Origin of the sequence: Saccharopolyspora sp. ID03-671 (assembly GCF_045278815.1) — a bacterium.
GTDB classification, from domain to species: Bacteria; Actinomycetota; Actinomycetes; order Mycobacteriales; family Pseudonocardiaceae; genus Saccharopolyspora; species Saccharopolyspora ipomoeae.
The window spans coordinates 5043861-5505233 of record NZ_CP134054.1 but is presented as its reverse complement, the minus strand read 5'-3'; the positions used below and the strand labels follow the sequence as shown (position 1 = coordinate 5505233).

The window sequence follows — 461373 nt, the reverse complement described above, 5'->3', positions numbered from 1 at the left end:
GAGGTGGCGCACCGACACGTCCACATCGGACTGGCCGAGAGCGGCCAGCAGCTGCGGTTCGTGGACGTGACAGGCGTCGATCAGGACCAGGTCGTGGTGGCGGGCGAGCGGCGCGAGCGCCCGGAACTGCGGGGCGAACAGCACCGGGTGCAGCACCCGGGCAGGCGGCTCGGTGTCCGTGCCCGCGACCAGCTGCCGCAGCGTCCGCTCACCCCGGGACGTGCCGAAACGCAGGTGGTCGTACATGAACGCGAACATCGTCGGGTCGGTGAACGCCATCGCCCGCAACCCCACGGCGTGCGCTTCGACGAACCTCCGGAACGTGTCCGGGTGCGAGCGGGCCAGCTCCTCGACGTGCCGCTGGATCTGCTCGCCGACGGCCGCGGCCGCCTCCCGGACCAGCTTCGTGTCCTGCAGCGACTCCCGCGATGCGGTCAGCGGCAGCGTGCCGGCGTCGACGATCAGACGCGCGAAGTACGCCCAGTCGGGTGCCAGCTGGGTGTTGTCGTCGGCCACGAGCATCCCTCGGGCGTGGACCACGTCGCCGCCGCGACGAGCCGAGGCGGTCTCCTCCGGTGTCACGAAGGCGACGCCCCGCACGCCCAGCAGCGGCACGTCGATGCGCACCGTGGTGAGGGGATCGAAACCGAAGGTCTCGACGCACAGCCGGGCCCTGGTCTCGGCGTCGAGGTCTTGCGGCGCGGTCGCCGTGCTCACCCGCACCGGGACACCCGCGGCGTCGACGACGTCGACGGGCGTGTCGAGGTAGCGGGCGAACTCCCTCGCCACCCGGACCAGCCGACGCGGGGTCGCCCACGCCCGCTCCTCCGGCCGCGGCCGGACGATGATCCGCGATCCGGGTTCGCGCAGGGCTTCCGGCGCCTCGGTGATCTCGTAGGTCCCGTCGCTGGAACCCACCCACCGCACCGTGGGAGCGTGGTCGGTCTTCGCGCTGCGCGAGATCACCTCGACCGCGTCACCGATGAGGAAGCACGACAGCAGCCCGATCCCGAACCGGCCGAGGAAGTCCTGCTGCGCCCGCTCCAGGTCGGCGCGCTTGGACGACGCGCCGATCGTCGCCAGCAGCGCCCGCATCTCGCCCGCGTCGAGCCCGATCCCGTTGTCCGCGACGACGATCGCTCCGTCCTCGACGGACACCTGGATCAGCCCGGGAGCATCCGCCGCACCCCGCGCCACGACGGCGTCGCGCGCGTTCTGCAGCAGCTCCCGCAGGAACACGCGCGGACTCGAATACAGGTGCTGGGACAGGATTTCCACGACACCGCGCAGATCGACCTGGAACAGCTCGGTCCTACCGCCCGCACCCGGGCTCGCCTCGTTCACGCGGCCCAGCCTAGAGGCCGCGCCCCGCCGAGAAGCCGGTTTCGCCGCAGAAGGCGAGCGGCCACCCGGCGGACAGGGCATTCGGACTCGCGTCTCCGCGACCGCGCTCGACGGCTTGCTTGAAGCGATGAATCAGTGGTTCACTTCTTGGATGCCTTATCGACGGACCCCCGCGGTGCAGGCGCGGCTGGACGCGCAGCGGGAACTGGTGCTGGAGGCCGCGATCGCCCTGCTGGCCGAGCGTGGATACGCGGCGTGCTCGATGGCGGCGGTGGCGGCGAAGGCCGGGATCGCCACCGGCAGCGTTTACCAGCACTTCCCCAGCAAGGCCGAGCTGGCCGCGGAGCTGTTCCGCACCGTGGTGTCCCGCGAAGTCGCGGCGGTGTCCGAGGCGTCGCAGCGGCCCGGGGACTTGCGGGAGCGGATCGTGGCGGTCGTCGAGACCTTCGCCGGTCGCGCGCTGAAGGCGCCCCGGCTGGCCTATGCGCTGTTGGCCGAACCGGTCGACCCCGCGGTGGATGCCGAGCGGCTGGTGTTCCGCGAGGCGTTCCGCGACGTCTTCGCCGAACGGATCGCCGAGGGGATCGAGTCCGGCGCGCTACCGGCGCAGGATCCGCGCTTGACCGCCTCGGCGTTGGTCGGCGCGGGCGCGGAGGCGCTGGTCGGCCCGTTGGCCGAGGGCGCGGCGGGACCGGACACGATTCCCGGTCTGGTCACCTTCACCCTGCGAGCCCTGGGAGTTGCGCATGTCAGCGACGCATGAGGGTTCCAATCAGGTTCCACGCTGGTGGACTACGACGTCTCCGACAACCCGACGCTGCCGGAAGTTCTCCGGCGCGAAGACGCGGAGCGGGCCGAGGACGAGATCCGCGAACTCGGCGCGCTCGCTGCTGCACCAGCACGGCCATCCCGCTGTCGCCGACGCCTTCTGCGCCTCCCGCCTGGATCGCGATCGGGGCGTGGCCTTCGGGACGTTGCCCTCCGGTGTGGACGCGGGAACGGTGTGAACGAGTTCCCGCCCGAACCGCCTCCCCCGTGACACCGCACATCTCAGCCGCTCACATGTCAAGAGGTCCACGATGAGCACGACCACGAACTCGCACAGCGGACGGGATCGCGTCGCCGAGCGCTTGCAGCGCTCCTCCGCGAAGCAGTCCTACGACCCCGACGTCGACATCGACTGGGACGCCCCGCTGGTGGACGGGGCCTACGGCAAACCGCCGCACCGCTGCTCGCTGTACGGAACGCCCCTGTGGGAAGGGCTTTCGGAGCAGCAGCGAGCCGAACTGAGCATGCAGGAACTCAGCGCCAGCACGGCTTCGGGAATCTGGTTCGAGCTGATGCTCATGCAAGGCCTGACCCGGTACGCCTACAGCGCCGACCCGACCTCGCACCGCGCGCATTACGCGCTGACCGAGATCGCCGACGAATGCCGTCATTCCACGATGTTCGGCAAGGCCATCGACAAGATCGACGGGAACGTGCGGCGGCCCAGCAGGTTCGGCCACCGGGCAGGCAAGGTGTTCGGTGCGGTGGCCGGGCCGACCCTGCTGTTCGCCGGGGCGATCTACGTCGAGGAACTGGCCGACGCCATGCAGCGGGAGATCATGCGCGCCAAGAGCCTGCAACCGCTGGGCCGGATGGTCTCGCGCATCCACGTGCTCGAAGAGGCGCGGCACATCAGCTTCGCCAAGGACGAACTCGAACGCGCCTGGTGCTCGCACGGCCCCCTCGCGCGGGAAGCGATCCGCTGGTCCATCGCGGGCATGATGGTGGTGGCAACCGCGGAGTTCCTGCATCCCAAGGCCTACACCTCCGTCGGGCTCGACCCGCGCGAGGCCAAGCGCGTCGCCGAGGCCAACCCGCACTGGCGCCGGACCAAGGCCGACTGGGCGCGCAAAGCGGTCGAGCTCTTCGAGGGCATGGGCATCATCGGCGGCCCCAGCAGGCGGCTCCTGCGCCGCGCGGGACTGGTCGACTGACCGGCGGCCGGTTTCGTCGAGACCGAGGGGGACCCGACCCATGACGTCCGACGTCGTGCTGGTTCGGGCAGCGGACGTCACGGCACCCACTGAGCACCACCGAGAGGAGCGGACATGACCGACGCGCACGAGGACGACGACTACCGCGGTCCCGCCGTCGTCGTCACCCAGGACCGGGAGATCCGGGTGAACGTGGTGCTGCGCGGGCACTTCCAGCCCATCGACGGCCGCTACCACTGGTACGGGCGCCTCGCCGCGTCCGAGGAGATCACCGAACTGGCCGCGCACGGCCGCGTCGAGGTCGTGCTGCGCACCGCTGGTACCGAGGCACCCGGCCCCCTCTCCGACCGCGACCCCTGGGGACGCTTGCGCATCAGCGGACTCGGGCGCCCACCGTTCGCGCTGCCCACCTCCCTCGACGACCCGGCCGAACCAACGACCACACCCGCCCCGACGCAGAACCGATCATGAGAACGGTCCCGATCGGCCCCTCCCACACGCGTTCGAGGGACACGGCGGTCAGCCAGAACGCGCCGCACCTCAGTTCGAAGCCTTGGCGGCCTGGTGCAGCTGTACGCAGCATTCGCCGGTGCGGGGGGCCAGGGTGGCTTCGACGGCGGGCGCGCGCAGCCCGGCGAGGAAGCCGTCGAGGAAGGCGTGGTTGATCCCGCAGACCAGGTCCGGGGATTGGGCGGCCAGTGGGTGGAAGGGGCAGTTGAGCAGCCGCACACACCCTGGTGACCGGCGGGAGGGTTCGAATCCGTACTGGGCCAGGACCGTCTCGGCGTGGGTCAGTGCGCGTTCGACGCTGAGCTTGCCGAGGCGACTCCGCGCGCGCTCGGCGGCGCCGAGTTGGTGGCCGCGTTCGCGCGCGGTGCGCAGCGCGGCGTGCCGGGCGGTTTCGCCCTTTCCCTCGCCCTCGGTAAGTACCGCCTGCAGCAGGATGTCGGCGAGCAGGTCGTGCTGGCGGGGCGGGATGCTGACCCGGATGTCGACGTCGGCCGGTACGTAGACCTTCGGGGTCCTGCCGACCTTGCGGATCCCGCCGACCGGTTCGAACCGGGCCGTCAGCAGCTCGGCGTCGACGAGCTTGTCGAGGTGGAAGGCGGCGAGCTTGCGGGAGATCCCGACTGCGGCGGCCGCCTCGTCGCGGGTCACCGGCCGCCGGGCATGGCGGATGAACTCGTACATCCCGCGCCGGAGCTCGTCGTCCAGGACGGCCACGGCCGCGATCGGGAGCCCCGGGTTCTCGCCGCGTGTGTTCACCACGCCACCGTAGCGCGGTTTCACCAATACGGGTGCGCCGAAACGGCTCGATCTCACTCGCGTCGCTGCGCACTTGCCTCTCCGCCCCAATAAAACTAACGTTTCTTGGTGAAAAGGGGAGGGCGCTGTGGACGGTCCGCAGGAACAGGCGAAGCACCCGGTGAGCGCGGCGCTGGCCGGCCCGTACGGGCATCCGTTTCATCCGATCCTGGTCACCGTGCCGATCGGGGCGTGGGTCGCCGGTCTCGTGTTCGACCTGGCTTCGTGGCTGGTAGCCGATCCCGGCTTCCTGGCGCAGGGCTCGGTCTGGCTGATCGGACTCGGTGTGCTCGGCGCCGTGGCCGCGGCCCTGGTCGGCCTGTTGGACCTGTTCGCCATCCCCACCGGCACGCCGGCATTTCGTCTCGGGCTGATGCACATGACGCTGAACCTCGCGGTCATCGCCGCCTACGCGGTCAACTTCGCGTGGCGCCAGGCGGACTACGGCCAACCGGGGCCGGTCTCAGCCGGAATGCTCGCGGTCTCGGCAGCCAGCCTGATCGTGCTGGCGGTGTCGGGGTACCTCGGCGGCAAGCTGGCCTACCGCTACGGCGTCCGAGTGGCCGACGAAACCACCCAGGCCACCGGCTACACCACCAGGGACGATCCAGCCGACCGCTGACCACACGCCGCCTCGAACTCGGCTCGCACCGCCACCACCACGACAGGAGACCTCCCTCATGGCACTCGCAGCTTTGATCACCTGGTTGATCACCGCCGTCGGCGGCTTCGTCATGCTCGGCACCTGGATCGCCAAAGGCGGCCCGAAGAAGAACAGTCATCTTCCGCCTGCGGTGATCTTCGGGCACTTCGCGCTGGCCGCGATCGGACTGGTCGTGTGGATCATCTACGTGTTCACCGACAACCACGCGATCGCCTGGACGGGCTTCGGCCTGCTGCTGCCGGTGGCGCTGCTGGGCTTCGCGATGCTGTTCCGCTGGCTCCCCGTCTACCGCGCCCGGTCGGCCGCCGGTGGCCCCGGAACCACCGGACAGCAAGACCTGGCCGAGAAGCACTTCCCGGTCAGCGTGGTCGCCGGGCACGGGATCTTCGCCGTCGCCACGGTCGTGCTCGCCCTGCTGGCCGCCCTCGGACTCTGATGACTCCGCACCCGACCACGCCCGCCGCGCCACCCGCACCGACACACGAGGACCTGCCCATGACTTCCGGCCCCGCCCTGCGCGTCGTACACGAGCCCGACACCGGCATCGACCTCGACGCCGCCGAACGCGCCGCAGGGCAGCTGTTACGGGCGCTGGGGATCTCCACCGACTCCGAGAGCCTGTCCGGCACCCCCGGCCGGATGGCCCGCGCCTACGCCGAACTGTTCACCCCGCGCCCGTTCGACCTGACCACCTTCCCCAACGAGGAGGGCTACGACGAACTCGTGCTCGCCCGCGCCATCCCGGTGCGCTCGGTCTGCGAGCACCACCTGCTGCCCTTCGTCGGCACCGCCCACGTCGGCTACCTGCCCGGCGAGCGCATCCTCGGACTGTCCAAACTCGCCCGCATCGTCGAGCACTTCGCCTGCCGCCCCCAAGTCCAGGAACGCCTGACCAAACAAGTCGCCGACTGGCTCGGTGAACACCTGCAACCCAAAGGCGTCGGAGTGGTCATCGATGCCGAACACACCTGCATGACCTTGCGCGGAGTCCAAGCCACCGGCGCACGCACCGTGACCTCCACACTGCTCGGCACCCTGCGCACCGATGCCCGTTCCAGGCAGGAATTCTTCTCCCTGACCGGTGTCAACGGCGCCTAACAGCACCTCTTCGGTGCGGTCGACGGGGTACCGGGGCACGGTCATCAGGCATACACCGAATACCGAGCCCAAGTCGACCTCGGGCTCGAATCGGTCATACCGCGGTCAACACCGTGCCCGAACAACAAAACGCCCTGTCGGCAACAACGCCGACAGGGCTTTCACCTGCAGAAGAAATGGTGCGCGATACTGGGATTGAACCAGTGACCTCTACCGTGTCAAGGTAGACAGCCGCAGCCGCCCGACCTGCGAAAATCGAGAATCCGCAGGTGGAAACAACGCTGTTGCGACCGCTCATATCCGGTTGAGTGCAGTTCGACGCACATCTATCCTCCCAAAATCCTCCCAGATTTCTGCTCCCACGACAATGGAGATCGCTTCAGGGCGCACAACTCGCGCGCAGCCCGTCCGGCAAGCTCGGCCCCCAGTTCCTACTCCTCAGTGATCAACGAGCCCATCGACTCAAGGTTCTCCGAATCGCCACCGCGTCCCGCTTGAACTCCTCGCGAAACTTCGACTTCCGTGCCACCAAGGACACTTCCTCCACAGGACCCACAGGACCCACAGGACCCACAGGACCCACAGGACCCACAGGACCCACAGGACCCAGAATCAGGGTGTCCACACCCAAGGGGGAGGCCCACCGGCCGGGCGGCATCCCCCCTTCTGTGAGGTCATCTCGGCAAGTCGTCTCCATCATGGGTAGCGGCCTTAAAGGCCGTTTTCAGCGGAGACCACCCGTTGTCGGTGGTGTAGGGACCTCCGTCGCTACCGTCGTGCCAGTAGCGCAGGCAGAAGCCTCCGGATCCGGTGAGCTCTCGGATCGTTTGGTGGTCCACTTCCTCCGGTGACCAGCAGTCCTGGCTCCCGTTGTTGTTGCGGTCTTCGTCGTAGCCGTACTTCTGGTTGGCGAAGTAGCCCTGATCGATCGCCGAGCGGTAGGACACCGTGGGATCCTCCTCCGAGCCGACCAAGCTCCAGTCGATGCCAGATGCCCACGCGTCGTCAAGGCCGCGGTCACCAGCACCGGGCTCGGACTCGTGCAGCTTGTCGATGAACCCCGAGCCGCCGGCGTCGCTGGGCACCATTTGGTTCCACTGCCTGCACGGATCACCGTCCGAGGCCCAACTGTCTTCCGGGCACCCACCTCGCACGCCCTGGTGCGGCGTGCCGAGTGTCACGATGTCCTGTACGAACACGCTCTCCGGAAACCCCTCCCAGTCCTCGTAAGTGCCGAGCACCGCGACACGCGTGATCAGCCCTCCCATCGAATGCGCCACGATGTCGACGGGATTCTCCGGGCTGTAGTTGTCGTGGATGTAGTTGGCGAGATCCATGGCTATGTCCCGGATCGAAGTGCTGTTGTCCGCGTTCTTGTTCCCGAGCACGAAGTCGCACTGGTTCTGCCCGCCCACTTGGCCGGTATCGCCCTTGTAGTAGCCGATCGTCACCATCGATTCGCGGGACCGGCCGCCCTCGGACTGGTAGTACGTCAGGGCGTCGGCCCAGGTGCTGTTGTTGCAGTCTTTGCCGTCCTTAGCGCTGCCGTAACCATGTACGAGCAGCATCCTCGGCTGCTCGGCCGTGATGCCCGGGTTGGTTGCGGAGTCCGCGCCAGAAGCCTGCACAGCCGACGAAGTGCCGTTGGTGGATAGTGCCAGTACGGCCGCTGCCGCGATTGCCAGCCTCTTGCGGTGCCGGTTTCTCATCGTCACGCTCCCTTTCACCGGTTCAAAACGCGAAAGAGTCCGCGACGGCCCGCTCGCGCCATTCCCCCGATGACCATGCACGCGGCGGCTTTCCTCTTGCTTTCAAATACCCGCCGGGCCCGTCTCGGGGCGCGCCGTACCCGGGTAGCCGCTGGCCGCGATGACTACCTTCAGATCGTGGGTGCAGCCGATGATTTCGCGAGAGAATCGCGAGTTCTCGACGCCTCACAAGCGAACGCCGCGCCGGGTTCGGGTAACCCGACCACACGCCGCGCCCAGAACACCCCGGGTGTGACGTGCGATTCCGATGGGTTCTCTACCTCGGGTGGGGCTGCCCAGGGGTTGGATGACACCTTGACCCAGGCTTCACTTTGTCAACCGAAGTCTGGGCAGTCCTGGGGTCAACACCCCAGAACTGGGAACGCAACACCGAACATCCCCTGAACGAGACCCCCAGCGCCGTCAACTGATCAACCTGCGGCCTCGGCGACGGGAATCTGAGCTGCGTGGTTCTGCACCGCACGCTGGAAGCCGATGGAGTGAGAGTCCTCAAACACGGACTCCGAGGAGAAGCTATGGGCTACTGCAAGCAGCGCGTCAACCGGCAAGGCCACGCTCGCTACACCGCCTACTACTGGGACCTGCGCGGCCGCGCCCGCTCCGCGGGCACCTTCAGCCGCAAACGCGAGGCCAGGGCCCGCCTCCCCCGACCTTGGGCGCGCACCCGTTCGGGGCCATGCCCGCCAGAACCCGTCACGGGCCGCGTCGTAGAGCACCGTGTGCCGATACTCCAGTTCACCGCAGGCGTCTTGCGACGAGGACGATCCCGCCACCCTCCACCTGCGCCAAGGCACCCGCGGCGTCGATTGCCAAAAAGAGAGTAGTGAGTTTCCCCTGGTAACCAGGGGTTTCACATCCCACCGCAGGTCAGCGGCCCTTGTTCCTCCTCGTTCCGATGAGACGCGACGCGTTACCGCGCGTTCCCGTCGCCAGGAAATCGCCATTCGATCTTGGCCAACGTGGAGGATGGTCACCTTGCCGCACCTTGTACGCGGCTTGCCCTTAGCTCTCGCTCCCGACGGTACGAGCCGCGTAGTATCCCTTCCCAGCTCGAGCGCATGGCGCGGTCCGTCAGGCGGAGCGCTCCAGTGCCGCAGACTCCTTCAGCGCAAGGCCGAGGTATTTCGCCGACGCCCCAACGCCTGCCTTGGCGACCTCCTGCGGGGTGCCAGAGGCGACGATGGTGCCGCCGTCCTCCCCCGCGCCTGGCCCGAGGTCGATGACGTGGTCGGCCGCGGCGACGGCGCGCATGTCCAGCTCTACCATCACGACGGTGTTGCCCGCCGCTACGAGGGTCTGCAGATGCGTGACCAGGCGGTCAGCGTCGGCGCAATGCAGGCCCGAGGTCGGCTCGTCGAGCACGTAGAGGGTGTCCCCGCGCTGGGCGCGCTGCAGCTCACTGGCGAGCTTGACGCGCTGCGCCTCGCCGCCGGAGAGCTCGGTGGCGGGCTGTCCGAGCCGCAGGTAGCCCAGCCCGACGTCGATCAGGGCCGTAAGGGACCGCATGATCTCCTCCTCGCCGGCAAAGAAGGCTTGGGCCTCCTCGACACTCATCGCGAGGATCTCGGCGATGTTCTTGTCGCGCCAGGTGATGTGCAGTGTGCTGTCCTTGTAGCGGGTGCCATGGCAGTCCGGGCACTCGGTGTAGACCGACGGCAAGAAGAGCAACTCGACCATCACCGACCCCTCACCCTCGCAGGTCGGGCAGCGGCCGCCAGTGACGTTGAAGGAGAACCGGCCGGGCTTGTAGCCGCGGGCACGCGCCTCGGGAGTCTGCGCGAAGCGGCTGCGCACACGGTCGAACAGGCCTGTGTAGGTGGCCACGTTCGAGCGCGGCGTGCGGCCAATGGGCTTCTGGTCAATGCTGACGACGCGGCGCACGCCGGTCAGGTCTCCCGTCAGGGTGCCCTCGAGCCGGTTGGGGGAATCCGCCAGTAGCAGCTCGTCGTCCTCGGGAGCCTCGTCGACGGGCACGGTGCGCCCCAAGCACTGGCTGAGCAGCGCGGGCAGCGCCTGGCTGACCAGGCTGGACTTGCCCGATCCGGACACACCCGTCACGGCGGAGAGCACGCCCATGGGGATCGACACGGACACGTCCTGCAGGTTGTTGCGGGTGACACCCTTCATCTCGAGCCAACCGACAGGGTCACGAGGGACGTGCGGAGGCAGTCCGCTCCCGCCGAAGAGGTAGCCCCGCGTCACGGATTCTTCGACCTGGGCGAGGCCTTGGGTCGGCCCGCTGTAGACGATGCGGCCGCCGCGCTCGCCCGCATCCGGCCCGATGTCGACCAGCCAGTCGGCGTGGCGCATCACTTCCACCGAGTGCTCGACCACGAAAAGGCTGTTTCCACGGCCCTTGAGTCCGTCGAGGATCCCGAGCAATGCGGTCACGTCCTGCGGGTGCAGGCCCGCCGAAGGCTCGTCGAGCACGTAGACGACACCGAACAGCTCCGAGGTCAGCTGCGTGGCCAGCCGCAGGCGTTGAAGCTCGCCACCGGAGAGAGTGGGTGTGGTCCGATGCAGGGACAGGTAGCCCAGGCCGAGGTCGATGATCGGGCGCAGGCGGTCGATAAGCTCAGCGCCCACCCGCGCCGCCGCGGCCCGCTTCTCCGCCGACTGGTTCGGAGTGCGGCGCACATCGGGGGCGGCCGAGTGCGCGGAACCGCCGGCCGCCACTCTCTGCTCGACGGCCTCGCGCCGCGAGGCCGCGTCCAGGACTTCGCCGGAAGTGCCCGTCCCCGTATTGCCGGAGGCGGTATCCGCGACTACCCCGTCCAGCAGTGAGAGCAGCTCCCGCATCGGCAACTGCGAGAACTCGGCGATGTCGAGCCCCTCGAAGGTCACGGTCAGGGCTTCGGGCTTCAGCCGTTTGCCGTGGCATGACGGGCAGCGCGCCACGTCGAGGAACTGGGCCACGCGGCGTTTCATCGAGGCGCTCTTGGTGTTATGGACGGGGACGACGGGGTCTCCTCGGTGTAGAGGATCCAGTCGCGGTCTTTCTTGCGCAGTTTCCGCCAGGGGACGTCGACGTCGTATCCGAGCGCGACGAGGACGTCGCGCAGCTGGCGGGGCGAGAGGCGGCACGCCATGCGACCGTAGTGGCACGCATTGCAATAGAGACGCAGATGCCTGCGTGCCTACCTTGAGAGACAGCCGAGGTCGCAACGCCACCAGCAGCCGGGATGGCGCTCGGGCGACTGGGCTTTCCCATCCGCTCCAGAGGAGATCGTCATGGCAGACAACAACCGCGCCGTCGTGTTCGAGAACGCGAGGGACATGCGCGTCGAGTCCCTCGCCTTCCCGAAGCTCGAGATGCCGAACGGCAAGAGCGCCCCGCACGGGGTCATCCTCAGGATCGTCGCCACCAACATCTGCGGCAGCGATCTGCACATCTACCGCGGGTCCTTCCCAGTGCCGCAGGGCATGGTGATGGGGCACGAAATGACCGGCGAGGTCATCGAAGTCGGAACGGACGTGGAGCGCGTGACGGTCGGCGACCTCGTTTCGGTTCCGTTCAACGTCGCCTGCGGACGATGCCGCAACTGCAAAGCCCGCCACACCGAGATTTGCGAGAATGAGAACGTCAACCCGGCGGTAGCCTGTGGTGCCTACGGGTTCAACCTGGGCGACTGGACCGGGGGCCAGGCCGAATACCTGTTTGTCCCCTACGCCGACTTCCAGCTGCTGCGCTTCCCCGATCGGGACCAGGCCATGGAGAAGATCCGTGACCTCGCGCTGCTTTCGGACATCCTGCCCACCGCGTTCCACGGGCTCATGGAGGCCGGGGCCAAGCCGGGATCGACCGTGTACATCGCCGGCGCGGGCCCGGTCGGTCGCTGCGGGGCAGCGGCGGCCCGCCTGCTGGGGGCCTCCTGCATCATTGTCGGCGACTACTACCAGGACCGTCTGGACCTGATGAAGAACAACGGCTGCGAGACCATCGACCTCAGCCAGGACGTGCCGCTGACCGACCAGATCGAGGCCATCCTCGGCGAGCCCATGGTCGACTGCGCAGTCGACTACGTCGGCCTGGAAGCCCACGGGATCGGCCGGGAAGCCGAGGACATGAACCCGGCCTACGCCCTCAACCAGGTGATCGATGCCACGCGCCCGGGCGGAGCCACTGGAGTCATCGGCGTCTACGGCCCTGACCCGCTGGCGAAGTCGAAGGCCGAGCAGGAGGGCACCTTCCCGATCGACTTCGGCAAGGCGTGGATCAAGTCGCCGAGGATCTCCGCCGGACAGGCCCCGATCATGCACTACAACCGCGAGCTGATGATGGCCATCTTGTGGGACCGCATGCCCTACCTCAGCGACATGCTCAACACCAAGCTCATCAGCCTCGACGAGACCCCCGACGCCTACGCGACCTTCGACACGGGCGTCTCGGACAAATTCATCATCGACCCCCACAGCCTCGTTCCCGCCTGATCCCAGGCCCTTCACACCGATACTCCGGCCCGCGACCGCCGCCTGAGCGGCGTCGCGGGCCGGACCTCTGCGCCCCCCGGGTCCCCTCACAGACGTGCTGGCGGCCGAGCTGGATTGGGCCCCACGTCGTACGCTGGCGATGGACGCGGTGGGCGGGCGCGAGCCACGGCGCAGACCAGCAAGCAGGGGCGTAATCATGGGACAGGAGACCACCTCGCTGCCGCGCCTGCCGTCCTTCTCGACGGGGCGTGCCCCACGGGGCGACGAGATCGACTACTGGCGTCAGGCCCGGCGAGAGGCGTACGTCTCGGTCAGGACCGACCCCGTCGACACCGGATTCGGCGGCGAGATCGGTCTGGGGCAATACACCGACTTCCGCCTATCCACCAAACGGGCTCGAGCCGAGGAGGTCAAGCGCTCGAGGAGCGACATCGCGCAGAGCCACGATGACCAGGAATACCTGTACTTCCTGTTCCAGCTCCGCGGGAACCTGCTCGTCGAGCAGGCCGGACGCGCGGCGCTCGCAACCCCCGGCTCTCTGGTGATCTACGACAGCGCAACCCCCTTCACGCTGCGCACCAAGGAGTACTACGAGCAGGCCGTCCTCGAGCTCCCCGCAGACGAAGCATTCGCGCGTGCCGGAGTCAGCCGCAGCGACTACCTGCTCGCGAAGACATTCGACTGCGACGGGGCGATGGGCTCAGTGGCGGCATTCTTCGTGAACCTCGCGCGGACCCAGGCCAGCGACCCCCACGGCGCGCACCGCCTCGAGCCCCAGGCACCCGCGCTGGGGGCATCGCTCATCGGCCTCCTCTCGCCTCCGCGCCCCCACGCCGACGCACCCGATGCGGCACGGCGCAGCCAGGTGCTGGCCTACATGCGCGCGCACCTGGCCGACCCCGATCTGGACTCCCAGGGCATCGCCGTCGGCCTACACCTCTCCCGGCGCACCCTGTTCCGCCTCTTCGAGGGGACTGGGGAGTCCGTCATGGGCCAGCTGCGCTCGCTGCGACTCGAGCGAGCGCGGGTGATGCTCCGCGCGCAGCCGGACAAGCCGATCTCCTCGATCGCGCTCGAGCTGGGCTTCTCCGGCCCCGTGCAGTTCTACCGGGCCTTCCGCACGACGGCCGGGATGACCCCAGGCGAGTACCGGGAGATCGCCGCTTTGGAAGGGACGCCGGCCCAGGCCGCCTCGGAACCTGGCTCATGACCGAGGGTGCGCACGATCCCGGCGACGCTTCGGAGCATGTCGGCACGGCCATTGACCAGGACCGGCTGGACGCTCGGCTGGCGCGCATCGCCCGGATCCCCTTCCGCGCGAAGTTCCACCTGCGCCCTCCCGAGCTCGCCTATGCCGCGTCGCGCGGACCGGAGACCATCGCTCGGCACGCGAAGGAGCTCATCGACGCGCGGCTCGCCCCGGCGCACCCGCAGAAGGACGGCAGACAGACCCCCTGGGGCGGACACCCCGTCTTCCGCGCCCAGCACGCCACCGCGACCTGCTGCAGGAAGTGCTTGCAGATCAACCACGAGATCATCCGGGGGCACGAGCTCAGCGAGCGTGAGCGGGAATACGTCGTCCACGTCATCTGCAGGTGGATCGAGCTCGAGAGTCAGGCGGGCTCGACTCGTGCCCCGCCACCGCCTCCGACCCTGTTCTGAGAGCCTTCGGTGAGGGGACCACCTGCGGTGCGCAGGTCGTCCCCTCTCGTCCGGCGCTCAGGCCGGGATCTCCTGGGTGCGGGTGCCACGGCGGCTGGACTCCAGCATCGCCGTCAGGGTGCGCGCGTCGTAGCTGCCCAGCAGGCGGCAGCCCTCCACGAAGAAGGTCGGAGTGGCGTGCGCGCCGCTGTCCGCCGCGCTCGCGGCGTCTCGCTCGACTCGCTTGGCGACCTCCGCGCTGTCGAGGTCCTCGGTGAATGTCTCGACGTCGAGGCCGAGCTCGACGGCGTAGTCGACGAGGTTGTCGCGCTCCAGGGCGTGCTGGCGGGTGAACACGAAGTCGAGCCACGGCCAGAACATGCCTTGATTCGCCGCCGCCTCGGCCGCCCTGGCGGCGATCGGCCCGTGCGGGTGGTGCGGAAGATGGCGCACCACGTAGCGCAGGTCGTCGCCGAAGCGCTCGTGCAGATCCTCCCAAGAGCCGGTGGCGTGCGCGCAGAACGGGCACTCGAAGTCCACGAACTCCACGAGCGTGAGCTGGGCGTCCTCCGGGCCGCGGATGTGGTCGACCTCCGGATCCACCGGCGGCTCCAGCGTCATCGGCAGATCCGCGGTCTCCTCGCCCCACCTGCGGGCGGCGACCTTGAAGATCGCCCACCCCAGCACGCAAGCGAGCACCATAGCAACGAACACGCCGAGAGTCGCCTGACGGCCGAGGTCGGAGGTGGTGCCGAAGGCGAGCCCGATGATCAGCAGTGACACGGTGAAACCAATGCCCGACAGCGCCGCGCCCCCGAACACGCTGCCCATCCCGACGCCTTCCGGCAGGCGCCCCGCACCCAGTCGGACGGCCAAAAGCGTCGCGAGCCCGATCCCCAAGAGCTTGCCGAGCACGAGCCCCGCGACGACGCCCCACGTGACCGGCGAGCCGAGCGAGTCGACGAGCAGCCCGCCCCGCAGGTCCACCCCTGCGTTGGCCAGGGCGAAGATCGGCACAACCAGCAGCGCGGTGGGCAGCCGGAGGTACTCGTGCAGGCGCTCATTGACCGAGACGCCCCGAGACAGCCCCCGGCCGACGGCACGGGCCGAAGACGCGCTCGGCAGGCGTCGTCGCGGTCGGCGAGCCAGGTCTTGAACGCCGCCTTCGACCGGCCCTCGACCATGTCCAGCAGCCTTGCTGGGCCGGCGCCATCGCGGACCGGGGTGAGGTCGATGATCACGGTGACGTACTTGTCGCCACGCCTGGTGTGGCGCCAGACGTGCTCATCGACGCCAATGACCTTCACGCCCTCGAACCGCGTGAGGTCGTTGATCAGCAGCCGATTGCCTTCGGCCAGGACCGCGTTGTTGGCGGTGTCCCACGCGACCCCGAGTCCCTCGGCGACACGGGCGACGGTGAGGTGTGCGACCACGATCCCTTCCAGCGCCCACCGCAACCCGGTGCGCGAGAGCTTCGCGCGTGGCTCCGCCGCGGCGCTGGTGTCTTGGCGCCACACGTGTCCGCAGTCGGCACAGCGGTAGCGGCGCACTACAACTTCCAGCACGGTCGGTCGCCAGCCCAGCGGCTCGTGGGCCAACCGCCGGATCACGGTGTCACGAGCAGCGCCTTCGCTGCCGCACCGTCGGCAAGACTGATCTGGTTCCACCACGCGGCACGCGAGGACCGCACGATCCGGTTCAAGTCGTTGCCCGGTCACGCTCAGACCGAGGCCGTCGAGTCGAGCGAAGGCGGTCAGGTCAGGGCGGCCGAAGCCGGCCGGCGGGGTAGCGTCGGACACGTCGAGGTCTTTCGGATGGATGGCGTAGGAACCTCCATCGTCGGGAGACCTCGACGTCTATCTGCGGACCGACGCGCCCGGCCGACCTACACCCTCATCTGGGAAGAGCCCGCAAAGCCGACGTGATTAGGTCGTCGGTTCGATTCCGACAGGCGGCTCCGGCGAACAGCCCCTGACCTGCGCAAACGCAGGGCAGGGGCGGTTCGGTTCTGGTGGTCGCGCAATGCGCTGGCCTCACGGCTCTGCCCGACACCGACGTCGCTCTCCTCTGCGACGGACCCCTCGCCGGCTGAGCGCTCGCGGCCGGCATCCTGTCCGTGTGCCGATATGCCTCGCTCCGCTCGGCAACGCAGCGTGGCGTTGTGTCGCGACCTGGACGTGCGAGGTGTCAACGGTGCGTCGGCGCAGCGATCGTTGTGTGCGCAGCGAGATGCTCCATGCCGCACGCGCGGCGCGCACGAACGCAACGCCCCGGAACGCCAACGACCCGTCATCGCTGCGACGCGCAACGCGTCTCCCGTCACGGCAACGGATCGCAACCACGACCCGCCCACGGCGCCTCGCGGGACGGAGGGCAAGTTGACACAGTTGCGCTGCCATGGAACCGCGCTGGCTCTCTCGATGACCACCGGTGAAACAGTGCCGCTCCAGGCTTGCGCCTGGTGTTGCCTGGCCTCCTCGTGATCGGCCCGTCGGGGATCGTCAACGTGGTGCGGGTGTCGAGGCGGTCGGGTCCGACGGCTCGGCGGGGCGCGATCGTCTCGTGCGTTGGCGGACTACGGGAGCTTGGACGCGAGGACGTCGGCCGCCAGGATCTCGGGTGCTGCGCCGAGGAGGTGCTGGTTGGCCATCAGGGCTGCGACGATGGCGCCGTTGGCGTGGGCGTCGCGAGCGGCCTCGTCGGGGAATGCATCGAAGATCCAGAAGGTGTCGGCGTGGGTCCTAGCCGCGAACCAGACAATCGTTCCTACTTCTTCGTTGGCGAGTGCGACAGCGCCGGCGAGCAGATCGGCGAGCGCGTCGTGCTGTCCATCAGCCGCGACGATCTTGGCGACGAAGGCATACGGAAGTGATGCGGGTGTGGACATGAGGGGTTCTCCTTGAAGTCGGGGTTCTTCGTGGGGCGAATTCAGCGTATGACGAGCGAGGGCCGGTGGGGAGTGGCGTATACGGCAGTATTGCTATTGTTCGCGCCATGCGTATCGGACTGATCGCGATCGACGGCTGCTTCGGTTCGGCGGTCGCGTCGGTCATCGACATCGTGCGGGTGGCCGACGGAGCCCGCGGCGATGTCGACCCGCGGATCGACCCGATCGAACTCGCCATCCTCGGACCGAAACGGCGAGTGACCACGACGGCATCGATGACCCTTTCGGTGGACCACCCGCTGTCGGAGTCCGGAGAGTTCGACGTGGTCGTCGTCCCTGCGCTTGGAACCCTCACGGCCGCCGCGACCCACGACGCCCTCCAGAGCCGAGATGCTCGTTCGGTCATCGCCTCACTCGGGCGCCTCGACGACGCGACCACCCGGATCGCCGCGGCGTGCACCGGCGTGTTCGCCGTCGCCGAGACCGGACGGATGCATCATCGGCGGGCGACGACCAGCTGGTTCCTGGGGCCGGAGTTCCTGAAGCGCTATCCGACCGTCGCCCTCGATCTCGACACCATGGTCGTGGTCGACGGGAACCTCGTCACCGCCGGCGCCGCCTTCGCCCACATCGACCTCGCGCTCTCACTCGTGCGATCGATCAGCCCCGACCTGGCCCAACATGTCGCCAAGCTCCTCATCATCGACGAGCGCCCGTCGCAGGCGGCCTTCGTCGCCTACGAACATCTCCGGCACGAGGACTCGATCGTCGTCGAGTTCGAACGCTTCGTGCGCGTCCGCCTGGACGAACCGTTCAACGTCGTCTTCGTCGCGCAGTCGCTCGGCACCAGCCGGCGCACCCTCGAACGACGAGTCCGTGCGGCGCTCAACCTCACTCCGCTCGGCTTCGTCCAACGGCTTCGCATCGAACGAGCTCGGCACCTCTCAGCAACCACGGACCTCACCTCCGCCGAGATCGCGCGACGGGTCGGCTACGCGAACGCCGAGACTCTGCGCTCCCTCCTGCGCAGGGAGCGACGCCGTTCCTGACCTATCGCCATGCCTGTAGCCGGTGTCCTAGCGCTCGGTTGGAACCACCTCTCAGCACGTCGCGTCGACGCTCCTGCGTCGCCCCTGGACGACCCACTCGACACGCCCGCAGCACAGGCCATGTGACGTGCCCCGGCTTCCCGGACGGTCGGGGTTGGGTGGCTGTGATGTCGCTGCGTTCTCGTCGAGGGGGTCAGCAGACCCGATCAGGGTCGATTGGGATGAGCCGCGAAGGCGGTCAGGTCAGGGCGGCCGAACCCGGCCGGCGGGGTAGCGTCGGACACGTCGAGGTCTTTCGGATGGATGGCGTAGGAACCTCCATCGTCGGGAGACCTCGACGTCTATCTGCGGACCGACGCGCCCGGCCGACCTACACCCTCATCTGGGAAGAGCCAGTTTGCATCCGCCGAGGTCACCGCGCCCCAGCGCACGGCGTCCACGAACGCCGCCAGCATGTCGGGATCATCGAACGCGCCGGAATCGATCCGCTCAGGAAGACCCTGATCCGGCGCGATAGCATGACCGACTTCCAGCTCCCAGACAACCGTGAGTTCCTGGCCGAGCCGGTCTTCACCCAACGACTGCAACGTGACCACATGAGCCAGGCCTGGCGCGCCCTCGTCAGCCGGGCTGCGCGGCAGGCCCTGTTGCGCTACAGCCGCGACCGCCCAAATCGAACCGCGGACGTTTACCACCTGACCGGCTTCCGGCACCGGTGGCATCGAGGTAGCGGCCGCAGGTTGATCATGGTCCGCCGTGGTCGTCAAGTCCGCCTCCTCGTCACTCACTGCGAGTCATCTTGCCGCCAACTTGCGTTTTTCGCAAGATCCGAGTTATCGTCTTCTCGTGTCCAGTGTTCCTGAGCGTGTCCTAAGCTTGGTCGAGGCATCCGGCCTGACGCGCCGCGAGTTCGGGCAGAGTATCGGGCTCGATGAGTCGAAGATGTCGAAATCGCTCAACGGCGCGCGTCGCTTCTCCTCCGTCGATCTCGCGCGCGTCGCAGAGCTGTGCTCTGTCACAGTCGACTGGCTCGTTACCGGCGAAGAAACCCCACTCGCGATGGCCGCCCGCACGACCGGGGGCCACGCGGGCGCCGCCCTGGACGCGGCCAAGCTCTACACCACGCTGCGTGCCGACATCGCGGGCTTCGGCTACCCGCAGTCCTGGGACCTCCCGTCCGTGGACCGAGTAGCGGGTGGGTATGCCGCCCATGGGCGCGCACTGGCGGAGGCCGCGCTCAGCCACGTTGACAAGGCCAGACAGACGATCGCCACTGACGATCTCATTGCCGTCGTCGAAGAAGTCTTCGGTGTCGATGTGGCCGTCGTCGAACTCGGCTCAGGCTTCGACGGTCTGGCGGCGTCATCCGAACATGCAAAGATCATCGTGCTCGGCACGTCGCATATGCCAGCTCGGCAACGTTTCACCCTTGTGCACGAGCTCGGCCATCTGCTCGCTGAAGACGACCAGGAAATTCACCTCGACCGCGACGTCTACGACAAAGATCAGAAAAAGGACCCCAGCGAGCAACGGGCCAACGCCTTCGCCTCGACTTTCCTGATGCCCGAAGCTCCACTCCGCGACGCCGTCGGACCCATGGGACTCACCGAGCACACGTTCGCAACGCTCGCGTGCGACCTAATGGTGACGCCGTCCGCTCTGGCCTACCGCCTACTCAACCTTCGCCTGATCGACGCGGGAACCTGCGATCGGTACAAAGCAATCACCACGAAGGTTGCCGCGACGATCGCCGGACAAGGGGCGGAGTTCGCGCAACTGGTCACCCGGGCAAGCACGCCACGCCCGCCCGGTCTACTCGTCCGTGATACATACGCCGCCTACGAATCCGGTGCGACCACGTTACGTCCCTACGCGAATCTGCTCGGAACCGATGTCGACGAACTCAGGGACGCGCTTGAGTCCGAGCACGGGACGCACGACGCCTGATGCCCGAATACCTCTTCCCGGACAACACGGTCCTGTGCAACTTTGCCGCCATCGATCGACTCGACCTACTCAAGGCAACCCCCTCAGGCCGCGGCCGGTGGACCGAGGCCGTCGCCTACGAAGCCACCCAGTCCACGTCGATGCTGCCCGCTCTCAACGAACTCTCCACCGGGGGCTGGCTCGGCGAACCAATCGAAATCACCGACGAAGGCGATATCCATCGGATCCAGCAAGTACGCCGAGCAGTCTTCGGTGGCACAGAGCACAAGCCTCTGAGACATCTGGGTGAAGCCGAGACCTGTTACGTCATTCTTTCCTGGGAAGCGTTCGCCGGCTCGTGGTGGATCTCCGATGACGCGGATGCCCTGCGCTACGCGCGCCGCCAGGGCATAACCACACGCGAGACGATCGACCTCATGAACACCGCTGTCGTAAACGGTGTGACCAGCGCAGACGACGGGTTCCGCCTAATGAAACAGATGGCAGATGAGAATCGGCGCCTCCGGCTACCCAAATCGCCTGTGGATCTCCTGCGGTGACTTCGGCGCGCACTCCACATAGCTGGCACGGTCCTGGGCCTCGTCTGGACCACTAGGCCACCCCACAAGCAGCCGTAGGCGTGCTTTGGCGAAGCAGACGGACTGTCGTCGTCGGCGACCTGCTACAGCTTGAACCCATCACGACATTGCCGTTCCGAACCAAGCAAGCCATCCGCAATGATCACGGCATCAATAAACAGTGGCTGACCAGCCGCACCTCGGTTTAACGACTTGCCGACCGGCCCACCCTCGTCGGCACCCGGCTGCCCAGTGACGATGGTCAGATCTGGGTGGAATCCGCATCCACCTGCGCTGCGATCAGCTCATGTTCGACATCGTCAAACACCGTCGCACACGACGGCCTCGAAGCGACGAGAAGAGCAGGCCACCTTGGAATCGCTGGCCGATAAGGATCTCGAACTGCTCTCGGCGGCGGCCGAAACCTGGAGCTGCGATGTGCGCATCGCCGGGGACGGCGGGGGCTACGCGTGGTCGCATGTCGACGCCGGAGACCACCACGCGGTGGCCCAGCACCCGGACCGCACGCTGTTGCTCGTGTGGCCGTCCATCCGCTAGGACCGTCCACACCGCAAAGGCAAACAGGTCGACATCGTGGTCCTCGTCCTCGGTAGCAACCCACAACGCCCACGCGCCCGCCGCTGGGCCCGCCCAAAACCCAACCTGGTGAACGTCGTCCTCAGCCGCGCCAAACGCCGCCTCTATGTCATCTGGACCGACATTACGGTTTCGGAGAAGCACTGGAATTCATTGCTTCTGCATCTCCTTGCGGCCTCCTGAATGATCTCAAGCGAGTCGTCGAGGTCCGGAGCGCGATCCGCCGCCTCATCCAGGCTGGCACTGAGTTCTCCTTCGGCTCCCGTCTCCTGCCGGACATGGTGTGGCAGGAGGCCGTGACCACTGGAGCTCTGGTCGACAACGGTCACGCCAGAACCATCCGGCATCGGTGTCGCCATTATCCGCAAGCACCGAGGGAAGGTCGAACACAGATGGGATGAACACAGTAAGCCAAGATCAACTGCTCCCAAAATGCTCCCAAAACAGTTGGAGCCCCAACCAATGGAAACCATCAGTTGGGGCTCTCACCTGGTAATACAATTGGTGCGCGATACTGGGATTGAACCAGTGACCTCTACCGTGTCAAGGTAGTGAGTTTCCCCTGGTGAACAGGGGTTTCGTGGCCCACCGCAGGTCAGCGGTCCTTGTTCCTCCTCGTCCCGACGGGATCCGACGCGTTGCCACGCGTTCCCGTCGCCAGGAAATCGCCATTTGATCTTGGCTAATGTGGAGGAAAGTCACCTTGCCGCATCCAGTTCTTCAGCTTGCCTCGCAGCTCTCATACCGGACGGTACGAGCCGCGCGGTGCCCCCGGAAGGCCCGGCGGCCCGCATCACGCACACAGCCCAGCGAATGTGGGGCAGGTGAACCCGGATGAGTGATCGCTCGGCTTCACGTATCCGTGCTGATGTGTCGTTGCGCCTGCAATGCGCCTGCACGCTGCTGGTCGCCGTGGGCGCCGCCTACGTGTCCTACCGCCACGGGCACGCGTTCGCCCAGCGGTACGGCGCCGACGAGACCACCGCGGCACTGTGGCCACTGGTCGTCGACGGCCTCCTGCTGACCTCCACCATCGAACTCTGGAAAACCCACGACCACGGGGCTGCAAGCCAGTGGAAGGCCTGGCTGTCATTCCTGCTCGGAATCGCGCTGTCCCTGTGCGCCAACATCGCCTCCGCACCCGAACTCAATACCTTCTCCCTCGCCGTCGCCGCTTGCCCACCACTCGCACTCCTGCTGTCCGTCGAACTCCTCAACCAAGCCCTCAAACGCCACCACGCGCTCCCGGCCGCAAAACCCGCCTCCGCTGAAACCCAGCAAGCAGAGAACGAACAGGATCACGTCGAACCGGCAGCAACCACTGGCGAGGCGCCAGCACCGAGCACGGATACGAACAACATGCCTGGCCACAAAGTCAGCAGCTTGGTCGACGACCCACCGGGCCCTGCGCATGATGACCCGCTCTGCGAGGAGGCATACCGGCTCGATGCCCAGCATCGGAACCTGCACCAACGGCCGATCTCCGCCGACAACCTCCGCCGACAACTCGGCGTCGGCTCACGCCGCGCCCGTGCACTCGCCCACCACATCCGCCAGCACCACCAGGTGGACCTTCGGCCAACGGCCCTCGTCGAGCAATCGAGATAGTGGCGCATAAAACGCCGGAGGAGGACCGTCGCTCCTTCAAGCCATCGCCGAACTGCTCAGTCTGTTGACTCCCAGCGCTGCGCAATTTGCATCCGATACCTGGGTACAGGTTTACCGTTGATGCTATCGAGGGGCTTCCACCGCCCGGGGCGCGATGATGGGGAGTGAGCACGATGACCGACCTGGAATGGGTGCCGCAGTCCTGCACCCTGCCCTCAGCGAAACGGCCGTTGCGGGTGGCGGAGTGGGATGCCCTGCTCGTCACGCGCTTGACCGAGGTGTCCCGCCCCGAACCGCTGCGCCTGCGCCTGGAGCTATCCGGCGGCGCCGGTGTGCACGAACAGGTCAGTGACCTGGCCGGGCGGGAGAGCGGCTGCTGCTCGTTCTTCACCTTCACCACCACCGGCGACGACACGTCGGTGCACCTGGACATCGCGGTGGACCCGGCGCACGAGCCGGTCCTGAACGCCCTGGCCCACCGTGCCAGCACCGTGGCGTCGGGACGGCCGTGAGCGAGGGACTGCGCAGTGGTCAGGTCGCCGAGGCGGCCGGAGTGAACATCCAGACCCTGCGCTATTACGAACGTCGCGGCCTGCTGACCGAGCCTGTTCGCTCGCCTGGCGGGCATCGCCTGTACGGCGACGACGCGATCACCGCGCTGCGTGTGATCAAGGCGGCCCAACGTTTGGGCTTCACGCTCGACGAGGTCGCCGAACTGCTGGAGACCGGCCGCCACCGCCACGGCCGCCCAGTGCCTGGCCTGCACGAGCGGGCGAAAGCGAAACTCGTCGAAGTCGACGCGAAGATCGCCGATCTGACCACCATCCGCCATGCCTTGGCCGAGGCCATCGCGGCGGGCTGCGACGACCTGTCCGCTTGCGCCGCCAGCGCCTGCTGTCCCATCCCCTTCACCGACCTCGCCGAGGAGAACCGCCATGCCGGCCCCTGCTGCTGATTCCCGCCCGCGCCGAATGCCAAGGGTCCTGGCGGGTCTGGCCGGGCTGGCCTGCGTGGCATGCTGCGCGCTGCCCGTCCTGATCACTGCGGGGCTCGTCGGCGCTGGGGCCTCCGCCCTCGTGGGCTGGCTGCCCGCCATCGCCGTGGTCCTGGCTATCCTCGCCGCCGGAACCTGGTGGCTCGGCCAGCACCGCCGCTCCTGCTCCTGTTCGCCGAATACCGCAGGGGAAGGCCAATGTCGCTGCACCGCGTGCGACGCCCCGTTGAAGACCAGCGATCTGAGCCGTCAGTAATGTCTGAAGCGTCATTCTCGCGATCTCGTACCGCGGCGGTTTGTGTCTCGTCCTGCTCATCCTGGTGGCCTGACCAATCTCTGCGTGGCGCTGTGTGCGCCTGTAAGGAGCACTGAGCGTTGTCGTCCTCGTCCCGCGTGGTCACAGGAATGGAACGTCACCAGGTCGCCATCTACGTGGGGGCACTTGCAGTCGGGGGCCTCGTGGGCTGGCTTGGGCCCGGAGCGGGACCGGGTCTGGAGCACGCCATCAACCCGGTACTCGCGGCACTGCTGTATGTGACGTTCTTGCAGGTGCCCGCAGCGGAGCTGGGCCGCTCGGTGCGGGCGGGCCGGTTTCTGGCGGCCACGCTCGTGGTGAACTTCGTGGTGGTGCCGCTAGTGGTCGCGGCCCTGTTCGTCTTCCTGCCCGCCGATCAGGCCGTGCGGCTGGGCGTGCTGCTGGTCCTGCTGACACCGTGTGTGGACTACGTGATCGTGTTCAGCGGGCTGGCCGGCGGCAGCAGCAGGAAGCTGCTCGCGGCAACGCCGCTGCTATTGATCACCCAGATGGTGCTGCTGCCCGGCTACCTGTTCCTGTTCCTGGGATCGGGCCTGGCCGACGTTGTTGAGGTCGGCCCGTTCATCGAGGCGTTCGTCGTGCTGATCGTCATCCCCCTGGCCCTGGCCTGGATCACCCAAGGCTGGGCGGCTCGCCGAGTGGCGGGGCAGCGGGCGGCAGACGCGATGGGAACGCTGATGGTGCCGCTGATGGCCGCGACCCTACTGACAGTGGTTGCCTCCCAAGTACCGAAACTGGGCGACGGCCCCTCCACCGTGGCTCGTGTCATCCCGTTCTACGTGGCATTCCTGGTCGTGATGGCTTTCGCCGGGCTCGCCGTTGCTCACCTGTTCCGACTGGATGTCCCGGACAGCCGGGCAATCCTGTTCACCGGCGCCACCCGCAACTCCCTGGTCGTTCTCCCGCTAGCCCTGGCCCTGCCCGACACCCTGGCCATCGCAGCGGTCGTAGTGGTCACCCAAACCTTGGTCGAGGTGATCGGCATGGTGGCCTACGTCCGAGCGGTCCCCCGACTGCTCCCCACCCACTGATCGTCACCCCTGCTCGCCCGCAGACGTCAGACAGGCTTGACAAGCGCTGGAAGATCTAGCGTCGGTGCAGGTCAGCGACGACGGAAGCACCAATACGCGGAGCACGGTACTGACGGTAGCCGACTGCCGACTGCCCCAACGCACAGCCCGCGCTCAAGCAGGTCGCTGCCGCACTTGACCATCGAGGACGCCCAGGTCGAACTAATCGAGGTGGCCGATGAGGCCGAAGCTGTCCAGCGGGGCATGCACGGTTCACCGACGATCCTGATCGACGGCACCGACCCATTCGCCTCCCCCGCCGCCGTACCGAACCTGTCGTGTCGCCTGTACCGAAGCGCCGACGGCCTTGCCTCTCGGCTACCAGGCGAAGCGGACTTGCGACGTGCCCTGATCAAGGGACCGAGCCTGGACGAGGACACGGGCTGTCGGACCGCAGCACACCCGCCAACCGCTCGGAACCGTGGTCGACCGGGCTTACCGAAGTCGTCGCCACGCGGAATTCACCCAGATCGCCCGCCCACCCAGTATCGAACCCCACCCTCGACTTACGGGCTGCGCCAGCATGGCGCGGACTGGGCGTCGTCGGACGGCTCCTCGCCGACCGCCTGCTGCGATGGATCACCTACGTCCCCGCCAGCTGGATTCGCACGCCCAATGCACGACATGGGGTGGTCCCGCCGAGTGGCTGCGGGACCGTCGTCAGCTGCGTTCGGCAGAACTGACCTGCCGATCGGCGTTGGCTTGGGTGCGGTAGTGAGCGTTGCGCAGTCCCAGGATGATCGCGGCGAGTGCGGTGGCCAGGGTTGAGGCGATGAGGACTGCGGACTTGGCGTGGTCGAGCATCACCGGGTTCTCGGGGAACGACAGTTCGCTGATCAGCAGGGAGACGGTGAAGCCGATCCCGGCGAGTTGGGACATGCCCACGATGTCGATCCATCGCAGCGTGGGGTTGAGCTCGGCAGGGGTGAGCTTGGTGGCCACCCAGGAGCCTCCGGCGATGCCGATCAGCTTGCCGCCCACGAGTCCGGCCACGATGCCGAGGGCCACCGGGTCGGTCAGAGTGCTGCCCAGGTCACCGAAGACCACACCGGCGGAGAACAGGGCGAACAGCGGAAGCGCTAGACCCATCACCCACGGGCGCAGGAGGTGCTCCGCGCGGTGACTGGGACTGGTGCTCTCGCCGCGACCAGCTCGGGTGCGCATGAGCAGCCCCATCGCCGCGCCGGCGATGGTGGCGTGCACACCGCTTTCGTGCATCAACGCCCAGATCACGACCGCCAGCGGCACGAACACGGCGCAGTTCGGCACCCGCGAACCGAGCAACCGCGCGGCAAGGCCGGTGCCGCGCTGGAGCACCCCGAACACCGCCAGCAGCCCGACCGCGCCCAGTAGCGGCGCCCAGGACAGACCCTCGGTGTAGAACACGGCGATCACCACGATCGCCGCCAAGTCGTCGACGATGGCAAGGGTGAGCAGGAACGTGCGCAACGCCGGAGGCAGGTGACGGCCGACCACCGCGAGCACCGCCACGGCGAAGGCGATGTCGGTGGCCATCGGGATGCCCCACCCGCTCGCGGCCTCACCCTGCCCGAAGTTGATCGCCGCGAAGATCCCGGCCGGCAGCACCACACCGCACAACGCAGCCACGATCGGCAGCAGCGCACGCCGCGGGTGGCGCAGCTCGCCGTGCACGAACTCCTGCTTGAGCTCGTTGCCGACGATGAAGAAGAACAACGTCAGCAACCCATCGGCCGCCCATGCCTGCACCGAGAGGTTCAGGTGCATGGCCTCGGGGCCGAACGAGAAGGACCGCACGCTCTCGTAGGCGTCGGACCACGGCGAGTTCGCCCACAGTACGGCCACCAGTGCCGCACCGATAAGCAGGGACCCGCCGACCGCATCGCGCCGCAGCGCGTCCAGTACGCCCCTCATGCCGCACCTCCCCGACCGGAAGAGCGACGACCAGCACGCGAAACCCACTGCATTGCAGAGGAAAACATCAAGACACCAAGCCTCACCGGGCGGCCTTAGACCAGGCCGCTCAACAGCCCCCGCGCGACGGCGCGACGCGTGCGTCAGCGGCACACCACGACAAGGGGAGAATCAACAAAGAGAAGAACAGCGACACCCCGGCGGGGTATCAGCGACGTTCCTGTTGCGGTGGGCAGCCCGGCAACTCGCCGTGCGCGACGGTGCCGAAAGAACTCAACCATCCATTGGTGCCCGGGTGCCGCAAAACCCCCTCAGGCCGGGTCGGCACCCACGACATCGCCAAGCTCTCGCACTGCCGCCAGGATCGGACAGCACCCCGCCCATGCCGTGCCTCAGGCACGAACGAGGGGTGGATCCGGCGGGCACGCACCCAGCCAGCTTATCAACGCGCCATTCCAGCACCGAACCTCGGTGAGGAGGTTCTCACCGATAGCCGCGCGTGGAACGAGAAGGGCTTCGTGAACCGGACTGAGGATGTGGGGTGGTTGCCAACGACCTGCCGATCAGAGCCCGGAGAACCCCACAGAGGTCTGGCGACTGGTCAACTGACCGTCAAGAGCCGGCCGCAGGTGGGCGATACCTCGCGGCACGGAGCCGCAGACCAGCAAACGCCACGTCCACGAACACGGCCGCTGCGAACACACAACGACCGGGAACCGCGCACCGATTTGCAGTCGACCATCGCGAGAACGGTGCCGAGCACAGTCATCTAGGGCTTTGCTGACCCAACGTCAGCTGGTTCTGGTGGAACTCGAAGTGCTGGGTCGCGAAGTGATACATCTGGGCGAGTGTCATGAAGTCCTCGAAGAAGGGATCCCATCGCACCGGGCAGTGCATGCCCAGCTGCAGATCCTTCTCGCTGTCGGCATCCAACCGCCGGTGCAGTGACGCGACAACGCGGTCGAACTCGGCCACCATTCGCCCATTCGCGAAGACCCTTGCACCACCGCACGATCCGTAGTAGTTCACCACGTCGAATAGCGCTGTGCCGAAGTCGAGCAGCTTCGCGAACACTCTGCTGACGCCCGCGGGCAGACGGCCGAACAGCCGCACCACGAACACGAGCCTGCGCACGACCATGTACCCGAACAGCATGTGGAACAACAACTGCTCGTTGTTCCACCGCGTTCCGTCCGACGCTCGACGCAGATCGACAGCTGTCGCGTGGCCCACCAGCTGGTGAAAGACGACACGTGCTTGTTCCATCTCGGCGTGAATCGCTTGCCTGTCCACTCCCTGCTGTGCCGGCACGTCAACCGCCTCCCCCGAGGCCGGGTCAAGCATGACGCCAGGTCACGCCACACCTGAACTCATTGTTGTCGTCGCACGTACGGGCGTCCACCGCGAAGGAATCCGCGAAACTGCCGGCAAGACGCAACGCGGCACGGGCTGGGAACCCCGTCCGGCATCCCCAGCCCGCGTTGCGGGATCAGGCCCCGTAGCCACCGCCGACCAGCTCGGAGGCGACCTCGGCCTGCGGGGTCTCGTGCTCGGCGAGCCAGCGCTCGGCGTCGATCGCGGCGGAGCAACCGGAACCGGCGGCGGTGATGGCCTGCCGGTAGGTGTGGTCCACCAGGTCGCCGCAGGCGAACACGCCGGGGATGCCGGTGTGCGTGCCGGGCTGCTCGACCTGCACGTAGCCCTCGTCGTCGAGGGTGACCTGGCCGCGGACCAGCTGGCTGCGCGGGTCGTGCCCGATGGCCACGAACATGCCGCTCACGGCCAGCTCGGACGCCTCACCGGTGACGGTGTCGCGCAGCTTCAGCCCGGCGACCTTGCCCTCGCCCTGGACCTCGTCGACGGCCTTGTTGGTCAGCCACTTGATCTTGTCGTTGGCCCGCGCGCGCTCCAGCATGATCTTGGAGGCGCGGAACTCGTCGCGGCGGTGGATGATGGTCACCGACTTCGCGAAGCGGGTCAGGAAGGTGGCCTCCTCCATCGCCGAGTCACCGCCGCCGATGACGGCGATGTCCTGGTCGCGGAAGAAGAACCCGTCGCAGGTCGCGCAGGCGGACACACCGCGGCCGAGCAGCGTCTCCTCGCCCGGGACGCCCAGGTAGCGCGCCGCGGCACCCATCGCGAGGATGACGGCGCGAGCCTGGTGCTCCACCCCGTTGGCGACGACCGTCTTGACGTCACCGGACAGGTCGATGCTCTCGACGTCCTCGGTGCGCAGCTCGGCGCCGAAGCGCTCGGCCTGGGACCGCATCTGCTCCATCAGGTCGGGACCCATGATCCCGTCGGAGAACCCGAGGTAGTTCTCCACCTCGGTGGTGGTCATCAGAGCCCCGCCGAACTGGGTTCCCTCGAAGATCACCGGCTCCAGCTCTGCCCGTGCCGCGTACACCGCAGCGGTGTAGCCGGCAGGACCGGAACCAACGATGATCACGTTGCGGACGTCGCTCACTGCGTGGCCTCCGGCACGAGCTCGGCCAGCAAGGCACGCACGCGCTGGTCGATGTCATCGCGGATGGGCCGAACGGCGTCGACGCCCTGTCCGGCGGGGTCTGCGAGTTCCCAGTCGAGGTGCGCTTGCCCGGGAACACCGGGCAGGCGTCGCCGCAGCCCATCGTGATCACGACATCGGCGGCTTCGACGGCGTCGGTGGTGAGCTTTTTCGGGAACTCCTGCGACAGATCCAGGCCGAGTTCGTTCATCACCTCGACCACGGCCGGGTTGACCGTCTCAGCCGGGGCGGAACCGGCCGAGCGGACGGCGACCTTGCCCTGGGCGTGGTGGTGCAGCAGGGCTGCGGCCATCTGCGAACGTCCGGCGTTGTGGACGCAGACGAACAGGACCTCGGGGGTGGCGGGCACGGGGACTCCTTGGTTCTGGGCTATGTCGGCCAGCCGCTCGCGGGCGTATCGGGTGGCCAGGGTGGTCAGGTGGGTGTGCACGCGAGCTGTGGCGGCCAGCTCCCGGTAGGTCTCGGAGACCACGTGGTGGACGGTCTCCTCGGCGAAAACACCCCGGAACTGCGGCCGCAACTCTGCGGAGGCGTGGTCGAGGAGCACGGCGACCTGCTCATTGCTCGGCCGGTACTCCTCGGCGTCGTGGTGACTAGGTGGTGGTGTGGACATGGTCGGCCCCCGAGGTGGTGGAGGGACGGGTGAACCAGCGTCGAGCCGCCAACGAGACGTAGACCAGGCCGACCAGGACCGGGACTTCGATCAGCGGTCCGACGACGCCGGCCAGCGCTTGGCCGCTGGTGACGCCGAAGGTCGCGATGGCCACGGCGATGGCCAGCTCGAAGTTGTTGCCCGCGGCGGTGAACGACAGCGTCGCGGAGCGCTCGTAGTTCAGTCCGATGGCCTTGCCCAGGCCGAACGACCCCGCCCACATCACCGCGAAGTACACCAGCAGCGGCAGCGCGATCCGCACGACGTCCAGGGGGTTGGAGGTAATCGCATCACCCTGCAAGGCGAAGAGGATCACGATGGTGAACAGCAGCCCGTACAACGCGACCGGACCGATCCTGGGCAGGAACCGCGACTCGTACCACTCACGGCCCTTGGCCCGCTCCCCGAACCTCCGCGTGAGGTAACCCGCCACGAGCGGAATGCCGAGGAAGATCAGCACGTTCTTGGCGATCTCCCACGCCGAGACCTCCAGCCCCACCTGATCCAGGCCCAGCCACCCGGGCAGCACCGACAGGTAGAACCAGCCCAGCCCGGCGAACGCGATCACCTGGAACACCGAGTTCAACGCCACCAGCACCGCAGCCGCCTCACGATCACCGCAGGCCAGGTCGTTCCAGATGATGACCATCGCGATGCAACGCGCCAGACCGACGATGATCAGACCCGTCCGGTACTCCGGCAGGTCCGGCAGGAACACCCAGGCAAGCGCGAACATCAGCGCCGGGCCCAGCACCCAGTTCAGCACCAACGACGAGAGCATCAGCCGCTTGTCGCCGGTGACGGTGTCCAGCCGGTCGTAGCGCACCTTGGCCAGCACCGGGTACATCATCACCAGCAGCCCCAGCGCGATCGGCAGCGAAACGCCATCGATGGCCACGGTGTCCAAAGCGGGTCCGAGTCCGGGGATCCAGCGTCCGGCTAGCAGGCCGAGGACCATCGCCGCGCCGATCCACACCGGCAGGAATCGGTCCAGTGTGGACAGCTTTGCCACCACGGCGTTGTCTTGCGTCTGGGTCATGCCGTCACCGCCACGTCCTGAGCCGGGGCCAGCGTTTCCGACAGAAGCCGCAATGTGTCGGGCTTGACTCGGTAGTAGATCCACGTGCTGCGCCGGTCGCCCTCGATGATCCCGGCCTCGCGCAGCACCTTGAGGTGGTGCGAGATCGTCGGCCCGGACAGCTCGAAGGCATCGGTGAGGTCGCACACGCAGGCCTCGCCGCCGGCGTGGGAGGCGATCAGCGACAGCAGGCGCAGCCGCACCGGCTCACCGATCGCTTTGAACACCTTGGCCAGGTCGGCGGCCTGGTCGACGGTCAGCGGATCCCGCATCACGGCGGAGGCGCACGGTTCGACCTCGTCCCATGAGACGATCAGGACGTCTTGTTTCGGCATGCGTCTAACTTGACATCCATCGAGATAAGAACGCAAGCTCGATGGCGAGTTTCCCGTCGCGCTGTGATCGGTGCCTCGCCGCGCAGGGGGCGGGACTGTTCGACTCAGGCGGATGGAGGTCGTGGTGCCCGAGGCCCGGGACGTTGTCGTGATCGGCGGTGGGCAGGCGGGTCTGGCGGCCGGGTACTTCCTTCGGCGCGCGAAGCTGGATTTCGTCATCCTCGATGACCAGCCCGAGCCCGGTGGGGCGTGGCGGCATTCCTGGGACTCGCTGCGGCTGTTCTCTCCCGCCGAGTACAGCCCGCTTCCCGGGTGGTGGATGCCTCGCCAGCCCGGGGAGGAGTTCCCCACCGCCGACCACGTCGTGGCCTATCTCGCCGCCTATGAGCAGCGCTACCAGCTACCGGTGCAGCGGCCCGTGCGCGTGAACGGTGTCCACGACGCCGGTGCGTGGCTGGCCGTCGACACCGACCGCGGGACGTGGCGGGCGCGCACCGTCGTCAGCGCCACAGGAACTTGGAGTCAACCGCACCTGCCCTCGTACCCGGGAAGCGAGGTTTTCGCCGGGCGGCAGTTGCACGCAGAGTCCTATCGGTGCCCGAAGGAGTTCGCCGACCAGCGCGTCGTGATCGTCGGAGGCGGCAACTCCGCGGCCCAGATCCTCGCTGAGGTGTCCACTGTGGCCGAGACGACCTGGGTCACCGCGCGGCCACCGCGGTTCATGCCCGATGACGTAGACGGCCGGGTCCTGTTCGACGTGGCCTCCCAGCGCGAGGCCGCACGCCGGGCGGGACTGCCCGACGACGGGGGAACCCAGCAGCTGGGCGACATCGTGATGGTCCCGAGCGTGCTGGAGGCTCGTCAGCGCGGCGTGCTGCGCGCCGAGCCGATGTTCGACCGGCTCACCGAGCGCGGCATCGCCTGGGATGAAGACCGAGAACTCGACTGCGACGCGATCATCTGGTGCACCGGCTTCCGCCCCGCGCTGGACCACCTCGCGCCGCTGGGCCTGCACACCGAGAACGGGACGATCCCCACCGAAGCGACGCGCAGCGTCGCCGAACCACGGCTGCACCTGCTGGGTTACGGGGACTGGACCGGGTGGGCCTCGGCCACGCTTGTGGGAGCCGCGCGGACCGCGAAACCCGCGGTCGCCGACATCGCGCAGCATCTTTCCTCAGCCGTCGGCTGATCGGTTACGCCCGTGTGGTGGCGGGACGGGTGGCCAAGGCGAGCGCAGCGCTCGCCCCGGTCATGGCGCCCAGCACGAGGAACAGGGCCGGGAACCCGCCCAGGGCGGCCGCGATCGCCGAGCCTCCCCATGGTGCGAGGGCGATGGAGATCATCAGCGGGGCCGACAGCAGGCCGCTCAGCCTGCCGTAGGCGGACGTGCCCCATCGGTCGCTGACAGCGGTGGCCTGCAGCAGGGTAAACACGCCTCGGGCCATGCCCACCAGCATCGCCGCGACGATCAACAGCCCGGCCGGCCCCGGAATCACCGCCAGCAGTCCGGTGGTCACCGCGCAGGCCAGCAGGATGACGACGGTGCGGCCACGGGCTCCGGTGCGTCGTTGCAGCGGCCCGTAGCCCAGGCGTCCCAGGACCTGTCCGACCCCGCCGAGCCCGAGCGCCCAGGCCGCCAGGTGGGAGTCGAAGCCGCGTTCGGTCAGCAGCGGAACTTGGTTGATCACCACCGCGTACACCCCGAACCCGCCGAGGGCCATCGTCGCCAGCAGCGCCAAGAACGGGCGGCTGCGCGCGATCTCGGCCGCGTTCCCGTTGACCGGCGAATGCTCGTCGTGGGCGAGGTGGGGCCACGGCAGCCGCAGCCCGGCGTGCAGCGGGATCGTGATGACACCGACGACGACCGCCAGCACGACGTACGTGCCGCGCCAGTCGAGGTGGTCGTTCAAGGCCGCGGTCAGCGGCGCGAACACCGTGCTGGCCAACCCGGCCACCAGGGTCAACGCGGTCAGCGCACGCACGCGGTCGGGCCCGTACCAGCGGGTCAGCGCGGCGAAGGCGGGCGGGTAGAACGTCGCCGCCATCGCCACCCCCGCGACCGCCCAGGCCAGCAGGAACCACCCGTAGCTCGGGGCGTGTGCGATTCCGAGCACGGCGGGTATGGCCAGCGCCGAGCCGGCGGTCATCACCGCACGCGGGCCGCGGCGATCCAGCCACCGCCCGACCGCGATGCCGACCAGGGCGGAGACGATCTGGCTGGCCGAGAAGGCCCACGTCACGGCGGGCAGCGACCAGCCGGTGTCTCGCGTGATCGCCGGTGCCAGCACCGGGAAGGCGTAGTAGAGCACGCCCCAGCTGGTGATCTCGGTGATGCACAGGGCGATGAGCGCGCGACGCCGCCGCACGGCCTCGACAGGCGGTGCGGCGGTGCTCGTCTGTGATTCGGAGTGCATGCGGTCAGCGCTCGGCGGCTCCGGGCGCTGCCAGCTCGACGGTCTGCTGCGGCGCGGCGCAGCAGCCGCCGCCCTGCTCGGTCTCGGGCGCGTCGAACAGCCCGGCCCCACCGCACACCCCTGTTTCCGGTAGGACCAGCTCGACCCGCTCGGCGGATTCGGTGTCGCCGGCGATCGCGGCGGCCACGCTGCGGACCTGCTCGTAGCCGGTCATCGCCAAGAACGTCGGCGCCCGGCCGTAGCTCTTCATCCCGACCACGAACACCCCTGGTTCCGGATGAGCGAGTTCCTTGGCCCCGTGGGGGTAGACGGTGCCGCAGGAGTGCAGGTTCGGATCGATCAACGGCGCCAGCGCGGTCGGCGCCTGCAGCACCGGATCCAGGTCCAACCGGACCTCCGAGAGCCAGGACAGATCCGGCCGGAAGCCGGTCAGCACCACGACTTCATCGACCGGTTCGCTCTTGTTCCCGTCGAAGGAGGTCAACACCACCCGGCCGCCCCCGTCGGCCTCGACCTCGGCCGTGCGAAAACCCGTCACCGTGCGGACGTGTCCGGCGTCGACCGCCTGCTTGGCACGCTGCCCCAACGCCCCGCGCTCGGGCAGCTGGTCGGCCTCACCGCCACCGAACACATCCCCCGAGCGACCCCGGCGCAGCACCCACACGACCTCCGTGCCCGCCGACTCCTCGGCCAGCGCAGCGAAGGCCACCAACGCGGTCAAGGCCGAATGCCCGCTGCCGACCACCGCGATGCGCTTGCCCGCGAACCGGGCCCGGACCTGCGCATCGGAGACATCCGGCACCTGGTAGCTGATCCGCTCCCGTGCGGCGCGCTCCCCCACCGCCGGAAGCCCGTCGCCGCCCAGCGGGTTCGGACTGCGCCACGTCCCGGAGGCGTCGATGACCGCCGACGCGGTGATCCGCTCCTCGCCGAGGGCGGTCTCGACGTGCACCGTCAGCGGCTCGGTCTCTCGTCCGGCATCTACGACCCGGTCCCGGCCGCGGCGAGCCACGCCCACCACCCGGGAACCGAAGCGCACCCGCTCCCCCAGCGCCGCAGCCAGCGGCCGCAGGTACTGCTCGACCCACTCCGCACCTGATGGGTAGCCCGCCGGTTCCGGCGCCTGCCACCCCTGCTGTTCCAGCAACCGCGCCGCGGCCGGGTCGATCAGCTCCGACCACTGCGAGAACAACCGCACGTGCGACCACTCCCGCACCGCAGACCCGGCCTCCGAACCGGCCTCCAGCACCAACGGTTGCAGTCCGCGCTCCAGAACCTCCGCCGCTGCCGCCAGGCCCACCGGGCCCGCACCCACCACCACAACCGGATTCTCGTCCACAAGACACCCCTTTGCATCGATCAGCTTCGATAAAGTTGCCTCGACCGTATCGACGCGGATCGATTGACGCAACCATCGAACCGGGTCGATACTTGGACAACAGGGACAAATCGGGCTGGCATTGATGAGGCCGTTCAGGCGCTTCCGGCGTCGCCGCGGCGAAGAGGGGATCGACGATGAGCGAACAACCTGCAGAGCTGCGCGACACCGTCCGACAGCGCTACGCCGCCGCGGCCACGATCGCCGGCCAAGACGACACCACAGATGCGTGCTGCGGCCCGGCGCAGGTCGAGGTCGGCGACGGCTTCGGTTCCAGCCTCTACGCGGCTTCCGAACGCCAACAGCTGCCCACCGCGGCCATCGCGGCATCTCTCGGCTGCGGCAATCCGACCGCAGTCGCCGAGCTGGGCGAAGGGGAACGCGTTCTCGACCTCGGCTCCGGCGGCGGTATCGACGTGCTGCTGTCCGCCCTCCGCGTCGGCCCCACCGGCAAGGCCTACGGCCTGGACATGACCGAGGAAATGGTCGCTCTCGCCCTGAGCAACACCGAGAAAGCGGGCGCCACCAACGTCGAATTCCTCAAGGGCACCATCGAGAACATCCCGCTCCCGGCAAACACGATCGACGTCGTGATCTCCAACTGCGTCATCAACCTCTCCGTCGACAAGCCCGCCGTGTTCGCCGAAACCTTCCGCGTCCTCACCCCGGGCGGACACATCGGCATCACCGACGTGGTCGCCGAAGACCATCTCGACCCTCGAGCACGGGCCGAGCGTGGCTCCTACGTCGGCTGCATCGCCGGTGCCCTCACCTTCGCCGAATACCACGACCAGCTGCGGGCAGCGGGTTTCACCGAAGTCGAGATCACCTCAACCCACCAGGTCGCCGACCACATGCACTCGGCGATCATTCGCGCCACCAAACCTGCCATGCCGGAAACAGAGGACGCCTGCTGCGGTGTGACCGCGTGCTGCACACCCACAGAACAGGCCACCGACCCGCGAACCACGATCACCGAGGCCAAAGACGCCGCAGGCTGTGCCTGCCGCAACTCCCGTTGAACCAACGTCGCAAACGATCGAGCTCAGCCGGCCCCCTCCAGCGTGAGCTGTCGCCGGTGGAAGTCAAAGTGCTGCGTCGGGAAGTGGTAGACGTCGGCGAGCGTCATGAAATCAGCGAAGAACGGGTCCCACCGGGTCGGATAGTGCATGCCTCGGCGAAGATCCGCTTCGCGCTCAGCATCCAGCCGGCGGTGCAGCCCGTTGATCACGCGATCCATCTTCGCCGCCATCTGATCAGGACCGAAGACTCTGGGACCACCGCACGACCCCCAGTAGTTGACCGCGTCGAACGGCCTGGTCGATGCGTTGAGCAGCGCCGCGAAACCTCTCGATACGCCCGCGGGAAGCCGGCCGAACACGCGAACCAAGATCACGAGGTTCCGAACGATCATGTACCCGAACAGCATGTGGAACAGCAGCTGCTCATTGGTCCACCGCGTGCCCTTGCTCAAGTGACCCAGCTCGGCCTCCGTGGCGCGCGAGAGCAGCTCGTGGAAACTCGCGCGGGCTCGCTCCATCTCCTCGTGGAGGGCCCGGCGATCCACCTGGGGCGATTCGCACATGGCTTCCTCCGGCTTCGAAGCACACTCACCTGAGCACCCTCAGCTTGCTCGGCCGATGCGCACCTGTCCATGCTTGCCTGCGCACACGACAGGACCATAGAGCCACCCCGCTGGGTTCATCGATGCGAATCGATTGACTAAACCATCGATGTGCGTCGATACTTGAGGCATGACGACGGCTACTGAGACCGGACCGCTGCCCGCCGAGGACGCGGCCACCTACGCCGAGTGGTTCGCGTGCCTGGCCGAACCCACCCGCGTCCGCCTGCTGCACGCCGTGGCGGCAGCCGGCACGATCAGCGTGGGCACCTTGACCGACCAGCTGGGCATCAGCCAGTCCACCTGCTCGCACCACGTGCGCAAGCTCGCCGACGTCGGGTTCGTGCTGCTACACAAGGAACGCACCACCACATTCGTCTCGGTCAACACCGCCTGCTGCACCGGGTTGCCGCACGCCGCCGACGCGGTCATGGGCGTCGTCGCCCGCCCGTGCTGCCCGGACAACCTCCCCGAGGACGTCACCATCCGCCCGCTGCAACCCAGCGACTGGACCGACGTGCGCCGCATCTACGCCGAAGGCATCGCCACCGGCAACGCCACCTTCGAAACCGACGTCCCACCCCGCAAGTCGCTGGAGGCCAAGTGGCTGCCCGACCACCGGTGGGTCGCCGAGATCGACGGGCAGGTCGCCGGGTGGGCCGCCGCGACTCCCGTGTCCAACCGGGACTGCTACTCCGGCGTCGCTGAGACCTCGGTCTACGTCGGCGAGGACGTCCGCGGCCGTGGCGTCGGAAAATCCTTGTTGCACAAGCAAGTCACCGCCGCCGATGCCGACGGCCTGTGGACGCTGCAAACCTCGATCTTCCCGGAAAACCGGGCCAGCATCGCCCTGCACTACTCCGCCGGCTTCCGCACCGTCGGCCTGCGCGAACGCATCGCCCAGCACCACGGCGTCTGGCGCGACACCGTCTTCCTCGAACGCCGCCGCACCTGCGACAACGACTGACCTGAGCTAACCACCAACCGCTCCATCCGCACCGTCGCCCGCTGCGCGGACGTCGGTCGATGAAAGGTGCCCTGTGAACATCTGCAACGCCATCGTCATCGGCGGCGGCCAGTCCGGACTCGCCGCCGCCCACGCCCTCCGCACCCAGGGCCTCCGGCCCGTCGTGCTGGAAGCAGGAGCCGAACCCGTCGGCTCCTGGCCGCACTACTACGACAGCCTCACCCTGTTCTCACCAGCCCGATTCAGCGCATTCCCCGACGTGCCCTTCCCCGGAGACCCCGACCACTACCCACACCGCGACGAAGTCGTCGACTACCTCCGCCGCTACGCGCGCACCCTCGACGCCGACATCCGCACCCACCACCGCGTCAGCACCGTCACCGCCGACAACGGCGCCTACACCGTCCACACCGAACACGGCGAGGCACTGCAGACAAACATCCTCATCGCCGCTACCGGCGGATTCAGCCAACCCCACTGGCCCGAGCTCCCCGGGCTCAACAAGTTCGCCGGCACAATTCTGCACGCATCCGACTACCGCAACCCCGAACCCTTCGCCGGACAACGCGTCCTCGTCGTCGGCGCCGGTAACTCCGCGGTCCAGATCGCCGTCGAACTCGCCGAACACGCCCACACCACCATCACCAGCCGCACACCGCTGCGCTACGCCAGCCCCACCCTGCTCGGCCGCGACCTGCACTGGTGGACCGCCACCACCAGACTCGACGTCCTGCCCCTTGGACCCTGGCTGCGCACCGTCCCCACCACGCCGGTCTCCGACAAGGGCGCCTACAAAGCCGCCATCGAGGCCGGAAACCCCGACCACCGCCCCCTCTTCGAGCACCTCAACACCACCGAGGTCACCTGGTCCGACGGCACCCGCGAACACATCGACGCCGTCATCCTCGCTACCGGCTACCGCCCCGACCTCACCTACCTCCAACCGCTCGGAGCCCTCGACTCGACGGGCTCACCCCGACACCGACGGGGCCTCTCACGCACCTGCCCCGGCCTCGGATACGTCGGACTGGAATGGCAAACCAGCTTCTCCTCCGCCACCCTCCGCGGAGTCCACCGCGACGCCCACTACGTCGTCAAACAGCTTGTCAAAGCAGTCCGCACCCACAAGCACTGCTGCATTCCAACACCTGTCTGACAGACCAGATCTGGCCAACTCGCGATATGCCGCCCGCAACCAACCACAGACCGGATCCGTAGCACGACTCCTGGTCCACTCCGGGTCAAACGATCACCGCCTAGGACGACTGTTCCACCTCCCCAAGCAGTACCGAAGCGCAAGCACCAATCTCCGAATCAAGCGAAAACCGCAGGCCACAAGGCCATTAGCAAGCACGGCATCCTAGGCCGAATCCGACCAAGGCGAATTGCATCAACCGCCATACCGAGCGGAAACACCTACCCAGCAGTACGCCCCGCAGTCAATCCATGGTCAATCGACCCCACAGGCACCGGAGTCCCTGCCGGCGAAAACCACCGACAGGGACTCTGAACCGCAAAAACTCTGGTGCGCGATACTGGAATTGAACCAGTGACCTCTACCGTGTCAAAAAAAGAAAGGTCGTGAGTTTCCCCTGGTCACAAGGGGTTTCGCGTTAGATCGCAGGTCAGCGGTCCTTGTTCCTCCTCGTCCCGACGGGATCTGACGCGTTGCCACGCGCTCCCGCCGCCAGGAAATCGCCATTTGATCTTGGTCGGCGTGGGGGAAAGTCACCTTGTCGCACCCACTTCTTCGGCTGTGCCTCACAGCCCTCGTATGGGACCGTACGAGCCGCGCAGTACTCCGGGAAGGCCCGACGGCCCGCATCACGTACACAGCCCAGTGGATGTGGGGCAGGTAAACCCGCATGAGGGATCGACCACCCTCCCGTATCCGTCCTGATGTGTCGCTGCGCCTGCAATGCGCGTGCACACTGCTGGTGCCCACTAGTCGTTGACGGGCTCCTGCTGACTTCCACAAGACCCACGACCACGGCGCTACTGGCCAGTGGAAGGCCTGGCTGTCGTTCATGCTCGGCATCGCGCTGTCACTCTGCGCAAGCATCGCCTCCGCGCCCCAGCTGAACATCTTCGCCATTGCCGTAGCTGCCCGCCCTCCGCTGGCACTCCTGCTGTCGGTCGAATTACTCAACCAAGCCTTCAAACGCCACCACGGCGCACAGCCTGACTCGGCTGAACCCCGAAACGGCGGTCTCGGCCTGAGAGCACAGCGGGGCACGTGGTGAGGGGTAGGCCGGTGCTGGCCTACTCCTCACCACGTCCGTGGGCAGTGGGGCTGTCGTGGCCGGTGTGGTTTTCGATGATGCGGCAGATCACGGCATGCTCACCGCGGCGCTGGCTGTCCCGGGCGACGTGGCGGGCGGAGGCCAGCGAACGACGGAGCTGGCGCAGGTCTGCGAGAGTGCGGTCGATCTCGGCGATGTGGGTGTCGAGGAGTTCGGTGACGCGCCCGCACGGAGCGGCGCCGTCGCGTTGCAGGTCGATGATGTTTTTGATCTCGGGCAGGGTCAGGCCGAGAGTTTTGGCCTGGCGGATGAAGCGCAGCACGTCGAGGTCGTCGTCGGTGAAGACCCGGTAGCCGACCTCGGTGCGTTCGGCAGGCGGCAGCAGGCCCTTCGACTCCCACAGGCGGACCGCTTTCGCGCTGACCCCTGCGGCCTGGGCGGCCGCACCCACGGTCATGGTCATCCCAGCCTCCTGCGGTACTGGTGGGTCTTCACGCTTGACCTTACCCCTGGGGCAAGGTTCTAGCGTGTGTCGGCGAAGGAAAAACCGCACGTCGAAGCCTGGGAGTGAGGGGTTATGGACACGCTGGTGTTGCGGGTGGTGGGGATGTCGTGCGCCGGCTGTGAGCAGCGGATCGACGCGGTGCTGCGCCGAGTCGAGGGCGTACGAGAGGTCATCGCCGACCACACCACCGGGGCGGTGCGGGTGCGTGTCGGCTCCGAGTTGGCCGACCGCGGTGTGCTGGCCGAGCGGTTGGATGCCGCTGGCTACGAGGTCATCGAGGGGGTGGGCCGGTGAGTACCGCTGTCGCGGAACAGTCGCAGCTATGGGACTCGGAGCCCAGCCCGACGCCGGGGCATCAGCGGATTCGTGCGCGGATCGCGGGCTTGCACTGCTCGCTGTGCACCGGCACGATCGAAAAGGCCCTGGGCCGCATGGACGGTGTCGGCACGGTGGCGGTGAGCCTGACCCACGAGCAGGCCCTGGTCGACTACGACCCCGCGCGCATCGCGCCCGAGCGGATCCTGGGCACGCTGCGCGATATCGGCTATGACCTCTACGACCCGCGCAAGCTACGCGCGTTCGAGGACGAGGAAGCCGATCTGCTGCGCGAGGGCAAGCGGTTGTTCACCGCCATCGGCGTGAGCCTGGCGGCGATGGTGCAGATCGCCGAAGGCTGGTGGACGCTCGCGTGCGCAACCCTGCTGGTCGCCGCGCTGGCGCTGGTGTTTTCGATCCTGCGCCCCACCGGCCGGGCTCGGGCGGCCGGGTGGGCGGCCGCAGTCGCCGCCCCAGGGGCGCTCGCCCTGGCCGCGCGCTTCGGCGGGTTGCTGGCGCCACCGGTCAACGGGTGGATCGCCGCGGTACTGGCGGGTGTGATGGTGTTCGGCGTGGCCCCGCACATTCTGCGGATGGCGTGGCAGTCCGCGCGCCGCGGCATTCTCAACCAGCATGTCCTGCTGGAGATCGGCGCGTTCGCCGGCATCACCGGCGGCATCATCGGCCTGACCGGGGTGTTGCCCGGTTATCCGACCGCGGAGTTCTTCGCGGTGGCGGCGATCGTGGCGACCTACCACATCTTCTCGGAATGGTTGTCGCTGCTGGTCAAGACCCGCTCCAGCCAGTCGATCAAGAAACTGTTGGACCTGCAACCCGACCTGGCACGGCTGGTCACCGACTCCGGCGAGTCCGAGGTGCCCGTCGAGCAGGTCGAGGTGGGCCAGCGGGTGCGAGTGCGGCCCGGCGAACGCATCCCGCTCGATGGGCGCATCCGAACCGGCTATTCGGCCATCGACTTCTCGCTGGTCACCGGCGAGCCGGTTCCCGCGGAGCGCGGGCCGGGTGAGGAGGTTGTCGGCGGGGCGATCAACGGCACTGGCAGCCTGCTCATCGAGGTCACCGCCACCGGCGCCGAGGGCTTCCTGGCCCAGGTGGTGCGCCACGTGGAGGACTCCCGCGCGCTCAAGCCCGGCATCCTGCATCTGGTCGACCGGGTGCTGCGCGTCTACACCCCCACCGTGTTGAGCATCTCCGCGATCGCCCTGCTCGCCTGGCTGGGCGACAGCTGGGCGTTGGCCGGCCAACCCGATGTGCACCGCGCGGTGTTCGCCGCACTCGGAGTGCTGGTGATGGGCTATCCCTGCGCGGTCGGGATCGCCGCACCGCTGGCCATCGTGCGCGGCACCGGACATGCCGCCGACCGGGGCATCGTCATGCGCACCGGCGAAGCCTTCCAAACCTTCCGCCTAGTGCGCCGCATCGTGCTGGACAAGACCGGCACCCTCACCCAAGGTCGTCCCACCGTGAGGGCCATCGAACCCGTCGACGGCGACGAGCAGGAGCTGCTGCGCCTGGCCGCGGCCGCCGAGAAGCACTCCGAGCACGCGCTGGCCCGCGCTGTTGTGGCCGCCGCCGAAGACACTGGCATGGAGGTGCCCACGGCGGACGACTTCGAGTCGGTGACCGGTTCCGGCGTGCGCGCCACCGTCGACGGCCAGCGCGTGCTGGTAGGCCGGCCCGGGTTGCTCACCGACGCCGGCATCGAGCTGGCCGAGCTCGCGGCGTGGATCGAGGAGGCCGAGGCTGCCGGGCACACCGTCATCGCCGTGGCCACCGGCCAGGCGCTGCGGGGCGCGATCGCGCTGGGCGACCAGATCCGCGAGGACGCCGAAGCCGCGGTCGCGGCCATGCGCGCGGCGGGGATGGTCCCAGTGCTGGTCACCGGCGACAACGAGCGCGCCGCGCGGTACGTCGCCGGCCAGCTCGGCATCACCGAGGTCCACGCCGGGGTGCGTCCGGACGGCAAGGCAGCGATCGTGCGCGAGCTGCAGGCCGAGGGCACCCGGGTGGCCATGGTCGGCGACGGGATCAACGACGCCCCCGCCCTGATGCAGGCCGACGTGGGGCTGGCCGCCGGCGGCGGCACCGACATCGCCGTGGAATCCGCCGACCTCGTACTGCTGCGCGACGACGTCACCGCAGTGCTCGACGCCCGGAACATCAGCGACCGCGCCTACCGGCGCACCCGCACCAACGTGGGTCTGGCCTTCACCTTCAACGGCCTAGGCATCCCGCTGGCCACCACCGGCCTGATCAGCCCCGTATGGGCCATGGTGGCCATGGCCGCCTCGGTGACCACGATCTTCCTCAACTCCTTCGGCACCCGCCCCGCACTGCTCATCAGCGCCATCACCAGCGTCGGCCGGCCAGGGCCCAGCACCGCCGCCGACGTGGGGCCTGCTTCCCCGGTGCCCACACGGGTGTCCGGTTAACAGCCGGGCACCCGCCCCACCGCGCAGCGACGAAGCCCAGCAACCCGGCACATTCCAGTCATCAGGAAGAGGAGACGTGTCCGAACCCGCACCCATCCCCAGCGCGCCCCGGGGCATGCTGGCAGTGCTGACCACCGCAGCGTTCGTGATCTTCGCGCAGATCTTCATGGTCGCGCCGATCCTGCCGGCACTGGCCAAGGTCTTCGCCACCACCCCGAGCCTGGTCGGCCTGGCCGTGCCGGCGTATCTGGTGCCCTACGGGGTCATGACCCTGCTCTGGGGTCCCTTGTCCGACCGCGTCGGGCGCCGCCCGGTCATCCTCGCCTCCCTGGTGGCATTCACCGTGCTCACCGCCGCGACCGCGTTCGTCGGCACCGCCACGGCGTTCGTCGGCATGCGGGTGGTCACCGCCCTCGGCGCCAGTGGCGTCGTGCCGATCGGGCTGGCGCTGATCGGTGACCTGTACCCCTACCAACGTCGGGGCTGGGCACTCGGGTGGTTGTTCGGCGGTATGGCCGGCGGCATGGCCTTCGGCGCGGCCGGCGGCGCACTCGCCGAGCCCCTGCTCGGCGGGTCCGGGCTGTTCCTGGCCGTCAGCGTCCTCGGGCTGGTGCTGCTGACCATGGCACTGGCCGTCCTCCCGCCCACACCGAGGCCGGCCACGGTGCCGCCCTGGCGCAAGGTCGCCGCCGGCTACACCGCCCTGCTGCGCACCGCCCGTGGTCAACGCACCTACGCCTATGTGCTGGTCAACGCGGTGCTGCACTCCGGGGTCTACACCTGGCTCGGGGTCTATTTGTCCCAGCGTTTCGGTCTCGGCGAGTTCGGTATCGGGCTGACCCTGCTCGGCTACGGCATCCCCGGCCTGCTGCTGGGCCCCGTCATCGGGCGACTGGCCGACCGCTACGGCCGCGCCCGCATCATCCCCGCCGGACTGGCCCTCGGCGCCGCGTGCGCGCTGCTGCTGGCCACCCCGTTGCCGCTGCTGGCCGTGCAAGCCAGCATCGTGGCGCTGTCCCTGGGCTACGACATGACCCAACCACCCCTGGGCGGCATCGTCACCGACCTGCCCGGACACCGCGGCCAAGCCATGGGCCTCAACGTCTTCACCCTGTTCACCGGCATGGGGATAGGAAGCCTCGCCTTCCAAGCCCTACTGCTGCCCGCCGGTTTCCCCGTCGCGCTGACCGTGTTCGGCGCGGCCGCAACCGTGGCCACCGCAGCCGCTGTTCCGCTGTTCCGCCACGAACGGCCCCGTACCAGCGCCCCGACATCCTGAAAGGCCCGCCCCGCCCCAGGTCAGGAAGAGGGGCTACGCAGTGGCCGGTAGCCGGTGCGCGACCATCAAAACCGGCAAGAACGCCAGCCAACACCCCTCAGTCGCCTCGTTCTACCACGCCCTCGCCGACACCGAAGCCTGACCAGGCATTACCAGAAGACTTGGCAGGTTTCTCGCGTATCCCGGCTACCCCTAGAAGCCCTCGGCGTTGCTGGCCAGTGTGGTGGCTCCCCGGTCGAGCTCGACCGGGGAGCTCGTGGTGCTGCCCGCGTCACGAGGCGGCAGCTCCGGAGCCAGAAACGAATAGCGGCCGAGGACCTTTACGTGGTGCCACACGAACGGCGAGAGCCAGGCGGCGTCCTCATCACGAACCTCGTAGCCCCCAGCCCGCAGCTCGGTGATCGCGGCATCGAGGTAGCGGGTGTTGAACAGCACCAGCGCGTTCAAGATATTTGCCGAGGGCGCCGAGCTGGTCTTACATGCCCTCGTAGTAGCGCTGTCGCAGTTCGCCGCGCTGGCCGTGAAAGATCCGCCTCGCCAGGGCGTGGCAGCCTTCCTGGAGGTTGGCCTGGGCTTGCTGTCGCGGCGATAGCCGGTGTCGTCGACCAGACGAAGTGCATGCAGGGTCTTGTGAATGCGCCCATAGTGCGCGATCGCTTCACCAAGCGGGGTGGGGTGGCCGTCGCGGGAGAGCATCCGGATCACGTCGTGCGCTCGGACGGCGCCCGTGTGAATGGAGGCGGTGACCCGCAGGATGTCCTCCCAGTTCCGCCGCACCGGTCCAGATCGATCCGGCCGCAGGCAGCGGTGGCGATCGGACCGTCGCGGTCGTAGAGCACGTCCAGCACGTGCAGGGAGTCACGCGGGGTACCGGCGACGACTTTCCCGGCGGCCCGGCGGCCTGGTCGTTGAGCTTGTTCAGCCAGGTCGCGCCCCGTTTCTGGCCCCGGTAATGGGGATTGTGGCGGGCATTGATGGTCTGCACCGGTACGACGAACCGCATCCTGTCGACACTGGCCTGGCCACATGCCCGCCGCCCAGATCTGTGCCAGGCCGATGCGGGCCTGCTCGTCGATCAGGGCGCCGTTGGCGGCTTTAAGGGTGTCCATCCGCAGGTAGGTGGCATCGACCTGCGCGAGCCGGTCGTGGGTCAGCGCGGGCACGGCGTGTTTGACGACCGAGGTCCAGCCGATATTGCAGGACTCGCTCACCAGCAGTGCGGCGATCGAGATGTGCAGGTCGGCCAGGCGGGCTTCGCCGCCGGTGACCGAGGTGAACGCCTGGTCGGCACCGGTCCAGGACAACACCTCCAGCAACACCTCGGGCAGATCCACACGAGGCAGCATCCGGTGGGTCAGCACCCGCAGGTTCTCCAGGCTCGGCGGCTCCGCCGCTGGCCGCCGCGCAGTTACTGGCCGCCCTGTCCGCAGGGGCCACCAGCGCGCTGCTGGTTGTGCTCGCTCACGAGCACCTCAGCATCGGGCCGCAGGGATTCGGGCGGCTGCTGGCTGCCATCGCGATCGGCGCCGCCGCCGGTCCCACGCTGCTGACCCGATTCGTGTGCGAGCCGGCCCGGCCAGGAATCGTCTTCAGCGCCTACTGGTTGCGCGGCCTCGTCGACCTGGTGCTGGCCGCGACGACATGGCCGCCCCGGGCCGCCGGGGCGCTGCTGCTCTACGGCCTGGGCACCTCCACCGGGACCAACACCTTCACCAGCCTCGTGCAAGCCCACACCGATGAGGCCGTGCGGGGCCGCGTGTCCTCCGGGCTGGACGCGCTGTGGCAGACCGGCCGACTGGGCAGCCTCGTCCTCGGTGGCCTTCTCGCCTACAGACTCGGCGTCACGGCCGTCTACCTCCTCGGAGCCGCACTCCTGCTCACCGCCGCAGCAGCCGGATTCACCCTCACTAATGCCCATCCGCACCGATGTGACGAATGGCGCAGTTGAACGGGCGATCGGCAATGCTCGCCTCCCTCGGTGGCATCGCCGGGCAGTGTTGCGGGCTCCTAATCGAGTTTCGACGGGAGTTCCCGCTCGAACCTTGCCCCGCCCGGAGCACGATCATTCAGGCCAAGAGGGCCGTCGATTCGACCTGCCAAGACTGACCGGCGCGTCAGTACCGGCTGCCGTGTCCCCACCCACCTATGAGGGGTATGACGGAGGGTGTAGTACCTGTTCAGGCGGCGTATCGGTCGAAGGCGGTGGTTGCCGTGATGGACGGAATGATGGGCATGGGCATGGGCCTGCTGGCGGTCCTGTGGGGCGTCGTGGGACTGGCGGTGCTGGCGCTGCTCGTGTTGGCGATCATGTGGCTGGCCAGGTCACTGATGAGCCAGGGCCAGCTAACACGGCAACGCGAAGACCCGGCGGAGACCGAGCTCCGGCGACGCTATGCAGCGGGAGAGGTCGACCGGGAGGAATACCAGCGCCGCCTCGGAGATCTCCGTGGCCGGTAACCAGCCCCACCTGGTCCTGCGTTTCGCGCAGCATGGTCGCACGTTGCCGCACAGTGGGGTTCCGCCTCTACGAAGCACGAACGTGGGAAAGCGACTCGCGCGACTGGTTGGGACTGAGGCGATACCACCAAGCGCACGGCTTGAACCGAAAGGGCCCGGTGACGTCCACAAGCATCACCAGTTGCGCGCTACACCGGTCCCATCGGTTCCATTTTTTGAGGGACGCGACGATCTACCTGGCTACAGGTCCACGGTCAGTTTCGGGCTGCGGGCGCGTGACACACAGGGGTAGATCACATCGCGGCGATCACGCTCGTCGGGCGGTAGCACGGTGTCACGGTGGTCGGGGAGGCCATCCAGGACATCGAGTTCACACGTACCGCAATATCCTTCCTCGCAGGAAGCCCGAGCATCCGGCACCGCATCTCGGACCACGTCCAGCAGACTGCGGTCGGCCGGGACCGGCAGGATTCGTCCGCTGCGTCGCAGCTCGACCTGGAAGTCGGCGGCTGCAGCACCGGCAGCGGCGAAGCGTTCGGTATGCAGATGCCGGTCAGGAAATCTGGTGACGACGACCTGCTTCACCGAGGTGAGAAGTGGTTCGGGACCGCAGGCGTAGACGGCCGCTCCCGGAGGTGTCTCAGCCAGTGCGGTGGCGAAGTCGGGCAGACCATCGGTGTCCTCTGGGACAAGCTGCACGCGATCGCGATCGAGCGCCAGGAGCTCCTCCGTGAAGGCCATTGCTGCGCTGGAGCGGGCGCCGTAGATCAGCCGCCACTCCCGTCCGGCTTCGGCCGCCGCTCGAATCATGGGCAGCATCGGGGTGATACCGATACCGCCAGCGATGAACAGGTAGTGGTTGGCCAGCACCAGGGGAAACCGGTTCCGCGGGCGGCTGATGGCGACTCGCTGGCCCGCTTGCAGTGCGTGCACCTCCTCTGACACGCCGCCGGCCGGGACGTGGAGCACACCGATGCGGTATGTGTTCAGGTCGGCCGGGTCGCCACACAGCGAGTACTGGCCGATCTGTCCTGACGGCAGGACGAGATCGACATGCGCACCGGGTTCCCACGCGGGTAGCGGCGCGCCGTGCACGCTGGCGAGTTCAACTGCGCTGATCTTGTCAGCAACCGAGCGGATCCCGGCCACGATGACGGGTTGGGTTCCGGGCGGATCCGAGGCCGCCGCAGGTTCCGCGGGGGCGGAGGTGTCGGCGCTGCCCCGCCTTCCAGCGAGTAGTCGGTAGAGGCTCAGAAACCCGACGAGCCAGATCAAGACGACGCCGGTCCCAAGCACGACCGGATCGTCTGTTCCAGCGGTGAGGGCGTGCAGGGTGGTGAGCCCGAACACCGCGAAGGCGCTGCGGTGGACGTAGGACCACCACCGATGGGGGATGCGTTGGCTGAGGAGTGAGGTCACCTGGATGGCGATGAGCAGGTAAGCAGCGATCACGCCCCAGGTCACCGCTGCGGGCCGGTAGCTGGAGGTTAAGGGGACCAGTAGCTGGGTCAGACCGATCTTCACCCAGGTGTCCGCCAGTAGTGCGACCGCATGTACAGCGAGGAAGGTCAGGGACAGTGCGGAAACGAAGCGGTGCAGATCGCGCAGGCTCGCCGCGTTCACGTGCTTGATGAGCAGGCGAGTCGAAAACAGCAATCCCAATACAACCGTGGCGGAGAGCAGCCACCAGGACATCAGTCCGCCGACACGCGCGAGGTACCACCAGATTCGGGGGTCCACGTCACATACCTTTCCCACGTTCCGACTGTGTGCGCCGCTCCATCCCCAGTGACGAGCAAGCCGCCTACGCCATGGCGTTCCAGCAGGGCCGTTCCGGCAGACAGGCCGGCGATCAGCGCCGCCTTGGCCAGCACCTCCGCCCAGGTGGCGTCTCCGGCCACGACCGTGACGGTGACAACCTCGCTTGTTGCGGGCATTCCGGTGCGCGGGTCGATGAGGTGGTGCAGTTCTCGCCCGTGCCGTCGCCATCGGCGTCGAAGCCGGGTGGAGGTGGCCACTGCTCCATCGGCCACGGCCAGCCACGCCAGATCCTTATCCGGATTGGCCTCGTCTGCCACGGCGCTGTCCCAGGCCACACCACTGGGCGGCGAGCCCGCCATTCGAACGTCGCCGCCCAGATTGACAGACGCCCCTTCCGCTCCTGCGGTGAGCAATTCGTTGACCAGGAGATCGGCTGCGTAGCCCTTGCCGATGCCCCCCAGATCGAGTTGGACGCCGGGAGGTAGGTAGACGCGATCTGCTTTGAATTCGATGTCTGCGCAGCCGGGAGCAGGCACAGGCGGCGCCTCGGGCAGCGGTCCGTCCCGCAACGTCTCGAAGCTGCCGCTGTAGCCAGCGGTTTTCAAGGCAGGCAACACGGTCGGATCGAACAGACCACCGGTCACCTCCCACGCCCGCACCGCGGCGTGCACCACCCACAGCGTCGGAGCGCAAACCCGGACCCATCGGCCCTGCAAGCTGTTCAGCCGGCACAATTCGCTGTCCGGTTGGAACCGGGACCACAACGATTCAAGCTGGCCCAGCAGGGTTTGTGCCCGAGCCAGCAGCTCGGGGGCTCCGCCGGTTACCACGAGATGCCCGGCGGAACCCATCACCGGAAACCGTGCTTCAGCTGCCACTGCTGCGCGCCATGGGATTTGCCGCCATGGTCTGGGCCTGAGGCGGCGCGGGTGCGGCAGAAGAGTTTTCGGCCGTCTTGCCGCCGCCACATCCGCTGCCGCTGCTGCGCGTTGCGGGCCCCGGTGCCCCCTGAGCCTCAAGCGCAGGAGTCGCCGCCGTGGGTGCGGCATTGGCCACCGGCGACGATGGGGATGGGTCGCCATTAGTCAGCAGAGGAATGAGCAGTGTGGCACCCGCGATGCTGGCCGTGGCAACACCCACCCGCAGCGCTGTGCGACGATCCTGCTCCTTGGCGGCACCAGACTCCTCGGCCATGGATCACATGCCTCCCATGCCGCTATTGGGCGCAGGCGCCGCACCGCCGTTCGGCGCGGGGTTCATGCCATTGTTGTTCGGCGCAGGATTCATACCGTTCATACCGCTGTTATAAGGCACCCACATGTAGCCCGTGCCGCTGAAGGGCATCCACATCCCGCCCATTCCATTGCTGGGCATTCCGGTACCATTGTTCGACATACCCATGCCATTCATGGTCATACCGCCGTTGGGCATCAAGCTCATGCCATTCATGCCCATGCCGCTACCCTGACCATTCGGCATCATCCCCATGCCGTTCATGCCGTTCATGCCGTTCATGCCCATGCCGTTATTGCCCATCATGTTCGGCATTCCGTTCATCATGCCCATGCCACCGCTCTGGCTATTCGGCATCATGCCCATGCCATTCATCATGTCCATCCCCATACCCATGCCGTTGGGTTGGCTGGGCTGACCCATGCCGTTCGGCTGGCTGGGCTGCACGGGTCGCTGGTCAGGGGACGGAGGCGCGGGCGGCGCAGGTGCTGTCGGGGCAGGCTGCGGGGTGTCCGACGTGGCGCTGGCGACCGCCACGCTCGTCGTGACACCCACCGTCACGACTCCTGCCGCGAGAGCGAGGGCCGTGCGATGCTTGATTTGCCCTAGCTTGACTGACACTGTTTTCTCCATTCCTCCGGGCGCATATCGCGCTTACGGCTCTGTGCTTCACGCTGTCGTCACCCGAATTCCGGCATTCCGAGCGAAAGTGAACTCATTTACGAATGGTCGGCTGGAAATTTCGCAGTCGCAGGCTGTTGGTGACAACAAACACCGACGAGGTCGCCATTGCCGCCCCAGCGATGAGCGGGTTGAGCAGGCCGAAACCGGCGAGCGGCAAGGCGGCAACATTGTAGAAGAACGCCCAGAAGAGGTTGCCCTTGATCGTGGCGAGGGTCTTGCGGGCGAGTCGAATTGCATCTGCGGCGGCTTGCGGGTCTCCCTTGACCAGGGTCAGGTCGGCGGCGGCGATGGCCGCGTCGGTTCCGGTTCCCATTGCCAGACCGAGGTCAGCCTGGGCCAAGGCGGCGGCGTCGTTGACACCGTCGCCGACCATTGCCACGACTTTTCCTTCACCCTGGAGCCGTTTGACTTCATCGACCTTTTCCTCGGGGTGGACTTCGGCGATGACCTCGTCGATCCCGACTTGGGTGGCGACGTGCTTCGCTGCCGCAGTGTTGTCACCAGTAAGCAGTACGGGCCTCAGCCCCAGTTCCTTGAACTGGGCAACTGCGTCAGCGCTGGACTTCTTGACCGTGTCGGCTACGACGAGCGCGGCGCGAATCTGTCCTTCCCATGCGGTGAAAACGACGGTGTTTCCGGCGCTTTCGGCTCGTTGCTGAGCCTGAGCGAGAGAGACTGGACGTCCAGGCCGTCCTGGGTGGCCAGCCAACTCGCGCGTCCAGCGAGAATCGTCCGGCCTTCAACGGTGCCGGTGACGCCACTTCCGGCGTGATTGGCGAACCCTGTGACGGCGGGGAGGGCCGCGTGCCTGTCCGCGGCGGCGTCCGCGATCGCGCGGGCGATCGGATGCTCGCTGGCGTTCTCCAAAGCGCCTGTCAGGCGCAGAACTTCCCCGTCGTCCTCGCCCTCGGCGGCCACGACTTCGGTCAGGCTCATCCGTCCCTCGGTGATCGTGCCGGTCTTGTCCAGCACGATCGTGTCGATGCGCCGGGTTGACTCCAGCACCTCGGGACCACGGATGAGCAAGCCGAGCTGAGCACCTCGACCGGTGCCGACCATCAGAGCCGTCGGCGTGGCCAGTCCGAGCGCGCACGGGCAGGCGATGATGAGCACAGCGACCGCCGCGGTCAGCGCCATCGACCCCGCGTGCCCCAGGAACAGCCAGGCGATCAGGGTCTCCACCGCCAGCAGAATGACTACCGGGACAAAGATCGCCGAGATCTGATCAGCCAGCCGCTGCACCTCGGCCTTGCCTGTTTGAGCGTCCTCAACCAAGCGGGCAATCTGAGCGAGTTTGGTGTCCGCACCGACCCGGGAGGCGCGCACCAGCAGTTGACCTCCCGCGTTGACCGTCGCCCCGGTCACCACGTCACCTGCGCTGACCTCGACCGGTAACGACTCGCCCGTCAGCAGGGATTCGTCCACGGCCGAGGAACCTTCCACCACGACGCCGTCGGTGGCGATCTTCTCCCCCGGTCGCACGAGGAACTCCGCACCGACCTCCAACTGGTCGATCGGGATACGCACCTCGCGTCCGTCGCGCACGACGGTGACGTCCTTGGCTCCGAGGTTCATCAGGGCTCGGATCGCCTCGCCCGCGCGCCTGCGAGCACGCGCCTCGAAGTAGCGGCCCGCGAGGATCGCCGCGGTCAGCGCCGCGGCCACTTCCAGGTAAACCTCTGCCGACCCGTGCGTGCTCGAACTGGGAATGAGCGAGAACGCCATCGTCATTCCGGGCTCGCCCGCGCCGCCGAAGAACAGCGCGTACACGCTCCACACCCACGCCGCCAGAACACCAAGCGAAACCAGGGTGTCCATCGTGACCGCCCGATGGCGCAGGTTCAGCACAGCTGCCCGGTGGAACGGCCACGCCCCCCACAACGCAACGGGAGAAGCCAGCGCGAAGACCAGCCACTGCCAAAACCGGAACTGCGCGGCAGGCACCATCGACAGCACCAACACCGGCACGGTCAAAACCACCGAGACCAGTAATCGATCCCGCAGAGCCCGCACATGGCGTTGCTCATCATCACGAGAGCCCCCGGCATCATCACGAGAGCCCCCGGCATCCTCACTCTCGCCTGGCGTTCCCTTGGGCGTCGGGGAGGCAGGAAGACTCGCGCCGTATCCGGTGCCCCGCACCGTGGCCACCAGGTCCTCCGGCGCAACATCATCGGAATGGGCAACGCGTGCGCTGGCGGTGGCGAAGTTCACCGACGCACTCACCCCGGACAGCTTGTTCAGCTTGCGCTCGATCCGGGCCGCGCACGACGCACACGTCATGCCGGTGATGGACAAGTCGGTCTGCACTGACGGACTCGATTCAGTCCGGTCAGGGGATTCGAGTTCGGTCGAGGTCATATCAGGCTCGTCCTCCGTGCCGAGTCCAGGAACATCGCGAACCAGGTTTCGGTCCGAAGCCTTTCGAACGTTCCTCGAATCGAGATCCAGAGTCACGCCATGGACACGCGCGCTCCTGGACTCGGTCATACCTCGCTCCTCGATCCTTCGATATGGCGACCGCCGACGGCGGACAGCCGGACACACTGACCGTTACACTTCCAGTGCACTGGAAGGGCAAGAGGAGGGAACATGAGAATCGGAGAAGTTGCCGAACTCACAGGGACGAGCACCAAGACCATTCGCTTCTATGAGGAAGCGGGCGTGCTTCCCGCGCCCTCGCGCACGCCAAGCGGCCAACGCGACTACGGCTCGGACACCGCCGACCGGCTTCGATTCATCCGCCGATGCCAGGCTGCCGGGATGACCTTGCGCGAAGTGCGCCAGATCCTCGCTGTGCACGAGCGCGGCGAAAGCCCCTGCAGCCACGTCGGGCACGTCCTCAACGAACGACTGGACGGCGTGCGTGCCCAGATCGCCGAACTCATCACACTGGAAACCCACTTGGAACGCCTGCTCGCTCACGCCGAGCAAGGCCCGCCCAGCGAGCACGACAACGCCAGCGTCTGCTGGATCCTGGAAACCGAACCTCTCGACACCCCTCACCAGTGACGAGGAGGACCCCAGTGACCGCGCCCCGGCGATCGCGTGACTGATGCGCACTCAAGTTCGGCAAGCGGCTCGTCGATACGTGGCCACACGCGACTTTTTCCGCAGATACGAAACTGGAAAGTTCCCTATTTCCACGTCTCACCGCGGGGGCGCGACGCAGCGGCAGTGGCAAGTACGTAACCTGGGCCCGATGCGTCCGACCCGCCAGGTGCGAGCCGTGCGAGGCTTCCTCGCCCGGCTGGTTGCGGTGCTCACGGTGATCGCCGGCCTGGCGCTGCTCCACACCCCGCAGTGCACCGATGGCATGACGCCGGTCATTGACATGACCACCGCGGCCGAGCACGTGGCTTCCGATTCCGGCCACACCAAGGCCGGCAGCTCCATGAACGCATCAAGCATCGACACCGGTGGTGAAAACCGACACCTCAGTGATGGGACCAGCGTCGACGACGGCATGACCGGTCTCCCAAGCGGCTTGCACAGTGGCATGCTGATGACCTGCTTGGCTCTCCTGATCATCATCGTCGGGCTCTTGGCGATTCTGCGTCACCCCCAGATGCGGGTCATTCTGCGCTTCACCAGGACCAACGTGTCCACCCCGCGCGTGCCGCCACCACTGCCGCCGAGCCTCATCCAACTCTGCATCCTGCGGACGTAGGAGAATCTGCCCACCGACCGCACGATCCGTCGTGCGGCCATACCCCTGCGCCTTGAAAGCCAGGGGCTATCACGACTTCCCTACCTTTTTCCGCAGGAGGTTCCTTCAATGGATCTGATCGCAGTTTTGCTCACCGGCCTACTCGCCGGTGGGGTCTCATGTGCCGCAGTCCAGGGCGGACTGCTCGCCGGATTGATCACCCGCCAGCATCGCAACGCGGCCCCCGTCGACACCGGAAACACCGCCGTGCGGACCAAAACAACCCAGAGTCCGCTGAATCGGCTCGCCGACGATGTCGCACCCGTTGGTGGTTTCCTGATCGGCAAGCTCGTCTCCCACAGCGTGCTCGGCGCACTGCTCGGCACACTGGGCACGGTCGTGCAGATGTCTGTCGGCACCAGGACCACGTTGCAGCTGATCGCCGGTGTGGTGATCTGCGTGCTGGGACTCTCCCAGCTCGGCGTGCCCGGTTTCCGCAACATCGTCATCGAACCACCGCTGTCCTGGATGCGGATCGTGCGCGACAGCTCGCGTTCCCAATCCGCGCTGGCGCCGACGCTGCTCGGCGTGGTCAGCGTGCTCATCCCGTGCGGCGTCACGCTGTCGGTGGAAGCGCTGGCGCTGGCCTCGGGCTCACCACTGGCCGGAGCGGCGATCATGGCGACCTTCGTCGTCGGAACCAGCCCGCTGTTCGCGATCCTCGGCTACGCCGCCCGCAAGGCAGCCACCGCGTGGCGCAGTCGACTCGCCGTCCTCACCGGCATCGCAGTGCTGATCACCGGCCTCTACACGCTCAACGGCGGGCTCGAACTCGCAGGTTCACCACTGGCCGCCAGCCGACTCACGCACGCCGCCACCGCCGAAGCACCCCCGGCTCCAGGCACCGTGACCGTGCAGAACGGGCACCAGACCGTGGTCGTTACCGCCAGCTCCAGTGCCTACAGCCCCGCCAACGTCCAGGTCCGCGCGGACCTGCCCACAACACTGATCATCCAATCGGACAACGCCCAGGGATGCATTCGTTCCTTCATCATCCCCTCCCTGGGCATCGACAAGATCCTGCCCACGCGAGGCCAAACACCGATCGAGCTCGGCCCGCTCCCCCGCGGACCGCTGGCCTACTCCTGCGGCATGGGCATGTACACCGGCACGATCACCGCCGCCTGACAAGGAGTCCCATGCCCGCCACAACAGCCACCTTTCGCGTTATCGGCATGCACTGCGGTAGTTGCAGCCTGCTCATCGACGACGTCCTCGAAGACCTCCCCGGCGTGCGCTCCACGCGCACATCGGTGAAGGACGAACTCACGATCGTCGAACTCGACACGACCGCATCCAGTCCTGGAGACGTCATCGCCGCCATCGACGAGGCCGGCTACCAAGCCGAACACATCGGATAAGCCACTGCTACCGACAGCCAGCGTCGCGCCGTCCTCCAATGATCCCCGGAGGACGGCGCGGCGCCGAGCCATGCGATTTCAGCTCTCGCAAGTCACGATGGAAGTGCCTGCCGTAACTGCGACACCGATGGCGCGCCCGAGAGCCGACCGTCGGCCTCGCGGTAGAGCCGGCAGGACACGCTGGCCGCGCGGCCGGGCTCGGCGAACGGGTCGATCCCGTCAACCAGCAACGTCGGTGAGCCAGTCATACCGGCCTGAGCGGCTGCTGCCGGATCGTCAATCACGTGGACCGTAACCTCAACGTCGACGTCACCGAGCGCTTCCTGGAGTCGCTGTTGTAACAGCGGCACATTCGGGCAGTCGGGAACTTGCAGAATGTCCAGCCTCATGCGATTTCCTTTCGGCCAGTGTCAGATCCCGCAGCTGCAAACCTGAGCAGTCGGTTCGGCGACGCTTCGCGGATGGCCGGTGCGGGGCATCGTCCCTGGGAGCCAATCACTACGCTCTCGTGGACTTCGTACTCGGGAGCCAAACGCGGCGATGAGGTAGAAGAGGAACAGTCCTCATGCGACACAGCGGCCATCACCCCCGCGCTCATCCTCGTTCCCTCCACACGGGCCGTGCCCTAGCAGGCGTCACAGCAGCCGTCTCCTTCGGGCCGGGTGGTGGGTTTTCCGGCGATGGCTGGTGGGAGCGCCGCCGCGCCGGGCACGGGGGCCACCTCGGGAAGGGGTCGGGCGCGGGCGGCGCGAATGGCGTTGCCGATGACCAGGACCTCGGCGAGTTCGTGCACGAACACCACCGTGGCCAGGCCCATGACCCCGAACGCGGCCAGCGGGATGAGCACGGTGATGATCGCCATCGACAGCCCGACGTTCTGCAGCATCACCCTCCTGGCGTGGCGGGCGTGCGCGAGAACCTGGGGCAGGTGCCTGAGGTCTTCGCCCATGAGCGCGACGTCGGCGGTTTCGATGGCGACGTCGGTGCCCATCGCGCCCATCGCGATGCCGACATCCGCGGTGGCCAGCGCGGGTGCGTCGTTGACGCCGTCGCCGACCATCGCGATCGTGCGGCCGTTGCTCAGCGAGCTGAGCTGGCGGGCTTTGTCCTCGGGCAGCAGTTCGGCGTGCACGGTGCTGATGCCCGCCTGGCTTGCCAGCGCGGTGGCGGTGCGGGTGTTGTCGCCGGTGAGCATCGCCGAGTCGATGCCCAGGCCGTGGATCTGCTGGATGGCTTCGGGGGCTTCTGCTCGGAGCTCGTCGCGGACCGCGATCGCCCCGAGCAGCGCCTCATCACGTTCGATCAGCACGACCGTGGCACCGTCTTGCTGGAGATGCTCGACATCTTCCGCGAGGGCGCCGGGGGTGATCCAGCCGGGTTTGCCCAGCCGAAGCGTGCTGCTGTTGAGCTGTCCGTGCAGACCGTGACCGGGCACGGCCGTGACCGCATCGGCGGTAGCCGGTCTCTCGCCGGTGGCATCGAGAATGGCCTGTGCCAGCGGGTGTTCGCTGCGCGCTTCCAAAGCGGCGGCGACGGCGAGCACCTCGCCCTCCGTAGCGCCATCGACCGGCACGATCTGCACAACTCGGGGTTGGTTGCGGGTCAGGGTGCCGGTTTTGTCCACCGCCACGGTGCCGATCCGGCCCAGTTCCTCCAGCGCGGCGCCGCCTTTGACCAACGCCCCGGTGCGGCTGGCCGCGCCGACGGCGGCCACGACCGTGAGCGGAACGGAGATCGCCAGCGCGCACGGCGACGCCGCCACCAGGACCACCAGAGCCCGCTCGATCCACACCAACGGATCATCCAGGACCGCGCCGAGCGCAGCGATGAGCACCGCGAGGATCATGATGCCGGGCACCAGCGGCCGGGCGATGCGGTCGGCCAGTCGCTGGCCGCTGCCCTTGCGGTCTTGGGCTTCTTCGACGATGTGCACGATGCGCGCGAGCGAGGAATCCGAGGCCGGTGCGGTCACGTCGACCTCGATCGCCCCACCGCCGTTGATGGCCCCGGCGTACACGCTCTCTCCCGGGCCGGCCTCGACCGGAACGGACTCACCGGTGATCGCCGAGAGGTCCAGGCTCGTGCGCCCGGACCGAATGACGCCGTCGGTGGCGGCACGCTGCCCGGGCCGCAGCAGCATCCGGTCGCCGATCACCAACTCATCCGGCGCCACCTGCACTTCGGCACTTTCGCGTAGCACTGACGCGGTCGGTGGCACCAAACCCAGCAGAGCGCGCAGGCCACGACGGGTGCGAGCGATGGCGTAGTGCTCCAAGCCCTCGGCGATGGAGAACAACACCCCGAGCAGCGCGGCCTCGGTGAACTGGCCCAGTGCCACCGCACCGATGGCGGCGATGGTCATCAGCGTGCCCACGCCGATGCGGCGGCGCAGCAGGTTGCGCAGCGATCCGGGCACGAACGTGGCCCCACCGGCCACGGCCGCCGCCAGCTCGAACCCGACCCCGACCCGCTCGGCACCGGAGAGCCCGATCAGCCATCCCGCGGCCAACAACACCGCCGCGAGCGCGGCCAGCTGCAGCTCACGCACCTGCCATAACCGCTCCGCGCCGTGTTCAGCGTGGTCGTCGTTCTCCGCCGCAGTTGCCGATGTCTGTGGCTCCTGCGGCCCGCAGCACTCTGCACCCACCGGTCAGCCCTCCACCAACTCGTCGACGGACGACGCCGCGGAAACCGGCTCACCCAGCACCGCGGTCACCAGCCCACGACCGCGCTCGCTGAGCGCGTACATCACCAACTTCCCGTCCCGGCGGGAGGTGACCAGTCCCGCGGTTCTGAGCTGCCGCAGGTGGTGCGAGACCAAGTTCTGCGCGTGCCCGGTCACCCACGACACGTCACACACGCACAGTTCCCCACCGCTGTACAGCCCGGCGGCGATGGTCAGCCGAGTCGGGTCACCCAAGGCACGCGCCCCAGCGGCGGCGAGCTCCACCGCCGGCAGATCCGGTAGCCCGGACCGGATCTCCTCAGCGTGCGGCAGATCCAGGCACAACAGGTCGCAGGTGTCGTCTCGCTCCACAGCCATATCAACATACTAATGCATGTTGAATCGTTCGGGGAAGGTGCGCGTCAGCCTCGCCGCACCTGGATGGCTAACGCGTGCCCTGGGATCGGCTGCGCCACCACACTGCCGCTGCCACGACCACGGGCACGGCGGCAGCGGCGATCGCGAACCCACCGGCGAGGTGCTGGTGTGCGAGCACGTCGCGGAGCCAGGGCAGGCCTAGCCCGCGGTAGTAGGGCTCGCCGATCGCCCTATCCGATTGCGTCAGGAAATTCCCCAGACCAACGAGGAACGCGCCGACGCCGACCAGAGCCAACACCCTGCTTGCCCGGGAGGCCGCTGCGGGAACGGGGTCGAGCCCCAGTGCCGACCAGAACAGCACGCAACCGAACAGCAGGAAGCCGCCGCGCAAGACCGGTTGGAGCCAGAACTCGTAGATCGCGGTTTCCAGCCAGCCCGAGAAGTACACGACGGAAAACAGGACCGACAACACCGCGGCAGCGATGAGCGGGTTCGCCAGCCTGCGCACCAACGCTGTGTTGCGGATGTTCCGCGCCCACTCCCGCGGCCCGGGCGCGGTGGCGTCGTCGGAACGGAGTGTTCGCTGAAGGAGCCTCAGCGGGGCCGCTGCCATCAGCAAAGCGGGGGCGACGACGGCCAGCAGCAGCCAGCCTCCCATTTGGACGCTCGGCAACGCGGGCATGTAGCGACCGATTCCCGACGAGGTCGCAAGCATCACCGTGGCACACCCAGCGAGCCACGACAGGGTCCGAACGCCAGGCCATGCCCCGGATCGTTGGCACAGGCGGCGCACCGCCAACAGGTAGAGCGCCGCCGCGACGGCGGCGAGAACTCCGTAGATCAAGTCGAAACGCCAGCCCAGGGCCAGCTTCGCCAGCGTCGGCGGCCCGTTGAGGGTGTAGCCGATCAGCTCTTCGGTGCGCGAAGCAACGCCGGCTTCGCCGCCGGGCGGCGGTGTGCGCCCCAGCGCCACCGCGGCCGCGACGGTGGTGAGCATCACCAGCACCTCGATCGACCCCATCCGCAGCAGGCTCGCCACCGAGCCGTCCCGGGTCACCGCATCCACGGCCCGGGATCGCTGGCGATATCCCACGACGCCCAGCACCACCAACGCCGCTGATTTGATCAGGATGAGCAGTCCGTAGTTCGTGCTCACCAGAGCCGACGGCGCGATCCGCGTGGCCGCGTTGATCACCCCCGAAGCAGCCATCACGATCCAGCACACCAGCGCCAGGTTCGAAAATCGTCGAGCAACCAAAGCCAGGTGCGCGCCACGGCGGGCAGCATGCGCGAGCAGAGCCACCAGGCCACCGATCCACAACGAGGCACCCACGAGGTGATACAGCAGACTGCTCGTGGCGAGGTCATGAGCACCACTGGCCGAGTGCCCCGTGGCCACCACCGGCAACAACCCAGCCACAGCGCACAGCAGCAACACCGCTGCGCTCGTCCAGGACAACGCCACCCGGCAGCCGATAGCCACCACGAGCGCGACCCCGGCGGTCAGCAGCCACGACTTGGCTTGTTCGATCGCGTCGATCAAACCGAACAACACCACCGGGTCGGCCAGCTCCAGCAGCGGCCGACCCGAGGCGTCAGCAGCCAGCAGCGGCGCCACCCACAGGGCAGCGACACACCACACCGCCGCCGACCAACCGGCGGCACGCACCGCGGCGTAACCATCCGCGGCGATCATCCCGGATCGTCCCGGCGGGATGGCGAAGGCCGCCAGCCACAGCGACCCGATGCACACCACGGCCCCGAGATCAGCCAGCACCCGCATCATCGGAAGCCCGTAACGCACCAGCGCACCGGGATCGGGCAGCCCGTAGATCGCGTACGCATCACCGGCGAACACACCGGTCAGTGCCATACCCAGCACGACGGCGAGAGCACCGCAGATGGCCACCAGCGCACCGAGATCACGCGAACGCGTCGAGCCCCGCGACGAGGTAGGCGCAGCCCGGTTCGAGGTGGCTGCACGAGGCGCATCCGTGCTGTCACCCTGCGCGGTATCGGGACCCGATGATGCTTGTGACATGGCCCTACATCTCCGAGGAAGAAAAACTGGTTTGGTCAGATCGGGAGGGTGAACCCGGCGATGGGGATGCGGAGCCACGCCAGCATCGCGCCCCACAAGCCGCTGAGGAGCAACACTCCGACGGTGATCAGCAGGACTCCGCCGGTGATCTGAACGGCGCGAACGTTGCGGCGCAGCCAGGAGGTCATCGTCATCGCCCAGCTGGCTCCGGCCGCCAGCGCCAGAAACGGCAGACCGAGCCCTGCGGCGTAGGCGATGACCAGCACCACACCCCGCACGGTGGTGCCGGTTCCCGCGGCCAACGCGATCACACCCGTCAACGTCGGCCCCAGGCACGGCGTCCAACCCAGACCGAAGATCGCACCCAGCACCGGTGCTCCCGCAAGACCGGCGCGGGGAAGACGATGCACGCGGTACTCGCGCTGCAACGCCGGCACCAGACCCACGAACGCCAGACCCATCACGATCGTGACCGCCCCGCCGATGCGTTGCAGCAGAAGTTCGTTGCGCAGCAACGCATCCGAAACACCCAGCACCACCACTGCCGCCAAGGCGAACACCACGGTGAAACCAGCCACGAACAGCCCGGTCGCCAGAACCAGCCGGCCGCGCCCGGTGCGGCTTCCCTGCTCGCCATCAACACCGGCGGTGTGACCCGTGCCGGCAAGTCCTGCCAGATACGCCAGGTAGCCCGGCACGAGAGGCAGTGCACACGGTGAAGCGAACGAAATGATGCCCGCCAGCAACGACAGCACAACAGCCAGCAGCACCGGGCCGTTGATCACGAACTCGGTCATGGATCAACCGGCTCCTCACTGGACACGCGACGAGACCGGCGCCCGCAGGCCACCGGGGTCGGCCCTGCGCCCAGCCCCGCCAGCAGGCCTCGCCGTCGAATGGGTACGGTAAGCACCGTCAACTATGCGGTCTAGGTGATGGCGAGGTCGCGGCGGGGGTCGCCGAAAGGCCTCCCCTCTGCCAGATCCCTTTCAGCAACAAGAGGTGACAGACATGAGTTCACGCCGCCCCGGCAGCCCTCATCGACGGCCGCTGTGGCTGCACCGATTTGGTGCCGTGACGACGCTGCTCATCCTCGGGTTCCTCACCGCGCAGGCCACGGCCTCCGCGCACGCGAGCTTGATCGGCAGCGATCCGGTTCAAGGGGCGGCCTTGCCGCAGCCGCCCGCCTCGGCTCGGCTTACCTTCAGCGACCCGGTGGATCCCCAGTTCGTCAGCGTTTCCCTCACCGATCAGGACGGTGGTCACCCCCAGCTACCCGCGCCGAGCGTGGCCCAGAACGAGGTGACCCAGGCCCTGCCGGAACTGACCAACGGTGGCTACACGCTGGCCTACCGCATCGTCTCCGCCGACGGCCACCCCGTGACCGGCCAACTCCAGTTCACCGTGAGCGCCAACACACCAGCCCCAGCCCCGGGCACACCACCGGCTCCGCAGGCGCAGCCGGGTGCCTCCTCCCAACCCGAGGGTCCCTCGTGGGGACTCTGGACGGCAGGAGCGGTCGGCGTCGCCGTACTGATCGCCGGAATCGTCGTCACGATGCGCCGCTTGGGACGAGACCACTAGCAGGAAACCGTTCGATCATCGCCGAACGCGAGGAGTGATGTGGTGAAGGCACGCAACGGCGATCTCCAAGCAGCCGTCCTCGACGTGCTGTGGGCTGCGCAGGACGAACTCACCGTGCGCCAAGTCCAGCAGAGCCTGCTCGCGACCCGAGAGCTGGCCTACAACACGGTGTTGACCGTCCTGGACACCCTGTTCAAGAAAGGGCGCGTTCAGCGTCGGCTCGTCGGCCGTGCCTTCGTCTACTGGACCACCGATTCCCGGGAGGCCCACACCGCCGAGGTGATGGCGCGCGCGTTGGACAGCAGCGGCGACCGCTCCGCTGCGCTGTTGCACTTCGTCGGCCAGATCAGCGAGGAGGATCTCGCTGCACTGCGGGCCCTGGTGGACTCCGATGAGGACGGATCGGACTCATGAGCCCGCCCGCGATCGGCTTGTTGAGCGGGGCGCTGCTGGTCGGCATCACCGCACCCACCTTGCTGCTCCGGCAGCGCGGGCTGCTGGCCGCTCCCCGACTGGGCTTGGCGGCGTGGTTCGGTGCTGCCGGTGCGATCCTGGTCATGCTCGTGCTGGCCGGTCCCATCACCCTGCTCGACCCGCGGGTGGAAGCCGCACCACTGGCCGCCTCCGACGTTCGGTCGTTCGTCGCCGGTTGCGTGGGCCTGTTGCACCGCCCCGGCGTGCCCTCGCTCATCACCGCGCTCGTATCCACCGGTGCCACGGCCTACATCGCCGTCGTTCTCACGCGGCACGCGCTGCGCAGCCATCGGGACAACGAGGCGCACCGAGCCGAACTCCGCACGCTCGGCACGCCTGATCCGCACACGGGAATCATCGTCGTAGAGCACGCACGCCCGCTGTGCTACTGCCTGGCCGGACGCCCGCGACACATCGTCCTCAGCACTGCCGCCCGCGACACGCTGTCGGTCGCCCAGCTCGACGCGGTCCTCGCCCACGAACGCGCGCACCTGACCGGCCATCACCACGTGCTACTGACGCTGGCTCGCGGGCTGTCCACCGCGCTGCCCTTCCTGCCGTTGTTCCGCGCGCTGCCCGAACAGGTTGAACTCCTCGTCGAGCGCCTCGCCGACGAACGCGCCGGCACGTCGTGCGGTCGCAGCACCGTCGCGCGCGCCTTGGTGCGCATGGCCACCCACAGCCTGCCCGACACGGCCCTGGGAGCCACTGGCGGCAACCTCACCACCCGCATGACCTACCTCCTGCACCCCACCGCCGCGCACCTCGGACCGTCGGCGATGGTGCTCTCCCCCGCAGTGGCACTGGCCATCGCCCTCGGCCCCACCGCCCTGCTCACTCTCGCCTGCCAACTGAGCTGGGCCCCCTAGCCACACACGACACCCTGCCGCCGAAAACCAGGACACCACCACATGACCAAGAACCTCAAGATCACCCTCGCCGTGATCGCCGCCGCGATCATCAGCTTCGGCGCCCTGCTGGCGTTCACCAACGGAAGTTCCACCCGGCCAGCCGCCACCGACAGCCCACAACCACAGGCCGCACCGGCCGAGGTGCTGGTTCGCCCAGACAGCCACCGCCTGTCCGCCTCCCCTGACGGCAAGGTCACGCTGGTCGAGTTCCTCGACTTCGAGTGCGAGGCGTGCAAGGCGATGTTCCCCGTCGTCGAGCAGCTGCGGCACGAATACGGCGACCGCATCACCGTCGTCGCCCGTTACTTCCCGCTGCCCGGCCACCCGAACTCCGGACCGGCCGCGCTGGCGGTCGAGGCCGCCGCACAACAGGGCGCGATGGAGCCGATGTACCGCAAGATGTATGAAACCCAGGAGCAGTGGAGCCACAAGAACGTCTCCCAAGCAGAGACGTTCGTCGGATACGCCCGCGAACTCGGACTCGACATCGACCGCTTCCGGCAAGCCGTGAACGACCCCGCCACCATCGATCGCGTCCAGCGAGACCTCGACGACGGCGCCGCCCTCGGCGTGCAAGGCACCCCCACCCTGTTCCTCAACGGACACCAGTTGCCGTCGATGCCCTCCTACAATGAACTCAAGTCCCGGATCGACGCCGCCCTGGCCAGGTAACCATGTCGACGACACCATCCAGCACATCCGCCACAGTGGACACTCCCCGTGGCGACACAGCCTCCCGCGCACTTCCCTACGTGCTCACCATCGGCGGGGCCATTGGCTTACTCCCCGCCTTCATCCTCACCATCGAAAAGATCGCGCTGCTCAAAAACCCCGGCTACACGCCAACGTGCAGCATCAACCCCATCTTCTCCTGCGGGTCGATCATGTCGACCCCGCAGGCCGAAGCCTTCGGGTTCCCCAACCCTCTGATCGGAATCGGCGGCTTCGCCGTCGTCACCACCATCGGCGTCGCCAGCCTCGCAGGCGCCCGCTTCCCCCGCTGGTTCTGGCTCGGCCTGCTCGCCGGCACCACCTTCGGCGTCGTGTTCGTGCACTGGCTCATCGCCCAAAGCCTCTACAGCATTCAAGCCCTGTGCCCCTACTGCATGATCGTCTGGGTCGTCACCATCCCGATCTTCTGGTACACGGCCCTCAACACCGCCCAACACCACCTCAAGCCGTCGTCGGGCGTCCACACGGCCGTCAAGAAGCTGGCCCAGTACCACACCGCGTTCCTCACCATCTGGTACCTGGTCCTCGTCGCGCTAGTGCTGCAAGCCTTTTGGACGTACTGGAGGACACTCCTCTGACAAGCCGTACGACGACAAGCGTGGGCCCCTTCCCACTACCCCAGCACCGCTTCCTAGACCTAGCCCCGACGCCCCACTGCGCGTGAGCGCTGTTGAAATGTGGTCCCGCATCAGCGAGGCGGCCAGCTCACTGACGAGCGGGACGAGTTCAGAACCACATTCGAAAATTCGGCCGGTACACAGCGGTTTCGTACACTGGGACATGGATTTCACCTGGCGATGACGACTGGGCTGGTTCGTGCGGTGTAGGCCACGGCCGGGATGATCGCGAGCGCGAGGACTCCGCCCAGGATCGTGAGCGTGGCGTAGTCGCTGCCGGCGACGACGAGCCCGGAGGCCATGCCGCCGCCCGCACCGGAGAGGGCGATGGCAACGTCCACCGTCCCCTGGGTCTTGGCGCGGGTGGCGAGCGGAACGGTGTCGGTGATGATCGCCGTGCCGCTGACGAGGCCGAAGTTCCAGCCGAGACCGAGCAGCCCGAGGGCCAGCGCCAAAAGGACGACCGAGTGCGGCGGGGCGAAAGCGGCGAGCAACCCGGCCGCCAGGAGGGTGACCGCCGCGGCAGTAGCCACGGGCAGGCGGCCGAACCGGTCGGCGAGCAGACCGCTGATCGGCGAGGGCAGGTACATGCCCGCTACGTGCACCGCGATGACGACTCCGGCCGCACCCACGCCGTGGCCGTGGTGCTGCATGTGGATGGGGGTCATGGTCATGATGCCGACCATCACGAGCTGCGTGAGGACCATGACCGACGCGCCCAGCACGAGTCGACCGCTGCCTCCGGCAACACCGGAGGGGTGGTGCTGCGCACTGAGGTCGGCCGAGTCCGTCTCCTGTGGAGTGCCGGAGGCGAATTCGCGTGCGGTGAGCAGCGGGTCCGGCCGCAGCATCACCCAGAGCACGAGACCCGCAGCAGCGTAGGCGACCACGGCGAGCAGGAAGGGCCCGGCCAACTGCGGGATGTTGAGCGCGTCGGCCAGGTCGCCGGTGATCGTGGCCAGGTTCGGTCCGGCGACGGCGCCGAGCGTGGTGGCCATCAGCACGGTGCTCACGGCCCGTCCGCGGTGCTGCTCGGGTGCGAGATCGGCTCCGGCGTAGCGGGCTTGGAGGTTGGCGGCGGTGCCCGCGCCGTAGACGAACAGCGCGAAGAACAGCAGGGACACGTTGCCGAGAGCGGCTGCCGCGACGACGCCGAGGCTGCCGACAGCGCCGGCGCCGTAGCCCAGCGATAACCCCGCGCGCCGACCCCACCGCTGCGAGAGGCGTCCGACGAAGACGGCAGCGGCGGCGGAGCCGATGGTGAACAGAGCACTGGGAAGACCGGACAGACCGGTGCTGCCGAGCATGTCCTGGGCCAGCAGCGCACCGACGGTGATACCGGCGGCGAGCCCGGCTCCGCTGAGGACCTGGGCGGCGACAAGCACCCCCACGACACGACGGTGAGCGGGGTGAACAGCGACGTTCGACACGGCATGCCTTTCAGGAACCGGATGGGTGAGCCGATGCGTCAGCGCGCGGTGGTCTGGGTGATCCGCCACAAGCGGCGCGGGAGCTGACCTTCCTCGAAGGAGTAGACCTCGCGCAGGGTCCATCCGCGGGCGAGCGCGGTGACGAGGTCGTGGCCGAAGAAGTGCACGGCGAAACCGCCGTGTTCGTAGATGTTGTCGCCGTGGTCGATGCCCGTGCCCCAGTGGGCGTCGCCGGTGTGGCGCGCGGTGTAGACGAGCGTGCCGCCGGGTCGCAGCACGCGCCGGATCTCGGCGACCAGCGCGTGGATGTCGCTCGTGGACAGCGCCATGCACAGCAGCATGTGCGCGAACACGCCGTCCACGCTGCCGTCGGGCAGGGGAATGGGGTCGCGGACGTCGTGCACGGTGGTCGCCACGCGCTCCGCAACCCCGATCTCGCGCGACCGCGATCGGAGCTGGTCGAGCCCGTCGCGGCTGAAATCCATCGCATGCACGGTGAAACCGCGTGCAGCGAAGTGCAGGCTGTCGCGGCCGTGCCCGGACCCCAGCTCCAGCACGGTGGTCGCCCGCTCGGCGGCGAAGACCTCGGCGGCGTGCCGCGCGGGCGCGGAGGGTTGCTCGCCGTACATGTGGGGGTTGCTGCGGTAGACCGACTGCCAATGCGTGCGCTGAGCTCGAGCCAGCTCGGCGGTCATCCTGCCTCCTGTTCGCTGTGACTGCTGACCGCGTGCTCGCGGTGTCGGGCTCAGGCGATTTCCACCGGCAGTTCGGCGAGCCGCCATTCGAGCATCCCGTCGGCCAGGCGCCGGGCGCTGCGGCCGCGGGCGCTGAGCAGACGCACCGCGTCGTGCGCAAGGACGCAGTAGGTGCCCCGGCAGTAGGCGACGATCTCCTGATCGGCCGGGATGTCGTCGAGCCTGTCGGCGAGCTCCTCCACCGGGATCGAGACCGCGCCAGGGATGTGCCCGGCCTCGTACTCCTCGCGAGGGCGCACGTCGAGGACGACGACCTCTCCGCGCTGGGCGCGCTGCAGCAGTTCGTCGCGGGTGACCTGCTCGGCGTCGTCGGGCCCCAGGTAGGCGGCGCTGGCCGCGTCGACGTCCGGCAGGTGCGCGCTCGCAACCGTGCGCACCAGCGCGTACAAGGCGGCCACGTCGCTGCCGGCGAGCCGGTAGTAGATCTTCGTGCCCTCCCGGCGGGTCGCGACCAGGTTCGCCTGCTTGAGCGTCTGCAGGTGCGCCGAGGCGGTCGTCATGCCCAGCTGGGCGGCACGGGACAGCGACTCGACCGTGCGCTCGCCCTGGGCGAGCAGATCAAGCAGCTCCAACCGCTTCCCGCTGCCGAGTGCCTTCCCCACCCGGGCGAACTGGTCGAACAGAGCCGTCTTGGCGTCTCGATCACCCATCATTCTCCAATCATCCTTGGAATAGCGTATAACTAGCACCAGAGCACGCACCACCCCGGATGGGAGACGCCACGATGAGCACGGTGGATCCGGTTCCCCTCGTCGACGAGGGATTGGGAAACTCTGCCTACCTGGTCGACCTGGGCGACTGCCGCGCGCTGGCGGTGGACGTGAGCCTGGACCTGCGCAGCACGTGGCAGGCCGCGCGCCGACGCGGGCTAACACTGGCCTTCGCCGCCGACACGCATCTGCACGCCGACTTCGTCTCCGGTTCGCGACAGCTCGCCGCCACCGAAGGCACCCGCGTGCTCGCCTCCGCCGCCGGGCACCGGGAGTTCGCCCACACCGGCCTGCGCGACGGCGATGAGGTCGACCTCGGCGGATTGCGCCTGCGGGCGCTGGCCACACCGGGGCACACCCACGAGCACCTGTCGTTCCTGCTGCTCGATGGCGACCGGCCTGCCGGGGTGTTCACCGGCGGATCCCTGCTGGTCGGCGCCGCGGCACGCACCGACCTCGTCGCGCCGGATCAGACCGAGGCCCTGGCGCGCCGGCAGTATGCCTCGCTGCACCGGCTGGCCGAGCTGCCCGACGAGCTCGCGGTGTGGCCCACCCACGGAGCCGGATCGTTCTGCTCCGCACCTCCCGGAGCGCAGCGCACCAGCACCATCGGCGCGGAAAAGACCCACAACTCCCTGCTGCGAGCCGAGAACGAAGACGCGTTCGTGACCGACCTACTCGATTCGCTGGGCAGCTTCCCGCCCTACTTCCTGCGACTGCCCGAGCACAACCGGCGCGGACCCGCCGTGCTCGACACCGACCCCGCGCTGCCCAGCTTGGACGTGGCGCGAGTGCGATCGCTGCGAGCTGACGGCGCACAGGTCATCGACGTGCGCCCGGTGCGCCAGTTCGCCGCCGGTCACATCCCCTGTGCTTTGTCGATCCCGCTGCGCCCGGTGTTCGCCTCGTGGCTGGGCTGGCTGGCCGACCCCGAGCGTCCGCTGGTGATCGTGCGATCGGACGACCAAGATCCAGCGGAAATCGCCTGGCAAGCCGTCAAAATCGGCTACACCAACCTCGCAGGCGAACTGGCCGGCGGCATGCCCACCTGGACCGCCGCCGACCAGCCCACCACCACGACCCGCCTAGTCGACGCCGACGAGATCACCCGCGAGCACGTCGTGGACGTGCGCCAGGACGCAGAATTCACCGCCGGGCACATCCCCGGAGCCACCCACGTCGAACTGGGCGCGCTGTCCGACATCGCGGACTCGCTGCCCCGAACGCCGACGGTGGTGATGTGCGGGCACGGCGAACGCGCGATGGGGGCCGCCAGCCTGCTCGAACAAGCCGGGCACCGCGACCTCGCCGTCCTCGAAGGCGGTCCCGACGACTGGGCCGAAACCACCGGAGGTTCCCTGGAAGGCGGAGCATGAGCTCCACCGGTCTGCGTTTGGGGTTGCGCGCCAACCTCGCCCAGTTCAGCCTGCTCGTCCTCGTCAACGCCCTGGTCGGCGGCATGGTCGGGCAGGAACAAACGGTGCTGCCGCTGCTGGCCGAGCAGGAGTTCCACCTGTCCGGCTACACCTTCCTGCTCACCTACGTGTTCGTCTTCGGGATCAGCAAGGCCGCCACCAACTACTTCGCGGGCACATGCTCGGACCGCTTCGGCCGCAAACCCGTCCTCATCGCCGGCTGGCTCATCGCCCTGCCCATACCGGCCATGCTCATCTGGGCACCGAACTGGGGCTGGATCGTGGCCGCCAACCTCCTGCTCGGCATCAACCAGGGTCTGACCTGGTCCACCACCGTGATCATGAAGATCGACCTCGTCGGCCCCCACCAACGCGGCCTGGCCATGGGCCTCAACGAAGCCGCCGGCTACAGCGCCGTGGCGATCACCGCCGCGCTCGCCGGTCACCTCGCCGAGCAGCACGGGTTACGACCGGTTCCCTTCCTACTCGGTGCCGCGTACGTCGTGCTCGCCCTCGCCCTGTCGAGCCTCGCCGTCCGCGAAACCCGGGAGCACGCCCGCCTCGAAGCAGGCCAACCCACACCCACGCCGGGCGTTCGGACCGAACTGACCAATCGGCAGGTCTTCACCCGCACCACCATCACCGACCCGGCCCTGTCCTCGGCGAGCCAAGGCGGCCTGGTCAACAACCTCAACTTCGGCCTGTCCTGGGGCCTGTTCCCCCTGCTGTTCGCCAGCGCCGGACTGACCGTCGACCGCGTCGGCCTCCTCGTCGCCCTCTACCCCGCCGTCTGGGGCGCAGGACAACTCGCCACCGGCGCGTTGTCCGACCGATGGGGCCGCAAGCACCTCATCACCGCCGGCATGCTCACCCAGGCCGCGGCGCTCGCCCTCATCGCACTCGCCAACACCTTCTCGGGATGGGCCCTCGCGACCCTCTTGCTCGGCGCGGGCACCGCCATGGTCTACCCCACCCTGCTGGCCGCCATCGGCGACGTCGCCCACCCCGGCTGGCGCGCCCGCTCCGTCGGCGTCTACCGGCTCTGGCGCGACAGCGGCTACGCCGCAGGCGCCGTCCTCGGCGGCATCGTCGCCGACCTCGCCGACCTCCGCGCTGCCGTCTGGGCCGCGGCCGCCCTCAGCCTCGCCTCCGGAATCAGCATCGCCATCCGCATGTACGAAACCCACCCCCAAACCCACCGCACCGCCTCGGACGCACCATGAACCCCGCAGCATCGTCGAGTTCAGCCCTCCAAACCCGGACCCCGACCTCATCGACCGTGTAGCGGCTGACCCTCGTGGGCGGACCCGACTTTGTGACGCGTCGAACTAAGAACCCGAATGCGCGGATTGTTGGGCTCCGTTTTGCCGCTGTGCGCGCCATCCGTGGCGGGTCAGGCCGCGCGGTTTGAAAACCGACAGACCGATCGCGACGAGCAGCACCACCGCTGCGGCGCCGGCGTCGGCGATGACCTGGATCTGCGTAGCGGTGTGGGCACCGGTCAAGCCGGATTCGGCGGCCAGGTCCGCCAGGTGGCTCACCGGCCGCATGTGCACGAGCAGCACCGCGGTCGCCAGCACGGTGATCACGAGCTTCAGCAGGACCCAGTAGTGCCGGAACAAGCCCCAGGACGTGCCCAGCGACTGAACGAGACCGGTGATCAGCGAGGCGAGGCTCAAGGGCACGAGGACGTACCAGCCAGTCAGCTCCATCGCGAGATACGCCGCCCGCGCCAGCTCGGCATCGCCGCTGGACAGACCGGCGATCGCGAGCGCGAGGAACGCTCCCACCGCCCCGAGCCAGCCGACGGAGAACGCGACGTGCGCGGTCAGCGCGACCTTGCGCACCCCCGGAGGCATCACGGCAGGTGGCTCCCCATGCCGCCGCCCGCGAGGTGCACCACCACGAACAGCACGAGCAGCGCCAAGCCGATGAGGGCGAAGATCTTCACCCAGCGCGGGGACGCGTGACCGTCGTCCGCGTCGCGGTCTTCTGGGGGTAAGGGTGCGTCAGCCATGTCGTGTCCTCGGTGCTCGCTTCGTCGGTATTTTACGATACACCGTGTCTACACCATGACGTCGAGTGTCGGACGTGGCGGTGCGTATAGTCATTGGCGTGCCGAGGTTGTGGAACGAGACGGTGGAGGCGCACCGGCGGGAGGTCGGTGGCGCGATCCTGGACGCCACTGCGGAGCTGGTGGCCGAGCAGGGCTTGCGCGCGGTCACGATGTCGCAGATCGCCGAGAAGGCGGGCATCGGACGAGCCACGCTCTACAAGTACTTCCCGGACGTCGAGGCGATCCTGTTCGCCTGGCACGAGCGCCAGGTCTCCGAGCACCTCCAGCACCTCGCCAAGATCGGCCACGGCGCTGGTAGCCCGGGCCAACGACTCAAAGCCGTGCTGGAGGAGTTCGCGCAGATCTCCCAGCAGCGGCACGGCACCGAACTCGCCGCGCTGCTGCACCGCGGCGAGCACGTCGCCGACGCGCAGCAACACCTGACCCACTTCATCCAGCACCTGCTGGCCGAGGGAGTGCGCACCGGCGAGTTCCGCGACGACGTGGCACCCGGCGAGCTGGCGAACTTCTGCCTCCACTCACTCACAGCCGCCGCCAGACTGCCATCCAAGGCAGCCACGCGACGACTCGTCGCGGTCACGATGGCAGGACTGCGGCCAGACTGACCGATCGCAGCCGTGTCAGTGCTGCGAAGCGGTGCCCTCGGCGCAGTCTTGGCCCTGAGACGGCGAGGATCGCGCGTGCACCAGTCGTCGCGCGAGCCACCCCACGAAAACCAAGGCGACGACCGCAAGTGCGAACCAGATCGCGGGCATCCAGCCATCACCGGCAGTCAGGGCGCTGCCTGCGGTGATGTAGGCGATGTTGGCGGGCAGAGTGCCCACAGCCGTTCCTGCGAGGAACGGCAACAAGCGCACCCGGGTCACACCGGCGCCGTAGTTGACCACCCCGTAGGGAAGCACGGGAAGCAACCGGCAGATCACCGTTGCCGTGAAACCTCGCCGCGCGAACGCGGAATCCAGAGCGCTCAACCGCCCCTTGGCAAGGAAGGGCGCAAGGGCCTCACGCCCGAGCAGTCGCGCGATGCCGAACGCCAGCCCCGCCCCCAGCACGGTGCCCGCCACCACCACGGGTACGGCGACCGGCAGGGTGAACAAGATTCCGGCGATGACGGACAACGCGGGCCTCGGCGTGAACACGAGTGCGGCTACTCCGAACAACAGCACGAACAGCAGGGGCCTCCAGGCGCTGCTCTCGCCGCGCCAGGTTCGGATGTCCAGCAGTGGCGTATCGGGCCCGAGCCACCATCCGACGGCCAGGGCAACCGCGAGCCCGATGACGAGAACGGCGAGACGCAGCAATGGCGAGCCGGCCACGGCTGAGATCTTCCTGATCGAGGACATCACCACTGCTCGCACCCAGCGCTTGAAGTTCAAGGCGTCGACGTTCGACGACGGCCGCCCACTGTAGCCGTGGGTAGCGCCGCCAGGTGCGTTCCGCGTGAGGTCCGCCCGCGCAACCCTCCCCCTGCGTCTGGATACCCGCCCGGGGTATGATTGTGCGCATGCACGTGCGGTCCCGGGTCGTCCGGTGGGGGCTGTTGATCGCCCTCGCACTGGGTGTGGTGCTCATGCACCACACGCCGGGCCCGCATGTCTCCGCGAGCCCCCCAGCGCACACCCATGCGATGAGCGCGGCGCCGGCCACGGCCGCATCCGAAGGCGGGTGCGAGTGTGCCCACTCCGGCGAGCACAGCGGTGGCCCGATCTCGTCCGGCCATGACGCGTTGCATCTGTGTCTGGCGATCCTGATCGGTTTCGCCGTGTTCATGCTCATGGCCTTGCGACGTGGTCCGGGCGCGACCGTGCCCAGCCCGGTCGCGGCCTGGCTCCGCCGGGGTTGCGCAGGCGGCCTCCGATTCCTGTTGCCCGGCGTCTCGCCGTGCTGTGCGTGATGCGGTGCTGATCAACGGCGTTGTCAACCTTTGTTCAAGCATTTGCTTTCGCACCCATCGAGACGTGAGGGATTCTCATGACGAAGCGCACGCGTGTGCTCACCGCAGCGGCGGTTGTCGCCACGGCGGCGGTTGCCGCCGGCTGTTCCGGCGGTGACGACATGGCGAACATGCCGGGGCACGGGACACCGCCCAGCGCCGGCCAGCAGCAGACACCGGCGCAGGCCGCGCACAACCAAGCGGATGTGGCCTTCGCCCAGGGCATGATTCCGCACCACCAGCAGGCCATCGACATGTCGCGCATGGCGTTCGACCGCGCGCAGTCTCCGGAGGTCAAGAAGCTGGCCGAGCAGATCCAGGCCGCGCAGAGCCCGGAGATCGACAAGTTGACCGGGTGGCTGCAGAGCTGGGGTGCCGAAGCGCCTTCCGGGATGCAGGGAATGGATCACGGTGGACACGGCGGTCACGGCGGCTCTGGCGGCGGGATGATGTCGCCGGAGGAGATGGGCCAGCTCGGCCAGTCCTCGGGCGCGGAGTTCGACCGGGCGTTCCTCTCGATGATGATCAAGCATCACGAAGGGGCGATCGAGATGGCCCGGACCGAGCTCAGCGCCGGGCAGTACCCCGAGGCCAAGCAGATGGCGCAGCAGATCATCGACGCCCAGCAAGCCGAGATCAACACCATGAAGCAGCTTCTTGCCCCGGCCTGACCTCACCTGGCCCGCTTGGGGGAAGACACCTGCTCTCCCCCAAGCGGGCACGCTCAGCGCCTCGTTGCTGTGGACGTAGGGCTCACGAGAACCTCGCTGTTGGGATCGCCCATCACAGCCACCTCACGCGCGCCATTCATTCAACCCACCGCAAATACCCGCCCGAACGGTTAAGCCCGACCTGATTCGAGCCCGCAATGCACCGATTTCCCAAGCCCGACATCAACTCCCGGATCCATCGTGTGAGAGATGGCATACCGCTTCGCGACCTCTCGACGACGTCTCTAGTGTGGTGCCCGTGAAGGCATCAACGGCACGGCAACACGGCCTGGGGAAGTGGCTCGCACTTCCCCTGCTCGTGCTGGGCTTTCTCCTCGTTCCCCTCGTGCTTCTGCCGGCACACGCGCTTCCCGGGCACGCGGCGATGATGTCGCTGTCGAATTCGGCGAGTGCGCACCACGGTGACGCGGCCGGACACACGCACGACCACGACACCCACCTGCCCGCGGCCTCAGATGCAGCCGCCACCAGCCACGACGGCGGTCAGGACCACGGGGCCCCGTATTGTGATGCCGGGCCGGATTACAGCGCCGCTGCGCCGACCAGGCAAGTCAATACCCCTCAGGACCTGGGTTTCCTCCTTCTGACCCTCGCCTTCGCTGCGACCGCGGTCGCAGCCTTGTTCGCTGAGCCGGCGTGGGCTCCGCGGCTCCGGCATTGGTTCTCCCGTCCACCGTGGAGACAATCCGGAACCGCTTTCCTCCACTTCGCGTGCATCGCACGAACCTGATTCCCGCATCGGACTCTCGTCCAGGTAAATCGCGGGCGAACTCTTCCTGAACGCGCACATTCCTCGTGTTGTGCCTTCGCCTGCCTGAATTCGTTTGCCTGGACGGGACGTCCTTTCGCGCGACGGTGACGCGGCCCCGCTGTAGCCGGTTTTTCGGGCACACCTGCGTCGTCGTATGCGCATCGGTTCACGCTTTCCGCTCTTTTCACCGCGGTGGCGCCCCGACGTGCGCCCCGAAAACTTGGAGGTTCGCAGTGATCCACGACTCGGTGATCGGTTGTGTCGGCTCAACCCCGATGGTGCGACTCAACCGCTGTTTCCCCGAACCCGACGTGGAAGTACTCGCCAAACTGGAGATGCTCAATCCGGGTGGCAGCATGAAGGACCGCCCGGCGCGATTCATCATCGAACAAGGGCTGTCCGACGGGACGCTGCGTCCCGGGATGCGGCTGGTGGAAAGCACCTCCGGCAATCTCGGCATCGCACTGGCCATGGCCGCCGGATTGCACGGCCTGTCGTTCACGGCCGTGGTCGATCCCAAGACCTCGCCGACGAACCTGCGCCTGCTGGAGCTCTTCGGTGCCGACGTGGAGATGGTGACCGAGCGTGACGCCGCGGGCGGATACCTGCACTCCCGCGTGCAACGTGCGAGCGAGCTGGTGGCGTCGATCCCGAACGCGACCCAGATCAACCAGTACGCCAACGACCTGAACTGGCGCTCCTACCACGAGACAGCGGGCGAGGAGATCCTCGACGCCGTCGACGGCCCCATCGACTACCTGGTGGCCGCGGTCTCCACCACCGGCTCCATCCAGGGCATCGCGCGACGCCTGCGCAAGGACCACCCGGACCTCAAGGTCGTGGCCGTCGACGCCGTCGGCTCGGTCATCTTCGGCACCCCCTCCGGGCCGCGACAGATCCCGGGCTTCGGGGCCAGCCGCGTGCCCGAGATCTACCACCCGGAGGACATCGACGATGTCCTGCACGTCGCCGACGCCGAGTCGGCCGCCGGGTGCCGACGCCTGCTGGCCACCGAGAAGGTCTTCGCGGGCGGGTCCTCGGGCGCGGTCATCGCCGGAATCGAGCACCTCGTCTCCCGACTGGAGGGACCGGCGCGCATCGTGACGGTGCTGCCCGATCGCGGTGAGCGCTACCTCGACCTGGTCTACAACGACGAGTGGGTCGCCAACCTGCCCGACCCGTGGCAGGAGCCCGAGGTGGTGTCACCGTGACCCGCACCCTGCAGGCCCAACCCCCGGGCAACGCCTCAGAGGATCACGCCGATTCTGCCCGCGGTCGCGGGCGGAACCTCCTCCTGCTGTGGGCCGGACAGTTCATCAACACCGCCGGGTTGATGATGCTGGTGCCGATCATGCCCTTCTACCTGGAGCAGATCGGCACCACGGGCGTTGCCGAGACTCAGACCTGGGCCGGGGTGGCCATCGCCGCCCCGGCCCTGGCCCTCACGGTCGCCACCCCGCTGTGGGGCAGGCTGGGCGATCGCATCGGCCGCAAGTGGATGGTGGTGCGCGCACTGCTGGGCTTGGCGGTGGCCATGGTCGTCATGGCCACCGCCAGCACACCCCTGCTGCTCGTGGCCGGACGGTTGCTGCAAGGCACGCTCGGCGGCGTCGTCGAGGCCGCCGCAGCGTTCGCGGGCTCGACCGGCACCGATAAGAAACGCGGCTCCGCGCTCGGCAAATCCTTCAGCGCCACCGCAGCGGGAGCGCTGGTCGGTCCCATCGCCGGTGGTCTCGTCGTCGGTTCCGACGGCTTGCAGCAGCTCATGTTCGCCATCGCCGCCGCCGCAACCGTGCTCGCCCTCGCGTGCGCGCTGGGCCTGCGCGAACCCGACCGGGATCCCGCAGGCGAGGCACGCGACGACAAAACCGGGCGACCCCGTCGTCGTGCCTCGGTCATGCAGGTTCCGGGGGCCGCGGTGCTGGCACTCGCGGCGATCGGCACCTACTTCGGCGTCTACGGCCTCATCCCCATCTACGCCGAACACATCCAAGGCGTCGTCACCGACCGGAGCACGGCCAGCACGTGGGTCGGCGTCCTGCACTCGGTGATGTGGGGCGCGACCCTGCTCGGCTCGTTCTGGTGGGGCAAGCACAACGACCTCACCGGACGGCCACTGCGCACCTTCGCACTCACCGGCGCCGGGTGCGCGGCAGCCATCGCCGCCGTGTCCCTTCCGCTGGATCCCTTCGCGATGATCCCGTTCCGTCTGGTGCAGGGCTTCTGCTTCGCCGCGCTCGCCCAATCACTGTTCCTGCACTTCAGCAGGCACGCGCCCGGTGAGCACAAGAGCGGGTTCGTCAGCACTGCCAACAGCTACTTGCTCATCGGCCAATCCGCCGGCCCGCTGCTGGCCGGCCCGCTGGTCGGGTTCGTCTCGACGCCCGCTGCCGTGCTCGTCATGGCAGGCGCCTGTGGGCTCGGGGCGTTGTTGGCTCTCAAGCCCGCTATGGCTGAGAAACCCGACCACGATCTCGACGGAGACCCCGAGGATTATGGGGACACGGAACTCATCGAGATCGAGTCGGCCGGGCCGATCCGGGCCGTCACCTCGCCACGCAACGGCGTGGCTGTGGCCCCGTTCCGTGGCTGGCGCATCGGCTCACGCCACCTCGGTTCCCTCGCGGCCCACTACGCCACGCCGTGGAACCCCAACGCGGCTGTCACCCTGACCGACTGGCAGCGTCGCGGCGTGATCCTGCAGGATCGCCAACCCGCGTTCTACGCATACGAGCAGACCGGACCGCGCGGAACCATCCGCGGAGTACTGGCCGCAGTGCACCTGGACAGCGGGCTGCGGACCCACGAGGAGATCATCCCCAACCACGCCGCCGAACTCACCAGGATCATGGACCGCGGCCGAATGAACCTCGACCCGGCCCTGCTCGGGTACTCCGGCGATGGCCGCACGACCCGACACCTCGCCGGCCTCGCGCAGCAGGACCCGGTCACCGACGTCCTGACCGACGACGGACAGTCCCATCGCCTCTGGCGCATCACCGACCACGCGACGCAAGACGAGATCATCGCCGAACTGGACACGCACACGGCCTTCATCGCCGACGGCCACCACCGCTACGCCGCCGCCCGCCAACACCGGCGCTCGGCCTACGCCAACTCCCAGGGCCCCGGCCCGTGGGACTACTTCCCGGGACTACTGGTCGACGTCACCGCAACTCCCTTGCGGCTCGCCCCCATCCACCGGGTCCTACCCCACCTCGATCCACACCACGCGCTCCGAAACGCCTCATCCCAGTTCCGGGTCCACCCGCTGCACGGGCCACTGACGCACTGGCTCGCCGCGCTGAAACGCCACGCACGCACTGGCCCTGCCTTCATCCTGGCCACCCCGCGCGGTGGTTTCCTGCTCACCGAACCACGACCCCGGTTTCTGGACATCGCGCTCAACGGCACCCCACCACCGCTGCGTTCAATGCACGTCGCGGTACTGGACTCGGCTCTGCTCACCCACCTGTGGCGCATCCCCGACCATCCCAGGCACGTTGAGTTCGAACCCCACGCCGCCACGGCCATCCAGACAGCGCGACGCACCGGAGGAGTCGCAGTGCTGACCAACCCGCCGACCCAGCACGACCTCACCACCGCCGCCACGTCTGGAATCCGTCTCCCCCGCAAATCGACGTCGTTCGGACCCAAACCACACCCCGGCCTGGTGTTCCGGACGCTCGACGACCAGTAACGAAACGGCTCACCTCAACACAACCCAGGGCAGCACTGACCTCTGATCCGATGCCCCACCTGAAGGTACATCGGGATGAATCGGAGATTCGTTGCCCCACAACGTGGCTGGCGGCCGGGATGACGCTCCCGGCCGCCAGCCACGTCAGTTAGCCGTGACTCGTCGCTGCCATCGCCGGTTCACGGGTCTGGCTACCCATCGCCGGGGCATCCGTGATGGAGGAGCGGAAACCACGCAACCGGAGGCTGTTCGCGACCACGAAGGCACTGGAAAACCCCATCGCCGCGCCGGCGATCATCGGGTTCAGCAGCCCGAACGCGGCCAGCGGCAACGCGGCCACGTTGTAGGCGAACGCCCAGAACAAGTTGCCCTTGATCGTGGCCAACGTGCGCCGCGAGAGCCGGATCGCATCCACCGCCGCCCGCAGATCACCGCGCACCAGCGTGAGGTCCGAGGCCTCGATGGCGACATCGGTGCCGGTGCCCATCGACAGCCCGAGGTCGGCTTGAGCCAGCGCCGCGGCATCGTTGATGCCATCGCCGACCATCGCCACCACGCGTCCTTCCTGCTGCAGGCGCGTGATGACCTCGACCTTGTCCTGCGGAAGGACTTCGGCGATGACCTCGTCGATGCCGACCTCGCCGGCCACAGTGCGGGCGACCGTCTCGTTGTCGCCGGTGAGCAGCACCGGCCTCAGCCCGAGCTCGCGCAGGTGCGAAATCGCCTCCGCCGAACCCGGTTTGACGGTGTCGGCGATCTCGAGGACGGCGCGCGCGGCACCGTCCCAGGACACCGCGACCGCCGTCCGTCCCGCCCGCTCCGCAGTCCGCCGCGCGGTGACGAGCTCATCCGGCAGCGGCTGGCTCCACTGCTCCAGCAGCGCGGGCCGTCCCACCAGGACCGCATGGCCGTCGACCACGGCCTGCACACCCAGGCCTTCGGTGTTGCTGAACTCCTCCACCGCCGGGAGCTCACCCACTCGTTCCCGAGCGCCGCGCGCGATCGCCTGCGCGATGGGGTGCTCGGAGGCGTGTTCTGCCGCACCCGCTAAACGCAACACGTCATCCTCGTCCACCCCATCGGCGAGGTGGACGCCGACCAGGGACATCTGCCCGGTGGTGACGGTGCCGGTCTTGTCCAGCACGACGGTGTCGATGCGCCGGGTGGACTCCAGCACCTCCGGCCCCTTGATCAGGATTCCCAGCTGCGCACCGCGCCCGGTCCCGACCAGCAACGCGGTGGGCGTGGCCAGTCCGAGCGCGCAGGGGCAGGCGATGATCAGCACCGCGACCGCTGCGGTGAAGGCCGCGGTGGCGCCGTCGCCTGCACCGAGCCAGAACCCGAGCGTGGCGATCGCCAGTGCGATCACGATCGGCACGAACACCGCCGAGATCCGGTCGGCCAGCCGCTGCACCTCGGCCTTGCCGTTCTGGGCGTCCTCCACCAGCTTCGCCATCTGCGCCAGTTGCGTGTCGGCGCCGATGCGCACCGCGCGCACGACCAGCCGGCCTCCCGCGTTCACGGTCGCACCGGTCACCGCGTTTCCCACGGTGACCTCGACCGGTACGGATTCTCCGGTGAGCATGCTGGCATCGACCGCCGAGTTGCCGTCCTCGACAACGCCGTCGGTGGCGATCTTCTCGCCGGGACGCACGACGAAGTGATCGCCGACCGCCAGCTGTTCGATCGGGATGCGCTGCTCACGTCCGTCGCGGAGCACGGCGACGTCCTTCGCACCGAGTTCCAGCAGCGCCCGCAGCGCCGCCCCCGCACGGCGCTTGGACCGCGCCTCGAAGAACCGCCCGGCGAGGATGAACGTCGTGACGCCCGCGGCGACTTCGAGATAGATGTTGCCGTCCCCGGCCATGCGCTGAACCGTGAGCTCGAAGGGGTGGGTCATGCCCGGGATTCCGGCCGTGCCGAACAGCAGCGCGTACAGCGACCACAGGAATGCCGCCAAGGTGCCCATCGAGATCAGCGTGTCCATGGTGGCCGCTCCGTGACGCAGGTTGGTCCACGCGGCGCGGTGGAACGGCCACGCGCCCCACACGACGACCGGGGCCGCCAGCGTGAGCGAAATCCACTGCCAGTAGGTGAACTGCCACGCCGGCACCATCGCCAGCACGATCACCGGAACCGACAACGCCGCCGACACGACCAGCCGATCACGCAAAGTGCGCACCGGATCATCCGGTTCACGGTCCTCCTCACCGCTCGCCTCCGGAGTCGGCAGGGTCGCGGTGTATCCGGCGGCCTCGACCTGCTCCACGAGCTGCTGCGGGTCCAGGCCGGGCGGCACGGATACCTTCGCCTTCTCGGTGGCGTAGTTGACCGTGGCGGTGACGCCCTCGATCTTGCCGAGGCGCTTTTCGACCCGGGCCGCGCACGAGGCGCAGGTCATGCCACCGATCGCGAGTTCGATCTCCCGGCCAGCCAGGCTCGGGGACGCACTGAGCTTGCTCATCGAGGTTCTCCTGTTCACCCGTGGCTTCCGTGGCCGTCACCCGACGGCGGCTGCGGCTGCTGGCTATCGGCCGGACCCGTGCCGACCGTGAACTCCGCGGTGCGGACTTGGCCCTGGTGCTGGAAATCGAGGAAGAGCCGGTAAGTGCCCGCAGAGGGAACCTCGGCCCGGAACGTGATCTCCGGGCCCGCTGGAGTGCGGCCATCACCCGGTGCGCCCTCGGGATGCACGTGCAGGTACGCGAGATCGCCCGTGCGCAGCGCGACCAGGTGCCCGTAGGCGGCCAGATAGGGCTGCAGATCCGTGACCGGCCGACCGTCCTTGCTCACCGTCAGCGTGACCGGCGACGACTGCCCGGCAGAGAGCTGCCCGTCCAGCCTGACCTGGTAGCCATCGACCTCCGCGACGCGGGACGGTGGTTGCGGTTGCGGGTCGAAGGCGCCCGGCGCGTTCACGTCGAGCCCCAGCGTCTGGTCCGCACCACCGGTCGGGACGAAGTCGGCGAAGACCCGGTAGGTACCCCCGAGGGGTAGGCGCATCGGCACGGTCCAGGTGCCGTCCGGACCCATCTCCGGGTGCAGATGCTCGTATCCGGCCGTGTCCCGACGGACGACGATCAGGTGCATCGGCTTGTCGTGCTCGGTGCCGAAGCTCGTCACCGGGGTCCCATCCGGGCCGGTGATGCGGAAGGAGAAGTTCTCGGTGCTGCCCGGTGTGATCGTCGTCGTGGTGGACGTGAGGGTGTAGCCGTCCCTGGTCGACGCGAGTCCTGCCGGGAGGTGTTCCTGCGTGGCTCCCGCGACGGTGCCGCTGTGGTTGTCCCCACCGCCGGCGTGCCCAACGCCGGGGTGCTCACCTTGCGCCGTGGCACCGGTGATGAAGGGACCGACTGCGGTTCCGGCCGCCCACGCTCCACCGAAGGCGAGCACGAGCACCGCACCGTAGGCGGAGAGCTTCGCTGTTGTGTTCATTTTTCAACCCCTTGTGCTCCCAGGCCCGCTGGGCGGGCCCGTCGTGGGCCGAGCCCTACTGGGCCAGCTCGTAGCCGGCCTCTTCAACGGCAGCGCGTACCGCTGACTCGCTCAGCTCCGCGTCACTGGTGACGGTCACGGCACCGGTCGGCACGTCGACCGCCACGTCCGACACACCCCCGATCTTGTTGATCTCCTCGGTCACCGAGGCAGCGCAGTGCCCGCAGGTCATCCCGTTGACCGTGTACTTCGTTTCCGTCATGACAAGTCCTTCCCGTTTGCGAAATGGGTGCTACGAGCGAACGAGACGAGCGATCGCGTCACTGGCCTCGCGGATCTTGGCGTCGGCGGCCTCGCCGCCTTCGGTCATCGCTTCGGCGACGCAGTGACCGAGGTGCTCGTCCATCAGCCCCAGAGCCACCGACTGCAGAGCCTTGGTCGTAGCGCTGATCTGGGTGAGCACATCGATGCAGTACTCGTCGCCTTCGATCATCTTCGCCAGGCCACGAACCTGGCCCTCGATGCGACGCAGCCGCTTGGCGTAGGCGTCCTTGTCGTGGGTGTAGCCGTGCATGTTGCCGCCTGAGTCGAATCGGTCGTCACGTTCGAGGCGAATATACCCCTAGGGGGTATGGGTAGTCAAAGGCACGTCCGGCGTACACGCTCGATCCGACGTGGTGGGGCCGTCGTCGGCCCCACCACGCAGCGCCGTCCCCTACCTGGGGTCAGCAGTGGGGCTCGGCGCGGTATCCGGCCTCGGCGATGGCAGCGATGACGTCATCGGTGCTGGACCTGGTGAGGTCCAGTTCGACGACGCTGCGGCCTGCCTTGACCGAGGTGGTCGTGCTGTGCACGCCGGGCAGGTCCTCGAGCACGTCGTCGATGAGCAGGCTGCAGCTACCGCAGTGCATGCCGCTGACGCGGAAGGTGACAGTGGTGGTCGACATTGAGGTTCTCCCCTCTCCGGTCAGGCGGCGGTGATCGTGCCGGTGTACATGCCCATGCCGCACGAGTACGCCAACGGGCCTGGAGGGAGTGCGCCGAGCTCGACGTTGGTGGCTCCGCGGACCGGAAGGATCTTGTCGACGTTGCGGTCCGGGATGATGAATGAGCGCACGCAGCCCTGGGCGTTGGCGGACTGGATGACGAGCGTGGTCGGCATGCCTGCGCGAACCTGGACGTTGGCCGGACTGTAGGCGCCGGTGGTCGCGGTGATCACCACGGTTTGGTGGCCGTTCTGGACCGACACGGTGCCCGCGGGCGGCAGTTCCTCGGCGGTCGCCGCTTGAGTGAGGCGGCTGGCAGCCAGGGAGGATCCGGCGAGTTCGAGCCCGCCGTTGAAGGTGTAGAGACCGGTGATCACGACGACGACGCCGGTGAGCACGGCGAGCCGGCCGCGCCAGGCGGTGGCGGCTTTGCGAGCGAGGTAGCCGAGCAGGACGAACAGCGGGCTGGTGCCGATCACGAACACCGCCATGATCACCGCACCGGTCAGCGGTGAACCGGAGGCCAAGGCCAGCGCTTCGACCGAGAGCGTCACGCCGCACGGAATCAGCACGCTGACCACCCCGAGCAGGGTCGGTGCCGCCGCCGACTGGGAACGAGAGCGGTCGCGCACGATCCGCATCCAGGACAGCGGAGGCTCGATGACGATGTTGCGGAAGCCGGGCACACCGAGCTGCGCGAGACCGAAGGCGATGATCACGACCCCGGCGAGCAGCTGAATCCACGTGCGCAGGCCAGCCGACAGCTGCGCGACACTGCCCAGGGCACCCAGCAAGGCACCGAGGATCGTGTGCGAGACGAGCTTGCCGATCAGGAAACCACCCACCGGCGCTAGATCGTCAGCGAGGCGGCCCGGTGCGCTTCGGGACTGGAGCCGGGTGCCGCCGAGGGCCGATTCTCGGTCGGTGCTGCGACGCTGGCGGGAGATCATCCCGGCCAGCAGCCCGCCTTGCACGGCCGCGCAGGACACCCCGCCGGCCAGCAACCCGGTTAGCAGAACAGCGAACAGATCCACGAAAAAGACTCCTTCGAACGAAGTGAGAGAAAAGAAGCCGCGCGGCACAAGCGCGCTCAGTTACCGCACGGATACGAACCGTGCGGCGTTGTGGACGGACTTCTCCTACGTTCGGAGGATGCAGAGCTGAATCAGGCTCGGGCGCAATGGCGCACGGGGCCGAGCCTGGGTACCGCTGCGCCTCAGAATGCGCGTGCCGAGCGGGATCAGCGAGCGGCGTAGCAGCACCAGGATCCCGAGCATGGTGACCAGCAGCGCCAGGCAGGTCATCAGAAGGGACCCGCCCATGGACTCATCGCCGTTCGTCGCGTAAACCGTGCCTGCTGCGGCGCTAGGCATGACAGCGCTCGAATCGTGGTTGCCCGGACCGTCGACAGGCCCCATACCAGGCATGTCGCTCATGGCATGGTCAGCGGTCGCCGTGAGGTGCACCGCGGGCATCATGCCGTCAGCGCACTGCGGGGCGTGCATGAGCGCAAATCCCGCGATCACCGTGAGGACTGCGATCAGCCGCGCGAGGGGGGCTCGCGCGGCTCGTACCCAACGGTTCGGGTTCACCATCGCTACGGAGGTTACCGGGTTCGTCCGCGAGAGGTCCGGAGGTGGGGTTTCCTGCGGCGGTCGCACCTGACAGCACCCGAGCGCGATCGACAGAGGTGGGGAACTTGGGTGTCAGGTGCTCGTGCACCTGCGAGCCGCAAACCATCCGTAGGCGCGCCTGCGAGCATGCTCCTTCCTGCCACCACCCGCAGCCCAGGTGGGCACCGCAGGAACGAAGCGGTCCAGACCACGGAGGCCCGGCAGCGTCTCGTCAGGCCGGTCGGTGCGCGACGAGTTCGATGGCGGGGCTGTTGAACTTCCGCGGACGCAGGGTGAGGTCAACACGGTCGAAGCCAGCCTGCACGGCATCTTTTCGCAGTTCCTCGGGTTCCACATCGAGCACGTGCCGATGAACGCTGATCACCACGCGTCCGCCGGGGCGCAGAACGCGGAACAATTCGGCGAAACCCCGCGGACGCTCCCACAACATCACGTTGTTCACCGAGATCACCGCATCCGCAGAGGCATCAGCACACCCGGTCTGTTCGGCTGTACCATCGCGGATCTCCACCAGTTCTCGCGCAATCTCCTCTTCGCACCGCGAGACAGCCATCTCCCGCATCGCGGCCGAGGGGTCCACTCCCAACACATGCCCTTTCGGCGTGACGGCCTCAGCGGCGAGCCGCAGACCCACACCGGGCCCGTGCCCCACCACGACAAGCGTGTCACCGGAACCCAACCCAGCCTGTTCGACAGCCCGGGTTTCCTGCTCAGCATTGACCTTCGCCATGAGTGCGCCGCCCAGCCGGCCAACCAACCCCGACGGATGACCGAACCCTTGGTCGAACACCCTCATCATCAGTTTCGCCATACGAGGAACAACACCACCCGTGGGCCTCAGGCGCATCAGGGTCGATCCCTGGAACACCCACCACTGTCCTGGTATCCGCCTCGTTCGCCATCGGCGGCTCGTGGTGATGTTTCTCGTGCGTGACGCAGGGTTGCACGCCCCGCCTCACCTCGATTCATGTGGACGTAGGGCTGTGCACGGCTGACACTGCGACCAGGGGGTGAATCGGTGACGGAAGCGCACGCCCACTCGCATAACGGCAAGCAGTCCAGCACCGCGGTGTTGGACGTGCGGGGCCTGCTGTGGGCTTCGGAGCAAAACTTGGTCGCCACTCGACTGGGCCGCCAACCCGGTGTTCGGGCCGTGGAGGTCAACCCGGTGGCCCAGGCAGCGACGGTCGTCTTCGACCCGGCTCGCACGAACGTGTCCGACCTGCGGCGCTGGGTGCAGGAATGTGGCTACCACTGCGCTGGGCAGTCCGTGCCCTCGCACGTCTGCGACCCGATGCAAGAACCCGATCCGGCCGAACCGGTTGCAACCGAGCACAGGACGGACACGGCTCCGGCGGCTGAGGAAGAACAGGCGCCCTCCCCACACGAGGAGATGGAACACGGTGATCACGGGGCCATGTCGATGGCGGGGATGGTCGCCGACATGCGAAACCGGTTCCTGGTGGCGCTGGTGTTCTCCGTTCCGATCGTGATCTGGTCCCCGATCGGCAGCGAGGTCTTCGGGCTGCGCGTGCCCGCCCCGTTCGGACTGCGGCAGGACGTGTGGGCGTTGTTGTTGAGCCTGCCGGTGATCTTCTACTCGTGCTGGATCTTCTTCAACGGCGCGATACGGGCCCTGCGAGCCCGCACGTTGGACATGATGGTGCTGGTCGCGGTGGCGGTGGGCTCCGGCTGGCTGTACTCGCTGGTCATCACGCTCACTGGCGGCGGCGAGGTGTTCTACGAGGCCGCCACCGTGCTCGCAGCGTTCGTCCTGCTGGGCCACTGGTTCGAGATGCGTGCCCGAGGCGGCGCTAACGACGCCATCGGCACCCTGCTCGACCTCGCCCCTCCCCGTGCCGTGGTTCTGCGCGATGGGCAGCCGATCGAGATCCCGACCGCCGAGGTCGAGGTGGGCGATCGACTGCTGGTGCGGCCCGGCGCCAAGGTGGCCGTGGACGGTGTCGTCGAGGACGGCGACAGCGAGGTCGACGAGTCCATGGTCACCGGCGAGAGCCTGCCGATCCACAAGGCTCCCGGCGCTGAAGTCGTGGGTGCGACCATCAACACCAACGGCACGCTGCGGGTCCGAGCGACCAAGGTCGGCTCGGACACCGCCCTGGCCCAGATCGTCAAACTGGTCCAAGAAGCGCAGAACTCCAAGGCACCCGGCCAGAGACTCGCCGACCGGGCCGCGTTCTGGCTTGTCTTGGTCGCCCTCATCGGCGGTGCCGCCACCCTGGCTGCCTGGCTGCTGGTCGGAAGCCCCTTCGCTGCGGCGATCTTGTTCGCCATCACCGTCGTGGTCATCACCTGCCCGGATGCTCTCGGGCTAGCCACCCCCACCGCGATCATGGTCGGTACCGGACTGGGCGCCAAACGCGGCGTGCTGTTCAAAAACGCCATCGCCCTGGAGACCTCTGCACGCATCGACGTCGTCGTGATGGACAAGACCGGCACCTTGACCAAGGGCGAGCCCGAGGTGACTGATGTCCTCGCGAACGGGTTCGACCACGAGGAACTGCTGCGCCTGGTGTCTGCCGTGGAGCGCGAATCCGAACATCCGCTCGCTGCGGCAATCGTGCATCGTGCCGAGAACGAGGGTGTGAGCTCCGAGTCAGCTGAGCACTTCGAGAACGTGCCCGGTCACGGAGCCTCCGCCCTGGTCGCCGGAAGGCGCGTTGTGGTGGGCAACCGGCGGCTCATGGAACGTGAGGGCGTCGATCTGAGTCCGGTCGCCCAGCAGCGCGACGAACTGGCGGCCAACGGCCGGACCGCCGTTCTCGCCGCGGTAGACGGCAACGCGGCGGGTGTCTTCGGGATCGCCGACGCACCGCGGAAAACCTCGAAGGCCACCGTATCCGCGCTCCACGATCTGGGCATCGAGGTCGTCATGCTCACCGGCGACAACCAAGCCACCGCCGATCGGATCGCCCAGCGGCTCGGCATCGACACCGTGCTGGCAGAAGTCCTCCCCGGCGACAAAGCCGCCCAGATCTCCGAACTCCAGGACAGTGGCCGCACGGTCGCGATGGTCGGCGACGGCGTCAACGACGCCCCAGCCCTGGCTCAAGCCGATCTCGGTATTGCCATCGGTGCAGGCACGGACGTGGCCATCGAAACCGCCGACGTCGTGCTCATGCGCTCCGACCCGCTCGACGTCGCCACCGCGCTGCACATCGGCCGGGCAACCCTGCGCAAGATGCGGCAGAACCTCGGCTGGGCCATCGGCTACAACACGATCGCCCTGCCCATCGCCGCAGGCGTCTTCGAACCAGCCTTCGGCCTCATGCTCCGCCCCGAAATCGCAGCCCTGACCATGTCCGGCTCCAGTGTGATCGTCGCAGTCAACGCCCTCACCCTCAAAGGCCTCCGCCTACCCGAAGCAGCGCAGACCACGATAGCCACCGATCACTGAGGTGCCATCAAGCTCCGGTCCCCTACAGGCGAAAAGCTAAGGGGCACCAGCGAATCGGAAGGCGTCATCTCGATTTTCGACTAAGGCTTCGGGTATGAGGGCCTTGACGTGCTCGACCGCGGAAATCACCGCTTCATTGACGAGCGCGTCACCGATTTCGATGTACCCGGCCCTGCTGCGCGCTCGCTGTCGTCCGCACCAGTTGGTTAACCGTCGATGGGCCAGTGGAGCAGGAACTTTCCCAGCGCATCATCGATGAGACGTCCACGGTCAGTCGGCTCTCCATCGTCACCGATGTGTTCGCTGAAGGCGTCGGAGAGGATGTCTTCCACGGCCTCGCGTTGGTCCTGGCTGGGCTCGCTGCTGGCCCGCAGCGAGCCCAGCAGGTCGCTGTCGTGCTCGTCGAGGACTGCGGTGAACACGTCCTGAAGCTCGGGCGGCAAGCTGTCGATGACGTTGCTCATGGATGCCTCCATCCGTTCGAGTTGCGCGCCCACGTCGTGATCACCTGGCCATCCGAGCCGAGGATCACGGTGGCGTCTTCACCGGTGTACTTGTACTTCCCACCGGCCTGTTCCTTCACCGGCTTCACCGGATTCTCCACCGCGTCCTTCATGGCCTGATCCGAGACCCCATGACCGTCACGCCCCATCGCCCGCTCTTCACCGTGCTTGGTCATCCCGGTGATCTCTTCCGGGGGTTTGGCCGCCGCCTCTTCCGCGGGTGCGGCCTCGGCGCCATCGGTGTCCACGGGTTGGACTTCGTCGTCGCCAGCGGCTTCCGAGGCGAGCCCGGCCATGGCCACGCCCATCATACCGACACCGGTAGCGATCCCTGCCGTAGAGACCGCGTTGAGCGGGACGCCGGCGACCGCGCCCGCACCGGTCGCATCCAGCACAACTCCTGCTGTTTCGCCTGCTGCGCTGACCGCGGTCAGCGCAGCACCGCCAGCCAATCCCAAGACCATTTCAGGATGGTGGATCGCCGCGTTGCCCAAGGACGCCAGGCCATTGACGACCGTGCCGGCCGCGTCGCCGATCGCGGCTCCCGCTTGCTCCACGAAGTTCGGCTGTTCAGGAGCCTTGTCCCGTGCCCGTCCAACCGCGTCGGAGGCAACGTCACCCGCATTCCTGAGCTCGTTGCGCGCGTGCTGCAGCTGCGCCGTGGCTGCGCGGCGCTTCTCTTCACCCGGATCGTTGAACGGCTGTGGCGGGGTGCCCTCCGGAGCTTGTTCGTGCTCGGTCTTCGCGCTCGTGGTGGCAGCCTCGCCCTCGTCCCACAGTCGGATCGCCTCAGCCGCTTGGCCTTGTGACCAGGTGAGGGCATCGGCGTAGCGCTCCAGTGCTGTTGCAGCGTCGTGGAAGCAATCGCCGGCTTCTAACCACCTGCCGGGTTCACCGTCAAAGACTGAACGGAACTGCTCGGCAGCCTCGCCGCTCCACCCTTCGGTGCTGTCGATGCGCTTGAGACCTTCCCCAGCCTCATGCAGGACCTCACCGTAGGAGGCCATCGACGATGCGGTGCCGAGGATTCCATCGAGATCGCCGGGGATCAACGCTTTCGGATCACGGCCGCTGCCGAGTTCCGCCGCCATCAGCCAGCCGCCGGGTCATTGCCAGCGGGGCGCGTGATCAGCCCTTCCAACTGCGCTCGGGCTGCTTCGTCGGTCTGCCGATACACCTGCACGCAGTGCACCAGTCGACCCCCGACTTCACTGCCGTCAGTCACGAGGTGCGCCACACCCAGGTCCCAGCGATCACAAAAGTCGGTCACCGTCCCGGCAAGGCGTTCGTGGCCGAACTCCACACCCGTGTCCAGGTCAGCGACTCTGTCCTTTCGCGCAGCCTGAACAGTGTCGCTGACCCCCTTGGACGCTTCCTCCAAGGCGTGCAGATCGACACGAAAGCCCTCCGACACGCGGCCCCCTCACTCAACTAGTCCGAACGCACGCGCGACCTTAAACGAGTCAGCCGACCTCGTGGTCCCAACCAACGAGGTTCGCTCATTGTCGGAGTCGCACGATCATCTCCGCAAACGGCCTGGTACCAGCCCGTGCCAGACCAGTACCCGATCTGGCACTGTTCTGGGGGACCTCGGCCGCACGCGAGTGCTCGCGGGCAGCGGAGCAGAACTAAGGGAACTATGCGCACGATCATGGTCTGCGGGTGCGGGGGCAGCGGGAAATCCAGGGTGCCAGCCAGCTCGGGCAACGGCTTGGCCTGCCCGTCGTCCTCCTGGACATGGAGTACTGGGATGAGCACTGGAATGCTCTCGACCCTGAGTCGTTCGCCCAGCGGCAGCGCGAGCTCGTCGCCGACGACGAGTGGATCATCGATGGCAACTACGCTTCGACGATGCCGATCCGGCTCGGCAAAGCTGAGGCAGTGATCTTCCTCGATATCCACCCGCTGGTCTGCCTGTGGGGGATCATGCAACGCCGGTACCAGCACCGCGGTGACGACGTGCATTCCCGTCACCGGCGCGGCCGCATCACCTTGGGTTTCGTCAGGTACATCCTTCGCTACCGGCACACGATGCGCCCCCGGGTCGAGCGCTTGATCGCCGAACACGCCGTGGGCGACCTGATCCGGTTGCGCACCCGCCGTGAAGTCCGCCGCTTCCTCGCGGCGATACCCAGCGGTCCGGAATCCTCCTGACCAGGAAATCTGCCCACAACTCGCTGCCGCACCGCTAGACCCGAAAGCGCCCTGGTCATTGTCGGCTTGGCGCGGTGCGGCACGTGCGGCAACCGGGTTCGGTTGCGTAGGCGCGGGCCTGGATGGTGAACAGTTCTCGGTACAGGCCGTTGGCTTCCATCAGTTCTTCGTGGGTGCCGGACTCGGCCACGCGTCCTGCATCCATGACGACGATGCGGTGGGCGTGGCGGATGTTGGCCAGTCTGTGCGTGACGAGGACCGTGGTGCGATGAGCATCGTCACGGGATCCCTGGGTCGCGCGTTGCAGGCCGGCGAACACGCGGGCTTCGGCTTTCGCGTCGAGCGCGGCTGTGGGTTCGTCGGCGATCAGCACCGCAGCGTGATCCCGGAAGATACCGCGGCCCACGCTGAGCCGTTGCCACGAGCCGCCTGAGAGCTCATGGCCTCCCCGGAACTGCCGTGACAGAACCGTGCCGGGTCCTTTCGGGAGCTTGGCGAGGACTTCATCGGCGCCCGACTCGCGCAACGCGGTCTCCCAGGTGCCGCCGTAGGGCTGCGGGGCCTCGAGGTTTCCGATGCGAATGTTGGTGTCGGCGGTCATGGGCCACCGAGCCGGATCCTGGTCGATCAGAGCGACCTGCTCGTACACGCCGTGGAGATCCGCGGTGGCCAGATCGACCTCGTCCCAGAGCACTCGTCCCTGGGTCGGTGGATACAGGCCCGTGATGAGTTTTCCGAGCGTGGTCTTGCCGGATCCGTTCTCCCCGACCAGCGCCACGACCTCGCCGCGGTGGAAGGTCAGGTCGATCTCGACCAGCGCCGGTTCGTCGGCGTCGGGATAGGTAAACGACACGTTCTCCAGTCGAATGGTCTCCGGGTTGCAAGGCGCAGCCACACCACTCGCGGGCCTGCGGCGTAGCCGCGACTCGGCGAGCAACTGGGTGTAGAACCGCAGGTAGAACGAGTGCTCGTAGAGGCGGTTGACCGACACCATCGTGGTCGACAGCGAACTCGCCGCAGCCCGCATCGCGATGACCGCGGCTCCGGCGATGGCCAGCGGCATCGCACCGGTGAAGACAAGGACGCCGAGCACGCAGTAGGCCAGACCGGTGCCCGTGCCGGCCAGAGTGCGTCCGATCAACCGCGTCCAGGTCTGCCGGTGTTCGGCGCGGATCGCCTCTTCAGTGACCTGATCAGCGATACGGCGGTGTTCGGTCAGCAGCGGTTCCTGCAGGTTCAACGCGGTGCGTTCCGTGCCCACATCGCGCGCGACGAGCAGGTTCTCCACGACGTGCAGCCGCAACCGGCGGGTCACCAGGCTCAGGAAGTTCACATATCCCTGCTTTGCCGCGCGCATCGACGCCCACGCCTCGGCTGCCGTGGGCACCAGAAGCGCCGGTAGCAACCAGGGATTGAGCAGTGCGGCCGTGATCATCGCCGCAGCCAGCGACACCAGTGCCGACGAGATCGAGGCGATGCTGCGCACGCTCGACTCCACGGCCTGAACACCTTGGTAACCGCCTTGCCGGGCCAGTTCCTGGAAGTCGGAATCCTCCCACGCCAACAACTCCACCTCAGCGACCGCCGAGTTGAGCCGATCCTGGGCCGCGCGGCGCACCAACGGCATCAACACCCCTTGCACCGCCGACACCGCGCTGTCCAGCAAACCGCGTAAGGCGAAAGCGCCCACGACAGCGGCGATCGCGGGCAGCGACGCCACCACCCGCTCCGGCGTAGGCCCCGCAGTCAACAGCTGCGTCAATACCCCGGCAGTGGCGAACAGTCCGAGCGCCGATGCACAGCCCGAAGCCAACTGGACCACACCCGCCAGCACAGTCCTGCCGGGCGAGGCCCGAAACGACAGCCCCACCACCAGTCTCGCCGCCATCGGCAGCTCGCGGACCGTCTCCCACAAACCCGCGCCCGCGACCTTCTGATCCACATCCGCCCACCGAGGCGGTTCCAAATCCTCAACGCCGATCAGCGCGCCCTCCGGCGACCCAGATGTGCGTCGATGTCCGTTCCTGCTCCCCAGCATGTAACCCCTTCTCGGGACAGTCCTCGGCAACGGAACTCGAAGGAAAGCCACTCAGGCACATCCGATCGCCCCAACAACCCGCATCGCTCCGCCTCCAAGCGGCCGAACGTCCCCCACGGCTGTCTTGACGGAAGGGCGGCGATCAACGCGCGATTTCTCGTGCACTCACGCGTCGTGATCGACGCCTGCGTTCAACAGTGCCGGACGACACCGACAATCGACGTGCTGTCGCATACCGAACAACCGAGTCTGAGACATCACTACGTGAGCAGCGTCCGCAAATGCTCTTCCGCACGATGGACCGCGGCGGTCAAGTCGTGGGCTTGATCTCCGGTCAGGGCTCGTCGGCCGAGCCCTGAGCTGGCGAGCACGGCGGTGAGTTCGTGTTCCTGGTCTGTGGTGAGGTGGGCGCACAGTGCCTGGTTCCGTAGCGCATCACGTGCGGCGTAGGCGTCGTTGGGCGCAGCGGCGATGACCGCCCGTCGCAACTGCGTGATGGTGGTGGTGGAGCGGTCACCGGCCAGGCCCAGCGCGGTCAGACCCAGGCGGACTCGGAACGCTGCGGTGCTGGGCTCTGCGTCGTTCATCAGTGCAAGTGTCGTGTCCACTGCGGATTCGAGTTCGCCGTGAGGGACTGATGGCCTGGCCTGTGTGCAGGACAGTCGCAGGAGGTTTCCGACGGGTGCTTCCCAGGTTTCAGTGGGCACGGTGGAGTCGATCAGGGCTCTCGCCTGCGGGTGAAGGTCTTGTTCCAGCAGCGACATGATCTTGATTTGGCGGCCGTCGAGTAGCCGGGTTCCGATGCCACGATGGGCGGCGATCGTCTCGGCAGCGCGAGTCCAGCAGCCGGCGCGCGCCAGGGCGCGGGCGCCATCGATCAGCAGCGCGCTCCACAGATCCGTACAAACCCGGCGGTGGTGCTCACGGGTGCAGGTCCAGGTCGAGAGGTCAACGTTCCGGCCGCGGATCGTGGCCACCTCGCGTTGGCGGGCTGCACGATAGAGACGTTGGAGCAGTTCGTAGGCCTCGGTGGGCTGGCCTTCGCGGATGAGCAGGCGTGCGATGTTGGTCAGTGGCATCAGCGCCATCACCGCAGCATCGGGGGTGAGGTCCCGCGGCTCGGTGAAGATCGTGTGCAGGCGCCAGCAGAGGTCTTCGGCGAGGCCGGCAAGCCCGATGTCGGAGGCTATGAGGGCGGCGACGTTGATGACACCGCTGGCGCGGGCCACCTGCTGGTGGTGGTCCGCGCCTGCGGGCCAGTCGGTCAGCTCGGTGAGCTCCGCGATCCGCGTTTCCAGAGGTAGCCCGAGTGGTTTGGGGCGGCGCACCAGGGGGATCTGTTCGGCGAGTGCGGGGTTCACGGCCGGGGCCACGGTCATCGCCAGTCGACGACCAGTCGGCTGTGGGGTTTGTCGATGACGAACCGGGGGTCCGTGGCCTCGAGGAGGTCGCGGTGGTCGGCTGTGGTCATCCGGAAACCGGGTTCGGGGGCGTCGTTTCCTCGTTCGCATGCCCAGGTGGCGAATTCGGTGGCGACCTGGTCGGCGAGCTGGGTGGCGCGGGGTCCGTGGCCGATGACGCCGGGCTCCCAATAACGGCCATCCTCGTCATCGCCTTCGCGGATGGTGAGGTAGGCGAGGCTGTCGCCCTCGAGCGCAGCCATGGAGCCCCATGCGAAATGCGGTGTGAAGCCTGGGCGCTGTCCGGGCATGCGGGACAAGCCGTTGGTCAGTGTGCAGGCGAGGTGCAGGTAGACCCATTCCCAGGAGAAGCCCTGGCGGAGCCTCATGCCGGTGTAGATCTTGTGCGAGGGTTGATCGAGGATGCTGCGCATCGCTTCCCGATCAACTTCCTGCTCGGTGTAGGTCTCCAAGTGAACGTCGCCGGGCCCGTCGTGGTGGACGACGGTGCGGATGTCGTCGGCGACGCCTTTGCGCAGCGGAATGAACGTGGCCATCTCGCAGGAGACCGTCTTCCACGTCAGGCCGTTGGCTTCGCGCTCGAAGGCGAACGACCGCGAGATCGATCCACGGATGCGCATAGGAATCACCAGCCGGCCGCCGGGGGCGAGCTGATCCAGAACATGGGTGGGAATGTCGCCGGCTCCGACGGTGAACTGGATCCGGTCAAATGGCGCCTGGTCGGGCAACCCGGCCGCTCCATCGCCCAGCAAGACAGTCACGTTCTCGATTCCGACGGACGCCAGGTTGGTCGATGCCCCTGCGACCAGGTCTTCGTCGACGTCGACGGTCCAGACATGCCCGCCGGGTCCGACGAGTCGCCCCAGCAGGGCGGCGTTGTAGCCGGTCGCAGCACCGGCTTCTAGGACGCGGTGGCCAGGTTGCGGGGCGAGCTGTTCGAGTTGCGTCGCCACGATCGACGGGGCGGAGATGCAGGAGAGCGTCTCGCCGTCGTCGGGGGCGTCTTTGACGGAGACGGTGCCCTCGCCATAGGCGGAGGCCAGGTCAGCGTCGGGAACGAAGGTGTGGCGTTCGACCACACGGAACGCGTCGATGATGTCCTGGCTGTGCAAATGCCCGGATGCGGTCAGGCGGGTCACGAACTCCTCGCGGAGCTCCGCGAGGTCGGTGGTGATCATGTTGTTCATCCGCGGAAGGTTAGGGGCAGGCGAAGGCGTCTCCGAGTGCGACACGGTGGTCGAGACATCGGTGCCGAAGGTGGTGTGCTGGGCGAGCCATGCGACGGCGGCCTGGTCGGCAGGTGGGGTTCCTGCGCGGTTGAAAGCGAAGATCGCGTGGTGAGCCAGCACAGCCCGCAGGCCTCGGGTCAATCGCCCGGTAGACGCGAGGTCGGCCAGCGCGCTCCCGGCTGCCGCGAAGGCGGCAACTCGCTCGGACCAGCGGTTTTCGGTGGTCTCACGTTGAGCGGCGTCGGCGTGCATCAGGCGCCGCATCGCAGCAAGCTGCGGCCCCTGTGCGTGCTCATCAGGTGGGGGGATCACTGGCCGGAGCGCGGCGAACCGGGCCCAGACATCACCGATCTCGAAGGGATCCAGCCCTGCGGCTCGGTGGAGCGTGGACAGCAGCAGGATGCAGCGTTCGCGGTTACGCGAATCGCCGGTGGCGGCCAGCGCTGCCGGGCTGTCGGCGCAGAACAGCTCGTGGGCGATCGCCATGCCTTCCGCGCCACCGAAAGCCTCGACCTCCGGCTCATAGATTCCGGGCACCCAGCCGGTCGCGTGCTGGTCGGCGACAAGCCGGTCGAGAACATCGGCGGCGGGCTTTTCGACGCGGAGCCGGATCTTGCCTTCCTTGCGCAGGAAGTGGAACCGCTGCCCTTCCAACCCGGCGGCCAGGGCAGTTGCGGCCTCAGGGCTGATCCCGCTGGGATCGGGGAAAGCGATGGTCGCTTGCCACCACGGTCCCTGATCGTTCGTCGTCAGCAGGTCCTCGTCGTTCCAGGTCATCGGTGTCTTCCTCGCTCCTGTTCAGCTCATGTGGGGAGAGTCGGGTTAGGTGATCAGCAGTGCTCGGGTCCAGCCGGTCCGGTCGGAGACCTCGGTCGCGAGGAGCGCGCCGGTGCGGCCTTCGAGGAAGCCGGGCTTGTCGAGGGTGTCCAGCTCGTCTGCCAGCCGGCCCTTGAGGTGCTCGATGTGGTCGGCGAAGCGCGTCGGATGGGTGGCGTCGGCGGCGAGCGCGCGGGTGACCGTCAGCAGCCCAGCCCATCCGTGACACAGGGATGCGTCGGTCACCAGGCTGGTGCTTGCGGAGTCGGCGAGGACAGCCACGGCGATCTCCTCCGCGGCGTGGCATGCCGCCTCGTCTCCGGTGGCGAGTGCGGCCAGCTGCAGGCTGCGGGCGATCCCGAGCGCCCCGTAGCACCAGGATGGCCGCGCCGGTACCGAGCCGGGTGCGCATTTCGGTTCGGCGAGCTGGTCACGGGTCATCCAGTAGTAACCGCCGAAACGGCGCAACCAGTCAGCGAACACCTTGATCGCCTCATCACCGCCGGGAGGAGGGACTCCGTGCCGGACGGCGAGGGCCAGCAGCGCCAGCGGCCCGGCGATGCCGTGTGCAACGCCGTGGTTGCTGTGGCCACCGGGCACGGCGGCATCGTGTCCGAGCGTCTCGAGCGACCACCACCCAGGTAGCTCGGCGCCGTCGGCGAACTCGCCCGGGGGGACCGGGTGGGCCAGAGACACCAGATACGCCAATACCTCGGTCAGAAGTGGCGAGGGCTGTGGGCGAGCGAGGAGCAGTGCGCCGAGTCCGGTGAGGCCTCGGATGAGGTCGAATTCCGCCAAACTCGGTTGACGTCGGCTTTCTCGCCGTCGGACGGCGGAGGCCAGGCGGCTGGCCACGAGTCGATCGACCGCCTCATGAACCCCTCGCTCGGTCCGGCCGGCGCGGCCCAGCACGAATTCCAGGGCGGGGGCGCCGTGGAACAGGGACGCATTCGCACCGGCGCTAACCCCGCCGTCGATCGCCTGCCGGAGCAATCGACGCGCGTGCTTGAGGTCGCCACGCTCGATCGGCAGCAGGGCCATTCCTAGGGTGTCTTCGGACAACGCCTGAGTCCGGGGTGAGGTCATCGGTTCGACCTCACGGGCACGACGATGCTGTGTGCGCGGCCATCGATCCAGCCATCGGCGTCCTCGGGCGGAGCGTCGTGCAGAACAGCCACCGGCGAAGTCCGTAGATGGGTACGCAACAGGTCCCGATCCATGTCTCGGCTGAGATCGAGCGGGAGGTGCTGATCGTCAGCGGCCAGCAGCACTCGCTCGCCTACCCCGGCTCGCTTCCGCCAGGCGTGGAGCGCATCCGTCCACTGAGCGGTCGATGCCTTCGATTCGGGTAGCGCAATGGGGCGCAGCAGCCACCGGGCAGCGGTGAGGATGCTGCGTCGGTACCGCAAGGCCGGGGTGAACGGCAGTGTGAACGCCGCTCCCCAGTCGAACCACGTCACCTGTGGCGTGGCGGCTCGGCTGAGCTCGGCGAGGAACCGGGCGATCGGTGGGGTGTAGTTGTTCCACACGAAGTTGATCGCCGTCGGTGCCACCGGTTCGATGCGCTGTCCGGTTGCACCGACCGCGAGATACAGGTGCCCGTCGGAAAGGCCGACGACAAGATCGGCCGGGCGCAGAACCGTCTCGTCGCTGCCGCGGAACTCGCCGACGCTGAGGACGTCGGGCAGGACCTGGGGAGCACGGGTGAGCAAATCGGCATCGCTTCGGCATGAGTGAAACGACAACTGCGCGACCTTGGCTCCAGCTGTGACAGTCGGGAGATCGGCGGGGTATCCAGCCGCTTCCGGCAGGAGGTGCCAGAACCGGCCGGTCATCGACCCAGCCGCTCGCGACACCGTCTGCACGCGTAGCCGGAAACCGCCTCGCTGCAACGCGTCCCGTGAACTGGACTGCACCTGTGCGCACACTTCGAAATGGGGTGCCGAGGTGGTCGGCGGCGGTCCTGCGGAGGCTTCGAGTTCCTCGAGCATCGCGCTGGTGACCTGCACCTCCCGGCGACCTTCGAGCGACGCGGATCCAGCAAGTTCCAGTAGCAGTCGGTCGCGTCGCGTCATCGTCCTCGGAGGCTCAGCGACTGATCCGAAACCCGCGGGAAGCCCCAGCCCGCGGTCAGGGTCGATGACGTGCTCCAGGCTGATCTCGACGCCCTCGCCCCACCGATCGGCGAAGCGCTCAATGTAGTCACACCAAGCCGGTGTGCCCTGCGGATGCCGGGCAAGACGCGCCAGCACAGTCGCCGCGGTCTCCACCTCAACCCCCACCGCCTCTGGCAGACGCACATCCGCGTCCAGCCGGACATCGCACGCATCCTTCCCCGCAGGCTCACTCCCGAGCGAGATCTCGTCAGCGGGCAGAACGCTGGCGGGGTCAACGACGGTGGCCGGAGCCCGTAGTGCCGAGCGCAGTAGCCCCACCCGCAGCAATTCGGCTACCAGCGAGGACCGCCGTTCAGGCGCGGTGTCTGGGAATTCGGCGGCAAGCTTGCCCAGCAACACCTCATGGCTGATCGGAGCTTGAGCTGCATCCAGCACCGCCGCCACAGCGGGAGTCACCGCCAGCGAGAACTCCGAAGCACCTTCGGCGGGAACGTAGACACGGTCGGCGCGCACCTGCGCCAACGGGTTGACCCGTACTTCGACTGTCGCGATCAGCGCAGCATCGGATTCACACGAAGCGATGCGAGCAGCCACCGCGCGCGGCGCAGATCGAGCGACGATCTCGTGGGCGTCGCCGATCTGCACCTGCGCGGTCTCACCGAACTCACAGCGCGCAACCCCTGCGAACAGGCCGAACGGCGTGGCCCGATGTCCATACCGGATGGCGAAGCGGGCGAGTGCAAGAGCGGCCCGCCGAGCCCGTCGCACGTCCGGCGACTGGCCGGCCAACACCGCCTCCACTCGATGCGCCAAATCCGGGCTCGTGCTGCTCACCGCATGCTGGAACTCCTCGTCGGCCCACACCGGCGCCATCCAGGCCTGCCACTGCTCGACCGTGCCGCCCGGTCCCGGCCACTCAGGCAACGGTGGCGCTTTGACATGGGTCGCCGCGCGTAGCAGCGCAGAGCCCGCACGCCGATACGACCGCGCTCGCGACCGCGTCATCACTCACCAACTCCTTGATGCCAGACCAACGAGAACCGGACAGCGCTACTACGGCAGGGCTACGAGGTCGTGCACGCACTCGGGCAGGAGGAACCACACCCGTCCCCCGTGCTGCACATCAACACCGTCTCGGCCGCAGGCGTCCCCTCAATGAGAGTGATGTCGAGGTCAAAGGGGTCACCTCCAGCGTCAAGATCGTTCGTGTCGGTGCTGCTGATGTGCTCAATTGCCGGAGAACTCATCACTTTCCTTTCGCTGGAATGGTGAACTGGACCGTCGAGGAGGACTACGTGAAGCCCTCCTCGACGTAGGAGCGGTCATCACGAGCCGCGGACCTCAGTGCCGGACGGTGTGGACGAGGAGCTCGTCTCAGCGGAGATGACCAGTGGTGGCCGGAGCACGTCAGCGAGCTTGACCAACACATCCGCCAGAAGCGCACGACGCTCTGGAGTGCCACGACCAGCCGGCAGATCGAAAGCCATCGAGTCGATCTCCCACTGCACCTCCCGCAGCAACACGGCGAGCTGAACGTCATCGACATGCCCTCGCTGCGATACAAGGCGACGGAGCAAACTCGGATCAGTTGACGTTCGTTCAGCGCTTGTCAGCTGTGGCATAGGCACATCCCCCGGTAGACGAGCATCGCCGCCTCGTGACGATCACGTCCTCACCGTGCCCGTCACGCAGGACAGACCGGAAGACGGCGACGCACCGGAAGTGATCGGTTCTGATCAGTCACCCCGGCCCGATACTCTGATCACAGCAAATGCCGTGCTGGGAGGAACCTGCGTGACCCGCGATCTGACGTGGAGCCCGCACGAAGTCAAGGTGCTGCGCGAGGTCCAGCACCTCAGTCAACGTTCCTTCGCCGAGCACCTCGGGTTCGCCCAGAGCACCGTCGCGAACTGGGAGAAGGCCACCCGTGACGGCAGCCTGCATCACGAGACCCGAGAAGTGCTCAATCGTGCGCTCGACAATCTTTCCGCCGAACACCGGGAGCGGTTCGACCGCCGATGCTCCATTTCCCCAGGCAAGCTGGGCGTGGGATCGGCAACACGCACCAGGCACGTCATCGACTCGCTCAGCGATGTCGCATCCCCATTGCCCTACTACGTGCCGACGAGCACAGTCGAAGCGTTCCGTTCGTTCCTGTCTTCGGCCGCACGAGTCTTCCTTCTCGCCGGGCCCGCTGGAACAGGGAAAACACAGCTGACCCACCACCTCGCCGACCAGCTCGCGAGCGAGGCTGATCTCCAGCTTTTCGCGGTCAATGAGTGGACCGATGGGCACGTCGACCTGCCCAGCGAGGTTCTCCGCTACGCATCGATACCTCGGGGCCAGGACGCCCTACTCGCCCTCGAAGAGACTTGCGCAGGGCTTTCGCGTCCCTGTGTTGTGGTCATCGACGGCATCGGCAACGACCACGATTTCGCGCTTATCAGTCGCCAGGTCGAAGCGATCCTCCGCCAAGTCACGACCACGCATCTGCGGTTCCTGATTGCGGTACGGACCCCGCTGGCCGTTGAAACGACTGCGTACCCGCTGGTGCACGCAAGCATCTACACTCCAACGAAAAGCCCGCCGGCTCGATACAGCGTTGAACTTGCCCAGTGGACCCCGGCGGAGGCGCGCTCGCTGTGGGACCAGGCTCGAACAGAACAGACGACGCCATACGACCAGCTTCCCCGCGGCATTCAGAATCTTGTCCTGACACCGGTCTACCTGCGGCTCGCCTTGACCGCCTCGCTGCAGACGCCGAAGGGCGACCTCAACGGGTACGCACTTCTTGATCAGTGCGTTCGCACGATCATCGGAAACAGTGACGCCGTCGCCGTCAGATCACTGCTCACCGACCAGGCCTACCACCAGTACCGCGAGGAGCTTCCAGCCACGATGCCCGAGGCCACACCCGGGCTCACGCACGTGAACGCGACTCGGCACGCGGCTCTGCCGGCGGATGTCACGAGGAACATCGCTTGCGAGTGCAACGGCCGGTTCGAGTTCACCCACAACATACTTCGCGAGTTTTTCGTCAGCACAGCCATCGCCGACTACCTGCACGCTCAAGACCGGAGCCTCGCCAGCGTTAGAACGCTCAACGACCTGGCGAAGCGCGCAGCCACCTCAGGTATCGCACGGAACATCATCGAGCTGGTGTTCCAACGACTCGACAACATCGCTCCCGACTTGCTCGGATACGTAGCCACAGCACCGGCCACCGCGGTGGAAACGACGTTGCCGCTGTTGATGGCCGCGGCCGACGGCAGCAGGTTTGCGACCCCGGAATTGCTGCGTCAAGTTGTGCTTCGGGCTGAGCGTGAATCGTCGCTCGACTTGTGCCGCTCCCTACTTCACGTCCGATCCGTCGCCACGGCGCTCGGGTCCGGGCTTGCGGCCTGGCTTGTTGCGCTCCTACGCCGCTTCGGAACTTCCTTGTGGCCCGACATCACCAGCTTCGTCGAGCACACCTTCGGTCTCGCTGAATCCCGCGACTTGGTCGAGGCCACAGACCTGACGGTCGGCGACGAGGCGATCTTCATCGCACGGCACTTCTACCTCTTCGCAATCGCCACGGACATCCTGCAGCTAGACGCGTTTCTCGGTCATTCGAACTGGCGGGTCCGTGCCGCGCTCGCGGAGGGAATCAATGACGATCGTGCTCCGCTGGATGTTTCGACGCACAACGTTCTCGAACGGCTCGTCCACGACCCCGATTACAAGGTCCGCGCAGCCGCGGCGCGCGCTGTTACCCGTTTGGCTGGAACCGCAGCACAGCGCCATGTCGTCGCCCTTCTACACGACGACAATTGGCACGTCCGTGAACTTGTGCTCCGCAGCCTCGATCAACGCGCTGTTCAATACCCAGACGACACACTCGTCCAGACCGCCGTTGCCGCTGCTGATCCCAGCTGGCAACACTGCCCTCAAAATGTCCGGTCCAGCTGGCACAGGCTTCACATCCTGCTCGGCACCGACACCGGGCCCGGACGAAACGATGCCCCCCGTGCACTGCTGACCATCCTCAGAGAAATCCGCACCGGCCATCTAGAGCTCTCGGCAACACGCGTCCACAGCGTCGTGCACAGGGCGCAGCGCAGCGATCACTGGCTCGTCCGTCAAGAAGCAGACCACCTGATCACTGAGATCCAGCAGCAGCGCGCCACCGAGAACTCCTTGCGGAGTCACGAGCGATTCCGCAGGACACGCGACACCCGCGCAGTCCAGATCGCCCTCGACGTCCACGACGTCGATCAGGCAATCGGAATCGCACAAGCCGCGGTCAAGGCCGGAGCGGACTTCGTCGAAATCGGCGACCCCCTGATCAAGGAAGCCGGCGTCAGCGCAATCGAACGGGTCAAGACCGCAGTCCCGGACGCAACGATCGTCGCCGAGATGATGTCCGCAGACTGGGGACGCGACCAGGTACTGCTTGCCGCAGAGGCAGGCGCCGACATCGTCCTACTCATCGGCCCGGCCACCACAGCCAGCGTGAGCGCCGCGGTGGACGCAGGCCAGCGTCTCGGTATCCCGATCCTGCTCGACGCTCCCGCCAACACGACCAGACGATGGGTCATCGACATGGAGCGTGCCGGAGTCGACGGATTCACCATCACCACGAACATCGACGTCGGCATCGGCAGCGCGACCGCATTCGAAACAGCGCAGACACTGCGCTCATGGACACGATTGCCCGTCGCCGTCAGCGGCGGATTCAGCGTCGCCGACCACACCCAACTCGCAACCGCGGACTGGGACATCCTGATCGTGGGCCGCAGCGTGACCGACGCCGTCGACCCGACCACAGCCGCGGCCCGCATCGTCGAACTCGCCCATCAGACCGGAAGGCACGCATGAAAACCCGGCCCCTCAGCCAGAACGACATCCCCGCCATCATCCACCTGATGGAACTCGGTACGCCCTTCGTCCGTCCCCGCACGGAATCCGACTACTGGCTCTACGCCACCCTGTTCTCCGGCACCTGCCCAGTCGCCGTCGACGGTGACGAACTCGTGGGAGCGATCATCGCCTTCCGCAGCCAAGACCACCCCGACGACATCTACATCCAAGACGTCGTCACCCACCCCGAACACCGCCGCCGTGGCATCACCACCGCACTGCTCAACAGCGTCCGAGACGCTGCCGTCAGCTTCAGCTGCTCGCGGTTGTATCTGACATCCGAACCCGAAAACGCACCCGCCCACCACACCTGGACGCGGCGCGGATTCACCAACGTCGCCGGCGACCACACCGTCAACGGCATCTCGGTGATCTCCGACTACAAGGGAGCCGGCAAACACCGAGCCGTCTACGAGCTTCAGCTCGCGTAGAGCACACCGACGGAACTCCACACAACTCTCGGAAAGAGCCAGCAGGTCACACGGCTACGACTTCGGTCGGGACGGTGCCCTGGTCGAATTCACCTCGGACGACACCATGGATGAAGGCGGCTACCTCCACGTCGGTGAAAGCCAGTTCGATCGACCCACCGCGACGACGGAAAGTGTAGTCCTCACAGCGATTAACGATCTCTAAGCACGTGTCGCCGAAGTCGCCTGCTCGAACAGCGCCCAAGTAGCCCGCTTCCCCGGCAGTTCTCACAGCAGCCAGGAAGGCGTCAAACTCCTCGGCGCTGAACACGAGCCTGTGATCGTCGGTCGCGCCGAAGGCGGTCTTGTCGTCGCGCAGCTCGACCCAGTCGCCGTGGCGGGCCACCCGGACGCATGCCTTGTCGGGCTCGCTGCGGGTGGCTTTCCGGAAATCGTGCTCGGCGAACTGCGGCCGTCGGTTGGTGCTCACGTGAGATCTCCCTAGATCGTCGAGTTCATCCGCTATGTCGCGTATTCGCTCGATAGCGCCTTGAGGAAGGCACGGCTTTCGTCGAAACGCAGGGCGGCGTTGGTCAGCCGAGCCCACGCTGATTCGTGGGCATCGAGTGCCCGCTGATCATCGAGATACCGGATGTCGCCCACGCCTTCGGTGTAGGCGACCTCGATGGGGCCGGCCGCTCCGGGAGACGGCACTCGCAGCAGACCGAATCGGGTCCCTATCGGCGAGCGGCGCCCTGGGGCCGCCTTGAACGGCATGACCTGCAGCATCATGTTCGGGCGGTTGGACAGCTCGATGAGATGCTCGATCTGCTCACGCATCAGATCCGCAGAAGCCCATTCGCGACGCAGGCACGACTCGCTCATCACGACCTGGGTCCGGGGTGGCTCCGGCTTGTCCAGAATGTCCTGTCTCGCCATGCGCGCGGCCACTCGATCTTCCACCGTGATGCCGTCGACGGCGGGCTGGTCGGTGTACATGCTTCGCGCGTACGCCTCGGTCTGCAACAAGCCTGGAACGACTTCGACTTCGGCCCAGCGGATCTGATCGGCGTGCTTTTCGAGGTCGATGAGCAGCCTCAGGTCCTCCGAATACGCGCGGTTGTGGCCAGTCGACCAATGTCCACGCTTGTGGTTGTCCCGCCTCAGCTCGCGAAGCACCTCAAGGTATCCCTCGTCGGCGAACCCGAGGTTCCTCGCCAGGCGCTCCAGATCACCGACCGAGATCGTGCCCGCCCCGCTCATCAGCCCAGCGATCCGGCTCTGACTCGACTCGATGAACGCAGCGGCGTCTGACTGGGAGACGCCCGCCTTGAGAACCATGTGCTCGATCTCCTTGCCGAGCAGCAGTTTCTTGGCGGTACGGATCTTGGCCATCGGCATGTGGGCGCCCTCTCTGCAACGTCGTGACAGCCACCGGGCGGGCACCCCTCCTTCCTCGCCCAAAGCTTATCGCTCTGCGCTACTAGCACGGAGGGGTAGCCAAAAGGTGATTATCACGATACCGTCATTGCGAAAGAATCAGTTCGATTCGATCCACGGATAGAGATATAGACGGTAGCAGCATCACCGAGCGAGGTGGCCCCTGACGTGTTCAAGCGAACTCAAGCTCATGAACAGGCAAAACGCGCCCAACGGGCGTCCGTAGCCGTGGGGAGAGCGGCAGCAGTTCTCGCCCCTCGCCGGCCGTTTTCAGCTCCCGACTTCCGTCCACTCACAGTCCAGCCCGGCCGGACCTCCAGCCGGTTCGGGCGCATGAGGGCGGGCGGCGCCGCGTTGAGTGACCTCCCTCCGGGCAACTCCGCGCGCCGCCCGCACCCTCCGAACAGGGGTGATCAGATGACACCGAGCGAACAGCTGTTCTATGCCTGGTTCCTCAGCGGTACCGACAAAACGGACCACGCCGTAACCGACCACGAGTCTGCAGAAGCGATCCGCAACGGCTCCGGCCTGCGCGAAGCGCTGTGCGGCCACCTCGTGGTGCCGAGTTCCCTCACATCTCCACCAGGTCCGCGGTGTCGCAGCTGCCTGCTCGTTGCTCGAGCAGGTGCCAGCCTGTCCAACCCCGATCTCCCTATGGCCGATTCGCGCCGTCGTTCTCGTGCGTCGGCGCTCCTTCGGTGGCTATTCCGTCGTCCTGCCCGATCAGCCGAGTGCACGGTCCGCCCGGCGGGTCAGGCACCCCACGCACAGCCCCTGACTTCGCGACAGGTGTGCAGTACTGCCGCGGCGCGCCACAAGAACGGAACGGAGTAACAACATGACGTCCTCGACCTCCGTCAAGCGCAAGCCCGTGCTCGCCAAGCCCGATCTCGCCGCCGAGGCGAACTTCTTCCTCGAGCACATGGGCTGGCCGGTCAGCATCGATGTCACGCACAAGCGACTTGTGGTGCGCACCGGAGATGCCCTTGACGCGTTCCGCATCCCACGCGCTCTCGCTGAACCGGTTGCCCTCGAACTCTCGTCGAGTCTGATGGCGGGCCCTGTCAGCCGAGACGATGACGATCGATGGTGGACGTTCATCACTGAGCGCCGTCAGCGTGCCAACGTCGAGCTGCTGCACAAGCTGCGCGCTGCCCGCGTGCACGCCACACCGCCTGGCGGGCAACTCGTAGTTCCGCCGGTGACCAATTCCTCGGCCTGGTGGCACTTGCCCCAGCCTGGCCGACCCCTGCCTCCGTGGTCCGCAGTCGTCGGCATAGCCCGCAGGGTCATTGCTCGCAATCGGTAACCCCTGATCGTCCTGTCCGATCCGCCATGCCCCCGTGGCTCCCCGAACGGAACGGCCAGGACCAGCCCGGCGGCCCGTCGCTGCCCCGAACCCGACGGGCCCGTCGCGGCACCTGCGAGTCCGGTGGGCAGACATTGTCCCCGACCACCGTCTGTCCACCGGATTCCAGGTCAGTTCCACATCGCGAACACACACGCCAAGGTCCGGGAGAGCTGTTGTGATCACCGCCGGAATCAGTCTCGCCACCGTCGCCGCCTGCGGCGCACTGGTTCTTCACGACCGGCGTCGGCCGCATCGCAGTCGGTCCTTCCACCGATGGCGACGTGCCCTTGCGGAGCACGGTGTTCCGCCGGATTCCTCACACGATGAAACGAGAGCGAAATGACGACCCTCAACGTCGTTTTCGGAATCCTTGCCGCACTCACGTGGGCCGCCGTCATCGCAGATCTCCCTGCCGTGCGCCGGTTCCGAGCCAAACGGAGAGTCCGACGCACCACCCGTCGAATCTGGCGAAAACACCCGGATGCGCGGCCACGACGTACGAACGAGCGGGAGCACGCGCCGTCATCTATTGATGCAGCTCGGGAGGATCAATGACCTCGCCGATCGTCTTCGCCCGTCTCCGCACGGATACCAGCGAAGCCGGCGCGGCGAACTCGTTGGTGCATGCGTTCGCTGTCCATCATCACGATGACAGAGGTAATCGACGCACCTTCTGCGGCATCGTCATGCACGAGTCGCGTCTGGAACGTGCGGATGCGAACGTCGGTACGGTCTGCAAGCTTTGCTTCGCAGTTGTCCCGAGCGACCAGCTCGCTAGCCATCGAATGGCCGCAGGCCCCGGTCCACTAAGGACTTCCGCAACTGAAGGTGGCCTGTACGCGATCGGTCTCCGCGGCCAGCTCTGGCACATGCTCGCGGCTAATCCAGTGAAGACCAGCTTCGCTGGCCGATACGCAGTGCTCTGCGCTTGCGGCGTCATCGGGTTCCTGACGCGAGCCGTTCCCGCCAACTACTCACCATGCCCAACGTGTCAACCAGAACGGAGAACAACGTGAGCCATAACTACAACTACGTCATGAGACAGTCCGGCCTGGACGGCAACAGCCACATCTTCCGAGCAGAAGGCGAATTCATCCCACCGGTCTGGGTGGAAGTCGCCGAACTTGGCGTAGTCGAGTACCGCGTTCCGCTGTGCGGCCATGCACTGCCCGTCGCAGCCATCATGACTCAAGGGGGAGGAAGACCGTGTCTCTGGTGCACGAAAATCGCAGAAACACCACCACATCCGAAGCACACAGTGGATACACACGAAATCCTGCCGAGGACCGGTCTCGCAGTCACGTGACACATGAGCTACCGGCCCGCCATCGCTGCGACGTAGTCGCGGTGGCGGGCCACTCCTCCGATGTTGGCACCACAGGCCATCCCACGCGTGCACCCCGCCGCTACTTGCGCACAGGGCTGAGCTTTTCCGGCGAGATCTACGAGGGCGGCTACGTCGCGATTTACTCAGGTGAAGTTCTCCCAAGAAATCCAGAAAAGGATTAGGGATCGACCATGTCCGAGTTCGACGACAACTGCGCGGGACGGCATTGCGCAGAGATGATGGAGACTCCTACACGTCCGTTCTTGAGCTTTGAGCGCTCCCTGCTGACGACGCCAACCGACGAGTTCCCAAGAGTGATCGAGACGGAGCCGGCGTGGCCTACCACCGACCCGGACGTCTCCCAATGCTGAAAGGCCCGTCACTCCCCAACAATCAACGTTCCCCGTATCATGACCAAGTCTGGCCCACGCAAGCTGTTGAGGGTTGATCGTGGGTCACCCTTTACTGCGATCAGGTCTGCACTGTATCCAGGCGCGATGGTGCCGACGTCGTTGAGTCCGAGTGCTTTTGCGGCTGTGGTCGTGGCCATCTCGATGATCTCGTCACAGGCGAACCCCAGGTGCTCGTAGAGGCCTAGCGCTTCGGCAAAGCGGGTGAAGTGCGAGCCACGCAGACCCGCGTCAGTACCAGGGATCATGCGGACGCCGAGGTCGCGCATCCAGTGGACGCGGTTGACGATGCGTTCGGCTCGGTCCGGTCCGAGTCGTTCGAGGAAAGCTCGCCAGTGTGGTGGCCAGGCCAGGCATGCGTGGATACCGTGTTCTGCCATGGCCGTAGCGACGTCATCGCGGGTTTCATACCCGCCGCTGCCGGTCATCCACGTGCAGTGCTCGATGGTGCTGGCGCCTGCTTCGACTGCCGCCGCGATCGCTTCGGTACCGTGAGCGTGCGCTGCCACCGGAAGTCCTGCGACGGCGGCCTCTTTGACAGCCAGGCGGAGTTGTTCGGCGGTGAATTGCGAGGCCCACATCGGCGGCGACGCCGGCGTGATCTGCCCTCCCGAGGCCATGATCTTGATCAGGTCCGCGCCACGGTCAGCGGAATCACGGATGTGCTCGCGAACAGCATCGTCGCCGTCGACCTCGCCGCCAAAGAAGTGGCAATGCCCGCCTGGGCTGGTCAGTGGTGCGCCTGCTGCGAGGATGCGGGGGCCGGTGAGGGTGCCGTTCTCGATAGCGTCGCGCAGGTGGAAGACTAGGCCGTCGCGGTCTCCGAGGTCACGCAAGGTTGTGACGCCACTTCGAGCGGCGGCCTGGGCTCGGCCGGTCATGGCCAGTAGTAGGTCAGTGTCGCCGGAGTCGAGGTAGTGCTGCAGCGGCTCGTCGCTGGCGTCTAGTGCGAGGTGCACGTGGCAATTGATCAGTCCTGGTAGCAGGGTGTGCCCTGTGTGCTCATGCAGGATTGCCTCGGTTGAGGCACGTCGGCGGATGTCGTCGATGTTCCCGACGGCCACGATCTCGTGGTCATCGACCAGTACCGCGCCGTTGGGCACGGCTTGACCTGCTGGACCGGTCAGGACCGTGTCCGCCGTGATCAAACGCTGCACGAAAGACCTCCGTCAGGGTTCTAGGTTCACAGTGCCCGGGACAGTGCAAGGAGCTCGTTGACTTCGCCGTCGACCTCGTTGGTGCTGTCGCCGGTTGGCGCGGCAACCAACATTGCCTTCTTCGTGCTCGGCCTGTCGCCCGCGACTTGCCGTTGAACTGCGGTCAGGAACGTCTCGACCTGCTCGTGTGCGGGACGATCGGCGTCGTATCCGGCGTCAGCGAGTTGAGGGCTGAGTTGCACCATCCCGTCACGGATTTCCACAACGCGGCGCCAGAAGCGACGGTGCAACCGCATCGGCATGATCTCGTCTCGGTGGTTGCGCTTGCTGGATTCGAGCTCATCGCTGGGGAAGGCCGTGTGCAGGTGCTGCCACAGCGGGCGGAGGGCGTGGAATTGCCGGCGTCGACGTAGCCAGAGCCTGGCAGATGTCCAGCGGACGGAGAGCCCGACGGAGCAGACCCCGAGAACGAAAAGCAGGATTCCCAGCGGAACCAGCAAGTTGACGACGGTCTCGATCCGAGCCGGTATGTTGCCGCCCGACCAGCGGATGACGACGAAGACGGCTCGGATTGCTGCTGCCGTGGCCAGGCACGAGAAACCCACGGCGGCGACTCGGAATCCCAATCGAGCGCGTGGTGCCGACTCTTTTGCGTACTGGATGGCCCAGTAGGCCGTTCGACTTGCGGCGTATGCGAAGTAGCAAGAGCCGACGAGAAAAAAGATGGCTACGCCGTGCACGGTCATCTCCGCGGGCAGCCGCCCTGTCTGCGAGGACACCGCTTCTCGTACTGGCTCGGGGACCGTGGCCATGGCGACCGTCATCACGACCGAGGTGACTGTGAGTACGACCGCTTCGCCCCAGGCTTTGCGTACCGCCCCGTGGCCGACTGCCGAGAACAGGAAGAACAACATCAAGCAGAACCACGAGGCGTTGAGCGCGAGGTTGTAGATCAGTTTGCTCACGCTTTCGGAGAAGACATCGCTGATCCCGATCAGGGTTCCGAACACGCGGAGCAAGATCCACGCTACGACGGCCCGCAGTGCGAGGTCGCCGGGTTCTCGAAGTAGCCGGTATGTGAACCATGCCAGCGCCAGCAACAGGGCAACGGTCACGGGGCTCATAGCCAGTCCTGCCGATCACCGAGGGAGCGCTGCGCTCGGCGGGCGCGCACCGACTTTCCCGGGCTGGCGACCGCACTCACGACCGCGGCGCGTTCGAGCAGGAGGGTCGCGACCGTTTCGGCGTCGCGTTCCTGCTCTGTGTCGTAATGCGTCCGGCGCAGTGCCCGGCGAAGAAGATCCGGTGGGACGTCTGGCAGCAGGTTGGTCCACACCGCGTCGTCGCCGTCATCAGAGTCATGTCCTGAGAGAAGATGTCCCAACTCGTGCGCGATGATGTGCTGTTGATGCAGCACCGTCGTTTCCAGCTGATAGAGGATGTAGTCGGAACTGGGCGTCCGAAACCACAACCCGAAGGGGCCAGGGGCTTCGAAGGGAACTGCGCGGAGCCGAATTGTTAGCCCGCGATGAGCGCCTAGCCTCTGGCACACCTCCGCCATGTCGACCGGATGGCTAATGTCCAGAGTGGAGAGCTCCGCACGTAGCTGTCGGCGAAGCCTTCGCTCCCGCCCTTTCAACGTGAACATGCCTTCACCTCCGATCGGTCGACCAACCATGACGGCAGCTAACGCGCTCGCGCTATCGATTCACTCGGACGTGTGCTCATCGTCCTTGGTGCGGTGCTCTTCGAACTCCATGTACCGCAGCACGTTCCGCAAGCCTTCCGGCGTCAGGTTCTGAGCTCGGAAGGCCAGTTCCCGCACGTTGTTGTCGCCCAGCTTCGCGAGGACCTCGTACTGGGTATTGAGCTCGCGGCCACGCGCGGAGTTTGCGAAGTAGTCCAACGGCACGTCGAAGAACTCGGCAAGCGCTTCGACGACCGCGTACCCAGGCTCGCTCTCCCCCTTGAGTAGCTGGTAGAGGTACGACGGCGAGATCTTGCGCCCTCGCTGCGTGAGCGCTTCTGAGACCGCCCGCGGCGTATAGGCCTCACCGGTTTCGGAGCGAACGCTCTTGAAGAGGCGATTCAATTTGATCGCAAACGCCTCATGTGGCGATTCGCCGCCCTCGGCTTCCATGATCACACCTCCTCCGAGCGGTAGCCGTTCCACTATAACGGAACAGAACCGTTCGGGCGCAATCGTCAGTCTGTTCTAGTTGACGCCGATTCCGTCGCTGTTTACATTCGAGCCATCGAGTCCGCTATAACGGAATCGACCAGGCTCGCCACCCCTGAACTGGGAAAACAAGATCAAGGGGATCCGAGCCAGCCCTTCCCTCGAGGGCTTGATCTCTTCAACATCAATTCCCATCCGGGGGCGACATGCGAAGGAATCCACAGGGCATCCGGAACCAATCGGAACCGGAAATGGTGCTCAAGATCCACCACCCAGGGCCCATTGGCGGCGCGAAAACGATCATTTGTTGACAGAGGTTGTCAACGTGTCAATTCTCGCCAGCGACGCCCTCCTGGACCCACAGTGGACACACCAGCAGCGAAGAACCGACCCCGGTCTTCTTCGTCGAAATCAGTTGGCCGTTTCGAACAACCAGATGGCTCACCCACGCCGTCAGGAGGACGCCATGGTCATCGAAGATCCGAAACCCTGCCCGTTGTGCCAGCGCCGTTCCATGGACAAACTCACCGGCCTCGCCGACCGGTGGGGGTGGGAGTCGAAGGCTCCCGAGTTGCTGCGAGGCGCTGACCAAGCTGCACTGCTGCTGATCGACGTCGATCGGTTCAAGCAGATCAACGACGTCTGGGGGCATCAAGCGGGTGACCAGGCCCTGGTCAGGACAGCCCAAATCGTCCGTGCCGCGGTCGACGACGCGCTCGTCGGCCGATACGGCAGCTACGGCGGCGATGAGTTTCTCGTCGTGCTACCAGCGGACAGTGATCACGCAGTACAGGTCGCGGGGACGATCCGCGCCAGAGTACGAGCGATGGCGATGACCGTGACCTCGACGTCAGGCGAGCATGCGACGTTGGCAGGAGTGACGGTTTCGGTAGGCGTGGCAGTACGTGGCCCTACAGACGGATGGGATCTACCTAGCCTGATCTCGTCGGCAGACGGCGCCTTGCAGCAGGCCAAGCGCAATGGGCGCAATCGGGTATGCGTCGCAAACCATCCCGTAGCCGCGTCAACTGCATCGCCTCCGGTCCCTGCGGCACGGCCGTGCTCCCTCGCACTCAACGGGCATGAGCAACAACATCTGATCGAGGTCTGCCGCGTCATGCGCGGGCGCTGGACGCCAGATGTGCTGATGGCGCTGTGGTCCGGGCCGCACTGCTACGACGAGCTCCTTGACCGCCTTCGCAACGCCTCCACCTCTAACGGTGCGCTGGAACGCGATCACCGCATTCCAGCGAGCACCCTCGTTCGCACGCTTCGCCGTCTCGACCGCAGCGGCCTCATTCGGTGCACCGGAGCTGGACGCGCGGCGCGCTACGAACTCAGTCCCTTGGCTCACGACTTGGCAGATGCCGTTGTTCCAGAGGCCTCGTTGCCGAGCCAGCAGCGTACGCACTTTCGCGACCGCGTTGAACGCTCCTTGGCACAGGCCGGCTGAACATCATTCACCGCACTCCAGCAGCCCCAGATCATTCCCCCGAATTAAGGAGTCTCCATGCCCTGCCGTGGATCAGCCGGTCATGACACCGTCATCGCCAACGAGCAGCAGCGCGGCAATGGCCGCGGCGATGAGACAAGGTCCCAAAGGCACAGTCGAGCGCGGTCGGCCGAAGATTCGCACGCCGACATGAATCAGTGCCGCGGTAAACCACCCTACGAACAACCCGCTCAGCAACGCTGGCCAGCTGAACCAGGCAAGTACAGCGGCCCACGGCGCGGCCAGTTTGACGTCCCCTCCGCCCAAACCGCTGGGGACCAGTACGTAGATCAATGCGAAGAACAAGAGGCATCCTGCCGCTCCCGCGCCGGCTCGCAACAACGGCTCCAGATCAGCGGTCAGCAGTGCACCTGCCACAGCAACACCGCCGACCAGAGCGGTCATGATCGCGATCAGGCGGTTAGGCAATCGCTGGGTGAAGGCGTCTTCCCAGGCCAGAGGCACCGCGGCGACAGCGAAGGCCGCAGCCACGGCGATATTGACTGGAGCGTGGAGTCGCCAGATCAGCAACCAGAGCACGCCGAAGGCGATCGCGAACTGGGCGGTAACCGATTTTCGGCGATCTCGCTGCCGCGTTGGCGGCGTTCCCGCCAGGCTGATAAGCACGCTGAGGAGTCCGCCGAGGCTTGCCCACAGCAATGTCACCAGCGCCGCGTGGAGCACGATGTCCCCCTCATAGACCATGGCTCCGGACGTGATCAAGCGTCAATGGTCCTGGTACCGCCTGCAACCGCAGCATGCTGGCGAGGCCGCCGGATACCTCGTGGCGTCGGCATTGCCTCTGTCGCAACGGTCGTTCTTCTCCCACTGATGGTGGGCTGCGAGCAAGCGGCGGACGCGCCTGCTCCTGCAACCGATGAGGTCGTGTCTCCCCCGGCCACGACCTCATCGCCCGCCGATCGCGCCGCTGCCCGAGCTCGGGAGGTCTACCTGCAGATGTGGCAGGCCATGGCCCGGGCCGCAGAAACCTCAGATTGGCGCTCACCCGCGCTGGCCGAGTTTGCGACGGGCGATGCGCTGACCACGCTGAGCCGCAGCTTGTATGCCGACCATGTCAACAAGCTCGTGACGCGCGGGCGTCCAGCGAATCACCCAACGGTGTCCTCCCTCGCACCGCCCGGTGATCCGCGCACCGTGATGCTCTCCGACTGCGGAGATTCAGCGAATTGGCTCAAGTACCGGAGCGGTACCGATCAGTTGGCTGACGAGACCGGCGGTGGACGTCGATCCATCACCGCGGAGGTGGTCACGCAGCCTGATGGCAGCTGGCGGGTGTCCCGGTTTTCCGTGCAGGGGGTGGGGACATGTTAGGTAGAACCACCCTGGTCATCACCGCGGTCTCCGCATTCCTGATGGCCGGTGCAGGCACGGCGCTGGCAGGTGACGGATGGGGCAATGTCGAGTGTGGCCAGACCGACTACGCCGGCTGCCAGCTCGGCGCCGGAAGCGGCGGTGAACCCAGTGCCCCGTCGAAGCCGAACCAGCCTGGTTCCGGCAGCGGATCCGAGGACGACGGTGGCGAGGCTTCGCAGGACTCGTCTCCGAAGCCTCCGCAAGGAGACGTGATCGCTGGGGATCGGCCTCCGCTGGCCGACTGCCACTACGCACCCAGCGACTACCAACCACCGAGCCAGGGCACGACTCCCATCTCCTTCGAGGACTCGGGCGGCGGTGCGGTCACCGTCAGGCCAGCCGTGCACCGCTCCCGCATCGCCCCGGCTTCACCACGACCGGCCCAGCAGCAGCCGCGACCGTCGGGACAGTGGTACGTGTTTCAGTGCTCCGGTGAAGGATGGGCTGATGGGCTCTACCGGCCCCCGGTGTGGATCCCGGATGGTCAGCAGCCGGGTCCGTCTCCGGAGCAGCTCGCGCAACAGGCATACAGCCAGTTGCGGTTGCCCTCTCCGCAGATCCAGGCATCTCCTGCCGACACGCAGCTGGTTCAGTTGCCGACGTGGCTGTGGCTGGATCGTGGGCAGTGGCAACCCCAGACCGCCACGGCCTCGGTGCCGGGTGTCTCGGTGACGGCGACCGCCTCCCCGAGCTCGGTGCGGTGGTCGATGGGTGATGGCTCGACGGTGAGCTGTCCAGGTCCGGGAACACCGTTCCCGCCGAACACCGATCCCCGCGCCACCTCGCCGGACTGTGGCCACACATACCGGCAGAGTTCCCAGGCACATCAGAGCCACGCGTATCCGATCGAGGCAACGGTGACGTGGACGGTCACCTGGTCGGGGCCCACCGGAGGCGGGACGCTGCCGGACCTCATGACCACGTCTACCGCGTCGTTCGAGGTGGCCGAGTCACAAGCGTTGAACAACGCTCCCAACTAGCAACAGATCATCCACTATAGACAAACAAAACTTCGAAACTACCTATTTTCACCCTGTTCTGCGGAATTGCGGTGCAGGTACCGCCATGTTTGGAGACGCCTTATGGCTACTTCTACTACGACGTCCTCCGAGACACAGAGCCCGTCGCGATCCTGGGCCGGACGCAGACCCGCCGACACCTCCCGCCTGGCCCACGGGCCCCGGCGGCGTGTGCCTTACCTGGTGCTCGGTGTGTTGCTGGTCGTGATCTGTGTGGCGGGGTCGGTGATCACTGTGCTGCAGGTGGGCAAGCGGGAACCGGTGCTGAGCCTGGCGCATCCGGTGCAGGTCGGCCAGGTCCTGGCTCCGTCGGACCTGCGAGAGGTCACCGTGTCCGCGGATGCTGGGTCCGATCTCGTGTTGGCGAGCCAGTCCTCCAGCGTGCTGGGGCGTCCGATGGCGTATGCGCTGCCCGCCGGCACGTTTCTGACTCGTGCTGTTCTCGGACGCCCACAGGTGCCTGCGGCGGGGCAGGCGATCGTGGCGGTGGCGGCCAAACCCGGGCAAATGCCGCCGCAGCTGGCACGCGGGACCGCAGTGTCGGTGATCGTCTCTCCTGGCGCGCAGGGCAGCGGTTCGGCTTCGCAGGGCGGGTTCTCTGGTGGCCCGTGGCCGGCGGTGGTCGTCGGTGTTGAGCCTGCGGGCAGTGACCAATCGACAGTGGTGTCGCTGCAGTTGCCCGCCGCTAGTGCGCGACAGGTCGCCGCGGTGCCACCCGGTGAGTTGTCGCTGGTCGCGGTCGCGGCAGGAGGTGGTCAGTGATGTTGATCGGACTGTGCTCGGTGAAGGGCTCGCCTGGCGTGACGACCGCGGCGTTGGCGATGGCCGCGCGGTGGCCTGTTGGCGAGGCGAGCGTGTTGGAGGCCGATCCGTCTGGCGGTGATCTCAGTGCCCGGTTCTGCCTGCCGACCTCGCCGGGGTTGGTGTCGCTGGCCGCGGCAGCCCGACGCCAGACCGCGGCCGACGTGGTGGCCGACCACGTTCAGCGGTTGACCGGTGGGCTGCCGGTCGTGGTGGGACCGGTCTCTGCCGAGCAGGCGCGAGCGGCGCTGTCAGCTTTGACCTCCCGTGGTCGTCCGGTGTTGCAGGCCGTTGCCGGTGCCCCGGACTCGACGGTGTTGGTGGATGCGGGACGGTTGGAGCCGTCCTCGCCTGCGTTGCCGCTGGTTCGAGGTGCCGATGCGCTGGTGGTCATGGCGCGACCTCTGGCCGACGAGCTGTCGCATCTGGCATCGCTGCTCAAGTCGATGGCGTCCTGGGCTCGCACGCCGGGGTTGGTGCTCGTCGGCGAGGGCTACAGCAACCGGGACACGGAACGAGAGCTGGGTGTTCCGGTCATGGCCAGACTCCCCCACGACCGTTCGGGCGCGTCGATGCTGTCGGGACACCCACGGGGCCGCACACCCGATCGCTCCGCGCTGGGGCAGGCCTCTGCGCGGCTTGCCCGCACGGTGATCGACCACATCCAGGCCCACCGCACCAGTGATGCCGAGGCCGCGGTGCGGGCCACGACCAACGGGCAGGTGTTGTGATGACCAGCGCAGAGCACGACACGGTGCACGAAACCCACCCCGCCGCTTCGGCATTGCGGGCCCGGGTGCGCACCGCGGTCTCGGAAGGACTGGCCGAACGCATCCGGCACGACGAACAAGCCGGACGACCCGCACCAGACCAGGAAGACCGGCGCAGTCTGGCCGAACAACTGGCTGCCGACGCCGCAGACGCCTACGCCCACGAAGAGCTGACCCGCGCGAGCGGGGCCGGGCTGGTGTCCGACGAGGTCGAGCGTCAGGTTGTCGCCTCGGTGTTGGACGAGGTGTTCGGCATGGGCGGCCTGCAGCCGCTGCTGGCCAATCCTGAGGTCGAAAACATCAACGTCAACGGCGCCGATCGTGTCTTCGTGCGCTACGCCGATGGGCGACGCGCCCAACTGCCGCCGGTCGCCGACTCCGACGAGGATCTGATCGGCCTGGTGCGCTCGCTGGCGGCACGCTCCGGGGTGGAGGAGCGCCGGTTCGACCGGGGCTCTCCCGGGGTGAACGTGGAGCTGCCGGACGGGTCGCGGATGTTCGCGGTCATGGCCGTGACCGGCCGACCCTCGGTGTCCATCCGCCGGCACCGGTTCCAACAGGCCACCCTCGCCCAGCTCCGCTCGCTGGGCACGATCGATGCCGGGCTGGAAGCGCTGCTGGCCGCGATGGTGCGCGCCCGGTTCAACGTGCTCGTCGTCGGCGGCACCGCGATCGGGAAAACGACGATGCTAAGGGCGTTGGCCTCGGCGATTCCGCCAGCTGAGCGGCTGATCACCATCGAGGACAACTTCGAACTCGGCCTGGACCGCGACCCGGCCCACCCGGATGTGATCGCGATGCAGGCCCGCGAAGCCAACGTCGAGGGCGAGGGGGCGATCTCGCAGGCCGAGCTGGTGCGGTGGGCGCTGCGAATGTCCCCGGACCGGGTCATCGTCGGCGAGGTCCGCGGCGCCGAACTCGTGCCCATGGCCAACGCGATGTCACAGGGCAACGACGGCTCGATGGCCACCCTGCACGCCTCCACCTCCCGCGGGGCGTTCACCAAACTGGCCACCTACGCCGCCCAAAGCCCCGAACGGCTCGGGTTGGAGGCGACCAACCTGCTGGTGGCCTCCGCGTTGCATTTCGTGGTGCACCTGGCCGAAGCCCGCGACGACAAGTCCCGGGTGGTCTCCTCGATCCGCGAAGTCGTCGATGCCGACGACAAACAGATCATCTCCAACGAGGTCTACCGCCCCGATGCCACTGGTCGCGCGGTGCCCGGAGTGCCGCTGCGCACCGACACGGTGGAGCGGCTCGCCGAGACCGGGTTCGACGCGGGCGTGCTGGAGCGCGGCGAAGGGTGGTGGCGGCCATGACCACCTCTGCCCTCCTGGCCGCGCTGTGCGGGCTCGGCATGGCCCTCGGAGCGCTGCTGCTCATCGGCGGTCTCCGCGGGCACATCCCCGAGCCACCCCCCGCGCCGTCGCGATGGCGAGAACGCGTTCGTCACCTCCGGGATGGGGCCTCGGCGCGACGCCCGGTGATCAGCCTTGCCGCCGGCGTGCTGAGTGTCCTTGTCACGGGCTGGGTGATCGCAGGTGTGCTGGCCGCCGCGGCCGTGTGGTCGCTGCCGCAGGTGCTGGGACGGGACACCGAGCAGGCCCGACGGGTCGCCCGGATCGAAGCGATCGCGGCCTGGACCGAAATGCTGCGCGACACCCTTTCTGCGGCAGCAGGTTTGGAACAAGCGATCCAAGCCACGGTCGATACGGCACCGGCCGCGATTCGCGACGACGTGCGCGAGTTGGTGATGCGCATTGAGCGGGGCGACAAGCTCCCTGGCGCGCTGGAGGGACTGGCTTCCGATCTGTCGGACCCACGGGTGATCTGGTGGTCTCCGCGTTGGTGCTGGCGTGTCAGCGCCAGGCCCGCCAGCTCGCCGATCTGCTCGGCGAGCTGGCAATCGAGGCCCGCGAACAGGTGTCCATGCGGCTGCGGGTCGAAGCCGGCCGAGCGCGCACCCGCACGAGCGTGCGCGTCATCGTCGCGACCACGCTGTGCTTCGCGGCCGGTCTCGTCCTCCTCAACCGCGGCTATCTCGACCCCTACGACGGCGTTTTCGGGCAGACCATGCTCCTGGCCGTCGGGGCGCTGTTCGCCGTCGCGTTCGCCTGGCTCGCTCGCATCGCCCGCATGCAGGAGCCCGAACGCTTCCTCACCCGCCCCACTGCTGCTGGGGCACGCACGGAGGTGCCCTCGTGATCACCACCATCGTTGTTCTGGCCGCCGGGTTCGGCGTTGGCGTCTGGGCGCTGGTGGTGTGGCTGCTGCCTCCGGCGCCGTCTCTGGCCAGCGCTCTGGCAGCCAGCCGCGCACCGCAACCGCGCAAGCCCACGATCACCGACACCGAAGCTGGTGGGTGGGCTGCCCGCTGGGGCCGCCCCGCGGTGCGCCCCTTGGCCGCACTGGGCCTGCCCACCGCCCGCCAGCAGCGGGATCTGCTCGTGCTCGGACGCGCGCCCGAAGCGCTCTTGGCGGAAAAGGGTGTGCTCGCGCTCGCGGGTGTGCTGCTGCCCAATCTGCTCCCACTGCTGTTGTGGGCGATCGGTGTGCCCCTGCCGTGGCAGGTTCCCGCCGTGGCCGGTCTCGCCTGTGGGATCGGCGGGTTCTTCCTTCCTGACCTGGATTTGCGGCACCAAGCCCAGCGCAAGCGCACCGCGTTTCGCCACGCGCTCGGCGCCTACCTGAACCTCGTGCGGGTGTCCCTGGCAGGAGGTGCCGGGGTCGACGGCGCGCTCACCGACGCCGCCGAGATCGGCCAAGGGTGGTCCTTCGCCCGGATCCGGCGTGCGCTGACCACAGCACGCATGACCCGGGCGACGCCGTGGGAGACGTTGCGCCAACTCGGCGAGGAGCTGGAGGTGCGCGAACTGATCGAGCTGTCGTCCTCGGTGTCACTGGCCGGCACCGAAGGCGCGAAAGTGCGCGCCTCCCTGGCGGCCAAGGCCGCTGCCATGCGCACCCACGAACTCACCGAAGCCGAAGGCCAGGCGCAAGCCGCCACCGAGCGGATGTCGCTGCCGGTGATCTGCCTGTTCGCCGGGTTCTTGCTGTTCACCGCCTACCCAGCCGTAGCCACGGTGCTCGGCTCCCTGTGAATCACGAAATGAGGAACCGCTGATGCTGACCTACATCGCCTGCGCCATCGCCACCACCCGGGCACGCATCGCCGACATCCGCTCTGACGAGCGCGGGTATTCCACCGAAACCGTTCTGGTCACCGCGTTGCTGGTCGCCGGGGCCATCGCCGTGCTCGCGATCATCGTCGCCGCGGTCACCCGCAAGGCCAACGAGATCGGGGGCAGCATGTGATGGCCACACACCACGCCCACCCGCTTCGCGCACGGATACGGCGATGTCGGCGCGACGAACGGGGATCGGTCACCGCCGAGCTGGTGCTGGCCGTCCCGGCGTTGCTGCTGCTGATTCTGCTGATCGCGCAGTTCGCGATCTGGGCGCACGCCACCCACATCGCTCAAGCCGCCGCCTCACAGGCACTGTCAGCCGCACGTGTGCACCGAGCCAGCAGCGCCAATGGCCACGCCGAAGCCTCCTCGGTGCTCAGTCAGCTCGGTGCCGGACCGCTCAAGAACCCACACGCCGCCGTGAACCGAGGGCCACAGCAGTCCACTGTGGATATCACTGGGGAGGCTGCGGCGGTGGTGCCGTTCCTGGACTTGCCGGTGCGGGGCCGCGCGGCCGGGCCGAGTGAACGGTTCGTCACCCCGGGAGGAAACGAATGACACCCCTGCGGTTGAAGCGCGACGAACGAGGTTCGGTGGCCACCGAACTGACCCTGCTGGTGCCTGTCTTGATCGTCCTGCTGCTGTTCGTGGTTTTCTGCGGGCGCCTGGCGGACTCGCGGCTGCGTGTCAACGACGCCGCCAATCAAGCCGTCCGCGCGGCCACGTTGGCCCGCAGCATCAGCCAAGCCAACAGTGCCGCGCATGCCACCGCGCACGCCGCACTCAGTCAGTCCGGGGTTCGCTGCCAGAACCTCGGTGCCTCCGCCTGGCTCGCCGGCCTGCGGCCCGGAAGCACGGTCACAGTGACCGTGACGTGCGATATCAGGCTTGCGGACCTGGCGATGCTGGGCGTTCCAGGAACCACCACGACGACATCCACCGCCTCATCGGTCGTGGACCAGTGGCGCGGAACCGATGCCGGAGGTTCCTGATGCGCACGCGGTGGAGGGCCCTCGCCGGTGACGAGCACGGCCGGGTCACGGCATTCGTCGTCGTCATCACCACGGCCTGTCTGCTGTTCGCCGGTCTCGTGCTCGACGGCGGACTAGCGTTGGCTGCCAAGACTCAGGCGATCGGCCACGCCCAACAAGCCGCCCGCGCTGGAGCGCAGGAGTTAGATCTCGACGCCTACCGCGCCGGCGGCCAGCCTCGGCTCGACCCGGGCGCTGCGCAGGCCGCGGCTGGTCGCTATCTCGGCGCCGTGGGCGCCACGGGCACCGTGACCGCCGATGCCACCACGGTGCGCGTGCACGTCGATGCCCAGCAGCGCACCCAATTTCTGGGGCTGATCGGGCTCGGCGAGATCACCGTGTCCGCCGAGGGCCAAGCCCGACCCGATCAAGGAACAACAGGAGGCGCCGGATGAGGATGCTCGCCTGCCTCGCTACGCGATTGCTGCGGCTTGTCGGCGCGCTGGCGGCATGCGCGGCACTGGTGGCGCTGCTGGCCGGTGTGCCCTGGGGGCTGGTGACGTTCCTCGGCTGGCCCCTCCCCGACCATCTACCGACCAGTGGTGAGATCGAATCCGTCCTGCTCAACCCGCTGTCGGTCACCCTGCTGCTGGACATGCTGGCCTGCATCGCCTGGCCAGTCTGGCTGGTGTTCGCCGTCGACGTGGCACGCTGCATCCCGGACGCGGTCCGCGGTGTTCGGCCGCCCGCGGTCGGCCCGGTCCACGCTGTGGCCGGCCTGCTGGTCGCCACTGCCGTACTCGGACTGCTCCCACGATCTCCGGTGGCCGTCGAACCCGCGACCGCGACACCAGTGCAGCCCGCGGCCGTCACCGTCCTCGACCCCACGGCCGCGGCTGTGTCTGCCGTCGACTCCCCCATCCCGACACATCCTGTGCAGCAGGCGAATTCAGCGTCTGCACGGGGCATCGTGAGGGTGCAGTCCCCGCACGACGGGGTCTACGACAGCCTCTGGCGCATCGCCGAACGCGAACTCGGCGACGGCCACCGCTGGACCGAACTGTTCGCCCTCAACCAAGGCCGCCCACAACCCGACGGCGCCACGCTCACCGACCCGCACCTCGTCCGCCCCGGCTGGATCCTGCACCTGCCCAACGCAGCCGATGAAGACACCCCGCCTTCACAGCCGACTCCACCAGCACAAAACCCGACGATTCCCGCAGCGCCCCTACCTGCATATCCGCCAGACGAGCCAGCCCGGGGCCGACCACACACCTCGGACAACGCCGTCACCCCAACTGCATCCACCGCGATCACGCTCGCCAGCGGCGGCCTGGTGGCCGCCACACTGGCCGCCGCGGTCTCCCTGGGAATGCTCACGCGACGACGCCGAAGGATGCGCACCTACAAACCCGGCAGCGGCGACCGCACCCCCATGCCCGCTCCCGCACCAGCGGTGCACGCATTGCGCCTGGCCCACGACCACGCCCCCCTCGGAAACGAGCCCACCGATCCTGGCCCCATCACGCTCCCCGCCCGCACTCCCGACATCGGCCTCGCCCCCGTCGAGACCGATGCGACTCACTCCGTTACGGACGTGGACGTTGGCGTCCGCGACGGCCGCACATACGCGCTCGATCTCGCCGCTCTCCATGGGCTCGGGCTCACCGGCGCGGGCGCCGAGGCCAGCGCCCGGTCCCTACTCGTGCACCTGCTGGCCACTACCAGCGCGACCGTGCTGATCCCCGAACACGACGCCCGGGCACTGCTGGGCGACGAGGCACCTGAATCACCCCGGCTACACACCACTACCGACGTAGACGAGGCCGTCACCGCACTCGCCGACGGCAATACCGCCCGCAGCACTGATCTCCCGAGCACCGAGCTCACGAGGGTGCTCGTCGCCAGCATCGACCGGCCTCACCCACGCCTCCAAGCCGGCCTCGATACAGGACCCCCCAGCGGCGCCGCCGGGATCCTGCTCGGCCACTGGCCCGCGGGCGCGACGGTGCGCGTCCGCGCCGACGGAGTAGTCACCGCCACCAGCCCCGTGGTGGCCGAACTTCGAGGTGCTCAGCTGTTTCATCTCGATGCCACCGACACCCGCGACCTCCTCGACTTGCTCACCGACACCACGACCAGTCCGCTCCCGGGCCACCCCGAGAACACTGACGAGGCCGAGCTGACCGGTTGCGACCACATCGACGAAAACGAACGTGACCCCGACGCCGAACCCCCCGTCACCGACACCCACGACATAAAACACGAGATCGATGCCGACGAAACCATCCCCGCACTACAGCATCAGGAGCCAGCTCCGCCGTCCACGACACCAGCCAGCAACCCGAGGTATGACGAGCCCGATGATGCCGGCCGACCTGCTCGCAACCAGCTCGCCGACACCGAGCCTGCCCACGAGCAACCGAAACGTCCCTTGAGCCTGGCCGTTTTTGGCCCGCTCACTCTCACCTGGCACAGACCAGAGACACCCACCCGGAACCTCACAGCAGAGCTCGCGCCCAAACACAAAGCACTGATCACCTACCTCGCGCTGCACCCCCACGGCACCACCCGGGCATCCGTGCGCGAAGCGCTATGGCCCGAAGCCCGGGGACGACGCCCGTACAACGCCTTCTACGCTGCGCTCTCCCAAATCCGCAAAGCCCTCGCCGAGGCCACCGACAATCACGCCGCTGACCTCATCGTCCAGCATGACGAGCACATCGCCCTCAACACCGACCTCGTCGAGGTCGACTACTGGCAGCTCAACCAGGCCGAGCATGACCGACACATCGCCAGCACCGACGAGCAGCGCTTCGCCGCCTGGTCCCGCATCACCGCGCTCTACACCGGCGAAATTGCCGACGGCATGTCAGCACTCTGGCTCGACGGCCCCCGGGAAGCCGCCCACCGTACCGTCCTCGACGCACTCGCCGGCATGGCCGCCCATTACCGCGGGCACGACCCCCAAAAGCAACTCCAACTGCTCGAACACGCCAGGCTGCTCAACCCCGAGAACGAAGCCATCTACCGCGACATCATGCGAGTGCAAGCCGAGCTCGGCTTCACCGACGCCATCAGCCGCACGCTCCAACTGCTCACCACTACCCTCGCCGAGATCAACGAGCGACCCGACCCCAACACCCTCGCACTTGCACGCACTCTCCAAGCGCGACAACATCGCGCAGCCAGTTAAACCGGACGGTGCAGTTGAGACGCAGATCGCGAAACTGAAACCTCGGAATTCTCCTAAATCATGTTCGGAATCCAAACCACCAATTCGTTGGCACAGAAGCAGCGAAGATCCAGCAGGACGCCCTGGGGAGGTTCACCAACTGGCAGGTATCGCCGCCTGATATGATTTCTGCGTTCCAGGCAGCGGCTATCGGCCGACACATTCTCAGTCAGGAACGAGAAGGCCCTTCCACCTGGAGGGGCCTTCGCTATGCTGCGCATGACGAGATCCTCGAACCGTCATTGCAAGGTTGATTCTCCGCGCCTTGCTAGCTCGCACACAGTTCAATGGCGCTACACCCCAACCTCCCTGCCTCCGCGAGCATCCAAATCGCGTACCCCCAGACTGGTCGCCACGAGCGATCCCGGACACCACGCCCACTCATACACCTACTCATGCGCTGGCTCATGCACCCACTCATCTACCCGATAAACAGGAAACCCACTCGCGTCGTGTTTTTGCCGCTCAGCGCGCCGCTGCGCCTTCCTGAAACCACCCAGCCTCGGTACCCCACGGGAACCTGTTGACGACTGGGCAGATATGAAAGGAAGGACGAATGTGGACCTTCAGCAGACGCACCGATCGATGAATTTTTAATCATGAACACCCCCTGTTTTGACAACCCATCCGTTCTGCAAATCGCGGAACATACCTGCGTGCTAGCACTAATCGGAAACCGCCCTCATGTCCCCCAATAAGAAACTCGCCGCATTTTGCCGACAACTATTTGCGACGAGCTGCAAAGTAGAAACTCGGGCGATATTTGTCCCAAATAATCCATGCGCAACTGTTGCAGCATTGGCAGAGCCGGCGTTACGGTAGATTCACCGGAACACAGAGAGCTCCGGGCAGGAGTAATCGCGGGTAGGGATTCGCACCCCGTTTGCCCGCAACCGCAAACTGTGAAAGGCACGATTATGACAAGTGTGTCTGTCGAGGCGTGGTCGCACGGTAACGGGTATTTGACCGTCGATACGCAAGAGTGGATCAATGACCGCGGCGAGTACGCCGATGACCTCACCGATGACTTGCGCGGGTGGATGGAGGCCAACGGCCACGCGCACCCGCACGATGACGTCATCACCGCATGGATCAGCGCGCGCACGGGCGAGACTCCAACTGGCCTGCACGGAGACGGCCAGTTGTGGGCCCACAACCTGGTCAACTTCTCTGATCACCTGCTTGATGATCTCGGGTTCGTAGTGTTGTCGGCGGCTGAGATCGGCGACGTGGTGATCATTGTCAGTGATCACCGCGGGCGCTACGTCGCGCCGACGGTCTATCGCTCCACTGTGGATGCCCTGGAAGAGTGGGCGGATTACTCGAACGCCGAGGGCGAATGCGCCAACGGGCACCGGTGGTACTCGCACAACACCGTGGACTTGCATGCCTGGGACGGCGCCGACATGCGCACGCACCGCGTGCCTGACTTGGTCCGCGTGCCCTTCGACGACCGCACTCGCGGCTACGTCGCGTGCCCGACCTGCGGCAAGGCTGTGCGGTTCGTCTGCCGGTTCTAATCCGGCGCGGCCGGCCGAGCCGCATTTCCGGCCTGCCGCGGCCGGCCACGCCTCCCCTTCTTATTCCGCTCTGCTCTTTCCACTTCTGCGAGGTGCGCTGTGTTCGTGCTGTCCGCCAACGGCGACATGATCTCCACCGACTACGACGACGATTCCTCGATCATCACGTTCGAAAACGCCGACGACACCGAATGGCGGTGCCTGGCGTGCGGCGAGTCCCTTTCCGAGGAAACGGACGGCTACACCGACGAATCCGGCTCGCTGGTCTGCGATGCCTACGACCCTCACGAAGACCCCGAGATTGATGATGTGGAGTCCGCGCCGGACTTCCGCGAAGGTCCGCACCGCCCCCAGCGGGTGCCGCTGTCATGGGCCAACGGCGCCACGATCCACACCCGCCCAGACGAGGACTCGATCACGGTCACGATCAGCGTCGGCGACCCCCGCGGGGCGTTCGCCTTCACGGTGCGCCGCGTCCCGGATGACGCACCGGACAACGGCGGCCGGTTGATCATGCACACCCCGTACCCGGGTGAGCCCTTGCCGCACGTCGAGCTGACCACCGCTCACACCGGAACCTACTGGGTCGGCTGACCCGTCCGGGGTGCCCGCCTCAGATGGCGGGCACCCCGATTCCCGAGGCAGAGGAGGAACAGACACATGAACACTCATCGCCACGAGACGACGCACCCGACGGACACACCCACGAACGCGCCCGTGAGCTGCCCGACCGGCACACAGGAACACGCCAGTGACCACGCCTTGCCTGACGACTGGTGGACGGCCGGCGGGTACGACACCAACAACGGGCGCATTGAATACGACTGGCGCCAGCAGTATTGGCGCGCAGTCCTTCCGGACGGGTCCAGCGTCGTTCTTCCCGCTGAAGCACAAGCGGTCGCCTACCTCGACGCACACGGCCCGGCCGTCGTCCGCGACCTCTTCCGCTCCTAGCCAGGGGTCACCAGTCCTGACACACAAACCCTCTCCTGGGAGATCCCACGATGACCACTGCACCTGCAACCCCGGACCGCAACGAATGCGCCGGAGACGTACACGGCATTCCGCACCACCCGCGCCACGTTGGCGCGCGCCTTGACCACGGTGGGCGTCGCGCTGGCACGCAAGCCGGTAGTCCCGTCGCTGGGCGGCGTACTGCTGAACGGTCAGAACGGGCGCCTGACTGTGTCCACAGCCGACCTCGACACCGTGGCAACCGCGCGCGTTCCCGACAGCGAGGTCACCCCTGGTCGGATACTGATCGACCACGCCGAAACAACCAAACTTCCTGACGCGCTGGTGAAAGGGCGCCGAAAGCGCGACGCGGACGGCGAACCGGTCATGCTGCGGACCGTCGACGACGGAACGGCCTTGATCGAGCTCGGCGGCTATACCGTGCCCGTCACGACGTACCCCACAGAGGACTTCCCGACGCCGCCCGATATCCCGCCCACCGTCGCAGAGGTCAACCGCGAGACGCTGACCCGCGAGGCACAGCGGGTCCTGGTCGCAACCGGCACAGACGAAACCCTGCCGATGTTCACGGCCGTGTCAATGCAGATCTCCCCCGGCACGCTCACACTCGCCGGCACAGACCGCTTTCGCCTGGCCGTCGCTGTACTCCCCGCCACCACACCCACCGAACAACGCGCCGTGAACTTCCCGGCACGAGTTCTCGCCGCCACGCTCAAGCACCTCACCGCGGGCCGCGTGCGCATCAGCAGCGACCAGGCCGGCGATTGGGCGTCGCTGCACTCGGGCGACGTCACCGTCATGACGCGCGCAATCACGGCACCATTCCCGGACTACGAGCGGCTGTTTCCCGACGTCACCGCCACCGCGCGCGCAGATCGCGACACGCTCGCCCAAGCAACCGCCCGCGCCGCCGCCGTACTGGACGCGAAGAAACGCACCGCCGGGAACAGACGCACGATGGCACAAGTGGCCATCACGATTGATCCTGCGGGCACGGTGTCGGTCGCTCCCGCGCTCGGTGAGCAGCCCGACGCAACCACAGCACCCACCCACCCGGCTGAGGTCAGCGGCGCGCGCGAACCGATGCGCGTGCTGTTCACCGCCCCATACCTGCGCGACGCTCTTAACGCCATCGACGGTGGCACCCTGTGTCTCCAGCTTGCCGGCCCAACACGGCCAGCGATGATCACCGGTTCCCACGAACACGCTTACCGACACCTACTGATGCCCGTTCGTGCACCGCGGCCCTAGCCCGCGAGCACCCTGGTAACCATTCGCTGTGCGAACGCAAATTTGGGGCGCCGAACCCAGCCTGACTCCTCGCGTCAACGCCGACAACTTCACACCGCAAGCACGCACGGAGGTTGCCCGCTAGCTCTGTGGGATACCCTGGCCGTGCCACCCCTTCGGGGAAGGCAGCCCTTTCACAGGGTTTGCGGTAGGCCGGCGGACCGTGCGAACACCCTCTGGGTGGGTCCGTCGGCCCCCCTTTTTTCCCTCTGGGCCTCCACGCCCGCTCGCACCGTCGCTGTCGCCATTCCCACACGTGCCCGGCTACGCGAAAACGCGCTTCGATTCCTCCTCTCTCCGCCTGGAGTCCAGTCATGAAATCCCATTGCGAACGCCCGTATCGAGCCACGATCTCCATGGCCGGAACAATTCGTCAGATTTCCGACACGACCACGGAGTGGCATATACGGCGACTTGCCGCCGACCTGGCTCGCGCCGTCTTCGACCTGGATGCGCGGATGCGCGCCGGCCTCCTGCCTCCCTGCTCCTGGCGGCCTGCCGAACACGTCGACAAACCGGAGGAACAAGTCGGCACAGATGAGCCGTGAACTCAGCCGCTGCTTGCTTCTCGCTCAACTCCGGAATTCATTAACTCCTGATCTCACCCCATTCCACAATCTCCACCGGGGACACGCGTGCCTCCCCACTTGAGAAAGGAATTCCCGTGACACGGACGGAAAACCGGCGAAGCAATCACCGCGATCCCGATCGGCACGCCGCCGGCGTCGCCCAGGCCGTTGACGTTGCGTGGAACAGATCCAACCACTCCGGCCGGCGTGACGTCGCCCTGTCCGTCGTGTCTGCGCTGGCCCTCCTCGGCCAGCGCGATCCCCATGGTCCCGATCTCGCCGAACAGCTGCGCGCACAGACTGCCGAGGAATTCACCACGACACTGCGGGAGATCTACACCGGTGTCATCAACTCCCGCCCGGACCTGACTCACCTCGTCTTCCCCCTCATACAGTGGATCTTCGAGGAACCCGAGCCCGCCTTGCAGCGCGCCGCGAAGCAGGTAGCCGAAGCCGCGCTAGACGAGAGGCAACTAGAACTCACCGGCACCGACTACCGCTACGACACCGACCTCCTTGGCATTGTGCTGACGCTGCTCAAATCCGACAGTGCCGGCAAGGCCAACGCGCAGATCTACACGCCGATGCCCGTCGCTGACATGATGGCTCGGATGTCCCCACCGGAGGAGAACACTTCGGTATGCGACCCCGCAGTGGGCACCGGTGGCCTGCTCCGTGCTGCTGCGCAGGCGATGCGAGAGCTCGACCGTGACCCGGCAACGGTGGCCTGGTACGGCGCCGACGTCGACGACCTGGCGATCGCCGCTTGCGCAATCAACAGCCTGCTCTGGGGTCTGGGCCCGCGCATCGTCCTGTGCGTAGCAAACACGCTCTCAGAGGGAGACTGGCCACACCGAGCGGAGGCTCAACGAGCCGAGATCCTACAGATCACCGAACGCATCCGTCGCGACAAGCTGATGATCCACGCGGTCCGAACCGCTCAACAACTCACCAACCTCACGATCGACAAGCGTCACGATGACCAGTAGTCATGCAGGCGTCGACCGCTCCTATCTGTGTATCCACAAGGGGCATTCACAGGTAAGAAGAGTAGAAACTTCGCGACATTACGTTCCCGCTGGTGCACGACGGGGCCCGCGTTTTGCTTGGCCGCCACGAGCACGGTCAGATCCAGCGCGTACACCTTCTCGCGCCCGATCTTGTCGGTCAGCGCACCGAACACGGTAGCACCGAAGAAGAAGCCGATGAGCGACGCAGCGCCGATCAGTCCTTGCGCGGTCGCCGAGGTCGGGATCTCCTCGGCGAACCCGACGATGGCCAGCCCGATGAGGCTCAGGACGTAGCCGTCGAGGAACGGCTCGCCGCAGCAGGCGATGAGCAGTTTGCGATGGAACCGCGACACGGGAGCATCGTCGATCATGTCGAGTGTGAACACAGGTCTTTCTCTAACGGGATCTGCACGGGCCAAGCCGCCCTGTCGGTGTGAACAAGCGGTGACCGCTACCGGAAAACGACGGTCTTGGTGCCGTTCATCAGCACGCGGTGTTCGGCGTGTGCCGCCACCGCGCGCGCCAGTGCCAGCGCTTCGAGGTCCTTGCCGAGCTGGGTCAGATCCGCGGCCGACAGCGTGTGGTCCACGCGGGCGAAGTCCTGCTCGATGATCGGTCCCTCGTCGAGGACCGCGGTCACGTAGTGCGCCGTGGCGCCCACGACCTTGACACCTCGGGCGTGCGCCTGTTTGTAGGGCTTGGCCCCCTTGAAGCTCGGCAGCAGGCTGTGGTGGATGTTGATCGCGCGGCCGCGCAGATCTTCGCACAGCGAGTCGGACAGGATCTGCATGTAGCGGGCGAGCACGACGGTTTCGGCGTCGTAGCGGACGACGAGTTTGCGCAGCAGGTCCTCGGCCTCCGGCTTCGTCTCCGCCGTCACGGGGACGTGGTGGAACGGGATGCCGTGCCACTCCACGAGGTCGCGCACGTCCGGGTGGTTTGACACCACCGCGACGATCTCCGCGCGCAGCGATCCGGTACGTACCCGATGCAGCAGGTCGTTGAGGCAGTGGCTCTCGCGTGAGGCCATCACCAGCAGACGCTGCCGCTGCCCTGCCCTGGGCGTGGATTTCCCACGACATCTCGAAACCCTCAGCGAGCGCGGCGAAATCGCTCCGCATCGATGTGAACCGGACGGGATCCTCAGCAGCGGCGTGCACGCGCATGAAGAACAGTCCGGTCTCGTCGTCTCCGTACTGCTGGCTGTCCCGGATGGTGAAGCCGCGATCGGCGAGGAAGCCGCCCACCGCGGCCACAATCCCGGCCCGGTCGGGGCACGACAGGGTAAGAACGAGGTTGTTGCTCATGACTTGGGCCTCTCGGACTTGGGGTCGTACATCGGTCGCAGCGAGGCTCGGGCAGGAACACGTCGTCCCGCGATCTCGATTTCGTAGAGCCCTTTCTCGAACCAGGCACGTTCCTCGGGCCCGTCGGCCCAGACCCAGCCCAGCGCCACGGAGCCGCCGAGCGTGTGGCCGTACTGCGCAGAGGCGACGCGGCCGACACGCTGTCCGTCACGGAAGATCGGCTCGTCGTGCAGCAGGATCGGCTCGGGGTCTTCGAGTAGGAACTGCACGAGCCGACGCTCGGTGCCGGCCTCCTTGGCCGCGGCGAGGGCATCCCGCCCGATAAAGCCGCCTGGTTTGTCCCATTTGACGGCGAATCCCAACCCCGCTTCCAAGGGGTTGTCGCGCGAGGAGATGTCGTGGCCCCAGCTGCGGAACCCCTTCTCCAGCCGCAGCGAGTTCATCGCGTGGTAGCCGACCGGACGTAGGCCCAGCGGCGCGCCCGCGTCGAAGAGCGTGTCCCAGATGTGGTGCGAGATCTCGGTGGGCACCAGCAGCTCCCAGCCGAGCTCGCCAACGTAGGTGACGTGAGTCGCTCGCACGAAACCGAAGCCGAGGTCGATCTCGGCGGAACGCCCGAACGGGAACGCCTCAGCGGAGAGGTCGCAGTCGGTCAGCGGCTGCAGCAGTCGCCGGGATTCCGGGCCCATCACCGCGAGCATCGCCATCGTGCCGCTGACGTCGGCGACCGTGCAGAACTCGTCGTCGCCGATCTGGCGACGCAGGTAGGCCAGGTCCCGGTTGAAGGTGGCCGGACCGGACAGCACGAGGAACTTGGCCTCGGACAGCCGGGTAACGGTCACGTCGGCTTCGATGCCGCCGAAGGGGTTGAGCCACTGCGTGTAGACGATTCGGTCGGGGTCGGTGTCGACGTTGTTGGCCGACACTCGCTGCAAGACCCGCGCGGCGTCGCGTCCCTGGACGAGCATCTTGCCGAACGACGAGGTGTCGATAACTCCGATGTTCTCGCGGATTGCCCTGTGCTCGGCCGCGGAGTGCTCGAACCAGTTCTGCCTGCCGAACGAGTAGCGGTACTCGCGCGCCACACCCTCCGGTGCGTACCAGTTCGCGCGCTCCCAGCCGCAGCCCTCGCCGAAGACCGCGCCCGCCTCGGCCGCTTTCTGGTGCACCGGGCTCAGCCGCAGGTTGCGTGCGGTCGTGCGCTGCTGGAACGGCCAATGGATCTCGTAGGACAGATCCAGCGACTCGACGACCCGTCTCAAGGAAGCGGCGGTTGAGCTCGTGGCGCTGCACCCGCCCCAGGTCGGTCTCGGTGAGGTCGATGGGGCTGCGGCCGTCGACGATCCAGTCGGCCAGCACCGAACCGGCGCCCGGTCCGGACAGGAAGCCGACCGAGTTGAAACCGGCTGCCACGAAGTAGTTCCGCAGGCTCGGCGCCTCGCCGAGGTGGAACTGCCCGTCGGGCGTGAAGCTTTCGGGTCCGCAGAAGTGCAGCTGGATTCCGGCGTCTTCCAGAATCGGGTACCGCTCGATCGCCTTCTCGTAGTACGGCCCGAGATGATCCCAGTCCTCGGGCAGCTGCACGAACCCGGAGCTGTCCGGCATCCCGTCGCTGGCCCACGGGTAGCTGCCCGGCTCAAAGAAGCCAACCATGAGCGATCCGCCGTCGTCCTTGAGGTAGGAGTAGTCGTCGCCACACTTGACGGTCGGCAGGTTGCGCTGCAGCCCCTCGATCGGTTCGGTGACCACGTAGTAGTGGGCCAGCGCCTGCAGCGGCACTGCTACCCCGACCTGCGCGGCGAACTCGCGGCCCCACATCCCGGTCGCGTTGACGACGAATTCGGCATCGATGTCGCCGTCAGCGGTGCGCACTCCGGTCACCCGGTCGCCGTGCGTGAGCACGTCGAGCACCCGCACGCCCTCGACGACGGTGACGCCCCGCTGGCTCGCTCCGCGCGCCAGAGAGATCGTCGTGTCGGTGGCGTTGCCCCGGCCGTCGCGCGGGAAGTAGAGGCTGCCGTGCAGGCCGTCGCCGTTGATGAGCGGATGCAGCTCCAGCGTCTGCTCAACATTGAGGATCCGGGCGTCGACGCCGCTGCTGGCGACCGCGCTGGCCTGGTGTTCGAGCTCTTCGAGACGTTCCGGGGAGGTGGCCAGGTTCATCGTCCCGGTCTCGACGAAGCCCGTGGCGAAGCCGGTGTCTTGCTCGAGGTTGCGGAAGACCCCGAGGCTGCGCTGCACGATCTCGCGCGTGCCGTCGGTGGCGCGTCCCTGCGTGACCAGACCTGCGGCGTGCCACGTCGTGCCCGAGGTCAGCGTGTTCATCTCCAGAAGCACGACGTCGGTCCACCCTCGGCACGCGAGGTGGTACGCGGTGCTGGCACCGATGATCCCGCCGCCGACGATGACTACCCGTGCCCGCTCCGGCACCGCCTTGCCCATGGAGCCCCCTTCCCGTGTGTGTCGCTTCCATCACACGCTCCCGTCTCGGCGCCACCCGACTCCATGCAACGATCGGCCAAACACCCACGTCGGTGTTGTGCGATCGACCAGTTGCCCTTGTCGCCGGTGTCGCTGAATCGTCGGAGGGGCCGGGATTTCGTCACGAGATCAAGGGGAAAACCGTGCACCACACCGCTGTCACGATGGACGGAAAACTGGCCGCGCGCGAGATTCGGGCTGGGCTGCGCGAACGCATCGACGACCTCGCCGCGCTCGGCAGGCGACCGGGCCTCGGCACGATCATGGTGGGCAACGACCACGGCTCACAGTCATACGTCGCGGGCAAGCACCGCGACTGCGCCGAGGTCGGGATCCGGTCGCTGCGGATCGATCTGCCCGCCGACGCGTCGCAGGGCCAGATCGTCGCGGCGGTGCACCGGCTCAACAACGAGCCCGACTGTTCCGGGTTCATCGTCCAGTTGCCCCTGCCATCACACGTCGACACGCACGCTGTGCTCGCCGCCGTCGATCCCGACAAGGACGCCGATGGGCTTCACCCGACGAACCTCGGGCGCCTCGTCCTCGGCCAGCCCGGCACGCTGCCGTGCACGCCGCGAGGCATCCTCGAACTCCTGCGCCGAGAGAACGTGCCGATCACCGGCGCTCAGTTTTGCGTGATCGGCTGCGGCACCACCGTCGGCCGTCCGCTGAGCCTGATGCTGACCCGCCCCAGCGAGCACGCGACCGTTACCCTGTGTCACGAGGCCACCACCGACATCGCCGCACACACCCGGGTGGCCGACGTCGTCATCGCGGCCGCCGGAGTCGCCCACCTGGTCAAACCTGATTGGGTCAACCCGGGTGCGGCGGTGCTCTCCGTGGGTCTGACCCGTACGGTCGAGGGCATCCTCGGCGACGTACACCCCGCCGTGGAGAGGGTGGCCGGGAAATGGACGCGCGCCACCGGGGGTGTCGGGCCGATGACGCGGGCCATGCTGCTAACCAACGTCGTCGAGCTCGCCGAACGCCGCGCCGATCTGTTCAGTCGAGCTGCAGCAGCTGCCATGTCTTGAGCGCGAGGAACAGTTCAGCTTGCGTACCCGAGTCGCGCAGGTCCATGCCCAGCAAATGCTCGACCTTCTTCATCCGGTAGACCAGCGTGTGCTTGTGGATCCCGAGGCGCTTCGCGCCCTCTTGCCAGGACCGGTTGGCCTCGAAAAACGCCATCAGCGAGGCGACGAGTCGTGTGTCGTTCGCCCGGTCGTATTCCAGCAGCGGACCGAGCAGGCGGTCCACGACGGCCTCGCCCTCGGCGACGGTCCTGGGCATGAAGTACGAGCCCCGCGCCCCGTACGCTGCGCTACCCGATGCCGACGAATGTGCGGCCTCCAGCGCCCACCGGGCTTCGCGCCACGCGTCGCTGATCCGTGCCGCGGACAGCACCGGCTGGCTTACGCCCACCACGGCCCCGTTCACCCCCAGCGCCTCATTCAGCGGCTCGACGTAGGACTCGTCGGGAAGGATCACTACATGCAGATCGCCCTTGGTCGTGGACAGGTGCGCGATGTCGAGACCGGACAGGTCGGCGGAAAGGTCGGCCTCGTTCGCCGCGTCGCGCGGCTGCCACGCCGACACCCGCCACGGCCCCGGCCCCAACCCGGCCGACTCCAGCTGCGCCGCCGCGGCCTCCAACGAGATGCTCGCTTCCAACAGCCGCCTGGCCAGTGTCGATCGAACCTCGCGCGCCTGCAGTGCCCGCGCCGCCCGACGCTCGACGTCGAGCTCGGCGATCATCGCGACGTGCTGAGCCAATACGAGATCCGGCAACTCCCCCGAGCCCTGCGTATAGACGATCATGGCCGCGTTGTTCTGCCGTGCCACGGGCAGGAGCAGTCCGGTCACCTCGTCACCCAGCTGCAGCCGCGTCGAGGCCGGAAGAACGCCGTCGCGAGCGCGGATCACCTCCAGCGCGGCGACGCGGACCTTGTCTGGGAGCGGTCGTCCTGTGGGCAGCAATTCGCGTCCGCGACGCAGTTCGATGACGTGCAACCGCGCGCCGATCTCGCGTGCGAGGTTGTCGAGCAGGGCGTCGGCGTCGGCCTCGTCGAGGTGGGTTCGTCGCAAGACGTCGTACAACCGCAGGACCCGCGTCGATCGGATGCTGGAGCGGCTGCTGTCGCTCTCGGCGACCCGCCTGGCGATGGTCACGAACGGTACGTTGCGCTCGGTCATCAGCACCGGGAACGCCAGCTGATCGGCGACCTCCACCGCCCGCGATGTCAACGGCGGAGCGGCGAAACCCTCGGCCAGTGCCAGACCCGCAATGTTCACGCGGGCCAGATTGCGGACGAACTCCGCCTGGTCCTCCGGGTCGGCGGGGAACCCGTAGCCGTCGGTCATCAGCAGGTCGCCGCTGCCCAACCAGTTCCACGGATCGGTGAGCTCACAGGTGTGCGCCCACGTGACCATGCGGCCGCCCCCGGAGGAGCCCGCGACGATCCGGGTCCGAATCAGCGGGTCCTCAACCAGGTTTTCTACGGTCAGACTCACGCCGTCATAGTCACACAGCAGCGAGCGGCTGGCACTGATCGACCGAAACCGCGGTGCCGCGAGGCCCATTGGAGAACCGCGCACGGTTAACACCCACTGCTGTGCCCACCACACCATTTGTGGCCCACCGAAAGGAAAAGCTAGTGCAATCCGATTCCCTTCCAGACCTGACCAACGGTGCAGCGTCGTTCTGGCTGCGGCAGGTCGGAGCCTCGGCTTATCGGCCACCACTGGACGGATCCCGTTCCGCGGATGTCGCGATCGTCGGAGCCGGATTGACCGGGCTGTGGACGGCCTACTACCTCAAGAAGTCCAACCCTGAGCTGGACATCGTCTTACTGGAGAGGGAGTATGCCGGCTTCGGGGCATCCGGACGCAACGGCGGCTGGATCAGCGCCGAACCCCCCGGGCAGCTGCAGCGCTACGCCAGAACGCACGGCGTCGAGTCGGCCCGCAGTCTGCAGCGCGCGATGTTCAGCACGATAGACGAGGTCGCGAAAGTCCTGGCCGAAGAGGCCATCGATGCCAACCAGGAACGCGACGGAGTTCTGCACGTCGCACGGAATCTTCCCCAGTGGCAACGCGCTCTGACTCACGCAGAGCAACTGCGTCAGTGGGGGTGGGACGCGAATGATCTCAGGATCCTCGACGCCGAATCCACCGCCAAATGGGTCCGGGTGAACGGGGCACTGGGCGGAGTGTGGACGCCCCACGGCATGCGCATTCACCCGGGCAAGCTCGTCCGAGGACTCGCCGACGTCGTCGAGCGGCTTGGCGTGACCATTCACGAAAGCACTGCCGTCGACAGCATCGAGCCGCACGCCGCCGTGACCCGCCACGGAACGGTCCGCGCCGACGTGGTCGTACGGGCGCTGGAGGGCTACACACGTACTCTAAAGGGACATCGCCGCACGATGCTGCCGATGAACAGCAGTATGATCATCACCGAACCACTCCCTACCCCTGTCTGGGACGAGATCGGCTGGCAACGCCCGGTCCTGCTCGGCGACAAGGCGCACAGCTTCACCTACGCCCACCGCACCAACGATGGCCGGATCGCGCTCGGCGGCCGCGGTGTGCCCTACAATCCGGGCTCCCGCTTCGACCGCAACGGACGCACCGCTGCCAAGGCCGTCGACCAGCTCAAAGCGACGTTGCGCAATTTCTTTCCCTCCGCCGCGTCGGCCGGGCTGGACCACACCTGGACCGGGGTCCTCGGCGTGCCACGCGACTGGTGTGCCGCGGTCCGTTTCGACGAGGCGACCGGGATCGCTGAAGCCGGCGGGTACGTCGGCCACGGCCTGACCGGAACCAACCTCGCTGCCCGCACGCTTCGCGATCTCATCCGAGGCGAGTCCACGGAGCTCACAGCACTGCCGTGGGTGGGACGCACGACCCGCCGATGGGAGCCCGAACCCCTGCGGTGGATCGGCGCCAGTGCCCTGTACGCGGTCTACCGCGTCGCCGACCACCGTGAGACCCGATCGACTTCCGACGTCACGTCCCTGGCTGCTCGGCTGGCCAATCGTGTCTCCGGGCGCTGATTCCATCAGCGGCACGACGTGCGTGGCGGTACCTGCTCATGATCCAGTACCGCCGCGTTAAGCTCCGTACCGGCCTCTTCGTAACCGCCAGCAAGCTCTTCCAACGCGGGATCGATCGGCTGTTGGGCGACTTGGCGGCGGCATCTGCGCCGCGCATGATTGCTACTCCTATGGTTCTCGACGACGGAGGCCCCAGACCGGTAGAACGCCGGAATGTCACGTAACCGGACCGCCAGCATCGCCGTCTCGGTGTCCATCAGATCCAGCACATCATCAGCAGTGTTGTCGGCCACATCTTTCGTCTTCACGGTGGCGCGTTAAATCGTGCGTGAAACCTCCGGATAGCGGTAAGGGCCAGGCCGGACAGAGATCTTGATCGCGGGCGCGCAAAATAGGCCAGAGTACGATCGATACGGCATTGGTAGCCCCATCGCTGTAGGACTGGGTGAATGGAGCAGCCGACTATTCACTGTCGATATGTGACAAAAAGCGCGCAATCTTGTTCTCTCGCTGCATGTCCGCCCTGGACATTCCCGTACACACTGGTGCCATGAGTGATCCGGCCCGCAACCCGTCGCCCCGCATCGTGACCATTTGGTCAGACATCGGCTGCCCCTGGGCGTCCCTGGCCCTGCATACATTGCAGGCGGCCGCAGCCCGAGCCGGCGTCCGGCTCACCATCGACCACCGCGCCTTCCCTCTCGAGCTGTTCAACCGCCGTGGAACGCCCAAGCCGATCATCGACGCAGAGATCGTGGCGATCGCCGGATTACGGCCCGAACTTGGCTGGCAGCCTTGGACCGCCCCGGACAGCACCTATCCTGTCACCATGCTGCCGGCATTGGCCGCGGTTCAGGCAGCGAAGGCTGATCAGGTGGGTGGACTCGTCGGCAGCGACGAACTTGACACCGCGCTACGCCATGCCTTTTACAGGGACGGGCGCTGCATCAGTATCCTCAGCGAGATTATCGAGGTCGCCGCGTCCTGCCCGTCAGTCGACGCGGCCGCCCTAGACGGAGCACTCGCGCGTGGAGCTGGAATCCGCGAGGTCCACCAACACTGGCAGACTGCCCAAAGCCCGGATATCTCGGGCAGCCCGCACCTGTTCATCAACGCAAATCACGCCGGCTTGCACAACCCGGGAGTCGACTACCACTGGACTGCGCCACCGCAAGACGGTGGCGTTCCGCGCTTTGTCAGTTACGACTCGCTGTGGGCGGAAAAGGTAGTTGCAGACATTACATGATGGAGATGGCCCTGCTTATCCTGCACGAGCCACCTGCTCACCTAACGACCACAGCGTGATATCGAGGTGCGGCCGCAGCGAGCATCCGTCCTCACGGGCGGGAATATGGAACCCCCTCCACGAAGACGGATCTCGTAAACGCGTTTAACAGCCCTAGGAGCCGCTGCCCGGCTGGCGCGTTCTTGGTGGACGTACGAATCGCCAACCGCTCGGTCAGGCTGAACTGACAGCGCGGACTTGAACACTCCTTGGTGGATGGAGCCGATCGAATCACTGAAACGCACGAGCCGCACGCGGATGAAACGTGCAAGCAGATGCGACTCTTTTGCCGCAGACGAATCGGACATACATAGTAGCCCCGCGCTCAGTCTTCTCGGCCACGGTTTCAGCGCCCTGACGACGATGGCGACCACGTCCACCGTGCGCGGGCGCCCGAGCACGGCTAGTCACGCAGCGCGGCGCCGCCGCCGGCGCGGCTGCACCACTGCTGCAGACACCGACGTGCCCGCCCATTGGGCGATCCCAGCCTCGGATAGCCCATCGGCGACCAGCGGCATGATTCACGCCAGGCGGGTCATGGCCGACTTCCGCTTCGCAATCCCAGCGCGACAGAATTGCTGCATAACGCAATATCCCGAATCGAACTTGTCGCCAGGATCAGCGCTTCATTCGAGGCTGAAACAAACACTGCGGATCCCCTGGACCAAAGACCCCCAGCAAGATCATCACCAAACCTAATCGGAAAGAATACTTCCGATTACGGCGCTAGCATTTGAGTGTCCCGGCAACCTCACAGCGCCGGTGTCGCTAGACTGGGATGGGTTACTGCTGACAGCTCATCCTCACCGATCGATGTAACAAGCTTGACCAACCGCAGTGCGGTAGGCAATTCATCCCGGCTCATCCCCTCGGCTCCCATCTTCGATTCTACCGACCTCAGCCGGTACGCTACCGTCCGGCTGTGCACGCCGAGTCGCTGAGCCGTGACTACGGCGTTCTCGCCGACCTCGAAGTACGTGCGCAAGGTCTCGATCAATACATTGTCCGGGTCGAGGACGTCGCCCAGCGGTTCAAGCTCGTCAAGGACGAAGGCGCGCGTCGCGGGGAGGTCGTGCATCGCCAGGGCTTCAAGTACGACATCGTCGTACCAGACTTCCACGAGTCCCAGTGCCTCAGCCACTGCGCGAGCCTCGCCCGCTTGCCGATGGCTCAAACGGAATCCTTCGACTCCCTCCCTGAGGGCACCGAACGCCACCCTCGCGCCGTCCGGCCATTCGACTTCAGCCAGTCGCTCGGACGGTGGGCCGAGTCGGGGCGACCACGGCACCCAGATATAGCCATCACCCTGGTGGGTGACACCGACCAGGGGGCGCCGACCGGCCCTGGCCCCGATCAACCGGGCTACGGGGTCTGGCGTTGCGCCCCACACTTGGGCTGCCAGATGAGGCCCGTCGAAAGCATATTCAAGCTCAGCCGTGTCAACTGGCAGGCCAGCGAGCAGCGCGTTCAACGTGGTCATCTTGCGCCGCTCCCGGCTCTGCAGAGCATAAACCGAACTCTCCTGCTCGAACGCTTCGATGATGGCACCGGAGACAATCTCGTTCCATGCGAAGTGATTGGCACTGGCGCGTCGAAGCACGGCTACCCGTTCGGGGGTGTCCTCGAGCAGGCGGTACGCCTCTTCGAGCACGAAATCCCACGTCACAGACTGAGCGACGCGCGAACCCTGCAGAAACGGTTGCAAACTTACGCCGGCCCGCGCAGCCAAGCGCACCTCGCGCAGTGCTTCGTTCGAGGCCCGGACGGATCCGGTACTGCCGTCGGCGATGTAGTCCAGCACATCCCGGAGCGAAGCTGTGATGGCCTCGGACTCGGCCGCCGACAGTTGCTCGTTACCCGCCATGGAGTACTCGAGCGGCTCGGTCTGAAGCCGACCGCGGATCACATCGTACAGTTCCGGTGTCCGTTCCCGCACCGCGTCAGTCACTCGCCGAAGCCCGGATTCGATCGACACGGACAGATTTTACCCATGCCCGAGACCTGGGGATAGACCTACGGCCTCGTGAATAACTACGCTGTTCCTGTGTTCGACGTCGATCCGATCCACGCCACAAGCCGTGCCCTTGTCGAACGGCTACCTGAGCTGATCGCCATGGTGCACCGTCGCTTGCGTGAGGAGGTTCCGGCGTACACGGCCGATCTCGATCCGGCATTGACCGTTCACGAAACGGAGCGAATCGCAGCTGCGCTGCGGTCGTTCAGCATGGGCATCTCCGGCGCACCGGAGCCGAACGAGGACGTGCTGCGCGAAGCAACCATCGAAGCACGCAGCGCCGCTCAGGCCGGACTCGACCTCAACACTCTCGTCCAGACCTACCGTGTGGCGCAAGCCGCGATCTGGGACGTGGTGCTGAGCGAAACCGCGACCCTGATCCCTGATCCAGAGCAACAGCTCATCGTCCAGAAGCACATGTCTCAATTCCACTTTCGCTGGAATGACACCGTTGTGTCCGCCGTGGTGTGCGCATACCAGGACGAGCAGCGCCAGTTCTTCTTCCAGTCTCGCGATCGACGACTGCGGTCGGTTATCCGGGACGTGCTCGCCGGCCGTGCCAACGCATTGCCGAAAGTCAACTACCCGCTCGATGCTGCCCACCTGGCGGCAGTGGTTTGGGGCGATCGGCCTGATCTCACGATCCAGGACATCGCCACTACCGCCGGCACCCACGTGAACCTCTCAGTCGGGAGCATCTCAGGGACGACTTTGGCGTGGTTTGCCCTGGACGACCGCGCCTCCGCACATGAGCGGCTGCGAGCTGAGTACGTGCCAGCACAGGGAACAGGAGTCGCCTTCGGCGGTCTGGCCGACGGGCCGGGGGGCTTCCGTACGAGCCACCATCAAGCGTGGCGTGCCTATCGCCTCGCTTGGTTGACGAATAGGCAGGTCACTTGGTACACGGACGTCGCACTGAAACATTGTTTCTGCACGACCTGCAGGCCGCCAGAGACCTGGTCACTCAAGAACTGGGCCGGCTGGACCTGAGTGACGCGCGGACCGAGGTACTGTGCGAGACCGTGCGGTCGTACTTCGCAACGGGCTGCAATGCTGCGAAGGCTTCGGCGCAGCTGGGAGTGCACGAGCGCACAGTGGCCTACCGACTCCGCACCGTCGAAGAATCGCTAGGCATCGACGTCATTGAGCGACGCAACGAACTCAGCGTCGCACTGCGACTTCTCGCCGTCCTGCGGACCATCTCGCGCACCAACTCCCAAGTTGATCCCGTAGTCCGAATCTAGTGCTGCGGTCGGACCGACTTCTGCAGTACTCGGATGTCAGCAACGACGACACGTTCCTTGTCGTTCACTGTGGTGCGCGGCCCCGAGCAGGAAGCCATAGTGGGCGCATGAACATTTCGGTCTTCGGAAGGCCGGTACTATGAAGCCGCCGCCGTTCGACTATGTCGTCGCCGACTCCATCGACGCCGCAGTCAATCATCTGCACGAGGCAGGAGACGAGGCGAAGCTCCTGGCCGGCGGTCAGAGCCTGGTACCGCTGCTCAACTTCCGCTTGGCGCGTCCCTCGGTGCTGATCGACATCAACCGCATTCCGCGGGTCTCCGACATCATCGTTGATGATGACATCATCCGCATCGGCGCGCTCACGCGACACCGTCGCCTCGAAACCTCGTCGACGATTGCCGATCACCTTCCCCTCCTCCGCGAGGCTGCCAGCTGGATCGCACATCCGCAGATTCGCAACCGGGGCACCATCGGTGGCTCTCTAGCGCACGCCGACGCCTCGGCAGAACTACCGGTGGCCCTGCTCGCTCTCGAAGCGACAGTCACGGTGCGATCCCCCAACGGAGATCGGCAACTCGGGATTCACGATCTGTCAGTCGGCCATCTCGTCAGTGCGTTGGACGACGACGAGATGATCGTCGACGTGGCGGTCCCGAAACTTCCCGCGCGGACGGGTTGCGCCTTCACCGAATTCGCCCGTCGACACGGCGACTATGCCATAGGCGGCGCCGCGAGCGCGTTGACCTTCGACGAAGCAGGCGTTTGTACTCGCGCCCGAATCACCGTCCTCGGCGGAGGCCCCATACCTACACGGCGTGGTGAGGCGGAGGCCGCGCTCGTCGGCACGTCGGTCACACCGTCGGACGCGCAGGCGGCCGCGCACCTTGCAAGCACGGAGCTCGAGCCGATGGCGACGCTGCACGGCAGCTCCGACTATCGCCGCCACGTCATCACAGCGACTGTGGTCCGCGCCGTCACCACCGCCGCCAGCAGAGCAAGGAGCAGCAGGTGAACGGGTACGGAATCAGCGTGGTCGTCAACGGACAGACCTACAAGAAACAAGTAGAGCCCCGCCGGCTCCTCGCCGACTTCATCCGACACGACCTGCAACTACGTGGCACAAGAGTGGGGTGTGAACACGGCGTATGTGGATCATGCACGGTCCTGCTCGACGGTGCGCCGACCCGATCCTGCATCACGCTCGCTGTGCAAGCTGACGGCTGCGAGGTCGAGACGGTGGAGAGCCTGGCAGAACCCGCTGGAGCCGGCATGCACCCCCTGCAGGAGGCGTTCTCCGAATGCCACGCCCTCCAATGTGGGTTCTGCACGTCCGGCTTCCTGATGACTCTGAAACCTGTTTACGACAGCGGAGAGCCCTTGAACTGCGAAGAAATCCGTGAAGCGATTTCAGGGAACTTGTGCCGGTGCACTGGTTACCAGCAGATCGTCGAAGCGACCGAGCGTGCCTTGCAGGGCCGCGGCGAGGACGACTAACCATCTAAGGCCGTGGTTTGGTGACGCTGGTTTGAAGCCTGGTGCCTGAGTTTCCGGCGGTGGTGTGCGGTCGAGGTGACACAGGTTCGGTGCCGAGGCCGTGGCCGGGCGAACGCCCACCAGAGGCCGACCTTCTTCTACATCGCTGTGCTATATGGCCGGGCCAGCGTGCGTGGATGGCTCGCAGTATGGAACGAGACCATAACGTCCTCCACGACCAGATCGAAGGCGAGCGATGCGCCGAAACTTGTGTTTTCGGCGCATCGCCTCCATGCGTGCCACGACCTGTGCGGGCGCCGCCGTGGTCAGATGGTGCGGGAAGCTGAACCGTTCGAGCAGACCGGCTTCGCCCAGTCACGGTGGTGTTTTGACTCACTTGCTCGCGCATTGCCGGGAGACCCCAATCTTCCACTGCCACCGCGCGATCGGACGAGTCCGACACCGCTGCACAAGATGACGGTAGTAACGGCTGCAGGGCATTATGGTGGGCCATCGAACAGATATTTGCGCGCAGCGGATGCGTTGGCCGCACTTACACACGCCGGAGGAATCGTCCCCTCAAGTCAGGCCTCGTCAGCCGACACCAATCACATAACGCGTAACAAGCAGCTGCTGCTCCCACCCATGTGAATGGGCGGGCTCGCGCGACTGCGAGCCCGCCCATTCACATCGCCCATCAATTGCGCTCAAGAATCTCCGCGACTACCCGGTCGGCCGTCTCCAACGCGCCCTCGATATATCCCGGGAAACGCAACGACACGTCAGAACCGGCAAAATAAACCGCTCCATGCGGATCACCAAGGGCTTTATGCACCCTGCTAAACTGGCCAACTCTCGGTGAAACCCACGGACCAAGAAACAGCGGGTCGCGCGTCCAATCATGGTAGTCGACCCCGGCCACCGTGGCCCCGGGCAGGTAATACTTGACTGCGGTGGTCACCGCTTCCTCGTCGGTGGGATCGAAGGAGCTGGAGTCGGTGAACCCCACCAGGATTCGACCTCCATCCTCGGCCGCCATGTAATCATAGAGCGTCGGCAGTACACCGTCGCCGGTGCAGGATATCCCCGCTGGCACATTGCTCACCTGGATCAGCAGCTTCAAACCCCGGCCGCCATGGCCATCGTCCGCCAAGGCCCGTTGGTCGGCGGGCAGCGGCGGGTCGAAGTCGATGTTGCGCCAGGTGTTCAACGGTGTAGCGAGAACGACATGCCGGGCCTGGAACACTTCGTCACTGTCAACCACGACTTCGACGCCCGCCGACCGCTGCCGTACTGCGTTCACGACCGCACCGCATCGCACCTCAGGAACGTCCTTCGCCATCGCCTCGACCAACGCTGACGTGCCATCGGTAAGCACCTCATCAATGGACAACACGATCCCGAACACGCTGTAGCCGTGCGCGGCGACGAACTGCAGCACCCACAGTGCGGACGCCTCGTCGACGGGTTGGCCCATCATGTTCCAGGCCCACGACAGAACCAACTGGCGTGTCACCGGAGGCAGTTTCAGCGACTCGACATACTCGAGCAGCGGGATGTCCAGTTCGTCGAGGCCCTGTCGATCTAAACCCGCATCGACGTCGATCCGGTGCGCATCGCGCAGCAGGCGATACAGTCCGGCTTCGGCCTCGGTGGCCTCCTCGATGGGGATAGGGAACGCCGAGTTGTGTTCACCCGCACCGAGTCTGTTGCGAAAAACCGTGGCCGGCGCAGCGGGTTCTGTCCCTAGGCCATAGCGGTCGATCTCGGTAGCAACGCGAGGATGGTGGTGCCGGGAGATGTAGGCACCACCGAGCTCGACCCAGGTCGACGGTGATGTCAGCGACCGGCGACGATAGGCACGGCCACCGAGTCGATTCCCCCCTTCGAGAAGGATCACCGATTGCCCGGCTGAGGCAAGCTCGCGCGCCGTGCGCAGGCCGGCGAACCCCGCACCGACGACGATCGTGTCGTAGACCATCACTTCTCCTTTTCAACCGTGCCTCGAGGAGCCAGCAGCGGACGCATACTCATGATCAGAGCACCGATCGCCAAAGGGACGCCCCAGGTCATGTGGTCCAGGGTCGTCTCCTTTGGGTTCACGATGGAGCTGACGTGTAACCATCCGACACCCACGGCTCCGGCCACGCATGCAACAGCCTTGCCCAGAATGAGCTCGCCGATACTCCCCAGCACCAATATCGAGCTGATGTAGATCAACATGTCCGACAGCACCCGTAGGTAGGGAGACAGCGCGGCGAGATATCTGTACCCGTAGTACGGCGTCGCCGCGGCCACTCAGGACGATGATGAAGCATTCTGGTATCCACCGGACTTCTTGATCGCGTTGAATACACGGTCCGGAGCTACCGGCAATTCTCGGATGACAGCGTTAAAGGGCACCAGGGCGTCGTTCACAGCATTCAGAACCGCCGCTGGAGCGGCAATAAGCCCCGACTCACCCATGCCCTTGATGCCATACGCGGTATGCGCAGAGGGAGAGCACAGGTGGGCGATCTCGAACGGAGGAGAAACGTCCATGGTCGGCACCTGGTAGTCAAGCAGAGTCGTAGTTTGCAATTGACCGTCACTGTCATAGACAAGCCTCTCGAAGAGGGCTGCTCCAATCCCCTGGACCACTCCACCGCGGATTTGGCCATCCACGATGTCGGGATTGATGACGGTGCCGCTATCCTCCACCGAGAATACCTTTTCGACCGTGACGAATCCGGTGAACGGATCGACCTCGACAATCATCGCATGGCCTCCGTTGGAAAACATCGGCCGCGCCGGATCGTAAGCCGCAGTAGCTTCCATCGTGGGATCGAACCCATCCGACCACACGGTATTGTCGAAATAGATCGCAGTACAGACATCGGCCACGCTGACAACAGCGTCCGGGACCCCGGCAACGCGTGCGAAACCATCTTCCAGGACGATGTCCTCCGGAGAAGCCTCGAGCATTTTCGCAGAAACAGCCATGATCTTCTCGCGGAGCACATAACCGGCACGGCTCACGGCTCCGCCCGCGACGACCGCCCCGCGGCTGCCGAGAGTCCCGGAACCGTAGGCATACGAAGTCGACTCGCCGGCCCGTACGGTGACGTTCTCATACGGGATCCCAAGCATGTCCGCAGCGACCTGGGCCATTGTCGTACGGTTACCCTGGCCTTGCGTCGTCAAGCCGATGGTGACCGTGGCACATCCGTTCGGGTCCATGCGGACCGTCGCGGTGTCGTGATAGAGGTCTCCGAGGCCGTGAGCGAAACTCATTGCGGTGCTCTCGCCGCTGCTCTCCACGAAGACGCTCAAACCCAAACCGAGATATCGGCCCTGTTCCCTCGCCTCGGACTGCCGCGCGAGGAACGCTGGGTAGTCGACCATCTTTTCCAACATGTTGATGGTCTCCAGCCAGCTTCCTTCATCGAAGGAGACTCCCTGCGGGTTCACCCACGGAAAGTCCTTGACCACGTTCTGGCGGCGGAATTCGAACGGCGACATCCCGCATGCCCGAGCAGCCTCATCGGCGAGGACCTCGCGGGCAAGCGTCCCAGCCATGTAGCCGACCCCACGGTAAGCGCCGACCGGCGATTTATTGGTAGCGGTCGCCTCGTAAATGTACGCCGCCGCGGGGGCATCGTAGGCGCCTGTTGGTGTGACAGTGGCCGCGCACCAAGGCTCAACGGCCATGGACCATGGTAGTGAATGGTAGGCACCGCCGTCACCGAGAGCATGAGTTCGCACGGCAGCAATATTTGCCTGCTCATCGAGAGCATATGCGATGGTGACGAACTGCTCGTGCGCATGGGTTGCCGCCATGAGGTTCTCCCGCCGGTCCTCAACCCAGGAAACCGGCGACCCCACTTCCCGCGCGAGCAACGCGACGAGAAGCTCCTCTGGATGCAAGTGCGCCTTCTGCCCGAACCCACCTCCGGTATCGGGAGTGAGCACCTCGACCCGGTGCTCAGGAAAACCCAAGTAAGCGGTCAAGCAATACCGCACATAGTGCGGGACCTGACTCGAAGTCCAAAAGCGGAGGTCCTGGCTCGTCCAGTCGTATGAGGCGATGCATCCACGAGTCTCCATCGGCAAGGCGGCCACCCGACCGGTGTAATATGTCGCTTCCACTACACGATGCGCGTCCTTGAATGCAGCATCGACGTCACCGAACGTCGCTCCTCCACGGAGGCCGATGTTGTCACTCAGTTGCTCATTGGCGACCGGGCCTCCCTCGCGAGCCGCCAGTGGATCGAGAACGACCGGCAACTCATCGAAATCTACAGAAACCAACTCAGCAGCATCCTCGGCCAGCGCACGGCTCTCCGCGACTACCACCGCCACCGGCTCGCCGACATAACGCACGACGTCGGTGGCCAGGATCGGCATGAACGTAGAAAAGCAACCGTCGACATTGAACGTGCCTTCGACACCATCGCAGAACCCGGCGACGTCAGCGCCAGTCCACACGAGATGCACGCCGGGAAGGCCGACGGCTGGACTCGCGTCGATTTCAGAAATCCGGGCATGCGCAACGGGGCTGCGCACAAACGCGGCATAGAGTTGCCCCGGCAGCGATACATCAGCAAGATACTGCCCACGGCCGGTCAGCAACCGCGGGTCTTCCTGCCGCTGCACACGCGCCCCCACGGAGCGTGCCGCGACCTGCGGCGTTGCTGTGTGAAGTCCAGTCAGCTGGTTCGTCGCATCCGCGCCTGTCATTCCCCGCCCCCGTTCTCGTCGCCGTGGGCCGCCTCCAAGACAGCCTCGACAATCTTTTCGTAGCCGGTGCAGCGGCACAGACAGCCGGACAGGCCCTCCACAACTTCCTCCCGCGTGGGCTGCGGATTGTCCGCCAAGAGCGCCTTCGCCGACATCAAGAACCCTGCCGTGCAGAAGCCGCACTGCAGCGCTTGCTGGCGCCGAAAGGATTCCTGCAACGAGGACAGCGACTCGCCCTGGGCCAAACCTTCCACTGTACGCAACTCATGTCCGCCTGCCTGTGCTGCCAACATCAGACACGATCTGACCGGCTTGCCATCGAGCAGCACTGTGCATGATCCGCACACTCCCTGCTCACAGCCCAATTTCGTACCGGTCAGCCCGAGTTGACCTCGAAGGTGATCGGCCAACGTGTCGCGTGAGGCGACCCGGGTAGTGATCTCCCGGCCGTTAACGCCAAACGTCACGTCGAGATACTCAGCCGGTTGGGCTTCCGTGGTCATCGGCGACCTCCTGCCTCTACTACTGCACGCTCGACCAGGCCCGCGACGAGATGGGCGCGGTATTCGCGGGTCCCGTGGATATCTGAGATGAACGACAGCGATGCAGCCGCTGCTTCGCCGGCAGATCGAGCTGCGCGCGCGTCCACCTCGGACCCGACGATGGCGTCCTCCGCGGCCGTAACCCGTTGGACAGTGCCCGCCGCAGCGCCCACGACGAGCGTCGCAGCGGTGCATGTGCCCGCCGCGAGGTCAAGGCACACCCCCACCAACGCGAGGCCGTAGTCACCCGCCCTGCGGGCCGCCTCGTGAAAGCTCCAACCGCTGGTACGAGTCGGCAGCCATACGTGGGTGAGGACCTCGTCCGACTGGATACTCGTCATGTACGGGCCCAGAAAGAGCTCCTCGGCCGGGATCAATCGGCGGCCTCGCACGCTCTGCACCTCAACTGACCCTCCTAGTGTCAGCAGTGCTAGGGGCCACTCGCCCGCATTGTCACCGTGCGCAATCGAACCACCGATGGTGCCGCGTGACCGGATCTGGACGTGCGCAATGTTGCGTCCGGCATCGACCAGCAGCGGCAAGCGATCTCGTACGAGGGGCGACGTGATCACTCGCTCGTGCGTGGTCATCGCCCCGATGCGCAGATACTCGCCTGCTTCTTCGATTCGGCCGAGGTCCGGTGCCCGGCCGAGATCGACGAGCGTCGACGGCATCGCGAGCCGCATGGCCAATAGCGGCATCAGACTCTGTCCGCCAGCGATGATCTTGGCGTCCTCGTCTGCATCGAGCAAGGCGCACGCCTCTTCGACGGTTCGCGGTGCTACGTACCGCAGCGGGGGTAGTTTCACAGCGTTCTCCTGTCGTGTGGGCTGACCCACTGTGACGCACGTCCACACCTCGCGCTCTGACAAACACTGACAAATCCACGACGCTCGTTTGTGCACATCTGGTGGGCCCAGTGGAGTGGTTAAGCGTGTTCTTTAAGCCTGAGGCACGAGAAGTTCGAAGTGCTGACATCCGCTAAACAATTCACGCGTGTACGGTGCACCTGGTCGATGAGGCCACGGGCTCTGGTGAAGAACGTCAGCCGCGCAATGCCCCGAGCACGGCAACCGAGAAGCGGGGGCCGAGTTGCTTGGTCGTCTAGGTGTTCACCGCTGATGCGGGGGCTGGCACGTCAGGGCACCGGCACGAGTCCGGCGTAAGCAGCGCGGTGGCGGCTGGTGGGGCGTTCTACCAATCACCGATACTGAGCATCGAGCGTTAACTCGATCTTGTCCGCGGCCTCGAGCTGGGGCCAGCAGGCAGGGACAGGGTGGCGGCCTGCTGCGGTAGCACGACTTCAGTGGCTCTAGTGCCGAGAACGGTTTCCTCATACCATGCCGCACCTGTGCCCTGCCACGGCGATCTGAGCGGCGCCCGGCTCATGACCGAGATCGGAGACGACGCCGACACTCGCTCTACCGAGGCCGACGCCGGCGCACCACCCATGACCATCTCCTCCGGAGGTAGCGTAACCACCCCTGTTGCCAGGTGAAGAAGAACGACCGGCGCACCGATCGGCTTTCTCTGAGCCACGCTTGGCCGAATCTTTCCGGCCAGACCTATGCTCCGATCAACTTATTCGGCGGCATCGGCATCAGGATCACCGCCCGCATCCTGGCTCGAGATCAGCGCCGTCTCGCACTTCCCCAGCTCGGCACATCACGCCGCCCATACCGGCAACGCAGAGAAATCGTGGGGGCAGGCCGCCGACAAAAGTTGAAATCGCCGCGAGGATGAACCGAACCCGTACGTGCGTGCAGGAAGTTCCAACGCCGCCGGAAACTGAGCCTGGTTAGCAGTCGCGGTCACCCAACGGCTGCGTGTAAGGGGGAGGTGAGCACAGACCACCCGGCTGAGCATACGCATGGCCAACGGCTGCAGGTGAAGGGCAAGCGACGAGACATGCACTCAGCAGCCCGCGCTCTCGCGAGTCAGGCGCCTTCGAGCGCGGCGACTTCCCCAGCGGGAACCGGATAGCCGGTGAGCGAGTCCCCATAGAGGCGCCTGTAGTTGGTTGGCGCTCTGCATGAAAGGAATGCCGTACCGCTCGCTCTCTTTGGCTGCGTTCGGTATGCAGTCGGCGGCGATCCACGCGCCACCGAACTCGATACCTCTCGCGCGCCTTGGACGTCCTGGAGCAGGCGCTGCCCCCGTCCGGTCGTGTGCCGCGAGAAGGGCGACCGCGCAACTTCGGTCTGCCAGGTCGCGTTCCGCGGTGACTCCGGCATAACCTCCACCGACGACGACTACGTCGAACTTACTGACCTCAGCCATGCGCGAATCTCCTTTTCATAACCAACAGCGCGGAGCCTCAGTCGCATGTCACAGGAGCATCCTCGGCGCTTCGCGGGCCGACGTCTTTTGCACAAGGTAGACAAAGTTGGGACGAACCTAGTCAACTTCCGGCAAGTCCCCAGGCGCACACAGATGTTTGACTAGTCGGCAAAGCCCTTATGGGACATGCCACCTGCCGCTGAACCCTGAGACGATCGCTGAAATCGATCTCGTCGGATAGCCCTTGCAAGTAGCGCATGCGCTGAAGGTGCAACTCATTGAACAGGAAAGGAGATTACCGATGGCTGTCAAGGCAGCGCAGCTGTACCGTGAACGACGAATCGGGGAGAGGCAGACACCGATCACTCGACCAGCACTGGTGATCGTCGATCTGACGTACGGGTTTACCGAAGCCGACTCCGACTTGGGATGCGACGCAGACGAGGCAGTAGCTGATACTGCGAAGCTACTGAACGTGGCGCGGACACGCGATGTGCCACGAGTGTTCACCCGAATCGAGTACGACGAGAGCACCGCAGCCATCGCAGCGCCGTTTCTCGAGAAGATGCCCGCGCTGCGGGAGTGCGTTACCGGCACCCATTGGACGCAGATTGATCAACGTATCGCACCGGCCCCAGGGGAACCGGTCCTGAGCAAGCTGTTTGCCTCAGGTTTCTTTGGAACCAGCCTGGCACCGTTCCTTGCAGGTCACGCCTGCGACGGGGTAGTCGTCACCGGAGCGACCACTTCTGGATGCGTGCGCGCCACCGTGGTCGATGCGCTGCAGCATGGCTACCGCACAGTCGTGCCTCGCACTGCGGTAGCCGATCGGGCCACTGAACCCCATGAGGCGGCTTTGTTCGATATGGATGCCAAATATGGGCAAGTCACCTCTTTCGCAGAGGCCGAGACAATACTCCGCGGGGAGGACTGAAAAGGTCGATTCGCGACGCGGGCAAGAAAGCCCCCATTTCTAGCGCGAAACATTACAGCGAAACCCAATCTCTATCGACACCCAAAACTCACACTAATCCGCCCCGGCGAAAAGGAACCTTAAGATGCTAATCACCCGACGCGGCGACGACCTGGTCCTGGTGGACCAGAACGAACACGGCAGGCTCGCCGGCGAGTTCACCACCCGCTGGGGAAACTCCAGCTTCGACGCACCAACCCGGCGCGAGAACGTCCAGCTTGGCACCGCACGCCACGATGACGGCTGGCGTGAAGCCGACGCCGAGCCTCTGTTCAACACTGAGGAACAGCGCCCGCTGCACTTCCTGGAAGTCGCTATGGAAGAGCACATGCCGCTGTACCAACGAGGCGTGGACCGGGTCTACGCCGAGGACGCCTACGCCGGCTTGCTCGTCAGCATGCACTGGACCGGGCTGTACCGAAACCGGTGGGGCATGCAGGAAGGCGGCGTGGGCATCAAGCCGGCAGCCACCCCGCTGGACAAGATCCGTGAGCAGCACGTTGCCGACGAAGAACAGCGCTGGGCAGAGACGAAGAAGTCTCTGATCAAAAACACCATTCGCAGCGACTTCGAAGCTAACCTGTGGTACCACTACGACCTGCTGCAGATTTGGGACCTATTCTCCCTTTACACGGCGCTGGGCGACATCACACCGGACAGCTCGCCCGCAGTTCCACTGGCATCGCAGTTGAGCAGCATCGACCAACAACCCGGACCGCGCACAATTCAACTCGCCCCTACCGCCGTCGGTGGCCGCAGAGTCGACCTCACCATCAACCCGATCAAGCCTGGAGTCGTCACCGTCGACCCGTTCCCTTTCGACGGTGACGTGGTGGCAACCCTTTCCGCCCAACGCATTCCTGACCGGACCTACCGCGACCAGACAGATCTGAACACCGCACTCACAGCAGCAGAGCCAACCACGTTGGAATGCCGCTTCACGAAACCATAACCAACAGGCGCGGTGACATCGCGGCGGTGGTGTCGAGCCAGCGTCACGAAGACTCCCATTCACGCCACGCTCCTGACGAGGACAGAGCAGGGCCGGGTGTAAGTTTCACAGAGTTAGCAGGCAACCGCCCGTGGCTAGCGCCAGCACGCCGTCGCAGCATGGGGAGCCCGACGTCGCCCGAAGCCGTCCGCGGACCGCTGCAGGCGGATTCGCGGACGACTTCGGTCTCACCGTCCACCGTCTAGCGAGCGCTCTGCCGCACCCGTGCGTGACGGTTGCGATCGCTGGGGCCGCAGCGATCTCTCCGACCCCTTCGCCATCTCGCCAGCACAACACATCTCCAGAGCGTCTCGAGCACCAGGGGCACGCTCTGGTCGGCGATCCACAACCGGTGATCACCCGTGAGAACGCGGCCCAGATCGGAGCTAGGTCCGCGTCTCAGACTTCAGGCGGTGCTGCCGGTGACGCGGAATGCGCACACAGCGCGACGCGCTCCAGAGAATCAGCACCCCTACTCAAGGAGATCACATGAGTACGGAAATCAGCTGGGGTTCTAGCGATGAGGAGCTAGACGGCCTAGCGCAAGCACGATGCCTTCCGCGCAGGGCGTACGTCGACCAGTCAGTGGCAGAAGCCGAGCAGGCGACCGTGTTTAAGCGTCATTGGGTGACCGTCGGAGTTGCGGGCCAGATTCCAGATACAGGCTCGTACTTCACGACCGAGGTTGCCGGACAACCTTTGCTGGTCGTCCGAAGTGGAAATGGCGACGTCGCGGCCTTCTACAACACCTGTATGCACCGCGGAACTCTTCTGTGCACAGGCGCAGGCCGCGTCGACGAGTTCGTCTGCCCGAATCACGGATGGCGCTACGGGGTGGATGGTCAACTTGACTACGCACCGTGGTTCGAGCGGGTGCAAGGGTTCGATCGGCGCGAGGCTGCTTTGGTTCCCGTCCGACTCACGGTGTGGCAAGGTGTGGTTTTTGTCAACTTGTCCGGCGATGCTCCAGGTCTCGATGAGTTGGTCCCTGAGGTCCCGTCGGAGCTCCTCGGCTATGGCGTATCCGCGTTGCGATGCGTTCGTTCCACGGATTACGAGTTTCCGGGGAACTGGAAGCTTGTCGCTGAGAACCTGGCGGAGGCCTACCACATTCCTTTCGTCCACGGGTCCCTGGGAGACGATCTCCGCCTCGATGGTTTCGTCTACGGCGAAACAACGGATCCACTGTCCACGTGGTACTACGTCGAGCGTCGAGGCGACGAGGACCTGTCTGTCCTCGGCGACTCCGGGAACCGGGCACCCCTGCCGGCGGTTGACCGCGAAGGAAAGAAGAGGTTGCGCCTGTGGCGGGTCTTTCCTAACGTGCAGTTCCTTTGCAGTCCAGACCATGTGGTCGTGCTCGTGATCGTCCCACGAGGAGTAGATCGGTCCATCGTCAGAGCACACATCCTTCTCGCTCCGGGCGAGACCGCTCACGAGGACATCCACGATCCGTTGGACAGAGCGATGTTCGAGGACGCATGGATCGTAGGGCGCATGCAGGACGGACTCGCCGCTGAAGCCTTCATCTCAGGACGCATTCAAGTGCCGACTGAGAACAACGTCTTCCACTTCCATAGGCAGATCAGGAAGGAACTGGAGAGTGTAGGAGTCAACCTGGAATAGCATGCCATCGGTTGGAGGCGCCTCTTTGTTGATCGCGGCGCGGTAGACCGCCACACGTAGAGGATGCGCATTTGCGTCGCCAGAAGCGTTGGGCCCTCGTTCCAAGTATCCCCAGGCGCGGGTGTCGGCGGATGGAGCTTTGACCGCGTGGTGTGGCGAAAAGCTTCATCCTCCACCGGCAGGATCGTAATTGGAGCGCTGGTACGAGAATCGCTCGCTTGAATCCCGATCGACGTGGCTGCTCTGGGCTACTCGGCCCGTGGACGTCACCGTCAGCACTGATCGAAGTCCAGGGGCGGACACTGGACAAACCGGCACTCCAAGCGCCGCCCCAGCGGCTGATGTCGATCTCCGTGGGCGACCGCTGTCTCGGCGCGCCGCTGTCCGCTGATCGGCGAGGACAAGCCCGGACACACCTCCCATGGCAGTTCAGCATCCCCCGCCGCTGACCATGGCGAGCGCATAAAGTACGTCGACGCCTTCGAGCAGACCCTTACCAAACTCGGCAATGTCGCAAGCCAGTTTGCACGATAGGACCAAATCCCAAGAGTGTGACCGCGTTCATACTTCCCCTGCTGAGCAACCGACTCACTAGGAGAAGAAATGCCATCAGACGTCACGGAACCAACATCGGATGGTCATGAGGAACTTAGTGGCCTCCAGCAGGGGACGCTGAGCCTGCCCAAGGCGCTGGGTCTAGCCGTCGTCACCTTCAGCCCGGTGCTCATGGCGGCCACCGCACCCGCCCTAGCCGGTGGGGTCGCCGGCGCCAATGCCTGGCTGTCCGTTCTCGCCGGTACCGCCCTCGTCACGTTCATCGGCATGGCGATCGTGCCGTTCGCCCGGCGCTACGTGGTATCCGGCGCTCTGTACTCCTACATCGGTCACGAGTTGGGGTCCAAGGCGAGTGCCGTCGCAGGTGCGTCCCTGGCCGTCGGCTACGCCACCGGTGTAATCGTCTGTCTGCAGGTCTTCGGCGTGTACGCCGGGAGTTTCATTGCCACCGTCTTCGACCTTCCCGCGGCCAACGGCTTGGGAGGTCAAACGATCATGTGGGTGCTGGCTATGCTGAGCATCGCTGGGTTCGCTATCCGCGGGCTCGATACCTCCACCCGGCTGAGCATCGGCCTGCTCTTCGCCTCCGCACCCATCGTCGCAATCATCCTGGTGGCCAACGTCTTCACGGACGGCTTCACCTTCTCGGAGCAGTTCAACTTCGGTGAGTTCACCCTCAGCGGGTTCTTCTTCGGCATCGTCCTGTCGGCCACCTTCTTCGTGGGTTTCGAGTCCAGTGCCGCCACGGCGTTGGAGACCAAGAATCCGATGCGTACAGTTCCGCGATTGATGACGCTGGTGCCGCTGATCGTCGGGAGCGTCGGAGTCATCGCGACACTGCTCTCCGTACCCGTTCTGCCGGAGATCGCCGATGCCACCGCGACCGGGGAGTCCCCCCTCTCCGCGATGGCCGACAACGCCGGACTCGGGGCGCTCGCCCCGGTGGCAGACCTGTTCCTGGCCATCATCTGCTACTCGGTGGTCCTCGGATTCATGAACTACGCGCCGCGTGTGTGGGCCACGATGGCCGTCGACGGCATGCTGCCGAAGTACCTGGCGCACGTTGACGGGAAGCGTCACACACCCGTACGAGCGATCGTCGCCATCGCCGTGCTCTCGACAATCGTTCCGATCGCGTTGGCCGGGTTCAGCGGCGGCACCCCGCTCGAGGTATACACCCACGTCGCCGCCCTGTTCCCGTACTACTGGGTCATCCCGTACGTGCTCATCTGTGTCGGCGCGATCGTCATGCTGGCTCGCCGACACGAGCTTCGCGCCGGCATGGTCTTCGTCTGCGTCATTGGGGCGGCGGGCATCGGCTACGTGTGGCTGAGTGCCGTGCTGAGCCCCACAGGTACCTCCCTCGACGCGATGACCTGGGCCGCTCCCATCACAATCGCCCTAGCGCTACTTGTGGTCGTGCCCATCCGGATGCAGTTCAACCGGCGCTCCCGCAAGGTCCAGTCCGAGATCCCCGCGGATGAGCTCGGCTGATCCCTAATCGATCCGCTCAGTGCCCGACAGGCAGGTACAGCACACCAAGACACGAACCACTGTCCTGGTGTGGTGCCGCGGCTCAACCGGCGGCGCCCACTCGACGTAGTCGGCCGTCTTCAGCTTCCCGGTGCGGACCGGTGGACTGTCACGGATCGCTTCGGTCTTGAACAGCCGATCGTCGATTTCAGAGAGGGCAGTCATATGCGTCGCCGATCGATCTCATCGACGCATATGACTGCCCTCCAACGCGAGCGACACGCTCGTCGGTCTCCTTCAAAGCCTCCCACAGGCCTTGCCGAGAAGCTTGGCGCGACAAGGCGGGGCGATCGCGCCGAACTATCACGCGTTGCGCCCGGCCCGGGTGCGCGGCCAAGACGACGATCAAGCAGGTTCCATACCGGACGTACCTGGCGTCCTCGCGTCGGCCACTCCTCGGCGTCGCGTGTGGTCGGCACATTCACCAGCCATGATCACCCCCGAGAAGGCGGCCAAATTAGGCGCGCGAGTTCCCGTCGCTGAACGCGGCTACTTCTCGCGTTGGTCGCCGACTCCCCCCGAAGGAGGTGGCGGACTTCTGAAGATCTCCTTCACGCGCCGCAGCTCGCGGTTCTGACGATCGAGCTGCTTCTCTCGCTTGGCTTCGGGAGTCGTGCCTGCAGACTTGCCCTCTCGCGACTCCCGCACTGCGGGACCACACTGGCGAATCGGCTCGATCGAAACCCTAAAGCCCGTGGCTCGATTGAGCAGGACACGCTCCATCCGCAGCTTCGTGCGCTCCCGGAGCCGCATCCGTGGACCCACTCCCTGATGCATAGGGAGTGATCAGCGTGGAGTCCTGGGCAGAGATCCGGCATCTGCATCGATGTGAGGAGATGCTGATTGAAAGCTCCCTCGCTGGCTGAGGTTGTGGCTCTCCAATTGCCTGATCCCCGGGGTTTCGTCGCCGAGATCAGTCCTGCAAGTGCTGAGTGCCCCCTCCAGAACCAGCCGCAGCGGCTCGCGCTTGTATGGGAGCGCGATCGCGGGTTCGGGCGACTCGAACTCGCTCGCCACTCGGTGACTTTCGAACGTCACCTCGGCCAGCGGGCGCGGCGACATCGCGTCCCCGATGCAATGGACGGCTTGGATGCCTGCTTCAGCCAGCGCATCGCGGTCGCTGATGAGCGTTCCCGTCCCAACCCTACGGAGCTGGGAACAAACCATGGTGTCGACGGTGGTTGAAATACTGGTTCTGTCTCACTTTTGATGATCTTTCTCGCAGCGTCGGTCAGGTGTGGTGGAGGACGCGGATGCGGAGCAGGTCAAGGTTGGCGCGGCCGGACATCTGGCGTTTGAGCATTTTGATCCTGTTCACCTGGCCCTCGACGGCCCCTGAACTGTGGGGCAGGGTCAGCCCGGCGCGCACGGCGTCGAAGTCGCGCTCGAGGCCGGCGGCGAAGGAGCGCAGCTCGCTGATGCGGTGCGCTTGGCGGAGGCGATCCAGTCGGGCAGGCGCTCGCCGGCGAGGTGGCAAACCATGTGCGCGAACCGGCGGACGTGCTCGGCCAGCACGGCCAGTTCCGGGCTGCGGTCAAGGATGTCCTGAAGCTCTTGCCGCGCCTGGCGTCCAGGTTCTCCGGGGCGGTCATCAGCCAGCTGGTGGCCCGCCGGACGGTAAGTGGCTTCGGTGCCGGCGGCGGGACGTGCCGGGGTGTGGTGCGCAGGCGGCGGATGTAGTCGCGGACGACGGTGAAGCCGCCCGTGTATCCCCGAGCGGTGATCTCCTGACAGAGGCGGGTGGCGTTTGTGCAGCCAGCCTCCCAACGTTGGTGTAGGTAGGGCTTGTATGCCTCCAGCAGGCTGGCGCGGTGTCCGGTTCCGTTGTTGACCAGCAGTTCGTCTGGACGATCGGCGCGGGCGAAGCGCCGCACGGTGCCCCGCGACAGTCCAAGCTGCTTGGTGATCGCCCTCAGCGTTAGGCCCTGGTCCAGCAGGTCGTGTATCTGGCGGTGGCGGGTCCGGGTGCGGTGCGCGATGCGGTCTTTGCGGTCGACGGGCGCGACTGGCGCTGGACCGGGTGGCACCGCTGGCATCGCGCAGGGCCCGGCCGTGCTTGATGGCACCGAGGTGGGCTCGGGCATCTGGAGCGCTGCGCGGTGGCGGGCGACGGCCTTTTCGACGGCCTGACCCAGGTTGTGCCACAGGTGCCACCTGTCAGCGATTTGGATCGCCTGCGGTGCGCCGCGGGCTGCCGCGTCGGCGTAGGCCCCGGCGCGGTCCCGGCAGACGACCTCCACACCCGGGTGCCGTGCGATCCAGGCGGCCACGGTGTAGGCGGTGCGGTTGGCCAAGAGGTCGACCGGGCGGTGGGTGCGAATGTCGATCAACACAGTGCCGTAATGGTGTCCGCGGCGCAGGGCGAAATCGTCGACCCCGACCTCCACCAGATCGCCGGTCTCGGGCAGGGGCAGCGCCCGCAGCAGCCGCAACAGGGTCATGTGGGAGACCTCAGCCGCCAGCCGACGGGTCATCCGCGCCCCGGCGCGGCCGCCCAGCGCCAGCGCCACGTCGGCCAACAACCTGGTCAAGGAGGGGGTGCGACGTTGGTAGCGTTCGGTCAGGCCAGCAACCTGCTCTACGAAAATCCGTTGTGAGCAATCAGCGTTACCGCACCGGAAACGCCTGACGCGTAACCGGATCACCACTTCCCGGCCGCTGACGCACTGATCAGCGACGCGCCGCTCGTAACGGCTATGCACGCGATCGGACGAGATGCCACAGCCAGGGCACGCCGCCGACGGCGCGCACGCGGCCGCCTCAAACCGCACAGCTCCTTCTTCGGCTGTCAGCCGTTCAAGCCGCACCTGCTCCAACTGGGGAAACAGCGCCCTCAGCAAGTTTCCTGCCATCTCGTCCAAGATCACGAACTTCGGCTTATCGCACCCAACGATGATCACCGAAAGTGGGAAGAACCAATTTTCGACCGTCGTTGACACCATGGCATGGTGCAGCGGGCCGCTGACAAGATGAACTACGAGATGGACTGACCGCTACCGCTTCGTCGACTCCCAAAAGACCGACGGGTTTGCGGTAGCGGCCGTGTCTCGAGTCCCAGCGGCCTACTACGATTAGCCGATACGGACCGGCCGGTGTCCGGTAGGACAGCGGTCGTGGAGTCGTCCTTCGCACGTTGGAACGAGAAGTCGTGCACCGACAACGCTTCATCGTCGAACTCATCCACGCCAAGTCATCCTCACCTGGATCCAACATCCGGTACAACCGCAGACGACTGCGCACCGCCCCTGCTACGCCAACCCCGCGCTGCGGGAGCGCGAACAACAACCTCCCGGGCACATCCCGAGTCCGGCCAACAAGGGAGAGCTCAGTTGCGCAGTGCGGCTCCGGCACCGCTGATATGAGCCGGCAGGTCGGCCGCGAGCAGCAACTCACGTGTGGTGGACGTGGCGGCCGTGACCACGGGGAGGCCAATTTTGTTCTCCACCGTCTCCACGGCTGGCAGGGACGGCATTTGCACGCAAGCCGAGAGCACCACCCCTTCGGCACGACTGAGGTCGAGTCGCTCAACATGGCTGGGCAGGTTGCACGGGTCGAGAACACCAACTTGATGGTTGTCCGGGACACCGAGGCTGACCGAGTCAGTCACTTCGATGTCATACGCGGCCAGGTACTGAACCACCATCTTGGTCAACTCAGGCATGTAGGGCGTAACCATCGCCACCCGGGAAAGCTTGAGGTCGAGCAGAGTACGGACCAAAGCACCAGCACTACTCACGACCGGCACAGGGCTCCCGCCCGCCGCAGCAACGTCAGCCAACCTGGGTTCGATTCGTTCGTGGGCCCGGGGCCCTTCAGCCATAAGAGCGATCAGACACGCGTAACCGATGGCCGAGACCCGGGCGTCAGCGAGCTCGGCCGCGCAGCGGTCACCTTCCCCGACCATCCGGTGCAGCGATTCGGCATCGACAGTGTGTAGAACGGCGCGACTGGAATGGATCGTGAACGTGTGGTCCGACTTGTATCGGCGCAACAGTTCAGGAATCTCGGTCTCCATGGTGGTATTGGAGCTTGGCACGATGAGCCCCATTCGATACAGCGACACCGGTGACTCCCTTTTGATAGGCGGTTAGTTGCAATTTGTGTCGACAGAACTTCCGGTAATCCCGGACGCCGCAGGTCGATGACGAGGTGAGCCGAGCGATACGACATGGCCTCCTTCACGCGCCTACACCGGCTACGACGCAGCGACGCTGATTGGCACGCTCAATAGATACCATTCCGCGCATTGCTTACCCGGCTAGCCACCCGCCATCAACGGGAATAGAGGTTCCTGTCGTGTGGCGGGCGGCTGGCGAGCACAGGTGGGCCACGAGCTCGGCTATCTCTTCGGCACTGACCAATTCTTTGATCGCTGCTCCGCCGAGCATGACGTCCTCGACAATTCGCTCCGGAGTGGTGTTGTACAGGTGCGCCTGACGGTTGGCCAGGTCGTATGTCAGTGGGGTTTCGACCCATGCCGGTGCGATGCAGTTCGATGTCACACCGTGCTTGGCTCCCTCCAGGGCAATCGTCTTCGACAAGCCCTCAACCCCATGCTTCGCCGCGACATAGGCCCCTTTTCGCACGTCGCCAAGCACTCCGCGGATCGACGTAACGTGTACAAATCGGCCCCACCCCCGGGCATACATTCCCGGCAGCACCGCCCGTGTGATACGGAACGGAGCCAGCAGCATCACCGTCAGCAGTCGGTCGAACTCCGCTGGCGGAAACTCATCCAGAAGTGCGAGATGCTGCACGCCCGCGTTATTGACGACGATGTCTGCCTCAAGACCCTCCAGCGCGGACTCAACCATCCCCAAATCTGCCAGATCCACAAAGAGTGCCTCGCCGCCGATCTCCTCGGCAATCTGCTTTGCACCGTCAGAGCGAACGTCCAGTACCACCACGCGAGCTCCGGCAAACGCCAGACGCCGAGCGCATACGGCACCAATACCGCTGGCACCACCGGTCACCAACGCAGTTTTTCCGTACAGATTCATCAAACAGCCCCTAAGCAGTCCGTCATAACCGTATGGCCGGGTTTAGCCCGACGAGCGCCGCGGTAAACGGATCCACCTTCGGCCTTTGTTCATGCGCACGTCAACGTGGCCGATAGCCTGATGGACGACCTTCCCAGCTGGAACCCTTACTCTCGGGAGTCCTTATGCTCGCCATACCGGCAGTCGGCTAGTTCGCCACGGGTCAGGTGCCGACCATCATTCTGTCGCACTTGCAGAGCGTGAGCTCTCAGAGTTGAAGAGACCGAGTGAGTATCCTGCGGCGAACGCCCCAATCCCAGCAGCAACAACAGCGACAACGGACGAACGTGCCCCCGATGCAGCCGCAGTCACGCTGACGACACCAGCAACGACGCTCACCAGGGCAACCGCTCGTCGGGATACTGACGGCAATCGGTTCTTCGACACGCCCCTCGCCAACTTAAGTACATCAAGCGTGTCACACTCTTCGTGCACCCGTCGTGATGCCGCCGACTCGCCGACTTGGCTTGGCACGCTCGTGCCGGACGAATCTTCCTCACCGCTCTGGGAAGCCAACAGCTTTCCGAGCCGCTGGGCGAATGTGCCGATGATTCCGGCAGCTGCATCCTGTACGACACCCTGACCGAATTGTGCAAGCTTGCCGGTGATGTTTAGGTCGGTCTGCACGAGGATCTTTGATCCAGAACCCTCGGGCACGAGACTCGCGGTAATATTAGCTGCAACGTTCCCTTGTCCACGTGCATCTTTTCCGGTGGCCTTGATGACTGCCCGGTGGGATTCCTCATTCCGTTCGACGAACTCGGCCACACCCTTGTACTCAGCTGTGATCGGGCCAACTTTGATCTTTGCTTTTCCTTCGAAGATGTCACCGTCGGCTGCGGTGATCTTCGCACCCGGCAAGCATGGTGCGATCTGTTCGAGGTCAAGCAACACGGGCCATGCTTCAGCTGGCGGAACAGGAAGCGTCACTTCGTTTTCGATGAGCATTACCGAACCCCTTTGTCCTTATACCCTGGCTTTCTATTTCTACGACAATCCAGCTACCTATGCTGATTCAGGTAGGCCGAATCGAAATTCCGGGCGCCCCGGCGGGAACTCACCACCGTGCTGTAGACGTGCCGCCATTTTGCGAACCTTGCCAAGATACGCCTGCCCGACAGCGAGCTGATTGGCTTCCCACTCCTTAATCCGCTCCGGTCGTTGCTGCGGCGAGGTCGACAAAGCTTCTGCCAGTGTCCACGCGTCATGCGCGGCCTTGGCCGAACCGGCGGCAGCGTGCGGCCGCGGCGTGATTGCCGCGTCCCCTGCTAGAGCGACCCGGCCGAACACAGTGGCCTTTGGGGCGGCATCGTTGACCACCGTGACGAAGGGCTGATCCGCCCCGGTCACCATTTCCTGGAAGGGTGGTGTAAGTACCTTGCTGCGTTCGTGCAACGTCCTTTTCAACCGCGGGCAGAGCACATGTGAATGCACCGATACGGGCAGGCGTATGCCATTGCAATCGGTCATAACCTCGTCCAGCTCGCGCCCTTCGGGAATGTTCCAGTACCACTGGAAGTTTAGACGCTTCACGTCGGTCTCCTTCTCCCCTGGAATCGGGTACGCGATCAAATGCCCGTCTGGAAGAAGACCATACGTGAATGCGTCGTCGAAATATCCCCAAGTATTTTCGGAGACATCGCCCTGGTAAACGAGACCGCGCCACGTGACATAGCCAGCGTATTGCGGAGTCAGGCCCATTAGTCGTTGCCGGACAACCGACATGCCTCCATCGGCGCCCACCGCGAAGCATGCGGACGCATCACTGCCGTCAGCGAAGCGCAACTGTACCGAACGCTCGTCCTGATCCAGACCGACCAGCGACTTGCCGAGGTGATAGCGCTCTCGGCCGAAGAGATCAAGCAGCCGAGTATAGACACTGTCAAAGCTGGTGAACCGCCACGATGCGGAGACAGACCCCCGCTCTTCTCCCGTCGCAGCATCCACGTAACGCATCGAGGCGGAAGGGACGCTGATCGACTCGATCTGCGTACCGTGTTCCACCAGGTAACGAACGAGCTCAGGCTGCACGACGATGCCGTTTCCGAACCCGGACAACGGGTTACGCGAACGCTCGTACACGTCCACGTCGAATCCTGCGTCACGCAGCAGCAGAGCCGTGGTAAGACCGCAGATCGAGCCTCCGATTACCGCGATGCGCGAGATGTCCATACTTCACCTACCTTGACACGGTTTCGGTTTCCTCGTTCCGGTGCATGTAACTCTCTCCCGATACAAGCAACCGCACTATTGCACTGACGAACAACTCAGCCCTGATTGCTGTGTATCTCCTGACATCGCCGGAAGGCGCGACACGGTCGCACGTGGCAATGCGCTCGTGCCGGCCCCGGCCACCGAGCCCATCCTCGATGGCGTAATCGCGAAGACGCCGGGCCAGATTCGGGTGGTTATGAGGGGGTAAGTCAGTTGTCGTGTTCGTGCGCCGCGCGACATCGCATGAAGATGTCTTCGGGACGCAGGGGCAGACGGTCGCTGTGCGGCCCACCGCCGACTGCATCGTCGACGGCGCTCGCCACGGCGGCGCCGACGGCGATCAGGCCGACTTCGCCCAACCCCTTCGCACCGAGCGGATTATCCAGTGAGGGCGCATGTTCAGTGATGAAGATGTCGATGTCCGGCATCTCTTGCGCGGTCGGCAGCAAGTAGTCCATGAATGAGGTTGCGGTCGGCTGGCCGTCGTCCTCGTAGGTGAATTCCTCGTAGAGGGCGCCGCCGATGCCTTGGACGGCCGCACCGATCATCTGGCCGCGAGTCGTCATCGGGTTGACGACTCGCCCCGCCTCCGTGGTCGTAAGAAAGCGACGGAACTCGTGACCACCGGTTTCCGGGTCGATCTCGAGCTGCACAAGCGTGACACCGTACGGGTAGTTCATCAGATTGTTCCGGTACGCCGCATCCGCACGCAGGCCCGGTTGATCATCGACGGACCGTGCAGTGAATGGGTCCCAACGCTCGGCGATCTCGAACAAGCTGAGCCCAGCGTCCGCACCCTTGACGCTGATCGCTCCATCAACCAGATGGAGATCGTCTTCAGACGCTTCCAGCATGCTGCTAGCCAGGCGTTTCGCCTTCTCGACGACCTGGATTGCCGCTTGCCGTGCGGCGCCGCCGGCCAGCACTGTCGAGCGGCTCGACCACGAGCCGACTCCGTCCGGAACCAGCTCGGTGTCACTATGCTCGACATCGACAACTGCGGGGTCGATCTGGAGCTGCTCTGCGACGATCTGCGCCAGAACTGTTTCGACTCCCTGCCCCACCGAGGAAGCTCCGGTTAGCACGCGGACGCGACCGGCAGGGCTGATTTCGACCGATCCTGTCTCGTAGAGACCGAGCCCCCCTTTGTCCATCAGCACGCCAAGGCCGACTCCCACGTATCGTCCCTCGTTGCGCAGGGATTCCGCTTCGGTAACCCACTCGTCCCACTTGGCCTCAGCCAACGCGCGATCGAGGTGATCGACTACGTCGCCGGAGTCGAAGTGGAACGGCTCGTGCACCATGGTCACACCAGGCGACCAGGGAAGGTCGCTCTCGCGCAAAAGGTTTCGTCGTCGGATCTCGATGCGGCTGACGCCGACTGCAATCGCGGCGAGATCGAGAAGCCGTTCCCGCGCAAAGGTCGACTCGAAGCGCCCAGGTCCCCGGTAGGCGGCTAGCGGCGTCTTGTTCGTGAACACAGCGTGCAATGTCGCCTCGTAGGACGGGACTCGGTACGGACCGCACACAATGCCGGCTGTGATATCGCTGACCAGCGGCTCGGTCTGCCGGAAGAACGCGCCGTGATTGTGGAAGATCTCATCCCGCAAGGCGAGAATCTCACCGGCGCCGTTCAACGCGAGCTCCATACGGTGCACCTGCTCGCGCGCGTGTGAGGTGGCGACCATGTGTTCCTGGCGGTCCTCGACCCACTTAACCGGCTTCCGAAGGTGCCGCGCAGCCCAGGCGGCCACGACGTACTCCGGGAAGACATCGCCCTTGACGCCGAAGTTCCCGCCGATCTCCACGTGGCGCATGCGGATGCTCGTCTCGGGCATGCCGAGTATACGCGCGAGGATGCGCATGTTCCCGTGAACATGGACGGTGCCCCACATGTAAAGGACGTCTCGACCCGGATCGGGCTGGACGACACAGTTGCGGGTCTCCATCGGGACGCCGGAATGCCTTCCGACAGTGTAATCGTGGCGCACGACGTGCGCAGCGTCCGCAAACGCCTGGGCGACTTCACCGTAAGTCTTCTCGATTCGCGCGCCCTCATTGCCGAAACCGGGAAACAGGTCGACTTCCGATTCCACCGCCTCGACCGGATCCAGTAGAACAGGCAGCGATTCATAGTCGACGTCGACCAGCTCCGCCGCATCCTCGGCCGAATAGGGGTCGTCAGCCAGTACCGCCGCAACCGGCTGGCCGACGTAAAGCACCCGGTCCACGGCCAGCACAGGGTGGGTGAATGCCTCGAGGTCCGGATAGATCTCGTGGAAGCCGGCTTCCTCCAATGGGATGGTGCCGAGGCTCGCGAGGTCGTCTCCGGTCAACACGAGACGGACACCGGGCTGTTCCCTGGCCTGCTCCACGTCGACGGCGGCGATCCGTGCGTGCGCGTGGGTCGACCGGACGATCCGCAAGTGTAGCTGGCCGGGAAGGTCAACATCGCCAGCAAAGCTCGCTGCGGCCGTAAGCAGGCGGTGGTCCTCACGCCGCCGCACCGGCTGGCCGATGAAACGCATCGAGCGGCGCTGGTCATCCGCTTGACCTGTACTGACTGACTTCGTCGTATCCGCCATTATCCCATTATCTCGGCAGGTGCCGTCGCCAGCGTGTGCAGAGAACAACAAAAAGCCCGGACGAATCAGCGCTGTGTGCAAACGCGCACCACCGCTCCACTCCCCACAATGTCGAAGACATGCCCTCTACCAGGCTTCACAGAACTCACTCAGGGAGCACCGTGTCCACTACCGATGGCGGCGTACGCTCGGAGCCGCATGAGCCCACCCCGGAGCAGGAAATGCTGAACTGGGGTCGCCTGATCCTCGACGGCGTCCCGTTCGCCGATCTCGTTGGGGCGCGCAACCGTCCTGGTGATCTCAGTTGGCTGGACTATTGGATGGGCCGCGCCACTGAATACGAGGAGCTCGCGGAGAGGGCCCTCGCCGAAGAACATCGCCGATCGGCTGGCGAGTACTTCTACCTCGGCACTCTCGCCGCCCAGTATGCGCAGTTCCTGTGGTTCGGGTCAGAGCGTGCTGCGGCACAGGAGCGCAAGGCCGCGCTGTACCGCAAGGCCGCGACCTTGCTCGATCCACCTGCCCATCATGTCGACCTGACCATCGATGGGGTACCGGTGCGGGTGTACGTCCGCGTTCCCGATCGGCCAGCGCCATACCCAGCTGTGGTGTTGCTCGGCGGCCTGGAAAGCACCAAGGAAGAGAGCCGCCAGATGGAGGACCTTCTGCTGGCGCGTGGGATGGCGACCGTGACGTTCGACGGCCCGGGCCAGGGTGAGGTCTTCCCTTTCCGGGCGCTCTCGGCTGATTTCGAAACCTTCACCTCTGCCGTCGTCGACCACCTCATCAGCAGGGAAGACATCGACTCCTCCGCTATCGGTGTGCTGGGGCGCAGTCTCGGTGGCAATTACGCCCTCAAGTCCGCTGCCTGCGATGACCGCATCGCGGCATGCGTGTCCTGGGGAGGCTTTTCGGACATGGATTCGTGGGACGCCGAGACTCCCCTGACCAAGGAGAGCTGGCGTTACGTGAGTAAGGTCGCGACCCTAGAGGAAGCCCGTGACCACGTTCAAAAGGCCACGGAGACCCGCCATGTCCTCGGTAACATCCGATGCCCCACCTACATCCTGCACGGTGTCTATGACGAGGTACCCGTGACATTCGTGGACACCGTTCGCGAACACATCACGAACGCCCCGCTCACCATCGTGGTTGAGAACCAGGGTGACCACTGCTGTCACAACCTCGGCGTCCGCCCCCGACTGCAGATGGCCGATTGGATGCACGACCAGCTCTCGTAACAACTCGGTTCACCGCTGTTGTGAAAGGAAGGTCCAACCGATGACCGCGATCCGTTCCGTCACGACATCCAACGCCCCGTTGGAGGCCTGGCAGCCTGAAGGAGTGACGATCCTCGAAGCCAACCCCGACGGGCACGGATTCACGCTCGCAGAGCAAGCATCCGGCCCTACTTTCGCCACCGGGGTGTTCGCCTGCCAACCGTCGGTAACGACCTACGAACTCACGGCCAACGAGATCATCTATGTCGTCGAGGGATCCGTCAGCATCGCTCTCGATGACCACGAGGCGGTCGAACTGACCGTTGGTGACCTGGCGTTTCTTCCCAAGGGTCATCTATCCACCTGGACATTCCACGCTCCCTTCAAAGAAGTGTGGTTCCTGGTCGAATGATCCATACTCCGCCATACCTCTACTGATACAGCGTGCTTGGTTGTCAACGGAAAGCAGGTTGCGGCCCCGCCCGGATTGACGTTCGGGGCGGGGCCTCATTGCCCCGCCGACGCAGGGGCCTTGGTAGCCGTTTCGTTGGCGACGCCTCTCTCGTGCACGGGATGCGTGCGGTGAAGTTCCGATCAACAGGCCAGGACTCTCCACCGACGCATTCGTTTCGACTGTCCAGTTCGGACCCGGACAGATACCAGTCCGTCATCCGGAGAAAGTCCGCCAGGGACACATCATCCTCGCTGACGCGACCGACTCGGATCCCCTAGCGTAAGTGGTCTTCCCTGACATAGGCGCTCTTCACGTTTTGCCTCGACGACCTACCCATTCACTGTCACGTTCACCCGTGACGCGGAAATTGGCGCACACCGACGACCAGCAATGACAGCTACGTAGCCCTCCACGGGCCCGGTAGATCAGTTTCATCAGCCTTCCTCGTCGACGGGCCCCGCATCCAACATCAAGCGGTAACGGGACGTGTATGTGTCACCGGCGGTCGTCGCATCAAGCTCGACCGAGTACAAAAACCCCAGCTCGGTGGTGGTCGAGTTGCCTATCGCATCCCAAGCTCAACAACTCCAAAAGTCATCCCAAAAAATGCGAAAGCCCCGACCTAACGCCCCCGCAGCAGCTCAACCTAGATCCACACCGCAACGCAAAACGGCACGCTGACCTGCACCTGCGTGCATGTCAGCGTGCTGCTCAACCGGCCGGGACGACGGTGTGTGCCTCAGGACATCGGAATGAGGTGACTCGCTCGCGTCGGAATGGGATGTCTTAGATCACAAGAGCGCTTCCCTGCAGTCAAGGACCGAGTTTTCGGGCCTCGGACACTCTTTTACTCACGGCCCTTCTTGCCCCGTGATCAGAGCCCCTCATCGCTGACCGCGGACTCGTTCTGCCAGTATTCGGCGATGGGGGTTCGCCTCGGAGCCCTAGCAGCGTCTGAGCCAGGTTCTTGGATTCCAGCGGTCGTCGCAACACCTAGGTAATGGTGGGGTTGGTGGCTGGATTCTCGACGTCCGTAGTGGCGGCCCTGGAAATTTTTCAGCTGAGTTCGAGTTGTCCGTTGGCCCAATGAACGGGAAGGGGGTCGACGATGTTTCCGGTGAACTTCGGCCCGGGCAAGCCGGTGGCGAACGCCAGGAGCACCTCGGTCCCGTTGCCGTCACGGGCGATTCGTCCGCTGTAGAGATCCTCGGACGTCAGCTGTTCAGCTCGACGGAGGTCGATGGCCTCGCCTGCGGCGGGCGCCCACCACACGCCGCCGGCTCCTCCTCGCAGACGCCGCGCCTCGGTGAGGGTTTCCTGCGCGGTGGAGAAGATGAGCGCCTCGGATCCACCACCGACCGACACCAGCTGCGGAACTTCCAGGTGCCCGAACCCCATGCCGGGCTCGGTCAGCGGAGGCAGCACTTCCCACTCCTCCAGGTCTGTGGAGACGGCGTGGCCGACGACACCGCGATCGTCGTCCGGCCCTTCGTTGGAACGCGCGGTGATCAGCATGTGCCAGCGGCCATCAGCTCCGAAGTACACCCACGGGTCGCGCCAGGCCTCTTCTGGCCAGGTCGAGGTGCCACGGCGTTCGTACCAGCGGCCATCGGCGGACAGCGCGAAGTCAGTCCGCTTCGTCCAGGTGAACAGGTCGCGCGAGGTCGCCAGTGCGATGGTCTGGGTGTTGCCCTCCGCATCCCAGACCGAGCCGGTGTAGTACATCCGCCAAAGCCCGTCGGGCCCGCACACCACGGACCCGGTCCAGGTCGCGGTCTCGTCGATCGCACCAGCTCGACCGGGTTCGAGCACGGTTCCGCATTCTTCCCACGTCACCAGGTCCGTCGAGGTGGCGTGGCCGATGGTGGCGTTGCGGTGACGAAGTTCCGCGTCACCGAGCGATTTCGGGGCCTGGAGGAAGAACATGTGGTGCACGCCTTCGGAGAAGGCGAACCAGAAGTCCCAGATCCAGCGATCTTCCGGAGCGAACAAGGCGGAGCAGTCCTTTCAGTCCACAATGCTGCAGGCAGCGCCCGACTGGATGGACGGTCGAGGAATCTGCCGTACTAAATCGGTTTATAAAGCATGGACAAGAGACGCCCGCCATGTCAAGCAGCAGTGGTTCGGCGGCCGATCAGGCCGATCGCTTGGTGGAACCCCGGACTTGCAGACGCATCGGCTCGAGATATTCCCCCGGCTCGACCTCGCTAAGCGCGAGCTCGACCGCGCGACGCCCCATCTCCTCGAACGGCAGCGCCACGGTCGTCAGACCGGGGCGCAGGAAGTTGACGATCTCGTCGTCGTCGAAGGAGACGATGGACACGTCGTCGGGAATGCTCACCCTCGCTTCCCGGAACGCTTCGTAGGCCCCTGCGGCGATGGCGTCGTTGAGCGCCACGACCGCATTCACAGGCGCCGAGCCGGCCAATGCCCGACCGGCGGCCTCATATCCGCTCTCGGCGTCCCAGGACATCGAATCGAGCTCCACGCGCACGACCTCGGCGCCGCCCTCCTGGAGGTTGCTGCAGAGGCTCTCGACGCGCCGACGGACCTGCACGGTCGCGCGGGCCCGGAGATCGGACTCCGCCGGGATCCCGAGCAGGTGCACCCGCCGATGCCCAAGATCGAGCAGGTGCCGCGCAGCCTGCCGAGCACCATCGGTCTCGTCGGGCAGGACGGCGGCGCAGTCCCCGTCCGGGCTGACGCCGTTGAGCAGCACGACCGGGACGGTCGGGCGGCGTTCCGGCAGGCTCGCGTGGCCGGTGACGGTGGCGATCACCAACGCGTCGACCCGCCGGTCGAGCAGTGCTTCGAGAGCCCGGTCCTGCTCGGCCGGCTCCCCTTCGGTCTCGGTGACGAACATCGTGTGGTCCCGCTCGCGCGCCGCACGCAGTGCGCCGCGGATCATCGGGCCCGCATACCGGGTCGAGGCGACTCGGTCCGAGACGAACCCGATCGTCAGCGACTTCTCCGTGCGCAGTCCTCGCGCCATGAGGTTCGGGCGGTAGCCGAGCTCCTCCGCCGCGGCGAAGACGCGACGATGCGCGTCCTCGCTCAGCCCTGTGCCCGCCCTGCCGTTCAGGATCAACGAGGCGGCAGTGACGGACAGGCCAGCACGAGACGCGACATCGGACAACGTGACCCTCGAGCTCATCGCACCATCTTCCCGCACGACCACCCCGTTCCGGCAGTCGCCCCGCTTGACACCCCAACACCCCGCAGGCAGAGTCGACAACAGCCTAAATGGATTTAGCCCACGGAGTCACCCGGGCCGACACAGACGGAGGAGCAGGGGCAGTGCAGATCGAGGGGTATGTGTCACCGGGTTTCGAGCCCGTCGCGGACGCCTTCGCGGAGAACTTCACCGTGCGCGGTGATCGGGGCGCGGCGTGCGCGGTGATGATCGACGGTGAGCTCGTCGTGGACATCCACGGCGGTGCGGCCACGGCGGGCAAGCCGTGGAACACCGCGACACGGAGCGTGGTGTTCTCCGTGAGCAAGGGCGTGACGACGATCTGCTTGCTCATGGCCGCCGAACGCGGGCTCGTCGACCTCGACGAGCCCGTCGCGACCTATTGGCCGGAGTTCGGCGCCCGCGGCAAGGACATGGTGACCGTGCGCGAGCTGCTCGCCCACCGCACCGGGCTGATCGCGCCGGAACACGACCACACCGCCGACGACGTCGAGAAGTGGTTCCCGGTCGTGGACGGGCTCGCCGCGCAGGATCCGATGTGGACGCCGGGCACGACCTTCGCCTACCACCCGCTCACGTTCGGGTGGCTCGCCGGCGAGGTGCTCCGCCGCGCGACGGGCAAGCGCCCAGCCGAATGGCTCGCGCAGGAGATCACCGGCCCGCTCGGACTGCGCACGACCTTCGGTACCGCCCCGAACGATCCGGATCTCGCCCCGATCCTTCCGCCCACCACCGCGGGCTACGGCATCCCCGGCTCCGTCGAAGAGCTCGGACTGCAGGAACGTTCGATGGGCATGGGCGGCGCGTTCTCCGGTGACCCGTTCCTGGCCTTCAACACCGAAACCTGCCTGCGCGCGGAAATTCCGGCCGCGAACCTAGTGACCAGCGCCCGGGATCTCGCCACCCTCTACTCCGCGACCGTCAGCGACGTCGACGGAGTTCGGCTGACCGGTTCGGAGATCATCGCGCGTGCCCGCGAACCGATCTCGTCCGGAGCCCCGTTCTTCGGCCCGGACCAGGGCAACGTGTGGGCGACCGGGTTCATGGTGCACTCCCGCCGCCGTGGGATGGCAGGCCCCGGGAGCTTCGGCCACGACGGTGCAGGTGGCCAACTCGCGTTCGCGCACCCGGATCTGCGGCTCGGCTTCGGCTACCAGACCGTCCAGGCCGGTGGCGACGACGACCTCCGCTCCGAGATCCTCTCCACCGCACTGCGCGCCTGCCTCTGACCACACAACACGATCACAGGAGTTCCCATGCCAGTCGACCCCGCCCTCACGCCGTTCCTGCCCTTCCCGAGCATGCCCGCCGAACTCGACATCGCCGCATTCCGCGCGCAGGACGAAGAAACCGGTCCGGCCCTCATGGAGCAGGTCGCCGAGGCCGGACCCGCGGTGGCCGAGCACCGCATCATCGAGATCCCCGTCACCGACGGCTCGATCGAGCTGGCGGTGTACCGCCCGGATGCCTCCGGCCCGCTGCCCGTGCACCTCTACTTCCACGGCGGCGGCTGGGTCGCAGGCTCCGCGCTGAGCCCCGCCACAGACGTCATCGCCCGGGAGCGCGCCGTCGGCGCCACCTGCGTCACGGTCGCGGTCAACTACCGCAAGGCGCCCGAGCACCCCTTCCCTGTCGCGCTGCACGACTGCCAGGCGGCGTTGAAGTGGGCGCTCGACCACGCCGCCGAGCTGAGCATCGATCCTCACGTCATCACGCTCGGCGGAGGCTCCGCCGGCGGCAACCTCGCCGCGGCCCTTGCGCTCAAGCTACGCGACGAGAACGGCCCGGCGATCGCCCTGCAACTGCTTGAGGTGCCCGCCCTCGACCTGACCATGAAGCTCCCGTCGCACTCCGACCCCGAGCTCCGGACCCGGTACGCCCTCAGCGGCGCCGACGCCGAGCGCATGGTCCCGATGTACCTCGGCGAGGACGGCGACCCTCGCGACCCGTACGCCTCGCCACTGCACGCCGCCGACGTGTCAGGCCTGGCACCGGCCTACATCATGTCCGCCGAGTTCGACCTGCTCTGCGACGACGGCGCGGCCTACGCGGAGAAGCTTCAGAATGCCGGGGTGCCCGCGCGCTTCTCGCTGCAAGCCGGGCACGTCCACGGCTCCTCGGCGTTCACCAAGGTCATGCCCAGCGCACGTGCCTGGCGGGAAGAAGCACTGCACGTACTCCGCCAGGCCAACACCCGAGCGCTGGCCTGGAGCAACCCGACGGACTGAAGCGCAAGCAACCCCCGGCTCCTGTGTGGTGGTGCCGCGTCCCCACGGCACCACCACACCAGAACTGCCTTCAACGAATCACGATCCGCCGCACGTTGGTGACGGTGCCGCTCTCGGTGGCGTCCCGGTTGACCGCCCGGAGCAGCACGTCGATCCGACCGCCGCGGCGCCACGCGTCCCGGGCCGCCGCGGTCAACGGCAACCGCATCTCCAATCGCTCCCCCGCCAACATCTGATAGTCGCGAGTTTCCGACGTGGCGTCGCTGCCCAACGTTCCGCTGCACGTGGTCAGCGGGCCGAGATGACGTGGCGGGCAGCTAATCGGAACCAGCAGCTGTCCTTCCACGACCGTCAGGCGTTCACCGATGAGGGTGGCGCGTGCGCGGGCCGGACCCACCGGCGGCAGCTCGGGCTGGACCACGCCGCCCGCGGTGAAGAACGGATCCTCGGTCCCGCCGCCGTACCTGCGGTGCTCGACATCCTCTCCAGGCGGGACGTGTGGTGTGGGCACGGGCTCCTCGAGAGCACCGAGCACCATGTCGTGAAACTTCCGGCGTGACTCCCCCGATGTCGGTTGGGATGTCGCGTCGTCGACGCCAGTGCGGACCGTCATGATGCCCTGGCTCGGGAAGACGTCGACGAGCTGACCACCTGCACCGTTGAACTCCCACATGTCCGGTGGCAGCCCCAGGAACGGTTGTTCCGCCCCGTTGCACTCCGCGACCGCGTGGCGCCAGATAAGATCCGCGTAGCAGGGATACGGTTCCGTCGGGCGCACGGCGTCCTGAACGTATTCGCGCGAGAGCAGGCGTTGACCGTTCCACACGCCGTCGCGGCGCAGCAGCTCCCCGATGCGGGCGTAGTCGTCGGCACGCATGAACATGCCGTAGTAGCCCGCTGTGTGGCCCTCGGCGTCGCGCACCCAGCTCCACCGTTCCCGCGGAATGCCGATGGGACCGAGCAGTTCGGCCTGCGCGTAGTCCTGGAAGTCGCGGCCGGAGGCGCGGGTGACGGAGTCGGCGAGCAGCGAGACACCGCTCTGCCAGTAGTTGTAGTACTCCCCCGGCCGGTGGATCAACGGCACGGTGAGGGCGTCACGCACGCGGTCGGGCATGGCGAGGTTGAAGTCGCGGCTCAGGGTCTGCTCGTTCCCCGATGTCATGGTGGCCAGATTGCGCATGTCGAGACGCCCGTGCGCCGCGTCGGCCTCGGGATATAGCGAGCCCACAGGGTCGGAGGGCGACATAAGCCCCTGTGTCCAGGCGCGGCCGAAGACCATCGACGTTACCGACTTGGCCACCGAGAAGGACTGCGTCGGCACTGCCCGGCTCTCCGGGTTGACCGCGTCCTCGGCGACCAGGCATCCGTTCCGGTAGATGCGCACGGCCCCGGACCCGGCGGCCTGCGCGAACGCGACGGCTTCCCGCAGCTTCCCGGCGTCGAAGCCCGCCTCCTCGGGCGTGGCCCGTTGCCAGATCGCGCCCGGTTCACTGCATTGCTCGGGCTCCTGCGGCTCGCCGGATCGGGAATCCGAAGCGGGCCGCACGCCCGCCTCGAACGCGGTCCCCTGAGTGCTGCCCAGGACCACCAACAGTGCTGCGGCGACCGCAGCCCCTCTGACGGGAATTCTCATGCCGGACCTCCTGCCCAGTGGATGGCATTGGACGCGCACGGGCCAGGGCACGAGAAGGCGCGGGAGTACCTCGGGGGCGCCGTCGGCCAGTGCTTCGCGGGATGACCGCGGTTGAAGGACTTGGAACCGGGATCGACGCGGGAGAGCAACGCTGGAGCGTTGTGTCGATCAGGGATGCAGAACGTGAGCTACATCCTTTTAGCACGGGCTTTCCGGCAGTAGCAAGACTTCGCCGCTAACGCCCGAGAGGCCCGAACCCAGCCGCGGACAAGGCTTGACAGGGGCCGTCCGAGTAGCTCAAGCTTCCCTGCTAAATCCATTTAGCCACATTTGGATCCGCCCTGCCTCTTCCCGACCGGGCTCAAAGGAGAACCCATGTCATCAGCAGGAACCCCGGCGCGTCGCCCGAACCAGTGGAGAGTGGGCACCGTCTCGGGGATGGCCTCCTACATCGACGGCGCCGCGCTCGCGGCATACGCCACGGCCATCGTGCTCTACCAGCAACCTCTCGGCCTCACCGGCACAGACATCGGCGTGCTCTCGGCCATCCTCACGCTCGGCGTCGCGATCGGTGCGGCCGTCGGCGGGCGCCTGGGTGATGCGCTCGGTCGGCGATCCGTCTTCCTCGTCACGATGGTTCTCATCGTGCTCAGCTCGGGCGCCCTCGTGTTCGGTACCGCGTTCCCGCTGCTCGTAGTGGCTACCGCCGCACTCGGCTTCGCGGTCGGAGCGGATCTGCCCGTGTCGATCGCGACGATCGCCGAGGCCGCGACCGAGGAGAACCGCGGCAAGCTCGTCAGCTTCTCCCAAACGCTCTGGTTCGCCGGTCAGCTCATCAGCATTCTGCTGTCGGCCCTCGTGGGCGGTCTGGGGCGGTTCGGCGGCCAGATCCTCTTCGCGCACGTCGGCATCGCCGCCCTGATCATCCTCATCCTCCGGCTGAGCCTGCCCGAATCGCAGGAGTGGCTCGCCGCGCGGGACGAGCGCCGCTCCGGGGCCACCACGCTTCGCGCGCAACGGGTCGGGATCGCCGACGTGCTCAAGGACCGGGTGCTGCTTGTGCCGTTCCTCGCGCTGATGGTGTTCTACACGGCGATCACCGTCGGCGGGAACACCTTCGGCCAGTTCAGCTCCTACATCGCGATCAACGTCGCGCACACGTCGGTGCAAGCTTTGTCGACGGCCAACCTCATCGTCGGACTTCCGCTGGGACTCGTCTGCGCGCTGGTGTTCATGCGCGTCGCCGACACGCGGTTCCGGATGAAGGCCTACCTCATCGGGTTCGTTGCCTGGATCTCCGCGTACTCAGTTCCGATCGCGTTCGGCTTCTCGTTGCCGACGCTGACCATCACCATCGCCTTCGGCACGATCGCGGGCGGGCTCGCCGGTGAGGCCATCATGCGCGTGTGGTCGCAAGAGACGTTCCCGACCCTGGTACGCGCGAGCGTACAGGGCGCGGTGCTCGCGATCGCCCGCATCGCCTCGGCCGGCGTCGCCCTCGTCGCACCGCAGTTGCTCACCGCGCCCAGGCTCTTCTTCCTCTCCCTCGCCGCGACCGCCGCGATCGGGCTGGTCGTGGGATGGATCGCATTCCACAAGGGACGGATCAACGCGTTCAAGGTGGAGGCCCAGGACGTCTCAGTGGCCGAATTCGACCACGAACGCAGCTGACCCTACCTCGACCCCGCTCATGACTTGATCTTCCGAAGGACGTCCATGAGTTTCCCAATATTTTCAAGGCGACCGCACGCTCGCGCCGCCCTGGTTCCCCTTCTCCTCGCCGTTCTCGCAGGCTCCGCGTCGCCTGAACCCGCGGCGGCTGACGACTCACTCGCCGCGCCCGGCACCGTTCCGGCTGCAGGCGCGTCGATCACCGACGAGAAGTGGCTCACCACGCGCACTCTCGAGCTGACCGTGTCCACCTCGACGTTCACCTCGCCGACGAAGGTGGAGGTGATGTTCCCGACCGGGTACTCGGACGAACAAGCGCGCCGGTGGCCCGCCACCTACTACCTGAACGGAACCAACGGCGACCAGACCTGGTTCCGCACCGTCTACGACGGTGAGGCCAAGACGGCCTCCTATCCCTCTCTCATCGTCGCTCCTGCCGGCCACGCTGGGTACTGGAGCGACTGGTACAACAACGGCAACGGGGGGCCACCGGAGTACGAGACCTTCGTGATCCGGCAGCTGATCCCGCTGATCGACGCGAACTTCCGCACCAGCTCCGGTCGCGCCCACCGTGGCGTCCTCGGCGAGTCGATGGGCGGATACGGCACCCTCATGCTCGCAGCACGCCATCCGGATCTCTTCGCCGCCGCGTCGAGCCTCTCGGGAGCCGTGGACACCAACTTCGCTCCGGGCACGGCCGCACTCACCGCCAGCCCCGCGTTCGACCTCTCCCCACCCGACTCCATCTACGGACCCCGAGCCACCGAAGAGGTCCGCTGGCGCGGTCACAACCCGACCGACCTCGCGGCCAACCTCCGGCCCGTCGACCTCCAGCTCTACACCGGCAACGGCGTGCCCGATTCCCGCGAGATCGGCGACGTTCCCGCCTTGTGCGCGGTGGAGTCCGGAATCATCGAGCCGGAAACAAGAAACCTCCACAACGCCCTCGTCGGTCTCGGCATCACCCACGAGCTCAAGACCTACAATTGGGGCTGCCACACGCCGTCACAGATCCGACAAGAGATCACCGACAGCCTGCCCCGCTTCGCCGACCTCTTCGCCCGTCCGGATGCCGCACCGGCGAGTTTCGACTACAGCTCCATCGAACCGCATTTCGAGGTCTTCGGCTGGTCGATGCAGGCCGATCCGAACCGCGCTCTGGAGTTCCTACACCTGCACGACGTCAGCGAAACCGGATTACGGATCACCGGGAGCGGTACTACCACCGTCGCCACACCGCCGCTGTTCCAGGGATTCGCGACCGTAACCGTGACCGTCGACGGGGTTGCGACCACAGTACGGCCTGACCAGACCGGCCGGATCAGTTTCACCGCCGATTTAGGCCCGGCGAACCGGCAACAGCAGTACACCGCCAGCAGCGACAACGACTTCCACACCGCCGCCATAACGTTCACACGGGAGTAGGGCTGCGGGCGCACTTCCGCGAATCAGCGCGGAAACGTCATGACCTGTGGCCTCTGCCAGCTGCTTCCGAGGCGTTCTGCCCCTTCCCGCCCCTCGTTCCTCCTGCGGGTGCCGCTTTGGGAGCAGGTCAAGTCCCTGTCAGTGCATCAATGAGGAGACCGACGAGCCGTTGGGCCTGTTCTCTGGTGCTGTGTGCGCGTACTGACGACACCACCGACGAGGAGCCGGACATCATCGGGGGCAACACCGGTTCGCAGGCTGCCGTCCCGGGCGCCGGCTCGAGGAGCGTGGCGACAACGCCGGGCAGCAGCGTGCGGTCCTGAGCGTACGGTCAGCCAGTCATGCCACCAATCCGTAATCCCCGTCATTGGCACAGCGGTGTTCCTTGTTGCTGTTCATAGAACGCAACGGGGTCCGAAGCGCTGCTGCCAACATCGACCTGGAAGTGCAGGTGCGGCCCGGTCGACTCACCCCGGTTGCCGACCTCGGCGATCGCCTGGCCCGCGTGGATTTCCTGGCCTGTCTGGACGAGGTTCCGGTTGTTGTGCCCGTAGGTGGTGATCACGTTGTTCGCGTGCCGGATGCGTATCCAGAGCCCGTAGCCGGTGGCTGGTCCGGAGTCGATGACGTTGCCGCCTGAGGCGGCAACGATCGGAGTCCCGATAGGTGCAGCGATGTCCTGCCCCCGGTGGAATTCCCCGTCGCGTGGCCCGAACCCCGAACTACATCTCCCACTCACTGGCACGGCCCACCTCTGCTGAGACGTGCTTTGTTCCGCGGCGTTGTAGACATCTGCTTGGTTGAGGACCTTACGTACGTACCAGTGGGCGTGGTTGTAGGTGAAGATCGCGCCGTAGAGGTCGCGGCCGTCGCGTGCTCCGGATTCGCAGAGGTATGCGGCGGCGGTGTAGATCGCGTCGTGCGGGTTGTACCGCGAGGGTGGTGTGCTGCCGCCGGGCGGGGGCGGGTGTTCCGCGATGACGGAGTCGAAGGTGGGTTGGAGGAACTGCATCGGTCCGCCTGCGTGGGCGAAGTTTTCTCCGCTGTGGACCCCGTCGTCGTTGAGGCGTCCGTGGTCGGTCTCGACCTTGCCAATGGCGGCGAGGGTGCTCCAGTCCAGCCCGGGACAGGTCGGTGCAGCTTGTTGGTAGAGCGTGAGGTAGTTGCCGGGGATGTCGGCAAGTGCGGCAGGGCTGGGTTGGCTGGCTGCGTAGCCGCCTCCGCCGAGAACGGCGGAGACGACTCCGGAGGCTGCAGCCGCGATGATCACGGTTAGGGCAACGAGTGCGCCGATCGCAGTGGCCGCAATTTTGGCCATGCAGGGATCACCTCGGGTTCCAGGTCAGCTCGCTGGGTTGCCAGGGCGGAGTCGGCGTGGGCGGGCTCAAGCGCGGAACGGGGCTGGGTTCGGTGCCGCTGGTGTCCGCGGAGCTGGTCGGTGCTTCCAGGTGGGGCCAGGCCGAGAGCAGGCTGATCAGGCGGTGGCGGCCGCCGTCGGCGTGGTGCAAGGGAAGCCATATGTCGTGGGCAGGGCTTCCTGCCGTGCGGAGGTGTTCGGCGGTGGTGGTGGCAATCGGTAGTGCTTGCCGCTGCGGATCAGTGCGTAGGTGCTCAACGAGTTGTCGTCGGGCGTGCGCTTCCCGGGCTGCGGTGGCGAAGACCGCGAGCAGCGGGGTGACGATATTGGTCGCGGCGGCGAGACTGGTGTAGCCGGGCAGTTTCGAGACGAACCGGCTGAGTTGGTAGCTGCCGGTGTCCCATTCGAGGAACCATTCGATCTCCCGCCCGGCTTCGTGCCAGCGTCCGTATCCGTCGGGGCGGACGTGGTCACCGAAGTGCCGGCCACAGCGGGCTTCGGACCACCATGCGGTCACGGTCTGGTCCTGGGTGGTGTTGGTGAGCGCGTCGGCCAGCAGGGTGGTGAAGAAGTTGTTGACGCCCATGAGATGGGCCAGCCGCAAGCTGTAGGCGATGCCCACCGATCGTTCTGGCCGGAACTTCAGGTCCTTGGGGTCGAGCCCGTCTTCGTGGGCCAGTAGGTGGGCGCCGGTGGTGTCCAGGACGTAGTACATGGGGGCTCGGCCGCGGCCAATGTAGGGCTGGAAGCGGTCCAGCACCCGCCAGGTGTGGAGCTTTTGCAGCCGGTGGTTCGCTGAGCGGCGGGAGCCGAAGGCGATCGCCGCGATCTGTGGAGAGGTGAGCACCCGGTGCTCGGCCACCATGCGGGCCAGCCATCGGTCACGGGTGGTGAGGTGTGCAGCGACATTGGTTTGATGCTCGGCAGAGGCGGCGAGGCGCAGGCTCGGCCGCTGCGGTATCGGAGCGCGCAGGTCGCGTTGCTGGTGCTGGTGCTGGTGCTGGTCGAACACAATCGTTCCCCCTTGGGCGGGTGCAGACATAAGGGAGGGCGGTTCTCTCTGTTGGGAGGACCGCCCTGCGGCGTGCGAGGTCATGCGCGGCGTGGGTCTGTGCCGGTGGTTGCTGACTGGTCGCCGGCGTCCACGGTTCGGGAGGCTAATGGGCGGGTGTGGGCCGCGGCGGCTATGCGCACGGCCTTGGAGCGCCCGGGAATGGCTGGCGGCAGCGGTTGGGTCGTCACGGTGAACGGCTGGGTTTCCTCGCCGCCGACGACCAGTCGCGCGGCTGCGTGGTACACCCCCAGGTGCGCGAGGTCGTGCTCGGATACTCGCGGTGCGGTGTGGCGAGCGAGTTCGCGTGCGTCCTCGGGCGAGGCGTTAAAAACGATCTTGCTGCGGGCGTTGGTGGAGATGCCTTCCTTGAGGTCCTTGGGAAGTTGACCCAGGTGCTGATGGGCCAGCGTCATGCTCAGCCGGTAGCCGCGGGCTTCGGCGAGCATGTCCTCCATCGCATACGGCAGGTTGAGGAAGTTGTGCGCCTCGTCGACATACAGTCCGGCGTCGCGGCGTTCGCGCTGGGCCAGTGCTGCGCGGGCGGTCGTGGCTTGCCAGACTCGCGCCACGATCAGCGATCCCAGCAGCCGCGTGGTGTCCTCACCAAGACGTCCCTTGGGGATACGCACCAGACAAAGTCCACCATCCAACGCTTCGCCCAAATCCACTGTGGATGGTCCTGCGGCGACAGCCTTGACCACGAATGACCGCAACAAGAAGGCGCGGAGCTTGTTCAGCAGGGGCGCGGTCGCTTGGGCGCGAGCCGCATCCGACAGTTGGTCGTACCAGTCCCAGAACCCTCGCAGCGTCGGGTCGTCGGACACCCGATCCCGGTGCCGCGCCCGCGTGGCCGGGTCGGTGAGCAGTTGCGGCAAGGTGGCCAGCGTGGGCGTGTCTGAGGCGGCCCGCAGGGTTAGGCACCCGGCGCGGAGGATGTCCTCGGTGCGCGGCCCCCAGGCCGAGGCGAACACTCGGGAGAACACGGACACGAGGTGGTCGATTGCCGATTCCTTCGGCCCTTCCAGGGGGTTCAGGCACGGGGTCGGTCCGCGGGAGTCGGCGTCGAAGAGCACGACCTTGTCTGCGGCGTGTGCGGGGAGCCGCTGCAGGACGTCGGTGATCAGGTCGCCCTTGGGGTCGATGACCACCGCCCCGCGCCCGTACTCGGCGTCGGCGAGGATCATCCGCGCCAACATCGTCGACTTCCCCGATCCCGTGGCCCCGAGGACATGTAGGTGGTGCCGCGCGTCGGAGACCTGCAGCCCCACCGGGCGGGCGTGGCCGGTGTCGGAGATCCCGACCGGGCGGATCAGCTCGCCCTCGGTCGGCGTGTTCGGCGGGGGCGGTACCGCCCGCGCTCCGGCGCGGGCCAAGCCCGGCAGCGCCTCGTCGGTGGGCAAGTGGGCCACGGCCGCCAGCTCCGGTACCGACAGCAGGTCACCCCGCCGCAGGCGCCGACGCGCCAGGCTGCGCACGGGGTCGCGCAACCGTCGACGGCGGTAATGGTTGTGTTCAGTGAACCCGGAGAACGCGCTCGCGATGGCGTGGGCGCGGCCCCGGACCTGCTCACACACCCGCGCGACCTGCTCCCCGGGGGTGTCGATCGGCACCGTCGTGGCCACCGCGTAGCGGATCAGCGTTTCCCACTGCGCCCCACGCTGCTTGGCCACGATGGCGCGGTTCTGCGCCTGGAACTCCAACGAAGTCTGCGGGTCCAGCTTCGGCTGGCCGTTGGACGGCTTCGTGCCCGAGGGGCCCGGCGTGAGCAGGTCGAGCAACCGGCCTACCAGGTGCGTTGACCGCCCGGCGTTGAGATGGCGGGCCGACCGCCGAGCCTGCTTCACCCGACGACCGGTGACCGGACGCGTCAGGACCTGCACACACGCGGTGTCGTGCACACCGAGCCCCACAGGAGCGCCCAACAGGGCACGAATGGGGTCCGCGTCAAAGTCGGAGCGGATCGGCAACGCTTCCGACCGCGCCAGGAGCAGCGTGCCGGCGGTGACCAGTTGCCGGCGCCCCTCGATGGGTGTCGTGGGCACTGGCGGGCCGGTCTCGTGGGTGCGGGTGTGTGCTCCGGGCCAGGCGGCTTCGACAGCGCGCTCCACCATGCCCGGAGGCACCGCGCCCGGCACCCACAGCCGGATCTGCACTCCGTCGTGCCCAAACACGTACTCCCAGGCCAGATGCGGTTGCCCGGTGGTCGCCCGTTGCACCATCGGCCGCACGAGCCCGACCAGGTTCGACCACATCGCCTCAGCCCCGTCCGGGTCGACCGTTGGAGGAGCCAAGATGGTGATCATCCGAGACCGCTCGTGCAGCGCATCCTGGCAACGCAGGAACCACCACCGCCGCAGCAAACCCAGCCCGGTCGCCACAAGCACGATCGCGGGGACCGCGATCAACCCCCAGGCCTGCAGCCACGACCACACCTGGTCCAGCACCGCCTGAATCACGCCCCACGGATCAGTCAGCAACCTCCCCAGCGGGCTGTCTATGACGGACGGAATTGCGAGATCCATGAGCGGAAAGCTCCCTACTGTCACAAGAGAGGTCGGATTTGGCGCGATCAAGCGGCCTGCTCGTCTGAATCCGGCCCGATGCGGCGGCGAGACGACGGAGCACTGGTGATCGAGCAAACCGTTGCGCGAGCTCGCCTGCGTCGGTGCGCGTCGACTTCAGCCTGCCACTCCGAAAACCGACGCCCCGCTAGCTTTTTCATAAAGTGCGGGATGTTGTTTGCGGAGACACCCACCAGGCGGGGACCGAGCACCGCGAGTAAGTCCGAGGCTTCCTGAGAGGACCACCCCGCCTCGTCGATGGCGTCCTCATCCGGGAAGACATCGGCCACGCGATCCACCGCGGGGTCCAGCAGCGCGTCCTGCATCCCGCCGTAGCTGTAGACCCACAGGAAGTTCTCCGGCCGGTCCGGCTCCACCACCGTTTTGAACCGCCGAACTTCCTTGGTGTAGGCGTAGAAATTGGTGTCCGGACGCGCTCGCATGATGCGAAGCCAAGACTCCAGGTAGGGCGTGCTGAAGAAGTCGCCGCTGTCGTGGATTCTGACCCAGCTGCCGCGGAATTTCGGTGCGGCCAGCTCGGTGAGCATGGCCTGTTTCCATCCGGCCAGGTCGTCAAGCACGAACCGCAGGTTCGACTCGTGCTTGGCCCGCACCGCAGGCCAGGTGTAGGTGCCGTGGCGGGCGTAACAGACCTGCCGGCAGATGCCCGCCGAGGGACAGGTGTTGTAGGTGCGTCCGTCAGGAAGTCGTCCGGCCCAAGCGGGCAAGGACCAGTTGTGCACGCCGATGGCACGCATTTCCCGGTTCTGAGTCAGCAGCCGGCGCGGGCGCCCGGCGGATGAAGGCACGTGTTCAGATGAAGACATGCGCGTCCTCCACAGGAATAGGAAGAAATTCAAAAACAAGACAAAAGGTCCACAGTGGATCTGTTAAGCGAGGAAGGGAGCTTCGCTCCTACGCTGGATCGTCGTCGCAGCGAGACTGGAATGGGGCGTCGGTCTGGACGTTGTCCGAACGTCGGTGCCGGTGGCGTCGGCGGTAGCAGTCGAGGTTGACGACCTTGGTGTGGGCACCGTCATCGTCGACGGTCACGAGCTGGGCGCACTCGACGCCCTTCCGGCGGCGGACGTACCGCACGCACACGTGGACCAGTGCACGCACGCCGAAGACGGCCACGGCGCCGATGAGGTATCCGGAAATCACGACCACTGCGCAGGCAATCCAGATCACCGCCATCACTCCGGCCGCCAGCGCGAAGACGGAGAGGAAGTCGTGGACGACAATGCCCAGGAACGAACCGACTGCGTCCTGGTCGAGGACCGCGGTGGCAAGCTGTGAGAACACGGGAGATTCCTCCTAGTTCGCCTCAGTCGTCGAGAAGAAGATCTTGAGAACTGCCGATCTCGGCGAATTCACCTGTCTCGTCGGTGGATTCGGACAGCGATGCCAGTTCGGCAGGGTCTGTTGCAGGAAGTCCCCGAAGTTTGTGAAGGCCGGAGGTGGTGTGGAGTAGCTGCAGGCCAGGCCAGGCGGGGATCACCCGATGGGGGTTTATTCCTGACATGTCGTCAGGATTTTCGACAGGCTGCCGATATGCATGACACATGGTCGTCTCCGGTGATCTGAGGTGTTCATGGCTGTCGAGTTGGCGGTAGTCCGGTCGCTGGGTGGTCCGCGGAAGCTGAGCACTGCTCAGGAGCTAGAAGACTTCGAGCAGGAGCTGGTGGATCAGTACTTGCTCGCGGCGGTCGGTGCCGGGATCGGAGATAGCTCGGTCAGTCAGGACCGTGCGGTGATCTTTGAGTTCGTCCGGTTTCTGGGGCGCCCGGTGTGGAGTGCTCAGCCACACGACGCGGACCGGTTCTTGGCTCACCAGCGCAGGGATCTTGGTCGCGCCCGGCTCACGGTGCAGCACAAGGCGGCGGCGCTCAGTCACTTCTTTGACTTCTTGGTGACGCGGTATCAGGGCGATATTCACGCGCTGACCGGACACGTGGTCACTCAGCCCATCGACGAGTACAACCGCCCAGCCAAGGCCGACTACGGGGTGGCGCGCATCCCGCCATCCCAAGACGAGATCGACGAATTGTTCCGTGCATGGCGGGATTCGCTCGTAGCCGCGCGGAAGTTTCTCCCCTCTGCACGGGACTACTTGGCGGCTTCCTTGTGGCGTCGAGCGGGGTTGCGGATCCAGGAGACCTACATGCTCGATATCCGAGACTGGCGACGGGACCTCGGTGATTTCGGCAAGCTGGACATCCGGTTCGGCAAGGGCAGTCGCGGACGCGGACCGAAAACGCGGCTGGTTCCCGCGATCAATGGCGTCGCGGAGTTGCTGGACTGGTGGCTGATCGATGTGCGTCACCAGTTCGACGATGACTGGGCAAATCCGGATGCGCCGTTGCTGCCCAGCGAACGCCACGACCCGCACACCGGTACCTGCAAACGAGTCTGCGATCAAGCGCTGCGCGATGGCCTGGCCTCGGCAACCGAACGCTGGCTGCCGCGCTGGGCCGGCACGCTGACGCCACACGTGTTGCGGCACTTTTGCGCCTCGTCGCTGTATTCCCAGGGCATGGATCTTAAGGCGGTGCAAGAGATTTTGGGTCACGAGTGGCTGTCGACGACGACTCGCTACATCCACGTCCACGCCGACCACGTCGAGCGGGCCTGGGCTGCGGCCAACGAGCGCGTAGCCGCCCGCCTGGCTGTTGAGGAGGAATAAGCCGATGCAGTGGAATCTGCGGATGAAGGCTGCCGAAGCCGGGATCTGGAAGTCAACCGAGATGCGGCGGCGGCTCGCCGAGGCCGGTCTGGAGATCAGCCACGGCAAGATGTCCAATCTGTGGGTGGGTAACCCGGCCACGATCCGGCTCGATGATCTGGATGTGATCTGTGCCGTGCTGGAATGCACCCCGGCTGACCTGCTGCTGCCGGAGCCGGAGAAGGTCGAGTCCCGTCGACCTCGCCAGGCCGAAACCGGCTCGGTCACCGGGTTTACACCACGGCTGGGCCGACACCGCTCGGTGCCACCGGCATGACCGGCCGACCCCACCGCTGCCAGGTGTGCGGCCTCCGACCACCTGCCATGCGGGAGATCCCGTTCTGCTTCCAGTGCTGGCCGGGCGGCCCGGTCACTCCCCCACCGTGCCGAAAGTGCGGCTCCACCAAGGACTACTACACCTCGGGACTCTGTGCCCGCTGCCACTCGCACGCGCCCGGTGCGCACTCGCCCCTCTGGCAATCTCCAGGTCAACTCGCGCAACAGACCGTCATGGTCGCCTCGTGCCGGGATTGCCACGCCTGGGGAGCCACCCGCACCTACGGATGGCTCTGCGCTGGCTGCAAATCCTGGCGCGAAACCCACCGCCAGGTCGCCCAGTGCCGCACCTGCGGGCAGAGGGCACCGCTGGAGGTCAGCGGGTCCTGCCGACTGTGTTTCAAGACGCGTAGCCTGCTCGCCCGGCAGCTCGGCAAACGCCCCCGCGATGTCAACCTCACCGAAGCGAACAGACACGGACAGCAACTGTTCTTTGCTGGCATGTGGCACCGCGAGGGAACCGGAAGACGACCGTATAACCCGAAAACCGTGCCACAAAACCTGTCGCTGCTGACCCCGGTACCGCGCGAACAGCTCACTCTTCTCGACCTGCCGAGAGACTTGAAATCCGGGAAACGAAGCGGATTTCCGCCACCTCCGGACACCGCGCGGGAAGCAGCCTGGCACGCCGCCGTCCGCGACTACGCCACCCGGCACGGGTGGGGACGCAACGTCACCGAACGCACCCACCGCGCGATCCGGATACTGCTGGGCACCCAAGACACACCCGGAGCAGCGATCAAGGCAAGCGATGTCCTGCCGCTGTCGAGTATCCGCCTCCCAGTACGCCCAGTACTCGACGTCGCCGATTCCCTCGGCATGCTCGCCGACGACCGCGTTCCCGCGATCGAGCACTGGTTCAGCGTCCAGATCAGCGGGCTTCCCGACGAGATCCGCCACGAACTGACCGTGTGGTTCGACATCGCACGCCACGGCACGACGAGAGCACCCCGGTTCAAACCCCGCGCCGAGCCCACCGTGAAAAGCCAGCTGTCCTTCGCCTTGCCGACCATCCGCTCCTGGGCACTCACACACCCTTCGCTGCGGGAAATCGGCCGAGACGACGTGCTGGCCGCGCTCCCGGCCAGTGGCAGCGCACGCTCGACCACTCTGCAAGGCCTGCGGTCGATCTTCCGCGTGCTCAAAGCTCGCAAGCTGACCTTCATCAACCCCACCGCAAGGATCAAGGTCGCCGGCCCGGATGCTCCCGCCCCGCCTCCGATCGACCTCACCGCCCTGCGTGCGGCCCTCAACTCGACCGAGCCCGCCACAGCGGCCCTGGCCTGCTGGCCTTCCACGGCATCCGCATCTATCAACTGCGCACGCTGCATCTCACCGACGTCCGAGACCGGCGTCTCTACCTCGGTGACCAGGTCATCCCGCTGGCCGAGCCAGTGCAGCAACGCCTGCGGACCTACCTGGACCACCGCCAGCAGAGCTGGCCGCACACGGCCAACCCGCACCTGTTCATCCACTACCGCAACGCCACGACCACCAACCCGGTCACCCCGTGGTGGATCCGCAAACGGCTCGGTATGTCCGCCCAGTCCATCCGCCAGGACCGGATCCTCAACGAAGCGCACGCCACCAGCGGCGACATCCGCCAGGTCTGCGACCTCTTCGGGCTGTCGGTCGCCGGTGCGTACCGCTACACCGCCACCGTCGACCATCCCGGCGTCAGCGTCTGGGCGCAATCCATACACGACTGATCGGTCCGAGGTTCCCAAACTCCGGGGGGAGCGTACGCTCACGACAGATCCACCATCCCGGAGTTCAGCTCGGAACCCTCCAATTTTGCGAGGAACTCCGGGTCTGTTGTGATCAATTCGTGCTCGCCGTCGGAGGCGATGGCCTGCAGGGCGACCCGCTGAGTCCCCGTCGACAACAAGCCCTGACCGGTACCGGCTGAAAGCAGGAATTGCCGTTCGCCTTCGGACAAAGCGAAGGTGCGGACGATGTCGTCGATGGCTTGGGGTGCTTGGCGAAGCAGGATCTGGGTGGCGGCGTTGGCGATGACGGCTTTGCCGAGATCCGTGCCGAAAACATCCCCGACGTCTTGGGTCGCGACTGTCAAACCCGCCCAGTGTTTGCGGGCGGATTTGGCCATGCGCCACAGAAACTCGGCCCCCGCCTGCTGCTGCATGAGCAACCAGGCCTCGTCGACCACACACAGCCTCGGGCGGCGAGTGGAGGGGTTGGACACCCGCCGCCACACCGTGTCCAGGGTGAGCAGGGTGCCGGCGGGTTTGAGTTCGTCGGGCAGGTTCCGCAGGGAGAACACGAGTAGGTGGCCCTCCGGCGGCGCCGTCGTGGGGCCATCGAACAGCCCGCGGAACGCGCCGTCGGTGAACGGCTGCAACCGGCTGGCTAACTCGCTGGCGGTGTCGCCGCCGAGGCGGGCGAGGACGACGCGGAGGTCGCATAGCAGCGGTGCGGGCCGGGTCCAGGTGCGGGCGTCGCCGGTGATCCCTGCCAGCTGGTAGGTCGCGGTTACCCCCTGGTCCAGCACGGCCCGTTCGTCCGCGGTCAACGCCTGTCCGAACAGCACAGCCAGCAGGGTGTGGATGAACAGGCTGCGGCGGGTGACCACATCGGCAGGCGCGGAGCGGCGCCCATCCGGGCGGACGTGAATCGGGAGATCGAGCGGGTTGAGGTGAATGCCCTCGGCGCCCAATGGGAAGTAGGTGCCGCCGACGGCGGCGGCCAGGCGGGCGTACTCGTCTTCCGGATCGATGATCGCGATCTCCACGTCCCGGTACAGCGACCGGAGCGCTTCGAGCTTGACCAAGTAGCTCTTGCCCGCTCCGGAACGGCCGAGGATGACCGAGTTGTAGTTCTCGCAGGCGAACCGGTCCCAGTGCACCAGCCCCTGGGAGCCGAGGTTCCAGCCGTAGAGCACCCCGGCCGCGGTTGACGCGGAGGTGGCATCCGGCGGAGGCAAATCCGGCGAGGTGAACGGGAACGCAGCACTCAACGCCGCGGTGTCGAAAGTGCGGGTCATGCCGATCTGGTCCAGGCCCATCGGCAAGGCCGTGATCCACCCCTGCAAGGACCGGTAGGTGGTGGGTTTGGCGTCCATGAGCAGCGAGGCGGTCAGCGCGCGCAGTGCGCCGATCTCCTCGACGAGTTCCTGCTCCGAGGACGCGTGCACTGTCAGGTACAGCCCGAGGCGGAACAGGCGGCCTTCGCCGCGGGCGAGTCGGTCGGAGAGGTCGTAGGCGTCCTCGGTGGCCGCCTCCACCTCCGGGTCCTGCAGACGCCCGTGTGCGGCGGAGTGCCTGCGGCCGGATTCGAGCTTGCCGAGCTGCTTGCGCAATCGGTCGGCCGCGATGCGCGGGTCGATCGGCTCGATGTGCAGCGACACGTCCAACCGGCCCGGGTAGGTCAGCAACGGTTGCAGCCACCCGGGGTGCACTTCGCGCGGGTAGCCGGTGACCGCGAACGAGGCGACCCAGTCCTCACCGATCTGCAGATGCCGCGGGTGCACCTCGATGGCGTCCGGCGCGAAGGCACTCGTCGCCGTGGGTGGCTGGCGACGCTTCTTGGTGGTGATCACGAGAAGTCCTCCTCGGTATCGAGCTCCCAGTCCGAGCCGATAGGGGTGGTGATGACCTCGCCGGCGCCCGCCATCTCCGCCGACGGCGGTAGCGGGCTGTCGGGGTTGGTGGCGGTGGACAGCACCGCCGTGGCTTGTGCGGCATCCAGCGGGGTCACGCTGATGCCCGCGGGCGAGAGCAGTTCGGTGGCCTCGCTCATCCGCCGCAGCAGCCGGGAAGCCGCCGCCTTGTGTGCTCCGTCCGACGGCTGGCCTCCGCCGCGTGCGCGACCGACGCGGCGGCGCTGGGTCAGCGAGTCCTGCGGGGTGGTGCGCACCGGTTCGCGGGCCACCAGCAGGATCTGCCGCCTTAGCAGGTCGGCCTGCTGCCCGAGCTGGGCCAGGTAGTCGGCGTGATCGAGCGCTGCGGACTCCAGCGCCGGGTGCGGCAACCCCGCCGCACGCTCGCGCAGCTCCGCGATCTGGCCGGAGAGGTCCAGTCGTTGGGCGCGGATGAGGATCTGAACGCTCGCGCCGAGGCTGTGCAGGTACCGGCCGAACGCTGCGGTCAGCGCTTCCTGCTCAGCCAGAGTGCGCAGCGCGAAGTTCACCGTCGAACACGCCGCGACCAGAGCCACGCCGTCGTCGCCGAGATCGACGATTCCCGCTTCGGCGACCCCGTGGGCGGGCAGGTCGAGCCCGCCCGCGGCGACGGCTTCGTGTCCGTGGGCTACCCCAGATAGCCATTCCGGCACCTCGGCGGGCGCCTGCCCGGCCGCGACCCGGCGCCGCGGTTGTAGCCGCTGCCGAACGGCGGCCAGCAACAGGCGGTCCAGGGTCACTCCGTCTCGGCGGACCACGACCAGCGCGGTCACCGCGACCCCGATCGGGACTGCGATGGCAAGGTAGGCGATCACTGGGATCATGGCGCGGGTGGCTTGCCAGCCGCCGTAGAGCACCAGGCCCGTCACTGCCATCACCGCGACCTGCCGCGCGGTGAAGCCGGCCAGAATCCGGTCCTCCCGGTCGACGTCGGCGGGAATCCGCACGCTCATCGGTGGTCACCTCCTTTCCTCCTAGTGCTGGGCCGGGGCGGGTGGAGCTTCGGAAGGTTCAGCGGCAACTCCTGCTGACGCGGCCCCGGCCGCTGCGGTTCAGGCGGCGGTGTCTGGGGCTGGCTGCGGGCTGGTTTCCGCGTGCGCTGCACGTTCAGCGGGAGCTGGTACTGCCCGTCCCGGCCGACCCGGGGCTTGTTCTCCGGCCACTCGCCATCGGCGGGCAACTTCGTCTGTCGCTCCCGGGTCGCTGGACGGATCGGTTTCGGCAGCTCCGGGGGTGGCGCGGGTCGCCGCACGCGCTGCACCTCGATCGGCAGCCGGTATTGCCCGTCGCGGCCGAGCCGGGGCTTGTTTTCCGGCCATTCCCCGTCGCGCGGGAATTCCAGTTGCCGGCCACGCGGTTCCGTCGAGGACTTCCGCTCCGGGGGTGGTTCCGGAGCCGGTTTCGGCTTAGGTTGCCGCTGGACGTTCAGCGGTAGCTGGTATTGCCCGTCACGGCCTAGTCGTGGCTTGTTTTCCGGCCACTCGCCATCCAACGGAAGCTCCAACTGTTTACCCTGCGGGGCTGGGCGAGAGCGCGAGGACGGTTGCGGCGCCGGTCGCCGCTGGGTGGGTTTCCGCGTTCTTTTGACGTTCAGCGGGAGCATGTACTGGCCGTTGGAGGTGGCCCGCGTTGTGGCATACGGGTCCGGCGGGTCGGCCGATTTCTGACCGCCACGGGAACGAGGGGTCTTTCCGCCGCCGCTGCCCATCCCCTTGAGGAGACCGAAGGTCTTGTAGGCGATGAGCCCTCGGACGAGACTGCCGACTAGAGAGCGGCCTCCGCCGCCGCGCAGAGATCCAAGAATCCAGAACGGAATCTTGATGAGGACATAGCACAAGGCGAGTGCAACCAGAAACTGAATCACAGCGCTTCCCCCTTGTTGTTAGTTGAACAGCGTGATGCCGCCGGGCCAAAAGAAGAGCTTGATCGCCGCAACCAAGGCGAGCGATTGACCAACTTGAATGGCCATCACCCCGGCGAATGCTTTCCACCACCAGAACGCGATACCTTCGGTTTGCGGAAGCGCGTGACACATAAGCAAGATCGGGGCTGCCGCGAGCAAAATGATGGTCAGCGTGATACGGACGATGTACGTCAGCAAAACCGCGACGAGCATGACGATCAGCGCCAGAGCGATAAAGATGACGAACAGCCCACCCCCATCGAGATCACGCATCAAGGTGTCACGCATGGCACGCCCCGCAATTTCCGGACTCACCCCATCTCCCAAGATTTCTCGCGAGAGCGCGTTACCGATTTCGATCACCTTGCCGCCGAAAAATAGCGACAGGTTGGACGCGAGGAACCCGACAATCACCCGGGGAAGGATTTCCTTGATGGAATGCCGGGCCTGCAATGTTTCGTGGGCCATGACGATGATGCCCGCGGCCAGGATGAGAGTCGCGTAGACCGCGATGACGATCTGCTGCGAGCTGCCCCATATCTGTCCCATGACCGGCAGTTGGTCCAGCGGAGGAGTCACCAACAGCGACTTCGCGAGCAGGTCCAGCAGGCTGTTCAAACCGGGCGTGACCAAATCGCGGAAGAACGACTCGATCGCGTCCGACACGCAGGCCGGAATGTCGGTGATCCCGCACGACGACCCCTGGGCCGGAGCTTGACTGGGGTTCGATTGATTTCCGGGCGGCTGGTTCGCCGGTAGCACCGGAACGGGTTGGGGAATGCAACTCGGCCCCTGGCACGGCGGCGGAGGAGGCGCGGGAACGGGTCCAGACGGGGCGGCAGGTGGTTGCGGGGCGGGCTGGGCGCTCGCGGCACCGGTGCAAGCCAGCCCCGCCACCGCCACCGCCACGACGAGCACCAGCAAGGCGGTCACCGCGGTACACACGCGGCCCACGCGGTGGCCCGCCCCTGAGGTGGAATACGCGGTGGCCGACATGGGATCAGGCCCCCACGATTCCGCGCAGGATCTCCACGACCAGCGGCGCCAGCGCCGCGAGCGCGTAGCCGAACCCAGCGGACTTGAAAGACAGCTTGGCCTTCTCGATCTCGCCAGGGTCACCGTTGGCCAGCACGTAGCGGACCCCGCCGATAGTCAAGAAGACCGTGGCCAGCAGGGCGAGCAGACCCATGATCCAGTTGCGGATGTTGTTGAGGACGTCGTCGATCGTGCGGGCCAGCGCGACGACGTGGGTGGTCTCGGCGACCGCGGGCATCGAGATCGCCAGCAGGCCGACGGCGGCAATCCCGGCGATCATCAGCAGCCGGAGAGCACCGCGCCGGGACAAGCATGGGGTGAACGAGAAGCGCATCAGAGAGACCTCCAGACAGCGCGTGCGAGGCAGCGGGAGCGCGAAGCGGGGTAGGGCTCACCCGCGTCCCTGAAGTCCGGAATTTGGGGGCTGATTCGCCACCTCGTCCCCAACTTTTTTCGCTACGTTCTGTGACTGACTCTCGTCGCCGGCCACCTCGTTGGAGGACTGCCACGTCATGGCCACGGCGCCCGTTGGGTCGCCGTCGTCTGGGTTGGTGTCGGACTCGGCCAGCCACGCGGCGAGGCGGTTCTCGGCCTTGCGCCGATGCTTGGCCAGCGTCTTGTAGGTCAGCCCTGGCCGGCGGGGCCAGTCGGCCAGCTCGATGCCTTCCAGACGGGTCGCGCCGATCAGTTCGGCCTCGGTCCGGGTCAGGACTCCGGCCTCGACCGCCCGAGCCAGGACCAAGTCCGGATGACCGGACGGGGGCTTGGGTTCGCTGGAGTGAAACCCCGGCGGCTTCGGGGTCGGCCCGTCCATCCCGTCCAGCAGTGCACGGTGCCCGGCGCGGTAGGCGGCCCACCGCAGCCGGACCGTGATCCGCCCCTCAGTGAGATCCACGGTCCGGAGTGCGTCGAGGACCCCCCGAAGGATCTCGGCGTGGATGTCGCTGGGGTCGTCGGCGTAGCGCTCGGTCAGCCGGGCGGCCAGCGAGGTCAGCATCGGCAGCGCCAGACCGACCGCGGTGATCGTCCACGTGCCGCCCTCGATGCGGGCGCGGCTGATCACATGCGCCCACACCTGGTCCCACACCCGGCGGGGGCAGCGCTGGTCCAGCAGCAGGTCCCGGAGTTCGTCGACCGGGATGATCCGGCCCGGAAGGTGGTCGAACAGGCGACCATCCACAGCCACTGGGTGATCCCCCGCGGTCAGCCATCTGAACGCGTCACGGGCGGCATCCAGCGGGTTGCCCCGGCACTCTTCGTGCTCGGACTGAGCAGTGAGAGCCATTGCTCGGCTCCTCTCGAACGGCGGTTGATGACGCCGCCGAGAGGGCCAGGCGCAGAACAGCGCAGCGCACGGTTGTGCACTAAGACGAAACTAAAATGATCTTCGTGTTCCGGAACAGGAAGATCATCATCTGGTCAACTTGAAGATCGCACCCCAAGCGAGCAGCAAGCCTGTGCGCTGCGGCGTTAGTCAGACGCTGTTCCTTTGCTGTCACTGCGCCCAGGCGGAGGAACGGAACAAGAAAAAGGATCTTGAGAAACGTCCGGGGCGATCTTGAACAGTCCCACCGCGCGCTCTGCTGGCCCGCTTTCAATCGGCGTGACGGTTGATCTTGCGCAGCCCTCCTCCAGATCAACTAGTGGGTAGTGGTGTCGACGAAGCCAGTGACGCTAGGTGTCCGCTCCGGTTGAGGAGTCGTCAGAAAAAATCTTGGAAGCCGGTGGCGAATCGGGGCCGTTTTCGCGGACTTCAGGGGTGTCCTTGCCCAACGCGACCGATCACCGGAGCACGCGATGTCTGTCCTCCCGATGCCGGAGGTACCGCCTCCTGACACCCCCGACGGCCACGGGCCAAACCCCTGCGTCGGGTCGGTCCGCGAACCACGCCGCGAACGCACCGGCCCGCCGGTGTCGGCGACGGTGCGGCTGTGTCTCGTCGACCCCGCCGCGGACGCCGACGAGATCGTCACCGCCGCGGTCTCGATGATCAGCACCACCTACACCGCGCCCGGCGACAGGATCATGCTCGCCGCCCCCGAGGCACCCGCGACGGGTTCGAGCCGGACGCGTCGGGACCGGCTCGTGGAGTCCGTCCTCCGACTCGGCCGCGGCGCGACCACTGGTCCGGACTTTCGGCCTCACAGCGATCACGAGTTCGCCGCGGCGGGTGGGGGGCTGCCCGGCGCCCGGGGGTCCGGGTCCGGACTCGGACCCCGGCCCGGCGACGTCGCCGAGCCGGTCGCGAACCTGACCGACCAGAAGTCCCTCGGCGAGTCGTTCGGTCCGGGTTCCGACGGCTTCGCGTTGATCATCGCGGGCTGGTCCGACCAACCCGCAGACCCGTTCGCGATGGCCGACTGGGCACCGCTGCTCGCCCCTGCCGGCACCGTCGTCGTACTCACGCACAGTAGCAATCAGCGCCAAGCAAGAATCAGCCATTCGGGGCAGTTGTCGCGTGCCGCGGCGCTGGCCGGATTGATCTTGACCGACCGGCTAATCCTGGCCCACCAACCCCCGTCGCCCCCTCGGCCGACTACCCGGCGCAGCCGGAGGGAGATCGCCCTCGGCGGCCACCGCCGCATCCACACCACCGCCAGCGTCTTCCGCCGCTCGCCCCCGTCTCCGGAGGTCCGCCATGCCTAAGACCCGCCTGCGTCCCGGCAGTGTCTGGGACACCGGCCGCACCACCCCACCCCGGCAGATCGCGGACAGGCACGTCGGAGCCACCCGCGCCGACACCGCACTCACCTCGGACGTCGCGCGGCAGATCATCACCACCTACACCGCCCCTGGCGACGCCGTCTGCGACCCCAACCCGGGACCCGGACTGATCCTGGCCGAAGCCCTCCGGGCGGGCCGAGACGCAATCGGCCTGCCCACCGAGCCATGGTGGGAATCCGCCCTGGAAGCCAATCTCGACCTCGCCCGCCTAGCCGGCCCGGTCGGCTCCGCGACCCTGCTGGACAGCGTCGATGACCCCCGCGCCGCCAAACTGCCCGGCGCCGTCGACCTCGTGCTCACCGGACTGCGGCACACCCCGCGCAGCGACCCAAGCCGGGTGTTGGTGGGGCTGTATGAGGACTTGGACGCCGTCGCCGACTGGGTTTGGCCCGCTGGGCACATCGTGGTCACCTGCCGCCCCTGGCGCCGCCTCGGAAAGCTGCTCGACCTACCCGGCAAGATCCACGACGCCGCGGACGCGATCGGTCTCGTCCCCGCCGACCATTGCATCGCGCTGACCGCAACTATTCGGGGAAACCGGGTGCGCCCGAGAATCGTCAGCCGCGCGGGAAACCTCCCGGAAAACACCGACATTCACGGCCGTACGACAACCATCTCGGCGCATCTTGACGTGCTGGTTTTCCGCCTCCCCACCAGCGCAAGTCGTAAAAAAACTCCGCAGCGAGGTGTCGCGTGAACAGGCTCTACTATCGTGACGAGACCATCGAATTGCATCTTGGCGACACCCTTCAGGTCATGGCATCACTTCCCAGCTCTTCGGTGGATTGTGTCGTCACCTCGCCACCCCACTGGGGATTGCGCGATTACGGAACCGCAGTTTGGCTCGGCGGTAACCCTGAGTGCCGACACACCTTGGGGACAACACCCCATCAACGCCGGACCACCAAGAAGCAGACATCCTCGTGGCCTCATTCGAGCATGAACAAGAACTGCAGGAAGTGCGGCGCTCTTGCGCACGATCGACAATATGGTCTGGAGCCGACGATCGATGACTACGTTGATCGCCTGCGAGCGGTGAGTGCGGAAGTCTGGCGCCTTCTCACACCACGGGGAACTTACTGGCTCAATGTCCGGGACAGTTTCAGCTACCACAACAGCGGCACAGGAAACACGCGCAGAAACACGCCCGACGCAGCCTCCGCAGTGGTGCGCCACAAAAGTCTCATGGGTATTCCGTGGCGGACTGCCCTAACTTTGCAACAAGATGGCTGGATCATTCGCAACTCGATTGTGTGGCACAAACCCAACGCCATCCCTGATCCGTCATCAGATCGGTTCTCCTCGCGCTACGAGATGGTTTTCCTCTTGGTCAAGCAGCCGGACTATTACTTCAACGCAGCCCACGCAGTCGAACCATTGTCACCGAACCGTCCGGATCATCGGAAGAACCATCGCGGAGGCAACAAGCCGCACACAATCCGATCATCCTGGCAACCGCGAGGAGGCGGGAAGAACGTCGGAGACATCTGGTCGATATCCACGCGACCACTACCTGAAGCGCATTGCGCTCCTTTTCCGATCGACCTTCCAGAGCGTTGTATTTCGGTCGGCTGCCCTGAAGATGGCGGTGCCCTTGACCCCTTCTCGGGAGCAGGAACTACCGGCCTCGCCGCCCGACGACTGGGCCGATCTTTCCAGGGAATCGATCTGCGGGCCGACTATCACGACATCTTCCTGCGGCGACTCCACCAACAGAACGGGCGCACCGAGCTCTCCAACGAAAAGAATCCGGGAGCCAACGTTGCTTGAAGTCAAGCTGTGTAGCACCAGCAACGTGGGTTTTCCTCCAACACGACGGCGTAGCCGGACGGCCGTGCAGTGGTGTGTGACACGGGAGTCGCGACTCAATCCCATCCGCCGGCGTTACGCTTCCCGCCGCGATGCTCGCGACGGGGTTGAGGGGGCTGCCACATGAACCCGCACGATCCGCTCGCCGATGCTGCTACTCCAGATGCTGACACGATCCCCGCAGCGACCGAACTCGCCTCGGCAGCTCGTGAACTAGCTGACGCCGTCCGCGCACTGGCCGAACAAGCGCCGCATGACCCCGATGCATTGCTCACCGCAGAACAGCTCGGAGACCTCCTGCGGCTATCACCACGCACGCTGAAGGAGCAGGCAGCAGCCGGGCTAATCCCGCACCGCAGGTTCGGCAAGCATTACCGGTTCAGCCGCGAGGACGCCGCAGAAATCGTAAGGCTCGCCAGGAAACCCCCCACGCCTCAGGGGAGGAAGGGGTTTCGGGCGGCCTGACCCGGGCACAGCCCCACACAAATGTCCGCCCCGACAGATCTTGCCCGGGCGGCCACACAAAGGAAAAGAGCAAGGAAGGAAGTGGTCATGGCCTACGGCCAACGAGACGACAGTGGAGGATGGCGCGCCCGGTACAAGCGCCCTGACGGAACATTGGGCAGCAAGTCCGGGTTCCCCTCCGAGAGAGCAGCCGAGAACTGGGGCAACGAGCAGGAAGCACTGATCCGCAGACACATGTGGATCGACCCTCGTGATGGCGAGACGCCGTTCGGCACGTTCGCACGCGAGCTCCTTGATGCTTTGGCGCCACGGCTGGAGCCCAGCACTCTCGCCAAGTACAAGTCCCACCTGGATTCGCAGCTCCTACCGCAGTGGTCCGCGTGGCCGCTGATCGGGATCTTCAACAACTACGTGGAGATCGAGAAGTGGGTGTCGGAGCTGCACGAAGACTACGCGGAATCGACCGTGGCGTCGGTTTTCGCGACGTTTTCCACGATGCTGAACGCAGCCGTCAGAGCTCGTTGCATGCCCGCCAACCCGTGCTCAGGTATCCGAGTCACCTCAGGCGCCTATGAGTCAGACCGGCTGGTCGCGAACCCAGTCCAAGCTCTCCGAGCCGCCATGCGCCTGCACCACACCGCTGGGCTGTCGGGAGTTGTCCTCTGCCTCATGGACCTCTACACCGGGGCACGCTGGAGCGAGCTGGTCGGACAGCAACGTCATGAGTACGACCGGGAAAACCGAGCAATCTGCATCCAGGAACCGCTCAAGGAGATCGGTGGGCACCTGTTCAAAGGGGGCCGCCGAGTGGGTCCTGGAGGCGAGCTCGAAGGAATCCCAGCATCGGCTTCCCAGCGTCCGAAGCGACGGGGAAGGGCGGCGAAGAGGGGACGAACGAAGAGCCCGGCCGGGACCCGGTGGGTACCGCTGCCACCTGGTATCGCCACGGCGTACGAAACGCTGATGCACTCGCGCGACAGCCCCTGGGTGTTCTGCACCCCGGACCGAGCACCACTTCGCCGGTCGAACTTCCGGCAACGCTGTTGGCGTCCCGCTTGGGACGGAGTGCGGCCAGACGAGCCCCGTCACAGTAGGCACGCCCCGGCGATCTTGTCCGATTTCAGCTTCCACGAAGGCCGACACAGCCACAACACGTGGATGACCGAGGACGGGGTGCCCGAGGTCGCTCGCCGAGCCCGACTTGGGCAGAAGATGAAAGGCATTGCCCGGGTCTACGACCACGTCACTCCGGCGATGACCGAAGACCTACTTCAGTCGTTGGAGACGCGTTGGGTGAAATCCGTCGCCTCGCTGTCGGTCGCTGAACGGGCGCAACTCCTGCTGTGGATCCCGCGGCTTCGAGCCAGTCTGGCCACCGATGAAGACCTAATCGCCATTTCATCGCCATTCGCAAGCTAAAACGGCCCCGCCCCATGGAGGAGCAAGGCCGCTGACCTGCATTAAGAATTGGTGCGCGATACTGGGATTGAACCAGTGACCTCTACCGTGTCAAGGTAGCGCTCTCCCACTGAGCTAATCGCGCGAGGCGGAGGCGGGAATCGAACCCGCGTACAGGGCTTTGCAGGCCCTTGCCTAAGCCACTCGGCCACTCCGCCGGACTCCGCATCCACACCAAAGCCGGCTGGAACGCCAGAGAACCAGAGCGGATGACGGGACTCGAACCCGCGACCCTCACCTTGGCAAGGTGATGCGCTACCAGCTGCGCTACATCCGCCTGCTGCGACCTCGTGGCCCGGTGTCCCCGGGCCCGTCCGCCGCGTTGCACAGTGAACTCTAGACCACGCCCAAGATCGGGATCAAAGGGGGGTCCCCACTCCGCCTGGCCGCGGCCGGGCAGAGCGGATCAGGCCTGATCAGCCCATGTCGAAGGGCAGCAGGCGGGTGAGCGCGTCATCGACGTCGACCCACAGGTTCTCGTTGCCCGGGACCACCACGTCGTAGGTGCGGTCCAGGAAGTCGGCGAGCTCCTGCGCGGAGGCCTCGAAGACGGCGTGGCCGGACGGCGAGCTCAGCTCGATGGCGACGACCTCCGGGTCGTCGACCGCCGGGCGGATCGTCACGTCGCCCTCGCCGGCGTGCGCGATCAGGCCGTCGGCCAGCAGATCGCGGGCGAAGACCCATTCGACCCATCCGGCGCGGCCGGTGCGGAACGCGGCCACCACGGCGTAGGGGTCCTGGGTGTCGTAGCGCAGCTCGACCTGGACCGGCACTGCGGGTGCTTGCGGAGCCAGCAGATCGAACACGGCCGTAGAACGGAGTGTCACGTGGTCATTACGCATTGTCCTCCCCTTCCTGCTCCCTCCCGGTCCGTATATCGACCGAGCAACACAGTTGTGACGCCTCATCGGGCAGATTTAGTCGCGACTCCCGCATAGATCACCCGGTCGGGCCATGCCCGAATTCGCTGGGCGACCAAGCGAGCGCACTCCGTGTTCAATCGCCCCGGGGTCGGGGTGGTCGCCGGATCCGACCGATCCTCTTCCGATCGGTCGGGCCGCCGTCCACGCCGGAGGTCTCGAACCGCCGCGAACTCTTCCCGATCAGAGCGGCCGGCCCAAGGGACCCGCCTCGCCCAGTAACCACTCTTCGTCACTTTCCGTGACTAGGTCGACTGTGTCCGAGCCCGGTCTGCAGATCGGTCGCTCACGCCCGGTGAATCCTGCCTCCGCGTACCGGTTGACCACCGTGTTCACGCTTCGTCGGGTTCGCCTGACGTGCCTCAAGAATAAGGGACCGAAGGCCTTCGCATTTTCCCGAAAAGGGCTCGGATGAGACGTCCACCACGAGATGTCACCGTTTCGGGCTAATGGTCCTGACCGCGTTGGTTACAGCGCACGCACGGCACCGAACGCACGGTCGAGAGTCGGCTCACAGTGTGACCAGGATCGAAGGCCCGCCTCAGGGTCCAAAGTCCCGGCTTCCGGCGAACCGGACAATGATCCCAGTCACAATTCAGTCACGGCGTCAGGCGTCCAGCACCCGTCTGTCCGCTTGACAGCAAGACCCTGTTTACCGGGTGAGGGCACACTGGCGCGCTACCGACACACCGGCTCATGTGACCCAGTGCACCACCGGGTCCCACCACCGACCGTATCCTGAGCGCGAAGCCCGACGAACGCCCCGAGGTGGACTGCCCTGAACGAGCAAGCCGAACCGGAAGCCCGACCCGCCGGTGCGGACCCGGGCGACCGCGAGCGACCCAAGCACCCGCGACTGCACGCGCTGCGCGAGCGCCTGCACGGCTACCGCGAGCACGTCCGCCGCCGCCGGACGCTGAACCTCACGTACCGGATCGTGCTCGGCGTGTTCGGCACCGTGGTGCTCATCGCGGGAATCCTGATGATCCCCTACCCGGGCCCCGGTTGGCTGGTGGTCTTCGCGGGCCTGGGCATCCTCGCCACCGAGTTCCACTGGGCTCACCGGGTCAACATGTTCGCCAAGCGCCACTACCACCGGTGGGTGCGCTGGCTGGGACGCCAGCACCTCGCCACCAAGCTCACGATCATGGCCGCCACCGGTGTGGTCGTGGTGGTGACGCTGTGGCTGCTGGGCATGTTCGGCACGGTCGGCGGCTGGCTCGGCCTGCGCTGGACGTGGCTGGCCTCCCCCCTGTTCGGACCCTAGAAACGATCGTGTATTGTTCTCCTCATCGCCGGGAACGGCGGTGAACAACAGAACAAGGGCGATTAGCTCAGGGGGAGAGCGCTTCGTTCACACCGAAGAGGTCACTGGTTCGATCCCAGTATCGCCCACATTTCGCGGATGTCTCCTGACGGTTTTGGTCAGGAGACATCCGCTTTTCGTGTGATTCCCATTCCGATTCTCCCGGTAGTCGAAGTGGTGCCGTTTCGCCGTTGATCGGCCGATTCCACGCTGTGGACGGGGCCGACTGCGAGTGCGCGGCTCCGTATCGTCGGGGGTGCGACGGATGGAGGAGCCATGAGCACGTTCATCGAGCAGTGGCAGGACTGGCACGCCGACCGGGAGCGCGAGCTCGCCGATCCCCACGGCTGGCTGGCGCTGGTGTCCCTGGACTGGCTGAGCGAGGCCCCCACCACCTACTCGGCGGCGCCGGGCGTGTGGTGGCAGGACGCCGAAGCCGCCTACGTCGACCCGCAGGGCGCGGAGCTGTCCTACGAGGGCGAGCCGATCACCGGGGTCCAGCGCTTCGAGCTGGTCAACAGCGGGCCGGGCACCCGCGTCTCGGCCGGTGACGTGGAGGTCGAGGTGGCGCGCCGCTCGGGCTACCTGATCCGGGTGCACTCGCCGAAAGCCCCGGCGCTCCGCGACTTCCGAGGCGTCCCGGCCTACGAACCCGACCCGGACTGGGTGATCACCGGAACGTTCGAGCGGTTCCCCGAGCCCCGGCCGACGACGGTCGGCGCGGTCACGCCCGGCCTGCACCACGTCTACCAGGCCCCGGGTCTGGTGCGCTTCGAGCGCGACGGCGTCGAGCACGAGCTGACGGCGTTCAACGGAAAGTCCGGCAGCGGACTCAACATCCTGTTCACCGACGCCACCAGCGGCGTCACGACCTACCCGGCGAACCGCTCGCTGCTCACCGCCGAACCCGCCGCCGACGGCACGGTCACCCTCGACTTCAACCGCGCCATCAACCTCCCCTGCGCCTTCACCGACTTCGCCACCTGCCCCCTCCCACCCGAGGGCAACGACCTCCCCTTCGAGGTGACAGCAGGAGAACGGATCCCGCACGAACGCACCGACAGCTGATCGCCGTCAGTTGGCGGGGCGTTCGGAGTCCGGGAGGTCGTCGACCGCGCGGTCGAGGAGGCAGAACTCGTTGCCTTCCGGGTCTGCGAGGACGACCCAGGTGTCGTCCGGGGATTGGCCTACGTCGACTCGGTGGGCGCCGAGGGATTCGAGGCGGTGGAGTTCTTCCGCCGTGGTGCGGTCTTCCGCTCTGAGGTCGAAGTGCAGGCGGTTCTTGAGGGTCTTGGTCTCCGGGACCTCGTAGACGTCGATGCGCGGCCAGTTCCGGTTGGGCGGGCCGATGGCGATGCCGTCCTCATCCCGGTCCACGACGCTCCACCCGAGCACCGCGCACCAGAACGCCGCCACCTTCTCGGTGTCCTGCGCATCGATGACCACCACCGCCAGCCGACTGGACATGCGCCGAGTATGACCAGCCACTTCCCCACCCGCACCCGATTTTCCGTTGCGGTCGGCGCCCGCCGGGCCGATTTCCGGATCAGCGGGCGTAGTGGTCGGTGGCTTCGACGAGGGCGTTGAGGATTCCGGGTTCGTCGTAGGCGTGGCCTGCGTCGGGGATGATGCGGAGGTCGGCCTGGGGCCAGGCTTCGGCGAGGTCGAGGGCCGTGACGGGCGGGGTGATGACGTCGTAGCGGCCCTGGACGATCGTGCCCGGGATGTCGTGCAGGCGGTGGGCGTGGGCGATCAGCTGCCCCTCGTCGAGCCAGGCGCCGTGCACGAAGTAGTGGGTCTCGATGCGGGCGAAGGCCGCGGCGAACGCGGGGTCGCCGAAGTCCTCGACCAGCTCCGGGCGGGGCAGCAGGCCGATCAGGCTCGCCTCCCAGCGGCTCCAGGCGACCGCGGCGCGCTCGCGGACCTCCTCGTCCGGGTCGTGCAGCATCCGGTGGTAGCTGCGCAGGACGTCGTCGCGCTCGGAATCCGGGACCGGGGCGAGGAGTTCGGCCCAGCGCTCCGGGAAGAGGTTCGCCGCTCCCCCGCCGTACATCCAGTCCAGCTCGCTGCGGCGGCAGGTGAACACGCCGCGCAGCACGAGCTCGCTGACCCGCTCCGGGTGCGTCTCGGCGTAGGCCAGGGCCAGCGTGCTGCCCCACGAACCGCCGCAGACCAGCCAGGACTCGATGCCGAGGTGTTCGCGGATCCGCTCGATGTCGGCGACCAGGTGCCAGGTGGTGTTGGTGCTGAGGTCGGCGCCGAGCCGGCCCGCGTCGGGGGTGCTGCGGCCGCATCCGCGCTGGTCGAGCAGCACGATGCGGTAGCGGTCGGGGTCGAACAGGCCGCGGTGCGCGGGGGCGCTGCCCGCGCCGGGTCCGCCGTGCAGGAACACGGCCGGTTTCCCGTCCGGGTTGCCGCTCTCCTCCCAGAAGACGAGGTTGCCGTCGCCGACGTCGAGGTGTCCGGAGGCGTGGGGTTCCCGCTGGGGGTGGAGAGAGCGCATCACATCATCGTGACGGACGGATTCCCGGCGCGGGAGAGCTTTTCGGGTTCGGCGCAGTTTTCATGAAAACCTCCCCACCCCCGAGACACGAGTGGGAAGGAGTGGTGACAGTTTTCATGAAAACCTCCCGCCCTCGGGGATGGGCGCGGGAGGGCCCGCTACAGGCGGCGGACGCCCTCCAGGACCGCTTCCAGGAGTTGGCGGTTGGGGCGTTGGGCCTGGCGGGAGGCCTTGTCCGTGACGAGGTCGCCGCGGTCGATGAGGTCCGACACCAGCACCTTGGCCACCACGATGGGCGTGTCCAGGTGCGCGGCGACCTCGGCGATGGACATCGGGCGCACGCACAACCGCAGGATCTCCTCGTGCTCCACGGAGATCCCGCTGCGGTCGGCGCCGCTCCACGACGTCAGGAGCTGCGTGGCGACGTCTAGTTCGGGCCGCGCCGGGCGGGTGCGACCGTGCACCATCGCGTACGGTCGCACCAGCGGCCCGGACTCCTCGTCCAGCCAGAGCTGGCCGTCTTCAGACATGGCGATGCCTTCACTGCTGGCGCAGCTGCGCCACGGCATCCACCCTCGGGGCCGAGCTCAGGTACTCGCCGACTCGGATCACCATCAGGTTCATCTCGTAGGCGATCATGCCCACGTCGGCGTTCTCGTCGCCGAGCAGCGCCATGCAGGCGCCGGCACCGGCCGCGGTGACGAACAGGAAAGCCGTGTCCAGCTCCACGACGGTCTGCCGGACACCGCCGCCGCCGAAGTGCCTTCCGGTCTCCTTGGCCAGGCTCTGCAGCGCGGACGCCATCGCCGCCAGGTGATCGGCGTCGCCGGGGGTCAGTCCCGCGGACCGTGCCAGCAGCAGCCCGTCACCGGAGAGCACCACGCCGTCGCGCGCTCCCACGACCCGGTTGACCAGGTCGTCCAACAACCAGTTCAGGTCATCGTCGGAACCGATCTGTTCGCTCATTGCTGCGCTGCTCCTCGAATCGTCGGGTCAAGCTCGGTCGCGGCCGCCGGCCCGGCGCGCATCCAGGGTTCCGCGTTGGAACGCCGACATGGTGCCACGAGTCCGCTCCGGCTGGAGCGCCGCAGTGTCCTGCGCGACGCCTCCCTCCGGCTCGTTGCGCAACTGCGGTGCCAGGTTCTGCTGGCGGTCGCGGCGCGGCAGCCGAGGTCGTTCCTCGTCGGGGTCGTCCGACGGGAAGCGCGGTTCGAACTCGGCCACCGGCTCCTCGATCGGGCTCACCGGCGCGGTGCGGGCTTCGCGGACCACGGACCGCTCGGTGGCGCGCTCGCGAGCCTTCTCGGCCAGCTGCGACATGCTCTGCTTGTCCCCCTGGGCCGCTTCCTCGGCGACGATGTGCGGGGGCAGCAGCACGAACGCGACCGTGCCCTGCTCCTCGGCCTCGCGGAGGTCGACCTCGATGCCCCGGCGCGCGGCCAGGCGGGCCACCACGAACAGCCCCAGCCGGGAGTCGCCGCGGCGGGTGATGTCCTCGAACCGCGGCGTGGTGGCCATGAGCACGTTGGCCTCGTCGCGGTCGGCGGGCCGCATGCCCAGCCCCTCGTCCTCGATCTGGATCAGCACGCCGCGCGGGGTGTCGCTGGCGTGGACCTGGACCTGCGAGCGGGGTGGCGAGTACGAGGTGGCGTTGTCCATCAGCTCGGCCAGCAGGTGGATCACGTCGCCCACCGCCGCGCCGACCAGCGAGAGCTCCGGGGCGGGGTGCACCCGGATCCGGTAGTAGTGCTCGGTTTCGGCGACCGCGGAGCGGATCACGTCGATCAGGCGCACCGGTTTGCGCCACTGCCTGCCCGGCTTCTCGCCCGCCAGGATGATCAGGTTCTCGGCGTTGCGCCGGGACCGGGTGGCGAGGTGGTCGAGCTGGAACAGGCCCTCCAGGCGCTCCGGGTGCTCCTCGCCGCGCTCCATCTTGTCCAGGGTCTTGAGCTGGCGGTGCACCAGGCCCTGGTTGCGGTGGGCGATGCCGAGGAAGACCTTGTTGGCCCCCTCCTTGGCCTGGTTCTCCTTGACCGCGGCGACGACGGCGGTGTGGTGGGCGGTGTTGAACGCGTCGGCGACCTGCCCGATCTCGTCGGTGCCGTAGTCCAGCGGCGTCAGCTCGGCCTCGATGTCGAGGTCCTCGCCGTGCTCCAGGCGTTCCATGACGTTGGGCAGCCGCTCGGTGGCCAGCAGCAGCGTGTCATCGCGCAGCCGCTCGAGGCGGCTGATGAGCACCCGGTTGATCAGCACCCGGGCGTTGCGGGCGGCCAGCAGGATGCCCAGCAGCATCGCCAGCAGCGCGACGACGCTGCCGACGATGACGCCGACGAGACCGCCGGTCGCGGAGCTCACGCCGGACTGGGCGCTGGCGCGGACCTGCTCGATGCCGATCGTCGCGAGCTGGTCGGTGACCTGGCCCGAGGACTGCCGCCAGGTCGCCTGGTCGATGCCGAACCGCCCCGGCCGCTCCGGGGGGTGCTCGATGAGCTGGTCCTGCAGCTCGGAGACCTGCGCCCAGAGCGGGTCGTTCTCCAGCTTCCTGCCGAGTTCGGCGGGCCGCGGTTCGGCGACCGGCAGCTCGGAGTCCAGCACGTTGCGGGCGGCGCCGACGAGCTGGGCGAACTCCAGGTGCTCGTCCTGGGTGAACTCGCCCGCCGCCAGCGCGCCGGTGCCCAGCGAGGTCGCGCGCGACATCTGGTCGGCGGCGCGCAGCAGCTCGGAGCCGGCGTGCCCGGCCTGGCCGCCGTCGGCGAGGCCGTGCGCGTAGCTCTCGAAGAGGTCGAAGCCGGTGTCGAGGATCCGGTCGTAGAAGTCCAGGACCTCGGTGCGCGAGACCTGGCCGGAATCGATGCGCTGCCGCATCTTGGGCAGCTGGGCGGCTTGGGCTTCGAGGGACTGGAGCTTGGCGGCGACCTCGGGTCCGGCTGCGTCGGCCAGCGCCTGCAGACCGGCCCAGGAGTCCTCGACGCGGCGGTCGGTCTGAACCCGCCTGGCCGTCATCGTCGCGGCATCCACCCCGGCACCGGTCAGCTTCTCGATGGACAGCCGGCGTTCCTGCTGGATGGCGGTGAACGACTCGGCGGAGGGGACCGACGCGTCGCGGGCCTCGGTGGCCACCATCCGGCTGTGGACGCCCTGGTACACCGGCACCGCGGAGAACGCCAGCCAGATGCCCAGCAGGATGATGCTCGGGACCAGCCCGACGCGCGTCAGGCGGGCCCGGATCGTCTTGTGCTCACTACCCGAACTGCTCCGCGTCACAGCGCCTCGTAACCGTCGAACCGGTCGCCTCTTCCGCGCGTGGGCCGGAATCGCGACTCAACTCAGCAGGGCTCCGCGACCGGGATGCGGCGCGGAATCTCGGTATCAGCATGCGGCACACGAGTCCGAAACTCACTGCTCGTGACCAAGCCGATACCACCGTCAGCGGCGAACTTCGCTCGCCCGACAGGATGAAAGAACCCTAGCACAGGGTGATCTTGGGAATTTATGAACGTTTTCCCGCCAGCGCGCCCCGCACCGGACCGCCCGGAGCTTTCGGACATTTCCGGCCCGCGTGCGCGAGGTCGTGGAAACCGCGCATCCGGGCGCGGAGGATGGCCACATGACCAACGACGTGACGATCATCGGCGGCGGCATCGTGGGGCTGGCCACGGCCCACGCGCTCGTCGAGCAGCAACCCGGCCGCCGAATCACGGTGCTGGACAAGGAACGTCACTGGGGCGCGCACCAGACCGGGCACAACTCCGGAGTGATCCACAGTGGACTCTACTACCCGCCGGGCAGCGCCAAGGCCCGGTTCGCGCGCGCCGGCGGCGAAGCCATGTACCGGTTCTGCACCGATCACGGAATCCCGGTGCGGCGCACCGGGAAAGTGGTGGTCGCCACCTCGATCGATCAACTGCCCAGGCTCGCCGAGCTCGAACGGCGCGGCCGCGCCAACGGCGTCGCGGTCGGCGAGCTGGACCTGATCGGCCTGCGCGAGCGCGAACCGAACGTGCGCGGGGTGCGGGCGCTGCACGTGCCCGACGCGGGCATCACCGACTTCGCCGCCGTCAGCGAGAAGCTCGCCGAGCTGCTGGCCGAGCGCGGCGTGGAACTGCGCCCGGCGACCGAGCTCCAGGGGGTCCGCCGCGACGGCGGCGAGCTGGTGCTGCTGACCGACCGCGGCGAGATCCGCAGCAGGCGAGCGGTCAACTGCGCGGGCCTGCACAGCGACGCCGTCGCCGAGCTCGCCGGGACCACGCCACCCGCGCGGATCCTGCCCTTCCGCGGCGAGTACTACGAGACCACGTCCTTCAGCCGCGACCTGGTCAACTCGCTGGTCTACCCGGTGCCGGACCCGGCGTTCCCGTTCCTGGGCGTGCACCTGACCCGCATGATCGACGGCAGCCTGCACGTCGGCCCCAACGCCGTGCCCGCGCTGTCCCGCGAGGGCTACCGCTGGGGCGCGGTCTCGCCGGAGCACCTGAAGCGCCTGGTCACCGACCCGGGTCTGCGGGTGCTGGCCGAAGAAGTACTGGCGCACCGGGGCGACCGAGATCGCCCGCTCCGCGCTCAAACCGCTGTTCCTGCGCGCCGCCCGCACCCTGCTGCCCGACCTGCGCGGCCACGACCTGCTGCGCTCCGAGGCCGGTGTCCGCGCCCAGGCCGTCACGCCGGAGGGAACGCTGGTCGACGACTTCCTGGTGGTCGAGGACGAGCACTGGGTCCACGTCCTCAACGCGCCCTCCCCCGCAGCCACGGCGTCCCTGCTCATCGGCAAGGACATCGCCACCCGCTTGGACTGAGAACTGTTGAGGAATCACCTTGCGTGGCGGTGCGGGTGGCGGAACCTGAGCGCCTCCGTGGACTCCGTGCGCCGCTCCTTGAGTATGCCAATACGAGGCGTCCCGGCGTACTCGCCACGAAGGCGCTCAGGACCCGCGGCGGTGCAGGTGTCTTAGCTGGTGGAAGAGAATGCGGCTCCGCCGCATGCCAACAGCCCCTTAGCCGGTGAGGTCCTCCAGGTATTCCTGCAGCGTCTTGCCCAGGAGGTAGGTGTCGGCCGGGGCGATCATGGTGAAGGTGTCGTCCGGCGACTCCGGGATGACCGCCGAGCGGCCCGTGGGCGAGTGGCGGATCTCGATCTCGTGCCGCCAGCGGTGGAACCCGCCGTCCTCGTCGCGGTAGGCGACCGCGAGCCGGGCCTCGGTGTCGTCGCCGCGCGCCAGCAGGTCGGCGACCGCGCGGGCGTCGTCGGCGGGGACCTCGCGCTGCGTGAGCTCGTAGGCCAGCCAGTCCGCGCCCTCGTCGCGGTCGGTCGCGTCGGCGCGGGCCTCGGCGAGCTCGCGGGTCGGGACGGTGACCTCGCAGCCCTCCGACGGCTCGCGTTTCGGCAGGCAGGCGACCAGCGCCGGCCACGGCGCGTCCGGGCGGACGACCTCGGTGGTGACCTCCTCGCCGAGCACCCGCACCCGGACGCCCCCGCCGTCGCCGACGGCGACCAGCGCGCGCAGCTCGGTCTCGCCCGGCACCTTCACCTCGGCGAGGCCGAAGACGGTGGCGCGCGCCAGGCTGCGCGCCACCTCCTCGCCGTGCTCCGGCGGCTCGCCGGACAACCCCGCCACGCCGAGGAATTCGGCGACCTCGTCGTCGTCGACCAGCGCGGCGAAGGACCGCAGCGCGATCCGCACTCAGCCCTCCTGCGGCTGGGCGACGCGGCGGACGATGCCGGCCAGCGCGCTGCTGACGATGGACACGATCAGCGCGCCCCAGAAGGCGGCCCAGAAGCCGTCGACGTGGAACGGCAGGTCGAGCTCTCCCGCCAGGTAGCTGGTGAGCCAGAACAGCAGGCCGTTGACGACCAGTCCGAACAGCCCCAGCGTGAGCACGTAGAGCAGGCAGCCCAGCGTCTTGGCGATCGGCTTGAGCACCAGGTTGACCAGGCCGAAGATCACCGAGACGGCCAGCAGCGTCAGGACCTTCGCGGTGGTGTCCTCGCCGGAGAGCTCGATGCCCGGCAGCGCGGTGGTGATCCACACCGCCACCATCGTGATCAAGATGTGCAACAGCAGTGCCACGGCGCCTCCCTAGTCGATCTCCCCTCCGACGCTACCGCCGATCGCGCGCCGGGGTCAGTCGAACAGGGTGCCCACCAGGTCGAGCGCCTCCGCGCGCGTGCGGGTGCGCGCCTCCAGGAACCGGTAGACCAGGCCCTGGCGCAGGCCCCACGGGCAGATCTCCAGCTCGGGCAGTCCCAGGGACTCCATGAGCACCTCGGCGACGATCGCGCCGGCGAGGATGCGCTTGCCGCGGCTGCGGGAGACGCCGGGCAGCTTCGCGCGCTGCTGGTGATCGAGCTCGGCGAGCCGGGGGATCCAGTCGGCGAGCCGGTCCCGCCGCAGCCGGTGCGGGCGGCGGGCGATCAAGCCCGGCTCGCTCTCGGTGAGCACCGCCAGCTGCCGCAGCACCTTCGACAGCGCCAGCGGGTAGCCGGTCTCGACGCGGCGCAGCGCGGGCGGGATCGTCTCGGACAGCTCCTGGCGCAGCGCGTCGAGCTGGCGCGGGGTGGGCGGGTCGTCGGGCAGGAACTGGCGGGTCAGCCGGGCCGCGCCGTGCGGGAGCGAGACGACGCGTCGGGGGTCGATGCCGGTCCCGGTGGCGACGTCGACGGTGCCGCCGCCGATGTCGACGGTGGTCATCGGCTCGTCGTCGTGCCCGTGCCAGCGGCGTGCCGCGTGGTAGGCCACGGCGGCCTCGTCGCGCGGGGTGAGCACGCCGATGCGCACCCCGGCGGCCCGGCCGAGGTGCTTGCGCAGTCGCGCGCCGTTGCTGGCATCGCGGACCGCCGAGGTCCCGTAGGCGATCAGCGCCTCGACGGGCTTGTCGGCCGCGGCGTCGACGCAGCGCCGGACCGCGCGCTCGGCGTCGGCGAAGCCCTCCTCGGTCACCCGGCCGTCGGCGAGGGTGTGCTCGGCGAGGCGGGTGCGGGACTTGACGCTCCAGGTCGCGCGCGGCATGCGCGGGCTGGCGAGGTCGACGATGTCCAACCGGGCCGCCGCGGAGCCGATGTCGAGCATGGCGAGCCTCATGACGGGGTCACAGCCTCTATTGACGACATGACTAACAAGATGAGCACGGTGAACGTCGCACGACCAAATCGCCCGATTGCATTGCGAGGTGCATCACACGCCCCAGGCGTGCCGTTGCACTCCCCGTCGGGGCGTACTCGGCGGTAACGTCGCTCCAGACCTCGGCGGTGTCGCCGCGACCCGCCGCCGCCGGACCCCGGAAGGATCGGCCGATGCGCATCGGGATGCCGCTGAACTACAGCGGAGGCTTCAAGGAAACCGTCGACGACCTGGCGACCTACGAGAAGGCCGGGCTGGACATCGTCTACGTCCCGGAGGCCTACTCCTTCGACGCGGTCAGCCAGATGGGCTTCATCGCCGCCAAGACCGAACGCCTGGAGATCGCCTCCGGCATCCTGCAGATCTACACCCGCACGCCCACGCTGACCGCGATGACCCGCCGGCCTGGACTTCGTCTCCGACGGCCGGTTCACCCTCGGCATCGGCGCCTCGGGGCCGCAGGTCATCGAGGGCTTCCACGGCGTCCCGTACCACGCGCCGCTGGGCCGGACCCGGGAGATCGTCGACATCTGCCGTCAGGTGTGGCGCCGCGAGAAGGTCGAGCACAGCGGCAAGCACTACAACATCCCGCTGCCCGCCGAGCAGGGCACCGGCCTGGGCAAGCCCCTGAAGCTGATCAACCACCCGGTGCGCGAGCGGATCCCGATCCTGATCGCCGCCATCGGCCCGAAGAACGTCGAGATGGTCGCCGAGATCGCCGAGGGCTGGGAGCCGATCTTCTTCCTGCCGGAGCGCGCCGGTGACGTGTGGGGCGAGCCACTGGCCGCGGGCAAGGCCAAGCGCGACGCCTCGCTGCCGCCGCTGGACGTGGTCGCCCAGGCCCCGCTGGCCATCGGCGAGGGGCTGGAGGACCTGGTCGACTTCGTGCGCCCGATGGTCGCCCTCTACGTCGGCGGCATGGGCGCCAAGGGCAAGAACTTCTACAACAACCTCGCCCGCCGCTACGGCTACGAGGCCGAGGCGGAGGAGATCCAGAACCTCTACCTCGACGGCAAGAAGGACGAGGCCGCCGCGGCGGTCCCGCGTGACCTCCTGGAGAAGATCTCCCTCATCGGCACCGAGTCCCACGTCAAGGAGCGCTTGGCGGCCATGAAGGAAGCGGGCGTCACCACCCTCAACGTGACCCCCTTCGCCCAGGACGCCCCGGGCCGGGCCAAGCTCATCGAACAGGTCAAAACCCTCGCCCAGGACGTCTGATCCCGTTCACCCGATCGAAAACCCCGGTTTTCTCGCGACGAATGTTGCGGTTTTCGACGCACGAAAACCGGGGTTTTCGATCGGGGGTCCCCCGGGAGGGTCAGGCTTCGGCGGGGGTGGGGGTTGTTGGGGTGGGTTGTTTGGTGTGGGTTTCGCGGAGGAAGTAGGCCGCGGCGAAGGTGCAGAGGGACATGGCGAGGAGGAAGACCGAGACCGCGGCCGAGGTGCCCGTCGCGGCCAGGAGGGCCGTCATGATGAACGGGGTTCCGCCGCTGACGAGGATCGCCGCCAGCTGGTAGGCCAGTGAGGCTCCGGAGTAGCGGACCCTGGGGTGGAAGAGCTCGCTGAGGTAGGCGGCGAGCGGGCCGTAGGTCATGCTCTGGCCGACGCTGCCGATGCACCCGGCCAGCGCGATCATCCAGATCGACGCGGTGTCGATCAGCCAGAAGAACGGGAACGACCACAGCGCCAGCATCCCGGCACCGATGAGGATCATCGGGCGACGTCCCAGCCTGTCGGACCAGGTGCCGGAGAAGTAGATCACGAAGATGCCGACCAGCGAGGTGAGCAGCGTGACGCCGAGCAGCTGCTGGCGCGGCAGGCCGAGCTCCCGGGTGCCGTAGTCGAGCAGCCCGGAGATGCCGATGTAGAAGAACGTGTTGGTGGCGAACAGCAGCCCGCGCCCAGCAGAACGCTGCGCTTGTGGTCGCGCAGCACCTCCACCAGCGGCGCCTTGACGACCTCCTTCTCCTGCTTCTCCTGCAGCTCCTGGAACACCGGGGTGTCCTCGATCTTGAGCTGGATGTAGAGCACCACCGGCGCGAGCACGGCGCTGAACAGGAACGGCAGCCGCCATCCCCACGAGAGGAACGCCTCCTGGCTCATCAGCGCGCCCACGCCGAGGAACGCGACGTTGCCGAAGATGACGCCGAACGGCACGCCCATCTGACCGAAGGTGCCGGCCATGCCGCGCTTCCCCCTGGCGCTGTTCTCGGTCAGCAGCAGCACGATGCCGCCCCACTGGCCGCCGACCGCGATGCCCTGCAGGAACCGCAGCGTCACCAGCAGGATCGGGGCCGCGACGCCGATGGTGCCCGCGCCGGGCAGCACGCCGATCAGGAACGTCGCCGAGCCCATCAGGATCAGGCAGGTCACGACGGCGGGCTTGCGGCCGATCTTGTCACCGAGGTGCCCGAAGAACAGACCGCCGATGGGGCGGGCGATGAACCCGGCCCAGAACGTCGCGAAGGACAGCAGCACGCCGACCAGCGGTGAGGCGTCGGGGAAGAACAGGGTCCCGAACACCAGCGCCGCCGCCGTGGCGTAGATGAAGAAGTCGTACCACTCGATCGAGCTCGCGATCAGCGCGGCGCCGAGCAGCTTCCTCGGGGTTCTCGACTCACTCGGGGTTCTGGGTGGCTCATGTGCAGCAGTCATCGACAGACTCCTTTGTCACGTCAGACCGACCGGTTGGTATGACTGTGATGTCCGTCTCGTCCGCAGTCAAGGGAGATCCGGTGACGGGTTCCGGAGGGTTCGCCTCCGATCAGCCCGCGTTGAGCACCCGGATCGGCGAACCGGCCGCGTACGCCCGGACGTCCTCCACCGTCTCGGTGAAGAACGCCTGGTAGGTGTCGTCGGTGACGTAGCCGATGTGCGGGGTCAGCACCGTGCGCGGCGTCGTGCGCCACGGGTCGTCGGCCGGCAGCGGCTCGGCGCCGAAGACGTCGATGCCCGCACCGGCGATCCGCCCCTCGTGCAGCGCCGCCCGCAGCGCGGCCTCGTCGACGATCGGCCCGCGCGAGGTGTTGATCAGGTACGCGGTGGGCTTCATCAGCGCCAGCTCCGCCTCGCCCACCAGACCCCGGGTCCGCTCGCCGAGCACGAGGTGAACGCTGAGCACGTCGGCCGTCGCGAACAGCTCGTCCTTGCCGACCAGCCGGGCCCCTCCCTCGGCGGCGCGCTGCTCGGTGAGGTTCCGGCTCCAGGCGATCACGTCCATGCCGAAGGCCCGCCCGACGGCGGCGACCTGCGAACCCAGCCGCCCGAGCCCGAGCACGCCCAGGGTCTTGCCGCCCAGCTCCACGCCGACCCCGGTCTGCCAGCCGCCCTCCCGGATCCGCCGGTCCTGGCCGGGGATGTCGCGCAGCACCGCCAGGATCAGCCCCCACGCCAGCTCCGAGGTCGCGCCCCGGCCCTGGCCGCTGCCGGTCCCGGACACCACCACGCCCAGCTCGCGCGCCGCCTCCAGGTCGATCGAGGCGTTCCGCATCCCCGTGGTGACCAGCAGCTTCAGGTTCGGCAGCCGGGACAGCACGGAGCGCGGGAACGGGGTGCGCTCGCGCATCGCGGCGATCACCTCGAACGGCTCCAGCCGCGCCACCAGCTCGTCGACGTCGGCGATGTGCTCGGTGAAGACCTCGACGTCCAGCGAACCCCAGTCGGCGTAGCTCCGGGCGACGTCCTGGTAGTCGTCGAGCACCGCGATGCGCATGGCGTCCTCCTGGGATCCGGCGTGATCGGACGCCGGAAATCCTACGCAGAAGATCGCGTTCTCCCCCGTCGCGGGAGACACTGGGGCGCGTGACCGGATCGAGCCTGCTGCACCTGCTGCCCCTGAGCGCCTTCCACCGCGACCGGGACCAGCCCATCACCGCCGCGAGCCTGCAGTCGCAGGGCTTCGTGCACTGCTCCCCCGACGTGCCCACGACGCTGGCCGTGGCCAACGGCCTCTACGGCGACGTCGAGGAACCGATGGTCGCCATCGAGCTGGACCCGGCGAAGCTGTCCGCGCCGGTGCGCTGGGAGGCCGCCGATCCGGCCCCGCCGCCGGGGGTCGCCGACGACGCGCTGTTCCCGCACGTCTACGGCCCGCTGGAGCGCTCGGCCGTGATCGGCATCCGCTACGCGCGCCGCGACGTCAAGGGCAACTACCTCTCGCTGGAGTCGCGCAGCCGCACCGCCGAGGAGTTCGACCTGCTGCCGCACCCCGAAGGCGGCTGGTACCGGCGGACCTGGGCGAGCTCCGTCGAGGTCGAGACCACCAACGGCACCCGCCCGACCGCGACCGCGATCTACTTCCTGCTCCCGCCCGGCCAGCGCTCGGCGTGGCACGTGGTGACCTCCGACGAGGTGTGGCTGTGGCACCGCGGCGGCCCGCTGACCCTGCACCTGGGCGGTACCGGCGCGAGCCCGTCCGAGCACCCGGAGCAGATCGTGCTGGGCGCGGGCGCTGGTCAGACGCCGCAGGCGGTCATCCCGGCCGGCACCTGGCAGTGCTCCTCGGCCGCGGCCACGGTGGAATCGCTGGTCACGTGCGTGGTGTCGCCGGGATTCGACTTCGCCGATTTCGAGGTCCTGTAGGCCGGTCGAACGAGGAGTGCCGGGCTCCCGGCCTGCGCATCGCGCCCGGACCACCGGCGGAGACGACGCGGCCCCGAGGGCTGCGCGCGGTCTCGACGACGGCGGCCACGGCGGGCAGCGAGGTCCCCCGGGCCATCAGCGCGGCGCGATGCCTGCGGTAGGCGTGGGCGAGACCGCGGCGATCGCGGTGCTTGCCGCGGCGCGTCGTGCCGGAGCCGAGCATCCCCCGCTCCACCCACGACATCACGATCGAGAAGATCAGAACCATCCCGATGCCGATGCTCGCCGCCATCGCGAACCCGGTCAATGAATTCAGCACCGGCAACACCCCCGAAAACGTAGCCGGCCCGCGCCCACCGGTTGATCGCACGACGCCACCCGGTACCCCGGCCGGGTTGTCGCGTTGAGATCGATCCGTCCGATGCACGCGGATCCACTGTGGCCTGTCGACTCCCAGGCCCGTTGATTCCACGGTAGGGCGGGGTCGCCGTGAACGCCGCGCGCGTCGCGCACCCATCGCCCCAACGGGTGAAAACGGGGTCGTCTCGGATCGATTCCGCCTGCTCCGAACGATCGTTGATCGGGCATGTCGACGCCCGGCCGGTCTACCATCGGTCCCGCGCCGCGTCGCACACAGGAGGCAACCCACCGCGACCGGCACGCGTGTTCACGCAAAGCCCTTTCCACGCCGCGTTGCACCCGGGGAGGTGTCGGCCGTGCGGGGTTATCCCGTCCACCTGCTCTTCCACCTGCTGGCGATCGTCGCCGGAATCGCCTGCGGCGTCGCGGGCGCGCTGTGGTGGTTCAACGGTGACCGCAACGCCCTCTACCTGGCCGCGACCGCGCTGATCGTGGGGATCATCGTGCTGCTGCTGCAGGTCTTCTACATCATCGCCAGCGAACCCCCGCCGCGTCCGCGCAGGCCGATGCCGCCGGCCCCGCCGTCGCAACCCCGCTTGCACCCGGTCTTCGAGCACCGCGTCTCCGAGCAGCGGGACCCGACGCGCCCGGACCTGGAGCCGGTGGCCCCGCCGGAAGCGGAGTCGGTCGACCAGGAGACCAAGACCTCGGCGCTCAACGCCCTCGACGAGCACACCAACCGGAGCTGACCCGGGACGGGGAAGTTTTCATGAAAACTTCCCTCCCGACCTCAGGACGCGAGCTGCTCGTCGGTGTAGCACCACATCCAGGACTCGCCGGGTTCGAAGGAGCGGACGACCGGGTGCCGGGTCCGCTCGTGGTGGGCCGTGGCGTGGCGGTTCGGACTGGAGTCGCAGCAGCCGACGTGCCCGCAGTCGGTGCAGATCCGCAGGTGCGCCCAGACCCGCTCGTTCGCGGCCAGGCAGTCCTCGCACCCGTCTACGCTGCTGGGCTGAGGCCGCTGGGTGGCGGCCGCGGTCAGGTGTGCGCAACGATCCGACATCGTCAGGTCCCTTCTCTCCTGCCGCCCAGCATGTCCCGACGGGAGTGAGCATGCACGAGCTGCCCGCGCTGATGGCCCTGCTCGCCGGAGCGCTGGCCGTCACCGCCGTGTCGCGCCGCCTCGGCGTGTCGGCACCGCTGGTGCTGGTCGTCGTCGGCCTGGCGGTCTCGGCGATCCCGGGCGTGCCGGACTACGCGATCGACCCCGACGTGATCCTGCTGCTGATCCTGCCACCCCTGCTGTACTCGGCGGCGCTGCACAGCTCGACGGTGGGGATCAAGGCGAACCTGCGGCCGATCGGGCTGCTGGCGGTCGGCCTGGTGCTGTTCACCACCGCCGTCGCGGGGCTGGTCGCCTGGTGGCTGGTGCCGGGGCTGCCGCTGAGCGCGGCGCTGGTGCTCGGCGCGGTGATCGCCCCGCCCGACGCGGTCGCGGCGACCTCCATCGGCCGGCGCGTGGGGCTGCCGCGCAGGCTGATGACGGTGCTCAGCGGGGAGAGCCTGGTCAACGACGCCTCCGCGCTGACCGCCTACCGGGTGGCGGTGGCCGCCACCATCGGCACCGGCGTCTCGCTGCTCACCGGCATCGGGATGTTCCTGCTCGCCGCGGTGGGCGGGACGGTGATCGGGTTCGTGATCGGCTGGGTGATCAACCGGGTCAAGCCGATGCTGCGCGACGACATGCTCGACAGCGCGGTCGGGTTGATCGTGCCGTTCTTCGCCTACTTCGTCGCCGAGGAGGTCCACACCTCCGGAGTGCTGGCCGTGGTGGTCGCCGGGCTCTACCTCGGTCACCGCTCCCCCGCCCGCAGCGCGGCGACGCGGGTGCAGGACAAGGCCGTGTGGGGCGCGGCGGACACGCTGCTGGAGGCCGTGGTGTTCGCGCTGATCGGGCTGCAGCTCAGCAGCGTCGTGTCCGGGGTGACCACGGGTCTCGGTCCGCTGCTGGCGGCCGGCTGCGCGCTGACGGCCGCGGTGGTGCTGGCCCGGGTGGTGTGGGTTTTCGGCGCGATGTACCTGCCGGAGTGGCTGCGCGGCAAGCGCCCGGACTGGCGCTACAAGCTGGTCGTGTCCTGGGCCGGGATGCGCGGGGTGGTGTCGCTGGCGGCGGCCTCGGCGATCCCCACCGTCACCCTGTCCGGGCAGCCGTTCCCGCACCGCGCCGAGGTGCTGTTCCTGACCTTCTTCGTCACGCTGGCGACGCTGCTGCTGCACGGCACCACGCTGCGCAGGCTGATCGAGCGGCTCGGCGTGGTCGGCGGCGAGGACTACACCGACGCCCTGGCCGAGGCGGAGGCCAGGCACAACGCCGCTCGCGCCTCCCAGCAGCGGCTCGACGAGCTCACCGCCGACGCCGAACCGCCGGGGGACGTGGCCGAGCAGCTGCGGCAGGCCGCGCAGCAGCGCGCCAACCGCGCGTGGGAGCGGCTGGGGCGTTCCGACGCGGAGCTGGGCGAGAGCCCGACCGCCGCCTACCAGCGGTTGCGCGGCGAGATGCTCGCCGCCGAGCGCGCGGTGTTCGTGCAGTTCCGCGACAACCGGCGGATCGACGACGAGGTGCTGCGCCGGGTCATGCACCAGCTCGACCTGGAGGAGCTGTCACTCACCCGCGACTGACGGCATGAACCCGAGCTGCGCGGACAGGTCGGCCGCGGCGTCGCGCAGGTAGCCGACGGCCTCGCGCACGCGCTTGCGGGTGAAGCGGTAGGTGGGGCCGGAGGCGCTCAGCGCGGCGACGACGTTGCCCTCGTGGTCGTAGACGGCGACGGCGGCCGCGTTGAGGCCGATCTCGAACTCCTCGTAGCTGGTGGCGTAGCCGTCGCGGACGATGAGCTCGAAGTCCTTGCGCTGCTGGCGGGCGGCGATGACGGTCTGCTCGGTGTACTGCTCCAGCTTGCGGGCCAGGATGCGGTCCTGGTCCTCGCGGGGAGCGTGGGAGAGCAGCACCTTGCCGCTGGAGGTGGCGTGCAGCGGCGTGCGCTGGCCGACCCAGTTGTGCGCGGTGACCGAGGCGGTGCCGCGCGCCTGGCTGATGTTGATCGCCACGTCGTAGTCGCGGATGGCGATGTTGACGGTCTCGCCGAGCTCGGTGGCCAGCGAGTCGCAGTAGGACTGGCCGATGCGCGAGAGGTCGAGGCGCTCGGTGGCGGCACCGGCCAGCCGGACGATCCCGAAGCCGATGGCGTACTTGCCGCGCTCGCCGAGCTGCTCGACGAGACCGCGCGATTCCAGGACGCTGACCAGGCGGGAGGCGGTGGACTTGTGCACGCCGAGCTCGCCGGCGATCTCGGTGATGCCGACCTCGCCGTTGCGGGCCAGCAGTTCCAGCACGGTCACCGCCCGGTCGACCGATTGCACGAGGGCTCCCGAGCTGCTTCCGCGTGATTCAGACGCACTAGCCACGGGCCTGACCCTATCGGCTCGCCGGACCTATTCCGCGATCATCCGGTCGGGGCGGGAAATTCTGTTCCTCATTGTGCAACACCCGAGGTCACTTGGCGAGCGTCGAGCAACGCCGAGGCGACGTGGCCCGCGAAGGAGTTGCGGACGAGGATTCGGCAGGCGTCGTCGAGGCGCCAGAGGATCACCGGGACCCGGGCGAGCGGCGCCTGCGCGCAGCGGCCCGGGACGAAGTCGTCCAGGTCGAGCGAGCAGAGGGTCTCCAGGACCTCGCGGTCGCGCAGCCGCAGGGCGGTGCGGGCCGCCGAGACGTCGACGACGCCGAGATGCCCGGGCTCGGTGCCGGTGACGCCGACGAGCAGGAACTCGTCCGGCCCCAGGCCCAGCGCCGCCCGGTGCTCGTCACCGGTCACCCCGCCCGGTTCCGGCAGGCGCAGGCCGAAGGCGGTTCCGGCGCGAGTGCGGACGTCGAGCTGCGGCAGGAACGGCTCCTCGACGACGACGTCGGCGAGTTCGGCGGCGCGGTCGTGCAGCGGGCTGCGGCGCAGGTCAACCAGGACCGTCACGGCGGGCTCCCTCCGGGTCGTAGAACACCGGCGCGTGCACCCGCACCGGCACCTCGCGGTCCCCCAGCGGCACCACGAGGCGCTCGCCGAGGCGGTCGCGGCCGGACCGCACCAGCGCCAGCGCGATGCTGCGACCGAGGATCGGGCTGCGGTAGCTGGAGGTGACGCGCCCGAGCCCGCCCGCCAGGCCGGCGCCTTCGGGCAGCAGCTCGTCGGGGTCCTCGGTGAGCAGGCCGACGAGCTGCGGCCGGTCCGCGCGGGCCGTGTCGGCGCGGCTCAGGGAGCGCTTGCCGAGGAAGTCCTTGCGCTGCGAGACCGGCATGCCCAGATCGAGCGGGGTGACGGTGCCGTCGGTGTCCTGGCCGACGATGACGTAGCCCTTCTCGGCGCGCAGCACGTGCATCGCCTCGGTGCCGTAGGGCGTGACCCCGACGTCCTCCCACAGCGCCAAGCCGTACCAGGACGGGACGTTGATCTCGTGGGCCAGCTCACCGGAGAACGAGATGCGGGCGATGCGGGCCGGGATCCCGTTGTGCAGCACCACGTCTCGGAACTCCAGGAATCCGAGCTCGCCCAGTTCCGGTGCCAGGCGCGCGACGACCCGGCCGGAGTCGGGGCCGGTGACGGCCACCGCCGCCCACTGCTCGGTGACCGAGGTGCAGCACACCTCCAGGTCGGTCCACTCGGTCTGCAGCCACTGCTCCAGCCAGTCCAGGACCTTCTCCGCTCCGCCGGTGGTGGTGCTCAGCAGGTAGCGGTCGTCGGCCAGGCGCAGCGCGACGCCGTCGTCGAAGACCATGCCGTCGGTGGTGCACATGATCTCGTACCGGCCCTTGCCGACCGGCAGCCGCGCGAACCCGCCGGTGTAGACGCGGTTGAGGAACTCGGGCGCGTCCGGGCCGACGACCTCGATGCGGCCGAGCGTGCTGACGTCCTGCATCGCGACACCGGTGCGCGCGGCGAGGCATTCGCGGTGCACGGCGGCGGCCATGTCCTCGCCGTCGCGCGGGTAGTAGCGGGCGCGGCGCCACTGGCCGACGTCCTCGAAGACCGCGTCGTGGGCCACGTGCCAGGAGTGCATCGGGGTGGTGCGGATCGGGTCGTGGAGGTCACCGCGCTCGCGCCCGGCCATCATCGCGAACGGCACCGGCACGTAGGGCGGGCGGAAGGTCGGCGTGCCGACCTCCCCCGGGGTGGTGCCGAGTTCTTCGGCGATGATGGCGGTGGCGTTGACCCAGGAGGTCTTGCCCTGGTCGCTGCCGACGCCGATCGTCGTGTAGCGCTTGATGTGCTCGACGGAGCGCAGCCCGGCCCGGACGGCCCGGCGGATGTCGGCGACGGTGGCGTCGCGCTGGAAGTCCACGAACTGCTCGGTGTCATCACCGGGTGTCAGCCACACCGGGCGGGGCGGGCGGATCGGCTCGGGAGGCAGGTCCGGCGTCGGCGGCGGGGACGTCCCCGCCGCCCGGGCACCGGCTTCGAGACCTTCGGCGATGCAGCCGGGCAGGTCGAACGTGCCGTTGGCGGCCCCGGCGACCAGGCCGTCGACCGGCCGGAACGCCGCGATCCCGTCGTCCCACCGGCGGTCGCCGTCGTGCAGGTGCAGCACCGGGCTCCAGCCGCCGCCGACGGCCAGCAGATCGCAGCCGATCTCCGTCCCGTCGGACAACCGCACGGATTCCACGCAGCGCCCGGCGGTTTCGACCACGCGAGCCCCGCCGATCACCGGCACATCGGCCGCCGGCGGGTCGTCCCGGCTGTCCACGATCGCCCGCACCCGGCACCCGGCCGCCACGAGCTCGGCCGCGGTCTCGTGAGCGCTGTCGCAGGTCGTCGCCACCACGGCCTCCCGCCCGGCCACGACCCCGAACCGCCGCAGGTAGGTGGACACGGCCGACGCCAGCATCACCCCGGGCCGATCGTTCCCCGCGAACACCAGCGGCCGCTCGTGCGCCCCGGTCGCCAGCACGACCTGCCCCGCTCGCACGTGCCACATCCGCTCCCCCTGCGCGATCAGCACGTACCCGCCCGCGTACCGCCCCACCGCGGTCGCCCCCACCAGGATCCGAACCCCACCCCGATCGCTCCCGCGTTCGGACACCGGAAAACGCCCGCGATCGGGTCCCTGGAAGCGGGCGTGTTCGGTCAGGTCGGACAGGGCGGTGGTGATCCAGTCGAGGTCGCGTTCGCCGCCCAGGTGGAGTCCGTGTTCGACGAGGAGGACTCTGGCGCGGGATCGGGACGCGGCGAGGGCCGCGGCCAGGCCGGTGGGGCCCGCGCCGATGATGAGGACGTCGGCGTGGGCGTGCTTCCGGTGGTAGTTCGGGGAGTTCGGGGTCGTCAGGCGGGCTACGCCCGGGATGCTGTGGGCTTCCAGGCCGTCGTGCAGCGCCACCTCCGTGGCTTGGGCGAAGGGGTCTCCGTCCGCCGTGACCAGGGCGTTGGGTTCGGTGAGGTCCGCTGTGAGGATTCCCCGGGGGCGGTGGCGGTAGGTGGAGCGGGCGACCTCGGTGCGGTCGTGGGCCAGCAAGGCCGAGGCGAGGGTGTCGCCGGGGTGGCCGGTGAGGGGTTCGCCGTCGAAGGTGCAGCGCAGGGTTCGGGTGCGGTCGATGCTGCCGCCGGTGTCGAGTCGCATCACGTCACCTCGTCGGTCCCGGTGTCGCGGTCGAGTTCGAACCAGCGGCGGCAGCCCGCGGCGTGCGCCCAGCGCTCGCGCCACCAGCCGAGCGGGTTGTCCCGGACGAACAGCACCTCCGCCCACTCCGCGTCGCTCAGCGCGCCGGGGTCGGCGGGGTAGGTGACGGGTTGCCCGCCGTAGCGGAACTCGGACTCGTCCCGCTCCCCGCACCAGGGGCACCGGATTCGCAGCATCGCGCCACCTCCCGCCGATGTCAGTGCGCGACGGCCGCCGCGCCGTGCTCGTCGATGAGGGCGCCGGTGACGAACCGCTCCAGCCCGTACGGCTCGGCCAGCGGGTGCGGGCGCCCGCGCGCGATGGTGTCGGCGAAGACCTGCCCGACGCCCGGCGTCGCCTTGAAACCGCCCGTCCCCCAACCGCAGTTGAGGAACAGCCCCTCCCACGGCGTCGGTCCGATGATCGGCGAGGCGTCCGGTGTGACGTCGACGGTGCCCGCCCAGGTCCGGATCACGTGCGCGCGGGCGAAGATCGGGAACAGCTCCAGCGCGGCGGCCAGCTGCCGCTCGATCACGTGCACCGATCCGCGCTGCGAGTAGCCGTTGCGGGAGTCGATGCCCGCGCCGATGACGAGCTCGCCGCGGTGCGCCTGGCTGCAGTAGACGTGCACCTGGTTGGACATCACGACGCACGGGTGCACCGGTTCCAGCAGCTCCGACACCAGCGCCTGCAGCGGGTGGCTCTGCAGCGGCAGCCGCAGGCCGAGGGTGTCGGTGAGGGTGCTGGTGCGCCCGGCCGCGGCCAGCGCGACCTTCTCGGCGCCGATGTCGCCGCGCGAGGTCCGCACGCCGCGCACCCCGTCGCCGTCGGTGAGGAACCCGGTGACCTCGCAGCCCTCCACCAGGTCCACGCCCATCTCGTCGGCCCGGCGGGCGAAGGCCCAGGCGACCAGGTCGTGCTTGGCGATGCCGCCGCGCGGCTGCCAGGTCGCGCCGAGAACCGGGTAGCGGCAACCGATGTCGACGATCGGGCAGATCTCGGCGACCTGCTGCGGCGACACCCACTCGGCGTCGATCCCGTTGGCGCGGTTGGCGAAGACGCGGCGCCGCGAGTCGCGCACCTCCTGCTCGGTGTGGGCGAGGTTGAGCACTCCCCGCTGGCTCAGCAGCAGCTCGCAGTCGAGCTCGTCGGGCAGCGTCTCCCACAGCCCCAGGGCGTGCTCGTAGATTCCGGCGCTGGCGTCCCACAGGTAGTTGGAGCGGATGATCGTGGTGTTGCGGGCCATGTTCCCGCCCGCCAGCCAGCCGCGCTCCAGGACCGCGACGTCGCGGATGCCGTGCTCGCGCGCGAGGTAGTAGGCCGTGGCCAGCCCGTGCCCGCCGGACCCGACGATCACCACGTCGTAGTGGCGGGCCGGCTCGGCGGTGCGCCAGAGCCGCTCGGGCGGCTGCGGAAGGGGTGTTGCACCCACAGCGACCTCCCCCTGACTCCGGAAGGTGAGACCAGGCTAGGAGGCCCCGGACGACCCGGTCAATTCACGAACGGGGGACGCTGCTTCCCGTTGCCGCACAACAAGATCCACGCCCGCGAAATTGGTGGTCGACTTCCCTTGACGCACCCCCACCAGCGGGCGCACGGTTGCGGTATGCGCAGAGAGTTGTCGTAGACGCAACAAGGCGGCAGCCATGGTCACGAGCGCCCACATCCTGCTCGTCGGTGCCGGCATCGTCGGATGCAGCACCGCCCTCCACCTCGCGCGCCAGGGGATCACCGATGTCCTCGTGGTCGACCAGGGACCGCTGCCGGCCACCGGCGGGTCGAGCTCCCACGCGCCCGGGCTGGTCTTCCAGACCAACGCCTCGGAGACGATGAGCAGGCTCGCCGCCGACACCGTCGCGCTGTACTCCTCGCTGGAGGTCGACGGGCAGCCCTGCTTCCACCCGGTCGGCGGCATCGAGGTCGCCACCACGCCCGAGCGCTGGGACGACCTGCGCCGCAAGCTCGGCCTGGCCACCGCGTGGGGCATCGACGCCGAACTCCTCGACCCCGGCCAGGTGCGCGAGCGCATCCCCGCCATCGACGCCGGGTACGTGCTCGGCGGGCTGCACGTCGCCTCCGACGGCATCGCCAAGCCGGTGCGGGCGGCCGAGGCGATGATGCGGGAAGCCCGCGGGCTCGGGGTGCGCTTCGAGGGCGGCGTCGAGGTCACCGGGTTCGACGTCCGCGACAACCGGATCACCGGCGTCCGAACGGGTTCCGGGGACGTCGCGGCCGAGATCGTGGTGTGCTGCGCGGGGATCTGGGGCCCGAAGATCGGCCGGATGGCCGGGGTGACGATCCCGGTGCAACCGCTCGCCCACCAGTACGCGGTGACCACGCCGGTGCTGCCGGACTCCGAAACCGAAGTGGCGCAACCGATCCTGCGGCACCAGGACCACTCGATGTACTTCCGGCAGGCCCGCGACCGCTACGGGATCGGCTCCTACCGGCACCGCGTGATCCCGGTGAGCACCGACGAGCTCTCCCCCACCGCCGCACCCGGCACCGAGGCCCCGCCGGAGGGCGGCGGCTGGAAGGGCATGGCCTCGGTGCACCCGTTCACCCCGGCGGACTTCGCCGGTCCGTGGCAGGAGGCGCGGCGGCTGCTGCCGGTGCTGCGCGAGGCCGAGATCGGCGAGGGCATGAACGGGCTGTTCCTGTTCACCGCCGACGGGATGCCGGTGCTCGGTCGGTCCGAAGTGGACAACTTCTGGATCGCCGAGGCCGTGTGGATCACGCACGCGGGCGGGGTCGGCAAGGCGATGGCGCAGTGGCTGGCCGGGCGCACGCCCGAGATCGACCTGCGTCAGGCCGACCTGCGCCGCTTCGACGACTTCGCCCGCAGCCCCTCATACCTGGCGCAGCGCAGCGCGCAGAGCTTCCGCGAGGTCTACGACATCATCCACCCGCAGCAGCCTCCCGAGCGTCCGAGGCCGCTGCGGACCAGCCCGTTCCACGACCGGCAGCGCGACCTCGGCGCGGTGTTCCTGGAGGCCAACGGCTGGGAGCGCCCGCACTGGTACGGCTGCAACGAACCCCTGCTTGAGGGCAGGGACATCGCCGAGCCCGGGCCGTGGGCGGGGCGGTTCTGGTCGCCGATCGTCGGCGCCGAGCACCTGGCCCTCCGGGAGCGGGTCGCGATGGTCGACATGACGCCGCTGGCCCGCGCCGAGGTCACCGGGCCCGGCGCCGAGGCGCTGCTGGACCGGCTCACCACCGGCCGGATCGACCGGCCGCCCGGGTACGTGACCTACGCGCTGATGCTCACGCCCGAGGGTGGCGTCCGCTCCGACGTGACCGTGGCGCGGCTGGGGCGCGACCACTTCCAGGTCGGCTGCAACGGTCCCCGCGACATCGCGTGGCTGCGGGACAACGCCGAGACCGGCACCCAGGTCCGCGACATCACCGGCGGCACCTGCTGCATCGGGTTGTGGGGGCCGCGCGCCCGCGACGTGCTGGCGCCGCTGGCCGACGTCGACGTCTCGCACGAGGCGTTCGGGTTGTTCCGCGCCAGGCGGCTGCACGTCGGCGAGGTGCCGGTGGTGGCGCTGCGGCTGTCCTACGTCGGCGAGCTCGGGTGGGAGCTCTACACCTCCGCCGACTTCGGCCGCCGCCTGTGGGACCTGCTCGCGGCGTCCGAGCACGGCGCGTTCCCGGCCGGGCGGGGCGCGTTCAACGGTCTGCGCATCGAGAAGGGCTACCGCGCCTGGGGCACCGACATGTGGACCGAGCACACCCCGGCCGAAGCGGGCCTGGCCTTCGCGGTGAAACCCGACAAGGGTCCCTTCGTCGGTCGAGAAGCCTTCCTGCGCCAGGGCGAACCCGCTCGTCGCCTGCGCTGCCTGCGCATCGACGACGGCACGGTCCTCACGGGCTCCGAACCCGTCCTGGCCGACGGCACCCCGATCGGCTTCACCACCAGCGCCGCCTACGGGCACACCCTCGACGCGAGCCTCGCCTACGCCTGGCTCCCCACGGACGCCGACACCGACCTGACGATCCGCTACTTCGACGAACCCCACCCCGCCACCGTCATCGACGACCCCGCCTTCGACCCCCGAATGACCCGAATGCGCTGCTAGACCCCCACCCCGACTCGCAGAACCCGGAATACCGCCGTATTCCGTCACCCGAAAACCGCCGTAATCCGTCACCCGAAAACCGCCGTAATCCGTCACCCGAAAACCGCCGTAATCCGTCACCCGAATACCGCCGTAATCCGTCACCCGAATACCGCCGTAATCCGTCAGCTCCGGTGGGTATCGGTCCGTCGGAGACGTCCTCGGACAAGCAGAGTTGGAGCCGCAACCATGAGCGTGAACTCGAACCCCGGGGTGCTGCTGTACCCGCGGATCCGGAAGTCGCCGTTCTTCTACGCCTCCCGGCGGCACGGCGTGGCGATGTACAGCGTGTACAACCACACCTACCACCCCCGGCACTACGGGGATCCGGTCGCCGAGTACTGGGCGCTGCTGGAAGGCGTGACGTTGTGGGACGTCGGCGTCGAGCGGCAGGTGGAGATCACCGGCCCGGACGCGTTCGCGTTCACCAACATGCTCGTGCCCCGGGACCTCACCAAGTGCAAGGTCGGCCAGTGCAAGTACGTCTTCGTCACCGGCACCGACGGCGGCATCCTCAACGACCCGGTGCTGCTGCGCCTCGGCGAGAACCACTTCTGGCTCTCGCTCGCCGACAGCGACGTGCTGCTGTGGGCCAAGGCGCTCGCCCACGGGCTGGGCATGGACGTCGAGATCCGCGAGCCCGACGTCGGCCCGGTGCAGGTCCAGGGCCCGAAGTCGGGTGCGGTGATGGCCGAGCTGTTCGGCGACTCCATCCTGGACATCCCCTATTACTACGCGGTGCAACGAGAGATCGATGGCATGCAGGTCGTCGTCTCCCGCACCGGCTACACCGCCGAGCTGGGGTACGAGATCTACCTGCACCACGCCTCCCGCGACGGCGTCCGGCTGTGGGACGCGATCTGGGAGGCCGGCGAGCCGCACGGCATGAGCGTGATCGGCCCGTGCCACATCCGCCGCATCGAGGCCGGGATCCTCTCCTGGGGCTGCGACATCACCGCCGACACCAACCCGTACGAGGTCGGCTACGGCTTCGAGAACACCTGGATGGTCGACCTCGACCAGGACGCCGACTTCCTCGGCAAGGACGCGCTGCGCCGCATCGCCGCCGAGGGCGTGAGCCGCAAGCTCGTCGGCGTGCGCATCGACGGGCCGAGCGTCGGCTCGTTCAACGACGGCGCCATGATCGACGTCTTCGACGTCCACGACCCGCGCGGCCTGCGCATCGGCGAGGTCACCTCCGCCGCTCACTCGCCGCGCCTGGACGGCAACATCGGGTACGCGATGGTGCCGATCGCCTACCAGGAGCCCGGCACCGAGCTCGTGGTCCACACCCAGCACGGCCCGCAGCAGGCGGTCGTGGCGACCAAACCGTTCCTGGACCCCACCAAGGACATCCCCAAGCGCCTGGCGCGCAGCGCGTGAAGGGGGCGAGATGACCTCTGAACTGCGACGATCCCTCGACCGGATGCGCTACGAGGTGCTGCCGGTGGGTGCGGCGCGCGTCGACCTGCTCGACCCCGGCACCACCGTCACCGTGACCGCCTCCCCGTCGAAGGGCATCGAGCCGACGCTGCGGCGCACCGAGCAGATCGCCGCGAGCGGCCTGCGCGCGGTGCCGCACCTGGCGGCCCGGTCGATCCGCGACGACGCCCACCTCGCGGCCGTGCTGGACCGGCTGGACGCGGCCGGGGTGGGCGAGGTGTTCGTCATCGCCGGGGACGCCTCCCGGCCGCTCGGCGAGTACCCCGACTCGCTCGCGCTGCTGCGGGCGATGGAGCGGCTGGGACGCCTGCCCGCGCGCATCGGCGTCGCCGGCTACCCCGAACGGCACGCGTTCATCCCAGACGACTGCGCCGTCCGGGCCATGACCGCCAAGGCGGGCTACGCCGACTACGTGGTTTCGCAAATCACGTTCGATCCGCGAACGATCATCGATTGGACGCGTGACCTGCGGCGGAGAGGGGTGGAAGCCCCCGTCTGGGTGGGCGTGCCGGGGGTGGTGGACGCCCATCGGCTGTTGCGCATCGCGCTGAAGATCGGGTTGGGTGAGTCGACGCGGTTCCTGCGAAAGCAGTACGGCGCGGTCTCGAAGATGTTGGCACGCTACACGCCGGAGGAGCTGTTCGACGAGTTGCAACCGCAGCTGGCCGACCCGGACTCGCCCATCGCGGGCTGGCACCTGTTCACGTTCAACGAGATCACCAGGACGGTGCAGTGGCGCGACGATCTGGCGGCCCGGCTGTCCGGCCGCGCGGACCGACCGGCGTAACCGACACCTCGCAGGAGGACCTGGCATGACCTTCCCGTCCGACCTGGACATCTCCCGAGCCACCCCGCTGCGCCCGATGGAGGACGTCGCGGCGCAGCTGGGCATCGGGGAGCACCTGCTGGAGCCCTACGGGCGCAACGTCGCGAAGATCTCGCTCGACGCGATCGACGAGCTCTCCGACCGGCCTCGCGCCCGCTACGTCGTGGTCTCGGCCATCACGCCCACCCCGCTCGGCGAGGGCAAGACGACCACCACCGTCGGGCTCGGGCAGGCGCTGAACCACATCGGCAAGCGCTCCGCGGTCGCGGTCCGGCAGCCCTCGATGGGCCCCACGTTCGGCATCAAGGGCGGCGCGGCGGGCGGCGGCTACAGCCAGGTCGTGCCGATGGAGGCGCTGAACCTGCACCTCACCGGCGACATGCACGCGGTCACCGCGGCGCACAACCTGCTGTCGGCGATGCTCGACAACCACCTGCACAAGGGCAACGAGCTGGGGATCGACCCGCAGCGGATCACCTGGCGGCGGGTGCTCGACGTCAACGACCGCGACCTGCGCAACATCATCTCCGGGCTCGGCGGCAAGCAGGACGGCACGCCGCGCCAGACCGGTTTCGACATCACCGCGGCCAGCGAGGTGATGGCCGTGCTCGCGCTGTCGACCTCGCTGGCCGACCTTCGGCAACGGCTCGGCCGCATCGTCGTGGGCTACACCGCCGAGGGCGATCCGATCACCGCCGAGCAGCTCAAGGTCGCGGGCGCGATGGCGGTGATCCTGCGCGACGCGCTCAAGCCGAACCTGATGCAGACCACCGAGAACACGCCGGTGCTGGTGCACGCGGGCCCGTTCGGCAACATCGCGCACGGCAACTCCTCGATCGTCGCCGACCTGGTCGCCAGCCGCTGCACCGACTACCTGATCACCGAGGCCGGGTTCGGCGCGGACATGGGCGCCGAGCGGTTCTTCAACATCAAGTGCCGCACCTCCGGTCTGAAGCCCGATGCCGCCGTGCTGGTGGCGACGGTCCGCGCCCTCAAGGCGCACTCCGGCCGGTACAAGGTGGTGGCGGGCAAGCCGCTGCCGCCGGAGATGCTGGCGGAGAACCCGGACGACGTGCTGGCCGGGGCCGACAACCTGCGCAAGCAGATCGACAACATCCGGTTGCACGGCGTGTCCCCGGTGGTGGCGATCAACGCGTTCCCGGGCGACTTCGCCAGCGAGCACGACGCGATCCGCCAGGTCGCCGAGGCCGAGGGCGCGCACGTGGCGGTCAGCACCCACTTCACCGAGGGCGGCAAGGGCGGCGCCGAGCTCGCCGAGGCCGTCGTGGCGGCCTGCGAGGAGCCGGCCGGGTTCCAGGTGCTGTACCCGGACGAGGCCGACCTGCGCACCAAGATCGAGACGATCGCGACGAAGGTCTACGGCGCCGACGGCGTCAGCTACGCGCCCGCGGCCTCCCGCGCGATCGACAGCTACGAGGCCAACGGCTACGGCGACCTGCCGGTCTGCATCGCCAAGACCCACCTGTCGCTGAGCTCGGACCCGTCGCTGCTGGGCGCGCCGACGGGCTGGACGCTGCCGGTCCGCGAGGTGCGGGCGTCGGTCGGCGCCGGGTTCGTGTACCCGATCTGCGGGGACATGCGGACCATGCCGGGCCTGGGCTCGCACCCGCAGGCCGAGTCGATCGACCTCGACGCCGACGGCAACATCACCGGCCTGATGTGACCCGGCCTCACGTGACCCGGCCTTACGTGAGTTCGGGCTCGGAATGACCCTGGTCGAGATCTCCACCGACGGCCTCGACGGTGCGGTGCTCGCCGACCGCCTCGGGGCCGATCGGGTCGAGCTGTGCTCGGCCGGGGCGCTGGGCGGACTGACGCCCGGGCCGGGCCTGCTCGACGCGGTGCTGCGGCGGTGCCGCCGCAGCGAGGTGCACGTGCTGATCCGGCCGCGGGAGGGCGGGTTCCGCTACTCCCCCGCCGAGGTGGCGGTGATGCGCGCGGACGTCCGGCACGCGGTGGCGGCCGGTGCCGCCGGGATCGTGGTCGGCGCGCTCGACGAGACCGGTGCGCTGGACGCCGCCGTGCTCGGCGATCTCGTCGCCGACGCCGGGGACGTCCCGGTCGCGCTGCACCGGGCCGTCGACGTCTGCCCGGACCCGGTCGAGGCCGCGAACATCGCCGCTGGGCTGGGGATTCGACGCGTCCTCAGTTCGGGCGGCGCGGTGCGCGCCGAGGACGGTGCCGAGGTGCTGCGGCGGATGGCGGGCTCGGGCGTCACCCTCACCGCCTGCGGCGGGGTCCGGGCCCACAACGTCGGCGACGTCGTGCGCGCCGCCGGTGTCGGCGAGGTCCACGCGGCCCCGCGCAGGCCGGTGCCCTCCCCCGGCGGCACGGTCGATTTCGGGCCGCACGCGGAGCTCGACTCCGACGAGGCGCGCGAGCTCATCGCCGCAGCGCGCCGCTGATCAGCTCGGGCGCGGGGCGTACATGATCACGCCGACGCCGACCAGGCAGATCAGCGCCCCGATGACGTCCCACCGGTCCGGGCGGAACCCGTCCACCACCACGCCCCACAGCAGCGATCCGGCCACGAAAACCCCGCCGTAGGCCGCCAGCACCCGCCCGAAGTTCGGATCGGCCTGGAACGTCGCCACGAACCCGTAGATCCCCAGCGACACCACACCCGCCCCGATCCACAGCATCCCCCGCTGCTCGCGAAGCCCCTGCCAGATCAACCACGCGCCACCGATCTCGGTCAACGCGGCCAGCAGGAACAGCACCGCGGACTTCACGACACCCATGCCGACGACGCTAGTCCAGTCGCCCACCGACGTTCGGACCCGCTGCTCGACCGCGGGCCGGACGGATCACTCGTCGACGGTGAGGTCCGAGAAGCGGACGGGGAAGCCCGCGCCGTCCGGGGAAGCGCACATCGGGCCCGCGGAAGCGGGGACGTCCGGGGGGAAGTAGGCGATGCGGAGGTCGTGGACGGGTTCGCCGTCCTCGGGGGCGTAGCGGATCTGGACGGCGTCCTCGAATCGCTCGATCTCGATGGTCACCGACTCGACGTCGCCGCACACCGCCGACAGCGGCTGCCGGCTCCAGTCGGAGAAGTCGCGGGTCACCACCGCCGAGAGGAACTGCTCGCCGTCGACGTACTCGATGCCGGTCTTGATCCAGTTCCGCTCGTCGAGGCGCAGCATCAGCCCCGCCTGGTCGTGCTGCTCGCGGTAGTCGCCGAAGAACCTGGTGCGCATCCGGAACTGGGCGCCGACGGGCACCATCAGGGCGTGCCCGGTGTCGCGGTTGAAGCCGTAGTGCGTGGTCTGCCAGAAGTCCGTGCCGGTGTCGCTGGTGACCGTCAGACCCGCGTAGGTCAACCAGTTCGCCGGTTCGTTCAGCCACTGCCACCCGCTGATCGAGAACAGCGAGAGTTCGTCGGCTTGCTGCATTGCCCACCGCTCCGTTCGGTCCGGGCAACCGCCGTGGCGGCCCGCGCCTTCGAGGCACCGTCGAACTCCGGAGAATACCGGGCGGAGAGCGGCGAGGTGAGCACACCTCGTGAATCGCGGACCACGTGGAGCGCCGCGGTGGGAGATCAGCGCACGACGGTGACCGGGCACGCCGAGTGGTGGACGATCTTCATCGCGACGGACCCGACGAGCATGCCGGTGAACGCGCCGTGCCCCTTGTCGCCGACCACCAGCAGATCGGCCTGCTTCGACAGCTTCACGAACTCGTCGACGACCTGACCGCGGATCAGCTTCGACCGGATGTCGACGCTCGGGAAGTCGGGCTTGACCCGCGCCAGCGCCCCGTCCAGCGCCTCCTGCCCCTGCTTCTGCAGCTCGGCGTCTGTGCTGGTGAGGTGGTAGCCGAACTGCACGGGCTGGTGCCAGACGGTGATCGCGTGCAACAGGCCGCCCACCTGCCGCACGTGCTCGGCGGCCCAGCGCAGCGCGTGCACCGACTCCTCCGATCCGTCCACTCCGACTACGACGGTCTGCGGCATGACCGGGCTCCTTCAGCGCTCGGGGATGATCTCGCCGGGATCGTAGGGCGATCCGGCGGCCCCCGCAGCGCGTCGGGAGGTCAGAGCTGGCCGACGTCGGTGACCCGCAGGACCGCGTGGCCCTCCTCGTCGGAAGCGGCGAGGTCGACCTCGGCGCTGATGCCCCAGTCGTGGTCCTCGGCCGGGTCGGCGAAGATCTGCCGCACCAGCCAGCGATCGGACTCCTCGGTGATCATCAGCAGCTGCGGGCCGCGCGCGTCCGGGCCGGTGCCGATCTCGTCGTGCTCGTCGTAGTAGTCGTCGAGCGCGTCGGCCCAGGCGTCGGCGTCCCAGCCGTCCTCGCCGTCGAGCTCGCCGAGCTGCTCGTAGCGGCGCAGCGCGGCCAGCTCGACGCGGCGGAACAGCGCGTTGCGCACCTGCACCCGGAACGCGCGCGCGTTGCGGGTGACCCGTTCCGGCTCGGCCGGTGCGGCCTGGGCGGGGTCGGCACCGGGGTGGCGCAGCTTCTCCCACTCGTCGAGGAGGCTGGAGTCGACCTGGCGGACCAGCTCGCCCAGCCACTCGATGATGTCGGTGAGCTCCTCGGTCTTGGCGTCGTCGGGCACGGTGTGCCGCAGCGCCTTGTAGACGTCGGCGAGGTAGCGCAGCACGAGGCCCTCGGAGCGGGCGAGGCCGTAGTGGTTGACGAACTCGACGAAGTTCATCGCCCGCTCGTACATGTCGCGCGCCACCGACTTCGGCGACAGCTCGTGCTCGGCGACCCACGGGTGGCCCTTGCGGTAGGTCTCGTAGGCGGCTTCGAGGAGCTCTTCGAGCGGCTTGGGGTGGGTGATGTCCTCCAGCAGCTCCATGCGCTCGTCGTACTCGATGCCGTCGGCCTTCATCTGCGCGACGGCCTCGCCCCGGGCCTTGAACTGCTGCTGCGAGAGCACCTGCCTCGGGTTGTCCAGTGTGGACTCGATGACGCTGAGCACGTCGAGCGCGTAGCTCGGGGACTCGGTGTCGAGCAGTTCGATGGCGGCCAGCGCGAACGGCGACAGCGGCTGGTTGAGCGCGAAGTCGAACTGCAGGTCCACCGTCACCCGCACCCTGCGGCCCTGGTCGTCCGGGGCGTCGAGCTGCTCGACGACGTCGGCGGCCCGCAGCGCCCGGTAGATCGCGATCGCGCGCAGGATGTGCTTGCGCTGGCTCGCGCGGTCCTCGTGGTTGTCCTCCAGCAGGTGCCGCATCGCCGTGAACGCGTCACCGGCTCGGTTGATGACGTTGAGCAGCATCGAGTGGCTGACGGTGAAGCTGGAGCGCAGCGGCTCGGGTTCGGCCTCGACCAGCTTCTCGAAGGTCTTCTCGCTCCAGGACACGAAGCCCTCGGGGGCCTTCTTGCGCACCAGCTTGCGCTTCTTCTTCGGGTCGTCCCCGGCCTTGGCCAGCGCCCGCTCGTTCTCGATCTCGTGCTCGGGCGCCTGCACCACCACGAACCCGGCGGTGTCGTAGCCGGCGCGACCGGCGCGGCCGGCGATCTGGTGGAACTCGCGCGCCTTGAGGTGCCGGGTGCGCACGCCGTCGTACTTGGTCAGGCCGGTGATAAGCACGGTGCGGATCGGCACGTTGATGCCCACGCCGAGCGTGTCCGTCCCGCAGATGATCTTGAGCAGCCCGGCCTGCGCCAGCTGCTCGACGAGCCGCCGGTACTTGGGCAGCATCCCCGCGTGGTGCACGCCGATGCCGTGCCGCACCAGCCGCGACAGGGTCTTGCCGAAGCCCGCGGTGAAGCGGAAGTCGCCGAGCGCGTCGGCGATGGCGTCGCGCTGCTCGCGGGAGGCGACCTTGACGCTCATCAGCGCCTGCGCCTGCTCCAGCGCGGCGGCCTGGTTGAAGTGCACGACGTAGACCGGGGCCTGCTGACCCGAGAGAAGTTCCTCGATGGTCTCGTGCAGCGGGGTCCTGGCGTAGCGGAAGTTCAGCGGGATCGGGCGCTCGGCGGAGGTGACGACCGCGGTGCTGCGCCCGGTGCGGCGGGTCAGGTCCTCCTCGAAGCTGCTGACGTCGCCGAGCGTGGCCGACATGAGCACGAACTGGGCGCGCGGCAGCTCCAGGATCGGCACCTGCCAGGCCCAGCCGCGGTCGGGTTCGGCGTAGAAGTGGAACTCGTCCATCACGACCTGGTCGACGTCGGCGTCGGCGCCGTCGCGCAGGGCGATGTTGGCCAGGATCTCCGCGGTGCAGCAGATGATGGGCGCGTCGGCGTTGACGCTGGAGTCGCCGGTCATCATCCCGACGTTCTCGGCGCCGAAGACGTCGACGAGGCTGAAGAACTTCTCCGAGACCAGCGCCTTGATCGGCGCGGTGTAGAAGCTGCGCTTGCCCTCGGCCAGGGCGGTGAAGTGCGCGCCCGTCGCCACCATGCTCTTCCCGGACCCGGTGGGGGTCGACAGGATCACGTTGGCGCCGGTCACGACCTCCATCAGCGCTTCTTCCTGCGCCGGGTAGAGCTCGATGCCCAACGACAGCGTCCATTCGACGAACGCCTCGAACAGAGCGTCGGGATCGGGGTCGGCCGCGGTGGGCTCGGGGAGCTGGTCGGTGAGCTTCATCGTGCCCCCATCGTCCCTGGCCACCCCGGACGCGGGGCACCCGGGGTGCGAGTGGTGGGCGCTTCCTCCACATCGGTGTCGTCGCTGGTGGAAGACCCGGGTGATCAGCGACCATGGGGGAGGCCCCTCGCAACGGGAGGAAGGAGCGGCACCATGTCGACCCAGAACGTGCGCTTCGTCGGCGGGCCCCTGGACGGCAGGGTCCAGGACCTGCGCGACCACGAAGCGGTCGCGGGCCGCCTCCTCAAGCACATCCACCTGCACGACGGCCCCAAGATCGAAACCCAGTACGAGCTCCACTACACGGAGGAGACGGGCTGGGTGTACCACCTGTGCGGCACCCAGCCGTAACGGAGAGTGCTCGATCGACTACTCATCTCGACTGTACAATCTGTACATGAGCGTTGAAGCTGTACCTATGGACGAGAGCTCCGCGATCGAAGTCAACGTGACCACCGCGCGCGCCAAGCTGCCCGAGTACATCGAGTTGGCTCGCGAGGGCGAGTACGTCTACCTGACCCACCGCGGCAAGCGGGTGGCCGCACTGGTCGCGGCCGATGTCGCGGAGCACTGGGAAGAAGCCGAGGACGCGTACTGGGCCGACCAGGTCGAGGACGCCAAGAAGTCCGGCACCGTTCCGCTGCGCGAGGCGATCGTCGCCTTGGAGCAGGAGCCGTGACCTACTCGGTCGATGTCACCAACAACGCGATCAAGACGCTGCAGAAGCTGGACAAGCAGACTCGACGCCGAATCCAGTCCGCGATCCTGCAGCTGGAGGAGGATCCGAGGCCGCCCGGGGCGATCGCGCTGAAGGGCATGAAGGACCACTTCCGAATCCGGGTCGGCCACTATCGCGTGATCTACTCGATCGACGACGGCCACCTGATGGTTCTGGTCATCCGGGTCGGCCACCGCCGCGAGGTCTACGAACGATGAATCCGCTGTGTGCGTGACCTGTTCGTTTTGCCGGAGACACGTGTCACAGCTTTGATGGCATACATAAGCCTCGGATCCCGGAGCCAGGCGGCGTCTGAGGTTCCGCTACCCGCACCGCCAAGCAACACGACCACAGAGTAGTTGTCAGCAAAACCAGTGAACGCCGTTAACTGACCCGAGACACGCATCACAGCTTTGATCGGTTTCACAGGACAAACAGCGGCTTACCATCCTTCGTATGGTGGCGCACTCGACGACGAGCGGCGGCCGTCCGGACCTGCCTTTGGCGGCGGAGTTCCCGGAGCCGAGCCGTGAGCAGTGGCAATCCCAGGTCCACAAGGTGCTGAAACGATCCGGCTTGGTCGGCGAGGAGCCGCCATCGGGACCGGTCGAGAGCGTGCTGGACTCCACCACGCACGACGGCATCCGGATCCACCCCCTCTACACCGACGCTCCCGGCGACCCGGGGCTGCCGGGCCTGGCGCCGTTCGTGCGCGGCAGCCGCCCGCAGGGCGGGGTGGCCGAGGGCTGGGAGGTGCGCCAGCGCCACGAGCACCCGGACGCCGCCGAGACCAACCGCGAGGTGCTCGCCGACCTCTACAACGGGGTGTCGTCGCTGTGGCTGCGCGTGGGCTCGGCCGGGATCGCGATCGACGACCTGGCCGACGCCCTCAACGGCGTCCACCTGGACATGATCGCCGTGAACCTGGACGCGGGCTCGGAGGTCGCCGCCGCCGCGAAGGCGTTCCTGGCGCTGGCCGCCGAGCAGGGCGTGCCCGCCGGTGAGCTGCGCGGCAACCTCGGCGCCGATCCGCTGGGCGTGCTGGCGCGCACCGGGCAGGCCGGTGACCGCGCGACCGCGGTCGAGCTCGCCCAGCGCTGCGCGAGCGAGTTCCCGCAGCTGCGGGCCATCACTGTGGACGCGCTGCCGTACCACGACGCGGGGGGTTCGGACGCCGAGGAGCTGGGCTGCTCGCTGGCGGCCGGGGTGACCTACCTGCGGTGGCTGACCGAGGCCGGGCTGGACGTGGACACCGCCGCGGGCCAGCTGGAGTTCCGCTACGCCGCGACCGCCGACCAGTTCCTCACCATCGCCAAGTTCCGCGCCGCCCGACGCCTGTGGGAGCAGGTCACCCGCTCCTCCGGGGTGGGCGAGTCCGCGCGGGCGCAGGTGCAGCACGCGGTGACCTCGCAGGCGATGCTGACCCGCCGCGACCCGTGGGTGAACATGCTGCGCGGCACCATCGCCACCTTCGCCGCCGGTGTGGGCGGCGCCCGGTCGGTGACCACGCTGCCGTTCGACGCCGCGATCGGCCTGCCGGACGAGTTCTCCCGCCGCATCGCCCGCAACACCCAGGCGCTGCTGCTGGAGGAATCGCACCTCGCGCAGGTCATCGACCCCGCAGGGGGTTCCTGGTACGTCGAGTCGTTGACCGACGAGCTGGCCCGCAAGGCCTGGTCCTGGTTCCAGCGCATCGAGGCCGTCGGCGGGCTGCCGGAGGCCCTGGATTCCGGGCTGGTGTCCGAGGAGATCGCCGACACCTGGGAGCGGCGCCGCGAGGCGATCGCCCACCGCAGCGACGCGATCACCGGTGTCAGCGAGTTCCCGAACCTCGACGAGAAGCCCCTGGAGCGCACCCCGGCGCCGCAGCAGCCCGGCGGCGGGCTGCCGGTGCACCGCTACGCCGAGGACTTCGAGGCGCTGCGCGACGCCGCCGACCGGCGGGCGCAGCGGCCGTCGGTCTTCCTCGCCACGCTCGGCCCGCTGGCCGCGCACAACGCGCGGGCCTCGTTCGCCCGCAACCTGTTCGCCGCGGGCGGTCTCGACGCCACCGAGGCCGGGCCGACCGACGACGTCGACGCGGTGGTGGCCGCCTACACCGGTTCGCCGGTGGCGTGCCTGTGCTCCAGCGACAAGATCTACGCCGAGCGCGCGGCGGAGACCGCGAAGGCGCTCAAGCAGGCCGGGGTGAAACTCGTCCTGCTGGCAGGAAAACCGAGCGACCACGCCGACGTCGACGGCTACGTGCACGCCGGGGGCGATGCGCTGACCGTCCTCGAAGCCGTGCACGCCGAGTTGGGAGTCCGACGATGACGCAGATCCCGAACTTCGCCGAGGTCCCGCTGGATTCCCCGTCGCAGGCCGACGAGGACCGCTGGCGGTCGGAGGTGCTGGCGGCCACCGGCAAGGAGTCCGACGCGCTGGCGTGGGAGGCCCCGGAGGGCATCGACGTCAAGCCGCTCTACACCGAGTCCGATGTGGACGGACTGGACTTCCTGTCGACGTACCCGGGTCTGGCGCCGTTCCTGCGCGGGCCGTACCCGACGATGTACGTCAACCAGCCCTGGACCGTGCGCCAGTACGCGGGTTTCTCCACCGCCGAGGCCTCCAACGCCTTCTACCGGCGCAACCTCGCCGCCGGGCAGAAGGGCCTGTCGGTCGCCTTCGACCTCGCGACCCACCGCGGCTACGACTCCGACCACCCGCGCGTCGGCGGTGACGTCGGCATGGCGGGCGTGGCGATCGACTCGATCCTGGACATGCGGCAGCTCTTCGACGGCATCCCGCTGGACAAGATGAGCGTGTCGATGACCATGAACGGCGCGGTGCTGCCGGTCATGGCGCTCTACATCGTCGCCGCCGAAGAGCAGGGTGTCGCACCGGAGCAGCTGGCCGGGACCATTCAGAACGACATCCTCAAGGAGTTCATGGTCCGCAACACCTACATCTACCCGCCGCAGCCGTCGATGCGGATCATCTCCGACATCTTCTCCTACACCAGCCAGAAGATGCCGAAGTTCAACTCGATCTCCATCTCCGGCTACCACATCCAGGAGGCCGGGGCCACGGCCGACCTGGAGCTCGCCTACACGCTGGCCGACGGCGTGGAGTACCTGCGGGCGGGCAAGCAGGCCGGGCTCGACATCGATTCCTTCGCGCCGCGGCTGTCGTTCTTCTGGGGCATCGGCATGAACTTCGCGATGGAGGTCGCGAAACTGCGCGCCGCACGGCTGCTCTGGTCGAAGCTGGTCAAGCAGTTCGGGCCGGAGAACCCGAAATCGCTGTCGCTGCGCACCCATTCGCAGACCTCCGGCTGGTCGCTGACCGCCCAGGACGTCTACAACAACGTCGCCCGCACCTGCGTGGAGGCGATGGCCGCCACCCAGGGACACACCCAGTCCCTGCACACCAACGCCCTCGACGAAGCCCTCGCCCTCCCGACCGATTTCTCCGCGCGCATCGCCCGCAACACCCAGCTGGTGCTGCAGCAGGAATCCGGCACCACCCGCGTCATCGACCCCTGGGGCGGCAGCTACTACCTCGAACGCCTCACCCAGGACCTCGCCGAGCGCGCCTGGGCCCACATCACCGAGGTCGAGGACGCGGGCGGCATGGCCCAGGCCATCGACGCCGGCATCCCCAAGCTGCGCATCGAGGAAGCCGCCGCCCGCACCCAGGCGCGCATCGACTCCGGCCGCCAGCCCCTCATCGGCGTCAACAAGTACCGCTACGACGGCGACGAGCAGGTCGAGGTCCTCAAGGTCGACAACGCCGACGTCCGCAACCAGCAGCTGGACAAGCTCCGGCGGCTGCGGGAGGAGCGGGACTCGCAGGCCTGCGAGGACGCGCTGCGGCGGTTGACCGGCGCGGCCGAGGCCTCGCTGTCCGACGACCGCCCCAACGACCTCGGCCACAACCTGCTGGCCCTGGCCGTCGACGCCGCCCGCGCCAAGGCCACCGTCGGCGAGATCTCCGACGCCCTGGAGAAGGTCTTCGGCCGCCACTCCGGCCAGATCCGTACGATCTCCGGCGTGTACCGGGAAGAAGCCGGCCAGTCCGACCAGCTCGAATCCGCCCGCGAACAGGTCGAGGCCTTCGCCGAGGCCGAAGGACGCCGCCCGCGCATCCTGGTGGCCAAGATGGGCCAGGACGGCCACGACCGCGGCCAGAAGGTCATCGCCACCGCCTTCGCCGACCTCGGCTTCGACGTCGACGTGGGCCCGCTGTTCCAGACCCCCACCGAGGTCGCGCGCCAGGCCGCCGAGGCCGACGTGCACATCGTCGGGGTCTCCAGCCTCGCCGCCGGGCACCTCACCCTGGTCCCCGCGCTGCGCGAGGAACTGGCCGCGATCGGCCGGGAGGACATCATGATCGTCGTCGGCGGCGTCATCCCGCCCGCCGACTTCGACGCCCTCCGCCAAGCCGGGGCCTCGGCGATCTTCCCGCCCGGCACCGTCATCGCCGACGCCGCCTCCGGGCTCCTCGACGAACTCCGCGACCGACTCGAACACTGATGCCACGCACGATCGACATCCACGACTACGCCAAGGGCGTCCTGGACGGCTCGCGCACCAAGCTCGCCCAGGCCATCACGCTGGTGGAGTCCACCCGCGCCGACCACCGCGCGCTCACGCAGGACCTGCTCACCGAGCTGCTCCCGCACAGCGGCGGGGCGCACCGGATCGGCATCACCGGTGTGCCCGGCGTGGGCAAGTCGACGTTCATCGAGGCGCTGGGCTCGATGCTCACCGAGCAGGGGCATCGGGTCGCGGTGCTGGCGGTGGACCCGTCGTCGACGCGCAGCGGCGGCAGCATCCTCGGCGACAAGACCCGGATGGGCAGGCTGGCCTCGGACCCGTCGGCGTTCGTGCGGCCCTCGCCGTCGGCGGGCACGCTCGGCGGGGTCGCGCGCGCCACGCGCGAGACGATCCTGCTGATGGAGGCCGCCGGGTACGACGTGGTGCTGGTGGAGACAGTCGGCGTCGGGCAGTCCGAGGTGACGGTGGCCGGGATGGTCGACTGCTTCCTGCTGCTGTCGCTGGCCCGCACCGGCGACCAGCTGCAGGGCATCAAGAAGGGCGTGCTGGAGCTCGCCGACATCATCGCGGTCAACAAGGCCGACGGCGAGCACGCGACCGAGGCCAAGAAGGCCGCCCGCGAACTCCGCGGCGCCCTGCGCCTGCTCACCCCGGTCAGCTCCTCCTGGACGCCCCCGGTCCTCACCTGCAGCGGCTTGCAGTCCCTGGGCCTGGACACCCTCTGGGACCAGATCCGCCAGCACCACGAAACCCTCTCGCAAACCGGCGAACTCGCGGAAAAACGAGCCCGCCAGCAGATCGAGTGGACCTGGTCCATGGTCCGAGACCAGCTCATCTCCGACCTCACCCACGACCCCGAGGTCCAATCCCTCCTCCCCACCCTCGAAACCCAGGTCGCCGAGGGCACCCTCCCCCCGGGCCAAGCAGCCCAAACCCTCCTCAACACCTTCCGCAGAACCTGAACCGCCTCCGCGTCCCCTCCCGCGTTCCACATCTGAGGGTCACCTCCGGAGGTGGAATTTCCGAATTTCGATGGAGATCAGGGACCCGATTTCCATTGAAATCGGAACTCTGACTTCCAGTGAAATCGGGTTCCCCTCGGGCCCCCTGGGGAGGTGCGGATGAGGACGGGCCGATACTGGGTGGGACAGGACGTCGTGTCGGGTGAGTTGGGACGGTGAGCGCATGCGGATCAGTGTTGATCCGGACTCCGAGGTACCTCCCTTCGAGCAGGTGCGGTCGAGCGTGGCCGAGCAGATCAACGCCGGTGATCTGGCGGTCGGCGAGAAGCTGCCCACCGTGCGGGCGCTGGCCGCTGAGCTGGGGATCGCGGCGAACACCGCGGCCAAGGCGTACCGGGAGCTCGAACAGGCCGGGCTGATCGAAACACGCGGCCGAGCAGGTACTTTCGTCAGCGATGCGGGTGATCAGGCCGCCGCGCGGGCCGCCGAGGCCGCGGCGACCTACGCGCAGATCACCCACGCGCTGGGCATCCCCAAGAACGAAGCGCTCGCGATCGTGCAGGCCGCGCTGAAGGTCTAGGGCCGTCGGGGCGTGCGGCGGAGAAGCATCCCCCTCCCACCGCGCCGGCAACCCGCACCGCTGCGCCTCAGCGCCTTCGCGGCGAGCGCACCGCCGGGACGCCGCGTGCTCAAGGAGCGGGAATCCAGGCTCCGGCAGCGCGACCACCGAGCAGCGCTCAGCCGACCTCGCGCTGCAGGGCTCGCATCGTCGCGATCTCGTCCTGCTGGGTGACCAGGGCGTCCTGGGCCATCTCGTGGACCTGCTCGTCGCGGCCGGTGGTGAGCAGCTGCGTCGCCATCGTCAGCGCCCCCTCGTGGTGGGCGATCATCAGCTGCAGGAACAGCCGGTCGTAGTCGGCGCCGCGCGACGCCGCGAGCTGGGCGAGCTGCTCGGGCGTGGCCATGCCCGGCATCGTCGCGTGCCCGGAGTGCCCCGCGTGCCCGGAGTGCTCGGCACCGCGACTGCTCAGCCAGCCCCGCATCATCCCGATCTCCGGCGCCTGCGCGCCGCCGATGCGATCCGACAGGGAGCGCAGCTTCGCGTTCTGCGCGCGCTCGGGCGTCAGCGCCGTCATCTCCACGGCCTGCTCGTGGTGGGCGATCATGTTCCGCAGGTAGTCGACCTCGACCTGGCTCGCCCCGCCCCGATCCGGTTCGGCACCGGCCACCACCTGCGGCTCGTCCCCCGGCGCGCCCGGCAGCACGACCGGCGGCCCGGCCGGGGCCTCGGGCTCCCCCGAGCACCCCGCCACCACGCCCGCGACCAGCAGCATTCCCAGCACCGACGTCCGCGCCATTTCCGCCCCCTCTGGGAAAACCGTGAAAAAACCGCCGAAAAAGCCTATTCCAGCCGTAATCCGGCAACACGATACTGGGTGAACGCGGTCGACCGAAACCGCTGTCGGCGGCTGCCCCGGAAGCGGCCACGACATCCGAACCAGGGGGTGGATCGGCTTTGTTCACTCACTCGACCGGCCGGAAACGCGTGCTGGGAGCCGCGATCGGGGTGCTGGCGCTGAGCCTGTCGCTCGCGCCCGCGACCGCCGCGACCCCGCCGAGCGACGGCCCCGAGCAGTACTCCGCGCAGCAGGTCGCGGCACCGAACTCCGAGATCGACAAGAGCGAGAACGTCGACCACGTCGCGAACCTGCCCAAGCAGGCCCCGTTCAACACCCTGGAGGCCTACGGCACGGACATCGCGTTCAAGCAGAACATCGCCTACGTCGGCAACTACGACGGCTTCGTCGTCTACGACATCGCCAACCCGAAGAAGCCCCGCATCATCACCCAGGTCCAGTGCCCGGGCGGCCAGGGCGACATGTCGGTGTCGGGCGACCTGCTGTTCGTCTCGACCGACTACCCGCGCAGCAACAACACCTGCACCAGCGAGGAGACCGACGCCGCCGACCCCAACGGGTGGGAGGGCATGAAGGTCTTCGACATCAGCGACCCCGCCAAACCGCGCTACGTCTCGGCGATCGCGACCGACTGCGGTTCGCACACCCACACCCTCGTGCCGGACAAGACGGGCGAGAACGTCTACCTCTACGTCTCTTCCTACGGCCCGAAGGCGGAGTTCCCGAACTGCCAGCCGCCGCACGACAAGATCTCCATCATCAAGGTGCCGCTGGCCGACCCGGCCTCGCCGCAGCTGGTCGACACCCCGGTGCTGTTCCCGGACGGCGGCAACCCCGGTGCCCCGGACGGCATCAGCGAGACCACCGGCTGCCACGACATCACCGCGTTCCCCGCCAAGGACCTCGCGGCGGGCGCGTGCATGGGTGACGGCGTGCTGTTCGACATCTCCGACCGCGAGAAGCCGCGCGTGATCAACCAGGTCCGCGACGACACCAACTTCGCGTTCTGGCACAGCGCCACCTTCAACAACGAGGGCACCAAGGTCATCTTCACCGACGAGCTCGGCGGCGGTGGCGCGGCGACCTGCAACGAGGCCACCGGCCCGGTGCGCGGCGCCAACGGCATCTACGACATCGCCGGCTCGGGCGCGGACTCGAAGCTGGAGTTCAAGAGCTACTACAAGATCCCGCGGCACCAGGCCGACACCGAGAACTGCGTGGCGCACAACGGATCGCTGATCCCGGTCGCGGGCGGGGACTTCATGGTCCAGGCCTGGTACCAGGGCGGGATCTCGGTGTTCGACTTCACCGACTCCACCAAGCCGCAGGAGATCGCCCACTTCGACCGCTCGGCGTTCAACCCGGACGAGCTGCAGCTGGCGGGATCGTGGTCGGCGTACTACTACAACGGCCACATCTACTCCAGCGGCATCCAGGAGGGCCTGGACGTCCTCGACCTGCGCGATCCGCGCACGGACTCGGCCAAGAAGGTCCGCTACGAGGAGTTCAACCCGCAGACCCAGCCCGTCTACGAGAACTAGCACCAGCCCGAACGCCCTCGCCGCGCTCCGCGGCGGGGGCGTTCGGCGTTTCAGGCCAGGAAGGCCGGGACGTCGAAGGACAGCATCGGGGAGCCGAAGAGCGGGCCCGCGACGACGGCGCAACCGATGTCCTGCCAGAGGGCGAGCTGCTCCTCGGTCTCGACGTGGTCGACGCAGAGGCGGACACCGCTCATCAGCGGGATCAGGCCGCGCAGGGCCTGGATCTCGGGCGTCTCCGGCGACTCCGCCGCGTGCACCAGGCGGACGATCTCCTCGGACAGCCGCACCGAGTCCACCGGCAGCTCGCGCAGCAACCGCAGCTCGCCGGGAGATCCGGTGAAGTCGTGCAGCGACGCCTCGATACCGCGAGCCCTCAGGTGCCGCAGGTTCTCCCGAGCTTCCTCGTTCTCGCTGATCGCGGCGATCGGCATGCACAGCCGCAGCAGGCTCGGGTCGAGCTCGGACTCGTCGAGGACCTTGTGCACCACCGCCGCCAGGTCGGGATCACGCCCCTGGTTCGGGCTCAGCGCCAGCGACAGGGACACCCGGTGCCCGTCGGCGTGCCACTCCCCCAAGTGCTGCCAGGCGGTCTGCAGCATCCAGTCCCGCATCCCCAGCGTGACCCCGGAGCGCTCCGCCAGCCGCGTGCAGTCGGCGTGCTCGACGACGCCGAAATCGCCGGTGTCCCAGCGGAACTCGGCCTCCATCGTGCAGAGACCGCGGTCGGGCAACCGGATCGACGGCCGGTAGACGACGTCGAACTCGCCCATCTCCAGGCCGCCCGGCATGATCGCCGCGAGCTGGCTCTCCTCGCGCTCCTCCGGCGCGAGGTCCGGGTCGAACAGCGCCCACTGCCGCTTGCCCGCCGCCTCGGCGCGCCGCAGCGCGACGTCGGCGGCCCAGAGCATGTTCGCCGCGTCGGCCTCGCCGACCGTCCGCTGCACCACGCCGATGCTGGCGGTGGCCGCGATGCCGCGACCGCCGACGTAGACGGGTTCGGCGAGCATCTCGTTGATCAGCTGCGTCATCACCGGCACCGACGGGGTGTCGGGCTGCTCCCAGACCAGCAGCGCGAACTCGGTGCCGCCGTAGCGCGACACCAGCGCCTCCTCGTCCTCGACCAGGTGCTCCAGCCGGCGCGCGACGGTGCGGATGAGCTGGTCGCCGACGGCGTAGCCGAGCCCGTCGTTGATCAGCTCGAAGCCGTCCAGCCCCAGCTGGTACAGCGCCAGCCGCGCGTCGCGGGGCAGGTTGACCAGCGCCGCCTCCAGCCGGGTGTGGAAGAAGCCCCGGTTCGGCAGGCCGGTGAGCGCGTCGTGCAGCGCCTGGTGCTGGAAGCGGTCCTGCAGCAGGTGCAGCTCGGTGATGTCCTCGACCATCGTGACCACGCCGCACGGGTTCCCGTCGGCGCCGTGCAGCACCGACACGCCCAGGAAGCACCAGGCGGCCTCGCCGTCGGCGCGCACCAGCCGCTTCCGGTCGCTGATCCGCGTGGCCCTCGCGCCCTCGACGAGCTCGCGGTAGGAGGCGCTCAGGTACTCGGCGTCCTCGGGGTGGAAGAGCCGGTCGATGCACATTGGCGCCAGGTCGTCGGCGTGATACCCCAGCACTCGCTCGAACGCCGGGTTGACCTGCACGAACCGGCCTCGGAGGTCGGTGATGGCGACGCCGATCGGGGTGGAGGTGAACACCTCGCTGAAGCGGGCCTCGCTGGCCTTGAGCTCCCGGTCGGTCTTGAGCTTGGAGCTCAGCAGCGCCTTGTTCAGGGTCTCCTGCTGGGCGAAGGTGTTCTCCCGGTCCGCGGCTGCGTACCCGGCGGCGACCTCGGTGAGCACCGACAGCAGCGCGTCGACCTCCACGCCGTCCGAGAGCAGCGCGTCCTGAAGGATTCTCAGGCTCACCGACAGGCTTTCCTCGCCGGTGGCCCGGATCTCGACGAGCCGAGTGCCCACGACGCGCCCGACCTCGGCGGCCTTCTCGGTGTCGGCGAGCGCGACGACGATCTGGTCCAGCAGGTCAGCCAGGGACCTCGCGACGTCCTCGCGCGGGAGGGGGAGGTAGGAGGTGGTGCTCAGCTCTGCGGCCCAGCGGCGCGCGACATCATCGCGCCACCCGGTTTCCGGAGGTAGCCCGTCCGGATCACCCTCGGTCATCTCACCCGTCCGTCAGCGTCAGCCCGGCGAAGCGAATAGGTCCGCGCACCTCCCCGGCGGCGCGCACCCGCACAGGATACCGGGCGCGCACCACAGCGGAGTCACGACGGCCACATCAGGATCGATCAACCCGATGACCTCAGTGGGCCTCTTCCAGGGTTTCGCCGTCGGCGACCAGGGCGTCGAGCGTCGCGGTGTCGTCCTCGTCGAGGACCAGGGTGGCGGCGGCGGTGTTCTCCTCCAGGTGCTCGACGGAGGAGGTGCCCGGGATGAGCAGGATGTTGGAGGCGCGGTGCAGCAGCCAGGCCAGCGACACCTGGGCCTGGGTGGCGCCGTGCTTGTCGGCGACGGACTTGAGCGCGTCGTCGCCGCGCGCCCGGCTGTCGGCGAATCCGGAGCCCAGCGGGAAGAACGGGACGAACGCGACCTCGGCCTCGGTGGTGGCGCGCAGCAGCGCCGCCGAGGTGCGGTTGACGACGTTGTAGAGGTTCTGCACCGAGGCGATCGTGGTGATCGACCGGGCCTCCTCGAAGTGGTCGAGCTCCACGTTGGACAGTCCGATGTCGCGGATCAGCCCCTGTTCCTTCAGCTCGTGCAGCGCGCCCACCTGGTCGGCGAAGGCGATGCCGTCCTGCGGTCCCATGTCGCGCAGGTAGACCAGGTCGAGGACGTCGACCTTGAGGCGGCGCAGGTTGTCGTGGACCTGCGCGCGCAGCGCGTCGGGGTGGTTCAGCGGCAGCCAGTTCGCCTTGTCGTCGCGGTAGGCGCCGATCTTGGTGGCCAGCACCAGGTGCGCGTCGTAGGGGTGCAGCGCCTCGGCGATCAGCTCGTTGACGACCCACGGCCCGTAGAAGTCGCTGGTGTCGATGTGGTCGATGCCGAGCTCGACGGCGCGCCGCAGGACCGCCAGCGCCCGGTCGCGGTCGGCGGGCGGGCCGAAGACGCCCGGCCCGGCCAGCTGCATCGCGCCGAACCCGACGCGGTTGACCGTCAGGCCCGCGTCCAGCGGGAACTTGCCACCCAGATCATTCGCAATCGTCACGCCGCGATGCTGCTAGAAAACCGACCACGCGGCAAGAAATGGTGCCGATGCCCACCTACACCTGAGGCATCAGCAGCAGCCAGAAGCCACCGACCAGCAGGGACGCCAACCCGAACAGGTACCACAGGAACATCCACGCTCCCCCGGCCACGCCGGTCAGCCGGGCCAGCTGGTCGGCGTCGGAGTCCCCGGCCCGCCCGCGCCGGCGCTTGCGACCGAGCTCGCTGATCGGCCGGATCCCGCCGATGAGCAGGAACCAGCACAGCAGCGCCGCGCACAGCGCCTGCCACGACGGGCTCGCCAGCCACGACACCGCGCCGAGCGCACCACCGGTGACCACCACCGACAGCACGCCGTAGGCGTTGCGCACCGCGAGCAGCATCAGCGCGAGTAGGACGATGCAGCCCCACAGCATCCAGCTCTCGCGGTCGGAGGTGACCAGCCACGCGCCGGCCAGGCCCAGCAGCGACACCGCGGGATAGCCCGCGACCAGCGTGAACACCATGCCGGGGCCGTGCGCGCGACCGGTGGAGACGGTCAGCCCGGAGGTGTCGGAGTGCAGCCGGATGCCGTTGAGCTTGCGGCCGCTGAGCAGCGCCACGACGGCGTGCCCGCCCTCGTGGGCGATGGTCACCACGTTGCGCAGGGGTAACCAGGTGCCGCGGTGGAGCACCAGGACGAGCGCGATCACCCCGGCGATCAGCGCCGCGACGTTGCCGGAGTCGAGCAACCGCGCGGTGGCGTTGCGCACCAATTCGTCCACACCAGATCCGAACTACTAGAGGCCCGTTTCGCGGCCCAACCCTAGCGGTCACCGGAAGTAGTTCGGTACGTCCAGGACTCCTCCTGCGGCTTCGAACTCGTCACGGACGGCGGCGCGGAGGTCACCGTCCGCGAGGTAGTCCACTGTGGTCAGCGCGAGGCCGACGGCGCCGTCGATCACCGCCGCGTCTCCGGCCTCGGAACCCGCTGCGGCGGCGAAACCTTCGGTGTGCAGCGAGAGGTTCGCGTCGCCCAGGCCGATCATCGGGTGGATCGCGGGCATCCGGAAGCTGAGGTTCCCCAGGTCCGTCGAGCCGGTCAGGTAGTCGGGGACGACGCCGCGCGGCAGCGAGGTGCGGCCGCGCCTGCTCTGGTGCCCGGCCCACCGGGCGGCGAGGGTGTCGTTGTGCCGGATCGGCAGGTAGGCGGGGTTGTGGTCCCAGTTGAGCTCCACGCCGCAGCCGGTCATCTCGGCCGCCCCGCGCGCGATCGACTCCACCCGCCGCGCGAGGTCCTGCAGCGAACCGGGTTCGGCCGAGCGCACGTAGAACAGCGCTGCGGCCCGGTCGGGAACGACGTTGGGGCGCTTGCCGCCATCGGTGATGACGCCGTGCACGCGGTCGGTGGACGGCATGTGCTGGCGCATCGCCGCGATGCCCTGGTAGGCCGCCACGACCGCGTCGAGGGCGTTGCGGCCCATGAACGGCTGGGCGGAGGCGTGCGCGGCCACCCCGTGGAAGACGATCTCGACCTGCCTGCGGCCGAGGAACGGGTGCGCGGCGATGTCGTGCGAGAACGGGTGCAGCATCACCACGGCGTCGACGTCGTCGAAAACCCCTGCCCTCGCCAGGTGTTCCTTACCGCCCCCGCCCTCCTCGGCCGGGGTGCCGACGAGGCTGACCCGGCCACCGGTGCGCCCGGGGACAGAAGCGGCGGTGCTCTGGACCGCTGAAGCGGCGGTGTTGTGGACCGCTGATGCGGCGGCGAGGAACCCGCCGACACCGGCCGCGCAGATGATGTTGTGGCCGCAGCCGTGCCCGATGCCGGGCAGCGCGTCGTACTCGGCCAGCACCGCCACGTGCGGGCCGCCGCTGCCCACGCCCGCGCGCAGCGCGGTGTCCAGCCCGCCGACGCCGACCTCCACGTCGTGCCCGAAGCCCCGCAGCAGCTCGGCGACCTGGGCGACCGAGCGGTGCTCGGCGTAGGCCTCCTCCGGGTGCGCGTGCAGGTCGTGGCTCAGCGCCAGCAGGTCGTCGCGGTGCTCGGTGACCCACCGCTCGGCCGCGGCCAGCAGCGCCTCGTCGGCACCGGCGTGCGCGGAGCGCAGGGGTTCGGCCGTCGCCACGGCCTTCTCGGTGGCCGCGGCGACCGCGCGCAGGTAGGACTCGTCGGGCTGAACGGGCTGCATCACACCCCGACTCTAGGCCGCCGGTTGAACGGCCACATCACTCCGAGGTAACCGGTTCCAGCACCCGGTGCGCCAGCAGCGTGCCGCCGACCACGGCGGCCGGGATGACCAGCAGCTGCAGCACGGGGACCAGGCACAGCAGGTAGGCGGGCAGCCCGAAGCCGAGCGTCATCGCCTTGTGCTCGCGCAGCGCGCGGTGGCGCCGGCCGAAGGCCAGGCCGCGCCGCTGGAACACCAGTCCCACCATCTCCAGGCTGATCACCACGCGCCGAACAGCGCGCCCAGCACGACCCCGGCGATCTGGCCCGCGATCGGGATGAACCCGATGATCAGCAGCACGACGGCACCGACCACCGCCACGGCGACGAGCTTGAGCGAGTCCCGGACGCCCCGACCGAGCTGGCGGGCGAAACCGGCGCCGTCGTCGGAGGTGTCCAGCCCCAGCCGCTCCTCGGCCTTCTCCGCGATGTGCTCGTAGAACGGTCCGCCGATGAGCAGGGTGAGCGCGATGAACGAGATCGACCCCAGCACGGCGGCGGCGCCGACCAGCGCCGCACCGAGCAGGATCCGCAGCCCCTTGCGGGCGAACTCGGCCCAGCCGTCGGCGAACGGCGTCATCCAGGTGGTCAGGTCACCGCTGAAGTAGATCAGCGTCCCCAGGGTTCCCAGCAGCAACAACGCGCTGATCAGAGCGGGGATGGCACCGAGCAGCAGCAGTCTCGGACTGCGCAGGATGATGCCCAGACCGGAGCCCAGTGCGCGGATTCCGGCGGCGAAGGAACTCATTGCGTCCACTCCCGTGATCGGCGATCTTGATCCACCGTACTGGAAGGTCGGTGAGCGGTTTCACCGATCGACCAGGAGTTGATCGAGGGTAAGTTAGGTTAGCCTCTCTTGGGCTACAGCTTCGGGTGAACCGCCCGGAACCGGACGATGAAGGACTTCCGCTATGACTCCTCCCCCCAGCGTGATCGGCCGTCGGGGCTTCCTGGCGGGCGCGACCGGCCTCGTTGCGGCGGGCCTGGCCGCGTGCAGCGGCGGCGCCACGAGCCCGGGCGGGGCCACCCCGTCCGGCCCCGGGTTCCCGGTGCGCGTCCCCAACCGCTACGGCGCGGCCGACATCCAGGCGGCCCCGCAGCGCGTGGTCAGCCTGGGCATCACCGACCACGACGTGCTGCTGCCGCTGGGCGTCATCCCGGCCGGTCTGACCCGGTGGGGGCCGTGGGACAGCGGCGTCGGACCGTGGGTCGAGCCGATGCTGGGCGGGCAGCGGCCGAAGGTCTTCGGCAGCGAGGTCGACGTCGAGGGCGTCATCGCCCTGGCGCCCGAGGTGTCCCTGGCGGTGCAGAGCGCGCTGACGCAGGAGCAGTACAACCGGCTGATGAGCTTCGCCCCGGTGGTGGCGCAGCCGCCGAACTCCATCGACTACGGAGTCAACTGGCGCGTGCAGGCCGAGACCATCGGCCAGGCCCTCGGCAAGCAGGCCGAGGTCGCGAGGCTCCTGGAGCAGACGCAGGCGCGCATCGACGAGACCCGCAGGGCCAACCCGGTTTTCGAGGGCAAGACGCACGTCGTTGTCCGCACCGACGCCGCGGGCACCTACGCCGCCTACACCAAGCAGGACGCCCGCACGGCGCTGCTGGAGCAGCTGGGCCTGCGGCTGTCGCCGGCGATCGAGGGCATGGACAGCGGCGGCAAGTTCAACGTCAAGGTCAGCAAGGAGCAGGTCTCGCTGCTCGACGCCGACGTCGTCATCGTCACCACGGCCAAGGCCAACGACGTCGAAGCGGTCCGCAACGACCCGCTGCTCAACAACCTCCCGGCGGCCAAGCGCGGGTCCCTCGTCCTCCTCGACGACTACGACCTCACGATGGCCCTGGGCTCGGCGACGGTGTCGAGCATCCCCTTCGCCCTCGACCACCTCACCCCGAAGCTCCTCGACGCCCTCAGCTGAGGCGCTCCCGGGGGATTCGACGCGGCGGTCGAATCCCCCGGCCGCGTCAGGCCTTGAGGGTGTCGACGAGGTCCGCCCACGGCTTCCAGGGGCTGTCCGGCTCCGGCTGGTGCGCGGTGCGCATGTCGCCGTCGCGGCCGACCGCGAACAGCGTGCAGGCGCCGTCGGGTCGGCTGATGGCGACCGGGTCTCCCTCCAGCTCGCCGCCCAGGTCGGTCCACGCGGTCCAGCCGCCGTGCGCCACCTGCTGCTCGGCGGTGTGGACCGCGCCCGAGGTGTCGCGGACGAAGACCTCCAGGCGCCCGTTGGGGTTCAGGCCGACGGCCGGGGTCCCGGTGAAATCGCCGCCCAGGGCCGACCAGCTCCCGCCCTCGCCGGGCCGTTCCAGGCAGTAGAGCTGCTCGTCGTCGCCGACCGCGAACAGCACCGTCGCGCCGTGGGCGAGGGTGACCACCACCGGGTCCCCGGCCATGCTGCCGCCCAGGCTCTTCCAGTCCGACCAGCCCGCGCCCGCCGTGCCCTGCTCGGACATCACGACCTCGCGCCGGGCGTTGCGGGCGAACACCGACACGGCCCCGTTGGGCCCGAGCGCCACCGCCGGGCGGCCGATCAGCTCGCCGCCGTGGTCGTCCCAGTCGGTCCAGTGCCCGCCGCGACCGGCCTGCGCGGCGCTGTGCAGCGTGCCGTCCTGACCGACCGCGTACAGCGCGATCGCCCCGTCCGGCCGCAGCACCGCCACCGGGTCGTCGGTGATCCGGCCGCGCAGCCCGATCCACGGACCCCACTTGGCGCCCTGCTTCGGGCAGGACGAGGTGATGACCTCGCCGTTGTCGTCGCGCACGAAAACCGCCATCCCGCCGGACGGTTCGCGCACCGCCACCGGACGACCGGCGGGCTCGCCACCGATGCCCAGCCAGCCGACCCAGTCACCACCGGGCTCGACCTGCCACGCCGTGACGACCTCCCCGGACAACGACGTCGCGAACGCGGACAGCGCCCCGTCCCGGCCGGGCAGGATCCCGGTCCCGAACACGGCGGGCACCACGGGCTCCGGCGCAGGAGGCGGGGTCGGGGCAGGCGGCGGCACCGGCGGTCGACCCTGCTGCGGAGGCGGCGGATTCGGACCGGGCGGAGGAGCGCTCACACCGCGCGCTGTCTCGTCGATGAGCCGACGGGCCTCCGCCTCGCGCTGGTCGTAGCGCTCCGGGTGCGCGGAGTCCTGCACGTCCTGCGCGAGCTCTCCCGCGCTGCGCCGGTTGTTCTCGCGCTCCTTCTTCAGCGCCGCTTCGAAGAACTTCGTCGCCGCGTACCGCACGTCCATCAACTGCTGCGGCGTTCCCCACCACTCCGGACGCTGCTGGAAGACACCGAGCGAAGTGCTGTGCCCCCAGTTGAGGTTCGACATCTGGGACTCGACCAAGCCCGTCTCGAACGCGGCCAGCATCACGTAGTCGGAGACCTTCATGTGCTTGCCGACCAGGTAGACGATCCGCATCACCGCCGGATCCGGCGGACCCGGGTTCCCGGCACGAGCCGGAGGGCTGTCCGGGATCGGCGGAAGCGGCGGCGGCCCCTGCGGCCGGCCCTGCGGAGGCTGGCCCTGCGGGGGCTGGGGCTGCGGAGCCGGTCCCGGCGGATTCGGCTGCGGGGCAGGATGGTTCATCGCTGCCGACACGTGCGCTCGGAACTGGTTCAGATCGACGTTGCCCGGGTCGATCTTGCCGGTCACGCTCGTCTCCTTGTGCCCCCTGGTGTGCTCGGCGGGAACCCGGAGGTGGCGGAGCACGGCAGCGGTCGCGCGCACTGCCGCGTCGTACTGCTCGCGGGACGGGTGCTGCTCCACGCCCTGGTAGTCCCACTCGAATCCGATGTAGATGTCGTTCCCGCTCCCTGCAGCGGGCATCGGACCGGAGGCCTTGGCCTCACCGGCGTGGTTCGCCCTGCCTGCGGCGACCAGGTGAATGGAGCCGTCCAGCCCGATCAACGCCTGGCACAGCGGTCCTTCCAGGTCGGAGCGGCCGTTGACGCACATGTTGAGCGTCGGCACCGGGTTCTGCGGCGAGGTGCGCGTCGCGGTGTGGTGCTGAAGCACTCCTATGGGCGCCGGCGGCCGTCCCTCGGCGGCGCGGTCGCGCCACCCCTCGGTCTCGTGCACGTTGAGCCCGGCCCCGCGCAGGACGTCGAGCAACCAGATGAGTGGCTGTGCCATTCTTCCTCCCCCTTGACCATTCAGGTCGGCTTGGTCAGCCGCCCCAGACGTTGCGGAACGCGGTGGCGTCGACGAGCCCTCCGCGACAGACAGCGCCGCGTCCCCACACCGACTTGATCGCCTTGTCATCGCCGGGCGGCGTGAACTGGAGCGTCTCCGGCTCCACGCACGGCGACTGGTAGATGTCCCAGGTCAGATCCAGCCCTGCGCTCTGGCTCTGCTGGATGGTGATCGTCGGCGGGTTCGCCTGCAGGCGGTTGAGCTTGGTGTCGACGGGCTTGCCCTCGAAGTCCACGAATTGCAGTCCGCCGTAACCGCGGATCTGGCACGGCCGACCGCCGATGTTGGTGACCTTCAGAGTCATGTGCGACCCGTCGGCCTGCGGGTAGTTCGGATCCAGCTGCAGCTGCAACTCCTCGGCGGCGCAGGCCAGGCCGTCCTCGGCCTCCGGCTCCTTCGACCTCGTCGCCGTCTCGGAATCATCCGAAGTGGACTCCGAGGTCTCCTCGGAGCTGCTCGTCCCGCTCTCCTGCGGCGCGGGTTGGGTCACGGTCACCGTCGCCGGTGGCTGCTGGGCCTGCGGGGCCATCTGGCCGCAAGACGCGGTCGTCGCGGCAGCTGCGGCGACCACCGCCGCGAGGCGCTTCCCCCTGGTTGTCAACACTTTCGGCCTTGTCCTCCCAGTTGCGTCGGCCTCGAAGGGCCGGAATCCGGGGCGGGAGTCTTCCAAGCGGATCTTGCTCGTCAGGACCGATTGGCTGAAAACGCCGGACAGATCACTGAATCGGCCGAATCAAGTGCTCGGGGTAATCGATGACGCAACCCGATCAGCGGTGTCGGCAATTCGTGATCGATTGTTAGCGGCGAGCGAATAGATGAGTGATTCCACTCAGGGGCAAACCCTTTTCGGAATGCGAAGAGCGGGCGTTGTCGACCACCCCCAGGGGTCGACAACGCCCGCTCGAACAAAAACCCGTGAGCCCGGGAGGAGTTCTCCCGGGCTCACGGTGGCGGAGGGAGCGATCAGGCGATGATGCGGATCGGGTCCTCCAGCAACGAGGTGAACTGCTGCAGGAACGCAGCGCCCACCGCGCCGTCGACCGCGCGGTGGTCGGCCGAGAGCGTCACCCGCAGGATCTTGCGGGCCACGAACTCGCCGTCGCGGACCTGGACCTCGTCGCGCGCGGCGCCGACCGCCAGGATCGCCGCCTCCGGCGGGTTGATGACCGCGCTGAACTGCTCGATGCCGAACATGCCCAGGTTGGAGATCGAGAAGGTGCCGCCGGACATCTCGTCCAGCTTCAGCTTGCCCTCCCGAGCCCGACCGGCCAGCTCGCGGCTCTCGGTGGCGATCTCCGTGACGCTCTTGCGGTCGGCGTCCTTGACCACCGGCACCACCAGACCGCCGTCGATGGCGACCGCGACACCGAGGTTGATGCGCTTGTGCTGCAGCATCTTGTCGCCGGCGAAGGAGACGTTGACCGACGGGTTGGCGCGCAGCGAGGTCGCCACCGCCTTGACGATCAGGTCGTTGACGCTGACCTTCGGACCGTCGGCGGCCTGCAGCCGCTCGTTGAGGCTCGCCCGGAACTCCAGCAGCTCGGTCACGTCGATCGCGCTGGTCAGGTAGAAGTGCGGGGCGTTCTGCTTGCTCTCCGTCAGGCGCTTGGCGGTCACCTTCCGGATGTTGGACAGCGGGATCTCCTCGACGTCGTCGCTCGCGACGGCGGGAGCACCGGCCTGCGCGGCCGGAGCGGCAGCGGGCGCGGCGGCGGCCGGAGCAGCCGAGGCCGCGGCCTCGATGTCGGCGCGGATGATCCGCCCGCCGGGACCGGTGCCCTGCACCGAGCCCAGGTCGACGCCCTTCTCCTTGGCGACGGCCTTCGCCAGCGGCGACGCCTTCGGCTTGGAACCGGACTCGGCCGGGGCGGCCGGAGCAGCGGGCTCCGCCGGGGCGGAGGCGGCAGCCGGGGCCGGGGCCGGGGCCGGGGCCGGGGCCGGGGCCGGGGCGGCAGCCTCCGCGGGCGCGGGCTCGGCAGCGGCGGGAGCCGGGGCGGCCGGAGCGGCCTCGGCGGCGGCGCCGGAGCCGTCGCCGAGGACCGCGATCGGCGTGCCGATCGCGACCGTCGTGCCGGCCTCGACCAGGATCTTCTCCAGGACCCCGTCGTCGTAGGCCTCCAGCTCCATGAGGGCCTTGTCGGTCTCGATCTCGGCCACCACTTCGCCGCGCGCGACCTTGTCACCGACCTGCTTGTGCCAGTTCGCGATCACGCCCTCCTCCATGGTGTCGGAGAGCCTCGGCATCTGAATGTCAGTCATCGTCTTCCTCGGGTGAGCACGGGACTCAGCGGCGGCGACCCACCGCGTCCAGGGTCTGGTGAACAGCGGTGGTCAGCGACTCCGCGGACGGCAATGCGGCACGCTCCAGCGGCTTGGCGTAGGGCAGCGGCACCTCGGCCGCCGCGACCCGCCGCACCGGGGCGTCGAGGTAGTCGAAGGCACCGTCGGAGATCGAGGCGGCGATCTCCGCACCGATGCCGTAGGTCAGCCAGTCGTCCTCGGCGACGACGGCGCAGCCGGTCTTGCGCACCGACTCCACGACGGTGTCGCGGTCCAGCGGGCGCAGGCTGCGCAGGTCGATGACCTCGGCGTTGATGCCCTGCTCGTCGTGCAGCTTCTCGGCGACCTGCTGGGCGACCATCGCCATCCGCGAGTAGCCGATGATGGTGATGTCGGTGCCCTCGCGGGTCACCTTCGCCTTGCCGATCTCGGCCGGCTCCACGACGTCCGGCACCTCGCCCTTGGTGTTGTAGAGGGAGAGGTTCTCCAGGAACAGCACCGGGTCGTTGTCGCGGATCGAGGCCAGCAGCAGCGCCTTGGCGTCGGCGGGCGTGCTCGGCGCGACGACCTTCAGGCCAGGCACGAACGCGTAGTACAGCTCGATGTTCTGCGAGTGAGTGGCGCCCAGCTGCTGACCGCCACCGCCGGGGGTGCGCAGCACCATCGGCACGCTGGTCTGACCGCCGAACATGCCGTAGATCTTGGCGGCGTGGTTGACGATCTGGTCCAGGGCGACGAGCGAGAAGTTGATCGTCATCAGCTCGACGACCGGGCGCAGGCCCAGCATCGCGGCGCCTACGGCCGCGCCGACGAAGCCCTCTTCGGCGATCGGGGTGTCGCGCACGCGCTTCTCGCCGAACTCCTCCAGGAGGCCGGCGGTGATCTTGTAGGAGCCTTCGAAGACTCCGATCTCCTCGCCGATGAGGAACACGTCCTCGTCACGCCGCATCTCCTCCTGGAGGGTGTCGTGCAGCGCTTGGCGATAGGTCATGAGTGCCAAGGGAATTTCTCCTGACAGCGGGAAAGGCGGCCCGGGGCCGGAATTCCTCGTGTGGCGTCGAGGAATTCCGGTCACCGAGTTGCGATACGTGTGGCGGGGTGTCGCAAAAACCGCAAAGGGGCGTGAATCAGTTGGTCACGAACAGCGGGTCCGCGGGAAGCCGCCGCGAGTCGTTGGCGACCGGCGTGGCGTAGGTGTAGTCGAAGAGCGTCTCGACCTCGGGGTGCGGGCTGTCGTCGGCGAAGGCCACGGCGGCGTCCGCCTCGGCCTGCGCCTTGGTCTCGATCTCGGCGGCGGAGTCCTCGTCGAGGATGCCGGCCTGGATCAGCTCCGCGCGGAAGGCGGCGACCGGGTCGGCCTGCTTGGCCTTCTCGATCGACTCCTCGCTGCGGTACTTGCCCGGGTCGACCACCGAGTGGCCCTTGAGCCGCTCGCTGACCAGCTCCAGCAGCGCCGGACGACCGGTCTCGCGGGCCTGCTCGACCAGCCGCGACGCGGCGTCGCGGACCGCGAGGACGTCGTTGCCGTCGACCCGCTCGCCGTGCATCCGGTAGGCCGAGGCGCGCTTGTAGAGCTCCGACTCCGCCGAGGACTTCTCCACGGTGGTGCCCATGCCCAGCTGGTTGTTGATCACCACGAACACCACCGGCAGGTTCCACAGCGCCGCGATGTTCAGCGCCTCGTGGAACGCGCCGATGTTGGTGGTGCCGTCGCCCATCTGGCACATCACGACCTGGTCGCCGGAGCGGTAGTCGATGGCCAGCGCGGCACCGGTGGCCAGCGGGATCTGACCGCCGACGATGCCGTAACCGCCGAGCAGACCGGCCTCGACGTCGAACATGTGCATCGAGCCGCCCCAGCCCTTGGAGGTGCCGGTGGTGCGGCCGTAGAGCTCGGCCATGACGCGGCCGGGCTCGATGCCCTTGGCGATGGCGTAGCCGTGCTCGCGGTAGTTGGTGAACAGCAGGTCGGTCTTGCGCAGCGAGCGCATCAGGCCTACTACCGTCGCCTCCTCACCGAGGTTGAGGTGGCAGTAGCCGCCGATCTTGGCCTGCGTGTAGCCCTGGGCGGCGCGCTCCTCGAAGCGGCGGATCAGGGTCATCTCGTGGAAGTAGTCGCGCAGCAGCTCCGGCGACTCCCCCGAGAAGCGGCCGCGCTCAGCGGCTCGAGCCGAGGTGCTGCGCCGCGTCTTGGCCGCGCCGGTGCGCGTGGACGGCTTGCTGCGGGTGGCGGTCTGTGCCATCGCGGTTCCCCTTTTCTTTGCCTCTAGCGCTTCTTCGGCGGTGCGACGTGGACCGGCAGGCCGAGCGCGTTCATCGCGGCCTCCATGCCGACCTCGCCCAGGGTCGGGTGCGCGTGGATGGTCTCGGCGAGCTCGTCGAGGGTGGCCTCCAGGGCCATCGCCAGCGCGCCTTCGGTGATCAGGTCGCTGGCGGAGTGCCCGATGATGTGCACGCCCAGGACCTCGCCGTACTTCTGCCCGGCGACGATCTTCATGAAGCCCTCGGTGTCGCCGTAGCTCTGGGCGCGGCCCAGCGCGGCGAACGGGAACTTCGCGGCGACCACGTCGTGGCCGGCGTCCTTGGCCTGCTGCTCGGTGAGGCCGACCGACGCGATCTCCGGGTGCGTGAAGGTCGCGGCCGGGATGACGTTGTAGTCGATCGCGGCGTGGTGCCCGGCGACGGTCTCGGCGGCGACGACGCCCTGGTGCGAGGCGACGTGCGCGAGCAGCGCCTTGCCGGTCACGTCGCCGATGGCGTAGACGTGCTCGACGTTGGTGCGCAGCTTGTCGTCGACGGTGATGAAACCGCGCTCGGTGGTGGCGACACCGGCCTTGTCCAGGTCGAGGCTCGCGGTGTTGGGCTTGCGGCCCACGCCCACCAGCACGTAGTCGGCGTCGATCTGCTGCGGCTTGGCGCCGTCGACGGTGACCTTCAGGCCGTCGGAGCCCTGGTCGACGCGGGAGACGGTGGCCTCGGTGAGGACCTTGATGCCGCGCTTGGTGAACGAGCGGCCCAGCGCCTTGCCGACCTCGGCGTCCTCGGCGGGGACGAGGGTCTTCTGCATCTCGATGATGCTGACCTCGGCGCCGAGGGTGTCGAAGAGCGTGGCCCACTCGGCACCGACGGCGCTGCCGCCGATGATGGCGATGCGCTTGGGGACCTCGGTGAGGCCGAAGGCGCCGTCGGAGGTGATCACGCCGGGCAGGTCCGCGCCGGGCAGCGGCAGCTGCACGGGGACCGAGCCGGTGGCGATGATGACGTCGGTGGCCTTGACCTGCTCGATCGGCTCGGTGCCGGTCGGCTCGGCGGCGTAGCGGGGGCCGTCGGCGCCCAGCGGGGACTCACCGGTGGCGTAGACGTCCACGGTGGTCGGGCCGGTGAAGCGGGCGTGGCCGTTGATGACGGTGACGCCGTTGCCCTTGAGCAGGCCCGCGACGCCGTCGGTCAGGCCCTTGACGACGCTGGCCTTGCGGCGCGTGATCGCGTCGTAGTCGACGCTGACGTTGTCGACGTTGATGCCGAAATCGGCTGCGTGGAGCACGGTTTCGTAGACCTCGGCCGACCGCAGCATGGCCTTGGTGGGGATGCAGCCCCAGTTCAGGCACACCCCTCCCGGCCGCTCCTTCTCCACCACGGCCACCGAGAGGCCGCGCTGCGCGGCCCGGATCGCGGCGACGTAGCCACCGGGGCCGCCGCCCACCACCAGAAGGTCGAACTCCTGCACTTCGCTGTGCTCCTTTGAACGCACGCGCCGGTTACCGAAGGCCCGCGAGAGCGGACCAACCACACCTCGCAGTGTCGTGAGCACGACCACGCCGGCGCTATGCCCAGGCGCCCAGACTTTAGGACGACCGACTGTGCACTTCGCACATGCCACGCCGTGACGGGCACAACACGTCGCCCGTCAGTTACACATCGCATCCGCGATCCGGATCACAAACGAGACGTCCGCAGGCACAAAACCGCAGCACCAGCGGTTACGCCTCCCACCTGCGAAAAGAACCCAAATTTTTCCAACTATGCCCACTGCACAATGGCGCGGGGCGTCACCAGACGACGGTTTTAGCGAGAACTGTCCCGGCATTTCGGACATTGATCACGGGTGATTCGAGGAAGAACCGTCCCCTGCCGAGCACGGCCCCACCGCGCGCGCCCGCACGCGCCCTCGCGCGCCTCAGTCGCGGGTGTCGTCCTTGAGGCCGAGGGCCGAGAGCGCGAGGGAGAGGGAGACGTAGGCCGTGCGGCCGTGGAGGGGCTGGCCGATCAGGGTCGTGATCCGGTGCAGCCGGTTGAGGACCGTGTTGCGGTGGCAGTGCAGCCGGACCGCGGCGTTGGCCGTGGAGCAGTTCTCCTCCAGCCACGCGGTGAGGGTGTCCAGCAGCATGTCGCGCTCCTTGAGCGGCAGCGCCAGCACCGGGCCGAGCTGCGTCTCCAGCAGCCGCTGCGCCAGGTCCGGCGACTGCACCAGCAGCGCCTCCGGGAACCGCTCCTCCAGCGTGACCAGCTCCGCCGCTCCCTGCGGCGAGGTGCCCAGCGTGGTCAGCGCGAGCTGGTGGGCCAGGCCGATCTCGGCCAGCCCCTGCACCTTCGGCGACACCGCGACGCGGGCCCGGGCCAGCGGGCGCAGCGCGGTCACCGCGAGCTCCGCCGGGTGCTGTTCGAGCGCGATCAGCCCGACCAGGGAGTCGGCGCGGACCTGCCAGACCGAGCGGAAGTGCAGCGCCGCCAGGGCCTCGGCATGACCGCGCAGCGCAAAGGCGCCGTCCTCGGTCATCTCGGCCACGACCACCAGGTAGCCGCCACCGGTGGGCAGGTCGAGCTCCTTGGCGGTGCGCTGCGCGAAGGCGACGTCGCGAGCGCGACCGGCCAGCAGGTCCTCCACCAGGGCGTGCCGGCGCTGGTCGTCGCGGCGCAGCCGCTCCAGCTCGGTGCTGCGGTAGAACGTCGACAGCGTCGAGGACAGCCCGTCGATGACCCGCCAGATCGAGGTCGCCACGCCCAGCACCGCGTCCGGGTCGGCGCCGTCGCGGTGCGCCTGGTCGACCAATGCCTCCCACACCACGCGCCCGCCGAGCCGGAACGTCCGCAGCATGACCTCCAGCGGCACCCCCTGCTCGGCGCGGCGGCGACCGATGGTGGCGGCGACGTCGTCGTCGCGGTCGGAGATGTCGACCTCGCCGGAGAGGATCTGCAGGATCCGCTCCAGGTACTGGCGACAGCCCTCCCACAGGTCCTCGCGCGGCACCGGCCGGTAGTCGGTCCACTCGGGGTTGTCGGTGAAGATCGCCGACATCAGGCGCTCGGTCAGCGCCGGGACGTCGTCCAGCCCGGCCTTGGCCAGCGCGTGCGTCACGTTCGGGAGATCGGCAGGATCGGCTACCACACCCTGCGACGATACCGGTCCCGGCGGCACCGCGAGGCCGTCGGCGGCGATTTCCCCGAGCCCGGGCCAACCCCGCAGCGTATCTGATCCTTCACGCTCAGCGATGGCAGATCCTTCGCGAACCGCCCGAAACCCCCTCGCCCCCAAGATGTTCCACATCACATCCGGAATTTGTGTCAACGGCGTTAACGTTGCCGCTGCCTGCGGCGACACCTGGTGTGGGACGCCCGCTCGGGCGTGCCCGAGAACCCTTCACTTCACCTTCCAGCACTACTTTTTCGGGGAGAGCAGCGCCATGCAGAGCAACAGCCGCACGATCGTGTCGGTTGTCGGAACGGTGTCGATGGTCGTGCTGACCGTCCTGCTGGCTGTGTCGAACGCCCCGAACCAACCGACGGAGATCCATCCGGCGGCCAACCAGACGCCCATCGTCGCCGAGGCCCAGCGCTGAAGCTCCCGGACTAGGACTCGCGCCGGACGTCGGCGGCGGGTTTGTCGTTGCGCAGCCCCGAGAATCGGGGATGCCGGAGCTTCCCGTCGTCGGTCCACTCGCTGAAGCCGACCTCGGCGACCAGCTCGGGTTCGGCCCAGTGGACACCGGGTTCGCGGACCGGGTCGTGGAACGGTGAGTCCGCGCGCGAGCGCTCGTCCAGCGCCGCGCGCAGCTCCCGCAACGCGCGCTCGTCGTAACCGGTACCGACCTTGCCCGCGTAACGCAGGCCTTCGCGGTCGTGGTACCCGACGAGCAGCGCGCCGAACCCGGTCCGCGACCCCTGCGGTTCGGTGTACCCGCCGATGACGAACTCCTGACCGGCGACGCACTTGAACTTCAGCCAGTCCCGGCCGCGCCCGGACCGGTAGGGCTGATCGGCCCGCTTGGCGATCAGCCCTTCCCAACCGCGCGCGCACGCCTGCGCGAGGAAGTCCACGCCGTCGCCGTTGCGGTGCGCGCTCCACCGCAGCGGGTCGGCGAACTCGAAGCACTCGCGCAGCAACCGCTTGCGGGTGCGCAGCGGCAGCCGGGTCAGGTCCACGCCGCCGAAGGCGATCAGGTCGAAGACGTAGTAGAAGACCGCGACCCCGGTGCGCCGCGCGGCGGCCGGGTCGGTCAGGTGCATCCGCTTCTGCAGCCGCGCGAAGCTGGTCCTCTCGCCCTCGAACGCGACGACCTCGCCGTCCACGACGAAGCTCGGCGCCCCCTGCGCGGCCAGCGCGTCGGCGATCTCCGGGTACGAGGCGTCCACGCGCTTGCGGTTGCGCGACCACAGCTGCGGCTCGCCGCCGTCGGCTCCGGCGATCAGCCGCACGCCGTCGAGCTTGCGCTCGTAGATCCAGTGCTCGTCGGAGAACTCGTGCCGGGTCAGCGTGGCCAGCGCGGGCTCGTGCCAGGTCCCGCCGGGCCAGGCTCGCAGCGCGGCGCGCGCGTCGGCGTCGAGCAGCCCGGCCAGGTCGGTCATGCGGGCCAGCATCACCCCGCCCCGGCGGACCGACAAGCTGAGAACCGGCTGTGAAGGTGCTGTGAGGTGACCCCCGCAGAAATTCCCGACCGGGTGAATGCGCGAGACTGTTTTGGTCGGTTCCCCTCACGACCGCCGAAGGTGACTGCGCACGATGTCGAAGAAGAACAATCCCGTGACCCAGAAGAGCGGGCTCTCCACCAACGTGATCCTGACGCTGGTGGTGGTGATCGTCGCCGTGGTGGTGATCGGCGGCGTCCTGCTGTTCAACCGCGGCGGTGGTGACTCCGGCGGCAGCGGGGCGTCCCAGCCCCCGGTCGCGGCGGAGGTGCTGCGGAAGCCGGACAGCCACGTGCTCACCGAGGCCCCGGACGGCAGGGTCACGATGGTCGAGTTCCTCGACTACCAGTGCCCGAGCTGCCACGCCTACTACTCGGCGATCACCTCGAAGATCGAGAAGGACTACGCGGGCAAGGTCACCTTCGTGACCCGCAACTACCCGCTGGAGATGCACCCGCTGGCGCAGCCGGCCGCGCGCGCCGCCGAGGCCGCAGCGCTGCAGGGCAAGTACAAGGAGATGTACCACGCCCTCTTCGACAACTACGCCAACTGGGCGGTCAACGGCCAGGAGGTCAGCAGCGACGAGGCCAAGGCCAACGCCGAGTTCGAGAAGTACGCCCAGCAGATCGGCCTGGACGTGAACCGCTTCAAGCAGGACGTGGCCTCGCCGAACGTGCAGACCAAGATCGACCAGGACGTCGCCGACGCCAAGACCGCCCAGGTCTCGGGCACCCCGACGATCTTCGTCAACGGTCGCCAGTTCGACCAGGGCAACGCCCAGACCTACGCCGACGTGGACAAGTCGCTGCGCCAGATGCTGGACCAGGAGCTGGCGAAGTGACCCCGGCCCACGACCTCGAACCCGCCGCCCGCACCGCGGCGTCCGCCGCTGGGCCCGCCGCCGATGCCGGGCCCACCGCCGACGCGCGGCCCTCGGCCGTCTCGCGCGGGCTGGCCTGGCTCTACGTCGTGGGCGGCGTGATCGGCTTCGTGTCGGCGTTCGCGCTGGCGGTCGAGAAGATCGAGAAGCTGTCGAACCCGGACTACGTGCCCTCGTGCAGCCTCAACCCGATCGTCTCCTGCGGTTCGGTGATGGACAGCTCCCAGGCGGCGCTGTTCGGCTTCCCGAACCCGCTGATCGGCGTCGCCGCGTTCCCGGTGGTCATCACCGCGGGCGTGGCGGCGCTGGCCGGGTTCCGCCCGCCGCGCTGGTTCTGGCTGGGCATGCAGGCCGGGACCACGCTGGCCCTGGTGTTCATCCACTGGCTGATCGCGCAGAGCCTGTACGAGATCGGCGCGCTGTGCCCGTACTGCATGGTCGTCTGGGCGGTCACCATCCCGCTGTTCTGGTACACGACCCTGCACAACCTGCGGGAAGGCCACCTCGGCGGCGGGCGCGCGCTCGGCGTGGCGCTGAGCCGGTTCCACAGCGTCGTCGTCGTAGTGTGGTACCTCGTGATCGTGACCTTGATCCTGCTGCGGTTCTGGGACTTCTGGACGAGCTGACGGGCCAGGCGTTTGCCCGGACCGCGTCTCGGGTACCAGTTAGCCGCAAGGGCAGGTCACCGCGAGAGACGCCGCTGGCGAGACGAGGTGGTCGGCGAGATGAGCGTGGAACGCGAGGTCGCGCAGGTCGAGCCTGCGACTTCCGCTCCCAACCAGGTCGAGGTCCGGGTCAGGGCGGAACCCGACCAGCTGTCGGTGATGCGAGCCGTCGTGGGCGATCTGGCGATGCGCGCCGACCACGACGTCGACTCCATCGCCGACCTGCGGCTGGCCGTCGACGAGGCGTGCTCGTCGCTGGTGCGCCTGGCCGCGCCGGAGGCGACCCTGGTGTGCCGGTTCCGGCTGTCCGGTGAGCAGCTGTCCATCACCGCTGAAGTGCGCAGCAAAGACGATTTCGGGCCCCGCAAGGACACTTTCAGCTGGCGCGTGCTCAGCGCGCTGGCCGACGCTGTGTCAACCTCGGTCGAGTCGGATCCCACTGCCGACGGCAGTCACCTGGTGCGGATCGAGTTGACCAAGGGACGGACGGCTCAGGTGTGAAACGGGCGGATTCCACGCAAGCGCGCAACGAGCGCTACGACCGGCTGGCGCCGCTGTTCGGCGAGCTCGCGAAGCTGGACGAGGGGGATCCGCGCCGATCCGAGCTCCGCGACCGGCTGGTCACCGAGCACATGCCGGTCGCCGAGCACATCGCCCGGCGCTTCAGCCACCGCGGCGAGTCGCAGGAGGACCTCACGCAGGTCGCGGTGCTCGGCCTGATCAACGCGGTCGACCGCTTCGACCCGGACCGCGGCGTCGACTTCCTGTCCTACGCGGTGCCGACGATCATGGGCGAGGTCCGCAGGCACTTCCGCGACACCGGCTGGGCGGTGCGGATGCCGCGCCGCCTGCAGGAGCTGCACCTGTCGGTCTCGTCGGGCATCGCCCGGCTCTCGCAGGAGCTGGGCCGGGCGCCCACGCCCAGCGAGCTGGGCAAGCACCTGGGCATCAGCACCGACGACGTCTACCACGGGCTGGAGGCGGGCAACGCGTACCGCAGCGCGTCGCTGGACGAGCTGCTCACCGACACCGACGAGATCCCGCTGGGCGACGCCATCGGCTCCGACGACGCCGAGCTCCTGGAGGTGGAGAACCGGGAGATGGTGCGGCCGCTGCTGGAGGAGCTGCCGGAGCGGGAGCGCCGGATCCTGGTCATGCGGTTCTTCCGGGGGATGACCCAGACGCAGATCGCCGAGCAGGTCGGCATCTCGCAGATGCACGTCTCGCGCCTGCTGGCGCGGACCCTGGCGTGGCTGCGGCACCGCCTGGAGGACGACGCGCACGCTCCGCAGCCGACCGAGTGAGCAAGTTGAGTAGAAGAGCGGAGTTCCCGCGGTGTCCCGTCGGCTAGCGTGGTTCTTGATCGAGGCAGAGCAGCCGAGGGAGGACACAGTGGGTGTGCGCATCGACCTGGCCAGGCTCGCGGGGAACACCGACCAGGCGGACCGATCGACCGAGGAACCGACCACCGAACGCCGTCCGCTCCCGCTCCCGCGGCTGCTCCGCCGCAGGCCCGAGACGACCGGCCGGACGCCCGGCTCGTGAGCCGGTGACGCAGTTCTTCACGGGTGAGTAACCGCCCGGGGCCCGTCGGGGGATTCGGACCCCGGGCGGTTGCTTGGGTGGCGCCGAGGGGGCTCGGCGCCTTCGGCTCGCTACGCCAGGTCGATGCCGCGCTCGCGGAGCCACGGCAGCGGGTTGATCTTGGTGCCGTCCTCGTGGACCTCGAAGTGCAGGTGCGGACCGGTGGACTGGCCGCGGTTGCCCATCGTGGCGATCTGCTCGCCGGCTCCGACCCGCTGGCCCTCCTCGGCGACGATCGTGTTCACGTGGCCGTAGACGGTGATCGTGCCGTCGTCGTGCTGCACCCGGACCCACAGGCCGAAGCCGCTGGCCGGACCGGCTTCGACGACCTCGCCGGGCGCCACCGAGTAGATCGGGGTGCCGATGCTGTTGGCGATGTCGATGCCCATGTGGCTGCTGCCCCAGCGGGAGCCGAAACCGGAGGTGTAGGTGCCTTCGGCGGGGGTGTGGAAGCCCGCGGCCTTGCGCGCCGCCTCCTCGGCCGCTCGCTGGGCCTCGGCCGCGGCGATGGCCGCCTGGCGGGCGGCTTCCTCGCGGATGATGCGCTCCGCCTCGATGGCCTTGGCCTTGGCGAGCTCTTGGGCCTCGGGCTGGGCGGGCTGCTGCGCCTGCAGCAGCCGGACGGCCGCCGGGCTGGTCCGGGTCCCGGTGATGGCCGTGCTGAGCTTCTTGGTCTTGGCCAGGGGCTGGACGTCGCGGTCCTGCTCGGAGCCGGCGTTCGCGGACAGCGGCTGACCCACCGCCGCGAACGCGCCTCCGGCCACCACCGCCGCCACAACCTTGTTGCGGATCGGACGACCGGCTGTCGGGGGTAGCCGGTCCTCCTTGCGATGCTTGCCCATCATTGCCTTCCGTCGGGGAACGGTCCGGCCACTCCCGCGTCGGGGGGCGCGGGCAAGAGCTCCTCGGGGAAAGAGATCTTGTCGTGATCGAACCGTGACGTGCGGATCAGAACGTAGCTGACAGTCACAGCAGGCCGCAACTCACGGCTCACTCAGCAGATGGTTAACCCACTCGTGTCGACTATGCGGTGACTTTCAGTGACTCACGAAGATCGCCGTCCGGTAACGACCGAGATCCCCGGACCACCCCCGCGAGCGGGTCCGGCAGCCTCGCGACGTGCTTCATGATTCGAACAGTTCGCGCAGGTCATGCGGACGATCAGAGGTAGATCACCAAGGCGCGCAACGGCAAACGGACCGGCCGCATCCAGGTGGGTGGTCCACAGTGGACGTTCACGGCGAGGTGCGGCGCAAGATCGAATCGGGTGGAACGTGGCATTCGACACAAGCACCACTCGAACGGCCTGGTAGGGCTTCCCGCACTCTGGGAGACCCTGCCACTCGAACGCGCGATCTGTTTGACTGTCCCCCATGACGCCCGGTGATCAGTGGCGGCTGCTGTCGCAGCGCCTCCACGTCGACCTGCGCCGCGTCACCTCCGCACAGTGTCGGCGCTCGAGCTAAGACCTCGGCCCCACCTGTCCGCAATTCCCCTGTACCGCCACGAGCCCGCGCGCTCGTCGCGCCCCGGACCACGGAGACATCGTGCAAGCATTCCTGATCTTCGCGATCGGCGGTTTCATCGCGCAGCTCGTCGACGGCTCGCTCGGCATGGCCTACGGCGTCACCTCGACGACGATCCTGCTCACCGCCGGTCTCACCCCGGCGCTGGCCTCGGCGTCGGTGCACCTGGCCGAGATCGGCACCTCGGTCGCCTCCGGCGTCTCGCACTGGAAGTTCGGCAACGTCGACTGGAAGATCGTGCTCACGCTGGGCGTGCCGGGCGCGATCGGCGCCTTCCTCGGCGCGACCGCGCTGAGCAACGTCTCCACCGAGGCCGCCGAGCCGTGGATGTCGACCATCCTGCTCGCGCTGGGCCTCTACGTGCTGCTGCGCTTCGCGATCCGCCCGCTGCGCCGCCGTCAGCTCACCGGCGTCAGCCCCAAGCTGCTCGCGCCGCTGGGCCTGGTCGCCGGCTTCGTCGACGCCACTGGCGGTGGCGGCTGGGGCCCGGTCGCGACGCCGACGCTGCTGAGCACCGGCAAGGTCGAGCCGCGCAAGGTCATCGGCTCGGTCGACACCAGCGAGTTCCTGATCGCGGTCGCGGCGAGCCTGGGCTTCCTGTTCTCGCTGGCCAACCAGCAGCTGTCCTGGGTCGTGGTGGGCGCGCTGCTGCTGGGCGGCGTGGCCGCGGCCCCGCTGGCGGCCTACCTGGTGCGGATCGTGCCGATGCGGCTGATCGGCGTCGGCGCCGGCGGTCTGATCGTGCTGACCAACGCGCGGACCCTGATCAAGGCCTTCGACCTCCCGGCTCCCACCCCGACCGCCATCTACGGCGCGATCGTGGTCGCCTGGGTCGCGGCCCTGGCCTACACCATCCGGGTGATCATCGGCGAGCGCCGCGAGATCGAGGAGCTCGAGGAGGACGCCCCCGCCCCGGCCCAGAGCTGACCTGGGCGGATCGACGGTTCCGGGTGGCCCGGGGCGCTTCGCGGGGGCTGTTGACCGGCGTTCACGCGGGGTTCGAGATTTACCCACGTGCCGTATCGCCGCGATCATCCGAACGAGCTAATGTTCAGACCTGCCGCGTGGAAGCCCCCCGACACGCGGTGAGGCGCCCCGGGCCGAACAGCCCGGGGCCACCTTCTCCGTCCTGCTCCTCCGCGCGCCTACTTCTCCGCGCGCAGCGGGTTGGCGGCGTTGCGCCAGTTGACCGTCGGCCGCATGGCCGCCAGGTCCACGCGGTCCTTGTGCCCGTCGGCCACCTTGAACAGCGACTCGATGAGCGTGTTGGACAGCAGGTGCGGCTGCAGGCCCAGCTCCACCAGACCGGTGTGCTTGACGTTGTAGTAGTGCTCGCCCTGCTCGACGCGCGGGTTGTCGACGTACTCGATCTCGACCTGGCCGTCGAAGTTGTTGGCGATGGTCTTGGCGATCTCGCCGACCGAGTAGCTCTCGGTGATCTGGTTGAACACCCGGAACTCACCGCGGTCGGCCGGGTTCTCCGCGGCCAGCCGGATGCACTCCACGGTGTCCCGGATGTCGATCATGCCGCGGGTCTGGCCGCCCGGCGAGTACACCGTCAGCGGGTGACCGAGCACGGCCTGGATGACGAACCGGTTGAGCACGGTGCCGAAGATGGCGTCGTAGTCGAAGCGGGTCGCCAGCCGCGGATCGCGCACCGTCTGCGGCGTCTCCTGCCCGTAGACCACGCCCTGGTTGAGGTCGGTGGCGCGCAAACCCCAGATGCGGCAGGCGAACTCGATGTTGTGGCTGTCGTGCACCTTGCTCAGGTGGTAGAACGAGCCCGGCTTCTTCGGGTAGAGCATCCGGTCGGTCCGCCCGTTGTGGGTGACCTCCAGCCAGCCCTCCTCGATGTCGATGTTGGGCGTCCCGTACTCGCCCATCGTGCCGAGCTTGACCAGGTGGATCTCCGGGTCGATCTCCTGGATCGCGAACAGCACGTTGAGGTTGCCGACCACGTTGTTCTGCTGGGTGTAGACCGCGTGCTTGCGGTCGATCATCGAGTACGGCGCCGCCCGCTGCTCGGCGAAGTGCACGATGGTGTCCGGCCGGAAGTCGGCGATCATCTCGTAGGTGAAGTGCTCGTCGACGAGATCGCCGTAGTAGTGCTTGATGGTCTTGCCGGAAACCTCGTTCCAGGCGTTCAAGCGGACCTGCATGGACTCGATCGGCACGAGGCTCTCGACGCCCATCTCGTGGTCATAGCCCCGACGGGCGTAGTTGTCCGCCACGGCGACCTCGTGGCCGCAGTCGGACAAGTGCAGAGCGGTCGGCCAACCGAGGTAGCCGTCCCCTCCGAGGACGAGGATTCGCACGCCTGTCTCCCTCTTTTCAGCCGTTAGTGCAGCGTGAACAAAACGAATGCTCTCATCTCCCGGGCGCGCCAAGAAGACCACGCTCAGCGATCGGTATCGTGCAGCCCAGCACACTTGCGCATGAATCTCGTTGGAGGAACACGTGGCGCAGCCGACGACGACCGGCCGTGCCCGCTACTGGCGGTTGATCAGTCGGTTCGCGGCTGCGTCGGTCGTGGCCACCGGCATCAGCCAGGTCGTGTTCCTGCTGACCTACTCGCTCGGCGCGAGCCCGGTGGTGTCGACGGTGCTGGCGTGGCTGGCCGGGGCGATCCCGAACTTCACGCTGAACCGGCGCACCTGGGGCGGCGGTGGCCGCGAGGCGCTGCGGGGCGAACTGCTGCGCTACGGCGCGATCTCGGTCGGCACCGCGCTGCTGGCCGCGGGCGCCACCCACCTCGCCGAGATCGTGGCGACCTCGGCGTTCCCCGACACCCGGCCCGCCCAGGTGGCCGTGGTGTGGGGCGCCTTCATCGGGACCTACGCGGTCATGTTCGTGGTCAAGTTCGTGCTCATCGACAGGCTGGTCTTCACTCGCCCACCGCAGCAGGCCGCTCGGTGACGGTCTCGACCGCCGGAGCCGGGGCGCCGGTGTTGCGGCGCTCCCGCCACCAGGTGCCGAGCACGACCTTGGCGTAGCGGTAGCCGTACTTCCAGCTCGAACCCTTCTTGCTCTCCCCCGCGCTGCGCGGCAGCATCCGCATCGGCTGCTCCAGCACCCGGTAGCCGTGGCTGAGCAGGCCGACCAGCAGCTCCGAGGACTGGTACTGCGGCTGCTGCAGCGTCACCGAGTTCGGCACCTCGACCCGCATGCCGCGGAAGCCGAACGAGGTGTCGGTGATGCGCTGCCGGGTCAGCGCGCTGACGATCCACGCGAACACGTAGGTGCCGACGCGGCGGATCAGCGCCGGGCGCTCGTTGGAGCCCAGCCGCCGCGAGCCGCTGACGAAGTCGGCGCGGTCGGCGATCAGCGGCTCCAGCAGCATCGGCAGCTCGGCGATGTCGTACTGACCGTCGGCGTCGGTGGTGACCACGTAGCGGGCGCCCCGCTGCTGGGCCAGCCGGTAGCCCAGCCGCAGCGCCGCGCCCTGCCCCCGGTTGGTGGGGGCCACGCAGGTGCGGGCGCCGTGCCGGAGCGCGACCTCGGCGGTGCGGTCCTTGGCTCCGTCGACCACCACGAGGGTGTCGACGTCCAGGTCGCAGCAGCGCGAGGGGATCGAGTCGAGCACGTCGCCGATCGACTCCTCCTCGTTGTAGGCCGCGATGAGCACGACCACCGGCGCGAACCGGTGCTCGCCGTAGCGGCTCGCGTACTCGTCGAGGGCGTCGGAGTCCACGTCGTCGGGGAAGGACGTCAGCATCTGGCTCTCCTCGGAGGGCGTCGATCGGTGCGGGATGCGGCCGGGCGGGGTGCGGCCGGGCGGGATGCGGCCGGGCGGGGTGCGGCCGGGCGGGATGCGGATGGTCTGGGGTCGGCCGAAGAGCGCGGTGGCGCCCAGGGCGCCCGCCAGCGGGATGAGCACGAGTCCGGGCAGCTGGTAGCGCCAGGAGAACTCCATGACCGAGGCGGTCAGCAGCACGGTGATGGCCAGACCGGCGGGCAGCAGCGTCACCGCGCGCAGCCCGCTGCGCCGGGCCCGGCCGAGTCCCGCGACGGCCGCGGCGGCCAGCAGCAGCGCGCCGCCGAGCAGGATTCCCGGGGTGTAGCCGCCGCCGAGCTGGTAGCCGCGCAGGAACGAGGTGAGCTCGTGTTCGGCGTGCAGGTCGCTGCCGTCGTGCAGCTCGGCCCACTCGCGGGTGTACCAGTCGGGCGCGTACAGCGGGTGTTCGAGCTGGAACTGCCAGCGGTCCAGCGGCACGTCGCCGACGGTCTGGGTCCGGGTGGGCGCGAAGCCCTTGAGGAAGTCGCGGGCCACGCCGCCGGCGATGTCCAGCGGCTGGTGCAGCACGACCTCGCGGGTCAGCGACTTCTGAGCGGCGTTGACGTCCATGCCCTCGGGCAGCAGGTTGTCGACGTTGGCCTGGACGTCCCACAGGTGCAGGTAGAAGTCGATGCCGAGCTCTTCGCGGACCTCGTGCGGTTCGCGCGGGCAGATCAGCCGCTCCTCGCGGGTCAGGTCCAGTTCGTCGCAGTTCGCCACGACCGCGGCGCGGCCGAACAGCGCTCCCCCGCCGCCGGAACCGCCGACGCCGAACTTGCCGGCGACGAGCGCGCCGTAGAGCGCGTAGACCAGCACGGCGGCGCCGAACCCGACGACCAGGGCGCCGGTGGCGATCAGCCGCGGCCGCCAGCCCTCCCGGGGGCGCAGACCGGCCGCGAGCAGCACGAACACCGCGGCGGGCACCACCAGCGTGAGGCCGACTGAACGCACCATCACCGACAGCGCGAGCACCCCACCGGCGACGGCGGCGACCTTCGGCGTCGGCGGCCCCCACCAGCACAGCAGGTACACCGCGACCAGCAGCAGCACCTGGAACAGCAGGTCGGACATGATCAGCTGCTCGATCTGCAGCTGGTAGGCGTCGAGCAGCACCGGGGCGGCGGCCGGCGCGGCCAGCCACTCGCGCACCCCGAAGCGGCGCAGCAGGACGTAGATGCCGACGCCCAGGCCGATGCCGAGCAGGTGCTGCACTGCGGCGACACCCGCCAATCCGCCGATGCCGAGCAGGTCGCCGAGCCCGAGCAGGGGCCACAGGAACCACTCGTAGCCGACCGGGTTGATGCCGCCGGGGTGGAACACGCCGACGTCGTCGAGGTAGCGGAACGAGTCGATGTAGAGCAGCGCCGGCCGGTAGGCGAGCTGCGTGACGATCCGCAGCACGACCCCGGCCAGCACCAGCAGCGCCAGCAACCAGTGCCGGCGCAGCACGCGCGCGAGCGCGGTCGTCACCGCGCTCCGCTGGTGAAGTCGGCCCAGACGGTGCGCAGCCCGTCGGTCAGCTCCACCGCCGGCTCGTACCCGAGCTCGCGCTGCGCCTGCGACACGTCGACGATCACCGCGGGCATCTCGCCGTTCTTGGCGGGCACGTGGGTGACCGGGATGTCGATCTCGGTGGCGGCGCGGACGGCCTCGATGAGCTGCAGCACGGTGATCGACTCGCCGGAGCCGATGACCGCGGTGCCGGTGTACTGCTTGTCCCAGGCGGCCAGCACGCCCTGCACCACGTCGTCGAGGTGCACGAAGTCGCGGCACTGCGAACCGTCGCCGTAGACCTCGACGCCGTCGCCGGACAGCGCGGCGCGCATCAGGCGCGGCACGAAGCTGTCCTTGTGGCCCATGCCGGGGCCGTAGATGTTGGTGAACCGCAGCGCGCAGGTCGTCATCCCGTAGGCACCCGCGTAGCCGGACAGCAGCATCTCGCACGCGGCCTTGGTGGCGCCGTAGGGCGTCAGCGGGCGGACCGGCAGCGCCTCGGAGATCGTGCCGTGCCCGATGTCGCCGACCACGGCGTTGGTGGAGGCGAGGATGAACTGCCCGACCTCGCGCTCGCGGGCCAGCTCCAGCAGGTGCTGGGTGACCTCGACGTTGTTGGCGTAGGTGGCGGCGGGCTGCTCGACGGACTTGAGCACCGAAGTGATCGCGGCGAGGTGCACGATGCCCGCGCAACCGGGCGCCACGGCACGCTCCCGCACACCGGCCTCGCGCAGGTCGCCCTCCACGAAGGTCACCCGGTCCCGGAGGGATTCGGGCGGCGACTGGAGGTCGACGATGGTGACGGGCGTGCCGCGTTCGAGGAAGGCGCGGACCACGGCTCGGCCGACGAAGCCGGAGCCTCCGGTCACCACGACCCGGTCGGAGTCGTTCCGGTCAGGGTGAGCGATGGGGGTGGGGCTTGGCACGCGCCCGACTCTAACCGGAACGCCCGATCGGAATGTCCGAGGCCTTCACTTCTGCCGCTGCTCCCGCGGGGACGGTCAGCGGTGGAACGTCCCGCCTCAGCCCGCCAGGTGGGCCGCTAGTCCTTTCAGACCCGTCGCGTAGACCCCTCGGGCGAACGTCTGGTCCATCTCGGCCTCGACGTCGGCGTCGGAGTCGAAGTCGGCGAACCACTCGACGAAGCTGTGGCCGGTGGCGGTCACCGGCAGCACGTGGATCGTGGAGCGGTAGCTGCGCACCGGGAACGGGCTGGTCACGAACTCGTAGGTGCAGCTGCGCGCGACGTCGTCGAGGGCCACGAGCCGCTCGCGCACCTCACCGCCGTCGCCGAGCACGAGGTGCCGCACGCACCCGACGCTCGCGGCGTCGCGGCCGTCCTCGATCTCGCTGGAGGCGATCGCCGGGTGCCACACCGGGAGCCCGTCGAAGTCGCGGACCACCTCCCACACCTTCTCGACGGGGGCTTCGACGACCGCGCTGGCGAAGCTGCGCATGGTTCCTCCTCGGAATCGGTTCGAAGTGGCGGAGCCACTTTCCCTTCTCGGTGAGCGCCCCAGCAGCTGGCACCGCCGGGGGTTCTGAGCGGCTTCGTGGCGAGCACGCCGCGACGCCGTGCATCGGCATGCATCAGGAGTGGCGCGCGGAGTCCGCGGAGCCGCTCAGGTTCCCCCACCCGCACCGCTGATCAAGCCGAGGCCCAATACCGCCTCTAGAACTTGATGTCGGTGAACGCCTTGGTCTGCTCGGTGAGCGCTTTCTCCGTCGGGAGTCGTTCCATGCTGCTGGCGCCGTAGAAGCCGTGGCAGCGCTGGGTTTTCGACAGGACGTAGGAGGCGTCCTCGGGCATCGCGATGGGCCCGCCGTGGCAGAGCACCAGCACGTCGTCGCGGACCTCGGCGGCGGCCTGCGACCACTCGTCGATGAGCCGGACGCAGTCGTCGAGGTTCTTGGCGGTCTCCGCGCCGATCGCGCCGCCGGTGGTCAGTCCCATGTGGCAGACGATGATGTCGGCGCCCGCCTCGGTCATCACCCGCGCGTCGTCGGCGGAGAACACGTACGGCGTGGTGAGCAGGTCGGCCTCGCGGGCGGCGGCCACCAGCTCGACCTCCAGGCCGTAGCCCATGCCGGTCTCCTCCAGGTTGGCCCGGAAGGTGCCGTCGATGAGCCCCACGGTCGGGAAGTTCTGGATGCCGGCGAACCCGAGGTCCTTGAGCTCGCGCAGGAACCGCTCGCGCAGCATGAACGGGTCGGTGCCGTTGACCCCGGCCAGCACGGGTGTGCGCTGCACGACCGGCAGCACCTCGCGGGCCATCTCGACGACGATGTCGTTGGCGTTGCCGTAGGCCAGCAGCCCGGCCAGCGAGCCGCGCCCGGCCATCCGGTAGCGGCCGGAGTTGTAGATGACGATCAGGTCGATGCCGCCGGCCTCCTCGCACTTGGCCGACAGCCCGGTCCCGGCCCCGCCGCCGACGATCGGCTCGCCGCGCTGGGCCTTGGCGTGGAACTCGCGGAGCAGGTCCGCGCGGTCGAATCCGTTCATCGCCCCTCCAGTGTCGGTACTGCTCACAGGATTTCACGGAACGCGGCGAGCAGCGCCGTGACGAACTCCTCGTCGTTGACGTTGTTCTCGACCCGCAGCACGCGGCGGTCCTCGGTCTGCTCGACCTCGCGCTCCAGCGTCTCGAACAGCGCGGCGTCGGCCTCGGGGTCGTGGAAGGGCCGGCCGGGAGCGTCCAACATGGACACACCGCCGGTCGGCAGCAGGAACCGGACCGGGCCCTGGCAGGCGTTGAGCTTGCGGGCGAGGAACGAGCCGATCTCCCGGCACTCCTCGGGCGTGGTGCGCATCAGCGTCACCTGCGGGTTGTGCACGTAGAGGTTCCGGTCCCGGTAGCGCTCCGGAACCGTCTCGCGCGCACCGAAGTTCACCATGTCCAGCGCGCCGCACGAGCCGACGTAGGGCACTCGGTGCGGGCGATGGCGTCGAGCCGCTGCTCGCCCGCGCTCATCACGCCGCCCGCGACGAGGTCGCAGACCTCGGTGGTGGTGACGTCCAGGACCGCGTGCACCAGGCCGTCGTCGACGAGCTTCTCCATCGCCCGCCCGCCGGTCCCGGTCGCGTGGAACACCAGCGGGTCGAACTCGGCTTCGAGCCTGCCCGCCGCTGCGGTCACGCAGGGCGTGGTGACCCCGAACATCGACAGCGCGACGGCGGGCTTGTCCTCGACCTGCGGCATCGGGTGGCTGATCGCGCCGAGCAGCGCGTGCGCGGCGTTGGCGAGGACGCGGCGGGAGATCCGGTTCAGCCCGGCGACGTCGGTGACCGACGGGAACATCGCGATGTCGGTGGCGTCGACGTAACCGGAGGTGTCGCCGGAGGCCACAGTGGACACCATCACCTTCGGCACGCCCACCGGCAGCACCCGCAAGGCTGGCGTGACCAGCGCGGTCCCACCGGAACCGCCGAGCCCGATGACGCCGTCGACGTCGCGCTCGGCCAGGAAGCGGGTGAAGGCGGTGGCCATCGCGGTCACGGCCGATCCGCGGTCGCCGGTGAACACGGCGTCGACGCCGCCCGGGTGGTGCGCGGCGACCTCGGCGGCCGGGACGTCGGCACCGGAGCTCTCACCGGAGGTCGACAGGTCGACGGTGACGACGGGGTGCCCCCGGGCGATGAGATCGGCGACGTAGTCGAGCTCCGCGCCCTTGGTGTCGAACGTCCCGGCGACGTACGCGCTGCCCATTCGCGACCTCCGTGCTGCTCGTCATCGAGAACAACCCGGGAGGGGACTCTACTGTCGATCGCCGCCCGGGCAACAGAAAACGGCCCCCGGCCGAAGCCGGAGGCCGTTCCCGGGACTTCCGCCCGACAGGACGTCAGCCCAAAAGGGCGTCCGCTCAGTGGTGACCGCCCTGGGAGCCGGAGCCGCCCTTGCCCGTGAACTTGTTCTTGACCTGCTCGATCTTTTCCTTGTTCTTCGGGTCGGAGGCGTACTTCTTGGCCTGGTCGATCACCTTCTTGCCCTGCGGGCTCTTCGCGAAGTCGGTGACCTTCTTGAACAGAGACATCATCACTCCCGAAGCGTCGAGGCCGTCATCGACCAGGGTACCGACAAAACACCCACCGATGGCAGATCACCTGCTCGAACGGAGTGGCGAAGCGCCGACCAGCCGGACAGAGGCACGCTCAAGGAGCGGCGCACGGAGTCCACGAAGGCGCTCAGGTTCCGCCACCCGCACCGCTGAGCGACCCAACCACTCGTCCGCCTCCTAGCCCAGGACACCGCTGATCGAGGCGTGGCCCTTGAGCACGTTGCGGGCGATGGTGCGGCGCTGGATCTCGTCGGTGCCCTCGAAGATGCGCAGCAGCCGCAGGTCGCGGTACCAGCGCTCGACCGGCAGCTCCTTGGTGTAGCCCATGCCGCCGTGGATCTGCAGGACGCGGTCGACGATCTGGTTGGCGTGCGTGGCGCCGAACAGCTTGGCGATGGACTGCGCGTGGCGGGAGTCCATGCCCTGGTCGACCTGCCACGCGGCCTGCAGGATCAGCCAGCGCAGCGCCTCGATCTCCACCGCGGAGTCGGCGATCATCCACTGGATGGCCTGCCGCTCGGCGATCGGCGCGCCGAAGGTCTCGCGCTGCTGGGCGTACTCCGAGCCCATCTCCACCAGCCGCTCGCAGGCGCCCAGCGCCGCGGCGGGCAGCAGGTAGCGGCCGCGGCCGATCCACTGCATGGCCAGGCCGAACCCGTTGCCGACCTCGCCGAGCACGTTCTCGGCGGGCACCCGGACGTTGTCGAACACCAGCGCGGCCGGCTGGCGCTCGTCGGGTCCCATGATGTCGATCGGCTCGGACTTCCAGCCCATGTCGCGGTCGACGAGGAAGCAGGTCACGCCGCCGTTGGCGCCCTTCTCGCGGTCGGTGACGGCGAAGACCATCACGAAGTCGGCGTCGATGCCGCCGGTGATGAAGGTCTTCTCGCCGTTGATGACCCACTCGTCGCCGTCCCGGACGGCCGTGGTGCGCAGGTTCTTCGCGTCGGAGCCCGCGCCGGGCTCGGTGATGGCGAAGCAGGACTTGCGGGTGCCCTCGATGGTCGGCAGCAGGTAGCGCTGCTTCTGGTCCTCGTTGGCGTAGTAGAGGATGTTGTCGGCGTAGCCGCCGAAGCGGAACGGCACGTAGGTGCGGCCGAGCTCGACCTCGATCAGCGCCGTCATGACGGCCGAGAGGTTCATGCCGCCGTACTCCTCGGGCGTCTGCACGCCCCAGAAACCGGCCTCCTTGGCCTTGTTCTGCAGCTCCTTGAGCTCGTCCTTGGTGAGACCGCGCTGACCCGCCCGCTCTCTGCGCAGCACCTCCGGCTCCAGCGGCATGAGCTCCCGCTGGACGAAGTTGCGCACCCAATCGCGGATGTCGCGCTCGGTCTCGGAGAGCGAGAAGTCGACCATCGCGTCGTTCCTTTCCGTGCAGGCCGGTAACTAACACCGTTAGTTTTATGGCAGCCTAGAACCGTCCCGGCGCACGCCGCAAGGGATCCCGGTGAGGAGAGAGACGTTGCCCAGACCCAGCACACCCCGGCTCTCCCCGGAACGCATCCGGAAGATCGGCCTGGAGATCATCGACACCGAGGGCCTGGAAGCGCTGTCCATGCGCAGGCTCGCCGAACGCCTCGACGTGCGCGCGGCATCGCTGTACAACCACGTCGCCACCAAGGACGACCTGCTGCACGAGATCGCCGACGAGGTGATCAGCGAGGTCGACGTCTCCGGTTTCGACCAGGACTGGGTGACCGGCCTGCGCAGCTGGGCCCGCTCCTACCGCGCGGCCCTGGCCGACCACCCGAACCTGGTGCCGTTCATCGCCTACGGCCCGGCCCGCCGCGAGTCCGCCCTGCGCGTCGCCGACGCCGTCCACGGCGGCCTCACCCGGGCCGGCTGGCCGCAGCGCTACGCCACGATGATCGGCGCTTCGACGAAGTACCTGGTCGTCGGCTCGGCGATGGGCTCCTTCAGCCACGGCTTCCCCGCCGACGCAGCCGTCTACACGAACCGCTTCCCCCACCTCACCCGAGCCCACCTGCTGCACACGAAGGCCGCCGAGATCGACACCGCCAGCTTCGAACTGGCCCTCACAGCCCTCATCGACGGCCTCAAAGCCCAACTCGCCGACATCGCGGAGCAGCGAGCCGCGCACGAGGCGATTGGCGGCGGCAACGCGTGGTGACCCGAAGCTGATCGCGCCCCCGTGCGCAAGGGTTGAGATCACTCGGTCTTCCTGTTGACTGGGGTGGGGGCGGTTCGTAGCGTCTGTGAGCAGCACAACCGAATACGCGCCGATGACGTCTCGCGGGAGAGACCTCGCCCTCGTCGGGCGAGGCGCCGAAGGAGCAATACTCCCCAGTAAACTCTCAGGCACCATTACCGCAGGACACCAGGCGAAACACGGAGAAAAGCAGGAGCATCGCGCTTCTCGCCCACGGTGCAAACCACCCCTGTCGGGTGGTGAAACTCTCAGGCCAATGACTCCGGGGAGACCCCGCCCGACCAGCGCAGACCGCGCCGGTCGGGGGTCGAGGCGCCCCGGATAAGGTTGGGCGCGTGAGCTGACCGGCCCTCGACTGCCGACCGGCACGCCCACCCAGGAGGAGTTTCACCATGTCGTCGCCCGGACAGACGCCCCGGAGGACACCGCTCCACGCGGTGCACGAATCCCTCGGCGCCACCTTCACGGAGTTCGCCGGCTGGCAGATGCCGGTCCGCTACAGCAGCGACACCGCCGAGCACAACGCGGTGCGCAGCAGCGCCGGTCTGTTCGACCTCACGCACATGGGCGAGATCCTCATCAGCGGTCCGCAGGCCGCCGAGGCGCTGGACTACGCGCTGGTCGCCAACGCCTCCGCCATCACCCCCGGTCGCGCCCGCTACACGATGATCTGCGACGAGACCGGCGGCGTGCTCGACGACCTGATCGTCTACCGCCTCGCCGACCAGGAGTTCCTGGTCGTGGCCAACGCCGCCAACGCGGCCGTGGTCTCCGCCGAGCTGGCCGAGCGGGTCTCCGGTTTCGACGCGAAGCACGCCGACGTCTCCGACGACTACGCGCTGATCGCGGTGCAGGGCCCGAACGCGGTGGCGATCCTGGCGCCGCTGACCGACACCGACCTGAGCACCGTCAAGTACTACGCGGGCTACCCGGCGACCGTCGCGGGCAAGGACGTGCTGCTGGCGCGCACCGGCTACACCGGCGAGGACGGCTTCGAGCTGTTCACCTCGCCCGGCGACGCCGAGGCCGTGTGGCAGGCGCTCACCGAGTCCGGCGCCGCGCACGACCTCCAGCCGGCCGGTCTGTCCTGCCGCGACACCCTGCGGCTGGAAGCGGGGATGCCGCTCTACGGCAACGAGCTCTCCGCCGAGCTCACGCCGTACCACGCGAACCTCGGCCGGGTGGTCAAGCTGGACAAGGACGCCGACTTCGTCGGCAGGTCCGCGCTGGCCGCGGTCGCCGAGAAGCCCACCGAGCGCACCCTGGTGGGCCTGTCCACCGACCAGCGGCGGGCGCCCCGCCACGGCTACCGGGTCCTCGACGCCGACGGCGCCGAGGTCGGCGAGGTCACCAGCGGCGCACCGTCCCCGACCCTCGGGCATCCGATCGGGATGGCCTACGTCGACCGGGAGCACAGCGAGCCCGGCACGGCCCTGCAGGTCGACATCCGCGGCCGCAACGTCGCGGTGCAGGTCGTCGAGCTGCCCTTCTACCGCCGCAACGCCTGACTGAAAGAAAGAAACAGGAGGCACACACTGATGTCGAACCCGGATCTGTTCAACGATGCCCTGGCAACGGTTGACCCGGAGGTCGCAGCGGCGGTCGGCGCCGAGCTGGGTCGCCAGCAGAACACGCTGGAGATGATCGCCTCCGAGAACTTCGCCCCGCAGGCGGTGCTGCAGGCGCAGGGCTCGGTGCTCACCAACAAGTACGCCGAGGGCTACCCGGGCAAGCGCTACTACGGCGGCTGCGAGCACGTCGACGTCGTCGAGCAGCTGGCCATCGACCGGATCAAGGACCTCTTCGGCGCCACCTACGCCAACGTGCAGCCGCACTCGGGCGCGCAGGCCAACGCGGCGGCGATGTTCGCGCTGCTCAAGCCGGGCGACACCATCATGGGCCTGGACCTGGCCCACGGTGGCCACCTGACCCACGGCATGCGGATCAACTTCTCCGGCAAGCTCTACAACGTCGTGCCGTACCACGTCTCCGACGACGACCACCGGGTCGACATGGACGAGGTCGCGCGCCTGGCCCGGGAGAACAAGCCGCAGCTGATCGTCGCGGGCTGGTCGGCCTACCCGCGCCAGCTGGACTTCAAGCGGTTCCGGGAGATCGCCGACGAGGTCGGCGCCTACCTGATGGTCGACATGGCGCACTTCGCGGGCCTGGTGGCCGCGGGCCTGCACCCGAGCCCGATCCCGCACGCCCACGTCGTGACCACCACGACGCACAAGACCCTGGGCGGCCCGCGCGGCGGTGTGATCCTGTCCTCGGACGAGGAGTTCACCAAGAAGTTCAACTCCGCGGTCTTCCCCGGTCAGCAGGGCGGCCCGCTGGAGCACGTGATCGCCGGCAAGGCGGTGGCCTTCAAGATCGCCGCGGGCGAGGAGTTCAAGGACCGCCAGCGCCGCACCGTCGAGGGCGCCCAGATCCTGGCCGAGCGCCTGCTGGCCTCGGACGCGACCGAGGCCGGTGTCTCGCTGGTCTCCGGCGGCACCGACGTGCACCTGGTGCTGGTGGACCTGCGCAACTCCGAGCTGGACGGCAAGCAGGCCGAGGACCGGCTGCACGAGATCGGCATCACCGTCAACCGCAACGCGGTGCCGAACGACCCGCGCCCGCCGATGGTCACCTCGGGTCTGCGGATCGGCACCCCGGCGCTGGCCACGCGCGGTTTCGGCAAGGAGGAGTTCACCGAGGTCGCCGAGGTCATCGCCCAGGCCCTCAAGCCGAACTTCGACGAGTCGATCAGCGCCGAGCTCCGCACCCGGGTCGAGGCGCTGGCGGCCAAGCACCCGCTCTACCCGAACCTCTGATCGCCTGACACGACGAACGCCGCATCCCGATGGGGTGCGGCGTTCGTCGTTCGCGGGTGCTTCAGGCGCCTTCGGCGGCGTCGGCGAGGTCCTGGAGGGCGCGGGCCAGCTGCTCGGCCTCGGTGCGGCCGAGCTCGCTGGGCTCGTAGCCCGCGTCGCAGGTGGTGCGGCCGAGCCAGGTGATCAGGTAGGTCTCGGCGCCGTCGGCCTCGATCGCGAGGTTGAGCTGCTGGTCCGAGCGCGGGATGGCGAAGGAGACCTGCCCGGCCTCGGCGTCGAGCAGGTCGAGCACCGCTCTGGCCAGGTCGCGGGCCTCGTCCGGGGACAGCTCGCAGGGCTCGCAGCCGCTGTCGCGGGGGCTGTCGACGAACGCGATCAGATAGGTCTCCCCGGCGGAGGTCTCGACCGCCACGTGCAGCCGCTCGCCCGTGCGGGGAGCGGCGATGGCCGCCGCGCGGGCCGGTGCGCTCGTCGAGGTGCCGGTGTGGCTCATGCTGTCACCTCTCATCCCTTCCAGGACAGCAGTCCACTCCGATTCGAGCTGGTTGTCACCCCGTCAACGCGCATTCGACCCGAACCGTTTCCGAATTTCAACAAGTCGACTTCCCGGCTCCGCCGGCCTTGCCGTGCGCCTGCTACACACCGGCTTCGGCGGGGGTGGCGCGTTCGAGGCGTTCGACCCGGGCGCTGACCTCGCGGAGCAGGACCTGGGTGGGGACCGAGTCGAGCTCGGGGATGATGCGGACCTCGGCGCGGGCTTCCTCCGCGCTCAGCCGACCGGCTTTGACCAGGACTTCCAGCAGCGGGACGCCCAGGGCGCGGGCCATGATGCGGGCGTTGCCGATGTCCGGCCGGTAGCCCTTGCGCCAGCGGAAGACCACGCTCGGTTTCAGCCCGCTGTGCTCGCAGAAGTCGTGGACCGTCCATCCGCGCTCGGCCAGGTGCCGTTCGAGGTACTCGACGAAGTCGCTGTCCCCGGCCGCGGTCACGTCGCTCGCGCCAGCGTGTGCCATGCGTTCGAGTCTAGTCCCACCCGTGCGACTGGTCGCACTCCGCTGAACAGGTGGCCGGGCACGCCTGCCATCGGAGGCAGGCCGTTCACCATTGGTTTCGGTTCGAAACATGCATTAGAGTCCAGACACATGAACGAGACTCGCTGCGACGCAACTCCGCCGAAGCACCAGCCACTCGGCCGCGGCGTCCGCATCTCCGCGCACCCCGCCCACTAGGCGGCGTTGTCGATCGCCTCCGGCTGCGGCTCGGTCACGACCTGACCGCGCGGGCGTCGGCGCCTGTAGGCCCACGCACCCGCTCCCAGGAGCACGATCGCGATCGCCAGCACCCAGCTGGCTCGGCCGAGCATCGACTCGACGTACTTCGCCGAGGCTCCCGCCGCCCAGCCGATGCCCACGTGCGTCGCCGACCAGGCCGCCGCGCCTACCAACGACGAGACCACGAAGCGCGGGAAGGACATGCCGCTGGCGCCCGCCGCGGCCGGCATCAGCGTCCGCACCACCGGCAGGAACCTGCCCAGCAGCACCGCGCCGATCCCCCAGCGCCGCAGCAGCGAACCCGCGCGGTCCCAGTGGTGTTGGCCGAGCTTGCGGACCACCTTCGTCTCGCGCATCTTCAGCCGGTACCGGCGGCCCAACCAGAAGCCGATGTTGTCGCCCACCGCCGCGCACACCGCCACCGTCACCGCCAGCACCAGGAAGAACCGGAGATCGGTCACGGCGGCCGAGGCCACCAGCAGCCCGGCCTCCCCCGGCACCAGGAACCCCAGCCCGATCGTGCACTCGCCGAGCACCAGGGCGCCGGTGGCCAGCACCAGCAGCGGCCGGGGCAACCCGGCGATCAGGGCCAGCATGTCGCTGATGAATGTCACGGCAACGGGCTCCTCGGATTCCGGCGCGGGCGCGGACTGCGGTCACGCTACCGGGGGACCGTTGAGGCGTTCTCAGGGATGGCACCCATGCGCCACCCATTCGTCCCTCAGCAGGACTTCGTCCAGGAGCACTCCAGGGCGCTCTCGTCGCGGGCGGTGCCCGGGTCGTCGGAGCCGGTGCGCGGCTGCGGGATTCGCGCGTGCCCGCGCGGGTGGTCGTCGGCGCCGGTGTGCTGGGCGAGGCGGATCGCGATCGCGTCCTCCAGGTCCTGCGGGGCGTCGGAGAGGAAGTCGTTGAGCACCACCGAGAACACCAGCCTCCGGCCGTCGGCGGCGGTGACGTAGCCCGACAGCGAGGTGACGCCGGTCAGCGAACCGGTCTTGGCGTGCACGTTGTTGGCCGCCGGGGTGTCGACCATCCGGTCGCGCAGCGTGCCGCCGACCATCCGCTCCGGAACCCCCGCGATCGGCAACGCGTCGTGGAACGCCTGCGCCCACGGGCGCTGCGCGGCGTTGTCGAGCAGCAGCGCCAGCTGGTCCGGGGTGACCCCGTCCATCCGGGACAACCCGGAGCCGTCCACCAGCCGCAGCGCCGCCGGGTCGACGCCGAGACCGCGCAGCGCGTCGGCGACCACGCCGGTCCCGGCCTCCCAGGTGCCCTCCCCCGCGCGCTCGCGGCCCATCGCCTTGACCAGGACCTCGGCGTGAACGTTGTTGCTGAGCTTGAGGAACGGCACGAGCAGCTCGCGCAGCGGCATCGAGTCGCGCGCGGCGAGCTCGCGGGCGCCCTCCGGTGCGGGAGCCTTCCCGGTGCCGTTGACGGTGATCCCGCGGGCGGCCAGGGCGCGGGCGAAGAGGTCGGTGGCGTAGGCGGTCGCGTCGGGAACGGCGATCCACTCCCGCACCGGCTCCGTCCCGGCCGGGACGGTGCCGGTGACCAGCACGCGACCGCTGTGGTGATCGCGGGTGATGCCGATCGACGGCTCGCCCTCGGCGACGGTGGTGGCCCGGTTGTCGACGTCGAGCACGCCCGTTCCCGGGTCCAGCGCGACGTCCGGCGCCTGGCCGGGTGCGGTGGGCGTGACGCGCACGATCGCGCTGCCCGCGTCGAAGTCGGTGTCCGGCGCCGCGCTCAGCGCCGAGACGGGAGCCGAGTAGGAGTACGGCTCGTCGTCCCAGGCCCAGCCGGTGCCCAGCGGCACGTCGTCGAACGAGGTGTCGTCGGCCAGCAACCGGCCGCGCACCTCGCGCACGCCCTGCTCGGCGAGCCGGGCGGCGAGCGCGTCGTAGTCGGCGGGCAGCATCGTCGGATCGCCGGTGCCGCGCAGGTGGAGGTCGCCGTTCAGGGTCGAGCCCTGCTGCGCGGCGTCGCTGAGCACCTGGGTGCGGAAGCGGTGGTCCGGCCCGAGGGTCTCCAGCGCGGCGGCCGCGGTGAACAGCTTCGCGTTCGAGGCCGGGGTCGCCCGGTCGGTCGCCTGCCTGCTGTAGAGGACCTCGTCGGTGGCGGGGTCCCGGACCGCGACTCCGGCCTGGGCCCCGCCGAGGCGCGGATCGGCCAGGATGTCGTCGAGGTCGACCTTGAGCGCGTCCACCCCGGTCGGCGCGGCCCCCGTCGACGGCACCACCGCCAGCGGCAGCGCCACCGCCAACCCGACCACGAACGCCCACCGTCTCCGCATGCCGGCTCCTCTCCGAGATCACGGAGACTAGGCAGCACGCTGTGGAAGGTCAACGAACCCAACCCGAAGGTCGCAAATCAGAAACCGGATCACCCCGTGTTCCGACACCGGATCACGGCCGTATTCAGACACCGGACTACGGCCGTAATCGGAAACCGGATTACGGCCGTAATCGGGTTTCCGATTGCGGCCGTAATCCTGGTGGGGACGGGGTCAGCCGAGGGCGATGGTGGTGGCCATCGCGAGCAGGGCGCCGCCGCAGGTGCGCTCGAAGACCTTGCGGCGCTTGGGGGCGGCGAGCAGCGCGGCGAGCTTGCCGACCGAGGGGACCACGATCAGCCACCACACCGCGAAGGCCGACACGGCAACGGCGCTGAGCAGCGCGGCCTGCGGCATCGGGGCCGCGTCGGGGTCCATCGCCTGCGGCAGCAGCGTCAGGAACGTGAGCATCACCTTCGGGTTGAGCACGTCGGTGAGCAGTCCGCGCAGGAACACCGACCGGCCCGAGCGCGGCTGCTCCACGACCGCCTCGGCCGCACTCGCCCCGGAGCCGCGCAGCATCTGCAGCGCCATCCACGCCAGGTAGGCCACGCCCAGGCCCTTGACCACGAACAGCGCGGCGGGGACCGTCGCGACCAGGGCCGACAGGCCGAGCGTGGCGGCGGTGGCGTGCAGCAGCAGGCCGCAGGTCACGCCGGCCGCGGCGAGCCAGCCGTAGCGGCGGCCGCTGGCGGCGTTGCGGGTGACCACGACGAAGTCGGGGCCGGGGATCAGCACGATCACCAGCAGCGCCAGCAGGAACGACCCCCAGGCGATGTGCACGGCGAGCTCCTTCGGTAGAACGTCGGGGAGGTGGATGCGCGCATCCTCCGCCGATAGTTCGCCGGTTTTCGAGCTCGGACGTAAGATGTTCGGTCATGAGCGAATCCGTCGAACTGGATTCGGTCGACTGGCGCATTCTGGAGGAGTTGCAGAACGACGCGACCCTGCCGAACCGCACCCTCGCCGACCGAGTCGGGCTGGCACCGTCGAGCTGCCTGCAGCGCGTCCGCAGGCTGCGGGAACAGGGAGTCATCACCGGGTCGCACATCGACGTCGACCCGGCCGCCACGGGGCTGGCGCTGGAGGCGGTGGTGGCGGTCAACGTCCGGCCGCACACGCGCCCGATCGTCGATCAGTTCCGCGAGTTCGTCATGGCCCAGCCGGAGACCCGGTCGCTGCTGCACGTCAGCGGCCAGGCCGACTTCCTGCTGCACGTGGCGGTCGCCGACACGGCGCACCTGCAGGAGTTCCTCGTCGACCGGCTCGCGGCCCGCACCGAGGTCCGGAACTTCACCAGCTCCATCGTCCTCGAACAGCTCCACACCAGGGCCCTCACGCCCCCGAAGCACCTCCGCCCCAAGCGCCGCAGGCGCACCTGACGAGGGGAAGTTTTCATGAAAACTGCGCCCCCACGAAACCGAAAATCCCTCGGGAGAACACCCTTCCCACGCCTGAGGAAATCCGGTTTTCGATGTGGTGGTGGGGAAGTTTTCATGAAAACTTCCCCACCACCACGTCGAAAGCGGAGGGGGCACCCGACGCGAGGAGGGTGCGCGGAGGAGGGTCAGTCGTTGACCCGGAGGAGTCCTTCTTGGACGACCGTGGCGACGAGGGTGCCGTCCTGGGCGAAGAAGCGGCCGGTGGCGAGGCCGCGACCGCCGGAGGCGCTCGGCGAGGCGCAGTCGTAGAGGAACCACTCGTCGGCGCGGAAGCGGCGGTGGAACCACATCGCGTGGTCCAGGCTCGCGCCGACCACGTTGTCCAGGCCCCAGTAGACGCCGTGCCGCGCGAGCGGCGCGTCCAGCAGGGTCATGTCGGAGGCGAAGGCCGCGATGCAGACGTGCAGCAGGTCGTCGTCCGGCACGGCCAGGACGCCGTCGGCGCGCATCCACACCTGGTTGCGGGCCTCGCGCGGGCCGTTCTCGCGGCTCACCCACGGCGGCTCGGTCACGTAGCGGACGTCGATCGGCCGCGGCTGGGCCGGGCCGAGCTTGGGCAGCACCTCGCCGATGCGCTCGCCGAACGTCGGCAGCGACTCGGGGTCGGGCACGTCGGGCATCGGCTCGGCGTGGTCGATGCCGTCCTCGTCGACCTGGAACGACGCCGACAGCGAGAAGATCGTCTTCCCGCGCTGCAGCGCCACCACCCGGCGGGTGGTGAACGAGCGGCCGTCGCGGGTGCGGTCGACCTCGTAGACGATCGGGATGCTCGGGTCGCCGGGCCGGATGAAGTACGCGTGCAGCGAGTGCACCCGCCGCTCCTCCGGCACCGTGCGACCGGCCGCGACCAGCGCCTGACCGGCGACCTGGCCGCCGAACACGCGGATGGTCGAGGTCGCGGGGCTGACCCCGCGGAAGATGTTCTCCTCGATGCGCTCCAGGTCCAGCAGAGCCACCAGGCTGTCCAGCACTGGTTGGCCGTGCGGCATGCCGTTGACGTCGAGCGGCACCTCGCCCAGCAGGTGGGTACCGGTCGGGTCGGCTGCTGCGGCCCTGGCCGCTTCGGTCACTGCGCGCTCCTAGGTTCGTGCGCCCGACCGGCCGGACGGGAGCTGGTGGCTCCCGTCCGAAGGCCGATCAGACGTGGTCTTCTTCTCCCAGCCGGTGCACGCGGATGAGGTTGGTCGAACCGACCGTGCCCGGGGGCGAACCGGCGACGACGACGACCATGTCGCCGCGCTGCGACTTGCCCAGCGACAACATCGCCTGGTCGACCTGCCGCACCATCTGGTCCGTTGTGTCCACCTTAGGGACCAAGAACGTCTCCGTCCCCCAAGTGAGAGCGAGCTGACTCCGCACCGACTCCTCGGGGGTGAACGCCAGCAGCGGCAGCCGGGTGTGCAGGCGCGCGAGGCGTCGCACGGTGTCGCCGGACTGCGTGAAGGCCACCAGGGCCTTGGCGTTGAGGCGCTCGCCGATGTCGCGCGCCGCGTAGGAGATCACGCCGCGCTTGGTGCGCGGGACGTGGCTCAGCGGCGGCGGGGTCGGCGAACCGGACTCGACGGCCTCGACGATGCGGGCCATGGTCTGCACGGTCTCGATCGGATAGCGACCGACGCTGGTCTCGCCGGAGAGCATCACCGCGTCGGCGCCGTCGAGGACGGCGTTGGCGACGTCGGAGGTCTCGGCCCGGGTGGGGCGCGAGTTCTGGATCATCGAGTCCAGCATCTGGGTGGCCACGATGACCGGCTTGGCGTTCTCCCGCGCGATCCGGATCGCCTTCTTCTGGACCAGCGGGACGTGTTCGAGCGGGAGCTCCACGCCGAGGTCACCGCGGGCGACCATGACGCCGTCGAAGGCCAGCACGATGGCTTCGAGGTTGTCCACCGCCTCGGGCTTCTCCAGCTTCGCGATGACCGGCGCGCGGCGGCCGACGCGGTCCATCACCTGGTGCACCAGGTCGATGTCGGCGGGGCTGCGCACGAACGACAGCGCGATGAAGTCCACGCCCAGCTCCAGGGCGAACTCCAGGTCCTCGATGTCCTTCTCGGACAGGGCGGGCACGGAGACGTCCATGCCCGGCAGGGAGATCCCCTTGTTGTCGGAGACGGGACCGCCCTCGGTCACCTCGCACACGACGTCGTTGTCCTCGACGGCGGTCACGACCATCGCGACCTTGCCGTCGTCGACCAGCAGCCGGTCGCCCTTCTTGGCGTCCTCGGCCAGGCCCTTGTAGGTGGTGGACACCCGGTCGTGCGTGCCCTGCACGTCTTCGACCGTGATGCGCACGACGTCGCCGGTGCGCCACTCGACCGGTCCGGCTGCGAACTTCCCGAGCCGGATCTTCGGTCCCTGCAGGTCTCCTAGGATGCCCACGGCGCGGCCGGATTCCTTGGCCGCGGCCCGGACCATGTCGTAGACCTGCTGGTGGTCGGCGTGGCTGCCGTGGCTGAAGTTCAGCCGGGCGACGTCCATTCCGCTGCTGACGAGCTCGGCCATCTTCTCCGGAGTGGAGGTGGCGGGGCCCATGGTACAAACGATCTTGGCTCGTCGACTCACATCATGCCAGCGTAGTCCTTCATCACCTCGGTGCAGCACTCAGCCACGCTCCACTTTCCTGATCGGGTATTTCGTTGCTGGATCATTACAGAAAGCAGCTCAGACGACTTCCGCTCCTGATCGCGGTGCTCGTGAGCTGGGCGGTGCTGTTCACCCCCGAATCGGGTGTGCCCAGCGCACCGCCCGGCACCGACAAAGTGGTGCATTTCACCCTTTTCGCCGCGCTGGCGATCACCGCGCGGATCGCCGGTGCCCGCACCGCCTGGCTGCTGCCGTCACTGGCCGCCTACGCGGTGCTCTCGGAACTGCTGCAGGGCGCGCTGCCGATCGGGCGCAGCTGCGAAGCCCTCGACGCGCTCGTGGACATCGCGGGCGCGCTCATCGGCTGGGCGGCCGTGCGGTTCACCGCCGCTTCTTCTCGGTGACGCCGATGTGGTCCGCGCACCACTGGTTGAGCTCGCGGACCGCTTCCCAGGACTCGCGGACCCGCTGCAGGCAGGTGCGCTCGTGCAGGGCGTCGTCGGGTTCCCAGGAGCGCGCCGCGTAGAGCGTCTTGTGCCGGAGCAGGTCGAGCCTGGGGTGGTCGGCGTCGAAGCCGCGAGGCCGGGTCTGCAGCGCGGTTCCGGTGATCTCCCAGCCCTGGTCGGCCAGGTCGTCGAGCAGCTTCCGCAGCCGCTCGCCGTGGACCTCGGTGTCCACCGCGGTCCGGAAGCGGGCGAGCTGGTCGGACTCGGAGTGGAAGCAGCCGCCAGCGACGAGCATCCCCTCCGGGCCGACCTGCACGTAGTAGGCGCCGCCGCCGCGCCCCTGCTCGATGACGGCGCCGCAGTGCGTCTTGTACGGCGACTTGTCGCGGGCGAATCGCACGTCCCGGAACGGCCGGAACACCTTGCCCTTGCCGAAGCCGGGCCCGAACTCGGGCTCCAGCTCGGCCAGCAGCGCCTCCATCGGCGCCCGGACGTGCTCCTGGTAGAGCTCCCGGTTGTCCGCCCAGTAGGCCTTCGAGTTGTCCGCCTGGAGCCCCTCGAAGAACTCGACCGCCCCGTCACCAAAACCCTCGAACCGCACACCCCGACCCTAGATCGTCCCCACCCGAGACCCCACGAAAACCTCGTCCCCCGGGCCCCAGGGGGTGGGGAAGTTTTCATGACAACTTCCCTCCCCTCAGGACGTGAGACGGTGACCAGGCCCTGACGTGGACTCTATTTTTGCAGTTCACTGGGGTTGGGTGGGTGTGGGTGGGACAGTTTTCATGAAAACTGCCCCGTTCTTGGTGGGGTGAGGTTTTCATGAAAACTGTCCCCGTCTCTGGGTGCTCAGGTGAGGCGGATCTGGCGGTTGACGTCTTTGTAGAGGAGGTAGCGGAAGGGGCCGGGGCCGCCTGCGTAGCAGGCTTGGGGGCAGAAGGGGCGGAGCCACATGTAGTCGCCTTCTTGGACTTCGACCCAGTCGTTGTTGAGGCGGTAGACGGCTTTGCCCTGCAGGACGTAGAGGCCGTGTTCCATGACGTGGGTTTCGGCGAAGGGGATGGTGCCGCCGGGTTCGAAGGTGACGATGTTGACGTGCATGTCGTGGGCGAGGTCGTCGGGGTCGACGAAGCGGGTGGTGGCCCAGCGGCCGTCGGTGTCGGGCATGGGGGTGGGGGTGATGTCCTGTTCGCGGGTGACGAACGAGGTGGGCGGGGTGATGCCGGGGGCGTGTTCGTAGGGTTTGCGGACCCAGTTGAAGGTGGCCGCTTCCGCGCCGGGGTTGGTCAGCGACCAGGTGGTGCCGGGGGCGAGGTAGGCGTAGCCGCCGGGTTCGAGGTCGTGGCTGACGCCGTCGATGGTGAGCCGGAGGTGTCCGGTCATGAGGAACACGACGGATTCGACGCCGGTTTCGGGTTCGGGGTTCTCGCTGCCGCCGCCGGGGGCGACCTCGACGATGTTCTGGGCGAAGGTGGTGGCGAAGCCGGTGACGGGTTTGGCCAGGATCCAGGCGCGGGTGCCGTGCCAGCCGGGGAAGTTGCTGGTGACGATGTCGCGCAGGACGCCGCGCGGGATCACGGTGTAGGCCTCGGTCACGATCGCCCGGTCGGTGAGCAGATCGGTCTGCGGCGGCAGCCCACCGGCAGGCGCGAAGTACGACGGCTCGCTCAACTCCAGCTCCCCACTCGCTTAAACATTTTGTTGAATTCACCGTCGAGCTTAGGCACCCGACGCCGATTCCGGAAGGGCTCCAGCAGACGCGCCTCGCACCCGGATCGCCACCGCGGAACCCCCGTCCGGGTGGAGTCCGCGACTACCGCCCGTCGGCTGATCTTCGAAATCCCCTCGAACGAGCGACAGCGACCCCCGAGAACAAGATCCCAGGTCAGCGGCCGATTCGCGAGCTAAGCTCGAATCGTGGTCTCCACTGCCAACGCCCGCGCGGGCGAGTCCGCGGGCAACCTCCCGGCCGACGTGACGAGCTTCGTCGGCCGGCGTCGTGAGATCACCCTCACCAAGCGGCTGTTCGCCGAGGCCCGCGTGGTCACCCTCACCGGGCCCGGCGGCGTCGGCAAGACGCGGCTGGCGGTGCGCGTCGCCAACAACATGCGCCGGTCGTTCCGGGACAAGGCGTGGTTCGTCGAGCTGGAGAACCTCGACGACGGCGCGCTGGTGCTCGACGCCGTCATCGAGCAGCTCAGCCTCGGCGGACCGTCCTCGGCGGCGAGCCTGGAGACGATCGTCGACCAGCTCAAGAACCGCGAGATGCTGCTGGTCCTGGACAACTGCGAGCACGTCATCGAGGACGTCGCGCTGCTGGTCGACGCCCTGATGCGCTGGTGCCCGGGCGTGCGCGTGCTGGCCACCAGCAGGCAGTCTCTGGGCGTGGCCGGCGAGTCCACGGTCGTCGTGCCGCCGATGCAGGTGCCCGACCCGGACCACCTGCCACCCGCCGAGGCCGTCGAGCAGTTCTCCTCGGTCCGGCTGTTCGTCGACCGCGCCAAGGCCGCCGTGCCGGAGTTCGAGGTCACCGAGGGCAACGCGGGCGCGCTGATGCGCCTGTGCCACCACCTCGACGGCAACCCGCTGGCCATCGAGCTGGCCGCGGTCCGGCTGCGGTCGCTGTCGCTGCAGCAGCTGGAGGAGCGCATCGCCGAGCGCTACGACCTGCTCACCGAGGGCCGCCGCGGCGCTCCCCCGCGCCAGCAGACGCTGCGCGCGCTGATCGACTGGAGCTACGAGCTCCTCGACGAGCGCGACCGGCGGGCCTGGGCGCGGATGTCGGTGTTCTCCGGCAGCTTCGACCTCGCCGCCGCCGAGCGCGTCGCCGGCGAGGGCAAGGGCGTGGACATCCTCACCGCCGTGCACTCGCTGGTCGACAAGTCGGTGCTGATGCGCGAGGAGGACGGCGGCGAGGTCCGCTACCGCCTGCCGCACACGCTGCGCGACTACGGCCTGGCCAAGCTCGCCGACCACGGCGAGACGGGCAAGGTCCGCCACCGGCACTGCGCGTTCTTCGCCGAGCTCGCCGAGCGGTTCGCCGCCGAGTGGATCGGGCCCGAGCAGGCGGCCTGGGTGCAGCGGCTGCGCCACGAGCAGGACAACCTGCGCGCGGCCCTGCGGTACGCCGCCGAGGGCTCGGAGACCGGCGGGACGGCGTTGCGCCTGGTCACCGACCTCTGGCAGTACTGGGGCATCCGCGGGCTCAACACCGAGGCGCGGCACTGGCTCGACGAGGTCCTCGACCACACCCCGCGCGACCTGCCGGAACGGGCGCGGGCGCTGCGGATCAGCGCCTGGTTCTCGCTGCTGCAGGGCCACCTGGACAAGGCGATGCCGAAGCTGGAGCGGGCGACCGTGCTGGCCACCCAGCGCGGCGACGAGGTCGAGCGCGCCTACCTGACGCTGCTGCACGGTCTCGTCGCGTTCTTCCAGGACGACCAGCGGCGCGGCGTCGACCTGGTCGGCGAGGCGCTGGAGAAGTTCCGCCGCACCGAGGTGCTGGCCGGTGAGCTGTGGTCGCTGCACGCGCTGGGCCTGATCAAGGGCATGGGCGACGACGCCGACGGCGGGCTGCGGCTGCTCGCGGAGTGCATCCAGCTCTCCACCGAGCACAGCGAGCTGTACTGGCGCTCCTACGCGCAGTGGGCGACCGCGCAGGTGCAGATGCGCCGGGATCGCGCCGATCGCGCGGAGAACTCGGTGAAGGAGGCGCTGCGGTTGCAGCGCGAGCTCGACAACCGGCTGGGCATCGCCTTCAGCCTGGACACCCTGGCGTGGATCGCGCACCGGCAGCAGCGCTTCGAGCGCGCGGCGCGGCTGCTGGGCACCTCGTCGGCGCTGTGGGACGCGGTCCGCTCGGCGCCGGGGTTCTGGGCGCGCTTCGCGGGCGACCACGACCAGCACCTGATGCAGATCCGCACGGCGCTGGGGCCGGAGTCGTTCGACGAGCACTACGAGCGCGGCCGGGAGATGTCGCTGGGGCACGCCGTGGACTACGCGCTGGAGATCAAGCGGCACAGCAGGCGCTCCACCGCCGAGTCCGCGGAGGACAACGTGCACCCGATGCCGCTGACCCGGCGGGAGCGGCAGATCGCCGACCTGGTCGCCGAGGGGCGCACCAACAAGGACATCGCCGAGAACCTGGTGATCGCCCAGCGGACGGTCGAGGGTCACGTGCAGAACATCCTGACCAAGCTCGACTTCACCTCCCGCGCGCAGATCGCGGGATGGGTCGCGGGGCAGCGTTCAGGTGACGGAGCCGACAGCCCGGCCCTGTAACGTTCTTGCCCACTATCACAACGGGTATCCAAAAACGTTCTTGATGGCGCCCAAATGGCTCAATCTAGGTAGTCGACCCCGTAGAAACCACCATGCAGGGTAACTCTCCGTTCCGGAGTCTGGTTCCTCGTGACCCCCGACGAGACGAAGAACCCCGACCAGATCACCCCCGACACCCCGCAGGACCGGAAGACCGGTGGGCACCGTTGGGAGAGGACGGTGCCCTTCGGCAGCCGGCTGCGCGCGACCTTCCTCGGAGAGCGCGCCGACCGCGCGCACCGCGTCGCCCCCAAGGTGCGCTCGCTGCAGGTGGGCGCCGCCGTCGCAGCGTTCGGCGTGCTCGGCGTCTTCACCGCCGCCGCAGGTGGCGACGACGTGAAGACCGAGTCCGCGCCCGTCCACCAGGCCGCCGAGATCGCCCCGCTGGTCGCCCCGGCCCCGCAGGCGCACGTCCCCGCGCCCGCACCGGCCGTCCAGCCCCAGGTCCCCGCCCCGGCAGCTGCCCCCGCTCCGGCCGCAGTCCCCGCCCCGGCGGCAGTCCCCGCCCCGGCAGCGCAGCCCGCCCCCGCTGCGGTGCCGGAGGAGAAGCCGAAGGACCAGATCGACGCCTGGATCAAGGAAGCCGTCAAGGTCATGGAGGCCAACGGCGTCTCGCGCGACCAGATCGACCAGGAAGCCATCCGGACGATCATCATGAAGGAGTCGAACGGCAACCCCAGCGCCACCAACAACTGGGACTCCAACGCCGCGGCCGGCACCCCGTCGATCGGTCTGATGCAGACCATCGAGCCGACCTTCGAGTCCTTCGCGCTGCCTGGTCACCAGGACATCTACAACCCGGTCGACAACATCATCGCCGCCACCCGCTACTCGATCGACCGCTACGGCTCGCTCTCCGAGGTGCCGGGCATCGCGGGCCTGCGCTCCGGCGGCAGCTACCAGGGCTACTGATCCCACCCCGACGAGGGAAAACCCCGCAGTTGAATCCCCCGCGGCCCCTCCCCCGAGGCCGCGGGGGATTCTCTTGCGCGGGCTCAGGAATCGAGGCCGGAGAGAGTGCCTTCCAGGGCTTCGGCGACGAGCTCGCGCATGGCCCACTCGGCGCGGACGCGGTCGCTCGCGCGGATGCACTCGGCGATCTCGCAGTGCAGCCGGACCGCGACCGGGCGCGGGTGTACCGGCATCAGGCCGTGCCCGGCGCGCCAGCGCAGCAGCTCCTCGACGACCTCGTGGAGCTGGGCGAACATCTCGTTGCCGGAGGCGGTCAGGATCAGCCGGTGGAACTCGACGTCGGCGTCCATGAACGCGTCCAGGTCGCCGGCGCGCGAGGTCGCCACCATCCGCTCGGACAGCGCGACCAGCCGGGCGACGTGGTCGTCGGCGGCGCGGTCGGCGGCGACCGCGGCGGCCACCGGCTCGACCGCGGTGCGCAGCTCGGCGAGGGTCTTGAGCTCGCCGGCGCGGTCGGCGGCCAGCCGCCAGCGGATCAGCATCGGGTCGAAGCTGTTCCACTCCTCGCGCGGCCGGACCACGATCCCGACCCGCTTGCGCCCCACGACGAGCCGGATCGAGGCGAGCGTGCGGACGACCTCGCGGGCGACGCTGCGCGAGATCCCGAACCGGTCCTCCAGCTCATCGATGCGCAGCACGTTGCCGGGCGCGTGGGTGCCCTCGGCGATCTCCTGGCCGAGCACTTCCAGCACCTTGCCGTGCAACCCGCCGCCCATCCGCACACGCTCCTTCGCCGGTGAAAAACGCGTTCGATCGATTCCCGAGAGTAGGGCCAGAACCCGGGTGACGGGTGTAACAGTCATACTTAATCGGTCAGGATGACCAAAAAGTATGACTTAATGCTTAGGCTGTGGCGCGCACCAGCTGCTCAACGAGGAGCCCCTCATGCTTTCCAGCCTCTCCGTCCCGCTCGCCCAGGCCGCGACCTGGACCGCGCAGGACACGCGCCTGCTGAGCGCAGCCGTCGCGGGCATCGCCGTGATCGTGCTGCTGATCAGCTGGGCGAAGCTGCACCCCTTCCTGTCGCTGGCGCTCGGCGCGACCACGCTCGGCGTGGTGGCCGGGATGCCCTTCGCCGACCTGGTGGACACCTTCACCGAAGGCCTCGGCAAGACCGTCGGCGACGTCGGCCTGCTCGTCGCGCTCGGCGCGATGCTCGGCAAGCTGCTCACCGACAGCGGCGGCGCCGACCAGGTCGTCGAGACCGTCATGCGCCGCACCACCAGCAAGACCCTGCCGTGGGCGATGGTGTTCATCGCCGCGCTGCTGGGCCTGCCGATGTTCTTCGAGGTCGGCGTCGTCCTGCTGGTCCCGGTCGTGGTCATGGTCGCCGCCCGGACCGAGCAGCCGATGCTGCGGGTCGGCATCCCGGCCCTGGCCGGTCTGTCGATCCTGCACGGTCTCGTCCCGCCGCACCCCGGCCCGCTGGCCGCCGTCGACGCGCTGCACGTCGACCTCGGCCTGACGCTGGCGCTGGGCATCGTCGTCGCGATCCCGACCGCGATCGTGGCCGGCCCGGTGTTGGGGTCGTTCATCGCCAAGCGCGTCGACCTGCCGCCGGCCACCCACCTGCTGGGCTCGACGCCCGCGCGGGAGGAGCAGCAGCACCGGCCGAGCTTCGTGGCCGCCGTGGCGATGCTGCTGCTGCCGGTCGTGCTGATGCTGTGCAAGTCGGTCGCCGACCTGACGCTGACCGAGGACACGCTCGGTTACACGATCCTCGACACCGTCGGCACGCCGGTCGTGGCGATGATGCTGACCGTGCTGATCGCCATCGTGGTGCTCGGCCGCGGCGCCCGGTTCTCCCGCGACCGGCTCTCCGACGTCGTCGGCGGGTCGCTGCCCGCGATCGCCGGGATCATCCTCATCGTCGGCGCCGGCGGCGGTTTCAAGCAGACGCTGGTCGACTCGGGCGTCAACGACGTGATCACCGACCTGGCCGCCGGGGCGAGCCTGTCGCCGCTGGTGCTGGGCTGGCTGATCGCGGTCGGCATCCGCGTCGCGACGGGTTCGGCGACGGTGGCCACGATCTCGGCCGCCGGCATGGTCGCCCCGCTGGTCATGGGCCTGCCGCCCACCCAGGGCGCCCTGGTCGCCCTCGCGATCGGCTCCGGCTCGCTGTTCCTGTCGCACGTCAACGACGCCGGCTTCTGGCTGGTCAAGGAGTACTTCGGCATGACGGTCGGCCAGACCCTCAAGACCTGGTCGGCCATGGAGACGATCCTCTCCGTCGTCTCCTTCGCCGTCATCCTCCTCCTCTCCGCCGTCGTCTAGGCACCCCAGCGAAGAACCCCCGGGCCGCACCGGACCCGGGGGTTCTTCCCTGCCGTCACCCCACCCTCGCCCCGGGTGACCGGATCTCAACGGAAGTCGGGAACCCCATTCCCATTGAAATCGGGTGCCCGGTTTCCATTGGAATCGCGTCCGGCACCGGACGGGCCGCTCCTGGGCGCGAGCCGGACCCCGACTTCGGGGGCGCGGTATATTGGCTGGTCGGGCCTTGGGGGTCCGGTTGTTCTGTCCGCGCCTGGTTTGAGGTGGCTCATTGTCCGACGCCCGAGTTGATCGGGAAGCCGTCCGCGCCGAGGAGATCGCGGCCGAGCAGCGCTACCTGAACGTGCTGTACGGCAAGCTCGACGATCTCCGAGCGGAGACCACCCAGCGGCTCAAGGCCACGCTGCGCGACAGCGGAGGACCACCGCAGGCGCGCACCGAGCGCGACATCTCCACCCGCATGTACACCGACAAGCTGACCCAGCTCAGCGCCGTCGAGCACGGCATGTGCTTCGGCCGCCTGGACCTCGACAGCGGCGAGACCTTCCGCGTCGGCCGTCTCGGCCTCTTCGACGAGGACAACGAGTACGAACCGCTGCTGCTGGACTGGCGCGCCCCGGCCGCGCGGCCGTTCTACCTGGCCACGGCCGCCGCGCGGGACGGCGTGCACCGCCGCAGGCACCTCAAGACCAGCTGGCGCAAGGTCCTGGACTACGAGGACGAGGTCCTCGACCTGGACGCCGCCGAGCAGGGCAGCGACCTGGGCCTTGCCGGTGAGGCGACCCTGCTGGCGCGGCTGGACGCCCGGCGGACCGGGCAGATGCAGGACATCGTCTCCACGATCCAGGCCGAGCAGGACCGCATCATCCGCGCGGGCATGAACGGCGTGCTGGTCGTGCAGGGCGGCCCCGGCACCGGCAAGACCGCCGTGGCGCTGCACCGCGCGGCCTACCTGCTCTACACGTTCCGCGAGCAGCTGTCCAAGCGCGGCGTGCTCGTCGTCGGCCCGAACCCGACGTTCCTGCACTACATCGGCCAGGTGCTGCCGTCGCTGGGCGAGACCGGCGTGCTTCTGTCCACTGTGGGCGGTCTGTACCCCGGGATCACCGCCACCGCGGTCGAATCCGCGCGCACCGCCGAGATCAAGGGCCGGGCGGGCATGACCGACGTGCTCACCGCCGCGGTCCGCGACCGGCAGCAGGTGCCGCGCGACCACGTCGAGGTCACCTTCGACCGCGAACCGCTGTTCCTCAAGCGCAAGGACGCCACCGCCGCGCGCACCCGGGCGCGCCGCACGCGCCGCCCGCACAACCTGGCCCGCCGGGTGTTCCAGGACGAGATGTACCGGTCGCTGACGCTGCAGGTCGGCGAGCGGCTGGGCCTGGACCTGCTGGACCGCCGCGACCTCGACGAGATCAACGCCGAGCTGCGCGCCGACCCGGCGGTGAGCACCGCGCTCGACGCCCTGTGGCCGGAGATGACCCCGCAGCGGTTGCTGGACGAGCTGCTGAGCTCACCGGAGCGCCTGGCCACCGCCACCGCCAAGGTCCTCGGCGCCGACGAGCGCGATGCGCTGCTGCGCGGGGCGGGCGAGCCGTGGACGCCCGCCGACGTGCCGCTGCTGGACGAGCTCGCCGAGCTGCTCGGCGAGGACGACGCGGCCGCGCGCGCCGAGCAGGAGCGCCAGGAGCGCGAGGAACTCGCCTACGCCCAGGGCGTGCTGCACATCATGGAGCAGGACGAGGAGATCGCCGACGAGGAGCGGCTGCGGGTCTCCGACGTCCTCGACGCGGAGCTGCTGGCCGAGCGGTTCCGCACCCGCAGCGACCTGTCGGCCGCCGAGCGGGCGGCCGAGGACCGCACCTGGACGTTCGGTCACGTCATCGTCGACGAGGCCCAGGAGCTCTCCGAGATGGCGTGGCGGGTGCTGATGCGGCGCTGCCCGAGCCGGTCGATGACGCTGGTCGGCGACGTGGCGCAGACGGGTGCGCTGAGCGGTACGAGCTCGTGGGACGAGGTGCTCAGCCCGTACGTGCAGGACCGCTGGAAGCTGGCGGAGCTGACGGTGAACTACCGGACCCCGGCGGAGATCATGGACGTCGCCGCCGAGGTCCTGTCCGACATGGACACCGAGCTGGAGCCGCCGCAGTCGGTGCGCACCACCGGGAACCCGCCGTGGTCGCAGCAGATCGCGCCCGAGGACCTGGTTTCCGAGCTCCCCCAGGTGGTTTCGGAGGAGCTGGCGGAGGTCGCGGACGGTCGCCTGGCGGTGCTGATGCCGCCGGAGCTGCTGGCCGAGATCGGGTCGCGGCTGGCGGAGTCGCTGCCGGAGGCGGTGGTCGGCACCCGGCCCGACGACCTGGAGTCGCCGGTGGTGCTGCTGACGGTGGACGAGGCCAAGGGCCTGGAGTTCGACGTGGTGCTGCTGGTGCGGCCGGAGGTCGTGGCCGAGGAGTCCGACCGCGGCCTCAACGACCTCTACGTGGCGCTGACCCGCGCCACCCAACGCCTCGGCATCGTCCACACCGACGACCTGCCCCCGAGCCTCGCCCGCTCCTTCGAGTAACCCTCGACGGAGCGAAGTCACAACCCTGACGAATCCCCTCCCTGCCGAGGCCGCAGGAACAACGAGGGCTCCCCCTCGAAATCCCCGAAAACCCCCACACCTCACGTCCAGAACCCGGATTACTCCCGTAAACCGTGAACGGAACACGGCCGTAATGCGGTCACGACCACGGGACCGACACCCGCCCGGGGACGGGGACCGGAACACGGCCGTAATCGGGTCCCGGACCGTGGGGGTTCCGGCGAGTGATCTTCAGCGGAGGACGGGTGCCGCGTACTGGCGCAGCACCTGGGTGATCTGGTCGTCCGACTCGCGGAGGTCGGCGGTGTCGATGAGCCGGTAGCCGGTCCAGCCGTCGTTCTGGATCATCCAGTTCTGCGGCACTCCCGGGTTCAGGCCGCCGTGCGGCCACACCGTCAGGTAGGTGGAGCGCTGCTTCGCGTCACCGGGCTTGGGCAGCGTGGTCACCGAGACCCCGGCGACGTGCTGCCAGCCCAGCGCGACCTTCACGCGCTTGGCCGGGTGCTCGATCAGGATGCCGCGCTCGTCGATCCGCACCACCATCCGGCGCAGGGCGTTGATCAGCAGGACCAGCCCGGCGATGGCGCCGATCGGCGCCAGGAAGAAGATGCCGTGGATCCGCACGCCCGATCCGCCGGTCAGGCCGCCGACGAGCATGACGGTCCCGAGCACGCCGAGCCCGATCAGGATCAGGGGCGCCAGAAGAGCACCCCGGGTCTTGTGGAAGTCCACGCGTTCCCTCCCCATCCATTGTGGACGTTCGAAGGGCCATCTCCGGCCCGGGGAGGAATGCTAGAGATCAACTACCGGCCGCGCGGGCGGTTTCGCGTGAACCGGATCACGAAAGCGCTGCGGGGTGGGGCGTTTCGCGCGAAACGCCCCACCCCGCAGCGGGAGATCAGACCGCCAGCGGGAGGGCGGTCGGGTGGACCGGGTTGGGGAGTTCCGAGGTGCCCATGAGGTGGGCGTCGACGGCGTGGGCGACCGAGCGGCCCTCGGCGATGGCCCAGACGACCAGCGAGGCGCCGCGGTGGGCGTCTCCGCAGACGAACACGCCCGGGGCGGTGGTCTCCCAGTTCGAACCGGAACCGATGGTGCCGCGGCGGGTGAGCTCGATGCCCAGGCCGCCCAGCAGCGGCATGTGCTCGACGCCCTCGAACCCGATCGCCAGCAGCGCCAGGTCGCAGGGCAGCTCCTCGACCTCGTCGGAGACCGGAACCACCTGGCGGCGCCCGTTCTCGTCGCGGCGGACCTGCACGTGGCGCAGCCGCACCGCGCGCACGTTGCCGTCCTCGTCGCCCACGAACGACTCGATCGCCACCGCGAACTTCCGCTCACCGGCCTCCTGGTGCGCCGGGTAGGTGCGCAGGATGTAGGGCCAGGTCGGCCACGGCGAGATGTCGTCGTCGCGCTCGGTCGGCGGCTGCGGGTAGTTGTCCAGCTGCGTCACCGACAGCGCGCCCTGCCGGGTCGCGGTGCCGTAGCAGTCGGCGCCGGTGTCGCCGCCGCCGAGGATGATGACGTGCTTGCCCTCGGCCGAGATCGGCGACGGGCCGTCGCCCTCGACCTCCTTGTTGGCGGGCACCAGGTGCTCCATCGCCAGGTGCACGCCGCCGAGCTCGCGGCCCGGGATGGTGGTGTCGTCGCGGCCGCGCAGCGCGCCCACCGCCAGCACCACCGCGTCGTAGCCGGCGCGCAGGTCCTCGACGGTGAGGTCCGAGCCGACCTCGCAGCCGGTGATGAACTTCGTGCCCTCGTCGCGCATCTGCGCCAGACGCCGGTCCAGGACGGACTTCTCCATCTTGAACTCGGGGATCCCGTAGCGCAGCAGGCCGCCGATGCGGTCGTCGCGCTCGTAGACGGTCACCTCGTGGCCCGCGCGGGTGAGCTGCTGGGCGGCGGCCAGCCCGGCCGGGCCCGAGCCGACGACGGCGACGCGCTTGCCGGTGTGCTCCTCCGGCGTGCGCGGCGAGACGTAGTCGTTCTCCCAGCTGACCTCGGCGATGGTCTCCTCGACCCGCTTGATTGCCACCGCTCCCCCGGCCTCCGGCGAGATCGCCAGCACGCAGCCGGCCTCGCACGGCGCCGGGCACAGCTTGCCGGTGAACTCCGGGAAGTTGTTGGTGGCGTGCAGCCGGTCGCTGGCCGCCTCCCACTGGCCGCGGCGGACCATGTTGTTCCACTCCGGGATCAGGTTGCCCAGCGGGCAACCCGACGAACCCGAGTGGCAGAACGGGATTCCGCAGTCCATGCAGCGCGCGGCCTGGGTGGAGACCTGCTCGTTGCGGTCCTCCGCGGACAGCGCCGCGTAGACCTCGTGCCAGTCGCCCAGCCGGTCGTCGACGGGACGCTTGGGGGCCTCGGCCCGCGCGTACTTCAGAAAGCCCTTGGGGTCAGCCACGGGAAGCCTCCATGATCGCCTCGTTCACGTCCCGGCCCTCGATCTTGGCCATCCGCGTTGCGTCCAGGACCCGCTGGAAGTCGCGCGGCATCACCTTGGTGAACGCCGCCGAACGCCGCGGCCAGTCGCCCAGCAGCGACGCGGCCACCGCCGACCCGGTCAGCTCGTGGTGCCGCTGCACGACCTCGTGCAGCCACTTCAGCTCCTTGGCGCCGCACGGCTTGAGGTCGACCATCGCCGTGTTCACCCGCACCGGGTCCAGGTCCAGCACGTAGGCGATGCCGCCGGACATGCCCGCGCCGACGTTGCGGCCGGTACCGCCGAGCACGATCGCCCGGCCGCCGGTCATGTACTCGAAGGCGTGGTCACCGACGCCCTCGCAGACCAGCTGCGCGCCGGAGTTGCGGACGGCGAAGCGCTCGCCGACCTGACCGCGCAGGTAGATCTCACCGCTGGTCGCGCCGTAGCCGATCACGTTGCCCGCGATGACCTGGTCCTCGGCGCGGAACGTCGAGGCCGGGTCGGGGCGCACCACGATCCGGCCGCCGGACAGGCCCTTGCCGACGTAGTCGTTGGTGTCGCCGACCATGTCGAGCGTGATGCCGCTGGGCAGGAACGCGCCCAGCGACTGACCGGCCGAGCCCTCCAGCTCCACGTGGATCGTGTCGTCGGGCAGACCGTCCCCGCCGTAGCGGCGCGAGACCTCCGCGCCCAGCAGCGTGCCGACGGTGCGGTTGACGTTGCGCACCGGCAGCCGCAGCGTCACCGGGCGGGCGTCCTCCAGCGCCGCCTCGGCGAGCTGGATGAGCGTGCGGTCCAGGGCCTGGTCGAGGCCGTGGTCCTGCTCCCGCACCCGGCGGCGCACCGTCGAGTACGGCGTCCGCGGCTCGGCGAACACCGGCTCCAGGTCCAGGCCGCGGGACTTCCAGTGCTGCACGGCCTTGTCGCGCTTGAGCGCCGAGACCTGGCCGATCGCCTCGTCCAGCGTCCGGAACCCCAGCTGCGCCAGGTACTCCCGCACCTCCTGGGCGACGAACTCGAAGAAGTTCACCACGTGCTCGACCTGGCCGGTGAACCGCTTGCGCAGGTCCGGGTTCTGGGTCGCGACGCCGACCGGGCAGGTGTCGAGGTGGCAGACGCGCATCATCACGCAGCCCTCGACGACCAGCGGAGCGGTGGCGAAGCCGTACTCCTCGGCGCCCAGCAGCGCGGCCACCACGACGTCGCGGCCGGTCTTGAAGCCGCCGTCGCACTGCACGGTGATCCGGTCGCGCAGGCCGTTGAGCAGCAGCGTCTGCTGCGTCTCGGCCAGCCCCACCTCCCACGGCGTGCCCGCGTGCTTGAGCGAGGTCAGCGGCGCGGCACCGGTGCCGCCGTCGTGACCGGAGATGAGCACGACGTCGGCGTGGGCCTTGGACACGCCCGCCGCGACCGTGCCGACGCCGACCTCGCTGACCAGCTTGACGTGCACGCGGGCCTGCTCGTTGGCGTTCTTCAGGTCGTGGATGAGCTGCGCGAGGTCCTCGATCGAGTAGATGTCGTGGTGCGGCGGCGGCGAGATCAGCCCGACGCCGGGCGTCGAGTGCCGGGTCTTGGCGATCCACGGGTACACCTTGTGCGCGGGCAGCTGGCCGCCCTCACCGGGCTTGGCGCCCTGCGCCATCTTGATCTGGATGTCGCTGGCGTTGACCAGGTATTCGCTGGTCACGCCGAAGCGGCCGGAGGCGACCTGCTTGACCGCCGAGCGGCGCTCCGGGTCGTAGAGCCGGTCGACGTCCTCGCCGCCCTCACCGGAGTTGGACTTGCCGCCGATCCGGTTCATCGCGATCGCCAGCACCTCGTGGGCCTCGGCGGAGATCGCGCCGTAGCTCATCGCGCCGGTGGAGAACCGCTTCATGATCTCCGAGATCGGCTCGACCTCGTCGATGTCGATCGGGTCGCGCCCGCTGTCGAGCTCGAACAGCCCGCGCAGCGTGCCGCCCTCGGCCGACAGCCGGTCGCACTCGGCGGTGTACTCGCGGTACTTGTCGTACCGGCCGGTCTTGGTCGAGTGCTGCAGCAGGAACACCGTTTCCGGCGTGAACAGGTGCAGCTCGCCCTCGCGGCGGTAGGAGTAGTCGCCGCCGACCTCCAGCTTGCGGTGCACCCGCTCGGTCGGGTTGTCCGGGTAGGCGCGGCGGTGCCGCTGCGCGACCTCCTCGGCGAGCTCGTCGAGGCCGACGCCGCCGAGCTTGGAGGTGGTGCCCTGGAAGTAGGCGTCGACGACGTCCTGCGAGAGCCCGACGGCCTCGAAGACCTGCGCGGCGGTGTAGGCGCCGACGGTGGAGATGCCCATCTTCGACATCACCTTGAGCACGCCCTTGACCAGCGCCTGCACGTAGTTCCGGACGGCGATCTTGGGCCGCACGCCGGAGATCTGGCCGGTCGAGATCATGTCCTCGATGGCCTCGAACGCCAGGTACGGGTTGACCGCCGCGGCGCCGTAGCCCAGCAGGGCCGCGACGTGGTGCACCTCGCGGGCGTCACCGGACTCCACGACCAGCGCGACGCGCAGCCGCTCCTTGGTGCCGATGAGGTACTGGTGCACCGCCGAGGTCAGCAGCAGCGACGGGATCGGCGCCATCTCGTGGTTCGAGTCGCGGTCGGAGAGCACCAGCACGCGCGCGCCCTGGGCGATGGCCTCGGAGGCCTCGCGCTGGACCCGCTCGATCGCCTCGGCCAGAGCCGGACCACCACCGTCCACTTCGTACAGGCCGGAGAGCACCGCCGAGGAGAACCCGGGCAGGTCGCCGTCGTCGTTGATGTGGATGAGCTTGGCCAGCTCGTCGTTGTCGATCACCGGGTTGGGCAGCACGATGTGCCGGCACGACGCCGGCGACGGCGTGAGCAGGTTCTGCTCCGGGCCCATGATCCGGGCGACAGAGGTGACGATCTCCTCGCGGATCGCGTCCAGCGGCGGGTTCGTGACCTGCGCGAACTGCTGCACGAAGTAGTCGTAGAGCATCCGCGAGCGCTGCGAGAGCGGCGCGGGCGGGGTGTCGGCGCCCATCGAGCCCAGCGGCTCGGCGCCGCCGGTGGCCATCGGCGCGAGCAGCAGCGCCAGCTCCTCCTCGGTGTAGCCGAACGACAGCTCGCGGCGCACCACCGACTCGTGGGTGCTGACCACGTGCTCGCGGTCGGCGAGCTCGTCGAGGTTGAGCAGACCGGCGTGCAGCCACTCGTCGTAGGCGTGCTCGGCGGCCAGCCCCGACTTGAACTCCTCGTCGTCGAGGATCCGGCCCTGCTCGGTGTCCACCAGGAACATCCGGCCGGGCTGCAGGCGGCCCTTGGCCACCACCTCGGACGGGTCGAGGCCCAGCACACCGGACTCGCTGGCCAGCACCACGCGGTCGTCGGCGGTCCGCCACCAGCGGGCCGGGCGCAGACCGTTGCGGTCCAGCACCGCGCCGACCAGCGCGCCGTCGGTGAAGGTGACGCAGGCCGGGCCGTCCCACGGCTCCATCAGGCTCGCGTGGAACTGGTAGAAGGCCTTGCGCTTCGGGTCCATCTCGGCGTGGTTCTCCCACGCCTCGGGCACCATCATCAGCACCGCGTGCGGCAGCGACCGGCCGCCCAGGTGCAGCAGCTCCAGCACCTCGTCGAACGACGCCGAGTCCGAGCCGTCGTCGGCGCAGATCGGGTACAGGCGGGACAGATCGCCCGGGATGAGGTCGGAGGCCAGCAGCGCCTCGCGGGACCGCATCCGGTTGCGGTTGCCGCGAATCGTGTTGATCTCACCGTTGTGCGCGACGTAGCGGAACGGGTGCGCCAGCGGCCACGACGGGAACGTGTTGGTCGAGAACCGGCTGTGCACCACGGCGATCGCGCTGGCGATCCGCTCGTCGGTGAGGTCCGGGAAGAACGCGGGCAGCTGCGCGGTGGTCAGCATTCCCTTGTAGACGAAGGTGCGACCCGACAGCGACGGGAAGTACAGCTCGGAGCCCTCCCGCGCGGCCTCGCGCTCGGCGCGCTTGCGCAGGCAGAAGGCCAGCCGGTCCAGCGCCAGGCCGGACTCGCCGCCGTTGCCCGCGACCATCAGCGTCGCGAAGTGCGGCATGCAGCCGCGGGCCGTGGTGCCCACGTTCGCAGCGTCCGGCGTGGTGGGCACGTCGCGCCAGCCCAGGACGGTGAGGTCCTCCTCGGCGGCGATGCGCTCGACCAGCGCCACGACGCGCTCGCGCTCGGCGGCGTCGGCGGGCAGGAAGGCCATGCCCGCCGCGTAGCGGCTCTCGCCGTCGGCGGTGGGCTCGGGGAGGGACACGCCCGCGGTGGCGCGCAGCAGGGCGTCGGGCAGCTGCAGCAGGATGCCCGCGCCGTCGCCGCTGGTGGGCTCGGCGCCGGCGGCGCCGCGATGCTCCAGGTTCGCCAGGGCGGTCAGCGCGTCCGCGACGATTCCATGCGAACGCCGACCTCGAACGTCGGCGACCATGGCCACGCCGCAGGAATCCTGCTCGGCGGCCGGGTCGTACAGGCCCTGGGCCGCTGGGATCGCGGAGAAGACCACTGCAGACCTCCCTCGTCATGCTCGTGCTTGGAAGTCGGTGGTCGGCCGTTGACCTGACTTCTACGACTTCTGGGCACGGGACGGCATTGGCCCGCAGATAAAAGATCCGGTTGTGCCGTGGAAGATTTCGGGCGCGCTCGCCCGTTCGCTGTAACCGGAGCGTTTAGCAGACTTTAACAGCCAGGATACCCGGAAGCAGCAAGCCAAACGTGATGCTGACCATCTTGTTGTCACGCCACTCGCTGGGTACGCGCCCGCGATTCGGCTGGTTCAGCCCACCACGCGCACGAGCACGGCCGGTGTGGCGGCTGACCACATCGCACGGCCCCGATCCGACCGGCCCGCGGCTCGCGCAGGCGAACCGCACGTCGGCGGACACGGTCCGTCATCGAATCTACCCGCTGCGTCTACCGCTGGGTACCTCTCGCCGGACGATGCTCCCTCCGGCGGCGGCCCACGACGATCTTTGCTGATATCTTTCCTGCTCAGCGCCCCTCGCTACGGTGGGTGCTCGTTCGCCAGCTCCGACCCGAGGGAAGACATGACCGGGTTCCGCCGCCTCGCCGCCCTGATGATGGCCGCGTTCGCCCTGCTCACCCTGATGACGGCGTGCGCGACCCGCCAGCACTCCCCGGTTCCGGAGGTGCCCGACGATCCCGCCTCGGCGTTCCCGGCCAAGGTCTCGCTGCCCGGCGGGCAGCCGGTGACGCTGCTGCAGCAGCCCAAGCGGATCGTGTCGCTGTCGCCCTCGGCCACCGAGACGCTCTTCGCGCTCGGTGCCGGCGACCAGGTCGTGGCCGTCGACCAGTTCTCGAACTACCCGGCCAACGCGCCGCGCACCGAGCTGACCGGCTTCACCGCCGACGCCGCGGCCGTGGCCGACAAGAAGCCGGACCTGGTCATCGCCCCCGACAACGCCACCCAGCTCGCCGAGGGCCTCAAGGTCGTCGACGTGCCGGTGCTGCTGACCCCCTCCGCAGCCAGCCTGGAGGACGCCTACCAGCAGATCCAGGTCATCGGGCAGGCCACCGGGCACGGCAACCAGGCCACCGCGATGGTGCAGAAGATGCGCGCCGACATCGCCGACATCGTGGCCAAGACGCCCAAGCCCCCGCAGCCGCTGACCTACTTCCACGAGGTCAGCCCCGATCTCTACACCGCGACCTCGCAGAGCTTCGTGGGCAGCGTCTACTCGCAGTTCGGCATGGTCAACATCGCTGACCCGGCGGGCGGGGCCGACCCGGCGGGCGGGCCGTTCCCGCAGCTCTCGCAGGAGCACGTGGTGCAGGCCAACCCGAACCTGATCTTCGCCGCCGACACCAAGTGCTGCGGCGTCAACGCCGCCGCGATCGCCGCGCGGCCCGGCTGGAACACCGTCGACGCCGTGCGGCGCAACCACGTCGTCGAGCTCGACGACGACGTCGCCAGCCGCTGGGGCCCGCGCGTGGTGGACTTCGTGCGCGCGATCAGCGACGCGGTCGGCAAGGCCCAGCAGGGATGACGGGCCAGCAGGGATGATGGGTCAGCAAGGTTGATCTCGGCCACCCGGCTCCGCCCGCGGCATCTCGTCGTCGGCGTGTCCGCGCTGGTGGTGGGCGTGCTGCTGTCGGTGCTGCTGGGCGCCGCCGAGCTCGGCTGGCAGCGGGTGCTCGGCGAGATCGTCGCGCAGCTGACCGGCGGGGTCTCGCCGCTGTCGGAGCGCGAGGCGGCGATCCTGTGGCAGCTGCGGGTGCCCCGCACCGTGCTCGGCGTGCTGGTGGGGGCCGCGCTGGCGGTGTCCGGCGCGGCGTTCCAGGGCGTCTTCCGCAACCCGCTCGCCGACCCCTACCTGCTCGGTTCCGCCGCCGGCGCGGGCCTGGCCGTCACGGCCGTGATCACCGCGGCCCCGCAGGCCGGGCTGTCGATCCCGGTGCAGGCTGCGGCGTTCGCCGGAGCTCTCGGCGGGGTCGCGCTGACCTGGCTGGTGGGCCGCTCGGCGGGCCGGGACACCGCGACGCTGGTGCTGGCCGGGGTCGCCGTGGGCGCGTTCCTCACGGCCGGTCAGACGTTCCTGCAGCAGCTGCGGGTGGACTCGTTGCAGCAGGTCTACCTGTGGATCCTGGGGCGGCTGTCCACCACCGGCTGGCGCGAAGTGCTGGTCGTGCTGCCCTACGTGGTGGTCTCGGCGGTGGTGCTGTGCCTGTGCGCGCGGCTGCTGGACCTGCTGGGCACCGGTGACGAGGAGGCCGCCTCGCTCGGCGTGCACCCCGGCCGGGTGCGGGCGCTGGTGCTGGTCGCGGCCTCGCTGGCCACCGCCGCGGCGGTGAGCGTCGCCGGGCTGATCGGGTTCGTCGGGCTCGTCGTGCCGCACCTGGTGCGGCTGGCGCTGGGCGGCGGGTTCCGGATCATCGTGCCGATGTCGCTGCTGTTCGGCGGGGTGTTCCTGGTGCTGGCCGACATGCTCGCGCGCACCCTGCTGGCCCCGGCGGAGCTCCCCATCGGCGTGATCACCGCGTTCACCGGCGCCCCGTTCTTCGCGGTCCTGCTGCACCGGAGCCGGGCATGAGCCGCCTCGAAGTCCGCGACCTGGCGGCCGGATACCGGCGCCACCGAGTCGTTTCCGGCGTCTCGACCACTGTGGACGGTGGTGGCTGGCTGGGCATCATCGGCCCGAACGGGGCGGGCAAGTCCACCCTGCTCAAGGCCATCGCCGGACTGCTCCCGCACACCGGCGAGGTGCGGGTGGGCGGCCGCGCGCTGGCGTCGCTGCCGCGCCGGGAACGCGCCCGCACCCTCGCCTACGCCCCGCAGATCCCGCAGCTGCCGATGGGGCTGACCGTGACCGACTACGTGCTGCTCGGACGCACCCCGCACCTCGGCCCGCTCGGCCGGGAGGGCCGCCGCGACCTGGAGGTCGTCGAGGAGCTGCTCGCCCGCCTGGACCTGACGGACCTGGCCGGGCGCGCGCTGCGCACCCTCTCCGGCGGCGAGCGGCAGCGCACCGTCCTGGCCCGCGCGCTGGCGCAGCGCGCCGGGGTGCTGCTCCTCGACGAGCCCACCACCGGTCTCGACATCGGTCACGCCCAGGCGCTGCTCGACCTCGTCGACGAACTCCGCGCCGAGCTGGGCACCACGGTCATCACGACGCTGCACGACCTGACGCTGGCCGCCCAGTACTCCGAGCGCGTGCTGCTCCTCGACGACGGCGCGGTGGCCGCCGAGGGCACGCCGAGCGAGGTCCTCACCCCCTCGTCCCTGGCCGAGCGCTACGCCGCCCGCGTCACGGTCCTGCGCACCCCCGACGGCTCCCCGGTCATCGCTCCGACCCGCTAGGCCGTGGCGAAGCGGGTGAGGACCGCTTCGGGGCGGATCCCGTCGAGGTGGCTGCGGAAGGTGCGGTGGTAGGCCAGTTCCTCGCGGGTGCGCACCGGGGCGTCCGTGGCGGCGAGCTCGGACGGGGTGACGCGCTGCTCCCAGTACGGGGTGAGCAGGTCCTGGGCTCCGCTGCCGGTGCCGAACTGCGCCTTGCGCCGCCACAGCAGCTCCTCGGGCAGCAGGCCGGTGAAAGCCCTTCGCAGATGGGCCTTTTCGACGCCGTCCTGCAGCGCCTTGAGCTCCTCCGGCAGCGACATCGCGTGCGCGACGACCTCGGTGTCGAGGAACGGGACGCGGGCCTCCAGGCCGTGCGCCATCGTGATCCGGTCGCAGCGCTGCAGGTTGAGCCCGTGCAGCGCGCCGAGCGTGCGGGCGAGCTCGTCCTGCAGGCCCTCGGCGTGCGCGCGGTGGTAGTAGCCGTAGCCGGCGAACAGCTCGTCCGCGCCCTCCCCGGTCAGCACCGCCTTGACGTGCTGGGCGGCGAGCTCGGCGAGGAACCAGTTGGGCACGGCGCTGCGGACCAGGCTCGCGTCGAAGGACTCCACCGAGGCCACCACGTCGTCGAGCGCCGCCACCGCCCGCCGCGCGTCGAAGATCGCCTCGTGGTGCTCGGTCCCCAGGTGCTCGGCCGCGGCGCGCGCCGCGAGCAGGTCCGGTGAATCCGCGGTGCCGACCGCGAAGGTCTTCAGCCTCGTGCCCGCCTCGGCGCACTCGGCGGCGGCGATCGCGGCCACCACGCTGGAGTCCAGTCCGCCCGAGAGGAACACGCCGACCTCGACGTCGGCCATCAGGTGCCGCCGCACCGAGTCGACCAGCACCTCCCGCGTCGCCTTCTCGACGACCTCCGGCGCCAGACCCTCCCAGCTCGGCAGCTCGGCGGGATCCGGCATCGGGTCGGCGAAGCGGACCAGGCCGTCCTCCGGGGTCCACCAGCAGCCGGGCGGGAAGGTCTCCACCGCGGGCCGCACGGCGGCCGGGAACGCCCGCAGCTCGGAGGCGAAGTACCGGACACTGCCGGACTCGGCCCAGTACAGCGGCTTGATGCCGAGCCGGTCGCGGGCGGCGACGAAGCGGCCGTCGGGCGCGGCCGCGCACAGCGCCCACATGCCCCGCAGCCGCGTCAGCGCGGCGGGACCGCGTCGGCGCAGCAGCACCAGCGCGGCCTCGCTGTCCGAGGACGTCCGGAACTCGTGCTCGCCGAGCTCCGCGCGCAGGTCGGCGTGGTCGTAGATCTCCCCGTTGCAGACCAGCGCCCACCCGTCGGCCGAGGTGAGCGGCTGCCGACCGCCGTCGAGGTCGACCAGCGACAGCCGGGTGTGCCCGAGCCACGCGTGCGCACCGACCGGCAGCTGAGCGCGGTCGTCCGGCCCGCGGTGCGCCAGCTCGGCGAGCATCCGCTCCCCGGTGGTCGCGGCGGGTCCGGTCTGCGGGTGGTGAAGGGCGGCGATTCCACACATGGGATCCGACCGTAAACAGGCCGGGCTCACTGAGCAACGCTTGTTGCTCCATGCGCACGATCATGCCATCGTGGGCCTGTGACCACCGATAACTTGAGCAGCGTCCACCGCGCGCTCGACGTGCTGCGGGCCCTGGGATCCGGGCCGCTGCGCGTGCAGTCCGTCGCCGACGCGCTCGGCAAGGAGAAGACACAGGTCTCCCGCACCCTGAAGGCCCTCGCCGAGAGCGGGTTCGTGGAGCGCGACCCCGACAGCCTGGAGTACCGGCTGGGCTGGCAGCTGTTCGCGCTGGCCGGAGCCGCCAGCGACAGCCGCCTGCTGCAGCAGGCCGCGCCCGTGCTGCGCTCCCTCGTGCGCGCGGTCGGCGAGGCCGCCTACCTGACCGTGCTCAGCGGCAACGCGGCCGTCACCGTGCTGGCCGAACGCCCCGGGCGCGCGCTGCAGGCGCACGAGTGGATCGGCCGCCTCTCCCCGCTCAACTGCACGTCCAGCGGCCGGGCCCTGCTGATCGGGCGCCCCGACGACGAGGTCGACGCCCTGCTCGCGGCCCAACCCGACCCGCTCCCCGGCACCGAACGCGCCCCGCGCACCCCCGAGGACGTCCGCGCCCGCATGGCCGTCGAGCGCGCGGCCGGCCACAGCACGGCCGTCGAGGAGACCGAACCGGGTCTCGTCGCCGTCGCCGCCCCGGTCCGCGACTTCACCGGCGCCACGATCGCCGCCCTCAACATCTCGGGCCCGATCTTCCGCCTCCCCCCGAACGACCTCACCGCCGCCGCCACCGCGGTCACCACCGCCGCCAACGACCTCTCCCACGCCCTCGGCGCCCCCTGACCCCGCACCCTCGCCCGGCCCCGGCGTCCCGATCTCCCCCGAAACCGGAATCCCCGACTCCCATTGAAATCAGGGACCCGACTTCCATTGAAATCGGGTCCCTCGCGGCGTGAGTGGTTGCCAGGGGAGTCCGCGGCCTCTTCGGGTGCCGGGGTCAGGACTGGCTCTTGGCGTCCTTGTCGGATGGCGCCGACGAGGCCTCGTCCTCGTCCGAGCCGGGGCTGTCCTGGTCGGGCGAGGTTTCGCCCGGTGGTTCGGTGTTCGAGTCCGGTGTGGCCTCGTCCTCGGTGGTCTTGGAGTCGCCGGACTTCGAATCGTCCGACTTCGGCTCCTCGGACTTCGAATCGTCCGACTTGGGCTCGACCGTGGACGGCAGGTCCTCCGGGTACGGCTTGCCCGCGAGGAGGGCCGGGTCCTCCCGCTTGCCCCGGACCACCAGGAGGTAGATGACGGCGGCGAGGAACACCAGCAGCGAGGTGAAGACGTTGATGCGGATGCCCAGGATGTGGGTGGCCTCGTCGCTGCGCATCATCTCGATCCACACGCGACCGGCCGTGTACCCGGCGACGTAGAGCGCGAACACGCGGCCGTGACCCATCCGGAACTTGCGGTCCGCCCACAGCACGAGCAGGAACACGCCCACGTTCCAGACCAGCTCGTAGAGGAACGTCGGGTGCACGACGGTGATCGGCGTCGGGTCGACGGCGACGCCCGCGATCGGGTCGGCCAGCCCGGTCTCCGGGTCGATGCGGCGGTAGATCTCCAGGCCCCACGGCACGGTCGTCGGACCGCCGTAGAGCTCCTGGTTGAACCAGTTCCCGAGACGCCCGACGGCCTGCGCGAGCACCAGGCCCGGCGCGACGGTGTCGGCGAACGCGGGCAGCGGGACACCGCGCTGGCGGCAGCCGATCCAGGCGCCCACGGCGCCGAGCGCGACCGCGCCCCAGATGCCGAGGCCGCCCTCCCAGACCTTCAGCGCGTCCAGCGGGTTCTTGTCCGGCCCGAAGTACTTGTACCAGTCCGTGGCCACGTGGTAGAGCCGCCCGCCGATGAGGCCGAACGGCACCGCCCACACGGCCACGTCGACGACGGTGCCCTCCCGGCCACCGCGCGCGATCCAGCGGCGGTTGCTGATCCACACCGCCAGCACGATGCCGGCGATGATGCACAGCGCGTACGCGCGCAGCGGAATCGGACCGATGTACCAAACCCCCTGCGGAGGGCTGGGAATGTTGGCCAGGAAGGGACTCGCCGAGGCAGCACTCACGGTGCTTACGGTATCGGGCGCCGCACCAGCGGTGAGCACCCCCCGCGCGTCAGGCCCCGCGCACTCCCGCGGCCAGGTCCGCAGCCAGCGCCCGGACGCCGTCGGGGCCGTCCTGCTCGGCCCGGGTGACGAACGCCGAGCCGACGATCACGCCGTCGGCGAAGCGCGCCACCTCGGCCGCCTGCTCGCGCGAGCGCACGCCCAGACCGACGCCGATCGGCAGGTCGGTGTGCGCGCGGGTGCGCTCCACCAGCCCGGCCGCGGCGGAGCCGACCGAGTCGCGCGCACCGGTCACGCCCATCACGGAGGTGGCGTAGACGAAGCCGCTGCTGGACTTGGCGGTCAGCGCCAGCCGCTCCTCGGTGGACGACGGAGCGACCAGGAAGATCCGGTCCAGCCCGTGGGCGTCGGTGGCTGCGATCCAGTCCTCGCCCTCGTCCGGGATGAGGTCCGGGGTGATCACGCCGAGCCCGCCCGCGGCCTTGAGGTCGCGGCCGAAGGCGTCCACGCCGTAGTGGTGCACCGGGTTCCAGTAGGTCATCACGACCGCCTGACCACCGGCTTCGGCGATGCTGGAGACGACGTCGAAGACCTGCCGCACGCGGAAGCCCGCCCGCAGCGCGGTCTCGCTGGCGGCCTGGATCGTCGGCCCGTCCATCACCGGGTCGGAGAACGGCAGGCCGACCTCGACGATGTCGCAGCCGCCCTCGACCATCGCCTTGAGCAGCTCCTGGCTGCCCTCGACGGTCGGGTACCCGGCGGGCAGGTAGCCGATCAGCGCTGCCCGCGACTCGGCACGGCACGCCTGGAAAACGTCACGCAGGCTCACGACTCTCCCCGCTCCTCGTCGACGAGCCCGAAGTACTTCGCCGCGGTGTCCATGTCCTTGTCGCCCCGACCCGAGAGGCTGACGACGATGAGCCCGTCCGGCCCGATCTCCTGGCCGAGCTTGATCGCCCCGGCCAGGGCGTGCGCGGACTCGATCGCCGGGATGATGCCCTCGGTCCGCGACAGCAGCTGGAAGGCCTGCATCGCCTCGTCGTCGGTGACCGAGCGGTACTCCGCGCGGCCGGTGTCCTTGAGGTAGGAGTGCTCCGGGCCGACACCCGGGTAGTCCAGCCCCGCCGAGATCGAGTAGGCCTCGATGACCTGCCCGTCCTCGTCCTGCAGCAGGTAGGAGCGGGCGCCGTGCAGCGTGCCCGGGGTGCCCTCGCCGAGGGTGACGCCGTGCTCTCCGGACTCGATGCCGTGACCGGCGGGTTCGAAGCCGACCAGCCGCACGTCGGCGTCGTCGATGAAGCCGTGGAAGATGCCGATCGCGTTGGAGCCGCCGCCGACGCAGGCCACGACCGCGTCCGGCAGCCGGCCGGTCATCGCCAGGGTCTGCTCGCGGGCCTCGTCGCCGATGACCCGGTGGAAGTTGCGCACCATCACCGGGAACGGGTGCGCCCCGGCGGCGGTGCCCAGCAGGTAGTGGGTGTGGTCGACGTTGGCGACCCAGTCGCGCAGCGCCTCGTTGATGGCGTCCTTGAGCGTCGCCGAGCCGTTGGCGACCGGGATGACCTCGGCGCCCAGCAGCCGCATCCGCGCGACGTTGAGGGCTTGGCGCTCGGTGTCGACCTTGCCCATGTAGACCACGCACTCCAGGCCCAGCAGCGCGCAGGCCGTCGCGGTGGCCACGCCGTGCTGACCGGCACCGGTCTCGGCGATGACGCGGCGCTTGCCCATCCGCTTGACCAGGAGCGCCTGCCCCAGCACGTTGTTGATCTTGTGCGAGCCGGTGTGGTTGAGGTCCTCGCGCTTGAGCAGCACGCGAGCCCCGCCCGCGTGCTCGGCGAAGCGCTTGGCCTCGGTCAGCAGCGACGGGCGGCCCGCGTAGTTGCGCAGCAGCTCGTCGAGCTCGGCGAGGAACGCCGGGTCCTGCTGGGCCTTGGCGTACTCGGCGGCGAGCTCGTCCTGAGCCGCGATCAGCGCCTCGGGCATGAATCGGCCGCCGTAGTCGCCGAAGTGCCCGCGCCCGTCCGGATCGTGCCCCTCGGGCACGGGGGTGCCCTGGCGGTGGGCGCGCGCGGCGTCAGCCCCGACGGTCATTGCCTTACCTCCTGTGCTTCGCACGCCGCGCCGTCGAGCCTCAGCGGCTCGGACGCGGACATGCCGGGTGCGACCCGGCGGTCACCAGCTGGTTCACCGCCGACTTCGGGTTGTCGCTGGTCACCAGGCCCTCGCCGACCAGAACGGCGTCGGCACCGGAACCCGCGTAGGCCATCAGGTCGCTGGGTCCGCGCACTCCGGACTCGGCGACCTTGATGACGTCCTGCGGCAGCCCCGGAGCGATCCGGCCGAAGACGTCGCGGTCGACTTCGAGCGTATGCAGGTTGCGGGCGTTGATGCCAATGATTTTCGCGCCCGCCTCCAGCGCCCGGTCGGACTCCTCGGCGGTGTGCACCTCGACCAGCGCGGCCATGCCCAGCGATTCGACCCGGTCGAGCAGCGCTTCCAGCACGTTCTGCTCCAGGGCGGCCACGATGAGCAGCACCATGTCCGCGCCGTGCGCGCGGGCCTCGTGCACCTGGTACGGGCTGACCACGAAGTCCTTGCGCAGGACCGGCGTGCCCGGGACGCGCTTGCGCACGGCGTCCAGGTCGGCCAGCGATCCGCCGAAGCGGCGCTGCTCGGTGAGCACGCTGATCACCCGGGCACCCGCGTCGGCGTAGTCGGCGGCGAGATCGGCCGGTTCGGCGATCTCGGCCAGCTCGCCCTTGGACGGGCTGCGCCGCTTGACCTCGGCGATGACGCCGACGCCCTGCGCCTTGAGCGCGGCCAGCACGTCGTGCGGCGGCGCGGCGGCCGCCGACAGCTGCTTGATCTCGTCGAACGGAATCGCCGATTCGCGGACCGCGAGATCCTCGCGGACGCCTTCGATGATGTCTTCCAGAACGGTCACGCGAACACCTCGCCGGCTGTGCCCCGAACACTCACCCGCAATGCCCAGACCCTGCTGAATGCGCGGTTGAACTCATTGCGCTCGATCACGACACTCCCCTTCCCGCCGTGCCGTCGCATGGCCGATGCTAAACCTCACCAATCGACCCCCTTACCAAGGGGTGGGCCCGGAGTCCCAGCGCAACAAGGACCTTCGGCCCTGTTGCGAGCCGGGACGACCGGCTCCGGACGACGTCGAACAGCAGTTTTGGTGACGCTGGAGATCCTTCAGCGATCGTCTTCGTCCGTGGGATCGCGTCCGGCGTCCAGCTCGTTCCACAACCGCCTGTCCGGATCCTGGGACACCCGCTCCTTCGCGGCGCCCGGCGCGGCGTAGCGCGCGCCCATCGCCGGCATCCGCCCCGCGCGCACCACCACCAGCACACCCGCGGTCACCAGCAGCAACGCACCGAGCACCATCAGCAGCGGCCCGAACGGCGAGGTGGACAGCTCGCCCGCCGGAACGCTGCCCTCGGGCACGTCGAGGGCGCTGCCACCGCCGGTGAAGTGCTGGAAGGCGCGCCAGACCAGCAGCGCACCGGCCAGCGCGATGAACACGCCGACCAGGCGCCGCAGCAGCCCGCCGGTCGCCAGCACGGCGGCGACGGCGGCCAGCGCCGCCAGCGTCATCGGCACCAGCTCGGGCCGCGCCTCCGCACCGGTCGCGGCGCTGACCGTCTCGGTGCCGATCGGGGTGCGGAACGGCCGGCTCATCCAGGTCAGGCCCGAGGCGCCCCACAGGGCTCCAGCCCCGGCCAGCACCAGCAGCAGCACCGCCCAGAGCAGGCCCTTGGACCGGGTCGGGGCCGGGTCCTGCTCAGACGCGCTGGTCAAGGCGCGCCTCCTGCTCGGCGGGCGCCGTCAGCGTCCCGGCGGTGGCGACCGCGTTGAGCACCGCGCGGGCCTTGTTCAGGCACTCCTGGTCCTCGGCCACCGGGTCGGAGTCGGCCACGATGCCGCCACCGGCCTGCACGTAGGCGCGGCCGTCGCGCACCAGGGCGGTGCGGATCGCGATGGCGGTGTCGGCGTTGCCCGCGAAGTCCAGGTAGCCGACCACGCCGCCGTACTGGGCGCGCCGCGTCGGCTCCAGCTCCTCGATCAGCTCCAGCGCGCGCGGCTTCGGCGCGCCCGACAGCGTGCCCGCCGGGAAGCAGGCCGCCACCGCGTCGAAGGCGGTCTTGCCCTCGGCGAGCTGCCCGGTGACGGTGGAGACGATGTGCATGACGTGGCTGTAGCGCTCGATGCGGAAGAAGTCGACCACCCGCACCGACCCCGGCCTGCACACCCGGCCCAGGTCGTTGCGGCCCAGGTCGACGAGCATCAGGTGCTCGGCGCGCTCCTTCTCGTCGCTGAGCAGGTCCTTCTCCAGCAGCGCGTCCTCGTCCTCGTCCGCGCCGCGCCAGCGGGTGCCCGCGATCGGGTGCGTGGTGGCCTGCCCGTCCTGCACGGTGACGAGCGATTCCGGGCTGGAGCCGACGATGTCGAACGGGCTGCCGCCGTCGGGGTCGTCCAGCCGCAGCAGGTACATGTACGGGCTCGGGTTGGTGGTGCGCAGGATGCGGTAGATGTCCAGCGAGTCGGCGTCGGTGTCCATCTCGAACCGCTGCGAGACGACCACCTGGAACGCCTCGCCCGCGCGGATGGCCTCCTTGGCCTTCTCCACCGCCGCGTGGTGCTCTTCCGGTCGGCGCTTGCGGCGGAAGTCCGCGGCGGGCCGGGAGAACGTCGCCACCGTCGGCGCCGCCGGGGTCTGCAGCCGCTCGGTCATCTCGTCGAGGCGGCGCACCGCGTCGTCGTAGGCCGCGTCGACCCGCTCCGGGCTGTCGTCCCAGTTCACCGCGTTGGCGATGAGCGTGATCGTGCCCTCGTGGTGGTCCAGCGCCGCCAGGTCGGTGGCCAGCAGCATCACCATCTCGGGGATCTGCAGGTCGTCCTCGGTCAGGTTGGGCAGCCGCTCCAGCCTGCGCACGGTGTCGTAGCCCATGTAGCCGACCATCCCGCCGGTCAGCGGCGGCAGGCCGGGCAGCGGGTCGGTGTGCAGCAGCCGGACCGTCTCGCGCAGCGCCTCCAGCGGGTCGCCGCTGGAGGGCAGGCCGACCGGCGGCGTGCCGGTCCAGTGCGCCTCGCCGTCGCGGACGGTGAGGGCGGCGGCGCTGCGGGCCCCGACGAAGGACCATCGCGACCAGGAACGACCGTTCTCGGCGGACTCGAACAGGAACGTGCCGGGGCGGTTCCCGGCGAGCTTGCGGTAGACCCCCAGCGGGGTCTCGTCGTCCGCGAGCAACCGCCGCACCACCGGGATCACCCGGTGTTCCGCCGCCAGGCTCCGGAACTCCTCGCGTCCTGGGCTCACACTGCCGATCTCACCATCGCCGACCATGCCCGTCATTGTGCCGCGCAGTCCTCGGCGCCCGGTGCGGGACCTCCGCTTTGCCCCTCCGCTTTGCCCGTCCGCTTTGCCACTGCGGCACCGGTGCCGCGAGGATGGACGGGTGAGCACGACCGAACCGAAGCGGCGAGGCCGCAGGCCCCAAGGCGCCGACACCAAGGAGGCGCTGCTGACCTCGGCCCGCGAGGTGTTCGCCGAGCAGGGCTACGACGCCGCCACCGTCCGCGCGATCGCCGGCGGCGCGGGCGTCGACCCGGCGATGGTCAACCACTGGTTCGGCGGCAAGGAAGGACTGTTCACCGCGGCGGTGCAGATCCCGGTCAACCCGGCCGAGATCCTCCGCGAGGTGCTCGACGGGCCGCGCGAGCAGATCGGCGAGCGGATCATCCGGCGTTTCGTCGCCGCCTGGGACGGTGTCGGCGGCGGCCAGTTCGCGGCCCTGATGCGCAGCGTCGCCAGCAACGAGCAGGCGGTGGCGATGCTCCGCGAGTTCGTGCAGAACGTGCTGTTCAACCGCCTGGTCGCGGTCCTGGAGGTCGACCGCGGCGAGATGCGGGTGGCGCTGTGCGGCTCCCAGCTCGTCGGCCTCGGCATGGCCCGCTACGTCGTCCGCATCGAACCGCTGGCCTCGGCCGACGCCGACACCGTCGCGGCCACCATCGGCCCCAACCTCCAGCGCTACCTCACCGGGGACCTCGGCCTCGCCTGACCGCGCGGAGCCCGGAACCCCGGATCAGTCCGCGGGCAGCAGGACGTCGGCGTCGAAGCAGGTTCGGTCGCCGGTGTGGCAGGCCGCGCCCTGCTGGTCGACCGAGAGCAGGATCGTGTCGCCGTCGCAGTCCAGCCGGACCTCGTGGACGTGCTGGGTGTGGCCCGAGGTCTCGCCCTTGACCCAGTAACTGCCGCGGCTGCGGGAGAAGTAGGTGGCGCGGCGGGTGGTGAGGGTGCGGTGCAGCGCCTCGTCGTCCATCCACGCCATCATCAGCACCTCGCCGGTGCCGCGCTGCTGCGCGATCGCGGCGACCAGCCCGTCGGCGTTGCGCTTGAGCCGGTCGGCGATCGCCGGGTCGAGCTCGCTCATCGGACCGTGATCCCTTCCGCGCGCATGGCGTCCTTGACCTCGCCGATGCGCAGCTGCCCGAAGTGGAAGACGCTGGCGGCCAGCACCGCGTCGGCTCCGGCGTGCACGGCGGGCGCGAAGTGCTCGACGGCACCGGCGCCACCGCTGGCGATCAGCGGCACGTCGACGACCTCGCGCACCTGGCGGATCATCTCCAGGTCGAACCCGGCCTTGGTGCCGTCGGCGTCCATCGAGTTCAGCAGGATCTCGCCGACGCCCAGCTCCTGGCCCTTGCGCGCCCACTCGACGGCGCAGATCCCGGTGCCCTTGCGGCCGCCGTGCGTGGTGACCTCGAAACCGGACGGCGTCGGCTGCCCGCCCTCGGGCACCCGCCGGGCGTCGACCGACAGCACCACGCACTGCGCGCCGAAGCGCTTCGAGGACTCGTTGAGCAGCTCGGGACGCGCGATCGCGGCGGTGTTCAGGCTGACCTTGTCGGCCCCGGCCCGCAGCAGCCGGTCGATGTCCTCGGGGCTGCGCACGCCGCCGCCGACGGTCAGCGGGATGAACACCTGCTCGGCCGTGCGCCGCACCACGTCGAAGGTCGTCTCGCGATCCGACGACGAGGCCGTGACGTCCAGGAAGGTCAGCTCGTCGGCGCCTTCGGTGTTGTAGGCCGAGGCCAGTTCCACCGGATCACCGGCGTCCCGGAGGTCGGTGAAGTTGACTCCCTTGACGACCCGCCCCTGGTCCACGTCCAGGCACGGGATCACACGCACAGCGACACCCATGCCCACCAGGGTAGAGAGCCGGGCTCAGCGGACGGCGGCGAGGGCTTCTTCCAGGGTGAAGTTCTGGGCGTAGAGGGCCTTGCCGACGATGGAGCCCTCCAGGCCGGCCGGGGCCAGCTTCGACAGGGCGACCAGGTCGTCCACGCTGGACACGCCGCCGGAGGCGATGACCGCGGCGTCGGTGCGCTCGCAGACCTGGCGCAGCAGCTCGGTGTTCGGGCCCTGCAGCGTGCCGTCCTTGCTGACGTCGGTGACGACGTAGCGGCGGCATCCCGCGGCGTCGAGGCGGGCCAGCACCTCCCACAGGTCGCCGCCGTCCTTGGTCCAGCCGCGGGCGGCCAAGCGGTGGCCTTCCTCGGTGATGCGCACGTCCAGGCCGACGGCCACGCGGTCGCCGTACTCGGCGACGACGCGGTCGGCCCACTCCGGGTTCTCCAGCGCGGCGGTGCCGAGGTTGACGCGGGCGCAGCCGGTGGCCAGCGCGGCCTCCAGGGAGGCGTCGTCGCGGATGCCGCCGGAGAGCTCGACCTGCACGTCCAGCTTGGCGGTGACCTCGGCCAGCAGCTCGCGGTTGCTGCCGCGGCCGAAGGCGGCGTCGAGGTCGACCAGGTGGACCCACTCCGCGCCCGCGCGCTGCCACGTCAGCGCGGCCTCCAGCGGATCACCGTAGGAGGTCTCGGTTCCGGCGGCGCCCTGCACGAGGCGGACGGCCTGCCCATCGGCAACGTCAACAGCGGGAAGCAGAGTGAAGCTCACGCCCACAACCCTAATGACGTCACCTCGGCGGCGAGCACCCGGGACCGCTCAGCGGCGCGACTTCTCGCTGCGCACGATCGCCACCACCGGCACGCCCAGGACCACCAGGCTCAGCGCGATCACGCCGAGCAGCGGCACCCCGGCCTGGATCAGGTAGGGGCCGCCGACGGTGAAGGCGATGCCGACTGCGAGCACCAGCGCGATGACGCGGACCGCGTTCGGGCCGAACAGGCCGTGCCGCCGGGTCACAGCACGTCCAGCCAGTTGCGCAGCAGCCGGGCGCCGGCGTCGCCGGACTTCTCCGGGTGGAACTGGGTGGCCATCAGGGCCCCGTTCTCCACCCCGGCCACGAACGGCTCGCCGTGCTCGGCCCAGGTCACCCGCGGCGGGGTGATCGAGTCGGAGCTCTCCAGCTCCCACTTGCGGACCGCGAAGGAGTGCACGAAGTAGAAGCGCGTCTCGGGGTCCAGACCGGCGAACAGCACGCTGTCGGTCGGTGCCTGCACGGTGTTCCAGCCCATGTGCGGGAGCACCTCGGCGTTGAGCCGCTCGACGGTGCCGGGCCACTGGCCGCAGCCGTCGGCCCGCACCCCGTGCTCGACGCCCTGGTCGAACAGCACCTGCATGCCCACGCAGATGCCCAGCACCGGGCGGTCCCCGGCCAGCCGCTGATCGATGATCTTGTCGCCGCCGACGCCCAGCAGCCCGTCCATGCAGGCCGCGAACGCGCCGACGCCGGGCACCACCAGACCCTGCGCCTCGACGGCGGCACGATGGTCGGCGGTCACCTCGACGTCGGCGCCCGCGCGCTGCAGAGCGCGCTCGGCGGAGCGGAGGTTGCCTGATCCGTAGTCCAAGATGACGACTCGTGCCACGCGCTCAGGCTACCGGGCTCGCGCCACCCGATTCGTCCTGCCCGCGCAGGAAGTGGGCGATCTCGCCCGCGAGCCCGCTCGGACCGAGGCCGTGGGCGGCCTCGTGCTCGTCGGCGGTGCCGTAGGCCCGCAGCTCGCGATCCCGCCGCACGCCCAGCGACAGGACCCGGTGCGGGACGTCGGCCAGCGCGGCGGTGACCTCGTGCGTCGAGGTGCCGCGCAGGTAGGGCTCGACGAGCACCACGTCCGGGTGCGCCGCGCGCACCGCGGCGCGCAACCCGCCGGTGTCGAAGGGCCTGATGGTGGCGGTGTAGAGGACGGTGACGTCCATCGCGGCGGTGGCGGCCAGCACCGGTGCCAGCATCGGGCCGACGGCCAGCACCACGCCCTCGCGACCGTGCCGCACCCGGTGCCAGCCGGGTCCGCCCACCAGCGGCTCGGCGTTGACCCGATCGGAAAGCCGCAGGTAGACGGTGCCGTCGTGGGCGAACTCGCGGCGCAGCAGGGCGTCGACCTCGGCCGGGTGACCGGGCACGTGCACGGTCCAGCCGGGCAGCGTGTCGATCAGCGCGACGTCACCGGGAGCCATGTGCGTGCGGCCCGCCGTCGGGTAGTCGTAGGAGGCGCCGGTGCTGACCGCGATCGCGCCCGTTCCCTGGTGGGAGAGGTCGAGCTTGAGCTGCTCGAAGGGCCGTTCCACGACGAACGGCGTGATCGAGTGCAGCACCGGCCGCATCCCGGCCAGCGCCAGTCCCCCGGCGACGCCGACCATCGCCTGCTCGCGGATGCCGACGTTGAAGATCCGGTCGGCGTGCCGGGCCTCGGTGAAGCGGTCGGACGAGATCTCGGCCAGCACCAGCGCGATCCTCGGGTCGGCGTCCATCGCCTCGGTGGTGGTGCGCACGAACTGCTCGCGCATGCTCATCGGGTTCCTCCTCGCGGTTCGACCTCGGCGACGACCGCGAGCGGGCGGTCCTCGGACGTGGCGTTCAGGGCCTGGGCCAGGGCGGTGTGGTCGCGACCGTCGACGACGCGGGTCGCCCAGCCCTCGCGGGCGAAGCGGTCGGCGATGCCGCCGGGCCAGCCGGTGCTGGACGAGCGGTTGTCGACCACCACGGTGGTCAGCCGTCCCAGCCGCCAGCGGCCGGCGACCTGGATCGCCTCGTGGTTGCTGCCCTCGTCGAGCTCGGCGTCGCCGACGAGCACCACCACGCGGGGCTCATCGATCCCCTGCGCGCGCAGCCCGAGGGTGAGGCCGAGCGCGAGCGGGAGGCCGTGGCCGAGCGAACCGCTGCCGATCTCCACGCCGGGCACGAGCACCCGGTCCGGGTGGAAGCCGAGGCGGGAGTCGAACTCCCCGAAGCGGTCCAGTTCGGACGGGTCGAGGAAGCCCTTGGCCGCCAGGACCGCGTAGTAGGCCATCGGGCCGTGGCCCTTGGACAGCAGGAAGCGGTCGCGCTGCGGGTCGTCGACGCGGTCCGGGCTCACCGACAGGACCTGGTCGTGGAGCACCCAGAGCACGTCGAGGGTGGAGGTGGCGGCGGAGTCGTGCTTCTCGTCGCCGGTCATCCGGGTCATCAGCGGACGCAGGTCCGCGTACTGGAGTTCCGTCGTGATCGCCATGCCGCCCAGGATTCAACTTCGAGTTAAGTCGAAGTCAACGTCTCCACCAATGTGAAGGTCTCGGCTAGCCTGGCGAACGTGACGAAACTACCCGCGCTGCTGACCATCGGGGAGGTCGCGCACCGCAGCGGTGTCGCCCAGACCGCGCTGCGCTTCTACGAGGAGCGCGGCCTGATCACCTCGACCCGCACCACCGGCAACCAGCGCCGCTACCAGCGAGCCGTGCTGCGCAGGCTCGCGTTCATCCGCGCAGCCCAGCGGGTGGGGCTGAGCCTGGAGCAGATCTCCGACGCCCTCGCCACCCTCCCCGACGACCACGCCCCCACCAAGGCCGACTGGACGAGGCTCTCGAAGCGCTGGCGCGACGAGCTCGACGCCCGCATCGACGGCCTGCAGCGCCTCCGCGACAACCTCACCGGCTGCATCGGCTGCGGCTGCCTCTCGCTGCGCACCTGCATCCTCCACAACCCCGACGACCGCTTCGCCGAACTCGGCCCCGGCGCTCCCCTCCTCCGCCCCAAAACCGACCCGCAGGCATGACCACGCCACCCCTCCCGCGCGGTCCCCACGATTTCAACGGAAGTCGGGAACCCGATTTCCGTTGAAATCAGGGGTCCGGGAGGTGACCAGGTGGGGTCAGGGCTCCCCGACCCAGGTGTAGGTCATCTCGGGGCGGCCGACCGCGCCGTAGGTGGGGAGGCGTTCGACCATGCCCGTGCCGGAGAGGTATTCGAGGTAGCGGCGGGCGGTGACGCGGGAAACGCCGGCGGCCTCGCCGACCGCGCCCGCCGAACCCCCCGAGGGCATGGCTCGGAGGGCGGTGATGACGGCGGCGAGGGTTTCCTCGCCCATGCCCTTCGGGAGCGCCTGGCGGTCCACGCCGCGCAGGGTGGAGAAGGCGCGGTCGATCTCGGCTTGGCCCTGCACCTCGCGGTCCTGGCCGAGGGTGGCGCGAAAACGCGCGTAGTGCTCCAGCTTTTCCCGCATCGCGGCGAAGGTGAACGGCTTGAGCAGGTACTGCACGACGCCGCTGGAGACCGCCGCGCGCACCACCTTCAGGTCCCGGGCCGAGGTCACCGCGATGACGTCGATCGGCAGTCCCGCGGTGCGCAGCGCGCGGGCCACCTGCAGCCCGTCCATGTCGGGCAGCCGCAGGTCCAGCAGCACCAGGTCCACCGAGGTGTGCTCGACGAACCGCAGCGCCGCCTGCCCGGTGCGCACCCGCCCGGCGACGCTGAATCCCTCCACCCGGTTGACGTAGGCCTCGTGCGCCTCCCCGGCAACCGGGTCGTCCTCGACCACCAGCACGGAGATCATCGCGCCACCTCCGGGATCATCGCGCCACCCCCGGCAACCGCACGGTGAACACCGCGCCGTCCTCGCCGCCGACGTCGATGGTGCCGCCGTGCCGCCGCACGCTCTGCCCGACCAGCGCCAGCCCGAGCCCGCGGTCCCCGGGCTTCGTCGACCAGCCGCGCCGGAACAGCTCGTCGGCGTCGGCGGGCACGCCGGGACCGTTGTCGGCGACCCGGATCAGCACACCGTCCGATGTGGACCGCAGCGTGACCTCCACGCGCGGGTTCGGCCGGTCGGCCACCGCTTCCACGGCGTTGTCGATGAGGTTCCCCAGGATCGTCACCAGGTCCCGGGTTTCGAGGTGCTCCAGCGCCGCGTCGTCGACCTCGGTGTCCTCGCCGAGCACGACCTCCACGCCGCGCTCCCCCGCCTCGGCGCTCTTGCCCAGCAGCAGCGCGGCCAGCACCGGCTCGCCGACGGCGCCGACGACCTGATCCGTGAGCCGCTGCGCGAGGTCCAGTTCGGAGGTGGCGACCCGACGGCCTCCTCGGTCCGGCCGAGCTCGATCAGAGAGACGACGGTGTGCAGCCGGTTCGCGGACTCGTGGGCCTGCGAGCGAAGCGACTCGGCGAAGCCGCGCATCGAGTCGAGCTCGCCGCTGAGCGCCTGGAGCTCGGTGTGGTCCCGCAGCGTCACGACGGTGCCCAGCTCGCGGCCGTCGCTGCGCACCGGGGACACGTTGACCAGCAGCACGCGGTCGTCGGTGAGGTGCACCTCGTCGCGGACCGCGCGGCGGCCGAGGGCGTCCACCAGGGACGGCGGCAGGTCCAGCGCGGACACCTGCTCGCCCTCGACCTCGGCGGAATCCAGCGACAGCAGCACAGCGGCGCCATCGTTGCACAAGGTCACGCGCCCGTCCGGCGCCACCAGCAGCAGCCCTTCGCGGACCGCGTGCAGGATCGCGTCGTGGTACTCGTACATCCGGGACAGCTCCGCCGGGCGCATGCCGTGGGTGTGCCGCCGGATCCGCGCGTTCACCAGGTAGGTCAGCACCCCGCCGAGCAGCAGAGCACCGCCCGCCACGAGCAGCAGCACGGTCAGCTGCCTGCGCAGCTCGTCGGTGAGCACGCGCACGGTGATGCCGTCGGCCACCAGTCCCACCAGCCGGGAATCGCGGTAGACGGGCACGACCGCGCGCACCGACGGGCCGAGCGTGCCGGTGTAGGTCTCGACGAGCATCCGGTTCGGGTCGATGTTGCCGCGGAACGGCTTCCCGATCCGGGACGGGTCGGGATGGGTGTAGCGGATGCCCTGCGGGGACATGATCGTGATGAAGTCGACCCGGGTGTCGGCGCGGATCCGCTCGGCCAGCGGCTGCAGGGTCGCGGTCGGGTCCGGCCCGACCAGGGCGTCGGCCACCGCGGGCTGGTCGGCCAGCGTGCGGGCCACGGCCACGACCTCGCCGCGCGCGGCCTCGGTGGTGCGGCGGTCGGCGTCGTACCAGGCCAGACCCGCTCCGGCGAGCACGACGACGGCCACGACGACGATCTGGAGCACGAACAGCTGGCGGGCCAGGCTCCACCTCGGGGCGAACCGGTTTCGGTATCTGGACATCACTCACTCATGTCGCCGGTGTGAACACAATGAACAGAAGCGAGACGGCGTTGATACAAAGCTCGCATAGTCTCCGACCAGATCTTCCCGTGACCTGGGACACGCACGGTGAGTCGTCCGTGACCCGGAGGCACCGGCCCCGCAAGGAGTTCAACAGTGGCAAGCAATGATGCTGCGCCGACGAAACGTCGGGACAGAACGCATTACCTCTACATCGCGGTGATCGTCGCCGTGGTGGCGGGCATCGTCGTCGGATTCGTCGCCCCCGACGTCGGCAAGGCCCTCAAACCGCTGGGCACCGGCTTCGTCAACCTGATCAAGATGATGATCTCGCCGATCATCTTCTGCACGATCGTGCTCGGCGTCGGCTCCGTCCGCAAGGCCGCCAAGGTCGGCCGGGTGGGCGGCCTGGCGCTCGCCTACTTCATGATCATGTCGGTGGTCGCGCTGGTCATCGGCCTGATCGTCGGCAACGTGCTGCACCCGGGAGAGGGCCTGCAGATCACCGACGCGCTGCGCGGCTCGGGCGCCGAGCAGGCCGGTGAGGAGTCGCAGAGCACCACCGAGTTCCTGATCGGGATCATCCCGAAGACGCTGGTCTCGGCCCTGACCGAGGGCGAGGTGCTGCAGACGCTGCTGGTGGCGCTGCTGGCCGGGTTCGCGCTGCAGGGCATGGGCTCCAAGGGCGAGCCGATCCTGCGCGGCATCGAGCACGTCCAGCGCCTGGTGTTCAAGATCCTGGCGATGGTCATGTGGGCCGCCCCGGTCGGCGCGTTCGGCGCCATCGCCGCGGTGGTCGGCGCCACCGGCGTGGACGCCCTCAAGGGCCTCGCGGTGATCATGCTGGGCTTCTACACGACGTGCGCGGTGTTCATCTTCGTCGTGCTGGGCGCGGTGCTGTGGCTGTTCGCGCGGGTCAACATCTTCTCGCTGCTGCGCTACCTGGGCCGCGAGTTCCTGCTGATCCTGTCGACGTCCTCGTCGGAGGCGGCGCTGCCGCGGCTGATCGCGAAGATGGAGCACCTGGGCGTGAGCAAGCCGGTCGTGGGCATCACGGTGCCCACCGGCTACTCGTTCAACCTCGACGGCACGATGATCTACCTGACGATGTCGTCGCTGTTCATCGCCAGCGCCCTGGGCGACCCGCTGTCGATCGGCGAGCAGGTCGGCCTGCTGCTGTTCATGATGATCGCGTCGAAGGGCGCGGCGGGCGTCAGCGGCGCCGGTCTGGCCACCCTGGCCGGCGGCCTGCAGTCGCACCGGCCGGAGCTGCTCGACGGCGTCGGCCTGATCGTGGGCATCGACCGGTTCATGTCCGAGGCCCGCGCGCTGACGAACTTCGCGGGCAACGCGGTGGCCACGGTCCTCATCGGTTCCTGGACCAAGGAGCTGGACCGCGACCAGATGCAGCAGGTGTTCACCGGGAACTCGCCGTTCAACGAGCAGACGTTCGTCGACGACGGTGTCTCCGCCCCCGAGGAGAACACCCCGGAGGAGAAGGCCCCCGAGAAGGTCTGACCCCCGACGTGGAGCCGCCCCTCGCCTCCGCGAGGGGCGGTTCCGCGTTTCCGGAGTTGCGGTCCCGCTGGTAGCCCCTCACCAGGGGACGGTTTTAGCCATAATTGACCGGACAAAACGGACTTCGATCATGGGTGATTATGGCTAAAACCGTCCCCTGGTGACGCTAAGCACCGAGGCCGGGCACCGCCTTGCCGAGGATCCTGCGGTGGAACGTCGCGTCCTCGGCCACCACGGCCTCCAGGTCGTAGTGACCGTGCGGCGCGGGCCAGAACAGCGGCAGCGCACCGCCCGCCGCGACCTGGACGTGCGTCTCGTGCTCGATGTGCGCGAGAGCCCGCAGCTCCAGCTGAACCTCGTGCGGACCGCTGTTGCGGAGTTCGAGCGCGAGCCCCCGCTCGGTGTGCCGGGCCTGGACGTCGACCGCGGCCGCGTGACCGCGCTGCGAGCCGCTGAGCTCCATCCGGATGCCGCCGGGTCCTTCGACCACGACGTGGTAGTCCCCGCCGAACCGGACGGGCACGTACTTCTCGCCGAGCACGTCCACGTGCAGCGGCTCAGCGGTCCCGCCGCGAACGGCGAAGCGCGCGAAGTCCGGCCCCACGTAGCCGAGGCGCAGCGCGACGACCTCCCCGTCCACGACACCACCGACCTGCGGCAACGACGCCGCCCCAGCAGCGGTGTCGAGGGCTGCGGGGTCGGGTCGGGAGGAACCTGGCACACCCCGATCGTCACCCCGTCAGGACACGCGGAAGCTGCCCGGAGGTGGCCGGGAGGTGAACCGCACCTCGACGAGGAACGACGTGACCCTCCGCCGCACCGCGGCCACCTGCGGTGATGGCCTGCGGCGGGGAGGTTACAGCGCGCCCTTGGTGGAGGGGACGACTCCGGCGAAGCGGGGATCGGGCTCGACGGCGGCGCGCAGGGCCCGGGCGATCGCCTTGTACTCGGCCTCGGCGATGTGGTGCGGGTCCCGGCCGTGGATCACCCGCGTGTGCAGGTTGATCTGCGAGTGGAACGCCAGCGACTCGAACACGTGCCGGTTCAGCACGAACGGGTAGTTCCCGCCGATGGTGAAGGTGTTGTACTCCTCCGGCTCACCCGTCATCACGCAGTACGAGCGGCCCGAGACGTCCACCGCGGCGTGCGCGAGGGTCTCGTCCATCGGGATCCAGGCGTCGCCGAAGCGGCGGATGCCCTTCTTGTCGCCCAGCGCCTGCCGCAGCGCCTGCCCGAGCACGATCGCGGTGTCCTCGACGGTGTGGTGCGCGTCGATGTGGATGTCACCGGTCGACTTGACCTTGAGGTCGAACGCCGCGTGCGTGCCCAGGGCGGTGAGCATGTGGTCGTAGAACGGGACCGTGGTGTCGATGTCGACCTGGCCGGTGCCGTCGAGGTCGAGCTCGACCAGCACCGACGACTCCTTGGTGGTGCGCTCGACGCGGCCGACCCGCGTGCCGGGCTGGAAAGTGCTCACCGTGCGATCTCCTCGATGACTGCCTTGCTCGCCGCCAGGAACGCGTCGTTCTCGGCGGGCGTGCCGATGGTGACCCGCAGGTGACCGGGGATCCCGACGTCGCGGATCAGCACGTCGGAGTCCAAGTAGCGCTGCCAGGCGCGGTGCGCGTCGGCGAAGCGCCCGAACAGCACGAAGTTGGCGTCGCTGGGCGCCGGGGTGAAGCCGAGCTCGGTCAGCGCGGCCACGACCCGCTCGCGCTCGTCGATCAGCGCCCGCACCGACCCCAGCGTCGCCTCGGCGTGCCGCAGCGACGCGCGGGCGGCGGCCTGGGTGACCGCCGAGAGGTGGTACGGCAGCCTGACCAGCAGCAACGCCTCGATCATCGCCGGGGCGGCGGCCAGGTAGCCCAGGCGTCCGCCGGCGAAGGCGAAGGCCTTGCTCATGGTGCGGCTGACGATGACCTTCGCCGGGAACCGCTCGATCAGCTCCACCGCGCTGGCCTGCGCGGAGAACTCGGCGTAGGCCTCGTCCACCACGACCACGCCCGGAGCGACCTCCAGGACCGCCAGCAGGTCCTCGGGCGCGATGGACTGACCGGTCGGGTTGTTCGGGCTGGTCACGAACACCACGTCGGGCTGCTTCTCGGCGACCAGCCGGGCCGCCTCGGCACCGTCGAGGCTGAAGTCCTCCCGGCGCGGCGCGGGCAGCCAGTCGGTGCGGGTGCCCGCCGACAGGATCGGGTGCATCGAGTAGGAGGGCTCGAAGCCCAGCGCCGTGCGCCCCGGCCCGCCGAACGCCTGCAGGATCTGCTGCAGCACCTCGTTGGAACCGTTGGCGGCCCAGACGTTCTCGGTCGCCAGCGCGACGCCCGTCGCCTCCGTCAGGTAGGCGGCGAGGTCGGCGCGCAGGGCCGTGGCGTCGCGGTCCGGGTACCGGTGCAGGTCGGTGGCCGCCTCCTGGACCGCGGCGGTCACGTCGGCGACCAGCTCCGGCGGCGGCGGGTAGGGGTTCTCGTTGGTGTTGAGCCGGACGGAGACGTCCAGCTGCGGCGCCCCGTAGGGGCTGCGGCCGCGCAGGTCGTCCCGCAGCGGCAGGTCGGCCAGCGTCGTGTCGGCGCCGAGCACGTCACTCATGGGTGTCCTTCATCGTCTTTTCGCCACCTAAGCAACCGGCACCGCCGGAGGTTCTCAGACGTTCTCCGGTGAGGACGGCCGCAGCGTCGTGCATTGGCATGCACGAGTCGCGGATCCCGGAGCCCGAGGGCGTCTGAGGTTCTCCTACCTGCACCGCTGCGGCAGCCGAATTATCCATTTTTTCAGAAGCGGGCGGTCACGGCCTGGCCGTGGGCGGGCAGGTCCTCGGCGTCGGCCAGCGCGACGACCTGGTCGGCGACGTCGCGCAGGGCCTGCTCGCTGTAGGAGATGACGTGGATGCCGCGCAGGAAGCTCTGCACGCTCAGGCCCGAGGAGTGCCGGGCGCAGCCACCGGTGGGCAGCACGTGGTTGGAGCCCGCGCAGTAGTCGCCGAGCGAGACCGGGGCGTACGGGCCGACGAAGATCGCGCCCGCGTTGCGGATCCGCGCGGCGACCGCCTCGGCGTCGGCGGTCTGGATCTCCAGGTGCTCGGCCGCGTAGGCGTCGACCACCCGGACGCCGTCGTCGATGCCGGAGACGAGGATGCAGCCGGACTGCCGCCCGGTCAGGGCGGTGCGGATGCGCTCGACGTGCTTGGTCTGGGCGACCTGGCGCTCCAGCTCGGCGTCGACGGCGTCGGCCAGCTCCTCGGAGGTCGTCACCAGCACGCTGGCGGCCAGCGTGTCGTGCTCGGCCTGGCTGATCAGGTCGGCGGCCACGTGCACCGGGTCGGCGGTGCCGTCGGCCAGCACGGCGATCTCGGTGGGCCCGGCCTCGGAGTCGATGCCGATCAGGCTGCGCAGGTGCCGCTTGGCGGCGGTGACGTAGACGTTTCCGGGGCCCGTGACCATGTCGGCGGGCAGCAGCTCCGCGCCGTCGGTGTCGTGACCGCCGTAGGCCAGCAGCGCCACCGCCTGCGCACCGCCGACCGCCCAGACCTCCTCGACGCCGAGCAGCTGCGCGGCGGCCAGGATCGTCGGGTGCGGCAGGCCGCCGAACTCGGCCTGCGGCGGGCTGCACACCACCAGCGACTCGACACCCGCGGTCTGGGCCGGGACCACGTTCATGATCACGCTCGACGGGTAGACCGCCAGCCCGCCCGGCGCGTACAGGCCGACGCGGGCGACCGGCACCCAGCGCTCGGTGACGGTGCCGCCGGGCACGACCTGGGTGGTGCTGTCGGTGCGGCGCTGGTCGGCGTGCACCCGGCGGGCGCGCGCGATCGACTCCTCCAGAGCGGAGCGCACGGTCGGGTCGAGCTCGTCGAGCGCGCGGGCCAGCTCCTCGGCGGGCACGCGCACCCGCTCGGGGCGGACGCCGTCGAACTTCTCGGTGTGGTCGAGCACCGCGTCGACGCCGCGGTCGCGGATGTCGTCGATCACCGGCCGGACCCGATGCAGCACGTGCTCGACGTCCATCTCGGCGCGCGGCAGCGTGGCGCGCAGCTCGACGGTGGACGGAACACGACCGCGCAGGTCGGAGCGGGTGAGCATGAGCAACCTTTCCGAGCGGGGAACTACACCGACCAGGGTAATCGCAGCCCACCCGCGGTGTCCGCGAACCCGGCCCGGGGTCACACCGACACACCGGCGGCGTGTCGGGACCAGCTGTGAAATGGGAAAACGCTCAACCGGAGGCCATAGTTCGCCATGCGGTTGCCCTGGGACCCCACCTCTTGGACTCTTCCGTGGTCACCTCCAGTGATCGATCGGAGTTCCGATGTTCAGTTCACGGCGCAAGGCAGCGCTGGTCGCCGCGGCGGCCGGGCTCGTCCTGCTGGCACCGGTTCAGGCCGGCCTGGCCGCAGAACCGACCGACACGTCCGCTCAAGAGCGGGCCGTCTACTCGGTCCCGCACACCGACAGCGCATCCCGGACGGAGATCAACCGCAGCGGCGCGGAGGTCCTCGGGGTCACCAAGGACCAGGTCGCCAGCGTGGAGGCGACGGCAGCGGAAGCCGAGCAGCTGCGCGCTCGCGGTTTCCAGCTCACCGAGCAGACCAAGGTCGCCGACTCGCTGCAGCGCCGCAACGGCGCGCAGCCCAAGGCCCCGGGCGATTTCCCGCCCGGTGATGAGGCGTACCACAACTACGACGAGATGGTCGCCGAGCTCGACAAGACGGTGGCCGACCATCCGGACCTCGCCGCGAAGGTCAGCGCGGGCAAGTCCTTCGAGGGCCGCGACATCCCGGTGCTCAAGATCAGCGACAACGTGGCCACCGACGAGGACGAGCCCGAGGTCCTCTTCGACTGCAACCAGCACGCGCGCGAGCACCTGACCACCGAGATGTGCCTGCACATCGCCCAGCGGTTCACCGACAACTACTCGGACCCGGCGGTCAAGGAGTCGGTCGACAACCGGGAGATCTGGATCATCCCGTCGGTCAACCCGGACGGCTCGTCCTACGACGTGGAGTCCGGTGAGTACCAGGGCTGGCGCAAGAACCGCCAGGACCAGGGCACCGACATCAACCGCAACTGGGGCTTCAAGTGGGGCTGCTGCGGCGGCGCCAGCGACGACCCCGCCGACGAGACCTACCGGGGCACCGAGGCCTGGTCCTCGCCGGAGGCCGCGGCGATGCGCGACTTCATCGACTCCCGCGTGGTCGGCGGCGCCCAGCAGATCAAGGCGGCGGTGGACTTCCACACCTACTCCGAGCTGGTGCTGTGGCCCTTCGGCCACACCTCCGACGACGTCACCGAGGGCATGACCCAGCAGGAGTACGACCGCTTCGCCCGCGTCGGCACCGAGATGGCCGGCACCAACGGCTACACCCCGCAGCAGTCCAGCGACCTCTACGTCACCGACGGCGACAGCCTCGACTGGATGTGGGGCCAGCACAAGATCCTGGCGTTCACCTTCGAGATGTACCCGTCCAACGGCGGCGGTCTCGACGGCTTCTACCCACCGGGTGACGTGATCGAGCGGGAGACCGTCCGCAACGACGCCGCGGTGGACGTCCTGCTCCGGGAGGCAGGCGCCTGATCCGGCCAGGAGGGGGATCGGGAGGGCCCGGGGTGTGCGCACCCCGGGCCCTTTCTCCCGCGATAATGGCGCCATGACCACCGCGACGACGATCCGCCCGCCCGCGCTGGTGCGCCGGGGCTCGTGGATCTACTGCCCCTTGCTCGGCGCGGCGGCGGGGTTCCTGCTGCGGGTCGTGGCGGCGTGGGTGGCGGGCCTGCCGTGGGCACCGTTCCAGGGCGTGTTCGAGCTCGCCGCCTCCGGCGCGGACCCGTGGGGGATGCTGGTCGCCATCGCGCTGGGCGCGCTCATCGGCCTGGGCTTCGCGGGCCTGTTCGCGCAGGAGCGGCTGAAGGTGACGGTGGGCGGCGAGCAGGTGGTGCTGGCGACCGGGCGGCACGCGCACGAGATCCCCGGCGGCGACGTCGACGCGGTGTTCACCGAACGCGGGCACCTGGTGCTGCTGGACGGCACCGGCGCCGAGCTGGCGCGCCGGAAGTCGGGCCTGGACCGGCTGGCGCTGCGCGACGCGTTCCGCGCGCACGGCTACGCCTGGCGCGATTCCGACCCCTACGCGGGCCGCTACGAGCTCTGGACCGAGGAGACCCCGAAGCTCTCGCTGCGGGTGAACACCCTCATGGCCGAGCGCGACCGGGCGTTGCGCAGGCGCGACCACAAGGAGGCCGCGCTACTGCGAACTCAACTGGCGGAACAGGGAATCGTCCTCCGCGACGGCCACAAGAAGCAGCACTGGCGCAAGGTCGACTGATCCGTCAGGCAAGCGGCGAAGCCGCTTTACTCCTTACCCCGAGCAAGCAACCGGCACCGCCACGGGTTCTGACACGTCTTCTGGTGAGGACAGCAGCCGCAGCGCCGCGTACTGGGCGTACATCAGTCGCGGATCCCGGAGCCAGAAGGCGTGTCAGGTTCCGCTACCCGCACCGCCAAGCACATCGCTCGAGTTGAAGAAGAATCAGGACAGCATCAGGACGATGGTGCCGACGAGGATCCCGGTGACCACGACAGCGGCCGCCACCATCATGATCAGGCGCATCTGCGGGTTGCCACCGTCGGATTCGGTGTGCACGCGCTCTCGCCACTGGACGAAGGTGGTGCCTTCTTGCTCGCTCACGTCATGCTCCTGAGGGTCGTTCGTACTTCTTCGAGCGGCTCCCCGAGCACCGCATTGCGCCACAATGTCATATCAACTCGGATACTTGAAGCACACGGTCCGCCCATCGGGTCAGCAGCGCCTCGTCGTGGCTGATGGCCAGCACTCCCGTGTCGTGTTCCCGGGTTTGCCGGTCCACGACGCGCACGAGAGCGGCGGTCGTGGAGGCGTCGAGCATGGCCGTCATCTCGTCGCACACCAGGTAGCGGGGCCGCGGGGCCAGCGCGCGGGCCAGGCAGGCGCGCTGCAGCTGGCCGTCGCTGACCTCGTGCGGCCGACGCGTGAGGAGCTCGTCGGTGAGGCCCACCTCGTCGGCGATCTCGGCGATGTCACCGGTTTCGCCGCGAGCGCGCAGCGGTTCGGCGATGATGTCGCGGAGCGTGAAACGGGGATCGACGGCCGGACGCGGGTGCTGGAAGACGATTCCGATCGCCTTTCGCGTTTCCGGAGGTGTGCGGTGCCGGAAACCCGTGATGTCAGCGCCATCGAGCGACACCCGTCCGGACCACGGCCGGTGCAGCAGCGCCAGCACGCGCCCCAGCGTCGACTTGCCCGACCCGCTGGGACCCGCCAGCCCCAGCACCTCGCCCTCGGCGAGATCGATGCTCGCGCCGTCGAGGACCGGCCTGCCGCGCCGGTACCCGACCACGACGTCGGTGGCGCTCAGCACGGCGCGTGGGCGGCGATCCACCGCTCGCCGCGGTTGAGCAGTTCCGGATCTCCCGTGCAGGGCGCGAATCCGGGCTGGTCCGGACGGCGTTGGCAGTACACGCAGCCCCACTCCCCTTCGATGCGATCGAGTTCGGTCAACGACGGCGGGTGGCCGGGGATCGGCTCGAAACCGCCCTCCGGCAGGGCCGCGAGCAGCCCCGCGGTGTAGGGGTGCCAGGGCTCGCCCAGCACCTCCTCGGCCGGTCCCGCCTCGACGATGCGGCTGGCGTACATCACGGCGACGTCGGTGGCCACGCGCCGCGCGGCAGCCAGGTCGTGGGTGATGAGCAGGACCGCGCGGCCGTCGGCGGCGGCCTCGGCCAGCAGGTCGACGGTGCGGTGCACCAGCGGCCGGTCCAGCCCGGTGGTCGGCTCGTCGGCCAGGACGATCCGCGGATCTCCGGCCAGGGCCAGCGCGAGCGCGACCCGCTGCGCCATCCCGCCGGAGAGCTCGTGCGGATAGCGGTCCAGGTCGGCGGGGTCGAGGCCGACCCGGCGGGCGAGCTCGTCGGCGTCGGCGGGTCCGCGCAGCGCCTGCGCGGTCTCGGCGAGCTGGGCGCGCGCGGTCCGCACCGGCGTGAGGTGCGTGCTCGCCGACTGCGGCACCAAGCCGATGCGGCGACCGCGAATCCTCCCGGCCAGCACCGGTTCCGGGGCCGACAGCAGATCGGTGCCGTCGTCGAGCAGGGCCCGGCCGCGGGTTTCGGCGTTGCCGGGCAGCAGTCCCAGCAGCGCCGAGGCCAGAACCGACTTGCCGCAACCGGATTCGCCGACGAGCGCCAGCACGCGACCGGGCCGCAACCGCAGCACGGCGTCGCTGACGGCGCGCACCAGCACCCCGCGCGGCAGCCGGAACCGGACCGAGAGGCGTTGCAGCGTCAGCAGATCCGTCGTCTCGGGGGCACGCAGGTCGGTCACAGCGACAGCTCCGATCGTCGACGCGGCACGATCCGGTCCCGCCAGGTCGCCGCCAGGCCGGACACCGCCAGCGTGGTGGCCACCAGCAGGACCGACGGGAACAGCACGATCCACCAGGCGCCCAGCAGCACGGCGTCGCGGCCGTCGCCGAGGAGGGTGCCGATGCTGGCCAGGTGCGGCGGCAGTCCCAGGCCCAGGAAGCTCAGCGCGGTCTCGTGCCACACGGCGTGCGGCACCAGCAGCACCGCCGAGAGCGCCGCCTGCGGCACGATCGCCGGCAGCAGGTGCCTGCGCAGGATCCGCGCCCGCGACGACCCGCCCGCGATGGCGGCGTCGACGTGCGGCCGCTGCCGCAGCGACAGCACCTCGGAGCGCACGACCCGCGCCACCGTGGTCCAGTGCGTCAGCGCGATCGAGCAGATCACCGCCACCAGGCTCCCCCGGTACAGCGCGACGATGACGACGCCGAGCAGCAGGTGCGGCACCGAGTTCACGGTGTCGACCAGCCGCATCAGCAGCCGGTCGGGCCAGCCGCCGAGACCGCCCGCCACCACGCCGACCAGCGATCCGAGCACCGTGGACACCAGCGCGCTGAACGCGGCCACCAGCAGCGACACCCGCAGCCCGGCCATCGACTGGGCGAACAGGTCGCGACCGTTGGAGTCGGTGCCGAAGGGGTGCGCGAGGCCCGGTGCGAGGCGGACCTCCTCGTAGCTCACCGCCCGGCCGCCCAGCAGCACCGGCACGACCGCGGCGCCGAGCACCAGCAGCGCCAGGACCGCCAGCGACGCGCGCAACCGGGTGCGCGGGCGGGCGCGGGTGACCCCGGCGCGGCCCGCGGGTTTCCAGGTCAGCTCAGCCATCGGCGGCCACCCTCGGGTCGGCCGCGATCGCGGCGACGTCGGCCAGCAGCGAGCCCAGCAGCACCGCCGCGGTGGCCACCAGCGTGACCATCGCCAGCAACGGGTAGTCCACAGCGGTCGCGGCGGTGACCACGGCGCCGGCCAGACCCGGCCAGGAGAAGACCTCCTCGACCAGCACCGTTCCGGTGACCAGCTCCGGGATGCGGGCGCCGACGAGGGTCACGAACGGCAGCAGCGCGGTGGGCAGGGCGTGGCGCAGCACCACGACCCGCTCGGCGAGACCGCGCGCCCGGGCCCCGGTGACGTGGTCCTCGGCCAGCGAGCTCAGCATCGACTGCCGGACGTGCAGCACCAGCCACGGGGTCTGCGAGATCCCGAGCACCAGCGCGGGCAGCACGAGGTGCTCGGCGATCTGCGCGAACGTCGCCTGCTCACCGGCGTCGGTCAGGCCCGCCACCGGCAGCCAGCCCAGGCCCAGCGAGAACACCGCGATCGACAGCAGCGCCAGCACGAACGGCGGCACGCCCTCCAGGGCGTGGCCGACCGCGGTGACCAGCCGGTCGACGGCACCTCCCTGGCGCCAGGCCGCGATCGTGCCGCCGACCAGCGCGAACACCACCGCGAGCGCGAGCCCGGTGGCCGCCAGCAGCGCCGTCCACGGCAACCGCTCGGCGACGACCTGCGCGACCGGTTGGCGCATCGACCGCGACACCCCGAGGTCGCCGGTGAGCACTCCGCCGAACCACTGCCAGAACTGCACCAGCACCGGCCGGTCGAGGCCGAGCTCGGCGCGCACCCGCGCCACGTCGGCGGCCGAGGCGGTGAACAACCGCACCCCGAAGTACTGGTCGACCGGGTCGAACGGCGAGGCCGCGGCGAGCAGGAACACGCCGAGCGCGACGATCACCAGCACCGGGACGGCGAACGCGAGGCGCCGCAGCACCAGGCGCCCGAGGGCCCGGGTCATGCGCGCGGCTTCCAGGTCTCGACGTTCCACCACGGACCCCAGGTGGTGCCGTGGGTGTGCGGCTCGACCGGCGCCTGGTAGCCGGTGTGGTCGCCGTCGCGCAGCACGTAGCTGTGGTCGATGAACGCCAGGTACACCAGGCCCGGGTCGGCGACGTAGGCGCGCTGGGCCTGCCGGTAGAACTCGGCGCGGCGGGCCGGGTCCAGTTCGCGGCGGGCCGAGTCCAGCGCGGCGTCGACCTCGGCGTTGCGGTACTGACCGGGGTTGTTGTAGGTCCCGGTGCCGATCACCGAGGAGCTCAGGCTGGAGTACACCTGGGCGTCCGGGTCGATCGGGTTGCCGCCGCCGAGCACGATGCCGTCGGTGTTCAACCGGCCGGCGACCGCGGAGCGGTCCACCCCGGCGAGCTCGACCTCGATGCCGATCTCGCGGGCGTCGGAGGCGAAACCCGTTGCCAGATCGCGGCGGAGGCTGTCGTCGGCGAAGTACAGGACGGTGAACTTCGCGCGGGTGCCGTTGCGCTCGCGGATGCCGTCGGAGCCGACGCGCCAGCCCGCGTCGTCGAGGATCCGGGCCGCCTGGTGCGGGTCGTGCGGGAAGGTCGCGGCGGGCTCGTGGCTGGCGCCCATCGACGGCGGGATCGGGGCGTGGGCGGGTTTTCCGTGACCGCCGAGCAGCGCCTTGATCATGCCCTCGCGGTCCACGGCGAGGTTCAGCGCCGTGCGCACGGCCCGGTCACCGGCGACGGGGTGGCCGTTGGGCAGCGCGATGCTGCGGTAGTCGGCGGTTTCGTGGTGCACGACGCGGAAGCCGTCGCGCGCGGCGGATTCGGCGAGCACCGGGGGCAGCACGGTGCCGTCGAACTCACCGGCCGCTAATCGCTGGGCGCGGGTGTTGTCGTCCTTGGCGAACACGACGGTGATGTCGTGCACGGCCGGCGGGCCGCCCCAGTAGCCGGGGTTGGCGCGCCAGGTCATCTGGTCGCCTTGGCGCCACTCGACGAGCTGGTACGGACCGGTACCGACGGGACGGGTGTTCAGCGGCGAGTTCTCCTGCGGGGCGGGGGTTTTCAGCGCCTCGTCCGGGAGGATGCCCAGCACCAGCTTCGACGGCCAGGCCGAGTAGGGGAACTTCAGGTCGAAGCGCACGGTGTGCGGGTCGACGGCCTGGACGTCGGCGAGCATGTCGTAGTCGGAGGACACCGTCGAGGCGTAGGCGGGGTCGATCGCGGCCCGGTAGGTGGCCACGACGTCCTCGGCGTCGAAGGGCGTCCCGTCGTGGAACCGCACGCCGTCCCGCAGCTTCACGGTCCAGCTGGTGGCGTCGGCGTCGGCCTGCGGCGCTTCGGTCGCGAGAGCGGGCCGCAACTCCTCCCGCCCGTCGAAGGCCAGCAGCCCGTCGTAGAACTTCGCGGCCCCCTCGACCCCGTACCCGAGCAGCGGGTTCAAGCTCTCCGGCTCGTACCCGTCGGCCAGCAACATCGCCCCGGATCCCTCGCCCGATCCGGGCCCCGAAGGAACCGAACACCCGGCGACGACGACCCCCACCACCGATAACCCGACGACCCAACTCCGACGTTTCAGCACACACGCACCATAAGGGCTATTGCAAAACTTTCTCAATAACCATGAGATCTTCCTCCCCCAACACGCCCGACCGCGGGGGCACCGGACGAAAACCCCGGTTTTCATCGCGCGGAAACCGGGGTTTTCGACGTGCGGGGACCGTCAGGCCACGGGTTGTGGCATCTGGTGGACCTCGTAGGCGCAGGTGATGGTGTCCGAGGTGCGGGGGTCGGTGAGGTCGACCCGCCAGGTGGGGGCGAACTGGTCGACGTCGGGGGTCATCGGGATGGTGCCGGAGATGAGGACGGTGCCGGGTTCGGCGAGACCCCGGGCGCGGAGCTCGTCGAGCCAGTAGCGCGGGGTGAGGAGGTCCGCGAGGGTGCCGTCCTGGATCTTCTCGCCGCCCGCCCAGGCCGTGAGGGTGATCTCGTCGAGGTGGCCCTCGACGTCGGCCAGGCGCCAGGCCTTCCGGCCGAGGACGTCGGGGCCGGCCTGCTTGCTCCAGGCGACCCCGTGCACCTCCAGCTCGCGGTCGGTGTGGTCGCAGGCGACCGTGAGCAGCACGTCGTCGTCGGTGATCACCAGCGCCCACTCGGCCTCGCCGGAGGTCCGGCCGTGCTGGACCGGGACCACGTCGGCCTGCATCGCCAGGTACGGCGCCACGGGGTACAGGCAGGGCGTGCGGGTCGGGGCGGGCACGCCGAGCTCGGCGAGTTCGGCGACGTGAGCGGCCACGTCCTCCTGGCTGCGACCGGCGTAACCGGCGTTGAGCAGCGTCTTCACCCTGACCTCGACGGTCCGGCCTGCGACGTCGAAACGAAGCGGAAACACAGCGACCCTCCCATTCGGCATACTTCTTGTATACAGTTCGTATCACACTTTGCCGGTGCACCTGGAAAATCGAGGGAGCCCATGACGAACGCGACAGCCGCCAGACCGGCGCGCAAGGACCTGATCAAGGCCTTCGTGGCGAGCCTGAGCGGAACGTCCCTGGAGTGGTACGACTTCGCCGCCTACTCCGTCGCCTCGGCCCTGGTGTTCGGCCAGCTGTTCTTCCCCAGCCACGACCCGCTGTCGGGAACCCTGCTGGCGTTCTCCACCTACGCCGTCGGCTACGTCTCCCGCCCGCTGGGCGGATTCGTCTTCGGCAGGCTCGGCGACGTCCTCGGCCGCAAGCAGGTCCTGGTGATCACGCTGCTGATCACCGGGATCTCCACCGTCCTCATCGGACTGCTGCCCACCCACGACCAGGTCGGCGCGCTCGGCGCGGTGCTGCTGGTCGTGCTGCGCTTCGCCCAGGGCGTGGGCATCGGCGGCGAGTGGGGCGGCGCGGTGCTGCTGTCCAGCGAGTACGGCAGCGACGAGCACCGCGGCTTCTGGGCCTCGGCCGCCCAGATCGGCCCGCCCGCCGGGAACCTCCTCGCCAACGGCGTCCTCGCCGGACTGGCCGCGGGGCTGACCTCCGAGCAGTTCATGTCCTGGGGCTGGCGCGTGGCGTTCCTGCTCTCGGCCGTGCTGGTGGTCTTCGGCCTGTGGATCCGCGTCAAGCTGGAGGAAACCCCGGTCTTCCAGGAGATCCAGCAGAGGGGCGAGCAGGCGGGAGCCCCGGTGCGCGAGGTCCTCACCCGCGAACCCCGCGCGCTGATCTCCGGCATCCTCTCCCGCGTCGGCCCGGACGTGCTCTACGCGCTGTTCACCGTCTTCGTGCTCACCTACGCCACCCAGCAGCTGGACGTGCCCAAGAGCTGGGCGGTCACCGGCGTCATGCTCGGCTCCTCGCTGCAGCTGTTCCTGATGCCGCTGGCGGGCGCGCTGTCGGACCGGTTCGGACGCCGGCGGATCTACGCGATCGGCGCGGTCGGCGGACTGGTGTGGCCGTTCGTCTTCTTCCCGCTGGTCGGCGGCGGTTCCGCCGGGCCGCTGATCTTCGGCGTGATCGTCGGGCTGATCTGGCACGCGCTGATGTACGGGCCGCAGGCGGCGTTCATCGCCGAGCAGTTCAGCCCGGAGCTGCGCGCCACCGGGTCCTCGCTCGCCTACACGCTGGCCGGGATCGTCGGCGGAGCGCTGGCGCCGCTGCTGTTCACCTCGCTCTACGCCTACTTCGACACCTGGGTCGCGCCCGCCTGCTACCTGGCGGCGACCTGCGGTGACGCTGGTGGGCCTGGTGCTCAGCCGGACTGCAGCACCTGCCGGGTCGCGCTGAGGTGCTCGGTGATCGCCGCGGTCGCGGCCTCCGGGTCGCCCGCGGCGAGCGCCGAGACGATCGCTTCGTGCTCGGCCAGCACGGACTTGCGCCGCCCGTCGGACCGGAACAGCGCCTCGACGCCGGCCCGGACCTGGCGGGCGCGCAGGCTGTCGTAGGTCTTGGACAGCATCTCGTTGCCGACGGCCGCCACCAGCGCCGAGTGGAAGCGGTGGTCGCGGTCGATGAACTCGCGCGCCTGGTCCTCGCCGAGCTCGCGCTGCTCGTCGAGGTGCCTGCGCATCTCCTCCAGCGGCACCGCGTCGAGCTCGACGGCCCGGCGCGCGGCGTAGCACTCGATCATCGCCCGGATCTCGAACAGCTCGCCGATCTCCCGGCCGCCGACGGGCGCGATGTAGGCCCCGCGCTTGGGCACCAGCTGCACCAGCTCCTCGGCGGCCAGCAGCAGCAGGGCTTCGCGGATGGGCGTGCGCGACACGCCGATCTCGTCGGCGAGGGCCTGTTCGTTGACGAACTGCCCCTGCATGCCGGGGTCGCTCAGGACGGTGTCCTTGAGGTGGGCGTAAGCGACTTCACGTCCGGACGGCAACACGAACCCCTTGCTTGCATATCGTCGGTATACAAGCATCATATCGGTCTCAGACCGGTACCACTCACTTTGCGTGGCGGTGCCGGTAGGGGAACCTGATCGGCTCCGTGGACTCCGTGCGCCGCTCCTTGAGTGTGCCAATACGAGGCGTCCCGGCGTACTCGCCACGAAGCCGATCAGAACCCCCGGCGGTGCGAGCTGCGAGCGCACTCACCGCAGGAGAAAGTGGCTCCGCCACTTGAGAACGGACCTCGTCGAAGGGTGGTTGTGGTTATGCGGATCGCGTTGTGCCAGATCGTGTCGGGTCCGGATCCGGAGGCGAACCTGGAGCTGATCGCCGATGGCATCCGGCAAGCCGCGGAGGAGGGCGCCGATCTCGCGGTGTTCCCGGAGGCCGCGATGGCCTGCTTCGGCGTGAAGCTGGGGCCGCTGGCCGAGCCGCTCGACGGGCCGTGGGCGACGGAGGTCCGCCGCCTCGCCGACGAGGCCGGCATCGCCGTGGTCGCCGGGATGTTCACCCCCGCCGACGACGGCCGGGTCACCAACACGCTGCTGATCACCGGCCGCGGGTTGGACACCTCCTACGACAAGATCCACCTGTTCGACGCGTTCGGCTTCGCCGAGTCCCGCACCGTGGCCCCCGGCTCGAAGCCGGTCGTGGTGACCCTCGACGGCGTCGGTGTCGGCTTCACCACCTGCTACGACGTCCGGTTCCCCGGCCTGTTCCAGAAGCTCGCCGACGAGGGCGCATCGGTGATCGTCACTCCCGCCTCGTGGGGTTCCGGCGAGGGCAAGGTCGAGCAGTGGGAGCTGCTGGTGCGCGCCCGCGCGCTGGACTCCACCTCCTGGATCGTGGCCTGCGGCCAGGGGGACCCGCGCAGCATCGGCCGCGAACCCTCCGGCAAGGCCCCGACCGGCGTCGGCCACAGCCTCGTCGCCACCCCGCTCGGCCTGGTCCACGCCCAGCTCGGCGCCGAACCCGAGGTCAGGATCGTCGACATCGACCCCACCGCGGTCGAAGGAGCCCGTCAGGCGGTCCCGGTGCTCACCAACCGGCGTTTCTGACGGCTGGACTGCTGCACAGGGGTCGCGATCACATGCGGTAACTTTTCCCTACTCCAGGTGATCTGATCCCGTAAACTCCCAGTCCGGAGGTGTTGTGACTACGCTGGTCCAGTACCCGTTGGGAGAGGGGCCGACGATGACTGCGCTGCCCGACTGGATGGTGCTGCCGCCTGGAGGGCTGAGCGCTGCGGAGTACGAGGCGCTGCCCGAGGAAGTGTGCCGCCGCATCGAGATTGTCGATGGAGCCATCGTCGTGACTCCCGCGCCCCGCCGCCTGCACCAAACCGTTGCGCGGCGTCTGGCCAACGAGCTCGAGCACGCTGCCGGTCCGGAGTTCGCCGTCGACACCGACATCGATCTCCGACTGCGTGACGTGCCGCTGCTGAACCGGCGACCGGACGTCGTCGTCTACGACGCCACGTTGCCGGACGAGGTCGTGCTCCGCCCGCAGCACGTCGTTCTCGTCGTCGAAGTGATGTCCCCGGGTTCGGTCACGGCCGACCAGACCGACAAGCCGGCCGAGTACGCGGCTGCGGGGATCGAGCACTTCTGGCGAATTGAGAGCGCACCGCAGGACGACCGGGCGTTGACGGTGTTCCGCTACAGGCTGGATCCCACGACTCGCGCCTACGCGTCCGCTGGTGTGGACGCGGCCGCCATCGCGGTGTCCGCGCCCGTCACGATGAAGGTCGACCTCGAGGACCTGGTCTGAACGTCGAAGGAGCCCGTCAGGTTCCGGTGCTCACCAACCGGCGTTTCTGAAGGGCTCGGTAGGCCAGGACCGTCGTGGTGAGGAGGGCGGCCGTGGTGACGAGGCTGCCCTCGATGCCGAAGGCGCCGCCGGTGAGGAGGGCGGCGGCACCCGGGAGCGGGTCGAGGCTCAGCAGCGTGGCCTGGATGTCCATCCCGGACACCTCGATCCCGGCCACGTTGCCCTGACACCAGTTCCACACCACGTGGAACGCGCACACGCCCCACAGCGATCCCTCCGCCACAGCCCACATCCCGAGCGTCAGCCCGATCAGCAGGATGTTGACCAGCGGCAGCACGCCGACCTGGAAGTTGGCGCCGTGCAGCAGCGCGAAGACCACCGCCTGGAACACGAGCGCCGCGGTGAGCCCCCACTTCCGGTAGGCGGTCTGCAGCAGGTAGCCGCGGTTGAGGACCTCCTCCGTGCACGCCTGAACGGCGAACCCGACCAGCGCGAGCAGCACGGCACCCGCCTGCGCGAACCGGACCGGCCCGACCAGGTACTGGCCGGCGGCGAGGTTCACGACCACGGGGATCGCCAGCAGCACCACGGCGGCACCGGCGCCGAACCCCAGGTGCGCGCCGATCCGGGTGGCCGGGAAGAACCCCAGGCTCGCCAGCGGACGTCTCTCCTTGGCCAGCACCCAGACGGCGAGCAGGCCGCTCGCTCCCAGGAAACCCAGCAGCAGCACCATCTGGGTCCCGATCGCCATAGGCCCGCCCACCAGGGCCATCGGCGACACGCCGAACACCGGCACCAGCGCCAGCGTCACCACCGCGGGCCCCACCAGCAGGCAGGCGACGACCACCAGCAGCCCCAGCACCGGCCCGGTGGGGCGCCGCGCCGTCGACGCACCGTTCAACACCACCGAATCCACCACGCACCTCCCCATCGCCGCCCGATCATGCCGGACCACCGGCGCTGCCCGGCGACTCCGGGCACCCGCGCGAGTCGTAGCAGGCCGGAAAGGCCGCGTGACGCTTTCGGGTCACATGTCGAGGCCGAGGTCGAGGGACGGCGAGGAGTGGGTGAGAGCGCCCACCGCGAGGTACTGGACTCCGGTGTCGGCGTAGGCGCGGGCGACGTCGAGGGTGAGGCCGCCGGAGGCTTCGAGCTCCGTGCCCGGAGAGGTGGTTCGGGTGCGGGAGACCGCTTCCGCGCACTGGTCCGGGGTGAAGTTGTCCAGCAGGACCAGGGAGACGTCCTCCGCGAGAACCTCTTCGAGCTCGTCGAGGTCGCCGACCTCGACCTCCATCGGGAGATCCGGGGCGTGCGCGCGGCAGGCGCGGACCGCGGCGGCGGCAGAACCCGCGGCGACCACGTGGTTGTCCTTGATCAGGATCGCGTCGCCCAGCGCCATCCGGTGGTTCACGCCGCCACCGCAGCGGACCGCGTACTTCTGCAGGTCGCGCAGGCCCGGGAGGGTCTTGCGGCTGTCCCGGATCCGGCAGCCCGTGCCGTCCACGGCGTCGACCCAGCGCGAGGTCGCGGTGGCGATGCCGGACAGGTGCGTCAGCAGGTTCAGCGCCGTGCGCTCGGCGGTGAGCAGCCCCCGGACCGGGGCCTTCACCCGCAGCGCGCAGTCACCCGGGGCGAGCCGGTCACCGTCGGCGCGCTCGTCGAGGACCTGGTAGGAGTCGGCGCCCAGCACCTCGTCGAGGACCAGCCGGACCAGCGGAAGTCCCGCCAGCACACCGGCTTCGCGCGTGTTGAAGCCCGCTTCGGCGATCGCGCCGCCGGGCACCGTGGCCTCGGTGGTGGCGTCCGGGCCGTAGCGCAGGTCCTCGGCCAGGGCCGTGCGGACGATCTCGCGAGCCCCGTCGAAGTCGAAGGTCATGCCGCTGTCCTCGCAATCCCCGTCCCGGCGTGGAACAGCCACCCCGAGGCGTCCAGCCGGAGCACCGCGCTGCGCCGCCAGCGCAGGTCGTCGGTCTCCGGGAAATCCGTGCGGCGGTGGCATCCTCGCGATTCCTCGCGCAGCCGCGCCGCGGCCAGCAGAGCTTGAGCGGTCAGCGTCAGCGACGCGTCCTCGACCGCCTGGCGCGTCCGCAGCGGACGCACCACCGAGTTCCGGTCCAGCACCGCGCTCGCCTCGGCCATGCCGTCCTCGCTGCGCCCGATGCCCGCGTGCCGGCTCATGGTGCGCTGCAGCAGGTCTCGCTCCACCACCGCGAACGCGGGCGGCTCGACCTCACCCACCGACGAGCGCGTCAGCAGGCCGCGACCGAGGTCCTTGGCCACCGCCGACGCGGCCCGGCCGCCCACGACCAGGCCCTCCAGCAGGCTGTTGGAGGCCAGCCGGTTCGCGCCGTGCAGCCCGGTGCAGGCGACCTCGCCCGCCGCGTACAGACCGGTCACCGCCGTGCGCCCGTCCACATCGGACACCACTCCGCCGCACGAGTAGTGCGCCGCGCTGGCCACCGGGATCGGCTCGGAGCTCGGATCGATCCCCGCCTCGCGGCACGACGCGTGCACCGTCGGGAAGCGCTCGGCGAAACCGGGAATCCCGGTGGCGTCCAGGAACACGTGCTCGGCGCCCGTCTCGGCGGCGCGGCGGGTGATCGCCGCCGACACCACGTCGCGCGGCGCCAGATCGCCCAGCGGGTGCACCCCGTCCATCACGCGATCCCCGCGCACGTCGAGAAGCACCGCGCCCTCACCGCGCACCGCCTCGGTCACCAGCGGACGCCGACCGCGCGCCTCCCCCGCCGCGTAGAGGACGGTCGGGTGGAACTGCACGAACTCCAGGTCCGCCACGCCCGCACCGGCCCGCAGCGCCAGCGCGACACCGTCCGCCGTGGACACCTCCGGGTTCGTCGTCGCCGCGTAGAGCTGCCCCAGACCACCCGTGGCCAGCAGCACCGCGGGCGCGTGCAGCACACCGGGGCGGCTGCGCGAATCCATCGCCAGCGCACCGGCGATCGCGCCGCCCTCACCGCGCAGCAGCTCGACCACGCAGTGCTCCTCCAGCACCGGGATGCCGCCGCCGCGCACCGCCGCGACCAGCGCCCGCTGCACCTCGGCCCCGGTCGCGTCACCACCCGCGTGGATCACGCGGAACGCCTGGTGACCGCCCTCCCGGGTGCGCGCCAGGGCGCCGCCGACTGCGTCAGACCCGGCGCGGTCGAACTCGGCCCCGGCCGCGCGCAACCGGCCGATGGCCTCCGCGCCGTCGGCGAGGATCTCGCGCACCGCCTCCGGCGCGCACAGGCCGACCCCGGCGGTCAGCGTGTCCTCGACGTGCTTGTGCAGGCTGTCGCCGGGATCGAGCTCGTCGGGCCGGACCACGGCGATGCCGCCCTGCGCCCAGCCGGTGTTGCCCGCCGACACCGAGTCCTTGCTCACCACCAGCACCCGCAGCCCGGCCTCGCGGGCGCGCAGCGCGGCGGTCAGCCCGGCCACGCCGGTGCCGACGACCAGCAGGTCGGCCCCGGCCTCCCAGGTCACTCGCCACCGCCGGGCTTGCCGATGGCGATCATCCGCTCCACCGAGGCGCGGGCGCGGTCGGCGACGTCGGTCGGCACGTGCACCTCGTCGGCGCCCTCGCGCAGGCAGCGCAGCAGCGCCGCCGGGGTGATCATCTTCATGTACCGGCAGGAGGCGCGGTCGTTCACCGCGCGGAAGTCGATCTCCGGGGCGGCCTGCCGCAGCTGGTGCAGCATCCCGACCTCGGTGGCCACCAGCACCGACCTCGCCCCGGTCTCCTTGGCGGCGGTGAGCATGTCGCCGGTCGAGAGGATCTTCACCCGCTCCGGCTCCACGGTCCCCTCGCCCGCGAGGTAGAGCGCGGAGGTCGCGCAGCCGCACTCAGGGTGGATGAACAGGTCCGCCTCCGGCGAGGCGGCGGCGCGCTCGGCCAGCTCGGGCCCGTTGATCCCGGCGTGCACGTGGCACTCACCGGCCCAGATGTGCAGGTTCTCCCGGCCGGTCTCGCGCTTGACGTGCGCGCCCAGGAACTGGTCCGGGCAGAACAGCACCTCGCGGTCCTCGGGGATCGAGCGCACCACGTCCACCGCGTTGGAGGACGTGCAGCAGATGTCGGTCTCGGCCTTCACCTCGGCGGTGGTGTTGACGTAGGAGACCACGACCGCGCCCGGGTGCTCGGCCTTCCAGGCGCGCAGCTGCTCGGCGGTGATCGAGTCGGCCAGCGAGCAGCCCGCCCGCTCGTCCGGGATGAGCACCGTCTTGTCCGGGCCGAGGATCTTGGCGGTCTCGGCCATGAAGTGCACGCCGCAGAAGACGATCGTGCTCGCGTCGCTGTTGGCCGCGATCCGGCTCAGCGCCAGCGAGTCACCGGTGTGGTGGGCGACGTCCTGGATCTCCGGCAGCTGGTAGTTGTGCGCCAGCAGCACGGCGTCGCGCTCCTCGGCGAGCCGCCGGACCTCCTCGGCCCAGGCGGCGTCGGCCTCGACGCCGGTGAAGCCGGCATCGGTCCGCTGCCACGTCGCAGTCGCCATCTCGTCCTCCTCGTCGGGCCCCGAGACGTTCCGGAGGCCCGCTTTCCACCCCGGATCAACGGCCCCGAGGTTTTCGCCTTAGAATCGAAAACGTGCCACATCGTAACACCGGACCCGCGGCCGACGGCAGAGACGCGGGCCACGAAGTGCTCGCCGGAGTCCTGCAGATCCGCGACGAGCGGCTGCAGGTGATGCTCTGGCAGCGAGCCAAGGAGCCCGCCCTGCACCGCTGGTCGCTCCCCCGCGGATGGCTCGCGCCCGACGAGGACGTCGAGGAATCGATCCGGCGGCAGCTCGCCGAGAAGGTCGACGTGCACAAGCTCTCCCACGTCGAGCAGCTGTCGGTGTTCAGCGCGCCCGGCCGGGTCCCCGACCGGCGCGTCGTGGGCACCGCGTTCCTGTGCCTGGTGCCCGCCGACGTCGACCCGGAGGTCCCCGCCGACACCCGCTGGTTCCCGGTCGACGACCTGCCCGCGACCGCCTTCGACCACGAGGAGATCGTGCTCGCCGCGCGAGACCGGCTGCGCGCCAAGCTCTCCTACACCAACATCGGGTTCGCGCTGGCGCCCGCCGAGTTCACCGTCTCCGAGCTGCGCGGCATCTACTCGGGCGCCCTCGGCTACCAGGTGGCGGCCACGAACCTGCAGCGCGTGCTGTCCCGGCGCGGCGTCCTGGAGGCCACCGGCCGCACCGTCCCGGCCGGGCGCTCCGGCGGCAGGCCGCCCGCGCTGTTCCGCTTCACCTCGCGAGACCTGCAGGTCACGGACCCGTTCGCGGTCTTCCGGCCGCCGAGCTGAGGCAGAACGAGTCCCGAAGCGCTTTCTTGAGTAGTTTTGGGGACGTGTTGGACACGTTGCCTTTGTTCCCCCTGGGGTCCGTGCTGTTCCCGGGAGGGCACCTCCCGCTGCACATCTTCGAGCCGCGCTACCGCGAGCTCGTGCAGGACCTGCTCAACGAGGACGTGCCCGACCGCCGGTTCGGCGTGGTCACCATCCGGCAGGGCTGGGAGGTCGGCGAGGACAACGTCGACTCGATGTACGACGTCGGCTGCACGGCGGTGCTCGACCAGGCCCGCCAGCTGCCCGGCGGCCGCTACGACGTCACCGCCTTCGGCGAGCGGCGGTTCCGGCTGCTGCAGATCGACCGCGAGTCCGCCCCCTACCTGCTGGCCCGCGTGCAGTGGCTGCCCGACACCGCCCCGGAACCCGACAGCCCCGGACGCCGGGAGCGGCTGACCGCCGCGGCCCGCGACGCGCACCAGCGCTACCACGCCTCCGGGATGCGCAACGGCCCGCGCGAGGTCCCCGGCGAGGACGCCGACACCGGGGACCTGTCCTACCTGCTGGCCGACGACTGCGTGCTCACCACCGAGGACCGGCAGGACCTGCTCGCCGAGACCGACCCGCTGATCCGGCTGCGCAACGTCCGCAAGCTGCTGCTCCGCGAAGCCGAGTTCCTCCGCGAACTGCGCGCGGTCCCCGCCCCGCTCGCGGAGTTCGCCCAGCAGCCCAGCTTGAACTGAGAGCTGCTGCGGACTCGTCTCGCTCCTGGAGCAGGACCCAGCAGGGGTCGGTAGGGGGTGCTGCCGATCTAGGATCGGCGCATGTCCTCACCTGGTGATCCCCGGGGTCCGCAGCGGCAGCACCGGGGCTTCGGCGCGTTCCCGCAGCCCGAGCCGCCGCGCCCGAAGCGGCGGGGGTGGCTGATCACCGCGGTCGTGCTGGGCGCGGTCGTGCTGCTCGGCGCGATGGCCGCGGTGGTCGTCGTCGGGTTCCGGGGGCAGGACGCGCCGCCCGAGCCGGCCGCCGCCCCGGCGACCTCGTCCGGGGCGACGCCGCTGGTGCCCGGCTGGCAGGTGGTGGACGTCCCGAAGCGGCAGGCCGTCTACGACGTGCCGCAGGACTGGGAGCGCGACCCGAATCCCGACGCCGTGCACGCGGTCGGGCCGCCGGGGGACGCCATAGGGCTCACCGGGGTCGCGCACCGGCAGCGGGGTTTCTGCCCGGGGGACGACAACAGCTTCCGCGCGATGACCGGCGCCGGCGCCCGGCTCGGACCGGACGACAACGCGGTCGCGGCCGAGACCGCGGCGACGTTCATCGGCCACGCCTTCACCCGCGACGGCCACGCCCCGACGGTCGAGCAATCCCCGCCCGAACCGCTGACGCTCACCGGCGGAGTTCCGGCCGCCCGCGTCAACGCCCAGGTCACCCTGCCCGCCCCGACGGGATGCGACGCGAGGGCCGTCGCGGTCTCGGTGGTCGCCACCAACAGCGACGGCCGCAGCTCGGTGGTCCTCGTCTCCGCCGCGGATCAGGGCATCCCGAACGCGGTGACCCCGGCAGCCCTGGACCGGGTCACCGCCTCGCTGCGCCCCAGGTGACGGTTCTTCCTCGAATCACCCATGATCGAAGTCCGTTTTGCCGGGTTGATTCTAGGAAAAACTGTCCGCTGCCCGGCGGCGGCTCACCTGAGGCGTCGGCCGAGGTCGTCGAAGCCGTTCCAGGACGTGGCGATGCCGTAGCCGAGGGAGAGGGCGAGGGGCATCGCGACCAGCACCCACTTCGTGGTGATCTCCGGGGCGATGGTGATCAGGTCGCCGAGCTGCGGGTTCGGCGGCATCGGGTACATGCCGGAGGCGAACGAGCCGCCCATCTGGATCCCCAGCCAGGACGCCACCAGCGATCCCAGCACCGCGCCGATGAGCAGCACCGGGCCGCGCCTGCCGCGCAGCCGCCACAGCACCGCCGCCGTGAGCAGACCCGTCGCGAAGGCCAGCAGCGAGAAGATCGCGATGCCGTCGAACTCGTGGTAGCTCTCCACCAGCAGCGGTGTCACCGAGCCGCCCTGGCCCAGCACGCTCTCCTGCGGCGGCGCCAGCCGCGACCACACCCATCCCACCGGCAACCCCAGCAGCGCGATGAGCGAGATCGCGCTGATCGCCGGGAGCAGGTCCGCCTTGACCACGACCTTCGGCCGCGGCGGGGCCAGGACCGGGAACAGCGGGGCGTCCTCGGGCTCGATCCGCTCCGGGAGGGCGCGCGTCGTCGCGTCGCGCTCCGGCCCGCCGTCCGCCACATCGCCATCCACGGTGCTTCCGTGCACTGGGCCGCCGTCCACTTGGTTGCCGTCCACTGGGCTGTCGGACACCCGCCGACCTCCTCCTCGCGTTCGCCGCCACCGGTCCGGCCTGCGAAATTTTCCGGCCACCATAGCGTTTCCTCGCACCCGTCCCCCTCACCCGCCGGGCGGGCACGGGTCGCACATCAACTATTCTGCGCGAGCCCTCATGTCGGCTACGCCGAAGGACGAGTGAAGTGGTGGGAATCCTGCCGTCTCCCCAGTTGACCGGACCGAGCCCGATCGACGAGCCGCGGCAGGCCTCGGCCGTTCGGCTCCCGTTGCGCACCACGGTAGCCGAGCTCCTGGGCGGTTCCGCGGTTGCCGTCGTGGTGAGCATGGTGCTGCAGTTCGCCGCCGCGCGGTTGAGCATCAGCGAACCCAGCTACGCGCCCGAAGCCCTCACCATGCTGTCCAGCACGCTGGTGCTGGCCGCGCTGTTCGTGCTGCTGGCCTTCGGCTACCGCGCCGCGCGCATCGGCCGCTGGGGCAAGGTGATCGCGACCTGGGTGGCGCTGAGCGCCTTCAGCACGCTGTCGCTGGCGATCCCGCTGCAGTCGACGCGCTTCTACTACGGCGGTTCCTCCACCGACAACGGCTTCCGCATGCAGCTCATGACGCGGATGGCCTCCACGCTGAGCCTGTCGGACATGAACTACGCCGACACCGCGCCCTACTACCCCAGCGGCTGGTTCTGGCTCGGCGGCCGGTTCGCGAACCTCCTGGGCTGGGAGGGCTGGGCCGCCTACAAGCTCTACGCGCTGTGCTGGGTCGCGGTGACCACGGTCGTGGCGTTCACGCTCTGGAGCGTGGTGCTGCGCCGCAGGCTCGCCCTGCTGGCCGCGGTGGTGACCGCCCTGTCCGGCATGCTGCACGGCATCGTCGAGCCCTACGCGTGGCCGTCGGCCGCGTGGCTGGTCCCGGTCGCGGTGCTGGCCTGGACCGCTCTGCGGCAGGCCGACGGCGCGCCGCGCTGGACGCTGCTGTGCATCGGCGGCTACGTCGGGTTCGCCGCGATCACCTACACCCTGCACTTCGGCTTCGCCGTGGCCATGATCATGCTGATGGCGCTGATCACCGGCGTGGACCAGGTCCGGCGCGGTGCCCGCGTGGTCCCGGTGCTCAAGGGCCTGTTCCTGCGCCTCCTGCCGATCGGGCTGGTCAGCCTGGTCATCGCGCTGCTGGTGTGGCTGCCCTACCTGATCTCCACGAAGTTCCTGCTGGACAACCCGCGCAGCGCCGCCCAGCACTACCTCCCGGAGGACGGCGCGTTCCTGCCGGTGCCGATGACCCAGGCCTCCGCGTTCGGCGCGCTGTGCCTGGTGGGATTCGTGTGGCTGCTGCTGCGCTTCCGGCACAGCCGGATCGCGGCGGCGATGTTCGTGCTCGTGCTGGCCATCTACGGCTGGTTCGCGCTGTCCACGCTGGCCCTGCTGGCCAAGACGACGCTGCTGGCCTTCCGGCTCAACGTCGTCCTGGACCTGGTCCTGCCGCTCGCCGGCGTGCTCGGGCTGCTGGAGCTCATCGGCTACCTGCGCCGCAAGGTCGACCCGCGCTACGGCGTCCAGATCACGCTCGTCGCCTGCGCGCTGAGCCTGATCGGCGCGGTGAGCATCAGCCAGCAGGCGATCAACGAGAAGCTGCTGGGCTACACCGAGCAGGCCTACACCGACTACTACCCGACCGGTGACAACGCCAAGGGTCAGAAGGACCCGCAGCAGCGCGGCTCCTGGTTCGACGACGAGATCCGCGCGATCTCCTCGCTCACCGGCCGCCCGGCCGACCAGAACGTGCTGCTGAGCACCGACTACAAGGTGATGTCCTTCCAGCCGTACTGGGGTTTCCAGCAGGAGACCCCGCACTACGCCAACCCGCTGGCCGACTACGACGGGCGCAGCGCCGAGGTCCAGCGCTGGGCGAAGGCCAAGAGCCCCGACGAGCTGCTGCGGATACTGCGGAACTCGGAGTTCAAGAGCCCCACGGTGTTCGTCCTCGACAACCCGCGGAGCCGGTACTCCCAGGTCGAGGCCCCGCCGGAGCACGAGGGCGATCTCGCGCTGCAGCTCAAGGGGGACGCGTTCCCGCAGAACCCGAACGTGCGCGACTACTACGTCTACTTCGACCGCGCGGTGTTCGACTCCCCCGCCTTCGTCCAACGCGACGTCGGCCCGTACACGATCATCGCCCTCCGCTGATCCGGAGACGCTGACGAGGCGGTCGGGCGCGGCCGAGGTGCGGGTGCTCATCGGACACCCACCACCTCGGCCGGTGCCCGACGCAGCCGGTAGTGCAGCGCGGCGAGCACCAACGCGACCGACCACAGCGGCCAGAGCGCGATCGGCAACCAGACCAGCGGGTGGTCGGGGATCGCCGGGTGGTCGAGGATCACCACCGACACCAGCAGTCTGCTGCCCGCCAGGACCACGACCGACGCGACCAGCGCGGGCACGACGGCCAGCGCGACCGGCACCGGTCTGCCGGCCCACCGGGCCGCCCAGCGCGGGAACCGCTCGCCCCAGGGGCGGATCAACCCCCAGGTCAGCACCGCACCACCGACGGCCGCAGCCGCGAGCCCGAGACCGCCTGCGGCGCTGGACCTCTCCATCGGCACACCGGGCACGCCGATCGCCATCAGCACCCGGCTGGCCGCGTAGGTCAACGGGACGGCCACTGCGACCCAGGTCCACCACACGCCAGCGCTCGAAGCCCGGACCTGTTCTCCGCGCGCCACCCGCTCGATCCACGACCACAGCGAGACCGTGATCAGCGCGGCGACCAACAGCTGCACCGGCAACGCCGCCGACGCGTAGGTGCGCAGCAGTTCCGGATGCCCGGCCGCCGCCGAGACCAGCAGGAACGGTAAGTAGCCCGCCGCCGCGAGCGCACCGGACCCCAGCAGCGCCAGCAACCCGAGGACCGACGCACCTCTCAGCAGACCGGTGGCGCGCGCCCCGCGCGCGGCCGCGATCGCCGTCGCCGCGGTCACCGCGCCGGTGACCGCGACCACGAGGTTGACCGCGGGTTGCGGCAACCACGTCAACGCGGAGGCGAAGTAGTCGGACGAGTCGGCCACCGGGCTCACCGCGCCGGTGGCCGCGCACACGAGCGCGATCATCACCAGCGCGACACCACCGAGACCGACGAAACCCTGCGCGAACCTCTCCTGTGCACTCATACCGACGATGCTCGCGACTCCGACGTCCCCGCACCTCCACCGCGACGGACCTGCTCCCTCCTCCTGAAGGAGGAGATCTCACACCACGCCGGTGTCGTAGGCCCAGATGACCGCGTGTAGCCGGTCGCGGACCTCCAGCTTGCGCAGGATCGCCGCGACGTGGGTCTTCACAGTCGTCTCCGCCAGGTGCAGCTCGGCCCCGATCTCGGCGTTGGACGACCCGCGCGCCATGACCGCCAGCACGTCCCGCTCCCGCCCGGTCAGCGACTCCCAGCGCGGATCCGGCTCGCGCGGAGCCGCTCTCCGCGCCACCTCCAGCAGACTGCGCGTGGCACGGGGCGACACGATCGCGTGTCCTCTGTGGACCTCGCGCACGGCCTCGGCTATGTCCTCGCCCGGCGTGTCCTTCGTGAGGAAACCGCCCGCGCCGGCCCGCAACGCGGCGAAGAGGTTCTCGTCCAGGTCGAAGGTCGTCAGGATCAGCACCCGCGTGTCCGGGTGCTCGCCGCTGATCACCTCGGTCGCCGCGATGCCGTCCATTCCGGGCATCCGGATGTCCATCAGCACCACGTCGACCCGGTGGCTGCGGCAGACCTCCACCGCGGCCGCGCCCGACCCCACCTCCGCCACGACCTCCACGTCGTCGTGCGTGCCGAGCATGATCCCGAGCGCGGAGCGGATCAGCTCCTGGTCGTCGGCGACGACCACGCGGATAGCGGTCACCGCTCCCCCAGCTCGAACTCGGCCCGCACGGTGGTCCCCGCACCAGGCGCGCTGCGCACCACGAATTCGCCTCCGATCTGCCGCATCCGCTCGGCCATCCCGACCAGGCCGTACCCACCGCGCTCGGTGAGGTCTTCGGCGGTCCCGGGGCCGTCGTCGGTCACGGTCACGGTAAGGCGGCGCGGTTCCCACTCCAGGGAGATCCGGCACCGCACCTGGGGTCCGACGTGCTTGAGCGCGTTGGTGACCGACTCCTGCACCACCCGGTAGACCGCGTGCCGTTCGGCGGTTCCGAGATCCTGCCTGGTCCCGGAGCTGCCCAGGGACACGTCGACACCGGCGCTGCGGAAGGAGGCGACGAGCGAGCCGAGATCGCGATCGTCCGCCGGACTCACCGGATCGTCCCCCGAACGGAGGACGCCGAGCATCCCGCGCATCTCCCGCATGGCTTCCCGGCCGACGTCCAGCGCGGTGCCGAGCATCGCCCGCGCGCGCTCGGGATCGCGGTCGAAGACCAGCCGCGCGGTGTCGGCCTGGGTGAGCACCACGGCCAGCGAATGCGCCGCCACGTCGTGGATTTCCCGCGCGATGAGCCGTCGCTCGGCGGCGATGGCCGAGCGCACCTGCTCCGTTCGCAGCTGCTCGGCGCGCTGCGCGCTCTCCTCCAGCGCGCGCACGTAGGACACCCGGATCCGCCGGTAGCGCCCCAGGGCCCAGGCCGAGAGGACCGAAGCGACCGCGACCGCCCCGAGCACCCCGGGCGGTCCCCAGGCGCCGGGGAAGCTCAGCACCGTCCGGCCCACGACCAGCGCCGATCCGACCAGCCCGCCCACCACGGGCAACAACGAGAGATCGGTGTAGGCGATCGCGGAGTACAGCAGCACCGGGTAGATCGCCGAGAACGGCAGCAGCACGGGCGGCACGCCGCCGGGCAGGTCCGGGAGCGCGACCAGCGCGAGCATGCAAGCGCTGGCGACCGCCAGCGCCACGAGCGGCCGCACCCGGCGGACCGCCAGGCACCCGGCGAGGCCCACCAGCGCCACCAGCGAGATCGTCCACGGCCACGCGTGCGCGCCGCGCAACGCGCTCAGCGAGGCTCCGAGCCCCAGGACCAGGACGAGGGCCGCCGCGACCCCGTCGAGCATCAGCCGGTGGTCGGGCCGCCACGAGGTGAACACGGGCTCACGGTAGGCGCGTGCGGACGAGCCCACCTCCTCCTCACGAACGAGATGACGGGGAAGGGCGCACCGGCAGCGACCGCAGGCCGTGGATGAGGCTGGAGCTGCGGCGGGTCAGGTCCTCCGGCGCGGTGGCCAGTTCGAGGCCGGGGAAGTGCGCGAGGAGGCCGCGCAGCGCGACCTGGGCTTCCATCCGGGCCAGCGGGGCGCCGAGGCAGAAGTGGATGCCGTGGCCGAAGGCCAGGTGGCCCTGGGTGTCCCGGGTGATGTCGAAGGCATCGCCTTCGGGGAAGCGCCGCGAGTCGCGGTCCGCCGCGGCCAGGCCCGCCCACACGAACTCGCCGGCCGGGATCTCGGTGCCGCCGACGGTGATCGGTTCGGTGGTGAAGCGGAACGTGGTGTGCATGAGCGGCCCGTCGAACCGCAGCATCTCCTCCACCGCGGCGTCCACCAGGCCCGGGTCGGCGCGCAGCCGGGCGAACTGGTCCGGGTGGGTCAGCAGCGCCAGGACCCCGTTGCCGATCAGGTTCACCGTGGTCTCGTGCCCGGCCACCAGCAGCAGGAACACCATCGAGATCAGCTCGGCCTCGCTGAGCCGGTCCTCGTCCTCGGACACCTCGATCAACGCCGTGAGCAGGTCGTCGCCCGGGTGCTCGCGCTTGGTCGCCAGGAGTTCGGCGAGGTACTGCGCCATCTCGCTCGCGGCCTGCACCGAGGCCTCGGCGTCGAGGTCGTCGAGCAGCCGGTTGGTCCAGAGCCGGAAGTCGTCGCGGCGGCTCTCGTCCACGCCCAGCAGCTCGCAGATCACGCGGATCGGCAGCGGGAACGCGAAGGCGTCCAGGAAGTCCACTTCGGACTGGTCGGCCATCGCCGACAGCAGTTCCTCGGTGATCTCCTCGATCCGCGGGCGCAGCGCCTCGATGCGGCGGGCGGTGAAGGCCTTGACCACCAGCTTGCGCAACCGGGTGTGGTCCGGCGGGTCCATGTTGAGCATGTGCATGTCGAACCCGGCCCCGGCGAACCGGCCGTCATCCGACCCCGGCTGCTCGGAGTCAGGTGCGAAGCGGTCCATGACCAGCCGGAAGATGGTCTGCGCGTCCTTTCCCAGACGCGGATCGGCGAGCAGCGCGCGGGCCTCGTCGTAGCGGGTCACCACCCACACGGGGAGCCCGCTCTCGTTGACCAGCCGGTGCACCGGGCCGGCCTCCCGCAGTTCCGCGTAGCGGGCGTGCAGGTTCTGCGCGAACGCCGAGTCGAACGGCACCGGGTCGGTGTGCGCTGTCATGGAACCCCCATCCACGAGACGTGGTTCCAGTAAACCTCGCCCGCACCGACCCGCGCCGGGCGTTTCGCCGATTCCCCGCAGATCCGATTTCAGCGGAAACCAAGTCCCCGACTTCCGTTGAAATCCTGGTGCTCGGGGTCAGGACAACCGGACAGGGAGCCGCTGCAGGCCGTGGATCAGGGTCGAGAAGCGCCACTCGACGTCGTCGAGCTCCCCGCCCCCGCTGAGGTCCGGGAACCGCTCGGCGAGCTGGCGCACCGCGATCTGGGCCTCCATGCGGGCCAGCTGAGCACCGAGGCAGAAGTGGATGCCGTGGCCGAACGACACGTGCCCCTGGGTGTCGCGGTGGATGTCGAACTTCTCCGGCTCCGGGAACTTCTCCGGGTCGTGGTTGGCCGAGGCCAGCCCGACCCACACGATCTCGCCCGCCGGGATCTCCACGTCGCCGAAGGTGACCGCGTCGGTGGTGTGCCGGAAGGTGCCGTGCATGACGGGACCGTCGAAGCGCAGCGCCTCCTCGACCACGCCGGTCACCAGCCGCGGGTCGGCCACCAGCTCCGCCCACTGGCCGGGGTTGCGCAGCAGGGCCAGCATGCCGTTGCCGATCAGGTTCACGGTCGTCTCGTGCCCGGCCACCAGCAGCAGGAACACCATCGAGATCAGCTCCGGCTCGCTGAGCCGGTCCTCGTCCTCGGACACCTCGATCAACGCCGTGAGCAGGTCGTCGCCCGGGTGCTGCCGCTTGGTGGCGACGAGCTCGATCAGGTAGGCGCCCATCGCCGAGGCGGCCTCGCCGCGCGACTCGTCGTCGGAGGCGTCGAGCAGCGTGTTGGTCCACCGGCGGAAGTCGTCGCGGCGGCTCTCGTCCACGCCCAGCAGCTCGCAGATCACCTGGATCGGCAGCGGGAACGCCAGGGCGTCGAGCAGGTCGATCTCGTCGGATCCGGCCACCGCGTCGAGCAGGCCGGCGGTGATCTCCTCGACCCGGGGGCGCAGCGCCTCGATGCGGCGGGCGGTGAAGGCCTTGACCACCAGCTTGCGCAGCCGGGTGTGGTCCGGCGGGTCGAGGTTGAGCATCTGCTCGTTGAGGTCGTCGTTGAACGGGCGGCCGTTGCCGCCGGTCTTGGCGACGATGACCTCGCGGCTGCGGCGGAAGTCCTTGGCCAGGCGCGGATCGGTCAGCGCGGCCTTGACGTCGTCGTAGCGGGTGATCGTCCACACCGGGAGTCCGTGCGGGGTGAGCATCCGCTGAACCGGTGTCGCGGAACGGATCTCGCCGTAGCGGTCGTGCAGGTTCGCGACGAAATCGGCGTCGAAGGCAACGGGTTCGGCGTGCGCCTCAGTGGTGGGCATGGAGTTCCTTCGCGATCGTGGCGGGCGGGCCCCTCGAAATCCAGTGAACACCGTTCACACCGGCTTGTCACACGGGACTGAAGGCGCTCTCAGCGCAAACCCGACGAACCTCGCGTTCCCGCTCTGTCGAGAACCCGCGCCTGCGCCCCGCACGTCAGGGCGACCGGGTAGCGTGGCACGACGTGACTGGCCCTGATCCCGTGGACGTGCGACTCCTGAGCGCTGTCGCAGAGGTGGGCCGGGCGGCGGTCCCGGACATCGCCGGCCGGCTCGGCATGGACGTGCGCGAGGTCGCCGCGCGGCTCGCGGCGCTGTCCACGACCGGACTACCGCTGGTGGTCGGCGTCGAGTGCGACCAGCAGGGCATCCGCAACGCCGTCGCCGTCGCGCAGCAGTGGGCCGCGCAGAACGCCGCGAGCGGCCCCCACCCGACCACCGGCTACAGCGGCCCGCACCCGATGTCCGGTCCCTACCCCGCGTCCGGCCCCTACCCCGTGCCCGGCCCGCACCAGGGGCCGGTGTCCGGTCCCGCGCCCGTACCGGGTCCGCCGCCGATGCCGCAGCCTCCCGTCGCACCGCAGCCGCCGATGAGCACCTGGGGTCCGCCCGGATCGGCCGCGTGGGCGCGCGGCGACCAGCCCGCGCCCGTCCCGGCCCAGCCGCCGACCGGCACGGGCACGATCGGCACCAAGCTGGACGTGCACGGCGTGTCGGGCGAGCGGATCAGCATCCAGCTCATCGAGGTCGTCGACCCGGCCGACTTCCTGTTCACCGCCGCCGGTCACGAGCTGCAGGAGGGTGAGCGCTCGGTCGTGGTGCACACCGAGCTGACCAACCACGGGCAGGTCCCGTTCCCGTCGCTGCCCGACATGTACCTGGAGCTGATCACCAAGGACGGCGCTCCGGTGACCAAGGCCCCGGTGTCGATGTCGTCGCGCCCGCCGCACCGGATGGGCGTGCAACCCGGCGAAACCGCGGGCGGCCACACGATCTACGTGCTGCCCGAGTCCACGGAGCTCTCGGCGGTCCGCTGGACCCCGCAGCCGGGAGATCAGCAGCGCACCCTGCTCTGGGACATCACGGGTCTCTAGGAATCGCGGCGGAAGAAGTCCAGCGGGTTGCGCCGCGGCTTCTCGTCGCGCTGCCTGCGGCGGTACTGCAGGGTCGGCCAGTCCCCCGCGTCGTCGCGCGGGCGCTCGGGTTCGGGCTCGCCGATGACCGAGGGCGTGGCCGGGCCGACGTCCTGAGCGCTGATCACGTCGCCGAGGCTGTGCAGCCCCTCCGGCGGGGTGTCCAGATCGGCCTGCGGGTCGATGACCGGCATGCCGCGTGGTGGGGTCGGTGCGTCCGAACCCTGAAACTCCTGCTGTGCCACCGGACCCCCTTCGTCGCGCGCCGATCCGATCACCACGGTACCCGGTCCAGCAGTGGAAACATGCGGCGAAGCCGCATTCTCTTCCACCACCCGAGCAACCTGCACCGCCGCGGGTTCTGAGCGCCTTCGTGGCGAGTACGCCGTGACGCCGCGTATTCACATACTCAAGGAGCGGCGCACGGAGTCCACGGAGGCGCTCAGGTTCCGCCACCCGCACCGCTGAGCAAAGCAACCACGAACCAGTCCCTACTCGTCCTGATCGCGCAATTCGTCCAGTGCGTGCTGCAGGTCATCCGGGTACTCGCTCTCGAACGAGACCCAGCCGCCCGAGGGGTGTTCGAAGGACAGGCTCCGGGCGTGCAGCCACTGGCGGCTGATGGCCAGGCGTCGCGCCAGCACCGGATCGGCGCCGTAGGTGAGGTCGCCGACGCACGGGTGCTTGATCGCCGAGAAGTGCACCCGGATCTGGTGCGTGCGACCGGTTTCCAGCTTCACGTCGATCAACGACGCGGCGCGGAACGCCTCCACCACCTCGTAGTGCGTGATGCTCGGCTTGCCGCCGGTGACCACGGCGAACTTGTAGTCGTGGCGCGGATGCCGGTCGATCGGGGCGTCGATGGTGCCCCGGCTCGGATCCGGCAGTCCCTGCACGACCGCGTGGTAGCGCTTCTCGACCGTGCGCTCCTTGAACGCGCGCTTGAGCACCGTGTAGGCGTGCTCGCTCTTGGCCACCACCATCACCCCGGTGGTGCCCGCGTCGAGGCGGTGCACGACGCCCTGGCGCTCGGCGGCGCCCGAGGTCGCGATCTGCACGCCCGCCGCGGCCAGGCCGCCGACGACGGTCGGGCCCTCCCAGCCGGGGCTGGGATGCACGGCGACGCCGATCGGCTTGTCGATCACGACGATGTCGTCGTCCTGGTGGAGGATCTTCATGCCCTCGACCGGCACGGCGACCACCTGGATCGGCTGCTCGGCCGCGGGCAGGGTCACCTCCAGCCAGGACCCGGCCATGAGGCGGTCGGACTTGCCCGCGGGAGCGCCGTCGACCAGCACGTCACCGGCCTCGGCGAGCCCGGCGACGGCGTTGCGGGACAGGCCCAGCAGCTTGGACAGACCGGCGTCGATCCGCATGCCGTCCAAGCCCTCGGGCACCGGGAGGGTTCGGAGTTCGCTCACGACCGGTCGGCCTTCTTCTGCTTGCGGTGGACGGTGCCGTCGTAGTCGCGCCCCAGCAGCGACAGCAGCACCACGAGGATGCCGCCGCAGGTGATGCAGCTGTCGGCGACGTTGAACACCGGGAACACCTGGCCGCCGGGGGCCAGGAACGACAGGAAGTCCACCACGTGGCCCTGCAGCGGACCGGGCGCGCGGAACAGCCGGTCGCCGAGGTTGCCGCAAGCACCGCCGAGCACCAGGCCGAGGCCCACGGCCCAGCCCGGCGAGCGCAGCTTCGGCGCCAGCCACACGATCACGCCGACCACGGCGATCGCCAGCAGCGCCAGCAGCCAGGTCAGGCCGGTGGCCATCGAGAACGCGGCACCGGGGTTGCGCAGGACGTCCAGGTAGAACAGGCCGCCGAGCACCTTCAGCGGCGCGTTGCCCTCCAGGTGGGCGACCACGATGATCTTGGTGATCACGTCCAGGACCAGCCCCGCCGAGGCCACGCCGAACAGCAGCGCCAGCAGCTTCCCGGACCCGCCCTTCGGGGCGTCCGAGGCCGGGGTCGTCTCGGCGTCCTCCGACGAGGAGGCCGCCTGCTCAGGAGGGGGGTTCTCGGTGCTCACCCCGCCATTGTCCCCGACCCCGGCGACCGGCCGAGCACCAGGACCGCCAGTCGGACCTCACAGCAGGAACGGCGGCAGCGGGCGCGCGTCCTCGACGGGCTCCCAGCGGCCCTCGACCTTCCGGTACTGCGCCGCAGGACCGTCGCCGACCAGCGCCTTCAGCGCCGCGACGAGGCGGTCGACGTGCTCGGTCGTGGTGCCCAGGCCGAGGCTCACGCGCAGCGCCCGCTCCGCGTCCGAGCCCGCCCTGCTCAGCAGGTTCCGGGTGCCGAGGTGGGCGCAGAACAGGCCGTCGCGGACACCGATGGCGTGCTCCGCCGACAGGGCCGCGGCCAGCAGGCCCGGGTCCTGGCCGTCGACGGTGAAGCTGACGACGCCGACCCGGTCGTGCTCCGGCCCGAACAGGCTCAGCTCGCGCAGGCCCGGGACCTCGGCCAGCCCCGCGCGCAGCCGCCCCAGCAGCGCCGACTCGTGCTCGACGACGCCGTCCCAGCGGGTGGCGAACGTCCGGCAGGCCGTGGCGAGCGCGTGCACGCCGACGGTGTTCGGCGAGCCCGCCTCGTGCCGCTCGGGCCCGGTGGTCCAGCTGACCGCGCGCTCGTTGACCGCGCGCGTCGCGCCTCCCCCGGCCAGGTGGGGATCGGCGGCGTTGAGCCAGTCGGCGCGGCCGATCAGGGCACCCGCGCCGAACGGCGCGTAGAGCTTGTGGCCGGACAGGGCCGCGTAGTCGACGTCGAGCTCGGCGAGCCGGACCGGCCGGTGCGGCGCGAGCTGCGCGGCGTCCAGGACCGTCCGGGCGCCCCGGCGGCGGGCGACGCGGGCCAGCTCGGCGACCGGCCACAGCTCACCGGTCACGTTGCAGGCCCCGGTGAGCACCGCCAGCCGCGGCCCCTCCGGGCACTCCGCCAGCGCCGCGTCCAGGGCGGCGACGGCGTCGGCGGGGCTCTCGGGAGCCGGGATCCGGCGCACGTTGCGCCAGGGCAGCAGGGCCGCGTGGTGGACGGTGTCGAACACGACCACCGACGTGCCGCGCGGCACCGCCGAGGCCAGCAGGTTCAGGGCGTCCGTCGTGTTGCGGGTGAACACCACCTCATCGCCCTGACGTGCGCCGACGAAGTCCAGCAGGACCTGCCGCGCGCCCTCGTAGACGCGGGTGCAGACCTGCGAGGCGAACCCGGCTCCCCGGTGGACGCTGGCGTAGTACGGGAGGAGCTCGTCGACCGCGTCCCGCACCGCCGACAGGCACGGAGCGCTCGCCGCGTGATCGAGGTTGGCGTAGTGCGCGGTGCCACCGGTGACCAGCGGGACCCGCAGTCCCGCTCCGACCACACCGGGCACGGCGACGGACTGGCTCGGAACATCGATGACGGTTGAAGACATCGCGACCCTCCCGGGGCCTCAAGGGCCCTCGGCGGGCCCGCGCTTGCCGAGCCGCACCGCGCGACCGGCCAGGTCCTCACCCGGGGCACCCCACCGCGGTTGGAGGGTTGCCGGCCAGCAAGCCGGGGCTTTGCGCTGGCACTCATGACCTTCGAGACGGGAGGTTAGCGGGGTGTCTCGGGGGTTGGCAAGGGGGTTTCGCTTTGTGGGATGCCACCCAGGCGTCTCGTCCTTAAAAAGGACCACCTACGGGTACGTTTCGCCAGGCAGTGCGAATTTCGTACGAAATTGCCTACCACTCAACGCAACTCACGTCCTCAACGCGGGCAATTTCGTATGAAATTGGCACTCCGCACCCCAGCAGCAGGACCACAAGCCCAAGCAGAGGGGCCCTTCGGACGAAGTCCGAAGGGCCCCTCTGCCGTAGTCGAGTCCTCAGACGCGAGTGACCGAGACCTTGATCTCGACGTTGTCGCCGACGGTTCCCGTCACGCAGTCGTCCGCGGTTCCCGTGGTGATCTCGTCCGCGAGGGTTTCGCCCGCGATGAAGTCGCGGTGGGTCGCCACCGCCGCCGCGACCTCGTCCGGGGCCTCGACGGTGACCTCGATGCGGTCCGAGACCTCGAAACCGGCGTCCTTGCGGGCGTTCTGGATCACTCGGACGACGTCTCGGGCCAGGCCCTCGGCTGCGAGCTCCGGGGTGACCTCGGTGTTGAGCACGACCAGGCCGTCGCCGTCCGGCAGGGCCGCCGCCGCGCCCGAGTCCGTCGAGACCAGCCGCTCGGTGAACTCGCCGTCCTGCAGCTCGATGCCTGCGGCGACCACAGTGGACCCGCGCCGCTCCCAATCACCGGACTTGACGGCCTTGATCACCTTCTGGACGTCCTTGCCCAGCCGCGGACCGGCCGCGCGGGCGTTCACCGCGATCTCGAAGCGGCCGTGGGCCGCCACGTCGGTGCTCAGCTCCAGGCCCTTGACGTTGACCTCGTCGCTGATCAGGTCCGCGAACGGGCGCAGCGCCTCGGCCTCCGGCGTGGCCACCACCAGCGAGGACAGCGGCAGCCGGACCCGCAGCTTGTTGCCCTTGCGCAGCGCCAGCGCCGAGGAGCAGACCTGGCGGACCTGGTCCATCGCCGAGACCAGCGCCGCGTCCGCGGGCAGCTCGTCGACCAGCGGCCAGTCCGCCAGGTGCACCGAACGACCGCCGGTGAGCCCGCGCCAGACCGCCTCGGCGGTCAGCGGCAGCAGCGGCGCCACCACCCGGCAGGTCACCTCCAGCACCGTGTGCAGGGTGTCGATCGCGTCCTTGTCACCCGCCCAGAACCGGTCCCGGGAGCGGCGGACGTACCAGTTCGTCAGCACCTCCAGGAACTCCCGCACGTTCGCGGTCGCGGTCGCCAGGTCCAGCGCGTCCATCGACGCCTGCACGTCGCCGACCAGCTCGTGGGTCTTGGCCAGCACGTACCGGTCCAGCACGTGCGCGCTGTCGGTGCGGAACTCACCGCTCACGCCCTCGGCGTTGGCGTACAGCGCCAGGAAGTACCACGAGTTCCACAGCGGCAGCACCGCCTGGCGCACCGCGTCCCGGATGCCCCGCTCGGTGACGACCAGGTCGCCACCCCGCAGGATCGGGCTCGACATCAGGAACCAGCGCATCGCGTCGGAACCGTCGCGGTCGAAGACCTCGTTGACGTCCGGGTAGTTCTTCTTGGACTTCGACATCTTCAGACCGTCGTGGCCCAGCACGATGCCGTGCGCCACGACGTTGCTGAACGCCGGCCGGTCGAACAGCGCCGTCGCCAGCACGTGCAGCGTGTAGAACCAGCCGCGGGTCTGGCCGTGGTACTCCACGATGAAGTCACCCGGGAAGTGGTGCTCGAACCACTCCGCGTTCTCCATCGGGTAGTGGACCTGCGCGAACGGCATCGAACCCGACTCGAACCAGCAGTCCAGCACCTCCGGGACCCGGCGCATCGTGGACTTGCCGGTCGGGTCGTCCGGGTTCGGCCGGGTCAGCTCGTCGATCTCCGGGCGGTGCAGGTTCGTCGGCCGCACCCCGAAGTCGCGTTCGAGCTCGTCCAGCGAGCCGTAGACGTCCGTGCGCGGGTGCTCCGGGTCGTCCGAGCACCACACCGGGATCGGCGAACCCCAGTACCGGTTCCGCGAGATGTTCCAGTCGCGGGCGTTCTCCAGCCACTTGCCGAACTGGCCGTCGCGGATGTGCGAAGGAACCCAGTTGATCTGCTTGTTCAGCTCGACCATCCGGTCCTTGAACTGGCTCACGGCCACGAACCAGGACGACACCGCCCGCTGGATCAGCGCGTTGTCGCAGCGCCAGCAGTGCGGGTACTGGTGGTCGTAGGTCTCGTGGCGCAGCAGGAGACCGCGGTCCTTGAGATCGCGGGCGATGTGCTTGTTCGCGTCGAAGACCTGCATGCCCTCGTACGGCGGCACCTCGGCGGTGAAGCGGCCGTGCGCGTCGACCGGCACGACCGGGACGATGTCGGCGGCGTCGGTGACGAGCTTGTCGTCCTCACCGAAAGCCGGTGCGATGTGCACGATCCCGGTGCCGTCGTCGGTCGTGACGTAGTCCGCGGCCAGGACCTGGTGCGCGTTCTCGCGACCCGCGAAGAAGTCGAACGGCGGCTGGTAGCGGGTGCCCAGCAGGTCCGAGCCCTTGTAGCGGGCCACCACGCGGTCGGCGACGTCCTCGCCCAGCTCGCGGGCGTAGGCCGACAGCCGCGCCTCGGCCAGCAGGTAGCGCTCGGTGCCCTGCGCGGGCGCGACCAGCGCGTAGTCGACGTCCGGGTGCACCGCGGCCGCCAGGTTCGACGGCAGCGTCCACGGGGTGGTCGTCCACACCAGTGCCAGCGCGCCGTCGAGCTCCGAACCCGGCGCGGTCAGCCGCAGGCCGACCGTCACCGCCGGGTCCTGGCGCGGCCGGTAGCCGTCGTCCATGCGGGTCTCGGTGTTCGACAGCGGCGTCTCGCAGCGCCAGCAGTACCAGAGCACCCGGTAGCCCTCGTAGACCAGACCCTTGTCCCACAGGGTCTTGAACGCCCACATGACGCTTTCCATGTAGTCCAGGTCGAGCGTCTTGTAGTCGTTCTCGAAGTCCACCCAGCGCGCCTGGCGGGTGACGTAGTCCTCCCACTCCGCGGTGTAGCGCAGCACCGAGGTCTTGCACGCCTCGTTGAACGCGGCGATGCCCATGCTGTCGATCTCGGCCTTGGAGGTGATGCCCAGCTGCTTCTCCGCCTCGACCTCGGCGGGCAGGCCGTGCGTGTCCCAGCCGAACCGGCGCTCGACGCGCTTGCCGCGCATCGTCTGGTAGCGCGGGACCGCGTCCTTGACGTAGCCGGTCAGCAGGTGGCCGTAGTGCGGCAGGCCGTTGGCGAACGGAGGACCGTCGTAGAAGACGTACTCGTTCGAGCCGTTGTGACCCGCCTCGCGCGCGTCGATGGAGGCGCGGAAGGTCTTGTCGTCGGCCCAGAAGTCCAGCACCTGGCGTTCGATCGCCGGGAACGCGGGCTGGGCCGCCACGCCGCGCTCGTCGGACGCGCCGAAGGAAACCTTGGGGTATGCCATCGCGGAGTGCTCCTAGCACTGAGTCGTTGCCGCCCAATTCTCGGACGGGGACGACTCCCGGACGCGCCGGGCACCGCGGTACCACCCCGCTTGCCGACGGCGAGAACGCCGACGGCCACTCGTTGCCGGCTGTGACGGGCCGGACCCGTCCGGTTCTACTGAGGCGCCCGCGAGCACCCGTTCTTCCGGAGGCTCCCCGGTGATGGCCGGATCAACGCCTGGTCCTATCAGAGTACCGGGATCGCGCCAGTGGTTTTCACCGGCTCCGGCGGGACTCCACCGCGATGGTCGCGTTGGGCGCGCACCGGGCGCACGGGGTGAACCCCAGTTCCCGCGCCTCGCCCAGCTTCAGCGACAGCGTCTCGGCCTCGCCGAGCCACTCGCAGGTCCGCACGTGGTAGCGCGGACGTTCGTCGATCACCACGACCTCGGCGTCCTGATCGGCCACCTCCGCCGCGTTGCTGCGCTCCTGCGCCGGCTCCGGAGCCCCGGGCCGCTGCCCGGTTCGGTGCCGTCCGCCCCTGGCGGGTCTCGTTCCGGCCCGACGGGCCCTGATCCGGTCGACGACCAGCAGAGCCGCCCCGAGGGCGCTCGCCAGGACCGAGATCCACGCGAAGCCGGATCCCGCCCCGAGCACGGCGGCCACCAACGTCGCGGCAGCCACCAGGACCAGAAGCAGAACTACCAGCAGCACTCGTGTTCCCGTCTCTCGCCGACCCCCGCTCGGCAGAGACCGGCGGTGACGGGCAACGACCCATCACCGCCGGTTCGCCAAGTCTTGATCGGGGAATCAGCCCGCTTCGGCCGCCCTCGCCCCGAAGCTGTAGCTGGTGGCCTGCTGACCGGAGGAGCGGCTGCCGCTCCCGTTGCTCTCCGCCGGTGCGGCCGAGCCTCGGTCCTGCAGCTCTCGCAGCTGGGACTCCAGGTACGTCTGCAGCCGAGTGCGGTACTCGCGCTCGAACGTGCGAAGAGTCTCGATCTTCTTCTCGAGGGCGTTCTTCTCGTTGGTGATGTTGCCCATCACCTCTGCGTGCTTGCGCTGCGCGTCGCGCTCCAGGCTGGCCGCCTTGTCGCGCGCCTGCCGCTCAAGCGTCTCCGCCCGGGTGCGGGCGTCGTTGAGCATCGTCTCGGCACGGGTCCGGGACTCGTTGACCATGCTGTCGGACTTCGAACGAGCCTCCGACAGCAGCTGCTCGGACTTCGTCCGGGCCTCCGACAGCATGCCGTCGGCCTCGGCCTTGGCCTCACCGGTCAGCCGGTCGGCCATCTCCTGCGCGAGGCCGAGCACCTTGGCGGCCTGCACGTGGTGGTCGCCGCCGGGCGAGGTCTGCTCGGCAGCGGTCGGCGCCGGGACCGGGGTGAGCCGGCGCGGTTCCTCCGCGGGGGCGGCTGGAGCCGAGGCTGCGGCGGCCGACGCGGACGCAGCCTGGCTGCGAGCGTCGTCCAGGTCGACCTGGGCGGACTGCAGCTGGGTCTCCAGCTGCTCCACCTGGCCACGCAGGTCGTTGTTCTCCTCAACCAGCCGGGCAAGCTCGGCTTCAACCAGGTCGAGGAATGCATCCACCTCGTCCTCGTTGTAGCCCCGCTTGCCGATCGGAGGTTTGCTGAACGCGACGTTATGCACGTCGGCGGGGGTCAGGCCCACAAGATCACCTCACGCACTCCTTCGGCAGCTGCGGGTCGGTCGGGTTCCCCGTCACCCGGCCGGTTGCACCAGTCGCATCAGTATGAACACGACCAGCAGCAGCACCATAATCGATAGGTCCAGTCCGACGCCGCCGATCCGGACCGTCGGAATCACCCGACGCACCAACTTTACGGGTGGGTCGGTCACTGTGTAGATGCTCTCCAACGCGATTGCAACCCCCCCAACGGGCCGCCAGTCGCGAGCGAACACTCTAACGAGTTCCACCACGATACGCGCCGTGAGCAGGAGCCAGAAGAAGAACAGAACGTAGAACAGGACGATCTGCACCGGGTTCACGCCTCAACTGTGCCACCACTCACCCGTAGTTGAAAAAGGCCCCCTCTGCTAGCCGCCTCTTGTCCTCGGCCGCCACGTCCACATTGGGCGGTGAGAGCAAGAACACGCGGTTGGTGACCTTCTCGATCGAACCCCGCATCGCGAACGCCAGACCTGCGGCGAAGTCGACCAGGCGCTTGGCGTCGGCCTCCTCCATCTCGGTCAGGTTCATGATCACCGGCGTACCGTCCCGGTACTGCTCGCCGATGGTCCGCGCCTCGCTGTAGCTGCGCGGATGCAGAGTTGTGATCTTGCTCAAGTTGAACTGAGTACCGGTGTCGGTCACCGCCCGCAGACGCGAAACGCTCTCGCTTCGCGGCTGATCGTTGGGCAGAGTGCTGCGGGACGCCGTCTCCGGCGCCCACTGCCGACGGGGTCGCGGCGACTCGCGGAACTCCTCGGCGTAGGACTCGGTCTCCGCATCGGCCTGAAAACCGCCGCGGGTGCCCGCCGACCTGCGCCGGGGCGCACCCCGGTCGTCGTCGTACGCGGCCCGGTCGCCGTAGGTCGGACGGGAGTCGTACGCGGGACGGTCATCGTCGTACCGGTCCCGGTAGCCGATCTCGTCCTCGTACTCGTCCACCTCGTCGGCCGGGACCATGCCGAAGTAGGCCTTCAACTTGTGCAGAGCGCTCATCGGCATGCCCTTCCTCTGCGGCTCCCTGACACCGAGCACGAGGCGGCCGGCCTTCGACCCCCTTTTGACGGCTACGGCGAGGTTAACCGCCGCCCGCCGAGCAACGCGGTTCCGACACGCACCCTGGTCGAGCCGTGGGCAACGGCACTCTCCAGGTCACCGGACATCCCCGCCGACACCTCAACAGCTTCGGGGTGATCGACTCGCAAGCGCTCGGAGATCGACGAAAGTGTGGTGAACGCCACAACCGGGTCGCCTCCCAATGGAGCAACAGCCATCACGCCCCGCAGTCGAAGATCGCTCCTTCGAGCGATCATTTCTGCGAGCCGGTGAACGTCCTCGGGTGCGGCACCGCCCCGACCGGTCGTCCCGTCCAGGCTGACCTGCACCAACACGTCCAGCGGGCGCTCCCGCTCGCCCGCGTCGAGGGCGTTGGCCGCGGCGCGAGCGAGCGCCTCGGCGAGCCGCTCGCTGTCGACCGACTCGACGACGTCGGCCCACCGGGCCACCGCTCGCGCCTTGTTCCGCTGCAACTGCCCGACCATGTGCCAGCGCGACGCGGCCTCCGGACGCAGCTCCGCGAACTCGGCGACCTTGCCGCGCGCCTCCTGCTCCCGGTTCTCGGCGAACGCCGACAGGCCGAGATCGGAGAGAAGAGCCACATCGGATGCCGGGAAGGTCTTCGTCACAGCGAGCAGCTCGACCTCCTCGGGAGACCGGCCCGCGGCGCGGCAGGCCTTCGCGAGCCGCTCCCGGACCTCCGCCAGCGACTCGGCCAGCTCGGCCCGGCGCTCCTCCGGAGTCACTCGTCCTCCATCCAGATCACCGACGCGAAGCGCCCGGTCCTGCCGTTGTCGCGGCGGTGGCTGTAGAGCTCCGGGGTCTCCATCGTGCAGCGCGGGTCGACGCCGATCTTGGCGATGCCGACCTGGGCGAGCTGCTCGAACAGCCCCGCGCGCAGGTCCAGTCCGGTGGTGCCCTTGCGGGTCTTGCAGGCGCTGCCCGGCAGGTGCTTCTCGACGTCGGCCTGCATCTCCGGTGGCACCTCGTAGCAGGCGCCGCAAGCGGCGGGCCCGATCAGCGCCTCCACCCGGTCGAGCCGAGCCCCGGCCTCGCGCATCGACTTCAGCGCTTCCAGCAGCACTCCCACGCGCGCGCCCACGCGTCCCGCGTGGACCGCGGAGATCACCCCGGCCTCGGGGTCGCCCAGCAGCACCGGAACGCAGTCCGCGGTCAGCGCCACCAGCGCCAGGCCAGGCCGCGCCGTGACCAGCGCGTCGGAGGCCTCCGCCGGGGCGTCCTGCGGACCGTCCACGGTGGTCGCGGTGCGGCCGTGGATCTGCTCCATCCACACCAGGTGGTCCTCGGGAAGACCGATGCCGTCGGCCAGCTTGCGCGTGTTGGCCGCGAGCGCCTCCGGCTCGTCACCGACCCTGCCGCCGAGGTTGAAGGAGTCGAACGGCGCCTTGGAGCTGCCGCCCTCCCGCGTGGTGGTCACGCGCCGAATCCGCACCTTGTCCATCCTCCTGAGAAAAGAAATCGACACCGGAGACGCTGGGTCTCCGGTGTCGATTCTCGCTCATCCGTCAGCGCCGCATGAACGGCGGAATGTCGACGTCGTCGTCGTTGTCGTCGCCCACCGGGACGGCCCGGTTCGGCAGCCCGCCCGAACGAGCCGGACCGGTCGAGTGCGTCGGGTAGCCGCTGGTGCGACCCGGCACCGACACGCCCTGCTGGCCGGTCGACGAACCGTCACCGCCGTAGGACCGCTGCTGCGGCTGGCTCGGCGCGGTCGGGTTCGACGCGGTCGGGTTCGACGGCTGGTAGCTCGACTGCTGCGGGGCCGACTGCTGCTGGGGCGCCGACTGCTGGGGCGTCGACTGCTGCTCGACCTGCGGCGTCGCCGGCCGCTCCGGAACGGGCTCCGACTGCTGAACCGGCTGCGCGGGCTGAACCGGCTGCGCGGGTTGGGCCTGCTGCTCGGGCTGGGCCGGGACTGACTGCGCGGGAGCGCTGGTCGCGGTCTGCTGCGGAGCCTCGGTCGCGGGCTTGTCGGCCTTCGGCGCGGGCGCCTCGCCCTCGTCGTTGCGACCGCCGACCCGGGTCGGCTCGAGCTTCTTGTGCGTCGGCGTGCCGGAGTCGAAACCGGCCGCGATCACCGTGACCCGAACCTCGTCGCCGAGCGAATCGTCGATGACCGTACCGAAGATGATGTTGGCCTCGGGGTGCGCGGACTCCTGGACCAGCGACGCCGACTCGTTGATCTCGAAGAGACCGAGGTCGGAACCACCCGCTATGGCCAGCAGAACTCCGTGGGCGCCCTCCATCGAGGCCTCCAGCAGCGGCGAGTTGATCGCCTTCTGCGCGGCTTCGACGGCTCTGCCATCACCCCTCGCCGAGCCGATGCCCATCAAGGCGCTTCCCGCACCGGACATGACGCTCTTGACGTCGGCGAAGTCGAGGTTGATCAGACCGGGCGTGGTGATCAGGTCGGTGATGCCCTGGACACCCGAGAGCAGCACCTCGTCGGCCGAGCGGAACGCGTCCATCAGGCTCACGCCGATGTCGCCGAGCTGCAGCAGCCGGTCGTTCGGGATCACGATCAGGGTGTCGCAGCAGTCGCGCAGCTCCTTGATGCCCTGCTCGGCCTGGGACGCGCGGCGCTTGCCCTCGAAGGAGAACGGCCGGGTGACCACACCGATGGTCAGCGCACCGAGCTTGCGCGCGATGTTGGCGACCACCGGGGCGCCACCGGTCCCGGTGCCGCCGCCTTCACCGGCGGTCACGAAGACCATGTCGGCGCCCTTGAGGACCTCTTCGATCTCCTCCGCGTGGTCCTCGGCGGCCTTGTGGCCGACCTCCGGCGCCGCACCGGCGCCGAGACCGCGGGTGAGCTCGCGCCCGATGTCGAGCTTGACGTCGGCATCGGACATCAGCAAGGCCTGCGCGTCGGTGTTCACCGCGATGAACTCAACACCTTTGAGCCCGACCTCGATCATGCGGTTCACGGCGTTGACGCCGCCGCCACCGATGCCGACGACTTTGATCACCGCGAGATAGTTGTGCGGGGGCGTCATCGGATCCGCCTTCCTGATCGTGGCTGGTGTGCTCTCTGCATCGACCGCCGGGACGGCCGCTGAGCCGGTGCCGCCGATGCGGCTCCCCCTGGTCGCCGGCACGGGAATCGCCGTACATCCGATCCCGTGCCCGGTCCGGACCGTAGGCGTGATCTCGCCCCTGCGTCCAGCAGCCACGCCGGTTTCGGTAGCAGCAGTTTTGTGCTGTGCACCTCGTCGTTTCCGCCCCGACGTCGTCCGTGTCGCTCAGCGGGTCCGCCCGTTGCCGCAGCGAGCCCAGTTTCTCGTTCCTCCCCGTGCGATGACCCCGTCGCGAACGTGATCACCACAACGAACACCGTACCTGGCCGCCCGCTCACCCGGTTGAGGCAGTCGCGAATCCACAACGCCTTTCTCGCAGCGGACAGCGCCGGAAATCCGGACCGCGGATGTCTGGTTGACCTGCCACCGTCGGCTCCGACGACGTGGAGAGAGCGGGAGGAACGCGGCCATGACCGGAGATCTGCGAGGAACCGTCGCCCTGGTGGCCGGCGCGACGCGAGGAGCGGGGCGCGGCATCGCCGTCGAGCTCGGCGCGGCGGGCGCGACGGTGTACTGCACGGGGCGCACCACGCGCACCCGGCGCTCGGACTACGACCGGCCCGAGACCATCGAGGACACCGCCGAGGCCGTCACCCGCGCGGGCGGCGAGGGGATCGCGGTCCGCGTCGACCACACCGTCCCCGACGAGGTGCGGGAACTGGTGCGGCGCATCGGTTCCGAGCGGGGAAAGCTGGACGTGCTGGTCAACGACCTCGGCGGCGAGCACCTGATGGACTGGGACAAGCCGATCTGGGAGCAGGACCTGACCAAGGGGCTGCAGCGGCTCCGCACCGGCATCGAGGCCCACATGATCACCGCCCACTTCGCGCTGGCGCTGCTGAGCGAGCGACCCGGTGGGCTGGTCGTGGAGCTCACCGACGGCACCGCCGAGGTCAACGACCGCTTCTACCGCAACGAGTGCGGCGCGTTCTTCGACATCGCCAAGACCGCGATGCACCGCCTCGCCCGCGCCGAGGGCGAGGAACTCGCCCCGCTGGGGGGCACGGCGGTGTCGCTGACGCCGGGCTGGCTGCGCTCGGAGATGATGTTGGAGCACTACGGCGTCACAGAGGACAACTGGCGCGAATCCACGACCGCCCCACCGGGTTTCGCGATCGCCGAATCCCCCGCCTACATCGGCCGAGCAGTGGTCGCGCTGGCGAGCGATCCCGAGGTGGCCCGCTGGAACACGCAGTCGCTGTCCAGCGGTTTCCTGGCCCGGCAGTACGGCTTCACCGACACCGACGGCTCGCAGCCGGACTGCTGGCGTTTCGCGCTGGAGGTCGAGTGGGTCGGCGGCGAGGGGGACGCGGCCGACTACCGGTAGAGCGCCGCGAACCGCTCGGCCGCCCGGGCCAGGTCCTGGCGCAGCTCGTCCGGCGCCAGGACCTCGGCTTCCGGGCCGAGCGCGAGGATCTGGGAGAACGCGACCTGCGGCGATTCGGCCTTGAAGGTGGTGCGGACCCAGCCGTGCTCGTCGGGTTCCCCGGCCTGCGCCTCGGCTCCGTCCACGGCGGCGGCGTCGATGGCGAAGCGCAGCCGGCGGAGTCCGGTGGGGCTCAAGCGGATCTCGACGTCGAGGGTGAGCAGCGAGCGCGCGAACTCCTCGGCGGTGCGCTCCCAGAACTCGGCCAGGTCGAAGGTCTCGTCGCGAGCGAACTCCTCCCCCGCTGCGACCTCGGCGAACCGGTCGACCCGGTAGGTCCGGAACCGCCCGTCGCAGCGCGCAGCGAGGTACCAGACCCCGGCCTTGAGGACGAGCCCGTGCGGTTCGAGCTCCCGCCGGACGACCCGGTCTCCGCGCCGGTAGTCGGCGGTGATCCGCAGGTCGCCCCACACGGCCCGGCCGATCTCGGCCAGCGCGGCGGGCGTCTCGGCTTCCCGGAACCAGCGGGGCGCGTCGAGGTGGAACCGCTGCCCCACCCGCTCCGGCGCGTCCTGGAACGGCGGGGCCAGCGCAGCCGCGGTCTTGCGACGCGCCGCCTCCACGGCCTCCCCCAGGCCCATCTCGACCGCGGCCCCGGGCACCCCGGACAGGAACAGCGCCTCGGCCTCCTGCCGGTGCAACCCGGTCAGCTTCGACCGGTACCCGCCGAGCAACCGGTACCCGCCGGCCCGCCCCCGCTCGGCGTACACCGGCACCCCGGCCTCGGCCAACGCGAGCACGTCCCGAGCCACGGTCCGCTCGGACACCTCCAGCTCACGCGCCAGCTCAGGCCCGGTCGCACACCCCCGAACCTGCAACAAGCACAACAACGACACCAACCGAGCCGCCCGCACACCCCCACGCTACGACCGACCCCCGACAGCGGAAGCCGAAGCGCGGCCGTGGCCAGGCATCGACGATCAGACGAGTCGACGTTGGCACCGGCAGAGGAACAAGTGCTAGCATTGCTGTCAGTGCCAGCACTTGGAGGGGGTGGGGCCATGTCTGCTCTTACAATTCGTGGGCTGGACGACGAGACGCGTGCACGTCTCCGGGTCCAAGCAGCGCAGCACGGACGCTCGATGGAAGCCGAAGTTCGAGCGATCATCCAGGCTGCCGTGGCTCCACCCGCGCCCAGCCACGGGTTCGGAAGCCGCATCCACGCACTCTTCGCCGACCTCGACGACTCCGAACTCGAGCTTCCTCCCCGCGACGAAGCTCCTCGCGCAGCGGAATTTGAACTGTGATCGTTCTCGATACCAACGTCATCTCCGAGCTGACTCGACACACCCCGGACCCCGGCGTGCAGGCATGGCTCGATTCCCAACCGGCAACGGAGATCGCAACCACTGCGATCACTGCGGCCGAGCTTCTCTACGGCGTGCGCCGACTGCCCGCAGGTGACCGGAAAACGGTCTTGGCCACAAAGATCAACACCCTGGTCAATGACCTCTTCGCCGGACGTATCGAGCCGTTCGACTCGTTCGCCGCTACCCAATACGCAGCGGTGGTCGGAGACAGGGACAAGCTCGGACGCCCCATCGCGGTGGCGGATGCTCAGATCGCAGCCATCTGCCGCGCACGCCAAGCAAGTCTGGCCACCCGAAACATCAAGGACTTCGAGGAAACCGGCGTCGAACTCGTGAATCCCTGGTCGCCACAGTAGGCCTCAGCGCAGGCCGGTGGTCTTGAGGGATTGGATGAGCCAGCGCTGGCCGAGGAGGAAGACGAGGACCGTCGGGAGGGCGGCGAGGGCGCCGGCGGCGATGACGTAGTGCATCTTCGAGGCGTACTGGCCCTGCAGCGACGCGATGCCGACCTGGACGACGCGCAGCGACTCGTCCTGGGCCACGGCGAGCGGCCAGAGGAACGAGTTCCAGTTGGCCAGGAAGAACAACACTGCCAGGGCCGCCAGCATCGGTCGGCTCAGCGGCAGCACCACGTGCCAGTAGATGCGCCAGTGGCCGCAGCCGTCCAGCTGGGCCGCGTCCTCCAACTCCCGGGGGATGCCCAGGTAGAACTGCCGCAGCAGGAAGACGCCGAAGGCGTTGAACAGGCCCGGCACGATCAGTCCCGCGTAGGTGTCGACCAGCCCCAGCGCGCGCACGACCATGAACAGCGGCACCAGGATCACCGGCAGCGAGATCAGCAGCGTCGCCACCACCGAGGCGAACGCGATGCCGCGACCCCGGAACGACAGGCGGGCCAGCGCGTAGGCCGCCATCGAGTGCAGGAACAGGGCGATGACGGTGACCGTGATCGCGACGAACGCGCTGTTGGCGAGGTAGCGCAGGAACGGCACCTCGGTGAGCACGTAGGCGACGTTGGCCAGGGTGAGCTCGTGCGGCCAGCCGAGGCTGTAGAGCTCCGATTCCGGCCGGAAAGCGCTGAGCAGGAACCACAGCAGCGGCGCGACCGTGCCGAAGGCGATCAGGTACGCGGCGAGCACCCGGGCTCTAGGCATCGAACCGCCCTCCCCTGGTCAGCGCGAACAGGACTCCGGTGATCGCGCCCAGCGCCACGACCAGCAGCGCGCAGATCGCCGAGGCGTAACCGAAGCGGCCGAACAGGAACGCCTGCTGGTAGGCGTAGTACACGACCGTGGTGGTGGAGTTGGCCGGGCCGCCGGAGGTCAGCACGTAGACCAGGTCGAAGACCTGCAGCCCGGTCACCGCGTTGATCAGCGAGGTGACCAGCACGAAGAAGCTCGTCGGCCGCAGCATCGGCCAGGTGACGTGGCGGAACCGCTGCCACGGCCCACCACCGTCCACAGTGGCCGCGTCGTAGTACTCGCGCGGGATGTCCTGCAGACCGCCCAAGAAGATGAGCATCTGGTAGCCCATCAGGAACCACACGCTGATCAGCACCAGCGTGAGCAGCGCCAGCGTCGGATCGCCGAGCCAGGACACCTCGTCGAGACCGGTCAGCTTCGCCACCGCGCCGGTCTTGTCGGTGAGCAGGAACTGCCACAGCAGGCCGATCACCACCAGGCTCACGGCGTTGGGCAGGAACAGCGCCGCCCGCACCACCGCCACACCCGGGAAGTGGTCCGAGACGAGCAGTGCCAGGCCGAGTCCGGCGAAGAACGCCAGCGGCACGAACAGCACCGCGTAGCCGATCGTGATGCCGAAGCTCTTCCACAGCAGCCCGTCCCCGGTCATCAGGCGGAAGTTCTCCAGGCCCGCCCACTCGATGTTGCCGAAGCCGTCGACCTGGAAGAAGCCGACGAGCAGCGCCAGCAGCGCGGGCAGGGCGATGAACAGCAGCAGGCCCAGCGCGTCCGGGGCCAGGAACGCGGCTGCGGCGGGGGCGTCGGATCTCGTGCGGCTCAATTGATCTGCGCTCCGTCGTAGGTGGACAGGAACGTGTCGATCTGCTCGGCGGCCGCTCCGGCCGCGTCGGCCGGGTCACCGCCGCCGAGGTGGCAGGACTGCAGCGCGTCGGAGACCGCGCGGTAGACCTCCGGCGGGTACCGGGGTTCCGGGCGGGCCTGCGCCATCACCTCGTCGGCGAAGACGCGCATCGGGCCGTCGTCGAAGGCCCCGCGCTCCTCCGCCGCGCGCTGCACGGAGTGGCGTGGCGGGATGTTGGTCTTGGCGACGGTGTTCCAGCGGCGCATCCGCTCGATGCACGACGGATCGGCCGATCCCAGCGCCCAGACCACGAACTCCGCTGCGGCGTCGGCGTTCTCGCTCATCGCGTTGGCGACCATCGCCCAGCTGCCCAGCGCGGTCGTGTAGGTGCCGCCCGGCGGGGTGGGCATGGGCAGGACGCCGTAGCGGAAATCCGGTGCCTGCTCGGCGATCTCGGCGATGCCCCAGATGCCGAGGTGCTGCATGGCGCAGTAGCCGTCGGCGATGTTGGAGATCGAGTCGTTGCCGCCGGTCCCGCGCACCCGGCGAGGTGCGGCGCCGAGAGCGACTGTGTCCTGCCAGAACTTCAGCGCCCGGTGGACTTCCGGGCCGTCGAAGGCGGAACTGCGGTGGTCGGGGCTGAAGACTTCTCCGCCGGCCATCCACATGGACTGGTAGAAGGTGAAGTTCTGGTAGTACCCGGGGTTGGTCTCCAGGAGCAGGCCGAAGCGGTCCCGGTTCGTCAGGCGCTGGGACACGTCCAGCAGCTGGTCCCAGGTGCGCGGCAGGTCCCCCTCGGAGAGGCCTTCCTGCTCGAAGATCTTCTCGCTGTAGAACAGCGCCAGCGGTTCGATCTCCATCGGCAGCCCGTAGATCCGGTCGTCGACGAGCCGGGTCTCCAATACCTGCGGCAGGAAGTCCGCGCGCACCGCCGGATCCAGGTGCGGGGTGAGGTCGGCGAGCGCTCCGCCGTTGTAGTAGCGCAGGAAATCGCCGGGGCTCAGCAGGAACACGTCCGGTCCGGCTCCGGCGCTGAACGACGTCTGCAGGGTGGGGCCGGACTTGTAGTCCTTGTTCGGGACGTAGCGCAGCCGGACCTTGATGTCGTGGGTGTCGTTCCACTCCTCGGCGAGCCGCACGAACCAGTCGCTCTGCGACTTCTGCTGGCCGCCGGGACCGTAGAAGTTCCACAGGCTCAGCTCGCGGGGTTTCGGCGCGCAGCTCACCAGCGCGGGCCCGGCCGCCGCCGCGGCCATGCCTCCTAAGAACGTCCGACGCCCCACCGATCCGGTCACTCGACCACCCCCAGCAGCCCAGCAAACGATTACCAGGCACGCTAGGTGGCCGCGATCACGTCGTCAATCCGCTCTCCGAGTGGGAGCCCTGCCGGGCCGCGGACAGTTTTAGCCATAATTGACCGGACAAAAGGGACATTGATCACGGGTGATTATGGCTAAAACTGTCCCCTGGTGCGCACCTCGAGATCCGGAACGCCGATGCCGACGGCATGGGGGCCGACGCCGCGACGAGGTGCGGGTCAGGCGAAGGCGGGTGGGCCTCCGGTGAGGGCTCTTTGGGTGGCGTCTTCGTCGCCGTAGTAGTTCGGGCCCGGGGCTTCCTCGTCGTAGTAGCGGTGGAAGACCGGGGTTTGGGAGCCCGACATCGGGGGGACGATCCAGGACCAGTCGACCGGGCACTTGCGGCCCGCCGACTCCTCCTTGGCCAGGTGCGTGAGGAAGCGGTGGGACTCCGTGTGGTGGTCGGTGATCGTCACGCCCGCCTGGTGGTAGGAGTGCAGGACGGCGCGGTTGAGCTCGACCACCGCGCGGTCGCGCCAGAGGGTGTCCTCCCGCGAGGTGTCCAGACCGAGCCGCTCGGCCACCACCGGGACCAGGTTGTAGCGGTCGGTGTCGCCGAAGTTGCGGGCGCCGATCTCGGTTCCCATGTACCAGCCGTTGAACGGGGCTGCCGGGTACGAGATGCCGCCGATGCGCAACCGCATGTTGCTGATCACCGGGACGCCGTGCCAGCGCAGTCCGAGCTCGGCGAACCACGGCAGCTCCGGGTGCGTGATCGGCACCTCGTGCACCGCGTCCGGGGGCAGCGCGAACATGTGCGCGCCCTCCTCGCGGGTCTCCACCACCAGCGGCAGCGCGTCGAAACCGCTGCGCGCGGCCGGGGGCCGCCAGCCGAAGCCGGTGACGGCCTCGGTGAAGCGGGTGTAGCGGGGGTCGCCGAGCACCGATCCGTCGGAGTTGCGGTAGCCGGCGTAGCGGATGAGCTGCTCGTTCCAGATCCGCGGCGCCGGGCGCTGCGGGGTCTCCGGCGGGAAGACGCTGATCACCGGGCGGATCTTGCCGCCGTTCGTGGCCATCCGCAGGTGCTCGACGCAGTGCGCGGCCACACCGGAGACGGTGTGCACGTCGCGCAGGTCCCGGACCTTGAGGCTGCGCCAGTACAACCGGCCGATGCAGCGAGCGCTGTTGCGCCAGGCCACCTTCGCGCCGTAGGCCAGCTCGTCGGGGGTGTGCCGGTAGGTGCCGGTCGTGTCGACCTCGTAGCGCATCCGCGCGAGCCGCTGCTGGACCGGGGCGTCGACGCGGTTCTCGGCGTGGAACAGCCGCAGGAACTCCTCCGCCTCGGCGAGGTCGACCGCGGGCGCCCGGGGCGCGGGCGGCGGAGGAGGGGGCACGGGTCGTAAGCGGCGGGTTCGCTCCGCCGCACCGGCACCTCCGGAGAAGACCGCCTCCGGCGCTTCACCACTCACCCTGAACACGCTGCACACGGTAGCGCGAGCGGAACGATCTTGATCCGGTGCCGTTCGCTGACGGCCGTTCAGGCCACCGTGGGCAGCGCGGGCGTCGTAACGTCGTAGACCTTGCCGGGGCGGGTCAGCAGCGGCGGCAGGATCTGCGCCTTGCGCGCGGTCTCCTTCAGCGGGCCCCAGTCGACGCTGCGCCCCTCGGTGAGCTCCAGCTTCAGGTCGTCCGGGCCCTCCGCGACCACCGCGCGGACCTCCGCGCGCGCACCGGGACCGGCAGCGCGACCAGCACCGACAGGGCGGCGCGGGTGGTGGGGTCGTCGGCGGCGGCCTTCGGCGCGCGCAGCTCCGGGACCCCCGGAGGCGGGGCGGCGACGGTCTCGAACGGCACCCCGGCCACGTCGAGCAGCCGGACGCCGTCGGTGGCGCGGAAGTAGGCCGCCGGGACCCGCTCGGTGACCTGGATGCGGACCGTGGACGGCCAGTCCAGCACCGTCTGCGAGTCGGCGATCTTCGGCAGCGCGCGCAGGTTCTCGCGGATCTTCTCCGGATCCACCCGCAGCATCGGCGTGCCCTCGGTGACCTCCGCGGCCTGCAGCACCTTCTCGGAGTCCAGGCCCTGGTTGCCCTCGACCTGCACCGAGCGCACGCCCAGCAGCGGCGAGAAGTAGACGACGAGGAACCCGACGGTCGCCACCGCCAGCACGCCCGGCAGCAGGAAGCGCCGCCAGGCCGGAGCGGGCGGCGCGCTCCGGCGCACCGGGCGGCGCCGCGCTCGCTCCGCCGCGCTCCGCTCGGTCACCCCTGCTCCTCCCCGTTGCCGTTGCCGCCGGAACCGGCGGCCCGGTCGAGTTCGCCGAGGATCTCGGGGCCGAGCATGGTCACGTCACCTGCGCCCATCGTCAGCACCAGGTCACCGGGCCGCACGAGGCCCGCGACGCGCGGTCCCGCGTCGGTGAACGACGGCTCGAAGTGCACGTGCTCGCCCGGCAGCGGGATGGCGTCGGAGATGAGCTTGCCGGTCACGCCCGGCTGCGGGTCCTCGCGGGCGCCGTAGACGTCGAGCACGACGACCTCGTCGGCCAGGCCCAGGGCCTCGGCGAACTCGGCCGCGAACGTCGCGGTGCGGGAGAACAGGTGCGGCTGGAACACCACGACGACCCGGCCGGCACCGGCGACCGGGCGGGCGGCGCGCAGCTGCGCGGCCACCTCGGTCGGGTGGTGGGCGTAGTCGTCGTAGACGCGGATGCCGTTGACGCGGCCCTTGAACTCGAAACGGCGCCGCACGCCGCCGAAAGCGGCGAGGCCCTCCAGCATGCCCTCGATCGGGGCGCCGAGTTCCAGACCGGCCAGCAGCGCGGCGACGGCGTTGCCCGCCATGTGCTCGCCGGGGACCGCGACCCGCACGTCGATCGTCTCGGGGGCCACGCCCACCAGCTCGACGGACACGACGCCGACGCCGTGCTCGGCGCGGTAACCGGTCAGCCGCGCGTCGCCGTCGGCGCCGACGCCGGAGCCGTAGCGGCGGACCCGCAGACCGGCGGATTCGGCCTTCCCGGCGAGGGTTTCGGCACCCGGGTCGTCGGAGCACACGATGAGCACGCCGCCGGGTTCGATGCGGCCGATGAAGTCCTCGAAGACCTTCGTGTAGGCCTCGGCGGTGCCGTGGTGGTCGAGGTGGTCGGGTTCGACGTTGGTCACCACGGCCACCGACGGCGCGAAGGACAGGAACGACCCGTCGCTCTCGTCGGCCTCGGCGACGAAGATGCCGCCGTCGCCGTGGTGCGCGTTGGCGCCGGATTCGTTGAGGTCGCCGCCGATGGCGAAAGACGGGTCCATCCGGCAGTGCTGCAGCGCGACGGTGAGCATCGACGTCGTCGAGGTCTTGCCGTGGGTTCCGGCGACGCAGGCGACGCGGTGGTCGGCCATCAGCCCGGCCAGCGCCTCGGCCCGGCGCAGCACGGTGATGCCGCGGTCCTGGGCGGCGACGAGCTCGGGGTTGTCCTGCCGGATCGCGGTGGAGACCACCACGGAGGTCGGTTCCTGTTCGAGCAGGTCGAGGTTCTCTGCGTGGTGCCCGATCCCGATGCCGGCGCCCTGGGCGCGCAGCGCCATGACGGTCCGGGAGTCGCGGGCGTCGGAGCCGGAGACCTGGCGCCCCCGGGCGAGCAGGATGCGGGCGATGCCGCTCATCCCGGCGCCGCCGATGCCCACGAGGTGGACCCGCTCCAGCAGTCGGTCCATGTCGGCGGTCATTGACCCGCCACCTCCATCACGATGCGGGCGAGCACCTGGTCGGCCTCGCGGTGACCGCTGCCCATGGTCGCCTGGCTCATCATCTGCAGCCGCTGCGGGTCCAGCGCCATCGGGATGATCTCGTCGATGACGCGCTGCGGGGTGAGCTCGCCGTCGGCGATGAGCCGGGCGCCGCCGTTGCTGACGACGGGCTGGGCGTTGAGCGCCTGCTCGCCGTTGCCGTGCGGCAGCGGCACGAACACCGCGGGCAGGCCGATGGCGGAGACCTCGGCGACGGTCATCGCGCCGGAGCGGCACACGACCAGGTCGGCGGCGGCGTAGGCGAGGTCCATCTGCTCCAGGTAGGGCACGGTCCGGTAGATCGGGGCGCCCATGACCTGCTGGATGGCGACGCTGTTCTTCGGCCCGTGCGCGTGCAGCACGCCGATGCCCGCGCGGCCGAGGGCCTGCGCGGCGCCGGAGAAGGCGGTGTTGAGGGTCTGCGCGCCCTGCGATCCGCCGAAGACCAGGATCGTCGGGGCGTGCGGGTGCAGCCCGAAGTGCTGGCGCGCCTGCATCCGCAGCTTCCAGCGGTCCAGGCGGGTGATCGACTCGCGCAGCGGGATGCCGATGGTCTGGGCGCCGGGCAGTCCGCTGTCCGGGGTGGCGGACAGGACTCGGGCGGCGAGCTTGGCGCCGACCTTGTTGGCCAGGCCCGCGCGCGCGTTGGCCTCGTGCACCACGATCGGCACCCGGCCGCGGGCCGCGAGGTAGGCGGGCAGCGAGACGTAGCCGCCGAAGCCGACGACCACGTGCGCCCCGACCTTGTCGAGCACGTCGCGGGTCTGGTGGACGGACTCGCGGACCTTCAGCGGCAGCTTGAGCAGGTCGGCGTTGGGCTTGCGGGGCATGGGCACCGGCGGGATCAGCTCCAGCGGGTAGCCCCGGGCCGGGACCAGCCGGTTCTCCAGGCCGCGTTCGGTGCCCAGCGCGGTGATCTGCGCGTCGGGGCGGACGCGTCGTACCGCGTCGGCCAGCGCCAGGGCCGGTTCGATGTGCCCCGCGGTGCCGCCTCCCGCGACCACCACCGACAGCCGGCGCGTGCCCATCGCAGCGCCCTGCGGCGCACCCAGGTGCTGGATGCGGACCGTCTGGTCCCCGCTCAACGGTGTCCTCCTCGTGTCTGAGCCCGCGATCCGGGCCCGCTGCGCGCACCTCGTGCGCGGGGTTGTGCTCCGCTCCGGCGCGTTCCGGACGCGCCCGCGCTCTTGGCACCGGGCCGGGTCTTGGGAACGGGCCGGGAAGTCTTCCGCCTCGCCGGCGGACGGTAGGGCGCCGGGGTGGGCAATCGCAGCAGCCTGCCGACCCGCCCCGGTCCCAGAGACCGTAGCGCGGCGATGGCTTCGGGCTCGTGCCGGGCGAAGTTCGCGAGCAGGCCGAACACGAGCATGCTGGTGACCACCGAGGACCCGCCGGAGGAGATCAGCGGCAGCGGCAGTCCGGTGGTGGGCAGCAGGCCGACCACGTAGCCGATGTTGATCACGGCCTGGCCGATGAGCCAGGTCGTCAGGGTCGCCGCGACGAGCCGGATGAACGGGTCGGTGTTGCGGAACGCGATGCGCATGCCGACGTAGGCGGTGGTGGCGTAGAGCATGAGCACCACGGCGCAGCCGATGAACCCGAGCTCCTCGCCGATGACCGCGAAGATGTAGTCGTTGTGCACGTTGGGCAGGTACTGCCACTTCGACCAGCCCTGGCCGAGACCGCGTCCCATCAGCCCGCCGTCGGCGAGCGCGAACAGCGCCTGCATGGCCTGGTAACCGTTGCCGGACGGGTCCGAGGCCGGGTCGAGGAACGACGTCAGCCGCGCCATCCGGTACTCGGCGATCATCGCCAGCATGATGCCGCCGGTGAGCGCGCCCAGCGCCATCATCCCGAACAGCCGCAGCGGCGCGCCCGCGAACCACAGCAGCGCGAGCAGCACCACGAACAGCGTGATCGTGGAGCCGAGGTCGGGCTGCAGCATCACGAGGGTGAACATCAGCAGCGCGGCGGGCACCACGGGCACCAGCAGGTGCCGGTACTGGGTCATCAGGCCGCGCTTGGTGACCAGCACGTGCGCGCCCCACAGCGCGAAGGCGACCTTGGCGAACTCGACGGGCTGGAAGGACACGCCGCCGACGACGAACCAGCTGCGGGCGCCGTTGAGCTCGGTGCCCACGCCGGGGATCAGCACGAGCGCCAGCAGGCCGAGGCAGAAGGCGAGCAGCCCGAGGCTGTAGCGGCGCAGCAGCCGCACCGGCACGCGCAGCGCGATGTAGAACAGCACGAGTCCGGCGCCGCAGTACATGACCTGCTTGACGAACACGCTGTAGGACGAGCCGTCCTTGTTGAACGAGTCGACGCTGGACGCCGAGAGCACCATGACCAGGCCGAACACCGTGAGCAGGCCGAAGACGGCCAGCAGCAGGTGGAACGAGGCCAGCGGGCGGGTCAGCCAGGCCGTCAGCGTGGACAGCACGGTCACCCCGGCGCGCTTGCGGGGCTCTCGGTCGGCAGCGGTCTTCGTCGCGGCGGTGGCCACCCGATCACCCGCCGCGGGTCGTCGCCGGGGTTCCGGACAGCACCGCGCGCACCGCGTCGGCGAAGGCGCGACCGCGGTGGGCGTAGTCGGTGAACATGTCCATGGACGCGGCGGCGGGGGCGAGCAGGACCGCCGAACCGGGCCGCGCGTGGTCATGAGCGAGGCGAACCGCTTCGAGCATGCCCGCATCGTCCCCCGCTGCGACCTCGTCCACGGGCACATCGGGGGCGTGTCGGCCGAGAGCGGCGGAGAACTCGGCGCGGTCGCGGCCGATGAGCACCACCGAGGCGAGGCGGCCGGCGTTGGCGCGGACGAGCTCGTCGACGTCGGCGCCCTTGAGCAGGCCGCCCGCGATCCAGACGACCGAGTCGTGGGCGCGCAGGGCGGCGTCGGCGGCGTGCGGGTTGGTCGCCTTGGAATCGTCCACGTAGGACACCCCGGCGCTCTCGGCGACGACCACCGAGCGGTGCGCGCCGGGTTCGAAGGTGCGCAGCCCCTCGGCCACGGCTTCGGGCGCGACGCCGTGCGCGCGGGCCAGCGAGGCCGCGGCCAGCGCGTTGGCGACGTTGTGCGGACCCGCCGGGCGGACCTCGGAGAGCTGGGCGAGCACGACGTCGGTGCCGACGGCTCCGGGACCGAAAGCGCGGTCCACCAGCCGGTCCTCGGCGACGCCGAGCTGCCCCTCGGCGGGGGCGTCGAGGGTGAACGACACGTGCCGCCCCTCGGCAGCGGCGACGAGCCGGGCGGACCAGGTGTCGTCGGCGTTGAACACCGCGACCTCGTTGCCCGCGAACACCTTCGCCTTCGCCTCGCCGTAGGACTCCAGCGAGCCGTGCCAGTCGAGGTGGTCGTCGGCGAGGTTGAGCACCGCGGCGGCCTTCGGGCGCAGCGCGGACTGCCAGTGCAGCTGGAAGCTGGAGAGCTCCACGGCCAGCACCCGGTTGCCGGCGCGGACCGCGTCCACCACCGGCAGTCCGACGTTCCCGCAGGCCACGACGTCTTCACCGGCGGCGCGCAGGATCGACTCCAGCATGCTCACGGTGGTGGTCTTGCCGTTGGTGCCGGTGACCGCGAGCCAGGTCGAGGGCCCTTCGGGCTTCTCCTGGTCGAGCCACCAGGCGAGCTCGACCTCGCCGATCACCTCGACCCCGGCGTCGGCGGCGGCCGACAGCAGCGGCGCGGTGGGCCGCCAGCCGGGGCTGGTGACCACCAGGTCGGTGCCCTCCTGCGGGGCGTCGAGGCCCGGAACCAGCCGCGCGCCCTGGGATTCCAGGGAGGCGAGGGCGGCGAGCCGATCGGCGGAACCGTCGGTCACCGTCACCTCCGCGCCCGCCGCCAGCAGCGCCTCCGCCGCCGACCGCCCGGACACCCCGGCACCGGCGACCAGCACCCGCTTCCCTCGGTACCGGCTCACGGCCCCGCCTCCCTGCTCGTTCTCCGTCACGTCCGAAATTACCGGGCCAGTGCCAGCCAGTCGGCGTAGAACAGTCCGACGCCGAACATGCAGCTGATGCCCGCGAGCACCCAGAACCGGATGATGACCGTGGTCTCGGCCCAGCCCGCCAGCTCGAAGTGGTGGTGGAACGGGGCCATCCGGAACAGCCGTCGCCGGGTCGTCCGGAACACCACGATCTGCAGCACCACCGACAGCGCCTCGACGACGAACACGCCGCCGATGATGATCATCAGCAGTTCGGTGCGGGTCGCCATCGACAGGCCGGCCAGCAGACCGCCCAGCGCCAGCGAGCCGGTGTCACCCATGAAGATCTTCGCCGGTGCCGCGTTCCACCACAGGAACCCGACGCAGGCGGCCATCGCCGCCGCGGCGACCACCGCGATGTCCAGCGGGTCGCGGACCGTGTAGCAGCCCGGGGCCGGACCGGCGCCGAAGCAGTCGTTGCGCAGCTGCCAGAACGAGATCAGCACGTAGGTCGCCAGCACCATCGCCGCGGTGCCACCGGCCAGGCCGTCCATGCCGTCGGTGAAGTTCACGGCGTTGGACCAGCCGCTGATCGCGATGTAGGCGAAGATCACGAACCCGACCGCGCCGAACGAGATCACCGTGATGTCCCGCAGGAACGACAGGTCCACCGACGCCGGCGTGACGCCGTTGCGGTTCGGGAACTGGATCGCCAGGATCGCGAACAGCACCGAGGCCACCAGCTGGCCGACCAGCTTCGCGGTCTTGTTCAGACCGAGGTTGCGCTGCTTGCGGATCTTGATGAAGTCGTCGAGGAACCCGACGATGCCCAGCGCCGTGGTCAGCCCCAGCACCAGAAGCCCGGTGGCCGTGGGCTGATCGCCCATCACCAGGTGCGTCACCAGGTAGCCGCACCACATCGCGACCAGGATGGCCATGCCGCCCATCGTCGGCGTGCCGCGCTTGGCGGCGTGGGTGCCCTGCACCTCTTCGCGGATCTCCTGCCCGAAGCCCTGCCGGGAGAACACCCGGATCAGGTACGGCGTGAACAGGATCGAGACCACCAGCGCCACCGCGGCGGAAATCAGAATCGGCTTCACTGCTGCTGCTCTCCATTACCGCCATCGGCGAACAAGGCTTCCGCGACCCGCCACAGACCGGCGGAGTTGGACGCCTTGGTCAAGACCACATCACCGGGACGCAGCTCGGCGCGCAGCAGCGCGACGGCCGCGTCGATGTCCGGAACCAGCACCGATTCCTCTCCCCACGACCCCTCCAGCGATGCGGCCTGGTGCATCGCCTGGGCCTGTTCGCCGACCACCACGAGCCGGTCGATGTTCAAGCGGACGGCGAGCCGCCCGATCTCGTCGTGCGCCTCCACGTCGGCGTCGCCGAGCTCGGCCATCGGCCCGAGCACGGCCCACGCCCGCGCGGAGCGCCCCCGGGTCATCGCGGCCAGCGTCTTCAGCGCGGCGCGCACCGACTCGGGGTTGGCGTTGTAGGCGTCGTTGACGACGGTGACGCCGCCCGGGGTCTCGGCGACCTCCATGCGGCGGGCCGAGACGCGCTCGACCGCGCCGAGGCGCTCGGCGACCTGCGGCAGCGTCGCGCCGAGCTCCAGCGCGACGGCCGCGGCCGACAGCGCGTTGCCCACGTGGTGCTCGCCGAACAGCGGCAGCGTCACCCGCTCCTTGCCGGCCGCGGTGACCAGCGTGAACGTGGGCCGCGCGAGCTCGTCGACGTCGATGTCCTCCGCGCGCACGTGCGCGTTCGGGGACTCGCCGACGAGCACCACGCGCGCCCGGGTGCGCTCGGCCATCGCCGCAACCAGCGGGTCGTCGGCGTTGAGCACGGCGACGCCGTCCTCGGGCAGCGACTCGACGAGCTCGCCCTTGGCCTGCGCGACCGCCTCCTGCGAGCCGAACTCGCCGAGGTGCGCGTGACCGACGTTGAGCACCACGCCGATGCTCGGCGGCGCGACCTCGCAGAGCGCGGCGATGTGCCCGACGCCGCGAGCCGACAGCTCCAGCACCAGGTGCCGGGTGCTCTCGTCGGCGCGCAGCACGGTCCACGGGTGGCCCAGCTCGTTGTTGAACGAACCGGGCGGCGCCACCGTCGGCCCCATCGGGGCCAGCAGCTGCGCGATCAGGTCCTTGGTGGACGTCTTGCCGGACGAGCCGGTGACGCCCACGACGGCCAGCTGCGGGAGCCGGTCCACGACGTGGCGGGCCAGCTTCGCCAGCCCGTTGAGCACCGCCGCTCCGGTGCCGTCGGTGTCACCCGCCAGCGCCATCGCGCCGGAGCGCTCCTCGACCGGTGCCGTGGGCACCAGCACTGCGGGGGCGTCCACCTCGCGCGCGGCGAGCACGCCGGTCGCGCCGTCGGTGATCGCCTGCGCGGCGAAGTCGTGCCCGTCGACGCGCTCTCCCGGCACGGCCACGAACAGCCCGCCCTCGGTGATCTTGCGCGAGTCGAACTCGACCCCGGCGCTGACGATCTCCGAACCTTCCGCACGGTGAAGCCTGCCGTCCACCGCCGAAGCGATGTCAGCGAGGCTGAGCCGGATCAACCTGCCTCCTCGGTGTTCTCGCGGGACACCCGCGCCCGGCAGGCCGGGTTCGCACCCGGCCTCCTGGTCTGCTGCCCAGCGTTGCGGCGCTCACGCGCCCGCTGTGGTGTCCCGCCCCCGACGATCTTGGGTTTCTTCGTTGCGGCCAAGCCTATGGCGCAGCGCGGCGGCCAACTCCTCCCGGTCCGAGAAGGGGTGCACCACGCCCGCCACCTCCTGTCCTGTCTCGTGGCCCTTGCCCGCGACGACCACGATGTCGCCGGGCTTGGCGCGTTCGACCGCGGCGACGATGGCCGCTCGGCGGTCACCGATCTCGATCACCTCACCACGCTCGCCGGCGGGCACTTCCTGGGCCCCCGCCAGCATCGCGGCCCGGATGTCGGCCGGGTCCTCGCTCCGCGGGTTGTCGTCGGTGACGATGAGCAGCGCGGACCGCCGTGCGGCGGCCTCGCCCATCAGCGGTCGCTTGGCGGTGTCGCGGTCACCCCCGCAGCCGAGGACGACGATGACGTCACCGTCGACCTGCGCCCGCGCGGCGTCCAGCACGGCCGAGACCGCGCCGGGCTTGTGCGAGTAGTCCACCACAGCGGTGAAGTCCTGCCCGAGCGCGACACGCTCCATGCGACCGGGCACGTCGACCTCGGCCAGGCCCTGCTCGATGGCGTCGACCGGCACCCCGGCGGCGTGCAGCACGCCGATCGCCAGCAGCGCGTTGGCCACGTTGAACGGGCCGGGCAGGCGCAGGCGGATCGGCAGCTCCAGGCCGTCCGGGCCGTGCGCGGTGAAGGTCTGCTCGCCGGTCGGGTACGCCGTGACGTCGGTGGCGGTCCAGTCGGCCTCACCGGGCTCGGTGGTGACGGTGATCGTGCCCGACTTGACCAGCCTGCGGCCCCAGTCGCCGTCCACGCAGACCACCTCGCGCTCGGCGCGGCCGTCGAACAGCAGCGCCTTGGCCTGGAAGTAGTCCTCCAGGTCGCGGTGGAAGTCCAGGTGGTCCTGGGACAGGTTGCTGAAGGCGCCGACGGCGAAGCGGGTGCCCGAGACGCGGCCCATCGCCAGCGCGTGGCTGGAGACCTCCATCGCGACCGCGCTGACGTCGTGCTCGACCATCACGGCCAGCAGCGCCTGCAGGTCGGGGGCCTCGGGCGTGGTGAAGGCGCTGTCCAGGCGCTCACCGGCGATGCGGGTCTCCACCGTGCCGATCTGGCCGGTGGTGAGCCCGGCGGCGTTGAGCGCGGACTCCAGCAGGTAGCTGGTGGTCGTCTTGCCGGAGGTGCCGGTGACGCCGAGGATCTGCAGCTTGCTGGACGGATCGCCGTAGATCAGCGCGGAGGCCGCGCCGAGGACGCCGCGCGGGTCGTCGTGCTCCAGCAGGGCGACGCGGCCCTCGCGCACGGCGGGGTGCTCGGTCAGCCCGGCGCGGAGGATGCCCTCGGCGTCGGTGAGCACCGCGTGCGCGCCCGCGTCCAGCGCCTGCTCGGCGAAGTCCGCGCCGTGCACGCGCACGCCGGGCAGGGCGGCGAAGACGTCGCCGGAACGCACGTGTTGAGCGCGGAGTGTGGCACCGGTGACCGCTACGTCGGCAGCGGGGCAACCGGGTGCGCGCACCACGCGCGCGCCGATCTGATCGGCGAGCTTTTTGATCGCCACCGGCTCGACGTGGGTGGGTCGAGGCGGGGCGGTCGCGACCGCGGAAGGCACGTCGCGCAAGGCTACCGGTACCACTGGCGGCCGCATCTCCATGGTCGCCCACCCGTTCGGCCGCCTCGTCGCTGCTCCGAAGCGAGCAACGCCCGTCCGGTCGCGACCCGGTTCGCGCGGCGGGTTTCGACACCCCGTGCACGACCGTTCCGAAGCGTGACCGGGCGAGCTCGTCGTGTCCGTTTTCGCGGCTCGTAGGGGGCGTGGCGGGAACCTGCCGCACCCCTGGCTCACGACATTCCGGACCTATAACGTTCCGGAGGACCGTGAGAGATTCACCGATCTCCGGAGGTACTTCGTGAGAAGTCATCGAACCGGCCGGTGGGCGGCCACCACGCTCGCCACCGCTCTGATCATCGCCCCGCTCGCCGCCGCACCGGCGCTCGCGTCACCCGCACCGGCCGTCCAGCCCGCTGCGTCCCAATCCGCCGAGGTCTTGCCCTTCTCCCCCGCCGACGGCACCGCGCAGGGCGCCGTCGAGTGGTTCGAGGCCAACGCCGGCAGCACCGACTACGAGGGGCTGTGCGAGATGGCCGCCGAGAACGCCTGGGGCGTCACCGGCGTCTGGCCCTCGGCCATCGATCACTGGAACGGCGCCGTCGCCGCGGGCAAGGCCCACACCGACGGTTCCACTCCCCCGGCAGGCGCCTTCGTCTACTGGAACATCAGCGAGTACGGCCACGTCGGCATCGCCGACGGCAACGGCGGCTTCCACTCCAGCAGCATCAACGGCGCCCTCGGCCACGCCGACAGCACCTCCTACTTCACCAACTACCTCGGCTGGAGCGACCCCCAAGTCCCGGCCACCCCCTGACCCCCGCATCCGGGTCGAGAACCGCGGTTCTGGTCCCGACGATCACGGCGACCGTCGGGACGCGCGGATCGCGGCGGTTTCCGACGACGGAGTGCGCCCGCAATCCGTCCCCGGATTGCGGGCGCACTCCGTCGTCGGGGTGGGTCAGTGGCCGTCTCGCGGGACGTAGCGGCCGGACTTGCCGACGAGGAAGTCGAGGTCGGCTCCGTCGGAGGCCTGCAGCACGTGGTCGTAGTAGAGGCGCTGCCAGCCGCGCTCGTAGGGGTTGTCCGGGTCCTTCCACTCGGAGCGGCGGCGCTCCAGCTCCTCGTCGGGGATCTCCAGGTCCAGCGTCCGGTTCGGGACGTCGATGCTGATCGTGTCGCCGGTGCGGACGAAGGCCAGCGGACCGCCCGCAGCGGCCTCGGGCGTGACGTGCAGGATCACCGTGCCGTAGGCGGTGCCGGACATCCGCCCGTCGGAGATGCGGACGATGTCGTCGAACCCGGCGTCCTGCACCTTCTTCGGCACCGGCACGTTGGCGACCTCGGGCATGCCCGGGTAGCCCTTCGGTCCGGCGTTGCGCACCACCAGCACCGTGTTCTCGTCGACGTCGAGATCGTCGTCCTTGCAGACCGCGTAGTACTCGTCGACGTCCTCGAAGACCCGGGCCGTGCCCCGGTGCACCAGCAGCCTCGGCGAGGCCGCCGACTGCTTGATCACCGCGCCCCCGGGCGCCAGCGAGCCGCGCAGCACGGCGGTCCCGGTGCCCACGGCCTGGAACGGTTCGTCGAAGGACGTGATGACCTCGCGGTTGTGCACCTCGGCGTCGGCGATGTTCTCGCCCATGGTCCTGCCGTTGACGGTGATCGCCTCGCGGTCGACCAGGTCGCCGAGCTCCTTGAGCACGGCCGGGAGCCCGCCCGCGTAGCAGAAGTCCTCCATCAGGAACTTGCCGCTGGGCTGCAGGTTCACCAGCGTCGGCACCTCGCGGCCGTCGAGGTCGAAGTCGTCGACGGTGAGCTCCACGCCCACCCGCTTGGCGATGGCGATCAGGTGCACCACGGCGTTGGTGGACCCGCCGATGGCGGCGTTGGCGCGGATGGCGTTGCGGAACGCCTCGCGGGTCAGCACGTCGGAGGGCTTGAGGTCCTCGGCGACCATCTCCACGATCCGCTGCCCGGTCTGCTGGGCGGTGGCGTAGCGGCGGGCGTCGACGGCCGGCCAGGACGCGGCGTAGGGCAGCTGCATGCCCAGCGCTTCGACGACGCAGGCCATGGTCGAGGCGGTGCCCATCGTCATGCAGTGCCCGTTGGAGCGGGACATGCAGCCCTCGATGAAGTAGCACTCCTCCTGGTCGATCTTGCCCGCGACCAGGTCGGCCTCGGCCTGCCACACGGCGGTGCCGGAGCCGATGTCGGTGCCCCGGTACTTGCCGTTGAGCATCGGACCGCCGGTGAGCATCACGGCGGGCAGGTCGACGCTGGAGGCCGCCATCAGCAGTCCCGGCGTCGTCTTGTCGCAGCCGGACAGCAGCACCAGTCCGTCGAGCGGGTTGGCGCGGATGGTCTCCTCGGCCTGCATCGCCAGCAGGTTCCGGTAGAGCATCGTGGTCGGGCGCATCAGGGTCTCGCCGAGCGCCATGTTCGGGAACTCCAGCGGGAACCCGCCCGCCTGCCAGACGCCACGCTTGACGGATTCCGCGATGCGCTGCTGGTGGGCGTTGCACGGGGCCAGTTCGGACCAGGTCGTGCCGATGCCGATGACCGGTCTCCCGTCGAACACCTCGTCGCTGTAGCCCTGGTTCTTCACCCAGGACCGGGCGGTCATGCCCGCGCGCCCGTGGGCCCCGAACCAGCTGGCGCTGCGCCGCGGCGTGCTCATCGCGTCCTCCCGTGCTGTGGTCTCCAGCGGATGTGGCCGACACAACCAGTTCGAACAGCCCCGCGCAATAGTTCATCCGCGATCTCGAACAGCGGTTGCCATTTCGAACATGGGCATTGACGCTGCTGATCGGCACTCCTACTCTCGTGATCCGCATCACGAACAACGTTCGGTATACCGAACCTCATCGAGGAGGCCGGGTGGAACCCGACACGCTGCGATCAGCGGTACGGCGAGTCATGGTGCGGCTGATCCCGTTCCTGTTCCTCATGTACGTCATCGCGTTCCTGGACCGCGTCAACATCGGCTTCGCGAAGGAGGAGTTCCAGGCGCACGCCGGGATCTCCGACGCCGCCTACGCCCTGGGCGCGGGCCTGTTCTTCATCGGCTACGCGCTGTTCGAGGTGCCCAGCAACCTGATCATGACGCGGGTCGGCGCCCGCTGGTGGATGTGCCGCATCATGGTCACCTGGGGCGTCATCTCGGCGGCGATGTCGCTGGTCAACAGCGAGTTCCTGTTCTACCTGATGCGCTTCCTGCTCGGCGTCGCCGAAGCCGGGTTCTTCCCCGGCGTGATCCTCTACATCACCTACTGGGTCCCGCACGCGTTCCGCGCGCGCTGCAACGCGCTGTTCTACTTCGGCATCCCGCTGGCCTCGATGCTCGGAGCACCGCTGTCCGGCGCGCTGCTGGAGCTCGACGGCGTCGCCGGAATCCTGGGCTGGCAGTGGATGTTCGCCGTCGAGGGCCTCATCGCCTGCGTCGTGGGCGTGTGGGCGCTGTTCTACCTCGACGACTCCCCCGAGCAGGCCGAGTGGCTCACCGAGGACCAGCGCAACGCCCTGCGAACCGCGCTCGACGCCGAGGCCGAGGCGAAACCCGGCCCGCACCGGCTCCTCTCGGGATTGCTCGACCCGCGGGTGCTGTACTTCTGCCTGATCTACTTCCTGATCCAGTGCAGCGTCTACGGCATGACCTTCTACCTGCCGACGCAGGTGTCCGAAGCCGTCGGCAGCGAGGTCGGGCTGCTGGTCGGCCTGATCACCGCGATCCCGTGGACGGTCGCGCTGATCGCCAACATCGTCGTCAACACGGCGGCCGACCGGCTGGTCCAGCCGAAGAAGCGGTTCGTCGCGGCGGCGAGCGTGGCGCTGGGCTCGGTCGGCATCGCGGCCTCGGCGACCTTCAGCAGCCCGGTCCTGGCCATCGCGGGCCTGTCGGTGGCGGCCGCGGGGTACATCGCCGTGCAGCCGGTGTTCTGGACGTTCCCCGCCGCCTACTTGACGGGGACCGCGGCGGCCGCCGGGATCGGCCTCATCAACTCCCTCGGCAACCTGGGCGGCTTCGTCGCCCCGGTCGCCAAGACCTGGATCGAGTCGACCCTCGGCTCCGACACCGCGGGCCTCCACCTCCTGGCCCTCTGCGGTTTCGCCGCCGCAGCCCTGTTCCTCACCCTCTCCCGGGCCCAGGACCCCTCACGCACCTCGAAACCCCAGGAGAGGGGAAGTTTTCATGAGAACTGACACCACCCCAGAACCACCACCCCGACCAGCGACGTCAGGAAAACCCCAGCACAACCCGGGGTGACACCGTCCGTTCGGTCCTCAGGGGATCGAAGTTCTCATGAAAACTTCGACGGAGAGAGGTTCGTGGGTGGGGGAAGTTTTCATGAAAACTTCCCCCACCCACCGAGTCACTGGACCTGGAGCATCTGCACCGGAGACTGCTCCTTGGAGAGCGGGATCTGGTAGCGCTGGGTCAGGAAGCTGGCGATGGTGTTGAACAGCGGTGCCGCCGAGGTGGATTCGCGGGATCCCGACGGCGCGTCGAGCATCAGGCCCACGACGAAGCGCGGGTTGTCGGCGGGAACCATGCCGGCGAAGGTGATCCAGTACTTCGACTGGCTGTAGCAGCGGCACGCCGGATCGATCTGCTGCGCCGTGCCCGTCTTGCCCGACACCTGGTAGCCCGGCAGCGCCGCGTCCGAACCCGTGCCGTCGTTGCGGCTGCCCGGACCGTCCTGCACCACCGCGCGCAGCATGTCCTTGACGGTGTGCGCGGTCTGCGGGCTCACCACCCGCACCGGCTCCGGGCGCGGGCGCTCGACGCGCTTGCCGTCCGGGCCGATCTCGGCCTCGATGATGCGCGGCGGCATCCGCACGCCGTCGTTGGCGATGGCCTGGTACATGCCCGCCATCTGCAGCACGGTCATCGACAGCCCCTGCCCGATCGGCAGGTTCGCGAACGACGACCCCGACCAGTTCTCCCGAGCCGGGAGGCTGCCGCCGCTCTCGCCGGGCAGCCCGATGCCGGTCGGCTTGCCGAGCCCGAACGCCTTGGCGAGGTCGTACCAGCGCTGCTCGCCGAGCTGCTGGGCCACCATCAGCGTGCCCACGTTCGACGACTTGCCCAGCACACCGGTGAAGGTCAACCCGATCGTGCCGTGCTCCCAGGCGTCGCCGACCGTGCGGTCGGCGACCTTGATGTTGCCCGGTACCTGCAGCACCTGATCCGGTTTGACCAGGTTGTTCTCGATCGCCCCCGCCGCGGTGATCACCTTGTTCACCGAGCCGGGCTCGTAGGGCGTGGTCACCGCCGGGTTGCCGAGGTTGCCGACCCACGGCCCGCGCGGGTCGAAGGTCTTGTCGTTGGCCAGCGCGTAGACCTCACCGGTCTTGGCATCGAGGACCACGGCGCTGGCGTTCTTCGCGCCCGCCCGCGCGGCGTAGTCCGACACCTCCCGCTGCACCATGTACTGCAGGTCCGAGTCCAGCGTCAGCTGCACGTCGGAACCCGGCGTGGCCGGTTCCAGCTCCCGCTCGGTGCCCGGGATGACCAGGCTGGAGCCCATCGCGGTGTCGGAGACCTTGGTGCCGTTGCGGCCGCCGAGGACGTCGTCCATCGCGGCCTCCAGGCCGATCTGGCCCTGGACCTTGCGCTCGTCCATCCGCCAGTTCGCGGCCCCTATGACATTGGCCGCCAGGTTGCCCGCCGGGTACTCGCGGGTCGCGCGGTACTCGGCACCGATGTGCGGGTACTTCTCGGTGATCTGGTTGGCCTTGCTGGGGTCGATCTCCGGGCCGAAGTACGTGAACCCGGCGTCCTTGAACAGCGCGTCGAGCACTTCCTGCTCGGTGATCTGCCCGGGCAGCGTCTTGGCGATGAACCGGGCGATCTCCTGCTTGTACTGCGCCGACGTCGGCTTGCTCGGGTCCTTGGCGTGCTGCTCGTCGAAGGCCTTGGTGAGCTGGCGCGGGTTCGCGTAGAGCTGGCGCGCTTCGCTGGAGAAGGCGAGCACGTTGGTGTTGCGGTCCACGATGGACCCGCGGTCGGCGGGGATCGCGTCCTTGGTGATCCGCTGCTTCTCGGCCTGGCTGGACAGCGCACCGGCCTCCACGCCCTGGACCTGGACCAGCTTGGCGCCGGTCACCAGCAACGCGATGACCATGAGCAACCGCCCGACCAACAACCGCCGGTTGCTCCCGGCGACGTTGGTGCGGGCGGTGCGACCTCGTGCTTGGGGCCTGCGCGGCATCAGCGCCCCATCGCCTGCGCCGCGGCCGGGTCCTGCTGCGGAGCGGGAGCGGTCGGTTGCGCGGGCGCGGTCGGCTGGGCGGGCGCGCCCGCCTGACCTGGGACGGGCTGGCCCGGCGCGGGCTGAACCGGCACGACCGGGGGCGCCGGCGGCGCGGGCGGCGGCGGGGCGACGGCCTTCTTCGGCTCACCCACGACCACGACCGAACCGTCCGGCTGCGGCACCAGGTGCGCGGGGGCCGGGGCCTTGACCATGCCCAGCTCCTGCTCGGCGCGGCGCTGGATCTCCGGCGTCGAACCCATCGTGCTCACGTCGCGCTGCAGCTGCTCCTTGTGCTCGTTGAGCGCGTTGAGCCGGGCTTCGCCCTCCTGCAGCCGGTAGCTGCCCGAGACCGCCGAGATCGACAGCCACAGGGTCGCGGCCAGACCGGTGGCCAGCACCACCATCACGACCACGACCAGCGGCAACCGGGCCAGCGTCGAGACGCGCTCGTGCACCAGCTGCTTGGCGCGCGGCATCGCCGCGACGGGGCGCCGCTCGTCGGCGCCCTGGCGGATCTGTCGCGGGCGGCGGGCCGACTGGTCGCGCCGCTCCTCGCGCCGCGCGTAGGCGCGCTCGGCGGCGGCCGAGCGGGTGCGTCGCTTGTCGGACTTCTTCGGCGACGGCTTCAGCCCCGAGGGCTGGGAACTCGTCTTCTCCTGGGTGCCCGTCTTCGCCTGGGTGCGGGTCTTCTCCGCGGTCTGGGCCTCGGCGGCCTCGGTTCGTGACGCCGCGTTGGCACGTGCAGGTGCAGTCATGTCGCCTCCTCGCCGTTGCCCCCGCGGATCCGCTCGGCGGCGCGCAGCCGCACCGAAGCCGCCCTGGGGTTGGTTTCGATCTCGTCGGCACCGGCCTGCTCGGCACCCCGGGTGAGCAGCCGGAACTCCGGCCCGTGCCCGGGGAGTTCGACCGGCAGGTCGACCGGGGTGCGGGACTTCACGCGATCGGCGAGCTCCCGCTTGGTGATCTTGTCCTCCAGCGAGTGGTAGGACATGACCGCGATCCGGCCGCCCGGGGCCAGCGAGTCCAGCGCCGCGGGCAGCGCCCGCTCCAGCACGTCGAGCTCGGCGTTGACCTCGATGCGCAGCGCCTGGAACGTCCGCTTCGCCGGGTGGCCGCCGGTGCGCCGACTGGCGGCCGGGACCGCGCTGTAGAGCAGTTCGACCAGCCGCGCGCTGGTGCTGAACGGTTCCTTGTCGCGCTCGCGGACGATCGCCGAGGCGATCTTGCCCGCGAACCTCTCCTCGCCGTAGACCCGCAGGATCCGCGCGAGGTCCTCGTGCGGGTAGGTGTTGAGGATGTCGGCCGCGGTGCGCGGCGCCCCCGAGTCCATCCGCATGTCCAGCGGCGCGTCCTGCGCGTAGGCGAAACCGCGGTCGGCCTCGTCCAGCTGCAGCGAGGACACGCCCAGGTCGAACAGCGCGGCGTCCACGGTCGACAGCCCGAGCTCGTCGAGCACCCGGTCCCACTCGTCGTAGACCGCGTGCACCAGGTCGATCCGGTCGGCGTACGGCGCGAGCCGCTCACCGGCCAGGCGCAGCGCGTCCGGGTCCCGGTCGAGCCCGATCAGGCGCAGCCCGGGGTGCGCGGCCAGCATCGCCTCGGAGTGCCCGCCCATGCCGAGCGTGGCGTCGACGACCACCGCCCCGTCCCGGGACAGCGCCGGCGCCAGCAGCTCCAGCGTGCGCTCCAGCAGCACCGGCACGTGCTTGTCGCGGGCGGAACCGCCCGTCTCATGCGGCTCGTCGGCCACTGCGGTCCCTCCCTCCCGCGTGCCGTTCTTGCTCAGAACCAGCGATCGGCGCGCACCCGTCAGTGCGCACCGACCGTCGTTGCGTAGATCCCCCTCCGGCGCCGGATCCCGTCAGGTCCCCGCCCGCCCGTCGCTTCCTGGTGCCGGGGAAGATGCACCAGGAGACGGAAGCCGAGCGGACCGAGGCCTCACGAAACCCGACCGTCACGCCTAGAACACGCCGGGCAGCACCTCCTCCTGCGCCTGGGCGTAGCCCTCCTCGTGCTCGTCGAGGTAGGTCTGCCACCTGTCCGCCTGCCAGATCTCCAGGCGGGTGATCGCGCCGATGACCACGCATTCCTTGTTCAGTTCCGCGTAGCGCCGCAGCTCCGGTGCGATGGAGATCCGCCCCTGCCCGTCGGGACGCTGCTCGTCGGTTCCGGCGAACAGGTACCGCTGGTAGGCGCGCACCGCCTCGTTGGTGAACGGAGCCTCGGCGACCTTGCGCGCCATCTGCTCGAACTCGTCGCGCGGGAAGACGTAGAGGCAGTGGTCCTGTCCCTTGGTGACCATCAGACCCCCCGCCAGTGCGTCCCGGAACTTCGCCGGCAGCGTCAAGCGCCCCTTGTCGTCGAGCTTGGGGTGATGGGTGCCGAGAAACATCCCGGTCCACCTCCCCCGGCCCGGATCCCCTCAGCCGACGACTGCTCCACGCGCCGGATCGACGCGGAACCAACTGCCGACGAAGGCAGCAGGACCCCCTTTTGCCCCACCGCGCCCCACAGTACCCCACTTCGCTCCACCGTCAACACGAAACGCCCCTCTCACCCCGGCGTGGTCGGCGACGTTTCCGCAGGTAGTGCGCCGTGGGGGCGAAGTGGGGGAAAACGGGGGCGCCGCGTCGCCCCCACCCCACCACGCACCACCACCGGCGCACCAGCCACGATGAGCGGGGATCTGGCGAAAACCGCCGGTCAGAACGCGTGTAGATCAACTGGGCGGGCGGCCGGTTATGCTCAGTCCGTTCGGGGCCCGGCAGCGACCGGACTCCCGTGGTGGGGTGAAGTGGGGCAGCGCGGCCCCGGCTCCGCCGGCCCGGTCCGGGTGTCCCTCCCGGCATCCCCGGTCCGCGGGCCCGACACGACCGGGAGGGCGAAATCCAGGAGGTGGCGTGACGCCGAAAACCCAGCTGACCGGTACCGCCGGTCCGACGACCGGCGCGTCAGCCCCGGCCGCGCCCGGCATCGACCGCGTGCACGGCACCATCCAGCGCATCGCCGCCAACGTCGAGCAGGTCCTCGTCGGCAAGCCCGAGGTGGTCCGGATCGCGCTGGTCACCCTGCTCGCCGAGGGCCACCTGCTGGTCGAGGACGTCCCCGGGGTCGGCAAGACCTCGCTGGCCAAGGCCCTCGCCCGCTCGATCGACTGCACCGTCAGCCGCATCCAGTTCACCCCGGACCTGCTGCCCAGCGACATCACCGGCGTGTCCATCTACAACCGGCAGACCGAGAACTTCGAGTTCCGGCCCGGACCGGTGTTCGCCAACGTCGTGGTGGGCGACGAGATCAACCGCGCCTCGCCGAAGACCCAGTCCGCGCTGCTGGAGTGCATGGAGGAGCAGCAGGTCACCGTCGACGGCGACACCTACGAGCTCGGCGCCCCGTTCATGGTCATCGCCACCCAGAACCCGGTCGAGATGGAGGGCACCTACGCCCTGCCCGAGGCCCAGCGCGACCGCTTCACCGCGCGGGTCTCCATCGGCTACCCCGACCGCAAGGCCGAGCTGGCGATGGTCGACGAGCACACCGGGCACGACCCGCTCGGCCAGCTGCGGCCGGTCGCCGACAGCACCGAGGTGCAGGAGCTGCTGCGCATCGTCGCCGCCGTGCACACCTCCACCGACATCCGCCGCTACGCGATCGACCTGGTCACCGCGACCCGCGAGCTCGCCGAGCTGCGGCTGGGCGCCTCCCCGCGCTCGACCCTGCAGCTGCTGCGCGCCGCCCGCGCCCAGGCCGCGCTCGCCGGCCGCGACTTCGTCGTCCCCGACGACCTGCAAGCCGTGTCGATCCCGGTGCTGGCGCACCGGCTGGTGCTGACCAGCGAGGCCCGCGCCGCCCGCCGCTCGGCGACCGACCTGGTGCGGCAGCTGCTGGAGCGCATCCCGGTGCCGCGCGGCGACACCCACGACGAACGAGGCTGACGTGCTGTCCGGGCTGACCATCCGCGGCCGCTGCCTGCTGGCCGCGGGCGTGGCAGCCGGGATCTGCGCGCTGGTCCTCGACGAGCGGGACCTGCTGCGGGTCTCGGCCTTCGTGATCGCGTTGCCGCTGCTGTCGCTGCTGCTGTCCGGCCAGGTCCGGTTCGGCGTCGCCGCGCGCCGGGTGATCGACCCGCCGCGCGTGCCGGTCGGATCGCGAGCCGACGTGGACCTGCACATCAGCGGCAGCGGCAGGCTGCCCGCCGACGGGCTGGTGCTGGAGGACGGCACCCCGCACGCGCTCGGCGACCGCCCCCGCTTCCGGCTGCCCGTCGTGCCGCGCCACGGCGGGCAGGTGGTGACCTACCCGGTGACCCCGTCGCTGCGCGGCATCCACCACATCGGACCGCTGCGCACCTGGATCGTCGACCCGTTCGGGCTCGCCCAGTTCGAGCGCGAGCTGGCCGGGCGCTCCCGGCTGGTGGCCACCCCGCAGGTCGTCGAGCTGACCGGGCTGCCCGCCGGTTCCGGGCTGGGCACCGGCGAGGACGGCACCGCGCGGTTGCGCGCCGGGCACGGCGAGGACGACGCGATGGTCCGCCAGTACCGGCAGGGCGACGACATCCGCCGGGTGCACTGGAAGTCCACCGCGCGGCGCGACGAGCTGATGGTGCGGGTGGAGGAGCGCCCCTGGCACGGCGGCGTCACGGTACTGCTGGACCGCCGCTCGGCCGCCCACCGCGGCAACGGCCCGAACAACAGCGTCGAGTGGGCGATCTCCGCGGTCGCCAGCATCTGCCTGCAACTGGCCCAGCACGGCCAGCAGGTCCGGCTGGTCACCGAGGACGGGCAGCCGCTCACCCGCGACATCGGCGGTGACAGCGGCGCCCGCGACGAGGTGCTGCTCGACTCGCTGGCCGCCGTGCGCCCCTCCCCGCAGCGCGACCTGCAGTGCAGCCGCGACCCGGGTGACGGGCACGAGCTCATCGCCGTCCTCGGCGAGGTCACCACGGCGGGCGTGGCCGAGCTGACCAAGCTCCGCCCGCAGGAGACCCGCAGCCTCGCGGTGCTGCTGCAGGTCCGCTCGTGGAACGGCGACGGCGTCGGCGTGGACGTCGAGGACGCGGCGCGCACGCTGCGCGCCGCGGGGTGGACCGTCGTGGTGGCCGACGGGCCCTCGACCCCGATCTCCGAGGTGTGGCGGGAGCTGTGCGGGCAGACCAGGTCGGTGGAGAGCACCTCGACCACGGACGGCACGGGACTGATGGCGTGAGCGCGGACAAGACCGGTTCCCTCGACACCTCGCTGGTGGCCTCGGCGGCCGCCGCGGTGGCGGTGCTGTGCGCCTCGGCGTCGTTCGCCGGGGTGCTGGCCGACGCGCGCTGGTTGCCTCCGGCGCTGGTCACCGTGCTGATCGTGGTGGGCGCGGGCGCGCTGGGCAGGCATCTGGGCTGGCCGACCGTCGGCGCGGTCGCCGCTCAGCTGGCGTCGCTGCTGATCACCCAGACGGTGCTGTTCGCCGGGTCGAGCGCGGTGCTGGGCGTGCTGCCCGGTCCGGCCGCGTTCGTCGAGCTGTCCCGGCTGCTGGGCGGGACGGGCGAGCTGATCCGCACCGGTGTGCCCCCGGTCCCCGCCGATCCGCCGCTGCAGGCGCTGGTGTGCCTGGGCCTGGGGGTGGTGGCGCTGCTGGTGGACCTGATCGCGGTGAGCATCGGGACGCCCGCGGTGACCGGGCTGGTGCTGCTGTGCGTGTTCGCTATCCCGGCGTCGCTGGCCGACAGGATGCTGCCCTGGTGGTCGTTCGCGCTGGGCGGCGCGGGCTACGCGCTGCTGCTCGCCGCCGGTGGTCATCACCGCAGGTGGCGGCGTTACGAGGAACCGGACCGGGTGGCCTACGCGCTGTTCGGGCGGACCACGGCGGTCGTCGCGGGCACCGCCGGGGTGATCGCGGTGCTGGCCGGGTCGGTGTTCACCGGGGTCGGCACCGAGGGGCGGCTGCCGGGGTCGGTTCCGGAGGAGTTCGGCGGCACCGACGGCATCGGTCTGCAGCCGTTCACCTCGCTGCGCGGGCAGCTCAACCGGGACCGGGTGGTGGAGCTCTTCCGGGTCCGGGGCCTGCAGCAGGACAGCTATCTGCGGGCGATGACGCTGCGCAAGTTCGACCCGCGCACCGGGTGGCAGCTGGACGGCCTCACGCAAGGCGTGGACGCCGGCGCCCCGCTGCCGCTGCCGGAGGGCACGACGATCGGGCGCGGCAGGCCCGAGCGCATCGAGGTCCAGCCGATCGGCTACCGGGACCCGTGGCTGCCGGTGTTCGGCACCCCGGTCTCGGTGACGGGCATGGGCCGGCACTGGCGCTACGACCCGGCCGCCGGGATCGTGTTCACCCAGACCAACCAGGAGACCCGGCCCTACACCCAGCAGGTGATCGTCCCGGATCCCTCACCGGACGAGCTGCGCCGCGCGCGCGGGCCGATGCCGATCGACCCCGCCTACGTCGACGCCTCCGGCATCTCGCCGCAGGTCGCGCAGCTGGCGCAGCAGCTGACGGCGGACGCGCCGACCGAGTTCGACAAGGCGGTGGCGGTCAACCGGTACTTCACCGATCCGGCCAACGGGTTCCGCTACGACCTGTCCACCGCGCCCTCGACCGGGCAGGACGCGCTGAGCGACTTCCTGTTCCGGGGCAAGCGCGGCTTCTGCGAGCAGTACGCGTCGTCGATGGCGGTGCTGCTGCGCTCGGTCGGCATCCCGTCGCGGGTGGCGGTCGGTTTCACCGCCGGGTACCAGGACGGCACCGAGCAGGTGATCACCACCGAGGACGCGCACGCGTGGGTGGAGGCCTACTTCCCGGGCTGGGGCTGGCAGACGTTCGACCCGACGCCGCTGAGCGACGGGCGCACGGCCCTGCCGCAGTTCCTGGACACCGCGCTGCACCCGCCGCAGGCTGCGGCGCCGGTGCCCGGTCAGCCGCTTCCGGCGCCGCAGCCGGGTGCGCCGGTTCCGCCGGCGGCCGGCGTGCCCGCCGACCAGCCCGACGTCCGCGACGTGCCGGAGCAGCGCCGCGAGCCCGCGGATCGCGGCTGGTCGGTGACGCTGCTGGTGCTGGTGGTGCTGCTGGCGTGCGCGGGCGCGGCGACGCCGCTGGCGGTCCGGGAGATCCGGCGCGGTCAGCGGCTGCAGGCGATCACCGAGGGCCGCGAGGGCGCGGCGAGCACGGCGTGGCGGGAGGTGCTCGACGAGTTCCGCGACCGGGGCGACCGGCCGCGCGCCACCGACACGGCGCGGCAGCTCGCGGACCGGCTGGTGGCCGACCACGAGCTCGACGCCACCGGCGCGGACGCGGTGAAGAACCTGGTCGCGGCCGTGGAGCGGGAGTGGTACGCCCCGGCCTCGCAGCCCGACGGCACGCTCGCGGAGACGGTCAGGACGATCACGGCGAGCCTGCGGGAGAGCGCGCCGCTGGACCTGCGGTCCCGCCTGTTCCCGCGGTCGGCGCTGCCGCCGTGGCGCAGCTGATCAGCCCCGGGTGATGCGCCCCCGCCCGGTGAGCCCCAACAGGTGAGCACCGCTGAGGTTCCGCGCGCATGAAGATCGCCGCCGGGTCCTCGCGGGCCCGGCGGCGATCTCGTAGAAGTGCGGTTCTACTGGTCGAAGCGCTTGCGGAAGCGCTCTTCCATGCGCTGGGCGAGGGAACCTCGCGCGGAGGAGCGACCGGAGCCGCCGCGCTTGGGCTTCTCGCCTCCGCCGCCGTTGTCCTCGGCCTCGGCCTCATCGCCACCACCGCGCAACGCGGACAGGACGATCACGGCTCCGCCGAACATCACGAGGAAGCCGACCACGCTCAGCACCGGGATTTCCGCCGGCCGCAGGGCGGGGATCACCGCGCCGACGACCAGCAGAGCAAGACCCAGCACGAAGACGGCGATGCCCTGCAGCCGCCGACGTCGAGATGGGCGTTGAAGCCGTCCTCCGCGCACGGTGGAGGCGAATTTGGGGTCCTCGGCGTAGAGCGCGCGCTCGATCTGCTCGAGCTGTCGCTGCTCGTGCTCGGAGAGTGGCATGACTCCTCCTCCGGCACAGGTAATCGGTGGCGCCGGGCTTGCCGACCGGCGAACGCTTGGGGGCGTCACCATCGAGGATACGGTTCCGGCGACGCGACGACTACCCGGTCCGGCCACCGGAAACCGGCGACATCGCGGACGTCATCGGATCGGGGCTGTGATCGACTTCGCGCACGGTGTCAACGACCAGCGGTAATCATCCGCCCCACCCTGGGTAGTCGCCGTCCGTGATCATTTTGTCACACCTGCGGCCGATCGGCGGAATTTCCGAAACCACTCGGTCCGCAGGGCCTCATGCGGGCTTGCGGGCGATCGCGTGGAGGCGGGTGGCGATGTCACGCAGCGGTGAGCGGGTGGCCGCGGCCTGCTCCAGCTCCGCGACCGCGTCGGCGGTGCGCGGGTTGTCGTCGGTGATCGAGCCGGGCACGAGGTCGCTGAGCGCGCCCTGGCCCTGGATCACCTCGACGGTGAAGCCACCGGCGGCCAGGGTCTGCTGCAGGCCGTCGGAGTCGAACCGGCGCTGTAGGGTCTCGGACCCTGCGTCGAGCACACCGTCGGCGTCGTTGAGCAGCCGCAGCGCCTCGCTCACGCGGCCGGCCAGGGCGCGGGCCAGCACCGCCGCGTAGCGGTTGGCGACCAGCACGGAGACGGCCCCGCCGGGAGCGGTGGAGGCGGCCAGCGCGGCGATCGCGGCCTCGACGTCGTCGACGACCTCCAGCAGGCCGTGGGCCAGCACGAGGTCCGCGCCGCCGTCGGGGCTCAGCGCCGCCAGCGCCTCGGTGTCGCCCTGCAGCGGCGTCACGCGGTCGGCGACTCCGGCGTCCTCGGCGCGGCGCTGCAACGTCGCCAGCGCGTTCGGGCTGGGGTCGATCACGGTCACCGCGCACCCGGCCTCGGCCAGCGGCACCGCCCACACCCCGCTGCCACCGCCGACGTCGAGCACGCGCGGGCGGCGACCCAGCCGCTCCGCCGCGCGGGCGATCTCGGTTTCCAGCACCTGGTGGACGGCGTCCGATCTCATGCCCCAAAGCGTAATGCCGCGACACCCGCCCCTCGCACCGACGGGTCCCGACACGCGCACGGATCCCCGCGCCGAGAACGGCGGTTTTCGACGGCGGGAACGGGGTGACGGAGGTGATGTGGGGAAATCTCGGACAGCACTGCTGCCGGGGAGGAGGGTTCCGTAGGCTACGTGCGTGCAGACGGTTGCGGTGCTGAGTCTCAAAGGTGGCGTGGGCAAGACGACCGTGGTGCTCGGGCTCGCCTCGGCGGCCATGCGGCGCGGCGTCCGGACGCTGGTGGTCGACCTCGACCCGCAGTGCAACGCGACCGCCGCCCTGGAACCGGAGAAGACGGCGAAGGGTCTGAGCGACGTCCTCGCCGACCCCCGCCCCGAGGTGGTGCGCGCGGCGGTCACCGGGAGCGCCTGGGGCGAGGAGGTCGACGTGCTCGTCGGCTCCGAGGACGCCGAGAACCTCAACGGGCACCAGCCCGATGGCGGCCACCTGTCCCGGCTCGACGAGGCGCTGTCCGAACTGGACGATCTGATCGCCGAGGGCGAACTCCCCTACCAGCTGGTGCTGCTGGACTGCCCGCCGTCGCTGGGCAGGCTGACCCGCTCGGCGCTGGTCGCGGCGGACCGGGCGCTGCTGGTGACCGAGCCGACGATCTTCGCGGTCTCCGGCGTGCAGCGCGCCTTCGAGGCCGTGCAGGCCGAGCGCAGCAACAACCCGGACCTGCAGCCGCTGGGCGTGATCGTCAACCGGGTGCGGCCGCGCTCGCACGAGCACCAGTACCGCATCGACGAGCTGCGCGACATCTTCGGCCCGCTGGTGATGCCGGTGGCGCTGCCGGACCGGCTCGCGGTGCAGCAGGCCCAGGGCGCGTGCATGCCGATCCACCAGTGGGGCACCCCGGGCGCCCGCGAGGTGGCGCTGGCGTTCAACCTGATCCTCGCCCGCACGCTGCGCGCGGGACGGCTTCGCCGCCCGGACCCGGAGGACGACGAGGACCTCGTCGAGGAAGCCGAGTGACCTGGTGCCCGAGGGCGACACGGTCTTCCTCACCTGCCACCGGCTGAACGAGGCGCTGGCGGGCCGGCATCTGGTCCGCGGCGAGCTCCGGCACCCCCGTCTGTCCACCGTGGACCTCGCGGGCCGGGTGGTGAGCGAGGTCCGCCCGGCGGGCAAGCACCTGTTGATGCGCTTCGATCACGGCCGCACGCTGCACCACCACCTGCGCATGGACGGCTCCTGGCACCTCTACGCCCCCGGCGCGCGGTGGCGGCGTCCCGGGCACCAGGCCCGCGCGGTGCTGGCGACGGCGGAGCAGGTCGCGGTCGGATTCGCGCTGCACGACCTGCGCTGGATCCCCACCTCGCGGGAGTCGGAGCTCGTCGGCCATCTCGGTCCGGACCTGCTCTCGCCGGACTGGGGCCCGGACTCGGAGGCCGAGGCGGTCCGCGGGCTCACCGCCGACCCGGGGCGCGAGATCGGGCTGGCGCTGATGGACCAGCGGATCATGGCCGGGGTCGGCAACCTCTACAAGACCGAGGTGTGCTTCCTGCTCGGCCGCTCCCCCTGGACACCGGTCGCCGAGGTCGACGCGCGCGAGGCGGTCCGCCTCAGCCACGAACTCCTGGTGCGCAACGCCTGGCACCCCGAGCAGACCACGACCAAGAGCCTCGGCCGCGGCGACCAGCACTGGGTCTACGGCCGGAAGTCCTGCCTCCGCTGCGGGGGTCCGGTCCGCCGAGGCACCCAGGGCACTCCCCCGGACTCCCGCACCACCTACCACTGCCCCCGCTGCCAGCCCTGATCTCACCGGGGTCGCACCTCTCACCAGGGGACAGTTTTTCCTCGAGTTGACCGGACAAAAGGGACATTGATCATGGGTGATTCGAGGAAAAACTGTCCCCTGGTGACGAACCCGCCCACCGAGGCGCATGCGACGGCGCGGGAGGGAACACCGAATCAGGGGAGGTTGCGGAGGTCGGCGAGGTTCCGCAGGAGGGGGTAGACGATGACGATGCCGATCGAGCCCCAGACCAGGCCGGTGATCCGGAGGTCACCGACCGAGAGCGTGAGGTCGCCGACGCCGGCGATGACGGCCGTGCCGAGGACCGCGAGGTTGACCGGGTCGGCGAAGTCGACGCGGGCGTCCAGCCAGATGCGGACCCCGACCAGCGCCAGCATCCCGAACAGCACCAGGGTCGCGCCGCCGAGCACGCCCAGCGGCACCGTGTTGATCAACGCGGCGAGCTTCGGCGAGAACGACAGCACGATCGCCGCCACCGCCGCCACCAGGCAGGACGCCGTGGAGTAGACGCGGGTCGCGGCCATCACTCCGATGTTCGCCGCGTAGCTGCTCACCGCCGAACCGCCCGCCGAGCCCGACAGCATCGTGGCCAGCCCGCCGCCGATCAGCGCGTCCCCGACGTAGGGGTCGAGATCGCGGCCGGACACCGCGGCGGTGGCCTTGAGGTGCGCGACGTGCTCGGCGACCAGCACGATCGCCAGCGGCAGCACGAACGGCACCACCGAGACGTGTATCTGCGGCGTGATCAGCTCCGGGAACCCGATCCACGGCGCCGCCGCCAGCTCGGCGACCCGCTCCGGCACCAGCTGACCCATCATCGCCGCGTAGGTCCAGCCCACCAGGACCCCGATGAGCACCGACACCCGTCCCGCCATGCCGCGGCTGATGACGGTCAGCAGCACCACCGTGCCCAGGGTCAGCGCGGCCGGCACCCGCTGCTGGTCGAACGACGCCACCGACTGCGGGGCGAGGCTCAACCCGATCATGAGCACGATCGCGCCCGTCACCACCGGCGGCATCGCGGTCTCCATCAACCGCACGCCCAGCGCCTTGACGGCCACGCCGAAGGCCAGCACCACCAGGCCGACCACCATGATCCCGCCGAGCAACGCCGCCGGGCCGGCGCCGACCTCGCTGACCGCCGCGCTCATCGGCACCACGAACGCCACCGACGAGCCCAGGTAGCTGGGCACGCGGTTGCGGGTGATCATCAGGAAAAGCAGGGTCCCGATGCCGGAGAGCAGGAGCGTGGTGGCGACCGGGAAGCCGGTCAGCAGCGGCACCAGCGTCGTCGTGCCGAACATCGCGAGCAGGTGCTGCACGCCGAAGCCGATCGTGAGCGGCCAGCTCAGCCTCTCCTCGGAGGACACGACGGAATCGCGCAGCAGTCGTCGACCGTTGCCGTGCACGGCCCACAACGCCACACTGGCCTCCCCGAGCCACCCGATCAGGCGGATTCACTGTCACGGCATGTGATGACTGGGGAAAGATTACTATTCCGCATCGCGCAAGCAAGTCACCCGGTCCGTCGACGTTGAAAATATCGACTACCGCTAGTGACTCGACTGCAGCGCGTCGTGAGAATCAGTGCTGAGCGGACCCGTCCGCTTCGCCGAAGACCTCGCGCATCCCGGCGGCCAGGCCCGCCAACCGGTCGGTGGCGTCCTGCAGCTGGTGCCGCTGCTCGCCCGCACCGCTCGCGGCGACCGCCTTGCCCGCTGCGGCGACCACTCCGCCGTAGCTCGCCACGCCCTCGTCCAGCTCGGCTCGCAGCCGGTCGACGTCGGCCTTCAGATCCCGCTGCTCGGCCGGCGGCGCGTAGCGCATCGCCGACTCCACCGCGACCAGCCGCTGCGCGCCCCGGCGCAGCTCCCCGGCCGCTGTGTCGGCCGTCGCCCGCGCCTCCGCCGCCGACGCGCCCGCACCGGCCGAGGTCAGCTCGGCTAGCGCGGAGTGCAACGTCCGCTCGGCCTCCAGCAACCGCTGCATCGGCGGTCGCGCAGCCGAACCCGGTGCCGGGAGCAGCTCGGAGGCGCTGGGCTCCGGCAGCGGCGTGTTCTTCAGCTTCCGGTACTTCAGCCCGGCCTGCACCGCGCCCACACCGCCGACCACGGCGACGCCGCCGAGCCCGACGGCAGCCGCCTCCCCGGCGTACTGCCAGTAGAAGATCGTGTCCAGGACCGGCGTCATCCACGAGGCGACGGCGCCGAGCCCGAACACACCAGCGGTGGCCGCGCTGCCGCTGGCGATCCCCTTGGCGGTCCGACGCCGCCGGATCAGCCGTGCCCGCGGATCGCGCCACCCCGCCCACTTGCGCCGCACCTCGGTCGCCACGGGCCCGCGCAGGGTTTCCAGAGCCGCCTCGCCCAGCTGCGCGAGCTCCTGCTTCCGCGACATGGCGCGCCCTCCGCCTCGGTCAGGCCTGGTCGGCCTGCGGCTTCTCCTGCTTCTTGGTCTCCGCCGGGGTCTCACCGCTGGAGATCTGCTGCTGCGCACCGCCGGTGACCTGCTGCTGGTCGCTGCTGCTGCCCATCGAGGCGCGCAGCTGCGCGAGGCGGTTCGAGCCGGCGGCGTCGATCGAGGCCTGCTCGACCTCCATCATCCGCCCCTGCACGCTGTTCTGCGCCAGCTCGGCCTCGCCGAGGGCCGTGGTGTAGCGCTGCTCGATCTTGTCCCGGACCTCGTCCAGCGACGGCGTGTTGCCGGGGGCCGCGACCTCGGTCATCGACTTCATCGACGCCGAGACCTGCTCCTGCATCTTGGCCTGCTCCAGCTGGCTGAGCAGCTTGGTGCGCTCGGCGATCTTCTGCTGCAGGACCTGCGCGTTGCGCTCGACGGCCTGCTTGGCCTGCTCGGCGGCGCCCAGCGACTGGTCGTGCAGCGTCTTGAGGTCCTCGACGCCCTGCTCCGCGCTGACCAGCTGGCTGGCCAGCTGGGTGGCGGTCTCCTCGTACTTCTGGGCCTTGGCCTCGTCGCCTTCGGCGCGGGCCTGGTCCGCCATGACCAGCGCCTGCTTGGCCGACGCCTGCAGCTTCTCGACCTCACCGAGCTGGCGGTTGAGCTTCATCTCCAGCTGACGCTGGTTGCCGATCACCGAGGCGGCCTGCTGGGAGAGCGTCTGGTGCTGCCGCTGGGCCTCTTCGATGGCCTGCTGGATCTGCACCTTCGGGTCCGCGTGCTCGTCGACCTTCGACGAGAAGGACGCCATCAGGTACTTCCAGGCCTTCACGAACGGGTTGGCCATCTCCTCCGCCTGCCTTCTTTCCGCTTGCCTGCCACGTGGCACTGCGAGCCGTCTGCCCCCAGCCGATCTCTCGCCGATACAACGCACCAAGAGCCCCGGCTGGTTCCATCGTGTCAGGTAGTCGTGTCCGCTTCCACCAAACACGGCAGATCTCCGGGTATTTCCCGGAGCGCTCAGCGTTGATCGAACCAGGCACGTCCGAACGCCGCCGCTCCGGGTGCATAACGGACATAGAACCGTGATCAACAAAAACCGACCGCCCCGCGAACCGGCTGGTCACGCGGGGCGGTCGGGGTGTCGTCTAGTCGTTCAGGCGGCCACTACCTGCTTGCGCACCGGAGCGCTGATGCGCTGGCTGAGCACCGGCTGCAGCCCCGCGCGGGTCTCACCGGCTTCGGCGAACTGCTGCTCGGCGTCGGAGAGCTCGGCACCGATGAGGCTCGGCACCAGCTGACCGCCGTCGAGGTCCGCAGTCGCCGGCTCGTCGACCACCGATGGCACCACCATCGTCCTGTCGAGGTCACCGGCCACGGTCACCAACAGCTCTGGCAGCGGCAGGTCCAAGGCATCACAGATCGAGGACAGCAGCTCACTGGACGCCTCCTTGCGGCCCCGTTCGACCTCGGACAGGTATCCGAGGCTCACCCGGGCAGCGCGCGAAACGTCCCGCAACGTCCGAGACTGTGCGGTCCGGGCGCGGCGCAGCCGTTCACCGACCGCCTCCCGCAACAATACGGTCATCGCGCGCCTCCCTTCCTTCGTCGCCTTCCGCGTGCACTACGCGTGAACGCCCCCTACGTTACTCATCGATGGGCCGGAACGAGAACGATCGAGCGGAAGTCCGCCCAGGGCGAACGGTTCATGATCGATCGGACTAGTCCTCGCTGGGCCATGTTCACGCAGCGCACAGCGCAGCCGGACACATGACGGGCCCCTTGCAAATTGTTCAACGCAGCATCCCGGCGAAGTGTTCCAGAGCCACCCGAACGGCCGCCGCACGCACCGCGTGACGATCACCGCCGAGCACCTCGGTGCGCACCTCAACACCTCGCGGCCCGGAGAACCCCAGGTGAACGGTGCCGGGTGCGACTCCGTCCTGCGGATCGGGCCCGGCGACGCCGGTCAGCCCGACGCCCCAGTCCGCGCCGCAGCGACCCGACGCGCCGACGGCGAGTTGGGACGCCACGTCCGGGTGGACCGCACCGTGCTCGGCGAGCAGCTCAGGATCGACCCCGGCGAGCCGGTCCTTGAGGTCGGTGGCGTAGACGACCAGGCCGCCGCGCACCACCGCGCTCGACCCGGGCACCTCGGTCAGCGCCGCCGAGACCAGCCCGGCGGTCAGCGACTCGGCTGTCGCGACGGTCTCACCGCGCGCCCGCAGGGCGTCGATCAGCCCCGCGACCTGCGAGAACGGCAGGCCCAGCGCGTCGAGGATCATCGCGCGCCCCCGGCCGCGCGCATCCGCAGCGCCCGGATCACGTAGTCCAGACCGGTCACCACGGTGGCGATGAGGGCGGCACCGAGCACGACCCAGCGCGGGATGTCGGCCCAGGAGCCCAGCGGCATCAGGTAGAGCCCGATGGCGATGGCCTGCAGCAATGTCTTGATCTTGCCGCCGTGGCTGGCCGCGATGACGCCGTGCCGGATCACCCAGAACCGCAGCAGCGTCACGCCCAGCTCGCGGACGATGATCACCCAGGTGGCCCACCACCACAGGTCGCCGAGCATGCTCAGCCCGACCAGCGCGGCACCGGTGAGCGCCTTGTCCGCGATCGGGTCGGCGATCTTGCCGAAGTCGGTGACCAGCCCGCGCCTGCGCGCCACCTCGCCGTCGACGCGGTCGGTGACCGAGGCCAGGACGAACACGCCGGTGGCGATCCAGCGCCACACGGTGTCGTGGCCGTCGGCCCAGAACAGCGCGACCAGGAACACCGGCACCAGCAGCAGCCGGGACATGGTCAGCACGTTGGCGATGTTGAGGACGGGGACCTGCGGTGCCTGCCCTTCGGCCGTCATGGCTGCTCCCCGGACTTCTCCACGGGACGCACCACGAGGTCCACGCCGTCGCTGTCGATGACCTCGCAGCGCACCAGCTCGCCGACGGCCAGGTCGTCGGTGTCGACGATCAGGCACTCGCCGTCGACCTCGGGCCCCTGGTGGTCGGCGCGGCCGATCACGTCGTCCTCGTCGAAGCGCTCGACGAGGACGGTGACCTCGGTGCCGATCCGGTCCTCGGCGCGCTGCGCGATGAGCTCGTCGGCGAGGGCGGTCAGCTGCTCGACGCGCTCGTCGACCACGTCCTGGTCGAGCTTGCCGTCGAAGCCCTCGGCCTCGGTGCCGTCCTCGTCGGAGTAGCCGAACACGCCGACGGCGTCCAGCCGGGCCTCGGTCAGGAACTCCTGCAGCTCGGCGAAGTCGTCCTCGGTCTCACCGGGGAAGCCGACGATGAAGTTGCTGCGGATGCCCGCCTCCGGCGCCAGCTCCCGGATCTGCTCGATGAGCTGCAGGAACGACTCGGTGGAACCGAACCGGCGCATCCGGCGCAGCACGGACTCGCTGGAGTGCTGGAAGGACAGGTCGAAGTAGGTCGCGACACCGGGCGTGGTGGCGATGGTGCGCACCAGGTCGGGACGGGTCTCGGCGGGCTGCAGGTAGGACACCCGGACCCGCTCGACGCCGTCGAGCTCGGCCAGCTGCGGCAGCAGCGTCACCAGCGCGCGCTGGTCGGAGAGGTCCTTGCCGTAGGACGTGGAGTTCTCGCTGACCAGGAACAGCTCCTTGGCGCCGTTCTTGGCCAGCCAGGCCCCTTCGCCCAGGACCTCTTCCGGCGGGCGGGAGAGGAAGGAGCCGCGGAAGGACGGGATCGCGCAGAACGAGCAGCGGCGGTCGCAGCCGGAGGCGAGCTTGAGCGCGGCGACCGGCGAGTCGTCGAGCCGGCGCCGCGAGATCTCGCGCGCGGCAGGCACCCAGCCGTGACCGGGCACCGCGACCTCGGCCGCGGCGGCCGGGCGGGACACCGGGCTGATCGGCAGCATCTTGCGCCGGTCCTGCGGCTGGTGGGATTCCAGCGCGCGGCCGGCGAGGACGTCGTCGAGCCGGTCGGCGAGGTTGCCGTAGTGGTCGAAGCCCAGGACGGCGTCGGCCTCGGGCATCTGCTCGGCGAGCTCGGCGCCGTAGCGCTCGGCCATGCAGCCGACGGCGACGACCTTCGCGCCGGTGTCGGAGGCGGCGAGCAGCGTGTCGACGGAGTCCTTCTTGGCGGACTCGACGAAGCCGCAGGTGTTGACCACGACCACTTCGGCCTCGTCGGGATCCACGAGATCCCAGCCGCGGCCGTGCAGGTTGCCCGCCAGCTCTTCGGAATCCACCTCGTTGCGCGCGCAACCGAGCGTGACCATGGCGACTCGGTGGTGTTGCTGCTCGGTTGACATGGGTCGAGCCTAACGTCCCTGCTGTCGCCCTCCGGCAACGAGCCTGCCACCCGGAAACGCGCCCGGGCGGTGGCCGAGATTACGGCCGTCCGGACGACCACCTTCCCGTTGCGATGGTTAGGCTTACCTAACGTGAATGCCATCGAGGTGCGACCGGCCCGAGTCCGCGACGCGCGAGCGATCAAGTCGTTGGTCGACCACTACGCGGGCAAGGTGGTGCTCGGCAAGGAGCTCGTGACCCTCTACGAGGACATCCAGGAGTTCGTGGTCGCCGAGGACGGCGGGAGCATCATCGGCTGCGGCGCGCTGCACGTGCTGTGGGAGGACCTCGCCGAGATCCGCACGGTGGCCGTCGACCCGATGGAGAAGGGGCGCGGCGTCGGGCACCTGATCGTGGAGCGGTTGATCGAGCACGCCGCCGAGCTGGGACTGTCGCGGATCTTCGTGCTCACCTTCGAGACGGACTTCTTCGGCCGCCACGGATTCCGGCCGATCGCCGACACCCCGGTCCCGCCGGAGGTCTACGCCGAGATCCGCCGCTCGCCCGACGAGGGCGTGGCGCAGTTCCTGGACCTGGCGCACGTCAAGCCGAACACCTTGGGCAACACCCGGATGCTGCTGCAACTGGCGTGACGGTCGCGCTGGGGCCCCGGCGCGGCGCTACGATGGATGCATGAATGGTTATGCGCCGTCGGAGATAGTGATTCGACGGGCTCGGATCGCCGACGTCCCGACCATCAAGGCGCTGGTCGACACCTACGCGGGCGAGGTGCTCCTGGAGAAGGAGCTGGTCACCCTCTACGAGGACGTCCAGGAGTTCTGGGTCGCCGAGGACGGCGGGCGCGTCGTCGGCTGCGGCGCGCTGCACGTGCTCTGGGAGGACCTCGCCGAGATCCGCACCGTGGCGATCGACCCGGCGGTCAAGGGCCGCGGCATCGGGCACCGGATCGTCCAGCGGCTCATCGGACTGGCCACCGACCTGGGTCTGACCAGGCTGTTCGTGCTCACCTTCGAGACGGACTTCTTCGGCCGCCACGGATTCCGCACCGTCGACGGCGCCCCGGTCAGCCCCGAGGTCTACGAGGAGATGCGCCGCTCGGTCGACGCCGGCGTCGCCGAGTTCCTGGACCTGGCCAACATCAAGCCCAACACCCTCGGCAACACCCGCATGCTCCTCGACCTGTCCCGCTGAGCAGGCCTTCTTCAATCCTCAAGTGCGGGACTCAGCCTGCACCGCCACCGGCACCGCCGAGCAAGGCGAGTTCGGCCCTCCGTTCCTGGTCGTTTATCAACCGTTCGCTTCGTAAGTTCGCAACTTCCTCACCGGTCACTCCGGGAACGGTTATAAACACCGGTGGTCATTCGTTCCACCCAGAGGAGACCACCTTGGAACGCACCCGTCGTCGCGGCCTCGTCGCCGCCGTGGCCGCCACCGGAGCCCTGCTGCTGAGCGGCGGTACCGCCTTCGCCGCCGACCTCACGCCGGAGGAGCTGCAGAAGACCACCGACAGCTACCTGTTCGAGTACTCGCTGGACGAGTTCACCCAGACCAGGGGCGAGCAGCCGTACGCCGACCAGCTCGACTGGTCCTCCGACGGCTGCTCCTACTCCCCCGACGCTCCGTTCGGGTGGGAGTTCAAGGAGAGCTGCGACCGGCACGACTTCGGCTACCGCAACTACAAGCTGCAGGAGCGGTTCTCCGAGGACAACCGGCTGAAGATCGACGACAACTTCCGCGACGACATGTACTCGGCCTGCGACGGCGACGGCGCCTGCGAGGCCACCGCGGACCTCTACTACCAAGCGGTCCGCCAGTTCGGCGGCTCCGCCTCCTCGCTCGCCGAAGCCGTGGAGATGGCCGAGCTGCCGGACAAGGCCCGGGCTCAGCAGTGATCACCAGGTGACAGTTTTCATGAAAACTGTCCCGGACAAAACGGATGTTCTCCTTTTCTCCGGCGGGCGATTTTCATGAGAACTGTCGCGGTGCGGAGGACCCCCACCCGGTGGGAGGACCACCTCTCCAGGTGGGGGTCGTTCTTCGCCGGGTGACCTCGCGGGTCAGCGGCCGATTCGGGTGTCCATCGGACGGGCTTCGGTCTGGGCCGTGGCCGCCGTGCCGGACTCGTCGATCGGGCCGACGCCGTAGAAGGCCTCGCAGGGACCGCCGATGTAGTGCTCGAAGTCCGTGGTCACGTGGATCATGGACTTGCCGTCGGAGGTCGGCAGCAGGGTCGGGCTGAAGTTCCGGCAGACGCTGCCCTGGTTGTAGCTGATCTGCACCGGTGCCGGGATCTCCTTCCACGGACCGTCGAGCTTCCCCGGATCGTCGTTGACCATCACGGTCTTGCCGTTGCCCGGAGCCCAGCCGCCCTCGTCACCGCCGAGCATCTGGTAGCCCAGCAGCAGCCGTCCGTTCGGGTTCGGCCCCGGCGCGAGCGCGATGGTCGGCGTGCCGAGCGGCTGGCCGCCGGTGTCGGAGACGATCTCGGTGCCGAGGTCGTAGGGGTCGCCCCAGTCCCAGCCGTCGGAGGATTCGCGGATCCAGATCGTGCAGGTGTGCACCGGGTCGTAATTGCAGACCTCGTACACCATCACGTAGGTGCCGTCGGGCAGCTTGCGCACTCCCGACATTCCCGGGCGGACCCGGAACTCGTCGTTCTTCAGCATCTCCTTCGAATCGGTCCAATTTCGACCATCCGAAGAACGCACCTGCATCAGTTTCTGATCGTGCTTCGGGTCGCCGTCGTCGGAATAGAAGGCGACCAGATCACCCTGCTCCGAAACCGTGAACTCGGGTTCCCACACACCCGGTCCGACCGGGGCCCGCACGATGTCGGAGAGGTAGCTCCAGGTCTTGCCGTGATCGTCGCTGCGCCACACGCGGATGCTGGCCTGCCGCTCCTCCTCATCGGCACCGACACCGGCCGTGCCCGCCCACAGCAGCGTCCCGGCAGGCATGTCGCCGACCTGCTGCGGCAGCTCGTACAGCGTCGAGCAGCACATCCCCTTGGTGTCCTCACCTGCGGGATCGTGGATCTCGGCGAGCGGCTGGAAGGTCTTGCCGTCGTCGCGGCTCTCCTGGATCGTCGCGAAACCGGCGTTGTCGCGGTAGGTCGTCATGCTCGCCAGCACGCGGCCGTTGGCGTCCCCGGAGTGCTCCAGGCGCAGCAGCCTCGGGTAGCTGGACCCGCCGACCCTGAGCAGCTCGCCCTTCTCCACGTCCTGCGTCCCGACGTCTCCGGGAGCGGGCGCGGATAACGCCATCTGCTGGAATCCGGCGGCGACCAATGCCGCCGAGAACAGCACGACCAACAAAGCGCGAACTTTTCGCACGACCATGCGCAATACCCCTCAACCGCAGGCGGATCAACCGTCAGCGGCGGAGAGGTTATCGCAGAAAACTTCTGAATCGAGCCCTCTGAGAATTCCGTTCAGAGCAATTGTCGGGTCGCAAACGGAGCAGTGGAAACAATGCGAAACAAATGGTGATGAACAAACGTGAAAAGTGCGGAGAAGAATCGGGCCCGCGGTGCGCACCGCGGGCCCGGGATCACTCCTCCTCGTCGGGCGAGGGCCCGCCGCGGATCGCGTAGAGCGCGTTCTCCAGCTCGTCGGGCTTGACCAGCACGTCGCGCGCCTTGGACCCCTCCGAGGGGCCGACGACGCCGCGCGATTCGAGCAGGTCCATCAGGCGACCGGCCTTGGCGAACCCCACGCGCAGCTTGCGCTGCAACATCGAGGTCGACCCGAACTGGCTGGTCACGACGAGTTCCGCGGCCTGCAGCAGGACGTCGAGATCGTCGCCGATGTCGGAGTCGATCTCCTTCTTGTCGCCCGACTTGCCCGCTGCGGTGACGCCGTCGGTGTAGTCCGGCTCGGCCTGGTCCTTGGTGTAGGCGACGATGCGGTGGATCTCGTCGTCGGCGACGAACGAGCCCTGCACGCGCACCGGCCGCGAGGCGCCCATCGGCAGGTACAGCGCGTCACCCATGCCGATCAGCTTCTCGGCGCCCGGCTGGTCCAGGATGACCCGCGAGTCGGTCAGCGACGAGGTCGCGAACGCCAGCCGCGACGGCACGTTGGTCTTGATCAGACCGGTGACGACGTCCACCGAGGGCCGCTGGGTGGCCAGCACCAGGTGGATGCCGGCGGCGCGGGCCTTCTGGGTGATCCGCACGATCGCGTCCTCGACGTCGCGCGGGGCGGTCATCATCAGGTCGGCGAGCTCGTCGACGATCGCCAGGATGTACGGGTAGGGCTTGTACTCGCGCTCGCTGCCCAGCGGCGCGGTGATCTCCCCGGAGCGCACCTTGGCGTTGAAGTCGTCGATGTGCCGGACCCGGTTGGCCTGCATGTCCTGGTAGCGCTGCTCCATCTCCTCCACCAGCCAGGCCAGCGCGGCGGCGGCCTTCTTCGGCTGGGTGATGATGGGCGTGATCAGGTGCGGGATGCCCTCGTAGGGCGTCAGCTCCACCATCTTCGGGTCGATCAGGATCATCCTGACCTCCTGCGGGGTGGCCCGCGCCAGCAGCGACACCAGCATCGAGTTGACGAAGCTCGACTTACCGGAACCGGTCGAACCCGCGCACAGCAGGTGCGGCATCTTGGACAGGTTCGCGGTGACCATGTGGCCCTCGATGTCCTTGCCCAGGCCCATGACCAGCGGATGCGAGTCCTTGGCCGCCTCCGAGGACCGCAGCACGTCGCCGAGCCGCACCATCTCCCGGTCGCTGTTGGGCACCTCGATGCCCACCGCGGACTTGCCGGGGATCGGGGCCAGCAGCCGCACGTTGTCGGTCGCGGCGGCGTAGGCGATGTTCTTGGTCAGCGCGGTGATCTTCTCGACCTTCACGCCCGGGCCCAGCTCGACCTCGTAGCGGGTGACGGTCGGGCCTCGGGTGAAGCCGGTGACCTGCGCGTCGATGTTGAACTGCTCCAGCACGGCCGTGATCGCCTCGATCATCGAGTCGTTGACCTTGCTGCGGCTCTTCGGCGGGTCGCCGTCGGTGAGCACGTCCAGCGGCGGCAGCTGGTAGTCGCCCTCGACGTCGCGGCTGATCAGCGGCGCGTCGCTCGTCTTCGCGGGCTTCTCGGGCTTCTCCGGCTTGGCGGCCGGGACCTCGGCGGCCTTCGGCTTGGCGGGCTTGGCCGGGGGTTCCTCGGGCACGTCGTCGAGGGAGAGCTGCTCGTCCTGCTCGGACATCGCCGCCTGGCGGCGCCGGGACGGGCGGCGCAGCTTGACGGTCGACGGGTCGCCCTCCAGCTCGGCCTTGCTGGGCGCGGGCTCGAAACCGTCCTCGTCGTCGTAGTCGTCGCCGCGCATCTTGGCGAGCACGTCGCGCACCGACGACCCGGTGAGCACGAGCAGTCCGAACAGCCCGGCGATGATCAGCACGGGGACGGCGACGTAGCCGGTCAGGCCGTAGGCCAGGGCGCCCCCGGCGACGAATCCGAGCGCACCGCCCGCGGTGGGCCATGCTTCGGACTCCAGCGGGGCACCCGAGAGGACGTGGATGGTTCCCAGCGTGGCGAACACCAGCAGCACGGTCCCGATGACCACGCGCGGCCGGGCTTCGGGGCTGGTCTCGGTGCGCATCAGGATCACCGAGGTGATCAGCAGGACGATGGGCAGCACGACCGCGCCGATGCCGATGACCGAGCGCAGCGCCCAGTCGAACCAGTGACCGACCGGCCCGCCGGCCTGCCACCACACGCCGGCGGCCACGACGACGGCCAGCGCGAGGTAGATCAGCGCGATCCCGTCGCGGCGGTGCGCGGGGTCGAGCTCGTGCGTTCTGCCGACCGCGCGGACCACGCCGCCGAGTCCGCCACCCCGCTTCCGGGTGGCCGGGGTCTTCTTGCTGCTCTTGGCGGGGGTGCGCTTCGCGGGCGTCTTGCGGGGCGCGTGCGTCGACCCGGCGCGCGGCTTGCTCTGCCCGCCGCCCTTGGTCCCGCCGCTCTTCGCGCCACTGGTCTTGGCGGACGCGGTGCTCTTGCCACGCTTCGCGGCGGTGCCGCTACGCTGCGTCGCCGCCTTGCCGCGCGACGAGCCCCGCCCCCCGTTCGTTGTCCGGCTCGCCATGCCCCACACGGTATCGGCACCCGCCTCTCCCGTCACAACAACCACGGGGGTTTGCGCCCGCTGAACGCACGAGTCGTGAGACTCTTACCCATCATGGTTGCCCTGCCCAACGGCCCGGAGCCGACACACCGGAGCGATCGCGAGAAGCTGTTCCGCGCCACCCCGAGGCCGTGGCGTGCGCTGATGCGCGTGGACCGCGCGGTGATCGCGCTGACCGGGCGGCTCGTCGTCACCGGCGACGTGCCGGATGACCTGCGCGGACAGCCGATGCTGATGGCGGCCAACCACATCGGCAACCTGGACCCGCTGGTGCTCATCGCCGCGTGCCGGCATCGGCGGATCGCGCCGCGCTTCGTCGCGACGGGTGGCCTGTTCGACACGCCGGTGCTCGGTTCGATCATGCGCGCGGGACGGCACGTGCGCGCCGATCGCGGCAAGGCGACGGCGGCCGAGGCGCTGGACAAGGTCGTCGCTGCGCTCGCCGACGACGCGAACCCGGTTCTGGTCTACCCGGAGGGGCGGATCACGCTGGAGCCGAACATGTGGCCGGAGCGCGGCAAGACCGGCGTGGCCCGGATGGCGCTGGCGGCGGGCACGAAGGTCATCCCGGTCAGCCAGTGGGGTGCGCACGAGGCCATGTGCTACGGCATGGTGCGCGTGGAGAGCGCCCGCGACCTGTGGGTCCTCTTCTCCTCGTGGCTGCGGGCGATCGCGCGCAGGCCGACGATGCGGGTGCACTTCGGCGCCCCGGTGGACCTCTCCGACCTGTCGGCCGACCGCGTCGGCGACGCCGCGCGCGCCCGCGACCGCATCATGCGCGCGATCACCGAAGGCCTGGTCCGGCTGCGCGTCGACGAGCCCGACGCCCCGCTGCACCAGGACCGCACCCGCCCGGTCAGCGACAAGCGCTCGCCCTGGTTGGCCCGGTAACCGAACCGAAACGCGGTCGGCGCGACCATTTCTCGCCAACGTCGCGCCACTTTCTCGTCCGACCTCGTTAACTGTCCACACTGCATCGCCATCACCGGCGACAACCCGGACAGACGAGGACGATCGTGAGAAAAGCCGCCACCACCGCGCTGGCGCTCGGGCTGCTGATCGGCTTATCGCCGTCGGTCGGCTCGGCGTCGGCCGCACCAGCGCCCGAATTCACCCCGGCCCCGATCCAGTGGGGCCCGTGCGACAGCGAGACCCTGCAGAAGGCCGGCGCCGAGTGCGGCACGGTCTCGGTCCCGATGGACTACGCGGACCCGGCGGGCGAGCAGATCAAACTCGCCGTCTCGCGCGTCAAGGCGACCGTTCCCGCCGACCAGTACCAGGGCGTCATGCTGGTCAACCCGGGTGGACCCGGCGGTTCCGGGCTGAACCTGAGCGTGCTCGGATCGGCGGTGCCGAAGAACGCCGGTGCCGCCTACGACTGGATCGGCTTCGACCCGCGCGGTGTGGGCAGCAGCGAACCGGCGCTGTCCTGCGATCCGAACTACTTCGGCTACAACAGGCCGCACTACGTGCCCGACGCCGAGCTGGAGAAGACCTGGCTGGACCGCGCCGAGGGCTACGCGAAGGCCTGCGGCAACGCGGGCAAGCTGCTCGACCACCTCAAGACCACCGACTCGGTCGAGGACATGGAGAGCATCCGCAAGGCCCTGGGCCAGGAGCAGATCAACTACTACGGCTTCTCCTACGGCACCTACCTCGGGCAGGTCTACGGCACCCTGCACCCGGAGCGGATGCGGCGGCTGGTGATGGACGGCGTGGTCAACGTCAACGACGTCTGGTACCAGGCGAACCTGAACCAGGACGTGGCCTTCGACCGCAACATCAAGATCTTCTTCGACTGGGTCGCCCGCAACGACGCGACCTACCACCTGGGCACCACCGCGGACGCCGTGGAGAAGCAGTACTACGACCAGCTCGCGAAGCTCGACGCGCAGCCGGCCGGTGACGTGATCGGCTCGGCGGAGTGGACGGACCTGTTCCTGCAGGCCGGGTACTCGACGTCGGTGTGGCCGGAGCGCGCGCAGGCGTTCTCCGCGTGGGTCAACAACGGCGACTGGGCCCCGGCCAAGGCGCTCTACGACGACACCAACGCCCCCGGCGACGACAACGGCTACGCGGTCTACACCGGCGTGCAGTGCACGGACGTGCAGTGGCCGACGGACTGGGAGCAGTGGCGCACCGACAACTGGGCCACCCACGAGAAGGCACCCTTCGAGACCTGGGGCAACGCCTGGTACAACGCCCCGTGCCTGACCTGGCCCGCCAAGGCGGGCAAGCCCGTCGAGGTCGACGGCAGCAAGGTCGAGGGAGCCCTGCTCATCAGCGAGGAGCTCGACGCGGCCACCCCGTTCCCGGGCGCCCTGGAAGCCCGCAAGCGCTTCCCGAACGCGAGCCTCATCAGCCTTCCCGGCGGCACCACCCACTCCGGCTCGCTGAGCGGAAACGCCTGCGAGGACGACAAGATCGCCGACTACCTGCTCACCGGCGCGCTCCCGCCCCGCCAGGACGGCGACGGCCCCGACACCACCTGCGAACCGCTCCCGCAGCCGACCCCGGACCAGGTCGGCACCCAGGCCACCCACGGCCAACCAGCGGTCCTGCAGGAAGCCCTCCAGTCCAACCACCGCTGACCCGTGACGAGAACGGGCCGGACTCCCCTGGGAGCCCGGCCCGTTCCCACTGCTCAGGAACTTGCCTTGACCAGGGATAAGAACTCCCGCCAAACCCCGTCCCGGACGACTAACGCCGTCCCACCGGGACTGGGTCGAGGTTGTGGCTGGTGGTGGGGTTGCGGGGTGCACGGTCGCGTGAAGGGACGTTGCTACATACAGGTGATGGGTGGGGCGAAAGTGATCGCTCAGTAGGGTGATCGCGTTCATAATGTGCGCCGGTTCAAAACGCTGTGATCATCACCGGTGATCACCGAGGATGGGCCGGAAGTCAGACATCAGCCTGAAGTAGGGGGAACACCGCCGTGGCCGGGTACCTGGTCGGCCAGCTGGGTTGGAGAGCGCCATCAAGAAGCTCGAAGACATCAGGGACAACGCGCGCTCGATGGTCCAGAGCATCGGCAGGTCCGCTCCGGGTGCCTTCGCTGGTGAGCTGACGGCCAAGGACAACTACACCTCTTCGGCGTTCAAGGCGATCAACGAACGCGCCGTGGGCGAGCAAGGTTCCCTTCAGCTGATCGTGAAGGACATGACCGCCAAGCTCACCGAGAAGATCGAGGCGTACCAGGCAACGTTGGACGAGTACAGGCGCAACGACGACGCAGCGGCCTCCAGCGTGCGCCGCACCGAACAGTGAACCTCGATCACGGCAAGATGGCGGAGATGACGATTCCTAAGCGAACCTTGCTGGCGGGTGCGGCCGCCGGGTTGGTGATCACGATGAGCGCCTGTTCGAGCGGATCAGCCCCCGAACCGGCACCAGCGCCCGAGAGCCAGCACCAAGCAGGCCCGACGATCAACGATCCGAAGGACGCCTCCGCCGTCGACCTGTGCCAGCTCCTCCCGGGCGATGCGGCCACCTCGCTGGGTCTCAATCCCGCTGGTGAAGAAGAAACCAGCCCGATCGACCCCGACATGCCTCCGCAGTGCACCTGGAAGACCGAGGATGGCGCCACGACCGTCTCGCTCGGGCCGTCCAACGTTCCGATCCAGTGGTACTTCGACAACAAGGCCACTTTCGTCGACTACCGCGAACTGAACATCGCCGGTCACCCCACTGTCCAGGGGAACAAGGCAGATCCGGCGCAAACCGAGAACTGCTGGATGTACCTGGGAACGAAGGACGGCCAGATCCTCGGTGCCTTCGCGTTCGGAACCGCTGACCCGTGCTCGCTGACGCAGAAGGCTCTTGAGGCCTCGGTTCCCACCCTTCCCGCCGCCAAGTAAGGATTCTCTGGGGAGACATCACGATGCTGGACATGTGCTACGCCAGTAGCGCCAAGGAGTACCGCAAGCAGATGGGCGGCGCTCCCGACGCGGCTTCCTTGCCCGCTCCGTCCGACGAGGGCGTCAAGCTCTGGAACAACGTCGCGACGAAGTTCGACGACATGGCGGACGACATCGCTGCTGCGCTGCGAGCTGCCGAAGCCGCCCACGAGGGCACCGCTGCTGATGCCGCGAACGCCTCCATCGCCGAGATTCAGCCTCTTGCGAGGGCTGCTGCTGAGACTTCGCGTGGGGTGAAGGCGGCGTTGGAGGAGCAGAACTCCTACCAGCGTGAGGCTTTTCAGGCTCTTCCGATGAAGGACGACCCGTTGCCCAGCGGGCAGGGGGCTTTGCTGGATCCGCCGGAGAAGGGGTGGGTCGAGGACTGGGGGCTCGACTCGAACCCGGTGACCGGGTGGATGTCGGACTACGAAGAGCGCCAGCAGGCCTACGTGGACACCAACCAGCAGGCCAACCAGGTCATGGAGCGCTACAGCCAGCAGACCGAGGGCGTGATCGCGCGGCTGCCCGAGTTCCAGCCCGCCGACCAGCCGCCGCCGGCCGCTCCGCCCGCTGCGTCGTACCCGACGGCGGGCACGTATTCCGCTGGTGACGGCGGTTCTTCGCACTCCGGTGGTGGCTACTCCGCACCCGCGAGCACGTCGTCCGCGTGGGCTTCGGCCCCGGCCGCCGCGCCCGCGCACGCTCCGTCGGCTCCGCCCGCCGCGTCGAACCCGTCGTGGGCGACTCCGTCCGGTCCCGGGCTTCCGCCCGGCGTCGTGCGCGGTCCCGACGGGACGCTGTTCCGGCAGAACCCGCGGACCGGGGCGTGGGAGCGGCAGAACCCCTACAACGGTCGCTGGGCTCCCTCCCCCAACGGCGGCCCGCGTGGCGGTCGCAGCGGCGAAGGCGCAGGTGCGCCGGTGGGTCGCGGTGCCGGTGGCCGGGCCGGGATGGGCGGTCTCGGTGGCTCCAGCGCCGGGAGCGGTGCCGGTGGTGCCGCCGGTGGTCGCCCCGGTCAGAACGGGGCTCCCGGTGGTGCCGGGGCCGGTCGCGGCAAGCAGGGCGAGGACGACGAGCAGGAGCACCAGCGCCCGGGCTGGTTGGTGGAGCAGGACGACGTGTTCACCAACGACATACAGCGCACCGCTCCCGCCGTCTTCGGTGACGCCGACGCGGGCCGGTGATTCGTGGCCAGGCGTGAACTGAGCCTGCCTCCCGCCGCGGCGAACTACCTCTGCACCCGATTCGACCTGCAACTCCACCCGCTGCTGCGGGTGGGCTGGCTGCCGCTGGACGCCACCGAGTCCGACCGCCGCGAGGCGGCCGAGCTCGGTCGGCGCCAGCTCGTCCAGCAGAGCCTGTTCGACGGCGACGAGCTGCACCCGTTCGTCGAGGACGCCGTGCGCCTGCTCGCCCGGCCGCCGCTGGCGGTCGGCGTCGCGGTCCACGCGCGCGAAGGCGAGAACTTCAACGCGGTGCTCGTCGAATACGGCCGCAGCACGGTCCAGGCCTACCAGGCCGACGGTGAAACACCCGACGACCTGCGGGAAATCCGCATCAAGCGGCACGAGCACGGCGGTCCGGCGGGCAACGCCGTCAACCTGCTCGGCAAGATCACCGCCGCCGACGACGTCTCGGTGTCGCTGCCCTACGCGCACCTGGAGCAGGTGATCAAGCGGATGGGCGACTCGGCCCGGACCATGTCCGCGGCCCTGGGCTACGCGGGAGTGCGCGGGGCGCAGGGGAAAACGCTGATGCGGGCGTTCACCGCCAAGCGCAGCCTCGAAGGTCTCATCACCGTGCGGGCCTACGACCAGCAGGTCCGGCGCACCCGGTCGCTGCCGTTCAACGTGCAGTTCTTCGCCACCGAAGCCGGCTGCTACCTGGCGCAGCGCAAACCCGGCCGGGACGGCCAGGACTGGTACACGCTGGCACCGGCCGACTCCCGCAAGCTCATCGGCACCATCAACGAGATGATCCGGCTGCTCACCCACCCGGCCGCCCGCGTCTGAACGCGGAGGAGGGCCGGCCCCACCCCCGGGGCCGGCCCTCCTGCCGAGCAGATCAGCCTTCCGTGATCGGCGCGTTGACGCAGCTGCTGTCCTGCGGAGACAGGATGGGTGCTGCGACCCCCAGCACCGCGGCGTTGTTGCCGCACAGCTGAACCGGCAGCACGCTCGCGTTGTTGTCGTTCAGCAGGTTGACCCCATCGTTGTCCGCGCTGTCAGCGAACGCCGGGCCGCCGATGGCCATGAGTGCCGTCGCCGCAGCGGCAGCGCCGAAAAGTCGAGCGGAAGTACGCACCTTCAGACCCCAATCTTGCGAGTGGTTTTTCCAGCGGAACGAAGTAGCTCGAACCGGCGAGATTCACCGTGGCAGCGGATCTGCCTGACAGCGCGGTGGGTCATTCCAAAGTGGCACGCCGTCCACCCGTGAGGTGTTCGAAACCACCCAGGGTGCACGGGAGAAACGGACATTCCCCGAGAGCGACTGGCACGTCCGGGTAACGAGTGATCGGAAACGGGTACGGAAGCGGATCTTCGATCCCGCGCAGGCGGCTACCCGCGGTGATGCGAGAACGCGAACGGGGTGGTTCGGAAGGATTTCCGAGCCACCCCGTTCCAGCGAGAGATCAGGATCCGACGGGAAGCACGTTCGGCACGATCATGGGACGGCGGCGGTACTTCTCGGCGACCCAGCGGCCCACCACCCGGCGCACCGACTGCGCGATCCGGTGCGTGTCGGTGATGCCCTCGGCCTCGGTGCGCGCCAGCTCCATCTCCACCAGCGGCACCACGTCGTCCAGGGCCTTCGGGTCGTCGGAGAACCCGCGACCGGAGATCGTCGGCGGCGAGACCGCGCGCCCGTTCGTCACGTCCACCGCGACCGTGATCGCGATGAAACCGCCCTCGCCCAGCACCAACCGGTCCGACAGCGTCGACTCGCCCACGTCGCCAACCGACAGGCCGTCGACGTAGACGTGACCGACCTCGACCCGACCCGCGATGCTCGCGATGCCGTCGACCATGTCGACCACCACGCCGTCCTCGGCGATGACCACGCGATCCGCGGGCACCCCGGTCAGCCGGGCCAGCTCGGCGTTCGCGCGCAGGTGGCGCCACTCGCCGTGCACCGGCATCACGTTGCTCGGGCGCACCGCGTTGTACAGGTACAGCAGCTCACCGGCCGAGGCGTGCCCGGAGACGTGCACCTTGGCGTGCCCCTGGTGCACCACCTGGGCACCCAGCCGGACCAGGCCGTTGACCACGCCGAACACGGCGGTCTCGTTGCCCGGGATCAGCGAGCTCGCCAGCACCACCGTGTCACCGGCGCGGATGCCGATCTGCCGGTGCTCGCCCCGAGCCATCCGCGACAGCGCCGACAGCGGCTCGCCCTGCGAACCCGTCGAGACGAACGCGACCTCGTGCTCCGGCATCTCCAGCGCCTGGTCGAGGTCGACCAGCAGGCCGTCCGGCACGTTGAGCATGCCCAGATCGGCGGCGATGCCCATGTTGCGCACCATCGACCGGCCCACGAAGCAGACCTTGCGGCCGTGCGTCTCGGCGACCTCCAGCACCTGCTGCACGCGGTGCACGTGGCTGGCGAAGCAGGCCACGATGACCCGCTGCGTCGCCTTTCCGATCACCCGGTCCAGCACCGGGCCGATCTCGCGCTCCGGCGTGACGAAACCGGGCACCTCGGCGTTGGTGGAGTCGACCAGGAACAGGTCCACGCCCTCGTCGCCGAGGCGGGAGAACCCGGCCAGGTCGGTCAGCCGGCTGTCCAGCGGCAGCTGGTCCAGCTTGATGTCACCGGTGTGCAGCACGACCCCGGCGGGAGTGCGGATGGCGACCGCCAGCGCGTCCGGGATCGAGTGGTTGACCGCGAAGAACTCCAGCTCGAAGGCGCCGTGCGTGCTGCGCTGGCCCTCGGCGACCTCGATCAGCTCCGGGTTCAGCCGGTGCTCGCGGCACTTGGCCGCCAGCAGCGCGAGCGTGAACTTGGAGCCGACCACCGGCAGGTCCGGGCGCAACCGCAGCAGGAACGGCACGGCACCGATGTGGTCCTCGTGACCGTGCGTGAGCACCAGGGCGTCGATGTCGTCCAGCCGGTCCTCGATCGCGCCGAAGTCCGGCAGGATCAGGTCGACGCCGGGCTGGTCGTCCTCCGGGAACAGCACGCCGCAGTCGACGATCAGCAACCGGCCCTCGTACTCGAAGACCGTCATGTTGCGGCCGACCTCGCCGATGCCACCGAGCGCGACGACCCTGAGACCACCTTCGGCCAACGGGCGTGGTGGTGCCGACGAAGTCGGCGTCACCGGGTGGTGCTCGGTGGCTGTCGCCTGTGCGCTCAACGCTGTGTCACCTCTGTGCTGCGTCCGGGTTGACCAATACCAGGCCAGCATCCCACAGGTCGCTGGTGATCAGACGCACCTGCTCCTCCGTGGCGGCCGGCAGCGGCAGCCGCGGCTGGCCGGTCTCGTATCCGCACAACCGCAGCGCGGTCTTGGCGAAGATGACGCCACCGACGAAGTTCATCGACCGGTACACCGGCAGGAGTCCCTTGTGGACCTCCATAGCGCCTGCGACATCACCGGATTCGTAGGAGTCGAGCATCTTGCGGAGCCGGTCGCCGACCACGTGACCGATCACGCTGACGAAGCCGACCGCGCCCACCGACAACCACGGCAGGTTCAGCGGGTCCTCGCCCGAGTAGTAGGCCAGCCCGGCGTCGTTCATCGCCTCGCTGCCCGCCCACAGGTCGTGCTTGGAGTCCTTCACCGCCACGATCTGCGGGTGCTCGGCGAGCCGCTTGAGGGTGTCGACCTGGATCGGCACGACGCTGCGCGGCGGGATGTCGTAGAGCATCACCGGCAGCTCGGTGGCGTCGGCGACCGTCCAGAAGTGCTGGTAGAGGCCTTCCTGCGGCGGCCGGGAGTAGTAGGGGGTCACGACCAGCAGGCCGTGCGCACCCGCCTTCTCGGCGGAGCGCGCCAGCTCCACGGAGTGCTCGGTGTTGTTCGTGCCGGCACCGGCGACGACGGTCGCCCGGTCGCCCACGGCCTCGACCACCGCGCGGAGCAGCTGCTCCTTCTCCTGGTCGGTCGTGGTCGGGCTCTCACCGGTGGTGCCGTTGACGACCAGCCCGTCGTTCCCGACGTTGTCGACCAGGTAGGCGGCGAGCTCCTGCGCCACTTTCAGGTCGACCTTCCCGTCCTCGTCGAACGGCGTGACCATGGCGGTCAGGACGCGGCCGAACGGGCGGCCCGGAATGGCGGTGGGGCAGTCGGTCATGGCCCTGACGCTACCTGGTCAGACGCCCGCCGAAGACAGCCGGACCGGGCTGAACCGAGCCCGCCGGAAAGGTGATTCCGACGGGCTCGAACAGACGTGTTTCTTTCGGTTTTCCAGGGCCCTGACGAGCAGTTCTTCAGCTCGGCGGGCGCTTCTTCAGAACGAGCGGCGCAGGTCCTGCATCGCCATGATGTCGGCCTGTTGCCCTCGAAGGTGACCTTCGCTTCGCTGCGGCCGAACGCGTAGAGCAGGAGCTCCGCGGTCTCACCGACGACGCGGACGGTGCGCGGGCCGCGCTTGGCCTGGATCTCGGTGCCGTCGGTGCGGCGCAGCACCACGCCCACCGGGCTGCGGCCGTAGAACATCCGCGCGACCCGGCCCAGCGACTTCCACAGGACCTCGTCGCGCGCCTCGTCGGACGGGCGCGGCTGCCAGTTCGGCTGGGCGCGGCGGACGTCCTCGTGGTGCACGAAGAACTCGGCGGCGTTGACCGTCTCGTCGACCCCGCCGATGCTCATCGGGTTCCACTTCGGCGGTCCCTGCCGCACCTGGTCGACCAGCTCGGGCCAGGCCAGCTCGCGCAGCTCCTGCTCGGCGCGGTCACCGCGCTCGGCCAGAGCCTTGATCAGCTTGCCCGCGAGTGCGTCCGGCCGGCGTTCGCGCACCACCAGGTGCACCGCGAGGTCCCGGGTCGCCCACCCCTCGCAGAGCGTCGGCGCGTCCGGGCCGACTCGCTCGAACAGCTCGCACAACAGCTGGCGTTCATCGCTGGCGACACCCATGGGCCCACTCTAAACGCCGATCAAGCCGAGCGGCCGCCGCATCGCGGATCGAGACGAAAACGGCACCCGGGGTTTCCCCGCGGGTGCCGTCGCCGGTGGTGCTCAGCCCTCGGTGACCAGCGGGCTGGAGGCGACCTCGGTGCCGTCCTTGAGGGTGGTGATCTCGAAGTCGCTGAAGACGTTCGGCGCGGCCTTCTGCAGCTGCTTGAGGCACTCCACCGCCAGCGCCCTGATCTCGACGTCCGCGTGCTCGGAGGCGCGCATCGCCACGAAGTGCCGCCAGGCGCGGTAGTTGCCGGTGACGACGATGCGGGTCTCGGTGGCGTTGGGCAGCACCGAGCGGGCCGCCTGCCGGGCCTGCTTGCGACGCAGCGTCATGGTCGGCTCGTCGGCGAACTTGTCCTCCAGCGCGGCCAGCAGCTCGGTGTAGGCCTGCGCGCTGGCCTCGGTGGCCTTCACGAACCGCTCGTGCAGCTCCGGGTCCTCGGCGATGACGTCGGGCTCGACCATCGCGGCGTCGCGCTCCGGGACGTAGCGCTGGGAGAGCTGGGAGTAGGAGAAGTGCCGGTGGCGGATCAGCTCGTGGGTCAGCGAGCGGGACATCCCGGTCAGGTAGAACGACACCGACCCGTGCTCCAGCACGGACAGGTGGCCCACCTCCAGGATGTGCTTGATGTAGCCGTCGTTGGTGGCCGTGGCCGGGTTCGGCTTGTTCCACGACTGGTAGCACGCCCGGCCCGCGAACTCGGCCAGCGCCTGACCGCCGTCGGCGTCGGTGGAGAAGTCCACGTCCTCCGGCGGGAAGAACTCGGTCTTGCCGACCAGCTGGACCTTCGGCCGCACGATCTCGGTCACGACGGGCGCGCCCCTTTCCTGCTCTCACGACTCCCCTGCCCGGAAGCCTAACGACCGGCGGTGACGCGATCGCCTGACGTCGGTTGACACCATCGTGTCGTTGCATGACGTCATCGATGACGGCATAGTGGTGTCATGGATCTGAACCCGTACATCGACCAGCTTCGCGAAGACCTCACCTCCGCCGCTGCCGCAGGCGACGACCAGACGCGGCAGACCGCGGCGGTGCTGTCCGGCGCGATCGAACCGGCCGCGCGGCTGGCGATCATGAACGCACTGTCCGACCTCGCCGCAGAGGTCACGACGAACCTCGACGGTCAGGTCGTCGACCTGCGACTGGACGGCCGCGACCTGCGCGTCGTGGTCAGCGGCGGAGGCACTCCGCCCACCACCGAGACCGAGAGCGAACCACCACCTCCCCCGCCGCCCAGCGGCGACAACGGCGACATCAGCCGCATCACGCTGCGGTTGATGGAGGAGATCAAGTCCCAGGCCGAGCAGGCCGCGTCCGCCCAGGGCGTCTCGCTGAACACCTTCGTCGCGCAGGCGGTGCAGGGCGCGCTGCAGGGACGCGGCCGCGGCGGGCCGTGGGACCGGCCGCGACGCGGGCGCGGCGGTCGCGGACATGGCGGCCCCGGACACGGAGGCCCTGGACATGGGGGTCACGGGCACGGCGGCCACGGCCGCGGGCGCGGCGGGCCGTGGGACGGCCCCGGCTTCGGCGGGTGGCCCGGCGGCGAGGGCGGCGGCTCCCGCATCCACGGCTGGGTGCAGGGCTGACCGGGCGATGGCGGAAAGGCGACTGGAGATGACCGACAACAACGAGGACCCGGACCTGGACCAGGAGTGGTCCGAGGCCGAGGAAGAGCTGACCGACCTGCTGCGCAGCCAGGACTTCGACACCGACGGCCCGCTGCGCATCGACATCGGCAACAACCGGGGCTCGGTCGTGGTCGAGCTGACGGACACGGCGATCACGCACGTCGACGTCCGGCACGACCCGTCGTCGACCGGGCAGGACTGGCAGAACGGGCTGTCCGGGCTGCTGAGCTGGGTCAGCGAGCAGTTCGGCGCGAACGTTCCCGGCGGCGCGCGCGGTGTCGACCTGGGCTCCCTGCCGCGGGAACCCCTCGTCGAGGCGGTGCGCCGCACGCGGATCGACCTCAGCGGAGGCCGGCTGGTCGTCCGCGCTCCGTCCACGGCGCCGCTGCGCGGGGTGCCGCTGGCGGTGCGGGTGACCGCGCCGACCGGCTCGGAGGTGAGCGTGCAGGGCGGTAGCTCGGAGGTGTCGCTGACGGGCGCGGCCGGGAAGGTCAACGTGCAGGCCGGGGCGGGAGCCGTCGCGGTCGAGGAGGCGACCGACCGGGCCACCGTGCGCAGCAGTTCCGGGCACCTGCGGCTGGGGGCCATGCGCGGCGGGGTGCACGTGCGCTCCGGGCGCGGTGACATCGAGGTGGGCTCGCTCGCGGCGGCGTCGTCGGTGGGCAGCGGGTCCGGCAACATCTGGCTCGGCGAGGTGTCCGGCGACGTGCTGGTGCGCACCGGCAGCGGTGACATCACCGTGGCCGACGCCGTCGACGGGCAGGTCGAGCTGATCACCGGGTCCGGCGAGCTGCAGGTGTCGCTGCACCGCGGCACGGCCGCCGAGGTCGACCTGACCTCCTCGACCGGCACCGCGCGCAGCGACCTGGACGTGTCCGATCAACCACCGGAAACCGAACCGACGCTCAAGGTCTTCGGACGCACCGGCAGCGGTGACGCGGTCCTGGCCACCGCGAGCTGAGGACCAATGGCCTGCGGTCGTCTTGCGCGGCGGTGCCGGTAGCGGAACCGGAGCGCCTCCGTGGACTCCCTGCGCCGCTCCTGACGCATGTCCAACGCACGGCGCCCCGGTGCACTCGCCACGAAGCCGCCCGGAACCCGCAGCGGTACCGGTTGTTCGGGCGGTGGAAGAGTGCGGCTCCGCCGCAGACTGAAAACCGCTACGTCGCGGCGAGTTCCGCGTTGAGGGGGCGGATGAGGTCACCTCGTTCGCCCACCACGACGTCGTCGAGTCCGAGCCAGCCGGCCATGTCGCGCAGCGCGGCGGCCAGCTCGGGTGCGACGCGGGTGGCGTCGTGGCCGGGTTCGAGGAACGCGCCGGGGACCCGGAGCACGCCCGCGTTGCGGTCGGCCTTGATGTCCACGCGACCGACCAGCTCGCCGTCGAGGAGGAAGGGGAAGACGTAGTAGCCGTACTGCCGCTTGGGTTCCGGGACGTAGATCTCGATGCGGTAGCGGAAACCGAAGATCCGCTCGGCGCGGGAACGCTCCCAGATCAGCGGGTCGAACGGGCACAGCAGAGCGCGGCCGGTGACCTTGCGGGGAACGCGGGCGTCGGTGTGCCGGTAGGCGGGCTGCCGCCATCCGTGCACCACCAGCGGTTCGAGCACACCGTCCTCGACGAGCTCGGCGACCGCCTGCTTCGACTGCTCCGGCGACAGCCGGTAGTAGTCGCGCAGGTCGGTCTCGGTGCCCACGCCCACCGCCTCGGCCGAGCGCTCCACCAGGGCGCGGACGGCTTCGGCGTCCTCGGGTTCGTGGGCCAGGACCTCGGCGGGCAGCACGCGTTCCGGCAGGTCGTAGAGCCGCTCGAAGCCGCGGCGGGTTCCGGTGGTCAGCTCCCCCATCGCGAACAGCAGCTCGCAGACCCGCTTGGTGTCGGTGCGGTTCCACCACGGTCCGCGCCCCTGCCGCTCGCCACCGCCGAGCTCGCGCTCCAGCCGGCCGGCGCCGATGGGTCCCAGCTCCTTGACGGCGTTGAGGACGTCGTTGACCAGCTCGGGGTTCTGCTCCAGCAGGTCGCGGGAGCGCTTGCGCCACGCGCCGCCGTACTCGCGCATCCGCCACCGCAGCAGCGGCCAGTCGTCGACGGGGATCAGCGACGCCTCGTGCGCCCAGTACTCGACGAGCATCCGGGGTTGCCGGGTGGTGTGCGACCAGGCAGCGGTGTCGACCAGCTCCGCCGGGTAGGCGCCGAGCCTGCTGAACAGCGGCATGTAGTGGGCGCGCACCGCGACGTTCACCGAATCCAGCTGCAGCAGCTTGGTCCTGGACAGGGCGCGCTGCAGGTGCCGTCGGGTCACCGCGCCTCGCGGCCGGGGGTCGGCGAAGCCCTGCGCTGCGAGGGCGATTCGGCGTGCCGTGTCGTTGCTGATGGTCTGCACCCGAGGAATCGTGCCAGCCGCCCCCGACAGCCCGACGACCAGCGACCACCTGCTGCGGCCTCCCACGGTGACTGGGTGCCCGGCGTGATCGCACGACGCGTTAGGTTGGCGCGCATGGCAGAAGCCGACGTGCGCGACGCGGTGGCGTCCGACGCCGCCGAGATCGCGCGCATCCAGGTCGAGACGTGGCAGACCGCCTACGCCGAGATCCTCCCACCGGCCGTGCTCGCCGGGCTCGACAGCGCGGCGGCCGAGCAGGAGTGGCGCGAAGCCGTCACCTCCGGCTCGGCGACCGTGCTGCTCGCGATCGAGGGTCGCTGGACCGTGGGTTTCTGCGCCGCGGGTCCGGCGCCGGAACCCGAGGTCGCCGCGGCCGACGGGTCGCTGCCCGCCGACGCGTCGACGACGGTGCTGGTCAGCGCACTGCTGGTGGAGCCGCGCTGGGGTCGGCGCGGGCACGCCGGACGGCTGCTGGGCACGGTCGGGCGCCGGTACGCCGCAGCCGGTGCCACGCGCGGCATCGCCTGGGTCCCGGAGTCGGACTCGGCGTCGCTGTCGTTCTACCGCGCTGCGGGATGGTCACCGGACGGTACGGTGCGCACGTTGGACGCGGGTGGGCGCCCGCTGCGCGAGATGCGCCTGACCGGTCCGCTGGACTTCGAGTTCGAGCACCACTGACGCCTGCCCCCACCAGGAGCCGACCGTGCTGACCATCATCGGGTTGCTCTCCACCACCTTCGGAGTGTCGGTGGCCTCGGCGCTGCTCCCGCTGATCAGCGTCGAGCTGTTCGTGGTCGGGCTGGTCCTCAAGGAACCCGAGATCCCGTGGTGGGTGCTGGCGCTGGTCATCGCGGCCGGTCAGATCGGCGGCAAGCTGCTGCACTACTACGCCGCGCGCGGCAGCATCCGGCTTCCGGGGCTCGTGCGCCGCGAGCGCGAGGCGCCCAAGACCCGGGGACGCTGGCGGGCGTGGCTGGAGTCGTTCCGGGAGAACTGCCGCAACCGCCCGGTCTGGGCGGGTGCGGTGCTGCTGGTCAGCGCGGTGGCGAGCCTCCCGCCGTTCGCGGCGGTGGCGTTCGTCGCCGGGTGGGCCAAGGTCCCGGTCACCACGTTCCTGCTCACCGGTTTCGTCGGCCGCTTCGCCCGCTTCGGCGTTCTCGCGGCGGCCCCGACGGCGATGACGACCTGGTTGTGAACACCTCGGCCCGTGAAGTGCCCCCACGGCGAGCACCCCGGAAAAAGGGGACGTCCCCTCGCCGTGGGGGACGAGGGGACGTCCGGGGAGCCTGCTCCGCGTCAGGAACCTCTGGCTCAGAAGCTCGGCAGGCTGGGCAGCGCGGGCAGGCCGAGCCGTCCCGGGATTCCCAGGACCGAGTCGACCAGGCCGAAGACCGGGACGCCGATCGGCGCGAAGGTCCACTTGTCGTTGAGGTCGCCGGTGTCGGGCTCGTCGACGATCGCCGGCCCGTCCTGAGCCACGACGGCCGCCGGTGCCGGGGTCTCGGGGCCGGCCAGGGCCGCCGGTGCGGTGCTGCACAGGGCCGCTCCGGCCAGGACGGCGCCGGTGATGGCGCGGGATGCGGTGCTGTTCATGCTGGTTCCCTTCGTTGGAGCCGACCTGCCGCGCGGTGCGCGGGCCGCGCGGCGGGTTGCGGACGCACTACCTGATCAACCCGCCAGCAGGGCGACGACCGGGGCGAGCAGCTGCGTCGGCAGCTGCACGGTCGGGGTGAGCACGGCACCGAGGTCGACCCCGGGCAGGACCCAGATCGCTTCGGCCTGAGCGACCCCACCGGTGAGCAGGGCGGCGCTCACGGCCAGGGCCACCGCGGTGGCGGCGCGGCGGACGGATGCGGACATGTTCGTTCCTCCTTCTTCCTCACCACCGGCCGCGACCGCAGCCGGTGGACGATCAGCAGACGGCGTCCGACGGCTTGGGATTGCCGAGTCCGAACAGCGGTCGCAGCGCGACGCCGGCGTAGGTGCCGACGATGGCCATCACGCCCCACAGCCAGCCGTGCAGGCTGAACGAGGCGACCCCGGAGAAGTAGGCGCCGATGTTGCAGCCACCGGCGAACCGCGCGCCGATGCCCATCAGGATTCCGCCGAGGACTGCGCCGACGGCCATCTTCCAGGGGATCTTGCGGTGCAGGGTGAACGCACCGGCGAGCGCGGCGGCGACGAGGGCGCCGACCATGATTCCGAAGTCCATCACCGAGATCCGGTCGGTGAGCACCGACGAGGCGAGCTTCGCGGCGTTCTCCGGGTTCTGCCAGAACGGGGCGCCGGAGATGTCGACGCCGACCCAGTCGAGGATCTTCGCGCCCCACAGGCCGAACGCGGAGGTGATGCCCCAGGTGCCGCCGGAGACGAAGAGCGTCGCGGCGTTGAGCACGGCCAGCAGGACGGCGCCGACCCACAGCGGCCACGAGCCGCGCAGCGCGCGCAGGATGCCCTTGGCGACCGGCGGCTGGTCGATCGGCGGGGGCGTGCGGCGTCGCTCGACCAGCAGCGAGATCCCGACGACGGCGCCGATGATGAGCAGCGTGAACAGCACACCGCCCGCGTAGCCGAGCGGGGTGTCGGCCAGCGAGACCGTCGGGCCGATGTTCTGCACGGTCTTGATGAACGGCGAGATGAACGCGGTGAACACCGAGCCGACGATGAAACCGCCGAGGGTGAACAGGATCGCGGTCTGCCCGCTGCCGACGGCGAAGAGCGTGCCGGAGGCGCAGGAGCCGCCGACCTGCATGCCGACGCCGAACAGGAACGCGCCGAAGACGACGCCGAGACCGGCGGGTTGGAGCTGCGCTTCGGGTGTGCCGGACAGCGAGAAGCCGCTGCCGAGGATGCCCGCGAACAGCACGGCGGCGACGCCGAGCATGAGCATGTGGGCGCGGATCGCCCGGCCCTGCCCGACGGTGATCAGCTGCCGCCAGGCGGAGGTGAAGCCGAAGCGGGAGTGGAACAGCACCAGGCCGAGCCCGAGGCTGATGAGGTAGACCACCAGCATCTTCCAGCCGGCCGCGTTGACCACGGCCAGGCCGAGCACGACGGCGACGGCGATGCCGATCGCGACGACTCCGCGTTGCGCGGGCGGCGCGGTGCGCACCGGTGGCGGTGCCGGTCTTTCAACGTCCACAACAGACATGTGCTGCTCTCCTACTTCTCCGTGAGCGGGCTCGACACGGCCACGATGGTCCCCTGCGGGATCCACTGGCCGCTGTTGCCGCCGTGCTGGTGTCCGCCCATCTGCATGACGTCGACCTGGGCGGACGCGTAGATGGTGACCTCTCCGCTGAGGTTCTCCCCTCGGACCCTCGCCCACTCCCGGTATCCGGACAGCGACGGCGGGTCGCCGAAGGCGCTGGACTGGGTCATGCCGTAGGTGAGGGCGTTGCGGTCGCGCGGGTCGAAGCGCAGCGGCACGGCCACACCGGGGGCCGAGGTGACCACCGGACCGTGCAACAGCCAGGGCGCGACGTGAATTCCGTACACGAACCACGCCCGTTCCAGATTCTGGGACGCCTGCGCCCAGCCGGAGACCTGCAGCAACGCGCCCTCCGAGCTGCCGCTCAGCGGTACTCCGCGGCGCGCGGCCTCGGCGCGCACGACCTCGACGGCGGCCTTGCTGCGGGGCGTGTCGTCGCCGTCGACGGCGAGCGAGGGCACCTTCATGTCGGCGAGGAAGGCCACGTTCTTGCGCAGCGCGTCGGCGTCCTCGGGCAGCAGCGCGGTGTCGGGGCAGGTCACCGGGGCGGGCGCGCCCGCGGTGACGGTTCCCAGCGCGGCGCTGGCGCATTCGGGCTCGGCGGTGCCGGGGACCTCGGGCAGGTCGCCGGTGTCGACGTCGACGCTGCCGGTCTCCTCGCCGCGCTGGATCACCAGGTCGCTGCGGCCGGGCGGCAGGTCGACCACGGCCCAGGTGCCGCTGGCGCCGGGCTTGGGTACGGCGCGGGAGATCGTGCCGTCGTGCTCGACGGTGATGCCCTGCCCCGCGCTCTCCGGGAAGTGCACCAGGTTGCGCCCGACGCGGTTCGGGCTGACCAGCACCGGGGTTCCGGCGGCCTGGTCGAGCCGGGCGACGCCGGGAACGGGCAGGTCCTGCGGCAGCGGCAGGCCGGGCAGGGTGGCCCAGGCCAGCACGACGGCGAGGACGCCGACGGCGCCGAAGCGGTAGGTGCGGCCGTCGTCGCGGATGACGAGCGTCACGGCGAGCACCGCGATCGCGCCGATCAGCAGCACCAGGACAGCGATGCCGTGGCCGGTGCTGAGCAGTCGGCGGTCGAGCAGGCCGGACAGCACCAGCTGCCCGATCCCGACGCCGAGGAGGGCGATCGCGGCGGTCAGCGCGATGGGCCGGGGGCGCAGTCCGCCGTCGGGGTTCCAGCTCTTGGCCAGGGCCAGGCCGAACCAGACGACGGCGACCGCGACGACGACCGTGTCGAGTAGGAAGGGGAGCGAGGTGTGGCCGAGGGCGGCCTCGGCGATGAGCAGCAGCGCCAGCCCGAATCCGAGGAAGGCGGCGGGTCCGCGCCAGCGCAGCGCGAGCGGCACCGCGAGGGCGAGCGCGACGTGCGCGACCGCGAAGCCGGTGTTGATGTCCAGCACGACGGCCGACACCGCGGCCAGCGCGGCGGTGGCGCCGCCGCAGGCCCAGGCGAGCAGCGGTCGCATCGCGGCGCCCGCGCGCAGCAGGCCGATGCCGGCGACGAGCGCCGTGCCGGTCAGCAGCAGGACGCGCAGCACCAGCGCCAGGTAGTCCACACTGGACACTCCGGTGTGGGTGTGCATGTCTTCCACGCTCGCTCTCGGTCGGGGGCAGGGGTGGGTGGCCGCCGCGGGACGGCGGCCACCCGGTTCGCCACTGCGTCCAGGAATCCGGTGACGGCTCTTGAGAACCGGTTACTTCAGGTCGTTCTCGGCCACCACGAACAGCTGCGAGTGCGGTTTGGCGTTGCCGAACTCCCCGTGCGGCCAGGACCGCCGGTTGAAGTTGACGCCGACCTCGCCGGTCACCTCGTCGCGGAAGGTGTCGTCGACCTGGACCTTCCCGTCCGGTCCGAGGGTGACCATGTTGACCTTGTGGTCACCGTCGTTGCCGGTGCGCGCGACGAAGTAGTTCGACACCGCGAGCCGGCCCGGGACCTGGGTCTCGGCGTACTTGCCGTCCGGGCCCAGCTTGAAGTTGTCGTAGGCGCCCCAGTGCGGGCCACCGGTGGCCTTGCCGGGGTTGATCGGAGTCGTGCCCGCCACCGTCGGGCAGTCGGCCTCGGCGCCGCCCTTCTGGGATTCCTCGATGGTGTCGATGTTGCACTGGTAATCGGTGCCGGAGTTCACCAGCTTCTGGATGTCCAGCGTGTACACACCACCCGTGGTGCCCGGGTCGTCCTTGCCGAAGGTGCCCGGCGCGCGCCCCTGGATCGCCCGGTACAGGAACCGGTCGTCCGGGCTGGTCTGCAGCCAGCCGCCGTTGGAGCTGCCACCGTTGGCGTCGTTGGCCGGGTCGAACCGCACCGCGGCGGCACCGTCGTCGAAGACCTGGCGCCAGTGCGGCTCCGGCGCGGTGATGTCCGGCGTGTAGAACACCGCACCGCCCTGCATGGTCTGGGCGAAGGCGCCCTTGTGACCGGGCAGGTTGGTCACCGTGGTCTCCATCGCGGCACGACTCTCGTTGTGCAGCGGGTCCTTCGGGTTCGCGCGCGGACCGTCGGGCAGGTAGGAGACCGCCTTGAGCTTCGGGTGGTTGCGGTCGGAGATGTCCCAGGTCCGCACCGTCGGCCGCCGCAGGTACGGCGACGGGGTCTTGACCGGGTCCAGGATGATGTTGCGCGGCTCGGCGTAGTCCGATGTCACGAGGGTGTTGAGATCCTCGCGGGCCTGGACGCCGTGCGGGTTGGCGCAGGTCGGCGTGCCGATCCGCGGCAGGTTGTCGCACAGCTTCGCGTTGTCCCCGCCCGGCGTGGCGGCCGGGGATTCCGAGAGCACCTTGCCGTTCGGGTCGAACCGCACGACCTCACCTGGACTTCCGGCGAAACCGTTGCCCAGGTGCGTCGATCCGTCGGAGTACCGGTACGGGCCGGGGACGACCGGGCCGCCCATGTAGGTGCCGTAGGCGGTGCCGTCCTTGAGCGTCCAGTAGGCGTCGGGGACGGAACCACCGGGCGTCTGGGTGGGCAGGCTGACGCCCTTGAGCTTGACGTTCGGCAGCGCCGAGACGTCGAACGCGTAGGTGGCGCCGAGGAACAGCGCACCGGCGTAGATGGTGTCGCCCTTGTGCCACACGTACTGCATGTGGTGCGGCTCGTTCTCCACCAGCGGGCCGACCGTGATCGTGTTGACCACCTGCCCGTAGCCGGGCGAGCCCTTGGTCGCGTCGATGACGGCCAGGAAGTCCGGCCCCGGCAGGGCGTTGGCGACCTTGCCGGTGCCGCCCTTGAGCGAGCCGGGCAGGTTGCGGACGTCGGAAACCGCGGTGTCCGCGATGTTCTCGTCACCCGCCCAGACGACCAGCCACTCCTTCGGCTTGCCGTCCGATGTGGACTTCTCGAGCGCGCTCTTCACGACGTGGTTGGTGACGGTGTAGTCCTTGCCGTCGGCGCCCTTGACCGACTGCGTGGACACGTCGACGTCGGCGTGGGCGTCCGGCACCGGCAGCGTGATCGCGCTGACGGCCAAGGCTATGGCGGCCAGCCCGATGGGCAGCCGTCTCAGACTCTTCTTCATGTGTACTCCGGATTTTCGTGGAGAATTCCGAAATCGGGCACGGCGAATCGAACTCACCCGGAATTGCGCGAGTTTCCGGGCGAGCTTCGTCGTGAACTACTCGGAGGGAGAGAACGCCGTGCAGCGGCGGGAGAAAGAGGCCCTTATGCGTGACAGAGCGCGCTGGCCTGCTGTCGGAGGTCGACGTGCAGGCGAGTCACCAGAGAGGCGAACCTGGACATGGCAGTAATAATCGGGAACTTCCCGAGACGTGTCAACGTTCAACCACGTTGTGGGAAACCATCCCATGAGCATTCTGAGAATCCCCTGGTAAAGGGGATCAGTAGACCGAACGGCGGTATGCGCCGAATCCGGTCCGGACTTACTCTTTCCGGTTCTCCACCGCCGTGGCCGCGCGGATGAGCGTCCCCGCGGCGCCCTCGATCCGCTCCTCGTCCCCGGTCACGATGCGGTCCTGGCACAGGCCGCGCAGACCCGAGATGAGCAGGCTCGCGCGAGAACGCGCCTCGGCCTCACCGAATCCGAGCTCTCGGAAGACGGGCACGAGCGGCTCCACCATCGCGGTGACGGCGTTGGCGGCGAGCGCGGCGTAGCGCTCCGGCTGCGTGGGGGCCAGGCTCAGCACCTGGAACAGGATCCGGATCGGGCGCTGCTGACGACCTCGGGTGATGGCCTCCCACAGCTGCCACGCCGCCCGCTCCAGCTCGTCGGTGTCGCCGACGTCGCGGAACAGGTCCGCGATGTCCGGGCGGCTGGCGGCGATCGCCTCGGCGATGAGCGCGTCGCGGCTGCCGAAGTAGTACAGCAGCATCCGCTTGCTGGTCCCCAGCTTCTCGGCCGCGGGCGCCAGCGACAGATCGGCGATGCCGTGCTCGGCCAGGTGGTCGACAACCCTGCGCAGCAGGTCAGCGCGCTTGTCGCCTCGTGAGCTCACCTCTTGACCGTACCGATCGGTACAACTAGCGTGCAACTCGCCGTACCGATCGGTACAACGACGACCGCAGGGGGCGCGCATGACGACGAGGACACCATCGGTGGCGATCATCGGAGCCGGGATCGGCGGGCTCACGCTCGCGATCGCACTGCGACGGCGGGGAATTCGCGCCGCGGTCTACGAACGGGCCGACGAGCTGCGGGAAGTCGGCGCCGCGGTCGCGCTGTCGGCCAACGGCACCCGCGTGCTGCACGCCCTCGGACTCCGCGCACCCCTGGACGCCGCGAGCACGGTGCCCACCGAGCTGATCTACCGGCACTGGCGCGAGGGCGGGCGCGTCGCCTCGTTCACGGCGGGCGAGGCGTACGCGGAGCGGTTCGGAGCGCCCTACTGCGGCGTGCACCGGGCCGACCTGCAGGCCGTGCTGGCCGAGGCCTGCGGGCCGCAGGACCTCCACCTCGATCACCGGCTGGTGGGCATCTCGACCGAGAACCGGGGCCACGAGCTGGAATTCGCCAACGGCGTCGTCGCACACGCCGATCTCGTCGTCGGGGCCGACGGCGTGCACTCCACCACCCGCCGGTGGGTCGCCGACGCCGAACCCGCCGCGTACTCCGGCACCAGCGGTTTTCGCGGGCTCATCCACCGCGAGGAGATGCCCTCGCTGCCCGATCCCGACGCCATCCAGTTCTGGATGGGCCGGGCGCGCACGTGCTGCACTACCCGATCGGCGACGGCTCGTTCGTCAACTTCCTCGCCGTGGTGGACGATCCGGCCACCTGGCCGGGTTCCAGCTGGGTCGCCGACGTCTCACCGGACCTGCTCCGCGAACCCTTCACCGGATGGCACCCGGGCGTGCGCGAGATGATCGAGGCGACGAGCCTGCACAAGCGCTGGGCCCTGTTCGGGCAGAGCCCGCTGCGCCGCTGGCACCGGGACGGGATCGTGCTGCTCGGCGACGCCGCGCACGCGATGCTGCCGCACCACGGCCAAGGCGCGAACCAGTCCATCGAGGACGCGGCCACCCTCGCCTCGCTGCTGCACCGCTTCGCGCCGGAGCAGGCGCTCCCCCGCTACGAACGGCTGCGCCGCGCCCGAACCCGCGCGGTCCAGCGCAGTTCGTGGGTGGCCTCAGCCCTGCTGCACCTGCCCGACGGACCCGAGGCCGACGAACGCGACCGGCGGCTGGCCGAGATCCCGGACACCCTCCAGTGGATCCACGAGCACGACGCCGAAGCCGCCGCGAACGCCTGCGGCTAGGGGCTGTTCACAGGCGGCGGAGCCGCTCCACCCGAGCAACCTGCACCGCCGCGGGTTCCGAGCGCTTTCGCAGCGAGCACTCCGGGACGCCGTGTCACGCATCAAGAGCGGCGCACGGAGACCGCGGGAGCGCTCGGTTTCGCCACCCGCAGGAGGACCACAACGGTCCTCAGCGGTCGTCGCGTTCGAGCTCGATGGCCTTGCGCATCGCGCGGCGGCCGCGGTTGCGGTCGCCCGCCAGGTCGTAGGCCTGGGCGAGGGCGAACCAGCGGCGCCAGTCCTGCGGCGAGGACTCCAGCTCGGTCTGCTTGGCGTCGAACCACGCGTCGGCCGCGTCCCGCTCGACCCGGCCCGACGGGCGGCGCGGCAGGTGCGAGACGTCGGGCAGCGCGCCCTCGTCGTCGAGCCTGCGGGCCAGCCGCTCGGTGGACGCGCCGAAGCGCAGCTGGTCGGCGACCAGCACCGCGCCCAGCACCGGGAACACCAGGATCGCCAGGCCCAGCGCGATGAAGACCGGCTCGCCGCTGGTGATCATCGTGATCGCGCGGCCGCCCATCAGCACCAGGTAGACCAGCAGCACGAGCGCGACCACGAACGCGGCGGTGCGCGCGGTCAGCAGCGGCTTGGCCACCTCAGATCCCCATGAGCGAGTCGAGCCCCACGGTCAGGCCCGGCCGGCCACCGACTTCGCGCACGCCCAGCAGCACGCCCGGCATGAACGAGCGGCGGTCGTAGGAGTCGTGCCGGATGGTCAGCGTCTCGCCCTCGGTGCCGAAGATGACCTCCTGGTGCGCGACCAGGCCGGTCATCCGCACCGCGTGCACCCGCACCCCGTCGACCTCGGCGCCGCGAGCGCCGTCCGGGTCCTTGGTGGTGGCGTCGGGCATCTCGCCGAGCCCGGCCTCCTGGCGGGCCTGACCGATGACGTGCGCGGTGCGGGCCGCGGTGCCCGAGGGCGCGTCGGCCTTCTTCGGGTGGTGCAGCTCGACGATCTCGGCGGAGTCGAAGTACTTGGCGGCCAGCTCGGCGAACCGCATCGACAGCACCGCGCCGATGGCGAAGTTCGGCGCCACGATCACGCCGACCTCCGGCTTGTCGGCCAGCCAGGAGCGGATCGAGTCCAGCTCGGCGGGGCCGAGACCGCTGGTGCCGACCACGACGTTGATGCCGTTCTCGACGCAGAAGCGGATGTTGCCCAGCACCGCGTCGGGGTGGGTGAGGTCCACGGCGACCTGAGCGCCGGACTCGACGAGCCGCTCGATCGGGTCGTCGTGGTCGACCTCGGCGACGACCTCGGTGTCGGCGGCCTCGCCGACGGCTCGCACGGCCTCGGAACCCATCCGCCCGCGGGCGCCCAGCACACCAACCTTGATCACCGTGGATACACCTCTCCGCAACGACGCTGCTGCCCCGGAGTCTAGGCACCCACCCCTCGCACGCCCGACGACCCACCCCGCGTGGTGACCGACACCATCTCGTGTGCGCCGACGTGCGCGCGTTCCTCCAGCATCGGGACGGTTTTAGCCATAATTGACCGGACAAAACGGACATTGATCATGGGCAATTTGGGCTAAAACCGTCCCCTGGCGAGCTACACGCCCTCCGGGAGGTCCTCGGGAGTCTTGTACGGCCCGACGACCGCGGTGGTGAAGGGGCGGTTGAGGAGGTCCCGGGCCAGCGCCGCGACGTCGTCGGGGGTGACCGCCTCGATCTTGGCGAGGGTCTCCTCGACGGTGTAGTGGCGGCCGTAGTTGAGCTCGGTCTTGCCGATGCGGCTCATGCGGGCCGCGCTGTCCTCCAGACCCAGGACCAGACCGCCGCGCAGCTGACCGCGGCCGCGGTCGACCTCCTCCGGCGACAGGCCGTGGGCGGCGACGTCGGCGAGCACCGCGCGGATCACCGAGGCGACCTCGCCCAGGCGCTCCGGCGTGCACCCGGCGTACACCGAGAACGTGCCGGCGTCCGAGAAGGCCGAGCTCGACGAGTACACCGAGTACGCCAGGCCCCGGCTCTCCCGGATCTCCTGGAACAGCCGCGAACTCATGCCCCCGCCCAACGCCGCGTTGAGCACGCCGAGCGAGAACCGCCGCTCGTCGTAGCGGTCCAGCCCGCGGCAGCCCATCAGCAGGTGCGTCTGCTCGGTGTCGTCGGGGTGCAGCACCAGCGGTTCCTGCTTCGGCAGCCGCGCCCGTCCGCCGCGCGGCTCCTCCGGGTGCTCGTCGCCGGCCAACCGGTCGCCCAGGGCCTTGCGGACCAGCCGCACCACCGTGGCGTGCTCGATGTTGCCCGCCACGGCCACGACCATCTTCGGCATCCGGTAGCTGCGCCGGTAGAAGCCGTGGACCCGGTTGCGGGTCATCTCGGTGATCGACTCCTCGGTGCCGAGCACCGACCGCCCCAGCGGGCTGTCGCCCAGCACCGCGGTGGAGAACAGCTCGTGCAGCAGGTCCTCGGGGTCGTCGTCGCGCATCGCGATCTCCTCGAGCACCACGCTGCGCTCGACGTCGACGTCGGCGGCGTCGTTGATCGCGTCGAAGACCACGTCGCAGAGCATGTCCACCGCCAGCGGCAGGTCCTCGTCCAGGACGTGCGCGTAGTAGCAGGTGTGCTCCTTGGACGTGAAGGCGTTGAGCTCACCGCCGACCGCGTCGATCTCCTGCGCGATGCCCACGGCGGTCCGCTTCGCGGTGCCCTTGAACAGCAGGTGCTCCAGGTAGTGCGCGGCACCGGCCTGCGCGCGGGTCTCGTCCCGGGACCCGACGCCGACCCAGATGCCCACCGACGCCGAGCGGACGCCGGGCACGGGTTCGGTGACCACCCGCAGCCCACCCGGCAGGACCGTCCGCCGCACTTCGGCGGTCCCGTTGTGCCCGAGGACCCGGGTCGTCCCGGGACGTTGCAGGTGTCCGGCTGTCTGCTTCTGATGCTTCATATCCCTGTTTCATCGCCTCTGCGCGCACCCCGCGCACCCACGACAATACGGCCCGCCCCGGCTGACCGGGACGGGCCGTATCGACGGATTTCAGCGGATCATTCGGCCGCGGTGGCCTCGGCCGGAGCCGCGTCGCCCTCCGAGGACTCCTCCTCGTCGTTGACCACGATGAGGCTGATCTTGCCGCGGTTGTCGATGTCGGCGATCTCCACGCGCAGCTTGTCGCCGACGTTCACGACGTCCTCGACCTTGCCGATGCGCTTGCCGTTGCCCAGCTTGGAGATGTGCACCAGGCCGTCCTTGCCCGGCAGCAGCGAGACGAACGCGCCGAAGGCCGCGGTCTTGACCACGGTGCCCAGGAAGCGCTCGCCGACCTTCGGCAGCTGCGGGTTCGCGATGGCGTTGATCTTGTCGATCGCCGCCTCCGCGGACGGGCCGTCGGCCGCACCCACGTAGATGGTGCCGTCGTCCTCGATGGTGATCTCGGCGCCGGTCTCCTCGGTGATCGAGTTGATCATCTTGCCCTTCGGGCCGATGACCTCGCCGATCTTGTCGACCGGGATGTTCACCGAGGTCACGCGCGGGGCGTGCGGGCTCATCTCGTCGGGCTTGCCGATCGCCTCGGCCATGACCTCCAGGATCGTGAACCGGGCGTCGCGCGCCTGGCCCAGCGCCTGCGCCAGCACCTCGGACGGGATGCCGTCCAGCTTGGTGTCCAGCTGCAGGGCGGTCACGAAGTCCTTCGTGCCCGCGACCTTGAAGTCCATGTCGCCGAAGGCGTCCTCGGCGCCGAGGATGTCGGTCAGCGCCACGTAGTGGGTCTTGCCGTCGACCTCGTCGGAGACCAGACCCATCGCGATGCCCGCGACCGGGGCCTTCAGCGGCACACCCGCGTTGAGCAGGGACAGCGTCGAGGCGCAGACCGAGCCCATCGAGGTCGAACCGTTGGAGCCCAGGGCCTCGGAGACCTGCCGGATGGCGTACGGGAACTCCTCGCGCGAGGGCAGCACCGGGACCAGCGCGCGCTCGGCCAGCGCACCGTGGCCGATCTCGCGACGCTTCGGGCTGCCCACCCGGCCGGTCTCACCGGTCGAGTACGGCGGGAAGTTGTAGTGGTGCATGTACCGCTTCGTCGTCTCCGGGGAGAGCGAGTCGATGGTCTGCTCCAGCCGCAGCATGTTCAGCGTGGAGACGCCCAGGATCTGGGTCTCGCCGCGCTCGAACAGCGCCGAACCGTGGGTCCGCGGGATCACGCCGACCTCGGCGGACAGGCTGCGGATGTCGGTCAGGCTGCGGCCGTCGATGCGGACCTGGTCGCGGATGATGCGCTGCCGGACCAGCTTCTTGGTCAGCGAGCGGAACGCCGCGCCGATCTCCTTCTCGCGGCCCTCGAAGGCCTCGCCCTCGCCGGTCCCGACCTTCTCCAGCAGCGACGCCTTGATCTCGTCGAGGCGGGTCTCGCGCTCCTGCTTGCCGGCGATCTTCAGCGCCTCGGCCAGCTCGGTGGAGGCGGCCTGCTCGACGGCGGTGAACGCGTCGTCCTGGTAGGCCGGGAAGACCGGGAAGTCCTGGGTCTCCTTGTTCACGGCCTGGGCCAGCTGCTGCTGGGCGACGCACAGGTTCCGGATGAACGGCTTGGCCGCCTCCAGACCCGCGGCCACGATCTCCTCGGTCGGCGCCTGGGCGCCGCCGTCGACGAGCTCGGCGGTCTTCTCGGTGGCCTCGGCCTCGACCATCATGATCGCGACGTCGTCACCGACGATGCGGCCCGCGACGACCATGTCGAACACGGCGCGCTCGAGCTGCTCGTGGTTCGGGAAGGCCACCCACTGGCCGTCGATCAGCGCCATGCGGGTGGCACCGATCGGGCCGGAGAACGGCAGGCCCGAGCCCTGGGTGGACGCCGACGCGGCGTTGATCGCCAGCACGTCGTAGAGGTCGCCCGGCTTGAGGCTCATGACGGTGACCACGACCTGGACCTCGTTGCGCAGGCCGTCGACGAACGACGGGCGCAGCGGACGGTCGATCAGGCGGCAGGTCAGGATCGCGTCGGTCGACGGACGCCCCTCGCGGCGGAAGAACGAGCCGGGGATGCGGCCCGCGGCGTACATCCGCTCTTCGACGTCGACGGTCAGCGGGAAGAAGTCGAAGTGCTCCTTCGGCTGCTTGGAGGCCGTGGTGGCCGACAGCAGCATGGTCTCGTCGTCGAGGTACGCGACGACGCTCCCGGCGGCCTGCTTCGCGAGCCGGCCGGTCTCGAAACGGACGGTACGGGTGCCGAACGCGCCGTTGTCCAGCACGGCGGTCGACTCGTACACGCCCTCTTCGATCGCTTCAGTCAAGGTGACTCCCTATCGTCACAACGCCCACGGCAGGAGCATCCGGATCGGTGATCCGACAAGGCCGGCCATCGATCGAAGCTCCCGGGACCGTCTCGTGACGACTTGCCCGGCAGCCACTACCGAGGACCGGCGGACGCCTGCACCCAGTGCTTGCCACCGTGAGCGCTCTATTGAGTTGCTGACGGCGCCGGTGAGGCACCGCCCGGTTTTACGCACCGGGGGGAGCGGCCCGCGGCCACTCCCCCCGGTGTCACGTCAACGACGCAGACCGAGTCGCTGGATCAGCGAACGGTAGCGTTCGATGTCCACCTTGGTCAGGTAGTTGAGCAGACGACGGCGGCGACCCACCATCAGCAGCAGGCCACGACGCGAGTGGTGGTCGTGCTTGTGCTGCTTGAGGTGCTCGGTGAGACCGGTGATCCGCTTGGTCAGCAGGGCCACCTGGGCCTCCGGCGAACCGGTGTCGCCGTCCTTCAGGCCGTACTCGGCCAGGATCGTCTTCTTCTCTTCAGTGGACAGCGCCACGAAATGCTCCTTCTCACGATGTCCCGTGTCGGTGGGCGGTGAACCGCCCTGGAGGAACCGCGCCACGAGGGCCGGTCACCTCGGAATTCGGCCACCACGGACTGCAGCCGATCCACAGGCCAGGATAACAGGGAAGCCCTGCTCGCCCCTGTTACCCCGACTCCTCGCGCGTCAGCGGCGCGCGGTGCACCACCCGGTGCACCGGAGCGCTTCCGCCCAGGTCACTGCGCATCACCGCGAGTTCGCCGGCCGTCCACCACGGACCCCGGTAGCCGGCCAGCAGGCCCGCCACCGACCGCCGGTCCGCTCGGCCCGCAGACCACCGGGCGACGGTCAGGTGCGCCCGGAACCGGGTCGGGTCGCCCCCGGCCGCGCCGACCAGCGCGCGCAGCGCCCGCCGATCCCCGTCGGTGGCCGGTTCGACCCCGGCCCACAGCACTCCCCGGAACGCGCCCGCCCCGCTCAGGCGCAGCGAGAGCGGCCCGGTGGCCACCCGCGCCAAGCGGCGGTCGAGGCGGTCGGCGACCTCCTGCGGGTCGGCGTCGTCACCGTGGAACCGCAGCGTCAGGTGCCAGCGCTCGGCGGCGGTGAAGCGGAACCCGCGCAGACCCGCCGTCACCTCGCTCACCCGGACCGGGTCCAGGCTCGCGATCGTCCCGGCGAGGTGCCGCACCGCCTCCTCGGACGGTCGCAGCGCGGTGAACAGCCGCATCCGGCGAGTATCGCGCCTTGGAGCCGTTGAGCGATGCGGCGGAGCCGCGTTCTCTCCCGCGGCGAGCACACCGGGACGCCGTGCATCGGCATACATCAGGAGCGGCGCACGGAGTCCACGGAGCCGATCAGGTTCTGCTCTACCCGCACCGCCGAGCAGAGCAACTCCCGAACAGCCCTCACTCGCTGTCCGCGGCCCTCCGCAGCAGGCCCGCCAGTCTCGGGTAGCGGCCCTCCAGCAGCGACGCGGCGGCCTCCAGCTCGGTGGGCTTGGCTGCCTCCAGCAGGACCGGCCAGGCGATCTGCTCGCCGTTGGCGACCTGCTTGACCGGCAGGTTGTCGCGGCCCACGGAGGGCTGCGACTGGCGCACGTCCTCCAGCGCCTGCTTGATCGCGTCCGACTCGCCCGCCGCCACGCCGGGGATGAGGACCTTGCGCTCCAGCATCACCAGCCGGGCCAGCACCTGCGGGTTGCCGATCTTGGCGCGGCGACCGCTCATCACCTGGCTGAGCATGGGCGCGCTGATGCCGAGCACGTCGGCCAGCTGGGCCTGCGAGATGCGGAAGGCCACGACCAGACGGCGCACCCGGTCCCCCAGCGGTTCGCCGTACCACTGCCGCTGCAGAGCCAGGTTCCGCTGGACGCTGCTGCTCTCCGACACCTTCACTCCCCCTGCGTGACCACCCGCCCGGCGAACCCGGACCGATTCGGACTCGAATCCTGCCAGCTCACCGGCCGCGCGGGGTCGAGAATCCGAAAACCTCTTCATCCGGGCGGCGGAGCTCACTCCCGCACCCCGAGGATCCGGCGGGTCTCGGCGACGTCGGCGTTCATCTGCTCCACCAGGGCCTCCACCGAGTCGTAGCGCTCCATCGGGCGCAGCCGCTGCACGAAGTCGAGGTCCACGTGCTCGCCGTAGAAGTCGGCGTCCACGTCGAGCACGAAGGCCTCGACGGTGCGCTCGGTGCCGGAGAAGGTCGGGTTGCTGCCCACCGACACCGCGGCGGGCATCGCCGGACCCGGCTGGTCGACACCGCGCGTGCGGTGGGTGAACCAGGCCGCGTAGACGCCGTCGGCGGGGATGGCGGTGTAGTCCGGAGTGGACAGGTTCGCGGTCGGGAAGCCGAGCTCCTTGCCGCCGCGGCCCGCGCCGCGCACCACGATGCCCTCCAACCGGTGGTACCGGCCCAGCGCCGAGGCCGCCGCGACGACGTCCCCCGCGTCGATGCAGGCGCGGATGTAGGTCGAGGAGAACGTCACCGAGGTCCCGTCGGAGGCGTCGGAGCGCTCCACCGGGCCCGAGACCAGCGCGTCGGAGGCGACCTCGAAGCCGAACCGCTCGCCGAGCTTGGCGAGCAGATCGATGTTGCCCGCCGCCTTGTGGCCGAAGGTGAAGTTCTCGCCCACCACGACCTCGGCCGCGTGCAGCTTCTCCACCAGGACCTCGTGCGCGAAGCCCTCGGCGGGGACCTTCGACATCTCGCGGGTGAAGGGCAGCACGCAGAACACGTCCACGCCGAGCTGCTCGACGAGCTCGGCCCGCCGCCGGAGGGTGGTCAGCTGCGCCGGGTGGCTGCCCGGGCGCACCACCTCCGCCGGGTGCGGGTCGAAGGTCATCAGCACGCACGGAACTCCGCGCCGCCGAGCCTGCTGCACCGCGTGCGCGATGAGTTTCTGATGCCCGCGGTGCACCCCGTCGAAGACACCGATGGTGACCACGCAACGGCCCCAACCACCGGGAAGCTGCTCCAAACCACGCCAACGCTGCACGGTCCAGAAGCCTACTTGCCGAGCCGAATCGAGCACCGAGCGGTGGACCACACCGAACGAACGGCCGACCCAACCCCGTCAGGCAACCGGCGAAGCCGGTTTCTCAGCACCCCACCTGAGCAACTGGCACCGCCGCGGGTTCTGACACGTCTTCTGGGGAGGACAGCCGTAGCGCCGTGTATTGGTCATACATCAGTCTCGGATCCCGGAGCCAGAAGGCGTGTCAGGTTCCGCTACCCGCACCGCCAAGCAAAGGGACCACAGAGCTATGTCAATTCAATTGCCGGGAACGATCACCAGGACTGCCTTGGCCGTGCGGCCGCGATCGCGCACGAGCGCTACGGCGTGGCCTTCGGGGTCGAACATGCCGTAGGTGCCCTCCACCCCGGCGGCCGTGACGACCTGGCCGTGGGACAGGGCGCGAGCCGTCCTCGCGTCGACGTTGCGGCGCGGGAAGGCGGTCTCGACGGCCTGGTCCAGGCCCATCGAGAGCTCGGGGGTCTCCTCCAGCTGGTCGAGCGTCCGGGCGGTGGCCAGGCCGAACGGTCCGACGCGGGTGCGGCGCAGGGCCGTGAGGTGACCGCCGACTTCGAGCGCCTCGCCGAGGTCGCGGGCCAGCGCGCGCACGTAGGTGCCGGAGGAGCACTCGACCAGCACGTCGAGCTCGGTGGTCCGCTCGGTGCGGCGCAGCGAAAGCACGTCGAAGCGGGAGACGGTGACCGGCCGGGCGTCCAGTTCGACGGTCTCGCCGCTGCGGGCGATCTCGTAGGCGCGCCGCCCGTTGATCTTCACGGCGCTGACCGCGCTGGGCACCTGCTGCAGGTCGCCGGTGAGCGCGGCGACGCCGTCGCGGATCGCGGCCTCGTCCACCTCGGCGGCGTCGGTCGTGGACAGGACCTCGCCCTCGGCATCGTCGGTGCTGGTGGCGGCCCCGAGCGTGATCGTCGCCAGGTAGGCCTTGGTGTCCAGCGCGAGGTGGCCGAGCAGCTTGGTCGCCCGCTCCAGGCCGAGCACCAGCACGCCGGTCGCCATCGGGTCCAGCGTCCCGGCGTGCCCGACCTTGCGGGTGCCCATGATGCGGCGGACTCGGGAGACGACGTCGTGCGAGGTCATCCCCGCCGGCTTGTCGACGATCAGCAGGCCGGGAGGAACGGCGGGGCTCTGTTTGCGGGATTGCGCGGACACGGCGGACCATCATTCCCGACCACCGATCAGGCCGGTGCGGCGGCCTCGCGGGTCGCGCCGGTGACGGCCCACTTGCCGGAGCGCGCCCGCAGCAGCAACGTCACCATCCGCAGCACCATGAACAGGCTCAGCCCGGTCCAGATCCCGGCCAGCCCCCAGCCGAACGCCAGCGCCAGCCAGATCAGCGGCAGGTAGCCGATCACGGCGCTGAGGATCGTCGCGGTGCGCAGGTAGGCGGCGTCGCCCGCGCCGAGGAACACGCCGTCGAGCGCGAACACCACGCCCGCCACGGGCTGGACCGCGACGAAGAACCACCACGCGTGCGGCATCTCGGCGAGCACGGCGGTGTCGGTGGTGAACAGCGACGGCAGCACCCCGGACACGGCGGTGAAGAACAGCGCCAGCCCGCAGCCGAACACCAGGCTGTACCAGGTGACCTGCTTGGCGACGGCTTTCGCGCGCGGCACCGATCCGCTGCCCAGGGCGGCTCCGACCAGCGACTGGGCGGCGATGGCCAGCGAGTCCAGCACCAGCGACTGGAACATCCACAGCTGCCAGACGACCTGGTGCGCGGCGGCGGTCTCGGCGCCGGTGCGCGCGGCCACCGAGGTCGCCGACAGGAAGCACACCTGGAAGGCCAGGGTGCGCAGCACCAGGTCGCGGCCCATGCCGAGCTGCGCGCGCATCTTGGCCCAGTCCGGGCGCAGCGGCGCCTTCTCGACGAGCAGGGCGCGGATGAACAGGGCGGCGGCGATGGTCTGGCCGATCAAGTTCGCGATCGCCGAGCCCTCCAGGCCCAGGCCCATCGGGTAGACCAGGATCGGGCAGAGCACGGCGGAGACGCCGTTGCCGATGAGCGTGTAGCGCAGCGGGCGGACGGTGTCCTGCACCCCGCGCATCCAGCCGTTGCCGGCCATCGTGATCAGCACCAGCGGAGCTCCGCACAGCGCGATGCGCAGCCAGGTCCCGGCGGCGTCGGCGACCGGGCCGGGCCCGGCGAGCAGTTCGGCGACGGGCGTGGCGACGAGCTGGGCGAGCAGCGAGAGGATCACGCCGACGGCCACGCCGAGCCAGGTGGCCTGCACGCCTTCGGCGACGGCCTCGGTGCGCCGCCCCGCGCCGTGCAGCCGCGCGGTGCGCGCGGTGGTGCCGTAGGTGAGGAACGTCAGCTGGCTGGAGATCAGCGTGAACAGGGTGCCGCCGAGCGCGAGACCGGCCAGCGGGACGGCGCCGAGGTGGCCGACCACGGCGGTGTCGACCAGCACGTACAGCGGCTCGGCGGCCAGCACGCCGAGCGCGGGGACCGCGAGTCCCAGCACCTTGCGCGGTGACACCCGTTCCCCGGCCTCGGACACGTCATCTCCCTTGTAAGCTGCGATGGATGGGTTCGCCCCTGACACAGGGTAGCGGTAAGGAGCGTCAGTGGATAGCGCCGATTACACCGAGGTCGCGCTCCGGCTCGCCAACGCCGACCTGACCGACGTCGAGTCCGTCCGCGCCGCGCTGCACGAGGAGCCCTGGTGGGCCGACCGGGTCCGCGACTCCGACCTCCCGTTGCTGCGCGAGGTCGCCGAGGGCCTGCGCCGCGCGCTGTCGGCGATGGTCGACGCCCCGGATGACGCCGGCACCAATCCCGAGAGCCCCGACCCCGACGGCGCGGTCCGCGCGGAGGTCAACGCCCTGCTCGCCGCCCATCCCCCGCGCCCCCGGCTCTCCGGTCACGGCGGGCGCGACGGCACCCCGAACTGGCACGTCCACGTCGCGGGCCCGGACGCCCCGGCGGTCGACGAGGTCGTCGCCGCCGCGGCCTGGGGCCTGGCCCAGGGCATCGTCCACCACGGCACCCGGCGGTGGGGCCGCTGCCAGGCCGAGGACTGCCGGACCTACTTCCTCGACACCTCGACCAACCAGGCCAAGCGCTTCTGCTCCCCCCGCTGCGCCAACCGCGTCCACGTGGCGGCCTTCAGAGCCCGCAAACGCGCCTGATCGGCCGGGTCACGGGAGCAGCGGGGCCTCGTCGAGGGCCTTGCGGATCGCGGCGAGGATCTCGTGCTCCTCGCCCCGGGTGGTGAAACCCGCGGCGAGGCGGTGGCCGCCGCCTCCGCAGGCGTTGGCGGCGCGGCTGACGTCGATGCGGCTGTCGGCGCGCAGCGAGACCGACCAGTGGCCGGTGCCGATCTCCTTGAGAACCGCCGCGACCTCGGCCTCGGCGGTGGTGCGGATGATGTCGATGACGGTGTCGACGTCCTCGCTCCCCAGCCCGGCCGAATCGGCCTCGCGGACGGTGGCGTGCACGAAGCCCAGGCCGCGAGCGCCCGACGGCTCCAGCTCGGTCCTGCTCAGCACCCCGGCCAGCATCCCCATGAAGCCGAACGGATGGGTGTCGAGCAGCGGTTTCGCGGTGGCCTCCGGGTCGACGCCGGCCTCCAGCAGCCGGGCGGCGACCCGGTGCACCTCGGCCCCGGCGTGCCGGAACGAGCGGGTGTCGGTGACCAGCCCGGCGTAGAGGCAACGGGCGATCGGCAGGTCCAGCTCCGCGCCGAGCTCGTCGAGCAGGCGCAGCACGATCAGGACCGTGGCCTCGGCGGACTCGTCGACGACGTGCAGCGTGCCGAAGCGGGTGTTGGCGACGTGGTGGTCGAGGACGATCACCTCGCCACCCGCGGCGATGGTGCCCTCGACCCTGTCGGCGAGCCCGCCCAACCGGCCCAGGCTGCCGGAGTCGCACACCACCAGCAGCGGCGGCGCGGCCGGCACCTCCGCAGCGGGCACGATCAGCCCGTCGACGTCGAGGTCGCGCAGCGAGCGCGCGGGCTTGTCCGGATGCCCGAACGACACCCGCACGGTGCTGCCGCGCTCGTGCAGCGCCCGGCCCAGCGCGAGCGCGCTGCCCAGGGCGTCGGCATCGGGGTTGACGTGCCCGAAGAGGGTCACGTCGGGTGCTGCCGCGAGCTTGGCCGCGACGGCCGCGAGGGACTCCGCCGGAGCCCCGCCCTCGGGGCTGTCCGGCGGTCCCGCGGTCTCGGGTTGCCCGCGCACACGTCACCTCCACGTCGTCGGCGACCTGATCGGGTCACCGACGACCAACGCACCCCATTCAGCGCCGCGACTCAACCACCTTGTGGGCCACGACGCACATCGGCGTCGGAAAAGCCCTCGTCATCGGCACCGTCGGTGTCCTCGTCGTCATCGTCGGTGCTCGTGCGGTACGGGTCGGCGTCACCGGCCGGAACAGCGCCCGAGGCGAGCCGGGCGACCTCGTCGTCGGCCTCCTTGGCCTTGGCGAGCAGCTCCTCCATCCGGCGGGCCTGGTCCGGGACGGTGTCCGCGACGAACGTCAGCGTCGGGGTGAACCGCACGCCGGTCTGGTCGCCGACGCGGGAGCGCAGCACGCCGGTGGCGCTGTTGAGCGCGGCCGCCGTCGACGCGTAGTCGGCGTCGTCGCCGAACACGGTGTAGTAGACCGTGGCGTCCCGCAGATCCGGGGTGACCCGCGCGTCGGTGATCGTCACCATCGCCAGCCGCGGGTCCTTGACCTCGTGCTCCAGCCCGGACGCCACGATCTGCGCGATGCGCTTGGACAGCCTGCGGGCGCGCGCCGTATCAGCCACGACGCACCTCCTTCGTGCAAGAAAGCTTCGACACCCGCGGTGATCCGGCGGGCGGTCCTTCTCTTCAAGTGGCGAAGCCACTTTCTCTTCTCGGTGAGCGCCCCAGCAGCTGCCACCGCCGGGGGGTTCTGAGCGGCTTCGTGGCGAGCACGCCACGAAGCCGTGCATCGGCATGCATCAGGAGTGGCGCGCGGAGTCCGCGGAGCCGCTCAGGTTCCCCCACCCGCACCGCTGAGCAGAGCAACCCCGACACATTCCCTAGTCCTCCGGCCCCAGCATGCGCCGACGGGCGGAGAGGAGTTCTACCTCCGGGCGGGCGGCGACCAGTCGCTCGCAGGCGTCCAGCAGGTCGCGGACGTGCGAGGCGTCGCCGGAGACCGCCGCGACTCCCAGCAGGGCGCGGCGGTGGAGGTCCTGGTCGCCAGCCTCCGAGACGGCGACCTCGAAGCGGCGGCGGAGCTCGGCCAGGATCGGCCGCACGACCGCGCGCTTCTGCTTCAACGAGTGGACGTCGCCCAGCAGCACGTCCAGCTCGAGTGCACCGACGTACATGGGCACATCCCCCGGCCGTTCCCGCGCAGGGGGCCCGATCCGGGCCCCCTGCGCAGGTTCGGTGTCAGGCGCGCGGCTTCTCGCGCATCTCGTACGGCTCGATGATGTCGCCGACCTTGAGGTCGTTGTACGACCCCAGGGTCAGACCGCACTCGAAACCGTCGCGGACCTCGGTGGCGTCGTCCTTGAACCGCTTCAGCGAGTTGATGCTGAGGTTCTCGGCGACCACCACGTTGTCCCGCAGCAGACGCGCCTTGGCGTTCCGCTTGACGATGCCGTCGGTGACCATGCAACCAGCGATCGTGCCGACCTTCGAGGACTTGAAGACCTCGCGGATCTCGGCGCGGCCGAGCTCGACTTCCTCGTACTCGGGCTTGAGCATGCCCTTGAGGGCCTGCTCGATGTCCTCGATGGCGCGGTAGATCACCGAGTAGTACCGGATCTCGACGCCCTCGCGGTTGGCGACCTCGGCCGCCTTGCCCTCGGCCCGGACGTTGAAGCCCAGGACGATGGTGTTCTCCGCGGTGGCGAGGTTGATGTCGGACTCGTTGATGCCACCGACGCCGCGGTGGATGACCCGCAGCTCGACCTCGTCGCCGACCTCGATCTTCATCAGGGACTCCTCGAGCGCCTCGACGGTACCCGAGTTGTCACCCTTGATGATCAGGTTCAGCTGGTTGGTCTCCTTGAGCACCTTGTCCAGGTCCTCGAGGCTGACCCGCTTGCGCTTGGCGGCGTTCTGCGCCTCGCGGATGCGGGCCCCGCGGCGGTCGGCGATCTGCCGGGCGACCCGGTCCTCGTCGACCACCAGGAAGGAGTCACCGGCACCCGGCACCGACGTGAAGCCGATGACCTGGACCGGCCGAGACGGCAGCGCCTCGGTGACGTCCTCGTCGTTCTCGTTGATCATGCGCCGGACGCGGCCGTAGGCGTCGCCGGCGACGACCGAGTCGC

General features: G+C 69.0%; 425 protein-coding genes, 4 tRNA genes, 11 pseudogenes and 3 riboswitches (2 of these 443 running past the window's edge). Of the genes and pseudogenes, 174 read left to right on the top strand and 266 right to left on the bottom strand.

What is annotated here, in order from left to right; genetic code table 11:
- Window positions 1-1344, bottom strand: the 5' portion of a protein-coding gene (locus tag REH65_RS25575) for an HSP90 family protein (RefSeq protein WP_406689426.1). It extends 459 nt beyond the left edge of the window; the window shows 1344 of its 1803 coding nt (coding positions 1-1344); its start codon is at window positions 1342-1344; its stop codon lies off the left edge, out of view.
- A gap of 151 nt (window positions 1345-1495) precedes the next feature.
- On the opposite strand from REH65_RS25575, the gene REH65_RS25570 reads away from it, so the two are divergent.
- The 3 genes from REH65_RS25570 (at window position 1496) to REH65_RS25560 (ending at window position 3797) form a co-directional block, all read left to right on the top strand.
- Window positions 1496-2107 (top strand): TetR/AcrR family transcriptional regulator, encoded by a 612-nt coding sequence (locus REH65_RS25570; protein ID WP_281453978.1) that lies wholly within the window; start codon window positions 1496-1498, stop codon window positions 2105-2107.
- Between the two features lie 316 nt (window positions 2108-2423).
- Window positions 2424-3326 carry a diiron oxygenase gene (locus tag REH65_RS25565; RefSeq protein ID WP_406689425.1) on the top strand — a complete coding sequence of 301 codons (903 nt, stop codon included), beginning with the start codon at window positions 2424-2426 and terminating at the stop codon, window positions 3324-3326.
- Window positions 3327-3440: 114 nt separating this feature from the next.
- Window positions 3441-3797 carry a DUF4873 domain-containing protein gene (locus REH65_RS25560; protein ID WP_406689424.1) on the top strand — a complete coding sequence of 119 codons (357 nt, stop codon included), beginning with the start codon at window positions 3441-3443 and terminating at the stop codon, window positions 3795-3797.
- Between the two features lie 69 nt (window positions 3798-3866).
- On the opposite strand, the gene REH65_RS25555 is transcribed toward REH65_RS25560, so the two are convergent.
- Window positions 3867-4592, bottom strand: a complete 726-nt coding sequence (locus REH65_RS25555; RefSeq protein WP_406689423.1) for a helix-turn-helix transcriptional regulator — start codon at window positions 4590-4592, stop codon at window positions 3867-3869.
- A 127-nt stretch (window positions 4593-4719) separates the two neighbouring features.
- On the opposite strand from REH65_RS25555, the gene REH65_RS25550 reads away from it, so the two are divergent.
- From REH65_RS25550 to folE, 3 genes are read left to right on the top strand one after another with little or no spacing between them, the layout of a single operon-like run.
- Window positions 4720-5253, top strand: a complete 534-nt coding sequence (locus REH65_RS25550; RefSeq protein WP_406689422.1) for a DUF2231 domain-containing protein — start codon at window positions 4720-4722, stop codon at window positions 5251-5253.
- A 58-nt stretch (window positions 5254-5311) separates the two neighbouring features.
- Complete coding sequence (locus REH65_RS25545) at window positions 5312-5731, top strand: hypothetical protein (RefSeq protein WP_406689421.1); 420 nt, start codon at window positions 5312-5314, stop codon at window positions 5729-5731.
- A gap of 59 nt (window positions 5732-5790) precedes the next feature.
- Window positions 5791-6393, top strand: coding sequence for a GTP cyclohydrolase I FolE (gene folE, locus REH65_RS25540; RefSeq protein WP_406689420.1), 603 nt, complete (start codon window positions 5791-5793; stop codon window positions 6391-6393).
- A gap of 674 nt (window positions 6394-7067) precedes the next feature.
- Here folE and REH65_RS25535 read toward each other — a convergent pair.
- The 3 genes from REH65_RS25535 to REH65_RS25525 form a co-directional block, all read right to left on the bottom strand.
- Complete coding sequence (locus REH65_RS25535) at window positions 7068-8102, bottom strand: hypothetical protein (RefSeq protein ID WP_406689419.1); 1035 nt, start codon at window positions 8100-8102, stop codon at window positions 7068-7070.
- A gap of 1131 nt (window positions 8103-9233) precedes the next feature.
- On the bottom strand, window positions 9234-11090 hold the full coding sequence (locus REH65_RS25530) for a hypothetical protein (RefSeq protein ID WP_406689418.1): 1857 nt from the start codon (window positions 11088-11090) through the stop codon (window positions 9234-9236).
- The gene (locus REH65_RS25525) at window positions 11087-11251 is read right to left on the bottom strand and encodes a hypothetical protein (protein ID WP_406689417.1); all 165 of its coding nucleotides are present in this window, start codon (window positions 11249-11251) and stop codon (window positions 11087-11089) included. The genes REH65_RS25530 and REH65_RS25525 overlap by 4 nt, the downstream gene beginning before the upstream one ends.
- Window positions 11252-11393: 142 nt before the next feature.
- Between REH65_RS25525 and REH65_RS25520 the strand changes: the two genes are divergently transcribed.
- The 3 genes from REH65_RS25520 to REH65_RS25510 all read left to right on the top strand — a co-directional run bounded on the left by REH65_RS25520 (window position 11394) and on the right by REH65_RS25510 (window position 14255).
- Entirely contained in the window at window positions 11394-12593 is a 1200-nt protein-coding gene (locus tag REH65_RS25520) for an alcohol dehydrogenase catalytic domain-containing protein (RefSeq protein ID WP_406689416.1), read from the top strand.
- 196 nt (window positions 12594-12789) lie between these two features.
- Window positions 12790-13803, top strand: a complete 1014-nt coding sequence (locus tag REH65_RS25515) for a helix-turn-helix domain-containing protein (RefSeq protein ID WP_406689415.1) — start codon at window positions 12790-12792, stop codon at window positions 13801-13803.
- Window positions 13800-14255: a DUF4186 domain-containing protein gene (locus REH65_RS25510; protein WP_154076178.1), complete on the top strand. Its 456-nt coding sequence runs from the start codon at window positions 13800-13802 to the stop codon at window positions 14253-14255. Before REH65_RS25515 ends, REH65_RS25510 begins: the two co-directional genes overlap by 4 nt.
- 57 nt (window positions 14256-14312) lie before the next feature.
- Here REH65_RS25510 and REH65_RS25505 read toward each other — a convergent pair whose 3' ends face one another.
- From REH65_RS25505 to REH65_RS25495, 3 genes and pseudogenes are all read right to left on the bottom strand, one after another.
- Window positions 14313-15272 carry a Na+/H+ antiporter NhaA gene (locus REH65_RS25505; RefSeq protein WP_406693243.1) on the bottom strand — a complete coding sequence of 320 codons (960 nt, stop codon included), beginning with the start codon at window positions 15270-15272 and terminating at the stop codon, window positions 14313-14315.
- 50 nt (window positions 15273-15322) lie between these two features.
- Window positions 15323-16033, bottom strand: a pseudogene (locus tag REH65_RS25500) (transposase); the annotation flags it as partial.
- Between the two features lie 776 nt (window positions 16034-16809).
- Entirely contained in the window at window positions 16810-17121 is a 312-nt protein-coding gene (locus REH65_RS25495; protein ID WP_006247389.1) for a putative quinol monooxygenase, read from the bottom strand.
- 107 nt (window positions 17122-17228) lie between these two features.
- Here REH65_RS25495 and REH65_RS25490 point away from each other — a divergent pair, with 107 nt between their 5' ends.
- A complete protein-coding gene (locus REH65_RS25490) occupies window positions 17229-18170 on the top strand; it encodes a GlxA family transcriptional regulator (RefSeq protein ID WP_406689414.1) in 942 nt (313 codons plus the stop codon).
- 341 nt (window positions 18171-18511) lie between these two features.
- Here the strand turns inward: REH65_RS25490 and REH65_RS25485 are convergent, their stop codons facing one another.
- Entirely contained in the window at window positions 18512-18937 is a 426-nt protein-coding gene (locus REH65_RS25485; RefSeq protein WP_406689413.1) for a hypothetical protein, read from the bottom strand.
- 79 nt (window positions 18938-19016) lie between these two features.
- Between REH65_RS25485 and REH65_RS25480 the strand changes: the two genes are divergently transcribed.
- The 3 genes from REH65_RS25480 to REH65_RS25470 all read left to right on the top strand — a co-directional run bounded on the left by REH65_RS25480 (window position 19017) and on the right by REH65_RS25470 (window position 21232).
- Window positions 19017-20117 carry an XRE family transcriptional regulator gene (locus REH65_RS25480; protein WP_406689412.1) on the top strand — a complete coding sequence of 367 codons (1101 nt, stop codon included), beginning with the start codon at window positions 19017-19019 and terminating at the stop codon, window positions 20115-20117.
- Window positions 20117-20656, top strand: coding sequence for a hypothetical protein (locus tag REH65_RS25475; RefSeq protein WP_406689411.1), 540 nt, complete (start codon window positions 20117-20119; stop codon window positions 20654-20656). The genes REH65_RS25480 and REH65_RS25475 overlap by 1 nt, the downstream gene beginning before the upstream one ends.
- A 390-nt stretch (window positions 20657-21046) precedes the next feature.
- The gene (locus REH65_RS25470; RefSeq protein ID WP_406689410.1) at window positions 21047-21232 is read left to right on the top strand and encodes a hypothetical protein; all 186 of its coding nucleotides are present in this window, start codon (window positions 21047-21049) and stop codon (window positions 21230-21232) included.
- Between the two features lie 143 nt (window positions 21233-21375).
- Here the strand turns inward: REH65_RS25470 and REH65_RS25465 are convergent, their stop codons facing one another.
- Window positions 21376-21600, bottom strand: coding sequence for a hypothetical protein (locus REH65_RS25465; RefSeq protein WP_406689409.1), 225 nt, complete (start codon window positions 21598-21600; stop codon window positions 21376-21378).
- A 505-nt stretch (window positions 21601-22105) separates the two neighbouring features.
- Here REH65_RS25465 and REH65_RS25460 point away from each other — a divergent pair.
- From REH65_RS25460 to REH65_RS25445, 4 genes are all read left to right on the top strand, one after another.
- Window positions 22106-22879: a DUF2637 domain-containing protein gene (locus tag REH65_RS25460; protein WP_406689408.1), complete on the top strand. Its 774-nt coding sequence runs from the start codon at window positions 22106-22108 to the stop codon at window positions 22877-22879.
- Window positions 22880-23052: 173 nt separating this feature from the next.
- Window positions 23053-23391 (top strand): hypothetical protein, encoded by a 339-nt coding sequence (locus REH65_RS25455; RefSeq protein WP_406689407.1) that lies wholly within the window; start codon window positions 23053-23055, stop codon window positions 23389-23391.
- Window positions 23388-23834, top strand: a complete 447-nt coding sequence (locus tag REH65_RS25450; RefSeq protein ID WP_406689406.1) for a MerR family transcriptional regulator — start codon at window positions 23388-23390, stop codon at window positions 23832-23834. The genes REH65_RS25455 and REH65_RS25450 overlap by 4 nt, the downstream gene beginning before the upstream one ends.
- A 444-nt stretch (window positions 23835-24278) precedes the next feature.
- On the top strand, window positions 24279-25220 hold the full coding sequence (locus tag REH65_RS25445) for an arsenic resistance protein (RefSeq protein ID WP_406689405.1): 942 nt from the start codon (window positions 24279-24281) through the stop codon (window positions 25218-25220).
- A 699-nt stretch (window positions 25221-25919) separates the two neighbouring features.
- Here the strand turns inward: REH65_RS25445 and nhaA are convergent.
- From nhaA to REH65_RS25410, 7 genes and pseudogenes are all read right to left on the bottom strand, one after another.
- Window positions 25920-27152 (bottom strand): Na+/H+ antiporter NhaA, encoded by a 1233-nt coding sequence (nhaA, locus tag REH65_RS25440; RefSeq protein WP_406689404.1) that lies wholly within the window; start codon window positions 27150-27152, stop codon window positions 25920-25922.
- 765 nt (window positions 27153-27917) lie between these two features.
- On the bottom strand, window positions 27918-28496 hold the full coding sequence (locus REH65_RS25435; protein WP_406689403.1) for a DinB family protein: 579 nt from the start codon (window positions 28494-28496) through the stop codon (window positions 27918-27920).
- Window positions 28497-28641: 145 nt separating this feature from the next.
- A complete protein-coding gene (gene trxB / locus REH65_RS25430; RefSeq protein ID WP_406689402.1) occupies window positions 28642-29619 on the bottom strand; it encodes a thioredoxin-disulfide reductase in 978 nt (325 codons plus the stop codon).
- Window positions 29616-30028, bottom strand: a pseudogene (locus tag REH65_RS25425) (arsenate reductase ArsC). Before REH65_RS25425 ends, trxB begins: the two are co-directional and overlap by 4 nt.
- 78 nt (window positions 30029-30106) lie before the next feature.
- A pseudogene (locus tag REH65_RS25420) lies at window positions 30107-30292 on the bottom strand (arsenate reductase ArsC); the annotation flags it as partial.
- On the bottom strand, window positions 30273-31370 hold the full coding sequence (gene arsB / locus REH65_RS25415; protein WP_406689401.1) for an ACR3 family arsenite efflux transporter: 1098 nt from the start codon (window positions 31368-31370) through the stop codon (window positions 30273-30275). The gene arsB and the pseudogene REH65_RS25420, both read right to left, overlap by 20 nt.
- Window positions 31367-31744 (bottom strand): ArsR/SmtB family transcription factor, encoded by a 378-nt coding sequence (locus tag REH65_RS25410; RefSeq protein ID WP_406689400.1) that lies wholly within the window; start codon window positions 31742-31744, stop codon window positions 31367-31369. The genes arsB and REH65_RS25410 overlap by 4 nt, the downstream gene beginning before the upstream one ends.
- Window positions 31745-31856: 112 nt before the next feature.
- Here REH65_RS25410 and REH65_RS25405 point away from each other — a divergent pair, with 112 nt between their 5' ends.
- The gene (locus tag REH65_RS25405) at window positions 31857-32936 is read left to right on the top strand and encodes an ArsO family NAD(P)H-dependent flavin-containing monooxygenase (protein WP_406689399.1); all 1080 of its coding nucleotides are present in this window, start codon (window positions 31857-31859) and stop codon (window positions 32934-32936) included.
- A 4-nt stretch (window positions 32937-32940) separates the two neighbouring features.
- Here REH65_RS25405 and REH65_RS25400 read toward each other — a convergent pair whose 3' ends face one another.
- Together REH65_RS25400 and REH65_RS25395 are read right to left on the bottom strand one after the other, a co-directional pair.
- On the bottom strand, window positions 32941-34161 hold the full coding sequence (locus REH65_RS25400) for an MFS transporter (protein WP_406689398.1): 1221 nt from the start codon (window positions 34159-34161) through the stop codon (window positions 32941-32943).
- A gap of 4 nt (window positions 34162-34165) precedes the next feature.
- Window positions 34166-35500 (bottom strand): NAD(P)-binding domain-containing protein, encoded by a 1335-nt coding sequence (locus REH65_RS25395; protein ID WP_406689397.1) that lies wholly within the window; start codon window positions 35498-35500, stop codon window positions 34166-34168.
- A gap of 176 nt (window positions 35501-35676) precedes the next feature.
- Here REH65_RS25395 and arsM point away from each other — a divergent pair, with 176 nt between their 5' ends.
- Window positions 35677-36561: an arsenite methyltransferase gene (gene arsM, locus REH65_RS25390; protein WP_406689396.1), complete on the top strand. Its 885-nt coding sequence runs from the start codon at window positions 35677-35679 to the stop codon at window positions 36559-36561.
- Between the two features lie 23 nt (window positions 36562-36584).
- On the opposite strand, the gene REH65_RS25385 is transcribed toward arsM, so the two are convergent.
- On the bottom strand, window positions 36585-37106 hold the full coding sequence (locus REH65_RS25385; protein ID WP_406693242.1) for a DinB family protein: 522 nt from the start codon (window positions 37104-37106) through the stop codon (window positions 36585-36587).
- A gap of 187 nt (window positions 37107-37293) precedes the next feature.
- Between REH65_RS25385 and REH65_RS25380 the strand changes: the two genes are divergently transcribed.
- The 3 genes from REH65_RS25380 to REH65_RS25370 all read left to right on the top strand — a co-directional run bounded on the left by REH65_RS25380 (window position 37294) and on the right by REH65_RS25370 (window position 40373).
- The gene (locus tag REH65_RS25380) at window positions 37294-38130 is read left to right on the top strand and encodes a helix-turn-helix domain-containing GNAT family N-acetyltransferase (protein ID WP_406689395.1); all 837 of its coding nucleotides are present in this window, start codon (window positions 37294-37296) and stop codon (window positions 38128-38130) included.
- Between the two features lie 79 nt (window positions 38131-38209).
- Window positions 38210-39286, top strand: coding sequence for a flavin-containing monooxygenase (locus REH65_RS25375; RefSeq protein WP_406693241.1), 1077 nt, complete (start codon window positions 38210-38212; stop codon window positions 39284-39286).
- Between the two features lie 871 nt (window positions 39287-40157).
- Complete coding sequence (locus REH65_RS25370) at window positions 40158-40373, top strand: hypothetical protein (RefSeq protein ID WP_406689394.1); 216 nt, start codon at window positions 40158-40160, stop codon at window positions 40371-40373.
- Window positions 40374-40392: 19 nt separating this feature from the next.
- Here REH65_RS25370 and REH65_RS25365 read toward each other — a convergent pair whose 3' ends face one another.
- Window positions 40393-40836 carry a MerR family transcriptional regulator gene (locus REH65_RS25365; protein ID WP_406689393.1) on the bottom strand — a complete coding sequence of 148 codons (444 nt, stop codon included), beginning with the start codon at window positions 40834-40836 and terminating at the stop codon, window positions 40393-40395.
- Window positions 40837-40950: 114 nt separating this feature from the next.
- Here REH65_RS25365 and REH65_RS25360 point away from each other — a divergent pair, with 114 nt between their 5' ends.
- From REH65_RS25360 to REH65_RS25350, 3 genes are all read left to right on the top strand, one after another.
- Window positions 40951-41172 (top strand): heavy-metal-associated domain-containing protein, encoded by a 222-nt coding sequence (locus tag REH65_RS25360; protein ID WP_406689392.1) that lies wholly within the window; start codon window positions 40951-40953, stop codon window positions 41170-41172.
- Window positions 41169-43646 carry a heavy metal translocating P-type ATPase gene (locus REH65_RS25355; protein WP_406689391.1) on the top strand — a complete coding sequence of 826 codons (2478 nt, stop codon included), beginning with the start codon at window positions 41169-41171 and terminating at the stop codon, window positions 43644-43646. The genes REH65_RS25360 and REH65_RS25355 overlap by 4 nt, the downstream gene beginning before the upstream one ends.
- A 76-nt stretch (window positions 43647-43722) precedes the next feature.
- Window positions 43723-44925, top strand: coding sequence for an MFS transporter (locus tag REH65_RS25350; RefSeq protein ID WP_406689390.1), 1203 nt, complete (start codon window positions 43723-43725; stop codon window positions 44923-44925).
- A 192-nt stretch (window positions 44926-45117) separates the two neighbouring features.
- On the opposite strand, the gene REH65_RS25345 is transcribed toward REH65_RS25350, so the two are convergent.
- The 4 genes and pseudogenes from REH65_RS25345 to REH65_RS25330 form a co-directional block, all read right to left on the bottom strand.
- The gene (locus REH65_RS25345; protein WP_406689389.1) at window positions 45118-45372 is read right to left on the bottom strand and encodes a Tn3 family transposase; all 255 of its coding nucleotides are present in this window, start codon (window positions 45370-45372) and stop codon (window positions 45118-45120) included.
- 28 nt (window positions 45373-45400) lie between these two features.
- The gene (locus REH65_RS25340) at window positions 45401-45466 is read right to left on the bottom strand and encodes a hypothetical protein (protein WP_406693240.1); all 66 of its coding nucleotides are present in this window, start codon (window positions 45464-45466) and stop codon (window positions 45401-45403) included.
- Between the two features lie 117 nt (window positions 45467-45583).
- Window positions 45584-45910: a hypothetical protein gene (locus REH65_RS25335; protein WP_406693239.1), complete on the bottom strand. Its 327-nt coding sequence runs from the start codon at window positions 45908-45910 to the stop codon at window positions 45584-45586.
- Window positions 45804-46271 (bottom strand): annotated as a pseudogene (locus REH65_RS25330) (Tn3 family transposase); the annotation flags it as partial. The pseudogene REH65_RS25330 and the gene REH65_RS25335, both read right to left, overlap by 107 nt.
- Before the next feature lie 107 nt (window positions 46272-46378).
- Here REH65_RS25330 and REH65_RS25325 point away from each other — a divergent pair.
- Together REH65_RS25325 and REH65_RS25320 are read left to right on the top strand one after the other, a co-directional pair.
- Window positions 46379-46873, top strand: coding sequence for a hypothetical protein (locus REH65_RS25325; RefSeq protein WP_406689388.1), 495 nt, complete (start codon window positions 46379-46381; stop codon window positions 46871-46873).
- Between the two features lie 263 nt (window positions 46874-47136).
- A complete protein-coding gene (locus REH65_RS25320; RefSeq protein ID WP_406689387.1) occupies window positions 47137-47382 on the top strand; it encodes an SHOCT domain-containing protein in 246 nt (81 codons plus the stop codon).
- A gap of 240 nt (window positions 47383-47622) precedes the next feature.
- On the opposite strand, the gene REH65_RS25315 is transcribed toward REH65_RS25320, so the two are convergent.
- From REH65_RS25315 to REH65_RS25300, 4 genes and pseudogenes are all read right to left on the bottom strand, one after another.
- Complete coding sequence (locus REH65_RS25315; RefSeq protein WP_406689386.1) at window positions 47623-49122, bottom strand: 2Fe-2S iron-sulfur cluster-binding protein; 1500 nt, start codon at window positions 49120-49122, stop codon at window positions 47623-47625.
- Entirely contained in the window at window positions 49077-50021 is a 945-nt protein-coding gene (locus REH65_RS25310; RefSeq protein WP_406689385.1) for an FAD:protein FMN transferase, read from the bottom strand. The genes REH65_RS25315 and REH65_RS25310 overlap by 46 nt, the downstream gene beginning before the upstream one ends.
- Window positions 50022-50340: 319 nt before the next feature.
- Window positions 50341-50931: a hypothetical protein gene (locus tag REH65_RS25305; protein WP_406689384.1), complete on the bottom strand. Its 591-nt coding sequence runs from the start codon at window positions 50929-50931 to the stop codon at window positions 50341-50343.
- 160 nt (window positions 50932-51091) lie between these two features.
- A pseudogene (locus REH65_RS25300) lies at window positions 51092-53421 on the bottom strand (heavy metal translocating P-type ATPase).
- A gap of 231 nt (window positions 53422-53652) precedes the next feature.
- Between REH65_RS25300 and REH65_RS25295 the strand changes: the two are divergent.
- The 4 genes from REH65_RS25295 (at window position 53653) to REH65_RS25280 (ending at window position 56130) form a co-directional block, all read left to right on the top strand.
- Window positions 53653-54072 carry a heavy metal-responsive transcriptional regulator gene (locus tag REH65_RS25295; protein ID WP_406689383.1) on the top strand — a complete coding sequence of 140 codons (420 nt, stop codon included), beginning with the start codon at window positions 53653-53655 and terminating at the stop codon, window positions 54070-54072.
- 190 nt (window positions 54073-54262) lie between these two features.
- The gene (locus REH65_RS25290) at window positions 54263-54730 is read left to right on the top strand and encodes a hypothetical protein (protein WP_406689382.1); all 468 of its coding nucleotides are present in this window, start codon (window positions 54263-54265) and stop codon (window positions 54728-54730) included.
- Between the two features lie 108 nt (window positions 54731-54838).
- Complete coding sequence (locus tag REH65_RS25285) at window positions 54839-55897, top strand: sulfite exporter TauE/SafE family protein (RefSeq protein WP_406689381.1); 1059 nt, start codon at window positions 54839-54841, stop codon at window positions 55895-55897.
- A gap of 11 nt (window positions 55898-55908) precedes the next feature.
- Entirely contained in the window at window positions 55909-56130 is a 222-nt protein-coding gene (locus REH65_RS25280) for a heavy-metal-associated domain-containing protein (RefSeq protein ID WP_406689380.1), read from the top strand.
- 92 nt (window positions 56131-56222) lie between these two features.
- Here REH65_RS25280 and REH65_RS25275 read toward each other — a convergent pair whose 3' ends face one another.
- The 5 genes from REH65_RS25275 to REH65_RS25255 form a co-directional block, all read right to left on the bottom strand.
- Window positions 56223-56519 carry an alkylmercury lyase gene (locus REH65_RS25275; protein ID WP_406689379.1) on the bottom strand — a complete coding sequence of 99 codons (297 nt, stop codon included), beginning with the start codon at window positions 56517-56519 and terminating at the stop codon, window positions 56223-56225.
- 236 nt (window positions 56520-56755) lie between these two features.
- The gene (locus REH65_RS25270) at window positions 56756-58777 is read right to left on the bottom strand and encodes a heavy metal translocating P-type ATPase (RefSeq protein ID WP_406689378.1); all 2022 of its coding nucleotides are present in this window, start codon (window positions 58775-58777) and stop codon (window positions 56756-56758) included.
- Window positions 58778-58780: 3 nt separating this feature from the next.
- The gene (locus tag REH65_RS25265) at window positions 58781-59173 is read right to left on the bottom strand and encodes an ArsR/SmtB family transcription factor (RefSeq protein ID WP_406689377.1); all 393 of its coding nucleotides are present in this window, start codon (window positions 59171-59173) and stop codon (window positions 58781-58783) included.
- A 67-nt stretch (window positions 59174-59240) separates the two neighbouring features.
- Window positions 59241-61082 carry a bifunctional copper resistance protein CopD/cytochrome c oxidase assembly protein gene (locus REH65_RS25260; RefSeq protein WP_406689376.1) on the bottom strand — a complete coding sequence of 614 codons (1842 nt, stop codon included), beginning with the start codon at window positions 61080-61082 and terminating at the stop codon, window positions 59241-59243.
- A gap of 167 nt (window positions 61083-61249) precedes the next feature.
- Window positions 61250-62011 (bottom strand): cytochrome c biogenesis CcdA family protein, encoded by a 762-nt coding sequence (locus REH65_RS25255; RefSeq protein WP_406689375.1) that lies wholly within the window; start codon window positions 62009-62011, stop codon window positions 61250-61252.
- Between the two features lie 214 nt (window positions 62012-62225).
- Between REH65_RS25255 and REH65_RS25250 the strand changes: the two genes are divergently transcribed.
- The 5 genes from REH65_RS25250 to REH65_RS25230 are packed head-to-tail and all read left to right on the top strand — an operon-like array spanning window position 62226 to window position 65493.
- Window positions 62226-62798 (top strand): copper resistance protein CopC, encoded by a 573-nt coding sequence (locus REH65_RS25250; protein ID WP_406689374.1) that lies wholly within the window; start codon window positions 62226-62228, stop codon window positions 62796-62798.
- 42 nt (window positions 62799-62840) lie between these two features.
- Entirely contained in the window at window positions 62841-63212 is a 372-nt protein-coding gene (locus tag REH65_RS25245) for a BlaI/MecI/CopY family transcriptional regulator (protein ID WP_406689373.1), read from the top strand.
- The gene (locus tag REH65_RS25240) at window positions 63209-64141 is read left to right on the top strand and encodes a M56 family metallopeptidase (protein WP_406689372.1); all 933 of its coding nucleotides are present in this window, start codon (window positions 63209-63211) and stop codon (window positions 64139-64141) included. The genes REH65_RS25245 and REH65_RS25240 overlap by 4 nt, the downstream gene beginning before the upstream one ends.
- A 42-nt stretch (window positions 64142-64183) precedes the next feature.
- A complete protein-coding gene (locus tag REH65_RS25235; protein WP_406689371.1) occupies window positions 64184-64855 on the top strand; it encodes a DsbA family protein in 672 nt (223 codons plus the stop codon).
- Between the two features lie 2 nt (window positions 64856-64857).
- Window positions 64858-65493, top strand: coding sequence for a vitamin K epoxide reductase family protein (locus REH65_RS25230; protein ID WP_406689370.1), 636 nt, complete (start codon window positions 64858-64860; stop codon window positions 65491-65493).
- Window positions 65494-65702: 209 nt separating this feature from the next.
- Here the strand turns inward: REH65_RS25230 and REH65_RS25225 are convergent, their stop codons facing one another.
- The 3 genes from REH65_RS25225 to REH65_RS25215 all read right to left on the bottom strand — a co-directional run bounded on the left by REH65_RS25225 (window position 65703) and on the right by REH65_RS25215 (window position 68367).
- Window positions 65703-66917 carry an MFS transporter gene (locus REH65_RS25225; RefSeq protein ID WP_406693238.1) on the bottom strand — a complete coding sequence of 405 codons (1215 nt, stop codon included), beginning with the start codon at window positions 66915-66917 and terminating at the stop codon, window positions 65703-65705.
- Window positions 66918-67000: 83 nt separating this feature from the next.
- A complete protein-coding gene (locus tag REH65_RS25220; RefSeq protein ID WP_406689369.1) occupies window positions 67001-67657 on the bottom strand; it encodes a class I SAM-dependent methyltransferase in 657 nt (218 codons plus the stop codon).
- Between the two features lie 50 nt (window positions 67658-67707).
- Window positions 67708-68367 (bottom strand): ArsR/SmtB family transcription factor, encoded by a 660-nt coding sequence (locus tag REH65_RS25215; RefSeq protein ID WP_406693237.1) that lies wholly within the window; start codon window positions 68365-68367, stop codon window positions 67708-67710.
- Window positions 68368-68441: 74 nt separating this feature from the next.
- On the opposite strand from REH65_RS25215, the gene REH65_RS25210 reads away from it, so the two are divergent.
- Window positions 68442-69803 carry a rhodanese-like domain-containing protein gene (locus tag REH65_RS25210; RefSeq protein ID WP_406689368.1) on the top strand — a complete coding sequence of 454 codons (1362 nt, stop codon included), beginning with the start codon at window positions 68442-68444 and terminating at the stop codon, window positions 69801-69803.
- Entirely contained in the window at window positions 69800-71065 is a 1266-nt protein-coding gene (locus REH65_RS25205; protein ID WP_406689367.1) for an MFS transporter, read from the top strand. Before REH65_RS25210 ends, REH65_RS25205 begins: the two co-directional genes overlap by 4 nt.
- A 105-nt stretch (window positions 71066-71170) precedes the next feature.
- Here REH65_RS25205 and REH65_RS25200 read toward each other — a convergent pair whose 3' ends face one another.
- Together REH65_RS25200 and REH65_RS25195 are read right to left on the bottom strand one after the other, a co-directional pair.
- Window positions 71171-71689, bottom strand: coding sequence for a DUF2269 domain-containing protein (locus REH65_RS25200; protein ID WP_406689366.1), 519 nt, complete (start codon window positions 71687-71689; stop codon window positions 71171-71173).
- Between the two features lie 11 nt (window positions 71690-71700).
- Complete coding sequence (locus REH65_RS25195; protein ID WP_406689365.1) at window positions 71701-71859, bottom strand: hypothetical protein; 159 nt, start codon at window positions 71857-71859, stop codon at window positions 71701-71703.
- A gap of 98 nt (window positions 71860-71957) precedes the next feature.
- On the opposite strand from REH65_RS25195, the gene REH65_RS25190 reads away from it, so the two are divergent.
- On the top strand, window positions 71958-72524 hold the full coding sequence (locus tag REH65_RS25190; RefSeq protein WP_406689364.1) for a TetR/AcrR family transcriptional regulator: 567 nt from the start codon (window positions 71958-71960) through the stop codon (window positions 72522-72524).
- Between the two features lie 15 nt (window positions 72525-72539).
- Here REH65_RS25190 and REH65_RS25185 read toward each other — a convergent pair whose 3' ends face one another.
- Window positions 72540-73295 carry a TVP38/TMEM64 family protein gene (locus REH65_RS25185; protein WP_406689363.1) on the bottom strand — a complete coding sequence of 252 codons (756 nt, stop codon included), beginning with the start codon at window positions 73293-73295 and terminating at the stop codon, window positions 72540-72542.
- A 595-nt stretch (window positions 73296-73890) separates the two neighbouring features.
- Here REH65_RS25185 and REH65_RS25180 point away from each other — a divergent pair.
- The 3 genes from REH65_RS25180 to REH65_RS25170 all read left to right on the top strand — a co-directional run bounded on the left by REH65_RS25180 (window position 73891) and on the right by REH65_RS25170 (window position 79034).
- Window positions 73891-74523, top strand: coding sequence for a DUF305 domain-containing protein (locus tag REH65_RS25180; protein ID WP_406689362.1), 633 nt, complete (start codon window positions 73891-73893; stop codon window positions 74521-74523).
- A gap of 1044 nt (window positions 74524-75567) precedes the next feature.
- A complete protein-coding gene (gene sbnA, locus REH65_RS25175; RefSeq protein WP_406689361.1) occupies window positions 75568-76545 on the top strand; it encodes a 2,3-diaminopropionate biosynthesis protein SbnA in 978 nt (325 codons plus the stop codon).
- Window positions 76542-79034 (top strand): MFS transporter, encoded by a 2493-nt coding sequence (locus REH65_RS25170; RefSeq protein ID WP_406689360.1) that lies wholly within the window; start codon window positions 76542-76544, stop codon window positions 79032-79034. Before sbnA ends, REH65_RS25170 begins: the two co-directional genes overlap by 4 nt.
- Window positions 79035-79182: 148 nt before the next feature.
- On the opposite strand, the gene REH65_RS25165 is transcribed toward REH65_RS25170, so the two are convergent.
- The 8 genes from REH65_RS25165 to REH65_RS25130 all read right to left on the bottom strand — a co-directional run bounded on the left by REH65_RS25165 (window position 79183) and on the right by REH65_RS25130 (window position 85900).
- Window positions 79183-81498: a heavy metal translocating P-type ATPase gene (locus REH65_RS25165; RefSeq protein ID WP_406689359.1), complete on the bottom strand. Its 2316-nt coding sequence runs from the start codon at window positions 81496-81498 to the stop codon at window positions 79183-79185.
- Between the two features lie 14 nt (window positions 81499-81512).
- Window positions 81513-82469: a hypothetical protein gene (locus REH65_RS25160; RefSeq protein WP_406689358.1), complete on the bottom strand. Its 957-nt coding sequence runs from the start codon at window positions 82467-82469 to the stop codon at window positions 81513-81515.
- Window positions 82470-82524: 55 nt separating this feature from the next.
- Complete coding sequence (locus REH65_RS25155) at window positions 82525-82731, bottom strand: heavy-metal-associated domain-containing protein (RefSeq protein WP_406689356.1); 207 nt, start codon at window positions 82729-82731, stop codon at window positions 82525-82527.
- A gap of 30 nt (window positions 82732-82761) precedes the next feature.
- Window positions 82762-83043, bottom strand: a complete 282-nt coding sequence (locus REH65_RS25150; RefSeq protein ID WP_406689355.1) for a metal-sensitive transcriptional regulator — start codon at window positions 83041-83043, stop codon at window positions 82762-82764.
- 151 nt (window positions 83044-83194) lie between these two features.
- Window positions 83195-83416, bottom strand: coding sequence for a heavy-metal-associated domain-containing protein (locus REH65_RS25145; RefSeq protein ID WP_406689354.1), 222 nt, complete (start codon window positions 83414-83416; stop codon window positions 83195-83197).
- A gap of 20 nt (window positions 83417-83436) precedes the next feature.
- Window positions 83437-84489, bottom strand: a complete 1053-nt coding sequence (locus tag REH65_RS25140; RefSeq protein ID WP_406689353.1) for a sulfite exporter TauE/SafE family protein — start codon at window positions 84487-84489, stop codon at window positions 83437-83439.
- A gap of 105 nt (window positions 84490-84594) precedes the next feature.
- On the bottom strand, window positions 84595-85050 hold the full coding sequence (locus REH65_RS25135) for a hypothetical protein (protein ID WP_406689352.1): 456 nt from the start codon (window positions 85048-85050) through the stop codon (window positions 84595-84597).
- 250 nt (window positions 85051-85300) lie between these two features.
- On the bottom strand, window positions 85301-85900 hold the full coding sequence (locus REH65_RS25130) for a class I SAM-dependent methyltransferase (protein WP_406689351.1): 600 nt from the start codon (window positions 85898-85900) through the stop codon (window positions 85301-85303).
- A 207-nt stretch (window positions 85901-86107) separates the two neighbouring features.
- Here REH65_RS25130 and REH65_RS25125 point away from each other — a divergent pair, with 207 nt between their 5' ends.
- Window positions 86108-88507 (top strand): heavy metal translocating P-type ATPase, encoded by a 2400-nt coding sequence (locus tag REH65_RS25125; protein WP_406689350.1) that lies wholly within the window; start codon window positions 86108-86110, stop codon window positions 88505-88507.
- Window positions 88508-88713: 206 nt separating this feature from the next.
- Here the strand turns inward: REH65_RS25125 and REH65_RS25120 are convergent, their stop codons facing one another.
- From REH65_RS25120 to REH65_RS25110, 3 genes are read right to left on the bottom strand one after another with little or no spacing between them, the layout of a single operon-like run.
- A complete protein-coding gene (locus tag REH65_RS25120; protein WP_406689349.1) occupies window positions 88714-88971 on the bottom strand; it encodes a hypothetical protein in 258 nt (85 codons plus the stop codon).
- On the bottom strand, window positions 88968-90101 hold the full coding sequence (locus tag REH65_RS25115) for a putative T7SS-secreted protein (RefSeq protein ID WP_406689348.1): 1134 nt from the start codon (window positions 90099-90101) through the stop codon (window positions 88968-88970). Before REH65_RS25115 ends, REH65_RS25120 begins: the two co-directional genes overlap by 4 nt.
- Window positions 90101-90424, bottom strand: coding sequence for a hypothetical protein (locus REH65_RS25110; protein WP_406689347.1), 324 nt, complete (start codon window positions 90422-90424; stop codon window positions 90101-90103). Before REH65_RS25110 ends, REH65_RS25115 begins: the two co-directional genes overlap by 1 nt.
- 248 nt (window positions 90425-90672) lie before the next feature.
- Between REH65_RS25110 and REH65_RS25105 the strand changes: the two genes are divergently transcribed.
- Complete coding sequence (locus tag REH65_RS25105) at window positions 90673-91164, top strand: DNA topology modulation protein FlaR (protein ID WP_406689346.1); 492 nt, start codon at window positions 90673-90675, stop codon at window positions 91162-91164.
- 55 nt (window positions 91165-91219) lie between these two features.
- Here REH65_RS25105 and REH65_RS25100 read toward each other — a convergent pair whose 3' ends face one another.
- The 6 genes from REH65_RS25100 to REH65_RS25075 all read right to left on the bottom strand — a co-directional run bounded on the left by REH65_RS25100 (window position 91220) and on the right by REH65_RS25075 (window position 100032).
- Complete coding sequence (locus REH65_RS25100; protein ID WP_406689345.1) at window positions 91220-93106, bottom strand: ABC transporter ATP-binding protein; 1887 nt, start codon at window positions 93104-93106, stop codon at window positions 91220-91222.
- A gap of 356 nt (window positions 93107-93462) precedes the next feature.
- Complete coding sequence (locus REH65_RS25095) at window positions 93463-94581, bottom strand: hypothetical protein (protein WP_406689344.1); 1119 nt, start codon at window positions 94579-94581, stop codon at window positions 93463-93465.
- The gene (fxlM, locus tag REH65_RS25090; protein WP_406689343.1) at window positions 94578-96629 is read right to left on the bottom strand and encodes a methyltransferase, FxLD system; all 2052 of its coding nucleotides are present in this window, start codon (window positions 96627-96629) and stop codon (window positions 94578-94580) included. The genes REH65_RS25095 and fxlM overlap by 4 nt, the downstream gene beginning before the upstream one ends.
- A 45-nt stretch (window positions 96630-96674) precedes the next feature.
- Entirely contained in the window at window positions 96675-97709 is a 1035-nt protein-coding gene (locus REH65_RS25085) for a lanthionine synthetase C family protein (RefSeq protein WP_406689342.1), read from the bottom strand.
- A gap of 41 nt (window positions 97710-97750) precedes the next feature.
- A complete protein-coding gene (locus tag REH65_RS25080) occupies window positions 97751-99649 on the bottom strand; it encodes a lantibiotic dehydratase family protein (RefSeq protein WP_406689341.1) in 1899 nt (632 codons plus the stop codon).
- Window positions 99650-99849: 200 nt separating this feature from the next.
- Window positions 99850-100032, bottom strand: coding sequence for an FxLD family lanthipeptide (locus tag REH65_RS25075; RefSeq protein WP_406689340.1), 183 nt, complete (start codon window positions 100030-100032; stop codon window positions 99850-99852).
- Window positions 100033-100462: 430 nt separating this feature from the next.
- Between REH65_RS25075 and REH65_RS25070 the strand changes: the two genes are divergently transcribed.
- A complete protein-coding gene (locus REH65_RS25070) occupies window positions 100463-103645 on the top strand; it encodes an orotidine 5'-phosphate decarboxylase / HUMPS family protein (RefSeq protein ID WP_406689339.1) in 3183 nt (1060 codons plus the stop codon).
- A complete protein-coding gene (locus REH65_RS25065; protein WP_406689338.1) occupies window positions 103642-104118 on the top strand; it encodes a GNAT family N-acetyltransferase in 477 nt (158 codons plus the stop codon). Before REH65_RS25070 ends, REH65_RS25065 begins: the two co-directional genes overlap by 4 nt.
- 46 nt (window positions 104119-104164) lie before the next feature.
- Here REH65_RS25065 and REH65_RS25060 read toward each other — a convergent pair whose 3' ends face one another.
- Window positions 104165-104587, bottom strand: coding sequence for a DUF397 domain-containing protein (locus REH65_RS25060; protein WP_406689337.1), 423 nt, complete (start codon window positions 104585-104587; stop codon window positions 104165-104167).
- A gap of 32 nt (window positions 104588-104619) precedes the next feature.
- Complete coding sequence (locus REH65_RS25055; protein WP_406689336.1) at window positions 104620-105498, bottom strand: helix-turn-helix domain-containing protein; 879 nt, start codon at window positions 105496-105498, stop codon at window positions 104620-104622.
- A gap of 877 nt (window positions 105499-106375) precedes the next feature.
- Between REH65_RS25055 and REH65_RS25050 the strand changes: the two genes are divergently transcribed.
- The gene (locus REH65_RS25050; RefSeq protein ID WP_406689335.1) at window positions 106376-106846 is read left to right on the top strand and encodes a hypothetical protein; all 471 of its coding nucleotides are present in this window, start codon (window positions 106376-106378) and stop codon (window positions 106844-106846) included.
- A gap of 590 nt (window positions 106847-107436) precedes the next feature.
- Here REH65_RS25050 and REH65_RS25045 read toward each other — a convergent pair.
- Window positions 107437-107670 (bottom strand): hypothetical protein, encoded by a 234-nt coding sequence (locus REH65_RS25045; protein ID WP_406689334.1) that lies wholly within the window; start codon window positions 107668-107670, stop codon window positions 107437-107439.
- 230 nt (window positions 107671-107900) lie between these two features.
- Between REH65_RS25045 and REH65_RS25040 the strand changes: the two genes are divergently transcribed.
- Window positions 107901-108194, top strand: a complete 294-nt coding sequence (locus REH65_RS25040) for a hypothetical protein (protein WP_406689333.1) — start codon at window positions 107901-107903, stop codon at window positions 108192-108194.
- A gap of 400 nt (window positions 108195-108594) precedes the next feature.
- Here REH65_RS25040 and REH65_RS25035 read toward each other — a convergent pair whose 3' ends face one another.
- The 4 genes from REH65_RS25035 to REH65_RS25020 are packed head-to-tail and all read right to left on the bottom strand — an operon-like array spanning window position 108595 to window position 111922.
- Window positions 108595-109782: an amidohydrolase family protein gene (locus REH65_RS25035; RefSeq protein ID WP_406689332.1), complete on the bottom strand. Its 1188-nt coding sequence runs from the start codon at window positions 109780-109782 to the stop codon at window positions 108595-108597.
- A 26-nt stretch (window positions 109783-109808) separates the two neighbouring features.
- Complete coding sequence (locus REH65_RS25030; RefSeq protein WP_406689331.1) at window positions 109809-110906, bottom strand: MAB_1171c family putative transporter; 1098 nt, start codon at window positions 110904-110906, stop codon at window positions 109809-109811.
- Window positions 110903-111430: a hypothetical protein gene (locus REH65_RS25025; protein WP_406689330.1), complete on the bottom strand. Its 528-nt coding sequence runs from the start codon at window positions 111428-111430 to the stop codon at window positions 110903-110905. Before REH65_RS25025 ends, REH65_RS25030 begins: the two co-directional genes overlap by 4 nt.
- 60 nt (window positions 111431-111490) lie before the next feature.
- The gene (locus tag REH65_RS25020; protein ID WP_406689329.1) at window positions 111491-111922 is read right to left on the bottom strand and encodes a helix-turn-helix domain-containing protein; all 432 of its coding nucleotides are present in this window, start codon (window positions 111920-111922) and stop codon (window positions 111491-111493) included.
- Window positions 111923-112427: 505 nt separating this feature from the next.
- Here REH65_RS25020 and REH65_RS25015 point away from each other — a divergent pair.
- Window positions 112428-113414, top strand: coding sequence for a diguanylate cyclase (locus tag REH65_RS25015; protein ID WP_406689328.1), 987 nt, complete (start codon window positions 112428-112430; stop codon window positions 113412-113414).
- Between the two features lie 72 nt (window positions 113415-113486).
- Here the strand turns inward: REH65_RS25015 and REH65_RS25010 are convergent, their stop codons facing one another.
- The gene (locus tag REH65_RS25010; protein ID WP_406689327.1) at window positions 113487-114176 is read right to left on the bottom strand and encodes a prepilin peptidase; all 690 of its coding nucleotides are present in this window, start codon (window positions 114174-114176) and stop codon (window positions 113487-113489) included.
- Between the two features lie 108 nt (window positions 114177-114284).
- Here REH65_RS25010 and REH65_RS25005 point away from each other — a divergent pair, with 108 nt between their 5' ends.
- Window positions 114285-114785 carry a hypothetical protein gene (locus tag REH65_RS25005; protein WP_406689326.1) on the top strand — a complete coding sequence of 167 codons (501 nt, stop codon included), beginning with the start codon at window positions 114285-114287 and terminating at the stop codon, window positions 114783-114785.
- 631 nt (window positions 114786-115416) lie between these two features.
- Here REH65_RS25005 and REH65_RS25000 read toward each other — a convergent pair.
- Complete coding sequence (locus tag REH65_RS25000) at window positions 115417-115608, bottom strand: hypothetical protein (protein ID WP_406689325.1); 192 nt, start codon at window positions 115606-115608, stop codon at window positions 115417-115419.
- Between the two features lie 430 nt (window positions 115609-116038).
- On the opposite strand from REH65_RS25000, the gene REH65_RS24995 reads away from it, so the two are divergent.
- The 15 genes from REH65_RS24995 (at window position 116039) to REH65_RS24925 (ending at window position 130154) form a co-directional block, all read left to right on the top strand.
- A complete protein-coding gene (locus REH65_RS24995; RefSeq protein WP_406689324.1) occupies window positions 116039-116608 on the top strand; it encodes a hypothetical protein in 570 nt (189 codons plus the stop codon).
- Window positions 116608-117378 carry a chromosome partitioning protein gene (locus tag REH65_RS24990; RefSeq protein ID WP_406689323.1) on the top strand — a complete coding sequence of 257 codons (771 nt, stop codon included), beginning with the start codon at window positions 116608-116610 and terminating at the stop codon, window positions 117376-117378. Before REH65_RS24995 ends, REH65_RS24990 begins: the two co-directional genes overlap by 1 nt.
- Window positions 117378-118736, top strand: coding sequence for a CpaF family protein (locus REH65_RS24985; protein ID WP_406689322.1), 1359 nt, complete (start codon window positions 117378-117380; stop codon window positions 118734-118736). The genes REH65_RS24990 and REH65_RS24985 overlap by 1 nt, the downstream gene beginning before the upstream one ends.
- 514 nt (window positions 118737-119250) lie before the next feature.
- On the top strand, window positions 119251-119622 hold the full coding sequence (locus REH65_RS24980) for a type II secretion system F family protein (protein ID WP_406689321.1): 372 nt from the start codon (window positions 119251-119253) through the stop codon (window positions 119620-119622).
- Window positions 119619-120518 carry a type II secretion system F family protein gene (locus tag REH65_RS24975; protein ID WP_406689320.1) on the top strand — a complete coding sequence of 300 codons (900 nt, stop codon included), beginning with the start codon at window positions 119619-119621 and terminating at the stop codon, window positions 120516-120518. Before REH65_RS24980 ends, REH65_RS24975 begins: the two co-directional genes overlap by 4 nt.
- A 22-nt stretch (window positions 120519-120540) precedes the next feature.
- Window positions 120541-120732: a hypothetical protein gene (locus REH65_RS24970; RefSeq protein ID WP_406689319.1), complete on the top strand. Its 192-nt coding sequence runs from the start codon at window positions 120541-120543 to the stop codon at window positions 120730-120732.
- Window positions 120732-121163, top strand: a complete 432-nt coding sequence (locus tag REH65_RS24965; RefSeq protein WP_406689318.1) for a TadE/TadG family type IV pilus assembly protein — start codon at window positions 120732-120734, stop codon at window positions 121161-121163. The genes REH65_RS24970 and REH65_RS24965 overlap by 1 nt, the downstream gene beginning before the upstream one ends.
- 35 nt (window positions 121164-121198) lie before the next feature.
- Window positions 121199-121597, top strand: a complete 399-nt coding sequence (locus REH65_RS24960; protein WP_406689317.1) for a TadE/TadG family type IV pilus assembly protein — start codon at window positions 121199-121201, stop codon at window positions 121595-121597.
- A complete protein-coding gene (locus REH65_RS24955; RefSeq protein ID WP_406689316.1) occupies window positions 121597-122031 on the top strand; it encodes a pilus assembly protein TadG-related protein in 435 nt (144 codons plus the stop codon). Before REH65_RS24960 ends, REH65_RS24955 begins: the two co-directional genes overlap by 1 nt.
- Window positions 122028-124772 (top strand): hypothetical protein, encoded by a 2745-nt coding sequence (locus tag REH65_RS24950; protein ID WP_406689315.1) that lies wholly within the window; start codon window positions 122028-122030, stop codon window positions 124770-124772. Before REH65_RS24955 ends, REH65_RS24950 begins: the two co-directional genes overlap by 4 nt.
- Window positions 124773-125728: 956 nt before the next feature.
- Entirely contained in the window at window positions 125729-126331 is a 603-nt protein-coding gene (locus REH65_RS24945) for a hypothetical protein (RefSeq protein WP_406693236.1), read from the top strand.
- A 99-nt stretch (window positions 126332-126430) separates the two neighbouring features.
- Window positions 126431-126925, top strand: a complete 495-nt coding sequence (locus tag REH65_RS24940; protein WP_406689314.1) for a hypothetical protein — start codon at window positions 126431-126433, stop codon at window positions 126923-126925.
- A gap of 66 nt (window positions 126926-126991) precedes the next feature.
- A complete protein-coding gene (locus tag REH65_RS24935) occupies window positions 126992-127285 on the top strand; it encodes a hypothetical protein (protein WP_406689313.1) in 294 nt (97 codons plus the stop codon).
- A 150-nt stretch (window positions 127286-127435) separates the two neighbouring features.
- Window positions 127436-128557 carry a DNA polymerase III subunit beta gene (locus tag REH65_RS24930; RefSeq protein ID WP_406689312.1) on the top strand — a complete coding sequence of 374 codons (1122 nt, stop codon included), beginning with the start codon at window positions 127436-127438 and terminating at the stop codon, window positions 128555-128557.
- A gap of 703 nt (window positions 128558-129260) precedes the next feature.
- On the top strand, window positions 129261-130154 hold the full coding sequence (locus tag REH65_RS24925) for an N-6 DNA methylase (protein WP_406689311.1): 894 nt from the start codon (window positions 129261-129263) through the stop codon (window positions 130152-130154).
- Here the strand turns inward: REH65_RS24925 and REH65_RS24920 are convergent.
- The 4 genes and pseudogenes from REH65_RS24920 to REH65_RS24905 form a co-directional block, all read right to left on the bottom strand.
- Window positions 130139-130561, bottom strand: a complete 423-nt coding sequence (locus REH65_RS24920) for a hypothetical protein (protein WP_406689310.1) — start codon at window positions 130559-130561, stop codon at window positions 130139-130141. The genes REH65_RS24925 and REH65_RS24920 overlap by 16 nt on opposite strands.
- 65 nt (window positions 130562-130626) lie before the next feature.
- A pseudogene (gene purU, locus REH65_RS24915) lies at window positions 130627-131482 on the bottom strand (formyltetrahydrofolate deformylase).
- The gene (locus REH65_RS24910; RefSeq protein ID WP_406689309.1) at window positions 131479-132651 is read right to left on the bottom strand and encodes an aminomethyltransferase family protein; all 1173 of its coding nucleotides are present in this window, start codon (window positions 132649-132651) and stop codon (window positions 131479-131481) included. The pseudogene purU and the gene REH65_RS24910 overlap by 4 nt, the downstream one beginning before the upstream one ends.
- A gap of 187 nt (window positions 132652-132838) precedes the next feature.
- Window positions 132839-133924 (bottom strand): annotated as a pseudogene (locus REH65_RS24905) (NAD(P)/FAD-dependent oxidoreductase); the annotation flags it as partial.
- Window positions 133925-134127: 203 nt separating this feature from the next.
- Here REH65_RS24905 and REH65_RS24900 point away from each other — a divergent pair.
- A complete protein-coding gene (locus REH65_RS24900; RefSeq protein WP_406693235.1) occupies window positions 134128-134997 on the top strand; it encodes a bifunctional methylenetetrahydrofolate dehydrogenase/methenyltetrahydrofolate cyclohydrolase in 870 nt (289 codons plus the stop codon).
- Here the strand turns inward: REH65_RS24900 and REH65_RS24895 are convergent.
- Window positions 134966-136474, bottom strand: coding sequence for a PucR family transcriptional regulator (locus REH65_RS24895; protein ID WP_406689308.1), 1509 nt, complete (start codon window positions 136472-136474; stop codon window positions 134966-134968). The genes REH65_RS24900 and REH65_RS24895 overlap by 32 nt on opposite strands.
- A 143-nt stretch (window positions 136475-136617) precedes the next feature.
- Between REH65_RS24895 and REH65_RS24890 the strand changes: the two genes are divergently transcribed.
- Window positions 136618-138018, top strand: a complete 1401-nt coding sequence (locus REH65_RS24890) for an NAD(P)/FAD-dependent oxidoreductase (protein ID WP_406689307.1) — start codon at window positions 136618-136620, stop codon at window positions 138016-138018.
- A 5-nt stretch (window positions 138019-138023) separates the two neighbouring features.
- On the opposite strand, the gene REH65_RS24885 is transcribed toward REH65_RS24890, so the two are convergent.
- Window positions 138024-138326 carry a hypothetical protein gene (locus REH65_RS24885; RefSeq protein ID WP_406689306.1) on the bottom strand — a complete coding sequence of 101 codons (303 nt, stop codon included), beginning with the start codon at window positions 138324-138326 and terminating at the stop codon, window positions 138024-138026.
- Window positions 138327-138568: 242 nt separating this feature from the next.
- On the opposite strand from REH65_RS24885, the gene REH65_RS24880 reads away from it, so the two are divergent.
- A complete protein-coding gene (locus REH65_RS24880; protein ID WP_406689305.1) occupies window positions 138569-139264 on the top strand; it encodes a DsbA family protein in 696 nt (231 codons plus the stop codon).
- Between the two features lie 790 nt (window positions 139265-140054).
- Here the strand turns inward: REH65_RS24880 and REH65_RS24875 are convergent.
- Window positions 140055-141278 (bottom strand): PucR family transcriptional regulator, encoded by a 1224-nt coding sequence (locus REH65_RS24875; protein ID WP_406689304.1) that lies wholly within the window; start codon window positions 141276-141278, stop codon window positions 140055-140057.
- Between the two features lie 69 nt (window positions 141279-141347).
- Here REH65_RS24875 and REH65_RS24870 point away from each other — a divergent pair, with 69 nt between their 5' ends.
- The 4 genes from REH65_RS24870 (at window position 141348) to REH65_RS24855 (ending at window position 144058) form a co-directional block, all read left to right on the top strand.
- Window positions 141348-142307: a hypothetical protein gene (locus REH65_RS24870; RefSeq protein ID WP_406689303.1), complete on the top strand. Its 960-nt coding sequence runs from the start codon at window positions 141348-141350 to the stop codon at window positions 142305-142307.
- 32 nt (window positions 142308-142339) lie between these two features.
- A complete protein-coding gene (locus tag REH65_RS24865) occupies window positions 142340-142561 on the top strand; it encodes a helix-turn-helix domain-containing protein (protein WP_406689302.1) in 222 nt (73 codons plus the stop codon).
- Between the two features lie 139 nt (window positions 142562-142700).
- Window positions 142701-143576, top strand: coding sequence for an FAD binding domain-containing protein (locus REH65_RS24860; protein ID WP_406689301.1), 876 nt, complete (start codon window positions 142701-142703; stop codon window positions 143574-143576).
- The gene (locus REH65_RS24855) at window positions 143573-144058 is read left to right on the top strand and encodes a (2Fe-2S)-binding protein (RefSeq protein WP_406689300.1); all 486 of its coding nucleotides are present in this window, start codon (window positions 143573-143575) and stop codon (window positions 144056-144058) included. The genes REH65_RS24860 and REH65_RS24855 overlap by 4 nt, the downstream gene beginning before the upstream one ends.
- A 676-nt stretch (window positions 144059-144734) precedes the next feature.
- On the opposite strand, the gene REH65_RS24850 is transcribed toward REH65_RS24855, so the two are convergent.
- From REH65_RS24850 to REH65_RS24830, 5 genes are all read right to left on the bottom strand, one after another.
- The gene (locus tag REH65_RS24850) at window positions 144735-146018 is read right to left on the bottom strand and encodes a flavin monoamine oxidase family protein (RefSeq protein WP_406689299.1); all 1284 of its coding nucleotides are present in this window, start codon (window positions 146016-146018) and stop codon (window positions 144735-144737) included.
- Window positions 146018-146335 (bottom strand): hypothetical protein, encoded by a 318-nt coding sequence (locus tag REH65_RS24845; protein ID WP_406689298.1) that lies wholly within the window; start codon window positions 146333-146335, stop codon window positions 146018-146020. The genes REH65_RS24850 and REH65_RS24845 overlap by 1 nt, the downstream gene beginning before the upstream one ends.
- Window positions 146336-148672 carry a xanthine dehydrogenase family protein molybdopterin-binding subunit gene (locus REH65_RS24840; RefSeq protein WP_406689297.1) on the bottom strand — a complete coding sequence of 779 codons (2337 nt, stop codon included), beginning with the start codon at window positions 148670-148672 and terminating at the stop codon, window positions 146336-146338. It lies immediately after the preceding gene.
- 80 nt (window positions 148673-148752) lie between these two features.
- Window positions 148753-149259: a (2Fe-2S)-binding protein gene (locus REH65_RS24835; protein ID WP_406689296.1), complete on the bottom strand. Its 507-nt coding sequence runs from the start codon at window positions 149257-149259 to the stop codon at window positions 148753-148755.
- Window positions 149256-150107 carry an FAD binding domain-containing protein gene (locus REH65_RS24830; RefSeq protein ID WP_406689295.1) on the bottom strand — a complete coding sequence of 284 codons (852 nt, stop codon included), beginning with the start codon at window positions 150105-150107 and terminating at the stop codon, window positions 149256-149258. Before REH65_RS24830 ends, REH65_RS24835 begins: the two co-directional genes overlap by 4 nt.
- A 685-nt stretch (window positions 150108-150792) precedes the next feature.
- On the opposite strand from REH65_RS24830, the gene REH65_RS24825 reads away from it, so the two are divergent.
- From REH65_RS24825 to REH65_RS24805, 5 genes are all read left to right on the top strand, one after another.
- The gene (locus REH65_RS24825) at window positions 150793-151041 is read left to right on the top strand and encodes a hypothetical protein (protein WP_406689294.1); all 249 of its coding nucleotides are present in this window, start codon (window positions 150793-150795) and stop codon (window positions 151039-151041) included.
- An 838-nt stretch (window positions 151042-151879) separates the two neighbouring features.
- A complete protein-coding gene (locus tag REH65_RS24820) occupies window positions 151880-152512 on the top strand; it encodes an isochorismatase family protein (RefSeq protein WP_406689293.1) in 633 nt (210 codons plus the stop codon).
- A gap of 124 nt (window positions 152513-152636) precedes the next feature.
- Window positions 152637-153503 (top strand): DUF3891 family protein, encoded by an 867-nt coding sequence (locus REH65_RS24815; protein WP_406689292.1) that lies wholly within the window; start codon window positions 152637-152639, stop codon window positions 153501-153503.
- 528 nt (window positions 153504-154031) lie between these two features.
- Window positions 154032-155168: an aromatic ring-hydroxylating dioxygenase subunit alpha gene (locus REH65_RS24810; RefSeq protein WP_406689291.1), complete on the top strand. Its 1137-nt coding sequence runs from the start codon at window positions 154032-154034 to the stop codon at window positions 155166-155168.
- Window positions 155169-155771: 603 nt separating this feature from the next.
- Window positions 155772-157217 (top strand): APC family permease, encoded by a 1446-nt coding sequence (locus REH65_RS24805; RefSeq protein ID WP_406689290.1) that lies wholly within the window; start codon window positions 155772-155774, stop codon window positions 157215-157217.
- A gap of 1304 nt (window positions 157218-158521) precedes the next feature.
- Here the strand turns inward: REH65_RS24805 and REH65_RS24800 are convergent.
- From REH65_RS24800 to REH65_RS24775, 6 genes are all read right to left on the bottom strand, one after another.
- Window positions 158522-160198: an ISL3 family transposase gene (locus REH65_RS24800; RefSeq protein WP_406689289.1), complete on the bottom strand. Its 1677-nt coding sequence runs from the start codon at window positions 160196-160198 to the stop codon at window positions 158522-158524.
- Window positions 160199-160581: 383 nt separating this feature from the next.
- Window positions 160582-161319: an Asp/Glu racemase gene (locus tag REH65_RS24795; RefSeq protein WP_406689288.1), complete on the bottom strand. Its 738-nt coding sequence runs from the start codon at window positions 161317-161319 to the stop codon at window positions 160582-160584.
- 187 nt (window positions 161320-161506) lie between these two features.
- Window positions 161507-162256: an SDR family oxidoreductase gene (locus REH65_RS24790; RefSeq protein WP_406689287.1), complete on the bottom strand. Its 750-nt coding sequence runs from the start codon at window positions 162254-162256 to the stop codon at window positions 161507-161509.
- A 216-nt stretch (window positions 162257-162472) separates the two neighbouring features.
- Window positions 162473-163243, bottom strand: coding sequence for an SRPBCC family protein (locus REH65_RS24785; RefSeq protein WP_406689286.1), 771 nt, complete (start codon window positions 163241-163243; stop codon window positions 162473-162475).
- 57 nt (window positions 163244-163300) lie between these two features.
- Window positions 163301-164467, bottom strand: coding sequence for an FAD-dependent monooxygenase (locus REH65_RS24780; RefSeq protein ID WP_406689285.1), 1167 nt, complete (start codon window positions 164465-164467; stop codon window positions 163301-163303).
- 251 nt (window positions 164468-164718) lie between these two features.
- Window positions 164719-167094 (bottom strand): xanthine dehydrogenase family protein molybdopterin-binding subunit, encoded by a 2376-nt coding sequence (locus REH65_RS24775; RefSeq protein ID WP_406689284.1) that lies wholly within the window; start codon window positions 167092-167094, stop codon window positions 164719-164721.
- Window positions 167095-167255: 161 nt separating this feature from the next.
- On the opposite strand from REH65_RS24775, the gene REH65_RS24770 reads away from it, so the two are divergent.
- Window positions 167256-168335: an alpha/beta hydrolase family protein gene (locus REH65_RS24770; RefSeq protein WP_406689283.1), complete on the top strand. Its 1080-nt coding sequence runs from the start codon at window positions 167256-167258 to the stop codon at window positions 168333-168335.
- Window positions 168336-168375: 40 nt separating this feature from the next.
- The gene (locus REH65_RS24765) at window positions 168376-168726 is read left to right on the top strand and encodes a cupin domain-containing protein (RefSeq protein ID WP_406689282.1); all 351 of its coding nucleotides are present in this window, start codon (window positions 168376-168378) and stop codon (window positions 168724-168726) included.
- A gap of 1098 nt (window positions 168727-169824) precedes the next feature.
- On the opposite strand, the gene REH65_RS24760 is transcribed toward REH65_RS24765, so the two are convergent.
- Both REH65_RS24760 and REH65_RS24755 read right to left on the bottom strand, forming a co-directional pair.
- Window positions 169825-170760 carry a glycosyl hydrolase family 32 gene (locus REH65_RS24760; protein WP_406689281.1) on the bottom strand — a complete coding sequence of 312 codons (936 nt, stop codon included), beginning with the start codon at window positions 170758-170760 and terminating at the stop codon, window positions 169825-169827.
- Window positions 170761-170902: 142 nt separating this feature from the next.
- Window positions 170903-171946: a LacI family DNA-binding transcriptional regulator gene (locus REH65_RS24755; RefSeq protein ID WP_406689280.1), complete on the bottom strand. Its 1044-nt coding sequence runs from the start codon at window positions 171944-171946 to the stop codon at window positions 170903-170905.
- Between the two features lie 119 nt (window positions 171947-172065).
- Here REH65_RS24755 and REH65_RS24750 point away from each other — a divergent pair, with 119 nt between their 5' ends.
- Window positions 172066-173190, top strand: coding sequence for a serine hydrolase domain-containing protein (locus REH65_RS24750; RefSeq protein ID WP_406689279.1), 1125 nt, complete (start codon window positions 172066-172068; stop codon window positions 173188-173190).
- Window positions 173191-173217: 27 nt separating this feature from the next.
- Window positions 173218-174189 (top strand): alpha/beta hydrolase, encoded by a 972-nt coding sequence (locus REH65_RS24745; protein ID WP_406689278.1) that lies wholly within the window; start codon window positions 173218-173220, stop codon window positions 174187-174189.
- A gap of 70 nt (window positions 174190-174259) precedes the next feature.
- Here REH65_RS24745 and REH65_RS24740 read toward each other — a convergent pair whose 3' ends face one another.
- Complete coding sequence (locus REH65_RS24740) at window positions 174260-175777, bottom strand: serine hydrolase domain-containing protein (protein WP_406689277.1); 1518 nt, start codon at window positions 175775-175777, stop codon at window positions 174260-174262.
- Between the two features lie 420 nt (window positions 175778-176197).
- On the opposite strand from REH65_RS24740, the gene REH65_RS24735 reads away from it, so the two are divergent.
- A complete protein-coding gene (locus tag REH65_RS24735; RefSeq protein WP_406689276.1) occupies window positions 176198-177493 on the top strand; it encodes an MFS transporter in 1296 nt (431 codons plus the stop codon).
- A 45-nt stretch (window positions 177494-177538) separates the two neighbouring features.
- Complete coding sequence (locus REH65_RS24730; protein ID WP_406689275.1) at window positions 177539-178918, top strand: alpha/beta hydrolase; 1380 nt, start codon at window positions 177539-177541, stop codon at window positions 178916-178918.
- A gap of 364 nt (window positions 178919-179282) precedes the next feature.
- Here REH65_RS24730 and REH65_RS24725 read toward each other — a convergent pair whose 3' ends face one another.
- The 5 genes from REH65_RS24725 to REH65_RS24705 all read right to left on the bottom strand — a co-directional run bounded on the left by REH65_RS24725 (window position 179283) and on the right by REH65_RS24705 (window position 185195).
- The gene (locus tag REH65_RS24725; RefSeq protein ID WP_406689274.1) at window positions 179283-180236 is read right to left on the bottom strand and encodes a M23 family metallopeptidase; all 954 of its coding nucleotides are present in this window, start codon (window positions 180234-180236) and stop codon (window positions 179283-179285) included.
- A gap of 7 nt (window positions 180237-180243) precedes the next feature.
- Window positions 180244-181287 carry a replication-relaxation family protein gene (locus tag REH65_RS24720; protein ID WP_406689273.1) on the bottom strand — a complete coding sequence of 348 codons (1044 nt, stop codon included), beginning with the start codon at window positions 181285-181287 and terminating at the stop codon, window positions 180244-180246.
- 80 nt (window positions 181288-181367) lie between these two features.
- Complete coding sequence (locus REH65_RS24715) at window positions 181368-183851, bottom strand: type IV secretory system conjugative DNA transfer family protein (RefSeq protein ID WP_406689272.1); 2484 nt, start codon at window positions 183849-183851, stop codon at window positions 181368-181370.
- A 47-nt stretch (window positions 183852-183898) separates the two neighbouring features.
- Window positions 183899-184717: a GP88 family protein gene (locus tag REH65_RS24710; protein ID WP_406689271.1), complete on the bottom strand. Its 819-nt coding sequence runs from the start codon at window positions 184715-184717 to the stop codon at window positions 183899-183901.
- Between the two features lie 88 nt (window positions 184718-184805).
- Complete coding sequence (locus REH65_RS24705) at window positions 184806-185195, bottom strand: hypothetical protein (protein ID WP_406689270.1); 390 nt, start codon at window positions 185193-185195, stop codon at window positions 184806-184808.
- A 289-nt stretch (window positions 185196-185484) separates the two neighbouring features.
- Here REH65_RS24705 and REH65_RS24700 point away from each other — a divergent pair, with 289 nt between their 5' ends.
- The 3 genes from REH65_RS24700 to REH65_RS24690 all read left to right on the top strand — a co-directional run bounded on the left by REH65_RS24700 (window position 185485) and on the right by REH65_RS24690 (window position 188660).
- Window positions 185485-186576 carry a tyrosine-type recombinase/integrase gene (locus REH65_RS24700; protein ID WP_406689269.1) on the top strand — a complete coding sequence of 364 codons (1092 nt, stop codon included), beginning with the start codon at window positions 185485-185487 and terminating at the stop codon, window positions 186574-186576.
- 4 nt (window positions 186577-186580) lie between these two features.
- Window positions 186581-186892, top strand: coding sequence for a helix-turn-helix domain-containing protein (locus REH65_RS24695; RefSeq protein ID WP_406689268.1), 312 nt, complete (start codon window positions 186581-186583; stop codon window positions 186890-186892).
- A 1453-nt stretch (window positions 186893-188345) separates the two neighbouring features.
- Window positions 188346-188660, top strand: a complete 315-nt coding sequence (locus REH65_RS24690) for a hypothetical protein (protein ID WP_406689267.1) — start codon at window positions 188346-188348, stop codon at window positions 188658-188660.
- A 38-nt stretch (window positions 188661-188698) separates the two neighbouring features.
- On the opposite strand, the gene REH65_RS24685 is transcribed toward REH65_RS24690, so the two are convergent.
- From REH65_RS24685 to REH65_RS24665, 5 genes are all read right to left on the bottom strand, one after another.
- On the bottom strand, window positions 188699-190507 hold the full coding sequence (locus REH65_RS24685; protein ID WP_406689266.1) for a VirB4 family type IV secretion system protein: 1809 nt from the start codon (window positions 190505-190507) through the stop codon (window positions 188699-188701).
- Window positions 190504-191541 carry a PrgI family protein gene (locus REH65_RS24680; RefSeq protein ID WP_406689265.1) on the bottom strand — a complete coding sequence of 346 codons (1038 nt, stop codon included), beginning with the start codon at window positions 191539-191541 and terminating at the stop codon, window positions 190504-190506. The genes REH65_RS24685 and REH65_RS24680 overlap by 4 nt, the downstream gene beginning before the upstream one ends.
- 929 nt (window positions 191542-192470) lie before the next feature.
- Window positions 192471-193424, bottom strand: a complete 954-nt coding sequence (locus tag REH65_RS24675) for a hypothetical protein (protein ID WP_406689264.1) — start codon at window positions 193422-193424, stop codon at window positions 192471-192473.
- 67 nt (window positions 193425-193491) lie between these two features.
- Window positions 193492-193860 (bottom strand): pilin, encoded by a 369-nt coding sequence (locus REH65_RS24670; RefSeq protein ID WP_406689263.1) that lies wholly within the window; start codon window positions 193858-193860, stop codon window positions 193492-193494.
- 57 nt (window positions 193861-193917) lie between these two features.
- Entirely contained in the window at window positions 193918-194712 is a 795-nt protein-coding gene (locus REH65_RS24665; RefSeq protein ID WP_406689262.1) for a hypothetical protein, read from the bottom strand.
- Window positions 194713-195323: 611 nt separating this feature from the next.
- On the opposite strand from REH65_RS24665, the gene REH65_RS24660 reads away from it, so the two are divergent.
- The 5 genes from REH65_RS24660 (at window position 195324) to REH65_RS24640 (ending at window position 199943) form a co-directional block, all read left to right on the top strand.
- Entirely contained in the window at window positions 195324-196172 is an 849-nt protein-coding gene (locus tag REH65_RS24660) for a hypothetical protein (protein WP_406689261.1), read from the top strand.
- Window positions 196165-196947, top strand: a complete 783-nt coding sequence (locus REH65_RS24655) for a DNA modification methylase (protein WP_406689260.1) — start codon at window positions 196165-196167, stop codon at window positions 196945-196947. Before REH65_RS24660 ends, REH65_RS24655 begins: the two co-directional genes overlap by 8 nt.
- Window positions 196944-198020, top strand: a complete 1077-nt coding sequence (locus tag REH65_RS24650; RefSeq protein ID WP_406689259.1) for a DNA-methyltransferase — start codon at window positions 196944-196946, stop codon at window positions 198018-198020. The genes REH65_RS24655 and REH65_RS24650 overlap by 4 nt, the downstream gene beginning before the upstream one ends.
- Window positions 198021-198182: 162 nt before the next feature.
- A complete protein-coding gene (locus REH65_RS24645) occupies window positions 198183-198524 on the top strand; it encodes a helix-turn-helix domain-containing protein (protein WP_406689258.1) in 342 nt (113 codons plus the stop codon).
- Between the two features lie 87 nt (window positions 198525-198611).
- Window positions 198612-199943 carry a tyrosine-type recombinase/integrase gene (locus REH65_RS24640; protein WP_406689257.1) on the top strand — a complete coding sequence of 444 codons (1332 nt, stop codon included), beginning with the start codon at window positions 198612-198614 and terminating at the stop codon, window positions 199941-199943.
- Window positions 199944-199992: 49 nt separating this feature from the next.
- Here the strand turns inward: REH65_RS24640 and REH65_RS24635 are convergent.
- The 4 genes from REH65_RS24635 to REH65_RS24620 all read right to left on the bottom strand — a co-directional run bounded on the left by REH65_RS24635 (window position 199993) and on the right by REH65_RS24620 (window position 200824).
- Window positions 199993-200067, bottom strand: a tRNA-Val gene (locus REH65_RS24635).
- Window position 200068: 1 nt separating this feature from the next.
- Window positions 200069-200140: transfer RNA gene (locus REH65_RS24630), tRNA-Cys, on the bottom strand.
- Between the two features lie 46 nt (window positions 200141-200186).
- Window positions 200187-200259: transfer RNA gene (locus REH65_RS24625), tRNA-Gly, on the bottom strand.
- Between the two features lie 139 nt (window positions 200260-200398).
- Window positions 200399-200824 (bottom strand): SsgA family sporulation/cell division regulator, encoded by a 426-nt coding sequence (locus tag REH65_RS24620; RefSeq protein ID WP_093412952.1) that lies wholly within the window; start codon window positions 200822-200824, stop codon window positions 200399-200401.
- Window positions 200825-201680: 856 nt separating this feature from the next.
- Between REH65_RS24620 and REH65_RS24615 the strand changes: the two genes are divergently transcribed.
- The 3 genes from REH65_RS24615 to REH65_RS24605 all read left to right on the top strand — a co-directional run bounded on the left by REH65_RS24615 (window position 201681) and on the right by REH65_RS24605 (window position 203276).
- Window positions 201681-202169 (top strand): TIGR02611 family protein, encoded by a 489-nt coding sequence (locus tag REH65_RS24615; protein WP_406693234.1) that lies wholly within the window; start codon window positions 201681-201683, stop codon window positions 202167-202169.
- Between the two features lie 56 nt (window positions 202170-202225).
- Window positions 202226-202297: transfer RNA gene (locus REH65_RS24610), tRNA-Val, on the top strand.
- Window positions 202298-202484: 187 nt separating this feature from the next.
- Complete coding sequence (locus REH65_RS24605) at window positions 202485-203276, top strand: DUF1684 domain-containing protein (RefSeq protein WP_406689256.1); 792 nt, start codon at window positions 202485-202487, stop codon at window positions 203274-203276.
- 6 nt (window positions 203277-203282) lie between these two features.
- Here REH65_RS24605 and REH65_RS24600 read toward each other — a convergent pair whose 3' ends face one another.
- The 5 genes from REH65_RS24600 to REH65_RS24580 form a co-directional block, all read right to left on the bottom strand.
- The gene (locus tag REH65_RS24600; protein WP_406689255.1) at window positions 203283-203675 is read right to left on the bottom strand and encodes a VOC family protein; all 393 of its coding nucleotides are present in this window, start codon (window positions 203673-203675) and stop codon (window positions 203283-203285) included.
- Window positions 203676-203754: 79 nt separating this feature from the next.
- Entirely contained in the window at window positions 203755-204711 is a 957-nt protein-coding gene (pip, locus tag REH65_RS24595) for a prolyl aminopeptidase (RefSeq protein ID WP_406689254.1), read from the bottom strand.
- A gap of 158 nt (window positions 204712-204869) precedes the next feature.
- The gene (locus tag REH65_RS24590; protein ID WP_132679533.1) at window positions 204870-205241 is read right to left on the bottom strand and encodes a DUF742 domain-containing protein; all 372 of its coding nucleotides are present in this window, start codon (window positions 205239-205241) and stop codon (window positions 204870-204872) included.
- Window positions 205242-205251: 10 nt separating this feature from the next.
- Window positions 205252-205677, bottom strand: coding sequence for a roadblock/LC7 domain-containing protein (locus tag REH65_RS24585; protein WP_093412961.1), 426 nt, complete (start codon window positions 205675-205677; stop codon window positions 205252-205254).
- Between the two features lie 27 nt (window positions 205678-205704).
- Window positions 205705-207975 (bottom strand): nitrate- and nitrite sensing domain-containing protein, encoded by a 2271-nt coding sequence (locus REH65_RS24580; protein ID WP_406689253.1) that lies wholly within the window; start codon window positions 207973-207975, stop codon window positions 205705-205707.
- A 343-nt stretch (window positions 207976-208318) separates the two neighbouring features.
- Here REH65_RS24580 and lhgO point away from each other — a divergent pair, with 343 nt between their 5' ends.
- Window positions 208319-209713 (top strand): L-2-hydroxyglutarate oxidase, encoded by a 1395-nt coding sequence (gene lhgO / locus REH65_RS24575; protein WP_406689252.1) that lies wholly within the window; start codon window positions 208319-208321, stop codon window positions 209711-209713.
- Here lhgO and REH65_RS24570 read toward each other — a convergent pair.
- From REH65_RS24570 to REH65_RS24560, 3 genes are read right to left on the bottom strand one after another with little or no spacing between them, the layout of a single operon-like run.
- On the bottom strand, window positions 209703-210389 hold the full coding sequence (locus tag REH65_RS24570) for an ESX secretion-associated protein EspG (RefSeq protein WP_406689251.1): 687 nt from the start codon (window positions 210387-210389) through the stop codon (window positions 209703-209705). The two genes, lhgO and REH65_RS24570, sit on opposite strands and share 11 nt — an antisense overlap.
- Window positions 210390-210776, bottom strand: coding sequence for a phage holin family protein (locus REH65_RS24565; RefSeq protein ID WP_281459066.1), 387 nt, complete (start codon window positions 210774-210776; stop codon window positions 210390-210392).
- 54 nt (window positions 210777-210830) lie between these two features.
- Window positions 210831-211787: a Ppx/GppA phosphatase family protein gene (locus REH65_RS24560; protein WP_406689250.1), complete on the bottom strand. Its 957-nt coding sequence runs from the start codon at window positions 211785-211787 to the stop codon at window positions 210831-210833.
- Window positions 211788-211999: 212 nt separating this feature from the next.
- On the opposite strand from REH65_RS24560, the pseudogene REH65_RS24555 reads away from it, so the two are divergent.
- Window positions 212000-213044 (top strand): annotated as a pseudogene (locus REH65_RS24555) (LLM class F420-dependent oxidoreductase).
- A 100-nt stretch (window positions 213045-213144) separates the two neighbouring features.
- Here the strand turns inward: REH65_RS24555 and REH65_RS24550 are convergent.
- The 3 genes from REH65_RS24550 to REH65_RS24540 form a co-directional block, all read right to left on the bottom strand.
- The gene (locus tag REH65_RS24550; RefSeq protein WP_406693233.1) at window positions 213145-213675 is read right to left on the bottom strand and encodes an MFS transporter; all 531 of its coding nucleotides are present in this window, start codon (window positions 213673-213675) and stop codon (window positions 213145-213147) included.
- Entirely contained in the window at window positions 213585-214481 is an 897-nt protein-coding gene (locus tag REH65_RS24545) for an MFS transporter (RefSeq protein WP_406689249.1), read from the bottom strand. Before REH65_RS24545 ends, REH65_RS24550 begins: the two co-directional genes overlap by 91 nt.
- A 109-nt stretch (window positions 214482-214590) precedes the next feature.
- Window positions 214591-215538 (bottom strand): D-2-hydroxyacid dehydrogenase family protein, encoded by a 948-nt coding sequence (locus tag REH65_RS24540; protein ID WP_406689248.1) that lies wholly within the window; start codon window positions 215536-215538, stop codon window positions 214591-214593.
- An 89-nt stretch (window positions 215539-215627) separates the two neighbouring features.
- Between REH65_RS24540 and REH65_RS24535 the strand changes: the two genes are divergently transcribed.
- Window positions 215628-216407 (top strand): cupin domain-containing protein, encoded by a 780-nt coding sequence (locus REH65_RS24535; protein WP_406689247.1) that lies wholly within the window; start codon window positions 215628-215630, stop codon window positions 216405-216407.
- Here REH65_RS24535 and REH65_RS24530 read toward each other — a convergent pair.
- Window positions 216355-216726 (bottom strand): hypothetical protein, encoded by a 372-nt coding sequence (locus REH65_RS24530; RefSeq protein ID WP_406689246.1) that lies wholly within the window; start codon window positions 216724-216726, stop codon window positions 216355-216357. The genes REH65_RS24535 and REH65_RS24530 overlap by 53 nt on opposite strands.
- Before the next feature lie 397 nt (window positions 216727-217123).
- Between REH65_RS24530 and REH65_RS24525 the strand changes: the two genes are divergently transcribed.
- A complete protein-coding gene (locus REH65_RS24525) occupies window positions 217124-217516 on the top strand; it encodes a hypothetical protein (RefSeq protein ID WP_406689245.1) in 393 nt (130 codons plus the stop codon).
- Window positions 217517-217557: 41 nt separating this feature from the next.
- Here REH65_RS24525 and REH65_RS24520 read toward each other — a convergent pair whose 3' ends face one another.
- On the bottom strand, window positions 217558-217830 hold the full coding sequence (locus tag REH65_RS24520; protein WP_281459074.1) for a UBP-type zinc finger domain-containing protein: 273 nt from the start codon (window positions 217828-217830) through the stop codon (window positions 217558-217560).
- A gap of 50 nt (window positions 217831-217880) precedes the next feature.
- Here REH65_RS24520 and REH65_RS24515 point away from each other — a divergent pair, with 50 nt between their 5' ends.
- Window positions 217881-219446 (top strand): Na+/H+ antiporter, encoded by a 1566-nt coding sequence (locus tag REH65_RS24515; protein ID WP_406689244.1) that lies wholly within the window; start codon window positions 217881-217883, stop codon window positions 219444-219446.
- Here REH65_RS24515 and REH65_RS24510 read toward each other — a convergent pair.
- The 5 genes from REH65_RS24510 to REH65_RS24490 form a co-directional block, all read right to left on the bottom strand.
- Window positions 219429-220187, bottom strand: a complete 759-nt coding sequence (locus tag REH65_RS24510) for an IclR family transcriptional regulator (protein ID WP_406689243.1) — start codon at window positions 220185-220187, stop codon at window positions 219429-219431. The two genes, REH65_RS24515 and REH65_RS24510, sit on opposite strands and share 18 nt — an antisense overlap.
- Before the next feature lie 113 nt (window positions 220188-220300).
- Window positions 220301-220795 (bottom strand): sarcosine oxidase subunit gamma, encoded by a 495-nt coding sequence (locus REH65_RS24505; RefSeq protein ID WP_281459077.1) that lies wholly within the window; start codon window positions 220793-220795, stop codon window positions 220301-220303.
- Complete coding sequence (locus REH65_RS24500; protein ID WP_406689242.1) at window positions 220779-223430, bottom strand: 2Fe-2S iron-sulfur cluster-binding protein; 2652 nt, start codon at window positions 223428-223430, stop codon at window positions 220779-220781. The genes REH65_RS24505 and REH65_RS24500 overlap by 17 nt, the downstream gene beginning before the upstream one ends.
- Entirely contained in the window at window positions 223430-223666 is a 237-nt protein-coding gene (locus REH65_RS24495) for a sarcosine oxidase subunit delta (RefSeq protein WP_406689241.1), read from the bottom strand. Before REH65_RS24495 ends, REH65_RS24500 begins: the two co-directional genes overlap by 1 nt.
- Window positions 223667-223686: 20 nt before the next feature.
- A complete protein-coding gene (locus REH65_RS24490) occupies window positions 223687-224901 on the bottom strand; it encodes a sarcosine oxidase subunit beta family protein (RefSeq protein WP_406689240.1) in 1215 nt (404 codons plus the stop codon).
- Between the two features lie 214 nt (window positions 224902-225115).
- Here REH65_RS24490 and REH65_RS24485 point away from each other — a divergent pair, with 214 nt between their 5' ends.
- The 5 genes from REH65_RS24485 (at window position 225116) to REH65_RS24465 (ending at window position 232285) form a co-directional block, all read left to right on the top strand.
- The gene (locus REH65_RS24485; RefSeq protein WP_406689239.1) at window positions 225116-227551 is read left to right on the top strand and encodes an FAD-dependent oxidoreductase; all 2436 of its coding nucleotides are present in this window, start codon (window positions 225116-225118) and stop codon (window positions 227549-227551) included.
- Window positions 227552-227779: 228 nt separating this feature from the next.
- Window positions 227780-228973, top strand: coding sequence for a glycine cleavage T C-terminal barrel domain-containing protein (locus REH65_RS24480; RefSeq protein ID WP_281459082.1), 1194 nt, complete (start codon window positions 227780-227782; stop codon window positions 228971-228973).
- A gap of 10 nt (window positions 228974-228983) precedes the next feature.
- Window positions 228984-229820: a methylenetetrahydrofolate reductase gene (locus tag REH65_RS24475; RefSeq protein ID WP_406689238.1), complete on the top strand. Its 837-nt coding sequence runs from the start codon at window positions 228984-228986 to the stop codon at window positions 229818-229820.
- Between the two features lie 25 nt (window positions 229821-229845).
- Window positions 229846-231543, top strand: coding sequence for a formate--tetrahydrofolate ligase (locus REH65_RS24470; RefSeq protein WP_406689237.1), 1698 nt, complete (start codon window positions 229846-229848; stop codon window positions 231541-231543).
- Window positions 231544-231586: 43 nt separating this feature from the next.
- Window positions 231587-232285 carry a copper homeostasis protein CutC gene (locus tag REH65_RS24465; RefSeq protein ID WP_406689236.1) on the top strand — a complete coding sequence of 233 codons (699 nt, stop codon included), beginning with the start codon at window positions 231587-231589 and terminating at the stop codon, window positions 232283-232285.
- Here the strand turns inward: REH65_RS24465 and REH65_RS24460 are convergent, their stop codons facing one another.
- The 4 genes from REH65_RS24460 to REH65_RS24445 all read right to left on the bottom strand — a co-directional run bounded on the left by REH65_RS24460 (window position 232286) and on the right by REH65_RS24445 (window position 236423).
- Window positions 232286-232621 (bottom strand): YnfA family protein, encoded by a 336-nt coding sequence (locus REH65_RS24460; RefSeq protein WP_406689234.1) that lies wholly within the window; start codon window positions 232619-232621, stop codon window positions 232286-232288.
- A gap of 66 nt (window positions 232622-232687) precedes the next feature.
- A complete protein-coding gene (locus REH65_RS24455) occupies window positions 232688-233272 on the bottom strand; it encodes a DUF1349 domain-containing protein (protein ID WP_406689233.1) in 585 nt (194 codons plus the stop codon).
- 146 nt (window positions 233273-233418) lie between these two features.
- Window positions 233419-233832 carry a universal stress protein gene (locus REH65_RS24450; RefSeq protein ID WP_281459088.1) on the bottom strand — a complete coding sequence of 138 codons (414 nt, stop codon included), beginning with the start codon at window positions 233830-233832 and terminating at the stop codon, window positions 233419-233421.
- 80 nt (window positions 233833-233912) lie between these two features.
- Window positions 233913-236423: a DEAD/DEAH box helicase gene (locus tag REH65_RS24445; RefSeq protein ID WP_406689232.1), complete on the bottom strand. Its 2511-nt coding sequence runs from the start codon at window positions 236421-236423 to the stop codon at window positions 233913-233915.
- Between the two features lie 153 nt (window positions 236424-236576).
- Here REH65_RS24445 and REH65_RS24440 point away from each other — a divergent pair, with 153 nt between their 5' ends.
- From REH65_RS24440 to REH65_RS24410, 7 genes are all read left to right on the top strand, one after another.
- A complete protein-coding gene (locus REH65_RS24440; protein ID WP_093412996.1) occupies window positions 236577-236774 on the top strand; it encodes a hypothetical protein in 198 nt (65 codons plus the stop codon).
- 46 nt (window positions 236775-236820) lie between these two features.
- A complete protein-coding gene (locus REH65_RS24435; RefSeq protein WP_406689231.1) occupies window positions 236821-237102 on the top strand; it encodes a type II toxin-antitoxin system prevent-host-death family antitoxin in 282 nt (93 codons plus the stop codon).
- Window positions 237099-237359: a type II toxin-antitoxin system RelE family toxin gene (locus tag REH65_RS24430; RefSeq protein WP_406689230.1), complete on the top strand. Its 261-nt coding sequence runs from the start codon at window positions 237099-237101 to the stop codon at window positions 237357-237359. The genes REH65_RS24435 and REH65_RS24430 overlap by 4 nt, the downstream gene beginning before the upstream one ends.
- A gap of 238 nt (window positions 237360-237597) precedes the next feature.
- The gene (mutA, locus tag REH65_RS24425) at window positions 237598-239454 is read left to right on the top strand and encodes a methylmalonyl-CoA mutase small subunit (RefSeq protein ID WP_406689229.1); all 1857 of its coding nucleotides are present in this window, start codon (window positions 237598-237600) and stop codon (window positions 239452-239454) included.
- Entirely contained in the window at window positions 239451-241655 is a 2205-nt protein-coding gene (gene scpA, locus REH65_RS24420; RefSeq protein WP_406689228.1) for a methylmalonyl-CoA mutase, read from the top strand. Before mutA ends, scpA begins: the two co-directional genes overlap by 4 nt.
- Window positions 241655-242641 (top strand): methylmalonyl Co-A mutase-associated GTPase MeaB, encoded by a 987-nt coding sequence (gene meaB / locus REH65_RS24415; protein ID WP_406689227.1) that lies wholly within the window; start codon window positions 241655-241657, stop codon window positions 242639-242641. Before scpA ends, meaB begins: the two co-directional genes overlap by 1 nt.
- A 223-nt stretch (window positions 242642-242864) precedes the next feature.
- Entirely contained in the window at window positions 242865-243221 is a 357-nt protein-coding gene (locus REH65_RS24410) for a GntR family transcriptional regulator (protein WP_281459125.1), read from the top strand.
- A gap of 157 nt (window positions 243222-243378) precedes the next feature.
- On the opposite strand, the gene REH65_RS24405 is transcribed toward REH65_RS24410, so the two are convergent.
- Window positions 243379-243999, bottom strand: coding sequence for a DUF305 domain-containing protein (locus tag REH65_RS24405; protein ID WP_406689226.1), 621 nt, complete (start codon window positions 243997-243999; stop codon window positions 243379-243381).
- A 158-nt stretch (window positions 244000-244157) separates the two neighbouring features.
- On the opposite strand from REH65_RS24405, the gene REH65_RS24400 reads away from it, so the two are divergent.
- Window positions 244158-245600: an LVIVD repeat-containing protein gene (locus REH65_RS24400; protein ID WP_406689225.1), complete on the top strand. Its 1443-nt coding sequence runs from the start codon at window positions 244158-244160 to the stop codon at window positions 245598-245600.
- A 50-nt stretch (window positions 245601-245650) separates the two neighbouring features.
- On the opposite strand, the gene REH65_RS24395 is transcribed toward REH65_RS24400, so the two are convergent.
- The 6 genes from REH65_RS24395 to REH65_RS24370 all read right to left on the bottom strand — a co-directional run bounded on the left by REH65_RS24395 (window position 245651) and on the right by REH65_RS24370 (window position 251751).
- Complete coding sequence (locus REH65_RS24395; protein ID WP_406689224.1) at window positions 245651-247753, bottom strand: putative bifunctional diguanylate cyclase/phosphodiesterase; 2103 nt, start codon at window positions 247751-247753, stop codon at window positions 245651-245653.
- Window positions 247754-247892: 139 nt separating this feature from the next.
- Window positions 247893-248795: an oxidoreductase gene (locus tag REH65_RS24390; protein ID WP_406689223.1), complete on the bottom strand. Its 903-nt coding sequence runs from the start codon at window positions 248793-248795 to the stop codon at window positions 247893-247895.
- Window positions 248796-248850: 55 nt separating this feature from the next.
- Complete coding sequence (locus tag REH65_RS24385; protein WP_281459120.1) at window positions 248851-249558, bottom strand: M50 family metallopeptidase; 708 nt, start codon at window positions 249556-249558, stop codon at window positions 248851-248853.
- 48 nt (window positions 249559-249606) lie between these two features.
- Window positions 249607-250965 (bottom strand): M20 family metallopeptidase, encoded by a 1359-nt coding sequence (locus REH65_RS24380; protein WP_406693232.1) that lies wholly within the window; start codon window positions 250963-250965, stop codon window positions 249607-249609.
- A gap of 37 nt (window positions 250966-251002) precedes the next feature.
- Window positions 251003-251230 (bottom strand): EI24 domain-containing protein, encoded by a 228-nt coding sequence (locus tag REH65_RS24375; RefSeq protein ID WP_406689222.1) that lies wholly within the window; start codon window positions 251228-251230, stop codon window positions 251003-251005.
- Window positions 251224-251751 carry an EI24 domain-containing protein gene (locus REH65_RS24370; RefSeq protein ID WP_406689221.1) on the bottom strand — a complete coding sequence of 176 codons (528 nt, stop codon included), beginning with the start codon at window positions 251749-251751 and terminating at the stop codon, window positions 251224-251226. Before REH65_RS24370 ends, REH65_RS24375 begins: the two co-directional genes overlap by 7 nt.
- 163 nt (window positions 251752-251914) lie before the next feature.
- Here REH65_RS24370 and REH65_RS24365 point away from each other — a divergent pair, with 163 nt between their 5' ends.
- Entirely contained in the window at window positions 251915-252919 is a 1005-nt protein-coding gene (locus REH65_RS24365; RefSeq protein ID WP_406689220.1) for an iron-siderophore ABC transporter substrate-binding protein, read from the top strand.
- A 46-nt stretch (window positions 252920-252965) separates the two neighbouring features.
- On the opposite strand, the gene REH65_RS24360 is transcribed toward REH65_RS24365, so the two are convergent.
- The 7 genes from REH65_RS24360 to REH65_RS24330 all read right to left on the bottom strand — a co-directional run bounded on the left by REH65_RS24360 (window position 252966) and on the right by REH65_RS24330 (window position 262854).
- Window positions 252966-255128 carry an N-acetylmuramoyl-L-alanine amidase gene (locus REH65_RS24360; protein WP_406689219.1) on the bottom strand — a complete coding sequence of 721 codons (2163 nt, stop codon included), beginning with the start codon at window positions 255126-255128 and terminating at the stop codon, window positions 252966-252968.
- Window positions 255129-255162: 34 nt separating this feature from the next.
- Window positions 255163-255792 (bottom strand): DUF4232 domain-containing protein, encoded by a 630-nt coding sequence (locus REH65_RS24355; protein WP_406689218.1) that lies wholly within the window; start codon window positions 255790-255792, stop codon window positions 255163-255165.
- A 359-nt stretch (window positions 255793-256151) separates the two neighbouring features.
- On the bottom strand, window positions 256152-257447 hold the full coding sequence (locus tag REH65_RS24350) for a pyruvate dehydrogenase complex dihydrolipoamide acetyltransferase (RefSeq protein WP_406689217.1): 1296 nt from the start codon (window positions 257445-257447) through the stop codon (window positions 256152-256154).
- 25 nt (window positions 257448-257472) lie between these two features.
- Window positions 257473-258459 carry an alpha-ketoacid dehydrogenase subunit beta gene (locus REH65_RS24345; protein WP_342742577.1) on the bottom strand — a complete coding sequence of 329 codons (987 nt, stop codon included), beginning with the start codon at window positions 258457-258459 and terminating at the stop codon, window positions 257473-257475.
- Window positions 258460-258595: 136 nt separating this feature from the next.
- Window positions 258596-259711, bottom strand: coding sequence for a pyruvate dehydrogenase (acetyl-transferring) E1 component subunit alpha (gene pdhA / locus REH65_RS24340; protein WP_281459002.1), 1116 nt, complete (start codon window positions 259709-259711; stop codon window positions 258596-258598).
- Between the two features lie 23 nt (window positions 259712-259734).
- Complete coding sequence (lpdA, locus tag REH65_RS24335; protein WP_406689216.1) at window positions 259735-261195, bottom strand: dihydrolipoyl dehydrogenase; 1461 nt, start codon at window positions 261193-261195, stop codon at window positions 259735-259737.
- Between the two features lie 450 nt (window positions 261196-261645).
- Window positions 261646-262854 (bottom strand): helix-turn-helix domain-containing protein, encoded by a 1209-nt coding sequence (locus REH65_RS24330; RefSeq protein WP_281459004.1) that lies wholly within the window; start codon window positions 262852-262854, stop codon window positions 261646-261648.
- 295 nt (window positions 262855-263149) lie between these two features.
- Here REH65_RS24330 and REH65_RS24325 point away from each other — a divergent pair, with 295 nt between their 5' ends.
- Complete coding sequence (locus REH65_RS24325) at window positions 263150-263305, top strand: hypothetical protein (RefSeq protein ID WP_281459005.1); 156 nt, start codon at window positions 263150-263152, stop codon at window positions 263303-263305.
- A gap of 10 nt (window positions 263306-263315) precedes the next feature.
- Here REH65_RS24325 and ligD read toward each other — a convergent pair whose 3' ends face one another.
- Window positions 263316-264311, bottom strand: a complete 996-nt coding sequence (gene ligD / locus REH65_RS24320) for a non-homologous end-joining DNA ligase (RefSeq protein ID WP_281459034.1) — start codon at window positions 264309-264311, stop codon at window positions 263316-263318.
- A gap of 154 nt (window positions 264312-264465) precedes the next feature.
- Here ligD and REH65_RS24315 point away from each other — a divergent pair, with 154 nt between their 5' ends.
- The 5 genes from REH65_RS24315 (at window position 264466) to REH65_RS24295 (ending at window position 267461) form a co-directional block, all read left to right on the top strand.
- A complete protein-coding gene (locus tag REH65_RS24315) occupies window positions 264466-265212 on the top strand; it encodes a thioredoxin domain-containing protein (protein WP_281459006.1) in 747 nt (248 codons plus the stop codon).
- A gap of 110 nt (window positions 265213-265322) precedes the next feature.
- Window positions 265323-265877, top strand: a complete 555-nt coding sequence (locus REH65_RS24310; RefSeq protein ID WP_406693231.1) for a vitamin K epoxide reductase family protein — start codon at window positions 265323-265325, stop codon at window positions 265875-265877.
- A gap of 99 nt (window positions 265878-265976) precedes the next feature.
- A complete protein-coding gene (locus REH65_RS24305; protein ID WP_406689215.1) occupies window positions 265977-266417 on the top strand; it encodes an ATP-binding protein in 441 nt (146 codons plus the stop codon).
- A complete protein-coding gene (locus tag REH65_RS24300) occupies window positions 266414-267220 on the top strand; it encodes a SigB/SigF/SigG family RNA polymerase sigma factor (protein ID WP_281459008.1) in 807 nt (268 codons plus the stop codon). The genes REH65_RS24305 and REH65_RS24300 overlap by 4 nt, the downstream gene beginning before the upstream one ends.
- An 88-nt stretch (window positions 267221-267308) precedes the next feature.
- Window positions 267309-267461: a hypothetical protein gene (locus tag REH65_RS24295; protein ID WP_281459009.1), complete on the top strand. Its 153-nt coding sequence runs from the start codon at window positions 267309-267311 to the stop codon at window positions 267459-267461.
- 110 nt (window positions 267462-267571) lie between these two features.
- Here the strand turns inward: REH65_RS24295 and REH65_RS24290 are convergent, their stop codons facing one another.
- Entirely contained in the window at window positions 267572-268342 is a 771-nt protein-coding gene (locus REH65_RS24290; RefSeq protein ID WP_406693230.1) for a M23 family metallopeptidase, read from the bottom strand.
- A 531-nt stretch (window positions 268343-268873) separates the two neighbouring features.
- Here REH65_RS24290 and REH65_RS24285 point away from each other — a divergent pair.
- Together REH65_RS24285 and REH65_RS24280 are read left to right on the top strand one after the other, a co-directional pair.
- Window positions 268874-268966: a putative leader peptide gene (locus REH65_RS24285; RefSeq protein ID WP_406689214.1), complete on the top strand. Its 93-nt coding sequence runs from the start codon at window positions 268874-268876 to the stop codon at window positions 268964-268966.
- A gap of 81 nt (window positions 268967-269047) precedes the next feature.
- Window positions 269048-269953, top strand: a complete 906-nt coding sequence (locus REH65_RS24280; protein WP_406689213.1) for a sulfite exporter TauE/SafE family protein — start codon at window positions 269048-269050, stop codon at window positions 269951-269953.
- 218 nt (window positions 269954-270171) lie between these two features.
- Here the strand turns inward: REH65_RS24280 and REH65_RS24275 are convergent, their stop codons facing one another.
- A complete protein-coding gene (locus tag REH65_RS24275) occupies window positions 270172-271341 on the bottom strand; it encodes an NAD-dependent epimerase/dehydratase family protein (RefSeq protein WP_281459012.1) in 1170 nt (389 codons plus the stop codon).
- 142 nt (window positions 271342-271483) lie between these two features.
- On the opposite strand from REH65_RS24275, the gene REH65_RS24270 reads away from it, so the two are divergent.
- On the top strand, window positions 271484-271942 hold the full coding sequence (locus tag REH65_RS24270) for a GtrA family protein (protein ID WP_406689212.1): 459 nt from the start codon (window positions 271484-271486) through the stop codon (window positions 271940-271942).
- Here REH65_RS24270 and REH65_RS24265 read toward each other — a convergent pair.
- From REH65_RS24265 to REH65_RS24235, 7 genes and pseudogenes are all read right to left on the bottom strand, one after another.
- Window positions 271911-274271, bottom strand: coding sequence for a glycosyltransferase family 2 protein (locus REH65_RS24265; protein ID WP_406689211.1), 2361 nt, complete (start codon window positions 274269-274271; stop codon window positions 271911-271913). The genes REH65_RS24270 and REH65_RS24265 overlap by 32 nt on opposite strands.
- Complete coding sequence (locus tag REH65_RS24260; RefSeq protein ID WP_406693229.1) at window positions 274268-275203, bottom strand: NAD-dependent epimerase/dehydratase family protein; 936 nt, start codon at window positions 275201-275203, stop codon at window positions 274268-274270. The genes REH65_RS24265 and REH65_RS24260 overlap by 4 nt, the downstream gene beginning before the upstream one ends.
- 114 nt (window positions 275204-275317) lie before the next feature.
- On the bottom strand, window positions 275318-275752 hold the full coding sequence (locus REH65_RS24255; RefSeq protein WP_406689210.1) for an SRPBCC family protein: 435 nt from the start codon (window positions 275750-275752) through the stop codon (window positions 275318-275320).
- Between the two features lie 215 nt (window positions 275753-275967).
- Window positions 275968-276798: a phosphoenolpyruvate hydrolase family protein gene (locus tag REH65_RS24250; RefSeq protein ID WP_281459017.1), complete on the bottom strand. Its 831-nt coding sequence runs from the start codon at window positions 276796-276798 to the stop codon at window positions 275968-275970.
- A gap of 23 nt (window positions 276799-276821) precedes the next feature.
- Window positions 276822-278002 (bottom strand): annotated as a pseudogene (locus REH65_RS24245) (Tm-1-like ATP-binding domain-containing protein).
- A 154-nt stretch (window positions 278003-278156) separates the two neighbouring features.
- Window positions 278157-278330, bottom strand: coding sequence for a hypothetical protein (locus REH65_RS24240; protein ID WP_406689209.1), 174 nt, complete (start codon window positions 278328-278330; stop codon window positions 278157-278159).
- A 198-nt stretch (window positions 278331-278528) separates the two neighbouring features.
- Window positions 278529-279707 carry an acyl-CoA dehydrogenase family protein gene (locus REH65_RS24235; RefSeq protein ID WP_281459020.1) on the bottom strand — a complete coding sequence of 393 codons (1179 nt, stop codon included), beginning with the start codon at window positions 279705-279707 and terminating at the stop codon, window positions 278529-278531.
- Window positions 279708-279813: 106 nt separating this feature from the next.
- Between REH65_RS24235 and REH65_RS24230 the strand changes: the two genes are divergently transcribed.
- From REH65_RS24230 to glyA, 3 genes are all read left to right on the top strand, one after another.
- A complete protein-coding gene (locus REH65_RS24230; RefSeq protein WP_406689208.1) occupies window positions 279814-280482 on the top strand; it encodes a TetR/AcrR family transcriptional regulator in 669 nt (222 codons plus the stop codon).
- A gap of 113 nt (window positions 280483-280595) precedes the next feature.
- A riboswitch (glycine riboswitch) is annotated at window positions 280596-280692 on the top strand.
- A gap of 1 nt (window position 280693) precedes the next feature.
- A riboswitch (glycine riboswitch) is annotated at window positions 280694-280794 on the top strand.
- A 119-nt stretch (window positions 280795-280913) separates the two neighbouring features.
- On the top strand, window positions 280914-282029 hold the full coding sequence (gene gcvT / locus REH65_RS24225; protein WP_406689207.1) for a glycine cleavage system aminomethyltransferase GcvT: 1116 nt from the start codon (window positions 280914-280916) through the stop codon (window positions 282027-282029).
- A 30-nt stretch (window positions 282030-282059) separates the two neighbouring features.
- On the top strand, window positions 282060-283340 hold the full coding sequence (gene glyA, locus REH65_RS24220) for a serine hydroxymethyltransferase (RefSeq protein ID WP_406689206.1): 1281 nt from the start codon (window positions 282060-282062) through the stop codon (window positions 283338-283340).
- Window positions 283341-283401: 61 nt separating this feature from the next.
- Here the strand turns inward: glyA and REH65_RS24215 are convergent, their stop codons facing one another.
- From REH65_RS24215 to REH65_RS24195, 5 genes are all read right to left on the bottom strand, one after another.
- Window positions 283402-283833, bottom strand: a complete 432-nt coding sequence (locus tag REH65_RS24215) for a hypothetical protein (RefSeq protein WP_406689205.1) — start codon at window positions 283831-283833, stop codon at window positions 283402-283404.
- Between the two features lie 142 nt (window positions 283834-283975).
- The gene (locus REH65_RS24210; protein WP_281459025.1) at window positions 283976-284353 is read right to left on the bottom strand and encodes a helix-turn-helix transcriptional regulator; all 378 of its coding nucleotides are present in this window, start codon (window positions 284351-284353) and stop codon (window positions 283976-283978) included.
- A 212-nt stretch (window positions 284354-284565) separates the two neighbouring features.
- On the bottom strand, window positions 284566-285225 hold the full coding sequence (locus tag REH65_RS24205; protein WP_406689204.1) for a DedA family protein: 660 nt from the start codon (window positions 285223-285225) through the stop codon (window positions 284566-284568).
- Window positions 285226-285332: 107 nt separating this feature from the next.
- Complete coding sequence (gene dacB / locus REH65_RS24200) at window positions 285333-286904, bottom strand: D-alanyl-D-alanine carboxypeptidase/D-alanyl-D-alanine-endopeptidase (protein WP_406689203.1); 1572 nt, start codon at window positions 286902-286904, stop codon at window positions 285333-285335.
- Window positions 286905-287117: 213 nt separating this feature from the next.
- On the bottom strand, window positions 287118-287726 hold the full coding sequence (locus REH65_RS24195) for a LysE family translocator (protein WP_406689202.1): 609 nt from the start codon (window positions 287724-287726) through the stop codon (window positions 287118-287120).
- Window positions 287727-287821: 95 nt separating this feature from the next.
- On the opposite strand from REH65_RS24195, the gene REH65_RS24190 reads away from it, so the two are divergent.
- On the top strand, window positions 287822-288325 hold the full coding sequence (locus tag REH65_RS24190; RefSeq protein ID WP_281459029.1) for an Lrp/AsnC family transcriptional regulator: 504 nt from the start codon (window positions 287822-287824) through the stop codon (window positions 288323-288325).
- Window positions 288326-288510: 185 nt separating this feature from the next.
- Here the strand turns inward: REH65_RS24190 and REH65_RS24185 are convergent, their stop codons facing one another.
- Complete coding sequence (locus REH65_RS24185) at window positions 288511-289455, bottom strand: acyl-CoA thioesterase II (RefSeq protein ID WP_281459030.1); 945 nt, start codon at window positions 289453-289455, stop codon at window positions 288511-288513.
- Window positions 289456-289522: 67 nt separating this feature from the next.
- Window positions 289523-290944 carry a pyruvate kinase gene (gene pyk / locus REH65_RS24180; RefSeq protein WP_281459031.1) on the bottom strand — a complete coding sequence of 474 codons (1422 nt, stop codon included), beginning with the start codon at window positions 290942-290944 and terminating at the stop codon, window positions 289523-289525.
- 74 nt (window positions 290945-291018) lie between these two features.
- Here pyk and REH65_RS24175 point away from each other — a divergent pair, with 74 nt between their 5' ends.
- Window positions 291019-291369 carry a VanZ family protein gene (locus REH65_RS24175; RefSeq protein WP_406689201.1) on the top strand — a complete coding sequence of 117 codons (351 nt, stop codon included), beginning with the start codon at window positions 291019-291021 and terminating at the stop codon, window positions 291367-291369.
- Here REH65_RS24175 and REH65_RS24170 read toward each other — a convergent pair.
- Together REH65_RS24170 and REH65_RS24165 are read right to left on the bottom strand one after the other, a co-directional pair.
- Window positions 291347-292012 (bottom strand): DUF2461 domain-containing protein, encoded by a 666-nt coding sequence (locus REH65_RS24170; RefSeq protein ID WP_406689200.1) that lies wholly within the window; start codon window positions 292010-292012, stop codon window positions 291347-291349. The two genes, REH65_RS24175 and REH65_RS24170, sit on opposite strands and share 23 nt — an antisense overlap.
- A 248-nt stretch (window positions 292013-292260) precedes the next feature.
- A complete protein-coding gene (locus REH65_RS24165) occupies window positions 292261-293082 on the bottom strand; it encodes a bifunctional allantoicase/(S)-ureidoglycine aminohydrolase (protein WP_406689199.1) in 822 nt (273 codons plus the stop codon).
- Between the two features lie 246 nt (window positions 293083-293328).
- On the opposite strand from REH65_RS24165, the gene REH65_RS24160 reads away from it, so the two are divergent.
- Complete coding sequence (locus REH65_RS24160) at window positions 293329-295692, top strand: ATP-binding protein (protein WP_406689198.1); 2364 nt, start codon at window positions 293329-293331, stop codon at window positions 295690-295692.
- 129 nt (window positions 295693-295821) lie between these two features.
- Complete coding sequence (locus tag REH65_RS24155; protein ID WP_406689197.1) at window positions 295822-296643, top strand: transglycosylase SLT domain-containing protein; 822 nt, start codon at window positions 295822-295824, stop codon at window positions 296641-296643.
- Between the two features lie 83 nt (window positions 296644-296726).
- On the opposite strand, the gene REH65_RS24150 is transcribed toward REH65_RS24155, so the two are convergent.
- On the bottom strand, window positions 296727-297419 hold the full coding sequence (locus REH65_RS24150; protein ID WP_406689196.1) for a FadR/GntR family transcriptional regulator: 693 nt from the start codon (window positions 297417-297419) through the stop codon (window positions 296727-296729).
- A 169-nt stretch (window positions 297420-297588) separates the two neighbouring features.
- Here REH65_RS24150 and REH65_RS24145 point away from each other — a divergent pair, with 169 nt between their 5' ends.
- On the top strand, window positions 297589-298977 hold the full coding sequence (locus REH65_RS24145; RefSeq protein WP_406689195.1) for a gluconate:H+ symporter: 1389 nt from the start codon (window positions 297589-297591) through the stop codon (window positions 298975-298977).
- Between the two features lie 271 nt (window positions 298978-299248).
- The gene (locus REH65_RS24140; RefSeq protein ID WP_406689194.1) at window positions 299249-301543 is read left to right on the top strand and encodes a HelD family protein; all 2295 of its coding nucleotides are present in this window, start codon (window positions 299249-299251) and stop codon (window positions 301541-301543) included.
- Between the two features lie 252 nt (window positions 301544-301795).
- Here the strand turns inward: REH65_RS24140 and REH65_RS24135 are convergent, their stop codons facing one another.
- The 3 genes from REH65_RS24135 to gltB form a co-directional block, all read right to left on the bottom strand.
- Window positions 301796-302296, bottom strand: coding sequence for a hypothetical protein (locus tag REH65_RS24135; protein WP_406689193.1), 501 nt, complete (start codon window positions 302294-302296; stop codon window positions 301796-301798).
- A 166-nt stretch (window positions 302297-302462) separates the two neighbouring features.
- A complete protein-coding gene (locus REH65_RS24130; protein ID WP_281454667.1) occupies window positions 302463-303965 on the bottom strand; it encodes a glutamate synthase subunit beta in 1503 nt (500 codons plus the stop codon).
- On the bottom strand, window positions 303958-308508 hold the full coding sequence (gltB, locus tag REH65_RS24125) for a glutamate synthase large subunit (RefSeq protein WP_406689192.1): 4551 nt from the start codon (window positions 308506-308508) through the stop codon (window positions 303958-303960). Before gltB ends, REH65_RS24130 begins: the two co-directional genes overlap by 8 nt.
- 541 nt (window positions 308509-309049) lie before the next feature.
- Here gltB and REH65_RS24120 point away from each other — a divergent pair.
- From REH65_RS24120 to REH65_RS24110, 3 genes are all read left to right on the top strand, one after another.
- Complete coding sequence (locus REH65_RS24120; protein ID WP_406689191.1) at window positions 309050-310009, top strand: ABC transporter substrate-binding protein; 960 nt, start codon at window positions 309050-309052, stop codon at window positions 310007-310009.
- 75 nt (window positions 310010-310084) lie between these two features.
- Window positions 310085-311053 carry a FecCD family ABC transporter permease gene (locus tag REH65_RS24115; RefSeq protein WP_406689190.1) on the top strand — a complete coding sequence of 323 codons (969 nt, stop codon included), beginning with the start codon at window positions 310085-310087 and terminating at the stop codon, window positions 311051-311053.
- Window positions 311050-311820 carry an ABC transporter ATP-binding protein gene (locus REH65_RS24110; RefSeq protein WP_406689189.1) on the top strand — a complete coding sequence of 257 codons (771 nt, stop codon included), beginning with the start codon at window positions 311050-311052 and terminating at the stop codon, window positions 311818-311820. Before REH65_RS24115 ends, REH65_RS24110 begins: the two co-directional genes overlap by 4 nt.
- Here REH65_RS24110 and asnB read toward each other — a convergent pair.
- A complete protein-coding gene (asnB, locus tag REH65_RS24105) occupies window positions 311817-313319 on the bottom strand; it encodes an asparagine synthase (glutamine-hydrolyzing) (RefSeq protein WP_406689188.1) in 1503 nt (500 codons plus the stop codon). The genes REH65_RS24110 and asnB overlap by 4 nt on opposite strands.
- A gap of 78 nt (window positions 313320-313397) precedes the next feature.
- Between asnB and REH65_RS24100 the strand changes: the two genes are divergently transcribed.
- Complete coding sequence (locus tag REH65_RS24100; protein WP_406689187.1) at window positions 313398-314153, top strand: IclR family transcriptional regulator; 756 nt, start codon at window positions 313398-313400, stop codon at window positions 314151-314153.
- Between the two features lie 154 nt (window positions 314154-314307).
- Here the strand turns inward: REH65_RS24100 and lgt are convergent, their stop codons facing one another.
- The 6 genes from lgt to REH65_RS24070 all read right to left on the bottom strand — a co-directional run bounded on the left by lgt (window position 314308) and on the right by REH65_RS24070 (window position 320782).
- Window positions 314308-315420: a prolipoprotein diacylglyceryl transferase gene (gene lgt / locus REH65_RS24095; RefSeq protein ID WP_406689186.1), complete on the bottom strand. Its 1113-nt coding sequence runs from the start codon at window positions 315418-315420 to the stop codon at window positions 314308-314310.
- A gap of 49 nt (window positions 315421-315469) precedes the next feature.
- The gene (trpA, locus tag REH65_RS24090; RefSeq protein WP_406689185.1) at window positions 315470-316249 is read right to left on the bottom strand and encodes a tryptophan synthase subunit alpha; all 780 of its coding nucleotides are present in this window, start codon (window positions 316247-316249) and stop codon (window positions 315470-315472) included.
- Window positions 316246-317511, bottom strand: a complete 1266-nt coding sequence (trpB, locus tag REH65_RS24085; RefSeq protein WP_406689184.1) for a tryptophan synthase subunit beta — start codon at window positions 317509-317511, stop codon at window positions 316246-316248. Before trpB ends, trpA begins: the two co-directional genes overlap by 4 nt.
- Window positions 317512-317551: 40 nt before the next feature.
- Window positions 317552-318364, bottom strand: a complete 813-nt coding sequence (trpC, locus tag REH65_RS24080) for an indole-3-glycerol phosphate synthase TrpC (RefSeq protein WP_281454677.1) — start codon at window positions 318362-318364, stop codon at window positions 317552-317554.
- 266 nt (window positions 318365-318630) lie between these two features.
- The gene (locus REH65_RS24075; RefSeq protein ID WP_406689183.1) at window positions 318631-319236 is read right to left on the bottom strand and encodes a Trp biosynthesis-associated membrane protein; all 606 of its coding nucleotides are present in this window, start codon (window positions 319234-319236) and stop codon (window positions 318631-318633) included.
- Entirely contained in the window at window positions 319220-320782 is a 1563-nt protein-coding gene (locus REH65_RS24070) for an anthranilate synthase component I (RefSeq protein ID WP_281454679.1), read from the bottom strand. Before REH65_RS24070 ends, REH65_RS24075 begins: the two co-directional genes overlap by 17 nt.
- Window positions 320783-320894: 112 nt before the next feature.
- On the opposite strand from REH65_RS24070, the gene REH65_RS24065 reads away from it, so the two are divergent.
- On the top strand, window positions 320895-321500 hold the full coding sequence (locus REH65_RS24065; RefSeq protein ID WP_281454680.1) for a TetR/AcrR family transcriptional regulator: 606 nt from the start codon (window positions 320895-320897) through the stop codon (window positions 321498-321500).
- A gap of 24 nt (window positions 321501-321524) precedes the next feature.
- On the opposite strand, the gene hisI is transcribed toward REH65_RS24065, so the two are convergent.
- Genes hisI through REH65_RS24030 form a run of 7 tightly spaced genes read right to left on the bottom strand, consistent with a single transcriptional unit; the run spans window position 321525 to window position 325896 of the window.
- Window positions 321525-321872, bottom strand: a complete 348-nt coding sequence (gene hisI, locus REH65_RS24060; RefSeq protein WP_281454681.1) for a phosphoribosyl-AMP cyclohydrolase — start codon at window positions 321870-321872, stop codon at window positions 321525-321527.
- A complete protein-coding gene (gene hisF / locus REH65_RS24055) occupies window positions 321869-322642 on the bottom strand; it encodes an imidazole glycerol phosphate synthase subunit HisF (RefSeq protein ID WP_281454682.1) in 774 nt (257 codons plus the stop codon). The genes hisI and hisF overlap by 4 nt, the downstream gene beginning before the upstream one ends.
- Before the next feature lie 24 nt (window positions 322643-322666).
- Entirely contained in the window at window positions 322667-323398 is a 732-nt protein-coding gene (gene priA / locus REH65_RS24050) for a bifunctional 1-(5-phosphoribosyl)-5-((5-phosphoribosylamino)methylideneamino)imidazole-4-carboxamide isomerase/phosphoribosylanthranilate isomerase PriA (protein ID WP_406689182.1), read from the bottom strand.
- A 48-nt stretch (window positions 323399-323446) separates the two neighbouring features.
- Window positions 323447-323647: a hypothetical protein gene (locus REH65_RS24045; RefSeq protein WP_406689181.1), complete on the bottom strand. Its 201-nt coding sequence runs from the start codon at window positions 323645-323647 to the stop codon at window positions 323447-323449.
- Window positions 323644-324273: an imidazole glycerol phosphate synthase subunit HisH gene (hisH, locus tag REH65_RS24040; RefSeq protein WP_406689180.1), complete on the bottom strand. Its 630-nt coding sequence runs from the start codon at window positions 324271-324273 to the stop codon at window positions 323644-323646. The genes REH65_RS24045 and hisH overlap by 4 nt, the downstream gene beginning before the upstream one ends.
- 4 nt (window positions 324274-324277) lie before the next feature.
- Window positions 324278-325198, bottom strand: a complete 921-nt coding sequence (locus REH65_RS24035) for a transketolase family protein (RefSeq protein WP_406689179.1) — start codon at window positions 325196-325198, stop codon at window positions 324278-324280.
- A complete protein-coding gene (locus tag REH65_RS24030; RefSeq protein ID WP_406689178.1) occupies window positions 325195-325896 on the bottom strand; it encodes a thiamine pyrophosphate-dependent enzyme in 702 nt (233 codons plus the stop codon). The genes REH65_RS24035 and REH65_RS24030 overlap by 4 nt, the downstream gene beginning before the upstream one ends.
- Before the next feature lie 78 nt (window positions 325897-325974).
- On the opposite strand from REH65_RS24030, the gene soxR reads away from it, so the two are divergent.
- Entirely contained in the window at window positions 325975-326436 is a 462-nt protein-coding gene (gene soxR, locus REH65_RS24025; protein ID WP_406689177.1) for a redox-sensitive transcriptional activator SoxR, read from the top strand.
- A gap of 96 nt (window positions 326437-326532) precedes the next feature.
- Here soxR and REH65_RS24020 read toward each other — a convergent pair whose 3' ends face one another.
- Together REH65_RS24020 and REH65_RS24015 are read right to left on the bottom strand one after the other, a co-directional pair.
- Entirely contained in the window at window positions 326533-327213 is a 681-nt protein-coding gene (locus REH65_RS24020; RefSeq protein ID WP_406689176.1) for a response regulator, read from the bottom strand.
- A gap of 16 nt (window positions 327214-327229) precedes the next feature.
- A pseudogene (locus REH65_RS24015) lies at window positions 327230-328806 on the bottom strand (ATP-binding protein).
- Window positions 328807-328962: 156 nt separating this feature from the next.
- Between REH65_RS24015 and REH65_RS24010 the strand changes: the two are divergent.
- On the top strand, window positions 328963-330324 hold the full coding sequence (locus tag REH65_RS24010) for a cation:dicarboxylate symporter family transporter (RefSeq protein WP_406689175.1): 1362 nt from the start codon (window positions 328963-328965) through the stop codon (window positions 330322-330324).
- A gap of 166 nt (window positions 330325-330490) precedes the next feature.
- Here the strand turns inward: REH65_RS24010 and REH65_RS24005 are convergent, their stop codons facing one another.
- The 4 genes from REH65_RS24005 to hisD all read right to left on the bottom strand — a co-directional run bounded on the left by REH65_RS24005 (window position 330491) and on the right by hisD (window position 334409).
- The gene (locus REH65_RS24005) at window positions 330491-331045 is read right to left on the bottom strand and encodes a phospholipase domain-containing protein (RefSeq protein ID WP_406689174.1); all 555 of its coding nucleotides are present in this window, start codon (window positions 331043-331045) and stop codon (window positions 330491-330493) included.
- Window positions 331046-331180: 135 nt separating this feature from the next.
- Entirely contained in the window at window positions 331181-331801 is a 621-nt protein-coding gene (hisB, locus tag REH65_RS24000) for an imidazoleglycerol-phosphate dehydratase HisB (RefSeq protein ID WP_281454693.1), read from the bottom strand.
- Window positions 331798-332916, bottom strand: coding sequence for a histidinol-phosphate transaminase (locus tag REH65_RS23995; RefSeq protein ID WP_281454694.1), 1119 nt, complete (start codon window positions 332914-332916; stop codon window positions 331798-331800). The genes hisB and REH65_RS23995 overlap by 4 nt, the downstream gene beginning before the upstream one ends.
- 182 nt (window positions 332917-333098) lie before the next feature.
- Entirely contained in the window at window positions 333099-334409 is a 1311-nt protein-coding gene (gene hisD, locus REH65_RS23990) for a histidinol dehydrogenase (protein WP_281454695.1), read from the bottom strand.
- A 226-nt stretch (window positions 334410-334635) separates the two neighbouring features.
- Here hisD and REH65_RS23985 point away from each other — a divergent pair, with 226 nt between their 5' ends.
- Both REH65_RS23985 and REH65_RS23980 read left to right on the top strand, forming a co-directional pair.
- Window positions 334636-335901: a M14 family metallopeptidase gene (locus tag REH65_RS23985; RefSeq protein ID WP_406689173.1), complete on the top strand. Its 1266-nt coding sequence runs from the start codon at window positions 334636-334638 to the stop codon at window positions 335899-335901.
- A gap of 73 nt (window positions 335902-335974) precedes the next feature.
- On the top strand, window positions 335975-336649 hold the full coding sequence (locus tag REH65_RS23980; protein ID WP_406689172.1) for a hypothetical protein: 675 nt from the start codon (window positions 335975-335977) through the stop codon (window positions 336647-336649).
- 204 nt (window positions 336650-336853) lie between these two features.
- Here REH65_RS23980 and REH65_RS23975 read toward each other — a convergent pair whose 3' ends face one another.
- The 7 genes from REH65_RS23975 to REH65_RS23945 all read right to left on the bottom strand — a co-directional run bounded on the left by REH65_RS23975 (window position 336854) and on the right by REH65_RS23945 (window position 342927).
- On the bottom strand, window positions 336854-337012 hold the full coding sequence (locus REH65_RS23975; protein WP_281454698.1) for a hypothetical protein: 159 nt from the start codon (window positions 337010-337012) through the stop codon (window positions 336854-336856).
- Between the two features lie 67 nt (window positions 337013-337079).
- Complete coding sequence (locus tag REH65_RS23970; protein ID WP_281454699.1) at window positions 337080-337742, bottom strand: ABC transporter ATP-binding protein; 663 nt, start codon at window positions 337740-337742, stop codon at window positions 337080-337082.
- A complete protein-coding gene (locus tag REH65_RS23965; protein WP_406689171.1) occupies window positions 337715-338680 on the bottom strand; it encodes an ABC transporter ATP-binding protein in 966 nt (321 codons plus the stop codon). Before REH65_RS23965 ends, REH65_RS23970 begins: the two co-directional genes overlap by 28 nt.
- A complete protein-coding gene (locus REH65_RS23960) occupies window positions 338677-339543 on the bottom strand; it encodes an ABC transporter permease (RefSeq protein ID WP_406689170.1) in 867 nt (288 codons plus the stop codon). Before REH65_RS23960 ends, REH65_RS23965 begins: the two co-directional genes overlap by 4 nt.
- Complete coding sequence (locus tag REH65_RS23955) at window positions 339536-340543, bottom strand: ABC transporter permease (RefSeq protein ID WP_406689169.1); 1008 nt, start codon at window positions 340541-340543, stop codon at window positions 339536-339538. Before REH65_RS23955 ends, REH65_RS23960 begins: the two co-directional genes overlap by 8 nt.
- Complete coding sequence (locus REH65_RS23950) at window positions 340507-341991, bottom strand: ABC transporter substrate-binding protein (RefSeq protein ID WP_406689168.1); 1485 nt, start codon at window positions 341989-341991, stop codon at window positions 340507-340509. The genes REH65_RS23955 and REH65_RS23950 overlap by 37 nt, the downstream gene beginning before the upstream one ends.
- A gap of 246 nt (window positions 341992-342237) precedes the next feature.
- Window positions 342238-342927 carry a DUF2848 domain-containing protein gene (locus REH65_RS23945; RefSeq protein ID WP_406689167.1) on the bottom strand — a complete coding sequence of 230 codons (690 nt, stop codon included), beginning with the start codon at window positions 342925-342927 and terminating at the stop codon, window positions 342238-342240.
- Between the two features lie 60 nt (window positions 342928-342987).
- Between REH65_RS23945 and REH65_RS23940 the strand changes: the two are divergent.
- Window positions 342988-344281, top strand: a pseudogene (locus tag REH65_RS23940) (MFS transporter).
- Here REH65_RS23940 and REH65_RS23935 read toward each other — a convergent pair.
- Window positions 344247-344873, bottom strand: coding sequence for a GntR family transcriptional regulator (locus REH65_RS23935; protein ID WP_406689166.1), 627 nt, complete (start codon window positions 344871-344873; stop codon window positions 344247-344249). The pseudogene REH65_RS23940 and the gene REH65_RS23935 overlap by 35 nt on opposite strands.
- A gap of 270 nt (window positions 344874-345143) precedes the next feature.
- Between REH65_RS23935 and REH65_RS23930 the strand changes: the two genes are divergently transcribed.
- Both REH65_RS23930 and REH65_RS23925 read left to right on the top strand, forming a co-directional pair.
- Entirely contained in the window at window positions 345144-345935 is a 792-nt protein-coding gene (locus REH65_RS23930; RefSeq protein WP_406689165.1) for a carbon-nitrogen hydrolase family protein, read from the top strand.
- 136 nt (window positions 345936-346071) lie between these two features.
- Window positions 346072-346647, top strand: a complete 576-nt coding sequence (locus REH65_RS23925; RefSeq protein WP_406689164.1) for a Uma2 family endonuclease — start codon at window positions 346072-346074, stop codon at window positions 346645-346647.
- Window positions 346648-346663: 16 nt separating this feature from the next.
- On the opposite strand, the gene REH65_RS23920 is transcribed toward REH65_RS23925, so the two are convergent.
- The 4 genes from REH65_RS23920 to nadA form a co-directional block, all read right to left on the bottom strand.
- Window positions 346664-347563, bottom strand: a complete 900-nt coding sequence (locus REH65_RS23920) for a lysostaphin resistance A-like protein (protein WP_406689163.1) — start codon at window positions 347561-347563, stop codon at window positions 346664-346666.
- 111 nt (window positions 347564-347674) lie between these two features.
- On the bottom strand, window positions 347675-348523 hold the full coding sequence (gene nadC / locus REH65_RS23915) for a carboxylating nicotinate-nucleotide diphosphorylase (protein ID WP_406689162.1): 849 nt from the start codon (window positions 348521-348523) through the stop codon (window positions 347675-347677).
- Complete coding sequence (locus tag REH65_RS23910) at window positions 348520-350133, bottom strand: L-aspartate oxidase (protein ID WP_406689161.1); 1614 nt, start codon at window positions 350131-350133, stop codon at window positions 348520-348522. The genes nadC and REH65_RS23910 overlap by 4 nt, the downstream gene beginning before the upstream one ends.
- The gene (gene nadA, locus REH65_RS23905) at window positions 350130-351143 is read right to left on the bottom strand and encodes a quinolinate synthase NadA (protein WP_281454711.1); all 1014 of its coding nucleotides are present in this window, start codon (window positions 351141-351143) and stop codon (window positions 350130-350132) included. The genes REH65_RS23910 and nadA overlap by 4 nt, the downstream gene beginning before the upstream one ends.
- 146 nt (window positions 351144-351289) lie before the next feature.
- On the opposite strand from nadA, the gene REH65_RS23900 reads away from it, so the two are divergent.
- From REH65_RS23900 to REH65_RS23890, 3 genes are all read left to right on the top strand, one after another.
- Window positions 351290-351940 carry an NUDIX domain-containing protein gene (locus REH65_RS23900; protein WP_281455151.1) on the top strand — a complete coding sequence of 217 codons (651 nt, stop codon included), beginning with the start codon at window positions 351290-351292 and terminating at the stop codon, window positions 351938-351940.
- 44 nt (window positions 351941-351984) lie between these two features.
- On the top strand, window positions 351985-352665 hold the full coding sequence (locus tag REH65_RS23895; protein ID WP_406689160.1) for an LON peptidase substrate-binding domain-containing protein: 681 nt from the start codon (window positions 351985-351987) through the stop codon (window positions 352663-352665).
- Window positions 352666-352746: 81 nt separating this feature from the next.
- A complete protein-coding gene (locus tag REH65_RS23890; protein WP_406689159.1) occupies window positions 352747-353526 on the top strand; it encodes a hypothetical protein in 780 nt (259 codons plus the stop codon).
- 83 nt (window positions 353527-353609) lie between these two features.
- Here REH65_RS23890 and REH65_RS23885 read toward each other — a convergent pair whose 3' ends face one another.
- Entirely contained in the window at window positions 353610-354293 is a 684-nt protein-coding gene (locus REH65_RS23885; RefSeq protein WP_406689158.1) for a DUF2567 domain-containing protein, read from the bottom strand.
- Window positions 354294-354487: 194 nt separating this feature from the next.
- Between REH65_RS23885 and REH65_RS23880 the strand changes: the two genes are divergently transcribed.
- Entirely contained in the window at window positions 354488-356458 is a 1971-nt protein-coding gene (locus REH65_RS23880; RefSeq protein WP_406689157.1) for an arabinofuranosyltransferase, read from the top strand.
- Between the two features lie 47 nt (window positions 356459-356505).
- Here REH65_RS23880 and REH65_RS23875 read toward each other — a convergent pair whose 3' ends face one another.
- The 5 genes from REH65_RS23875 to REH65_RS23855 form a co-directional block, all read right to left on the bottom strand.
- On the bottom strand, window positions 356506-357438 hold the full coding sequence (locus tag REH65_RS23875) for a hypothetical protein (protein WP_406689156.1): 933 nt from the start codon (window positions 357436-357438) through the stop codon (window positions 356506-356508).
- Between the two features lie 78 nt (window positions 357439-357516).
- The gene (locus tag REH65_RS23870; RefSeq protein ID WP_406689155.1) at window positions 357517-358161 is read right to left on the bottom strand and encodes a response regulator; all 645 of its coding nucleotides are present in this window, start codon (window positions 358159-358161) and stop codon (window positions 357517-357519) included.
- Window positions 358158-359339: a histidine kinase gene (locus tag REH65_RS23865; protein ID WP_406689154.1), complete on the bottom strand. Its 1182-nt coding sequence runs from the start codon at window positions 359337-359339 to the stop codon at window positions 358158-358160. The genes REH65_RS23870 and REH65_RS23865 overlap by 4 nt, the downstream gene beginning before the upstream one ends.
- 40 nt (window positions 359340-359379) lie before the next feature.
- Window positions 359380-360624, bottom strand: coding sequence for a cytochrome P450 (locus REH65_RS23860; RefSeq protein ID WP_406689153.1), 1245 nt, complete (start codon window positions 360622-360624; stop codon window positions 359380-359382).
- Between the two features lie 138 nt (window positions 360625-360762).
- Complete coding sequence (locus REH65_RS23855) at window positions 360763-361977, bottom strand: cytochrome P450 (RefSeq protein WP_406689152.1); 1215 nt, start codon at window positions 361975-361977, stop codon at window positions 360763-360765.
- A gap of 182 nt (window positions 361978-362159) precedes the next feature.
- On the opposite strand from REH65_RS23855, the gene REH65_RS23850 reads away from it, so the two are divergent.
- Window positions 362160-363068 (top strand): AsnC family protein, encoded by a 909-nt coding sequence (locus tag REH65_RS23850; protein WP_406689151.1) that lies wholly within the window; start codon window positions 362160-362162, stop codon window positions 363066-363068.
- On the opposite strand, the gene REH65_RS23845 is transcribed toward REH65_RS23850, so the two are convergent.
- The 12 genes from REH65_RS23845 to ftsZ form a co-directional block, all read right to left on the bottom strand.
- Window positions 363065-363352, bottom strand: a complete 288-nt coding sequence (locus tag REH65_RS23845; protein ID WP_281454718.1) for a hypothetical protein — start codon at window positions 363350-363352, stop codon at window positions 363065-363067. The genes REH65_RS23850 and REH65_RS23845 overlap by 4 nt on opposite strands.
- 246 nt (window positions 363353-363598) lie before the next feature.
- A complete protein-coding gene (locus tag REH65_RS23840) occupies window positions 363599-364483 on the bottom strand; it encodes an RluA family pseudouridine synthase (RefSeq protein WP_281455153.1) in 885 nt (294 codons plus the stop codon).
- A gap of 41 nt (window positions 364484-364524) precedes the next feature.
- A complete protein-coding gene (lspA, locus tag REH65_RS23835; RefSeq protein WP_281454719.1) occupies window positions 364525-365136 on the bottom strand; it encodes a signal peptidase II in 612 nt (203 codons plus the stop codon).
- 57 nt (window positions 365137-365193) lie between these two features.
- Window positions 365194-366516, bottom strand: a complete 1323-nt coding sequence (locus tag REH65_RS23830) for an aminotransferase class V-fold PLP-dependent enzyme (protein ID WP_406689150.1) — start codon at window positions 366514-366516, stop codon at window positions 365194-365196.
- 34 nt (window positions 366517-366550) lie between these two features.
- A riboswitch (SAM riboswitch) is annotated at window positions 366551-366666 on the bottom strand.
- Between the two features lie 285 nt (window positions 366667-366951).
- Window positions 366952-370104 (bottom strand): isoleucine--tRNA ligase, encoded by a 3153-nt coding sequence (gene ileS, locus REH65_RS23825; protein WP_406689149.1) that lies wholly within the window; start codon window positions 370102-370104, stop codon window positions 366952-366954.
- Between the two features lie 256 nt (window positions 370105-370360).
- Complete coding sequence (locus REH65_RS23820) at window positions 370361-370798, bottom strand: hypothetical protein (protein WP_406689148.1); 438 nt, start codon at window positions 370796-370798, stop codon at window positions 370361-370363.
- Between the two features lie 96 nt (window positions 370799-370894).
- Window positions 370895-371749 (bottom strand): DivIVA domain-containing protein, encoded by an 855-nt coding sequence (locus tag REH65_RS23815; RefSeq protein WP_281454723.1) that lies wholly within the window; start codon window positions 371747-371749, stop codon window positions 370895-370897.
- Window positions 371750-371800: 51 nt separating this feature from the next.
- Complete coding sequence (locus REH65_RS23810) at window positions 371801-372088, bottom strand: YggT family protein (protein WP_093413156.1); 288 nt, start codon at window positions 372086-372088, stop codon at window positions 371801-371803.
- Window positions 372089-372107: 19 nt separating this feature from the next.
- The gene (locus tag REH65_RS23805) at window positions 372108-372764 is read right to left on the bottom strand and encodes a cell division protein SepF (RefSeq protein ID WP_281454724.1); all 657 of its coding nucleotides are present in this window, start codon (window positions 372762-372764) and stop codon (window positions 372108-372110) included.
- Between the two features lie 71 nt (window positions 372765-372835).
- Window positions 372836-373570 (bottom strand): YggS family pyridoxal phosphate-dependent enzyme, encoded by a 735-nt coding sequence (locus REH65_RS23800; RefSeq protein ID WP_281454725.1) that lies wholly within the window; start codon window positions 373568-373570, stop codon window positions 372836-372838.
- Window positions 373567-374277, bottom strand: a complete 711-nt coding sequence (gene pgeF, locus REH65_RS23795) for a peptidoglycan editing factor PgeF (protein ID WP_406689147.1) — start codon at window positions 374275-374277, stop codon at window positions 373567-373569. The genes REH65_RS23800 and pgeF overlap by 4 nt, the downstream gene beginning before the upstream one ends.
- A 73-nt stretch (window positions 374278-374350) precedes the next feature.
- A complete protein-coding gene (gene ftsZ, locus REH65_RS23790; RefSeq protein WP_406689146.1) occupies window positions 374351-375841 on the bottom strand; it encodes a cell division protein FtsZ in 1491 nt (496 codons plus the stop codon).
- Between the two features lie 490 nt (window positions 375842-376331).
- On the opposite strand from ftsZ, the gene REH65_RS23785 reads away from it, so the two are divergent.
- Complete coding sequence (locus REH65_RS23785) at window positions 376332-377249, top strand: SDR family oxidoreductase (protein WP_406689145.1); 918 nt, start codon at window positions 376332-376334, stop codon at window positions 377247-377249.
- Here the strand turns inward: REH65_RS23785 and REH65_RS23780 are convergent.
- Complete coding sequence (locus tag REH65_RS23780) at window positions 377240-378184, bottom strand: helix-turn-helix transcriptional regulator (RefSeq protein WP_406693228.1); 945 nt, start codon at window positions 378182-378184, stop codon at window positions 377240-377242. The genes REH65_RS23785 and REH65_RS23780 overlap by 10 nt on opposite strands.
- A 165-nt stretch (window positions 378185-378349) precedes the next feature.
- Between REH65_RS23780 and REH65_RS23775 the strand changes: the two genes are divergently transcribed.
- Window positions 378350-378595 (top strand): FitA-like ribbon-helix-helix domain-containing protein, encoded by a 246-nt coding sequence (locus REH65_RS23775; RefSeq protein ID WP_406689144.1) that lies wholly within the window; start codon window positions 378350-378352, stop codon window positions 378593-378595.
- Entirely contained in the window at window positions 378592-379014 is a 423-nt protein-coding gene (locus REH65_RS23770) for a type II toxin-antitoxin system VapC family toxin (RefSeq protein WP_406689143.1), read from the top strand. The genes REH65_RS23775 and REH65_RS23770 overlap by 4 nt, the downstream gene beginning before the upstream one ends.
- 3 nt (window positions 379015-379017) lie before the next feature.
- Here REH65_RS23770 and REH65_RS23765 read toward each other — a convergent pair whose 3' ends face one another.
- The 13 genes from REH65_RS23765 to REH65_RS23705 all read right to left on the bottom strand — a co-directional run bounded on the left by REH65_RS23765 (window position 379018) and on the right by REH65_RS23705 (window position 394007).
- A complete protein-coding gene (locus REH65_RS23765) occupies window positions 379018-379812 on the bottom strand; it encodes a carbohydrate ABC transporter permease (protein ID WP_406689142.1) in 795 nt (264 codons plus the stop codon).
- The gene (locus tag REH65_RS23760; RefSeq protein ID WP_406689141.1) at window positions 379805-380680 is read right to left on the bottom strand and encodes a carbohydrate ABC transporter permease; all 876 of its coding nucleotides are present in this window, start codon (window positions 380678-380680) and stop codon (window positions 379805-379807) included. The genes REH65_RS23765 and REH65_RS23760 overlap by 8 nt, the downstream gene beginning before the upstream one ends.
- Entirely contained in the window at window positions 380677-381957 is a 1281-nt protein-coding gene (locus tag REH65_RS23755) for an ABC transporter substrate-binding protein (RefSeq protein WP_406689140.1), read from the bottom strand. Before REH65_RS23755 ends, REH65_RS23760 begins: the two co-directional genes overlap by 4 nt.
- A 281-nt stretch (window positions 381958-382238) precedes the next feature.
- On the bottom strand, window positions 382239-383393 hold the full coding sequence (locus REH65_RS23750; RefSeq protein ID WP_406689139.1) for a nitric oxide synthase oxygenase: 1155 nt from the start codon (window positions 383391-383393) through the stop codon (window positions 382239-382241).
- A gap of 143 nt (window positions 383394-383536) precedes the next feature.
- The gene (locus REH65_RS23745; RefSeq protein ID WP_406689138.1) at window positions 383537-383707 is read right to left on the bottom strand and encodes a hypothetical protein; all 171 of its coding nucleotides are present in this window, start codon (window positions 383705-383707) and stop codon (window positions 383537-383539) included.
- Entirely contained in the window at window positions 383680-384264 is a 585-nt protein-coding gene (locus REH65_RS23740) for a cell division protein FtsQ/DivIB (protein WP_406689137.1), read from the bottom strand. The genes REH65_RS23745 and REH65_RS23740 overlap by 28 nt, the downstream gene beginning before the upstream one ends.
- Window positions 384261-385718 carry a UDP-N-acetylmuramate--L-alanine ligase gene (murC, locus tag REH65_RS23735; RefSeq protein WP_406689136.1) on the bottom strand — a complete coding sequence of 486 codons (1458 nt, stop codon included), beginning with the start codon at window positions 385716-385718 and terminating at the stop codon, window positions 384261-384263. Before murC ends, REH65_RS23740 begins: the two co-directional genes overlap by 4 nt.
- Window positions 385715-386806 (bottom strand): undecaprenyldiphospho-muramoylpentapeptide beta-N-acetylglucosaminyltransferase, encoded by a 1092-nt coding sequence (gene murG / locus REH65_RS23730; protein WP_406693227.1) that lies wholly within the window; start codon window positions 386804-386806, stop codon window positions 385715-385717. The genes murC and murG overlap by 4 nt, the downstream gene beginning before the upstream one ends.
- A gap of 53 nt (window positions 386807-386859) precedes the next feature.
- A complete protein-coding gene (gene ftsW / locus REH65_RS23725; RefSeq protein ID WP_406689135.1) occupies window positions 386860-388281 on the bottom strand; it encodes a putative lipid II flippase FtsW in 1422 nt (473 codons plus the stop codon).
- Window positions 388282-388285: 4 nt separating this feature from the next.
- Window positions 388286-389695, bottom strand: a complete 1410-nt coding sequence (murD, locus tag REH65_RS23720) for a UDP-N-acetylmuramoyl-L-alanine--D-glutamate ligase (protein ID WP_406689134.1) — start codon at window positions 389693-389695, stop codon at window positions 388286-388288.
- A 38-nt stretch (window positions 389696-389733) separates the two neighbouring features.
- On the bottom strand, window positions 389734-390801 hold the full coding sequence (gene mraY, locus REH65_RS23715; RefSeq protein WP_281454736.1) for a phospho-N-acetylmuramoyl-pentapeptide-transferase: 1068 nt from the start codon (window positions 390799-390801) through the stop codon (window positions 389734-389736).
- The gene (murF, locus tag REH65_RS23710; protein ID WP_406689133.1) at window positions 390798-392270 is read right to left on the bottom strand and encodes a UDP-N-acetylmuramoyl-tripeptide--D-alanyl-D-alanine ligase; all 1473 of its coding nucleotides are present in this window, start codon (window positions 392268-392270) and stop codon (window positions 390798-390800) included. Before murF ends, mraY begins: the two co-directional genes overlap by 4 nt.
- Before the next feature lie 90 nt (window positions 392271-392360).
- Window positions 392361-394007: a UDP-N-acetylmuramoyl-L-alanyl-D-glutamate--2,6-diaminopimelate ligase gene (locus REH65_RS23705; protein WP_406693226.1), complete on the bottom strand. Its 1647-nt coding sequence runs from the start codon at window positions 394005-394007 to the stop codon at window positions 392361-392363.
- Between the two features lie 262 nt (window positions 394008-394269).
- Between REH65_RS23705 and REH65_RS23700 the strand changes: the two genes are divergently transcribed.
- A complete protein-coding gene (locus tag REH65_RS23700) occupies window positions 394270-394785 on the top strand; it encodes a CHAP domain-containing protein (protein WP_406689132.1) in 516 nt (171 codons plus the stop codon).
- Window positions 394786-394929: 144 nt separating this feature from the next.
- Here the strand turns inward: REH65_RS23700 and REH65_RS23695 are convergent, their stop codons facing one another.
- Window positions 394930-396648 (bottom strand): IlvD/Edd family dehydratase, encoded by a 1719-nt coding sequence (locus tag REH65_RS23695; RefSeq protein WP_281454740.1) that lies wholly within the window; start codon window positions 396646-396648, stop codon window positions 394930-394932.
- A gap of 200 nt (window positions 396649-396848) precedes the next feature.
- Here REH65_RS23695 and REH65_RS23690 point away from each other — a divergent pair, with 200 nt between their 5' ends.
- The gene (locus REH65_RS23690) at window positions 396849-398171 is read left to right on the top strand and encodes an MFS transporter (protein WP_406689131.1); all 1323 of its coding nucleotides are present in this window, start codon (window positions 396849-396851) and stop codon (window positions 398169-398171) included.
- 170 nt (window positions 398172-398341) lie between these two features.
- Here the strand turns inward: REH65_RS23690 and REH65_RS23685 are convergent, their stop codons facing one another.
- The 4 genes from REH65_RS23685 to mraZ all read right to left on the bottom strand — a co-directional run bounded on the left by REH65_RS23685 (window position 398342) and on the right by mraZ (window position 402617).
- On the bottom strand, window positions 398342-400183 hold the full coding sequence (locus tag REH65_RS23685) for a penicillin-binding protein 2 (RefSeq protein ID WP_281454742.1): 1842 nt from the start codon (window positions 400181-400183) through the stop codon (window positions 398342-398344).
- Window positions 400183-400980 (bottom strand): hypothetical protein, encoded by a 798-nt coding sequence (locus REH65_RS23680; RefSeq protein ID WP_406689130.1) that lies wholly within the window; start codon window positions 400978-400980, stop codon window positions 400183-400185. The genes REH65_RS23685 and REH65_RS23680 overlap by 1 nt, the downstream gene beginning before the upstream one ends.
- Window positions 400977-401975: a 16S rRNA (cytosine(1402)-N(4))-methyltransferase RsmH gene (rsmH, locus tag REH65_RS23675; RefSeq protein WP_406689129.1), complete on the bottom strand. Its 999-nt coding sequence runs from the start codon at window positions 401973-401975 to the stop codon at window positions 400977-400979. The genes REH65_RS23680 and rsmH overlap by 4 nt, the downstream gene beginning before the upstream one ends.
- A 210-nt stretch (window positions 401976-402185) precedes the next feature.
- Window positions 402186-402617 (bottom strand): division/cell wall cluster transcriptional repressor MraZ, encoded by a 432-nt coding sequence (mraZ, locus tag REH65_RS23670; RefSeq protein WP_093413177.1) that lies wholly within the window; start codon window positions 402615-402617, stop codon window positions 402186-402188.
- A 508-nt stretch (window positions 402618-403125) separates the two neighbouring features.
- Between mraZ and REH65_RS23665 the strand changes: the two genes are divergently transcribed.
- The 3 genes from REH65_RS23665 to REH65_RS23655 are packed head-to-tail and all read left to right on the top strand — an operon-like array spanning window position 403126 to window position 407673.
- Window positions 403126-404157 (top strand): AAA family ATPase, encoded by a 1032-nt coding sequence (locus REH65_RS23665; RefSeq protein WP_406689128.1) that lies wholly within the window; start codon window positions 403126-403128, stop codon window positions 404155-404157.
- A 1-nt stretch (window position 404158) separates the two neighbouring features.
- Complete coding sequence (locus REH65_RS23660) at window positions 404159-405427, top strand: DUF58 domain-containing protein (RefSeq protein ID WP_406689127.1); 1269 nt, start codon at window positions 404159-404161, stop codon at window positions 405425-405427.
- Complete coding sequence (locus REH65_RS23655) at window positions 405424-407673, top strand: transglutaminaseTgpA domain-containing protein (protein WP_406689126.1); 2250 nt, start codon at window positions 405424-405426, stop codon at window positions 407671-407673. Before REH65_RS23660 ends, REH65_RS23655 begins: the two co-directional genes overlap by 4 nt.
- A gap of 125 nt (window positions 407674-407798) precedes the next feature.
- Here REH65_RS23655 and REH65_RS23650 read toward each other — a convergent pair whose 3' ends face one another.
- Together REH65_RS23650 and REH65_RS23645 are read right to left on the bottom strand one after the other, a co-directional pair.
- On the bottom strand, window positions 407799-408218 hold the full coding sequence (locus REH65_RS23650; protein ID WP_281454747.1) for a DUF3040 domain-containing protein: 420 nt from the start codon (window positions 408216-408218) through the stop codon (window positions 407799-407801).
- Window positions 408219-408510: 292 nt separating this feature from the next.
- Window positions 408511-409239 (bottom strand): class I SAM-dependent methyltransferase, encoded by a 729-nt coding sequence (locus REH65_RS23645; protein WP_406689125.1) that lies wholly within the window; start codon window positions 409237-409239, stop codon window positions 408511-408513.
- 175 nt (window positions 409240-409414) lie between these two features.
- On the opposite strand from REH65_RS23645, the gene REH65_RS23640 reads away from it, so the two are divergent.
- Window positions 409415-410251, top strand: coding sequence for a ParA family protein (locus REH65_RS23640; protein ID WP_281454749.1), 837 nt, complete (start codon window positions 409415-409417; stop codon window positions 410249-410251).
- Between the two features lie 4 nt (window positions 410252-410255).
- Window positions 410256-411035, top strand: coding sequence for a DNA-formamidopyrimidine glycosylase family protein (locus tag REH65_RS23635; RefSeq protein WP_406689124.1), 780 nt, complete (start codon window positions 410256-410258; stop codon window positions 411033-411035).
- A gap of 155 nt (window positions 411036-411190) precedes the next feature.
- On the opposite strand, the gene REH65_RS23630 is transcribed toward REH65_RS23635, so the two are convergent.
- From REH65_RS23630 to rimO, 7 genes are all read right to left on the bottom strand, one after another.
- Window positions 411191-412459 carry a uracil-xanthine permease family protein gene (locus tag REH65_RS23630; protein WP_281454751.1) on the bottom strand — a complete coding sequence of 423 codons (1269 nt, stop codon included), beginning with the start codon at window positions 412457-412459 and terminating at the stop codon, window positions 411191-411193.
- Between the two features lie 160 nt (window positions 412460-412619).
- Window positions 412620-413432 (bottom strand): phage shock envelope stress response protein PspM, encoded by an 813-nt coding sequence (gene pspM / locus REH65_RS23625; protein ID WP_406689123.1) that lies wholly within the window; start codon window positions 413430-413432, stop codon window positions 412620-412622.
- 19 nt (window positions 413433-413451) lie between these two features.
- Window positions 413452-414279 (bottom strand): PspA/IM30 family protein, encoded by an 828-nt coding sequence (locus tag REH65_RS23620; protein WP_281454753.1) that lies wholly within the window; start codon window positions 414277-414279, stop codon window positions 413452-413454.
- 309 nt (window positions 414280-414588) lie between these two features.
- Window positions 414589-415020 carry a helix-turn-helix transcriptional regulator gene (locus REH65_RS23615; protein ID WP_281454754.1) on the bottom strand — a complete coding sequence of 144 codons (432 nt, stop codon included), beginning with the start codon at window positions 415018-415020 and terminating at the stop codon, window positions 414589-414591.
- Window positions 415021-415225: 205 nt separating this feature from the next.
- Window positions 415226-415717 carry a CinA family protein gene (locus REH65_RS23610; protein WP_406689122.1) on the bottom strand — a complete coding sequence of 164 codons (492 nt, stop codon included), beginning with the start codon at window positions 415715-415717 and terminating at the stop codon, window positions 415226-415228.
- Window positions 415714-416295 carry a CDP-diacylglycerol--glycerol-3-phosphate 3-phosphatidyltransferase gene (gene pgsA, locus REH65_RS23605; protein ID WP_406689121.1) on the bottom strand — a complete coding sequence of 194 codons (582 nt, stop codon included), beginning with the start codon at window positions 416293-416295 and terminating at the stop codon, window positions 415714-415716. The genes REH65_RS23610 and pgsA overlap by 4 nt, the downstream gene beginning before the upstream one ends.
- Entirely contained in the window at window positions 416292-417710 is a 1419-nt protein-coding gene (gene rimO / locus REH65_RS23600) for a 30S ribosomal protein S12 methylthiotransferase RimO (protein WP_281454757.1), read from the bottom strand. Before rimO ends, pgsA begins: the two co-directional genes overlap by 4 nt.
- 132 nt (window positions 417711-417842) lie before the next feature.
- On the opposite strand from rimO, the gene REH65_RS23595 reads away from it, so the two are divergent.
- From REH65_RS23595 to REH65_RS23585, 3 genes are all read left to right on the top strand, one after another.
- Window positions 417843-418343 (top strand): amino-acid N-acetyltransferase, encoded by a 501-nt coding sequence (locus REH65_RS23595; RefSeq protein WP_281454758.1) that lies wholly within the window; start codon window positions 417843-417845, stop codon window positions 418341-418343.
- A 40-nt stretch (window positions 418344-418383) separates the two neighbouring features.
- Window positions 418384-418902 carry an amino-acid N-acetyltransferase gene (locus REH65_RS23590; RefSeq protein WP_406689120.1) on the top strand — a complete coding sequence of 173 codons (519 nt, stop codon included), beginning with the start codon at window positions 418384-418386 and terminating at the stop codon, window positions 418900-418902.
- A gap of 194 nt (window positions 418903-419096) precedes the next feature.
- Entirely contained in the window at window positions 419097-419603 is a 507-nt protein-coding gene (locus REH65_RS23585) for a phospholipase (RefSeq protein ID WP_281454760.1), read from the top strand.
- 165 nt (window positions 419604-419768) lie between these two features.
- Here REH65_RS23585 and REH65_RS23580 read toward each other — a convergent pair whose 3' ends face one another.
- A complete protein-coding gene (locus REH65_RS23580) occupies window positions 419769-421016 on the bottom strand; it encodes a sialidase family protein (protein WP_406693225.1) in 1248 nt (415 codons plus the stop codon).
- Between the two features lie 244 nt (window positions 421017-421260).
- Window positions 421261-423792 (bottom strand): DNA translocase FtsK 4TM domain-containing protein, encoded by a 2532-nt coding sequence (locus tag REH65_RS23575; protein ID WP_406689119.1) that lies wholly within the window; start codon window positions 423790-423792, stop codon window positions 421261-421263.
- Window positions 423793-423975: 183 nt separating this feature from the next.
- Here REH65_RS23575 and REH65_RS23570 point away from each other — a divergent pair, with 183 nt between their 5' ends.
- From REH65_RS23570 to REH65_RS23545, 6 genes are all read left to right on the top strand, one after another.
- Complete coding sequence (locus tag REH65_RS23570; protein ID WP_406693224.1) at window positions 423976-424722, top strand: lysophospholipid acyltransferase family protein; 747 nt, start codon at window positions 423976-423978, stop codon at window positions 424720-424722.
- 125 nt (window positions 424723-424847) lie between these two features.
- A complete protein-coding gene (locus REH65_RS23565) occupies window positions 424848-426422 on the top strand; it encodes an alpha/beta hydrolase (protein ID WP_406689118.1) in 1575 nt (524 codons plus the stop codon).
- Window positions 426423-426795: 373 nt separating this feature from the next.
- Window positions 426796-427098: a hypothetical protein gene (locus REH65_RS23560; protein WP_406689117.1), complete on the top strand. Its 303-nt coding sequence runs from the start codon at window positions 426796-426798 to the stop codon at window positions 427096-427098.
- Window positions 427099-427124: 26 nt separating this feature from the next.
- Window positions 427125-427688 (top strand): DUF3558 family protein, encoded by a 564-nt coding sequence (locus tag REH65_RS23555; protein WP_406689116.1) that lies wholly within the window; start codon window positions 427125-427127, stop codon window positions 427686-427688.
- A gap of 23 nt (window positions 427689-427711) precedes the next feature.
- Complete coding sequence (locus REH65_RS23550) at window positions 427712-428914, top strand: hypothetical protein (protein ID WP_406689115.1); 1203 nt, start codon at window positions 427712-427714, stop codon at window positions 428912-428914.
- Between the two features lie 3 nt (window positions 428915-428917).
- Entirely contained in the window at window positions 428918-429742 is an 825-nt protein-coding gene (locus REH65_RS23545; RefSeq protein WP_406689114.1) for an ESX secretion-associated protein EspG, read from the top strand.
- Window positions 429743-429794: 52 nt separating this feature from the next.
- Here the strand turns inward: REH65_RS23545 and REH65_RS23540 are convergent, their stop codons facing one another.
- The 5 genes from REH65_RS23540 to thyX form a co-directional block, all read right to left on the bottom strand.
- The gene (locus tag REH65_RS23540) at window positions 429795-430034 is read right to left on the bottom strand and encodes a hypothetical protein (protein WP_406689113.1); all 240 of its coding nucleotides are present in this window, start codon (window positions 430032-430034) and stop codon (window positions 429795-429797) included.
- A 328-nt stretch (window positions 430035-430362) separates the two neighbouring features.
- The gene (locus REH65_RS23535; RefSeq protein WP_406689112.1) at window positions 430363-432087 is read right to left on the bottom strand and encodes a ribonuclease J; all 1725 of its coding nucleotides are present in this window, start codon (window positions 432085-432087) and stop codon (window positions 430363-430365) included.
- A 7-nt stretch (window positions 432088-432094) separates the two neighbouring features.
- Window positions 432095-433027, bottom strand: coding sequence for a 4-hydroxy-tetrahydrodipicolinate synthase (gene dapA / locus REH65_RS23530; protein ID WP_281454767.1), 933 nt, complete (start codon window positions 433025-433027; stop codon window positions 432095-432097).
- Window positions 433024-433809: a TIGR03085 family metal-binding protein gene (locus tag REH65_RS23525; protein WP_406689111.1), complete on the bottom strand. Its 786-nt coding sequence runs from the start codon at window positions 433807-433809 to the stop codon at window positions 433024-433026. The genes dapA and REH65_RS23525 overlap by 4 nt, the downstream gene beginning before the upstream one ends.
- 102 nt (window positions 433810-433911) lie before the next feature.
- Window positions 433912-434664, bottom strand: coding sequence for an FAD-dependent thymidylate synthase (gene thyX, locus REH65_RS23520; RefSeq protein ID WP_406689110.1), 753 nt, complete (start codon window positions 434662-434664; stop codon window positions 433912-433914).
- 135 nt (window positions 434665-434799) lie between these two features.
- Here thyX and REH65_RS23515 point away from each other — a divergent pair, with 135 nt between their 5' ends.
- Window positions 434800-435444, top strand: coding sequence for a toxin-antitoxin system HicB family antitoxin (locus tag REH65_RS23515; RefSeq protein ID WP_406689109.1), 645 nt, complete (start codon window positions 434800-434802; stop codon window positions 435442-435444).
- Window positions 435445-435472: 28 nt separating this feature from the next.
- Entirely contained in the window at window positions 435473-436447 is a 975-nt protein-coding gene (locus REH65_RS23510) for a DUF4097 family beta strand repeat-containing protein (RefSeq protein WP_406689108.1), read from the top strand.
- 199 nt (window positions 436448-436646) lie between these two features.
- On the opposite strand, the gene REH65_RS23505 is transcribed toward REH65_RS23510, so the two are convergent.
- Window positions 436647-437870, bottom strand: a complete 1224-nt coding sequence (locus REH65_RS23505; protein WP_406689107.1) for a winged helix-turn-helix domain-containing protein — start codon at window positions 437868-437870, stop codon at window positions 436647-436649.
- A 114-nt stretch (window positions 437871-437984) separates the two neighbouring features.
- Here REH65_RS23505 and REH65_RS23500 point away from each other — a divergent pair, with 114 nt between their 5' ends.
- A complete protein-coding gene (locus tag REH65_RS23500) occupies window positions 437985-438548 on the top strand; it encodes a GNAT family N-acetyltransferase (protein WP_281454773.1) in 564 nt (187 codons plus the stop codon).
- Between the two features lie 25 nt (window positions 438549-438573).
- A complete protein-coding gene (locus REH65_RS23495) occupies window positions 438574-439065 on the top strand; it encodes a VTT domain-containing protein (RefSeq protein ID WP_406689106.1) in 492 nt (163 codons plus the stop codon).
- Between the two features lie 116 nt (window positions 439066-439181).
- Here REH65_RS23495 and REH65_RS23490 read toward each other — a convergent pair whose 3' ends face one another.
- The 6 genes from REH65_RS23490 to REH65_RS23465 form a co-directional block, all read right to left on the bottom strand.
- Entirely contained in the window at window positions 439182-439463 is a 282-nt protein-coding gene (locus REH65_RS23490) for a hypothetical protein (RefSeq protein WP_406689105.1), read from the bottom strand.
- Between the two features lie 75 nt (window positions 439464-439538).
- Window positions 439539-439730: a hypothetical protein gene (locus REH65_RS23485; RefSeq protein WP_281454776.1), complete on the bottom strand. Its 192-nt coding sequence runs from the start codon at window positions 439728-439730 to the stop codon at window positions 439539-439541.
- A 52-nt stretch (window positions 439731-439782) separates the two neighbouring features.
- Window positions 439783-441021, bottom strand: a complete 1239-nt coding sequence (locus tag REH65_RS23480) for a YeeE/YedE family protein (RefSeq protein WP_406689104.1) — start codon at window positions 441019-441021, stop codon at window positions 439783-439785.
- Between the two features lie 11 nt (window positions 441022-441032).
- On the bottom strand, window positions 441033-442664 hold the full coding sequence (locus tag REH65_RS23475) for a hypothetical protein (RefSeq protein ID WP_406689103.1): 1632 nt from the start codon (window positions 442662-442664) through the stop codon (window positions 441033-441035).
- A gap of 111 nt (window positions 442665-442775) precedes the next feature.
- Window positions 442776-444596, bottom strand: a complete 1821-nt coding sequence (locus REH65_RS23470) for a hypothetical protein (RefSeq protein ID WP_406689102.1) — start codon at window positions 444594-444596, stop codon at window positions 442776-442778.
- Window positions 444597-444957: 361 nt separating this feature from the next.
- The gene (locus tag REH65_RS23465) at window positions 444958-445530 is read right to left on the bottom strand and encodes a TetR/AcrR family transcriptional regulator (protein WP_406689101.1); all 573 of its coding nucleotides are present in this window, start codon (window positions 445528-445530) and stop codon (window positions 444958-444960) included.
- A gap of 100 nt (window positions 445531-445630) precedes the next feature.
- Here REH65_RS23465 and REH65_RS23460 point away from each other — a divergent pair, with 100 nt between their 5' ends.
- Together REH65_RS23460 and REH65_RS23455 are read left to right on the top strand one after the other, a co-directional pair.
- A complete protein-coding gene (locus tag REH65_RS23460; protein WP_406689100.1) occupies window positions 445631-446398 on the top strand; it encodes an FAD-dependent oxidoreductase in 768 nt (255 codons plus the stop codon).
- On the top strand, window positions 446395-446790 hold the full coding sequence (locus REH65_RS23455; protein WP_406689099.1) for an FAD-dependent oxidoreductase: 396 nt from the start codon (window positions 446395-446397) through the stop codon (window positions 446788-446790). The genes REH65_RS23460 and REH65_RS23455 overlap by 4 nt, the downstream gene beginning before the upstream one ends.
- 169 nt (window positions 446791-446959) lie before the next feature.
- On the opposite strand, the gene REH65_RS23450 is transcribed toward REH65_RS23455, so the two are convergent.
- From REH65_RS23450 to REH65_RS23405, 10 genes are all read right to left on the bottom strand, one after another.
- A complete protein-coding gene (locus tag REH65_RS23450) occupies window positions 446960-447406 on the bottom strand; it encodes a hypothetical protein (protein WP_406693223.1) in 447 nt (148 codons plus the stop codon).
- Between the two features lie 16 nt (window positions 447407-447422).
- Entirely contained in the window at window positions 447423-448166 is a 744-nt protein-coding gene (dapB, locus tag REH65_RS23445) for a 4-hydroxy-tetrahydrodipicolinate reductase (protein ID WP_281454782.1), read from the bottom strand.
- Between the two features lie 215 nt (window positions 448167-448381).
- A complete protein-coding gene (locus tag REH65_RS23440) occupies window positions 448382-449722 on the bottom strand; it encodes a M16 family metallopeptidase (RefSeq protein WP_406689098.1) in 1341 nt (446 codons plus the stop codon).
- Between the two features lie 98 nt (window positions 449723-449820).
- On the bottom strand, window positions 449821-452064 hold the full coding sequence (locus REH65_RS23435) for a polyribonucleotide nucleotidyltransferase (protein ID WP_281454784.1): 2244 nt from the start codon (window positions 452062-452064) through the stop codon (window positions 449821-449823).
- 255 nt (window positions 452065-452319) lie between these two features.
- The gene (gene rpsO / locus REH65_RS23430; protein ID WP_281454785.1) at window positions 452320-452589 is read right to left on the bottom strand and encodes a 30S ribosomal protein S15; all 270 of its coding nucleotides are present in this window, start codon (window positions 452587-452589) and stop codon (window positions 452320-452322) included.
- Between the two features lie 151 nt (window positions 452590-452740).
- Window positions 452741-453301 carry an RNA 2',3'-cyclic phosphodiesterase gene (thpR, locus tag REH65_RS23425; RefSeq protein ID WP_406689097.1) on the bottom strand — a complete coding sequence of 187 codons (561 nt, stop codon included), beginning with the start codon at window positions 453299-453301 and terminating at the stop codon, window positions 452741-452743.
- A 178-nt stretch (window positions 453302-453479) separates the two neighbouring features.
- Window positions 453480-453962, bottom strand: coding sequence for a helix-turn-helix transcriptional regulator (locus REH65_RS23420; RefSeq protein WP_281454787.1), 483 nt, complete (start codon window positions 453960-453962; stop codon window positions 453480-453482).
- A 122-nt stretch (window positions 453963-454084) separates the two neighbouring features.
- Complete coding sequence (locus REH65_RS23415; protein ID WP_406689096.1) at window positions 454085-455071, bottom strand: bifunctional riboflavin kinase/FAD synthetase; 987 nt, start codon at window positions 455069-455071, stop codon at window positions 454085-454087.
- A 276-nt stretch (window positions 455072-455347) separates the two neighbouring features.
- Window positions 455348-456256 (bottom strand): tRNA pseudouridine(55) synthase TruB, encoded by a 909-nt coding sequence (gene truB / locus REH65_RS23410; RefSeq protein ID WP_406689095.1) that lies wholly within the window; start codon window positions 456254-456256, stop codon window positions 455348-455350.
- A 26-nt stretch (window positions 456257-456282) separates the two neighbouring features.
- The gene (locus REH65_RS23405; protein ID WP_281454790.1) at window positions 456283-457611 is read right to left on the bottom strand and encodes an MATE family efflux transporter; all 1329 of its coding nucleotides are present in this window, start codon (window positions 457609-457611) and stop codon (window positions 456283-456285) included.
- 67 nt (window positions 457612-457678) lie between these two features.
- Here REH65_RS23405 and REH65_RS23400 point away from each other — a divergent pair, with 67 nt between their 5' ends.
- A complete protein-coding gene (locus tag REH65_RS23400; protein WP_406689094.1) occupies window positions 457679-458242 on the top strand; it encodes a CGNR zinc finger domain-containing protein in 564 nt (187 codons plus the stop codon).
- A 9-nt stretch (window positions 458243-458251) separates the two neighbouring features.
- Here REH65_RS23400 and REH65_RS23395 read toward each other — a convergent pair whose 3' ends face one another.
- The 4 genes from REH65_RS23395 to infB all read right to left on the bottom strand — a co-directional run.
- A complete protein-coding gene (locus REH65_RS23395; RefSeq protein WP_406689093.1) occupies window positions 458252-459295 on the bottom strand; it encodes a DHH family phosphoesterase in 1044 nt (347 codons plus the stop codon).
- A gap of 71 nt (window positions 459296-459366) precedes the next feature.
- On the bottom strand, window positions 459367-459867 hold the full coding sequence (gene rbfA, locus REH65_RS23390) for a 30S ribosome-binding factor RbfA (protein ID WP_406689092.1): 501 nt from the start codon (window positions 459865-459867) through the stop codon (window positions 459367-459369).
- Window positions 459868-460125: 258 nt separating this feature from the next.
- On the bottom strand, window positions 460126-460419 hold the full coding sequence (locus REH65_RS23385) for a DUF503 domain-containing protein (RefSeq protein WP_281454793.1): 294 nt from the start codon (window positions 460417-460419) through the stop codon (window positions 460126-460128).
- Between the two features lie 64 nt (window positions 460420-460483).
- A protein-coding gene (infB, locus tag REH65_RS23380) for a translation initiation factor IF-2 (protein WP_406689091.1) crosses the window boundary here: on the bottom strand, window positions 460484-461373 show its final stretch. The gene runs 2101 nt beyond the window's last position; only the last 890 of its 2991 coding nucleotides appear in the window; its start codon lies beyond the right edge, outside the window — the gene reads right to left on this strand; its stop codon occupies window positions 460484-460486.

Bases quoted from the DNA above. Each gene is read 5' to 3' on its own strand.
- mraZ (WP_093413177.1), bottom strand. From the start codon at position 402,617: ATGTTTCTCGGCACCCATCACCCCAAGCTCGACGACAAGGGGCGCTTG.
- REH65_RS25400 (WP_406689398.1), bottom strand. From the start codon at position 34,161: ATGCACTCCGAATCACAGACGAGCACCGCCGCACCGCCTGTCGAGGCC.
- REH65_RS23930 (WP_406689165.1), top strand. From the start codon at position 345,144: ATGCGGATCGCGTTGTGCCAGATCGTGTCGGGTCCGGATCCGGAGGCG.
- REH65_RS24900 (WP_406693235.1), top strand. From the start codon at position 134,128: ATGGACGGAAAACTGGCCGCGCGCGAGATTCGGGCTGGGCTGCGCGAA.
- REH65_RS24545 (WP_406689249.1), bottom strand. From the start codon at position 214,481: ATGACTGCTGCACATGAGCCACCCAGAACCCCGAGTGAGTCGAGAACC.
- REH65_RS24035 (WP_406689179.1), bottom strand. From the start codon at position 325,198: ATGAGCATGCGCGAGCAGTTCGTGCGCACCACCACCGAGGCGATGGAC.
- REH65_RS24745 (WP_406689278.1), top strand. From the start codon at position 173,218: ATGCCAGTCGACCCCGCCCTCACGCCGTTCCTGCCCTTCCCGAGCATG.
- REH65_RS25020 (WP_406689329.1), bottom strand. From the start codon at position 111,922: ATGGAAGCCGAGGGCGGCGAATCGCCACATGAGGCGTTTGCGATCAAA.
- REH65_RS23440 (WP_406689098.1), bottom strand. From the start codon at position 449,722: ATGAAGCATCAGAAGCAGACAGCCGGACACCTGCAACGTCCCGGGACG.
- REH65_RS24765 (WP_406689282.1), top strand. From the start codon at position 168,376: ATGACCGCGATCCGTTCCGTCACGACATCCAACGCCCCGTTGGAGGCC.
- REH65_RS24735 (WP_406689276.1), top strand. From the start codon at position 176,198: ATGTCATCAGCAGGAACCCCGGCGCGTCGCCCGAACCAGTGGAGAGTG.
- REH65_RS25510 (WP_154076178.1), top strand. From the start codon at position 13,800: ATGACCGAGGGTGCGCACGATCCCGGCGACGCTTCGGAGCATGTCGGC.
- REH65_RS24700 (WP_406689269.1), top strand. From the start codon at position 185,485: ATGGCTGTCGAGTTGGCGGTAGTCCGGTCGCTGGGTGGTCCGCGGAAG.
- nadC (WP_406689162.1), bottom strand. From the start codon at position 348,523: ATGACCTTCGACTTCGACGGGGCTCGCGAGATCGTCCGCACGGCCCTG.
- REH65_RS25065 (WP_406689338.1), top strand. From the start codon at position 103,642: ATGAAAACCCGGCCCCTCAGCCAGAACGACATCCCCGCCATCATCCAC.
- nhaA (WP_406689404.1), bottom strand. From the start codon at position 27,152: ATGAGGGGCGTACTGGACGCGCTGCGGCGCGATGCGGTCGGCGGGTCC.
- REH65_RS23985 (WP_406689173.1), top strand. From the start codon at position 334,636: ATGTTCAGTTCACGGCGCAAGGCAGCGCTGGTCGCCGCGGCGGCCGGG.
- REH65_RS23525 (WP_406689111.1), bottom strand. From the start codon at position 433,809: ATGGGTGTCGCCAGCGATGAACGCCAGCTGTTGTGCGAGCTGTTCGAG.
- REH65_RS25535 (WP_406689419.1), bottom strand. From the start codon at position 8,102: ATGAGAAACCGGCACCGCAAGAGGCTGGCAATCGCGGCAGCGGCCGTA.
- hisF (WP_281454682.1), bottom strand. From the start codon at position 322,642: ATGGGTGTCGCTGTGCGTGTGATCCCGTGCCTGGACGTGGACCAGGGG.
- REH65_RS23995 (WP_281454694.1), bottom strand. From the start codon at position 332,916: ATGAGTGACGTGCTCGGCGCCGACACGACGCTGGCCGACCTGCCGCTG.
- REH65_RS24860 (WP_406689301.1), top strand. From the start codon at position 142,701: ATGAAGCCGCCGCCGTTCGACTATGTCGTCGCCGACTCCATCGACGCC.
- REH65_RS24465 (WP_406689236.1), top strand. From the start codon at position 231,587: ATGACCCTGGTCGAGATCTCCACCGACGGCCTCGACGGTGCGGTGCTC.
- REH65_RS25130 (WP_406689351.1), bottom strand. From the start codon at position 85,900: ATGGCGAAACTGATGATGAGGGTGTTCGACCAAGGGTTCGGTCATCCG.
- REH65_RS24680 (WP_406689265.1), bottom strand. From the start codon at position 191,541: ATGAGCGTGCGGATTCCCGCCGACGTCGACCGGGAGGACCGGATTCTG.
- REH65_RS25230 (WP_406689370.1), top strand. From the start codon at position 64,858: ATGTCGACGACACCATCCAGCACATCCGCCACAGTGGACACTCCCCGT.
- fxlM (WP_406689343.1), bottom strand. From the start codon at position 96,629: ATGACCTGGAACGACGAGGACCTGCTGACGACGAACGATCAGGGACCG.
- REH65_RS24470 (WP_406689237.1), top strand. From the start codon at position 229,846: ATGACCTTCCCGTCCGACCTGGACATCTCCCGAGCCACCCCGCTGCGC.
- arsB (WP_406689401.1), bottom strand. From the start codon at position 31,370: ATGACCCAGACGCAAGACAACGCCGTGGTGGCAAAGCTGTCCACACTG.
- REH65_RS25025 (WP_406689330.1), bottom strand. From the start codon at position 111,430: ATGTTCACGTTGAAAGGGCGGGAGCGAAGGCTTCGCCGACAGCTACGT.
- REH65_RS24950 (WP_406689315.1), top strand. From the start codon at position 122,028: ATGAGGATGCTCGCCTGCCTCGCTACGCGATTGCTGCGGCTTGTCGGC.
- REH65_RS24935 (WP_406689313.1), top strand. From the start codon at position 126,992: ATGAACACTCATCGCCACGAGACGACGCACCCGACGGACACACCCACG.
- REH65_RS23840 (WP_281455153.1), bottom strand. From the start codon at position 364,483: ATGCGGATCGACGCCGGTCTGTCCAAGCTGCTGGGCCTGTCCCGCAAC.
- REH65_RS25530 (WP_406689418.1), bottom strand. From the start codon at position 11,090: ATGAAACGCCGCGTGGCCCAGTTCCTCGACGTGGCGCGCTGCCCGTCA.
- REH65_RS23610 (WP_406689122.1), bottom strand. From the start codon at position 415,717: ATGATCCTCGACGCGCTGGGCCTGCCGTTCTCGCAGGTCGCGGGGCTG.
- REH65_RS24520 (WP_281459074.1), bottom strand. From the start codon at position 217,830: ATGTCGGATCGTTGCGCACACCTGACCGCGGCCGCCACCCAGCGGCCT.
- REH65_RS24380 (WP_406693232.1), bottom strand. From the start codon at position 250,965: ATGCAGCCCGTTCAGCCCGACGAGTCCTACCTGCGCGCGGTCGCCGCG.
- REH65_RS24070 (WP_281454679.1), bottom strand. From the start codon at position 320,782: ATGGTCGGCGATGGTGAGATCGGCAGTGTGAGCCCAGGACGCGAGGAG.
- ligD (WP_281459034.1), bottom strand. From the start codon at position 264,311: ATGACCGACCTGGCCGGGCTGCTCGACGCCGACGCGCGCGCCGCGCTG.
- REH65_RS25095 (WP_406689344.1), bottom strand. From the start codon at position 94,581: ATGACCGTGGCCCCGGCCGTGAACCCCGCACTCGCCGAACAGATCCCC.
- REH65_RS23945 (WP_406689167.1), bottom strand. From the start codon at position 342,927: ATGCCGAATGGGAGGGTCGCTGTGTTTCCGCTTCGTTTCGACGTCGCA.
- REH65_RS25145 (WP_406689354.1), bottom strand. From the start codon at position 83,416: ATGTCGACCACCACTGTCACCTTCCGCGTCAGCGGCATGCACTGCGGT.
- REH65_RS24715 (WP_406689272.1), bottom strand. From the start codon at position 183,851: ATGGATCTCGCAATTCCGTCCGTCATAGACAGCCCGCTGGGGAGGTTG.
- REH65_RS24440 (WP_093412996.1), top strand. From the start codon at position 236,577: ATGTCGACCCAGAACGTGCGCTTCGTCGGCGGGCCCCTGGACGGCAGG.
- REH65_RS23620 (WP_281454753.1), bottom strand. From the start codon at position 414,279: ATGGCCAACCCGTTCGTGAAGGCCTGGAAGTACCTGATGGCGTCCTTC.
- REH65_RS24455 (WP_406689233.1), bottom strand. From the start codon at position 233,272: ATGCAGCAAGCCGACGAACTCTCGCTGTTCTCGATCAGCGGGTGGCAG.
- REH65_RS25380 (WP_406689395.1), top strand. From the start codon at position 37,294: ATGACGACGGCTACTGAGACCGGACCGCTGCCCGCCGAGGACGCGGCC.
- REH65_RS25280 (WP_406689380.1), top strand. From the start codon at position 55,909: ATGCCCGCCACAACAGCCACCTTTCGCGTTATCGGCATGCACTGCGGT.
- murC (WP_406689136.1), bottom strand. From the start codon at position 385,718: ATGACCGCCGACATGGACCGACTGCTGGAGCGGGTCCACCTCGTGGGC.
- REH65_RS24405 (WP_406689226.1), bottom strand. From the start codon at position 243,999: ATGGCGCGGACGTCGGTGCTGGGAATGCTGCTGGTCGCGGGCGTGGTG.
- REH65_RS24955 (WP_406689316.1), top strand. From the start codon at position 121,597: ATGCGCACGCGGTGGAGGGCCCTCGCCGGTGACGAGCACGGCCGGGTC.
- REH65_RS23650 (WP_281454747.1), bottom strand. From the start codon at position 408,218: ATGCCACTCTCCGAGCACGAGCAGCGACAGCTCGAGCAGATCGAGCGC.
- REH65_RS25455 (WP_406689407.1), top strand. From the start codon at position 23,053: ATGACCGACCTGGAATGGGTGCCGCAGTCCTGCACCCTGCCCTCAGCG.
- thpR (WP_406689097.1), bottom strand. From the start codon at position 453,301: ATGCGGCTGTTCACCGCGCTGCGACCGTCCGAGGAGGCGGTGCGGCAC.
- REH65_RS23475 (WP_406689103.1), bottom strand. From the start codon at position 442,664: ATGCACACCCACACCGGAGTGTCCAGTGTGGACTACCTGGCGCTGGTG.
- REH65_RS23875 (WP_406689156.1), bottom strand. From the start codon at position 357,438: ATGAGTGCACAGGAGAGGTTCGCGCAGGGTTTCGTCGGTCTCGGTGGT.
- REH65_RS24325 (WP_281459005.1), top strand. From the start codon at position 263,150: ATGCAGAGCAACAGCCGCACGATCGTGTCGGTTGTCGGAACGGTGTCG.
- REH65_RS23705 (WP_406693226.1), bottom strand. From the start codon at position 394,007: ATGCGGCCGCCAGTGGTACCGGTAGCCTTGCGCGACGTGCCTTCCGCG.
- REH65_RS23510 (WP_406689108.1), top strand. From the start codon at position 435,473: ATGACCGACAACAACGAGGACCCGGACCTGGACCAGGAGTGGTCCGAG.
- REH65_RS24515 (WP_406689244.1), top strand. From the start codon at position 217,881: ATGCACGAGCTGCCCGCGCTGATGGCCCTGCTCGCCGGAGCGCTGGCC.
- dacB (WP_406689203.1), bottom strand. From the start codon at position 286,904: ATGCGGAGACGGTGGGCGTTCGTGGTCGGGTTGGCGGTGGCGCTGCCG.
- ileS (WP_406689149.1), bottom strand. From the start codon at position 370,104: ATGGCATACCCCAAGGTTTCCTTCGGCGCGTCCGACGAGCGCGGCGTG.
- REH65_RS24560 (WP_406689250.1), bottom strand. From the start codon at position 211,787: ATGAGGCTCGCCATGCTCGACATCGGCTCCGCGGCGGCCCGGTTGGAC.
- REH65_RS25265 (WP_406689377.1), bottom strand. From the start codon at position 59,173: ATGGCTGTGGAGCGAGACGACACCTGCGACCTGTTGTGCCTGGATCTG.
- REH65_RS24250 (WP_281459017.1), bottom strand. From the start codon at position 276,798: ATGAACGGATTCGACCGCGCGGACCTGCTCCGCGAGTTCCACGCCAAG.
- REH65_RS23830 (WP_406689150.1), bottom strand. From the start codon at position 366,516: ATGTCTTCAACCGTCATCGATGTTCCGAGCCAGTCCGTCGCCGTGCCC.
- REH65_RS23385 (WP_281454793.1), bottom strand. From the start codon at position 460,419: ATGTACGTCGGTGCACTCGAGCTGGACGTGCTGCTGGGCGACGTCCAC.
- REH65_RS25255 (WP_406689375.1), bottom strand. From the start codon at position 62,011: ATGACCGAGTTCGTGATCAACGGCCCGGTGCTGCTGGCTGTTGTGCTG.
- meaB (WP_406689227.1), top strand. From the start codon at position 241,655: ATGCCACGCACGATCGACATCCACGACTACGCCAAGGGCGTCCTGGAC.
- REH65_RS25475 (WP_406689411.1), top strand. From the start codon at position 20,117: ATGCCCGAATACCTCTTCCCGGACAACACGGTCCTGTGCAACTTTGCC.
- REH65_RS23575 (WP_406689119.1), bottom strand. From the start codon at position 423,792: ATGGCGAGCCGGACAACGAACGGGGGGCGGGGCTCGTCGCGCGGCAAG.
- REH65_RS25515 (WP_406689415.1), top strand. From the start codon at position 12,790: ATGGGACAGGAGACCACCTCGCTGCCGCGCCTGCCGTCCTTCTCGACG.
- REH65_RS23925 (WP_406689164.1), top strand. From the start codon at position 346,072: ATGACTGCGCTGCCCGACTGGATGGTGCTGCCGCCTGGAGGGCTGAGC.
- REH65_RS24150 (WP_406689196.1), bottom strand. From the start codon at position 297,419: ATGGGCGGCGGGTTGCACGGCAAGGTGCTGGAAGTGCTCGGCCAGGAG.
- REH65_RS25240 (WP_406689372.1), top strand. From the start codon at position 63,209: ATGAGCCCGCCCGCGATCGGCTTGTTGAGCGGGGCGCTGCTGGTCGGC.
- REH65_RS24590 (WP_132679533.1), bottom strand. From the start codon at position 205,241: ATGTCTGAAGACGGCCAGCTCTGGCTGGACGAGGAGTCCGGGCCGCTG.
- REH65_RS24780 (WP_406689285.1), bottom strand. From the start codon at position 164,467: ATGGACATCTCGCGCATCGCGGTAATCGGAGGCTCGATCTGCGGTCTT.
- REH65_RS24805 (WP_406689290.1), top strand. From the start codon at position 155,772: ATGCCATCAGACGTCACGGAACCAACATCGGATGGTCATGAGGAACTT.
- REH65_RS23960 (WP_406689170.1), bottom strand. From the start codon at position 339,543: ATGGCTGAGCTGACCTGGAAACCCGCGGGCCGCGCCGGGGTCACCCGC.
- REH65_RS23645 (WP_406689125.1), bottom strand. From the start codon at position 409,239: ATGAGATCGGACGCCGTCCACCAGGTGCTGGAAACCGAGATCGCCCGC.
- REH65_RS24235 (WP_281459020.1), bottom strand. From the start codon at position 279,707: ATGGTCGACTTCTCGCTCTCCGAGACCGAGCGCGACATCCGCGATTGG.
- REH65_RS24970 (WP_406689319.1), top strand. From the start codon at position 120,541: ATGCTGACCTACATCGCCTGCGCCATCGCCACCACCCGGGCACGCATC.
- REH65_RS24600 (WP_406689255.1), bottom strand. From the start codon at position 203,675: ATGTCCAGTCGGCTGGCGGTGGTGGTCATCGATGCGCAGGACACCGAG.
- REH65_RS24620 (WP_093412952.1), bottom strand. From the start codon at position 200,824: ATGCGTAATGACCACGTGACACTCCGTTCTACGGCCGTGTTCGATCTG.
- REH65_RS24365 (WP_406689220.1), top strand. From the start codon at position 251,915: ATGACTCCTCCCCCCAGCGTGATCGGCCGTCGGGGCTTCCTGGCGGGC.
- REH65_RS24810 (WP_406689291.1), top strand. From the start codon at position 154,032: ATGAGTACGGAAATCAGCTGGGGTTCTAGCGATGAGGAGCTAGACGGC.
- REH65_RS23555 (WP_406689116.1), top strand. From the start codon at position 427,125: ATGACGATTCCTAAGCGAACCTTGCTGGCGGGTGCGGCCGCCGGGTTG.
- REH65_RS24670 (WP_406689263.1), bottom strand. From the start codon at position 193,860: ATGCGCTTCTCGTTCACCCCATGCTTGTCCCGGCGCGGTGCTCTCCGG.
- REH65_RS25075 (WP_406689340.1), bottom strand. From the start codon at position 100,032: ATGAGTTCTCCGGCAATTGAGCACATCAGCAGCACCGACACGAACGAT.
- REH65_RS25250 (WP_406689374.1), top strand. From the start codon at position 62,226: ATGAGTTCACGCCGCCCCGGCAGCCCTCATCGACGGCCGCTGTGGCTG.
- REH65_RS24305 (WP_406689215.1), top strand. From the start codon at position 265,977: ATGAGCGTGGAACGCGAGGTCGCGCAGGTCGAGCCTGCGACTTCCGCT.
- REH65_RS25150 (WP_406689355.1), bottom strand. From the start codon at position 83,043: ATGCACGGCTACACCCACGACAAGGACGCCTACGCCAAGCGGCTGCGT.
- REH65_RS24730 (WP_406689275.1), top strand. From the start codon at position 177,539: ATGAGTTTCCCAATATTTTCAAGGCGACCGCACGCTCGCGCCGCCCTG.
- REH65_RS25360 (WP_406689392.1), top strand. From the start codon at position 40,951: ATGGACACGCTGGTGTTGCGGGTGGTGGGGATGTCGTGCGCCGGCTGT.
- REH65_RS24695 (WP_406689268.1), top strand. From the start codon at position 186,581: ATGCAGTGGAATCTGCGGATGAAGGCTGCCGAAGCCGGGATCTGGAAG.
- REH65_RS24460 (WP_406689234.1), bottom strand. From the start codon at position 232,621: ATGGGTGTCGTGAAGTCCGCGGTGCTGTTCCTGCTGGCCGCGTTGACC.
- ftsZ (WP_406689146.1), bottom strand. From the start codon at position 375,841: ATGACGCCCCCGCACAACTATCTCGCGGTGATCAAAGTCGTCGGCATC.
- REH65_RS24315 (WP_281459006.1), top strand. From the start codon at position 264,466: ATGTCGAAGAAGAACAATCCCGTGACCCAGAAGAGCGGGCTCTCCACC.
- REH65_RS25290 (WP_406689382.1), top strand. From the start codon at position 54,263: ATGCGTCCGACCCGCCAGGTGCGAGCCGTGCGAGGCTTCCTCGCCCGG.
- REH65_RS25030 (WP_406689331.1), bottom strand. From the start codon at position 110,906: ATGAGCCCCGTGACCGTTGCCCTGTTGCTGGCGCTGGCATGGTTCACA.
- REH65_RS24190 (WP_281459029.1), top strand. From the start codon at position 287,822: ATGAGCGAATCCGTCGAACTGGATTCGGTCGACTGGCGCATTCTGGAG.
- REH65_RS23490 (WP_406689105.1), bottom strand. From the start codon at position 439,463: ATGAACAGCACCGCATCCCGCGCCATCACCGGCGCCGTCCTGGCCGGA.
- REH65_RS23480 (WP_406689104.1), bottom strand. From the start codon at position 441,021: ATGTCTGTTGTGGACGTTGAAAGACCGGCACCGCCACCGGTGCGCACC.
- REH65_RS25050 (WP_406689335.1), top strand. From the start codon at position 106,376: ATGACGTCCTCGACCTCCGTCAAGCGCAAGCCCGTGCTCGCCAAGCCC.
- REH65_RS23550 (WP_406689115.1), top strand. From the start codon at position 427,712: ATGCTGGACATGTGCTACGCCAGTAGCGCCAAGGAGTACCGCAAGCAG.
- REH65_RS23805 (WP_281454724.1), bottom strand. From the start codon at position 372,764: ATGAGCGCTCTGCACAAGTTGAAGGCCTACTTCGGCATGGTCCCGGCC.
- lhgO (WP_406689252.1), top strand. From the start codon at position 208,319: ATGACCAACGACGTGACGATCATCGGCGGCGGCATCGTGGGGCTGGCC.
- REH65_RS24990 (WP_406689323.1), top strand. From the start codon at position 116,608: ATGTTGATCGGACTGTGCTCGGTGAAGGGCTCGCCTGGCGTGACGACC.
- REH65_RS25460 (WP_406689408.1), top strand. From the start codon at position 22,106: ATGAGTGATCGCTCGGCTTCACGTATCCGTGCTGATGTGTCGTTGCGC.
- REH65_RS24435 (WP_406689231.1), top strand. From the start codon at position 236,821: ATGAGCGTTGAAGCTGTACCTATGGACGAGAGCTCCGCGATCGAAGTC.
- REH65_RS25495 (WP_006247389.1), bottom strand. From the start codon at position 17,121: ATGTCCACACCCGCATCACTTCCGTATGCCTTCGTCGCCAAGATCGTC.
- REH65_RS25275 (WP_406689379.1), bottom strand. From the start codon at position 56,519: ATGAGGCTGGACATTCTGCAAGTTCCCGACTGCCCGAATGTGCCGCTG.
- REH65_RS25165 (WP_406689359.1), bottom strand. From the start codon at position 81,498: ATGAGCAAGCTCAGTGCGTCCCCGAGCCTGGCTGGCCGGGAGATCGAA.
- REH65_RS25215 (WP_406693237.1), bottom strand. From the start codon at position 68,367: ATGGGTGATCGAGACGCCAAGACGGCTCTGTTCGACCAGTTCGCCCGG.
- REH65_RS23855 (WP_406689152.1), bottom strand. From the start codon at position 361,977: ATGCCCACCACTGAGGCGCACGCCGAACCCGTTGCCTTCGACGCCGAT.
- REH65_RS25120 (WP_406689349.1), bottom strand. From the start codon at position 88,971: ATGAGCAACGTCATCGACAGCTTGCCGCCCGAGCTTCAGGACGTGTTC.
- REH65_RS25005 (WP_406689326.1), top strand. From the start codon at position 114,285: ATGGTGGGCTGCGAGCAAGCGGCGGACGCGCCTGCTCCTGCAACCGAT.
- REH65_RS24710 (WP_406689271.1), bottom strand. From the start codon at position 184,717: ATGTCTTCATCTGAACACGTGCCTTCATCCGCCGGGCGCCCGCGCCGG.
- REH65_RS25235 (WP_406689371.1), top strand. From the start codon at position 64,184: ATGACCAAGAACCTCAAGATCACCCTCGCCGTGATCGCCGCCGCGATC.
- REH65_RS25115 (WP_406689348.1), bottom strand. From the start codon at position 90,101: ATGGCGGCGGAACTCGGCAGCGGCCGTGATCCGAAAGCGTTGATCCCC.
- trpB (WP_406689184.1), bottom strand. From the start codon at position 317,511: ATGACCGTCGGGGCTGACGCCGCGCGCGCCCACCGCCAGGGCACCCCC.
- REH65_RS25560 (WP_406689424.1), top strand. From the start codon at position 3,441: ATGACCGACGCGCACGAGGACGACGACTACCGCGGTCCCGCCGTCGTC.
- REH65_RS25365 (WP_406689393.1), bottom strand. From the start codon at position 40,836: ATGACCATGACCGTGGGTGCGGCCGCCCAGGCCGCAGGGGTCAGCGCG.
- REH65_RS25520 (WP_406689416.1), top strand. From the start codon at position 11,394: ATGGCAGACAACAACCGCGCCGTCGTGTTCGAGAACGCGAGGGACATG.
- REH65_RS25220 (WP_406689369.1), bottom strand. From the start codon at position 67,657: ATGACCGCCGAGCTGGCTCGAGCTCAGCGCACGCATTGGCAGTCGGTC.
- REH65_RS24775 (WP_406689284.1), bottom strand. From the start codon at position 167,094: ATGGCGGATACGACGAAGTCAGTCAGTACAGGTCAAGCGGATGACCAG.
- REH65_RS23500 (WP_281454773.1), top strand. From the start codon at position 437,985: ATGGCAGAAGCCGACGTGCGCGACGCGGTGGCGTCCGACGCCGCCGAG.
- folE (WP_406689420.1), top strand. From the start codon at position 5,791: ATGACTTCCGGCCCCGCCCTGCGCGTCGTACACGAGCCCGACACCGGC.
- pspM (WP_406689123.1), bottom strand. From the start codon at position 413,432: ATGTCGCGGAAGCAGGAGCTCGCGCAGCTGGGCGAGGCGGCTCTGGAA.
- REH65_RS25435 (WP_406689403.1), bottom strand. From the start codon at position 28,496: ATGCTTGACCCGGCCTCGGGGGAGGCGGTTGACGTGCCGGCACAGCAG.
- REH65_RS25210 (WP_406689368.1), top strand. From the start codon at position 68,442: ATGAGCACGGTGGATCCGGTTCCCCTCGTCGACGAGGGATTGGGAAAC.
- REH65_RS25410 (WP_406689400.1), bottom strand. From the start codon at position 31,744: ATGCCGAAACAAGACGTCCTGATCGTCTCATGGGACGAGGTCGAACCG.
- REH65_RS24020 (WP_406689176.1), bottom strand. From the start codon at position 327,213: ATGATCTCCGTGCTGGTGGTCGAGGACGACCCGGTTGCCGGGGAGGCG.
- REH65_RS25055 (WP_406689336.1), bottom strand. From the start codon at position 105,498: ATGCCGATGGCCAAGATCCGTACCGCCAAGAAACTGCTGCTCGGCAAG.
- REH65_RS23775 (WP_406689144.1), top strand. From the start codon at position 378,350: ATGTCTGCTCTTACAATTCGTGGGCTGGACGACGAGACGCGTGCACGT.
- REH65_RS23950 (WP_406689168.1), bottom strand. From the start codon at position 341,991: ATGTTGCTGGCCGACGGGTACGAGCCGGAGAGCTTGAACCCGCTGCTC.
- REH65_RS25565 (WP_406689425.1), top strand. From the start codon at position 2,424: ATGAGCACGACCACGAACTCGCACAGCGGACGGGATCGCGTCGCCGAG.
- REH65_RS24945 (WP_406693236.1), top strand. From the start codon at position 125,729: ATGACAAGTGTGTCTGTCGAGGCGTGGTCGCACGGTAACGGGTATTTG.
- REH65_RS25405 (WP_406689399.1), top strand. From the start codon at position 31,857: ATGGAGGTCGTGGTGCCCGAGGCCCGGGACGTTGTCGTGATCGGCGGT.
- murG (WP_406693227.1), bottom strand. From the start codon at position 386,806: ATGGGCACGCGCCGGCTGTCGGTGGTGGTCGCGGGAGGCGGCACCGCG.
- pdhA (WP_281459002.1), bottom strand. From the start codon at position 259,711: ATGGCACAGACCGCCACCCGCAGCAAGCCGTCCACGCGCACCGGCGCG.
- glyA (WP_406689206.1), top strand. From the start codon at position 282,060: ATGTCGAACCCGGATCTGTTCAACGATGCCCTGGCAACGGTTGACCCG.
- REH65_RS23590 (WP_406689120.1), top strand. From the start codon at position 418,384: ATGAATGGTTATGCGCCGTCGGAGATAGTGATTCGACGGGCTCGGATC.
- gcvT (WP_406689207.1), top strand. From the start codon at position 280,914: ATGTCGTCGCCCGGACAGACGCCCCGGAGGACACCGCTCCACGCGGTG.
- arsM (WP_406689396.1), top strand. From the start codon at position 35,677: ATGAGCGAACAACCTGCAGAGCTGCGCGACACCGTCCGACAGCGCTAC.
- REH65_RS24645 (WP_406689258.1), top strand. From the start codon at position 198,183: ATGAACCCGCACGATCCGCTCGCCGATGCTGCTACTCCAGATGCTGAC.
- REH65_RS25570 (WP_281453978.1), top strand. From the start codon at position 1,496: ATGCCTTATCGACGGACCCCCGCGGTGCAGGCGCGGCTGGACGCGCAG.
- REH65_RS24605 (WP_406689256.1), top strand. From the start codon at position 202,485: ATGAGCACGTTCATCGAGCAGTGGCAGGACTGGCACGCCGACCGGGAG.
- REH65_RS24480 (WP_281459082.1), top strand. From the start codon at position 227,780: ATGAGCGTGAACTCGAACCCCGGGGTGCTGCTGTACCCGCGGATCCGG.
- REH65_RS24110 (WP_406689189.1), top strand. From the start codon at position 311,050: ATGAGCCGCCTCGAAGTCCGCGACCTGGCGGCCGGATACCGGCGCCAC.
- REH65_RS23455 (WP_406689099.1), top strand. From the start codon at position 446,395: ATGATCGAGGCGACGAGCCTGCACAAGCGCTGGGCCCTGTTCGGGCAG.
- REH65_RS25295 (WP_406689383.1), top strand. From the start codon at position 53,653: ATGAGAATCGGAGAAGTTGCCGAACTCACAGGGACGAGCACCAAGACC.
- hisI (WP_281454681.1), bottom strand. From the start codon at position 321,872: ATGAGCGAGCTCGACCCGGCGATCGCCGACCGGCTCAAGCGCAACGCC.
- REH65_RS24500 (WP_406689242.1), bottom strand. From the start codon at position 223,430: ATGCGACTCGACACCGGCGGCAGCATCGACCGCACCCGAACCCTGCGC.
- REH65_RS25195 (WP_406689365.1), bottom strand. From the start codon at position 71,859: ATGGCTGACGCACCCTTACCCCCAGAAGACCGCGACGCGGACGACGGT.
- REH65_RS24800 (WP_406689289.1), bottom strand. From the start codon at position 160,198: ATGGTGTCAACGACGGTCGAAAATTGGTTCTTCCCACTTTCGGTGATC.
- REH65_RS23765 (WP_406689142.1), bottom strand. From the start codon at position 379,812: ATGCCTAGAGCCCGGGTGCTCGCCGCGTACCTGATCGCCTTCGGCACG.
- REH65_RS24285 (WP_406689214.1), top strand. From the start codon at position 268,874: ATGACGCCCGGTGATCAGTGGCGGCTGCTGTCGCAGCGCCTCCACGTC.
- REH65_RS24255 (WP_406689210.1), bottom strand. From the start codon at position 275,752: ATGCGCAGCTTCGCCAGCGCGGTCGTCGAAGCCCCCGTCGAGAAGGTG.
- pgsA (WP_406689121.1), bottom strand. From the start codon at position 416,295: ATGACGGCCGAAGGGCAGGCACCGCAGGTCCCCGTCCTCAACATCGCC.
- REH65_RS24815 (WP_406689292.1), top strand. From the start codon at position 152,637: ATGCTAATCACCCGACGCGGCGACGACCTGGTCCTGGTGGACCAGAAC.
- REH65_RS24395 (WP_406689224.1), bottom strand. From the start codon at position 247,753: ATGACCGAGGGTGATCCGGACGGGCTACCTCCGGAAACCGGGTGGCGC.
- REH65_RS24965 (WP_406689318.1), top strand. From the start codon at position 120,732: ATGGCCACACACCACGCCCACCCGCTTCGCGCACGGATACGGCGATGT.
- REH65_RS23680 (WP_406689130.1), bottom strand. From the start codon at position 400,980: ATGACTGCACCTGCACGTGCCAACGCGGCGTCACGAACCGAGGCCGCC.
- REH65_RS24215 (WP_406689205.1), bottom strand. From the start codon at position 283,833: ATGAGCCACACCGGCACCTCGACGAGCGCACCGGCCCGCGCGGCGGCC.
- scpA (WP_406689228.1), top strand. From the start codon at position 239,451: ATGACGCAGATCCCGAACTTCGCCGAGGTCCCGCTGGATTCCCCGTCG.
- REH65_RS24785 (WP_406689286.1), bottom strand. From the start codon at position 163,243: ATGCTCATCGAAAACGAAGTGACGCTTCCTGTTCCGCCAGCTGAAGCA.
- REH65_RS23515 (WP_406689109.1), top strand. From the start codon at position 434,800: ATGGATCTGAACCCGTACATCGACCAGCTTCGCGAAGACCTCACCTCC.
- REH65_RS24640 (WP_406689257.1), top strand. From the start codon at position 198,612: ATGGCCTACGGCCAACGAGACGACAGTGGAGGATGGCGCGCCCGGTAC.
- REH65_RS24585 (WP_093412961.1), bottom strand. From the start codon at position 205,677: ATGAGCGAACAGATCGGTTCCGACGATGACCTGAACTGGTTGTTGGAC.
- REH65_RS23685 (WP_281454742.1), bottom strand. From the start codon at position 400,183: ATGCCGCGCAGGCCCCAAGCACGAGGTCGCACCGCCCGCACCAACGTC.
- REH65_RS23695 (WP_281454740.1), bottom strand. From the start codon at position 396,648: ATGAGCACGCCGCGGCGCAGCGCCAGCTGGTTCGGGGCCCACGGGCGC.
- REH65_RS24210 (WP_281459025.1), bottom strand. From the start codon at position 284,353: ATGGCACACGCTGGCGCGAGCGACGTGACCGCGGCCGGGGACAGCGAC.
- REH65_RS24350 (WP_406689217.1), bottom strand. From the start codon at position 257,447: ATGACTGACATTCAGATGCCGAGGCTCTCCGACACCATGGAGGAGGGC.
- REH65_RS24445 (WP_406689232.1), bottom strand. From the start codon at position 236,423: ATGAAGCTCACCGACCAGCTCCCCGAGCCCACCGCGGCCGACCCCGAT.
- pip (WP_406689254.1), bottom strand. From the start codon at position 204,711: ATGCGCTCTCTCCACCCCCAGCGGGAACCCCACGCCTCCGGACACCTC.
- REH65_RS24120 (WP_406689191.1), top strand. From the start codon at position 309,050: ATGACCGGGTTCCGCCGCCTCGCCGCCCTGATGATGGCCGCGTTCGCC.
- REH65_RS23615 (WP_281454754.1), bottom strand. From the start codon at position 415,020: ATGACCGTATTGTTGCGGGAGGCGGTCGGTGAACGGCTGCGCCGCGCC.
- REH65_RS24660 (WP_406689261.1), top strand. From the start codon at position 195,324: ATGTCTGTCCTCCCGATGCCGGAGGTACCGCCTCCTGACACCCCCGAC.
- REH65_RS25085 (WP_406689342.1), bottom strand. From the start codon at position 97,709: ATGGCCCTGCTGCCGATCGAGCGTGGCGACCTCAAGCACGCGCGTCGA.
- REH65_RS24790 (WP_406689287.1), bottom strand. From the start codon at position 162,256: ATGAATCTGTACGGAAAAACTGCGTTGGTGACCGGTGGTGCCAGCGGT.
- REH65_RS24880 (WP_406689305.1), top strand. From the start codon at position 138,569: ATGAGTGATCCGGCCCGCAACCCGTCGCCCCGCATCGTGACCATTTGG.
- dapA (WP_281454767.1), bottom strand. From the start codon at position 433,027: ATGACCGACTGCCCCACCGCCATTCCGGGCCGCCCGTTCGGCCGCGTC.
- REH65_RS25160 (WP_406689358.1), bottom strand. From the start codon at position 82,469: ATGAACACAACAGCGAAGCTCTCCGCCTACGGTGCGGTGCTCGTGCTC.
- hisD (WP_281454695.1), bottom strand. From the start codon at position 334,409: ATGCTCACCCGCTCCGACCTGCGCGGTCGTGTTCCGTCCACCGTCGAG.
- REH65_RS24820 (WP_406689293.1), top strand. From the start codon at position 151,880: ATGGCTGTCAAGGCAGCGCAGCTGTACCGTGAACGACGAATCGGGGAG.
- REH65_RS25180 (WP_406689362.1), top strand. From the start codon at position 73,891: ATGACGAAGCGCACGCGTGTGCTCACCGCAGCGGCGGTTGTCGCCACG.
- REH65_RS24850 (WP_406689299.1), bottom strand. From the start codon at position 146,018: ATGGTCTACGACACGATCGTCGTCGGTGCGGGGTTCGCCGGCCTGCGC.
- REH65_RS24370 (WP_406689221.1), bottom strand. From the start codon at position 251,751: ATGAGTTCCTTCGCCGCCGGAATCCGCGCACTGGGCTCCGGTCTGGGC.
- REH65_RS25370 (WP_406689394.1), top strand. From the start codon at position 40,158: ATGCTCGGCATCGCGCTGTCACTCTGCGCAAGCATCGCCTCCGCGCCC.
- REH65_RS25285 (WP_406689381.1), top strand. From the start codon at position 54,839: ATGGATCTGATCGCAGTTTTGCTCACCGGCCTACTCGCCGGTGGGGTC.
- REH65_RS23785 (WP_406689145.1), top strand. From the start codon at position 376,332: ATGACCGGAGATCTGCGAGGAACCGTCGCCCTGGTGGCCGGCGCGACG.
- REH65_RS23470 (WP_406689102.1), bottom strand. From the start codon at position 444,596: ATGAAGAAGAGTCTGAGACGGCTGCCCATCGGGCTGGCCGCCATAGCC.
- REH65_RS25155 (WP_406689356.1), bottom strand. From the start codon at position 82,731: ATGACGGAAACGAAGTACACGGTCAACGGGATGACCTGCGGGCACTGC.
- REH65_RS23755 (WP_406689140.1), bottom strand. From the start codon at position 381,957: ATGGCCGCGGCGGCGGCCGGGCCCGCGCTGGTGAGCTGCGCGCCGAAA.
- REH65_RS24540 (WP_406689248.1), bottom strand. From the start codon at position 215,538: ATGCGCATCGCGGTGCTCGACGACTACCAGGACGTCGCCCGGAGCTAC.
- REH65_RS23980 (WP_406689172.1), top strand. From the start codon at position 335,975: ATGACCACCGCGACGACGATCCGCCCGCCCGCGCTGGTGCGCCGGGGC.
- rimO (WP_281454757.1), bottom strand. From the start codon at position 417,710: ATGTCAACCGAGCAGCAACACCACCGAGTCGCCATGGTCACGCTCGGT.
- REH65_RS24985 (WP_406689322.1), top strand. From the start codon at position 117,378: ATGACCAGCGCAGAGCACGACACGGTGCACGAAACCCACCCCGCCGCT.
- REH65_RS24835 (WP_406689296.1), bottom strand. From the start codon at position 149,259: ATGACCACGGAAGCCCAACCGGCTGAGTATCTCGACGTGACGTTTGGC.
- REH65_RS23890 (WP_406689159.1), top strand. From the start codon at position 352,747: ATGTCCTCACCTGGTGATCCCCGGGGTCCGCAGCGGCAGCACCGGGGC.
- REH65_RS25015 (WP_406689328.1), top strand. From the start codon at position 112,428: ATGGTCATCGAAGATCCGAAACCCTGCCCGTTGTGCCAGCGCCGTTCC.
- REH65_RS25445 (WP_406689405.1), top strand. From the start codon at position 24,279: ATGGAACGTCACCAGGTCGCCATCTACGTGGGGGCACTTGCAGTCGGG.
- REH65_RS25205 (WP_406689367.1), top strand. From the start codon at position 69,800: ATGAGCTCCACCGGTCTGCGTTTGGGGTTGCGCGCCAACCTCGCCCAG.
- REH65_RS25045 (WP_406689334.1), bottom strand. From the start codon at position 107,670: ATGGCTAGCGAGCTGGTCGCTCGGGACAACTGCGAAGCAAAGCTTGCA.
- mutA (WP_406689229.1), top strand. From the start codon at position 237,598: ATGGTGGCGCACTCGACGACGAGCGGCGGCCGTCCGGACCTGCCTTTG.
- REH65_RS25525 (WP_406689417.1), bottom strand. From the start codon at position 11,251: ATGGCGTGCCGCCTCTCGCCCCGCCAGCTGCGCGACGTCCTCGTCGCG.
- REH65_RS24290 (WP_406693230.1), bottom strand. From the start codon at position 268,342: ATGGGCAAGCATCGCAAGGAGGACCGGCTACCCCCGACAGCCGGTCGT.
- REH65_RS24655 (WP_406689260.1), top strand. From the start codon at position 196,165: ATGCCTAAGACCCGCCTGCGTCCCGGCAGTGTCTGGGACACCGGCCGC.
- REH65_RS24725 (WP_406689274.1), bottom strand. From the start codon at position 180,236: ATGGCCAAAATTGCGGCCACTGCGATCGGCGCACTCGTTGCCCTAACC.
- REH65_RS24240 (WP_406689209.1), bottom strand. From the start codon at position 278,330: ATGATGTCTCTGTTCAAGAAGGTCACCGACTTCGCGAAGAGCCCGCAG.
- nadA (WP_281454711.1), bottom strand. From the start codon at position 351,143: ATGGCGACTGCGACGTGGCAGCGGACCGATGCCGGCTTCACCGGCGTC.
- REH65_RS25135 (WP_406689352.1), bottom strand. From the start codon at position 85,050: ATGGTGAACCCGAACCGTTGGGTACGAGCCGCGCGAGCCCCCCTCGCG.
- REH65_RS23485 (WP_281454776.1), bottom strand. From the start codon at position 439,730: ATGTCCGCATCCGTCCGCCGCGCCGCCACCGCGGTGGCCCTGGCCGTG.
- REH65_RS24345 (WP_342742577.1), bottom strand. From the start codon at position 258,459: ATGACCTATCGCCAAGCGCTGCACGACACCCTCCAGGAGGAGATGCGG.
- REH65_RS25490 (WP_406689414.1), top strand. From the start codon at position 17,229: ATGCGTATCGGACTGATCGCGATCGACGGCTGCTTCGGTTCGGCGGTC.
- REH65_RS25545 (WP_406689421.1), top strand. From the start codon at position 5,312: ATGGCACTCGCAGCTTTGATCACCTGGTTGATCACCGCCGTCGGCGGC.
- REH65_RS24145 (WP_406689195.1), top strand. From the start codon at position 297,589: ATGCTTTCCAGCCTCTCCGTCCCGCTCGCCCAGGCCGCGACCTGGACC.
- REH65_RS24410 (WP_281459125.1), top strand. From the start codon at position 242,865: ATGCGGATCAGTGTTGATCCGGACTCCGAGGTACCTCCCTTCGAGCAG.
- REH65_RS24030 (WP_406689178.1), bottom strand. From the start codon at position 325,896: ATGGCGATCACGACGGAACTCCAGTACGCGGACCTGCGTCCGCTGATG.
- REH65_RS24450 (WP_281459088.1), bottom strand. From the start codon at position 233,832: ATGCCGCAGACCGTCGTAGTCGGAGTGGACGGATCGGAGGAGTCGGTG.
- REH65_RS23860 (WP_406689153.1), bottom strand. From the start codon at position 360,624: ATGACAGCGCACACCGACCCGGTGCCGTTCGACTCGGCGTTCGCGCAG.
- REH65_RS23570 (WP_406693224.1), top strand. From the start codon at position 423,976: ATGCGCGTGGACCGCGCGGTGATCGCGCTGACCGGGCGGCTCGTCGTC.
- REH65_RS24360 (WP_406689219.1), bottom strand. From the start codon at position 255,128: ATGGCACAGCCACTCATCTGGTTGCTCGACGTCCTGCGCGGGGCCGGG.
- REH65_RS24475 (WP_406689238.1), top strand. From the start codon at position 228,984: ATGACCTCTGAACTGCGACGATCCCTCGACCGGATGCGCTACGAGGTG.
- asnB (WP_406689188.1), bottom strand. From the start codon at position 313,319: ATGTGTGGAATCGCCGCCCTTCACCACCCGCAGACCGGACCCGCCGCG.
- REH65_RS24495 (WP_406689241.1), bottom strand. From the start codon at position 223,666: ATGCTGCGAATCCGGTGCCCCTGGTGCGGGGAGCGGGACGAGTCCGAG.
- REH65_RS24485 (WP_406689239.1), top strand. From the start codon at position 225,116: ATGGTCACGAGCGCCCACATCCTGCTCGTCGGTGCCGGCATCGTCGGA.